This window comes from Ideonella sp. WA131b (assembly GCA_023657425.1).
In the GTDB taxonomy this organism is placed as follows: Bacteria; Pseudomonadota; Gammaproteobacteria; order Burkholderiales; family Burkholderiaceae_C; genus Rubrivivax.
On record JAGTJW010000001.1, the window covers coordinates 113,809 to 566,857 of the forward strand.

Sequence of the window (453,049 nt, forward strand, 5' to 3'; positions counted from 1 at the left end):
CGAACGCGCCACGCGCGAGCGCGAAGGCCTGCCACCCGACCGCGAGACCGAGCAACAGCTCAATGCGGCGCTGCAGTGGCTGGGCGTCGACTCCGAAGAGCTGACCGACTGGCACGAGGCCTTGCAGGCCGAGCTCGACGACGCCGCGGCCTGCTGACGCCGCGCTCGGCAGCGTCAGGCGCCGGGCAGACTGCGGAAGAATCGGCGCCCACGATGACAAGCGCCGAAGCGCCCCTGCAAGACCCGGCCGTGCTGCGCAGGCTGTTCCTGCTCGACCCCGACCTCGTCTTCCTGAACCACGGCTCTTTCGGCGCCTGCCCTCGGCCGGTGGTCGAGGTCTGCCAGCAATGGCAGCGAGAGCTCGAGCGCAACCCGGTGGCCTTCTTGGGGCGGCGTTCGGGGGCGTTGCTGCGCGCGGCGCGTGAGCGGCTGGCGGTTTATGTCGGTGCCGCCGCCGATGACCTGGTGTTCGTGCCCAATGCCACCACGGGCGTCAACATCGTCGCACGCTCGCTGCGGCTGGAGCCCGGCGACGAGATCCTCACCACCGACCAGGAGTACGGCGCCTGCGACGCCACATGGCGCGCCCTGTGCCGGCGCAGCGGCGCGGTGCTGCGGCGCGTCGTGGTGCCGCTGCCCTTCGAGCCCCAGACTTTCGTGCCGCGGCTCATGGCCGGCATCACAGCACGTACGCGGCTGATCTTTACGAGCCACGTGGTCTCGACCACCGCCTTGGTGTTCCCGGTGGCCGAGCTGTGCGCGCAGGCGCGCGCGGCCGGCGTGCCCACGCTGATCGACGGCGCACACGCACCAGCTCTGCTGGACCTTGACCTCGCCGCCATTGGCGCCGACCACTACACGGGCAACTGTCACAAGTGGCTGTGTGCGCCGAAGGGCTCGGCCTTCCTGCATGTGCGGCGCGAGCACCAGGCGACGTTGGACGGGGGCGTCGTCAGCTGGGGCTGGCTCGCCGACGAGCTGGCCGAAGGCGGCGGCGGCCACACCGGCTTCGACGCCTACGTCGGCAGCACGCCGCTGGAGCGGCGGCTTCAGTGGCAGGGCACGCGTGACGTCGCAGCCTTTCTGAGCGTGCCTGCCGCGATCGACTTTCTCGCCGCGCACGACTGGCTGCGCCATCGCCAGCGCTGCCGCACGCGCGCTCGGGCACTGCTGCACGAGGTGCTGGTGCGAAATGACCGCTCGCCGATCGGCCCCGAGGAAGACTGGACGCAGATGGTGCCCATCCCCGTGCAGGCGGCCGACGCCGAGGGGCTGCGGCACTGGCTGAGCGAGTCGCGCGGCATCGAGGTGCCGGTGACGCAGCACGCGGGCCAGACCTTCGTGCGCGTGTCGGTGCAGGCCTACACCACCGAGGCCGAGCTCGCGGCGCTGGTGTCGGCACTGGCCGAGGCCGGCGTATAGCCATCTCGCCGGCTTTTCAGGGCCTGGCGGCGGCAGGCGGGGCGGCCAGACGCAGTATCGACGGCCGTGTTCAGCGCGGACGTGCACGCCGCGGCCGCGGCGTGCCGCCCGTCTCGCGCGGGGGCAAGCCGGTGTGCTGCGTCAGCAGGCGGCCCTGGGTGACGGGCGAGGTGCGCTGGCCGGCAGCCGTGCTGTTCTTGCGCCGGGCGCTGGTGTAGCCGGCCTCGCCGCTGGGCTGGAAGGCCGGGATCAGGTGGTGCTTGCCGTTGCCGATGAGGTCGGCGCGGCCCATGGTCTTGAGCGCCTCGCGCAGCAGTGGCCAGTTGGCGGGGTCGTGCCAGCGCAGGAAGGCCTTGTGCAGACGGCGACGCTTCTCGCCGCGCACGATGTCGACACGCTCGGCACGGCGTGCATCGCGACTGATGCCCTTCAGCGGGTTGAGGTTGGTGTGGTACATCGCCGTGGCCGTGGCCATCGGGCTCGGGTAGAAGGTCTGCACCTGGTCGGCCTTGAAGCCGTTGCGCTTGAGCCAGAGCGCGAGGTTCATCATGTCCTCGTCGCTGGTGCCCGGATGCGCGGCGATGAAGTAAGGAATCAGGTACTGCTTCTTGCCCGCCGCGGCGCTGGCCTCCTCGAACATCTTCTTGAAGCGGTCATAGCTGCCGATGCCGGGCTTCATCATCTTGCTGAGCGGCCCGCCCTCGGTGTGCTCGGGCGCGATCTTGAGATAACCACCAACGTGGTGGGTGACGAGCTCCTTCACGTACTCCGGGCTCTGCACGGCCAGGTCGTAGCGCAGCCCGCTGCCGATGAGGATCTTCTTGACGCCCTTCAACTGCCGCGCGCGGCGGTACAGCCTGATCAGCGGCCCGTGGTCGGTGTTCAGATTCGGGCAGATGCCGGGGTAGACGCAGCTGGGCTTGCGGCAGGCGGCCTCGATCTCGGGGCTCTTGCAGCCGATGCGCCACATGTTGGCCGTGGGGCCGCCGAGGTCCGACACGACGCCGGTGAAGCCCTCGACCTGGTCGCGCATGCTCTCGATCTCGCGGATGATCGAGTCTTCGCTGCGGCTTTGGATGATGCGGCCCTCGTGCTCGGTGATGGAGCAGAAGGTGCAGCCGCCGAAGCAGCCGCGCATGATGTTGACGCTGAAGCGGATCATCTCCCAGGCTGGGATCTTGGTCGGCCCGTCGTGGTGGCCTTCGGCGTCGGCGTAGGCCGGGTGCGGGGAGCGCGCGTACTCGAGGTCGAACACCCAGTCCATCTCGGCCGTCGTCAGCGGGATGGGCGGCGGGTTCAGCCACAGGTCACGGTCGCCGTGCGCCTGCACCAGGGCCCGCGCATTGCCGGGGTTGGTTTCCAGGTGCAGCACGCGGTTGGCGTGCGCGTAGAGAACCGGGTCGGCCTTCACCTGCTCGTAGCTCGGCAGGCGCACCACGGTGCACTCGCGTGGCGGCAGCGCCAGCGCCCCGCTGGCCCTGCGGCTGACGGGCAGGGCCACCACGGCCTGCGCGGGCAGGGCCGGCGGCTCGGTGCCGTCGTCCTTGGCGCAGGTCTGGCCCTGTTCGGCCGCGGCCTCGCTCGTGGTGAGGTAGGGGTTGATGTGCGCGTCGATGCGACCGGGGCGGTCGACCTCGGTGGAGTCGAGCTCGAACCAGCCGGCGAAGCGCGCGGCGCCCTCGGCATCGGTGCGGCGCATGAACGCGGTGCCGCGGATGTCGGTCATGGCGTGGATGGGCTCGCGCCGCGCCAGGCGGTGCGCCACCTCCACCACCGCGCGCTCGGCGTTGCCGTACAGCAGCAGGTCGGCCTTGCTGTCGACCAGGATGCTGCGGCGGACCTTGTCCTGCCAGTAGTCGTAGTGCGCGATGCGGCGCAAGGACGCCTCGATGCCGCCGATGACCACCGGCACCTCGGGCCAGGCCTCCTTGCAGCGCTGCGTGTACACCAGCGTGGCGCGGTCGGGCCGCCGGCCGCCCGCGCCACCGGGCGTGTAGGCGTCGTCGCTGCGGATCTTGCGGTCGGCCGTGTAGCGGTTGATCATCGAATCCATGTTCCCGGCTGCCACACCGAAGAACAGCTTGGGTTTGCCCAGCGCCTTGAAGGGCTCGGCGCTCTGCCAGTCGGGCTGCGCGATGATGCCGACGCGGAAGCCCTGCGCCTCGAGCACGCGGCCGATCACGGCCATGCCGAAGCTGGGGTGGTCGACGTAGGCGTCGCCGGTGACGATGACGATGTCGCAGCTGTCCCAGCCCAGACGCTCCATCTCGGCGCGGTTCATCGGCAGGAACGGCGCTCGGCCGAAGCGCTTGGCCCAGAACGGCTTCCAGGCCGTCAGCGCCTTGGCCACCGGCATGGCGGGCGACGGCGCAGGGGCGATACGGCGGTCGAGCAGCGTGGAGCTCACGGCGGTGGGGGCACCGGTGGTTCGGCCGGGCGTCGGAGGGTCAGCCCGCCATTGTCGGCCTGGCGACCACAGGCTGCACAGGCCGGCGGCCGATCGCACGCCGATTCAGGGCCTTTAGGCTCACGGCCCGTTGGGCACGGGGCGCTGCGGCTGCGCGCACGAGCCGATCCGGCGCCCAGAACCCGGACGGAGCCACAGCCGCGGTCCTGGTGCGCTTGCGGTCTCCTCAGGTCACAGGCGCAGGCGACGCCAGCTCGTCGTCATCGAGCTCCTCGGCCAGGAAGCCCCCGCTCTGGTGTGCCCACAGCCGCGCGTAGATCCCGCCGGCAGCGAGCAAACTCTTGTGGTCGCCCACCTCGACGATGCGGCCCTTGTCCATGACCACCAGCCGGTCCATCGCCGCGATCGTGGACAGCCGGTGCGCGATGGCCACCACCGTCTTGCCCTCCATCAGCCGGTAAAGGCTCGCCTGGATCGCGGTCTCGACCTCGCTGTCGAGCGCGCTCGTGGCCTCGTCGAGCAGCAGGATCGGCGCGTCCTTGAGCATCACGCGCGCAATGGCGATGCGCTGGCGCTGGCCGCCGCTGAGCTTGACGCCGCGCTCGCCGACGTGGGCGTCGTAGCCGCTGCGGCCCTTGGGGTCGGTGAGGCCGTCGATGAAGTCGGTGGCCTCGGCGCGTTCGGCGGCGCGGCGCATCTCGGCCTCGGTGGCCTCGGGGCGGCCGTAGACGATGTTCTCGCGCACCGATCGGTGCAGCAGCGAGGTGTCCTGCGTCACCATGCCGACCTGCCGCCGCAGGCTGTCCTGGGTGACGCCCGCAATGTCCTGGCCGTCGATCAGCACGCGGCCTTCCTGGATGTCGTACAAGCGCAGCAAGAGGTTGACGACGGTGCTTTTGCCGGCGCCGGAACGGCCGACGAGGCCGATCTTCTCGCCTGGCTGGATGGTGAGGGTCAGTCCCGCGATGACCTTCTTGCCGTTGCCGTACGAGAAGCCCACGTCGTCGAAGTGCAGCTCGCCGCGCGTGACCTTCAGCTCCGCCGCGCCGGCGCGGTCCACCACGGAGCGCGCGCGCGACAGCGTCGCCATGCCGTCCTGCACGGTGCCGATGTGCTCGAACAGGGTCGCCATCTCCCACATCACCCAGTGCGAGATGCCATTGAGGCGGAAGGCCATGGCGGTGGCCGCGGCCACCGCGCCCACGCCCACCAGCGAGCCGGCCCACAGCTGCAGGCTCACCGCGGTGATGCTGGCGATCAGCAGCACCGACAACAGCTGGTTGACGGTCTCGAACGCCGTCACCAGGCGCATCTGCGCGTTGACGGTGCCCAGGAACTCCTGCATCGCGCCGCGCGCGAACTGGCTCTCGCGATGCGAGTGCGAGAACAGCTTGACGGTGGCGATGTTGGTGTAGGCGTCGGTGATGCGGCCCGTCATCAGCGAGCGCGCGTCGGCCTGCGCCTCGGCGACCTTGCCCAGCCGCGGTACGAAGTACCACAGCGTGGCCACGTACAGCACCAGCCAGCCCAGGAACGGCGCCATCAGCCAGGCGTCGAAGGCGGCCATCACGCCCACCATCGTGGCGAAATAGATGACCACGTACACCAGGATGTCGGCAAAGATCAGCCAGGTGTCGCGCACCGCCAGCGCCGTCTGCATGACTTTCGTGCTGATGCGGCCGGCGAACTCGTCCTGGTAGAAGGCCATGCTCTGGGCGAGCATCAGGCGGTGGAAGTTCCAGCGCAGGCGCATCGGGAAGTTGCCGAAGATGCCCTGGTACTTGAAGAGCGCCTGCAGCGCCGCGAACAGGATGCTCAAGGCCAGCACACTGCCCAGCACGGCCAGCAGCGAACCATGGCGCTGCCACAGCTCGGCCGGCGGCGTCTTGGCCAGCAGGTCCACCACGTGGGCCATCATGCTGAAGAGCAGCGCCTCGAAGGCGCCGATGGCGGCCGTGAACAGCGTCACCAGCAGCAGCAGCGGCCGCACGCCCTGGGTGCAGGCCCACAAGAAGGCGAAGAAAGACGCCGGCGGATCGCCCGCCGCCTGGGATGGATACGGATCCACCATCCGTTCGAAGAGACCAAACACGGGCGCTCCCTGTCTTGTTGTCACCCGCCACCGCAGATGCAGGGCACGGCCCGATTATCGAAGCCGCCCGGGTTGGACCAGCGGCCTGCGCAGTCCGTGCCGCCCGATCAGACGCGGGCAGGCCGCTCGCTCATTCACGGCTGCGCATCAGCGCCTCGACCAGCGCCTCGGCACGCGCACTCACCGCCGCGTCCATCGTGATCGTGCGGCCCCACTCGCGCGCGGTCTCGCCGGGCCACTTGTTGGTGGCGTCCAGCCCCATCTTGCCGCCCAGGCCGCTGACGGGCGAGGCGAAGTCGAGGTAGTCGATGGGCGTGTGCTCCACCAGTGTGGTGTCGCGCACCGGGTCCATGCGCGTGGTCAGGGCCCAGATCACGTCCTGCCAGTTGCGGATGTCGACGTCGTCATCGGTCACGACGATGAACTTCGTGTACATGAACTGCCGCAGAAAGCTCCACAGCCCGAACATCACCCGCTTGGCGTGGCCCGGGTAGGCCTTGCGGATGGAGATGATCGCCATCCGGTAGCTGCAGCCCTCGGGCGGCAGGTAGAAGTCGACGATCTCCGGGAACTGCTTGCGCAAGATGGGCACGAACACCTCGTTGAGCGCCACGCCCAGCACGGCGGGTTCGTCGGGCGGCTTGCCGGTGTAGGTGGAGTGATAGACCGGCTCGCGCCGGTGCGTGAGGCGCGACAGGCGGAACACCGGGAACCAGTCCTGCTCGTTGTAGTAGCCCGTGTGGTCGCCAAACGGGCCCTCCAGCGCGTGCAGGTAGCCGCCGATCTCCTTGAGCTTCACGCCGCGCTCGCTTTCGCCCGTGAAGCCGGGCTCGGCGGGCGGGATGTGGCCCTCGAGCACGATCTCGGCGCTGGCCGGCACCTGCAGCCGGCGCTCGCCCTCTCCAACGCCGCTGTCCACCACCTCGGTGCGGCCACCGCGCAGCAGGCCGGCGAACTGGTACTCCGACAGCGTGTCGGGCACCGGCGTCACGGCGCCCAGGATGGTGGCCGGGTCGGCGCCCAGGGCCACCGCGATCGGAAACGGCTGGCCCGGGTTGGCCCGCGCGAACTCGCGGAAGTCCAGCGCCCCGCCACGGTGGGCCAGCCAGCGCATGATCACCTCGCGGCGGCCGATGACCTGCTGCCGGTAGATGCCCAGGTTCTGACGCAGCCGCGGCTGCGGCACGCCCTGCGGACCGCGCGTCACCACCAGGCCCCAGGTGATGAGCGGGCCGGCGTCGCCGGGCCAGCAGGTCTGCACCGGCAGGCGGCCGAGGTCGAGCTCGTCGTGTTCGATGACCACCGTCTGGCAGGCGGCGCGCTTCACAACGGCCGGCTTCATGTCCCACAGCGCCTTGGCCATGTGCAGCAGTTTGCCGGCGTCCTTCAGGCCCTTGGGCGGCTCGGGCTCCTTCAGGCTGGCCAGCAGGGTGCCCACGTCGCGCAGTTCCGACACCTCGGCCGCGCCCATGCCCAGCGCCACGCGCCGAGGCGTGCCGAACAGATTGATCAGGCACGGGATGGTGTAGCCGACAGGGGCCGTGCACAGCAGTGCCGGGCCGGCAGACCGAAGGAGCTTGTCGCCGATGGCCGTGAGTTCGAGCTTCGGAGACACCGGTTCGTCGAGCCTGCGCAACTCGCCCATCGCTTCGAGCTGGGACATGAAGTCCCGGAGGTCGGCGTACTTCATTCCTTGGGTGTCTTTTGATTGACTTTCATATGCTTGACCAGGTATTTAGCGCTTGCTAGAGTCGGCGCCGATTTCGATCCACCGGGTTTTCCCGCAGCCCTGCTCGCTGCCCTTGGAGACCCGAGCGGTCGCAGGGGAGCCCGGTGCGCCCCTTCGGGCCCCTGGGCCAGTTCATTATGGGCAGCACGCTGACCGCGTCCGCCGCCCGCCGCTGACCAACCCTGCGGCAAGACCGGAGAGTGACGACGATGCAAGCCGATGAGATGCTGTGCCAGGCTTGGCGCACGACGAAACGATCGACGGCCGTGTTTGCTGGCGACGTTGGCCACGGCCTGCTGGCGGTCAGCCACAACACACTGGCCGTGGTCGGCCTGGTGGCGCTGGTGGTGGTGGCCTTCGGCGTCGGCCGGCCCGACCTGCGGCACGAAATGGAGCAGACCACCTTGCGCTGGCTCCAGGATCGCCATGAAGCGCGCGAACTGGCCGGCGGCAACATCCTCACCAGCCTGGGGGACCCCGAGGCCGTGGCTCGGGCCACAGCGCTCGACCCGGCGGCGCTGGCGCGCGAGCAGCGCGCCCTGACGCAGTGGATTGCCCGGCGCTACAAGGTCGCCCCTGAGCCGGTGGGCGCCCTGGTGCGGGAAGCCTGGGCCCTGGGCGAGCGCGCCCGGCTGGACCCGACGCTGATCCTGGCCATCGTGGCCGTCGAGTCGAGCTTCAACCCGTTTGCCCAGAGTCCCATGGGTGCGCAGGGCCTGATGCAGGTGGTGACGCGCGTGCACGATGACAAGTACGAGCCCTTTGGCGGCACGCTCGCGGCGTTCGATCCCATCACCAACCTGCGCGTGGGCGTGCAGGTGCTGCGCGAGTGCATCGCGCGCGCCGGCTCCGTGGCCGAGGGCCTGCGCTTCTACGTCGGTGCGGCGCTGCTGGATGGCGACGGCGGTTACGCTGCCAAGGTGATGGCCGAACAGGCCCTGATGCGGGGCGTGGCCGAGGGCGAGGCGGTGTCGGTGAACGCACCGGGCAGCCCGCCGGCGGCGGCGCGCGAGACCCTGGGCGACCCGGCGCGATCGCCTGCAACGCAGCCGCTGCCAGCAGCCGCGCCGGCGTCGGCCACAACGCCTGCGCTCGAGCGCGTCGCGCTGGTCCGCTGATCCCCGGCGCTACACTGGTGCCCTGCGCGACTGGCGATAGGTGCCCCAGGGGCCCCGAGGTGGACGACCACCGGGAAGCGCAGGCCGAGCCGGCGGCCGCCGCCGATGTCGGCGTTTGCCGTGCGCCTGGGCAGCCCTCGGCCGTGTCGCGCTCCTGTCCGGAAGGCGCGCACCCGTCGGCCCTTCTTCCCGAAGAGGACTGCCATGTTCGAACGTTCCACTTCCACCCTGGCCGCCGTCGACCCCGAGGTCTGGGCCGCCATCCAGGCCGAGAACCGCCGCCAGGAAGCGCACATCGAGCTCATCGCGAGCGAGAACTACACCAGCCCGGCCGTGATGGCCGCGCAGGGCAGCCAGCTCACCAACAAGTACGCCGAGGGCTACCCCGGCAAGCGCTACTACGGCGGCTGCGAGCACGTCGACGTCGTCGAGGCGCTGGCCATCGAGCGCCTGAAGCGGCTCTTCGGCGCCGACTTCGCCAACGTGCAGGCCAACTCCGGCAGCCAGGCCAACCAGGCGGTGTTCTTCGGCCTGCTGCAGCCGGGCGACACCATCATGGGCATGAGCCTGGCCGAAGGCGGCCACCTGACACATGGCATGCCACTCAACATGAGCGGCAAGTGGTTCAAGGTGGTGAGCTACGGGCTTGATGCGAACGAAGCCATCGACTACGACGCGATGGAGCGCCTGGCCCACGAACACAGGCCCAAGCTCATCATCGCCGGCGCCAGCGCCTACAGCCTGCGCATCGACTTCGAGCGCTTCGCCCGCGTGGCCAAGGCCGTCGGCGCGTTCTTCATGGTCGACATGGCGCATTACGCGGGGCTGATCGCCGCCGGGGTCTACCCGAACCCGGTGCCGCACGCCGACGTCGTCACCAGCACCACGCACAAGAGCCTGCGCGGCCCGCGCGGCGGCATCGTGCTAATGAACGACGAGGCCATCGCGAAGAAGATCAACAGCGCCATCTTCCCCGGCATCCAGGGCGGGCCGCTGATGCACGTCATTGCCGGCAAGGCCGTGGCCTTCCACGAGGCGCTCCAACCCGGCTTCAAGGCCTACCAGCAGCAGGTGGTGGCCAACGCGCGCGTGCTGGCCGAAACGCTGATCGAGCGCGGCCTGCGCATCGTGAGCGGCCGCACCGAGAGCCACGTGATGCTGGTGGACCTGCGCCCCAAGGGCCTGACCGGCAAGGAGGCTGAGGCCATCCTCGGCGAGGCCCACATGACCTGCAACAAGAACGGCATCCCGAAAGACCCACAGAAGCCCATGGTCACCAGCGGCATCCGCCTGGGCACGCCGGCGATGACGACGCGCGGCTTCCAGGAGGAGCAGGCGCGCCAGACCGCGCACCTGATCGCCGACGTGCTGGACAAGCCGCACGATGCCGCGAACATCGCCGCCGTGCGCGCCCGGGTGGCTGCGCTGACGCGCGACTTCCCGGTGTATCGATGAGCCTGAAGGCTTGCGGCGGCGTCGCGGCGCGACCCCGGGGCGTCCGGTCGGCGGCCGGTTGACGCCGTGCGTTGTCCGTTCTGTGGCCACGAGGACACGCAGGTCGTCGAGACCCGCGAGTCCGACGAGGGTGACGTCGTGCGGCGGCGGCGGCGCTGCCTGCACTGCGAGAAGCGCTTCACCACCTACGAGCGCAGCGACATCCAGATGCCGTCGGTCGTCAAGAAGGACGGTACGCGCGTCGACTTCGACCCCGCCAAGCTGCGTGCCAGCATGAGCCTGGCGCTGCGCAAGCGCCCGGTCAGCGTGGAGCAGATCGACACCGCCATCGAGCGCATCCAGGACAAGCTCTTGGCCAGCGGCGCGCGCGAGACGCCCAGCGCACGGCTGGGCGAGCTGGTGATGCGGGAACTCCGCCGCATCGACAAGGTGGCCTATGTCCGTTTTGCGTCGGTGTACCGGCAGTTCGAGGACGTGGACGAGTTCCGGCAGCTGATCCGCGACATCTGAGCCGCCCGGGTCGGGCCTGGGCGTCCCGGCGCAGCCGGTCCCCCCGCCAGGGGGCCCTCGCCCCGGGCCCGCACGATGGGGACGCAGGCTGCACGGGCGATTCCTACAGTGGCCGTCATTGGAGCCTCAATGGAGTCGCCACCATGCCGAACCCGCGTTTGCGTCGCCACGCAGCCGGCGCCAGTCTCGTCGAAGTCACCGTGGTGATGGCGCTTGTTGCAGTCCTGGCCCGCAGCGTGTTGCCGGGCTGGTCAGACGCACGCGATCGGCGCAGCCTCCAGGCTGCCTCGGCCCAGCTGGCCAACGACCTGCACCTCGCACGCAGTCTGGCTGCAGCGCAAGGGCTGCCGGTACGCCTGGGCAGTGTGGCGGCCCAGGGCTGCTACGTGGTGCACACCGGTCCGGCCCGGGGCTGTGCCTGCAACGCTGCCGGCGCGGTCCAGTGCAGCGGCGATGCCCAGGCCCTGCGCGTGGCCGTACTGCCGGGCAGCGGCCGCCTCGCGTTCAGCGCATCGTCGGCTTCGATGCTGTTCGACGCCGACCGCGGCACGGTCACGCCCACGGGCACCCTGCGGCTGCAACTCGCCGATGGCCGGGCCATCCATCACGTCGTCAACATCATGGGCCGCGCCCGCACCTGCTCGCCGCGGGGTGCAGTGCCCGGTCACCCACCCTGCTGAGCGACACCCCCCGACTGGAGGAAGCGGCCGATCAGCGGCCGGTCAACGCCGACGGACGGCACCTGTGGCGCCCGTCCAGATTCAGCGGTCCGCCCACAATTGAGCCATGCCTGCGTTTGCCCCATCGCTGCAACCGGTCCGTCAGCTTGGCGGCATTACGCTGATCGAACTGATGATCGCCGTGGCGATCATTGCGATCCTGGCGACGATCGCGCTGCCTGGCTATCTTGATTCGTTGCGCAAGAGCCGCCGCGCCGAGGCCTTCAACTCGATGGCCACGGTGCAGCAGGCGCAGGAGCGATACCGCAGCAACAACGCCGGCTATGCAAGCACGCTGGCGCTGCTGGGCATCACCAGCACCACCAGCACGCCCAAAGGCTACTACACGCTGTCGGTGGTCACGGAACCCTCCACGATTGCCACGACCTACACCGTCAGCGCTGTCGCTGTGAGCGGCACCTCGCAGGCCCAGGACGGCAACTGCAGGCGGCTGGCGGTCCGGGCTTCCGGCGGACAGATCAGCTACGCGGGCTGTGCCAGTTGCGGCTTGGTACCGGCCGACTTCTCGGAGACGAACGCATGCTGGACGCGCTGACGCCGAGGTCCGGCAGCTGCGTCCGGGGCGGTCGCGGCCGCGGCTTTTCTCTTATGGAGTTGATGGTCGTCATCGCGGGGGTCGTGGTGATCATCGGTCTGGCGGCACCGTCGTTCGTCGAGGACATCGTCACTCAGCGGGTGGGCAGCATCCGCGCGCAACTCGTGACCGACCTGCAGCACGCCCGGTCCGGGTCCATCAGCCGGGACCGGCACGTGGCCGTCAGGTTCCAGTTCTCGGTGGGGTCGACCGGCGCCTCGTGTTGCGTCATCTGCACGAGTCCCGACCCCGACGCCAATCCGCAGGAGTGCGACTGCTTCGCCGCCCAGGGCTTGCGCTGCGCGTTCGCGGACACTTCCGAGTTGCGCACCGTCATCGTCCCCAACAGCTTGCGGGTGATGCTGCGGGTCGCCGATGCGCAGCATGACATCGTCAACTTCAGCCCACAGACGGGAAGCTGCGTGATCGGCTCGATCCCGGGCTCGTCGTCTGCGATGCTCTCCTCGCTGGAGACTCAGGGGTTCGTGGTCAAGACGCGCGCCGACGACGAGCGGGCCCTTCGTGTCGTCATCAGCAGCATCGGCCGGCCTCAGCTGTGGACCCTGGCAGGTTCGAGACTCGGGGGCACGCCATGTCCGCCTTGAGGCCCCGCCGCGGCGGCTTGCCGCTCCAGCGGGGCCTGTCGCTGGTCGAACTGATGGTTGGCATCACGGTGGGCCTCATCGTGGTGGCCGCAGCCACCTTGCTGGTGTACGGCCAGCTCGTCGAGAACCGCCAGCTCATCGTGGAGGCCCAGGTGCAGCAGGACCTCCGCGCCACAGCCGACATTGTCGTGCGCGAATTGCGGCGTGCCGGCATGAACAACCGTGTCGAACTGTCGATCTGGGATCCGTCAGGGACCGGCGATGCGACGCCCAACCCCTTTTCCGGTGACGCGACGCTCTCGCCGCCGCCCGGTTCCGCAAGCCAAGGGCTGAGCTTCGCCTACCGGGAGACTGGCGTTGAAGTCACCGGGTCCCTGGGGTTTCGGATCAACACCGCCAACGGCACGATCGAGAGACTGCTGCACGGGGGCAGCTGGCAGGAGTTGACCGACCGCAATACGCTGGAGGTCACGTCCTTCAGCGTGACGCGGCTAAACGACAGGCGCGAGATCGTGCCATGCCAGAACCCCTGCCCCGGCGGCGCCGGCACAGACTGCTGGCCCCGGGTGGGCGTGCGCGCGCTGACGCTGGCGATCACCCTTCGGTCGCGCCACAACCCGGCGATCGTGCGCCGCCACCAGGCCACCGTCAGGTTGCGCAACGACGACCTGCCTTTCCACGATGCCGCGGCGCCGCGGCTATGTCCGGCATGAGCGAATTGGGGCGCTCCCAAGCGCTCATCCCGCAGTGCGGGGCACGAACGTATTCGCGCGATCGCCGTCGCCGACAGCGTGGCGCGGCCACGCTTGTGGTCGTGATGGTGATGTTCTTCCTGGTGTCCATGGTGGCGGCCTACGCAAGCCGAGACATCATCTTCGAACAGCGTACGGGCGCCAACTACCTGCGCGCCACCCAGGCTTTCGAGGTGGCCGAAGCAGGGCTGCAGTGGGCGCTGGCTCAGCTCAACAGCGGCCGCATCGACGACGCCTGCCTGCCCAGTACCGACCTGGGCGACCCGAGCTTCCGGCAGCGCTACATCGGCATCGACCCGGTCAGCGGCGTACTCACGGCACGCAGCTTCACGCCGCCGGGTGGTGCTTCGACGCCGCTGACACCGCTCTGCGTGTTCGATCCCGGCGCCGGCACCTGGGCCTGCTCGTGCCCACGCAACGGAGTGCCCATGCTGGCCGCCCCGGCCGGCCCGCTCGCGGCGCCTGCCTTCAGGATCTCGTTCGAGCCGGACCTCGGGATGGACAGCATGTCCACCTCGAGACCGGGCTCGCTCGTCCTGAGCGTCGTCGCCTGCACGCGGCTGGATCTCAGCTGCCTCAGCCCCGGGACCGCCGGTCTCGTCAACGAGGGCCGCGCCTTCGTCCGTGTGGCCGTCTACCAGAGCGCACAATCGATGTCGATGCCGCTGGCCACGCTGACCGCCCGCGGCACCGTCAGCGCCACCGGCCTGACCATCAGCAACTCGCGCTCTGGCGACAGCGGCATCACCGTCCATGCCAGAGGCGACGTGCTCCACATCGGCGCCGGCCTGTCCTTGAACACCCTGGCCGGCAACGCCCTCAGCGGCGAGGGCACGACGCTGAAGCTCGATGCAGCGCTCGATCTGCCCGCGCTGGCCGGCACGGTCGGCTTCAGCTCCTCGGACCGCTTCTTCGCCTCGGTCTTCAAGCTCTCGCCGACCACCGCGTTCGACCAACCCGCGATGGTGCAACTGGGCGACTGCGGCGTTGGCTGCGGCGGCAACACCGTGCGCGACGCCGCAGAGGCCCACCCGGGTCGTCCGATACGCGTTCAGGGCGACCTCAACATCAGCACGGCGGTCACCATCGGCAGCGCCACCGAACCGGTGGTCCTGGTGGTGGACGGCGGCAACCTCAACATCTCCGCAGCTGGAGCCGTGATCAACGGGCTGGTTTTCGTGCGACCGTCATCGGGCATCGCGTGGACCATCCCCAGCGAGGGCCTGGTGCGTGGCGCCGTCGTCGTCGACGGCGATGTCAGCGGCACGGGGGGCGCTTTCGCGATGGAGTACGACGGCGAGTTGCTGCGGGCCCTGCGCGGGCGCGGCGGGAGCTTCGTCGTCGTGCCCGGCTCCTGGCGCGACCTGCCGCGAATGTGATGGCGGCGCGAACGATGAATCCACGCTCGGCAGCGCGCCGCGTCGTGCTCGGCATCTCGCTGATTGAGGCCCTGGTGGCGCTGGCGGTGATGGCTTTCGGCATGCTGGGCGTCGTCGGCATGCTGTCGACCCTGCGCTTCAACGCCGACCTGTCGCGACAGCGGGCAGAGGCGGTACGCCTGGCGCAGGACGCGATGGAGAGCTGGCGCGCCTACAGCGTGCTGCGCTCGGCCAGCGCTGTAGCGCCACAGATCGCGTTCGAAGACATCGTTGACACCGGCCCGGACATGCTCCTGGTGGCTGAGGTCAACACCCCGTTCAGCCGCGAGACCATCGTCGTCCCCGAGGCGGCCAGTTCGCCGCGGGTGCGCGAGGTGCGGGTGCTCGTCCGCTGGCAAGACCGCCGCGGCGAGCCGCAGGAGGTGCTGCTGACGAGCCAGATCGGCTACGTGCCCCCGGAACTGGCCGCGGTCGTGGCACAGAGGGCCGACCGCGGGCCGGTCGGCCGCCCTGGCAACCGCCATCCCCTGATTCCGCGCGCCGCGGTGGCCGTTCCCGGCGAACCCGGCAGCAGCCGCTTCGACCCGCCGGGCGGGGCCGGCCTGGGTTGGGTGTTCAACAACGACACCGGCCTGATTGTCGCGACCTGCCCGCCACCGCCGGCCACCGCCTGCACGCTGGCCAACCGCCTGCTCGTGGCTGGCAGCTTGAGCTTCGCCCTCGGCAGCCCGCCTTCCAGGGCAGCGGCCGAGGCCCCTTCCGATCCCATGCCCAGCGGGATGCAGGTCGCAGTCGTGGTTCGTTATACCCAGCCCTCTCCTGGGGGCATGGAGACCTGCATCGTCGCCGAGTCGCCGGACCGGCGGCGGGTGTTCTACTACTGCGCCATGCCCATCAGCAGCACCGGAGATTGGACCGGCACGGTGGATCCGTTCATCACTCAAGCGGGGGTCGATGTCCGCGCCTCGGATGTCTACAGCCCGCCCACTGCGCCGCTCGACACCTCGGCCCCCACCGACATGCGCAGCACGCGCTTCCGCATCTGCCGCTACACGCCCGACAGCGTCAACCGACGCGAGGTCGAGGTCCCGGCCGGCATGTCGCTGGTCACTGCGAGCTGGCTGCACAACAGCCGGCACCCCTGGCGCTACTCCCGCGCGATGGAGCCCTACAGCGACCGCAACTTCCTCGTGGTCCCGGCCGGCGACGGCGCAAGCCTGGTCTACGGCTGTCCGACTGAAGACCCTCTGACGGCGATCCAGAGCAATACCCACCACCACCCGAGGGTCGTACCGTGAACGTGCCAGCGCTCGACCGGCAGCGCTTGCTCGATGCCCTGTCGCTGGCCGAGTCGGTGATCGGCCTGACCGATCCCAACCCGCGCGTGGGCTGTGTCATCGGCCATGCCGACGGCCGCGTGCTCGGCCGTGGCGCCACCCAGCAGGCCGGGGGCCCGCACGCCGAGGTGATGGCGCTGCGCGACGCCGCCGGGCAGGGGCACATGGTCCGGGGCGCCACGGCCTGGGTGACGCTGGAGCCCTGCGCCCACCACGGGCGCACACCGCCCTGCTGCGACGCGCTCGTGGCCGGCGGCTTGGCGCGCGTGGTGGTCGGCGTGCGCGATCCCTTCCCGCAAGTGGCCGGGGCCGGCATCGAGCGCCTGCGCGCCGCCGGACTGGTGGTGGACGCCGCCGACGAGGACATCGCCCGCGCCTGCCGCGAGATCAACATCGGTTTCTTCAGCCGCTTCGAGCGCCAGCGGCCCTGGGTGCGGCTGAAGGCCGCAGCCTCGCTCGACGCGGTGACCGCGCTCGACGACGGTCGCAGCCAGTGGATCACCGGGGCCGAGGCCCGGGCCGACGGCCATGCCTTCCGCCGCCGCGCCGGCGCGGTGCTCACCGGCATCGGCACGGTCCTGGCCGACGACCCGCGGCTGGACGTGCGGCTCGTGGCCACCGCGCGCCAGCCCCTGCGGGTGGTGCTCGATACCCGATGGCGAACGCCCGCATCGGCCCGCTTGTTCGAGGCCGCAGGCCCGCTGCTGATTGTCGGTGCCACGTCGGTGGAGTCCGCTCCTGCTGCGCTGATTGCGCGCGGCGCGGATCTGCTGTCGTTGCCGGCGCCCGATGGTCGGATCGATCTGTCCTCGCTGCTGGCCGCGCTCGCCGCCCGGGGTGTCAACGAGCTGCACATCGAAGCCGGCGCCACGCTGGGCGGCGCCTGGCTGGCTTCCGGGCTGGTGGACGAGCTTCTGGTCTACCTGGCCCCGGTGCTGCTGGGCCGCGGCCACCCGCTGACGCGGCTGGCCCCGCCGTCGAACCTGGCCGACGCGCCCCGTTGGCAGTGGCACGAGGTCACGCCCGTGGGCGGCGACCTGCGCCTGCGGCTGCGCCGCCCCGCCGCCTAGAATCCGGTCATGCCCATCGCTCCCGTCCCGGAGCTGGTCGCCGAGCTGGCGGCCGGCCGTATGGTCGTCCTCGTCGACGAGGAAGACCGCGAAAACGAAGGCGACCTCGTGCTCGCCGCCGACCACGTCACGCCCGAGGCCATCAACTTCATGGCCCGGCACGCACGAGGGCTGATCTGCCTCACGCTCACGCGCGAACGCTGCGAGAGCCTGCAGCTGCCGCCCATGACCACGCGCAACGGCACCCAGCACGGCACGGCCTTCACGGTGTCGATCGAGGCCGCCACTGGCGTGACCACCGGCATCAGCGCCGCCGACCGCGCCCGGACCGTGCAGGCGGCCGTGGCGCGCGACGCCAAGCCGTCCGACCTCGTGCAGCCCGGCCATATCTTCCCGCTGCAGGCGCAGGACGGCGGCGTGCTCATGCGCGCCGGCCATACCGAGGCCGGCTGCGACCTCGCGGCCATGGCCGGCTTGTCGCCGGCCGCGGTGATCTGCGAGGTGATGAACGAAGACGGCACCATGGCGCGCCTGCCCGACCTGGAGGTGTTCGCGCGCCAGCACGGGCTGAAGATCGGCACCATCGCCGACCTCATCGGCTACCGGAGCCGCAACGAGACCTTGATCGAGCGCGTCGGCGAGCGCACCCTGGCCACGCCGCACGGCGAGTTCGAGTGCCTGACCTTCCGCGACAAGAGCGGCGGCGTGCACCTCGCCCTGCGCCATGGCCGCTGGCCGCCCACCGACGAGGTGCTGGTGCGCGTGCACGAGCCCTTCACCGCGCTTGACCTCCTTGACGCGCGCGGAGGCGGTCACTCCTGGCCGCTGGCGCAGGCGCTGCAGGCGCTGCAGCGCTCGCCAGCCGGCGTGGCGGTGCTGCTCAACGCCAGCGCCGACGCGCGGTCGCTCTTGTACGCACTGGTGGGCGAGCCTGCCGCGGCGCCGCCGCCCAAAGCGCAGATGGACCTTCGCACTTACGGGGTGGGCGCGCAGATCCTGCGCGAGCTGGGCGTGCGCCGCATGCGGCTGCTCGGCAGCCCGCGCCGCATGCCCAGCATGGCCGGCTACGGCTTGGAGATCACCGGCTTCGTCGCGGCCGGCACCTGAACCCCCGATGAACATCCCCTCCCACCCCAACGGTCCTCGCGGACTCCGTCACCATGCAGGGCGCTGACCAAGGCCAGGCCGCCGAGCTGGCCGGCGAGGGCCTGCGCATCGGCATCGTGCGGGCCCGCTTCAATGACGCGCTCACGCTCAAGCTCGCCCAGGCCTGCCTGGCCGAGCTCGAGCGGCTCGAGGTCGACGAGTCCGACATCCGCCACGTCAGCGTGCCCGGCGCGCTGGAGATCCCGGTCGTGCTCAAGGCCATGGCCGACAGCGGCGATTTCGACGCGCTGATTGCTTTGGGTTGCGTGATCCGCGGCGAAACCTACCACTTCGAGCTGGTGTGCAACGAGAGCGGTGCCGGCGTCACGCGCGTGGCCCTCGACCACCAGATCCCGGTGGCCAACGCCATCCTCACGGTCGAAAACGAAGCCCAGGCCTGGGCCCGGGCCGAAGAAAAGGGCCGCGACGCCGCGCGCGTGGCCGTGGAGATGGCCAACCTGATGGAAGACCTCTCGTGAGCAGCACCGAGACGCCCACCGCGCCGCCGCGCCGCGCCGCGCCCAGGTCGGCGCGGCGCCGCTCGCGCGAGTTCGCGCTGCAGGGCCTGTATCAGTGGTTGGTGGCCGCCGCCCCGGCCCGGGAGGTCGAGGCGCACGTCGCGCAGCTCGAACACTTCGACAAGTGCGACCGCGCCCACTTCGACGCGCTGCTGCACGGCTGCATCGAGGAGGCCGCCACGCTCGATGCCCTGCTTGCGCGCCACGTCGACCGCAAGACCTCGATGCTGTCGCCGGTGGAGCATGCGGCGCTGCTGATCGGCTGCTTCGAGCTCGCGCGCTGCGTCGAGATCCCCTACCGCGTGGCCATCAACGAGGCGGTTGAGCTGGCCAAGGCCTTTGGCGGCACCGACGGCCACAAGTATGTGAACGGCGTGCTCGACAAGTGCGCCGGCCAACTGCGCCCCGAAGAGGCCGCCGCCGGCCGCGCGCGCCGGGCCACTTGAGGCGCAGCGCGCGATGACCGCGCCGCGCCTGGCCCGCCGGCTCGAGCACATCGAGCCGTTTTACGTGATGGAGCTGGCCAAGGTCGCGGCGCGCATGGCCGCGTCGCCGGCCTGCGACCCTGCCCAGGGCGGCGAGCCGATGGTGTTCCTCAACATCGGCGAGCCCGACTTCACCGCCCCGCCGGCCGTCCTGGCCGCGGCCGCGGCAGCGATGGCCGGCGGCCACACGCAGTACACCCAGGCCACCGGGCTGCCGGCGCTGCGCGAGCGCATCGCCGCCTGGTACGGGCGGCATCATGGGGTGGCGGTGGCGCCCGAGCGCATCGTCGTCACGGCCGGGGCCTCGGCGGCGCTGCAGCTCGTGTGCCTGGCGCTCTTCGAGCCGGGCGACGAGGTGCTGATGCCCGACCCCAGCTACCCCTGCAACCGGCACTTCGTTGCCGCCACCGGCGCCACGCCGCGGCTCTTGCCGGCCGGGCCCGAAGCCCGCTTCCAGCCCGACGCCGCCGGCGTGCGCGCGGCCTGGACGCCCGCCACGCGCGGCGTGCTGCTGGCCAGCCCCGGCAACCCCACGGGCACCTCGATCGCGCCCGAGGAGATGGCGGCCATCGCCACCGAGGTGGCCGCACGCGGCGGCGTCACGCTGGTCGACGAGATCTACCTCGGCCTGAGCTACGACGCGCGCTACGGCCGCACGGCGCTGGCGCTGCAGGGCCCGGGCCTGGCGGACAGCGTCGTCAGCATCAACAGCTTCAGCAAGTACTTCGGCATGACGGGCTGGCGGCTGGGCTGGCTCGTGCTGCCCGAGGCGCTGGTGGCGCCGGTGGAGCGCCTCGCGCAGAACCTCTACATCTGCCCGAGCACGCTGGCCCAGCACGCGGCGCTGGCCTGCTTCGAGCCGGCCTCGCTGGCCGAATGCAAGCGGCGCCGCGGCGACTTCCGCCGCCGCCGCGACCACGTCGTGCCAGCGCTCGAGGCGCTGGGCCTGCCGGTGCCAGTGGTGCCCGACGGCGCGTTCTACGCCTGGTTCGATTGTTCGCGTCACAGCGCGAGCAGCTGGGCGTTCTGCCAGCACCTGATGGAGAGCGCGCACGTTGCGCTCACACCCGGGCGCGACTTCGGCCCGCACGCCGCCGAGCGTTACGTTCGGCTGTCGTTCGCCAGCAGCCTGGCGCAGCTCGACACCGCCTTGGCCCGCCTGGCGCGCGAACTGCGATGACGCCTTCGAGTGCCGGCGCCGGGCGTGTGCTGTTCCGCTGGCCCGTGCGGGTCTACTGGGAGGACACCGACGCCGGCGGCATCGTCTTCTACGCCAACTACCTGAGGTTCTTCGAGCGCGCCCGCACCGAATGGCTGCGCAGCCTGGGTGTGCATCAGCAGGCTCTGCGCGAGCGCGACGGCACGATCTTCGTGGTGGCCGACACCGCCGTGAGGTACCACGCCCCGGCCAGGCTCGACGACCTTGTCGACGTCACGGTGGCCGTGCTCACGCGCGGCAGCGCATCGCTGCGGCTGCGCCAGCAGGCCAGTCGCGGCGGGACGCTGCTGGCCGAAGGCGACCTCCGCATCGGTTGCGTGCATCACGGAACCTTGCGCCCCTGCCGCATTCCCAGCGCCATCCAGCTGGCCCTCGAAGACACCCCGCCTCTGCCGACCCCGCACCCATGAACAACGTCGATCTGTCCATCACCGCCCTCGTGATGCAGGCCAGCCTGGTGGTGCAGCTGGTGATGGCCGGCCTGCTGCTCACGTCGCTGGCCAGCTGGACCGTCATCTTCGACAAGCTGTTCGGGCTGAGGCGGGTGCGCAGCGTCAACGAGGAATTCGAGCGCGAGTTCTGGAGCGGGCGCAGCCTCACCGAGCTGAACACCGCCGTCAGCCAGAAGACCCACAGCGCGCCGATGGAGCGCATCTTCGCCAGCGGCATGCGCGAGTTCCTGAAGCTGCGCGAGAAGCGGCTGGATGCCGGCGCGCAGCTTGACGGCGCGCGCCGCGCCATGCGCGCGAGCTTCCAGCGCGAGCTCGACGTGGTCGAGAGCAACCTCAGCTTCCTGGCCAGCGTGGCCAGCGTGAGCCCGTACGTGGGCCTGTTCGGCACGGTGTGGGGGATCATGCACGCCTTCGTCGGCCTGTCGAACCTCCAGCAGGTGACATTGGCCAGCGTGGCCCCCGGCATCGCCGAGGCACTGGTGGCCACGGCCATCGGCCTGTTCGCGGCCATCCCCGCGGTGGTGGCCTACAACCGCTTCGCGCGCGACATCGACCGCATCGCCACGCAGATGGAGACCTTCATCGAGGAGTTCTCCAACATCCTGCAGCGCAATGCCGGCGGCGGCGCCACAGCCGCCGCGATGGCCGCGACGACGCAGATCCGCTGAACGGCGCACACGCCATGCCTGCCTTCGTCTCCCGCGGCACGCGAGGCCGGCGCGCGCTGAACGAGATCAACATGGTCCCGTTCATCGACGTCATGCTGGTGCTGCTGATCATCTTCATGGTGACGGCACCGCTGATCACCACCGGCGTCGTCGACCTGCCCAGCGTCGGCAAGAGCCAGCAACGGCCGCCCGCGGTGATCGAGATCGTCGTCGGCAGCGACGAGCGGCTGCGCATCAAGGTCAACGGCGCGGCCGAGCCGGTGGCAGTGCCGCTGGCGCAACTGGCGGCGCGCGTTCGGAGCAGCCAGTTGGCGGCCGACAGCGCCGCGGCAGCCGAGGTGCCGGTGGTCATCAGTGCCGACCGCAACGTGCGCTACGAAAGCGTCGTGCGCGTAATGGACACCTTGCAGCGTGCCGGAGTCCGCCGCGTCGGTCTTTCGGTCAAGCAGGCGGGTTGAGCGCCTGTGCCACCATGAACAGCGCCAGCGACCCGCATCCTCGCAGGCGCTGAGCGGACAGATGGACCCGCGATGACCCTGGCCCCGATGCCCTCTTCGGTGCTGCCTCCCCAGCCGCACGGTGGCCTGGGCGGGGGAGCGGCGCTGGCGCTCGCCGTGCACACGGCGCTGGTGGCGGCGCTGACGATCGGCGTCGACTGGCGGGCCCACACGCCGGAGCCGGTGGCGGCCGAGCTGTGGGCCGCCGTGCCCGAGCTGGCCGCGCCGCCGATCGTCGCACCCCCGGCTCCCGCGCCGCCCCCCAAGCCGACGACACCCCCGGCGGCGACGACCCCTTCACCGGACATCGCGCTCGGGCGCGAGCGCGAGCGCAGGCGCGCCGAGGCCGAACGTCGCGCGCAACGCGAGGCCGAACGTCGCGCAGAGAGCGAGGCCGAGGCGCAGCGCCGTGCCGCCGAGGCCCGGGCGCGCGCCGAGGCCAAGGCCGCCGAAGAGCGGATGGCGCGCCAGCGCGAGGAGAACCTGCGCCGCATGCTCGGCCAAGCCAACGCCACGGCAGGCGCCGGCAGCGCCAGCAGCGCAGGCACCGCCGCGCAAGCCGGCGCGCCATCGGCGGCCTACCAGGGCCGCGTGAAGGCGGCGATCCTGCCCAACATCGTCTACACCGGCCATGCGCCGGCGCGAGCCGTGGCCGAGGTCGAGGTCAACCTGGCGCCCGGGGGCACCGTCATCTCACGCCGGCTCGTCAAGCGCAGCGGCCACCCCGACTGGGACGAGGCCGTGCTGCGCGCCGTCGACCGCACGCCGCGCCTGCCCGTCGACAGCGACGGGCGCGTACCGCCCATGCTGCTGATCAGCTTCAGGCCGGACGACTGACCGCGTGGGCAGCCAGGCCGGCAACAGGTCCCAGCCGGTGAAGCCGCCAGGCCCCCGGCACCAGTCCTGTCATCGCCAGCTGGCCCCAGACCACGGCCGCGCGCCCGCGGCCGATGCGCAGCCAACGCAGTGAAGGCGAGTGCGACGTCACCGGCCGCAGCGGCGCCGCCGCCACGGCTTGGCGCAATTGGGTGGCCAGATCCACCACCGCCACCCCAGCGGCCGGTCCCGGCCCGAACACCGCCGGGTGCGCCGCCGTGTGCAGGTGGTCGGTCACCACCAGGGCGCCAGCGTCATCGAGCGCAAGGCCGCACTTGCTCAGCCAGGCGGGCGGCTGCGGCGGCGTGGCCAAGACAGCGGCGTCACAGGCCAGGCGGGCACCACTGGCCAGCACCGCGGCACCCGGTTGCAGCGCCCGGCAAGGCTCGTGAAACACGGCAATGCGAGCCCGGACCAGGGCCGAGGCCGCCGCGCGGCGCGCCGCCGCCGGCCACCCGGGCAGCAGGCCGTCGGGGCCGGCCACCCAGGCCATGCGCGCGCGCTCCGGCGGGCTGCCGCGGCCACCCCAGCCGCCCAGGCGCTCCGACAGCGCCAACGCCAGCTCCAGGGGCGGAACGCCGCCGCCGATCACGACGAGATCAAGCGGTTTTTCCTCGGCCAGTGCGAGGAGCGCACCGAACAAAACCACGAAGGATGCCGCCGGATGGAGCGCGATCGCAAGTTCGCGCGCGCCCGGCAGCGCGTCGCGGTCCACCTCGCCCGGCTCGTCGATCGACACCAGGTCGGCGTCGAAGACCCGGCCGTCCGACAGCGTCACCTGGCGAGACGCCGCATCGAAGCGCTCGACGCGGGCATGCACCCAAGTGGCGCCCGCCGCGGCGGCCAGGGCTGCGGTGTCGACGCGGCACTGGAGAACATCCCGGTGTGCGGCAACGAAGTCGGGCAGCAGTGCCGGCGGCACGGCCTGCGCATCGGGCGTGAGCAGCGCCACCTCGGCACTCGGCAGGGGGTGACGGGCGAAGGCCGCGAGCACCCGGAGATGCGCCGGCCCTGCGCCCAGCAGCAGCAGTCGGCGGGGCATCGGCCGCGAGTCTGCACCAAATCAGGCCGGCGCCCTGCCCGGTGACCCCGTGCCAAGGGATGAACGCAGCCCCTGGACGGGACGACCTCAGGTCGAGGCCAGCTTGAACCCAGCCATGGCTGCGACAAGGTCCTGAGCCTGCCGGCTCAGGCTCTCGGCCGCCGCGGCGCTTTGCTCGACCAGCGCGGCGTTCTGCTGCGTGGAACGGTCCATGGTCGACACGGCCTGGCTGATTTGAGCCACACCATCGCTCTGCTCGGTGTTGGCCTGGCTGATCGCACCGACCAGCGCGCTGAGCCGCCCGATCGACTGCACCACCTCGCCCATCGTGACCCCCGCCTCGTCGACCAGCGTCGTGCCGCGCTCCACGCGCTCGACACTGGTCGAGATCAGCGTCTTGATCTCGCGGGCAGCGTCGGCGCTGCGTTGCGCGAGGCTGCGCACTTCGCTGGCCACGACGGCGAACCCACGGCCCTGCTCCCCGGCGCGGGCCGCCTCCACGGCCGCGTTCAAGGCGAGGATGTTGGTCTGGAACGCGATGCTGTCGATCGTGCCGAGGATGTCGGCGATGCGGCGCGAGCTCTCGGTGATGCCTTGCATGGTCTCCACGACCTGGCCCACCGCCTGACCACCACGGCTGGCCACGTCGCTGGCTTCACGGGCCAGGCCGGCGGCCACGCGAGCGCTCTCGGCATTGCGGGTGACGGCGGATCCCAGCTGTTCCATCGATGCCGCCGTCTCCTGCAACGACGAGGCCTGCTGTTCGGTGCGGTTGCTGAGATCAGTGTTCCCGTGCGCGATCTGGTGACTGGCCGAAGCGACGGTGTCGGCCCCCAGGCGGACCTGGTGGACCGTCACGCTGAGCTTGCGCGCCATCATCGCCAGCGAGTCCATCACGCTGCCGCGCTGGTGCTGGGCGTGGAGCAGCGGCTGGTCGAGCCGGCCATCCGCCACACCATGCACGACCTGCACGACCACGGCGGGTTCCGCACCGAGCCGCGCCTTCAGCCAACGCATGATCCAGCCCAGGATCGCCACTGACATGACCGCCATGCCCAGGGCGGCAGCGGCCAGGGCCAGGAACCACATGCGAGCACGGCCTCCGGCCTCGGTCACTTCCAGCCGCGTGCGCTCGTCGAGCATGACGAGGAACTCGTCGACGGGCTTCATGATCTTCGCCTTGTACTGGTGGTAGGCGAGGTTGTGCATCATTTCCGCCGCCATCGCCCGATCGGGCTCGACCTTGACCGTGAACTGCCCTTTGTCATCGGCACCGAGGCCCTTGACCAGGTTCATCGCGATCGTCTCGGTCTTGACCAGGTCGTCCGAGTTGCCCGCGGCATCGCGCAGCTTGGCGAACTCCGCATCCGTGAAGCCGGCGTCCTTCATCATTTCGAGAAGAGGCTTGGTCGTCGTTGGCCCGAGCTTGCCCGGCAGCTGCCCGGCGGCCAGGAAGTCCCAATAGATCTGCTCGTAACCCGGCGGGCGAGGCTTCTTGCCGTTTCGGATGTCCAGCACCTCGAAGTACTGGGCCTCCCACTTGGGGTCACCGGTGACGACATAGGTCCGTGCGAGCCGCGTCAGGTCATCGGAGCTCTGCCGAAGCTCGTCGGCCAGCTGCAGCGACAAGGTGCGGCGGGACTCGGCTTCCGTCGACTCGGCAGCCGCCGCGTTCATGCGCCAGACTGCCAACAAGACCACCAGCAGACAGGTGGCCATCAATCCGATGGCGATGGCGAAGATGTTGCGTATGCTGTTCATGGCTCAACTCGTTGTCGCTGTGGACGGCCGGGCCGCTCGCGCGAGCGGTCACCTCCGGATTCCTGAAGGCAGCTCTAGGAGCGTGGGCGGCAGAAATCCAGCCCCGCGTTGGGCCGACTTCGGGGCCCAGGCCAGGCGCCGCGCGCAGCCCGGGCTGTGCGCCCGGGCCAGCGTGGCAACGCCGCAAGGGCCCCGAAATCGGCCCAACCCGAAGGGCCGGGGCGGCCAAAGCCGCTGGCGGGTGTTGCGCCGCTGGCGCGGGCTTCAAGCCCGCGCTGCACGACGCGCCTACGCCAGTGGCTTTGGCCGCCCCGGCGCGGGGCTGGATTTCTGCCGCCCATGCTCCTAGCCGCTTCAGTCGTTGATCAGGCCCATGTCGGCGCCGCTCATGAGCCCCTCGATGTCCATCAGGATCAGCATGCGCTCGGCGTCCTTGCCACCGTCGCCGGCGCCGGCAGCCTTCACGGCGCCGATGCCGGTGATGTAGCTGGCGTCGACCGATGAGTTCAGCTCAGGCGCGGGCTTGATCTGCTCCTTGGTGAGCTCGAGCACGTCGGACACCGAGTCGACCACGGCCCCGACGACGCGGCCCTTGACGTTGAGCACGACGACAACGGTGAAGGTGTTGTACTCCACCGTTTCGCAGCCGAGCTTCACCCGCAGGTCGATGATCGGCACGATCACCCCACGCAGGTTGACCACGCCCTTGATGAAGGCCGGCGCGTTGGCGATGCGCGTGGGTTGCTCATAGGAGCGAATCTCCTGCACGCGCAGGATGTCGATGCCGTACTCCTCGGCGCCGAGCCTGAAGGTGAGGAACTCACCACCCTGTGCGGTGGGTGGCGCACCCGTGACGGCGGCAACCGCGGCGCGGGCGGCTTCGTGGCGGGCAACGTGGCTGGCTTCGGCGATCATGTCCATGGCTTCCTCGTGGATCGGATGTTGCGGCTTGTTGGGGGTATCGACCGTGCGCGCCGCAGCTTGAGCCTGCGGTGCGGACAGGTCATCGGCGTCAGAAGGTTTCCCAGTCGTCGTCGTGGGCGTTGGTGGCAGGGGCCGGCGACGGCACCTGCGCCGCTGCGGAGGCGGGCGGAGCCGCCGTGGCCGCGGCCGGCGCCTGGGCTGCCGTCCGGGCGCGGTCCAGCACCTTGGCGGTCAACACCTTGGGCGATGCACCCGCAGGCTTGTCGCCGGCCGCCATGGCGGCGGTACCCGGGGTCTTGGCCCTCGTCGGTACCGGCGCGGCGACCGGCGCCGCAAGCGGGGCGACGGGTGTCTTCAGGCCCGCGGGCGACGAAGCGGCCACGGCCGCCACCTTGAACCGGACCATCGTCTGGGTCAGCCGGCGGCTTTGCTCGGCCATGCTTCGCGCGGCGGCGGCACTCTCTTCCACCAGCGCAGCGTTCTGTTGCGTCATCTGGTCCAGCTGGGCCACGGCCTCGTTGACCTGGCGCAGGCCACCGCTCTGTTCAGTGGTGGCGGCGCTGATCTCGCCGATCACGTCAGTGACACGCTTGACGCCGGAGACAATCTCCTCCATCGCGCCGCCGGCCTCGCCGACCAGGCGCGTGCCGGTCTCCACCTTCTCGACGCTGGCGCCGATCAGGCTCTTGATCTCGCGCGCGGCCTCGGCGCTCCGCTGTGCCAGCGTGCGGACCTCGCCGGCCACCACGGCAAAGCCCCGGCCCTGCTCACCGGCCCGGGCGGCTTCCACGGCGGCGTTCAGCGCCAGGATGTTGGTCTGGAAGGCGATGCCGTCGATCGTGCCGATGATGTCGGCAATGCGGCGGCTCGCCGTCTGGATGTCGTTCATCGTGCTGACGACCTGCGACACAACCTTGCCACCGCGCTGCGCGGCCATGCTCGCCGATGCCGCCAATTGGTTGGCGGTGCGCGCGCTGTCGGCGGTCTGGCCGACGGTCCCGGTGATCTCCTCGAGGTTGCTCGCCGCCCGCTGCAGGTTGCTGGCCGTCTGCTCGGTGCGGGTCGAGAGGTCCTGGTTTCCGGTGGCGATCTGTGCGCTGGCCGTGGCGATGCTCTCTGAGCTGGCGCGCACCTCGCCCACCAGCGAGCCCAACGACTGCTGCATGCGCGAGAGGGCCCCTTGCAGATCAGCCACCTCGTCGCCGCCCTCGATCGCGACGGTCACCGACATGTCGCCGCCAGCCATGCGGTCCGCAGCCGCCATGGTGGCCGACAGAGGGACCGTCACCGACCGCGTGATCAGCCAGGCGGCCCCGGCCCCCAAGGCCACGGCCAGCAGGGTACACGTTCCGAGCAGCAGCAGAGACTGCCGCGTGTGCTGCGCCTGTGCGGCAAGCGCATCGGTTGCGATGGTGTCGATGAGCTTGGCCAGTCCGTCGATGGCGGCCATGTACTGCTGCGACTGCGGCAGCAGCTTCTCGTTCACAATGCGCTGAGTGGCCAACGGATCCGCCGCGGTTGCCTGGAAGGCCTCCTCCCGCGTGGTCGTGTACACCCGGCGCAACTCCACCGCCCGGGCCAGCAGTGCCTGGGATTCCGCATTCGGCTTGGCCTCGTCGAGCGCCTTCAGCCGCTGGGTGATGCGCAGGCTGATGGCCTTGATCCGCGGATCGATGAAGTCCTGCAGATCCGTGACACCGCCGCTGGCTACCAGGGCGAGCGATAGACTGCCCTCGAGCTCGATGTCGGCCCGCAGCTGATTGACCTCGCGTGCCTGGCTCTGCAGAAGACGCAACTCGTCGCTGCCCTGCCGCAACTCCAGCAGCCGCGAGCCGGCCAGGAGGGCTGTCAACACGATGAGCAGCACGACGCCGCCGAATGCAAGGCCCAGGCGTTGGCCGATCTTCAGGTGATTGATCTTCATCGACGGGTTCGTGGGAGCCTGGAGTCAGGCCATGTCTGGCAGCCGGAAGGCCGCCACGGTCTCGGTGAGCCTGTGGGCCTCGGTCCGCATCTGCCCGGCCGCGGCGGTGCTCTGTTCCACCAAAGCCGCGTTCTGCTGCGTCATGCGGTCAAGCCGGGTCACGGCGCCCGTGACCTCGCCGATGCCGGCGCTCTGCTCGGCGGCACTGGCACTGATCTCGCCGACGATGGCCGTCACGCGCCGCACGCTCTCCACGATGAGGCTCATCGTCTCACCGGCCTCACCGACCTGGCGTGCGCCGTGCTCGACCTTCTCGACGCTGGCGCCGATGAGTGTCTTGATTTCGCGCGCGGCAGCGGCCGAGCGCTGCGCCAGCGCACGCACCTCGCCGGCCACCACGGCGAAGCCGCGGCCCAGCTCGCCGGCCCGTGCGGCCTCGACCGCCGCGTTCAGCGCCAGGATGTTGGTCTGGAAGGCGATGCCGTCGATCGTGCCCACGATGTCGGCGATGCGATGGCTGCTGCGGTTGATCTCGTCCATGGTCTTCACGACCACGGCCACGACCTCGCCGCCGCGGCCTGCGACGCCCGCCGCCGTCAGTGCCAGCTCGCGCGCCTGCTCGGCAGACCCGGCGTTGCTCTGCACCGTGCCGGTCAGCTGCTGCATCGAGCCGGCAGTCTGCTGCAGCGAGCCCGCGGTCTGCTCGGTGCGCGCGGACAGGTCGGCGTTGCCCTTGGCCACCTCGCCACTGGCGGCGTGAATGCTCCGCGCGGCGCCATGCACGCGGCCCACGATCTGGCGCAGGCTGTCCTGCATGCGCGAAAGCGAGCACAGCAGCTGCGAAGCCTCATCGCGGCCGTCGACGCGGATCGGGCTTGTCAGGTCACCCTCGGCGATGGCCGAGGCCACCCGCGCTGCGTAGCTGATCGGGCTGGTGATCGACGCGGAGTTCAGCAGAGTCACCGGCACCACCACCACGACCACGGCACCCAGCGTGAGGCAATAAGCCGCCAGGATGCCGATCATGGCCCGATCGAACTCGAGCTGCGTCCGCGCCACTTCGTCGGTGACGAGCCTGGCGATCTGGTCGACCTTGACCGTGGCCTCCGTGTACGACTCCTTGGCGCGGGCGAGCATGCGGTCAGCCACGCGCGCGCGGTCGTAGCCTCCGTTCTGGATGTTGTCCAGAACAGGCTGGCTGCGATGTTCGTACTCCTGCAGCTGCTTGACGGCGGCAAGGGCAAGCGCATTGTCGGCGTCCTCTCCGCCCTCGGTCATGCTCTGCAGCGCCTGGCGTGCGGCCTCGAGGTGGGCCCTCCAGGCCTGGCGGTGCTTGAGCACGGCCACGCCGTCCTCATAGTCGATGACCATGCTTTTCTCGAGAACCAGCACGCGGGCGAGCTCGTCGTTCACCACGGCCAGCGTGGCCTTCTCGTGGAGCGAGTGCTCCATGAACTCGGTGTTCAGCGTCTTCAGGCGGAGACCGCCGGCCAGCCCGACGAGGCCGACCACCGCGAACAGGGCCAGAACCGCGGCGATGGCGCCGCGCATGCGCGTGCGGATGGAATAACGCCTGAGCAGCGCGGCGGGGGTGGCGATCATGCGGTGTTCCCGGGTACCGGGCTTCACTGGCGCGCGCGCCGGATCAGCGCACCGATGTCCAGGATCAACGCAACGCGGCCGTCGCCCATGATGGTGGCGCCTGAGACATCGTCGACCTTGCGGTAGTTGCTCTCAAGGTTCTTCACCACCACCTGCTGCTGTCCGAGCAGCTCGTCGACCAGCAGCGCGACGCGGCCGCCCTCGGCCTCGACGACGACCATGATGTTGGTGCTGCGGTCGAAGTCGAAACGCGGCACCTCGTAGACCTTCTCCAGGTCCAGCACCGGCATGTACTCGTCGCGCACCTCGACGACCCGGCCGGAGCCGCCGATCGTCTTGACCATGCCCGGCTGCACCTGGAACGACTCGACGACGCTGGACAATGGGAGGATGTAGACCTCCTCGCCGACGCCCACGCTCATGCCGTCCATGATGGCCAGCGTCAGCGGCAGGCGCACGCGCACGGCCATGCCGTAGCCCTCGGCGGAGTCGATCTCCACCGTACCGCCCAGGGCGGTGATGTTCTTCTTGACGACGTCCATGCCGACACCGCGACCCGACACGTCGGTCACCTGGTCTGCGGTGCTGAAGCCGGGCGCGAAGATGAGGTTGTAGACCTCGCCGTCGCTCATCGCGTCCGAGACCTCGAGGCCGCGCTCGCGGGCCTTCTTCAGCAGCCTGGCGCGGTTGAGGCCCTTGCCGTCGTCGCGCACCTCGATGACGATGCTGCCGCCCTGGTGGCTGGCGATCAGCGAGATCGTGCCGTGCTCGGGCTTGCCCTTGGACAGGCGCTCGGCCGGCAGCTCGATGCCGTGGTCGCAGCTGTTGCGCACGAGGTGCGTCAGCGGGTCTGTGATCTTCTCAACCAGGCCCTTGTCCAGCTCGGTGGCCTCGCCCACCTGCACGAGTTCGACCTTCTTGCCCAGCTTGCTCGCCAGGTCGCGCAGCATGCGCGGGAAGCGGTTGAACACCAGCGACATCGGGATCATGCGGATCGACATCACCGCTTCCTGCAGGTCGCGGGTGTTGCGCTCCAGGTCCGCCAGGCCGCTGCTGAGCTGCTGGTGCTGGCCGGAGTCCAGGCCCTTGCTGTTCTGGGCCAGCATGGCCTGGGTGATGACGAGCTCGCCCACCAGGTTGATCAGCTGGTCGACCTTCTCGACGCTGACGCGCAAGGTGCTGGACTCGGGCGAAGCGGCGACCTTGGCCTCCACCTTGGGAGCGACGGGCTTGGCCGCCGGGGCCTCCTTGCTGCCAGCGCCGACGGCCGACCGTGCTGAGGGGGCCGTGGTGTCCGGTGCGCCGGGCGCGTCGTCGAAGAAGCCGTAGCCGGGATCCCGGGCCGGCGTCTGAGCCGGTGCGCCGGGGGCTCCGTCGTGAAAGCCGTAGCCCTTGGTCAGCGGCATCAAGTGCACATGCTCGCGTGCGACATGGAAGCCGAAGAGGTCGATGAGATCGTTGTCGGAGCTGCTGGTGACCACCTTGAAGCGTCGCAGCCCATCGGCGTCGCGGCCGGCATCCAGCGGCTCGATGGTCCCGAGGTTGGTGATCTCCTTGAAGAGGTCGACCAGGTTGTCGGCCACCGAGGGATCGGGCAAGGGGCCCACGCGCAACTCCAGTGCTCGCGCACCGTCTGGTGCGGCAGGCTCGGGTGCCACGGCTTGCACAGGCGCGATCGTTTCCGCTTGCGCAGGGGCGAGCGGCTGCTGGGCCGACACCGCCGCGGGCACTTCGCCGCCCTCGGCATGCGCGCGGATGGCGTTCAGCAGCTCGCCCGTCTCGACGGCGTCGCCGCCTCCGCCCTGATGGCGTCCCAGCTGGGCCTTCAGCGCGTCGCCGCTGGCCAGCAGAACGTCGACCATCGCAGGCGTGACCTGCAGCTCGTGGCGGCGCAGCTTGTCCAGCAGCGTCTCCATCTGGTGCGTCAGCTCGGCGACGTCGGAAAAGCCGAAGGTCGCGGCCCCGCCTTTGACGGAGTGCGCGCATCGGAAGATGGCGTTGAGCTGCTCCTCGTCGGGGCTGTCGATGTCAAGGTTCAGGAGCATCTGCTCCATGCTCTCCAGGTTCTCGCTGGCCTCCTCGAAAAAGACTTGGTAGAACTGGCTGAGGTCGATGCCGGCCGAGAGATGGCCGCCTTCGCTGGTCATGTCGCCCATCGCGGGACTCCTGGCAAGAGATTCGTCTAGGGGGTGCTCAGCGGATGACCTTGCCGATCACCTCGACCAGCTTGGCCGGGTCGAAGGGCTTCACCAGCCAGCCGGTGGCACCGGCGGCACGGCCCGCCTGCTTCATCTGGTCCGAGCTCTCAGTGGTCAGGATGAGGATGGGCGTGCTCTTGAACTTCGGGTTCTCACGCAGCTTCTTCGTCAGGTTGATGCCGTCCATGCGCGGCATGTTCTGGTCGGTGAGCACGAGGTTGAAGTCGCGGCTGTTGGCCTTTTCGAAGGCGTCCAGCCCATCGACGGCCTCGACGACGTTGAAGCCGGCGTTCTTCAGCGTGAACGAGACCATCTGGCGCATGGAGGCGCTGTCGTCAACGGCAAGGATCGAGTACATGGCGGGGCTCCGGGGAAATCTCTGAATGGGGTTGGCTTGGCGGGTGGCGCGGGCGGCGGGGTTCAGAAGAGCTCGACGCTGCCGGCGTCCACCTCGTCCTGCGTCACGGGGTTTGGGCGCAGGGGCATGGCCTCGACGAAGGCGCTGCCGTCTTCGTCGTCCTCGCCCATGGCCTCGGCAGCCAGCCGGTCGGCGCAGTTGCGCAGCCGGCGCGTGGTGTGCGCCACCAGCTGCGAGGCCATGTCCTGGAACTGCATCGCCGTGATTGCACCGGCCATGTGCTCCATGGCCTTGTGCAGCTGCGGTGCCTCGCCGGGCGGGGCGGCCGTGGGGCTGCCGACCGCGGCGTGGGCGTGCTGTTGCAGCAGGGTCCGCAACTCGCCGCTGGCACCATAGAAGTGCACCAGCAGCGAATCGCAGGCATCGCTGAGCAGGCGCTGCAGGCGTTCGAGGTCGTTCTGCGCCACCATCAGGTGGTCCTGCAGGTCAGCCGCAGCCAGCAGCGGCAATCCGCTGTCGCCGGGCGGTGCCGTCGGGGGCAAGCCGGCACCGGGGTGCGGTGGGCTGGAATCCTGGGCGAGCATCCGGTCTCCGTGGTGGTCAGCCCGCGCCCGACGTCGGCGCGCCGATGCGCACCGTCACCCGGGAGCGGGTGTTACAGGGCATTTTTCGGCACCGACCTGGCACACATTGAGGGAAAGACAGCAAAAATTCGCCGGCAAATCGTCTGCTGGGCTCGGCGCTGGCCGGCCGAAGACGAAGCCGGCGGCTGCTTTGCGATACTGGCCGCATGTCCACGCCCGTCCGGCTGCTGCACCTCGAAGACGCCGAGCTCGACCACGCCCTGGTGGTGGCTCATCTGCGGCGCGGGGGACTGTCGTTGCAGGAACGGCGGGTCGACACACCGAAGGAGTTCGCCCAGGCGCTGCGCAGTCCCTGGGATCTGGTCATCTCGGACTACCACCTCCCGGGCTTCTCGGGCCTGGACGCGTTGCGCCTGCTTCGCGCGCATGAAGCGCGCCACGGCACCGGGCCGGTGCCGTTCATCCTGGTGTCGGGCCAGATCGGCGAGGACACGGCGGTGGAAGCCATGCGCCACGGCGCCAGCGACTACCTGCTCAAGAACAACCTGTCGCGGCTGGTGATGGCCGCCGACAGCGCCTTGGCCGCCGCGGCCAGCCACCGCGCCCGGCAGCAGGCCGACCGCGAACTGGCCGAATCGCGCCGGCAGCTGTCGGCGCTGGCGCAGCACCTGCAGACCAGCGTCGAGGCCGAGCGCTCGGCGATTGCGCGCGAGATCCACGACGACGTCGGCGGCACCTTGACGGCACTGAAGTTCGAGCTCGACTGGATACGGCGCCACGCCGCCGAGCCGATCATCAAGCAGCGCGCCGCGTCGGCGCTGGAAACGGTGACGCACGCCATCGAGGCCAGCCAGCGCATCATGCAGAACCTGCGCCCGACCATCCTCGAGCAGGGCCTGGTGGCCGCGCTGCAGTGGCTGACGCAGCGTTTCGAGGCCCGCACCGGCATCGCGTGCCGGCTGCAACTGCCCGACGCCGCCTCAGGCCCCATGCCCAGCCTGCCGGCAGGTGTGCCGCTGGCGGCCTACCGCACGGTGCAGGAGGCACTCACCAACGTCGGCAAGCACGCCGCTGCCACGCAGGTGGTGGTCGACCTCGCGCTCACCGGCTGCGTGCTGTCGCTGGAGATTTCCGACAACGGCCGCGGCCTGGCCAGCGCCGACCTGGGCAAGGCCAGAAGCTTCGGCATCCGTGGCCTGCGAGAGCGTGCCGCCACGGTGGGTGGCTGGATCGATCTGTCCAGCGGGGCCGGCCACGGCACCAGCCTGATCCTGTCGGTGCCCCTGGATGGTGGCCTGCTGCCCCCTCGCCCACCGGCCGTTCTGGACTCCGAGGAAGCCGAGTGGACCACCTACTGAACGCGCCCGCATGATCGACGTCATTCTCTGCGACGACCACGCCCTCATCCGCCGCGGCATCCGCGACACGCTGTCGGACGCGCCCGACATCCAGGTTGTCGGCGAAGCCGCCGACTACGGCGAGTTGCGAGCGCTGATGCGCGAGCGCGTGGCCGCCCCCGGCAGCCGCAGCCAGGCGTGCGACGTTCTGGTGCTCGACATCAACCTGCCCGGCCGCAGCGGGCTCGACGCGCTGCACGTGCTCAAGGACGAAGGCTCGCCCGTCAAGGTGCTGGTGGTGAGCATGTACCCGGAGGATCAGTACGCCATCCGCGCGCTGCGCGCCGGGGCCTACGGCTACGTCAACAAGGGCGGCGACCCGCAGATCCTGGTGCAGGCCGTGCGCACCGTGGCGCAGGGCCGCAAGTATGTGACGCCCGAGATCGCGCAGATGCTGGTGGAGAGCCTCACCGCGCCCAGCAGCGAAGCCGCGGCACACACCAAGCTGTCCGACCGTGAGCTGCAGACGCTGTGCATGATCGCCAGCGGCAAGCGGCTGGCTGACATCGCCGCCGCGCTGATGCTGAGTCCCAAGACGGTGTCGGTGTACCGCGCGCGCGTGCTCGAGAAGCTGGCGCTGGCCAACAACGCGGAGCTTGCGGTCTACGCCATCCGCAACGGCCTGGTGGGCGAGTAGCGCCCGCCCTGGCCCGCCCCGAGCTCTGCCCATGTCGCTGGCGCGCAGCGCTGCGCTCGACGACCCAGTGGCCATCCGCCAGGCCGGTCGCGAGCTGCTGGCGCTGGCACTGATGGAGGCGCGCAACGCCCTGCTGGCGCTGCTGCCCGGGGACGCCGACGATGCCTTGCGCCGCCGCCTGCTGCAGGCCGGGGCCTGGCCGGAGTGGTGGATCTCGCGCCACGTGCAGCGCGCGCGCGGCGAGGCCTCCGACCCCGCGGCGCCGCGCCTGCCCGGCCTGGAGCCTCGGCTTGAGGCCTGGCTCGCGGGCACAGACCGCGTCACGCTCGACGAGCTGCGCGCCTATCTGTCCGCCACCCTGGAGCTCACGCTGGACCTGCTCGCCCGGACACCCGAGACGGACGCCGGCCTGCACTTGTTCCGGCAGGCGCTGCGCCACGAGGACCGCCTGGTGGAGGCCCTGCGCGAGACGCTGCGAGAAGGCGCCCCGCCGCCGCGGCCGGAGCGCGCGCCGCTGCGCGTGCCGGCGCGGCGCTGGGTGCTGGGCACGCCGGCCGTCGCGGGTTTCTTGCCCGAGGCAGAGCGGGGGCACGAGCACCTGGCCGTGCCGACGTTCGAGATCGATGCCCAGGCCGTGAGCTGGGCGCACTTTGCCGAGTTCGCCGACGACGGCGGCTACGACCGCGACGAGCTCTGGAGCGAGGCCGGCCGCCGCTGGCGCGACGCCACCGGCCGGCGCGCGCCCGCCTTCGTCGAACAGCTGGCCGGCGGCGTGGTGTTGCAGCGTGGGCTCGGCCCGCGGGTGCGGCTCGAGAAGGCGCCGCAGCAGCAGGCCGCCGCGCACGCCACGCGGCACGAGGCCGAGGCATGGTGCCGCTGGGCCGGCCGCCGCCTGCCCACGGCACCCGAGTGGACGCTGGCTGCGGCCACCCAGGCGCGGCTGGGCTTGGTCTGGGGCGACGTGCACGAGTGGGTGGCCGGCAGCGCGCGCTACCTCGGCGCCTTCGAGGGCACGCCAGCACCTGCCGGCGCACTCGACCTGCCGCAGCCCGGCCATGGCGTGCTGTGCGGCGCGAGCTGGGCCACGCCGCCGCGCTGGCGCCACCCCGGGGCACGGCGCTTCGCCGAGCCGGGCGACGACCGCGCCTGCAGCGGCTTCCGCTCGTGCGCGCGCTGAGCATCCAGGACCCCCGCCGCGGGATGACGGCCGCATCATCGGCATCCGGTTCCAGATCAGCAACGGCCCGGCCCGGACGATTTGCCGCCAGCCCCTTGGCCCGTCCCGGGGCGGTGGGGGGCCGGCGGCGCGTGGTCGGCCCGCCGGGCCACAACGGCGGGCTCCGGGCCTGCCGGCTCGTTACGATCGCGCCATGAGCTCCCCCCTGGCCGACCTCGGCCCGCTGCGCTTCGGCAGCGGCCACACGATGCGCCGCATCGAAGATCCCACGCTGCTGCGCGGCGAGGGCCGCTTCACCGACGACCTCACGCTGCCCGGCCAGTGCTGGGCGGCGTTCGTGCGCAGCCCGCATGCCCACGCGCGCATCGGCGCGATCGACACCGCCGCGGCACTGGCGCTGCCCGGCGTGATCGCGGTGCACACCGGCGCCGAGCTGGTGGCCGCGGGCGTCAGGCCGCTGGCCTTCCCGCCCAGCTTCAAGCGCGCCGACGGCAGCCCAGCCACGGCGCCGCCGCGGCGCGCGCTGGCGCACGAGGTGGTGCGCTTCGTGGGCGAGGCGGTGGCGCTGGTGGTGGCCGACTCGCCCGGGGCTGCGCGCGCCGCAGTAGACCTCGTCACCGTGGACTATGAGCCGCTGCCCGCCGTCGGCGACCTCGACGCCGCGCTGGCCGAAGGCGCGCCGCTGGTGTGGTCCGACGCACCGGGCAACCTGCTCGCCGAGGCCCGCCACGGCGACGCCGCCGCCACCGCTGCCGCCTTTGCGGCGGCCGCGCACGTGGTGGAGCTGGTGCTGGACAACCAGCGCCTCGCGCCCGCGGCCCTGGAGCCACGCAGCCTGAACGCCTGGCCGCAAGCCGATCGCCTCGAGCTGCGCGCCAGCAGCCAGATGCCCACCGGCCTGCGCGGCAGCCTCGTCGCCAGCATCCCCGGCCGCACCGTCGAGAACGTGCGCGTGACGGTGGGCGACGTCGGCGGCGGCTTCGGCATGAAGACCGGCGCCTACCCCGAGGACATCGCCGTCGCATGGGCGGCGCTCCAACTGGGCCGGCCACTCAAGTGGCAGGCCGAGCGGGTTGAGGAGTTCCTTGCCGCGGTGCAGGGCCGCGGCCAGCGCAGCACGGCCGCACTGGCGCTCGACGCCGACGGCCGCGTGCTGGCGCTGCGCATCTCCACACACGCCAACGTCGGCGGCTGCCCGGGCGGCAGCTCGGTGGCCATCCCGATGGTCATCGGCCCCTGGGTCAGCACCAGCGTGTACGACATCCGGTCGGTGGACATCCGCGTCACCGCCGTGCTCACGCACAACGCGCCCACCGGCGCCTACCGCGGCGCCGGGCGGCCCGAGGCCATCTACCTGATTGAACGGCTGATGGACGCCGCCGCGCGCCGCCTGGGCCTGGACGCCGCCGAACTGCGCCGCCGCAACCACGTGCGGCCGGCGCAGATGCCCTACGTCAACGCCATGGCGCAGCGCTACGACAGCGGCGACTTCGGCCGCATGATGGAGCAGGCGCTTGTGCTGGCCGGCTGGGACGGCTTCGAGGCGCGCCACGCCGAAAGCGCCGCGCGCGGGCGGCTTCGGGGCCGCGGCCTGGCGAGCTTTCTGGAGTGGACGGGGGGCAACGCGCTGGTGGAGTCGGTGCGCGTGGACCTCACGGGCGACGGTTACGTCGAGCTCACCAGCGCCACCATGCCCATGGGCCAGGGCATCGCCACCAGCTACGTGCAACTGGCGGTGGACGTGTTCGGGCTGCCGCCGGAGCGCATCCGCGTGATCCAGGGCGACACCGACCGCGCCAACGGCTTCGGCAGCGCCGGCAGCCGCAGCCTGTTCACCGGTGGTGGCGCCGTGCGCGTGGCCAGCGAGAAGACGCTGGACGAGGCGCGCCGCCTGGCGGCCGAGGCGCTGGAGGCGGCGGCGGCCGACCTCGAGTACACTGCGGGCCGCTTCACAGTGGCCGGCACCGACCTGGCCGTCACGCTGGCCGACATCGCCGCGCGCCAGGACGGCGGCCGGCTCGTCGTCAGCGGCGAGGCCACGGCCGGCGGGCCGAGCTGGCCCAACGGCTGCCACATTGCCGAGGTCGAGGTCGATCCCGCCACCGGCGAGGTCGAACTCGTGGCCTACGCCTCCGTCAACGACATCGGCCGCATCGTCAGCCCGCAGATCGTGCAGGGCCAGGTCGAGGGCGGTGCGGTGCAGGGCATCGGCCAGGCCTTGGGCGAGGGCATGGTCTACGACCGCGACACCGGGCAGCTGCTCACCGCCAGCCTGATGGACTACGCACTGCCGCGCGTGGACGGCTTCCGCGCCTTCGCCACGCGCTTCGACGAGAGCGTGCCCTGCCAAACCAACGTGCTCGGCGCCAAGGGCGTGGGCGAGCTCGGCACCATCGGCGCGACACCGGCTGTGGTGAACGCGGTGGTGGACGCGCTGGCGAACGCGCCCGGCATGGCGGGCCGCGCCGAGGCCGCCGAGCGACTGCAGATGCCGCTGAAGAGCGAGAAGATCTGGCGCGCACTGCAGCGGCCCTGAACACCACCCCTGAACGCCCCCGGGCGCCCCGAGGCGGGGCTCAGAGCCTGCGCCGACATGAACCGCGCCCGTGTTGACCCCCCAAAGGGCCGCTCAACCCAAGTCCGGCAGTTGCCCCGTCAACGCCAGCCTCGGCGGCCCGATCGGGTGCATAGCCCGCTCACCCGACGGGTGTGCTCGGTCGTGGCCACAAGTGCTTGATTCCAAATCCGGTGCCCGCATGGGATACCAGGCCGCCGCGCGCCACGCGATGGGCTGAACGGCCTGTCCTGGCGGACCGATTTCCGACCCCTCAGCCCCGCATCTGCTGCGGCAGCGCCGTCACCAGCCCCGGGAAGGCCCAGATCAGCGCCACGGCCGCAATCATCAGAAGGAAAAACGGGAACGCCGCCTTTGCGACCCAGCCGATGTCGCGCCCGGTCATGCCTTGCAGCACAAAAAGGTTGAAGCCGACGGGCGGCGTGATCTGCGCCATCTCGACCACCAGCACGATGAAGATGCCGAACCACAGCGGGTCGATGCCGGCGGCGGTGACGATGGGCATGATCACGCCCATGGTCAGCACCACCATGCTGATGCCGTCGAGGAAACAGCCGAGCACGATGTAGAAGGCCATCAGCGCCAGCAGCAGCTGCCAGGGCTCGAGGCCCAGGCCGCCGATCCACTCCGCCAGGTGGCGCGGCAGGCCGATGTAGCCCATGCTCAGCGTCAGGAAGGCCGCGCCGGCCAGGATGAGCGCGATCATGCAGAAAAGGCGCGTGCCGCCGAAAAGGCTGTCCTTGAAGCTCTGCCAGGTGAGCGAGCCCTGCGCCGCGCTGACGACGAGCGCGCCCACCACGCCCACGGCCGCGGCCTCGGTGGGCGTGGCGATGCCGCCGTAGATGCTGCCCAGCACGGCCGCGATCAGCAGCACCACCGGGATCAGGTGGCGCGACTCGGCCAGCTTGGCGCGCAGTGGCAGCGGCGCGTCGGCCGGCGGCACCAGTCCCGGGTTGCGCAGCGCCCACACCACGAGGTAGCCCGAGAACAGCAGCGCCAGCAGCATGCCCGGCACCACGCCGGCAATGAACAGCTGCGCGATCGACACGTCGGCCGCCACGCCGTAGACGATCATGATGATCGACGGCGGGATCAGCAGGCCCAGCGTGCCTGCGCCGGCCAGCGAGCCGATGCTGATGCCGTCGGGGTAGCCGCGGCGGGCCAGCTCGGGCAGGCTCATCTTGCCGATGGTGGCGCAGGTGGCGGCGCTGCTGCCCGACACCGCCGCGAAGATGGTGCAGCCCACGACGTTGACGTGCAGCAGCCGCCCCGGCAGGGCCTGCATCCAGGGCGCGAGGCCGCGGAACATGTCGGAGCTCAGCCGCGTGCGGAACAGGATCTCGCCCATCCACACGAACAGGGGCAGCGCGGTCAGCGTCCAGCTGCTGGCGCTGCCCCAGATGGCCACAGCCATGGCGTCGCCGGCCGGCCGGCTGGTGAACAGCTGCATGCCGATCCAGGCCACCCCGGTGAGCGTCAGGCCGATCCAGACCCCGCTGGCCAGGATGGCCAACAGCGCCGCCACCAGCAGCACCATGATGCCGACGTCGCTCATGGCGTGCTCACTCGTGCCGGGCGGACCGGTCTTCGGTGGTGCGGCGGCCCGTCGCGGCCTGCACCAGCTCGTCGACGAAGGCCACGAAGAGCACCAGCGTGCCGGCCGCCATCGCCAGCTGCGGAATCCACAGCGGCGTGGCATCGTTGCCGGTGCTGATGTCGTTGAACAGGCGCGACTGCCACACCAGCCGCGCGCTGTACCAGGCGAACAGGCCCGCCAGCGCGGCGGCCGCGGCCAGCGCCCACAGCTCCATCGCGCGGCGCGCGCCGCCCTGCAGCCGGCCCAGCAGCAGCGTCACCCGGATGTGCTCGCCCTTCTTGAGCGTGTGCGCCAGCGCCAGGAAGCCTGCCGCGGCCATCAGGTAGCCGGCGTAGGCGTCGGTGCCCGGCACGTGGAAACCCAGCTGGCGGCTGAGGATGGTCAGCAGCACCATCGCCAGCAGGCCCACCATCGACAGCGCCGCCAGCCAGGCCGCGCCGTCGTACAGGGCATCCATTGCGCGGCGCATCGCGGCGAGCCCCGGGGGCTTACTTGCGGAAGGCGTCGAGCAGCGTCTTGCCGTCGGCGCCGGCCCTCTCGACCCACTCCTTCAGCATGGTCTCGCCGACCTTGGCCAAGTCGGCCTTGAGCTGCGGCGAGGGCGGCAGCACCTGCATGCCCTCGGTGCGCAGGCGCGCCAGCGTGTCCACGTTGACTTTGCGGCTGGCGGCCCAGCCGCGCACCTCGGCGTCGGCCGCGGCCTTGAGCACGGCCTGCCGGGTGGCGGCGTCGAGGCCGTCGAACGCAGCCTTGTTGACGAGCACGGCGTTCTTGGGCAGCCAGGCCTCGGTGTCGTAGTAGAACTTCAGGTGCTCGAACAGCTTGCTGTCCACGCCGGTGGCGCCGGAGGTCATCGTGCTCTCGACCACGCCGGTGGCCAGGGCCTGCGTCAGTTCCGCCGCCTGCACCGTGACGGACTGGGCACCCACCAGCTCGGCGATGCGGCTGGTGGCGGGGCTGTAGGCGCGCCACTTCACGCCCTTCAGGTCGGCCGCGCTGTTCAGCGGCTTCTTGGCGTAGATGCCCTGCGGCGGCCAGGCCACCGAGTACAGCACCATCATGCCCTGCTCGCCGAGCTTCTTGTCGAGCAGCGGCTTCTGCGCGCGCCACAGCTTCATGGCCTCGTCGTAGCTGTCGGCCAGGAAGGGCACGCCGTCGGCGCCGAAGATGATCCACTCGTTCTGGTAGGCCGACAGGAGGATCTCGCCCATCTGGGCCTGGCCGCCCTGCACCGCGCGCTTGATCTCGGGCAGCTTGAACAGGCTGGCGTTGGCGTGCACCGTGACCTTGAGCTTGCCGCCGGTGGCCTTGTCGATGTCGTCGGCGAACTGCTGCAGGTTCACGCTGTGGAAGTTGGTGGCCGGGTAGGCAGAGGGCAGGTCCCACTTGACCTGCGCCTGCGCGGCGGCGGCGGCGAACAGGGCGGCAGCGCCCAGTATGGAAGGCAGCGACTTCATCGGGAGGTCCCTTTCCGGAATGAGGACGATGGGGCTCGGGGTTTGCCAGAGGTCCGTTGAAGTCTAGAAAGTTCGTCTATAAAGTGTCAACGTTTCTTCGACGTTCTGGTGAAAACACCGATGCCCTCCAAATCCGCCAAGGGCCCGAGGCGCGCGCCGCGCACGGGCGGCATCGTGTCGAGCTCGCACCTGGTCTCGCCGCGCAGCGTGGAGCTGTCGGAGTTCGAGTTCGGACTCATCGTGGCCTGGAACGCGTTCTCGCGCTGGTGCGTGCGCTGCATGGCGGCCGCCGGCTGCCCCGACCTCACCATCACCGACGTGCTGCTGCTGCACAACCTGTGCCACCGCGTGCGCGGCAAGAAGCTGGCCGACATTGGCTTCATGCTCAACTACGAGGACACCCACGTCGTGGCCTACTCGCTGAAGAAGCTCGTCGGCGCCGGCCTGGCCCAGGCCGAGAAGCTGGGCAAGGAGGTCTTCTACACGCCCACCGTGCAGGGCGAGGCCTTCGTGCAGCAGTACCGCGCCGTGCGCGAGCAGTGCCTGGTGCAGAGCCTGGACACCGAGCTCAATGCCGACATCGGCGAACTCGCGCGCCTGCTGCGCACCATGAGCGGCATGTACGACCAGGCGGCGCGTGCCGCCACCTCCCTGTGAACGCCCTCCCGGCCCCGGTACAGGACAACCCCCGATGACGACACGCTGGCAGTTCTGGATCGACCGCGGCGGCACCTTCACCGACGTCGTCGGCCGCCGCCCCGATGGCTCGCTCGCGACGCTGAAGCTGCTGTCGGAGAACCCCGAGCAGTACCGTGACGCCGCCGTCGAGGGCATGCGCCGGCTCCTGCAGTTGCCCGCGGGCGCTCCGATCACGGCCGAGCAGGTGGCGTGCGTGAAGATGGGCACCACGGTGGCCACCAACGCGCTGCTCGAGCGCAAGGGCGACCGCACCTTGCTCGTCACCACGCGCGGCTTTCGGGACGCGTTGCGCATCGCCTACCAGGCGCGGCCCAAGCTCTTCGAGCGCCACATCCAGCTGCCCGAACTGCTCTACGAGCGTGTGGTCGAGGCCCAGGAGCGCATCGGCGCACACGGCGAGCTGCTTCAACCGCTGGACGAGGCCCACCTGCGCGAGCGCCTGTGGGCGGCGTTCGACGCCGGCATCCGCGCCGTGGCCATCGTCTTCATGCACGGCTATCGGTACACGCAGCACGAAGTGGCTGCGGCGCGCCTCGCACGCGAGATCGGCTACACGCAGGTGAGCGCCAGCCACGAGGTGAGCCCGCTGATGAAGCTGGTGTCGCGCGGCGACACCACGGTGGTCGACGCCTACCTCAGCCCCATCCTGCGCCGCTATGTGGAGCAGGTGGCGGCGCAGATGCCGGGCGTGCGGCTCTTCTTCATGCAAAGCAGCGGCGGCCTCACCGAGGCGCACCGCTTCCAGGGCAAGGACGCCATTCTCAGCGGCCCGGCCGGCGGCATCGTCGGCATGGTGCGCACGGCGCTGGCTGGGGGGCACGACAAGGTCATCGGCTTCGACATGGGCGGCACCAGCACCGATGTCAGCCACTACGCGGGCGAGTTCGAGCGCGCCTTCGAGACCCAGGTGGCCGGCGTGCGCATGCGCGCGCCGATGATGAGCATCCACACCGTGGCCGCCGGCGGCGGCAGCCTGCTCACGTTCGACGGCTCGCGGCTGCGCGTGGGCCCGGAGAGCGCGGGCGCCAACCCGGGGCCGGCCAGCTACCGCCGCGGCGGGCCGCTGGCCACCACCGACGCCAACGTGCTGCTGGGCAAGATCCAGCCGGACTGGTTCCCCAAGGTCTTCGGCCAGGCGGCGAACGAAGCGCTCGACCGTTCCGTCGTGCAGCAGAAGTTCCAGGCCCTGGCCGACGAGGTGGCGCGGGCCACCGGCCGGCCGACGACGCCGGAGCAGTTGGCCGAGGGCTTCTTGCAGATAGCCGTGCAGAACATGGCCAACGCCATCAAGCGCATCAGCGTGGCGCGGGGTTACGACGTCACCCAGTACACGCTGCAGTGCTTTGGCGGCGCCGGGGGCCAGCACGCGGGCCTGGTGGCCGACGCTTTGGGCATGGAGCGGGTGTTCGTGCACCCGCTGGCCGGCGTGCTGAGCGCCTATGGCATGGGTCTGGCCGACCAGATCGCCATGCGCGAGGCCAGCGTGGAGCAGCCGCTTTCGGCCGAGGGCCTGGCCGCGGCCACGGCCACACTGGGCGAGCTGGCCGCCGCCGCGAGGGCCGACGTCGGGGGCCAGGGCGTGGCCGAGGCCGCCATCAGCGTGCACCGCCGCGTGCACCTGCGCTACCAGGGCACCGACACGGCGCTGGTGGTGGAGCTTGCGGATATCGCCACGATGAGCGCCGCCTTCGAGGCCGCCTACCGCCGCCGCTTCGCCTTTCTCATGGACGGGCGGCCACTGGTGATCGAGGCCGTCTCGGTCGAGGCGGTGGGGGTCGGAGAGCGCCACGACGCGGAACTGCGCGCCACCGAGCCCCTGCCCCACCGCCCCGAGCCCGTGGCGCGCGTGCGGCTGCACGCCGGGCAATGGCTGGAGGCGGGCCTGTTCGTGCGCGAGCAACTCGCAGCCGGCGCCACCATCGCCGGCCCGGCCATCATCGCCGAGAAGAACGCCACCACGGTGGTGGAGCCCGGCTGGCAGGCGCAGCTCATGGCCGCCGGCCCCATCGAGCTGCGGCGCGTGGTGCCCCGCGCCACCCAGCACGCCATCGGTACGCAGGCGGACCCGGTGATGCTGGAGGTGTTCAACAACCTCTTCATGAACATCGCCGAGCAGATGGGCCTGCGGCTGCAGAACACGGCCTTCTCGGTGAACATCAAGGAGCGGCTGGACTTCTCCTGTGCCCTGTTTGATGCACAGGGCCAGCTCATCGCCAACGCGCCGCACATGCCGGTGCACCTGGGCTCGATGAGCGAGAGCATCAAGACGGTGATCGAGCGCAACCCGGCCATGCAGCCGGGCGACGTCTACGTGCTCAACGACCCGTATCACGGCGGCACCCACCTGCCCGACGTGACGGTGGTCACACCTGTGTACCTCCAGACCGGCGACACCCAGCCCAGCTTCTACGTGGCCAGCCGCGGCCACCACGCCGACATCGGCGGCGCCACGCCGGGCTCGATGCCGCCGTTCTCCAGGACGATCGTCGAAGAAGGCGTGCTGTTCGACAACTTCCTGCTCGTGCGCGGCGGCCAGCTGCGCGAAGCCGAGTTGCACGCGCAGCTGGCCAGCGGCCCCTGGCCGGCGCGGAACCCGGCGCAGACCGTCGCCGATCTGCGCGCGCAGATCGCCGCCAACGAAAAAGGCGTGCAGGAGCTGCAGGCCATGGTGGCCCAGTTCGGCCGCGACACCGTGGCAGCCTACATGCAGCACGTGCAGGACAACGCCGAGGAGAGCGTGCGGCGCGTCATCACGGCGCTGAAGGACGGCGTCTACACACTGCCGCTGGACAACGGTGCGCAGATCGCCGTGACGCTGAGCGTGCACCACGCCGAACGTGCCGCCACGATCGACTTCACCGGCACCAGTGCGCAACTGCCCAACAACTTCAACGCGCCCAAGTCGGTGACGATGGCGGCGGTGCTCTACGTGTTCCGCACGCTGGTCGACGACGACATCCCGCTCAACGCCGGCTGCCTGAAACCGCTGCGGGTGATCGTGCCGCCGGGCTGCATGCTCAACCCGAACCCACCGGCCGCGGTGGTGGCGGGCAACGTCGAGACGAGCATGTGCGTCACCAACGCCTTGTACGGCGCCCTGGGCGTGATGGCGGCGAGCCAGTGCACGATGAACAACTTCACCTTCGGCAACGAGCGCCACCAGTACTACGAGACGATCAGCGGCGGCTCGGGCGCCGGTGTCGTGCAGGACGCCGCCGGTGGCGTCGTCGGGGGCTTCGACGGCACCAGCGTCGTGCAGACCCACATGACCAACTCGCGTCTCACCGACCCCGAGGTGCTGGAGTTCCGCTTCCCCGTGCGTCTGGAGAGTTACACATTCCGTTCCGGCAGCGGTGGTGCCGGCCGCTGGAAGGGCGGCGACGGCGGCGTGCGCCGCGTGCGCTTCCTGGAGGCCATGACGGCCAGCATCCTGAGCAACGGCCGCACCGTGCCGGCCTTCGGCATGGCCGGCGGCTTGCCCGGCGCCCTGGGCATCAACCGCGTCGAGCGCGCCGACGGCCGCGTCGAGACGCTGGGCCACATCGGCCAGGTCGACATGGCGCCGGGCGACGTGTTCGTGGTGGAGACGCCGGGCGGCGGGGGCTACGGGCTCGCGCCGGGTGGCGGGCCCCGATAGCGGTGCAGTGAGGGCGCCTACACCGCCCCGGCGCGCCGCAGGGTGTCGAGCACCGGCCGGCGCAGCACCTCGCGCAGGCCCCACCAGCCGGCCATCAGCGCCAGCACCGCACCGGCTGCCGAGCCGGCCAGCGGCACCCACCAGGCCGGGTTCCAGCTGAACTCGAAGGCGTAACGCGCCAGCAGCCAGCCCACCACCATGGCCGCGACGCTGGCCAGGAAGCCGGCGAGCGCGCCCACGCCCAGCAGTTCGGCGCGCTGCACCTGCGCCAGCAGCCGGCCGCCCGCGCCCATGGCGCGCATCACCGCGAACTCGCGGGACCGAGCCTCGCGCGTGGCCGTGACGGCCGCGAACAGCACCACCAGCCCTGCCAGCAGCGTGAAGCCGAACAGGAACTCCACTGCGCGGATGACCTGGTCGAGCACCCTCTGAACCTGCGCCACGCTGGCCGAGACGTCGATGGTGGTGATGTTCGGGAAGTCGCGGGCGAGGCGGTTGTCGAAGCTCGGCTGGCCGGCCACGGGCGCGGGCGCACGGAAGGCGCTGATGTAGCTCACCGGCACGCCATCGCCCATCTGCGCCCGCGGAAAGATGACGAAGAAGTTGACGCGCATCGAACCCCAGTCCACCTTGCGCAGGCTGGTGATGCGCCCCTCCACCCCCACCCCGGCCAGGTCGAAGGCCAGGCGGTCGCCGAGCTTGAGGCCCAGCTCCTGTGCCAGGCCCTCCTCCACGCTCAGGCCGTCGGTCTCGTCAGGGGTCCAGCGGCCGGCCACGACCGGGTTCTTGGGCGGCAGCTCGGCCGTGTGGGTGAGGTTGAACTCGCGCTCCACCAGCCGCGCGGCACGCTCGCCGGCAAAGTCGTCCGCCTTCACCGAACGGCCGTTGATGGCCACCAGACGACCGCGGATCATCGGGTACCAGTCGTAGTTGGCCACCCCGGCCTCGGCCAGGCGCTCGCGGAAGGGCTGGGCCTGGTCGGGCTGCAGGTTGATGACAAAGCGGTTGGGCGCGTCGGGCGGCGTGGCCTGGCGCCAGGAGCCGATGAGGTCGGTGCGCAGCAGCACCAGCAGCACCAGCGCCAGCAGGCCCACGCTCAGCGCACTCACCTGCAGCACCGCAAAGGCCGGCCGGGCCGCGATCTGCCGCGTGGCCAAGACCAGCCAGCGCGGGGCGCGCGTCTCGGGCACCGAGCGTTTCAGCAGCGTCACCGCCACCCAGCTGAGCCCGGCGAACAGTGCGATGGCGCCAAGAAATCCGCCCACCGAGATGAGGCCCAGCTGGAGGTCGGACGACACCGCCATCAGCAACGCGACGAAGCCGCCCGTGCCGGCCAGCAGCACGCCCAGCGAGCCGGCCTTGACGCCGCCGACGTCGCGCCGGATCACGCGCAGCGGCGGCACGCGCGCCAGCTGCAGCACCGGCGGCAGGCCGAAGCCCATCAGCAGCGTCATGCCCACGCCCAGGCCGAACAGCGCCGGCCACACCGAAGGCGGCGGCAGCTTCGCATCCACCAGCCCGGCCAGCAGCCAGATGAACACGTTGTGCACGAGCAGGCCGATGAGCACGCCGGCCACGCTGGCCAGCAGCCCCACGAGCCCGAACTCCAGCGTGTAGGCCCCGGCGATGCGCCGCTGGCTCAGCCCGAGCACGCGCAGCATCGCGCAGTCGTCGAGGTGGCGGCTGGCGAAGTCGCGCGCCGCGATGCCCACGGCCACCGCCGAGAGCAGCGCCGCCAGGAGCGCCACGAGGTTGAGGAATTTCTCGGCGCGGCCCAGGGTGCGCTCCATGTCGGGCCGGCCTGCGTCGAGGCTTTCGACGCGCAGGCCGCGCAAAGCGGCGGTCTTGATGCGCTGCTCGGTCCAGGCCACGAACTCGCGCACCGCGGCGTCGCCCTGGGCCATGGGCGCGCCATCGCGTGCAGCCACGGCCAGGCGGTAGCCCACGCGGCTGGCGGCCTGGATCAGGCCGGTGGCCGGCAGGTCGGCCTCGGCGATCATCACCCGCGGCGAGAAGGTGGAAAAACCGGCACCGCGGTCGGGCTCGATGACGATGACCTTGTCGATGCGCAGGGCGACCTCGCCGAGCAGCAGCGTGTCGCCGACCTTCAGGCCCAGCGCGTCGAGCAGGCCGGGGTCGACCCAGGTGTTGCCGGCGGCGGGCGCCGCGGCCACCAGGGTGCTGGCCCCGCCCGGCGCATCGGCCAGTTGCAGCCGGCCGCGCAGCGGGTAGTTGGGGCTGACGGCCTTGACGGCCACCAGCCGGGACTGCCCCCCCTGCGCCTCGGGTGCGCGGGCCATGCTCGGGAAGGCAGCGCTGGTGCTGGTTCGCAGGCCCAGCGCGGCGGCCTTGGCGGCCAGTTCGGGCGGGGCCGGCTTGTCGCTGCCGACCACGGCGTCGCCGCCGAGCAGTTGGCGCGCGTCGCGCTGCAGGCCGTTGCTCAGCCGGTCGGCGAAGAAGCCCACCGCGGTGAGCGCGGCCACGGCCAGCATCACCGCCACGGCCAACAGACGGAGCTCGCCGGCACGGAAATCGCGCAGCGTCTGGCGCCAGGCCAGGCTGCGCAGCGAGGGGAGACGGGACGGCGGCGCGGAAGCAGTCATCTCCCGATGATCCCGCATCGGCCGCCGCGGTGCTGGTGCTGCGCGGAATCGAACCCCGCCGTGAGCGGCTTTGAACGGCGCTCGACGCCGCTTCGGGCCCAATGCGGGCATGGACACCAACACCCTGCCGCCCGTGTTCTTGTCGCACGGCTCACCGATGACGGCGCTGGAGCCGCGCGAGGCCGGACTGTGGTGGCGCGGCCTCGGCGAGCGGCTGGCCGTGGCCGGCACGCGCCCGCGCGCCGTGCTGGTGGCCTCGGCCCACAGCCTGACGCGCGAGCCGGTGCTGCTGGCCGCAGCGCACCACGAGGCCGTGCACGACTTCGGCGGTTTCGACGAGCGCCTGTACGCGATGCGCTACGACGCCCCGGGCGACCCCGGGCTGGCCGAGCGCGCCGCCGCGCTGCTGCGTGGCGCCGGCCTGCCGGTGCACCTGCGGCCGCAGGGCGGGCTCGACCACGGCATCTGGGTGCCGCTGCGCGAGCTCTTCCCCGCCGCCGACGTGCCCGTGCTGCCACTGGCCTGGCCGCCGGGCTGGACGCCGACGCAGCTGTTCGCCCTCGGCCGGGCGCTGGCGCCGCTGGTGGACGAGGGCGTGTGGGTGATGGGCAGCGGCAGCATCACGCACAACCTGCGACGTGTGTTCGAGGGCGGGCTGCGAGGGCGCGAGGGCGCACCGGCCACGCCCGAGAGCACGGCCTTCCGCGACTGGTTCGCCGCACGCGGCGCGGCGGCCGACTGGGCTGCGCTGCTCGATTGGCACCGCCGCGCGCCACACGCCGCGGACATGCACCCGACCGACGAGCACCTGCTGCCCTTCTTCGTCGCCGCAGGCGCGGCCGCGGCCCGCGGGCTCCCGCAGGCCTTGCGGGTGCACCAGAGCCTCACCTTCGGCGAGCTGGGCATGGATGCCTACGCCTTCGGCCCCATGGCGCCAGCGCTGGCCGGCACGGCCTGACGGCGGCTGCGGTCATGTCGTCGTGCCTACCATGCGGTCCATGCACATCCTGATCTGGGTACTCGCCGCACTCGCCCTCGGCTGCTGGACGCTCCTGGCCTGGGCCACCGCCTGGGTGCTGGGGCTGGACCCCGGCGTCATCGGCAACCTGGCTGCCAACATCGGCTCGATGCCCGGCGCCGCCTGGCTGGACCTGTGGATCCCCGGCTGGCAACCGCTGGCCGTGGCCACGCTGGAGATCACGCGCGACGTCTTCGCCGCGCTCGGCAGCATCGGCAGCTGGCTGGTGTGGGCCGCCTGGGGCCTGGGCGCGCTGCTGATCGTGGGCTGCGCAGTCCTGGGCAGCCTGGCGGTGGGCCTGGTGCGCCGCGCCACGCGGCCGGCCACGCCCCTGCCCGGCCGGGCCTGAGGCGCGGCGCGCGGCTCAGAAGGGCGCCGCCGCCACCTCGGCCAGCCGCGCCAGCCATCGCGCCCGGTCGGCGGCCGGCGCGAAGCTGGCTTCGAGGCTGTGGCGGGCCAGCGCCACGGCGTCGTCGCGCGTGAGCGTGGGCAACGCGGCGAAGGTCTCGACGTAGTTCTTCAGCAGATAGCCGCCGAAGTAGGCCGGGTCGTCGCTGTTGATCGTGACCTTCAGGCCGGCGCGCAGCAGTTGCACCAGGTTGTGCTCTGCCAGCGTGCGAAAGACGCACAGCTTGACGTTCGACAGCGGGCACACCGTCAGCGGCAGGCCGCTGGCGGCCAGCCGCTGCATCAGCGCCGGGCTCTCGATGGCCCGCACGCCGTGGTCGATGCGCTCGACCTTCAGCACGTCCAGTGCACTCTCGATGTAGGCCGGCGGGCCTTCCTCGCCGGCATGGGCCACGACGTGCAGGCCGAGCGCGCGGCAGCGCGCGAACACCCGCGCGAACTTCTCCGGCGGGTGGCCCCGCTCGCTGCTGTCCAGGCCGACGCCGATGAAATGCGCGCGGTGCGGCAGCGCCTGCTCCAGCGTCGCGAAGGCCTCCTCCTCGCTCAGGTGGCGCAGGAAGCACAGGATCAGGTCGGCGCTCAGACCGTGGCGCGCGGCCGCCTCGCGGCAGGCCTGTGACAGCCCCTGGATCACGGTCGCCATCGCCACCCCGCGCCCGGTGTGGGTCTGCGGGTCGAAGAACAGCTCGGCACGCACGACGCCGTCGGCCGCGGCGCGCTCGAAGTAGGCCATGGCCATGTCGAAGAAGTCGCGCTCGGTGCGGAGCACCGCGGCACCGGCGTAGTAGATGTCGAGAAAGCTCTGCAGATCGGTGAAGGCGTAGGCCGCGCGCAGGGCTTCGACGCTCGGGTACGGCAGGTCGATGCCGTTGCGGCGGGCCAGGTCGAACATCTGCCCGGGCTCCAGCGAGCCTTCGATGTGGATGTGGAGCTCGGCCTTGGGCAGGGCCCGCAGGAAGGCCTCGGGCACGGCGGTGGCGGCGGTGCGGCTGGACAGCGTCATGGTGGCGGCTCGGTGTGCGAACGGCCACGCACTGTAACCACCGTGGCCGCCAAGTCTCTGGATAAACACTTTTACACGGCCACGGGTGAAGTGGCTGGGAAAACCGGCCGATCTCCGCGACGGGGCCGGGTGCCCCGTGGCCACCGCTGCCTGGCCGATCCCTCCCAGAAGGCTCCGACCATGTCGACCTCGCCGCCCACCGTCCTGCGCCGATCCGGACGCACGCTGCGCGTTCGGCGCCAGCCGCGCCGCGGCTTCACGCTGATCGAGCTGATGGTCGCCGTGGCCATGGTCGCCCTCCTCGTCGGCGTGGCGCTGCCGAGCTACCGCGATTGCCTCATCCGCGGCCACCTGGCCGACGCCTCCAACGGGCTGGCGCTGATGCGCGCGCAAATGGAGCGGCGCTACCAGGACAACCGCAGCTACGCCTCCGTCGGCAGCTTGGTCACGCCCTGCGCCAGCACCGACGCCACGGGCCGGACCTCCAACCACTTCGTCGTCACCTGTTCGGGCACGCCCACGGCGACCGCCTACACCTTGTTGGCCACCGGCAACGGCCCCGTGACCGGCTGCGGCTTCACGGTCAACCAGGTCGACGTGCGCGCCACCACCGCCGCGCCCGCCGGCTGGAACACCTGCAGCACGAAGTGGCTGCTCGAAAAAGCGGCGACATGCTGATGAGCCGTGTCAGTCAGCGGGGGATCAGCCTGATCGAGCGGATGGTCACGTTCGCGCGGCTGGCGCTGCTGCTGGGCCTGGCCGCGCCGTCGTTTTCGGAGTGGCTGCGCAACGCCCACGGCCTTTCGCTGATCGAGGTCCTGGTGGTGCTGGTGCTGCATTCCATCGGCCTGATCGGCATGGTGGGCCTGCGCGGCGGCGACCTGGTGCTGGTCTACCAGGACCGTGCCAACTGCATGGTGCAGGAGCTCGCCCCGGGGTTCTCGGGCGGGGCCGATCAGTTGCTGGCCTTCGGTGGCGTCTGCGCCGACAGCGTCATCGACGGCTTCGGGCTCGTCGACATCGGCGCAGCCGAACCCGCCTGGGTGGTGCCGCTGGGCAGCAGCGTGAACATCGGGGGCTGCTGCAACAACAACTCCGCGCTGATGGCCGGCATCGCCCACGACTCCAACACCCAGGACATCCGCCCGGACGACCCCTCGAAGCCCCAGACCCTGGGCAAGCACCCCATCCAGACCTACTGGCTGGACGTGCTCGAGTACGGCGTCTACAAGAACAACAACCAGTTCTACCTGGCGGCCAAGTACGGCGGCTTCCGCGTGCCCCATGTGTTCGACGCCTACGGCCGCACCACCGACATCCCCGAGGACCTCTGGACCACCACGACCGACCTCACCCCGGGCGGTCAGAAGCGCCCCCTCAACTGCTGCACGGCCGCCCAGCCCGACCAGATGATCGCCGGCCTGACGCGGGCCTTCGAAGACATTGCGGCTGCGCTCAAGGCCCACACCGTGAGCTTCGATCCCACCACGGGCACGCCGAGCCTGACGCTCGAGTGGAACTTCTCCACCCGGCTGGCGGCGCAGATCGCCGAGGACAGCGGCGCCGGCTGGAACACGCGCCGCCACATCGTGACCTGGATCCTCACCACGCCGGCCACGGGCGGTGCCGGCCCGGCGGGCAGCGCCGTGCCGTTGCGGCATGCCAGCCTGAGCACGGCGCAGAAGACGGCGCTGGACACGCTCTACCGCACCGGCGACGACAGTGCGGACTACCTCAACGACCTGCGCGGTGACCGCACGCATGAGGAGAACTCCACCGCCACCGGCAGCGCCAGGATGTACCGCAACCGCAGCAACCCGGTGGGCGACATCGTCGGCTCGCGCGTCCGGCCCGTGGGCCCGCCGGCTGCGGGCGCTGCGCGTCCTCGCCACCCCCCGAGGGGGCTCGACCCGGACCGGGGGACCCGGATCCGGGTCGGGCGGGCCCCCGGGCTGCGGCGCTTCGAGGCCGCAGGGGTCAGGCCACGCCGGCGGCGTGGGCCTGCTGGTCGGCGTGGTAGCTGCTGCGCACCATCGCACCCACCGCGGCGTGGCTGAAGCCCAGGGCGCGGGCCTCGCGCTCGAACATCGCGAAGGTGTCAGGGTGCACGTAGCGGCGCACCGGCAGGTGGTGGCCGCTGGGCGCCAGGTACTGGCCGATGGTGAGCATGTCGATGCCGTGCGCGCGCATGTCGCGCATCACGGCCAGGATCTCCTCGTCGGTCTCGCCCAGGCCCACCATGAGGCCGCTCTTGGTGGGCACGCCGGGCACCTGCTCCTTGAACTTCTTCAGCAGGTTCAGGCTGAAGGCGTAGTCCGAGCCGGGGCGCGCCTCCTTGTACAGGCGCGGCACGGTCTCGAGGTTGTGGTTCATCACGTCGGGCGGCGCGGCGCGCAGGATGCCGAGCGCACGGTCGTCGCGACCGCGGAAGTCGGGCACCAGGATCTCGATGCGCGTGGCCGGCGAGAGCTCGCGCGTCTTCTCGATGCAGGCCACGAAGTGCGCGGCGCCGCCGTCGCGCAGATCATCGCGGTCGACGCTGGTGATGACCACGTAACTCAGCTTCAGCGCGGCGATCGTGCGCGCCAGGTTCAGCGGCTCGTCGGCATCCAGCGGGTCGGGCCGGCCGTGGCCGACGTCGCAGAACGGGCAGCGCCGCGTGCACTTGTCGCCCATGATCATGAAGGTGGCCGTGCCCTTGCCGAAGCACTCGCCGATGTTCGGGCACGAGGCCTCTTCGCACACCGTGTGCAGCTTGTGTTCGCGCAGGATCTTCTTGATGTCGTAGAAGCGCGTGGTGGGGCTGCCGGCCTTGACGCGGATCCACTCGGGCTTCTTCAGCACCTCGCCACTGGGCACGATCTTGATCGGGATGCGCGCCGTCTTGGCTTGCGCCTTCTGCTTGGCGCTGGGGTCGTAGGCGGGCGCGGCGGTGGTGTCGGCGGGGGGCGTGGTCAGGCTCATGGCTTCGGGTTTCCACGGGCTTGCGTGGGGCGCGCCAGTGTAGCGGCCGGCTACGCTCAAGGTGAACCGGCTTCGCCGGGCACCTTGACCCCCTCGGGGGGCGGGCCGGGCGCCGCCCGGCCCTGGGGGCAGTCAGTACGTCGCCCGCCCGCCGGTGATGTCGAACACCGCGCCGGTGGAGAACGAGCAGTCCTCGCTCGACAGCCACGCCACCATCGCCGCGATCTCCTGCACCTCAAGAAGGCGGCCCATCGGGATCTTGCCGAGCATGTAGTCGATGTGCTGCTGCGTCATCTGGGCGAACATGTCGGTGCGGGCCACGGCCGGCGTCACGGCGTTGACCAGCACGCCCCGCGTGGCCAGTTCCTTGCCCAGCGACTTGGTCAGCGCGATCAGGCCCGCCTTGCTCGCGCTGTAGTGCGAGGCGTTGGGGTTGCCCTCCTTGCCCGCCACCGACGCGATGTTGACGATGCGCCCGTAGCCGGCGGCGATCATGGCCGGCACCACATGGCGGCAAGTGAGGTAGGGCGCAACCAGGTTGACCTCGACCACGCGGCGCCAGACGCCGGGGTCGAGTTCCCAGGTCGGCGCGTTGCCGCCGGTGATGCCGGCGTTGTTGACGAGGATGTCGATGCGCCCGTCGGCGGCCCGCGCGTGCGCCGTCGCCGCGGCCACGGCAGCGTCGTCGGTGAGTTCCACGACGTCGGTGCGCACCTCACCCAGCGGCGCCAGCGTGCGCGCGGCCTCGGCCAGCTGCACGGGGTCAATGTCCCACAGGCGCACGGCGGCGCCCGAGCGCAGCAGCCGCCCGGCGATGGCCAGGCCGATGCCGCGGGCACCGCCGGTGATGATGGCCTGCCGGCCCTTCAGGTCGATCTGGTTCATGGGCTACTCCAGGCCGCGCAGCGCCTGCGGGGCACTGCGGCGGCAGTCGTCGATGTACTGGCGGATGATGTCCTCGAACGCGGCCTCGGGCCGCAGGCCGAGCCGGGCGGCCCGCGCCCCCGAGACGGCGCGCGGCCAGTTGGCCACGATGCCGGCGATGCGCTCATCGTGCCGCGGCACGACGCGCTTGCGCACCCGCGGGCCGGCGACCGCCTCGAGCGCGTCGAGCATCTGCTGCACCGTCACGTTCAGCGCCGGCAGGTTCAGCGCCGTGCGGCCGCCGAAGGCCTCGCGGCTGGCCTCGAACACGGCGATCAGGCCCTCGACCGTGCGCTGCGGCGACGACACCGGGTGCGCGACGCCGGGGTCGACCGGCAGCACCGCCTCCTCGCCGGCCAGGGGCTCGCGGACGATGCCGCTGAAGAAGGAACTGGCAGCACCGTTGGGCCGGCCCGGGCGCACGGTGACGGTGACCAGCCGCGCCGCGCGGCCGTCGATGCAGCCCTTGCGCGTGTAGTCGGCGATCAGGTGCTCGCAGATCAGCTTCTGCGTGCCGTAGCTGGTCTGCGGTGCCGGCAGCGTGTCGTCGGCGCAGACCGCCGGCAGCGGCACCGCGGGGTCGGGGCCGAAAACGGCGATCGAGCTGGAGAACACCACCCGCGGCGGCGCGGCACCCGTGGCCGTGCGTGCGCGCAGCGCCTCGAGCAGCGCGCGCGTGCTGTCGAGGTTGGAGCGCATGCCCAGGTCGAAATCGAGCTCGCACTCGCCCGACACCGCCGAGGCCAGGTGGAACACGCCGTCGAAGGCCTGGTGCCGCAGCGCCTCGCACTGCCCGAGCAGCGGCCCCACGAGCGCCTCGACGCGGCCGTCGGCCACGAGCTCATCGGGTGGCGGGGCCTGGTCGGCGAGCACCAGGCGCTCGATCCGACGCCCCGCGAGCGTGCCGCGGGCGAGCAGCGAGCGGGCCAGCCGGGCGCCGACGAAGCCCGCGCCGCCGGTGATGAGGATGTGCATGGGTCTGTCCTGCTGCGCTGGGGTCAGGGCCGGGATGGCCGGGCGTCGGCGCCGCGGCCCGCACGGGCCTTGAGCCGCACGGGCGGCGCCGCCACCGACGGCAGCTGCCGGCGCGAGGCCAGCACCTGCTCGATGTCCTGCTGCGCGCTGTCGATCAGCGTCAGCGCGGCGCGCTCGGCCCGCGCCGGGTTGCGCGCGATCACGGCGTCGAGCACGGCGCGGTGCAGCGGCAGCGACTGCGCCGGTCCGTCGGGCTTGGTGGTCGAAAGCTCGAAGCTGGTGCGCAGCAGCGCGACCAGCGCCTTGCTCATCTGCACCACCATGCGGTTGTGGCAGGCCCGCAGCAGGCCCTGGTGGAACGCGAGGTCGTTCGCGACGTAGTCGCCGCCCCGCTCGATGGCGTCGCGCATGCCGGCATAGGCCTGCTCCAGACCGACCAGGTCATCGGGGGTGGCGCGCTCCGCAGCCAGCCGCACCGCGGCGGGCTCGACCACGCGCCGCAGCTCCTGCAGGTCGCGCAGGAACTCGCGCGTCAGGCCGGCTTTGGACTGCCAGGCGATCACGTCGGGGTCGAACCAGTTCCAGCGCTCCGACGGCAGCACCCGTGTGCCGACCTTGGGCCCCGTGCTGACCATGCCCTTGGCCACCAGCGACTTGATGGCCTCGCGCACGACGGTGCGGCTGACCCCGAGCTCCTCGCCCAGCAGCGGCTCCGGCGGCAGGCTGGCACCCGGAAGATGACGGCCTGCGACGATGGCTTCGCCCAGCCGGTCGAGGCTGATTCCGAGCACGTTCTTGATCGGCGTCATCGCGGCGTTCCGGTGCCTTGCAGCGGCTGGGCGCGGTCCTACAGCGCGGCAGTCATGCCGCCGTCGACGTAGAGCACATGGCCGTTGACGAAGGCGGCGGCGTCGCTGGCGAGGAACACCGCCACCGGCGCCAGCTCCTCGACCCGGCCCCAGCGCCCGATCGGCGCGCGCTTGGCCACCCAGGCGCTGAACTGCTCGTCGGCCACCAGCGGCGCGGTGAGCTCGGTCGCGAAGTAGCCCGGCCCGATGCCGTTGACGGTGATGCCGTGCGGCGCGAGCTCGATGGCCATCGCCTTGGTCAGCATCTTCAGCGCCCCCTTGCTGGCGGTGTAGGCCGCGGTGCCCGGCCGGCCCATCTCGCTCATCACCGAGCAGATGTTGACGATGCGGCCGCGCCGCCGCGCCACCATGCGCCGCGCCACCGCCTGCCCGACGAGGAAGGGACCGTCGACGTTGGTGCTCATCACCGCGTTCCAGTCCTCGACGTTCAGCTCGGTGAAGGGGGCGCGGCGGGTGATGCCGGCGTTGTTGACGAGGATCTCGATCGGGCCCTGCTGCGCCTCGATGGACGCGACGGCGGCCTCGACGGCCGCGGGGTCGGTGGCGTCGAAGGCGCTCTCGTGGACGGTGTGGCCCTCGGCGCGCAGCGCCGTCGCGGCGGCAGCCAGCCGGGCGCGGTCGCGCCCGTTGAGCACCACCGGCGCACCGGCCTGCGCCAGGCCGCGCGCCAGTGCCAGGCCGATGCCGGTGGACGAGCCGGTGACCAGCGCGAGGCGCCCGTCGAGGCGGAAGGTGCGGCTGTCGATCACGCGGCGTGCTCCTGGAGCTGGTCGACGAGGCTCTGCACCAGCGCGTCGGGCGGCTGCCCGATGTCGACGGCGAGCGCGCTCTCGTCGGGGTGGGGCGGTTCCAGCGTCGCGAGCTGGCTGGGCAGCAGCGACGGCGGCATGTAGTGGCCAGCGCGGCCGGCCAGCCGGCGCGCAAGCAGGGTTTCGTCGCCGTGCAGCCAGACCACCCGCAGGTCGGGCGCCGCCAGCCGCAGCCGGTCGCGGTAGGCGCGCTTGAGCGCCGAGCATGCCACCACCGCGCCTTGGGCGTGGGCCGCGGCGTCGTCCAGGCGGGCGGCCACGGCATCGAGCCAGCCGCGGCGGTCGTCGTCGGTCAGCGGGATGCCGGCCGCCATGCGCGCAACGTTGTCGCGCGGGTGCAGCTCATCGCCCTCGACGTAGGGCAGGCCCAGCGCCCGGGCCAGGGCCTGGCCGACGGTGCTCTTGCCGCTGCCGCAGACACCCATCACGAGGATGCGCGCGGGTGCCAAGGGACGTTCCGGCTGCATGTCACCCTGGTCGGCGGCCGGGCCGTCAGCCCAGCCGCTGGCCGCTGCGCGCGTCGAAGACATGGGCCTTCGCGGCGTCCAGGCGCAGGTGGACCACGTCGTCGGGCTGGGCATCGGTCCGGCCGTGAAGCACCAGCGTCAGCTTCTGGCCGCCGATCTCGAGCAGCAGCTCGGTCTCGGCGCCGGTGGGCTCGACCACGACCACCCGGGCCGGCGTGCCCTCGGCAGCGAGTTCGAGGTCGCCCGGCCGCACGCCGTACTGCACGTCACTTCCATCGGCCGCCTGCACGCCGGGCGGCACCGGCCAGCGCGCCCCCAGCGCCTCGATGGCACCGCCCTGCACACGCCCCGCGAAGACGTTCATGGCCGGCGAGCCGATGAACTGCGCGACGAACAGGTTCTGCGGCCGGTCGAACAGCTCCAGCGGCGTGCCGATCTGCTCGATGATCCCGTCGTGCATGACCACGATGCGGTCGGCCATGGTCATGGCCTCGATCTGGTCATGTGTGACGTAGACCGTGGTCGTGCGCAGCCGCTGGTGCAGCGCCTTGATCTCGGAGCGCATCGCCACGCGCAGCTTGGCGTCGAGGTTGGACAGCGGCTCGTCGAACAGAAAGACCTTGGGGTCGCGCACGATGGCGCGGCCCATGGCCACGCGCTGGCGCTGGCCGCCCGAGAGCTCGCGCGGGTAGCGTTCGAGCAGCGGGTCGAGGTTCAGGATGCGCGCCGCCTCGGCCACCCGCTGCCCGATCTGCTCGGCCGGCGCCTTGCGCAGCTTCAGGCTGAAGCCCATGTTCTCGCGCACCGTCATGTGGGGGTACAGCGCGTAGCTCTGGAACACCATCGCGATGTCGCGGTCCTTGCTCTCGAGGTCGTTGACGACCTTGCCGTCGATCAGGATCTCGCCGCCGGTGATCTCCTCCAGCCCCGCCAGCATGCGCAGCAGCGTGCTCTTGCCGCAGCCGCTGGGGCCCACCAGCACGACGAACTCGCCGTCTCTGATGGCGAACTCGATGCCGTGGATGACCTTGACCTTGCCGCCGTAGGTCTTGAACACCTTCCTGAACTCGACCGCTGCCATGGGTGGGGCCTCAGAAGCTGTGAATGAATCCGGCGCGGCCGAGCAGGCCGCCCGGCGAGCCTGGATCTAGGCGCAAAGCGCAGCCATAGCCCGAGTTATGGCGAGCATTTGCAACGACGAGCCGGGCTTGTCGGGCGGGTTGAGCGGGCGTGGCGGACTCGTTCACAGCTTCTCAACTCTTCACGGCGCCGGCCGTCAGGCCGCTGACCATGTAGCGCTTGAACGCGTAGTAGATGGCCGCCGGCGGCAGCGCGTAGATGAAGCCGGTCGCCATGAGGATCTCCCAGGGCGAGTCGTCGGCGTTGAGGAAGTTGCCCAGCGCCACCGCGAGCGGGATCTCGACCTCCTTGGACAACAGCAGGAAGCCGTAGAGATACTCGTTCCACGCCAGCAGCAGAGAGTAGGTGCCCACGGCCACCAGCGACGGCACCATCAGCGGCAGGTAGACCAGGCGGAACAGCTGCAGCGGCGTCGCGCCGTCGATGCGCGCGGCCTCGTCGAGCTCCCAGGGCAGCTTGTCGCTGGCCTGCTTCAGCACCCAGATGCAGTAGGGCGAGGCGATCGTCACCATCGCGAGGATCATCGACCAGCGGTTGTTCAGCAGGCCGTAGACCGCCATGGTCTTGTACATCGGCACCGCCAGGAAGGCCACCGGGATGAAGTAGGTGAAGAGGGCCAGGTTGAGCACCGTGCGCCCGCCGCGCACCTTCAGGCGGCTGATCGCGAACGCGGCGCAGGTGGCCACGAACAGCGTGATCAGGCCGGTGGCCACCGCGATGAGCAGCGAGTTGCCGATCTGCACCCAGAAGTGGTTCAGGTAGAAGTGCTTCTGGTTGAGCACGATGTCGAAGTTCTGCAGCGTGGGATCCTGGGGCCACAGGCGGCCCGAGGTCGCCTTGCCCGGCGGGCTGATCGCAAACAGCAGCAGGTGGTAGACCGGGATCAGCGTCCACAGCAGCACCGGGATGCCCACCAGCAGCAGCTGCGCCTCGCGGCTGACCTTGCGCCAGGACAGCTTCACTTGGACAGCCTCTTCATCATCACGTAGACGAGCGGCAGCACCAGCGGCATGGCCACCACGATGCTGGCCATGGCCAGCTCGAGCTGGTCCAGCCGCAGGTAGCGGATGCCGAGGGTGGCCAGCACGTGGGTCAGATCGGCCGGCCCGCCGCCGGTGAGCAGGTAGACGCTGTTGAAGTCGCCGAGCGTCCAGATCATCGACAGGATCGTCGAGGTGAAGTACAGCGCCGCCATGGACGGCCAGGTGATGTGGCGGAACTTCTGCCAGCGTGTGGCCCCGTCGACGCTGGCCGCCTCGTACTGCTCCGACGGGATGGCCAGGCGCCCGGCGACGAAGATCAGGGTCCAGAACGGCAGGCTCTTCCAGATGTGCATCAACATCGAGAAGCCCAGCGCCATCGTCGGGTCGTTCAGCCAGTTCGGGCCGTCCAGGCCCGTCAGCTTGAAGATGGTGGTGTTGATCACGCCCCACTCGGGGTTGAGCATGAAGCGCACCGACAGGATGGTCGGGATCGACGGCACCGCCCACGGCAGGATGAACACCAGCGCGGTCAGCTTGATCCACCAGCGGCTCTGCACGAAGAAGCCCGACAGGCCGAGTGCGATGACCATCTTCAGGTTCACCGCCACCAGCAGGAACACCACCGTGTTGACCGCCGTGCGGAAGAAGATCGGGTCTTCGAAGAGCTTGACGTAGCTCTGCGGGTTGCGGGCCAGCCACAGGCCGTAGCCCACCGGGTACACCACGAACACCACGAAGATCAGCAGGTACGGGATCACGAGGATCCGGCCCCAGAGCTGCCAGGACGTGGTGGCCTTGCGCGCCGACCCGGGCGGGCGGGCGTCGGCGGTGATGGCGGTGCTCATGTGCGCGGCGGTGGGGCCGCCGCCGATCGCGGGCGCGGATCGGCGGGCGGCGATCGGTCAGCGTCGGCTCAGTTCGAGGCCACCGTCTTGATGCGGGCGATCATCTCGTCGACGGCGCGCTCGGTCGTCCACTTCTCCGACAGCACCCGGTTCATCGCCTTGGCCCACACGTTCTCCATGTTGAGCTGCGTGAAGCGGAAGTTCTTCGTGAACTCGAACGGCCTCGTGCCGGCCTGGAACTGGTTGTGGACGATGAGGCGGTGCGGGTCGCTGGTCCAGAACTTCGAGGCCTGGCCGGCCTTCGTGACCGGGTACCAGCGGCCGAGGGAACCTTCGATGTAGGGCGTCAGGTTCGCGTCTTCGAGCAGGAAGGAGACGAACTTCTTCGCGGCGTCCTTGTTCTTCGCGTCCTTGAACACGACCCCGGTCTTGACCGCAGCGCGGTAGGTGAACTTCGTGCCGTCGGGCTTGGTCGGGAAGCCGGCCGTGGCGATCAGCTCGGTGTAGTTCTTGCGGGCCTGGGCGCGCTGCGCCTCGGTCAGGGCCTGGTTGTTCATGTCATCCAGGTGCTTGGCGGCGATCGAAATCGTCGCGTTGTGCGTCAGGATGATGGTCTTGTTGTGGAAGGCGTTGTTGTTGTCCGGGTCCTTCCAGGCCGTCGACGACGGCGGCGTGCAGCCCTTGGCATACACGGCGGTGTAGTCGTTCATCGCGGCAATCAGGCCGGCGCGCGTCTTGGGATCGTCGACGAGCAGCTTGCCGGTCTCGGTGACGAGCGAGACGTTGTAGCCGTCCATGAAGGTCAGGAACGAGTAGAAGGCGTCGCTGGAGTCCACGCCCATCGGGAAGCCGGTGCCGAAAGTCCGGTTGCCGGACTTCTGGCGGTAGGCGGGCTGGACCTTGTCACACCAGAAGTCCCAGTAGGCCTTCCAGGTGGTCGGGATGTCGCTTTCCTTGAAGCCCGCCTCGGCCAGCATGTCCTTCCAGTACTGGATGTGCATGGTCTGCTGGCGCACCGGGAACGCGTAGTACGCGCGCTTCTGCTCGGCGCCGTTCAAGAGGAAGGTGGTGGACAGCGCGCGCGGCTCGAAGCGGTTGCGGATCGGGTCGATGACGCTGGTGATGTCCTCGAGCTTGCCCTCGAAAGCCCACTTGCCGGTGGCCTGGAAGTCGAACACGTTGCCGAAGGCGACGTCGGGCGGGTTGTTGGCCTCGAGCGCCGCCACGCTCTTGGGGATGATCTCCTGCGTGGCGTAGAAGCTGAGATCGACCTTGATCTTGGTCTTGTCCTCGAACTTCTTGATCATCGCGAACAGCGCGTCGTCCTCGGCCTTGTAGAAGCCTTTTTCCCACCAGACCGTGACCTTCTGCTGCGCCAGGGCCGGGCCGGCGGCGAACGTTGCCGCGCTCATCACCGCCGCGACCGCGGCGCTCAAACACCAATTCCTGCGTTGCATGCGCGTGTCTCCTGTGCTCGTTGGTCTAGCGCCCACCGGATGCGGGTCTGTTTTTATGGTATGACGATTGAACCGCACCCCGGTCCGGACTTACCCTTTTGGGGTTCGCCCGGTCAGGCGGTGGCAGCGGGCCGGCCGAGTCGGCCCAAGGCCTCGGCCGGCACACCCAGGCGCCCGCCGGCCTCGAGGATCTGCCGCCAGGTCTCGGGATCCACCGGGATGCCCTCGCGCAGGCGGCGCTCGCGCAGCGCCCGCTCCGGGTCGCCGGCCAGCTGCACCGGGCCGAAGCCCGCGCGCGCGGGCGAGGCCGTCACCCAGGTGGCGAAATCCAGCGCCTCGGTCTCGAAGCGGTCAGGGTCACCGAGCGCGCGCGGGTCGATCAGCACGCTGAGCATGCCGTTGAGCACCCGCCGCCGCGTGCCCTGCTCGCGGTGGCCGGTCTGGCCGCCCGCCAGCGCGCCGCCCAGCAACTCGCACAGCACGGCCAGGCCGTAGCCCTTGTGCAGGCCGAAGGGCAAGATCGCGCCCGGCGGCTCGGTCACCGACCAGCGCGGGTCGGTCGTCGGCCGCCCCTGGTCGTCGATCAGGCAGCCCTCCGGCACCGGCTCGCCCTTGTTGTGGGCGACGCGCGTCTTGCCCTGCGCGATCATGCTGGTGGCGAAGTCCAGGATCATCGGCGGGCGCCCGCGCAGCGGCACGCCCGCGGTGAACGGGTTGGTGCCGAAGCGCGCATCCGCGCCGCCGTGCGGCGCGACGATGGGCCGGGCGACGACGTTGACGAAGTGGATCGACACCAGGCCCGCCGCCACCGCCTGCTCGGCCCAGGCGCCGATGCGCCCGAGGTGGTGCGCGTTGCCCAGCGCCACGGCGCACACGCCGTGCGCGCGGGCACGCTCGATGCCCATCTCCATGGCCTCGCGGCCGATCACCTGGCCGAAGCCGGCCTGCCCGTCCAGGCGCAGCAAAGCACCGGTGTCGACCTCGACGCGCAGCTTCGCGTTGGGCGTGAGCCCGCCCTCGAGGAAGCCCTCGACATAGCGCGGCACCATGCCCACGCCGTGTGAGTCGTGCCCGGCGAGGTTGGCCTCGACCAGGTTGCGCGCCACCTCGTCGCACTCGGCGGGCGTGCTGCCGAAGCCGGCGATCACCGCCGCCACGGCGGCCCGCAGCGCCGCCGGCTCGAAGACCAGCGTGCCCGCCATCAGCGGCCCGCCGCCCGGCACTCGGGCACCGGGGTGCGCAGCGGCCGGCCGCCGAAGTGGCAGGCCAGGTTGTCGAAGGCCAGGTCGGCCATGGCCTGCCGCGTCTGCGTGGTGGCGCTGCCCACGTGCGGCGCCAGCACCACGTGCGGCAGGGCCCGCAGCCGCTCGGGCACCCGCGGCTCGTCCTCGAACACGTCGAGCGCCGCCCCGCCGATCACGCCGCGCTCGAGCGCGTCGATCAGCGCCGCCTCGTCGACGACCGAGCCGCGCGCCACGTTGACCAGGATGCCCTTCGGGCCCAGCGCCTGCAGCACCGCGGCATCGATGAGGTGCCGCGTGCCGGCGCCGCCGGGCGTGATGACGACCAGGAAGTCGACCTCGGCGGCCAGCGCCGCCGGCGTGGCAAGGTGGCGGTACGGCAGCTCGGGCTTGGCGCTGCGCGCGGTGTAGGCGATCGACATGCCAAAGGCCTGCGCGCGCTGCGCGATCGCCTTGGCGATGCGGCCCATGCCCACCAGGCCGAGCCGGGCCCCGCTCATCTTGCGCGCCAGCGGCATGGGGCCCTCGCGCTCCCAGCGGCCCTCGCGCACCCAGCGGTCCGCCTGCGGCAGCTGCCGCGCGGCGCACAGCATGAGGCCCATCGCGGTGTCCGCGACCTCGTCGTTGAGCACGTCGGGCGTGTGGGTGACCATCACGCCGCGGGCCAGCGCGGCCGGCAGGTCGACGCCGTCGTAGCCCACGCCCATCACCGAGATGATCTCCAGCGCCGGCAGCCGCGCGATCAGCTCGCCCGGCACCGCCGAATCGCCGCTGGCAGCCACCGCACGCACCGTGGGCGCCAGACGCTCGAACGCCGCCGGGTCGAGCTGGTGCAGGCGGTCGAGCAGCGTGAAGCTCGCGGCCAGCGATGCGGTGTACAGCGGCGGCAGCCTGGCCGCGGCCAGCACGGCGATGTCGGACGGGGCGTCGCTCAAGGCAGCTTCTCCTGGGGATTCCACGGGTGGGCGTTCAATCGTCATACCATAGTATTTCCCGGGCGCGCGCCGTCCCTCCGGACAAACCCCGGCCCGCCCCGACCATGACCCAACCCCCGCGCAAGAAGCCCCAGGACCTCCGCAGCCAGCAGTGGTTCGGCCGGCAGGATCGCGACGGCTTCGCCTACCGCAGCTGGGTCAAGGGCAAGGGCATCCCGCACGACCAGTTCGACGGCCGGCCGGTGATCGGCATCTGCAACACCTTCAGCGAGCTCACGCCCTGCAACTCGCACTTCCGCACGCTGGCCGAGCAGGTCAAGATCGGCGTGTACGAGGCCGGCGGCTTCCCGCTGGAGTTCCCGGTCATGTCGCTGGGCGAGACGCTGATGCGGCCCACGGCCATGCTCTACCGCAACCTCGCCAGCATGGACGTCGAGGAGTCGATCCGCGGCAACCCGGTCGATGGCGTCGTGCTGCTGTTCGGCTGCGACAAGACCACGCCCAGCCTGCTGATGGGCGCCTCCAGCGTGAACCTGCCCGCCATCGGCGTCAGCGGCGGGCCGATGCTCAACGGCAAGTGGCGCGGCCAGGAACTGGGCTCGGGCACGGGCGTGTGGAGCATGAGCGAGCAGGTGCGCGCCGGCACCCTGGCGCTGAAGGACTTCTTCGAGGCCGAGAGCTGCATGCACCGCAGCCACGGCCACTGCATGACCATGGGCACGGCCAGCACCATGGCTTCGATGGTCGAGGCGCTCGGCGTGGGCCTGCCCGGCAACGCCGCGTTCCCGGCCGTCGACGGCCGGCGCAACGTGCTGGCGCGCGCGGCCGGCCGGCGCATCGTCGAGATGGTGCACGAGGACCTCGTGCTGTCGAAGATCCTCACCCGCGAGGCCTTCGAGAACGCCATCCGCACCCTGGCCGCCATCGGCGGCAGCACCAACGCCGTGATCCACCTGATCGCCATCGCCGGCCGCATCGGCGTGCCGCTGACGGTCGACGACTTCGACCGCCTGGCCAGCGCGCTGCCCTGCCTGGTGAACCTGCAGCCCTCGGGCCAGTACCTGATGGAGGACTTCTGCTACGCCGGCGGGCTGCCCGCGGTGCTGCGCGAGATCCTGCCGCTGCTGCACCGCGACGCGCTCACCGCCAACGGCCGCACGATCGGCGAGAACGTGGCCGACGCCCCCAACTGGAACCCCGACGTGATCCGGCCCTTCGCCGAGCCGTTCAAGCCCAAGGCCGGCATCGCGGTGCTCAAGGGCAACCTGGCGCCGCGTGGCGCCGTGATCAAGCCCAGCGCCGCCACGCCGGCCCTGATGAAGCACACCGGCCGCGCGGTGGTCTTCGAGGACAGCGACGACTTCCACGCCCGCATCGACGACGAGTCGCTCGACGTCGACGAGACCTGCATCCTGGTGCTCAAGAACTGCGGCCCCAAGGGCTACCCCGGCATGGCCGAGGTCGGCAACATGCCGCTGCCGCCCAAGGTGCTGCGCAAGGGCATCACCGACATGGTCCGCATCAGCGACGCGCGCATGAGCGGCACCGCCTACGGCACCGTGGTGCTGCACACGGTGCCCGAGGCGGCTGCCGGCGGCCCGCTGGCGCTGGTGCAAAACGGCGACCTGATCTCGCTGGACGTGGCGGCGCGCTCGCTGCACCTGCACGTGGACGATGCCGAGCTCGAGCGCCGCCGCGCCGCATGGCAGCCCCCGAAGCCGGTGCTCGAGACCGGCTACTGGGGCCTGTACGTGAAGCACGTGCTGCAGGCCGACGAGGGCGCCGACCTCGACTTCCTGCGCGGCCAGCGCGGCGCCTTCGTTCCGAAAGACAACCACTGATGAAGACCGCTCTCGTGACCGGCGCCGGCTCCGGCATCGGACAGGCCTGTGCCCTCGCCCTGCTGCGCGACGGATGGCAGGTCGCGCTCGTCGGGCGCCGCCCGGAGGCGCTGGTGGCGACGCAGGCGCTGGCCGGCGCCGACGGCGTGCGCGCGCTGGCCCTGCCCTGCGACGTGGCCGACGAGCCGGCGGTGCGCGACACCTTCGACACCGTGCACGCCCGCTTCGGCCGACTCGACCTGCTGTTCAACAACGCCGGTGGCGGCCTGGCGGCCAAGACGCCCGACCTCGTCGGCGCCGCCGAGTGGAAGCAGGTCGTCGACGTCAACCTCAACGGCGCCTTCTACTGCCTGTCGCACGCCTTCCGGCTGATGCGGGCGCAGTCGCCGCAGGGCGGCCGCATCATCAACAACGGCTCGATCTCGGCCTACGCGCCGCGGCCGGGCTCGATCGCCTACACGGCCACCAAACACGCCGTCACCGGGCTGACCAAGACGGCCGCGCTCGACGGCCGGCCCTTCGACATCGCCGTCGGGCAGATCGACATCGGCAACGCCGCCAGCGACATGACGGCCCGCATGGCGCAGGGCGTGCCGCAGGCCGACGGCTCGGTGCGCGCCGAGCCGCGCATGGATCTCTCGGCGGTGGTCGACACCTTCCTGGCGATGGCCCGGCTGCCGCCCTCGGCCAACATCCTGTTCACCACGGTGATGGCGACCAAGATGCCCTACGTGGGCCGCGGCTGAGCGGCGGCACTGACGGCACAGGCGGGAGCTTTCCATGAGCACGATCGGATTCATTGGCGCCTCGGGCCTGATGGGGCACGGCATGGCCCGCAACCTGCTGGCCCAGGGCCACAGCGTGCGCCTGACGGTGCACCGCAAGCGCGAGCGCGTGGCCGACCTGCTGGCGGCCGGCGCCACCGAGGCGGCCACACCGGCCGTGCTGGCCGCGGGCTGCGAGCTGGTGTTCGTCTGCGTCACCGGCTCGCCGCAGGTCGAGGCCGTGCTGGCCGGGCCGGGCGGCCTGCTGGAGGCCCCGGCCCCGGGCCTGATCGTCGTCGACTGCTCGACCTCCGAGCCCGAGTCCACGCAAAGGCTGCGCGCACTCGCACTGCAGCGCGGCGCCGAGCTGGTGGACGCGCCGCTGGCCCGCACCCCGGTGGAGGCCGAGGCCGGACGGCTCAACGTGATGGTGGGGGCCGAGCCCGCCACCTTCGCGCGGGTGGAGCCGGTGCTGCGCTGCTTCGCCGAGAACGTGTTCCACGTCGGCGGGCCGGGCGCGGGTCACACGATCAAGCTGCTCAACAACTTCATCGCGCAGGCCATCTGCACGGCCACGGCCGAGGCCTTTGCCGTCGGCGCGCGCGCGGGCATCGACCTCGCCCGGCTGGTCGAGGTGATCAGCGCGGGCGCGGTCAACTCGGGCCTGTTCCAGGCCATGGCCAAGACGCTGCACGGCGACCTGGCCGGGCTGCGCTTCGAGCTCGACAACGCCCGCAAGGACGTCCGCTACTACACGCACCTGGCCGAGGGCCTGGCCGTGCCGACGCTGCTCGGCGAGGCCGTGCACCAGTCGCTCACGCTGGCCAGCTCGCTCGGCCACGGGCGCAAGTTCGTGCCCTCGCTGGTCGAGGCGCAGGAGCAGCTGGCGCACGTGCAGCTGGTGCCGCGCGCTTGAACCCACCCGCACACGGAACCCCCGCCATGACCTCACGACTTGCCGGCAGGACCGCCTTCGTCACCGCCGCTGGCGCCGGCATCGGCCAGGCCACCGCCCTGGCCTTTGCGCGCGAAGGCGCCACCGTGATCGCCACCGACCTCGACCCCGCGTTGCTCGCGCCGCTGGCCGCCGCCGGCTGCACGACCGAGAAGCTCGACGTGCTGGATCCGGCCGCCATCCACGACGCCGCGGCGCGCCACCCGGGCGTCGACGTGCTGTTCAACGCCGCCGGCACCGTGCACGCCGGCACCGTGCTCGACTGCACCGAGGAACAGTGGGCCTTCGCCTTCGACCTCAACGTGCGCTCGATGTACCGCACGATCAAGGCCTTCGTGCCCGGCATGCTCGCGGCCGGGCAAGGCTCCATCATCAACGTGGCCTCGGCCGCCGGCAGCATCAAGGGCGCGCCCAACCGCTTCGTCTACGGCAGCACCAAGGCCGCCGTGATCGGCCTGACCAAGGCCGTGGCGGCCGACTTCATCGCCCGCGGCGTGCGCTGCAACGCGATCTGCCCCGGCACGGTGGAGTCGCCGTCGCTGCGCGAGCGCATCGCCGCGCAGTCCCGGGCCAGCGGGCAGACGCCGGCACAGGTCGAGGCGATGTTCATCGCGCGCCAGCCGATGGGGCGGCTCGGCCGCGCCGAGGAGATCGCGGCCCTGGCGATCTACCTGGCCAGCGACGAGTCGGGCTTCACCAGCGGCACCGCGCAGCTGATCGATGGCGGCTGGACCCTCTAGAACCCTGTCACACCCGCAACGGAGACAAGAAGACCATGAAGCTGCTTCGCCACGGCCCCAAGGGCCACGAGAAGCCCGCGCTGCTCGACGCCGAGGGCCAGGTGCGCGACCTCTCGTCGCTGATGACCGACATCACACCGGCCACGCTGTCGCCGGCCGGCCTGGCCCGGCTGCGTTCGCAGGACGTGTCGACGCTGCCCGTCGTGCCGCAGGGCACGCTCGCCGTGCCCTGGACGGGCATGGGCAAGTTCATCTGCATCGGCCTGAACTACGCCGACCACGCGGCCGAGTCGAACCAGCCGATTCCCAAGGAGCCGATCGTCTTCATGAAGCCCACCGGCGTCGCGGTGGGTTGCCACCACGCCGTCGTGCTGCCCCGCGATTCCGTCAAGACCGACTGGGAGGTCGAGCTCGGCGTGGTGATCGGCTCGACGGCGCGCTACGTCTCCGAGGCCGACGCGCTGAAGCACGTGGCCGGCTACTGCGTCGTCAACGACATCTCCGAGCGCGAGTACCAGCTCGAACGCGGCGGCACCTGGGACAAGGGCAAGGGCTGCGACACCTTCGGCCCCGTCGGCCCCTGGCTGGTGACGGCCGACGAGGTCGGCGATCCGCAGGACCTGCCGATGTGGCTGGAGGTCAACGGCAAGCGCTGGCAGGACGGCAGCACGCGCACGATGATCTTCGGCGTGGCGCAGCTCGTGAGCTACCTGAGCCGCTTCATGAGCCTGCACCCCGGCGACCTGATCACCACCGGCACGCCGCCGGGCGTGGGCCTGGGCGCCAAGCCGCACCCGGTGTACCTCAAACCCGGCGACACGATGCGGCTGGGCATCGGCAAGCTCGGCGAGCAGCAGCAGACGGTGCACGCCTGGGACCCGGCGCTGATCGACGGCTGAAGCACGGCCCGGCCGCAGCAGCCCCTCGCGACCCGCCGATGAGCAGCCCCTTCATCCGCATCCATCCCGACGACAACGTCGTCATCGCGCGGCGCCAGCTGGTCTCCGGCACCCGCCTGGCCGGCGAGGGCGGGGGCGACGGCATCAGCGTCTCGGGCCTGGTGCCGCCGGGCCACAAGGTCGCGACGCGGGCCATCGCGGCCGGCGAGGCGGTGCGCCGCTACGGCCAGGTCATCGGCACGGCCACGCAGGCCATCGCGCCAGGCCAGCACGTGCACACGCACAACCTCGCCTTCAGCGACTTCGCGCGCCGGCACGAGCCCGGTGCCGGCGCGCGGGCCACCGGGTTCGTCAGCGAGCCCGCGACCTTCGACGGCATCGTGCGCGCCGACGGCCGCGTCGCCACGCGCAATTACATCGGCGTGCTGACCAGCGTCAACTGCTCGGCCACCGCCGCGCGGGCCATCGCCGACCACTTCCGGCGCGACATCCGGCCCGAGGCGCTGGCCGCCTTCCCCCACGTCGACGGCGTCGTGGCGCTCACACACGGCATGGGCTGCGCCACCGCCAGCGACGGCGAGGAGCTGCGGGTGCTGCGCCGCACGCTCGGCGGCTACGCGCGCCACGCCAACTTCGCGGCGGTGCTGATCGTCGGCCTGGGCTGCGAAACCAACCAGATCCAGGGTCTGGTCGCGCAGGAGGGCCTGGCCGAGGGCGCCTGGCTGCGCACCTTCAACATCCAGGACACCGGCGGCACCGCCCGCACGGTGGCGCGCGGCATCGAGATCGTGCGCGAGATGCTGCCCCACGCCAACCGCGTGCGGCGGCAGCCGGTGCCGGCGAGCCACCTGGTGGTGGGCCTGCAATGCGGCGGCAGCGACGGCTACTCCGGCATCAGCGCCAACCCGGCGCTGGGCGCGGCGGTCGACCGCCTGGTGCGGCACGGCGGCACCGCCATCCTGAGCGAGACCCCCGAGATCTACGGCGGCGAACACCTGCTGACGCGCCGCGCGGCCAGCGCCGAGATCGCCGACAAGCTGCTGCGCCGCATCGCGTGGTGGGAGCAGTACACGGCGCGCAACGGCATGAAGATGGACAACAACCCGTCGGCCGGCAACAAGGCCGGCGGCCTGACCACCATCCTCGAGAAAAGCCTGGGCGCGATTGCCAAGAGCGGCACCACCAACCTGGTCGACGTGGTCGAGTTCGCCGAGCGCGTCGCCACGCGGGGCTTCGTCTACATGGACACGCCGGGCTACGACCCCGTGTCGGCCACGGGCCAGGTGGCCGGCGGCGCCAACCTGATCTGCTTCACCACCGGGCGCGGCTCGGCCTACGGCTGCGCGCCGTCGCCGTCGCTCAAGCTGTCCACCAACACGGCGCTGTGGCGGCAGCAGGAGGAGGACATCGACCTCGACTGCGGCACCATCGTCGACGGCCTGGAGTCGGTGGACGACTGCGGCGAGCGCATCTTCCGGCTCATGCTCGAGACGGCCTCGGGCCGGCTGACCAAGAGCGAGCGCCACGGCTACGGCCAGAACGAGTTCGTGCCCTGGCAGCTGGGCGCGGTGATGTGAGGCCTGCGCGATGACCCTGCCCGCCCAAAGCCAGGACGACCCCGATGACGCCCGTGACGGCGACGACAGGCCGCTGCGCCTGCGCTGCAGCTGCCTCGTCGTGAACGCCCCCGACGACCTGCGCGTGGTCGAGCGCGAGGCCGGCGAGGTCGGCCCCGGGCAGGTGCTGGTGCGCGTGGGCTACGGTGGCATCTGCGGCTCGGATCTGCACTACTTCCACCAGGGCGGCTTCGGCACGGTGCGCATCAAGCGGCCGATGATCCTGGGCCACGAGGTGGCGGGCACGGTGGTGGCGGTGGCCGGCGACGTGACGCGGGTGCGGGCGGGTGACCGCGTGGCCGTCAACCCCAGCCGCCCCTGCGGCCGCTGCCGCTACTGCCTGGAGGGCTGGCCCAACCAGTGCATGGACATGCGCTTCTACGGCAGCGCCATGCGCGACCCGCATGTCGAGGGCGCGTTCCGCGAGCTGCTGGTGTGCGATGCGGTGCAGTGCGAGCCGGTGGCCAGCGACATCCCGCTGCGGCACGCCGCGCTGGCCGAGCCTTTCTCGGTGGCGCTGCACGGCGTGTCGCGCGCCGGGCCCCTGATCGGGCGGCGCGTGCTGGTCTCGGGCTGCGGCCCGATCGGCGCGCTGGCGGTCGCCGCGGCCCGCCTGCACGGCGCGGCCGAGGTCACCGCCGTCGACCTGACCGACGAGACGCTGGCCATCGCGCGCGCCATGGGCGCGCAGCAGACGGTCAACGCCGCCACCGACGCCGGCTGGACGGCCCGCTACGCCGCCGATGGCCTGACGCGCAAGGGCAGCTTCGACGTCCTGTTCGAGTGCAGCGGCAGCGCGCAGGCGCTGCGGGCGGGCCTGGACGTGATGGCGCCGCGGGGCGTGGTGGTGCAGCTCGGCCTGGGCGGCGACGTGCCGCTGCCGCAGAACGTGGTGGTGGCCAAGGAGCTGACGCTGGTCGGCAGCTTCCGCTTCCACGCCGAGTTTGCGCTGGCGGTGCGGCTGATCAACGAGCGCCGGATCGACATGGCGCCGATGATCACGCGCGCCTTCCCGTTGGCCGAGGCCCGCGAAGCCTTCGAGCTGGCCAGCGACCGGCGCCGCGCGATGAAGGTGCTGCTCGAGTTTGCCGGCGAGGCCGTGACGGCGGCCTGACATGGGCAAAGGGTGTCGGTGGGCCCTGCGGGACTCGAGCCTGCGACCCACCGATCAAGAGCAGCTTTCGCAACCAGGTCCGGTCAGGGCCATCGGCGTCTTCATCACCAATTCGTGCGCAGCGCCTTGTGGTCGCCCGCGTCCGCTCACCCAGGGGCAGGCCGTGGTGGCGGACCTTCTATCGAAGCACCTTCGCTTCCGCGCGCACGGTTCACTTCGGGCTTGAAGCAGCGCCACCTTGCCTATTGGCCATGCGTTCAGCCAAGCGCGGGCGCTTTTCAGCAAACGTCTTCTTTGCTGCCTCCTGCTCCGCGGGACTCATGGAGTCCCACTTGGCTTTGGCCCTCTTCGTCGCCTCGGCGCGCTCCTCCGGTGTCATTGACTTCAGCTTCTCCTTGACCACGCCCTTCTGATCCGGCGTGGCGGACTGAGCGTGTGCTCCCATCGCAGCAACTGCGATCGAGGCCGTGATGACAATCAGTGAGAGAGTTCGTTTCATGGGGTCCGGTCTCCAAGCTTGGTGGCATGGTGCCCGCTCGTGGGCTCCATGCCTGAGATGGTACGGTAGGCGTGTGGAATTCAGCGTATCTGAGGAGCAAAGAACTGTTGCTTCCACGAGCGCCCGCCGCGGCCGGCCCACTGAACGAGCGCGCACCCTGATGTGAGCTGCCGTCGGAAGTGGCACTGCTCGTCAGCGATCGGGTGGGTGTCGATGCGGTGGAAGAACTCCGGCCGGACCTGCAGTTCATCTGCCAAGCTCGCTTGGAGCTGCCCCGAGGCGTCCTCCTCCCCGGTCTCGATGCGGCTCAGGAACTGCTTGGAGACGCCAACCTTGTCGCCCAACTCGGTGAGCGACAGGTCGTTGAACTGGCGGGCCCGTCGCAGATTGGCTCCCGATGAACCCGGTGTTCATCGAACTGCTTCTGCGGCTGCGTCCCCTTCGTCTCGGCGCTTGGGCCCGATCTGCGGCTTGCCGACCGGCACCGTAGGCGCCAGGGGCTGATGGCCTTCCCCCCGCAACACGCGCATCGCATCGGACACTCAGCGGCAGGCGACTTCGCCACTCGGGGTGAACCCCAGGAACTCGACCTGCGGCTCGGATGCGCCGTCCTGGCCGCGATCGATGATGAAGCAGAACCGGCCGGGCTCACCCGGGCTGGCGAACTCGAGGAACTCGGTCTGGTAGCGGTTCGCGGTGAGCACCGCGTCCTTGGACGGGTTCGCCGGGTCGTCATTGCTGAAGCGGCAGGGTCATCTGTGCAAATCCGAAGCATCGTCAACCGGAGTTGGGTGCGAATTGCGCCGTTCGTCAACCTGCCTCTCCCTACCGAGCCGTTGCCGAGGCACAACGTCAGAAACTCTGGTACCATTCTGACCACTACGGTGTAGCCATGAGCACGATCCCCCGCTCCATCCTGTCGCACGCCGAGTCCCTCCCCGAGGGCGGACTGGTGTCGCCCAAGGAGTTCCTGCACCTCGGGAGCCGAGCCGCGGTGGATCAGGCGTTCTCGAGGCTCACCAAGGAAGGCAAGTTGCTTCGGGTGGGCCGAGGCATCTATGTCACGCCGGTCTCGAGCCGATTCGGAACACGCGCGCCGGCGCCCGAGAAGGTCGTCCAGTCTCTGGCCGTGCAAAGTGGCGAGGTGGTGACGCCGCACGGCGCCAACGCAGCCAATGCGCTCGGCCTCACACAGCAGGTGCCGATCCGCGAGGTCTATCTGACGTCGGGGCGCAGCCGCAAGCTCAGCCTGGGCCGCTACGAGGTGACCGTCAAGCACGCCCCTCGCTGGATGCTGGCGCTGGGCGGCGGCCAGGCCGGTGCCGCAGTTCGAGCGCTGGCCTGGATGGGGCCGACGCATGTGGGCGAGTCGCTGGCCGCCTTGCGGCGAACACTGCCATCCACGGAATGGCAGGCGCTGACGGCGGGCCGCGCCGGCCTTCCCTCCTGGATGGCCAGGGCGATCGGCGAAGAAGCGACCCGTGGCTGAGCCCTACTTCTCTCTGAGCGACGAGGACCGGGCCGAAGTCCTCGAACTGGGCCGGGAGCGCACCGGCCGCCCAGCCCATCTGTTGGAGAAGGACGTCTGGGTCGTGTGGACGTTGGGCGCTCTGTTCGGATCCCCGGTCGGCGCTGACCTGACGTTCAAGGGCGGAACGTCGCTCTCCAAAGCGTATCGGATCATCGACCGGTTCTCGGAAGACCTCGACCTGACCCATGACATCCGCCGGCTGATCGCCGACCTGACAGGGGGCGAAGAGTTCTTGCCGACAAGCCGCAGCCAGGCCAGCAAGTGGACGAGGGCCGTGCGCGACCGCCTCCCCGAGTGGATCGCCGGCACAGTGCAGCCTGTCATTCAGGCAGCACTCGACCAGGCGAGTTTGGGTGCCAAGCTGGAACTCTCCGGCACAGACAAGGACAAGCTGCTGTTGCACTACCCGCCAGTCAAGCGAGGAACCGGGTACGTCGCACCCGTCGTCACCATGGAGTTCGGCGGCAGGGCGACGGGCGAGCCGCACTCGATCACGCCGGTGACATGCGATATCGAGGGCCAGGTCGAGGGCGTGTCGTTTCCGGTGGCATCGCCCATGGTGATGAGCGTCACGCGGACCTTCTGGGAGAAGACAACTGCCGCGCACGTCTTCTGCGCCCAAGGCCGGATCCGTAGTGAGCGGTATGCGAGGCACTGGCATGACCTCGCGGCCATCATGCGAAGCCCTCACTTCGACACCGCCATCAAGGACCGCAAAGTCGCGCGTGCCGTGGCCGAACACAAGTCGCACTTCTTCAGCGAGAAGGACGCCGCCGGCCATCCAGTTGACTACCTTGCTTCCGTCGCCGGCTCCCTGCAGCTGGTGCCCGAGGGAGCTGCGCGCGAAGCGCTGGCGGCAGACTACGCCAGCATGCTCGAGGACCAGGTGATGGTGGGCGACGCGCTGCCCTTCGAGGATCTCATGGCGGCCTGCGAAGAAGTGGCATCAAGAGCCAATGCGGCTGCAGGGCCTTGAGCTGGGTTGCCGGCGACAGCGGGCCACTCCTCGCCCGATAGATGGGCCGGCCCTCGGCGTCGCGGCCGGCGTAGGAACGGCTGGGCTCGCGCGCCAGCCGCTCCAGCTCGGCATGCACGTGGTCGTCAGTGAGCTCGGCCAGGCGTCGGTGGCCGATGCGCTGGCTCCACCACTCCACGCGCCAGCAGCGCGCGCTGTCCCGGCCTGCGTAGGTGGCCATGGTGGTGGCCTCCTCGGCGTGGAACAACGAACCGTTGTTCGGGGTTGCGGTCGCGCTGGCAGACGCGGTGCCGCGGGTACGGTATCGGTAACAGTCACTTCGAGCTCCGGTTACGTTGAAACCGCTGCAAAAGCAACGGACTTAACGCGAAGCCCTGCAAGTGCCTGTCACTGCAAGGAAATTGGTGGGCCCTGCAGGATTCGAACCTGCGACCAACGGATTAAGAGTCCGCTGCTCTACCAACTGAGCTAAGAGCCCGTGAAATCTGCCAGACCTGAGCCCGCGGCCGGGGTGGTGGGTCGTGCAGGATTCGAACCTGCGACCAACGGATTAAAAGTCCGCTGCTCTACCGACTGAGCTAACGACCCGTGGTCCGCAGAGCCCAAGAGTTTAGCATGGCCTACGCTGCCTTCAGCCTCGGGGTGGGCATGTGGCGCTCGATCAACAGCCGCAGCAGCTCGGCCGCAGCCACGAGCCCGAAGGTCGCCGTCACCGTGACGCTGGAGCCGTAGCCGTGGCAGTTGAGGCGGCCATCGATGCGGCCATCGATGCGGCCATCAATGCGGCCATCCACGCGGCCTTCCGCGCCGCCGTCGGCCGCGCAGGAGGCGTCGGGCCGCAGCACCGGCTCGCGCGAGTACACGGCGCGCAGGCCCATCGTGCCCAGCCGCGGCACCACACCGGCCTTGCGCAGGCGCTGGCGCAGTCCGGACAGCAGCGGGTCGTGGGTGGCCAGCGCGAGGTCGTCCACCGCCACGGCCTGCGGTTGCCGCTTGCCGCCCGCGGCCCCCACCAGCACCAGTGGCAGGCCGCAGGCCAGGCTCCAGGCTGCCAGGTGGGCTTTCGCCGCGGCCTGATCGCAGGCGTCGATCACCGCGTCCACAGGGGCCGGCAGCAACCCGGGCCAGGTCTCGGCGTCAGCAAAGGCCTCCACCGGCAGCAGCTCGCAGCCTGGGTGGATGTCGGCCAAGCGCTGTGCCAGGGCCTGGGCCTTGGCCATGCCCAGCGTGCCGCCCAGGGCCTGCACCTGGCGGTTGACGTTGCTCTCGGCCACGTGGTCGAGGTCGACCATCACCAGACGCGCCACCCCGCTGCGCGCCAGCGCCTCCGCAGCCCACGAACCGACCCCGCCCAGGCCCACCACCGCCACGCGCGCCGCGCGCACGGCCGCATAGCCGGCATCGCCGTACAGCCGGCGCAGGCCGCCGAACCGCCGCTCCAGATCGGCGGCGTCGGCCGGTGCCGCCGCGTGCGGCATCACGCCATGCGCTCCAGCCGCCACATCTGGTAGCGCAGCGCCAGCACACCACCGGCCACGATGCCGCCGAAGGCGATGAAGCTGCCCAGCGCCAGGGTCGACAAACCGGTGAGACCCTGCCCAATGGTGCAGCCCATGGCGGTGACGCCACCCACCCCCATCAGCACCGCACCGACGATGTGGTTGGCCGTGTCCTCGGTGCCGGCAAAGCCCTCCCAGCGGAAGCTGCCGTTGGCCAGCGCCATGGCCGCCGAACCGGCGATCACGCCAAAGACCGCCACGATGCCCACCGTGAGCGTCTTGCTGGCGTCGCTGAACAGGATCAGCCAGTCCATCGTGTAGGCGATGGGCGCCACGAAAGTGAGCGACTCCATGCGCTGGGTGTTCGTGGCCAGCCACACCTCTTCGAGCGTGGCCGGGTGCTCCTCGAGGTGGCCGAGCCGGCCGGTGACCCACCACACGCCGACGATCACCGCCCCCAGCCCGAGGCCGCCCAGCAGGGCGTCGCCACGCCGGGCGTCGGGGTGGGCGAGCGCAAACACCAGCAGCGCGCCGCCGATCAGTGCACCGAGCAGCAGCGCCGCCGTGGGCGTGGCCCAGCCGCTGGCGTGGGCCAGCAGCGAGGGCAGGTCCTGACCCACCGGGAGCGTGATCGACACGGCGTCGACGCTGGCCACGCGCGCCACCGCGGTGATGCCGCGCAGCGTGGCGTAAGCCGCCACCGCGAGCACGAAGAACACCACCAGGCTCTTGAGGCTGCCGCCGCCGATGCGCACCAGCGTCTTGCTGCCGCAGCCCGAGGCCAGCACCATGCCAAAGCCGAACAGCAGCCCACCCAGCAGGTTGGACAACCAGATCAGCCGCGGCGCGGCGTAGACGCTGTCGGCGGCCTGCACCCAGCCCGCGCCGACCATGCCGTTGAAGCCCAGCATGGCCACACCGATGGCCATGAGCCACATGCGCATGCGCGCCCAGTCGCCCATGTTGACGATGTCGGCCACCGCACCCATGGTGCAGAAGTGGGTGCGCTGGGCAATGGCGCCAAAAACCACGGCCAGCGCGAACGACGCGGCCAGCACCTGGGTGACGAGGCCCGGGAGATCAGATTCCTGCAGCATGGGGCTGCGATCCTAGGCCATCACGACGGCCGTTGCCGGCCGCGCGGCTATCGCGGCAGCGTGGCCAGGCGGTCTTTGCCGGCCGCGGCGGCCTCCGACGAGGGGTAGGCCTTGAGCAACTCTTCGATCGTGCGGCGGGCAGCGCGGCCGTCCTTCGACTCGGCCTGGCTGTTGGCCAGGGCCAGCAGCGCCTCGGGCGCGCGTGGGTGCTGGGGCGCGCCCGTCACGAAGGCGCGGAACAGCTCGATGGCCTGGCGGTGGTCGCGGCGGCCGTAATGCGCGTTGGCGAGCCAGAAGCGCGCTGTGTCGGCATAGGGGCTGCCCGGGTAGCGGCGCAGGAAGCCGGTGAAGAGGGCCGCCGAACGTTCGAAGTCGCCACCGCGGATGGCCTCCAAGGCCTCCTCGTAGGCCCGACGCTCGCCCTGCTCGACCATGAACTCGCGGCCATCGATGGCCACCTTCACGGGTTCGAGCAGCTTCAGCCGCTCGTCGAAGGCCTGGGCCAAGTCGCGCTGGCGGCGCTGCGACTCGGCCAGCTCACGGGCCAGGGTCTCGTGGGCGCCCGACAGTCGGGCCATTTCGGTGCGCAGCGCCACGATCTGGTTGTTCAGCTCCAGCAGGCTGCGGCGCAGCGCGGCCAGCTCCTCGGCCTGCCGGGCGCGTTCAGCCGCGGTGGCGGATGACGCCTCGGCCTCGCGCTTGGCCGCGGCCTCTTCCATTGCGGTGACCTTCTCGCGAAGATCGTTGATGGCCTTGCGCGCCTCGGCGTCGTTGAGGAAGGCCGCTGCCGGGGCAGTGGCCAGCAGGCCGGCCAGCAGCGACGAGGTGGCCAGCCAGCAGCGGGCGCGCAGCATCAGCGGTCCTTCAGCTCGGCGCGGCGGTTGCGGGCCCAGGCCGATTCGTCACTGCCCTGGGCAGCGGGCCGCTCCTCGCCAAAGCTCACGGCCTCGATCTGGCGCTCGCCCGCGCCCAGCAGCACCAAGGAGCGCGCCACCGCCTCGGCGCGCTTCTGGCCCAGCGCCAGGTTGTACTCACGGCCGCCGCGCTCGTCGGTGTGGCCCTCGACGACGATGCGTTTGCCGCCTTCGCGCGCCAGCACGCGCGCATGGCCCTCGATCAGCGACTTGTACTCGTCGCTGATGGCAAAACTGTCGAAGTCGAAGTAGACGACGCGCTCAGCCGGCGCGGCCAGCGCGCCCCCGGCCGCGGCGTTGGCGCCGGGGCGCGCTGCCGCGTTACGAGCCGCGAGGTCAACCGTCGCGACGCCCGACTGCGGCGCCGCCGCGGCGGTGGCGGCCGGCGCCGGTGCTGCGGCGGCCGGGGTCACGGGGGTGGCCGCGGCGGTCTGCACCGGGGCTGGGCTGGAATCGTCCACGCGGCTGGGCGCGGCGCAGCCGGCCACGAGCGCCGCCGCCGCCAGCGGCAGGAGCAGACGCAGCCTGGGGTGGATCGAGAAGCACAGAGGGGTCGTCATGGTGATCCTTCGCGAAACAGGGCAAGGCAGGGCTGGGGAGAGCATCATCGACCGTAAGGACCCCAGGCCGGTTCCCTCATGTCGGCGCCGCTGGCCAGCAGCCGCGTCTTGACCTTGCCGTCCAGGGTGGTGGTCATCAACACGTCACCGCCGCCGCTGCGCGTGGCGTAGACGATGAGGCGGCCGTTGGGCGCGAAGCTGGGGCTTTCGTCGTCGCGCGTGTCGGTCAGGGGCAGCGGCGGGCCGCTGGCCAGATCGAGCAGCATCAGTCGGAAGGCCCCGGCCTGGCGCGAGACGTAGGCCAGTTGCCCGCCGTCAGGGCTGATCGCGGGGCTGATGTTGTAGTCGCCCTGGAAGGTGATGCGCTCCACAGCGCCGCCGCCGGAGGGCACGCGGTAAACCTGGGGGCCGCCGCCGCGGTCGCTGACGAAGTAGACGGACTCGCCATCGGGGCTCCACACGGCCTCGGTGTCGATGGCGGCACTGGCCGTCAGTCTCCGCGGGCTGCCGCCGCCGTCGGCGTTGATCAGGTAGAGCTGCGAATTGCCGTCGCGCGACAGCGTGGCGACAAGCCGGCGGCCGTCGGGGCTCCAGGCCGGGGCGCTGTTGCTGCCGCGGAAGTCGGCCAGCACGCGGCGGCTGCCACTGGCCACGTCTTGCACCCACACCACGGCCTTCTGCGTCTCGAAGGACACGTAGGCCAGCCGCTTGCCGTCGGGGCTCCAGGCGGGGCTGATGATGGGCTCGGGGCTGGCCAGCGCGATCTGCCCGCCCTCGCCGTCGGGGTCGGTCACGTGCAGTGTGTAGCGGCGGCCGGTGCGCAGCACGTAGGCGATGCGCGTGGCAAACACGCCGCGCTGGCCCGTGAGCTTTTCGTGGATGAGGTCGGACAGGCGGTGCGCCGCCAGGCGCAGATCGGCCGGCAGCACGACGCTGCCCTGGCCGGCAAGCTCGGTGCTGCGCACACTGTCCCACAGGCGCATGCGCACGTCGACGCGGCCGTCGGCCAGCCGCGTGGCCGAGCCGGCCACCAAGGCGTCGGCACCCTGGCCGCGGAGCGCGGCGAGGTCGGGCACGCTGCGCTCGTCCAGCCCCGGCGGTACGGCGATCACGCGGAAGGCGCCACTGCGCTCGAGGTTGGCCCGGATGATGGCCGACAGCGCCACGCCCGTGGCTGTCTCGTCGCGGAAGGGCGCCAGCGCCACCGGGATCTGCGTGGCACCGACGCCGGTGATCTCGACCCGCACTTGCGCCAGGGCCGCAGCGGAGCCCAGGCCCAGCCCGGCGATCGCGCTGGTGGCCGAGATCGCCTGCAGCCAGCGGCGACGGCTCCAGGTTGCGCCCGGGCCGGGGCCCGGCGATGGGGGTGATGTCGTCACGGGGTTGCGATTGTAGGCAGCGCCATCGGCGCGACCGTATCGAAGCGCAAGAGCACCCGCCGATAATGCGGCCGCCCCTGCCCCCAGCCACCTGAATGCCCTCTCTGCTGCAGCGCTTTGCGCGGATCAAGCCCTACCTGCGCGGCAGCCATGCCGGCCTGGTGGCCGCCGTGGGCGGCGCAGTGGTCACGGCGATCACGGAACCGATGATCCCGGCGCTGATGAGCCGGCTGCTCGATCAGGGCTTCACGGCGGGCACCTTGCCGCTGTGGATGGTGCCGGCGGCCATCATCGGCCTCTTCGCGATCCGCGGTCTCTCGGGCTTCATCTCGCAGTACGGCCTGGCCTGGACGGCCACGCGCACGGTGCTGAAGCTGCGCGAGCACCTGTTCGCGCGGCTCCTGGCCAACGAGCCGGGCCTGTTCTCGCGGAGCAGCGCGAGCAGCATGACCAACACCCTGGTCTACGAGACGCAGGGCGGCGTCACCACGCTCGTGGGCTGCCTGCTGACGTTGGTGCGCGACACGCTCACGCTGGTGGCGCTTCTCGGCTATCTGCTGTTCCTGAACTGGCAGCTCACGCTGGTGGTGGCGCTGCTGTTCCCGGCCGTGGCGCTGGTGATGCGCGTGCTGGGCCAGCGGCTGCACCGGCTCACGGTGGAGGCGCAGAAGGCCACCGACTCGCTGGCCTACGTGGTGGAAGAGAACATGCTGGCCTGGCGCATCGTGCGCCTGCACGGCGCCGAGCCGCAACAGGCCGAACGCTTCTTCAGCCGTGCCGACGTGGTGCGCCGGCTCACGCTGAAGGGCGTGGTCGCGGCCGCGTCGATGACGCCGGTGACGCAGATGCTCGCAGCCTGCGCCTTGAGCGGCGTCATCACAGTGGCGCTGTGGCAAAGCAGCCAGGGCGGCGCCACGGTGGGCAGCTTCGTCGGCTTCGTGACGGCCATGCTGATGCTGATTGCGCCCGTAAAGCACCTGTCGGACGTGATGGCGCCGCTGACGCGCGGCCTGGCCGCCGTGGAGCGCGGGCTCGACCACATCGAGCACACTGCCGTCGAAAGCGGCGGCACGCACGACGGTGGCCGCGCGGCCGGCGAGATCCGCTTCGAGAACGTGGGCCTGGCGTGGCGCGACGATGCACCGCCCGCGCTGGCCGGCATCAACCTCGTCATCCGCCCCGGCGAGGCGGTGGCGCTGGTGGGCCCCTCGGGCGCGGGCAAGACGACGCTGGTGAACCTGCTGCCGCGCTTTCTGCAGCCCAGCAGCGGCCGCATCACGCTCGACGGCGTGCCGCTGGCCGACTGGGACATGCACGCGCTGCGCCGGCAGTTCGCGCTCGTCAGCCAGGACGTGGTGCTGTTCAACGACAGCGTCGCGGCCAACGTCAGCCTGGGCGCGCCGATGCCGCGCGAGCAGGTGCGCGCGGCGCTGGCGGCGGCCAACCTGCTGGAGTTCGTGGAGTCGCTGCCCGACGGCCTGGACACCGCCATCGGCCACAACGGCAGCCAGCTCTCGGGCGGGCAGCGCCAGCGCCTGGCGATTGCACGCGCAGTGGCCAAGGACGCGCCGGTGCTCATCCTCGACGAGGCCACCTCGGCGCTCGACAGCGAGAGCGAGCGTGCCGTGCAGGACGCGCTGGAGCGGCTGATGAAGGGCCGCACGACGCTGGTCATCGCGCACCGGCTGTCGACGATCGAAAACGCCGACCGCGTCGTGGCGCTCGAGAGCGGCCATCTCGTCGAACAAGGCACCCACGCCGAACTGCTGGCCGCCGGCGGCGTGTATGCGCGGCTGCACGCGATGCAGTTCAAGACCTGAAGGACACCCGCCAGTGAGCACGCCCCCGATCAGCCGCTACCCCGTGCCCGAGCTGGCCGGCCTGCCCGAAGACCTGCGCACCCGCATCCTCGAGGTGCAGGCCAAGGCCGGATTCGTGCCCAACGTGTTTCTGGCGCTGGCGCACCGGCCGGCCGAGTGGCGCGCCTTCATGGCCTACCACGACGCCCTGCTGCTCAAGGACACGGGCTCGTTGAGCAAGGGCGAGCGCGAGATGATCATCGTCGCCACCAGCGCCGCCAACCAGTGCCTGTATTGCGTGGTGGCGCATGGCGCCATCCTGCGCGTGTACGAGAAGGCGCCGCTGCTGGCCGACCAGATTGCGGTCAACCACCGCAAGGCGCCGATCACGCCGCGGCAGCGCGCGATGCTCGACTTTGCGATGAAGGTGACGACGGCCTCACACGCCATCGACGAGGCCGACTTCTCGGCACTGCGCGCGCACGGCTTCGACGACGAGGACGCCTGGGACATCGGCGCCATCGCGGCCTTCTTCGGACTCAGCAACCGCATGGCCAACTTGACAGCGATGCGGCCGAACGACGAATTCTATCTGATGGGGCGGGTGCCGCGGGCGGCGAAGTAGCGCGCGGCGGCGGCGGCCCTTCGACACGGGGGCTTCGACAGGCTCAGCCCCCCTGCTCAGGGCGAACGGGTGGGGAGGGCGTCGGGCTGAGCCTGTCGAAGCCCCCCCTGAGCCTGTCGAAGGGCCCCACAAAAAAGGCCGCCCGAAGGCGGCCTTCATCTAGCGAGCGCGCGGCTCAATGGCCCTGCTGCAGCGCGCGGATGCGGTCTTCGATCGGCGGGTGGCTCGAGAACAGCGCCATCAGGCCGCTGGGGCGTGAGTTGATGCCCATGTTCTGCACGCTCGACGGCAACTGGCCGGGGTCCATGCCGCCCAGGCGGGCCAGCGCGTTGATCATCGGCTGCTTGCGGCCCATCAGCCCGGCGGCACCGGCGTCGGCGCGGTACTCGCGCTGCCGCGAGAACCAGGCCACGACGATGGCGGCCAACACGCCCAGGACGATGTCGAGCACGATGGTGGTCACGTAGTAGCCGATGCCCGGACCGTCGTTGGTGTTGCGCAGGATGACCTTGTCGACGAAGTAGCCGATCACGCGCGACAGGAACACCACGAAGGTGTTCATCACGCCCTGGATGAGCGTGAGCGTGACCATGTCACCGTTGGCCACGTGCGCGACCTCGTGGCCGATGACGGCCTCGACCTCGTCGCGGTTCATGCTGTGCAGCAGGCCCGTGCTGACGGCCACCAGGGCCGAATTCTTGAAGGCACCGGTGGCGAAGGCGTTGGGCTCGCCCTCGTAGAGGGCGACCTCGGGCATGCCGATGCCAGCCTTCTGCGAAAAGCGTTCCACCGTCTGCACGATCCAGCGGTGCGTGGGGTCGGTGCTGTTGTTGATGATCTGGGCGCGCGTGGACCACTTGGCCATCGGCTTGCTCATCAGCAGCGAGATGAAGGCGCCACCGAAGCCCATGACGGCCGCGAAGCCCAGCAGCATCGGCAGGTTCAGGCCGTTGGCGGTGAGGAAGCGGTTCAGGCCCAGCAGGTGCACGGCCAAGCCCAGCACCAGCATCACGGCCAGGTTGGTGACGACAAACAGGACGATGCGTTTCATGGCCTTGGTTCAACAGTGGGAGTGGCCCCGACAGGGGCCCGGAAACTCCAACGGGCCCGCATCTTAGGGCGCGCCCTGGTCTTTCAAGGTGCCCGGCCCGCCGTGGGGTCTTGCGCGGTGGTTCAGGAGCGCAGCAGCACCTTGGTGGGGCTGCCGGCCGGCACCAGCTCAAAACGCTCGGCCAGCGCGGCGAAGAACCGGGTCGACGGGGCGTTGCGGCCCAGCAGCCGGGCTTCGCGCAGGCGCTGCACGGCGACGTTGAGCGCCAGCGACTGGCCGGCCGCGAGTTCGGGCAGCACGGCCAGCACCTGCTCGACGCGCGGGTCGGCCGGGGGCGCCGGCGGCGCGACCGGCTTCTCCGCGGGCTGGGCCGCCTTGCGGGCCGGCGTCTTGCGGGCCCGCTTGGCTGGCGCCGCTGCGGGCTCGGGGGCCGCGGCCGACTCGGCCAGGATGTCGGCCATGACGCCGGCCAGCGCGTCGGACGTGGCGTCGGACGTGGTATCCGGGCTCGACGCCGCCTTGCGCGCCAGCGGCTTCTTGCGCGCGGCCGGCTTCTTCGGCGGCGCCGGCGGGGCCTCGGCGGCCGGGGCCGGCTCGGCCGCCTGCGGCGGCGCCGCCTTGCGGGTGCTGGTCTTGCGCGCCGCGGTCTTGCGCGGGGCTCGCGCCGCCGGCTCGGCCTTGCGGTGCTCGAGCACCGTGTAGTCGTCGTAGACGTCCTGCGTCTCGTCGCCGGTCTTGCCTTTCTGCCCGATGCCGCGCACGACGCAGCCCTTCTCGCGCAGCCGCTGCACCAGCGGCGCGAAGTCGCTGTCGCTGCTGGCGATCACCACCACGTCGGGCCGCTCGGCGAGCACCAGGTCGATGGCGTCGACGGCCAGCGCGATGTCGGTGCTGTTCTTGCCGGTGGCCAGGTTCACCATGGGCTTGATGGCCAGGCGCTTGAATGCCGGCTGGTGCTTCACGGCGCTCTCGGCGGTGCAGTAGGCGCGGCGCACGTGCAGGCCGCCGTGCTGGTTGAGCAGCAGCCGGATGGCCTGCTCCATGACGTCGACGCTGACGTTGTCGGCATCGATCAGCAGCATCACGCGCTCGGGGGTGCTCATGCTTGCAGGCTCCAGGCCAAGGTCTCGCCGCCCCGCAGGGGCTTGATCACGGCGTCGCCGAAGGGCAGCGTCTCGGGCAGCGTGAACGGCTGGCGCCTCAGGGTGACGCTGCCCTCGTTGAGCGGCAGGCCGTAGAAGCGCGGCCCGTGCTCGCTGGCGAAGCCCTCGAGCCGGTGCAGCGCACCCGCGGCCTCAAAGGCCTCGGCGTACAGCTCCAGCGCCGCGGGCGCCGTGTAGCAGCCGGCGCCGCAGACACTCTGCTCCTTGAGCTGCGCCGCGTGCGGCGCGCTGTCGGTGCCGAGGAAGAACTGGCCGCTGCCCGAGGTGGCCGCCGCCACCAGCGCCTGGCGGTGGCGCTCCTTCTTCAGCACCGGCAGACAGTAGTGGTGCGGGCGCAGGCCGCCCACGAAGAGCGCGTTGCGGTTGTAGAGCAGGTGGTGGGCGGTGATGGTGGCGGCCGTCAGCGGGCCGGCCTGCGCCACATACTGTGCGGCATCGCTCGTGGTGATGTGCTCGAACACCACCTTGAGCGCCGGGAAATCGCGCCGCAGCGGCTGCATCACGCGCTCGATGAACACGGCCTCGCGGTCGAAGACGTCGATCTCGCCGTCGGTGACCTCGCCATGCACCAGCAGCAGCAGGCCTTCGCGCTGCATGGCCTCGAGCGTGCGCCAGGTCTTGCGGACGTCGGTGACGCCGGCATCGCTGTTGGTCGTGGCGCCGGCCGGGTAGAGCTTGAGCGCGACGACACCCGCGGCCTTGGCGCGCACGATCTCCTCGGGCGGCGTGTTGTCGGTGAGGTAGAGCGTCATCAGCGGCTCGAAGGCCCTGCCGGCCGGCAGGGCCGCGAGGATGCGCCCGCGGTAGGCCACGGCCGCCGCGGCGGTGGTGACCGGCGGCTTCAGGTTGGGCATCACGATGGCCCGCGCGAACTGCCGGGCAGTGGCGGGCAGCACGGCGGCGAGTGCGGCGCCGTCGCGCAGGTGCAGATGCCAGTCGTCGGGGCGGCGGATCGTGAGGGACTCGACTTGCTCGCGGGATGCGCTCATGCCGTCGATTGTCCCATCCCGTGCTGGGGACGCAGGGGCGCCCTCAGCCAAACAGCCCCGGTGCACGCGCCGGGTCGTCGTCGTCGCTGTAGAAGCAGCCGGGGCAGACCGCGCGGTAGCGGTCGTTGCCGCCGATCAGCACCTGTTCGCCGTCCTTGACGCGGCGGCCGTCGGCATCCACCCGCAGGTTCATGCTGGCCTTGCGGGCGCAGGCGCAGATGGTCTTCATCTCCTCCAGGTCGTCGGCCAGCGCCAGCAGCAGCGTCGAGCCGGGGAACGGGTCGCCGCGGAAGTCGCTGCGCAGGCCGTAGCACAGCACCGGCACCGGGTGCCCGTGCGCCAGGCGGTGCAGTTGCCGCACCTGCCCGGGCGTGAGGAACTGGGCCTCGTCGATGAGCAGGCAGGCGACGCCGTCGCCGACGCCGGCCGAGTCGAAGACGGTCTCGGGGCCGAAGGTCTCGACCTGCCGCGTCAGGCCCAGGCGCGAGCTGATGAGGCCCGCGCTCGAGCGGTCGTCGAGCGCGGCCGTGAAGAGGCGCACGCGCATGCCGCGCTCCTCGTAGTTGTAGGCGGCCTGCAGCAGGTTTGTCGACTTGCCGGCGTTCATCGCCGCGTAGCGGAAGTAGAGCTTGCTCACGGCGCGCGCCTCACGCCTGCAGCAGGCCCCGCTTCTCGATGAAGGCCACCACCTCGGCCAGGCCCTGCTTGGTGCGCAGGTTCGTCATCACGAAAGGCCGCGTGCTGGCGTGCAGGGGGCGCATGCGCTTCGTGTCGGCTTCCATCACCGACAGATCGGCGCCGACATAGGGCGCGAGGTCGGTCTTGTTGATGACGAAGAGATCGCTCTTGGTGATGCCGGGGCCGCCCTTGCGCGGGATCTTCTCGCCGGCGGCGACGTCGATCACATAGATCGTCAGGTCGCTGAGCTCGGGGCTGAAGGTGGCGGCGAGGTTGTCGCCACCGCTTTCGATGAACACGATGTCGGCATCGGGGAACTGCTCGAGCAGTCGGTCGACGGCCTCGAGGTTGATCGACGCGTCTTCGCGGATGGCGGTGTGCGGGCAGCCGCCAGTCTCGACACCCACGATGCGCTCGGGCGCCAGCGCGCCGGCCACGGTGAGCAGGCGCTGGTCTTCCTTGGTGTAGATGTCGTTGGTGACGACGACGAGATCCCAGGTCTCGCGCATCGCTTTGCAGAGCATCTCCACCAGCGTGGTCTTGCCCGAACCGACAGGGCCGCCGACGCCCACGCGCAGCGGCGGGAGCTTCTTGGTGCGGCCGGGGATGGCATGCAGTCTGGACGTCATGATCGGAAGAGGCGCGAGTACTGGGTTTCGTGGCGGGCCGACAGGATGGCCAGGCCGGGGGCGTAGGCCTGGCGGGCGTCGGCGGGGGTGGACAGGGCGGTGTCGAGGGTGGCCGGTATCTGCGCGGCCAGCGTGGTGAGCATGCGCTGCGCCGCGGCCTGGCCCAGCGGCACGGCCTTCATCGCGGCCTGCGCCATGTTCTCGGCCCAGCCCCAGGCAAAGGCCATCAGCGCCTCGCGCGGGGCCGCGCCGGCCAGCGTGGCGGCCAGCGCAAAGGCCACCGGCCAGGTGGGCGCCGGGGGCAGCGCGGCGAGCTGCGCCAGGCGCGCATCGGTGGCGTACGGACTGTTTTTCAGCCACTCGAGCAGCGAGCGGCCCATCTGCTCGGTCTGCAGGCGCAGTTCGGCGGTTTCGCGGGTCTGCGAGACCCAGTCGTTCAGCGCGCGTGCGGCGGGCTCGTCGTGCGCGGCCCAGGCGCGGCAGGCGTCGGCCAGGGCGGCGGCGTCGCTGCGGGCCAGCACCAGCGGCAGCTGGTCGGCCAGCCAGGCGGCGGCCGTGGCTTCGTCGTGCACGAGGCCGGCCTCGACAGCGGGCTCCAGGCCCTCGGAGTAGCTGAAGCCGCCCACGGGCAGGGCCGGCGAGGCCAGCCACATCAGCTGCAAATGCGTCGCGGCAGTGGCCGCGGCGGCGCTGTCAGTGGGGGTGGTCGTCGTGGCCATGGCCGTGGTGGTCGTGGCCACAGCCGGGGCCGTGCACGTGCGGCGCGGCGGCGGCCGTCACAGCGATGGGCACCGGCTTGGACTTGGGCGCGGCGGCGTGGCCGTGGCCGTGGTCACGGTCGTGCGCCTGTTCATGCGCGTGGCCGTGCCCATGTCCACCGGCCGCATAGGCGCCCGACTCCGGCTCGAAGGCCGCCTGCTGCTCGCTCACGATCAGGTGCATGGCGCGCAGCATGTCGGCCAGCACGTGGTCGGGCTCGAGCTTGAGGTGGTCGCTCTGCAGCTCCAGCGCGACGTGGCGGTTGCCCAGGTGGTAGGCCGCGCGCACCAGGTCGAAGGGGCTGCCGTGCACGGCGCAGGGCGTCACCACCAGCACCGGCTGCGGCGCGGCCTTGACGACGATGAGGGAGCCGTCTTCGGCCACCAGCGCATCGCCGCCACGCACCACCGTGCCGCGCGGCAGGAACACGCCGAGCGTGCGGCCTTGCGTGTCGGTGGCGTCGAAGCGGCTTTTCTGCCGCACGTCCCAGTCGAGTTCGACCGTGGCGGCGCGCTTGAGCAGCACGCCGGCGAGGCCCCGGGCGCCGGGGATGAGCTTGTTGACGGTCAGCATGGTGCGAGAGTATAACAACCGTTATAACTTGGAGTGCCTGCCATGACCGCCCTGAAACTCACCCAGATCGGCAATTCCGTCGGCGTGATCCTGCCCAAGGAGGTCCTGGCGCGGCTGAAGCTGGAGAAGGGTGACACGGTCTACCTCACCGATGGTGCCGACGGCATCCGGCTCACGCCGTACAGCGCTGAATTCGAGGCGCAGATGACCGAGGCGCGCGAGATCATGAAGCGCCGCCGCCAGGTGTTGCGGGAGCTGGCCAAGTGAACGAGCCCTGGCGCTGGGTGTCGGCCGAGGTGCTGCTGGCCGTGCACGAGGAGCAGCTCGCCGAGCACGGCGGCGCGGCCGGGGTGCGCGACCTTGGCCTGTTCGAGTCGGCGCTGGCGCGGCCGCAGAACCAGGCCGCCTACGGCAACCCCGACGCCGCCGACCTGGCGGCGGCCTATGGCGTGGGCTTGGCGAAGAATCACCCTTTCATCGACGGCAACAAGCGCACGGCCTTCGTCGCCGTGGAGCTGTTCCTGGCGCTCAATGGCCACGATCTGGTGGCTGATGACGCCGACTGCGTGCTCACCATGCTGGCGGTGGCCGCCGGCTCGCTCGACGAGCCCGGCTTCGCCGCCTGGTTGCGTGCACATTCGCGGCCCCGGTAAACGCTCAGGCCCTTAGAACAAGAAGTAGCGCTGCGCCATCGGCAGCAGCGTGGCCGGGTCGCAGGTGAGCAGGTGGCCGTCGGCGCGCACGCGGTAGGTCTGTGCGTCGACCTCCATCACCGGCGCGTAGCTGTTGAGCACCATGTGCGACTTCTTCGCCGTGCGGCAGCCGCTCACGGCCGACAGGCGCCGCCGCAGGCCGAGCTGATCACCCACGCCGTTCTTTAGCGCGATCTGGCTCAGGAAGGTGATGCTCGTGGCCTGCAGCGCGCGGCCGAAGCTGCCGAACATCGGCCGGTAGTGCACCGGCTGCGGCGTCGGGATGCTGGCGTTGGCGTCGCCCATCAGCGCCTGCGCGATGAAGCCGCCCTTGAGGATGAGGCTGGGCTTGACGCCAAAAAACGCCGGCCGCCACAGCACCAGATCGGCCCACTGCCCCACCGCCAGGCTGCCGACCTCGTGGCTGATGCCGTTGGCGATGGCCGGGTTCACCGTGTACTTGGCGATGTAGCGCTTGACGCGGAAGTTGTCGTTGCGCGAATCGGCTTCCACCGGGTGGGCCTTGGCGCGCTCGGCCGGCGGCGCCAGCCAGCCACGTTGCGCCTTCATCTTGTGCGCCGTCTGCCAGGTGCGGATGATGACTTCGCCGACGCGGCCCATGGCCTGGCTGTCGGAGCTCATCATGCTGATGGCGCCCAGGTCGTGCAGCACGTCTTCCGCGGCGATGGTCTCGCGGCGGATGCGGCTCTCGGCGAAGGCCAGGTCTTCGGCGATCGACGCATCGAGGTGGTGGCACACCATCAGCATGTCCAGGTGCTCGTCCACCGTGTTCACGGTGTAGGGCATGGTGGGGTTGGTGCTGCTGGGCAGGAAGTTCTGCGTGCCGATGACCTTGAGAATGTCGGGCGCATGCCCGCCGCCCGCGCCTTCGGTGTGGAAGGCACACAGCGTGCGGCCGGCCGTGGCGGCGATGGTGTCCTCGACGAAGCCGCTCTCGTTGAGCGTGTCGGAGTGGATGGACACCTGCGTATCGGTCTCCTCGGCCATCGTCAGGCAGTTGTCGATGGCCGCCGGCGTGGTGCCCCAGTCCTCGTGCAGCTTCAGGCCGATGGCGCCGGCGGCGATCTGCTGCGCGAGCGCCTCCGGCCGCGTGGCGTTGCCCTTGCCCATGAAGCCCAGGTTCATCGGGAAGGCCTCGGCCGCCATCAGCATGCGGTGCATGTTCTCGGGCCCCGGCGTGCAGGTGGTGGCAAAGGTGCCGGTGGCCGGGCCGGTGCCGCCACCCAACATCGTCGTCACGCCGGAGCTCAGCGCCTCCTCGATCTGCTGCGGGCAGATGAAGTGGATGTGGCTGTCGATGCCGCCCGCGGTGAGGATCATGCCCTCGCCCGCGATGATCTCGGTGCCGGGGCCGATGACGATGTCGACGCCCGGCTGCACATCGGGGTTGCCGGCCTTGCCGATGGCGGCGATGCGCTGGCCCTTGATGCCGACGTCGGCCTTGACGATGCCCGCGGCGTCGATGATGAGCGCGTTGGTGATGACGCAATCGTGCGCCTCGTGGTCGCCGGGGCCGTTGACGGTCTGGCTCTGGCCCATGCCGTCGCGGATGGTCTTGCCGCCGCCGAACTTGACCTCCTCGCCGTAGCCGCCGGCCTTGAGCGTGTGGTCGTGCTCGACCTCGATGACGAGGCCGGTGTCGGCCAGGCGCAGGCGGTCGCCTTTGGTGGGGCCGAACATCTCGGCATAGGCGCGGCGGCCCAGTGTGCGGGTCATCTCAGACGTCTCCTCAGACCGCGCCGTTCACGAGGCCGCGGAAGCCCCACACCTGGCGGTGGCCGGCCACCGTTGGGACGTACGGCACAAGCGTCACGGTGCGCTCCTGCCCGGGCTCGAAGCGCACGGCCGTGCCACTGGGGATGTTCAGGCGCTGGCCGCGGGCGGCCTGGCGGTCGAACACCAGCGCCGCGTTGGTCTCGGCGAAGTGGTAGTGGGAACCCACCTGAATGGGCCGGTCGCCGCTGTTGGCGACCACGAGCGTGGTCGTGGGGCGGCCGGGGTTGAGCGCGTGCTCGCCGTCGTCGTCGACCAGCAGTTCTCCGGGGATCATGGCCTGGCCCTCACTTGCGGCGGGCCCACCACCAGGCGCCGGCGGCCAGGGCCACCACGAGCACGACGCCCAACACGTCGGTGGCGTGCCCGTGGCTGGCGCCGGGGAGGCCGTGGCCCTCGTGGGCCTGGGCCCAGGTGGTGGTGAGCGCGGCGGTGGCCGCAAGGAGCTTGTTCATCGTCGTGCTTCTCCTGGTGGCAGGCGGACGCCGGTCGGATGCGGTCGTCACGCAATCGGCTGGTGCACGGTCACCAATTTGGTGCCGTCCGGGAAGGTCGCCTCGACCTGGATCTCGCTGACGATCTCGGGCACCCCGTCCATCACGTCGTCGCGGCCGAGCACGGTCTTGCCCTCGCTCATCAACTGCGCCACCGTCTTGCCGTCGCGTGCGCCTTCCAGGATGGCGGCGCTGATGAGCGCGATGGCCTCGGGCACGTTGAGCTTCAGGCCGCGCGCCCTGCGGCGCTCGGCCAGCAGCGCGGCGGTGAAGAGCAGCAGCTTGTCCTTCTCTCGGGGCGTCAGGTCCATGCGGTCAGGGTCAGCAAGGTCGGTGCCCGCATGCTAGGAGCGTGGGCGGCAGAAATCCAGCCCCGCGCCGGGGCGGCCAAAGCCACTGGCGTAGGCGGGTCGCGCAGCGCGGGCTTGACGCCCGCGCCAGCGGCGCAACACCCGCCAGCGGCTTTGGCCGCCCCGGCCCCTCGGGTTGGGCCGATTTCGGGGCCCATGCGGCGTTGCCACGCTGGCCCGGGCGCACAGCCCGGGCTGCGCGCGGCGCCTGGCCTGGGCCCCGAAGTCGGCCCAACGCGGGGCTGGATTTCTGCCGCCCACGCTCCTAGCCGGGCGGCCCTGCGGAGGCCAGGGGCATGGCCCCAAGCATGCACGCCTGCCGCTGCGCCCGCCCGAGGTGCTGGCGCGCGACGGCCGGCAGCTCGTGGCCGCGCTGCAGGGTCGCACCTTGGACGACGACGGGCTGGTGGTGCTGCACGAGGTGGACGACGCCGAGACCGTGCAGGCCCTCATGCGCGCCTTCTGCCCGAGGCTGCGCGAGAGCGAGGTTCTCTACTGGGTGGACAAGGGCAAGACCAACCGCGACATCGGCGACATCCTCGGCGCCATCCCGGCCACGGTGATGAAACACCTCGAGCGCATCCACGAGAAGCTCGGCGTGGCAACACGCACCGCGGCGGCGGCGCTGACACTGCAGAACGTGAGGGGGCTCAGCCCGGCCTGAGCCGCCCGCCGAGGGCCTAGAACAAGGGCGGCCCGCAGGCCGCCCTTCGTGCAAAGGCCGCGAAGGCCGTGGATCAGAACTTGTAGCGCAACGTGATCTGCGCGGCCCACTGCGACTCGCCGCCGGCCTGGCGCGTCACCGGGTCCTCGATCGCGGAAGGGGCCCAGGCCGCTGCGGGACGGCCTCCGTGAGCTCCGCGATTGCCCGGCTTGACGCTCGCCGCCCGGGATGCTGCGGCCCGCTGGCGCAAGAAGAGTGCCCCGCAAGGCTGACATCGCCCTGTGCTGGTGGCGTGACAATGCGGCTCATCGCCGGGAACGCGTCGCCTCGGCGCCACAGGTCACCCCACCGATGAGCCCACCCGCCACCGAGGCCTCGCCGCCGATCACGCTGCGTCGCGCCACGCCCGCCGACGCTGCCGCGCTGGCGCGGCAGATGGCCGACGACGCGGTCTTCGCCAACCTCATGCAGCTGCCCTGGCCGACCGAGGCGCTGTGGCGCCAGCGCCTGGAGACGATGGCGGCTGCCGGCGAGACCGCCGACTTGCTGCTGCTGGCCGAGCGCGGCGGCAGCCTCCTGGGCAGCGTGGGCCTGCACCCCGTGGAGCGCGTGAGGCGCCGCCACGCCGCCATGCTGGGCATCAGCGTCGGGGCGGCGCACCAGGGCGGGGGCGTGGGCACCGCGCTGATGCAGGCGGCCTGCGACTACGCCGACCGCTGGGCGCAGCTGCTGCGCGTGGAGCTCACGGTGTTCGTCGACAACGCGCCGGCCATCGCGCTGTACCGCCGCTTCGGCTTCCAGGAGGAGGGCCGCCACCGCGCCTATGCGCTGCGCAACGGCCGCTACGTCGACGTGCTGTCGATGGCGCGACTGCACCCCAACCCCCCGGCGGCCGCATGGCCGGCCCCAGGAGCCCCCGCATGATCACCGACGCCGTCGACGAAGCCGGCGCGCTTGAGGCCCTGGCCGAGCGGCTGCAGGGCTTCGGCTCCAGCGTGCAGGCCGAGTGGCTGGACGGCGCGCTCACCGCCGTGGCCGCCGGCGCCTACCAGTTGCCGCTGTCGCAGTGGCTGGGCCCGCTGCTGGGCGACGAGTTCGAGCGCGCCTACGCCGACCCGGCCGACGTCGCCCAGGCCCACGAGGTCATCGCCCGCCGGCTGGCATCGCTGCGGCGCATGCTCGACGCCGACTCCTTGATGGACGACCCCGACCGTCTGCGTCTGCAGCCGCTGCTCTACGACTGGGGCGACGGCCAGCAGCTGCCCGAGGAGATTGCCCAGGAGCCCGAGGCCCAGGCCATGCTCCAGGGCGGTGCGTTGTGGGCCGAGGGGTTCCTGACCGCCGTGGCGCTGTTCCCCGACGTCTGGGTGCAGCCTGACGACGCCGAGGCGCGCGAGGTGCTCGGCGATCTGCTGAGCGACATCGAGGCGCTGATGAAGCCCACGCCCGACGACGCGCCGGTGCCGCCGGCCCAGGGCGACGAGCCGCCGCCCACCCCGCGCGAGGCCGCCATCGACCGTGCGCTGTTCGCGGCGCAGGACCTTCGCCTGTTCTGGCTTGAGCATGCGCCCATGCCGGGCACGCGGCGGGTCGATCAGCAGCCGGGCCGCAACGACCCCTGCCCGTGCGGCAGCGGCCGCAAGTTCAAGAAGTGCCACGGCGCGGTGGTCTAGAGTCGCGCGCCATGTCAACCGAGTCCGAACCCCCAGGCGGCGATCTCGCCGGCCGTCATCTCGTGCTGGGCCTGTCCGGCGGCGTGGCCTGCTACAAGGCCGCCGAGCTGGCGCGTGAGCTGCAGCGCGAGGGCGCCACCGTGCAGGTGGTGATGACGGAGGCCGCGGCGCAGTTCATCACGCCGGCCACGATGCAGGCGCTCACCGGCCGGCCGGTCGTCACCTCGCAGTGGGACCTGCGCGCGGGGAACGCCATGCCGCACATCAACCTCACGCGCGAGGCCGATGCCGTGCTGGTGGCGCCGGCCAGCGCCGACTTCATCGCGCAGCTGGCGCAGGGGCGGGCCGGCGAGATCCTGTCGCTGCTGTGCCTGGCACGCCCGCGCGAGCGCTGCCCGCTGCTGCTGGCCCCGGCGATGAACCGCGAGATGTGGTCGCACCCGGCCACGCAGCGCAACCTGGCCCAGGTGCGCGCCGACGGCGCCACGCTGCTGGGCCCGGCCGCCGGCGACCAGGCCTGCGGCGAGGTGGGCGACGGCCGCATGCTCGGGGCGGCGGACCTGCGCGACGAGCTCGTGGCCTTCTTCCAGCCCAAGCTGCTGGCCGGCCGCCGCGTGCTGGTGACGGCCGGCCCCACCTATGAAGCCATCGACCCCGTGCGCGGCATCACCAACCGCAGCAGCGGCAAGATGGGCTTCGCCATCGCGCGCGCGGCGGCCGAGGCCGGCGCGGCCGTCACGCTGGTGGCGGGCCCGGTGGCGCTGCCCACGCCGCGCGGCGTGGCGCGCATCGACGTGGGCAGCGCGCGCGAGATGCTGGCCGCCGTGCTGCCGCTGGCGCCCGCGCATGACGTGTTCATCGCCACCGCCGCCGTGGCCGACTGGCGGCCCGCCGACGTGGCGGCGCACAAGATCAAGAAGGACGGCAGCGGCGTGGTGCCCGCGCTGGCCTTCGTCGAGAACCCCGACGTGCTGGCCAGCGTGGCGCGCCTGCCCGCGGCGCAGCGCCCCTGGTGCGTGGGCTTCGCGGCCGAGAGCGAGGACGTCGAGCGCCACGCCCGTGCCAAGCTCGCAAGCAAGGGCGTGCCGCTGGTGGTGGGCAACCTCGGCCCGGCCACCTTCGGCCGCGACGACAACGCGCTGCTGCTGGTGGAGGCCGGCCAGTCGACCGAGTTGCCGCGCGCCGGCAAGCTGGCGCTGGCTCGGCAGCTGGTGGCCGCCATCGCCTCGCGGCTGCCGCCGCCCCGCACACCATGACCACGATCGACCTGCGCATCCTCGACCCGCGCATAGAGGCCACGCTGCCGGCCTACGCCACGCCCGGCAGCGCCGGCCTGGACCTGCGCGCCTGCCTCGACGCACCGCTGGTGCTGCAGCCGGGCCAGGCCGAGCTCGTGTCCACGGGACTGGCGGTGCACATTGCCGACCCAGGCCTTGCGGCGCTGCTGCTGCCGCGCTCGGGCCTGGGCCACAAGCAAGGCCTCGTGCTGGGCAATCTCGTGGGCCTGATTGACAGCGATTACCAGGGACCGCTGATGGTGAGCGCCTGGAACCGCGGCTCCGCGCCGGTGACGATCAACCCGCTGGACCGCATCGCGCAGATGGTGATCGTGCCCGTGGTGCAGGCGCGCTTCCGCGTCGTCGAGCAGTTCGGCACCAGCGCGCGCGGCGCCGCCGGCTTCGGGTCCACTGGGCGCGCCTGAGGCGCCCGGGCGCGTCCAACGGTCGGACCCAGGGTCAGTGCGCAGGGTGACCGGTGGGGCGCCCGTCCAGCACCGAGACGAAGCCGCCGCCCACACTGCGCGCCTCGATCTCCTCGTCGCGGGCCTCGCGCACGGCCCGCACCTGCACCTGCAGCCGCAGCGCCATGCCGGCCAGCGGGTGATTGCCGTCCAGCACCACGTGCGAAGGATAGACCTCGGTGACCACGTAGACGGCGTCGGCGGGCATGCCGGTGGTCACGGCGCCAGCCGGTAGGCCCTCGAAGGCCATGCCGGGCTCGAGCTGCTCGGGGAAGAGGCTGCGCGCCTCGAAGCAGACGAGCTCGGGGACGTAGTCGCCGAAGGCGTGCTCGGGCTCGAGGTGAAGGTGCAGCTCGGCGCCCTCGGCGTGGCCGGCCAGGGCCTCCTCGACCTTGGCCAGGAGGTCGTCGCCGCCGTAGAAGAACTCCACCGGCTGGGCCAGGGCATCGATGGGGTTGTTCTGCGCGTCGGCCAGCTGCCAGGTGAGGCTCACGACGCAGGGGCTCGTGATGATCATCAGGGAATGATGGCACAGCGCCGCCCCGCACAAGCCCACAATGGGGCCGATGAGCCGCCCGACTCCGACCCTGGCCGTGCCGCCCGGCGCGGCGGCGCTGACCCAGCCGCTGCCGCTGCTGGGCGGCCTGAGCCCCGCGCGCTTCATGCGCCATCACTGGCAAAAGAAGCCGTTGCTGGTGCGCCAGGCCTGGCCTGGTGTGCAGTCGCCGCTGCCGCGGCAAGGCCTGTTTGCGCTGGCGGGGCAAGAGGGCACGGAGTCGCGCCTGGTCGAGCGCCGCGGCGCCGGCAACGCGGCGGCCGACTGGCGCGTGCGCCACGGGCCCTTCGCGCGGCGCTCGCTGCCGCCCGCATCGAGGCCGGGCTGGACGCTGCTGGTGCAGGGTCTGGATCTGCACGTACCCGCCGCGCGCGCGCTGCTCGACGCCTTCCGTTTTGTGCCCGATGCGCGGCTGGACGACCTCATGGTGTCCTGGGCCAGCGACGGCGGCGGCGTCGGCCCGCACCTCGACGCCTATGACGTGTTCCTGCTGCAGGTGCAGGGACGACGCCGTTGGCGAATCGGCCCACTGCGCCCGGGGCAGGACGCCCGCTTCGTGCCTGGTGCGCCCCTGAAGCTGCTGCGCCACTTTGAGCCGGAGCAGGCGTGGGTGCTGGAGCCCGGCGACCTGCTCTACCTCCCGCCGGGCTGGGGCCACGACGGCGTGGCCGTCGGCGGTGACTGCATGACCTGCTCTGTGGGCTTCCGCGCGCCTTCGATGGGCGAACTGGCGGCCGACCTGATCGGGCGGCTGGCCGACGAGGTGGCCGAGGCGCTGGCCGAGGAACGCGGCACCAGCGCCGAGCCGGGCGGCAGGCGCTACCGTGATCCGCGCCAGCCTCCCACCACCACGCCCGCCGCCCTGCCCGTGGCGCTGGCCGACTTCGCACGCCAGGCGGTGCAGCGCGCGCTCGACGAAGATCCTCGCTGGCTGGCGCGCACGCTGGGCGAGTCGCTCAGCGATCCCAAGCCCGGCGTGTGCTTCGAGGCCGGCGGCGAGGCAAGCGCCGCCGGTGCCGTCGTGCTCGACCGTCGCACGCGCATGCTCTACGACGCTGATCATGTCTTCATCAACGGCCAGGCCTATGAGGCCGCCGGCCGCGACGCACAGCTGATGCAGCGGCTGGCCGACTGCCGGCGGCTGCAGGCCGCAGAGCGCCGCCGCCTCGGCGCGGGCGCGGCCGCGCTGCTGTCGCAATGGCTCGCCGACGGCTGGGTGCACGCCGAAGGCCCCGCCAGCGCAGGGGCTGCATGACGGGGCCGAGTGCCTTGCCGCCGCCCGCCATCGACGTGCCGGAGGACTTCGCACCCGCGGTGCGCCGGGCCGTGGCGACCGCCATCGCCGACGGTACCCGCACCCTCACGGCGCTCGACCTCGCTTTCGGCGACATCTGGCCTTGGGACGATGCGGCGATGCTGTCCTCGCTGTGTGGGTGGCTGCGCTTGCCGCAGCGGCGGATGGTGTTGCTGGCGGCCCGCAATGACACGATGGAGCGCCGGTTTCCGCGCTTCGTGCAGTGGCGGCTCGACTGGATTCACGCCGTCGTGGCCTGCGAGGCACCCGTCGAACTGTCATCCGTTCTGCCGTCGGCGCTGTTTGGCAACCGCCGCATGATTGCGGCGCGCCTCGAGGCCACGCAAGGCCTCGGCCGAACCTCGCTGGAGCCCCGTGCGCCGCTCCTCGGGCACGACAAGACTGACGCGGTTTTGCAACGATCGAACCCTTGGATTGCGGCGTGGACCTTGGGCTTCTAGGGTATCTCCTAGGGTTCCGCCTAGAATGCGCGGTTGTGTGTCACGCGGAAGAAATCACACCGCGCAGGCACCCGATCGGTGCATCGGGTTTTCCGGCAGGGCGGCCAACCAGCCCTCAGCGAAGGCAACGGCACCGGAATTCCGCCCTGATAGCCACCTGAACCCACTCCTCATTTAGGAAGTATCGAGATCATGAACAAGTCGCTCGTTCTGGCCACCCTGGTTGCCGCCTTTGCCCTGGCGGCCTGCGGCAAGAAGGAAGAGGCCCCGGCCCCGGCCCCGGCTGCCGCCCCTGCTCCGGCCCCCGCGCAAGCGCCGGCCGTTGCCGCCCCTGGGGCCGCTTCAGCGCCGGCCTCGGCCGCTTCGAAGTAACCCGCCGGAGCACCGGGCCCTGCACTGGGCCCGCGCAACAAGAAGGCCGCCCTCGGGCGGCCTTTTGCATGGTCATCGAACGGGCGGCGCGTCAGCGCAACTCGGCCAGCAACTGCGACGCCACCCGCTTGCCGTTCTCGCCCTGGTCCACCGCGCCGGCCGAGGTGAGGATGGCCACCACGGTCTGCGCGCCATTGGCACGCACGACGACGCGGAAGCGCCGCACCTCCAGCGGGTTGTCGGTGTTGCCGAACAGGCGCGACCAGAAGCCCGGCTCCTCCTTGCCGATGCTCTTGGGATCGACATAGCGCACGTGGTAGATGCCGAGCGTGCGGTCACGATCCTCGACCGTGAAGCCGCCGCGGTCCAGCGCCAGGCCCACGCGGCGCCAGGCGCGGTCAAAGGCTTCGTCGATCTCCAGCGCCGTGCCGTCGACCACCAGGCGTGCCCGCGACGGGGCCTCAGGCGCTGCCGCCACGGCGGTCCGCGCGGCCGGCTCGTCGCGCACGCCACCCAGTGACACCATCAGCCGTGCCAGCATCTCGGCCTCGAGCTGCGGGTCGGAGGGGCGCAGCCGCCAGCGGGTGGTGTTGTCGTCGCGTGCGCCGGTCGGTGAGACCACCGCCTCCTCGATGCCGCGATGGCTGATGAAGACCTCGGTGCCGATCCGGCCGCCGCCGAGCTCGACCCGCTCCAGCCGGGTGCGGAACTGGTCGCGTTCGCCCGTGTCGAACAGGTTGCCGGCGAGGCGGCCGAGCAGGTTGCGCACCACGTCATTGGGCAACTTGCCGCGGTTCTCGGACCAGTTCGTCTCGATGACGCCGGCTTTGGCGTCTTCCATCGCGATCTGGAAACCGCGCGCCTCCCAGAACGCGCGCAACTGCGGCCACAACTGCTCCGGCGGCTGCGGCGCGACCAGCCAGCGCTGCTGGCCGCTGCGCTCGATGCGCAGACTGCCGACGCTGGACAGCGCCACCGACGGTGCGCCCGGCGCACCGGCCGCGGCCGGTGCGTTCGAGGCCGCGGCGCTGATGACGCCACCGGGGCTCTGGTAGCGCGAGTCGCGCGCGAGCTGGCTCAGATCGGGCGGAACTTCGAGCGGTTTGGCGCCCACCGCGGTGCTGCGGTAGTCGACGCTGTCGCCGCCGAGGCTGCCACAGCCGGCCAACAGCGCAAGGGAGGCTGCCAGCAACGGCAGGGCGAGGCGGGGGGTGTTGCGCAAGGCGTGACTCATCGGTTCGGGTTCGGGGGCGCGGGCGTCAGAGTCCGCAGTCGGCCAGCGCCTGGCGCACCAGGGCTTGGCCACTCTCGGTGAGGGGGACCAGCGGCAGCCGCACGTGTGCACTGCAAAGACCCCGCTGAGCCAGCGCCCACTTCACGGGGGCAGGACTGGATTCGCAGAACAGATGCTTGTGCAGCGGCAGAAGTGCCAGGTGCAACGCCACGGCACGCCGCAGGTCGCCTTCGAGCGCCGCGACGCACATCTCGTGCATGCGCCGTGGCGCGACGTTGGCCGTGACGCTGACGTTGCCCCGGCCACCCAGCAGCATCAACGCAACCGCGGTGGGATCGTCGCCCGAGTAGACGGCGAAGGAGGCGGGTGCGTGCTTGATCAACCAGCCGGCACGGCCGATGTCGCCGCTGGCCTCCTTGATGCCCACGACGCGCGGCACCTGCGCCAGGCGCAGCGCGGTCTCGGGCTGCAGGTCGGCCACGGTGCGGCCCGGCACGTTGTACAGCACCATCGGCAGGTCCACCGCCTCGGCGATGGCCCTGAAGTGGCGGTAGATGCCCTCCTGCGAGGGCTTGTTGTAGTACGGCACCACCGAGAGGTGGCAGTCGGCGCCCACGCTCTTGGCGTAGCGCGTGAGCTCGATGGCCTCGGCGGTGCTGTTGGCGCCGGTGCCGGCCATGATGGGCACGCGGCCGGCGGCGTGCTGCACGGCCACACGGATGAGCTCGCAGTTCTCCTCCATGCTCACCGTGGGCGACTCGCCGGTGGTGCCCACGACGCCGATGCAGTCGGTGCCCTCGGCGATGTGCCAGTCGATCAGGCGCTTGAACGCGTCGAAGTCGACGCGACCGTCGTCGGTCATCGGCGTGACGAGCGCCACGATGCTGCCTGCGATGGGATTCATGGGCCGGTGCCCCTGGCCGCGAGTCGCGCGGCCCTCAGGGCTCTAGAGGAAAGCGACGGATTTTAGCGGCCGCCCCCGCCATCCCCTCGGCCGACGGCAGCCGCACCGCGGCCAGCCGCTGCACGAAACGCGGGGGGGCGGGCGCGGCAGGCTCCTCGAAGCCGTCTTCGAAGGCCACGACGCGCAAGCCCGCGAACGCTGCGAGCAGTTCGCCCGGGGCCAGCAGGAACTCGGCGCGCGAGGGCCGGCCGATGCTCTGCTGGCCCTGCGCGAAGGTCTCGTAAAGCAGCACGCCGTCGTCGGCCAGCGCCTCCGCCAGCCGCGGCAGCAGCGGCCGCCAGAGGTAGTTGGTCACCAGCACGGCGTCGAAGCGGCGGCCAGGCAGCGGCCAGGGGCCGGCCTCGAGGTCGGCCACGATCAGCTCGGCGCGGCCGGCCAGCGGCGCCAGGGCTTCGGCGTCGCGGTCCACCCCGGCGACGGCGAAGCCCCGGTCAGCGAGCCAGTGCACGTGGCGGCCGCTGCCGCAGGCCAGGTCGAGCACCGTGCCGCCGGGCCGGATGAGCCCGGCAAAACGCCGCACCCAGCCGGAGGGGGCGCTCAGAAGCAGGCCCACACGCGGTTGGCCAGATCGACCATCAGGTGCGGGTCGAGATAGCTGATGAACACCAGCGCCAGCGCCATCAGCACCGCCGCCCAGGCGGCGATGCGCGGGCCGTGGCGTCGCAGCGTGTTCATCGCCTGTCGCCGTTGCCGTCAGGCCGGCTGCGCCTGGGGCCGCACGATGGCCGTCTCGCGCACCGGCAGGTTCACGAGCGCAGCGAACACGCCCAGCGCGATGGCGATCCACCAGACCACGCCATAGCTGCCGGTGCGGTCGTACAGCAGCCCGCCGAGCCACACGCCCATGAAGCTGCCGACCTGGTGGCTGAGGAAGACGAAGCCGCCCAGCATGCTCATGTACTGCACACCGAAGATCTGCGCCACGACGGCGTTGGTGGGCGGCACGGTGGACAGCCACAGCAGGCCCATCACGGCCGAGAACACGTAGACGCTCGTCGGCGTGAGCGGCAGGCTGATGAACAGCACGATGGCCACCGCGCGCAGCAGGTAGATGGCCGCCAGGATGTGGCGCTTGGCGAGCCTTTGCCCCAGGGCCCCGGCGGCGTAGGTGCCGAACACGTTGAACAGGCCGATCAGCGCGAGCGCCACCGTGGCCACGCCCGGGGCCAGGCCCTGGTCCTTGAGGTAGCTGGGCATGTGCACGCCGATGAACACCACCTGGAAGCCGCAGACGAAGTAGCCGGCCATCAGCAGCTGGAAGCTGCGGTAGGCGAAGGCCTCCTTCAGCGCCGCGCGCACCGTCTGTTGCGGGCCCGTGGCAGCCGCCCGGGCGGGCTCCTTCAGGCCGAAGGCCAACGGGATGATCAGCAGCGCCGCCAGGCTGAGCACGAACAGGGCGTTCTGCCAGCCGGCCCCGGCGATGAGCCAGTTCTCCACCGGCACCATCAGGAACTGCCCGAACGAGCCTGCTGCGGCCGTCACACCCATCGCCCAGGAGCGCTTCTCGGGCGCCACGTTGCGCGCGATGACGCCGTAGATGACCGCGTAGGTGGTGCCGGCCTGCGCCATGCCCAGCAGCAGGCCCGTGCCGCCCAGGAAGCCGATGCCGCTGGTGGCCGAGGCCATCACCGCCAGCCCGACGGCGTACAGCACCGAGCCGGCCACGAGCACGCGGAAGGCGCCGTAGCGGTCGGCCCACATGCCGGCCACCGGGCCGGCCAGGCCCCAGGCCAGGTTCTGCACGGCCAGCGCAAAGGCGAAGGTCTCGCGGCTCCAGCCGCGGTCCATCGTGATCGGCTGCAGCCACAGGCCGAAACCGTGGCGGATGCCCATGCTCAAGGTCACGATCAGGGCGCCGCAGACCAGCACCTGCCACATCGTCAGCCGGGGTGGGGTCGAAGCGGGATTCATTCGGGCATTGTCGAAGAATTCGCGTCACGTTGCCGGCGCCCGCCGCTCTACAGTGGCGCAACTCTCGAAGGCGGTCTTGCATGAAGGTGCTGGTGCTGGGTGGCGGTGTGATCGGCGTGAGCTGCGCCTACTTCCTGGCGCGCGCCGGGCACGAGGTCGAACTCGTCGACCGGCAAAGCGGCCCCGCCCTCGAGACCAGCTTCGCCAACGCGGGCGAGGTGAGCCCGGGCTACAGCGCGCCGTGGGCCGGGCCGGGCGTGCCGCTCAAGGCCATCAAGTGGATGCTGATGCAGCACAGCCCGCTGGTGATCTGGCCGCTGCTGGACCCGGCCATGTGGCGCTGGGGCGCGGCCATGCTGGCCAACTGCACGGCGCGGGCCTATGCGCTGAACAAGAGCCGCATGGTGCCGATCGCCGAGTACAGCCGCGACGTGCTGAAGGCGCTGCGCGCCGAGACGGGCATCGCCTACGACAACCGCGCGCAGGGCACGCTGCAGCTGTTCCGCACGCACAAGCAGCTCGACAGCATCGGCGGCGACGTCGAGGTGCTGCAACAGTACGGGGTGCCTTTCGAGGTGCTCGACCGCGAGGGCTTCTGCCGCGTCGAGCCGGCACTGCGGCACACCCAGCACAAGTTCGTCGGCGCCCTGCGGCTGCCGGGCGACGAGACCGGCGACTGCCATGCCTTCACCAAGCGCCTGGCCGAGATGGCCGCCGCGCTCGGCGTGCAGTTCCGATGGAACAACCGCATCCAGGCGCTGCAGGTCGGCGGCGGCGCCATCACCGGCGTGCACACCGACACCGGCCTGCTGCAAGCCGACAAGGTGGTGCTTGCGCTGGGCTCGTACAGCCCGAAGCTGCTCGAGCCGGTGGGCCTGCGCATCCCGGTGTACCCGGTGAAGGGCTACTCGATCACGGTGCCGATCACCGACACCGCCCACGCGCCCGAGAGCACCATCATGGACGAGACGCACAAGGTAGCAGTCACCCGGCTGGGCGACCGCATTCGCGTGGGCGGTACGGCCGAGCTGGCCGGCTACAGCCTGGCCCTGCGCGAGCCGCGCCGCGCCACGCTGGAACACGTGGTGACCGACCTGTTCCCGCAAGGCGGCGACGTCAGCAAGGCCAGTTTCTGGTGCGGCCTGCGCCCGATGACGCCAGACGGCACGCCCATCATCGGACCCACCCCCGTGCAGAACCTGCTGCTGGCCACCGGCCACGGCACGCTGGGCTGGACGATGGCCTGCGGCACCGGCCGCGTGATCGCCGATCTGGTGAGCGGCCGGAAGCCGGAGATCGACGTCAGCGGGCTGGCGATGGCGCGCTACGCCTGAGGCCGCGACGGCCGGCCCCGCGCCCGGGCGGGCGCGCCGCCATCAGAAGTGGATCCCTCGCATCATCTGCTGCAGCGCGATGGCCTCGGCGCTGAGCTGCGGCCTGCCGCCCTTCTCGCCCTTGGCCGCGTCGCTGTCGGGGAACATGCGGAAGGTGGTGTTCATGACGATCTGCGCGATGCGCGGCGACACCGCGTGCAGCAGCTCGCCGAAGATGCCCAGGCGCGTGGCGATGCGCACCGGCTTGGCGATGCAGGCCTGCGCGATCATGTCGGCCGCCTCCTCCGGGCTCAGCGTCGGCACGTTGTTGTAGATCTTGGTGGGCGCGATCATCGGCGTGCGCACCAGCGGCATGTTGATGGTGGTGAAGGTGATGCCCTGGTCGGCGAACTCGCTGCTGGCGCAGCGTGTCCAGGCGTCCAGCGCTGCCTTGCTGGCCACGTAGGCGCTGAAGCGCGGCGCATTGGTGAGCACGCCGATCGAGCTGATGTTGACGACGTGGCCCTTGTGCTTCTTCACCATGCCGGGCAGCAGGCCCATGGTCACGCGCAGGCACCCGAAGTAGTTCAGCTGCATCGTGCGCTCGAAGTCGTGGAAGCGGTCGTAGCTGTTCTCGACGGCGCGGCGGATGCTGCGGCCCGCGTTGTTGATGAGGAAGTCGACGCCGCCGTGCACCTCGTCGAGCGTCTTCACGAACGCGGCGCAGCCTTCCATGTCGGCGATGTCGACGCTGTAGCTGAACACCTTCGGGTCGGCGGTGCCCTTGCCCTTGGCGCAGGCGACGATCTCCCTGACGGCCTCGTCGAGCTTGTCGGCGTCGCGCGCGCAGATGATCGTCACCGCGCCGGCCTCGGCGAACTTGCACGCCGCCGCCAGGCCGATGCCCGAGCTGCCGCCCGTCACCAGCACCACCTTGCCGCCCACCGTGCCCTTGAGGCTGCGGTCGATGAACAGGTCGGGGTCGAGGTGGCGCTCCCAGTAGTCCCACAGCCGCCAGGCGTAGTCGTTCAGGTTCGGGCACTCGACGTTGCTGCCCTTGAGCACCGCGTCGAGCTCGCGGCGGTCGAAGCGCGTGGGGTAGTTCACCAGCTGGAAGATGTCTTCCGGCAGGCCCAGATCCTTCATCACCGCGTTGCGGATGCGGCGCACCGGCGCCAGCGCCATGAGCCCCTTCTTCACGCTCCTGGGCACGAAGCCCAGCAGCGCGGCGTTGACGAAGAGGTTCATCTTCGGCGCGTGCGCGGCCTTGCTGAAGATGTCGAGCACGTCGCCGACGCGGTAGCCCTGCGGGTCCACCAGGTGGTAACACTTGCCGGTGATGGCGTGAGGGCTGTGGCTGATGTGGTCGAGGCAGGCGACGACGAAGTCCACCGGCACGATGTTGATGCGTCCGCCCTCCAGGCCCACGCTCGGGAACCACGGCGGCAGGATCTGGCGCATGCGCTGGATGAGCTTGAAGAAGTAGTACGGCCCGTCGATCTTGTCCATCTCGCCGGTGCTGCTGTCGCCCACCACCACGGCCGGGCGGTACACCGTCCAGGGCACCTTGCACTCACGGCGCACGATCTTCTCGCTCTCGTGCTTGGTCATGAAGTACGGGTGGTCCAGGCCCTCGGCTTCGTCGAACATGTCCTCGCGGAACACGCCCTCGTACAGGCCCGCGGCGGCGATGCTGCTCACGTGGTGGAAGTGCTTCGCGTCCACCGCCTTGGCGAAGTCGCAGACGTTGCGCGTGCCCTCGATGTTCACGGCCACCTGGCTGTCGGCGTCGGCGCCCAGGTCGTAAACGGCCGCCAGGTGGTAGACGGCATCAACCTGGCCCTTCAACGCCTTCATGGCGTCGGCCGCCACACCCAGCTTTCGGGCGGTGAGGTCGCCGGTCACGGGCTGGGCGCGCTTCTTCGCGGAGCCGGCCAGACCCCAGTACGCGTACAGCGTTGCGAGCTTGCCCTCGCTGCCTTCACGCACGAGGAAGCTCACGGTGCTGCCGCGGCGGGCCAGCAGAGCCTTGACGAGACGCTTGCCGATGAAGCCGGTGGCGCCGGTGACGAAGTAGTGCATGCCGGGATCTCCTCGTTCGGGTGTTCGCCGCGGCGCTGTCACCGTGCCGCGTGCCGGCCGGCAGGATAGAGCGGTCTCACTAGGCGTCTAGGGTGTCCGCTCCAGGGAAGAACCCTATATTTCCCTCAGCGCCGCCATGTCGTGTGGCGCACCACCCGCGCACGAGGAAGCCGCCATGGTCAAGAAGATGAAGAGCACCGACACCGCCACGAGCAGCGCCAAGGGCAGCGCCAAGGCCGCCGGCGGCCTGATGGACAGCCAGCTGGCCGGTGCCGTCAAGGATTCGGCCCAGCAGATCTGGCTGGCCGGCATGGGCGCCTTCAGCAAGGCCCAGGAAGAGGGCACGAAGGTGTTCGAGGCCCTCGTCAAGGAAGGCATGCACCTGCAGAAAAAGACCCAAGGCATCGCCGAGGACAAGATCTCGGAGGTCACCGGCAAGATGACGGCGATGGCCGGCAATGTGCAGGCCAAGGCCGGCCAGAACTGGGACAAGCTCGAAGCCATCTTCGAGGCCCGCACCGCCAAGGCGCTGAACAAGCTGGGCGTGCCCACCGCCAAGGATGTGCAGTCGCTGACCGAGCGCGTCGACGCGCTGGCCGCCGCCGTGGCCCGGCTGTCCAAGGGCACGGCCGCCGCCGCGCCGAAGGCGGCTCGGAAGGCCGCTCCCAAGGCCGCCCCCAAGGCCGCGACAAAGGCTGCCGCCAAGCCGGCCGCGCCGGCACCCGCCGCCCCGGCCAAGCGCACCCGCCGCAAGGCCGCCGCGGCCTGAGCGACAGGCCTGAACGATGAGCCGCATCGGCCTGGCCCTGGCCGGTGGCGGCCCTTTGGGCGCCGTCTACGAGATCGGCGCCCTGGTGGCGCTTGAGGACCATCGCCGGGCTCGACCTCAACGCGATGGACGGGTATGTCGGCGTCTCGGCCGGCAGTTTCCTGGCCGCGGGCCTGGCCAACGGCATGACGGCGCGCGCCCTGTGCACCGCCTTCATCGACGGCGACCAGCGCCACCCCGACCACGTGCCGGCGGCGATGTTCACGCGCCCGGCCCTGGCCGAGTGGGTGGGCCGGGTCGCCTCGCTGCCCCGGCTGGCCGGCCAGGCCGCTTGGCAGGTGCTGCGTGGCCGCCCCTGGCTGACGGCACTGGAGCAGCTGGGCCGTGCGCTGCCCACGGGCCTGTTCAGCCATGCGCCCATCGAAGCTCGGCTAGCCGCGCTGCTGTCGGCGCCCGGGCGCAGCGACGACTTCCGGGTGCTGGCCGCCACGCGGGGCCGCCGCCTCGTCATCGTCGCCACGGACCTCGACAGCGGCGAGGCCCTGCCCTTCGGGCGCCCGGGCTTCGACCACGTGCCGATCTCGCGCGCCGTGGCCGCCAGCGCCGCCTTGCCAGGGCTCTTCCCGCCGGTGCCGGTGGACGGCCGCTGGTGTGTGGACGGCGCGCTGAAGAAGACCCTGCACGCCAGCGTGCTGCTGGACGACGGCGCCGGGCTGGTGTTCTGCCTGAACCCGCTGGTGCCCTTCGATGCACGCCACCCGCAGCGCCACCGCGTTCTGGCCGGCGGCGAAGCGCCCATCCCGCGCATCGTCGACGGCGGCTTGCCGGTGGTGCTGAGCCAGACCTTCCGCAGCCTCATCCACTCGCGTCTGGAGCTGGGGCTGAAGGGCTATGCCGCCAGCCACCCGGGTGCCGACCTGCTGCTCTTCGAACCCGACCATCGCGACCCGGCGATGTTCCTGGCCAACGTCTTTGCCTACGGCCAGCGCCGCGCCCTGGCCGAACACGCCTACCAGGCGACGCGGGCCGATCTGCGCAAGCGCCGTAGCACCCTGCGCCCGGTGCTGGCCCGCCACGGCCTGGCGCTGGACGAGGCCATGCTGGACGATCCCTCTCGCCGGCTGTTGCCGCGCCACCGCCGCGGCACCGTGGCGCCACGCACCGCGGCGGCGCAGGCGATGCGCCACCTGGACGAGGTACTCGACGACCTGGAGCGTGCGCTGCCCCCGGCGACGTGATGCCGTCCCAGGGCCGGGCTGCCCCCGTTCAGATCTTCGCAGGCTCTCAGCCGAGGTAGCGGCTTTGCAGGTGCGCCTTGAAGTGCGCCGGGTTCAAGGGCTCGCCGCTGGCGCGGAGGGTCAGCTCCTCCGTGGTCCAGAGGCTGGCCTGGCTCCAGATGTTCTCGCGCAGCCAGTCGAACACCGCATTCAGTTCGCCGCGCAGGATGCGCTCTTCCAGGTCGGGCATCGCCCGACGCATGGCCGCGAACCACTGCGCCGAGTACATCGCGCCCAGTGAATAACACGGGAAGTAGCCGAACAGCGCCTCGGGCCAGTGCACGTCCTGCAGCGGCCCGTCCTTGTAGTTGCCGCGTGTGTCCAGACCCAGCAGCTCCTGCATCTTCGCGTCCCAAAGGGCGGGCACGTCCTCGATCTCGATCTCGCCCTCGATCAGCGGCTTCTCGATCTCGTAGCGCAGGATGATGTGCGCCGGGTACGTGACCTCGTCGGCGTCGACGCGGATGAAGCCCGGCTTCACGCGCGTGAGCAGCTTCTGCAGGTTGGCCTCGCCGAAGGCGGGCTGGTCGCCGAAGGCCTGCACCACCAGCGGCGCGAGCTGGCGGATGAAGCCCGGGTGGCTGCCCAGCTGCATCTCGAAACTCAGGCTCTGGCTCTCGTGCAGCGCCATGCTGCGCGCCTCGGCCACGGGCTGGCCGAGCAGATCGCGCGGCAGGTTCTGCTCGTAGCGGCCGTGGCCGGTCTCGTGCACCGTGCCCATCAGGCTGCCGAGGAATTCGGCGTCGGAGAAGCGCGTGGTCATGCGCACGTCTTCCGGCACGCCGCCGCAGAACGGGTGCGTCGAGACGTCGAGCCGGCCGCCGTCGAAGTCGAAGCCCAGCATCTTCATCACCGCCTCGCACAGCGCGCGCTGCTTCGCCACCGGGAAAGGGCCCTCGGGCTGCAGCACAGTCTCCTTCGCCTGGCGATCGATGACCTGGCTGATGAGCCCGGGCAGCCACTGCCGCACCTCGCCGAACACGCGGTCGACACGGGCGCAGGTCATGCCGGGCTCGAACCGGTCCATCAGGGCCTCGTACTTGCGCACGCCCAACAGCTGGCTCAGCAGCTCGGCCTCGTGCCGCGCGTTGTTCAGCACGGGGCGGAAGTTCTCGACGAAGCCGGCCCAGTCGTTGGCCGGGCGCTGCGTGCGCCAGGCGTGCTCGCAGCGCGACGTGGCCAGCTGCTGCGCCTGCACCAGGGACTCGGGCAGCGCATTGCTGGCGCGCCACTGCCGGTTCATCTCGCGCAGGTTGGCGCGCTGCAGCGCCGACAGGGGCTCCTGCTCCGCGCGCCCGAGCTGATCCGTCAGCTGGGGATCGGTGCGCATGCGGTGCAGCAGCGCCGCCATCTCGGCCATCGCGGCGGCGCGCGCCTCGTTGCCCTTGGGCGGCATGTTGGCGGCCTGGTCCCAGCCGGCCATGCTCTGCAGGTGGCCCAGGTGGTGCAGGCGTGTCCAGGTGTGGGCCAGCGCGTCGTAGGTGGGGGTGGCGGTGCTGCTCATAGAAGGGGGTTAAGCCCAGAAGACTCGATTGTGGCGCGCTCAGAGTTCGAGCGTGCCCGGAAAGAACCACAGCGCGCCCCCCACGTAGAACAGGTAACGCAGGAACTTGCCCACCGCCATGTAGAAGGCGCAGGGCCAGAAGGGCAGCTTGAGCCAGCCAGCCACGGCGCACAGCGGGTCGCCCACCACCGGCAGCCAGCTCAGCAGGCAGGCCGGCGGGCCCCACTTGCGCGCCCAGCTCATGGCCCAGGCGGAGCTGGGTTTGGGTTTGGCGATCTGCTCGTAGGCCAGCTCGGCGCCATACCCCATCCAGTAGCTGACGCATCCGCCCAGCGTGTTGCCCGCGGTCGCCACGATCAGCGCCGGCCAGAACAGCTCGGGTGCCACCTTCACGAGCCCGAACACCACCGGCACGCTGGCCATCGGCAGCAGCGTCGCCGAGAGCAACGAGACCACGAACACCGTGCTCAGCCCGTACTGGGGCAGCGCCATTGCGGCCAGGATCGAGTGCAGCCAGGCTTCCATCGGGTGCGGCCCATTATGGGCAGGGACGGGATGACCTCAGCGCGGCACCGGACGGGGCTGCCCCTGGGCGTCGATGGCGACGTAGGTGAGATCGGCCTCGGTCACCTTCACCACCCGCAGCTGGCTCGGGTTGCGCTCGGCGATCACGGTCACGTGCACCGAGATGCTGGTGGTGCCGATGCGTGTGATGCGGGCGTAGAAGCTCAGCAGGTCGCCCAGGCTCACGGGCTGCTTGAAGACAAACTGGTTGACGGCCACCGTGGCGATGCGCCCGCGCGCCACGCGCGCCGGCAGCACCGAGCCGGCCAGGTCCACCTGGGCCATGATCCAGCCGCCGAAGATGTCGCCGTTGGCGTTGACGTCGGCCGGCAGCGGGATCACGCGCAGCACGAGCTGGGCCCCATCGTCGAGCTGCGGCGGGGCGAGCATGGGCGTGGCGGCGGTGTCGATGGGGGCGTCGGGCGATGGGCTCACGGGGCAGGCTCAAAGAGGATAACGGTGGGCGCAGCGACAATCCGCGCCCGATGACCGCGCCTCTCACTGTAGCCTCCGTGCCGCGCCCGACGCCCGCCCAGCAGCAGGCTTTGCGCCGCCGTCGCCCCCACCCGGCTCCGGTGTCCACCATCGACGCGCCCCCTTGAACCCGCCCCAGCTGCCGCCGATGCAATCACACGCTTCCTCCCCCCCTGCACCGCCCACCGCCGGTGCAGCGGGTGCGCGCCGCTCCGACTGGGGCACGCTGGCAAGGCTGCTGCCTTATCTGTGGCGCTACCGCTGGCGCGTGGGCGCGGCGCTGGCCTTCCTGCTGGCGGCCAAGGCGGCGAACGTCAGCGTGCCGGTGCTGCTGAAGTACCTGGTCGACTCACTCTCCATCAAGCCCGGCGAGGCGGCCTCGCTGCTGGTGGTGCCTGTGGGCCTGCTGGTGGGCTACGGCCTGCTGCGGCTGAGCACCAGCCTCTTCACCGAGCTGCGCGAACTGATCTTCGCCAAGGCCACCGAAGGCACGGCGCGCAGCATCAGCCTGCAGGTCTTCGGTCACCTGCACGCCCTGAGCCTGCGTTTCCACCTCGAGCGCCAGACCGGCGGCATGACGCGCGACATCGAGCGTGGCACGCGCGCCGTGCACTCGCTGATCAGCTACTCGCTCTACAGCATCTTCCCCACCCTTGTGGAAGTCGCGATGGTGCTGACGCTGCTGGCGGTGAAGTTCGACGCCGCGTTCGCCTGGATCACGGGCGGCGCGCTGGTGGCCTACATCGCCTTCACGGTGACCGTCACCGAGTGGCGCACCAAGTTCCGCCGCGAGATGAACGAGCTCGACAGCGGTGCGCACACGCGGGCGGTGGACTCGCTGCTGAACTACGAGACCGTCAAGTACTTCGGCAACGAGGCCTTCGAGGCGAAGCGCTACGACGAGAGCCTGGAGCGGCTGCGCCGTGTGGCGCTGAAGAGCCAGACCACGTTGTCGCTGCTCAACACCGGGCAGCAGCTGATCATCGCCGCGGCCTTGATTGCGATGCTGTGGCGCGCCACGCAGGGCGTGGTCGAGGGCCGGCTGACGCTGGGCGACCTGGTCATGATCAACGCCTTCATGATCCAGCTGTACATCCCGCTGAACTTCCTGGGCGTGATGTACCGCGAGATCAAGCAGAGCCTGGCCGATCTCGACAAGATGTTCGGCCTGCTCGAGAGGCACCGCGAGGTCGACGACAAGCCCGGCGCCCAGGCGCTGCAGGTGCGCGAGGGCGTGGTGCGCTTCGAGGGCGTGGGCTTTGCCTATGACACAGCGCGCCCCATCCTGCATGACCTCAGCTTCGAGATCCCGGCGGGCAAGACGGTGGCCGTGGTGGGCCCCAGCGGCGCGGGCAAGAGCACGCTGGCGCGGCTGCTGTTCCGCTTCTACGACGTGACGAACGACGGCAGAGGCCGCATCACCATCGACGATCAGGACATCCGCGAGGTCACGCAGCAGAGCCTGCGCGGATCAATCGGTATCGTGCCGCAGGACACGGTGCTGTTCAACGACACCGTCTACTACAACATCGCCTACGGCCGGGCCGGCGCCACGCGCGAGGAGGTCGAGGCGGCCGCCAAGGCCGCGCACATCCACGACTTCATCGCCGCGACGCCCAAGGGTTACGAGACGATGGTGGGCGAACGCGGCCTCAAGCTCAGCGGTGGCGAGAAGCAGCGCGTGGCCATCGCGCGCACGCTGCTGAAGAACCCACCGATCCTCATCTTCGACGAGGCCACCTCGGCACTGGACAGCGCCAACGAGCGCGCCATCCAGGCCGAACTGCGCGCGGCGGCCCAGGGCAAGACGGCGCTGGTGATTGCGCACCGCTTGTCCACCGTGGTGGACGCGCACGAGATCGTCGTGCTCGAGGCCGGCCGCGTGGTCGAGCGCGGACCGCACGCCGAGCTGCTGGCGCGTGGCGGGCGCTACGCGCAGATGTGGCGGCTGCAGCAGAGCGGGGAAGAAGCCTGAAGCCGACCCCGTGGCCGGACGCGTGCCCCGGGCGTCGGCGGCCGTGGCCGTGTCAGTCCTGCAGGCTCAGCACCAGCTTTCCGAAGTTGTCGCCGCTGAACAACCGGTTCAGCGTGGCCGGGAAGGCATCGACGCCGCCGCTGGCCACATCTTCGCGGCTCTTCATGCGGCCGTCCTTCAGGTAAGCGGCCATCTCGGCCACGGCCAGGTGGTAACGCTCGGCGTAGTCGAAGACCACCATGCCTTCCATGCGTGCGCGGTTGACGAGCAGGCTCAGGTAGTTCTTCGGGCCCTGCACCGGCGTCGTGTTGTTGTACTGGCTGATCGCACCGCAGATCACGATGCGCGCGCGGCGGTTGATGCGCGTGAGCACGGTGTCGAGGATCTCGCCGCCGACATTGTCGAAGTAGATGTCCACGCCCTCGGGGCAGTGCGCCTTCAGGCCATCCTTGACGCTGCCGCCCTTGTAGTCGATGCAGGCGTCAAAGCCGAGCTCACGGACGACCCACTCGCATTTGGCCGCGCCACCGGCGATGCCCACCACGCGCAGGCCCTTGATCCGGGCCAGCTGGCCCACGGTCTGCCCCACGGCACCGGCCGCGCCCGAGACGACCAGCGTCTCGCCCGCCGGCCGGGTGAGGTTGGGCAGGCCGACATCCATCAACCCGAAGTAGGCCGTCATGCCGGGCATGCCGAGCACGTTGAGCCATTGTGTTGGCGTGCCCAGGCCCAGGTCGATGCGGCCCAGGCCGGCTTGGCGGTCGCGGTCGGGCGCCACCGTCCAGTGCGTCTGCACGCCGGTGCTGCCGCTGACGGCGTCGCCGACGGCGTAGGCCGGATGCCGCGAGGCCTCGACCACGCCCACACCGCCCGCGCGCATGACCTCGCCGATGCCCACCGGCGCGATGTAGCTCTTGCCCTCGTTCATCCAGCCGCGCATGGCCGGATCGAGGCTGATCGCCGTCACCCGCACGCGGATCTCGCCAGCGGCCGGCTCGCGCAACGGCTCTTCGCCGATCGTCCAGTCCGAGGCCTTGGGCAGGCCCAAGGGCCGGGCGGCCAGCCGCACCTGGCGGTTCGTCATCGCCAGCGTCGCCATCACGGTGCCTTGGTCACCGAGGTGACGGTGAACTGGCCGTTGATGCGCTCGGCCGTGAAGCCGATGCGCTGCCCCACCGCAAGCCCCTCGAGCAGGCGCGGGTCGGCAACGCGGAACACCATCGTCATGGGCGGCATCTCGAGGTTCTTGATCTCGCCGTGTTTGATCGTGATGCGCGCGCCGGCCGCATCGAGCTTGGTGATCTCGCCGCTGGCGGGCGAGGCCTGGGCCTGCACCACGGCGGCGGCCAGCAGCGCGGCCGTGAACGTGAGCCATTGCTTCATCGTCGTCTCCTGTGAACGCGGGCGGCGTTCCTACAATGCCGGCACCTTACCGCAAGTCCCGCCCTGCCATGGCCAGCCTCGCCGACACCCCTGCCGCCCTGCACGATCTGTCGCACGTCACCCCGCGCGACCAGGCCGAGATCCTGGCCCAGGCCCTGCCCTACATCCGGCGCTTCCACGGCAAGACGCTGGTCATCAAGTACGGCGGCAACGCGATGACCGACCCGGCGCTGCAGCAGGATTTCGCCGAGGACGTGGTGCTGCTCAAGCTGGTGGGCATGAACCCCATCGTCGTGCACGGGGGCGGCCCGCAGATCGACGAGGCGCTGGCCAAGATCGGCAAGAAGGGCACCTTCATACAAGGCATGCGCGTCACCGACGAAGAGACCATGGAGGTGGTCGAGTGGGTGCTCGGCGGCGCGGTGCAGCAGGACATCGTCGGCCTCATCAACGCCGCCGGCGGCAAGGCCGTGGGCCTGACGGGCCGCGACGGCGGCCTGATCCGCGCGCGCAAGATGAAGATGACCGACAAGGACGACCCGACCAAGGAACACGACATCGGCCAGGTCGGCGAGATCACGGCCATCGACCCTGCGGTGGTGCAGGCGCTGCAGGACGACCAGTTCATCCCCGTCGTCAGCCCCATCGGCTTCGGCGAGGCGGGCGAGAGCTACAACATCAACGCCGATCTGGTGGCCGCCAAGCTGGCCACGGTGCTCAAGGCCGAGAAGCTGGTGATGCTCACCAACATCAAGGGCGTGCTCGACAAGGCCGGCGAGCTGATCACCGAACTGACACCGCGGCAGATCGACGAGCTCATCGCCGACGGCACCATCAGCGGCGGCATGCTGCCCAAGCTGGCCGGCGCCATCGATGCAGCCAAGAGCGGTGTGCATGCCGTGCACGTGGTGGACGGGCGCGTGCCGCATGCGATGCTGCTGGAGATCCTCACCGACCAGGCCTACGGCACGATGATCCGCTCGCACTGAGCACTGGGTGTTCAAGAGCGTGGACATCGACAAGAACCCCGGCAAGCGCGGGTCGCTGTGCAGCTGAACCCGACAGCGGCGCGGCGGGTCTGGCTGTTCGACCTGGACGATACGCTGCACGACGCGGCGACGGCGTCGATGCCGCAGCTGCACGAGTCGATGAACGCCTACATCCGCCGCGAACTCGGGCTCGATGCCGAGGCGGCCACGGCGCTGCGCCGTCGTTATTGGCATTGGTACGGCGCCACGCTGCTGGGGCTGGTGCGGCACCACGGCGTCAAGCCCGCGCACTTCCTGCACGTCACGCACGCGCTGCCGGGCCTGGAAAGCCGCGTGCGCGGCCATGCGCACGACATCGCGGCGCTGGCCCGCCTGCCGGGCCGAAAGTTCATCCTCACCAACGCACCGGCGGCCTACGCCCGGCGCGTGCTGGCGGTGCTGGGTGTGGAGCGGCTGTTCGACGGCCTGCTGGCCATCGAGGACATGGCCATGTTCGGCCACCTGCGGCCCAAGCCCGACCGGCGCATGCTGCGCCACATCGCGGCACGGTTGCGCGTGCCGCCGTCGCGCTGCGTGCTGGTGGAAGACACCCTGGTGCACCAGAAGGCCGCGCGCGCCGTGGGCATGGGCACGGTGTGGATGCAGCGCTGGCTGAAGCGCTCGGTGTCGCACGTGGCCAGCGCCAACGCGCGCCGCCACCGCCGGCCGGCCTACGTCGACCGGCGCGTGCGCACGCTGCAGGCCTTGGCCCGTTAGTGGGTCTGGACGGCCGCGGCAGCGCCCGCACGGCTTGGTGTTTACCTGCAAGAAGGCACAGGCCGGCCGCATGCCAGAATCGTCGCGCACTGCGCCCTACCCTCCGCCGCTACCGCCTGCCGCCGCCGATGTCCGCCCTGCCCGAAGACCCGCCGCAGGCACCCGCGGACGACGATCCCGAGGCGTCCCCGGCTGCCAGCGGCCGCAAGCGCCCCAAGCCGGGCGAGCGCCGTGTGCAGATCCTGCAGACGCTGGCCGCGATGCTCGAGGAGCCCGGCGCCGAGCGCATCACCACCGCCGCGCTGGCCGCCCGGCTCGAGGTCTCCGAGGCAGCCCTGTACCGTCATTTCGCCAGCAAGGCGCAGATGTTCGAGGGGCTCATCGAGTTCATCGAGAGCAGCGTGTTCACGCTGGTCAATCAGATCACCGAGCGCGAGCCCGCGCCGGCCCAGCAGGTGCGGCGCATTGCGGCGGTGCTGTTGCAATTCGGCGAGAAGAACCCGGGCATGGTGCGCGTGATGGTGGGCGACGCACTCGTGTTCGAGCACGAACGGCTCAATGCGCGCATGAACCAGTTCTTTGAACGCGTCGAAAGCCAGCTTCGGCAGAGCCTGCGCGCGGCTGCCGAGGCCGCCGGATCGCCGACACCCACGGTCGACGCACAGGCGCTGGCCTCCGCCATCACGGCGTTGCTGGTGGGCCGGCTGCAGCGCTACGCCCGCAGCGGCTTCAAGCGGCTGCCCACCGAGCACCTCGATCCCGCGCTCGCCCGCCTGGCGCCGTGAGCCCGCCGGAGCACCACGCCGGCGGCGCCCGGCTGGTGCCGCTGCCTGAACGGGCGCTGTGGCTGCCCGAGGTAGCGCTGCTGCTGGTGGCCGATGTGCACATCGGCAAGGCCCAGAGCTTCCGCCGGCTGGGCGTGCCGGTGCCCGAAGCCACCACGGCCGGCACGCTGTCGCGGCTGGACGCCGCGCTGGCCCGCTGCGCGGCCACTGGCAGGCCGGTGCGCGGCATCGTGTTCCTCGGCGACCTGCTGCACGCCGCGCGCGGGCGCGGCGCGGCGCCGCTGGCCGCCGTCACCGCCTGGCGTGAGCGCCACGCGGCGCTCAGCCTCACGCTGGTGCGTGGCAACCACGACGGCCACGCCGGGGATCCGCCGGCCGACTGGCGCGTGGCCTGCGTCGACGAGCCCTGGCAGCCCTGCGCGCTGCCCGGCCTGGCGCTGTGCCACCACCCCGATGCGCAAATCGGCCGATACGTGCTGGCCGGGCACCTGCACCCGGCCGTGGTGCTGGGCGGGCGCGCGCACCAGCGGCTGCGTCTGCCCTGCTTCCACTTCGGGCCTGCGGTGGGCGTGCTGCCGGCTTTCGGTGAGTTCACGGGCATGCGGGTGCTGCCGCGCGGCCCGGCCGACCGCGTGTTTGCCTGCACGTCCGAGGCCGTGGTCGCCTTGCCGGCGCCCCCTTAGACTGCCGGCCCGATGACCCCTGCCCTCCCCCCCGCCGTCGAAGCGCTGATCACCCGCGCCGAGGCACTGCTGGCCCGCCTGGAGCAGGTGCTGCCGCACGCCGCCACGCCGCCCGACTGGAACGCCGCCATCGCCTGGCGCTACCGCCGTCGCGGCCTGGGCCCGGTGCTGGAGCCGGTGCGCCACGTGGCGCCGATCCGCTTGGCCGACCTGAAGGAGATCGACGCGCAGAAGGAGCGCCTGGTGCGCAACACGGAGCAGTTCGTGGCCGGCAAACGCGCCAACAACGTGCTGCTCACCGGCGCGCGCGGCACCGGCAAGAGCAGCCTGGTGAAGGCCTGCCTCAACGAGTACGCGCCGCGCGGCCTGCGCCTGATCGAGGTCGACAAGGCCGACCTCGTGGACCTGCCCGACCTCATCGACCTCGTTGACGGCCGGTCCGAGCGCTTCATCGTCTTCTGCGACGATCTCAGTTTCGACGACGGCGAGCCCGGGTACAAGGCCCTCAAGAGCGTGCTCGACGGCAGCGTGGCCGCAGCCGGCGACAAGCTGCTGATCGTGGCCACCAGCAACCGCCGCCACCTGCTGCCCGAGTACCTGAAGGAAAACCTGAGCTACCAGCACACCGAGGACGGCGAGGTCCACCCGGGCGAGGGCGTCGAGGAGAAGATCTCGCTGTCGGAGCGCTTCGGGCTGTGGATCAGCTTCTACCCCTTCAGCCAGGACGAGTACCTGGCGATCGTGGCGCAGTGGCTGCGCGCCTTCGGCTTGCCCGAGACGGCCGTGGCCCAGGCACGCGCCGAGAGCCTGGTGTGGGCGCTGGAGCGCGGCAGCCGCAGCGGCCGCGTGGCGCAGCAGTTCGCACGCGACTACTCCGCCAGGCATGGCTGAGCGCACCCCGGTCGACGTGGCGGTGGGCGTCTTGATCGACGGCGACGGCGCCTTCCTGCTCACCACCCGGCCCGCCGGCAAGGTCTATGCCGGCTTCTGGGAGTTCCCGGGCGGCAAGCTCGAACCCGGCGAGACGCTGCAGCAGGCCCTGGCCCGCGAGCTGCACGAGGAGCTGGGCATCACCATCGGGGCGGCCGAGCCCTGGCAGGAACAGCTGTTCGACTACCCGCACGCGCTGGTGCGGCTGCGCTTCTGCAAGGTCTTCACCTGGACGGGCGAGCTGCAGATGCGCGAGGGCCAGGCCATGGCCTGGCAGCAACTGCCGGTGGCGGTGCGGCCCCTGCTGCCCGGCACCATCCCCGTGCTCGGGTGGCTGGCGGCAGAACGCGGATTTGCCGGCCCCACCCACGACACCCCGCACGACACCCCCGCCGGCTAGGAGCGTGGGCGGCAGAAATCCAGCCCCGCGTTGGGCCGACTTCGGGGCCCAGGCCAGGCGCCGCGCGCAGCCCGGGCTGTGCGCCCGGGCCAGCGTGGCAACGCCGCATGGGCCCCGAAATCGGCCCAACCCGAAGGGCCGGGGCTGGATTTCTGCCGCCCACGCTCCTAGACTGCCGCCCATCATGGACTGGCTCGACAAGGTCAAATGGGACGCCAACGGGCTCGTGCCCGTCATCGCCCAGGAGCGCGGCACGGGCGACGTGCTGATGTTCGCGTGGATGAACCGCGAGGCCCTGGCCGCCACCCACGCCAGCGGCCAGGCCGTCTACTGGAGCCGCTCGCGCGGCCGGCTCTGGCACAAGGGCGAGGAGTCCGGCCACGTGCAGCAGGTGCACGAAATCCGCATGGACTGCGACGAGGACGTCATCCTGCTGCAGGTCACGCAGCGGGGCCACGAGCCCGGCGTCGCCTGCCACACCGGCCGCCACAGCTGCTTCTTCCGCCAGCTCGGGCACGATGGCCAGTGGCACAGCGTCGAGCCGGTGCTGGTGGACCCCGACACGCTGTACCGGAAGTGAGCCCATGAGCGCAGGCAACGACACCCTGGCCCGGCTGGCCGACGTCATCGCACAGCGGCGCGCGACCGGCACGCCCGACACCAGCTACGTGGCCCGCTTGTTTTCCAAGGGCACCGACACCATCTTGAAGAAGATCGGCGAAGAGGCCACCGAACTGGTGATGGCCGCCAAGGACGGCGACCGCACCCGCATCGTGGCCGAGGCCGCCGACCTGTGGTTCCACGCGCTGGTGGCGCTCGAGGCCTTTGGCCTGAAGCCGGCCGAGGTGCTGGCCGAGCTCGAGCGGCGCGAGGGCCTGTCCGGGCTGGAAGAGTTTGCCGCGCGCAAGGCCGCGGCGCGTGAAGGGGGTGAGCCATGAACATGCCGTCGTCGCAGCCGCAGGTGGTGCTGAGCCCCGAACGCGAGAGCTCGCTGGTCACGATCGGCCACATCAGTTACCTGCTGCACACCATCGTCGCCGTCACGGCCGTGCTGCCGGGCACGCAGGCCAGCATCTTGCTGCTGCTGGTGGCCTTCATCCTCGACCTCGTGAAGAAGGGCGAGGCCGAGGGCAGCTGGCAGGAGAGCCACTTCTCGTGGCGCGTGCGCAGCGTCGTCTGGGCCGCCGTGCTTTACATCCTGACCATCCCGCTGTGGCTGCTGTTCATCGTCCCGGGCTGGATCGCCTGGGGGTTGATTTCGATCTGGTTCCTGTACCGCGTGGTGCGCGGCTGGATGAACCTCAACAACCGCAAGGCCATGCCGCAATGAAGGGCAAGCGATGAGCGCCGACCCAAACTGCATCTTCTGCAAGATCGTCGCCGGGCAGATCCCCAGCCGCAAGGCCTACGAAGACGAGGAGATCCTCGCCTTCCACGACATCAACCCCTGGGCGCCGGTGCACGTGCTGGTGATTCCCAAGCAGCACATCGCCACACTGGCCGACGCCGGCCCCGAGCAAGAGGCGCTGCTGGGCCGCATGCTGGGCCTGGCGCCCCGCCTGATGCGCGAGCTGGGCGTCACGAATGGTTTCCGCACCGTCGTCAACACCGGGCCCGACGGCGGTCAGGAGGTCTACCACCTTCACCTGCACGTGATGGGCGGACCGCGCCCGTGGTCGAAAGGCTGAGCCGCCCGGCGGCCGTCACACCCGGCTCTTAGAATCGTTGATTCCTCTTTCGCGGGAGCAAGACCATGGGTTCCTTCAGCATCTGGCACTGGCTCATCGTGCTGCTGGTCGTCGTGCTGATCTTCGGCACCAAGAAGCTCAAGAACATCGGCGCCGATCTCGGCGGCGCTGTCAAGGGCTTCAAGGATGGCATGAAGTCCGGCGGCGAGAGCAGCGCCGAGACGGTCCCGCCGCAGCAGCAGGTCACGGGCACCGCCCAGCGCTCGAACGCCGACACCGTCGACGTCGAGGCCAAGACGAAGTCCTGATCCTCGGCGCCCGCGCCTGTTCCGGGCGCAGCACCCTCGCGCATGATCGACTTCGGTTTCGACAAACTGGCCCTCATCGGCGCCGTGGCGCTGATCGTCATCGGCCCCGAGAAGCTGCCCAAGGTGGCCCGCACGGTGGGCCACCTGCTGGGCAAGGCGCAGCGCTACGTCGCCGACGTCAAGGCCGAGGTGAACCGCTCCATCGAGCTCGACGAGCTCAAGAAGATGAAGACCGAGTTCGAAACCGCGGCCAGCGAGGTGGAAAGCACCGTGCGCAGCGAGGTCAACTCGGCCACCAGCGCGTTCGAGAACGACTGGAAGTCCGCCACAGCCGGTCTCGATGGCAGCGGCGATGGCGGCAGCATCGGCTACCAGCCGCCCCCGCCCGAGTACCGCCACCCGAAGAAAAACTGGCGCTTGAAGCGTGGGGCCACACCCCAGTGGTACAAGAAGCGCCACGGCGTGCGCGCCCACGCGCAGTCGGGCGCCGCCCGCGTCGCCCGCTACCGGCCGCCGGGCATCAAGCTGCGCTGACGCACCGCCATGGCCGCAACACCCGACAAGAAGGACGAGCTCGAGGGCACCGAGGCGCCCTTCGTCTCGCACCTGGTGGAGCTGCGCGACCGCCTCGTGCGCGCGCTGATCGCCGTGGTGGTGGCCTTCGCGGCCCTGTGCCTGTGGCCGGGGCCCTCTGGCCTGTACGACCTGCTCGCCGCACCCTTGGTGGCCCACCTGCCCAAGGGCGCGACGCTGATCGCCACCAACGTGATCTCGCCCATCCTGGTGCCGCTGAAGATCACGCTGGCGGCGGCCTTCATGGTGGCCTTGCCGGTGGTGCTGTACCAGGTGTGGGCCTTCGTCGCGCCGGGGCTGTACACGCACGAAAAGAAGATGGTGCTGCCGCTGGTGGTCAGCAGCACGCTGCTGTTCGTGGCCGGCGTGGCGTTCTGCTACTTCCTGGTGATCCCGGGCATGAGCCAGTTCATCCAGGCCTTCGCCCCGAGCAGCATCACGGCGGCGCCGGACATCGAGCAGTACTTCGGTTTCGTGCTGACCCTGTTCATGGTCTTCGGCATCTCCTTCGAGGTACCGATCGCCGTGATCGTGCTGGCGCGTGTCGGCGTCGTCACGATCGAGCAGCTTCGCCGCTTCCGCGGCTACTTCATCGTGGGCGCCTTCGTCGTCGCCGCGGTGGTGACGCCCCCCGACGTGATCTCGCAGCTGGCTCTCGCCATCCCGATGTGCATCCTGTACGAGATCGGCATCATCGCGGCCCAGCTGTTCATCAAGCACACCCAAGCGCCGGAGGCGCAGGCCGAGGCCGAGCCGGCCGCCGACAAGCCCGCGGGCTGAGATCAGCCGCCCACCCAGCTGCGCAGCTGGATGATCGGCAGCAGCACGCTGAGCATGATCACGATGACGATCAGGCCCATGCCGACGATGAGGATGGGCTCCAGCAGGGTGGCCGCGGCCAGGGCCCGGCGCTGCACCTCGGCCGAGAGCTGGGCCGCCGCGCGCTCCAGCATGGCCGGCAGCTGCCCGGTCTGCTCGCCCAGCCGCGCGAACATCGCCAGCAGGCCCGGAAAACGCTTCTTGGCTGCCAGCGCACTGGCCAGCGGTGCGCCCTCGCGCACCTGCACCAGGGCCTCCAGCGCGTCGGCCCGCATGGCGTGGTTGCCCAGCGTCTCGGCCGCCGCCTGCAGAGCCTTGAGGATGGGCACGCCGGCCCCGGCCAGCAGCGCCAGGGTGCTGCCAAAGCGCGCGGCGTTGTAGCCCCTCGCCAGCCGGCCGAACAGCGGCAGCCGCAGGAAGGCGGCGTCGCTGCGCAGCCGGAAGGCCGCGTCGCGCCGCGCCGCCACGAAGGCCACCACGGCGCCCGCACCACCCAGCAGCAGCAGCCAGCCCCAGGCGCGGATGAAGCCGCTGAAGCCCAGCATGCCCACCGTCAGCGCCGGCAGCGCGCGCCGGCCGCTGGCAAAGGTGTTGGCGATCTGCGGCACCACCCAGGTCATCAGCACGATGACGATGACGAAGGCCACGGCGCTGACGATGGCCGGGTAGAGCATCGCGCCGGTGACCTTGGTGCGCAGCGCGTGCTGCTGCTCCAGGTCGTCGGCCAGCTTCTCGAGCACCGGGCCGAGCGCGCCGCTGCTCTCGCCCGCGGCCACCACCGCGCGGTAGACCTCGTCGAACTCGCGCGGCGCCGTGGCCAGCGCGCGCGCGAACGGGCTGCCGGCATTGACCTCGCTCTTGAGGTGCGCCACCAGCTCGCGCTGTCGATCACTGTCGCTCTCGTCGGCCAGTGCGGTGAGCGCCCGCTCCAGGGGCAGGCCGCTGCCCACGAGGCCCGCGAGCTGGCGCGTCCACACCGCGCGCGTGGTGGCGCTGAACACGCGCCGCGTGAAGCGCGCCGCGCTGCCGTCGCTGCCACCGCCACTGCCCACGGGCGTGACGGCCAGCGGCACCAGTGCTCGCGCGCGCAACTGCTGGCGCACGGCCTTGGCATTGTCGGCCTCCACGAGTCCGGTCTCGGCCTTGCCGTCGGCGTTGAGCGCTTCGAAGCGGTATGCCGGCATGGCCTCTCAGGTTCTCAGTCGCGGGTGACGCGGATCACTTCTTCGAGCGACGTGAGGCCGGCGCTCACCAGCCGCTCGCCGTCTTCGCGCATCGAACGCAGGCCGCCCCGCTGCGCCGCCGCCAGCAGCGCGCTCTCGGGTGCGCGGCTGTGCACCAGCCCTCGGAGCGCGTCGTCGGCCACCATCAGCTCGTACACCCCGGTGCGGCCCCGGTAGCCGGTGCCGCCGCAGGCCGGGCAGCCCACGGGGTGCCAGTGGCCGTGCTCGTCGCGCCGCTTGCAGACCGGGCACAGCTTGCGCACCAGGCGCTGCGCCAACGCGCCCAGCAGGCTGCTCGACAGCAGGTAGGGCTCCACGCCCATGTCCACCAGGCGCGTCACCGAGCTGACGGCGTCGTTGGTGTGCACCGTGGCCAGCACCAGGTGGCCGGTGAGGCTGGCCTGGATGGCGATCTGCGCGGTCTCGAAGTCGCGGATCTCGCCGATCATGATGACGTCGGGGTCCTGGCGCAGGATGGCGCGCAGCGCCTTGCCGAAGCTCAAGTCGATCTTCGGGTTGACCTGCGTCTGGCCGATGCCGGGCAGCTCATACTCCACCGGGTCTTCGACCGTCAGCACGTTGGTGGTGGCGGTGTCGACGCGGCCCAGACTCGCGTACAGCGTGGTCGTCTTGCCGCTGCCGGTGGGGCCGGTGACGAGCACGATGCCGTGCGGCTGCTGGATAAGCCGCGCAAACGCCGAGAGCACTTCGCCGTCCATGCCCAGGCCCTCGAGCGTGAAGCGGCTCTCGGTCTTGTCGAGCAGGCGCAGCACGGCGCGTTCGCCGTGCGAACTGGGCAGCGTGCTCACGCGGACGTCGATCGCGCGGCCGCCGATCCTCAGCGAGATGCGGCCGTCCTGCGGCAGCCGCTTCTCGGCGATGTCGAGCTCGGCCATGATCTTCAGGCGGCTGATCAGTGCCGCGTGCAGCGCGCGGTTGGGCTGCACCACTTCGCGCAGCGTGCCGTCGACGCGGAAGCGCACGCTGCTGCTGCGCTCGTAGGGCTCGATGTGGATGTCGCTGGCGCCATCCTTGGCCGCTTGCGTCAGCAGCGCATTGAGCATGCGGATGATGGGCGCGTCGTCGGCGGCCTCCAGCAGGTCTTCGACCGCCGGCAGCTCCTGCATCATGCGGCTCAGGTCGACCCCGCTCTCGACCTCGCCGATCACGGCAGCGGCGCTGCTTTCGCCACTGGCGTAGACCGTGGCAATGCGCTGGGCCAGGGTGGCCGCGGCCTCGCGCTCGAAGCGCTGCACCGCATACAGGCGCGTCACCTCGGCGAGCGCCGGCAGGGGCGTGGTCTCGGCGGCCCACAACGCGAGTTGGGTGCCGTCGTCCTCGAGCAGCATCGTGTGGGCCTTGGCGTAGGCGTAAGGCAGCGGGTGGCGGGCCATGGCGGGAGCGTCTACACCGTCTTCAGGGCGCCGTCTCGGCGCGCGGGACGGCGGGCACGGGTGCCGACTTGGGCGGCTCGGCCCGCGGGCCGCCGCCCAGCGGCGGCAGCACCGGCGACTCGTTGATCGGCATCACCACGCTGGGCGCCGGCTGGGCGCGCTGCTGCTGGGCGCGGATCTGGTCGTAGCGGTCCAGGCTCAGGCGGCTGGCACTGTCGGCGTCGCGCACCACCACCGGCCGCAGGAAGACCATCAGGTTGGTGCGGCGGCGCTCGCGGCTCTCGCTGCGGAACAGGCCGCCCACCAGCGGCAGGTCGCCCAGCAGCGGCACCTTGCTGCGCGTGGTGACGAAGCGGTCCTCGATGAGCCCGCCCAGCACCAGGATGGCGCCGTCGTCCACGACCACCGTGTTCTCGATCGAACGCTTGGTGGTGCTGGGGCCGGCGTTGGTGGTGCCGGCGGCGGTGGTCTCCTTGACGCTGCTCTGCTCCTGGAAGATCTGCATGCGCACCGCCCCGCCCTCGCCGATCTGCGGCTTGATGCGCAGCGTGATGCCGACGTCCTTGCGCTCGATGGTCTGGAACGGGTTCGTCGTGCCGCCGCTGCCCGTGTTGGTGAACTGCCCGGTGATGAAGGGCACGTTCTCGCCGACCACGATCTTGGCCTCTTCGTTGTCCAGCGTGATCAGGTTCGGCGTGCTGATGATGTTGGTGTCGCTCTGCGACTGCAGCATGCGCGCCACCGCCGCCAGCGAGGTGACGCCGTTGACCACGCTCAGCAGGCCCAGGTTCAGGCCCTGGCCCAGGTTCACCTCACCCTGCACGGCCGAGGTGTTGATGTCGATGATGCTGGGTCGGCCGCTGGCGCCGAAGTTGGTGCCGGCGATCAGCCCGAATCGGTCACCGCTGCGGCCGAGCAGGCCCTGCCACTGGAAGCCGAAGTCGGCGCTGTCGCTGGGTGCCACCTCGACGATCATGCTCTCGATGTAGACCTGCGCGCGGCGCGTGTCGAGCTGGTCGATCAGCGAGCGCACCTGCCGATACAGGGGCTCGGGGGCGGTGATGATCAGGCTGTTGGTCGCCGGGTCGGCCTGCACGAAGCCGCCGGTGCTGGGCTGGGCGGCGCCCGCCAGCGGCGCCGCCGCCGCGGCCGAGACACCCGGCTGGCCGGGCGCGGCCGGCGTGGCCGCCGTGCCCAGCGACGAGCCCCCGCCGCTACCGGGAAAGGCGGCGCGAATGACGGTGGCCAGCCGCGTCGCGTCGGCGTTTTTCAGGTGCACCACGTACAGGCCACCGGACTCGCCGCCGCCCGCGCCGGGGCGGTCCAGCCGCGCGATGCTGGCGCGCAGCGCGGCCAGGCGCGCCGGGTTGGCGGCGCGGATGATCAGCGCGTTGGCTCGGGAATCGGCCACCACCGTGACGGCGCCGCCAGCCGCCGGCACCCCGGCCGCCGCAGCGGCGCCGCCGCCATCGGCCAGGCGCTGCACCAGCGGCGCCAGGTCGGCGGCCACCGCGTGCTGCAGCGGCACGATCTCGATGTCGGTGCCGCTGGGCTGGTCGAGCGCGGCCACGATCTGCGCCAAGCGGCGCAGGTTGTCGGCGTAGTCGGTGATGACCAGCGCGTTGCTGCCCGGCGCCGCGTTGATGGTGTTGTTGGCGCTGATCAGCGGCCGCAGCACGGCCACGAGGTTGTTCGGGTTCTCGTAGCGCAGCGCAAAGATCTGCGTGATGACGGTGTCGCCGCGCAAGGGCGGCTCGTCCACGCTCACGGTGCCGGCCTGCAGCTTGGCATCGGCCTCGGGCACCACCTTGATCAGTCCGCCGCTCTCCACCACCGAGAAGCCCAGGCCGCGCAGCGCCGACACGTAGCTGCTGTAGGCGTCGCGGATGCTCTGCGGCTGCTCGCTGTAGACGGTGATGTTGCCCTTGACGCGCGGGTCGACGACGATGTTGCGCTCGATCATCGCCGCCATCGCCCGGGTGACGGCGTCGATCTCGGCGTTGACGAAGTTCACCGTCACCGGCGCGCGCGAGCGCGGGTTGATCGTCTGCGCCTGCAGCGGCGCGGCCGGCAGCGCCAGCACACCCGCCAGCAACAGCGCCGAAAGACGCTGCTCGCGCGGCCGGACGGTCGGGCCCGAGGGCGTTGGCTTCATGGTCATCCGATCGAGATGAGGCTCACCGCCCCCTGGCGGCGGCCGATGATGTTGAGCAGGTTGGCCAGCGCCGCCTCGGCCTCAGGCACGGCCGTGGCCTGGCCACGGAAGCGCAGGTCGGGTGCCCACTCGCCCTGGCCGCTGAGCTGCAGCGCCCCCTGGTCGGTGACCAGAACGAGCGCGGCACCGCCGTCGGGGCGCGATTCCACGGTGAGCCGGTAGTCGCCCAGCACCGGCAGCGTCGTCAGGCGGCTGCCGGCGCCACGCAAGGCCAGATCGAGCCGACCCTCGAATCGCCAGCGGCCCTGCACCGACTCGGCGGCAAAACCGGGACTGGACAGCGACATGGCGCCGCGTGGCGCCAGCGTGTTCCAGGGCGTGCCCAGGCCGGCCAGCACCTGCATCGGCCAGTGGCCCAGGGCCTCGCGGGCATCGGCGGGGGCGGGCAGCGTCACCCGCAGGCGCCCGAGGCCGGCCTGTAGGCGCAGCAACACAGGGCGGTCGGTGCAGCAGTCCTGGCGCAGCCGCACCGCGAGCGCCATGCCGTCCAGGCCGAGCGTCCAGTGCAGCCGCCCCGGCAGCGCGGCGAGATCGCGGCTGCCGGGACCGCCCGTCAGCACCAGGACGGCGCTGCCTGACCACAGCGTTCCGCGGGTGTCGGCCAGCAGCACGCGCTCGCCGCTGGCCGACGAGGCGACGCGCGCCAGCCAGGCGGCAGGCGGCCAGCCCAACAGCGCCACCAGGGCGCCGAGCAGCACACCAGCCAGGGCCAGCGCCAGGCCGCGTGGCGCATGCGGCTGCAGCCCCAGGGCCGAGCGGCGCGCGGCGGCGCGACGTCTCACCGCGGAGCCCCCTCGAAGGCCAGCTCCAGCGTGCCGCTGAAGCCGTCACCGCCGCGTTGCAGCGCCACCGCCACCGGCCGCGCCCGCGCGCCGACGCGGGCCTCGGCCAGCCACTCGCGCAGGGGCCCGGGGCCCACGCCGCCCAGGCGCACCAGCGCACGCTCGCCGCTGAACGTGAGCTGGGCTTTCGGGCCGAGGCGCCCGGTGGCGGCCTGCAGCGCGGCCCGGGCCTGCTCGGGCGGCACCGCCGCCGTCTCGCGCAGCGTGCGGGCCTCTGCGGCCAGCCGCCGCATCGTGTGCAGTTCGGCGTCGAGGCGGTCGATCTCGGCCGGCGCCTGCGCCAGCGTGCGCCAGGCCGGCTGCACGGCCAGCAGCCAGAGCAAGGCCAGCGCCACCAGCGCAGCAGCGGCAGCCACCAGCCGGCGCTCGCGCGGCGCCAAAGCCTGCCAGGCGGCGACGGCGCGCGGGCGCCAGGCGGGTGCGGCGCTCACGATCGGCTCCGCGCCACCGGCGGCGGCGGCAGCACGCTCACCTGCCCGGCGGCGAACTCGGCGGCATGGCCGCTGGCACGCAGGCGCTGCTGGAACTGCTGCCATTGCGGATCGCCCCAGGCGGGCACGGCCAGTGTCAGGCGGCCGGGCTCGAAGCGCAGTTGCGGCGCCGGGCCCACGCCGTCGGGCCAGGCCGTGGCGGCTGCGGCCAGCAGGGCCTCGAAGTCGCCCGCGCCGGCCTGTCCGGCACGGGCGCGCAGCAGCTCGGTCTCGCGCTGCATCTGCAACGGGGCGTCCAGCACCACCGGCACGCCCGGGTGGGCCTCGCGCAGCAGCGACACCCTCTCGGCCTTGCGCGCCCCGATCTGCTGGCGCTGCTGCCAGGCGTGCGCGTTCAAGCCCGCCAGCTGCACCACGACGAACGCGGCAAGCCCCCAGCGCACCGGGCGCCAGGCTGGGCTGCCCAGCACGCGCCAGCCCTCGCGCAGCGCCCGCGTGCCACGATGGCGCGGCGCCAGATCGAACTGCCGCAGGTTGCTGCCGCGCTCCGCAGCGGCCAGCAGCCGCTCGGCCTCGGAACGCACGGCCACGGCGTGGCCGAGCCAGCGCTCGGCGGCGGCGGCGGTGGCAGGGGTGGCCGTCCAGACGCCAGTGGCCGGCTCGCCCACGAGGCCGCGGGCGAGCGTGCCCTCCAGCGCCAGTTCGGCCACGCCATCGGGGCCGGCAAGCGTCAGCCGCAGCGGCCCGCCGTTGTCCTCGGCCATGCCGTCACCAGGGTGGAAGTGGCCCTGCCGCAGGCCCGTCGCGACGGCTGACGCCACATCGGCCACCGCCAAGGGCTCGGCCACGGCCACGACGCGGTCGATGGCCTGCCCACCCGCATCGTCAGCCTCAAGGGCCGACAGCGCGGCGGCCAGCCGGGCGCGGTCGGTGGCCGCCACCCAGCCGGCGCGGCCGGGCGAGGCCCCTTCGGCCAGCGCCAGGTGCAAGGCCTCGGCATCGTCCAGCAGCGCGTCCTCGAGCACGCCGGCCAGCGCGGCGCGCAGCCGGGCGGGCGGCGCCTTGGGCAGATCGATGCGGTGCCAGGCGACCTCTGCCGCGGCCAGCACGAGCACACGCCGGCTGGCGCGAGGCAGCAACGCTGCCGCGGCCTGGCCGGCATGCAGCACCAGGCCGGCGTCGTCGGCCAGCCAGAAGGGCCACTCGGCGGGCAGCGCGGTGCCGGCAACGGGCTCGTCGGCCGCGCCGCGGCCCGCCAGGCGCTGGCGCTGGCGCTGGGGCAGATGGACAACGAGCAGCGACATGCGTTCGGAGGGCGGCAGGCGGAGCGACCGGTCGGCTTGCGGGAAACGCCGACTGCAGCCGCCTATTGTGGAGGGGCGTGGATGCGGCTTGCGGGATGTTCAGCGCGCCGGCAGTGCAAAGCTGTGCCTGTCGCGCTGGAGCACGTCGACGCGGCCGTCACGCCGCTGCACAAGCGAGCGCTCCTCGAGCACGCGCTGCTCCAGCCGCAGGCGGCCGGCGACGTGGAAGTGCTGCGACGCCACGGCCAGGCGCAGGGGGTTGGGCGCCAGGCCCGGCGGCAACAGCGGCTGCAGCGCCTCCAGCGAGCGGAAGGGCTGGCGCTGGCGCTGCTGCACGATGCGCTCGGCACCACCCAGATCAAGCTGCTCGACGACGGCGGCCAGCACCTCGCGCGGCGCGGTGTTGACATTCACCGGCGTGGGCTGGGGCAGCAGGTCGACGTAGGGCGCCAGCCGCTCCAGAGTGGCCTCGTCGATGCCGAACCAGCCCAGCTCGCGCCAGCGCGTGGGCCGCAGCGCCGAGGCAGGCTGGCCCGAGGCCGCCGGCCCCGGCCCCAGCTCCGAGCCCCGCAATGCCTGCACCAGCCGAGTCGCAGCGTCGGCGGGCGCGCCGGCCAGCTCGACCAGCCGCGTCAGGGCCGCCAGCTGTGCGACGTCGACCTGCCCGGCGCCGTCGACCACGCCGCGCAGGTTGAAGCGCGACTGCGCGTCCTCGATGGCGCCGGAGATGAAGGCCTCGGGGCCGCTGTCGGCGTTGTTGTCGCGGTCGGCGGCCAAGAAGGACGACAGCCGCGCTTCGGCCAGGGGCTGCGCCCAGGGCTCGTCGAGCGAGTCGACCGGGCTGCCGCCGCGTGCGGCGCGCTCGTCCTCGCGCAGGATCAGGCGCGCCCAGTCGAGCGCGCCGTTGAGGATCCACGCGCTCTGCGCGCGCGCCCGCTCGGCGCCCTCGACGGCCACGGCCCGCTCCTGCTGCCACACCATGGCCGCGGCGGCGGCGGTGACGAGCGCGACGACGATCATCGCCAGCAGCAGCGCCACGCCGCGCTGAGGGCGCGGCGCCCGGGGGCACGGCGGGTGGTTCATGGTGCCGTCGGCCCGAGCGCGACGTCACGCGTGAGCGCGCCGCCTGCGAGCGCGACGACGATGCGCACCGCATCCGGCAGCAGCTGGCGCGGCGCCGCGGGCGCCCCGCCGGGTGCCACGACCTTGCCCGTGCTCTGCGCGTTGGCCCAGTTGCCGTCGTAGAAGAAGTAGACCTGCCAGCCCTCGGCCCCGTCGGCCAGCCTCACCTGCCCGGGCTCGGTGCCGAGCAGCTGCTGGGCCGCAAGCCAACCCTGCTGCAGCGCCTCGGCGCGCGTGTACGCGGGTGAGGTCCAGCGTTGCCAGCGGCCGTCGCGAACGGCCCAGGCGGCGATCACGATGCCGGCCTCGCTGCGACGCGTCAGGCGCACGGTCTGGCCGTCGAACTGCAGCGGCGGAGCCAGCCCGGTGTCGACCACCGCCTGCAGGTCCTGCTCCCACTGCGTCAGCACGGTGGCCAGGCGACCGGCCTGCTCGACCGCGCCGCGGCTGGCTTCGCGCGCCTTGAGCACCGACTCCAGTCCCTGCCAGGCCATCGCCGACAGCAGCGCCATCGCGAACAGCGCCACCAGCAGCTCGACCAGCGTGAAGCCCCGCGCGCGGCCCGCGCAGCCTGGGATGGAAGAGCGGATCATGGCCGCGGCAGCACGGTGGACAGCGTCACCAGCGGCCGGCCCTGCTCGTCCGCCACCTCGGCATCGACACGGCGGAAGCTGGGGTTGGGCGTGGGCCGCGTGCGCAGCGTGCCCTGGTAGCTGCGGCCGAGCTGCTGGCAGGCAAAGTCGCTGTCGCCCACACCCGGGAAGGCACGGCGCAGCCGCAGCTCGGTGAGCTGGTTGTCGGCACACCACTGCGCCGCGACCACGGCCTCGAGGCGGCGCGCGTTGTCGGTCAGCGCGTCCGCCGCACGCAGCCCGGCGGCCAGCGCCAGCGCCACGACGGCCAGCGCCACGAGCACCTCGAGCAAGGTGAAGCCGCCGTGGCGGCGCCTCGTCATGGCGCGGCCTCGTGCACGACGACGCCAAACGGCGCCAGCCCGTCGCTGGCCAGCTCCAGGCGGTGCGCGCCCAAGGACAACTGCACACGCTGCGGCGGCAGGATGGCTTCGGGGCCGAGCACCAGCTGCGGCGCGCCCACCACCCGGGCCTCGGTGCGCGGGTCGAGCCAGCGCGTGGGCAGCACCAGCGGCTTGGGCAGCCCCACAAAGCGGAACTGCAGCGGCTGCCCGGCCTCGTCGGTGGCCCGCTCATCGCCGCGGCGCGGCCGCCAGAACACCGGCGCGCCCGACACCCGCGACTCGGCGCGGGCGGTTTCGATCAGTGCCGCCAGGCGTTCGGCTTCCTCCTCGAGCCGGGCCCGCTCGCCGTCTGGCAGCGCCAGCGCGACCAGCCCCAGGCCGACGGCCACGACCGCCATCACGATCAACAGCTCCAGCAGCGTGAAGCCCGCGCTGCGCCGGGCACGGCCAGGCGCGTCGAAGGGGGGGCCGCGGCTACTGCCAGGTGCCGATGTCGGCATCCTTGCCCTCGCCGCCGGCCTGGCCGTCGGCGCCGAAGCTGAAGACATCGATCTCGCCGCGCACGCCCGGATTCAGATACTGGTAGGGCCGGCCCCAGGGGTCGGTGGGCAGTTTGTCGAGATAGGGCTTCCAGTTCGGCGGTACCGCGCCGGTCGTCGGGCGCTTCACCAGCGAGGCCAGGCCCTGCTCGGTGCTGGGGTAGCGCTGGTTGTCGAGCCGGTAGCGCTTGAGGGCCTGCACCAGGGTGTTGATGTCGGTGCGCGCCGCCGTGCCGCGGGCGTCATCGAGACTGGCAAAGAGGTTGGGCACGATCAACGCGCCGAGCACGCCGATGATCACGAGCACCACCAGCAGCTCGATCAGGGTGAATCCGCGCGCGCGCCGCGCGTGCCGGGGTGGGTTCGGCAGGCAGGCCACAGGCGAGGCAGGCAGGGCGGTGGGCATGGACACGGGGCGCCTCCGTGGCGCGTGGATAGCGGGGCCCGGCACGGCTGCCCAGGGCGGCAGGGCATGATAATCGCCACATGTGGGCACGCTGGATGACGCTGGGGGTGTGGGCGCTGGTGGCCGCTGCAGCCGTGGGCTGGGGCCTGCGCGTGTTCGTGCAAGCGCAGCCCGTGCCTGCGGGCACGCCGGTAGCCGACGCCTCGCCGATGCTGCAGGCCGATCTGACCCGGCTTCTAGGCGCAGACCCCGCGCAGGCCGCCGCGGCGCCCGAGGCAGCGGCACCCTCACCCGACGCCCGCTTCAGGCTGGTGGGCGTGGTGGCAGCGAAGGGCGCAGCCGGCACCGCCCGCAACCAACGCGAAGGCGTGGCGCTGATCGCAGTCGGCGACCGCCCGCCGCGGGCCTTCCGCGTGGGCTCGCTCGTTGAGGGCGACACGGTGCTGCAGGCCGTCAGCGCCCGTGGCGCCGAGCTCGGGCCGCGCGGCGGGCCGGTACGCGCCACGCTGCAGATGCCGGCGCTGCCGCCACCCGCCACCGGCGTGCTGCCACCCGCTGGGGTGACCCTGCCGAGCCCGCCGCCGTCGGCGCCGCCACCGGCCGACGAGCCGGGTCTGAGACCCCCCGCTCCGCCCCTGCGCAGCCCGAGCCCGGCACTGATGTAGCAGCGGCGCGTTCGCGCCGAGGGGCTTGCCGCAGCGGGCCGGGCATGGCCGGCGGGTTCTCGCCCACACCGGGTCAGCGCAGGAACAGGCCGTAGACCGGGTTGGCGGTTTCCTCGGAAAACGGATAGGCCAGCGTGCGCAGGAAGCCGTCGAAAGCCCCCTCGTCGCCGGCCGGCACCTGAATACCCACCAGGATGCGGCCGTAATCGGCGCCCTGGTTGCGGTAATGGAACAGGCTGATGTTCCAGCCCGGTTGCAGGGCCTCCAGGAAGCGCATCAGCGCGCCAGGCCGCTCGGGAAACTGAAAGCGGAACAGCCGCTCGTCGCGCGCCAGTTCGCTGCGGCCTCCCACCATGTGGCGCACGTGCTCTTTGGCGAGCTCGTCGTCGGTCAGGTCGACGGTGGCGAAGCCCTGCCGGCGGAACTGCCGGGCGATGCGCTCGGCCTCGTCGCGCCGGTGGATGGCCAGACCGACGAACACATGCGCCACGCGCTCATCAGAGATGCGGTAGTTGAACTCGGTCACCGCACGCGGGCCGATCAGCGTGCAGAAGCGGCGGAAGGAGCCACGCTGCTCAGGGATGGTCACGGCGAACAGCGCCTCGCGCTGCTCGCCGAACTCCGCGCGCTCGGCCACGAAGCGCAGGCGGTCGAAGTTCATGTTCGCACCGCAGGTGATGGTCACGAAGGTGCGGCCCTTGCAGCGCTCGCGCTCCACGTAGGCCTTGATCGCCGCCACCCCCAGGGCGCCGGCCGGCTCGAGGACGCTGCGCGTGTCCTGGAACACGTCCTTGATGGCGGCGCAGACGGCGTCGGTGTCCACGGTGACGATTTCGTCGACCAGCGCCCGCGCCACGCGGAAGGTCTCCACGCCCACCTGCTTGACGGCCGTGCCGTCGGAGAACAGGCCGACATCGGGCAGCGCGACGCGGCGGCCCTTGGCCAGCGACTGGCGCATGGCGTCGGAGTCGGTGGTCTGCACGCCGATCACGCGCACGCCCGGGCGCACGGCCTTGACGTAGGCCGCCACACCGGCAATCAGCCCACCACCGCCGATGGCCACGAACACGGCATCCAGCGGGCCCTGGTGCTGGCGCAGGATCTCCATCGCCACCGTGCCCTGGCCGGCGATGACGTCGGGGTCGTCGAAGGGGTGCACGAAGGTCAGCCCCTGGGCCTGCTGCACGGCCAGCGCGTGCTGGTGGGCGTCGGAGTAGCTGTCACCATGCAGCTCCACCTCGCCGCCCAGCGCCTGCACGGCATCGACCTTCAGCCGCGGCGTCGTCACCGGCATCACGACGACGGCGCGGCAGCCCATGCGCCGGGCCGCCAGCGCCACGCCCTGCGCGTGGTTGCCGGCTGAGGCGCAGATGACACCGGCGGCACGCTGTTCGGGCGTCAGCTGCGCCATCTTGTTGTAGGCGCCGCGCAGCTTGAAGCTGAACACCGGCTGCTGGTCTTCGCGCTTGAGCAGCACGGTGTTGCCGAGGCGGCGCGACAGGTTGCGCGCCGGCTCCAGCGGCGTCTCGCGGGCGACGTCGTAGACGCGGGCCGTCAGGATGCGCTGCAGGTAGTCGGTGGCCACGCGGCGCTGGCGCGGCGACAGCGGGGGGGCCGGCAGGTCTTGCGCGGCATCGGCGGGGCGGGGGCGGCCAGCGGGCATCGAATCGGGCTTCCTTCGTCGACGGTGGGCAGCGAAAAAAGGCCCGGAGCCTTGCAGCTCCGGGCCGAATCCACCCTTGCGGAGGTGGAGGAGACAACCGGTGGAGACCGTGTCCGGGGCCGCGGGCGGCGCCGTCGACGACTCGATGAAAAGCAGTCTATCACCGCGATGCTGCGGTGCAATATGCTCCCGGCATTCGATTTCTGGTGGCCGGACTCCAGACTCGATCCACGAGGAGAACACACGACATGGAATGCACCATCCACTGGACCCCCGGCACCGGCATGGGGTTCGTCGCCGAGACCGGCAGCGGCCACGTCATCATGATGGACGGCGCCCCCGACGGCGGCGGCCGCAACCTGGCGCCGCGGCCGATGGAGACCGTGCTGGCCGGCACCGGCGGCTGCACCGCCTATGACGTGGTGCTGATCCTCAAGCGCGGCCGCCACGAGGTGACCGGCTGCCAGGTCAGGCTGAGCAGCGAGCGCGCCGCCACCGACCCCAAGGTGTTCACCAAGATCCACATGCACTTCGTCGTCAGCGGCCGCGGCGTGCCGGCCGCCGCGGTGGAGCGCGCCATCGCGCTGTCGCACGAACGCTACTGCTCGGCCAGCATCATGCTGGGCAAGACGGCCGCGATCACCACGAGCTTCGAACTGGTGGATGAGGTCCGTTCGGGCTGAGCCTGTCGAAGCCCTGCCCCGGGGTGAGGTCCGTTCGGGCTGAGCCTGTCGAAGCCCCGCCCTGGGATGAGGTCCGTTCGGGCTGAGCCTGTCGAAGCCGCGCCCTGGGATGAGGTCCGTTCGGGCTGAGCCTGTCGAAGCCCTTCCCTGGGATGAGGTCCGTTCGGGCTGAGCCTGTCGCACACCTGCCCCGGGATGAGGTCCGTTCGGGCTGAGCCTGTCGAAGCCCTGCCCTGCCGCAGCGCTAGACCCGGTGCGCGACCGTCGTCATCACCTTCGCCGCGCCGCGCATCAACCAGCTCACCGGCAGCGGCAGCTCGGCGCCACCGGCCGCGCGCGCGTCTTCGGCGTGGCGCGCCTCGTCGGCCTTCATGGCCTCGACGATGGCCCGCGAGCGGCCGTCGCCGGCCGGCAGCCGCTCGAGATGGCCGGCGAGGTGCTGCTCGACCTGGCGCTCGGTCTCGATGACAAAGCCCAGGCTGGTGGCATCGCCCAGGCGGCCGGCCAGCAGCCCGATGCCGAAGGCGCCGGCATACCAAAGCGGGTTCAGCAGGCTGGGGCGGTCGCCCAACTCGTCCAGGCGTTGCTGCGTCCAGGCCAGGTGGTCGATCTCCTCGCGCGCGGCCAGCTGCATCTGCTGGCGCAGCCCGGGGGTGCGCGCCGTCAGCGCCTGTGCCTGGTACAGCGCCTGGGCGCAGACCTCGCCGACATGGTTGACGCGCATCAGCGCGCCGGCCTCGCGGCGCTCGGCCTCCGACAGGGCCGTGGCGTCGGCGCGAATGGCCGCCGCGGGGTTGGGGCGGGTGGCGTGCACCGCGCCGGCCAGGGTGCGCAAGGCCTGATCGGCGCTCGCCAGCAGGCGGTCGGTCAGGGACGGTGAATCGTGCCTCGGGTAATCCATGAGGCACCAATCTAGTGCCGCTCGGATCTCCGCGGTGGACGATGTGTTTCTCGTTGTTGCCGCACCACAAGGCGGGGGCTTTTCGGGCCCAAACCATGGAAAACGTCGAACCCGTCTGGTGCAATACCGTCAACTTCCGCTGCGGAGGTTGGCTCGATCAACCCCGCGCCGGGTGACACCCGCCCGATCGGGACCTCTTGTTAAACCAAGGAGATATTGGCAATGAAGAAATCTCTGTTCGCCCTGGCCGCTCTGACGGCGTTTGCGGGTGTGGCCTCGGCCCAGTCGTCCGTCACGCTGTTCGGCGTGGTCGACGCCAACGTGCGGAATGTGAAGAACAGCAGCGGCTCGCTGAAGTCGCTGAGCACCGACGGCATGGGTTCCAGCCGCCTGGGTTTCCGCGGCGTTGAAGACATCGGCGGTGGTCTGCGCGCGAGCTTCTGGCTCGAAGGTTCCCTGCAGGCCGACAACGGCAATGCCGCGGGCCAGAACTGGCAGCGTCGTTCCACGGTCAGCCTGACCGGCGGTTTCGGTGAAATCCGCCTCGGCCGTGATTACACCCCGGACTTCTGGAACCACACCGTGTTCGATCCGTTCGGCACCAACGGTGTCGGCAACTCGGTGAACGTGTTCGACACGAGCGGCAGCGGCGCCACCACCACGGTGCGTGCGAACAACTCGGTCGGCTACTTCCTGCCGGGCGGCATGGGTGGCGTCTACGGCCAAGTGATGGTCGCGGCCGGCGAAGGCGCTGCGGGCAACAAGCACATCGGCTTCCGCTTCGGCTATTCCGCCGGCCCGCTGAACGTCGCCGCCGCCTACGGCAAGACCGAGTCCACGGGCACGGTCGACTGGACCCGCTTCAACCTCGGCGGCTCGTACAACATGGGCTTCGCGACGGCCATGTTCCAGTACATCCGCTCGGAGACCTCGGGTGGCTCGGCCGACGGTCGCGGCCTGAACAACATCCTGCTCGGCGCCAACATCCAGGCCGGCGCCCAGGGCACGCTCAAGGTGTCGTACGTCAAGGCCGATGGCAATGGCAATACCGCCGCCGAGCAGGCGCGCGATGCCACCCAGTTCGCGTTCGGCTACCAGCACGCCCTGTCGAAGCGTACCAGCCTCTACGGCCACTACAGCCGCGTGAGCAACAAGTCGGGCGCCAACTTCACCGCCTCTGGCAGCGGCCCGACCAACGCCCTGGGCAAGGGTTCGACCGGCTACGAGTTCGGCGTCAACCACACCTTCTGATCGATGGCGGGCGCTTGCGCCCGCTTTCGTTTCGAAGCACGAGCCGCCCCCCGGGGCGGCTTTTTCTTGGTCCGACCCAGAACCCGCTGCCATGCGATGCCCCTTGCCCATCGCCGCCGCGCTGCTGCTGGCCGGCTGCGCGTCAGCCCCGCCGCCGTCCGCCGACGTCGGCTGGCACGCCGTGGCGCTGCCGGGCAAGGCCGCGACCCGCTACAAGCGGGTGCTCAAGGACGGCCGGCCCGCAGTGTTGGCGGTGGCGGAGCGCTCGGCCAGCCTGTGGCGCCAGCGCCTGGAGCCGCCGCGGGCGGTGCCCGGCGAGGTGAGCTTCTCGTGGTGGGCTCAGGCCCTGCTGGAGCAGGCCAGCGTGGCCGACGTGGACCGCGAGGACGCCACCGCGCGCGTGGTGTTCGGCTTCGGCGGTGACCACGCCCGGCTGTCGGCCCGCACACGCATGAGCTTCGACCTCGCCGAGGCGCTCACCGGCGAGCGCCCGCCCTTTGCCACCCTCATGTACGTGTGGGACGCCACAGCCCCCGTGGGCAGCGTGATCGTCAACCCGCGCAGCGACCGCATCCGCAAGATCGTCGTCGACTCCGGGCCCGAGGGTCTGCGCCGCTGGCGTGAGCACCGGCGCGACCTGGCCGCCGACTTCCGCCGCGCCTTCGGCGAGGAGCCCGGTCCGCTGAAATCGGTGGCCCTGATGACCGACAGCGACAACACCCGCGGCCAGGCCCGCACCTGGTACGGCGAGGTGCAGCTGCACCCCCCCGCCGGGCTGCCGGCGCCCTGAGCCGGTGTGAGCGCCTGGGCCCCATGCTCGCCTTCATCCTCCGCCGCCTCGCCCAGGCCGTCATCGTGATGCTCACGGTGGCCTTCCTGGCCTTCATGCTGTTCCAGTACGTGGGCGACCCCGTGGCGCAGATGCTCGGCCAGGACGCGACGCAGGCACAGCGCGAGGCGCTGGAGCGCGACCTCGGCCTGGACCAGCCCTTCCCGGTGCAGTTCGCTCGCTTCGTGGGCAACGCCGTGCAGGGCGAGTTCGGCCTCAGCCTGCGCCAGGGCCGGCAGGTGTCCACGTTGATCGCCGAGCGCTTTCCGGCCACGCTGGAGCTGTCGCTCGCCGCCGCGATGATCGCGCTCGTGGTGGGCGTGCCGCTGGGCGTGTACGCGGCGCTCAAGCGCGGGCGCTTCGGCGCGCAGGCGGTGATGCTGCTCTCGCTGCTGGGCGTGAGCCTGCCGACCTTCCTGATCGGCATCCTGATGATCCTGGTGTTCTCGGTGCAGCTGCAGTGGCTGCCCAGCTTCGGCCGCGGCGAGACGGTGCCGCTGTTGGGCAGCACCTCCTGGACGACGGGCCTGCTCACGGTCGACGGCTGGGCGCACCTGGTGTTGCCGGCGGTCACGCTCAGCGTGTTCCAGCTGGCGCTCATCCTGCGTCTGGTGCGCGCCGAGATGCTGGAGGTGCTGCGCACCGACTACATCAAGTTCGCGCGCGCCCGTGGCCTGAGCGACCGCGCCATCCACTTCCGCCACGCGCTGAAGAACACGCTGGTGCCCGTCATCACCATCACCGGTCTGCAACTGGGCAGCCTGATCGCCTTTGCCATCATCACCGAGACGGTGTTCCAGTGGCCGGGCATGGGCTTCCTGTTCATCCAGGCGGTGCAGTTCGCCGACATCCCGGTGATGGCCGCCTACCTGTGCCTGATCGCGCTGGTGTTCGTGATCGTGAACCTGGTGGTCGACCTGCTGTACTTCGTCGTCGACCCGCGGCTGCGCGTCGAGAAGCCGGCGGGGGGCCACTGACATGGCGGCACTCTCGATGTGGGGCCGCTGGCGCGACAGCGATGTCTGGCACAGCTTCAAGCGCTCGCCCACCGCCATCGTGGCGGCCGTGATCGCGGCCGTGTGCCTGTTCTGCAGCCTCTTCGCGCCCTGGGTGGCGCCGCACAACCCCTTCGACCTGGCAACGCTGAACCTGATGGACTCGCGCCTGCCACCGGCCTGGATGGACGGCGGCAACCCGAGCTACCTGCTGGGCACCGACGACCAGGGCCGCGACATCCTGAGCGCCCTCTTCTACGGCGCGCGCATCTCGCTGCTGGTGGGCCTGGCCTCGGTGCTGCTGTCGCTGGTGGTGGGCGTCGCTTTGGGCCTGCTGGCGGGCTTTGTGGGGGGCGCGGTCGACGCCTTCATCATGCGCGTGTGCGACGTGATGCTGTCGTTTCCGAGCATCCTGGTGGCGCTGCTGATCGACGGCATCGGCCGCGCGCTGTTTCCGAACGCACACGACACGCTGGCCTTCGGCGTGCTGATCTTCGCCATCGCGCTGACAGGCTGGGTGCAGTACGCGCGCACGGTGCGCGGCAGCACGCTGGTGGAGCGGCAGAAGGAGTACGTGCAGGCCGCGCGCGTGATCGGCGTGGCGCCGCTGCGCATCATGGCGCGCCACGTGCTGCCCAACGTGATGGGGCCGGTGCTGGTGCTGGCCACCATCCAGGTGGCGGCGGCTATCCTGACCGAGGCAACCCTGTCTTTCCTGGGCGTGGGCGTGCCGCCGACATCGCCCAGCCTGGGCACGCTCATCCGCATCGGCAACGACACGCTGTTCTCGGGCGACTGGTGGATCACCCTCTTCCCGGGCCTGATGCTGGTGCTGATCGCGCTGAGCGTGAACCTGCTGGGCGACTGGCTGCGCGACGCGCTCAACCCCAAGCTGCAATGAGCACGCCACCGTTGCTGGACGTGAAGGACCTGGTCGTGGAGTTCCCCACGCGCCGCGGCACGCTGCGCGCACTGGACCACGTGAGCTTCGCCATCGCGCCCGGCGAGATCCTGGGCGTGGTGGGCGAATCCGGCGCCGGCAAGAGCCTCACCGGCGCCGCGATCATCGGCCTGCTCGAACCGCCGGGCCGCATCGCCGGCGGCGAGATCCGCCTGCGCGGCGAGCGCATCGACGGCCTGCCGGCCGAGGCGATGCGCCGCATCCGCGGCAAGCGCATCGGCGCCATCTTCCAGGACCCGCTGACCTCGCTGAACCCCCTTTTCACCGTCGGCCAACAGTTGGTGGAGACGATCCGCGCCCACCTGCCGGTGTCGGACGCCGAGGCGCGCGAACGCGCCATCCGGCTGCTGGCCGAGACCGGCATCCCGGCGCCTGAGGCGCGCTTCGGCCAGTACCCGCACCAGTTCAGCGGCGGCATGCGGCAACGCGTGGTGATCACACTGGCGCTGGCGGCCGAGCCCGAGCTGATCGTGGCCGACGAGCCGACGACGGCGCTGGATGTGTCGATCCAGGCCCAGATCATTGCGCTCCTCAAGCGCCTGGCGCGCGAGCGCGGCACGGCGGTGATGCTCGTCACGCACGACATGGGCGTGATTGCCGAGACCTGCGACCGCGTGGCCGTGCTCTACGCCGGCCGGGTGGTCGAGATCGGGCCGGTGGCCGAGCTCATTCACCGCCCCGCGCACCCGTACACGCGCGGGCTCATGGGCGCTATCCCGGCGATGGACGACGACCGCGACGAGCTGCTGCAGATCGACGGCGCGATGCCGCGCCTGAACGCCCTGCCCGGCGGCTGCGCCTTCCACCCCCGCTGCCCCGCCGCCACCGCACGATGCACGCGCGAGCGGCCCGAGCTGATGGCGGCCGGCGGCGCGCGCGCCGCCTGCTGGCTGGTGGAGGCCGACGTCCAGACCGGAGCCCTGCGATGAGCGCGCCGCCGCTGGTGCAGGTGCGCGATCTGGCCAAGTGCTTCGACGTCTCGGCGCCCTGGCTCAACCGCGTGATCGGGCGCCTGCCGCGCCAGGTGGTGCACGCGGTCGACGGCCTCAGCTTCGACATCGAGCGCGGCACGACGCTGGCCCTGGTGGGCGAAAGCGGCTGCGGCAAAAGCACGGTGGCGCGGCTGCTGGTGGGGCTGCACGAACCTTCTGGCGGCGCCATCCACGTCGACGGCCAGCCTGTCACCGGCGCGCAGGCCCTGAAAAGTGTCGCACGCCGGGCGCTGCAGCGGCGGCTGCAGATGATCTTCCAGGACCCCTACGCCAGCCTCAACCCTCGCTGGAGGGTCGAGGACATCGTGGCCGAGCCGCTGCGCGAACACGGCCTGGTGGCCGGCCCTCAGGCGCAGCGCGCGCGCGTGGCCGAGCTGCTGCAGCAGGTGGGTCTGTCGGCGGCCGACGCCGCCAGATACCCGCATCAGTTCAGCGGCGGCCAACGCCAGCGCATCAGCATCGCGCGGGCGCTGGCCACGCAGCCGGAGTTCCTGGTGTGCGACGAGCCCACCTCGGCACTCGACGTCTCGGTGCAGGCCCAGGTGCTCAACATCATGAAGCGGCTGCAGCGCGAGCGCGGTCTGACCTACCTGTTCATCAGCCACAACCTGGCCGTCGTGCGCTTCGTGGCGGACCGCGTGGGCGTGATGTACCTGGGTCGCCTGGTGGAGGTGGCGCCCAAGCGCGAGCTGTTCGCCGCGCCGCGCCACCCCTACACGCGCATGCTGCTCGATGCCCTGCCGGACGTGCACATGAGTGGCCGCGCCCGCACGCCGGTGCAAGGCGAGGTGCCCAACCCCTTGCTGCCCCCAGGCGGCTGCAGCTTCCATCCGCGCTGCCCGCATGCCGACACACGCTGCCGCACCGAGCGGCCCGCGCTGGCCACCATCGGTGGCGTGCAGGTGGCCTGTCACGCGGTGCAGGAGGGCCGGCTGAGCGTGTGAGGGCTCTCAGCGCGGCAGCAGCCGCTCGCGCGCGAAGAGCTCGGCCACCGCCTCGCGCTCGCGGATCAGGTGCACGGCGTCGCCGTCCACCATCACCTCGGCGGCGCGCGGCCGCGTGTTGTAGTTGCTGGCCATGACCATGCCGTAGGCACCGGCCGACAGCACCGCCAGGCGGTCCCCGGCGCGCAGGGCCAGCAGGCGGTCGCGGCCCAGCCAGTCGCCGCTTTCGCACACCGGGCCCACCACGTCCCAGGTCCGCGCGGGCTCGTCGTGGCGCAGGCGGCAGGGCTCGATGGCCATCCAGGCCCCGTACATGGCCGGGCGCATGAGGTCGTTCATCGCCGCGTCGACGATGCAGAAGCTCTTGCCGCCCTCGTCGCTGGCGCCGGGCTTGAGCACCAGCGCGGTGGCCAGCAGCACACCGGCGTTGCCCACCAGAGAGCGCCCGGGCTCCAGCAGCAGCTCGCGGTGGCCGTGGCCGCGGGCGTCGATCCGCGCCTGCATCGCCGCCACCAGCTCGGCCGGCTCCGGCGGCTGCTCGTCGGTGTAGGTGATGCCCAGGCCACCGCCGACGTCGACGTGGTGGATGGCGATGCCCTCGGCCTCGACGGCTTCGACGAGGTCGAGCAGCCGGTCCAGCGCATCCAGGTAGGGCGCCAGCTGCGTGATCTGCGAGCCGATGTGGCAGTCGATGCCCTCCACGCGCAGGCCCGGCAGCGCCGCGGCATGGCGGTAGGCGGCCAGCGCATCGCCATGCGCGATGCCGAACTTGTTGCCCTTCAGGCCGGTGGAGATGTAGGGGTGCGTGCCGGCATCGACGTCGGGGTTGACGCGCAGGCTCACCGGGGCCACACGGCCCTCGCTGCGCGCCACGGCGTCGAGCGTGTCCAGCTCGGCCACGCTCTCGACGTTGAAGCAACGCACGCCGGCCCGCAGGGCGGCCCGCATCTCATCGGGCGTCTTGCCGACACCGGAGAACACCACCTGCGAGGGGTCGCCACCAGCGGCGAGCACGCGCGCCAGTTCACCGCCGGAGACGATGTCGAAGCCGACGCCGGCCTCGGCAAAGGTCTGCAGCACCGCCAGCGACGAATTGGCCTTCATCGCGTAACACACCAGGTGGCGGCGGCCGTGCAGGGCCTGGCGGTAAGAGGCCAGTGCCGCGCGCATGGCACCACGCGAGTAGACGTACAGCGGCGTGCCGTGGCGCGCGGCGAGCTCGTCAAGTGCATGGCCCTCGATCGTGAGCGCGCCGTCGGCGCGGCGCGCCACGAAGGGAGCACCCGGCAGTCGGCGGGGCGCGCTCATCGCGGCGCCGCCGTCGCGGGTGCGGACGCGGCAGCCGCGGGCGCCGCTGCGCTGGGCTTGGGCAGCGTCAGCGGCCCCTTCTGCCCACAACCCGCCAGCGCGAGGCCAGCCACCATGACGGCAACGCCGGCAAACCGCGTCGATAAACTCGTCTGAAGCCGATTCCCCATGCCGAGGATTTTATGAGCCTGCCCCCGGGCGCCCCCAAGAGCAGCCTGCCGTCCCTGCTCAGCGATGCCGAGTACCACGAGCGCACGCATGCGCTGTTGGCCCACATCGAGGCCACCTGCGACCGCTGGCTGCAGGACGACGTGATCGACATCGACACCCAGCGCACCGGCGGCCTGCTGGAACTGCACTTCCCCGGCGGCAGCAGGATCGTCGTCAACACCCAGCCGCCGCTGCACGAGCTGTGGCTGGCGGCGCGCGACGGCGGCTTCCATTACCGCTGGGACGGCAGGGCCTGGCGCGACACGCGCGACGGCAGCGAGTTCGTTGCCACGCTGTCGGCGCTGGCCAGCGCGCAGGCTGGGCGCACGCTGGGCTTCGCGCTCAACGCTTGAACAAGTCGAGGATCGAGCTGCGCTCCTGCGCCGATGGAGCCTTGGGCAGCGCCTCGCCCAGGCCGACACTGACGATGCCGGCACTGCCGGTGAACTCCTCGAACTTCCAGTAGCCGCCCTGCTGCACCACGCCCGCAGGCGGCTCGAACTCCTGCACCGGCACGCCCTGGAGCGCGTGCTGCATGAACTCGATCCAGATCGGCAGCGCCAGGCCGCCGCCGGTCTCGCGGCTGCCCAGCTTCTTGGGCGTGTCGTGGCCCACCCACACCACCGCGGTGAGCGTGGGCTGGTAGCCGGCGAACCAGGCGTCCATCGAGTCGTTGGTGGTGCCGGTCTTGCCGTACAGGTCGGGCCGCTTGAGCGTGGCCTGGGCGCGCGCCGCGGTGCCGCTGCGCGTGACCTCCTGCAGCAGCGTGTCCATCACGAAGGCGTTGCGCGCCGGCAGCGTGCGCAGCGCCTCGGTCAACTCGGGCGGCCGGGCCTGCAGCAGCACGCGGCCGCGGGCCTCGGCGATGCGGCTGATCAGCATCGGCGGCACCAGGTAGCCCCCGTTGGCGAACACGCTGTAGGCGGTGGCCATCTGCATCGGCGTCACGGTGCCTGCGCCCAGCGCCATCGTCAGATAGGGCGGGTGGCGCTCACGATCGAAGCCGAAGTGATCAAGCCAGCGTTGCGTGAACTCGGTGCCGGTGGCCTCGAGCACGCGGATCGAGACCATGTTCTTGGACTTGGCCAGCGCCACCTGCAGCGACATCGGGCCCTCGAAGGTGCCGTCGTAGTTCTTGGGCTCCCAGGGCTGACTGCCGGTGGCGGTGGCGTCGAAGAACAGCGGCGCGTCGTTGACGACGGTGGCCGGCGTGAACCCCTGCTCCAGCGCCGCCGAATAGACGAAGGGCTTGAAGCTCGAGCCCGGCTGCCGCCAGGCCTGGGTGACGCGGTTGAACTGCGTCTTGCCAAAGTCGAAGCCGCCGACCATCGCGCGCAGCTCGCCGGTCCGCGGGTCCATCGCCACCATCGCACCCTGCACCTCGGGCAGCTGCGTCAGCCGCCAGTTGCCTTGGGCGCGGCCATCTCCGGTCTGCAGGGCGCGCACCACGGCGCCGCGGCGTATCTGCCGCTGCGCCGGTGCCTTGGCCGCCAGCCCCGAGCCTACGGGGCGCAGCCCGTCGCCGGTGACGGTGATGACGTCGCCGGACTGCAGCATGGCGCGCACCTGTGTGGGCGAGGCCTCCAGCACCACGGCGGCCCGCAGCTCGCCGTTGTCGGGGTGCTCGGCCAGCGCCTCGGCCACCCGGGCATCGAGCAGCTTTTCGTCGGCGGGCAACTCGACGAAGGCCTCGGGGCCGCGGTAGTGCTGGCGCGACTCGTAGTCCATGAGCCCGCGGCGCAGCGCGTTCCAGGCCACCTGCTGGTCGGCCGCCTTCACGGTGACCGTGACGTCGAGGCCGCGCGTGTAGGCCTCGTCGCCGTACTGCGCGAACACCAGCTGGCGTGCCGCCTCGCCGACGAACTCGCCCCAGTCGGGTGAGTCGTCCCGGCGCTGCAGCTTCAGCGGCTGGGCCAGCGCTTCGTCATGTTGCGCCTCGGTGATGAAGCCGCTGACAAACATCCGCTCGATGATGTAGCGCTGGCGGATGGTGGCGCGCCGCGGGTTGCTGATGGGGTTGTAGGCCGAAGGCGCCTTGGGCAGGCCGGCGAGCATGGCGGCCTCGGCCACGGTGAGCTCCTTCATCGGCTTGCCGAAGTAGATCTCCGAGGCCGCCGCAAAGCCATACGCACGATGCCCCAGGAAGATCTGGTTCATGTACAGCTCGAGGATCTGGTCCTTCGTGAGCAGCCGCTCCATCTTCAGGGCGAGCAGGATCTCGTAGATCTTGCGCGTGAAGGTCTTCTCGGTCGACAGGTAGAAGTTGCGCGCCACCTGCATGGTGATCGTGCTCGCCCCCTGGCTGCGGGCGTCGCGCAGGTTCTCCAGCGCGGCACGGGCCACGCCCCGATAGTCGACACCGCCGTGCTGATAGAAGCGCGCGTCCTCCGCGGCCAGCACCGCGTCCTTCATCACCTGCGGGATCTGCGCGATCGGCGTGAAGCGGCGCCGCTCCTCGCCGAACTCGGCCAAGCGCACGCCGTCGGCCGAGAACACGCGCAGCGGCAGCTTGGGCCGGTAGTCGGTGAGCGCATCGATGGCCGGCAGGTTGGGATAGGCCACCGCCAGCGCCACGCCCACCAGCAGCACGAGCGCGGCCAGCCCTGCCAGCGCCAGACCTCCCAAGACGGCCAGCCCGCGAGCCACCCAGGCCAGGGGGCCACGGCGCGCGGGAGGTCTGGCAGCAGGCGGGTTCGACTCGGCGACGTCGGTCATCACGGGCTCGGCGGGCGGGAGCTTCATTGTGTGGGAAGCACGGCCCGCACCATCCCGCGACTTCGCTCAGGGCCTCACACGGCCCTCCAGGCTGGCCTGCATCGAGCGCTTTCGGCTTGTTTCGCATGCTGCGTCCGGCACTCCCGGAACGTCAGGATCGGACAACGCCGGAGGCTGGTTTGCCGGTCGTTTTCCACTGGCTGGCAAAAGCTTTGCTGCTAGGAGCATGGGCGCGCGGCCGAAACGCTTTGCCTGCACCCCGAGGTGGTGTCAAGCCCGCCCAACGGGGCCCGGTCGCGCACGGCGCGGCGCTATCGTGAAGGCTCTTGCGGAACATCGGGGTCGGGCAGGCCGAGGAGTGGGCAACTTGGGATTCCTGGACATCTTGCTGGGGCGCAAGCACCCGCCGGTGATCGGGCTGGACATCAGCTCGTCCAGCGTCAAGCTGGTCGAGCTCGACCAGACCGTGTCGGGCGAGTATGTGCTCGAGCGTTTCGCGTCCGAACCTTTCGATAAGGGATGGATCACAGACGGCCAGATCGAGAAGTTCGACGAGGTTGCCGGCGCCGTGAAGCGCGTGCTGCAAAAGAGCGGCACCAAGACGCGCCACGCTGTCCTGGCCATGCCCCAGAGCGCGGTGATCACGAAGAAGATCATGCTCCCTGCCGGCCTGCGCGAGGAGGAAATGGAGATCCGGGTCGAGAGCGAGGCCAACCAGTACATCCCGTTCTCTCTGGACGAGGTGAGCCTGGACTTCTCAGTGATCGGCCCGAGACCCACCAGCGCTGGCGACGTCGAGGTGCTGATCGCGGCCAGCCGCAAGGACCGGGTCCAGGACCGGCAGGGCCTGGCCGAGGCCGCCGGTCTCAAGCCCGTGGTGCTGGACATCGAGAGCCACGCCTCGCGGCTGGCCATGAGCCGTGTCGTCAGCGCGCTGCCCAACGAGGGGCGCGACGCGCTGGTGGCCTTGTTCGAGCTCGGCGCCGACACCACGAGCCTGAAGGTGCTGCGCGATGACGAGTTGCTCTACGACCGCGATCAGGCCCTCGGTGGCAGTCAGCTCACCCAGCTGATCAGCCGCCAGTACGGCTTCAGTTTCGAGGAGGCCGAGGCCCGGAAACTCAGCACGGAACTGCCCGAAGACTACGAGAACACCATCCTCGCGCCCTTCGTGGACAGCCTCAGCCAGGAGATCGGCCGCGCGCTGCAGTACTTCTTCACCAGCACGCCGCACCACAAGGTCCACTATGTGATGCTGTCCGGCGGCACCGCCACGTTGCCGGGCCTGAAGGACCGCGTCACCGAACTCACCGGCTTCGCCTCCAGCGTCGTCAACCCCTTTGAGAACATGCAGCTCGCCGCGGCGGTGCGCGAGAGCCGGGTGCGCCGTGAGGCGCCGTCGTACCTCACGGCCTGCGGGCTGGCGATGCGGAGGTTCCCGCCGTGATCCTCATCAACCTCCTGCCTCACCGCGAGGTGAAGCGGGCCCAGAAGAAACGCGCCTTCTTCGTCGGCCTGGGCGGCAGCGTCGTCGTCGGGCTGCTGATCGCCAGCACCTGGTACACCTGGCTGCAGCAGATGACGGCAGCGCAGAACGGCCGCAACGACTTCCTCAAGGCCGAAATCGGCCGGCTCGACGCGCAGATCAAGGACATCGCCACGCTGCGCCAGGAAATCGAGGCGCTGAAGGCACGCCAGCGGGCGGTGGAAGATCTGCAGACCGACCGCAACGTGCCGGTGCACCTGCTCAATGAGTTGACCAGCCAGACACCCGAGGGCGTGTACCTCACGGCCATCAATCAGCAGGGCCAGACGGTGACCATCCGCGGCATCGCGCAGACCAACGAACGCGTCTCGGAATTGCTGCGCAACACCTTCTACAACTCGCCCTGGCTGGAGAAGCCGGACCTCATTGAGATCAAGGCCACCACGCTGGGCGCGGGGCGCGAGGCACGTCGCCTGTTCGAGTTCCAGTTGCGCCTGACGCTCAAGCGGCCCCGGCCCGCGGCGCCGGCCAAGTCGTCCTGAGGGCGCCATGGCCAGGACCGCAACGCCCAGCTTCGAAGCCAGCAGGCTGCTGGCGCATGCCGCAGGCCAGTTCCGCAACCTCAACCGCAAGGAGCCAGGGCAGTGGCCGACGCTGCCCCGGCTGACCGCCTGGCTGGGCGGGGCGATCGCTGCCGTCGCGCTGGGCTGGTTCATGGTCAACCGGACTGCCACCGCAGAGCTCGAGGAGGCGCGCGCCGCCGAGCCCCGATTGCAGACCGACTACGTCTCGCGCTTGCGCCAGGCCGTCAACCTCGGCGAGCTGCGCAAGCAGAAACTGCAGGTGCAGGAGTACGTGACGCAGCTCGAGAAGCAACTGCCGGGCAAGGCCGAGATGGACGCGCTGTTGTCCGACATCAACCAGGCCGGCCTTGGGCGCGGTCTGCAGTTCGAGCTGTTTCGCCCCGGCCAGGTGCAGGTCAAGGAGTACTACGCGGAGCTGCCGATATCGATCCGCGTCAACGGCCGCTACCACGACCTCGGCTCGTTCGCTGCCGACATCTCCAACCTGTCGCGCATCGTCACGCTGCACAACCTGGCGATCGCACCCACCCTGCGCGAGCCCTCGGGCAACTTGTCGATGGAAGCCACGGCCCGCACCTACCGCTACCTCGACGCCACGGAGATCGCCGAGCAACGGGACGCCGCTGCGGCGCGCAGCAACCGGGGAGACCGCAAATGAAGCCCCAGCGCCCCCGGGTGCCGCATCCGGCGAAAGCCGGCATGCTGCTGGCCGCGGCGCTGCTGGCGGGCTGCAGCGCCGACCACGACGAGCTGCGCCAGTGGACGGAGCAGCAGCGCCGCGACATCAAGCCCAGCATCACGCCGCTGCAGCCGCCAAAGAAGTTCGACCCCGAGCCCTACACCCAGTCGCAGGCTGTCGATCCCTTCAACAGCCAGAAGCTCAGCGCCGCCCTCAAGCAGGAGGCGAGCGCGCCGAGCTCCCTGCTGGCGCGACAGGTCAACCGCCGCAAGGAACCCCTCGAGGCCTTCCCGCTGGACAGCATGACGATGGTCGGCAGCCTCGTGAGGCAGGGGCAGGGCTATGCGCTGCTGCGCATCGACATGCTGCTCTACCAGGTTCGCGTGGGCGACCACATCGGGCAGAACCACGGCCGGATCACGGGGATCTCCGAAACCGGGATTACATTGACGGAGACGGTCCAGGACGCCGGAGGTGAGTGGATCGAGCGTCCTGCCACACTGCAGCTCCAGGACCGGGCGCGATGAGGAAATCTGAGGAGCAACCCACGATGTTCCATTGGCCATCCTGTCGTGCCGCTCTGGTGGTGCTGGGAACCGCCGCGCTGGCGGTCGCGGGGCCTGGTCTGGCCTGGGCGCAGAACGCGATCCGGTCCATCACCAGCAGCCAGCAGGCTGGAACGGAAGTCGTTCGCATCGAGCTCTCGCAGCCGCTTTCGGCGGTGCCGGCAGGCTTCTCGGTGCAGTTTCCACCGCGCATCGCCATCGACCTGCCCGGCGTCAGCAACGACATCGGCCGCAACCTTGTCGAGGTCAACCAGGGCAACCTGCGCTCGGTGGCGGTGGCCCAGGGCGGCGATCGCACGCGGCTGGTGCTCAATCTCAAGCAGGCCTCGGGCTACCGCGCCCAGTTGCAGGGCAGCACGCTGCTGCTGGTGCTCGACCTCGGCGGCCCGGCTGCCGAGCCGGTGGCCGTCGCCCCGGTGGCGCCAACCTCGGGCGGGGGCAGCTTCGCGACATCGCAGAACGCCGAGAGCCTGCCGCTGCGCGACATCGACTTCCGCCGCGGCAGCGACGGCGCCGGCCGCGTCATCGTCGCCCTGCCCAGCACGCAGGTGGGTGTGGACATCCGTCAGCAGGGCCAGAGCCTGGTCGTCGAGTTCCTGCGGACTTCGCTGCCCGAGGCGCTGCGCCGCCGCCTGGACGTGACCGACTTCGGCACGCCGGTGCGCACCGTGGCCACCTTCCAGAACGGCGACCGCGTGCGCATGGTGGTCGAGCCCACCGGCGCCTGGGAGCACAGCGCCTACCAGACCGACAACCAGTTCGTGCTGGAAGTCAGGCCGATGAAGGTCGACCCGAACAAGCTCACACAGGGGCCTGGCTTCAGCGGCGAGAAACTGAGCCTGAACTTCCAGAGCATCGAGGTCCGTGCGCTGCTGCAGGTGATCGCCGACTTCACCAACTTCAATGTCGTCACCTCCGACACCGTCACCGGCACGGTCACGCTGCGCCTGAAGGACGTTCCCTGGGACCAGGCCCTGGACATCATCCTGCAGAGCAAGGGCCTGGGCGTGCGCAGGAGCGGCAATGTGCTGTGGATCGCACCGAAAGAGGAGCTGACGGCCAAGGAGCAGATTGAGCTGGAGTCGCGCAAGAAGATCGCCGACCTGGAGCCCACCCGCACGCAGTCGTTCCAGCTCAACTACACGCGGGCCGAGGACGTGGCCAAGGGCATCACCGGCCAGACGCTGGTGGCCAGCGGCAGCAGCCCAGGCGGCAACCAGCCCGGGCGTATCCTCAGCCCGCGCGGCAGCGTGCTGTTCGAGTCGCGGACCAATCAGCTGTTCGTGACCGACGTGCCGGGCAAGCTGCAGGAGATCCAGGAGCTGATCGCCAAGATTGACATCCCGGTGCGGCAGGTCCTGATCGAGGCCCGCATCGTCGAGGCCGACGACAGCTTCGGCCGCAACCTGGGCGTCAAGTTCGGTGCCACCGACGCGCGCGGCGCGCCCACGCGGGCCGGCGTCAGCATCGGCGGCACGTATGACGCGATCGGCGTGCAGACCGGGCAGCTCCAGGGGCCCATCGACTTCCAGCCGAACTCGCAGTTCGTCAACCTGCCGGCCGGCGGCATCGGCGGCGCCAGTGCGGCCACCTTCGCACTGAGCTTGTTCGGCGCTTCGGCGAACCGCTTCCTGAACCTGGAGCTGTCGGCCCTGGAAGCCGAAGGCAAGGGCAACATCGTCTCGAGCCCGCGCGTCATCACCGCCGACCAGCGCGAGGCGCTGATCGAGCAAGGCGAGGACATCCCCTACCAACAGGCCACCAGCAGCGGGGCCACCTCGGTGTCGTTCAAAAAGGCCACGCTCAGCCTCAAGGTCAAGCCGCAGATCACGCCCGAGGGCAACGTGATCCTCAACGTGGAGGTCAACAAGGACAGCCGCGGCGAGCTGACCACCGCAGGCCCGGCCATCAACACCAAGCGCGTGACCACCGAGGTGCTGGTCGAAAACGGCGGCACGGTGGTGATCGGGGGCATCTTCACGCAGGACGAGCAGAACCGCGTCAGCAAAGTGCCGCTGCTGGGCGACATCCCTTTCGTCGGCGCGCTGTTCCGCAGCACCGAGCGCAGCACGCGCAAAACGGAACTGCTGGTCTTCATCACGCCCAAGATCGTGACTGACCGCTCGGCTGCGCGCTGATGCGACAGCGCCAGAACCATGCGACGGGCCCGACGCTTGGCATTGACGGCGGCGCCGTCTTGACCACCGCCTGACCATGCCGCTGACCGTTTCTCTGGTGGGCATGCCCGGCTGCGGCAAGTCCACCGTCGGCCGCCACCTGGCCCGCCAGCTGGGCCTGGTCTTCGCCGACAGCGACGCCGAGGTCGAGTCGCGGATCGGCATGCCGATCCGAGACTTCTTCGCGCAGCACGGCGAGGAGCGCTTCCGCGACATCGAGCAGGACGTCATCGACGAGCTCAGCGCGCGCCGCGGGCAGGTTCTGGCCACCGGCGGTGGCGCCGTGCTGCGCCCATCCAACCGGGATGCCCTGCACTCGCGCACGCACGTGCTGTACCTGCGCGCCACGCCGGACGAGCTTGCGCGCCGGCTGCGCCACGACACCCAGCGCCCGCTGCTGCAGGTGGCCGACCCGCTGGCCCGGCTGCGCGAGCTGTTCCGCGAGCGCGATCCGCTGTACCGCCGCACCGCGCACTTCGTGATCGAGGCCGCCCGGCCCTCGGTACCGGCCCTGCTGAGCATGGCGCTGATGCAGCTGGAGGTGGCCGGGCTGGTCGATCCAGGCCGGCCCGTACACTGACAGGGTATGAACCCGCCCCAGCCTGCGCCGCGTGTCGTCGCGGTGCGAACGCCCAGCAAGCACTACGACATCCTCATCGGCAGCGGCCTGCTGTCGGAGCCGGGCACGTGGCGGGGGCTGCCGCCTTGCAGCCATGCCGTGCTGGTGAGCAACCCGACCGTGTTCGCCCTGCACGGCGAACGCGTCCTGGCCACGCTGCGCGGCCTGGCGCCGCGCGCCAGTCACCTGCTGCTGCCCGACGGCGAGGCCTACAAGGACTGGCAGCACCTCAACCGGGTGTTCGACCACCTGCTGCGCGAGGGCTGCGACCGCAAGGCGATGCTGTTCGCGCTCGGCGGCGGCGTCGTGGGCGACATGACCGGCTTCGCCGCCGCCTGCTACATGCGCGGCGTGCCTTTCGTGCAGTTGCCGACCACGCTGCTGGCGCAGGTGGACTCGTCGGTGGGCGGCAAGACGGCCATCAACCACCCGCTGGGAAAGAACATGATCGGCGCGTTCCAGCAGCCCGAGCGCGTGGTCTGCGACCTGGCCACGCTGGCCACGCTGCCCGCGCGTGAGCTGCGTGCGGGGCTGGCCGAGGTCATCAAGTACGCGCCCATCGCCGACGCGGCGCTGCTGGACTGGCTCGAGGCCCATCTCGACGCCCTGCTGGCCGGTGAGGCCGAGGCCCTGGCAAGGGCCGTGCAGCGCTCGTGCGAGATCAAGGCCGAGGTGGTGGGCGGTGACGAGCGCGAAAGCGGCCGCCGCGCCATCCTGAACTTCGGCCACACCTTCGGCCACGCCATCGAGGCCGGCCTCGGTTACGGCCAGTGGCTGCACGGCGAAGCCGTGGGCTGCGGCATGGTGATCGCCGCGTCGCTGTCGGCCGACCTGGGCCTGGTGCCGCGCGGCTGGGCCGACCGCATCGCACGGCTGGTCGAACGCGCCGGGCTGCCCGTGATGGCGCCCGACCTGGGCGCCGAGCGCTGGTTCGAGCTGATGGCGGTGGACAAGAAGGCCGAGGCCGGCGACATCCGCTACGTGCTGCTCGACGGCATGGGCCAGGCCACGCTGCGCGCCGTGCCGCGACCGCTGATCGAGGCTGCCCTGCGCCGGCATGTCGCGGTGCCGCACACCGGCGCCGCGCTGCCCGCTTGAACACCGTGCTGGCGCCCTGGGCCAGCCATCCGCAGCGCTCGCGCGGGCGCCGCATCGCCGAGCCGCCGTCGCCGCCGCGCACCGAGCACCAGCGCGACCGCGACCGCATCGTGCACAGCAATGCCTTCCGGCGCCTGGTCTACAAGACGCAGGTCTTCATCAACCACGAGGGCGACCTGTTCCGCACGCGGCTGACGCACTCGCTGGAGGTGGCGCAACTCGGCCGCTCGGTGGCACGCGCCCTGGGCCTGAACGAGGATCTGGTCGAGGCCATCGCGCTGGCCCACGACCTCGGCCACACGCCTTTCGGCCACGCCGGGCAGGACGCGCTGGCCGAGTGCATGGCCGCGCACGGCGGCTTCGAGCACAACCTGCAGAGCCTGCGCGTTGTCGACCGGCTGGAAGCGCGCTACGCCGCCTTCGACGGCCTGAACCTCAGCCTGGAGACGCGGGAGGGTGTCCTCAAGCACTGCAGCCGCCGCCACGCGGAGCGGCTGCTGGCCGAGGAGCCCGACGGGCCGGCCCGGCGTTTCGTGCACGGCGGCTCGCCCAGCCTGGAGGCCCAGCTCGTCAACGTGGCCGACGAGCTGGCCTACAGCGCCCACGACGCCGACGACGGCGTGCGCTCCGGGCTCCTCACGCTGGAGCAGTTGCTCGCGGTGCCGCTGGTGGCGCACCACCACGCCGCGGTGCAGGCCGCGCACCCGGGCCTGGACCCCCGGCGGCAGCTGTATGAGACGCTGCGCCGCATGCTCTCGGCGCAGGTGCACGACCTGATCGCGCACACCCGCGCCGCCTGCGAGGCCGCAGCCGCCGAAGGCGGGCTCGACGCCGACGGCGTGCGCGCGCAGCCGCCGCTCGTGGGCCTGTCGCCGGCACTGCGCGAGGCCTCGCTGGTGTTGAAGCGCTTCCTCTTCCAGCACCTGTACCGGCACCCGCAGGTGGTGGAGCGCACCGGCCTCGCGCGCCAGGTGTTGGCCGAGCTGTTCGCGGCCTACCGAGCCGCGCCCGGCGAGATGAGCCCGGACTACGCCCGCGCCTCGCAAGACCCGGCGCGCACCGTGGCCGACTACGTGGCCGGCATGACCGACCGTTTTGCGCTGCGCGAGCACCACCGGCTGACGGGCCGGCGCGTGCTCGACTGGTGAGCACACACTGACCGTGGCACGCCTGCCTCGCCTCGCCCTGGCCGGCCGCGTGCACTGGTTGCTGCAGCGCGGGCTGAGCGGCCGCGCGGTGTTCGAGGACGACGTCGACCGCGACGCGTATCTCGGGGCCTTGCGCGAGTCCGCTGCCGCTGCCCACGTGCGGCTGCACGCCTTTGCACTGGCCGACCACGAGGTGCAGCTCGTGGTGACGCCGGACGACACCGCGGGGCCAAGCCGGCTGATGCAGGCGGTGGGCCGGCGCTACGTGAGTGCCCACCACCGCCGCCACGGCGGCAGCGGCACCTTGTGGGATGGCCGCTTTCGCTGTGCCGTCGTGGAACCGGGTGCCACGCTGCTGGCGGTGCTGACGCTGGTGGACGGACACGCCACCGAGCCCGGGCAAGGCAGCGGGGCACACCGCACCGGCCAACCGGAGCGCCGGGTGCCGCTGGCTGACCCACCCGAGGTGTGGGCGCTGGGCAACACCCCATTCGAGCGCGAGAGCGCCTGGCGCCGCCGCCTCGAGGCCGGCCTGCCCGCCGCGCAGCGTGAGTCCCTGCTGTCGGCCTTGCGCGGCGGCTGGGCGGTGGGATCGGCCGCATTCGCCGAGGCGCTGGCCGAACAAGTGGCGCGGCCGACAAGGCCGCGACCCAGGGGCCGGCCGGCCGGCCCGCCGCGCCGCGCCGCCGTCTGACACCGCACCCCGACGCACCGCACGGGTGCGGCTCGCGGGCACCCGCGCCTGGACGTGGTGCTGGCCGCACCGAGCGGATCACGAAATATGTCCCCATTTAATCCGAACGGACGCCAGACTTCCTTGTTTTGGAGTCTGACCCCGTTTATTTATGTTTGCGGGTGATGTTGCACTGCGATACCCTGCCGCGCCGCTGGCCATGAGGCCACCGCTGCCGCCCGTGCCGCCCTTGGCGCGGCGGTTCCAGGAGACCGACATGACTGCTGCACGCTCCCTGCCGATTGCGCCTGCCGAGGGCCTTGCCGCCGACCAGACGCCCGCCGACGCCCGCCGCGACGCCGCCGAGCACGGCCTGTACAGCCCGCAGCACGAGCACGACGCCTGCGGCGTGGGCTTTGTGGCCCACATCAAGGGGCACAAGGCTCACGGCATCGTCGAGCAGGGCCTGAAGATCCTGGAAAACCTCGACCACCGGGGCGCCGTGGGGGCCGATGCGCTGATGGGCGACGGCGCCGGCATCCTGATCCAGATTCCCGACGAGTACTACCGCACCGAGATGGCAGCCCAGGGCGTGGCGCTGCCGCCGCCCGGCGAGTACGGCGTGGGCATGATCTTCCTGCCCAAGGAGCACGCCTCGCGCCTGGCCTGCGAGCAGGAACTCGAGCGGGCCGTCAAGGCCGAGGGGCAGGTGCTGCTGGGCTGGCGCGACGTGCCCGTGGACCGCGACATGCCCATGAGCCCCACGGTGCGCGCCAAGGAGCCGGTGATCCGCCAGGTGTTCATCGGCCGCGGCCCGGATGTGATCGTGCCCGACGCGCTGGAGCGCAAGCTCTACGTCATCCGCAAGACGGCCTCCGCGGCCATCCAGGCGCTGAAGCTCACGCACAGCCGCGAGTACTACGTGCCCAGCATGAGCTGCCGCACCGTCATCTACAAGGGCCTGCTGCTGGCCGACCAGGTGGGCGTGTATTACAAGGACCTGGCCGACCCGCGCGTGACCAGCGCCCTGGCCCTGGTGCACCAGCGCTTCAGCACCAACACCTTCCCCGAGTGGCCGCTGGCGCACCCCTACCGCTTCGTCGCGCACAACGGCGAGATCAACACCGTCAAGGGCAACTTCAACTGGATGCGCGCCCGCGAGGGCGTGATGAAGTCGCCGGTGCTGGGCGACGACCTGAAGAAGCTCTACCCCATCAGCTTCGAGGGCCAGAGCGACACCGCCACGTTTGATAACGCGCTGGAGCTGCTCACGATGAGCGGCTACCCGCTGGCGCAGGCCGCGATGATGATGATCCCCGAGGCCTGGGAGAACCACGAGCTGATGGACGAGCGCCGCCGCGCGTTCTACGAGTACCACGCGGCCATGATGGAGCCCTGGGACGGCCCGGCCGCGATGGTGTTCACCGACGGCAAGCAGATCGGCGCCACGCTGGACCGCAACGGCCTGCGCCCGGCGCGTTACATCGTCACCGACGACGACCTCGTGGTGATGGCCAGCGAGTCCGGCGTGCTGCCGGTGCCCGAGAGCCGCATCGTCAAGAAGTGGCGTCTGCAGCCGGGCAAGATGTTCCTGATCGACCTGGAACAGGGCCGCATCGTCGACGACGAGGAGCTGAAGAACCAGTTCGCGAACGCGCGCCCGTACCGGCAGTGGATCGAGAACGTGCGCATCCGCCTCGACAGCATCGACGCCGCCGGCACGCCCGAGCCGCACCGCGAGACGCTGCTCGACCGCCAGCAGGCCTTCGGCTACACCCAGGAAGACCTGAAGTTCCTGCTCTCGCCCATGGCCGCCAACGGCGAAGAGGCCATCGGCAGCATGGGCAACGATTCGCCGCTGGCGGTGCTGTCCGACAAGAACAAGCCGCTCTACAACTACTTCAAGCAGCTGTTCGCCCAGGTCACGAACCCGCCGATCGACCCGATCCGCGAGGCCATCGTGATGAGCCTCAACAGCTTCATCGGGCCGAAACCCAACCTGCTGGACATCAACGCGGTGAACCCGCCGATGCGGCTGGAGGTGACGCAGCCCATCCTCGACTTCGACGACATGGCCCGCCTGCGCGCCATCGAGTCGCGCACGGGCGGCAAGTTCAAGAGCTGCACGCTCGACATCACCTACCCGCGCGCCTGGGGCCGCGAGGGCGTGGAAGCCCAGCTCGCCAGCCTGTGCGCCGAGGCGGTGGACGCCATCAAGGGTGGGCACAACATCCTCATCGTCTCCGACCGGGCCATTGCACGCGACCGCATCGCCATCCCCGCCTTGCTGGCGCTGAGTGCCGTGCACCACCACCTGGTGCGCGAGGGCCTGCGCACCACGGCCGGCCTGGTGGTGGAGACCGGCAGCGCACGCGAGGTGCACCACTTCGCCGTGCTGGCCGGCTACGGCGCCGAGGCCGTGCACCCGTATCTCGCGATGGAGACGCTGCTGGAGCTGCACCAGTCGCTGCCGGGCAAGCTCGATGCCGACAAGGCCCTGTACAACTACGTCAAGGCCATCGGCAAGGGCCTGTCGAAGATCATGTCCAAGATGGGCGTGAGCACCTACATGTCGTATTGCGGCGCCCAGCTCTTCGAGGCCATCGGCCTGGAAAAGGCCTTCGTCGACAAGTACTTCCGCGGCACGGCCAGCCAGGTGGGCGGCATCGGCGTGTTCGAGGTGGCGGAAGAAGCCTTGCGCATGCACGTGGCCGCCTTCGGCAACGACCCGACGCTGGCCACCATGCTCGATGCCGGCGGCGAGTACGCCTGGCGCGTGCGCGGCGAGGAGCACATGTGGACGCCCGACGCCATCGCCAAGCTGCAGCACAGCACGCGCGTCAACCGGTGGGACACCTACAAGGAATACGCCCAGATCATCAACGACCAGAGCCGCCGCCACATGACGCTGCGCGGCCTGTTCGAGTTCAAGGTCGATCCGGCCAAGGCCATTGCGCTCGACGAGGTCGAGCCGGCGGCCGAGATCGTGAAGCGCTTCGCCACGGGTGCGATGTCGCTGGGCAGCATCTCCACCGAGGCGCACAGCACGCTGGCCATCGCCATGAACCGCATCGGCGGCAAGAGCAACACCGGTGAAGGCGGCGAAGACCCTGCGCGCTACCGCAACGAGCTCAAGGGCATCAAGATTGCGGCCGGCACCAGGGTGTCGGACGTGATCGGCGCCAAGGTCATCGAGGCCGACTACGCGCTGCACGAGGGCGACAGCCTGCGCAGCAAGATCAAGCAGGTGGCTTCAGGCCGCTTCGGCGTCACCACCGAGTACCTGGTGAGTGCCGACCAGATCCAGATCAAGATGGCCCAGGGCGCCAAGCCCGGCGAAGGCGGCCAGCTGCCCGGCGGCAAGGTGAGCGAGTACATCGGCTTCCTGCGCTACAGCGTGCCCGGCGTGGGCCTCATCAGCCCGCCGCCGCACCACGACATCTACTCGATCGAGGACCTCGCCCAGCTGATCCACGACCTGAAGAACGCCAACCCGCGCGCCAGCATCAGCGTCAAGCTGGTCTCCGAAGTCGGCGTGGGCACCATCGCGGCCGGCGTGGCCAAGTGCAAGGCCGACCACGTGGTGATCGCGGGCCACGACGGCGGCACCGGCGCCAGCCCCTGGAGCAGCATCAAGCACGCCGGCACGCCCTGGGAGCTGGGCCTGGCCGAGACGCAGCAGACCCTGGTGCTCAACCGCCTGCGCGGCCGCATCCGCGTGCAGGCCGACGGCCAGATGAAGACCGGCCGCGACGTGGTGATCGGCGCCCTGCTCGGCGCGGATGAGTTCGGCTTTGCCACCGCCCCGCTGGTGGTGGAGGGCTGCATCATGATGCGCAAGTGCCACCTCAACACCTGCCCGGTGGGCGTGGCCACACAAGACCCGGTGCTGCGCAAGAAGTTCGCCGGTAGACCTGAGCACGTCGTCAACTACTTCTTCTTCGTCGCCGAAGAGGCGCGCCAGATCATGGCGCAGCTGGGCATCCGGACCTTTGACGAGCTGATCGGCCGCGCCGACCTGCTCGACACCAAGAAGGGCATCGAGCACTGGAAGGCCCGCGGCCTGGACTTCGGCCGCGTGTTCCATCAGCCCGCCATGCCGGCCGAGGTGCCGCGCCACCAGGTGGACGAGCAGGACCACGGTCTTTCCAAGGCGCTGGACCTCAAGCTCATCGAGCGCTGCAGGCCGGCACTGGAGCGCGGCGAGAAGGTGCAGTTCATGGAAGACGCGCGCAACCGCAACCGCAGCGTCGGCGCCATGTTGTCGGGCGAGCTCGTGCGCCTGCGGCCCGAGGGCCTGCCCGACCACACCATCTTCATGCAGATGGAGGGCACGGGCGGCCAGAGCTTTGGCGCGTTCCTGGCCAGCGGCATCACGATGTACCTGATCGGCGACGCCAACGACTACACGGGCAAGGGCCTCAGCGGCGGGCGCATCGCCGTGCGGCCCAGCATCGACTTCCGCGGCGACGCCACCAAGAACATCATCGTCGGCAACACGGCCCTCTACGGCGCCACCAGCGGCGAGGCCTTCTTCCGCGGCGTGGCCGGCGAGCGCTTCGCCGTGCGCCTCTCGGGCGCCACCACGGTGGTGGAAGGCACCGGCGACCACGGCTGCGAGTACATGACGGGCGGCACCGTGGTGGTGCTTGGCAAGACCGGCCGCAACTTCGCCGCCGGCATGAGCGGCGGCGTGGCCTACGTGTTTGATGAGGACGGCCACTTCGCGCGCCGCTGCAACACCAGCATGGTGGCCCTGGACAAGGTGCTGCCACGCGAAGCGCAGGCCGGCCTGCCCGCCGCCGGCCTGCACCGCGAGCTGGCCGACGAGGCGCTGCTGAAGAAGCTGATCGAAGACCACCACCGCTGGACGGGGTCCTTGCGCGCCCGCGAGCTGCTGGACACCTGGGCTGAGTCGCGCGCGAAGTTCGTGAAGGTCTTCCCGCACGAGTACAAGCGCGTGCTGGCCGAGCGCGCCGCCCGCGCCAACGCCCCCGTTCGCCCTGAGCTTGTCGAAGGGCCCGGTGCTGCGCAAGGGCTTCGACAGGCTCAGCCCGAACGGATCTCTGGTCAGCCCGAACGGATCTCTGGTCAGCCCGAACGGATCTCTGGTCAGCCCGAACAGATCCCTGGTCAGCCCGAGCGGATCCCTGGTCAGCCCGAGCGGGCTCTTCTCAAGTAACTCTTCACCGAGCAAAGAACCATGGGCAAGGTCACCGGTTTCCTGGAGTACGAGCGCCTCGAAGAGGGCTACGAGCCCCCGCAGCAGCGCCTGAAGACCTGGAAGGAATTCGTCATCACGCTGACGGAGGACAAGGCCAAGGTGCAGGGCGCGCGCTGCATGGACTGCGGCACGCCGTTCTGCAACAGCGGCTGCCCGGTCAACAACATCATCCCGGACTTCAACGACCTCGTGTACCAGGGCGACTGGAAAGACGCCATCGAGGTTCTGCACCAGACGAACAACTTCCCCGAGTTCACCGGCCGTGTCTGCCCCGCGCCCTGCGAGGCCGCCTGCACGCTCAACGTCAACGACGATCCGGTCGGCATCAAGAGCATCGAGCACGCCATCATCGACCGTGCCTGGAGCCAGGGCTGGGTGCAGCCGCAGCCGCCGGCCGCGAAGACGGGCAAGAAGGTGGCCGTGGTGGGCAGCGGCCCCGCGGGCCTGGCCGCGGCGCAGCAGCTGGCCCGCGCGGGCCACGACGTGACCGTGTTCGAGAAGAACTCGCGCATCGGCGGCCTGCTGCGCTACGGCATCCCCGACTTCAAGATGGAGAAGTCGCACATCGACCGCCGCATCGATCAGATGCAGGCCGAAGGCGTGGTGTTCCGCACCGGCGTGCTGGTGGGCAACATGCCGGCCGAAGGCGCCGCGGCCAAGGTGACCAACGACGCCAGGGAAACCATCACGCCCGAGCAGCTGAGGGCCGGGTTCGACGCCGTGCTGCTGGCCTGCGGCAGCGAGACCAGCCGCGACCTGCCCGTGCCGGGGCGTGATCTGGACGGCGTGCACTTCGCGATGGAGTTCCTGCCGCAGCAGAACAAGGTGGTGGCGGGCGACAAACTCAAGAAGCAGATCTCGGCCGCCGGCAAGCACGTCATCGTCATCGGCGGCGGCGACACCGGCTCCGACTGCGTGGGCACCAGCAACCGCCACGGCGCGGCCAGCGTGACGCAGTTCGAGCTCATGCCGCAACCGCCCGAGCAGGAAGACAAGCCGCTCACCTGGCCCTACTGGCCCGCCAAGCTGCGCACCAGCTCCAGCCATGAGGAAGGCTGCTCGCGCGAGTTCGCGATCGCCACCAAGGCGTTCGTGGGCAGCAAGGGCAAGGTCACCGGCCTGAAGACGGTGCACCTGCAATGGCAGGGCGGCAGGATGACCGAGGTGCCCGGCACCGAGAAGGAGTGGAAGGCCGACCTCGTGCTGCTGGCCATGGGCTTCACGGCGCCCGTGTCCACGGTGCTTGAGGTGTTCGGCGTGGAGCGCGACAACCGCGGCAACGCCAAGGCGCCCACGGAAACCGAAGGCGCCTACCGCACCAACGTCGACAAGGTCTTTGCCGCCGGCGATGTCCGGCGCGGCCAGAGCCTGGTGGTCTGGGCCATCCGCGAAGGCCGCCAGGCCGCCCGTGCGGTGGACGAGTTCCTCCTGGGCGCGAGCACCTTGCCCCGCTGAAGCGGCCTTTCGCACCCGCACGAGGGCGCTTCATCGCGCCACCGTGTCCGGACTTTCCCTGCATGCCACAATCTGCGCCGCTCGTGCCGGGCTCCGGCACGCCTGACGGCTCGCCTTGTTCGACAAGCCCTTCATCGAGATCGATCACGTCACGTTCGGGTACGACAACACCCGGACCATCCTCTCCGACGTGTCGCTGAAATTTCCGCGCGGCAAGGTCACCGCCATCCTCGGTGGCTCGGGCTGTGGCAAGACCACGCTGATGCGGCTGATCGGTGGCGTGCACGCCGCTGACAAGGGCCGCGTGGTGTTCGACGGCGAGGTGCTCAACACCCGCGACAGCGCGCAGCTGTTCCGCATCCGCCGCCGCCTGGGCATGCTGTTCCAGTTCGGAGCGCTGTTCACCGACCTCACGGTCTTCGACAACGTGGCCTTCCCGATGCGCGAGCACACCCGGCTGCCCGAGTCGATGATCCGCGACCTGGTGCTGATGAAGCTCAACGCCGTGGGCCTGCGCGGCGCGGCCCACCTGCGCATCTCCGAGGTCTCGGGCGGCATGGCACGGCGCATCGCGCTGGCTCGCGCCATTGCGCTGGACCCCGAACTCATCATGTACGACGAGCCCTTCGCGGGCCTGGACCTCATCAGCATGGGCGTGGCGGCCAAGCTCATCCGCACGCTCAACGACACCACCGGCGCCACCAGCCTGGTGGTGAGCCACGACGTGCCGGAGTGCATGGCCATCAGCGACTGGGTGATCCTGCTGGCCAACCAGGGCCGCGTGGTGGCCCAGGGCACGCCGCAGCAGCTGATGAGCAGCGCCGACCCCGAAACCCGCCAGTTCGTGCGCGGCGAGCCGGACGGCCCGGTGAAGTTCCACTTCCCGGCGCGCGAGCTGGCCGAGGACTTCCTGCGATGAACCCCGCCGAGCAACTGCAGCGCCTGGGCGCCTGGGCGCTCGAGCAGTTCCGCGGCTGGGGCCATGCGGCCTACTTCGTGTTTGACCTGCTGCGCGTGCTGCCGCAGTCGCTGCGGCGCTTCGGTCTGGTGGTGGGCCAGATCTACGCCATCGGCAACCGCTCGCTGATCATCATCTGCGCCTCGGGCCTGGCGGTGGGCTTCGTGCTGGCGCTGCAGATGTACTACGCACTCGTGACCTTCGGCGCCACCGAGACCATGGGCCTGATCGTCAACCTGGCCCTCGTGCGCGAGCTCGGCCCCGTGGTGGCGGCGCTGCTGTTCGCCGGCCGCGCCGGCACCTCGCTCACGGCCGAGATCGGCCTCATGAAGGCCGGCGAGCAGATCTCGGCGATGGAGCTCATGGCCATCGATCCGCGCGCCCGGGTGCTGGCGCCGCGCTTCATCGGCGGCATCATCTCGATGCCGCTGTTGGCCATCTTGTTCTCGGCGGTCGGCATCATCGGCGCCTGGGTCGTGGCGGTGCTGCTGATCGGCGTGGACGCGGGCAACTTCTGGTCGATCATGCAGACACGCGTGGACGTCTGGCGCGATGTCGGCAACGGCGTCGTCAAGGCCTTCGTGTTTGGCGTCATCTGCACGTTGGTGGCGCTGTACCAGGGCTACGAAACCGAGGCCACGCCCGAGGGGGTGGCCTATGCGACGACACGCACCGTGGTGATCTCGTCGCTGTGGGTGCTGGGGATGGACTTCATCCTCACCGCGCTGATGTTCTCGACGCCCTGACACCACGGCGTCGGCACCACTGGAGAACCCGCTCATGGGACGAAAAGGGATCGAAACACTGGTCGGCCTGTTTGTGCTGCTGGGACTGTTGGCGCTGGTGTTCCTGGCCCTGCAGGCCGCCAACCTGGGGGCCAGCGGCGGCGGCGCCACCTATTCGGTGCAGGCGCGCTTCGACAACATCGGCGGCCTCAAGCCGCGTGCCCCGGTGCGTGTGGCCGGCGTCACCGTGGGCCGCGTCAAGAGCATCGGCGTCGACCCCAAGACCTTCCAGGGCGTGGTCACGCTGGACATCGAGAAGGCCTACAGCCTGCCCAAGGACACGGCGGCCAAGATCCTGACCTCGGGCCTGCTGGGTGATCAGTACATCGGCCTGGAGCCCGGCGGCGACGACGCCAGCCTGGCGGCCGGCGACACCATCGCGCAGACACAGAGCGCGGTGGTGCTGGAGAACCTGATCGGGCAGTTCCTCACCAGTCGGGCCGACAGCGCCGGCAGCGCCGGCGGCGCCGCCTCGGGGGCGAGCCCGTGAGCGCCCGGCCCCTGCTCGCTCCGGCGGCCCTGGCGGCGCTGCTGTTGCTCGGCGGCTGCGCCACCACGGGTCCGGCCACGCCGGGCGATCCATGGGAAGGCTTCAACCGCAAGGTCTTCGCCTTCAACGACGCCGTCGACAACGCCGTGTTGCGCCCGGTGGCCGAGACCTACCGCGACACCGTGCCGCAGCTCGTGCGCACCGGGGTCTCCAACGTCCTGGGCAACCTCGGCGACCTCTGGTCGGCGACCAACCACTTCCTGCAGGGCAAGGGCGCCAGCGGCCTTGAGCAGGGCATGCGCTTCCTCACCAACACCCTGTTCGGCCTGGGCGGCCTGCTCGACCCGGCCAGTGAGATGGGCCTGAAGCGCCAGAGCGAAGACTTCGGCCAGACGCTGGGCAAGTGGGGCCTGGGCCCCGGCCCCTACCTCGTGCTGCCGCTGCTGGGCCCGAGCTCGCTCCGCGACGGCATCGGCCGCGTGCCCGACATGGCCGCGTCGCCGTCGAACCTGTTCGACGACAGCAAGGTGAGCACGCTGACCACCGTGCTGACGGTGGTGGACGCCCGCGCCTCGCTGCTGGGCGTGACGGGGCTGGCCGACCGCGTCTCGTTGGACAGGTACAGCTTCTTCCGCCAGGGCTACCTGTCGCGCCGCCGTGACGCCGTGTACGACGGGGCGCCGCCGGCCGAGGCTTTCGAGGACATCGGCGACGATCCGCCGCCGGCCGCGCCGGCTCGCCCGGCACCGCCGCCGCGTCCCGCCCCCCGCTGAGGTGTGCACGACGCGCTGAACTCGCGCGCCGAGCGCGCATCGAAGGAACCCGCGCCCGCCGATTGGGCGCCCGACCCCGAAAGGAACGCCGTGTTTGCCACTTTCCGCCGCCTCGTCGCCTCGACGCTGCTGCTCGCCACCGGGGCCGCCCTGGCCTCTGCGCCAGCGCCCGACGTGCTGATCCGTCAGGTGTCCACCGAGGTGCTCGAGGCCGCCAGGAACGACAAGGCCATCCAGGCCGGTGACGTGGCCCGTGTCGCGGCCCTCGTCGACAGCAAGGTCATGCCGCATGTCGACTTCGAGGTCGTCACGCGCTCGGCCGTGGGCGTGCAGTGGCGCGGCGCCTCGCCCGAGCAGCGCAGCCGCCTGCAGGCCGAGTTCAAGCAGCTGCTGATCCGGGTCTACTCTGGCGCGCTGGCCGAGCTCAAGGACCAGACCGTGCAGATCACGCGCACGCAGCCGGTGCAAGGCAGCACGCAGGTGATCGTCCAGTCCGAGGTGCGCGGCAAGGGCGAGCCCATCAAGCTCGACTACCGCCTCGACCGCCGGGGCGCCGCGGGCGCCGAGGTCTGGAAGATCATCGACGTCAACGTGGCCGGCCTTTGGCTGGTGCAGAACTACCGCACGCAGTTCGCGCAGGAGCTCAGCAAGGGCGGCATCGACGGCCTGATCGCGGCGCTGACCGAACGCAACAAGGGCGGAAAGAGCTGAAGCCATGGCCGACAGCGCGCTGAAGCTGCCCGCCAGCGTCACCATCGACGAGACCGCCGCGCTGGCGGCTCAACTGCAGGCGAAGGCACAGGCCGGCAGCGGCTTGCTTCAAGTGGACGCCTCGGCCGTGGTGGCCTCGGACAGTTCCACCATCGCGTTGCTGCTGGAGGCCCGCCGCCAGGCCGAGGCCGCCGGCCGTGGCTTCGAGGTCCGCGGCGCTCCGGCCAAGCTGGTGGACCTGGCGCGCCTTTACGGCGTCGACGGCCTCCTGGCGCTGGCTCCCGCGTCGGCGCCGTCGTCGCCGTAGGGCGCTGCACCCGGCGTGGTCACGTAGCGCCGCTCGCGCAGGTTCTTCTTGACGGCCTGCAGCGCCGGCCGCAGCTGGGCCGAGCCCATGCGCAGCGCCACGCCGGTGGTGAGGATGTCGACGATCATCAGGTGCAGCAGCCGCGACACCATGGGGCTGTAGCGGTCGGCGTCCTCGGGGTGGTCGGCGGCGAGCAGGATGCCGCTGGCGCCGGCCACCCGGCTGTCCAGCGCCAGCGGCGAGCCGCTGGCCGTGATCGTGATGACCATGGCACCACGACGGCGGGCGATGTCGGCGACGTCGATCAGGTCCTTGCTGCGGCCGGAGTTGCTGATCACCACCGCCACGTCGCCGGGCTTGAGCATGGTCGCGCTCATCACCTGCACGTGGCTGTCGCTCACCGCATGGGCGTTGACGCCGAGGCGGAAGAACTTGTGCTGCGCGTCCTGCGCCACGATGCCGGAGTTGCCGACGCCGTAGAACTCGATGCGCGCGCCTTCGCCGCTGCGGCGGCCGGCGTCGGCCAGCGCGGCGATGGCGCGCTCCACGCTCTGGTGCGCGGCCGCGTTGCGGTAGCGCAGCAGCGCGGCCACGGCGTTGTCGACCACCTTGACGACGATGTCGCCGGCCTTGTCGTCGTCGTCGACCGAGCGGTGCACGAAGGGCACGCCCTCGTTGACGCTGCCGGCGAGCTTGAGCTTGAAGTCGGCCAGCCCGTCATAGCCCACGCTGCGGCAGAAGCGCACCACCGTGGGCTTGCTGACGTGGGCGCGCTCGGCGAGTTCGGCCACAGGCAGCGTCGCGAAACTGCGCGGATCGGCCAGCAGCAGCTTGGCCACGCGCTGCTCGGCCGGCGGCAGCGCAGGGATGGAGGCGCGGATGCGTTCGAGCATGGCCCCTCAAGCGCTCACTGTTCCTCGGCCCAGGCGCTGCCATCACGCGCCACCAGCGCGCTGGCGGCCGCCGGGCCCCAGCTGCCGGCGGCATACGGGCGCGGGCCCAGCGTGTCGGCGGCCCAGGTCTGCAGCACCGGCTCGACCCAGCGCCAGGCCTGCTCCTGCTCGTCGCTGCGCACGAACAGGTTCAGGCGGCCGGCGATGGCGTCCATGAGCAGCCGCTCGTAGCCGCCCACGCGCTCGGTGGCGAAGGCCTTGTCGAAGTCCAGGTCCAAGCTCACCGGGTAAAGGCGTTCCTCGCCGCCGCCGCCCTTGGCCGCCAGCAAGTGCAGCTCCAGGCCGTCCTCGGGCTGCAGCTTGATGACGAGCTTGTTGGCCGCGCGCGTGCCCGTGAAGATGGGATGCGGCACCTCGCGGAAGCTGACCACGATCTGCGCGTCGCGCGCCGGCATGCGCTTGCCGGTGCGCAGGTAGAAGGGGACACCGGCCCAGCGCCAGTTCTGCACCTCGGTGCGCAGCGCCACGAAAGTCTCGCACGTGCTGCCGGCGGGCACCTTGCCTTCATCCAGATAGCCCGGCACCTTCTGCCCGCCCACCGTGCCCGCCTTGTACTGGCCGCGCACCACGTCACGGGCCACCGTCTCGGCGCTGAAGGGCTTGAGCGAGCGCAGCACCTTGAGCTTCTCGTCGCGGATGGCGTCGGCATCGCCCGTGCTCGGTGGCTCCATGGCGATCATCGTCAGCAGCTGCAGCGCGTGGTTCTGGATCATGTCGCGCAGCGCACCCGTGCGGTCGTAGAAGTCGCCGCGCGTGCCCACGCCGATGCTTTCGGCCAGCGTGATCTGGATGTTGGCGATGCTCTCGCGCCGCCACAGCGGCTCGAACAGGGCATTGCCGAAGCGCAGCGCCATGAGGTTCTGCACCGCGGGCTTGCCGAGGTAGTGATCGATGCGCAGCGCCTGCTCCTCGGTGTAGGCGGCGCGCACGACGCGGTTGATCTCGCGCGCGCTGCCCAGGTCGTGGCCCAGGGGCTTCTCGAGCACGACGCGCATGTGCGGGGCGTTCAGGCCGGCGGCCCCGAGCTGCGCACAGATCACCGGAAACAGGTGCGGGCTGGTGGCCAGGAACAGCACCACCGTGTCGGCACCGCGCTCGTCGACCCAGGCCCTCAGCCCGCGGTAGTGCTCGGGCTGGGAGAGATCCATGCGCCGGTAGTGCAGCATCTGGGCGAAGCGGGCGTACTCCTCGTCGCTGGGCTGCTTGGCCTCCTCGACAGCGGCGAAGCGGGCGCGGATGTACTCGCGGTACTCGGCGTCGCTGCGCTCGTCGCGCGCCACGGCCAGGATGCGGCCACCCTCCGGGAGCTTGCCGTGCCGGAAGGCCTGGAACAGCGCCGGCATCAACTTGCGCCAGGTGAGATCGCCGGTGCCACCGAAGAGAACGAGGTCGAAGGACATGGGGCGTGTAATTTTGTTACGCACCCGATGATGCCTAAGTTTCAGGGGCAGGTAAAGCCCGCCCCAGGCGGTTCAGGCGTGCGCGGCGGCCAGCGCCTGCTCGAGGTCGGCGATGAGATCGGCCGCGTGCTCCAGCCCCGTGGACAGGCGCAGCAGATCGGGCGGCGCGGGCGTGCCGGCGCCCTCGACGCTGGCGCGGTGCTCGATCAGGCTCTCGGTGCCGCCCAGCGAGGTGGCGCGCTTCCAGATCGCCGTCTTCGCCGCCACGGCGATGGCCGCGGTCTCGCCGCCGCGGGTGCGGATGGACAGCATGCCGCCGAAACCGCCCGCCATCTGCCGCTGGCTCACCTCGAACCCCTGGGAGCCCGGCAGCCCCGGGTACAGCACCTCGGCCACCAGCGGGTGGCCCTCGAAGTGCTGCGCAATGGCCAGCGCCGAGGCACTGGCCGCGCGCACACGCAGGTGCAGCGTGCGCAGGCCGCGCAGCAGCAGCCAGGCCTCGAAGGAGCCCAGCGTGCCGCCGAGCTGGGCGCGGACCTTGCGCACGCACTGCCAGTAGGGCGAATCCCCGCGCGTGACCAAGGCACCGGCGATGACGTCGCTGTGGCCGTTGAGGTACTTGGTGGCGGCGTGCATCACGAGGTCGGCCCCCAGCGCCAGCGGGCGCGTGAGCAGCGGCGTGGCCACCGTGCTGTCCACGGCCAGGAGGGCGCCCGCCGCATGCGCCAGGCGCGCCGTCTCGGCGATGTCGGTCACGGTCCACAGCGGGTTGGCCGGTGTCTCGATCCACACCATCGCCGTCTTGCCGGGGCGCAGCGCCGCGGCCACCGCGGCCGGGCTCGTCATGTCGATCAACTCAACGTCCAGGCCCCAGTCGGTGGCAAAACCCATCAGCCAGTTGCGCAGGCTCCAGTACATCACTTTGGGTGCCAGCACGTGGTCGCCGGGCTTGAGCGCCTGGAACACGGCGGTGGCCGCGGCCATGCCGCTGGCGAAAAGCAGCGCCTGGTGGCCGCCCTCGAGGGCGTTGATCACGGCTTCGGCCTGGTCGAAGGCCGGGTTGTCGGCGCGCGCATAGACGCGGCCGCTGCGGTACTGGTTGTCCTCGTCGCGCAGGTAGGTGGTGCTCACGTGCAGCGGCGGGATCACGGCACGCGTGCGCTCGTCGATCCAGCCCAGGGCTTGGGCGGCGATGGTGTCGGGGTGCTGGTGCTGGTCGCTCATGAGGATGGGCGTTGCTGGAAGGCGGGCAGGCCGCGGCGCCTGCGAGGTCTGCTGGAGTATCTCCCGTGCACCGACCGGCCATGCCCGGGCGGCGAAGGCGACAGGTTTCAGAAGGGCAGCTCGATCAGGCCGTCGCGCCAGCGCAGCGTGGCCGAACGCGGTGCCAGCTTGACGAGCACGAGACCGGGCACCGGGCTGTCGCCCTCGCGCAGCACCTGGCCGTCGAGCACGACGAAGCGCGTCGCCGGCTGCTCCGACCAGACGGTGCCGCTCACCACCAAGGGCGGCAGCTCGCGCCGCTGCTCGGGGGGCAGTTCGGCCAGGCGCCGCACCTGGGTGAGGATGGGCGCCTGTCGCGGCGCAGGCTGGGCCACAGGCGGCGAGGGGGGCGGCGGCGGCGCCGACACCACGAGCGGCCACGGATCCGGCGTGACGGCAGGGCCTGTGGCAGGCGGCAGGGCCGGCGGCCGGACGGGCGCCGCATCGGGCGGCACGGTGGAAGTCGGCAGCGGCACCGTACCCGCCGATGGGCGCAGGGCGGGACCGACCCCCCGATCCGTCGCGTCGGGCCGCTGCGCCAGCCAGACGCCCGCCGCTGCGCTCAGCAGCCCGAGCGGACCCAGCAACGCCAGCAACCCCAGCAACGGCCGCCAGCGCAGGCCCACAGCCCGTGGTGGTGCCAGGGGTGCAAGCGGCGGCGGCGTGTGCAGGCCCGGCACGGCACCGCGCTGCCGATCGGCCTCGGCCTTGCGCAGAGCGTCAAGGATCAACGACATCGCTCGAGCCCTTGAACCTGTGAATCGCGCTGTTCATGTCTCTTGCACCCACTCAGCGCCCCAAGGCGGCCGCGCCGCCTTCAAGCCGCGGCTCGGGCACGCCGGCCAGGCGCGACAACTGCATCAGCGTGAGCGGCCCGGTCTGGCCGTCGACCGGCAGGCCGTGCAGCAACTGGAACGCCGCCACCTGTTCGGCGTAGCCCTGCGGCGCCGCGCCAAGGGCGGCACGCAGCTGCGGCTCGGCCCACAGCCGCGTGGCGGCGCTGCCGGCCGCACCGGGCTGCCAGCCCGGCGGCACGCGCCAGAAGGTGCCGAACTCGCCGCGCCAGCGCCGCGCCAGTTCGGGCAGCGTCAGCTGCAGCTGCGTGCGGCCGGCCTGCAGCGTGGCGCGGTCGTCGTCGAGGGCCACCAGCAAGGCGTGCACCCGGCGGCCATCGTCGGCGCGCAGCACCAGCAGCGCCGGGCGCTCCAGCGTGCGCAGCAGGCCCAGGCCGCCGCCGGCACTGCGGAAGCAGGCCAGGCCCGCCTGCCCTACCGCGGCGCAGGGCTCGCCGTCGCCGATGGCCACGCTCCAGCGCAGCGCCAGCTCGCGCCAGGCCTGGGCCTCGTCGGGCAGGGCCAGCTCGGCCAGCCGGGCCGGATCGTCCGGGCGCGGGGCCGGCGGCGCCGAGGCCACAGCCAACACCGGTGCGGGCGCCGAGACTGCCGCCGCAGCAGAGGCCACCGCAGCCACGGCCGAAACCGCCGAAGCCGCCGAGGCCGCGGCGACCGGCGCGACCGCCGGGCCCGGCGCGGGCATCACCCACGCCAGCGCCAGCAGCACCGCCACGCCCAGCCCGGCCGCCAGCGCGACGGCCGCCGGAACCTGGGGCCACTGCGGCGGCACCGCCGCGCCGCGGCGGTCGAAGACCTCGGCCGCCGCGCGCTCCACCAGCGTCCGCCCCACCTGGCGCAGGCCCTGGCCGTAGGCGCCGAGCAGGGCACGGTCGGCCAGCAGGTTGATGCGGCGCGGCACCCCGCCGGTCTCGCGGTGCAGCGCGCGCAGCGCCGCGGCGTCGAAGGGCGGTGGGCCCTGCAGGCCGGCCACGCCCAGGCGGTGTTCAACGTACTGGCGCGTCTCGGCCTCGTCGAGCGCACCGAGGTGGTAGCGCGCCACCACGCGCTGGGCCAGCTGCTCGATGGCGGCGATGCGCCCGCGCAGTTCGGGCTGGCCGATCAGCACGATCTGCAGCAGCTTGCGCTCGGCGGTCTCCAGGTTCGTCAGCAGCCGCAGCTGCTCGAGCACCGCGGGCTCCAGCGCCTGCGCCTCGTCGATGACCACCAGCGCCTGTTCGCCGCGCGCGTGCACCGCCAGCAGGAAGCGGTTGAGCGCGTCGATGTGCGCCTTCAGGCTGTCGCGCTCGCTGCCCTCCAGCGGCGGCAGCCCAAACTCGCCGGCCAGCGTCTGCAGCAGCTCCAGCGCGCTGAGCTGCGGGTTGAACACCCAGGCCACGACGCAGCCCGGCGGCAACTGCTCGAGAAAGCCGCGCGCCACCGTCGTCTTGCCGGCGCCGATCTCGCCCGTGAGCAGCACGAAGCCGCCGCCGCCGCGCACGCCGTACAGCAGGTGCGCCAAGGCCTCGCGGTGGCGCTCGCTCAGGAACAGGAAACGCGGATCGGGCGCGAGCGAAAACGGCTCGCGCGCGAGTCCGAAGTGCGCCGCGTACATGGGGCGCGAGGATAGCGGCGCGGCGCGGCGACCCTACTGGGTCTTGGCTGTTGAGATGGCAGCACCACGCTCCAGCGTGGCCGTCTGCGGGTCGTAGGCGCAACCCGTGATGGACCCGTCGCGGATGCGCGCCACCGCCTCGTCGATCACGTGCAGCGGCACCACGAACCACTCGCGCGGCTTCACCGGCGTGCCGAAGCGGTCTTCGATGGTGATGTCGAGCTGGGCCAGCCCGAACAAGCGGTGAAACAGCACCTCCATCCGGGTGCGGCTCAGGTTGTGCAGGCTGTACTCGGCCACCACCTCCACCGGCGCCAACAAGTAGGTGGCATCGCTTTCAGCCCCGGCGATGCGCGCCTGCACGCTGCCGCCGGTGACGCCGATCTTGTGAATCAGCGCGCGGTGCTCGGTCACGAACGGGTGCCGTGAATGGCTCCGCAAAACGTAGATGGTGCCGGTGGCAATGTCATCCGGCTCGGCCGCATCGCCGAACTGCGGCCCGGGTGGCGGGGCGAACAAGGGGCCGGCATCGGGCTCGCTCACGCGCCGGCCGTTGCCGTCTTGCGTCAGCGCGCGCTGCAGCGAGCGCATCAGCAGGTTGCTCTCGGTGCCGTTGCCGTAGATGAGCCGCAGCCGCGCGTCGGGCTGGCCGCTGCTGGTCTCGAAGGGCTCGCCCTTGTGGGCCACGTAGGCGAATTGACCGCCCACGACGAAGAAGTGGCCTTCCTCGACGCTGGCCTCGCCCTTGAACGGTCGTAGCTGGCGCAGGCCATCGGCCAGCTCGCGCTGCACGCGCTCGAAAAGCGCCTGGAAGCGCTCGAAGTCGGCACAGGGCGTGCGCTCGGCGATCTCGTCCGCCGCCTGCCGCGCCGTGTGCGGGCGCACATGGCGCAGCACCGTGATGTCGCGTTCGTTCGCTGGGTTGCTGGCCACGCCCAGTTCAGTCAGCAAGGCGTCTTCGTCCAGGGCATCCACGTCCGCGGGCAAGGCACCATCAGCCGAGAGCAAGCCTGGCGCATCCAGCTCGGCCAGCAGCCCACGGGCCTCGGGCAATTGACGCAGGCGGTCCAGCCGCACCGCGTACAGGCGCTCGAAGATGTCGCCACCCTCGCCGTGGCGCGGTGCATGGCCGTGGGCCTGGTGGAAACGCAGGATGTCCTCGAAGCCCGCGACGATGCGATCCTCGCGCGGCGTGCGCCCGCCGGCCTTGGCCGAGGGCAGCTCGACGCCCAGCGCGTCGAGCAGCTCGTCATCGTCCAGGTCAGCCATGGTCGGTGCTCCCCGGTGCCGGTGAGGCCGCCGCGGCGCGTGCCGCCGCTTCCTTGGCTTGTGCGCGGTAGCGGGCAAACGCCGCCACGCCCTCGGCCATGCGGCGCTCCCAGGCGTCGCCCGACTGGATTTCCGGCAGCCGCCCCCGCTCGGCCTTGAACTGCAGCGCACGCCGCGCCAGCTCGCGCGCTTCGTCTTCGCCGATCTTCACGTTCTTGCCGGCAATGCTGGCCTGGATCTGGCGCAGCGAGCCTTCGTCCATGGCCTTGGCCAGCACGGCGTAGGCAGCTTCAAAAGGGTTGATGCGGTCGATGAGGTCGATGTCCAAGTCGCGCACGTTGATGAAGCGCCGTACGCCGTCGATCAGGTCGGTGTTGGCCTTGGCGGTGCTGCCCTCCCCGCCCGTGCTGCCTCCCGGGGTGCCGCCCGTGCCGCCAGGGGTGCCCGGCGTGGGCTGCGGCGAAGGCTCGCCGGGCTCCAGCGCCAGCTTGGCCTGCTGGGTGATGTTGATCACGGCGATGGCGTGCTGGCGCACCGCCTCCTGGTCGGGCTCGCTCAGCTCGGGGTAGCGCTCGCGCACGATCTTGCCCAGGCGCTCGATGGTCAGCTCCTCGGCGATGGTGTTCTCCTTGTCCAGCGTGCCGCGCTCCAGTGCCGGCTTGTCCTGGATGAAGGCGGCGATCACCTCGTTGAGGTCTTCCTTGCAGATGCGCTGGCCCTCGCGGCTGCGCGGCTTGGCCAGGCCGTTGATCTCGATGTGGACCTCGCCGGTCTCCTTGTTCACCCCCAGGTTCTTGCCGCCGGCCACGTAGCCGTCAGGCCCGTAGTCGAAGCCTTCCTGCGCGCCCGCGTTACGCGGCGTGAACTCGTAGCGCGGCGCCAGCACCTGCTCCATCAGCAGGCTGGCCGAGATGGCCTTGAGCATGTCGTTCACCGCCTCGGCCACCGCCGACTGCTCGGCCGCCGGCTCGGCGATGAGGTTGGTGAAGCGCGCGCGCTCCTTGCCCGGTGCATCGCGCGTGGCGCGGCCGATGATCTGCACCACTTCCGTGAGGCTGCTGCGGTAGCCGATGGTCAGCGCGTGCTCGCACCAGATCCAGTCGAAGCCCTCCTTGGCCATGCCCAGCGCCACGATCACGTCCACGTGCTCGCGGTCGTTCTTGTGGGCCGGGTCTTTCAGCGCGCCCAGCACGCGGGCGCGGCGCGCGGGGTCGGTGTCGTCCACCAGGTCGGCCACCTTCAGCGTGCGCCCGTCGCGGCCGGCGATGCGGTGGAAGCCCGTCGCCTCGTCGATGCCCTGCCAGGTGCCCAGGGCGTGCAGGATCTCGTCGACCTCGCGCTGCTTGTCCTTGAGGCTCTCGCGCGCGTTCACGCTCGGGATGTGCACGATGGTCTTGAGCGCCGGGTCCAGCACCTTTGCCACGGCATCGACGTAGCGGCCGGTGTAGAAAAAGTAGCCGATGTCCAGGCTCTTGAGCCAGCGGTAGCCGTTGAGCTGCTCGTAGTAGGTGTAGGTCACCGTCTCGAAGCGGCCCTCGTCGGCCGGTGACAGCACCGCCTCGCTGTCGCCGCGGAAGTACGAGCCTGTCATCGCCACCAGGTGCACGCGGTCGCGGGCGATGAAGGCGCCGAGCTGGCTGCCGAGCTTGTTGTCGGGGTTGGCCGAGACGTGGTGGAACTCGTCCACCGCGATCAGGCGCCCGTCAAAGGCCTCCAGGCCCAGCTCCTCCACCGCAAAGCGGAAGGTGGCGTGGGTACACACCAACACGCGGTCGCTGCTGGCCAGGAACTGGCGCACCGCCTCCACCTTGGAGCGCGCCACGCGCGGCTCGTCCACGCCCGGTGCGTTGCACAGGTTCCACTGCGGCGCCACCGTCCAGTCCCAGAAGAAACCGTCGCGCGTGAGCAGCTCGTCGGCAAAGCTGCCGCCGATGGAGCGCTCCGGCACCACCACCAGGGCCTGCTTCAGCCCCTGGTTGTGCAGCTTGTCGAGCGCAATGAACATCAGCGCCCGGCTCTTGCCCGAAGCCGGCGGCGACTTGATCAGCAGGTACTGCTCGCCCCGCCGGGCCCAGACGCGCTCCTGCATGGCGCGCATACCCAGCTCGTTGGCGCGGGCCGAGGCGCCAGTGCGCGCCGTGGCGATAGAGACCGACGGCACGGCGGCCGTATGGGAAGCGTGGTTCATGGCGTGTCGTCTTCGGCGGGCGGGCGGGCGGCGCGGGCGTCACCACCACCGCCACCGCCCAGTTCACGTTCGATCTGCTCGATGCTCGGCAGGCTGGTCTGCAGCTCCGGCGGCAAGGATTCGACCAGTTGGTACTCAGCCACGCCCAGCGGCTGCACATGGCTGCGCAGCGCGTACTCGGCCACCACCTTGTTCTTGCCCTTGCACAGCAGCAGGCCGATGGTGGGGCCGTCTTGCGGGTGCTTGATCTGCGCGTCCACCGCCGTGAGGTAGAAGCTCAGCTGGCCCAGGTGCTCGGGCTTGAACTTGCCGGCCTTGAGCTCGATCACCACGTAGCAGCGCAGCTTGAGGTGGTAGAAAAGCAGGTCGATGAAGAACTCGTCGCCGGCCACGTCGAGCAGCACCTGGCGGCCCACGAACGCAAAGCCCGCACCCAGTTCCAGCAGGAACTCAGTGACGTGGCGCACCAGCGCGTGTTCGATCGCCCGCTCCGGCGCTTCGTCGCTCAGGCCCAGGAAGTCGAAGCGGTACGGGTCCTTGATGGACTCGCGGGCCAGGTCGGACTGCGGTGCAGGCAAGGTGGCTGGAAAGTTGGTGTCTGCCGCGCCGCTTCGCTCCAGAAGGCGCGCCTCGATGTGCATCGCCAGCACGTTGCGCGACCAGTTGTGCTCAAGCGCCTTGGCGGCGTACCAGCTCCGGGTTCCTGGGCCCGGCAGCTTGTCCAGCAGCACGAGGTTGTGGCCCCAGGGCAATCGTGCAACGGCCTGCTGCACAAATTCGCCGTCCGGCCAGGCGTCGGCAAACGCGCGCATGTATTTCAGGTTGCGCGGCGAGAAGCCCTGCATGCCGGGGAAGGCGGTGCGCAGGTCGTGCGCCAGGCGGTCGATGACTTTGCTGCCCCAGCCCTGCTCCAACTGCCGCGCCAGGATGTCGCGCCCGATCTGCCAATACAGCAACACCAGTTCCTGGTTGACCGCCAGCGTGGCGCGTTGCTGGGCGCTGTGGATGCGGCTCTTCAGCTCGGCCAGCCAGTCGGCATACCCCATCGGCTGCGGGATCAGGCCCGCAGGCCGTTCGGGCGGCGGCGCGGGTGATGCCTTGGGCTTTGGCTTGCTCATGCGCGCGCCTTTCGGGTGGCCTTCTTGGCGGGCGGCACCTTGGGCGCACCCGCGGCGGCGGCCGCGGTCATCTTCGTGTACAGCTCGAACAGCTTTTCGAGCCGCTCGGTGTCGTTCTTGAAGCGGCGGCCGATGTAGATGCGTTCGAGCACTTCGTCGTTCTGCGCGTGGGCCTGCCGCAGGTTCTCGGGCATGGCCTTGGGGTCGTAGAGCTCGGCGATGGTGGCCGGGAAATGCACTTCACGGGCGAGCAGGATGTTCTCGGCGCAGCGCGTGAGGTCGGCCTTGTTCTGCTCTGTGAGCAGCGGCACGGGGAAGGTGTTCCAGCCGAGGGTGTTGGAGTAGCGGAAATCGGTCTTCAGCTTGCCGCAGACGGTGGCGATCCAGACGAGGTGGAGGCGGCTGGCGATGAGGGCGAGATTCCAGAGGGGGGCGTCGTAGATCACCAGAGCGGCATTCGAAACGATGAACTGCTTTGGCAGTAGGCCTATCGGCAGGCTGCTGCGAATTTCTGAAGAGTGGCTTGGGACCACGATCGAGTAAGCGTTGGCGACGGACTGAATCTGCCGAAACCTATTTGGGAACTGGGCAAACGGCCGCGTCGTTGCAGCCTTCGCAGACTCTCGAAAGCTGCGCACACCGTCGAGGCGAGAACGAATCTGCAAGACGCTCGATGCTCTATACAAGTCTTCGTCTTCGATCCACAAACAGTAGCGCATGTCGTTATGGATCAACTCGTGCGAACCGCAGTAACCGTAGATGAACTCGGCTGCGCCCGCGTCGTCGAAAATCATCATCCGCCGTTCTTCAGCAGACAGCACAAGATGCCCGCCGTCAGAAGGCATGTTGCCCTTGAGCATGAGTCCACGCCCGTCGGACGCGCGGCTTGCCGGCTCAACAATGACATCAGCGCTGGCGACCAAGTAGGCGTTGATTCGTTCCACACTGCGCCGAATCGGAGCACCTGAGTCGTCCTCAGAAAAAAGGGTTCGGCTTGCGATAGTTCGCGTCGTACCTCCCACGATCACCACGGTCACACCGGCGTTTGAAGCGGCCAGATTCGACCACTTGAATGAAGTGTGGGCGAAGTGAATCTGAACCTCGTGCCGAAACATGAGAGGCCACAGCAGCGGAACCTGCTGGCCTTGGCAGATCGAGTTGGTGCTGACAAACGCAAAGTCTCCACCGACGGCCTGAACGAACTGAGCCGCCTTGAAGAACCAACCGGCGATGTAGTCGAGGTTTCTCCAGGACTCCAGAACGTGACCGAACTGGTCCTCCAGGTCAGCCTTCTGCGACTCGACCTGCAAGCTGCTGCCAACGTAAGGCGGGTTGCCGCAGATGTAGGTCTCGCCCGGCGCACTCTCGAATTCGATCTCGCCTTGTTCAAGTCGCGTGCCAAACAAGTCGTCGGCAACCAGCTTCACCCCAAATCCGTGGACGTCCATCAGCGCCAACCAATCCAGCCGCAACGCATTCCCACAAACAATCCAGTTCTCCGCATCCAGCGGCAGAAACTCCGCCAGCGCATCCTTCTGCCCGCGGTACAGCACGTCGCACTGGAACTCGGCAATGATCAGCGCCAGCCGCGCAATCTCGGCCGGAAAGTCGCGCAGCTCGATGCCGCGAAAGTTGGTGAGCGGGATCTCGCTCTTCAGGTGCGTTTCGCCGCGGCGGCGGTTGATCTCGGCCTCGATCTCGCGCATCTGCTTGTAGGCGATGACGAGGAAGTTGCCGCTGCCGCAAGCCGGATCAAACACGCGAATGCGGCTCAGGCGCTTGCGCAGGTTGAGCAGCTTGATCTTGTTGTCGCCCGCGGCGGCCAGTTGCGCGCGCAAGTCGTCCAGGAACAGCGGGTTCAACACCTTCAGGATGTTGGGCACGCTGGTGTAGTGCATGCCGAGTTCGCCGCGCTCGGCGTCGTCGGCCACGGCCTGGATCATGCTGCCGAAGATGTCGGGGTTGATCTGCTTCCAGTTCAGCGTGCCGGCGTGCAGCAGGTAGCTGCGCGCCATGCGCGTGAAGCGCGGCACCTCGGGGCTGCCCGAGAACAGGCCGCCGTTCACGTAGGGAAACTGGTCAGCCCAGGGGCGCAGGCCGGCGGCGGCGCGGTCGGCCGGCTTGACGTTCATGGCGCGGAACAGTTCGGCCATCACCGTGTGCACGTTGCCGCCGTCGCGCTCGGTGAACTGCTCGATCGTGCGGGTGAACAGGCCCGTGCCGTTGAAGATGTCGGTGTCTTCGGCAAAGAAGCAGAAGATGAGCCGCGCCATGAAGTGGTTCATGTCGGCTCGGCGCTCGGCCGTGGCCCAGGCGGGGTTCTCGCGCAGGAGTTCGACGTACAGCTTGTTCAGGCGCCCGGTGGCGCGCACGTCGATGGGGTTGTCCTTGATCTCCTGGATGGTGGAGATGCCGGCCAGCGGCAGGAAGAACCCGAAGTGGTTGGCGAAGTCGGCGTAGGCGCAGGCGATGGTTTCGCCGGTGCTGCGGTCTTCGGCCTCCAGCGTGTGGCCGTCGGCGGCCACGAGGAAGCGCGCCTTGGCCTTGGCGGTGGCGGGGCTGCTGCGCAGCGCCTGCAGACTGGGCCCGGTGCTGCCGGCCGGGCCGGTGGCGATGTGGATGTGGTTGCGCTGCAGCAGGCCGCCGGGCACATCCGACGCGTTGCTGTTGCCACTGCGCAGGCGCTTGAGCGTGGTGTCCTTATTGCCGAAGGCGGCCAGGAAGGCAAAGGGGAACTCGGCCGCGTCGAAGGGCTGAAGCGCCAGGTCGGAGATGGCTTGTTCGATTTCTACGGCGTTCATGGCGATGCGCGCGCTCCTCAGGCGCGGCGGCATCGTAGCAACCGGGCCGCGCGGGCCTGGCCAGGGCACGGGGAGGCTGGGGGCGTTCACGCAGTGGCAGCTTTGGGCGGCGGCGGGGATGAGAACTGTATGAACATACAGCTCTGACGGCTACAGGCAAAGACACCCCCGCACGGGGGCGGCGTGGAACTCCCGGCCGCGGCCTCAGGTGCGCCAGATGCGCGGCGGCTCGGCCGCCAGGCCCCAGGCCTCGGCGCGCCAGGCGGCGCGCACGCGCTGCAGCAGCTGCATGGCGGGCTCCACGCGCTGGGCCAGGGCGCGCAGCACGATCACGCGCTCGTGCGGCGCGGTCACGCCGGCCCGCAGCGACGCGCCGGGCACGGGCGCCAGCGGCTCGGTGTGCTCGCGCGCCACATCCAGCAGGCGCTGGCGGCGCTCGCGCGCGATGGGCTCGCCCTCGGCCCACCAGGCGGTGGCCAGCACGCGGGCGCCGCCCAGGCCCAGCGGCGATTCGCGCAGCAGCCGGTCGTCGGCCGCGATGCGCCCGCGCTCCAGCCAGTGGCCCGGCAGCGCCAGGTGCTGCTGCACCGCGCCGGCCTCGAAGGGCTGGTTCGAGGCCGGCAGGCCGAGCGCGAGCACGTCCCAGCCGATCATCTGCGCGCCCGGCTTGAGCGCCAGCTCGAGACGGTTGTCGGCCAGGCAGCCGCTGTAGGCGATGGCCTCCATCGGCAGCCATTCCAGCCGCGCGCCGCCGTCCAGGGCCAGGCGCACCTGCTGTGTGCCGGGCGCGCCCTCGCTGCGGTAGTGGCGTGCCGCGCCGGGCGTGGTGAGCACGGCGTGGCTGCCCTCGCCGAGCGTGGCCTTGAGTTCCAAACGGTCGCCACCGACGATGCCGCCCGGCGGGTGCACCACCACGTGGTGGCAGATGCCGGGGCCCTCGGGGTACAGGCGCTGCAGCACGCGCAACGGGCCTTCGTGCAGGTCGTGCGCACGCGTGGTGCCGGTGTCGTTCCAGTAGCGCAGCGCGAGCCGCGCGTGCCAGCCCGCGGGCATGGCCTCAGCCCGGTCCGTGGCTGCGCCAGAAGTCGCGGTGCAGCGCCGCGATCTCCTCTTCCACCTCGGCCACCGGCCCCACCACGTGCATCGCCTTCTGCCCGCGCGCGAACACCTCGCGGCAGGGCAGATCCAGCGTCGGGTTCTCGGCGTGGTTGCCGGTCATCGCCAGCAGGCGCGACTCGCTCATGCCGTACACCAGCTGCCCGATGTGCGCCCAGTACTGCGTGCCGGCGCACATGGCGCAGGGCTCCACGGTGGTCACCAGCGTGCAGCCCCACAGGGTGGCGGCGTCGAAGCGGTGCGCGGCCACGCGGGCCAACACGGCCTCGGCGTGGTTGACGCCGTCGACGTTGCCCTGCTCCAGCAGCACCGTCTCGCCGTCGGCCGCCACGAGCACGGCGCCGAACGGATGCCTGCCCTTGGCCAGCGCGGCCTGGGCCACCGCGTTGGCGGCGCGCAGGTGGCGCAGCGTCTGCTCGGGCGTCAGCGGCATGGCCTCAGAGTGTGAGCTCACACTCTCAGTGGTTCTGCGAGCCGCGGTGCGCCCAGCCGGTGGTGCGCTTCTCGACCCAGCTGAACAGCTCGTACATGGCCATGGCCATGGCGCCGATGGTCACGAGGCCGGCAAAGGCCAGCGGCATGCGCTGCTGGCTGCCGGCGCTCTGCATGAGGTAGCCGATGCCGCTGTCGCCGGCCGTCATCTCGGCCAGCACGGTGCCCACGAAGGCCAGCGTGATGGCGATCTTGAGCGAGCCGTAGAAGTAGGGCATGGAGCGCGGCAGGCCCACCTTCACCAGCACGTCCCAGCGCTTGGCGCCCAGCACACGCAGCACGTCTTCGAGCTCGGGCTCCAGCGTCGCCAGGCCGGTGGCGATGTTCACGGTGATGGGGAAGAAGCTGATGAGGAAGGCCGTGAGGATGCCGGGGCCCAGGCCGATGCCGAACCACACCACCAGGATGGGCACCACGGCGGCCTTGGGCACGGCGTTGAAGGCCACCATCAGCGGGTACAGCGCGGTGTAGGCCAGCCGGCTGCTGCCGATGAGAAAGCCCAGCAGCACACCCACGACGATGCTGATGCCGAAGCCCACCATCGTCACCCAGAAGGTCTTCCAGGCGGCCTCCAGCAGCGGGCCCTTGAACTCGATGAACTGCTGGCCGATCTGCCAGGGGCTCGGGAAGATGAAGTCGGGGATCTTGAACCCCACGACGATGAGCTGCCACAGCAGCAGCGCGATGGCCAGCACGATCAACGGCGACCAGCGTTCGACGTTCTTGCTCACGACCATGGTGCGGTCTCCCCCTGCCCTACTGCGGCACCGCGGCGCCGGCCTTGCCGATCGGGTGGCGATAGGCGCCGATGTGCCCGCGCAGCTCGTGCACGATGTCGGTGAAGTGCGGCGTGTAGGTGACCTCCAGGTCGCGCGGGCGCGGCAGGTCGATCTCGCGCTTGACGACGAAGCGGCCCGGGCTGCGGCTCATGCAGTACACGGTGTCGGCCAGGAACACGCTCTCGCGCAGGTCGTGCGTGACGAGGATGACGTTGAACTTCTGCGCCGCGTGCAGGTCGCGCAGGGCGCACCACAGCTCTTCGCGCGTGAAGGCGTCGAGCGCGCCGAAGGGCTCGTCGAGCAGCAGCATCTTGGGCTCGTGCACGAGGGCCCGGCAGATGCTGGCGCGTTGCTGCATGCCGCCGCTCAACTGCCACGGAAACTTGTCCTCGTAGCCGGCCAGGCCCACGCTCTGCAGCAGGGCGCGCGCCTTGGCCTCGAACTCCTTCTTCTTCGCCTTGTACTGGCTGCGGTAGGGCTCGACGATCTCCAGCGGCAGCATCACGTTCTGCACCGTGGTGCGCCAAGGCAGCAGGCTCGGCGCCTGGAAGGCCATGCCGGTGATCTTGAGCGGGCCGGTGACCTCCTTGCCGTCGATGATGACGGTGCCCCGGCTGGGCCGGCGCAGGCCGGTGGCCAGCTTCATGAAGGTGCTCTTGCCGCAGCCCGAGGGGCCGACGATGGCGATGAACTCGCCCTCGTTCACCTGCAGGCTGATGTCCTCGACGGCGAACTGGCCTTGCGCCAGCAGCTCCTCGTTGTAGGCCAGCCAGACGTTGCGGAAATCGACGAAGCTGCTCATCGGGACGGGGCCTTGAAGGAAGAGACGGGATGCGGCAGGGAACCCAGGATCCGCACGGCCTTCATGCACCGCACCTGGTGCCGGCGCAGGCGGTTGGGGACAATCGCCGGATGAAGTTCACCTTGACCTCCGGCCTGCGGGCGGCACTCGGCACCGTCCTTCTCGCGCTGGCGCAGCACGGAGCCGCCGCCGACCCCACCTCCCCTTTGCTGGACGGCGATGCCTGGCGCGCGCAGGCACACTGGCGCGTGGCGGTGTCGCCCTACACGGCGCACTTCCGCCACAGCGACGAGCACCAGCGCGTCCTTGCGATCGCCCTGGAGCGGCAGCGCAAGGACGGGTGGCTGGCCGGGGGGTCGCGCTTCAGCAACTCCTTTGGCCAGCCCAGCGCCTACCTGTACGTGGGGCGGCGGCTTGATCTGCCCTTCGGCCCACCAGGGCTGTTCGGGCAGATCAGCGGGGGCCTGCTCTACGGCTACCGCGGGCGCTACGAGGACAAGGTGCCGCTCAACCACAACGGCTTTGCGCCCGGAGGCCTGCTCACCCTGGGCTGGCAGTTCGACCGCCGCAACGCCGCCGCGGTGCACCTGCTGGGCGACGCCGGCCTGATGCTGCAGCTGTCCTGGGACTGGCGCTGAAGACGACACGGGCGTCATCCGGGGTCGGCAAGCCGCGTTTCAGCGCCGCACAGGCGGCAGGATGTTCATCTCAGCCTTGGGCGGCAGCAGCGTATCGATCCAGACGGCGGTCGGGTCGATGCGCGTCCTGGTGCCGAAGGCATCGGACACCTGGGAAGCCATCAGCGCCAGACGCCCGGGATTGACGACCCCGAAGCCCTCGGCCCGTGCGTCGGGGCTCGCCACCACGGCGTCGATGGCCATGCGCAGGCGGCGCTTCTCGAGGTCGACGTTGATGATGCCGTCGCGCGCCTTCACGTACTCGATCGAGGCATCGGGGTTGGCGATCACCTCGCGGGCGCCCTTGAGGAATGCGCTGAGGAAGGCCTTGACCGCCGCGGGGTTCTCGCGGATCAGCCGGGGGCTGGCGATGATGGCGTTGCCGTAGAGCTTGACCCCGTGCGCGGGGTAGGGCATGACGACGATGTCCTCCGTCTTGACGCCGCGGGCCTCGAGGTTGAGCAGGCTGGTGAAGCTGAAGCCGGTGATGGCCTCGATGTCGCCGCGCACCAGCATGGTCTCGCGCAGCGGCGGGTCCATGCTCGTCCACTGCACGCCGCTGATGTTGTTGGCCTTGGCGAAGATCGGGAAGGCCTTGCGGCCGGCGTCGAAGCCCGGGGCGCCGAGCTTGCGGCCGTTCAGATCGGCGGGCTTGGTGATGCCGCTTTTGCGCAGCGCCAGCACCGCCGCCGGGGTGTTGTTGTAGACCATCATGACCGCGACCGGCTTGTTGGGCACGTCGGGGTTGTTGGCGTGGAACTCCATCAGCGCCGCCATGTCGGCAAAGCCCATGTCGTAGGCGCCACCGGCCACGCGCGTGACGGTGCCGCCGCTGCCGTTGCCGGCGTCGATGGTGACGTCCAGGCCCGCGGCCTTGTAGTAGCCCTTGGCGGTGCTGGCCAGAAAGAGCGCCGACGGGCCCTCGAAGCGCCAGTCGAGCTGGAACTTGATCGGTGTCTGGGCCCATGCCGCCAGCGGCGCGGCGAGAACGGCGGTCACCGCCAACGCGGCGGCACGGCGGGTGATGGCAAACGAGGGCATGGCAGGGCTCCGGGCAGAGTCAGAAGGGAAGGTCAAACACGAACGGCCGATTGATTCTGCAAGTTCCATGCTCAACATGGACTAATGGCTTGCACCACGATGCAGCGCCACGCGGCCGTTGGCACTCGATCGGGGCGTTCACTCGGAAAGCAGATCGAACAAGGTGCGCGCAATCACCTGCGTGGCGCGCTGGAGGTCGGCGAGCTGCACATGCTCGTCGGCACGCTTGGCGTTGCTCTCCAGCACCGTGCGCGGGCCGGCCCCGTAGATGACGGCCGGCACGCCGTGTTCGCCGTAGAGGCGCACATCGGTGTACAGCGGCGTGCCGCTTTCGGGGATGGGCTCGCCGAACACAGCCTGCCCGTGGCGCTGGATGGCCGCCACCAGCGGCGCCTTGCCGGGCAGCGGCTTCAGCGCGTGCGCCAGCAGCAGGCGCTTGATCTCCACGCGCACGCCAGGCGACAGCGCCACGGCGGCTTCGATGAGGCCACGCACCTCGGTCTCGACCTGCGCGGCGTCTTCCTCGGGGATCATGCGGCGGTCGAGCTTGATCACCACCTTGCCGGGCACGACGTTGGTGTTGCTGCCGCCTTCGATGCGGCCCACGTTCAGGTAGGGGTGCGTGATGCCGGCCACCTGGCTGCGGCGCGTGCGCAGCACGCGGTTGTGCTCGTACAGCGCCGTGAGCAGGCGGTTGGCGGCCTGCAGCGCGTCCACGCCGGTGTGCGGGTAGGCGGCGTGCGAGGCCAGGCCGTGCAGCGTCAGCTCCAGCTGCAGGCAGCCGTTGTGCGCGGTGACCACCTGGTAGCTGAAGCCGGCGGCGATGAGCAGATCCGGGCGGGTGAGCTGGTTGCTCAGCAGCCAGCCGGGGCCGAGCTCGCCGCCGAACTCCTCGTCGTAGGTGAAGTGCAGTTCGACGGCGCCCCGCTTCACGAGGCCCAGCGATTCCAGCGCGCGCAGCGCGAAGGTGTAGGTGGAGAAGTCGCTCTTGCTCACGGCAGCGGCGCGGCCGTAAAGCCGGCCTTCGGCGACTTCGCCGCCGTAGGGATCGTGCGTCCAGCCGTCGCCCGGCGGCACCACGTCGCCGTGGGCGTTGAGCGCGATCACCGGGCCGCCTTCGCCGAAGCGCCGGCGCACGATGAGGTTGGTGATGGACTGCAGGCCGTACTCCTGCAGCGCCCAGGCCGGCACCGGGTGCTTCTCGGCCGTGTAGCCCATGTCGGCCAGCAGCGCCGCGGTGCGCTCGGCGTGCGGGGCGTTGTGGCCGGGCGGCGTGTCGGTGGGCACGCGCACCAGGGCCTGCAGGAAGCGCACCTGCTCGTCGAAGTGGGCGGCGACCCAGGCGTCGAGCTGGGCGTGGGCAGGGTGGCTCATGAGGCGTCGGCGGCCAGGTCGGCCAGCAGGTGGCGGAAGGCCGCCACGCACAGCTCGGCGTCGTCGGCGGTGATGGTTTCCAGCGGGTTGTGGCTGATGCCCGAGTTGCCGCCGCGCACAAAGAGCATGGCCTGCGGCATCGCTTCGTGCAGCTTCATCGCGTCGTGCCCGGCGCCACTGGGCAGGCGGAAGACCGGCAATCCCAGGGCCTGCACGGCACGCTCCCAGCGTGCCTGCCAGGCCGGATCACTGGGCGCGGCGGCGGCCGTGAGCGTGGGCTCCAGCGTGAAGGACAGGCCGCGGCGTTGGCAGATGTGCCCGAGCTCGGCCGTCACGTCTTGCGCCAACGCGTCGCGCGCGGCGTCGGTGGTGGCGCGCAGATCCAGGCTGAAGCGGCAGCGACCGGGCACGACGTTGATGCTGCCGGCGGGCACCTCCAGCAGGCCCACGGTGCCCACGCAGTCGGGCACCGCGGCGGCACGCCGCTCGACGAAGAGGATCAGCTCGGCCACCGCCGCGGCGGCGTCGCGCCGCCGGTCCATCGGCGTGGTGCCGGCGTGGCTGGCCACGCCCTGCACCTCGCCGAGGAAGCGCTTGCTGCCGTTGATGCTGGTGACCACCCCCAAGGGAAGATCGAGCTCGTTCAGCACCGGGCCCTGCTCGATGTGGACCTCGACGAAGCCCCGGTAGCGCGCGGCGTCTCGCCGCAGTGCCTGGATCGCGGCCAGCGTGCCGGGCAGGCCGGCGGCCTGCATCGCGTCGCGCATCGACACGCCGTCGGCATCGCGCTGATCCAGCCAGGCGGGGTCGAAAGCGCCCACCAGCGCGCCGCTGGACAGGAAGGTGGCCTTGTAGCGCTGGCCTTCCTCTTCTGCAAAGCCCACGACCTCCAGGCCGAAGGGCAGTCGGCGTCCGGTGGCGGCCAGCTCGCGCACCACGGCCATCGGCACCAGGATGCCGAGGCGGCCGTCGTACTTGCCGCCGTTGCGCACGCTGTCGAAGTGGCTGCCGGTCATCAGGCGCTTCGCCGCCGGGTCGCTGCCGTGGTACACGCCCACCACGTTGCCCACGGCGTCCACCGTCACCTCGTCGAAGCCGCACTCCCGCATCCACCCTTGCAGCCGACGTGCCACCGTCTGGTGCGCGGCGGTGAGGTAGGTCACGGTGAGCTGCCCCTGCTCGGCAAAACCAGGGTCGCTGTGTGCGGCCAGATCCTCGGCCCAGTCCCACACGCGGCGGCCCTGCAGCGGGTGCTCGCCGAAGCGGTCGGCCAGGCGGATCTCGGCGATGCGGTGGATGTGGCGCAGGCACTCGGCGAACTCGAAGTCCGGGTGGCCGGCCAGGCGCCGAGCGAAGGTGGCGATGATCTCGCCGCGCGCGAGCCCCTCGCCACGCGGCCCGCGCACGGCCAGGATGAAGGGCCAGCCGAACTTCGCGTTGTAGGCGGCGTTGAGCTGCTGCAGCTGCGCGAACTCCTCGGGCGTGCAGTGCGTGAGGCCGGAGCGTGTCTGCTCGTCGGTGCTCTCGGCCGTGAGCGACCGGGCCACCATGGCCTTGCCGGCCAGTTCGGGGTGGGCGCGGATCAGGCCCCGCTGCGCCTCGCGTCCAGCGGCCCGCACGGCCCGCACCAGCGCGTGCTTGAGCGCCGCCAGGCTGCCAAAGCCGCCCGCCGGACGCGCACGGTGCGCCGCGGCGGCGATCCACGGCGAGTGTTCGTAGATGCCGTCGAGCAGCGCCACGAAGCCGGCTTCGTCGGCGGCGTTGATCTGCGCAAGGGTCACGGTGGCCGCCACGGCGCTCACTCCCACACGAAGGCCGTGGCGCGGTCGAACGGGTGTTCGGCACGCCAGTGGTTCGCGATGTCGATGCGCCGCGCGATCCAGACGCGGTCGTGCGCCTGCACATGATCGAGGAAGCGCTGCAGCGCGCGCAGGCGGCCGGGCCGGCCGAGCAGGCGGCAGTGCATGCCGATGCTCATCATCGAGGGCCGCTCGTGGCCTTCCGCGTAGTGCACGTCGAAGGCGTCGCGCAGGTACTGGAAGAACTCGTCGCCGTGGCTGTAGCCCTGCGGCAGCGCGAAGCGCATGTCGTTGCAGTCCAGCGTGTAGGGCACCACGAGCTGAGGCGCCAGCGTGCCGTCGGTCTTGCGCACCTGCAGCCAGAAGGGCAGATCGTCGCCGTAGTAGTCGCTGTCGTAGGCAAAGCCGCCGTGGTCGGCCACGAGGCGGCGCGTGTTGGGGCTGTCGCGGCCGGTGTACCAGCCCAGGGGCCGTTGGCCGGTCATGCGCTCGATGAGGGCCATGCCGCGCTGCAGGTGCTCGCGCTCGGTGGCCTCGTCCACATTCTGGTAGTGGATCCAGCGCCAGCCATGGCAGGCGATCTCGTGGCCCAACTCGACGAAGGCGGCGGTCACTTCGGGGCAGCGCTCCAGCGCCATGGCGACGCCGAACACGGTGAGCGGCAGGCCGCGCCGCTCGAACTCGCGCAGGATGCGCCACACGCCGACTCGGCTGCCGTACTCGTAGATGCCCTCCATGCTGAGGTGCCGCGCCGGGAAGGCCGGCGGGTTGGCCATCTCCGAGAGGAACTGCTCACTCCCGGCATCGCCGTGCAGCACGCTGTTCTCGCCGCCTTCCTCGTAGTTCAGCACGAACTGCACGGCCACACGCGCCTGGCCGGGCCACCGGGCATGCGGGGGATGGCGGCCATGGCCAAGGAGGTCGCGGGGATAGCGTGCAGGCGTGTTCATGCGTTGCGGTTCAGGCCGGCGCCAGCGCAGCGGCAAGGTCGCCGCCGCGCGGGTGCAGCTGCAGGTTGCGTTCGACGTTGCCGAGGTGGCCGTCCATCAGCCGCGCCGCGGCGCGGGCGTCGCGCCGCGCAATGGCGTCGACGATGGCCACGTGCTCATCGGCCGAGTGGCCGGCGCCATGGGCGCTCTGGTACATGAGGGCAATCAACGAGCAGCGCGCCAGCAAGTCGGCCAGCAGCTGCGCCAAGACCTCGTTGCCCAGCATGCGCGCCAGCACGACGTGGAAGTCGGCGAGCAGCCGCGTGCGCCCGGCGACATCGATGCGCGCCACGGCGTCGGCCTCGCGCGCCAGGTGCTCGCGCAGCTGGGCCAGCTGCTGGTCGGTGATCACGGCGCACAGCTGCTTCACCATCTGCTGCTCGACCATGCGGCGCACTTCGAACACCTGGCGCGCCTCGTCGACGCTGGGCCGCGCCACGAAGGCGCCGCGCGCGGGCTCCAGCACCACCAGGTGATCGCGGCTGAGCTGGTTGAGGGCCTGGCGCACCAGCGTGCGGCTGACCCTGAAGAGATCGGCCAGCTGCTGCTCCACGAGCTTGGTGCCGGGCATGAGCCGCCGCTCGACGATGGCGGCGGTGACGGCGTCGACGATGCGCTGGGTGCTGCCGGCCGCCGGCAGGGCGCCGCCGGCCGCGCCACGCCGCGCGGCGGCACGCCCCACCGCAGCCCGGCGCGGCCGGACTGCGGTGGGGCGGATGCCATGGAGGCCGGTGGAGGGTGTGGCGCTGCGGGTCATCGGCGCGTTGACGTGTGTACCCGACTGTATACACTTTGCAGGCCTTCCACACCCCCGCGGCAACCCGCGTTGCCCGCCACCCCGCAGCCGCCATGGGCCACCTCAGCACCCACGTCCTCGACACCGCCCACGGCTGCCCGGCCGCCGGCATGGCCGTCACCCTGCAGCGCGTGGCCCCCGACGGCAGCGCCCACACCATCAAGCGCGTCGTCCTCAACGCCGACGGCCGCGCCGAAGGCAAGCTGCTGGAGGCCGACGCCATGGTCGCGGGCCGCTGGCGACTGCTGTTCGAGGTGGCGCCCTACTTTCGCGCGCGCGGCGTGTCGCTGCCGGAGCCGCCGTTCATCGACACCGTGCAGCTCGACTTCGGCATCGCCGACGTCGCTGCGCCCTACCACGTGCCACTGCTCGTGAGCCCCTGGAGCCACAGCACCTACCGCGGCTCGTGAAGACAGCCTGATGGACCTGACCTACTGGCTCGACTGGGCCAATCTGCTGCTGCGCTGGGCGCACGTGATCGTCGCCATCGCGTGGATCGGCTCGAGCTTCTACTTCGTCTTCCTCGACTCGAGCCTCGTCAAGCCCACCTCGCCCGAGCTCAACGCCCTGGGCGTGGACGGCGAGCTCTGGGCCGTGCACGGCGGCGGCTTCTACAACCCGCAGAAGTACCTCGTGGCGCCGAAGACGCTGCCCGAGCACCTGCACTGGTTCTTCTGGGAGAGCTACAGCACCTGGCTCACGGGTTTTGCGCTCTTCGCGGTGCTGTACCTGTTCAACGCCGAAACCTTTCTCATCGACCGCCAGGTCTTCGCCTGGGACGCACCCTGGCAGGCGGTCACGGCGGCACTGGCCTTCCTCGTCGTGTTCTGGCTGCTGTACGACGGCCTGTGCCGCTGGCTCGGCGAGAAGGCCGGCAAGGTCGGCGGCGACGTGAAGGTCGGCATCTCCGTCACGGTGTTCGTGGTGCTTGCCTCGTGGCTGGCTTGCCAGCTGTTCGCCGGCCGCGCGGCTTTTGTGCTGGTGGGGGCGATGCTGGCCACGGCGATGAGTGCCAACGTGTTCTTCTGGATCATCCCCGGCCAGAAGACGGTGATCGCCCAGATGAAGGCCGGCCAGCCGGTGCAGGCCATCCACGGCCAGCGTGCCAAGCAGCGCAGCGTGCACAACACCTACTTCACGCTGCCGGTCCTGATCGCGATGCTGTCCAACCACTATGGGTGGCTCTACCAGGGCGCATGGAACTGGGTGGTGCTGGTGGTGCTGATGCTGGCAGGCGCGCTCATCCGCCACAGCTTCGTGGCGCGGCACAAGGCGCTCGTCCACGGCAAGCGCGTGCCTTGGGAGTACGCCGGTGTCGGCACCGCGCTGCTGCTGGGCCTGGCGGTGGCGCTCAAGCCCGCGCCGCGCCCTGCCGCACCGGCGGCGGCCGCGCCGGCCACTTATGCCGAGCTGAAGGCCGTGCTCGAGCAACGTTGCGCGGTGTGCCACAACGCGGTGGTGGCGCAGAAGAACGTCGCACTGCACACGCCCGAGCTGGTGCAGCAGCACGCGCAGGCGATTTATCAGCAGAGCGTCGTGCTGCGGCTGATGCCGCAGAACAACGCCACGCAGATCACCGAAGAAGAGCGCGAGCTGATCCGACGCTGGTTCAGGGCCGGCGCGCCCGGGCCCTGAGGGCGATATCGGCCCCGGCCGCTCAGCCCGCAGACGCTGGCGGGGCGTCAGCCGGCTCGAGCAAGGCGCCGTAGCGCCGCACCTCGTGCTCGTAGGCGCTGATGGTGTGCTCGGAGATCGGTGCGTTCAGCAAGAAGGCCCGCGCCATCTCGGAGTGGCGCGCAAAGGCCTCGGACATGGTGGCGCGCTGGGCCTCGGGCAAGGCGGTGATCAGGGTCGTCACCACGGCGTCCAGCGCCAGCAGGCCGCCCTTGAGCTCGCAGATCTTCTCGGTCGCTTGCTGCAGGTTGTTCACCGCGGCTCCCGGGTGTGGCCCGTGAAAAAAGAAAAAGGCGCGCCGAAGCGCGCCCCGGTCGCCGCGGCCCCGAGGGGCCGGCAGCGGGATCGATCAGCTGACGACGCGGATGTTCGACGCTTGCGGGCCCTTCTGGCCCTGCGTCACTTCGTACTCGACGCGCTGGTTCTCAAGCAGGGTCTTGAAGCCCGTGCCCTGGATTTCCTTGAAGTGCGCGAACAGGTCCTTGCCGCCGCCATCGGGGGCGATGAAGCCGAAGCCCTTGCCCTCGTTGAACCACTTGACGGTGCCGGTTTCTTTGTTGGCCATGGGAGTTTCCTTTCGGTGTGAGGTTGAACCGCGCAACGGCACCCTTGCCGCACACGCGTACGGAAGCCGCCTAAACGCTACTCACCGATGGAAGAACTGGGCCTAGCACGACGGCGCTGGCGCCCGGGGGCTGCAGCGGCGTCGGTCAAACACAATAGAGCCGACGAACGAGAAGATCGGAGCGAATCCGCGCAGCGACTGTACCCCACATCGTGTCAGGCTGCGCTTGATCTTTCGTAAAGAACATCGGGGCAGCGTTCTTCGTTGCCAAGGCCGTCGGTGTAACCCACCGCGACGAATCCTTCGCCTTCGTAGAAGCGGCGCGCCCCGGTGTTGGCCTGGAAGCACCACAGGCGAACGGCGTGCGCGCCGGCGGCCTGCAGGTCTGACAGCATGCGGCGCAGCAAGCTTGTGCCGAGGCCCTGGCCTGTGTAACCGGGCTCGACGTACAACTGCTCGACCCAGCCCAAGCCGTTGTCCATGGCCTGCGCCCCCATGGCGCGCGGCTGTCCGTCCAGTTCGGCCAGGCAGACACCGCCACCCGGCACCAGCACCTGGGCCACCCAGGCGCGAACACTTTCGGGGGTCTGCGCCATGGGCGCGAAGGGCAAGTGCGCAGCGCGCGAGAGGATCAGGATATCGGCCACACGTGGCGCATCGGCTGGCGTGGCCGGTCGGAGAACCTCCCGCGAGATCATGCCAACGATTCTAGGAGCGTGGGCGGCAGAAATCCAGCCCCGCGCCGGGGCGGCCAAAGCCACTGGCGTAGGCGCGTCGCGCAGCGCGGGCTTGACGCCCGCGCCAGCGGCGCAACACCCGCCAGCGGCTTTGGCCGCCCCGGCCCTTCGGGTTGGGCCGACTTCGGGGCCCATGCGGCGTTGCCACGCTGGCCCGGGCGCACAGCCCGGGCTGCGCGCGGCGCCTGGCCTGGGCCCCGAAGTCGGCCCAACGCGGGGCTGGATTTCTGCCACCCACGCTCCTAGGAGCGTGGGTGGCGCGCGACGGGCTCGCGCTGGCCGTGTCCGCAGCACTTGGCGCCCACGCTCCTACGTGCTTCTGATGAGCCCTCTCTTGCTGGTTCTGGTGCAGGACGGCCCGATGTGGCTGCGTTCCGCCATGGCGGGACATGTGCCGACTTGAGCGGCGGAAGGAACTCCAAGGGGGTTCGCGGAGTCACCTGCCGGCTTTGTCGGCGCGGCCGGACAAGAAAGGCCGAGAGTGTTCGGGTTCATGGTGCAGCCGGCGGCGCAGGTTCGTCGCCCACGGCTCACCCGACCGGGTGGCCGCAAATCCGCCACCGGTGAGTGTTGGGTGGTGGCCGGAACTCCCAGTTCGCGGTCGACGCCGCCAGCAGCCGTTCGTTTCGGCGCGGTCAAGAAGACCGGTCTTCGAGGCGCTTACCTCGCCATCTTGACCCTTCAGCGACATTCGCAGACTGACAAAGCCATCGGCCGAGTCGCGCGCCACTCAGAATGCCGACGATGGACCGCCAGGTCACGAGGGAGCGCGCGACTCTTCGAGCATGGCCGTCGCCTCGGCAGACAGCAGAGCCAGGACCTTGCCGAAGACCTGGTAGTCGTCTTCACTGAGGCAATGCCTCAGCCGCGCCTGGCGGGCCTGTGAGCCCACGATGCCCCGCCGCAGCACTTCCACGCCGGAGGCTGTGACCGACAGCCTCTGGCGCCGACGGTCGGCCTGGTCGCTGTCCATCGCGATCAGGCCCTTGTCCACCAGTTCGTGGCTGGCCCGGCTGACCTGGCTGTGGTCCAGCCGCGTGGCTGTGGCCACCTGACCCGAGGTGGTCGGCCCCAAGCGGTTGAGCATCACCAGCACCCGCCACTGGCGGCTGGACAGATCCAGCTCCTGGCTGACCGAGCCTTCCACCACGCGCGCGAGCAGCTGCGACAGCACCGAGACCCGGAAGGTGATCAATTCCTGCGGTTCATGGCGGCGCAGCGCGGTGGCGCTGACTTGAGCGGCTTTTCTCTTTGTCATGTCAATACTTGCTGTAGCACATAAATCTCCATATGCTTGGCTCTGCGACGAAACAACACCCTGGAGACTCCCATGCATTCTGCGCTCCGCCGCGCCCTGCTTGCGACGGTCCTGTCCACCTTCTGGGCCACGTCGGCCCAGGCCGACACCTACCCCAGCAAACCCATCACCCTGGTGGTGACCCAGGGCCCGGGCTCGGGCAGCGACGTCATGGCGCGCCTGCTGGCCGGCTACCTTGGCCCGCTGCTGGGGCAGACGGTGGTGGTGGAGAACCGCGCCGGCGCCTCCGGCATCATCGGCCACCAGTCGGTGGCACGCGCCCCGGCGGACGGCTACACGCTGCTGTTCACGTCCACCGCCGGGCTGTTCGTGGTGCCGGTGATGAACCCGAACGCCCAGTACGGCCTGGCCGACTTCGTGCCCGTGGCACCCGTGATGCGCGCGCCCTTTGCGGTGCTGGTGGCCAACACGCCCACGGCGCCCAAGACCATGGCCGAACTGATGGCCGCGATCCGCAGCAAGCCGCAAAGCTATGCCTCGGCCGGCGTGAGCACCTTGACCCATCTGGGCACCGAGCTGGTGCTGCGCCGGGCCGGCTTGCAGGCGACTCACATACCCTACAAGGGCAGCGGCGCCGCGCTCACCGACCTGATGGGCGGCCAGGTGCTGTTCGCGACCGACTCCCTGACCGCCGCGATGACGCACATCAAGAGCGGCAGGCTGCGCGCCCTGGCCACCACCGACCTGGCGCGCGAGGGCTCGCTGCCCGATGTGCCGACGCTGGCTGAAGCGGGCTTGTCCGGCGTGCAGGTGGCCGCCATCGGTGGGCTGTTCGCACCCAAGGGCACACCCAAGGATGTGGTCGACAAGGTGTCCGCCGCCGCGGCCAAGGTGCTGGTCAACCCGGAAGTGGCGCAGCGCTTCGCCGCCGTCGAGACCGACCCGCTGAGGGTGACGGTCCCCGCCTTCAACGACCTGCTGCGCAGGGAAGCCGAGGTCTGGAGCCCGCTCGTGCGCCAACTGGGCCTGAAGACGGAATGAAGGCGGCACAAGAGCTGCCGGCAGCGCAGCTGCAGCCGGGCGCATGTGGCCCGCTGCAGGGTGTGCGGGTGGTCGACCTGTCGCGCCTGGTGGCCGGCAACATGCTGACGCTGCAACTGGGGGACTTCGGCGCCGATGTCATCAAGGTCGAGGCGGCCGGTTCCGGCGACACGCTGCGCGAGTGGCGCGAGTCGCATGCCGACTTCCCCGCAGGCTTTGACGGCTGGTGGCGCACCTATGCCCGCAACAAGCGCAGCCTGGCGCTGGACCTGCGCAACGCCGAAGCCATGGCCTGGCTGCGCCGCCTGATCGACACCGCGCAGGTGCTGGTGGAGAGCTTCCGCCCCGGCACGCTGGAGGCCATGGGTCTGGCGCCCGATGCGCTGGGGGTGTCCAACCCACGCCTGGTGGTGGTGCGGCTCTCAGGTTGGGGCCAGACGGGCCCGTATCGCGAGCTGCCGGGCTTCGGCAGCCTGATCGAAGGCTTCAGCGGCTATGCCCACAAGCACCGCGGCGCCGATGGCACGCCCCAACTGCCCAACCTGGCGATGGCCGACATGATCACGGGCCTGACCGGCGCCTTCGCGACCTTGGCCGCGCTGCGCGAAGTGGAGGTGCGCGGCGGCCGCGGTCAGGTGCTCGACCTGTCGCTGCTGGAACCCATGCTCGCCATCATGGGCCCGGATGTCAGCGCCTTTGCGGCCACGGGGGTGGATGCCGAGCCCGGCCGCAAGATTGCATCGCCGCGCGGCAGCTACCGCTGCAAGGACGGCCTGTGGGTGTCGATGAGCGGCTCCACCGACACCATGGCGCGACGCGTGTTCGAGGCCATCGGCCGCCCGGCGCTGATGGATGAGCCCCGCTTCAACACCAACGCCGCCCGACTGGCCCACGACCAGGAGCTGGACGCGATGGTCGCCGGTTTCATTGCCGGGCTTGACCAGGGCGAGTGCCTGGCGCTGTTCCGCCGCCACGGCGTGACGGTGGGCCCGATCTATGCGCCCCCGCAATTGCTGGCCGATGCCCACGTGGTCGAGCGCGGCGTCTACGTGCGCCTGGACAGCGGCGACGGCACCGAGCCCACGGTGATGCACCAGGTGACGCCGCGCCTGCAAGGCACGCCCGGCAGCATCCGCCGCGCCGCGCCCGCACGCGGCCAGCACACCCACGAGCTGCTGGCCGAGCTGGGCGCCACGTCTGCCGAGCGCGAGGCGCTGCAGCGCCAAGGAGCGATCGAGTGCAGCTGAAGTCCATCCGCTCGCTGCTGTTTCTGCCGGCCACCGCCGACCACCTGCTGGCCAAGGCCACCGAGCGGGGCGCCGATGCGCTGGTGGTGGACCTGGAAGACGCCATCCCCCCCGACCGCAAGGCCGAAGCCCGCCCGATGGCGCGCGCGGCGGTGGCGCAACTGGCGGCACGCGGCGCCCGGGTGGTGCTGCGCGTGAACAGCGAACCGGCCTTGTGGCAGCAAGACCTCCAGGGCATGCCGCTGCAGAGCCTGGCCGCCGTGATGTTGCCCAAGGTGGAGACCGTCGCGCAGCTGGAAGCCTTTGCGCAAGCACTGGCCGCCCACGCAGCCGCGGGCGGCGAGCAGGGCCACGCGCCACCGCCGATCGCGGCTTTGCTGGAAACGCCGCGTGGGGTGCTGGCGGCCGCTCAAGTCGCGGCCCACCCGGCGCTGTGCGCACTGGGCTTCGGCGCCGAGGACTACGCCGGTGCCCTGGGCGTGCCACCCGAGCCGGCTGCGCTGACCTGGCCTGCACAACAGGTGCTGACCTGCGCACACGCCCACGGCCTGGCCTGCTGGGGCCTGGCCGGCAGCATTGCGGTGGTGGATGACGTGGCGGGCTTCGAGCACACCGTGCGCGCCGGCCGCGCGATGGGCTTCACCGGTTCGGTCTGCATCCACCCGCGGCAGGTGCCCATCGTCAACCGCGGCTTCTCGCCCTCGGAGGCCGAGCGCACCTGGGCCGCGCGCGTCGTGGCCGCCGATGAAGCGGCACGCGCGGCGGGCCTGGGCGCGGTGCTGCTGGACGGCCGGATGATCGACCGGCCCATCGTTGAGCGTGCGCGCCGCTGGTTGGCATTCAACGAATGAGCTCAGCGCTTGCGGCTGCAGGCCATTGGGTGACCGTCTGGGCGGCGTCTGCACAAGGCGCCTACCCGGTGGGCTCCACGATCGCCCAGCCCGACTTGAGCAGGGCACTGCCAGACGCCACTCAAGGTCTGGTCAACCAGTCGTTTCGCATGGTGTTGCGGCCGGGCCTGTGGTCGGCGCGTTTCAGGCTGCGTCTGAGCAACCACTTTGGCGACCGACCGTTGCAGTTGCGCGGCATGAGCCTGGGTCTGCATCAGGGTGGCGGCGCTCTTGCGCCCGGCACCCGGGTCGAGTTGCCCGACCAGTCCCTGGCCGCCGGGGCGTGCGAATGGGTACCGGCCGTCGAGTGGACGGCGTTGCCGGCAACACCGCAACCGATGCTGGGCCGAAGCCTCGCCTTCAGTGCGTGGGTAGACGGTGCCAGCGGCCCGATCACCTGGCACGCCAAGGCGATGGCCACTTCGTACCTGTCTGCGCCAGGCGACCGACGGGCTGCGGGTTCCGACAGCGAGCTGGGCTTCCCGTACACGACCACGTCGACCTTCTTCGTCGACGCCCTGGACGCGTGGCTGCCGGCGGGTGTGCAGGCACTCGTCGCCTTGGGCGATTCGCTGACCGATGGCACCGCCACCACCCTCAACGGCCACGACCGCTGGACCGACGTGCTGCAGCGCGAACTGTGGGGCGCGGGGCGCCAGGATGTGGCCGTCGTCAACGCCGGCATTGGCGGCAACCAGGTGCGGGGTCCTGACGAAGCGGCAGGCCCCTGGCGCGGCGGCCCTGCGGCCATCGAGCGGCTGGAGCGCGACGTGCTGGCCCTGTCCGGCGTGGGCACCGTCTTCTGGCTGCAAGGGATCAACGATTTCAGCGACAACGGCCAGGCCGACGCCGTGACCGTGGCCCGGGCCATGGCCGGCGCCGTGAAGCACTTGCGAGCCAAGGGCCTGCGCGTCATTGGCGCGACACTGCCCAGCGCGCTGAACAGCACACGGCCCGGCCACGGCGGCGCACTGCAGGACAGCCGCCGGCAGGCCTTCAATGCCGAGGTGCGCCGGGGCGCGTTGTTCGATGAGTTCGCAGACCTGGACCGCGCACTGACCGACCCACACAGCGGTGCACTGCAGGCCGCGTTCAACGGCGACAGCACCACGGGCGAGCCAGGCGACGGCGTCCACCCCAACCGCGCGGGCCATGCCGCCATGGCCCGCTGCATCCTTGAAAGCTTGCGATGAACCCCCTTCCCAACCCATTCGACCCCCGTTTGCGCGACGACCTGGCGCCAACGAAAAAGCCCTGCTGCACTTCATGTCCGACTGCATGCATGGCCACGACATGGGCCTTGTCGACCGCTATGTGGCCGAGGACTACATCCAGCACACACCAGGCATCGGGCAAGGGCGCGATGGCTTGCGCCACTACCTGGAACAGGTGGCCTGGAAGCGCCCGGGCCGGCTGACATGGCGGCCTATCCATCTGTTCGCGTGCGGCGACTTTGTCATCCTGCACAAGCTCTTGCCGGCCACCGTGATCGCCGACTTCATGCGCTTCAACGCCCAGGGTCTGATGGCAGAGCATTGGGACGTGGTACAGCCCCTGCCGGAGCCTGACTACGATCCCATGCGGCTGTCTAGCGAGAACCTGTCCCGGTTCTCGGCGTTGTTCAAGATCACCTGAAAGCCGCTTCCATCGGCGTGATGGCCTCCCCAGATTCGACAAGGGGAGCGGCGGAACGTCAGCTTCTGGACCAGGAGCGGGCGTTCGCTCCAACCCCGCCCGGGCTGAGCCCGACACCGCGCAAGTGTCTCCAGCCGTGCCCACCGCCTGATCAACCCCGACGCAGCGCCCAGACCCCGGCGGCCAGCATCCAGACCGACAGCAGGCTCACCGCGGCGGCCACGGGAACGATGTCCGCTGCGCCGAACACAGGCAGCAGCAGGCCGGCGAGCAAGGCCGTGCTCGCCAGGCCCAGGCCCGCCAGCCAGCGCGGCATGCCGCCGCTGCGCAGCGCAGCCACACACAGCGTGCCCAGGGACAGCGCCATGAACAAGGCCACGCCCAGCACCTCGCCGATGCCGCCGCCGTAGGTCGTCACCGCGGTGAAGACGAGCTCGATCTGGCCGCGCGTGCTCGGGTCGGCGGCCGCGTGGGCCGCGGCCAGCGCGGGCATCACCGTCAGCCAGCGCAGGATGCCGATGGCGCGCGCCAGGGCGGAGAGCGCGCCGAACGCCGCCACGGTGGCCGCCACAGGGTGCTGCAGGCCGCCGAACACCTTGGCGGCCAGGCCGATCATCACCGGCGCCACCAGGATCGAATACAGCAGGTACACGCCATAGCCCAGCGTCACCATGCCAGCGTTGGCGTGGATCGCCGCGAGCTGCTCGGCGGCGGGCTTGTCCAACGAGGCCGGCCAGCCGATGGCTGCGCCCAGGATCACCACCGGGGCGAACGACAGCAGCGCATCGGCGATGAGCAGGGCGCCCAGGCCGCGCGTGGCGCCCTTGGTGCTGGCGGAGGTTTCGAGAGGGCGGCGCTCGGCCGCGTGGACGGGGTTGGTCATGGCTGGACTCCGGTTGCGTTGGCCAGGGGTTTTGAAGGGGTGGGGTGCAGAGTGCGCCGTACGGGCGTGGTGGCTCAGCGCGCGGTGGCGCCGACCGGCACCGTGGGCGGCGCGGGCTGCAGTGCAACAAGTGCAGCGCGCAGCGCCAGGTCGATCGGGGTGGCTGCGGGCAACAACAGGGTCTGCGGCGCGCTGCCGGCCAGGGCATGCGGCACGGTCCACAGGTAGGCCATCTCGGCCAGCTCGCGCCACATCGGCACCACCAGGCTGCCCAGGCGGATCACGCCCCACGGCATGCCGCCCTGCCTGAAGCCGCCGGGCGGGGCCAGGCCGAGCCCGGCCGCGGCGCGTTCGATGCCGGCGAGCAACTGCGCGCCGGTGAGCGTGTAACCGGCGAAGTGCAGGGTGGCGAAAGCCGGCAGGCCGTGCGTCTGTGCTGCGGCAACGAAGGCTCGGGCGAGGTCGGGAAGGTAGGCCCAGGCATGCGGCACGTCGAGCGGGCCAGGGTAGGCCAGCTTGCCCTGGGCCACCGACTTGGCAATGACCAGGTCGAACCAGCTGCCCGCACCGGAGCCGAAGAAGTCGCCCGCGCGCAGCACCGTGGCGCGCAGCGTGCCGGCGCCGCAGCGGCGCGCCATCTCGGCTTCGATGGCCACGCGGATGCGGCCTTTGCGGGTGTCGGCACGCTGCGGCGTGTCTTCGCACAGCAGCGCCGGCATCTGCGTGCCGAAGTTGTAGACGTTGCCCGGCAGCATGAAGCGCGCCCCCAGGCGCTGCGCCAAGTCCATGCCGGCGACGGCCATCGGCATCGCCTCCTGCGCCCAGCGGGTGTAGACCGGGTTCAGCGCGTAGACCACCACTTGCGCGCCAGCGGCCTGCGCGGCCAGCGCATCGGGCTCGTTCAGCTGGGCTTGCACCAGCCGCACGCCAGCAGGCATGCAGGCCGCGGCGTTGCGTCGCACCTGCGCCAGAACCTGCCAGCCAGCGGCGTCGAAAGCCTGCGCGGCGGCCAGGCCGAGGCGGCCGTTGGCGCCGAGGATGAGGACGCTAGGGCGTTGCGAGGTGTTCATGGGGGTTCTCCGGTGTGTGGAGTTCATGAACGCAACTCTGGACGCCCCTGACTTATTCGACAATCGCCGCAGACAGCAACACAGCTATACACCTTTGCATGCCTGAAGACAACCTCGAAGGTTTCGACTGGTCGCTGGCCAAGAGCTTCCTGGCGGTGCTCGACGCCGGCAGCCTGATGGGTGCCGCACGCCGCCTGCAGGCGCAGCAGCCCACGCTGTCGCGGCACATCGCCGAACTCGAGGCGCAGCTCGGCGTGCCGCTGTTCGAGCGTACCGGCCGTGGCGTCACGCCCACGGCCGCGGCCTTGGCCATCGCCGACGCCGCGCGGCAGATGCAGGACGGCGCGGGCGCGCTCGCCCGCAGCCTGGCCAAGAGCCGCGACGCGACCACGGGCACCGTGCGTGTCACCACCAGCCAGGTCGCCGCCATCTGGATGCTGCCGCCGCTGCTGGCGCAGCTGCAGCAGGCCGAGCCGGGCATCGACATCGAGTTGGTGGCATCGAACCAACTCACCAACCTGCTGCGCCGCGAAGCCGACATCGCCGTGCGCATGGTGCGACCGCAGCAGGGCTCGCTGGTCGCGCGCAAGCTGGCGGACATCCCGATCGTTGCCGCCGCGCACGAGAGCTACCTGGCGCGCGCCGGCACGCCGCGCCGGCCCGAAGACCTTCTTGGCCACCGCCTGATCGGCTACGACCGCGATGAGACCATCGTGCGCGGCTTCGCGGGCATGGGCCTGGCGCTGGCGCGCGAGCGCTTTGCGTTGCGCACCGACGACCAGGTGGCCTACGGCCGGCTCGTCGCCGCCGGTGCAGGTATCGGCTTCGTGGCGCGCTACAACATCGACCACTGGCCCGGCGTGCTGCAGGTGCTGCCGCAACTGCCGATCCCGCCACTGCCCTGCTGGCTGGCGGTGCACCGAGAGATTCGCGGCAACCGGCTGGTGCGGCGGGTGTACGACTTTCTCGCCGAGGCCATCCCTGCGGCGGTGGCTGGCCCGACAGGCGGCTGAGCGCGTTAGCCCCTGCCGCGCCGTGCTTGCCGTTCCTGCCACGCAGCGGGCTTGCGGCTCAAGTTAGGCGCCAAACGGCCGAAGCGACGTGGAGGCCCGCCCGCGGACGGACGGCGCAGACGGAGCACCGATGGCAACGGAACTGCAGTGGACCTATGAACGAGACGAGTGCTGGGGCCCGGACGGCGAACCCCTGCTGAGTGCCCTGTTGCAGGGCGAGCAACTGCAGCTGAGGGTGCGCAACTCGCGCCGCTTCGGGGTGGAGGTGGTGGTCGGGGCGGCCGGCAGCGCCGACCTGCACGGCGGCACCGAAGGCCCCGTGCTCAAGGTGAGTTTCGACGACCGGGCGCTGCAGCCGCTGCCCGCACGGGTGCAGGACAGCCGGCGGCTGGCCTTCGTGGCCGACGTGCGCGGCATGGTGGCCGAGCTGAACTGCACCAACCGCCTGCGCCTGCACGCCCGGGCCGAGGGCGGCGGCGTGTGGCTGCAGCTGGACGCGACGATCGACGACCTTCGGCTGGACCGTCTGGTGGAACCGGACAGCCAGGTGCTGCTGGTCTATCCCCGGCCCGACCGCCCGGCTGCCGTGCGGCGTTCTGCGCAGGCCGTGCCTGCCCCCACGCACGCGGCTGCACCGCAGTCGGGCCCGTCGGCGGTGGCCGATCTGGTCAACGCCGTGGCGCCGCTGGCGGGCCTGGTCATCGGTGCCAAGCTCGGCCGGTCGATGTTCGGGCCTGGTCGCAGTGATTGACGCGCCTGCCCGCGACGCCGGCCCGACGCAGGCACCGCCCTCGCCCGTGGATGTGCCCCCAGGCGAGCCCGCTGCCACGGTGCCGCACCCGTCGTTCGCCCAGTGGCGAGCCTTGGCGCGGCTGTGCCGCACGGCCGAGGCCGCCGAGCCCGGCATCGGCCGGCTGCTCAGGCCCCAGGCACCGCAGTGCGCGCAGGCCCTGCGCCGCGCCCGCGCCGCCTGGCGGCAGCGGCGCAGCGATCCGCTGGCCACGAACCGGGCGCCGCCGTGGCGCGCCCTGGTGGCCCTGGCCGCGGCGGCGCAGGGCCTCGAACAGCGCTTGCGCGCCCGCCCGGCCGGCTTCTTTGCGCCGGCCGGCAGCGCCATCGGCCAGGGCCTGCTGCTGCAGATGCCGGTGATGAAGGCCTGGCTGCAGACGGGCTTCCAGCAGGCGGCGGCGGTGCCCCGCGACGCGCCCCGGGACGAGGCGCTGGCCCGGGCCGGCGAAGCGGTGGTGGGCCAGTGCCTGGTGCTGTGCGGCGCCGTGGACGGCTTCGAGCGGCGCAACCACCTGGTGCAGCTGCTCGGCGACCATGGGCACCGCGAGCCGCTGCTGCGCCTGGTGCGGCGCGCCGGCCGTGACTGGCTGCCCAAGGGCTGGGCCGAGCGCTGGGAGCAGATCACCGGTGTCGGCCAGGACAAGGCGGCCATCGAAGCCCTGCAGGCCGCGATGGCCCAGGCCGCGCCCGCGCTCGACCGCTGGGCGCAGCCGCCCACACCGCCCACACCGGCTGCACCATCACCCGCTCCGCTGGTGGCCGTGCCCGCTGCGGCATCCGGCGTGTCAGGGCGCTGGCCGGCTTCGGGTGCCGCCGGCATGCCCATGATCCTGCGGGCGCGGCACCTGCCCGGGCGCGTGCTGTGGGGGGCCGGTGCCGCGGCCGTGCTGGCGCTGGCCACCAGCCTGGTGCTGCATCTGCGTGCCGGCAACGGCGCCACCGATGCGTTGTGGGTGGTCTTCCACGAGGACGGCGGGAAGACGATGTCCATCGATCCGGAGAGCATCCGCCGCGACGGCCGCCAGCTCACCTACCGCGTGGGTGTGGTCTGGCTGCGCGAACGGCGGTCGTCGGTGGCCGTCTTCACCACCGATTGCGTCACCCGCGAGCGCCGGCTGGAGACCGTGCAGCACTACAGCGGCACCCGCTACGACACCGCCACGCGGTACGAGGTGCGGGGCACACCGGCCGGTGCCTGGCCGCCCACCGGGGTGGACGTGGCGCTGCTGCGGGCGGCCTGCGCGCAGCCTTGACGCGCCGGCAGGCCGGCGCCGCTGGCCCGGGGCAGCCGCTTTGCCAACATGCCGCCGCGTGCAACGCGGCAGTGCCTACCTGGGCTGGAACTCCGACACGCCCATGCGCCACAGCATGAAGGACCAAATGTCCACGGTCTGTTGCTGCTGCTGCGCACGGCTGGCCCCGCCACCGTGACCCAGCTGGTAGTCCAGCCGCATCAGCACGGGGCCGCCGGTGCTGGCCGTGGCCAGGCGGTTGGCGTACTTGGTGCTCTGCCACACCGACACGCGCGTGTCGTTGACACCGTGCACCAGCATCACGGCCGGGTAGCGCGTGCCCGGCTTGATGTGGTGGTAGGCCGCCATGGCCAGCAGGGCGCGGAACCCGGCCTCGTCCTTCACGCTGCCGAACTCTGGAATGTTGGCCAGCCCATTGGGGTCGAGTTCCGTGCGCACCATGTCCATCACCGGCACGCTGGGCACGGCTGCGGCGAAGAGGTCGGGCCGTTCGTTGAGGGCCATGCCCACGAAGATGCCGCCGGCACTGCCACCGAAGATGGCCAGGCGGCTGGGCGATGTGAACTTCTGCGCCACCAGCCACTGCGCCACGTCGATGCCGTCGCGCCAGGTGTTGGGCTTGTTGGCCTTCTGACCCGCCTGGTGCCATTCGGTGCCAAACGCGCCACCGCCGCGCACGTGGGCGTAGGCGTACACGCCACCGCGTTCCAGCCAGGCCAGCAAGCGTGGGTTGAAGCCCGGGTTCTCGGTGATGCCGTAGGAGCCGTAGCCGAACAGGACGGTCGGGTTGCTGCCATCCAGCACCAGATCGCGCCGGCTGATGATGGACACCGGCACCTGGGTGCCGTCGCGCGCCGTCACCATCACTTCGCGCACCTGCACGTTGTCGGGCGCGTCGAAGGCGCCCGGCCGCACCAGCGCCAGCGGCCTGGGGGCCGCGCCTGGCGTGTAGGCAAAGCGCTGTGTGGCGCGCGTCCAGCCGGCCACGCTGAACAGCAGGCCGTCCTGCGCCGGATCGGCGTTCAGCACGCCGACCGAGCCCTCGAAGGGCAGCGGCACCGGCTGCGGCTGCGGGCTGGCATGGGGCAGCCGCATCAGCTGCATGACCGGGCCCCGGCGCTTGACCACGTAAGCCGCATCGCGTGCGCCGGCCACGCCCACCAGCACCTCGTCACTGGCGGGCAGCAACACCTCGGCACGCGACAGGTCGGGCGCATTCACGGGCATGCGCAGCAGGCGGTGGCGCGGCGCGCCTTGGGCCGACATGGCGTAGATCCAACCGCCGGCCACCGCGAAGTCGCGCACCTGGTCGGCGGCGTCGAACACCTTGCGCCACTGCGCGCGACCTTCGGTAGCCGCCTTCAGATCGCCCAGGTAAAGCACCCGGTTGCGGTCCACGCCCAGCGACACCGACAGCGCCGCCAGCCCGGTGCCGGGAATTTCTGACACCGTGCCGCTGGCAAACAGCGGCAGCTTGAGATCGGCATTGCGCAGCGGGCTGAACACCGGCTGTGCCTGGCGCGAGGCCAGCGAGAAGAAGTGCGTGCTGCGGTCGCCGAACTTCTCGGTGTCGGGCAGCGTGGTGTAGCCCTCGCGCAGGCGGCTGAAGAAAAAGCCGCTGCCGTCACGCAGCCACACCGGGCTGCCAAAGCGGATGCGGTCGATCGGCGGCGCCACGTCTTGCCCCGTCGCCACGTCCATCAGGTGCAGTTCGCCGATCTCGCTGCCGCCCACCTGCAGGGTGTAGGCCAACATGCGGCCGTCGTGCGAGGGGGCGTAGTCCAGGATGGCCAGCGGCTGGCCGGCGCGTTTGCCGCGTGCCTCGGCATCCACCAGCACACGGTCGGGGCCTTCCGCGCCTTCGCGCATCACCCCCGAGTTCGACACCAAAAGCCGAGTTCGAGCGATTTTCTCGCCCCGGCGCCAATGTAATCAACAAGTTAGCGCTGCAGCGCCAGTTTTTCTGTAGTGGCACGGTATGAATGCGGGTGTGTTGGCATGCAACAGGGAGGTAGCTACACTCTCGCCATGTTCATCAAGCTCACCCGGTCCGGCGAACGCACCTACGCGCAACTGGTCGAGTCGTTCCGCGATGAACACGGCAAGCCGCGCCAGCGCACGGTAGCCACTCTGGGCCGCATCGACGAGCGCGGCGGTCAGGTCGACTCGCTTCTGGATGGCCTGTTGCGAGCCAAGGGGCGCCCAGTTGCCACGGGCGGCGACCTCCAGGTGCGCTTCGAGTCGGCCCTGTGCCTGGGCGATGTCTGGGCCCTCGATGCGCTGTGGCATGAGCTGGGCTTCAATGCCCTGGGGGCGGTGTTCCGGCGCGCCCGCTTCACCACCGCCGTCGAGCAGGCGATCCGGGTGATGGCCTTCAACCGGCTTAGCGATCCGGAGTCCAAGCTGGGTGTGCTGCGCTGGCTGCAGACGGTGAGCATGCCGGGCATCGACGTGGCCAAGCTGAGCCACCAGCATCTGCTGCGCAGCATGGATGCGCTGATGGACCACCAGCAGGCCGTGGATGACTGCGTGGCGCAGCTGCTGCGGCCGCTCATCGACGAAGACCTCTCGGTGGTCTTCTACGACCTGACGACCATCCGCGCCGAGGGCCACAGCCAGCAAGACGGCGACGTGCGGCACTTCGGCATGTCCAAGGAAGGCGTCATCGCCCGCCAGTTCATGCTGGGCGTGGTGCAGACGGCCGACGGTATGCCGATCTACCACGAGGTCTTCGACGGCAATACGGCCGAGGCGCCGACGCTGGAGCCCACGCTCAAGAAGGTGCTGGCGCGCTACCCGCACATCCGCCGCCTGGTCGTGGTGGCCGACCGCGGGCTGCTCTCGCTGGACAACATCGAGGCGCTGACCAAGCTCCACGTGGCGGGGGATCGGCCACTGGAATTCATCCTGGCGGTGCCAGGGCGGCGCTATGGGGAGTTCGTCGATCTCTTGGCGCCGATGAGTGCACGCATGGCCCAGGCCACCGACGAAGTCGTCGAGGAGGCGCAGTGGCAGGGCCACCGACTGGTGGTCGCCCACAACCCCGTGCGTGCGACGGAGCAGACCCAGGAGCGGCTGGCGAGGATCCACGCATTGGAAGAGCGCGCAGCGCAATGGGCCAGCAAGCTCGATGCGCAGGACGCCGGCCAGGTACACCGCGGCCGCAAGCTCTCGGATTCCGGCGCCAAGGCGCGTTTGTTCCACGAGGTCAGCGACGCGCATCTGGCGCGCATCATCCGGGTCGATCTGAAGTCCGACCTGTTCGCCTACGAGATCGACGATGCCGCGCTGGCCCGGGCGCAGCTAATGGACGGCAAGCTGATGCTGATCACCAATGTCCGCGACATGACCGCGAACGAGGTGGTGCGCCGCTACAAGTCGCTGGCCGACATCGAACGCGGCTTCAAGGTGCTGAAGTCGGAGATCGAGATCGCGCCGGTCTTCCACCGGCTGCCCGAGCGCATCAGGGCCCATGCGAGCATCTGCTTCATGGCCTTGATCCTGTACCGCGTGATGCGCCAGCGCCTGAAGCTCGCCGGCAGCGAGTTGTCGCCGGAGGCAGCCTTGGCGGACTTGCGTCGCATCCAGCGGCACACGGTCACCATTGACCGCAGCGCCCCTATCCACGGCGTCTCCACCGTTCAACCACGCCAGGCCGCAGCCCTGGCCGCGCTCAACGTCAAGAAGCCGACCATCGACGCCCAGATGCCGCTGCTGTAGTGGCATTTTCCAAGGCCTGGCCTATATGGATCAAGCACTTACAGCGGTTAGTGTCGAACTCGGGATCACCAGCTTGAACTGGTTCTCGCCGGGGTCGCGCCGCGTGAAGAACAGGCGGCCGTTGTCGGTGCGACGCACCGCACTCAGCTGGCCGGGTGCCGCGGCATCGATGGCACGCACGCGCTCCAGCAGCGCGCCGCGGCCCGGCAGCTGCGCCAGGATCTGCTCGCTGGCTGTGGCCTGGCCCTTCATCCATTCGGCCACCACGGGGTCGTTCACGTTCTCGGTGTAGCGCCAGGGATCGTCCACCCGAACGCCAAAGAAGGTGTCGGTCTGCGGCCGCGGCGGCAGCGGGCCTGGCAGGTTCACCCCAGCGATGGTGCGTGGGCCGGCCGGGGGTGCCTGTGTGGCGCAAGCAGCCAGCAGGCTGGCCACGCAAAGCACAGAGCTGGCGAGTACGAGTCGTTGCATGGGGTGCGGCAGCGTGATGACAGATGACGAACCGAATGTAAGCCCGAGAACCCGGCATCGACCACGCGCTGTGGCTTCCGCTGCGGTACCTTGAGGTGCGGCCGGCGACATGGTGCGCCTGGTGCCGGTGGCAGCGCTGAACGCCGGGCCCAAGGACGGCTTCCTCACGAGGAACGCTTCGGCATCCCCGGAAACTGTCCAGGATCTCGCCATGAGTCCCCAAACCAAGAGTTTCGCCTTGCCCGAGTCGATGCGGAAGTGCATCGACAACCGGGTCGCCACTGGCAACCACGGCAACACCAGCGAGCACATCCGCGACTTGGTGCGCCGGGATCAGGAAGAGCAGGCCAAGAAGCCGCTTCGGGATCTCATCGAAGAAGGGCTGGCATCCGGGCCGGGCCGTCGTCGCAGCAAGGCGGACGGGAAGGAACTGCTGGCGATCGCTCGCGGCAAGATCGATCGAAGCCGGCGGTTCTGCGCCCGCGGACGCTCGGAAAGCTCCTCGCTGTTCCAGGGCTTCGGACCTGGCGGGTCTCGAAGTCTCCGCTGCTCTGGTGCCTTTTCGAAATCAGGGAGTACCTGATGTGGTCCGGCTGCTGGGCGAGCGGCAGGACATCGTCGCGATCTTGGGCGTCGAGTTCGCTTCGAACTGACATCACGGGTCGACGACAACCAGCCGCTCTGACCATTGGGTTCCAGACGAAACGACGAGGAGCCCTTCGACTTCGCGGAGTGCTTTTTCGGGCGAAGCCGAATAGAGCTATTGCGATCCCCGCTGGATTGGAGACTCAGACTGCTCTGCCTCGGGTCGCTTAAGCACCATGACAATCAGCGCATCGTTGGTCAGCGAAGTGTCTGATAACGGCGGGAAGATTCGGTCTCCACTCCGGCTCAGTCGGACGGGCGTAGCCTTGTTGTTGTCTATCAGTGTCGCCGACTGAGCCGGTTGCCTCAGTCGAAAGCTATTCACGATCTTGGGGGACTCGCAAACGCCGCCTGCTGCTGCAAAAGCTGCTCTCACTGCGAGTGACACGTCCGCGCGTTCCATGGCCCATGTTGCTTCGCACGAAGCACGCAGGTCCCCCAGTCGCAACCTGTCAGGAGCAAGATTTCGCGTCCGAACCACCGCTCGGATGAGTATCTGGGTTGCCTTTTGGTTCGTCGTGATGACCGCTGTCTCTGGATTACTGATCGTGAGTTCAGGGATCAGGAATCTGTCTTCACTGGTCAGCGGTATCGAAATGGACTCATCTTCAACAGCCAAAGACAGGCGGGTAGGTGGAAGCCCCTTGGCCAGCTGAATGACCTCAAAGAACAAGTCGGCGTTGGGGGCCTTGTCGCTATGCTGGGCAAACGCTCGCTTTGCCAAAAGTAACCTTGCGTAGCTGAGGCTGTAAGCTGACCTGATTCCTTGAATGATCACGGTCTCGGGTGCGGCAGCATTCTCAATTGAAGGCGAGGGTGCAGATGCAGCAGAGCCAGCGGCCTGTGTCTCGCCATAAGCGGGTTGCATAAGTGACGACAGCAGTGCCGCAGCCATGAGTTTTGTCGCTACTCTCATGATCACGCAAAAGAGGCCGCGAGCCGCCACAAGCCTGCCCGGTTAGGCCGATCACGCGGCTGGGCGGGTGGCGTCACGGATTCGGGTTGCTAGTTGAGCGTCACACCCATGCCTGCCGTGTTCTTGCTGCGGGTGACCACGTTCGAACCGGGTCCGATCGTTGTGTTGGTGTTGCAGAAATCCGTCTTGGAAACCTTGTAGGTTGCACAGACCGGCTGAGGTTCTTGCAGCGTGGCAATCAGCAGATGGCCGCCCTTCGGAACCTCATACACGGTCTCGAAGTCTTGGCCGACGAGAAAGAAGCAGGTGCCACTTGAGGAGTCTTGGCACTTCAACTCAACGTGGTCGGGACGGTCACTGGGAGAAACCTTGGACACGACTGAGTCAAGGCAACCACTGAGCAGCACGGTCGTGAACATCAGTGACATCGCAGGAAGTCTTTGGCCTGGTTTCATGATGTGGAGATTGCTGTTGATGTGAGCGTGAGCACGCTGCGTCTACCGATGGCTTGGCTGGTAAGCCTAACGATCAAGAGGGAATTCCCTGTCCCGATCCAGCCTCAGTGCAGCGAGCGGCAACGAGTGGCACGTTGGGGATGTGACTCTCATCAACTCACGCGGAAGGGGTCGTCAGGGCCATCGTATTCGTTGGGGTTGATCTCGCCAAGAACGTTTTCGCGGTGCACGGGGTGAACGTGCCGGTCTGCGGGCTGGCACCGCCGCCGCCGAGCCCAGGCGACGGCTGCGTCCACGTCGGCCTCGGTCAGGTTCAGCTCCGCCAGCATGCGGCCTTGTGGCACCGGGCAGCGTGCGTCAGCCCGCGCCTCGTGCAGCCCGTCGGCCGGGACGACGTTCTGTCGCCACAGGGCCCGTGGGCCGATGCGCTGCGGCTACATTCCGGCGGCCCTGCGGGGAGGAGCTTTCTCTTGACCTTCACACCGAACACCAGGCCCCCCACCCCAGCCGGCTGGCTGCGCCAGCGCTGGCAGCGCCACCCGCGGCTGCGCTGGCTGGCCGCCTTGCTGCTGGCCGGCGCAGGCTTTGCCGGCTGGCGCCTTCTGAACCCACCCGCACCCCCACCCCCGCCGCCCACGGGCCTGGTGCAGCGGGCCGACATCACCCAGCTCGTGCAGGCCGCCGGCGTGCTGAAGGCCAAGACCCGGGTGGACGTGGGCGCCCAGGTCAGCGGCCAGATCCAGACCCTGCACGTGCAGCTGGGCCAGCGGGTGAAGAAGGGCGAACTGCTGGTGAGCCTGGACCCCGAGCTGGCGCGCAGCGACGTGGCACGCGCCGAGGCCGCGCTGCTGCAGCAGAAGGCGCTGATCGACTCCCGCCAGGTCGACCTGGGCACCGCCGGCCGCGAACGCGAGCGCCAGCGCCGGTTGCTGGCCGGCGACGCCACCGCGGCGCTGGAGGCCGAGCGCGCCGAGAGCGAGTACGCCAAGCTCGAAGCCGAGTTGCGCGGCCAGGCCGCCGTGCTCAGCCGCCTGCAGGCTGATCTGGCCCAGGCTCAGCTCCGCCTGGGCTACACGCGCATCACCGCGCCGATGGACGGCACCGTGGTCAGTCTGCCGGTGCAGGTGGGGCAGACGGTGATTGCGGTGCAGATCACCCCCGTGATGCTGACGCTGGCCGACCTGGACACCATCACCGTGCACACCAAGGTGCCCGAGGCCGACATCCAGAGCATCCGCGTTGGCCAGGTGGCGCGCTTTTCCACGCTCGCTGGCGAAGGCCAGCGCTACGAAGGCCGGCTGCGCGTGATCCAGCCCGTGCCGGAGCGCTCGGGCAATGCCGTCTTCTACAACGTGCTGTTCGAGGTGGACAACCGTGAACGCCAGCTCTACTCAGACATGACGGTGCAGGTGGACGTGGAAACCGGCAGCGTGAAGAACGCGCTGGCCATGCCCATGGTGGCCCTGGGCGACCGCGGCAAGGACGGCCGCTTCCGCGTGATGGTGCTCGAGCCCGGAAAGACCGAGAAGGACCGGCGCCAGGTGGCCCGCTTCGTGCGCACCGGCCTGCAGGACGGCGCCCGTGTGCAGGTGCTGGATGGGCTGAAGGAGGGCGAGACCGTGGTCACCGCGCCGCCCACGGAGGCCCAGGCCGCAGCGGCTGATGCCGCCTCGGCCGCCTCGGCCGCCGCCAGCAGCCCGCGCTGAGAGCGAGCCGCGGATGGCGCTGATCGAACTGCACGGCGTGAGCCGGCGTTACGCGCTGGGCGAGATCGAGGTGCGCGCGCTCGACGGCATCACGCTGGCCATCGAGGCCGGCGAGTTCGTGGCCATCATGGGCCAGTCGGGTTCGGGCAAGAGCACGCTGATGAACGTGTTGGGTTGTCTGGACAACCCCACCGAGGGCCGCTTCCTCATCGACGGGCAAGACGCCGGCCAGCTGGGCCCCGACGAACTCGCCGCCCTTCGCCGCGAACGTTTCGGCTTCATCTTCCAGCGCTACCACCTGCTGCCCCACCTGGACGCGCGCGGCAATGCCGCCCTGCCGGCGGTGTATGCCGGCGTGGGCGCCGGCCCCCGCGCTGCACGCGCGCAGGCGCTGCTGGAGCGCCTGGGCCTGGGCGAGCGGCTGCACCACAAGCCCAACGAGCTCTCGGGCGGCCAGCAGCAACGCGTGTCCATCGCGCGGGCGCTGATGAACGGCGGGCAGATCATCCTGGCCGACGAGCCCACCGGCGCGCTCGATTCCGCCAGCGGCGCCGAGATGCTGCGGCTGCTGAAAGAGCTGAACGCGGCCGGCCACACCATCATCCTTGTCACGCACGATCCCACGGTGGCCGCGCACGCGCAGCGCATCATCGAGCTGCGTGACGGCCATGTGGTCAAGGACGACGGCACGCCGGCCGGCCACCCTGCGCCCGGGCAGCGGCCCGCGTCGGCCACGCCGGCAGAGCCCGCCCCGCCACCCACGCCCGGCGGCTGGCTGCGCCGGCTGCAGGTGCAATGGCGCGAGGCCCTGGCCACGGCCTGGCTGTCGCTGCAGGGCAACCGGCTGCGCACCTTCCTGTCGATGCTGGGCATCAGCATCGGCATTGCCTCGGTGGTGAGCATCGTGGCGCTGACGAGCGCGGCACGCACCACCTTCGAAGGCGAGTTCCAGGGCGTGATGAGCGGCAAGATCTGGGTCTGGGTCGGCAACAACAGCCTGCCGCCCGGCGCCCAACCGCCCGCGTTCCGGCTGAGCGAGCTGGACGCGCTGCGCAGCCTGCCCGGCGTGGCCAGCGTCCAGGGCGAAAGGCAGCTCAACGCGCAACTGCGCCAGGGCGCGCGCGACAGCCGCCTGCAGGTGCGCGGCGCCGACAGCGACACGCTCATCGAACGCAAGCTGAAGGTGGACAACGGCCGCTTCTTCAGCCCCTACGAGCTGAGTGTGGGCGCGCAGGTGGTGGTGCTGGACGAACAGTCGCGCCAGGCGCTGTTCAAGGCCAGCGAGTCACCGATCGGCAAGACCGTGCTCATCAGCAGCAGCGGGCTGGAGGGCAGCGGTGACAGCGCCATGCCGCCTGCGCCGCTGCCCTTCACCGTGATCGGCACCGTGAAGGCCGACTCGCAGCTGGGCTTCGACTTCGGCAACGGCAGGGCCTATGTGCCCGAGCGCACCTTCATCCAGCGCCTGGATGCCCGACCCTCGGTAGACGCTTTCAGCGTGCAGATGGACTTCACGCAGCCGCCCGACGAGGTGCTGCGCCACATCAAGCACCGCCTGGTGGCGCTGCGCGGCGCCGAGAACTTCTCCAGCTGGAGCGGCGACAGCGAGTTCCGCAAGATGCAGAACTTCAGCGCCGGTTTCGCCGCGCTGTTTGCCGGCGTGGGCGCCATTGCGCTGCTGGTGGGCGGCGTGGGGGTGATGAACATCATGCTGGTGTCGGTGAGCGAGCGCACGCGCGAGATCGGCATCCGCATGGCGGTGGGGGCACGCCAGGGCGATGTGCGGCTGCAGTTCCTGATCGAAGCGGTGGTGCTGTGCTGCCTGGGCGGGCTGGTGGGCGTGGCCTTCAGCTGGCTGGGCGCACAGGCCTTGAACGCGGCTCAAGACAAGCTGTTCGTCAGCGTGAGCTGGGCCGCGCTGGGCGTGGCCTTTGCCGTCAGCAGCGCGGTGGGCCTGGTCTTCGGCACCGTGCCGGCGCGCCGCGCCGCCGCGCTGAGCCCGGTGGATGCGCTGGCGCGCGAATGAGCACAGGAGAGCTGGTGAGCACCTCCCCACACCCCCACACCGCGCCCCGGCGGGCACGCATGGCCGGCCTGTTCGGCGCCCTGGCCGCCATCGTGGCCGCCGGCCTGAGCGGCTGCGCCCTCACCGGGCCGGCCCCGATGGCCGCCCCGACCGCCGCGCCCCTGCCTGCCCGCTGGCAGGCCGAGCCGGCGGCCCCAGACCACGCAGCCCTGCCCGCCGCTCTGGGCGACGAGGCCCTGCGGGCCGACCCCGAGTTGCAGGCCCTGCTGGAGCGTGCCGAAGCCGCCAACCGCGATCTCGTGCAGGCGGCGCTGCGCATCGAACAGGCGCGCACGCAGGCGGGGCTGAGCGAACTGCGCCTCACCCCCAGCGCGGGGTTGAACCGGGGCGCCAACCGCGCGCTGGATCCACCCGGCCCCCTGCCTGCCACCACCACCCGCAGCGTCGGCGCCAGCCTGGGCGTGGGCTACGAGCTCGACCTCTGGGGCCGACTGGCCGCCCTGCGCGGTGCCGATGCCGCGCAGCTGCGCGCCGCCGAAACCGACCAGCGCGCCGCGCGCCTGCTGCTGCGCCAGCGTGTGGCCGAAAGCTACTGGCAGCTGGCCGCCGCGCGCGAACAGGGCGCGCTGGCGCAGCAGCAGCTGCAGATCAACCGCGAGCTGCTGGCGGCCACCCGGCTGCGCGTGCAAGAGGGCAAGCTGCTGCCCATCGAGATCGACCGCGCTGCGGCCACGCTGCAGCAGGCCGAAGTGCGCCTGGCCGACCTGCAGGCCGATGGAGCGCAGCAGCGCCTGCAGCTGGCGCTGCTGCTGGACGAGCCACCCCCCGGGCCGCCGCTGCTGCGGCCGCGGCTGCCCGGCGCCGTGCCCGCCCCGTGGCGCATCGGCGCCAACCCGGCCACGGTGCTGGAACGCCGCCCCGATGTGCAGCGGGCCCGCGCGCAGGTCGACGCCGCGCTGGCCCGCAGCCAGGCCGCCGAAGCGCAGCGCTACCCGGCCCTGAGCTTCAGCGCCAGCCTGGGCACCGGCGGCAGCGCCGTGCGTGACTGGTTCAGCAACCCCGTGGCGGCGCTGGCCGGCAACCTGGTGGTGCCGCTCATCGACTGGCGCCGGCTCGACCTGCAGCGCGACGCCGCGCGCACCGAGCTGGAGCTGGCCGCGCTGAGCCTGCGCGAGACGGTGGCGCGGGCGCTGGTGGAAATCGAAGCCGCGCTCATCGACGGCCAGCGCCTGCAGCAGCAGCTGGACGCCAACGGCACACGGCTGCGCGAGGCACAGGCGGCCGAACGCGTGGCTGCGCTGCGGCTGGAAGTGGGTGCCATCGCGCGCGCCGATTTCCTGCAGGCCCAGAACGCGCGGCTGGAAGCCGAACAAGGCCGGCTGCAGCTGCAGCTTCGCGCCTGGCTGAACCGCGCGCAGCTGGCCCGCGCGCTGGCCCTGGGTTGAGCACGAAACCGGGCCCGGCCCTGCTGCCGCCCACGCGCCTGGCCGGCTCCCGCCCTTTGCGGGCGTTCGCAAGCGCCGGCCATCCGGCCATCCGGCGATCGGCCTGCCGTGTCGCGTCGCTGACCCGTCTTTCTCAGTTTGCCCCTGACACCACTGCCAAGTTCTTGATTGGACTCGCGGCCATCGGTGGTGGGCAGTTGCACGCCGACCATCTGCATGGTCTTGAACTTGGCCAGCACCTCGCGGGGTGTGGTGCCACCGGCCAGCGCCCGCAGCTTGGCCTTCGGGGTGACCTGCAGGCAGCATGCCAGGAAGGCCACGAAGATGTGGGCCTCGATGCGCGGCTCGGTCTTGTGGAAGGTCGGCCGGATGGCCCAGTCGTGCTTGATCTCCTTGAAGGCCTGCTCGACCTCGGTGAGCTGGATGTAGAACGTCCACAGCGCATCGGGCGCATGCGCCGTGAGCTTGGTTCGCAGCAGGTAGCGGCCTTCTGGTCTGCGCACCTGGCGCAGTTTCTGGAGATCCAGGCTGAATGGCGTTTTCTCGCTGGGGAATGCAGACGGACTTTGTTGTTGAGGCCGCGGGCCCGCAGCGCGCCTTGAGCGCCGGGCCGTGGCGCCGCACTTGGGCCGCGCTCAGGCCGCAGGCAACCGCAGCACGGCGCGCAGGCCGCCGCCCGGCGCGGGCTCCAGCGCGAGCCCGCCGCCGTACAGGCCGGCGAGCTCTTGAACGATGGCCAGCCCCAGGCCACTGCCGGGCACGGATTCGTCCAGCCGCGTGCCGCGTGCCAGCGCCGCCTCGCGCCGCTCGGGGGCGATGCCGGGGCCGTCGTCGTCCACCACCAGGCGCAGCCAGTGCCCCTCGGCCGTGGCACCGAGCCGCACGGTCTGCCGGGCCCACTTGCAGGCGTTGTCGACGAGGTTGCCGAGCATCTCCTGCAGGTCCTGCAGCTCGCCGCCGAAGTGCAGGCCCGGGGCGATGCCGTCGGCGCGCAGATCGAGCCCACGCCCGGCGTGCACGCGCTGCATCGCGCGCAGCAGGCCCTCGGCGGCCTCGCTCACCGAGGCGCGCACGCCTGGCCGGCCCTGCGTGCCGGCGGCGCGGGCCCGCTTGAGGTGCCAGTCCACCTGGCGTTGCGCCACCGCCACCTGCTCGCCCACCAGCGCGGCCAGCGCGGCCAGCGCGGCGGCGTCGGCACCCGGGCGGCGGGCCACCGCGGCGGCCTGGGCCAGCGCGGACAGCGGCGTCTTGATGGCATGGGCCAGATTGCCGGCCTGCGTGCGCGCACGCACCACGAGATCGTCGTTGCGGTCGAGCACGCGGTTGAAACCGTCCACCAGCGGCTGCACCTCGGCCGGCACGGCGCCGTCCAGGCGCGCGCTGCGGCCCTCGTGCAGCGCCAACAGCCCGCGCTGCAGCGCGCGCAGCGGGGCCAGGCCGACGGCCACCTGGGCCCAGGCTGCCAGCGCCAGCAGCACGCCCAGCGCGCCCAGCGACAGCATCAGCTGGCCGTCGAAGCGTTGCCGTGCGGCCTGCGTCTGGGCCCGATCGGCGGCCACGATCAGCCGCCAGGGTGACGACGGTGCCGCAGCGTCCAGCGCCACCGTGCGCTCCAGCGCGAGCAGCCGCGCGCCGTCGGGTCCAGGCAGCGTGTGGCGGTGCAGCTCGCCGTCGGCCAGCGCGTCGTCGGGCAGCGCCAACACGGCGTCCCACAGCGAGCGCGAGCGCAGCACGCCGCGCTGCACCACGCGGCCCTCGCTGCGGTCCACCCGGTCGACCTGCCAGTACAGGCCCGAATAGGGCTGCATCCAGCGCGGGTCGCTGAGCCTGGGGGCGTCGATCTGCGGCCGGCCCTGCGGGTCCACGGCCAGCTGCGCGGTGAGCTGGTCGAGCTGCGCCGTGAGCCCCTGGGCGAACTGCCGCGTCACCTGCTCGTCGAACAGCCGCGACAGCATCACGCCCGCCAGCCCCAGCGCCAAGGCCAGCGCCGCCACAGTGGCCAGCATCAGCCGCAGGTGCAGCGAACGGCGCCAGCGCATGCCGTTCAAGGCGCCGCCGCCGGCGCGCCGAGCCGGTAGCCCAGACCGCGCACCGTCTCGATGCTGTCGGGCGGCAGCTTGCGCCGCAAGCGCCCGACGAAGACCTCGATGGTGTTGCTGTCGCGGTCGAAGTCCTGGGCGTACAGGTGCTCGGTGAGCTCGCTGCGCGACACCACCGAGCCGGGCCGGTGCATCAGGTAGGCGAGCAGGCGGAACTCGTGCGCCGTCAGCACCACGGGCTGGCCGTTCACGCTGACGCGGCCGCTGCGCGTGTCCAGCTGCAGCGCGCCGTGCTGCAGCAGCGGCGAGGCCAGGCCCTGGGCGCGGCGGATGAGCGCGCGCACCCGGGCCAGCAGTTCTTCGTGGTGGAAGGGCTTGGTCAGGTAGTCGTCGGCGCCGGCATCGATGCCGTTGACCTTCTCGTGCCAGCCGTCGCGCGCCGTGAGGATGAGCACCGGCATCGTGCGCCCGGCCTCGCGCCAGCGCCGCAGCACACTCAGACCGTCGATCTGCGGCAGGCCGAGGTCCAGCACCACGGCATCGAAAGGCTCGTGCAGGCCCAGGTGCAGCGCGTCGCGGCCGTTGTCGGCCACGTCCACCGCATAGCCAGCCTCGGCCAGGCCCTCGCGCAGCGGCTCGCGCAGCGCGGGTTCGTCTTCCACCAGCAGCAGCCTCATGGCGACGCCGGGGGCGGCTCGGGCGGGGCGCCGGTCTCCCGCCCGCGTGCCTTGAGCACGGCACCCGTGGCCGCGTCGAGCTCCAGCTTCAGCAGCCGGCCGCCGGGCTGCAGGAGCTTCAGCTCGTAGACCCAGCGGCCGTCATCGTGTTCAAGCTCGACCTCCAGCACACGGCCCGGGTGGCTGCGCTGCAGGCGCTGCAAGAGCGTGGCCAGCGGCAGCACCTGGCCCGACTGCACGGCCGCGCGGGCGCGCTCGTGGTCGAGCCGATCGTCGCCAGCGTGGGCCGGCACGGCTGCCAACAGCAGCCCGGCGGCCACGACGACGCCACGCCGCAGCGGCCCAAGGGAGTGGAAGACGCGCAAGTGCACCACCCGATTGTCGACACCGGAATCTGAACGCGCCCTGAACGCCGCCTTCACCGCCGGTTCAGGCCGGGTTCGAAGAATGAGCCTCATCGATACCGCCCGAGACCCCACCATGCGCACCCACCCCCAGCCCGTCTTGATCCTGGCCCTGCTGTGGGCGAGCCTGCCGGCCTGGGCCGGCGACACCACGCCCGCCCAGCAGCTGGAGCGCTTCAGTGCCGCAGCCGGCGCGCCGGGCCAGCCCGAACCCGGCCGCGTGTTCTTCGGCAGCCGGCACGGCGGCGAGTGGTCCTGCGCCTCGTGCCATCACGCACCGCCCACGCGGCCGGGTCAGCACGCGGGCACCGGCAAGACCTTGGAGCCGCTGGCGCCGTCCTTCAACCCGCGCGCCTTCACCGACAGCGCCAAGGTCGACAAGTGGTTGCGCCGCAACTGCAAGGACGTGCTGCAGCGCGAATGCAGCGCCCGCGAGAAGGCCGACGTGATGGCTTACCTGACGAGCCTGCAATGAGCACGCAAGCGAGCAAGTCCACCATGAACATCCCCCTCGTCGCCGCCACGCTGAGCCTGCTGGCCCTGGCCGCGCCCCGCGCCCTGGCCGACAGCCCGCTGATGCCACTGCGCGTGCCAGCGGCCTACTCGCAGGAGTGCGGCGCCTGCCACACGGCCTACCCGCCCGCGCTGCTGCCGGCGCGCTCGTGGCAGCGGCTGATGAGCGGGCTCGGGCAGCACTACGGCAGCGACGCCACGCTCGACCCCAAGACCCTGGCCGATCTCTGCGGCTGGCTGCAGCAGCACGCCGGCACCGCAAGGCGCGTGGCCGAAGAGCCGCCGCAAGACCGCATCACGCGCTCGGCCTGGTTCGAGCGCCAGCACCGCAAGGTCGACCCCGCGGTCTGGAAACTCCCCAGCGTCAAGAGCGCCGCGCAGTGCGCGGCCTGCCACGGCGGTGCCGGGCAGGGCCGCTTTGGCGACGACGAACTGATCACCCCCGCCGGCCTGAGCCAGCGCCAACGCCGCGCCTGGGCCGACTGACCGCCTGTGAAGGACACCCCCATGAGCACAACCACCGTTCCCGCCAGCCCCGACCGCCCCGCGGGCACGCCGCCCGGCGCGCGCGCAGCACACACCGGCAGCCGCCGCATCGTCGACGCGCCCACGCGCCTGGCCCACGCGCTGATCGCGCTCAGCTTCCTCGGCGCCTACCTCAGCGCCGAAGGCGAGCGCTGGCGGGCGCTGCACGTCACGCTGGGTTATGTGCTCGCGGGCGCGCTGGCCTTTCGTCTGGTCTACGGGCTCGTGGGCCCGCGACAGGCCCGCGTGGCGATGTGGTTCCGCAAGCTGGCGGCCGCGCCGTCCTGGCTGCGCGGCACGGCCCGGGCGCTGCGCGGGGCGCAGCCCGATGCCGTGGCCTGGCACCAAGGCCAGAACCTGCTGATGGCCGCCATGATCGCGGCACTGCCGCTGCTGTTGCTGCCGCTGCTGCTGAGCGGCCTGGCACCCCATCTCGACTGGGTGACGGGCGGCCTGGCCGATGCGCTGTCGGAGCTGCACGAGGCGCTCGGCGAGGGCCTGCTCGTGCTGGCGGGGGCCCACGTCGGCCTGATCGCGGTCTTGAGCCTGCTGCGGCGCCAGAACCAGGCCCGGCCCATGCTTGACGGCCGCGTGCCCGGAAACGGCCCGGACCTCGCGAAGCGCAACCACGGCTGGCTCGCCGCGCTGCTGCTGGCCGCCGCGCTCGGCTTCATGGCCTGGCAGTGGCAGACGACACCCGGCGGTCTGCTGCCCTCAGGTGGGGCGGCTGGAGCCTCCAGCTTCAGCGGGCAGCGCGGGCTCGGCGCCGACGACGACTGAACAGGCGCTGCCAGGGCCCTGGGCCGCCCCGGCGCGGGCGCGGTTCATGTCGACACAGGCTCTCAGGCCACCAGCCGCCCGACGATCACCGTGGCCCACGCCGCCGCCGCCAGCAGCAGCGCCCCCATCACCGCGGCGCTGCCCAGGTCCTTGGCGCGGCCCAGGCGCTCGCGCTCGCCCAGCGAGATCTCGTCGGCCAGCGCCTCGAGCGCCGAGTTCAGCAACTCGACGATCCACACCAGAACCACGCTGGCCGCCAGCAACAGCGCCTCTTGCGCGCTGCGGCCCACCCAGGGCGCGGCCAGCAGCAGCGGCAGCCCGAGCAGCAGCTCCTGCCGGAACGCCGCCTCGTGGCGCACGGCGGCCCGCAGGCCGCGCCACGAGTAGCCCGCGGCCCGGGTGATGCGGCCCAGGCCGCCACGGCTCTTGAACGGGCTGTGTTCGGCGCTCACGGCAGGCCCAGCTCCAGATCGGCGGCAAAGCCGCTGGCCACCGCCGGCAGCACCAGGCGCCCGCCGTGCGCGCGGGCCACGCGGTCGGCCAGCATCAGGCCCAGTCCGCCAGTGTCGGCGTAGCGTGCCTCGGCCAGCGCCTGGGCGAGCTCGTCGCGGCGCTCGGGCGCAACGCCGCGGCCGTCGTCACGCACCTGCAGCACCCTGCCGCCGCCGGCCACGGACAGTTGCACCTCGCGCGCGCCGTGACGCTGCGCGTTGTCCAGCAGGTTCAGCAGCGCAGCGGCCAGCAGGTCGGCGTCGGCATCGATCAGGCCACCGGGCTCGGCCCGCACCGCCAGCGCAAACGGCGGCAGGCGCCGCACCAAGTCATCCAGGGGCACGGCGGCACGCTGCAGGGCGGCCTGGCCGTCGGCGCTGCGGAACAGGCCCAGCAAGGCCGCCACCACGTGCTGCAGCCGTGCCGCCGCGCCGCGCACACGCACCAGCCGCTCGGCCAGCTCGGGCGGCGCCATCCGGGCCGCCACGGCGAGCTGCGCATCGATGCCGGCCAGCGGCGTGCGCAGCGCATGCGCGGCGTGGGCGGCGAAGGCCTGCTCGCTGGCCAGGCGCTGGGCCAGGCGGCCGGCCAGGTCTTCGAGCGCCCGGTGCACGGGGACGAGCTCGGCGCGCTCAGGCTCGCCCAGGGCGGCGGTGCGGCCATCCGGCACCGGCCATCCGGCCAGCCGCTGAGACAGCTGCTGGAGCGGCTGCAACTCCTGCCGCACCCGCGCGCGCAGCCAGAACTGCCCCAGCAGGCCCACGGCCAGTGCCGCCAGCACGGCGCCCAGCGCCACCTCGGCGCGCGCCTCGTTGCGTTCGTCGCGCGTCTGCGCGGCGTAAACCACGCGGCCGTCGCGGGCGGCGGCCAGGCCAAAGACGCGCCAGCCGGGCGCGTCGGCATAACCCATCTTCGGCGCGCCGTGCCAGGCGGCCTCGGGTGCGCGCGCCGAGCGTCGCAGCACACGCCCGTCAGCGGCCACGAGCTGCCACGCAAAGTGTTCGACCGCCACGCTCCCGCTGGGCAGCGCCACCTCCTCGTCGTGTTCGGCCATCAGGGCCGCCATCAGCTCGGCCGACGCCCGCAGCGCCTCGTCGAGCAGCTCATCGACCTCGTGCGCCGCGGCCAGCCACACCGCCAGCCCCACGGCCATGCCCCAGGCCAGCGCCCAGCCGAGCACGGCGCGGGCCAGCCGGGTGGCGATCGACGGGGGCAATGGCAGCGCTGGCATCGCGGCTCAGGGCCTGGCGACGCGGTAGCCCAGGCCGCGCACGGTCTCGATCAGTTCGCGGCCGAGCTTGCGCCGCAGCGCCGAGACGTGCACCTCCAGCGCGTTGCTCGCCAGCTCCGACTCGAAGCCCAGCACCAGCTTCTCGAGCTCGGTCTTCGGGACGAGGCGGCCGGCGCGCAGCACCAGCGCCTCCAGCACCGCCCACTCGCGGGCGGTGAGGTCCACGCGCGTGCCGCCCAGCACGGCCGCGTGCGCCTGCAGGTCCAGCGTCACATCCTGCCACTGCCACAGCGCGGTGGCGGCGCCGCCGCTGCGGCGGGCCACGGCGCGCAGCCGGGCCGCCAGCTCCTCGGGTGCGAAGGGCTTGATGAGGTAATCGTCGGCGCCTGCGTCCAGGCCCTCGATGCGGTGCGTCAGCCGGTCGCGCGCCGTGAGCATGAGTGCCGGTGTGCGGTCGCCGCGGCTGCGTCGGCCGCGCAGCCAATCCATGCCCGAGCCGTCGGGCAGCTGCCAGTCCACCAGCAGCGCGTCGAAGGGCTCGCCGGCCATGGCCAGCGTGTCCTGCAGGCAGCGGCACCACTCGACGACATGCCCGTCGGCCGCGAGCCAGTCGCGCAGGCCCTCGCCGAGCAAGGGGTCGTCTTCGAGCAGCAGGAGTCTCATCGCCATCCGTGTTTCGCGCGGACGCTACCACCGCGCACCGCCGCCGAGCCTGCCGCCCCGCGCTGAAGCCCTGCTGAAGGCCCTGCAGGGGCCGGGTTCAGGCTGGCTTCAGCGCCCCAGTGGCCAATCGCGCCATGAGCCCGAACCCCGCCTTGAAGCCGGAGCGCTTCGTGATCCGAGCCAGCGTCGAGCAGCTGGTGCTGGCGGCGTCGCTGTTCTGGCTGCTCGCCGGCAACCGGGGCTTTCTGGCGGCGGCGCTGCACGGCCGGCCTCTGCTGTCGGCGTCGGCGGCCGGCCTGGCGCTGGCACTGGTGGCGCTGCACGCGCTGATGCTGGGCCTGGTGGCGCAGCGCCACACCATCAAGCCGCTGCTGGCGCTGCTGACGCTGGCGACCGCGCTGTCTGCCTGGTACGACAGCCGCTACGGGGTCGTGCTCGACCCCTCGATGGTGCGCAACGTTCTGCGCACCGACTTCGCCGAGGCCTCGGAGCTGGTCGGCGCGTCGCTGCTGCTGCACCTGGTGCTGTATGCGGTGCTGCCGGTGGCCCTGCTGTGGCGCGTGGAGCTGCTGCCGCGCCGCAGTTGGCGCCACGCGCTGGGGGCGCGGGCGCTGCTGCTGCTGGGCTCGGCGGCCGTGCTGGTGGGCGCCGTGCTGGCCAGCTATCAGCCGCTGTCGGCGCTGATGCGCAACGACCGCTCTCTGCGCTACCGCATCGCACCGGCCAATCTGCTGTGGTCCTCGGGCGCGGTGATGGCGGCTGACTTGAAGGGCGCCGCCAGACCGCGCGTGCCCATCGGCCTGGACGCCCGCCCCGGGCCGGCAGCCGCCGCACGCCAGCGGCCACTGGTGCTGTTGATGGTGGTGGGCGAGACCGCACGCGCCGCCAGCTGGGGCCTGAGCCGAGGCCCAGGCGCCGATGGCCGCGACACGACACCACGCCTGCGCACGCTGCCGGTCCTGGACTTCGGCGCCGTGCAGGCCTGCGGCACCCACACCGAGGTCAGCGTGCCCTGCCTGTTTGCGCCCGTGGGCCGGCGCGACTACGACGAGGGTCGCATCCGCGGCCAGGAGTCGCTGCTGCACCTGCTGGCGCGCGCGGGCGTGGCGGTGCACTGGCGCGACAACCAGAGCGGCTGCAAGGGCGTCTGCGACGGGCTGCCCGGCGACCAGGCCAGCGCTGCCACGGCGCCAGGCCTGTGCGAGGGCGACCGCTGCCTCGACGAGGCGCTGTTCGCGGACCTCGACGCACGGCTGCAGCGCCTGGCCGGCAGCGGCGGCGGCACGCAGCTGTGGGTGCTGCACATGCTGGGCAACCACGGGCCGGCCTACTTCAGGCGCCACCCGGCGGCCTTCACGGCCTACACGCCCGAGTGCCGCGACGAGGACCTGAGCCGGTGCACGCCCGAGAGCATCATCAACGCCTACGACAACGCGCTGCGCTACACCGACGACATGCTGGCGCGTGCCATCGAACGGCTGAGCGCGCATGCGGGCAAGGTCGATTCGGCGCTGCTGTACGTGTCCGACCACGGCGAGTCGCTGGGCGAGCACGGGCTGTACCTGCACGGCCTGCCCTACGCCATCGCCCCCGACGTGCAGAAGCAGGTGCCGATGCTGTTCTGGGCCTCGGCCGGGTTCGAACGTGGCGCGGGCCTCGATGCCGGCTGCATCGACGGGCCGCTGCGCACCCGCGCTCGGGCCCACGGTGTGGCCCACGATCACGTCTTCCACACGGTGCTGGGGCTGCTCGACGTGCGGACGGCCCTGCACGAGCCATCGCTGGACCTGGTGGCGGGGTGCCGTGGTGGCAACCCGGCTCCGCCATGAGCCCGCCCGGCCGTCCGAAGGGCGAATCCCGCAGTGCGAAGCACGAAGGGTCTCCAATTCGCCCGCCCGGCCGTCCGAAGGGCGAATCCCGCAGTGCGAAGCACGAAGGGTCTCCAATTCGCCCGCCCGGCCGTCCGAAGGGCGAATCCCGCAGTGCCAAGCACAAGGGGTCCCCGGTGAACGCGGCCGACCGAATCCGCGGTCGCGACCTGCTCTGGCTTGGGCTCGCGCTGCTGGCGCTGCTGGCCTGGGAGGCCGGCGGCGGTGACCTTGCGCTCAGCGCCTGGGCTGGCGGCCGCGCCGGCTTTCCGCTGCGCGAGCCGGGCAGCTGGGCCAGCGGGCTGCACGAGGCGGGGCGCTGGCTGAGTGGTTTGGCCCTCGGTGCACTGCTGCTGGACGCGGCCTGGCCGCAGCCGCCCTGGCGCAATCCGCATGGTGCAGGCGACCTGACGGCGCGTCGAGGGGTCGCTCTGGCCACGGTGGCCACGCTGCTGGCCGTGCCGGCACTGAAGCGCGTCAGCCAGACCAGCTGCCCCTGGGACGTGGTCGACTTCGGCGGCCGGGTGCCCTGGGTGTCGCATTGGGCCTGGACGGTGTTCGACGGCGGGCCCGGTCACTGCTTTCCCTCGGGGCATGCCGTCGCGGCCTTTGCCTTCTATGTGCCGGCGCTGGCCTGGCGGCGGTCGCACCCGCGTGCGGCGGTCGCGGCCTTTGCCGCTGCCAGCCTGGGCGGCGCCGTGTTCGGCGCCACGCAGCTGCTGCGCGGCGCCCACTATCTCAGTCATGTGCTGTGGTCGGCGTGGCTGTGCGCCGCCGTGGCCGTGGGCGTGAGCGCCTTTGTGGCGCGAGCCACGTCTTCAGGTGGGCTTCAGCCCCGGGGTTTGTCATCCCGGCCGCCGCCTGGATCGCCGTACGATCGTGGCGCCTGAACATTGTCGCCCCCTGTCAGGAGCACCCCATGAGCACCCGCCGCCAGTTCGTTCAATGGATCCCCGTCGCCGCCTGCGGCATGGCCACGGTGCCCGCAGCCCGGGCACAGACCAGCCTGGTGGACGAGAAAGGCCCGCAAGCGTCCGCGCTGGGCTACGTGGCCGACGCCACCAAGGCCGACAAGGCCAAGTACAAGCAATACGCCGCCGGCCAGGCTTGCGCGAACTGCGCGCTGTACCAGGGCAAGCCCGCCGACGCCGCGGCGACCTGCCCGCTGTTTGCCGGCAAGCAGGTCGCTGCCAAGGGCTGGTGCAGCGCCTACGCCAAGAAGGGGTGAGAGCCGGCGCCGGGGCCAGCCTGCGCCGGGTGAGCAGGCTCGACGACACGCTCATCGAGGGCCTGGCCGCGCTCACCGTCGACTGCGTCGACGGCGGTGCCTCGATCGGCTTCATGCACCCCTTGTCGCCGGCCCAGGCGCGCTCCTTCTGGCAGCGCGTGGCCGCCGGCCTGCTCAGCGGTGAACGCGCGCTGCTCGTGGCCGAAGACGGCGCCGGCGTCGTCGGTACGGTGCAGTTGATCGTCGGCCAGCCCGACAACCAAGCGCACCGCGCCGACCTCGCCAAGCTGCAGGTGCACCGCCGCGCACGCCACCGCGGCCTGGGCGAGGACTTGATGCGCGCCGCCGAGGCCCTGGCATCCGACTGCGGCAAGACGCTGCTGGTGCTGGACACCGTTACCGGCAGCGACGCCGACCGCCTCTACACCCGCCTGGGCTGGCAGCGCGTGGGCGAGATCCCCGACTACGCGCTCTGGCCGCATGGCGGCCCCTGCCCGACGACGATCTTCTACAAGCGCGTGGTCGGGACGGGCGCGCCGCTCGGGCGGTCCGGCACATAGGTGCGCGCTGGGAGAACACCCAGCGCTCCGACAGCTAAAACACAGCGTGCTCGCGGCGCTGATCGCCGACCTCACCGCGCAGCAGCGCCGCGCAGTGGTCTTCGAGCCGGTCGCGGCCATGTTCGGGCGTGGCGTGGGCATCGTAGACGCCGCGCGCGGCGTCCCAGACCAGCATCGACTCGGTGGCGTAGTAGCGGCCGATGCGCGCCAGCTCGGCCTTGGTGCGCAGCGGCGGCCACACCCGGCCGGCCAGCGCCAGGGCCCGAGCGATGCCGTCGAGCAGCTTCACGGGCACCTGCCTCACGCGCACGTCGCGGCCGAGCAGGCGCGACAGCATCGCCACCTGATCCAGCGGCGCGATCGCCGGGCCCGGGCCGCCGATGGGAAGCACGCGGTCGTGGCGCGCCGGCTCGTCGATGCAGCCGGCCAGGTAGTCGGCCAGGTCGCGGTCGCTGATGGGCTTGCAGGCGGTGAGCCGGCCATCGCCGAACACCAGGAAGGGCTTGCCGGCCCGCACGCGCGCCACCTGGCCCGACAGCGACTTGAAGAAGGCCGTGGGCCGCACGATGCTGAAGCGCAGCCCCGAGGCCCGCAGCTCGGCCTCGAAGGCGAGCTTGGCCTGCTGGAAGGCCAGCCTGGGCTTTTGCACACACAGCGCCGACAGCAGCACCACGTGCTGCACGCCGTGCTCGCGCACGGCACCGAGCGCCTGGCTGTGCGCGCGGTGGTCCACGGCCCAGGCGTCGGCCGGCTCGCCGGTGCGCGAGGCCAGACACGACAGCCAGACATCGAAGCGCTCGCCGCGCAGGCCGTCGCGCGCCAGGGCGGCGGCATCCAGCACGTCGGCCTCGCGCACGCTGCAGCTGCTGGCCCACGCGGCGCGCGGCGCGCTGCCGGGCCGCACGATCGCCACGACCTCGTGGCCGCGCTGGCACAGCGCCTGCACCGTGGCGCGGCCGATGGTGCCGGTGGCGCCGGTGACCAGCACGCGCGTCGGCACGACACTCACACCACGCGCTCCACCGACACCGCGTGCCGCGGCCGGCCCTCGGCCTCGAAGGCGTCGAGGTTGTCGATCGTGGTGTGGGCGATGGCGGCCAGGGCCTCTTCGGTGAAGAAGCCCTGGTGGCCGGTGATGACGACGTTCGGGAAGGTCAGCAGCCGCGCGAAGACATCGTCGCGCAGCACCTCGGCGCTGAGGTCGCGGAAGAACAGGTCGCCTTCTTCCTCGTAGACGTCCAGGCCCAGGCTGCCGAGCTGGCCGGACTTCAGCGCCCGGATCACGGCGCGCGTGTCGACCACGCCGCCGCGGCTGGTGTTGACAAGCATCGCGCCGCGCTTCATCTGCGCCAGCGCCCTGGCGTCGATCAGGTGCTGCGTCTCGGGGGTGAGCGGGCAGTGCAGGCTGACGATGTCACTGGCCGCCAGCAGCTCGGGCAGCGGCACGTAGCGCGCGCCCAAAGCCAGGCAGGCCGGCTCCTGGACCGGTGCGTGGGCCAGCAGGGTGCAGCCGAAGCCGGCCATGATGCGCGCGAAGGCGCTGCCGATCTGCCCGGTGCCCACCACGCCCACGGTGCGGCCCACGAGGTCGAAGCCGAGCAGGCCGTCGAGCGCGAAGTTGCCCTCGCGCACGCGGGCATAGGCCTTGTGGATCTTGCGGTTGAGCGTGAGCACCAGCGCCACCGTGTGCTCGGCCACGGCGTGCGGCGAGTAGGCCGGCACGCGCCCGACGGCGATGCCCAGCTCGGCCGCTGCGGCGAGATCGACATGGTTGAAGCCGGCCGAGCGCAGCACCACCAGGCGCACGCCGCGGCCGTGCAGCCGCTTCAGCACCTCGGCGTCGAGGCAATCGTTGACGAAGGCACACACGGCGTCGGCCTGTCCTGCCGCGGCCACGGTGGCGGGCTCGAGGCGCGCCTCCAGGAAGGCCAGCCGGTGGCGGCCGGCGGCGTTGGCGCGCTCCAGGAAGTCGCGGTCGTAGCGGCGGGTGCTGTAGACGGCAAGGTGCATCGGTGGCTCGGTGAGGGCGGACAAGCAGCCCGCACCGTAGCACGCCTTCGTCACGCGACCGCATCCGGGCGCGCCACGGGCGGGGCGCGGCCCTCACGGGCTCTCAGGGCCGGACCAAGCCCTGCGCCAGCAGCGAGCGCGCGCAGTCCAGGATGCTGTCCTCCTCGGCGCGCGTCTTCCAGCCCAGCACCGCGAGCGTGTGCGCCGCGCTGTGGTGGCGCACCGAGCCCAGCTCGCTGGCGGCGGCGCGCGCCACGGCGCTGAAGGGCGCCGCGAGCCGCATCACCCAGTCGGGCAGCGTGCGCGTGGGCACACGGCCGGCGCGCGGCCCCAGGCCGGCCCGCAGCACCGCCGCCACCTCGGCCAGCTTGAAAAAGCGGCCCGAGGCGATGAAGCGCTCGCCGGCCAGGCCCGGCGCAGTGAGCGCACGCTCGTGCAGCTCGGCCACGTCGCGCACGTCGACGATGCCGAAGCCGATGTCGGGGCAGGCGCGCACCCGGCCGTCGAGCAGCATCTTCACCAGCACCACCGAGGCCGAGTAGTCGCCGCTCCACACCGGCCCGAGCACCACCGAGGGATTGATGGTGCACAGCTCCAGGCCGCCGCCCTCGGCCGCGACCCAGTCGCGCGCGGCGCGCTCGGCGATCGTCTTGCTCAGGATGTAGGGCGTGAGACCGGGCCGCGTGGTGTCGGTCCAGTCGGCCTCGGTGCACCGGTGCTCGCCGCGGCCGCGGCCGTAGGCGATGGCCGCGACCGACGAGGTCATCACCACGCGCCGGGCGCCGGCATCGCGGGCGGCGCGCAGCAGGCGCAGCGCGCCGTCACGCGCCGGCACGACCAGCTCGTCGGCGTGCCGCGGCACGCCGCGCGGCAGCGGTGACGCAAGGTGGGCCACCTGCGCGCAGCCGGCAGCGGCCTCGGCCCAGCCGGCGTCGGACGTGAGGTCGGCCTCGAAGACGCGCAGCCGCTCGCCGCCGTCGCCACCCTGGGCCGCCAACAGCGCGCGCAGCGGCGCCTCGCGCTCGCGTCGGCGCACGGTGGTGTGCACGGTGAGGCCGGCATCGAGCAGACGGCGGATCAGGAAGCCGGCGATATAGCCGCTGCCACCGGTGACCAGCACGCGCCGGCCGGGCTCGGAGCCACCGGGGGAGCGCCGTGGGTCGTCCAGATTCCTCATCGGGCCATCCTAGGAGCGTGGGCGGCAGAAATCCAGCCCCGCGCCGGGGCGGCCATAGCCAGGATCTTCTGGCCCCGAGGGCACCAGGTTCCTAGACTGCAGGTCCGCCCCGTTTGGCGGGCTGCACATCCCAGGAGACCCGCATGACGACGACCGCTTCCCAGTGCCCCTTCGCACCCCACGCGATGACCATGGCCGCCGGCGGCCGCGGCAACCGCGACTGGTGGCCGAATCAGCTCAACCTCGACATCCTCAGCCAGCACTCGGAGAAGACCAACCCGCTGGGCGCCGAGTTCGACTACGCCCGGGCCTTCGCCACGCTCGACCTCGACGCCGTGGTGGCCGACTTGAAGGCGCTGATGACCGACAGCCAGGACTGGTGGCCCGCCGACTGGGGCCACTATGGCGGCCTGATGATCCGCCTGAGCTGGCACGCCGCCGGCACCTACCGCATCGCCGACGGCCGCGGCGGCGCCGGCACCGGCGCGCAGCGCTTCGCGCCGCTGAACAGCTGGCCCGACAACGGCAACCTCGACAAGGCACGCCGCCTGCTGTGGCCCGTGAAGCAGAAATACGGCCAGAAGCTGAGCTGGGCCGACCTGCTGGTGCTGGCCGGCAACGTGGCGCTGGAGAGCATGGGGTTCAAGACCTTGGGCTTTGCCGGCGGCCGCCCTGACATCTGGGAGCCCGAGAAAGACATCAACTGGGGCCTGGAGGCCGAGTGGCTGGCCACCTCCGACAAGCCGAACAGCCGCTACACGGGCGACCGCGAGCTGCAGGGGCCCTTCGGCGCCGTGCAGATGGGCCTCATCTACGTCAACCCGCAGGGGCCCGACGGCCAGCCCGACCCTGTGGCCAGCGGCCGCGACGTGCGCGAGACCTTCGCCCGCATGGCGATGAACGACGAAGAGACCGTGGCGCTGGTGGCCGGCGGCCACACCTTCGGCAAGGCGCATGGCGCCGCCCCCGAAAGCCACGTCGGCCGCGAGCCCGAGGGTGCGGCGATCGAGCAGCAGGGTCTGGGCTGGAAGAACAGCTTCCGCACCGGCAAGGGCGCCGACACCATCACCAGCGGCATCGAAGGCGCCTGGAAGCCCAACCCCACGCGCTGGGACAACGGCTACTTCGACATGCTCTTCGGCTACGAGTGGGAGCTCGCCAAGAGCCCGGCCGGCGCCTGGCAGTGGCACCCCAGGAACTGCCGGCCCGAGCACCTGATACCCGACGCGCACGACCCGACGACGAAGCGCCCGCCCATGATGACCACGGCCGACCTCTCGCTGCGCTTCGACCCCGCCTACGAGAAGATCAGCCGCCGCTTCCACGCCGACCCGGCGGCCTTTGCCGACACCTTCGGGCGCGCCTGGTTCAAGCTCACGCACCGCGACATGGGGCCGAAGAGCCGTTACCTCGGCAAGCTCGTTCCGAAGGAAGACCTGATCTGGCAGGACCCGCTGCCGCCGGTCGACCACGCGCTCGTCACCGCCCACGACGTGGCGCAGCTCAAGGCGCAGGTGCTGGCCTCGGGGCTGTCGATCGGGCCGCTGGTGCGCACGGCCTGGGCCTCGGCGAGCAGCTTCCGGGGCTCTGACAAGCGCGGCGGCGCCAATGGCGCGCGCATCCGCCTGGCGCCGATGAAGGACTGGGACGCCAACAACCCGGCCGAGCTGGCCCACGTGCTGACCGTGCTGGAGGGCATCCGGAAGACCTTCAACGCCGGGGCCACCGGCGGCAGGCGGGTCTCGCTGGCCGATCTGATCGTGCTGGCGGGCAGTGCCGCCGTGGAAGCGGCGGCGCGCAAGGCCGGCGTCGAGGTGGCCGTGGCGTTTGCGCCCGGCCGAACCGACGCCACCCCGGAGCAGACCGATGTCGAGAGCTTCGCGGTGCTGGAGCCGCGGGCCGACGGCTTCCGCAACTTCGCCAAGCCCGGGCTGGTGGCCCACGCGGCCGAGCTGCTGCTCGACAAGGCGCAGCTGCTCACGCTGACGGCGCCGGAGATGACGGTGCTGGTGGGCGGCCTGCGCGTGCTGGGCGGCAACGCTGGCGGCAGCCGGCACGGCGTGTTCACGGCACGCGAGGAGACGCTGACCAACGACTTCTTCGTCCACCTGCTCGACATGGGCACCGCGTGGACGCCCAGCGCCCAGGCCGGCGTGCTCGAAGGCCGCGACCGCGAGACGGGCGCGCCGCGCTGGACGGCGACCAGCGCCGACCTGGCCTTCGGCTCGAACTCGGTGCTGCGCGCGCTGGCCGAGGTGTACGCGCAGAGCGACGCGCAGGAGAAGTTCGTGCGCGACTTTGCGGCGGCCTGGAGCAAGGTGATGAACCTCGACCGCTACGACCTGCGGCGCCCTTGAAGGGGCCTAGCCCTTGAAGGGGCCTACAGCCAGGTCCACAACTGGCGCAGCCAGCCGGGGGCCTGAAAGCGGGACGGGCGGTAGTGCTGCCGCAGGCTGCGGCGGGGGGTGGTTGCGGGCATGGCGGGCTCCTGATGCGGGTACTGTATGCCCATACAGTCCTGGGCGCAAGGCTTGGAGCGTGGGCGGCATCCCGGCCGCCCGCGCGCTCAAGTCAGGAGATCGTCCGCGTCGTCCAGCAGACCGGCCAGCAAGGCACCGCTGGCCAGGTCGCCCGTCACGAGCAGGGCCTCGCGCGCGCCGAAGCCGGGGCGTGCCGATGCGGGGGCGGCTGCGCCCGCCGCGGCGGGCTGAGGCGCCAGCGGGCTGTCGGTGCGGTCGACGGCGCCGCTGCGTTGCGCGGCCAGCCAGCGCGCCAGCAGCAGCTCCACGGCGTCGGCCCGCGACGACGCCAGCAGCCGCGCGGCGCGGCGCAGCTCGGGATCGTCGGCGGGCGCGGGCGCCCTCAACAGGGCACGCACTTGCGCCCACAGCCGGTCGGCGTCCAGGCGGTCCATGGTGCTTTCAGGCGTGCGCGTCGGCGCCGGGGGCCGGGCTCGCCTCGCCCTCGGGCGTGGCGTCGGCGCACGGCATCAGCAGCGGCGCCGCCATCTTGTCGCCATCCCACTGCTGGCCGCACCAGCAGCGCCCTTCGGCATCGATGATGCAGGTGCCGCTGCCGCAGCAGCGAGGGTCGTCGTTCATGGTGAGCTCCCGGTGAACTGCCCCGGATTCTGGCCACGGCCGATGCCCTTGTCGCTGCAGGGGGACGGGCGGCTGGGGGCGTGGGGCCGGTCGCCGTGGCGCCCGCCGCTGCCGTGGCGGCCCAAGGCGCTTGCTGGCTTTCAGCGGGCCGCCCTAGGAGCGTGGGCGGCAGAAATCCAGCCCCGCGCCGGGGCGGCCAAAGCCACTGGCGTAGGCGCGTCGCGCAGCGCGGGCTCTACGCCCGCGCCAGCGGCGCAACACCCGCCAGCGGCTTTGGCCGCCCCGGCCCTTCGGGTTGGGCCGATTTCGGGGCCCTTGCGGCGTTGCCACGCTGGCCCGGGCGTATAGCCCGGGCTGCGCGCGGCGCCTGGCCTGGGCCCCGAAGTCGGCCCAACGCGGGGCAGGATTTCTGCCGCCCACGCTCCTAGGCTAGGCTGTCGGCGGCGCAGGCGGCCTCGCACTCGCCAGCCGGAACACCATGTCACCCACGAAGCGCTTGAAGTCGTCGTTCTCGACGAACTGTTTGTAGAACTGCGTGTAGTCCTTGATCGAGCCCTGCGCCGCCTTGGCCAGCGCCTGGTCGTGCGCCAGCCGGGCCGTGTGCGGCGTGTTCTGCAGGGCGTTCTGGAACGCCGCGTCCGCCGCCACCTTGGGCGCGATGTCGTCGCGGATGTGCCGCAGGATGCGATCCGCGTCGCTGAACGTGGTGCCGAACTGCTCGTTGAATCGCTTCAGGATCACGCTCAGCGGGTCCAGTTCGGGCTCGGCCTTCTTGCCGCCGCCTTCGATGGGCAACGGCTCGATCTCGGCTTCCTGGTCGGCCAGCATCAACGATGCCACCGCGCGCTTCTCCACACGGTAGCTGTCCATGTCGATGCTCTCCAGGATCCCCTTGGCCAGATCCTCGTCCTTGGGCGCCGGCAGCTTGGGCGTCAGCAGGTCCAGGAAGATGGCCAGGCGTTCCCAGTCGGCCTTGTTGTAGGGCAGCACCGACGAGAGGAAGGCATACGAGCGGCAGAAGGCCTTGGCCTTGCCCTTGAAGTCCACTTGCCCGTCTTCGTCCAGCCGCTCCAGGTACACGGCCACGCAGGCGTCGAGCACCGGGTCGATGTGGTCGCGCTCGGCGCCGGCCAGGAAGTCGGCCACCAGCTGCTGCAGCTGTTCGGGCGTGTAAACCTGCACGGCATCGAGGTCGCGCTTCAGGTCGTTGAGCTTGTTCGGGTCGGCCTCGTCGGCCAGCAGCGTGGCGCGGTAGTAGTCCTGAAAGGCCAGCAGCACCGCTTCCTGGTTGTCCTGGAAGTCCAGCACGAAGCAGTCGCGCTTTTGCGGATGCGCGCGGTTCAGGCGCGACAGCGTCTGCACCGCCTTGATGCCCGCCAGCGCCTTGTCCACGTACATGGTGTGCAGCAGCGGCTCGTCGTAGCCGGTCTGGAACTTGTCGGCGCAGATCAGGAAGCGGTACGGGTCGTCCTGGATGCGGTCGGCGATGTCCCTGCTCGGAAAGCCGTTGAGCGTGGCCTCGCTGACTTTGCGCCCGTCGAACTCGGGCTCCCCCGAAAACGCCACGATGGCCCGGTGCGGGCTCTTGCGTTCGGCCAGATACGCCTGGAAGGCGTGGAAGTACTGGATCGCCCGCTCGATGCTGCCGGTGACCACCATCGCCCGCGCCTGGCCGCCGATCTTGCCCGGCGCCAGCACCTGCTCGTGGAAGTGGTCCACCATGATCTCGGCCTTCAGCCGGATGGCGTGGTCATGGCTTTCCACGTAGTGCCGCAGCTTCTTCTTCGCGCGCTTGCTGTCGAATTCCGGGTCGTCCTCGGTCTTCTTCACCAGCTTGTAGTAGCTCTCCACCGGCGTGTAGTGCTTCAGCACGTCGAGGATGAAGCCCTCCTGCACCGCCTGCTTCATGGTGTAGCTGTGGAAGGGCCGGTGACCCACCTTGCCTTCGGCGTCGGGCGGCAGCGCCTCGCCGAACATCTGCAGCGTCTTGTTCTTGGGCGTGGCGGTGAAGGCGAAGTAGCTGGCGTGGGCCATGAGCTTTCGGCTGGCCATGCGCGCTTCCAGCGCGGCGTTCACCAGGTCTTCCGGGTCGGCGCCGTCGTCGTGCTCGGCCGGGGCGTCTGCGGCTGACAGCGCCTGGCTCATCGCCGCCGAGGTCTTGCCGCCCTGGCTGGAGTGCGCCTCGTCGATGACGATGGCAAAGCGCTTGCCCGGTTCGGTGCCGATCTCGTCCAGGATGAACGGGAACTTCTGCACCGTGCTGACGATGATCTTGCGCCCCTGCTCGATGAAGCGCCGCAGGTCGCCCGAACGCGTGGCATGGCCTACCGTGGCACCCACCTGCATGAACTGCTTGATGGTGGCCTGGATCTGGTCGTCGAGGATGCGCCGGTCCGTCACGACGATGACGGAATCGAACACGTCGTGCCCGTCGCGCTGCACGCCGATCAACTGGTGCGACAACCAGGCGATGGAATTGCTCTTGCCGCTGCCGGCCGAGTGCTGGATGAGGTAGCGCCGCCCGGCGCCGTGGGCCTGCACGTCGGCCAGCGCGCGGCGCACCACCTGCAGCTGGTGCCAGCGCGGCCAGACTTGACGGCGCTTCTTGCGGCCGGTACGCGGGTCTTTCTCTTCGACGATCTGTGCGTAGTGCTCCAGGATGTCGGTCAGCCCGGCGGGCGTGAGCACGGCCTTCCACAGGTAGTCGGTCTTCAGGCCATGTGGGTTGGGCGGGTTGCCGGCGCCGTCGTTCCACCCTTGGTTGAAGGGCAAAAACCACGAGGCCTTGCCCAGCAGGTGCGTGCACATGCGCACCTCGGCGTCGTCCACCGCGAAGTGCACGGCGCAGCGGCCGAACTCGAACAGGCGTTCGCGCGGGTCGCGGTCGCGCTTGTACTGCTCGATGGCGTCGGCGACCGTCTGCTTGGTGAGGCTGTTCTTCAGCTCGAAGGTGGCCAGCGGCAGGCCGTTGATGAAGAGAACCAGGTCCAGCGCGCGGCGCGTTTCGTCGCTGCTGTAGGCCAGCTGGCGCGTGACGGAAAAGCGGTTGGCCGCATGCAGCGCTGCCGCCTTGGCGTTGCCGATTGATGCCGTGCCGTAGAACAGCGTGAAGTGCAGCGGGCCGTGGTCTAGACCAAAGCGCAGCACGTCGATGACACCGCGCTTGCCCACCTCGGCCGACAGGCGCGACAGGAACTTCAGGCGCTGGATGTCGTTGCTGCTGCCGCCGCCGGGCGCGAAGCCCAGCTTGGCGAACTCGGCCGGTTGGGTGGCGTGCAGGAAGGTGAAGAGTTGCGACGCGTCCAGCGCATGGGCGCGGTCGTAGCTCTTGGGGCTGCCGGCATACCAGCCGGTGCCGGCGGGCTGCGGGGCGGGTTCACCAGCGAGGTTCGGCGCCACGTCCAGACCATCGCTGCCGGTCATGTGGCGGACGATCAGGGTTTCGAGGGCTTTCTCGCTGGTGTCGGTGGTCATGACGGCGACGTCCTGTGCGGGATTGTCTTTGCTAGGAGCTTTGCTAAGTCATGCTTCACCGCACCGGCGAGCAAAGGCGTAAAGCATTGATTTGTATGGGATTTCGTCGGACTTGCCGGTGCGGCGCCTGGCTGAACCCTGCTGGATCAGCCCGGGGCGGATTGCGGTTGAGCAATCACCCAACGAGGTTCGGCCCGGCTGCCTTGGTTGGCAATGTGGCCCGCCCGGCGCAATTCCTGCAGCAGGTTGTGCACCTTGCGGCGCTTCTGCTCGGCCGTCATGCGGTCGGGCAGCTTGGACAGCAGTAGTTCGTCGACCTCCCGCCGCCCGACCGGGCCGTGTTCCTGGACGAGTGCCAGGATCAAGTCCACGTAGTAGCGCTTGTTGAATCCGCGTTCGCGGATGTGCCGGGCCGCGTCGCCCGTGGCCTTGGCCACCGCGGCTGCAACCATGGTGTTCGGGTAGCGCCCCTCCACCAGCCCTGCCTGCCGCAATCGCTGGTGCTCGGCATGCGTGATGCGCTGGCGCTTTTGCACACAGTCGAGCAGGATCACCTGGCCCAAGCTCAGCCCCGGCTGTTCCATCAGCAGCCGCGTGTAGCGTTCATCCAGGATACGACCCGAGACGCTCACGGTCACCTCACCCGGCGCGCCCAGCTCGTAGTCGGGCAGAGGAAAGGAACGACGGCGCTGGGTCTCGAACATGCGCTTGATGCCGCCGCCCTGGGTGTCAATCATGTTCAGTTCCACCATCGCGTCGGCCAGGAAGGGATTGCGGTACAGCAGTTGCGGCGCGTCCTGCTCGATCACGGTCTGCACCGTGCCGGGCAGGAAGCTTCCGGCGTTGGAGACGCGCACCCGATCCGGGAACTCCACCACCGTGATGCGCGCCTGCCGCCGGTAGTCCTGGTGCGCGATGCTGTTGTGCAGCGCCTCGCGCAGCACCCAGGGGTCGTACTGCGTCATCTCCTGCGGAAACAGCGTGCCGCTGGGCAGCGCCCGCACCATCAGGTTGCGCAGCCGTTTCAGCAGCCGGTCCCCGGCCAACAGCAGCGGTGGGCCGATGTGCTCGTAGTCCAGTTCGTGGTTGTCGGCACCCTTCAGGATCCACGACAGCTTGGCGACGGCCGGGGCGAGCAAGGTTGCGGCTTCCGGCCGGCCCAGCAGCAGCACGGCGGCATGCGTGACCGCACCCTGGCGCAGCACGCGGGCCTTGTTCAGGAAGGTCTGATCGTCCCACTGCGCCAGTGCGGCGGCCTGCAACGGGTGCTTGACGAGGAACTGCTCGCGCGCTTTCGCGATGGCCTCGGGCTCCAGGTCGGCCAGCGTGGCACCGCGGCACGCTTGGGCCGACCAGTCGTCGCCGCGGCTCCAAAGCGCACGCTCCTTCTCCGGGTGGCGATGCAACTCGGTCTTGCTGGTGCCGGCGCGGCACCATGCCTTGCCGGCAAAGGCCACCGGCCGGTCGCGCGCGGGTGCAACGGACAGCAGCACCACGCGCCCGTCCGGGTGCGACACCATCTGCACCGCGATGCCCGGGTTGGGTTGCAGCAGAGCGCCCAGCCAGGGCAGCAGATCCTGGTTACCCTTGGCCTTGGTGGCATAGGCGTCAAAGTCGGTGCCCAGCACGGCGTGCGTGGCGTTGTCGATGCCGAAGACCAGATGGCCCTGCGGCTGCTGGCACAGCGCGGCCTCGTTGGCCAGCGCGGACAGGTACTCACCGATCTCCTGCGGATCGGCATGGTTGCGCTTGAACTCCAGCCACTCGGTTTCAGTGGGCAGGCCGCGCAAGCGGTCAACGAGGGCGATGAGGTCAGACGCGTTCACGGGCTGCGTAGGCGACAAAGGCGGGCATGGAGCGGCGCCACGTCCAGACCATCGCGGCCGGTCATGTGGCGGACGATCAGGGTTTCGAGGGCTTTCTCGCTGGTGTCGGTGGTCATGGCAGCGCGTCCTCCTCGTGAGCGTGTTCCGCTTCAGCGCCAAGGTCTGCAGAGATGTCGAGCGCGTACGACGACGCATCGTCGGGCAGCGTGATGGAGGCTTCGCGCACATCCAACTGTCCAGTCACCACGTCAGCGACAAGTCGGTTGCGGTACTCCCGAAGCATCTCTATGTCGTGGTTGAGTCGACGCAGGCGGCTGTCGAGCCCAGTGGTTTTCTCCTTGACGAAGTTCGCAATCCTCTGCTGCTCGCCCAATGGAGGAACTGGTAAACCCATCGATCCGATGCGTTCGACGTTGAGATTGCCCTGCGTATTGACCGGAGCGTCGCGAAGCAGTTCAGCCTTCATGCAAACGAAGACCAAGTAGAGGTAGTCACGATCGACGACTCGTTCCGTTGGAAAGAATCCGACGATCGAATCGGGGAAGCAGCTGTCAAACCCAAGTACTGCCACGTCGCCAATGTTGGCCGCGATCGTCATTGCCAGCGTGCCGCGGGGGAAGAGCTTGCTGACGGCGAGCCCTCTCTCGTTGAGCGTCTGCGTGTAGCTCGTAATGAACTTGGACGCCTGCGCTACGGCGCCAGTCTGGATGAATGGATAGGCGCCGTTGTAGAGGGACGGGTCGTTGCGTGGTCTGTGTGAGAACTTGCCGCGCGCGATTCTGGCGATTTGCTTGACGCGCCGTACATCCCAGTTAACCGGGATGTCGCCAACCCAATGGATTCCTGTGGACTTGTGCTGACCCGCCCCGCTTACTCCCTTTGTTACCGCCCGAAGAATGATCGCCTGCTTCTGTTCGTTGAGCAGCGCGATCACCTTGCGCTTGGCCCTGATCGCCCGCTCCAGTCGGCCGTTCGCCCAGTCCAGGAAGCGCGCGATGGCTTCTTGCTCTTCAGCGGGTGGCAACGGCAAGTAGCTGCGGCTCAAACGCTCATAGTCGATGTTCTGGCCTTCGCGTATGCCCGTCACGTTCAAGCCAAGGCTGCTGATGAACGGCGCCGACTTCAATAGCCAAGCAAAGTACCGGGGCCGCCCATCTGGTACCGGTTGAAGGACCGTGTAGGCAGGGCTGATGATGCCGCGGGCGTGACTGATTTCAATGCCACCCTGGAAAGACCGGAGGCTGATGACGAAGTCACCCTTTTCGACCAGCTTGAGCAGGTGGAAGTCCTTGCTGGCAGTGACGGTTCGTACGCCGTAGTCAGTCTTCGCTACGACGCCCTGCGATTGCGTGGCGGCCAGTAGGGGTTCGTTGGGGAACCCCTTCTGAACGCGCTCTCTGAACAGAAACTTCATCCGGCGCTGTGCCCAGTGCGAGGGCAGCAAGGGCCACCAAGGTTGGCCCGAGTCCGAGTAAGCCTCATACGGCTTCAGGGCATCAATCATGGCTAGCTCGCTTCTTGGAGCTCGCGCGGCCTGTTCGTTGTTTCACATCGGCCGGCGCGCTCAAGGCCCAGAACTCCTGCAACTTGGCTGCCAGCAGCCGCTTGTCGGGCAGCTGCGTCACATACTGCGCCACCGCCGCCGGGCTGAGCGTGCGGCTCAGCGCGTACTCCACCACCTCGTCGTCCTTGCTGGCGCACAGCAGCAAGCCGATGGCCGGGTTCTCGTGCGGCTTCTTCACGTCGCGGTCCAGCGCCTCCAGGTAGAAGTTCAGTTGCCCCAGGTGCGCGGGCTCGAAGCGGTCCACCTTCAGCTCGATGGCCACCAGGCAGTTCAGGCCGCGGTGGAAGAACAGCAGGTCCAGCGCGAAGTCGCGGCCACCCACCTGCAGCGGGAATTCGCTGCCCACGAAGCAGAAGTCGCGGCCCAGCTCCACCAGAAAGCGGCGCAGCTGCTCCAGCAGGCCGCGGTGCAGGTCGGCCTCGCTGTGGCTGCCGGGCAGGTTCAGGAACTCGACGGCATACGCGTCCTTGAACACGGCCTCGGCTGCGGCGCCGTGCACTTGTGTCAGCGCTACTGACACTTTTGCCGGCGCCAGCACCGCCTGCTCGAAGGCGCCCAGGCGCAGCTGGCGTTCCAGCTCACGCTTGCTCCAGCGCTCGCGCACCGCCAAGGCCAGGTAGAACGCCCGCTCCTCGGCGCTGTGGGTCTGCGTCAGGACGATGAGGTTGTGGGTCCAAGGCAGTTGTGTCACCAGTGGTGTCACTATTTCCTGCCCCTGGTAGGTTTCGTAAAACTGGCGCATCCGGAACAGGTTGCGCCGCGTGAAGCCACGCTGCCCCGGCAGCACCCGGGCCAGGTGCTGCGCCAGGCTGTCCACCACGCCCTCGCCCCACTCGGCCGCCGCCAGCTTGGCGCTGATGTGGGCGCCGATCTGCCAGTACAGGCCCACCAGTTCGGTGTTGACGGCCTGGTAGGCGCGCTGCCGTGCCTGCTGGATGAGGCCGACGACTTCTGCGAAATCGGCCTCCAGCGGCACCTTGGGCACGGCCTCCGGCGCGGCCTTGCGCGAAGCCTGGGGCGCCGCCTTCCGGACCACGGGTGCAGCCGCTGCCTTGCGCGCGCTCATGTGGCGGTGCCTTGCACGAGCAGGCCGTCGAGCAGGCCTTCGGCCTCGCGCTCGATGGCCAGGATGTCGGCGCTGATCTCGGCGAGTGTGCGCAGCGGCTTGGGGCGGTAGAAATGCCGCGTGAAGCTGATCTCGTAGCCCACTTTGGTGGCGTCGGCCTTCACCCAGGCGTCGCGCGTGTAGGGCAGCACCTCGCGGCGGATGAAGGCGTCGACGCCGCCTTCTTCCAGCAGCGGCACCTGCTCGGTGTCGCGCAACTCGGGGTCCGGCTCGTACTCCACGAGGGCGGGCTTGCCGTTCACTGGGGCCTCGAACAGGCCGTGCAGCGGGTCGGCCTTGGTCTTGCCCGGCTTGTGAACCTTGGCGATGACCGGGGCGGCCGAGTCCACGCGCCAGCTCACGGCCTTCAGGATGAGCCTCAGCTCGGGCGCGGGCAGCCGCAGGCCGGCCTGCTGCAGGGCGGCGTCCACGCGCTCGCGGAACAGGTTGTGGTCTTCGAACACGGTTTCGCCCAATTGCTCGCGCAACTGCAAGGCCGCCTCCACCAAACGCGCGTCGCGGGCCCAGGTGGTGGGATCGGCCAGCTTCTTGCGCTTCTTCTCGGGCAGGCCCTTGCGCGGGGTGGCGTCGTCATCGTCGCCGTCGTCATCGTCGGCGCCCCACTCAGCCAGGCGCTGCTCCAGCTTGTGGCCGACGAAGGCATGCGGGTTGGTGAGCGCGTCGCCGAACTCGTCGTACAGCGCGGCGCGGATGTCCTCGTCGCCCGAGGCGAAGCGCAGCGTCTCGATGGCCTGCAGGCGCAGCTGGCTGTGCAGGCGCAGCGGGCGCTCCACCGTCACCTTCCAGTAGCCGAAGGCCTCGTTCGGGAAGATCTTGGACTCCGGCGTCTCGGCAAAGTCGGCAAAGGTGCGGAGGATGCGGTCGGTGTCCTCGGCCGAGAGCTCGCAGTTCTTCTTGCCCAGGTTCTTGCGCAGCGACTTGAACCACTGCGTGGCGTCGATCAGCTGCACGCGGCCCTGGCGGTGCGCCGGCTTGCGGTTGCTCAGCACCCACACGTAGGTGGCGATGCCGGTGTTGTAGAACAGGTTCAGCGGCAACGCGACGACGGCCTCGAGCCAGTCGTTCTCGATGATCCAGCGGCGGATGTTGCTCTCGCCCTGGCCGGCGTCGCCGGTGAACAGCGACGAACCGTTGTGCACCTCGGCGATGCGGCTGCCCAAGGCGCTCTTGCCGTTCATCTTGCTGGCCATGTTGGCCAGGAACAGCATCTGCCCGTCGCTGGAGCGGGTCACGAGCGACAGCTCCTCGCCGCGGTTCATGACCTTGAAGCGCGGGTCGCGCATGCCGTCCTTGCCGCCCAGCGCTTCGAGGTCCTTCTTCCAGCTCTTGCCGTAGGGCGGGTTGGCGAGCATGAAGTCGAAGCTCTGCGCCGGGAAGGCATCGTGCGCCAGCGTGGACCACTCGGCACCGCCCACGATGTGCTCGGCGGACTCGCCCTCGCCCTTGAGCAGCATGTCGGACTTGCAGACGGCATAGGTCTCGGGGTTGATCTCCTGGCCGTACAGCAGCGCCTTCACGGGCTGGCCGCGGGCTTCAGCGATCTGCGTCAGCGTTTCCTCGGCCACCGTGAGCATGCCGCCAGTGCCGCAGGCGCAGTCGTAGAGCAGGTAGGTGCCGGCCTTGATGCGGTCTTCGATGGGCTCGAACACCAGGCGCGCCATCAGGCGCACGGCGTCGCGGGGTGTCCAGTGCTCGCCGGCTTCTTCGTTGTTCTCTTCGTTGAAGCGCCGCACCAGCTCTTCGAACACCGTGCCCATGGCGTGGTTGTCGATGCCGGCGGGCGAGAGGTCGATGTCGCGGTCAAGGAACTTGGCGATCAGGGTGCCCAGCGAATCGGACTTCGAGAGCGTGGGCAGCTGGTTGCGGAACTTGAAGTTGTCCAGGATGCCCTGTACGTTGTCGGAGAAGCCGTTGAGGTAGTCCTCGAAGTCGGCCAGCAGTTGCTGCTGGCTGCCGCGCGATTTCAGGTCGCGCAGCGTGAACTTCGAGGTGTTGTAGAACGCCTGGCCGGCGGCGTCGCACAGGGCCGCACGCTGCTCGGTGATCTGGGCATCGTCCAACAAGCGCTTGGTGTCCAGCACCTGCGCCTTGGTGGGCTCCAGCACGGCGTCGAGCCGGCGGATGACGCACATGGGCAGGATGACATCGGGGTACTTGCCGCGCTTGAAGAGGTCACGCAGCACGTCGTCGGCGATGCCCCAGATGAAGCTGACGATGCGGTTGTGGGTAGCCTGGTCCATGTGCCGATTGTTGCGTCTCCAGTGAACGCGGCCAACGACAAGGGGCGCCGAAGCGCCCCCGTGTAGGCAAGGTTTGGTCGGCTCAGTCCGCCTGCTTGCGCAGGAACGCCGGAATCTCGATCTCGTCCATCCCGTTGCTGGCCAGCGCGTCCACCTTGGCCGCCGCGTGCGTGCGGTTGGTGCGCCACACGCTGGGGGTGTTCAGGCCCTCGTAGCCTTGCGCGGCCTGCACGCCGCCCAGGCCCGACGCCCCGGCGCTCAGCGTGGTTGCAGCCGGCGTGGCAGCGCTCAACGGGGCGTTCACCGCCGGCAGGTTGTCGGTGCCGGTGCGCGGCAGGGCCTGCGGCGGGTGGTGCGGAGCCTGCTGCGGCGACTGCACCAGCGTCATCGGCGGCGGCGTCTGCACGCCGCGCGCCTTGGCGCTGGACAAGCCCGTGGCGATCACCGTCACGCGCAGCTGGTCGCCCAGGCTCTCGTCGTAGGCGGTGCCGAAGATCACGTGCGCGTCATCCGCCGCGTAACGCTTGATGGCGTTCATCGCGTTGCGGCTCTCGGCCAGCTTGAAGGTGGCCTTGCTCGCCGCGATCAGCACCAGCACGCCGCGTGCACCGCTCAGATCGATGCCCTCCAGCAGCGGGCAGGCCACGGCCGCCTCGGCCGCCTTGGTGGCGCGGTCCGGGCCGCCGGCCACGGCCGTGCCCATCATGGCCTTGCCGGGCTCGCTCATCACCGTCTTCACGTCCTCGAAGTCCACGTTCACGAGGCCGGGGATGTGGATGATGTCGCTGATGCCGCCCACCGCGTTCTTCAGCACGTCGTTGGCGTGCGCGAAGGCCTGCTCCTGCGTCACGTCTTCGCCCATCACCTGGAGCAGCTTCTCGTTGAGCACGACGATGAGGCTGTCGACGTTGGCCTCGAGCTCGGCCACGCCATCGTCGGCCTGCATGCAGCGGCGCTTGCCTTCAAAGTCGAAGGGCTTGGTGACCACGCCCACGGTGAGGATGCCCATCTCCTTGGCCACGCGCGCGATCACCGGCGCCGCGCCGGTGCCGGTGCCGCCGCCCATGCCGGCGGTGATGAACAGCATGTGCGCGCCGCTGATGGCGTCCTTGATGCGGTCGGTGGCCTCTTCGGCCGAGACCCGCCCCATCTCGGGCTTGCTGCCCGCGCCCAGGCCCGTCTTGCCCAGCTGCACCAGCATGCCGGCGTTGCTGCGCTGCAGGGCCTGCGCGTCGGTGTTGGCGCAGATGAACTCCACGCCCTGCACGCCCTGGGAAATCATGTGCTCGACGGCGTTCCCGCCGCCGCCGCCGACGCCGATGACCTTGATCTGGGTGCCTTGTTCGAACTCGTCGATCATTTCGATGGGCATGGGAGCCTCCTGGTGAAAGTAGCAGTTGCCGGGTTGTGGAACGGAATGCGGGCTTCTTGGGGTGACCTGGCGCCTTCAAGCCACCGCCGTTCGGGCTGAGCCTGGTCTTCCGATCGCCCTGAGCCTGTCGAAGGGAGCCCTGGCAGGCACTTCGACAAGCTCAGTGCGAACGGAGGTGGTGTCGCACGCGCGATCAACATCGAGCCCTCTTTTCAGAAATTGCCGAGAAACCAGTCCTTGGCGCGGCCGACCAGGTTTTTCACCGAGCCGGCTTGTGCCGCCGCCTTGTGCCCGCGCGTGCGCGCCACGCGGGCTTCTTCGAGCAGCCCCATCACGGTGGCGCTGCGCGGGCTGGCCACCATGTCGGCCAGCGTGCCGCCGTACAGCGGCAAACCCTTGCGCACAGGCTTCAGGAAGATGTCTTCGCCCAGCTCCACCATGCCCGGCATCACCGCGCTGCCGCCGGTGATGACGATGCCGCTGGACAACAGCTCCTCGTAGCCGCTTTCGCGGATGACCTGGTGCACGAGGCTGAAGATCTCCTCCACGCGCGGCTCGATCACGCCGGCCAGCGCCTGCTTGTTGAGCATGCGCGGCGCGCGGTCGCCCAGGCCGGGCACCTCGACCATCGCCGACGGGTCGGCCAGCAGCTGCTTGGCCACGCCGTGCTCGAGCTTGATCTCTTCGGCATCCTTGGTGGGCGTGCGCAGCGCCATCGCGATGTCGCTGGTGATGAGGTCGCCGGCAATCGGGATGACGGCGGTGTGGCGCACGCTGCCGTCGGTGTAGATCTGCACGTCGGTGGTGCCGGCGCCGATGTCGACCACGGCCACACCGAGCTGCCTCTCGTCGTCGGTCAGCACGGCGCTGGCGCTGGCGCTGGGGTTGAGCACGAGGCGCTCGACCTCCAGCCCGCAGCGGCGCACGCACTTGAGGATGTTCTCGGCGGCGCTGCCGGCCCCGGTGACGATGTGCACCTTGACCTCCAGGCGCGAGCCGCTCATGCCGATGGGCTCCTTGACCTCGTGCCCGTCGATGACGAACTCCTGCGGCTCCACCAGCAGCAGCCGCTGGTCGTTGGGGATGTTGATGGCCTTGGCCGTCTCGACCACGCGCGCCACGTCGGTGGGCGTGACCTCGCGGTTGTCCCGCACGATCACCATGCCGGTGCTGTTGAGGCCGCGGATGTGGCTGCCGGTGATGCCGGTGTAGACGCTCGTGATCTTGCAGGCGGCCATCATCTCGGCCTCTTTGAGCGCCTGCTGGATGCTGGCCACGGTGGCGTCGATGTTGACGACGACGCCGCGCTTGAGGCCATGCGTGGGTGCCACGCCCAGGCCGGCCAGGCGCAGCTCGCCGTCGACCACTTCGGCGGCCACCACCATCACCTTGGCGGTGCCGATGTCCAGACCGAACACCATGTCCTTGTAGTCCTTGGCCATGCGTGTGTTCCTCGTGTTGTCAGTTCGTCGCGCCGGCCGGTGTGGCGGCGGCGCTGGGGGTGGTGGTCACGCCGCGCAGCCGCATGGCGTAGCCGTTGGCGTGGCGCAGGTCGGCGTGCAGCATGGGGGCGCGCCACTTGGCGTTGGCTGCGGCGAAGGTGCGCGCGAAGCGTTCGGTGCGCGCCACCACCTCGTCTTCGCTGCCGCGGCCGAGCTCCATGGTCGCGCCGCTGTCGAAGCCGGCGCGCCACGAGCCGCGGCCCGACAGGTGCAGCGCGCTCAGCCGCAGGTCCAGCGGCTCGAGCAGGGGCTGCAGCCGCTGCAGCAGGGCCAGCACCTCGGCGGCGCGGTCTTCCGGGCCGCCGAGCACGGGCAGGGCCTCGTCCTCGACGTCGCCGACGTTGGCATCGAACACCTCGCCGTGGCTGTTGACCAGGCGGCCGGTGTCGGCGGCGGACAGCAGCTCCTCGCCCGCCCACAGCGCCACCGCACGGTGCTCTTCGAGCCGCACCGCCAGCCGGTCGGGCCACACCCGGCGCACCACGGCGCGGCGCACCCAGGGCACGCCCTCGAAGGCGGCTCGGCTCTGCTGCAGGTCGACGCTGAAGAAATTGCCGGCCAGCCGCGGCGCGGCGTTGGCGCGGATGGTGGGCAGGCTGTTGCGTGCCAGGTCGCCGTCGAGCTGGATGGCGCGGATCGGGAACCAAGGGCTGCGCATCAGCCAGGCCCAGGCGGCCAGGCCGGCGCCGGCCGCGGCCAGCACGAACACCGCGCTGGCCACGGCGTTCATCAGGCGCACGTCGGCCGGCAGCGGCGCGGCGGCGCGCGCGGGGGCAGCGGGCTGTGCGGGGCGGCGGAGCGTGGTCATGGCGGGGCGTCGTGTGCAGGCTTCAGTCGCGCGCGCTGTCCAGCGTGGCCTGGGCCAGCAGCAGCAGGCACAGGCGCTCGTAGGAGATGCCGGCCTGGCGGGCGGACATCGGCACCAGCGAATGGCTGGTCATGCCGGGGCTGGTGTTCATCTCGAGCAGGAAGATCTTGCGGTCGTTGTTCGTCGGATCCGTGCGCAGCATCAGGTCAGCCCGGCCCCAGCCGCGGCAGCCCAGGGCGCGGTAGGCGGCCAGCGTCAGGCGCTGCACCTCGGCCTCTTCTTCCGGCGGCAGGCCGCTCGGGCAGTGGTAGCCGGTGTCGTCGGAGAAGTACTTGTGCTCGTAGTCGTAGTTGCCACCCGGTGCGGCGATCCGCACCACCGGCAGCGCGCGCGCCGACTCGCCCGCGCCCAGCACCGGGCAGGTGAGCTCGATGCCGCGCACAAACTCCTCGCAGAGCACGTCGGGGTCGTACTGCGCGGCCAGCTTCACGGCCTCCTGCATCTGCGAATAGCCCTCGACCTTGCTGATGCCGATGGAGCTGCCCTCGCGCGGCGGCTTCACGATCAGCGGCAGGCCCAAAGCGTCGGGCACGGTGATCACGTGCTCGCGCGCCAGGCGGCCCGGCTGCAGCAGCACCCAGCGCGGGGTCGGCAGGCCCTCGGCCAGCCAGACGCGCTTGGTCATGGTCTTGTCCATGGCGATGGCGCTGGCCATCACGCCGCTGCCGGTGTAGGGCAGGCGCAGCAGCTCGAGCGCGCCCTGCAGCGAGCCGTCTTCGCCGCCGCGGCCGTGCAGGGCGATGAACACGCGGGCAAAGCCCCCGTCCTTCAGCGCCTGCAGCGGCCGCTCGGCAGGGTCGAAGGCGTGCGCGTCCACGCCCTGGCTGTGCAGCGCGGCGAGCACGCCGGAGCCGCTCATGAGGCTCACCTCGCGCTCGGCGCTGGTGCCGCCCATGAGGACGGCCACCTTGCCCATCGCCGCGGGTTCGATGGCCGTATCGATGTCGAAGGCTGCGCTCATGCAGCACCTCCCGGCGACACGGTGTCCGACAGCGCCTGCAGCATCTTCGGCAGCGTGCCGATGGAGCCGGCGCCCATGCCCAGCAGCACGTCGCCGTCCTGCAGCGCGGCGTGCAGCGCGGCGGGCAGCTCCGCGAGCTGCGGCACGAAGTGCGCGCCGGGCACGTCAGCAGCCAGGCTGGCGCCATCGGCGCCGGCTATGGGGGCTTCGCCGGCCGGGTAGACCTCGGTCAGCCACACCGCGTCGGCCCCTCGCAGCACGGCGGCAAAGCCGGCAAAGCAGTCGCGGGTGCGTGTGTAACGGTGCGGCTGGAAGGCCAACACCAGGCGCCGGCCCGGGTAGGCCCCGCGCGCGGCGGCGATGACGGCAGCCAGCTCGGCGGGATGGTGGCCGTAGTCGTCGACCAGCAGGTAGCGGCCACCGCCGGCCGCGCGCAGCGGGCCGGCCTTGGCGAAGCGGCGGCCCACGCCAGCAAAGGCCGCGAAGGCACGCGCCGCGGCAGCGTCGGGCAGGTTCAGCGTGCGCGCCACCGCCAGCGCCGCGAGCGCATTGCGCACGTTGTGCTCGCCAGCCAGGTTGAGCGTCACGGCCAGGTCATCGAAGCCGGCCTGGCGCGCGACGAAACGCATGCGGCCGCCTTCGAGCGAGGCCACGTCCACGGCGCGCAGGTCCGCGCCCTCGCCCAGACCGTAGGTGGTGACGTAGCGCTCCAGGCGCGGCAGCACCGCCTGCACACCGGGGTCGTCGGCGCAGACCATGACACGGCCGTAGAAGGGCAGGCGCGCCACGAACTGCACGAAGGCCTCGTGCAGCCGCGCCAGCTCGTGGCCGTAGGTCTCCATGTGGTCGGCGTCGATGTTGGTCACCACCGCCAGCACCGGGCTCAGCGCCAGGAAGCTGGCGTCGCTCTCGTCGGCCTCGGCCACGAGCAGATCGCCCGCGCCGAGCCGTGCGCCCTGCCCCCGCTGCCCGCCCAGGCCCTGGAGCTCGCCGCCGATGACGAAGCTGGGGTCGGTGCCGGCCTCGGTCAGCACGCTGGCCACCAGCGAGGTGGTGGTCGTCTTGCCATGCGTGCCGGCGATGGCGATGCCCTGCTTGTGGCGCATCAGCTCGGCCAACAGCGCGGCACGCGCGACGATGGGGATGCGCGCCGCGCGCGCTGCCACCACCTCGGGATTGCCGGGCTTCACCGCCGTGCTGGTGACGAGGGCCTGCGCGCCGGCCACGTGCGCGGCATCGTGGCCGATGTGCACGCGCACGCCCAGCCGCGCCAGGCGCTCGGTGCTGGCACTGGCCTGCAGGTCGGAGCCGCTGACGGTGTAGCCCAGGCCGGCCATGATCTCGGCCAGCGGGCTCATGCCCGAGCCGCCCACGCCGACGAAGTGGATGTGGTGCACGGCGTGGTTCATGCGGCAGCCTCCGCACGCAGGGGCCGCTTCGTCGGCACCGGCCCGGTCGCGACGAAGTGGATGGGGTGCACGGCGTGGTTCATGCCTGGGCCTTCTTCACCAGCGCCTCGATCTCGTCGGCCACGCGCGCCGCCGCATGCGGGCGGGCCTGGGCGCGGGCCTTGGTGGCCATTGCCTGCAGCGTGTCGCGGTCGAGCTTGTCCAGCTCGGCGGCCAGCCGCCCGGCCGTGAGCTCCGCCTGCGGCAGGTGCACGGCGCCGCCCTGCGCGGCCAGCCACTGTGCGTTGTCGCGCTGGTGCGCGGTGGTGCTCACCACCAGGGGCACCAGGATGGCCGGCACGCCCGCGGCGCAGAGTTCGCTCACCGTGATGGCGCCGGCCCGGCAGACCATCAGGTCGCAGGCGGCCAGCTGCGCGGGCATGTCGTCGATGAAGGCGCGCACGTCGGCGGCGATGCCGTGGCCGGCGTAGGCGGCGCTCACGGCGGCCTGGTCGGCAGCCCCGGTCTGGTGCAGCACCTGCGGCCGGGCCTGCGCGGGCAGCTTGGCGATCGCCTCGGGCAGCGTGCGGTTGAGCACCTGCGCGCCCAGGCTGCCGCCCACCACCAGCAGCTTCAGCGGCCCGCTGCGGCCGGCCAGGCGCTCGGCGGGCGCGGGGATGGCCTCGATCTCGGCACGCACCGGGTTGCCGGTGACGACGCCGATCTTCGTGCCGCGCGCGGCCTCACCGTCGAAGCCGAAGGCCACGCGGTCGGCCACGGGCAGGAGGCCCCGGCTGGACAGCAGCAGCGCGGCGTCGGCGTTCACCAGCAACAGCGGCTGGCCGAGCCAGCTCGCCATCAGGCCGCCCGGAAAGCACACGTAGCCGCCCATGCCGAGCACCGCGTCGGCGGCGCGGCGCTTCAGGATCGCGCGGCAGTCCCACAGGGCCTTGAGCAGCCGCAGGCCGCCGGTGGCGGTGTGCAGCAGGCCCTTGCCGCGCAGGCCGCTGAAGGTGATGGTGTCCAACTCAAGGCCGCTTGGCGGCACGAGCTTGTTCTCCATGCCGTGCGAGGTGCCCAGCCACGACACCGTCCAGCCGCGGCGCTGCATCTCGCGCGCCACCGCCAGCCCCGGCATGATGTGCCCGCCGGTGCCGGCGGCCATGACCACGAGGTGAGCCATCAGGCGTGGCCTCCTTGGCGGGCACCGTTCGCGCTGAGCTCGTTGAGGCGCAGCTCCGCGCCTCCGTTCGCGCTGAGCTTGTCGAAGCGCGGGCCCACACCTCCGTTCGCGCTGAGCTTGTCGAAGCGCGGGCCCACACCTCCGTTCGCGCTGAGCCTGTCGAAGCGCAGGCCCACACCTCCGTTCGCGCTGAGCTTGTCGAAGCGCGGGCCCACACCTCCGTTCGAGCTGAGCTTGTCGAAGCGCAGGCCCACACCTCCGTTCGCGCTGAGCTTGTCGAAGCGCGGGCCCACACCTCCGTTCGCGCTGAGCTTGTCGAAGCGCCGTGTGCGCACCGTGGGCTTCGACAAGCTCAGCCCGAACGGAGAAGCAGGCTTCGACAAGCTCAGCCCGAACGGGGTAGTCAAGGCCGGCTTCGACAAGCTCAGCCCGAACGGAGAAGCAGGCTTGGACAAGCTCAGCCCGAACGGGGTCGTCAAGGCAGGCTTGGACAAGCTCAGCCCGAACGGAGGGGTGTGCAGGCGCAGCGGCGCGATCCACCGGCCACTCATGCGCGGCCTCCGCGCATGAGGGCCCGATTCTCGATGTCCACCCGCAGCACCATCGCCAGCGCCACCGCGTTCATGAGGATCGCGCTGCCGCCGTAGCTCATCAGCGGCAGCGTCAGGCCCTTGGTGGGCAGCACGCCGAGGTTCACGCCCATGTTGATGAAGGCCTGGAAGCCGATCCAGATGCCGATGCCCTGACACAGGAGCCCGGCGAACACGCGGTCCAGCGCGATGGCCTGGCGGCCGATGCCGACGATGCGCCGCGTGAGCCAGAAGAACGCGCCGATGACCACGGCCACGCCGACGAAGCCCAGCTCCTCGCCGATGACGGCGAGCAGGAAGTCGGTGTGCGCCTCGGGCAGGTAATGCAGCTTCTCGACGCTGGCGCCCAGGCCCTGGCCGAAGATCTCGCCCCGGCCCAGGGCGATGAGCGAGTGCGTGAGCTGGTAACCCTTGCCCTGTGCGTACTTCGGGTTCCAGGGGTCCAGGTAGGCCAGGATGCGCTCGCGCCGCAGGTCGTCGAAGGCCAGGAACAGGCCCAGCACGATCAGCATCACCAGCGCAATGAGGAAGAACATGCGCGCGTTCACCCCGCCCAGGAACAGGATGCCCATCGCGATGGTGGCGATGACGATGAAGGCGCCCATGTCGGGTTGGCGCAGCAGCAGCGCGCCCACGAAGGCCACCGCCACCGCCATGGGGGTGACGGCGCGCCAGAAGTTCTCGCGCACGTCCATCCGCCGCACCATGTAGCTGGCGGCATACAGCGCGATCGCCAGCTTGGCCAGTTCGCTGGGCTGGAAGTTCATGAAGCCCAGCGGGATCCAGCGCCGCGCGTTGTTCACCACCTTGCCGATGAAGGGCAGCAGCACCGCCACCAGAAGCACCAACGCGACGAGGAACACCCACGACGCGTTCTTCTCCCAGAACGACATCGGCAGCTGCACCGTCAGCAGCGCGGCCACAAACGCCACGCCGATGGCGATGAGGTGCTTCTGCAGGAAAAAGCCCTGCGTGATGCCCGCAAAGCGCGGGTTGTCGGCCAACGCGATGCTGGCCGAATACACCATCACCAGGCCGAAGGCGACGAGCGCAGCCACCACCGTGACGAGTTGGGTGTCGAAGGCGCTCAGGCGCACGGCGCGTGTGCCGGCCACGTCGACCTGCGCGCGCACCGGCAGCGGGCCGGCCGTGCCCGCGCCGCCGCGGGCAAGAAGCCGCAGCCGCAGCTGCGTCCACAACTGCGACATCCGGCCCTGCAGCGTGGCAGCGGCACTCATGCGATGGCCCCGCGCTCAGCCGCCAGCGCCTGCACCGCGGCGCCGAAGACCTCGGCGCGGTGGGCGTAGTTGCGGAACATGTCCAGGCTGGCGCAGGCCGGGCTCAGCAGCACGGCGTCGCCCGGCTGCGCCTGCGCAAAGCACCAGGGCACCGCCTGCTCCAGCGAGCCGAAGCGCTGCAGGGGCAGGCCGCTGGCCTGGCCGTGGATCACGGCCTCGATGGCCGCCGCGTCGCGGCCGATGGTGGCCACGGCGCGCGCGTGGCGCTGCAGCGGGCCGGCCAAAGGTGCGAAGTCCTGGCCCTTGCCGTCGCCGCCGAGGATGACGACCAGGCGCGCCGGCGCGAGGTCGGCGCCCAGGCCTTGGAGCGCGGCCACGGTGGCGCCGACGTTGGTGCCCTTGCTGTCGTCGTAGGCGTCGGCCTCGCCCCCGTCCACCGGCACCCGCGCCACGAACTGCACCCGGTGCGGCTCGCCCGCGTACTCGCGCAGCCCATGCAACATGGGCGCCAGCGGGCAGCCGATGGCGGTGGCCAGCGCCAGCGCCGCCAGCGCGTTGGCGGCATTGTGGCGGCCGCGCACGCGCAGCGCGTCGGCCGGCATCAGGCGCTGCAGGTGGATCTCGGGCTCCTCGCCCTTCTTGAGCTTCACGCCCTCTTCCTGCGGCAGCGCGCGCACCAGCCAGGCCATGCCGTTTTCGACGATGAGGCCGAAGTCGCCCGGCGCACGCGGGGCATCGAGGCCGAAGCGCACCGCCGCTCGCTCGGGCGTCTTGGGCTTGCCCTTCTGCGGGCCCTTCTCGTGCAGCTCCGGGCGTGGCAGCAGGGCCTCAACGGCCGTGTCGTCGCGGTTGATCACGCAAGTGGCCCGCGTGCCGAAGATGCGCGCCTTCGCTCCGGCGTAGGCGGCCATCGTGCCGTGCCAGTCGAGGTGGTCCTGCGTGAGGTTGAGGATGACGGCCGCATCGGGCTCGAAGCCCCACGCAGCCCGTGACACGCCGCTGCCACCGCCCTCCAACTGGAAGCTGGAGAGCTCGAGCACCCAGACCTCGGGCAGCGGGGTCTCGGGGTCGGCCTCGTGCGCCTGCAGCCGCTCGGCGAGCGTGTCCATCAGCGCCGGGCCGATGTTGCCGGCCATGGCCACGGCCTTGCCGGCGCGCGCCACCAGCAGCGCCGTCATGGCGGTGGTGGTGGTCTTGCCGTTGGTGCCGGTGATGGCCAGCACGCGCGGCGCATAGCCGCGTGCGGCCTTCAGGTCGGCCAGCGCGCGGGCGTAGAGGTCGAGCTCGCCCATCACCGCGATGCCGGTGGCGCGGGCCTCGGCCAGCAGCGGCGCGATGCGCTCGTCGGCCGGGGCCAGGCCCGGGCTCTTGAGCACCAGCTGGCAGCCCTCCAGCAATGTGGTGTCGAGCGCACCGTGGCGCAGTGCCACGCCGGGATGCTCGTGCGCCAGCGCCTCGGCACCCGGCGGGTGCTCGCGCGAGTCCCACACCGTCACGGCCGCGCCGTGCCGCGCGCACCAGCGCGCCATGGCCAGGCCGCTGGTGCCCAGGCCGAGCACCAGGACGGAGGTGTGGTTCAGCCAGTCCATCGTCATCAGCGGAGCTTCAGGCTGGCCAGCCCCACCAGGCACAGCAGCATCGTGATGATCCAGAAGCGCACCACCACCTGCGTCTCGGCCCAGCCCTTCTTCTCGAAGTGGTGGTGCAGCGGCGCCATCAGGAACACGCGCCGTCCGACGCCGTAGCGCCGCCTCGTGTACTTGAACCAGGCCACCTGGATCATCACGGAGAGGGCCTCCGCCACGAAGATGCCGCCCATGATGCCGAGCACGATCTCCTGGCGCGTGATGACGGCGATGGTGCCCAGGGCGCCGCCGAGCGCCAGCGCGCCGACATCGCCCATGAACACCTGCGCCGGGTTGGCGTTGAACCACAGGAAGGCCAGCCCCGCACCGGCCATCGCGGCGCAGAACACCAGCAGCTCGCCGGCGCCTGGGATGTGCGGGAACAGCAGGTAACGCGAGAAGTCCGCGCGGCCCACCACGTACGCGAACACCCCGAGAGCGCTGCCCACCAGCACCACCGGCATGATGGCCAGGCCGTCCAGCCCGTCGGTGAAGTTGACGGCGTTGCTGGCGCCGACGATGACGAACCAGCTCAGGGCAATGAAGCCGAACACGCCCAGCGGGTAGCTGATGCTCTTGAAGAAGGGCACCATCAGGTCGGCCCGCGGCGGCAGCTCGGTCGAGAAGCCGCTTCCCACCCAGCTCAGAAACAACTCCAGCACGCGCAGGTTGCTCGTCTCGGCCACGCTGAAGGCCAGGTACAGCGCGGCCACCAGGCCGATCAGGCTTTGCCAGAAGAACTTCTCGCGGCTGCGCATGCCCTCGGGATCTTTGTGCACGACCTTGCGGTAGTCGTCCACCCAGCCGATGGCGCCAAAACCGAAGGTGACCAGCATCACCACCCAGACGAAGCGGTTGCTCCAGTCGAACCACAGCAGCGTGCTCACGCCGATGCCGATGAGCACGAGCACGCCGCCCATCGTCGGCGTGCCGCGCTTGCCCAGGTGGGCCTGCACGCCGTACGCGCGGATGGGCTGGCCGATCTTCATCGCGGTGAGCTTGCGGATCACCCAGGGCCCGAAGGCCAGGCCGATGAGCAGCGCCGTCATCGCCGCCAGCACGGCGCGGAAGGTGAGGAACTGGAACACGCGCAGGAAGCCCAGATCCTCGGGGTACAGCGCCAGCAGCCATTGCGTCAGGCTCAAGAGCACGGCGCGTCTCCCCAGGCGGCGCGCAGGGCCTGCACCACCCGCTCCATCTTCATGAACCGCGAGCCCTTGACCAGCACCGAGCGCACGGGGGCTGCCGCGCCCTGACCGGGGCTGCCGTCCTGCAGGGCCGCCACCAGCTCGGCCGTACCCGCGAAGTGGCGGTGCGCCCCCGCCCGCGCGCACAGCGGGCCGGCCGCCCAGAAGGCTTCGATGCCACGCTCGTGCGCGCGCCGGCCCACCTCGGCGTGGAAGCGCGGGCCTTCGTCGCCGACCTCGGCCATGTCGCCCAGGATCAGCCAGCGCGGCCCCGGCAGGCCGGCCAACACCTCGATGGCCGCGAGCACCGAGTCGGGGTTGGCGTTGTAGCTGTCGTCGACCAGCGTCACCGGGCCAGCCGGCGACACCAGCCGGTGCAGTTGCGAACGCCCGGCCACCGGGCGGAAGGCTGCGAGCCCGGCCTGCACCGCGGCGAGCCTCTCGCCCGCGGCCAGTGCACAGGCGGCGGCGGCAGCGGCGTTGCGCAGGTTGTGCGTGCCGGGCGCGTGCAGACTGAGCGTCACGGTGCCGGCGGGCGTGGCCAGCTCGAGCGCCCAGGCTGCGGCCGCGGTGTCCCAGGTGCCGGTGGCCACCACGTCGGCGCCGCTGCCTTCACCGCCGAAGCTCAGCACGCGCCGGGCCCCGGCGCGCTGGCGCCAGCGCGCCGTGAACACGTCGTCGGCCGGAATCACCGCCGTGCCACCGGCCGGCAGCGCGTCGATGACGGCGCCGTTTTCGTCGGCCACGGCCTCGACGCTCTTCATGAACTCCAGGTGCTCGCGCTGCGCGTTGTTCACCAGCGCCACCGTGGGCTGCGCCAGCGAGGCCAGCAGCGCGATCTCGCCCGCGTGGTTCATGCCCAGCTCCACCACGGCGGCGCGGTGCCCGTGCTCGTCGTCCTGGCGCAACCGCAGCAGCGTCAGGGGCACGCCGATGTGGTTGTTCAGATTGCCTTCGGTGGCCAGCATGCCCGGCCCGTGGGCGGCACGCAGGATGGCCGCCACCATCTGCGTGACGGTGGTCTTGCCGTTGCTGCCCGTCACCGCCACCAAGGGCAGGTGGAGACGATGCCGCCAGCCCTGCGCCAGCTGCTGCAGGGCGGCCAGCGTGTCGGCCACGTGGAGCCCCGGCAGGCCGCCGGGGCTGGCCGGGCCCAGCGCATCGGCCCGGCTGGCCAGCACGGCCACGGCGCCGCTCGCCTTGGCCTGGGCGATGAAGTCGTGGCCGTCGAAGCGTTCGCCGCGCAGCGCCACGAACAGGTCGCCCGGGTTGATCGTGCGCGTGTCGGTGTGCACCCGCGCAAAGCCCCGCTCGGCCGGGCCGACCACCGTGCTGCCCGGCAGCAGCGCCTGGGCCTGGGCCAGCGTCATCATGCGCGGGTCCTCCGGGCGGCCAGCGCGGCCTGCACCTCGTCGGCGTCGGAGTAGGGGTGGGCGATGCCCGCGATGACCTGCGTCGTCTCGTGGCCTTTGCCGGCCACCAGCACCACGTCACCCGGTGCTGCCTCGCGCAGCGCACGCGCGACGGCCTGACGGCGGTCGACCACGCCCTCGGCCTCGCCCGAGGCACCGGCCAGCACCTGCGCGACGATGGCGGCCGGGTCCTCGCTGCGCGGGTTGTCGCTGGTCACGATCACACGGTCGGCCCGCTGCGTGGCGACGGCGCCCATGCGCGGACGCTTGGTGGCGTCGCGGTCGCCGCCGCAGCCGAACACGCACACCAGCCGGCCGCCGCGGGCGCGGGCCATCGGCCGCAGCGTGGCCAGCACCTGCTCCAGCGCGTCGGGCGTGTGGGCGTAGTCGACGACGGCCTCGACGTCGTCGCCCTCGGCCGAGATGCGCTGCAGCCGCCCGGGAACCGGCGTCACCGCGCCCAGTGCAGCCACCGCCTCGGCCAGCGGCACGCCCACGGCACGCAGGCCACCCAGCACGACCAGCAGGTTGCTGGCGTTGAACTCCCCCACCACCGCGGTGGTGAGCGTCTGCCGGGCGCTGCCTTCGGTGACCTCGAACACCAGCCCGTCGGGCCCGTACTGGCGGGCCCCGGCCACCAGCCTCGCGGGGCCGTGGAGCGAGACGGTCCACACGTCGAGGCCGCTGCCGCTCAGTTCAGCCGCCAGCCTGGCGCCGAAGGCGTCGTCGACGTTCACCACCGCGGCCTTCAGGCCCGGCCAGTCGAACAGGCGGCGCTTGGCGGCGCCGTAGGCCGCCATCGTGCCGTGGTAGTCGAGATGGTCTTGCGTGAGGTTGGTGAACAGGGCGATGTCGATGGCGCAGCCGTCGAGCCGGTGTTCCACGAGGCCGATCGACGAGGCCTCCAGCGCGCAGGCCGTGAGCCCGTCGCGCACGAAGCGGGCCAGCGTGGCGTGCAGTGTCAGGGTGTCGGGCGTCGTCAGGCCGGTGGCCTGCAGCTGCCCCGGCCCGCGCCGCGACGGCGGCTCACCCACGCCCAGCGTGCCCACCACGCCGGCCGGCCGGCCCAGGGCCGAGAGGGCCTGCGCCGTCCACCACGCGGTGCTCGTCTTGCCGTTGGTGCCGGTGGTGGCGACCACTGTGAGCCGCTCCGATGGCCGGCCGAAGACGTCGTGCGCCACCGCGCCCGCGGCCGCCTTCAGCCCTGGCAGCGAGGCCAGGCGCACGTCGGCGCCCAGGCCGAAGGCCGCGACGCCGTCGGCCTCCACCAGACAGGCAGCGGCACCGGCAGCCAGCGCCGCCGGCACGAAGCCGCGCGCATCGACGACCCGCCCCGGCCCCGCCACGAAGCCGTCCCCCGGCCGCACCCGTCGGCTGTCGGCAACCAGCGTGCCGCGCACGCGCTCGCGCAGCCAGTCGGCCGCCTGCGCCGGGGTGTGCAGCGCCTGCACTAAAAGCTCTCCTGCGCGGCCGGCTCGACCTTGGTGGCGATCTGCGCCTTGACGTCGAGGTCGGGCGCCACGTTCATGCCGCGCAGCGTCTGCGCCACGATCTGACTGAACACCGGCGCGGCAATCTCGCCCCCGTAGTACACGCCCTTGCCCGGCTCGTCGACCATGACCGCCACCACGATGCGCGGCTCGCTCACCGGCGCCAGCCCGACGAAGAACGAGCGGTACTTGCTGGTGCTGTAGGTCTTGCCCTCGAGCTTGCGTGCGGTGCCCGTCTTGCCGCCCACCGAGTAACCCAGCGCCTGCGCCTTGGGCGCGGTGCCGCCGGGGCCCGCGGCCAGACGCAACATCTCGCGCACGGCGCGCGCAGTCTCGGGGCTGATCACGCGCTGGCCGGCGACAGCCGGCGCAGCGCCTTGGGCATCCTGGCGCTGGCCGGCGACCGCCGGCGCAGCGCCCTCCTCGCGCTTGAGCATGCTCACCGGCAGCAGCTGCCCGTCGCTGGCGAACACCGTGTAGGCCCGCGCGATCTGGAACAGGCTGGCCGACAGGCCGTAGCCGTAGCTCATCGTGGCCTTCTCGATCTCGCGCCAGCCCTGGTAGGGGCGCAGCCGGCCCGTGACGGCACCCGGGAAGTCGATCTGCGGTCGCTGCCCCAGTCCGATGGCCGTGTACAGCGCGTGCATCTCGCGCGAGGGCATCGGCAGCGCCATCTTCACGGTGCCGACGTTGCTGCTCTTCTGGATGACCTCGGCCACGCTGAGCACGCCGTGCGGGCGGGCGTCGTTGATGCGGCGGCCGCCGACGATGATGTGCCCCGGCGCGGTCTCGATGCGTGTCTCGGGCCGCCAGGGTCCACGCTCCAGCGCCAGCGCGGCGATGAAGGGCTTCATCGTCGAGCCGGGCTCGAACACGTCGGTCAATGCGGCGTTGCGCAGCCTCTCGCGGCGCATGGTGGCGCGCTGCGCGGGGTCGTAGCTCGGGTAGTTGGCCAGTGCCAGCACCTCGCCGGTCTTGACGTCGAGGACCACCACGCTGCCCCGCTGCGCGCGGTGCTCGATCACCGCCTCCCGCAGCCGCTGCCAGGCGAAGAACTGGACCTTGCTGTCGATGGCGAGCTGCACGTCCTCGCCGTGTCGTGGATCGGCCTGTTCGCCGATGTCCTCGACCACACGGCCGAAGCGGTCGCGCACCACCGTGCGCTGGCCGGCACGGCCCGACAGGCGACCGTCGAAGGCCAGCTCGACGCCATCGATGCCCGCGCCCTGCAGGCCCTGTCCGACGAGCTGGGTGAAGCCCACCACGTGCGCGGCCGACTCGCCCTCGGGCCAGCGGCGCTGGAAGTCCGGCACCTGGTGCAGGCCCTTGAGCTGCAGCGCCCGCAGGGCCTGCCACTGCTCGTCGGTGGCGTGGCGCTTGAGCAGCACCGTGCCGGTGGCGCCGTCGAGCCGGTCCTGGAGCTCGGCGTAGGGCATTTTCAGCGCCGCGGCCAGGGCGCGGCGCTGGGCCACATCGGCCGCGAAGCTGTGCGTGTCCACCTGCACGCTGGGCATGGCCACGCTGGTGGCCAGCAGCTGGCCGTGGCGGTCGAGGATGCGGCCGCGGCTGGCCGGCAAGGGCTGCGTCACGACGAAGCGCTTCTCGCCCTCGGCCTGGTAGAAGTCGGTGTGCAGGATCTGCAGCCACACGGCGCGCAGGAACAACGCCGCAAAGCCCACCGCCACCAGGGCGACCACGAGGCGGGAGCGCCAGGGTGGCGTCGGGCTGGCCAGCAGCGGGCTGGTGGCGTAGCTGACGCTGCGGACGCTGCCCGCGGCGCCCCCGGCAGCCTTGGCGCGGGCTCCGCTGGCGTGCTGGCGGCCGGCAGCGCTCATCGCGCGGCCCCCACCGCGGCTGGCGCGTCGTCGACGTACACCGTGACGGCGGGCGTGATGCTGCCCATCTTGAGCTGCTCGCGGGCCACGCGCTGCACGCGGGCGTGTGTGGCCTGCGCCTGGCGCTCGGCGTCCAGGCGCTTGTATTCGGCGTCGAGCTGACGCTGCTCGGCGCGCGCGCGGTCGAGCTCCGCAAAGGCCCGGCGCGACTCATAGGCCGTGCGCACCAGACCCAAGGCGCTGGCCAGCAGCAGCGCGACCAGCAGCAGGTCGAGCTTGCGCGTCATGCCGGCACCGCCGTGCGCTCGGCCACGCGCATCAGCGCCGAGCGTGCGCGTGGGTTGGCCGCCACCTCGGCCGCCGACGGCCTGACCCGCGCCAGCGCCCGCAGGCGCAGCGGCTTCGGGGGAGCCATGGGCGCGCGGCGGTCAACGACATCGCGGCTCTCGGCGGCGATGAAAGTCTTGACGATGCGGTCTTCCAGCGAGTGGAAGCTGATGACGACGAGCCGGCCGGCGGGCGCCAGCAGCGCCAGCGCCGCCTTCAGGCCCTGTTGCAGCGCCTCAAGCTCGGCGTTGACGTGAATCCGAAGAGCTTGAAACGTGCGCGTTGCAGGGTCCTGGCCCGGCTCGCGGGTCTTGACGGCACGAGCCACGAGCGCGGAAAGCTCAAAAGTCGTGCGGACGGGAGCGCCGCTTTCGCGGCGAGCGACAAGCGCCTTTGCAATGGCAGCAGCAAACCGTTCTTCGCCATGTTCACGAATCACCTCTTCGATGGTCTTGGTATCGGCCCGGGCCAGGAACTCGGCGGCGGTCTCGCCGCGCGTGGTGTCCATGCGCATGTCCAGCGGTGCATCGGCGCGGAAGCTGAAGCCGCGCGACGGGTCATCGAGTTGCGGCGAGCTCACGCCCAGGTCGAGCAGCACGCCCTGCACCTGCGCGATGCCCAGAGCGGCCAACTCGGCCGTCATGTCGCCGAAGCTTGCATGGCGGACGGCAAAGCGCGGATCGGTGATGCGCGCGGCCTCGGCCAGCGCCGCCGGGTCCTTGTCGAAGGCCACCAGCCGGCCCCCCGGCGCCAGCTTCGCCAGCACAGCGCGACTGTGGCCGCCGCGGCCGAAGGTGCCGTCGACGTAGGTGCCCGCCGGCTGCGTCACGAGCGCCTCGACGGCCTCGTCCCGCAGCACGGTGGTGTGGGAGCCTGTGGCAAGAGGGGAGTACACGGGCGGGGCGTACACGGGCATCACCGGATCACCAGGCTTTTCAGCGCCTCGGGCGCGCCCAGCGCGATGGCGGTGGCCTCGCGCACCTCGTAGCGCTGCAGATCCCAGATCTCGAAGCTGGAGCCCATGCCCAGGAGCTTGACCTCGCGGTCCAGCGCCGCCCAGCCGCGCAGCTCCGGCGGGATCAGCACGCGGCTGCCGCTGTCGATCTCCACGTCCGTCGCGCTGCCGATGTACAGGCGGCGCCAGGCGTCGTGCTCCTGCGGCAGGGCCAGCAGCTGGGCCTCGAAGGGCTCCCAGACGCTGATCGGGAACAGGCTCAGGCAGCCGTGCGGGTGCTTGGCGACGACCAGCTGGCCGTTCACCGAGGCCATGAGCTGCTCGCGCCAACGCGCGGGCACCGTCAGGCGGCCCTTGGCGTCCAGCGTCAGCACCGGCCCCCCGCGAAATGTCATGCCCGACGACCTCCCCTAGGGTGGGCCTCTCACGAAGAGAGGCCCACAATTTCCCACAAATCACCACTAAACACCACTGTAGCGCAAGCCAAGGCCCGGCGTCAACGCGGCGCCTCAGAAAAATCAATGAAATCAACGACTTAGCCGTCGATCTTGATGTGCCGCGGGGAAAAAGTCGTTCCTAGTGAACGACTTGGCACCAAGACTGAAAGTGGTTTCGAGGGCGGGAAGGCCGCCCGAGGGCGTCAAGCCAGGGGGTTGGGAACCCCAAAGAGGCCCGGTTCCTCACCAAGCCCCGGCGACAGTGCCGGCCAGACGGACACTTCAGAGGCCGGGCCGCCGGGCTGGGGAATCCCCGGCCGAGACGTCATGAACTCGCTCGACACGCCCCTGCACCCGGGGCGCTCGCGGTCGCCGCCTTCATGGATCGCAGCGTCGGCGTGCTGTGGGAACCGCATTGCACGCCACAGCCCAGCTTCCCGCTGAGACGGCATGCGCTGAGCGCCGGCTCCGTCAAGCCGCTTGCCGGAGTCCTTGATCCAACTCGCGCGCGTGGTGACCGATCTTCAATGCCGAGGGCATCTCAGGCAGGGATTGGTCGAGCGCCGAGCAGACGGCTTCCTGCCACGGCGTGCAATAGATGAGATCGTTGAGGCTTCTCATGGCTTGCAAGGGTTCTTCGTAACAGTCCCGATCGTCCAGGAATTGGATATTGGTCAGCACGGTGCTGGGGTCGACCAAACAGACCACGTTCGGCAGAATTTCGATCCAGTCCCACGAGGCTGCGGCCAGACGGCCGTCAACCATCGCGCCCCAAACGGTATCGCCCACACGGCGGCCGTCACCAAGTGCCTCGGGCTGCACCCTGGTGCCGAGATGGAAGAAGGGCAAGAGTCCATCGAAGCGCTTTTGGGGATAGCATTCGAAGCGCGGAAGACTCAATACTTGCCAGGACAACAGTCTCATGCTGAAACTCCTAGAGTTCGGGTTGTGTTTCGATCTTCCGCAGTGCGATCCATTGAAGCTACTCGTCAAGGTTGGCGATGGCCGGTGAGAAATGATCCCTCAGGACTTTCAGCAACTGGGCTTGTCCAAGGACCGCGCCTCCTTCGAGGCCGGCCTGGTGGCCATTGCCCAGTCGCTGGACTTTGAGATCGCCAGCGCGGCCGTCGCTGTCGACAGGCCGGGCCGGGAACCGATCTTCGAGATGCTTGGCAACATCCCCTTAGCGTGGAGCGAGGCGGCGCGCGATGCCTCTGACGCGGCCCGTGATCCCGTGATGCAGCGCATGCGCAATTCCGGCGTGCCTTTTGCCTACGACCAGCAGCTTTATGTGGCCGAGGGTGCCGGCGACCTTTGGGAGTCGCAGGCGCCGTTCGGTTACCGCACAGGGATCGCCATCGCGATGCACCTGCCCGGCGGGCACCACTTCCTCTTGGGCGTAGACCGCTCCCGCGCCCTGCCCGCTGAACGTGTTGCAGCCAACCGGCTTGTGGCCGACATCTGCCTGCTGGCAGTGCACGCGCAGGAAGCGGCGATGCGCGTGCTCTTGCCCGACACGCCGCAGCCTGCGCCCGCGCAGAGGCTCACTCGGCGCGAGGTCGAGGTCCTGAACTGGACCAAAGAAGGCAAGTCGGCCTGGGCGGTAGGCCAGATTCTCGGCATGAGCGAAGCGACCGTGCAATCCCATCTGCGGAACGTCCGCCGCAAGATGGGCGTGTCCAGCAAGCATCAGGCGATCCTGCGGGCCATCGCCCTGGGCCTCATCACCCAGTGACGCAACAAGGGCCGTATCACGGCCTATCGGGTGTGTCAACTCGCCAGCCCATGTGACTGGAGACGAACTGCTCAGCTTGGTGAAATCTCCCCAACGGTCAATGTCGACCAACCCCGGAGGCCACCATGTTTGAGAACCCGACCCTGAACTTCCCCCGCGGCGACTGGCTCACCGCCCTCATCAGCCTGTTCGTCGGAGCCTGAGCGTCACACTAATCGGAGGGCTGCGCTGCCCTTCGTCTGATGGTTCCCGGGCCTGAATGCGTTGGTGATCGCATTTGAGTCTTGCACACGGAGAGGGTCCCTCATGCTCTCAGTGTGCTTCGGCCACGCAATGAGCGTGGCTTTTTTTCGTCACCGCGAGGATCCGCTTTGCCCAACAGTCCCGGCCATACCCGCGCCATCGATCCTGCCCAAGGACCTGTTCAGCGCTGAGCTCCGGAGTTCCAGCCCGTGCGCGGTCCGGCACATGAGGTTCGCGACCAACGGTCTCACAAGAGTCCCGCTTCGAACGCCTTGGCGACAGCCTGCGCCTCGCTGGCACAGCCAAGCCGCTTCACGGCACTGGTCAAGTACCTGTTGACGGTGTGCTCGGACATCGACAGCAGCATGCCCGTCTCCCATGTGGACTTGCCCTGCGAGGCCCAGGCCAGAACGTCGCGTTCACGGGCAGACAGGTCGATCACCTGGCGGTCGATCTGATCGGGGAGCAACAGCCTGTAGGCGGCGTCCTGAACGAAGGCCACCAGAAGTTGCAGACTCGCGAACAGGCGCATCCGCTCGGCGTGGTTACCTGGAAGCGGTTCGTCACGGTCCATGCCGATGGCGCAGAAGCGGCGACCTGGCTTCGAGTGCAGCACCGCGCCGATTCCTGTCTTGAAGCCGAAGGGCGCTTGATGCTCCCAGAGGTCACCCGCGCCGCTGCCCGCGTAAAGATCTTGGTCGTATGCGAAGGGCCTGTCGGTCGAGCGGACGAGCTCCACACAAGGGTCTCGCGCTGCGGCTGCGGCATCCCAGACGTAGGGCACCCAAGCCAGCGGGTCGTTCCGCACAACGCGCTCCTTGGCCTTTCGGCCAGGCGCGAAATCGACTACAACGAGGTTGACGAGCGGAAAGCCAAAGTCCTCGGCCACCTGCAGCAGCGCCTTCCGGAAGGCGGCGATGTCCTCGGCGGCAACCAGATCGTGATGGCGCTGGTAATTGAACGTCATTCGAGAGTGATTGACCCAGACTCATTACGCCCGTGGCCCCATGACCACCGTCATGAGCGAGGCCCGCTCGATGTGCGCCCAATCCGCATGCTCGGCGGGTGGCTCTGGCACTGACAGAAGCCGCCGACCTGACGGCCAATCGGTCGAATGCGTTGAATCTTAGACTAACACAGGCGCCGCAGCGATCGGCTCTTGCGGCGGGGCGGCGCCAGGTCGCGGCCAAGTACGCCATCCGAGGTGCTCAAGCGGGGCTGGGCGGCACTTCTCGCAGTCCGGGGGCGTCAAGCCGCGGGTGCCGGGCCCAGCGTGCGCCAGACCAGCCGCGCGGCTGCGAGGTCCTCGAGCGCCGTGCCGACGGACTTGAACACCGTGCGCTGCCTCTCCTGCGTGCGCCCGGGCACGCTGCCGCGGCAGAGCTGGGCCAGCGTGGCACGCACGTCGGCGGCCGTGAAGACGCCGCGCGAGACCGGGCCCAGCAGGTCGCCGGCCTTGGTCAGGGCCTCTTCGGTGTCGATGGCCAGGCGGGCGCCGCGGAAGCAGTCGTCGTCGGCCTCGCGCATGGCGGGGGTGAAGCCGCCGATCAGGTCAAGGTGCGCGCCCGGCGCCAGCCAGGCGCCCTGCACCAGCGGCTCGGTGGCCAGCGTGGCGCAGCTCACGATGTCGGCGGCGCCCAAGGCAGCCTGCAAGTCGGTGGCAGCCTCGGCGTCGAAACCCTCGGTCTGCCAGCGCGCCACCAACGCGGCGGCGGCCTCGGGACGACGCGCCCACACCCGCACCTGGCGGATCGGCCTGACCGCCCGGTGCGCGGCCGGCAGCAACGCAGCCAGCCGGCCGGCGCCCACCACCAGCAGCCGCGAGGCATCGGGCCGCGCCAGGTAGCCGGCGGCCAGCGCCGAGGCCGCGACGGTGCGGCGCGCGGTCAGCGCATCGGCATCGAGCAGCGCCAGCGGCCGGCCCGTGGCGGCGTCGAAGAGTGTGTAGCTGCCGTGCAAGCCCGGCAGCCCGCGCGCGGCGTTGCCGGGCGCGACGTTGATGATCTTCACGCCGTAGAAGCCGGAGCCCTGCGGGCCCGGCCGCGTCCAGGCCGGCATCAGCAGCGAGGTGAGGCTGCCGCCGTCGCCGTCGGGCCAGGTGTGCACGTGGCGGGCGGGCACCTCCACGCCTTCGGCAAAGGCGGTTCGCAACGCCGCCACCAGGGCTGCAAAAGGCGTGGCCGAGGCCACGGCAGCGCCGTCGAACAGGCGCAGGGCGGTCATGGGCTGGACGGTCATGACCCGATGATGCCTGCGCGGCGTGTCAGGGCGCGGCCCTCAGCCCGCCGGCAGCAGGCCCTCGTGGCGCGCCACGCGCTCCAGGGCCGTCTCGAACTGGGCGCGCGCCAGTGCCGTCACCTGGTGCAGGTAGGCGTGGAGTTCGGCATCTTCGGGGCTGCGGCTCTCGCAGTCGGCGCTGTAGGCCTCGAAGTGCGACAGCTGCACCAGCAGCTCGGCGACGTGGCGCGGGCACTCGCAGGCGATGGTGGTGGACAGGCTGGCGAAGGAGGCCAGCGCCTCGTCGTCCCAGCGCCGCGCGGGCACCGGCATCGTGCTGGGCGGCACGGCGGGGCCGGGCGCCGGCCGCTCGATCTGGCCGCGCCAGCCGCGCAGCCACTGCGCCAGCGCCGCGTCGCTCTGCGGGCCGCGCAGCAGGGTCAGGCCCGGAACGCGGCCAAAAAGCCTGCAGGTGCGCTCCGACGCAAAGCCGTACAGCACCGCCATGGGCTTGCTCTTCCACGCCGGCATGGCCAACAGCAGCCGGTCGAGCCAGTCGTCCTGCAGGCTGGCGGCGTAGATCAGCAGCGCATCGGCAGTGGCGGCCAATGGCTCGGCGGCGGCCTCCTCCAGCGTCTCGAAGGGGCCTTGCAGGTGCAGCATGCGGCCGGGCGGCATCAGGGCCTGCTGCACGGCGCCCTTCAGGCGCTGGCCCAGCAGCTTGCCGACGACGACCACGCGCCAGGGCTGGGGTGGCACGCCCCCGCGAGACGACAGGCTGCGCCCGCGTGGCGGCAGCGGCACGGCAGCGCGTCCGGGCTCCGGACGCTCGGCCGCTTCGACGCGCTCGCCCGGCGGCGCCGCTGCCGGCAGGCCGGCCGCCAGGGGCAGGCTTGACGGCCCGATCGTCGCCTCGGCCACGGCCTCGCCGGCCGTCTGCGTCAGCGTGCGGGCGTGCGTGTCCAACACATGGCGCAGCTGCGCGATGTCGAGCCGCGCCAGGCTGCCGATGGCGTGGCCCAGGTCGGTGAGCTGCTTGAGCTGAGCCAGCCGCTGCACCTGCGCGGCGCTGTACAGCCGCTGCCCGCTGGGCGAGAGCTGCGGCTGCGACACCTGGTAACGGCGCTCCCACACGCGCAGCGTGGCCACCGGCATGCGCAGCATCTTGGCCACCGCACCGCTGCGATAGCGCGGCTCCTGCAGGGCCGGATCAGCGGAGGCAGGGGTGTCGACCGGGACGATGGGCGGGGGCGAGGGATCGCGCATGACATCTCCTTGACATCGTCTTGACGCTGATTGACCGCGGAATACATGGGATATTCTGCGGGGTATCCCGGAGTGACGCATTATTGCCTTAGATTGTCCCCATGGTGAACACCGGCAACCGGACTCCAGGCAGCGCCCGCGGCTTCAAGGGCAACAAGGCGGCACTGCCCAGCAAGCCCTGCACCGTGTGCGGCCGACCGATGAGCTGGCGCAAGCGCTGGGCCGCCCGCTGGGACGAGGTCAAGGTCTGCTCCGAGGCCTGCCGCCGCCATCGCACGGCCAGGGGCAGCCGTGGCTGAGGCGAGCGCGCCGCTGCGCCACCTGGTGCTGGTGCTGGGCGACCAGCTCGACCTGCACGCCAGCGGCTTCGACGGCTTCGACCTCGCGCGCGATGCGGTCTGGATGGCCGAGGTGGCTGAAGAGTCCACCCACGTGTGGAGCAGCCAGCCGCGCACGGCCCTGTTCCTGGCGGCGATGCGGCACTTCGCGCAGGCACTCGCCGCGGCCGGCCGGCCGCTGCACTACACGGCGCTGGACGCCCCCGGCAACCGTGGCAGCCTCGCCGAGCAGCTGGCCGCCGACATCGCCCGGTTGCGCCCGCAAGCCCTGGTGATGACGGCACCGGGCGATTGGCGCGTGCTCATGGCCCTGCGCGAGGCCGTGGCCGCCGCCGGCCTGGCGCTGGACGTGCGCGAGGACCACCACTTCTTCTGCAGCGTGCGGGCGTTCGCCGCCCACGCCGAGGGCCGCAAGCAGCTGCGGCTGGAGTACTTCTACCGCGAGATGCGGCGCCGCCACGGCGTGCTGCTCACGCCCGCTGGCGAGCCCGAGGGCGGCGATTGGAACTACGACGCCGCCAACCGCAAGCCCTTCGGCCCTCAGGGCCCGGGCTTCGTGCCGCCGCGCGCCACCTTCGAGCCCGATGCCCTGACGCAGGCGGTGATCGTGCTGGTGCGTGAGCGCTTCGCCGCGCACCCGGGCCGGCTCGACAGCTTCGCCTGGCCCGTCACACGCGCGCAGGCGCTGCAGTCGCTGGACCGCTTCATCGACGAGCGCCTCGCCGGCTTCGGCGACGTGCAGGACGCCCTCTGGCCCGGCGAGCCCTGGCTGTGGCACTCGCACCTGGCCGCGGCGCTGAACCTGAAGCTGCTGAACCCGCGCGAGGTGGTGGCCGCCGCCGAGACCGCCTGGCGCGCCGGCCGCGCGCCGCTGGCCGCGGTGGAGGGCTTCATCCGCCAGATCCTGGGCTGGCGCGAGTACGTGCGCGGCATCTACTGGACGCAGATGCCCGGCTACCTGGAGCGCAACGAGCTCGGCGCGCACGAGCCGCTGCCGGCCTGGTACTGGACGGGCGACACCGCCATGGCCTGCCTGCGGGACGCCATCGGCCAGACGCTGGAGCACGGCTACGCCCACCACATCCAGCGCCTGATGGTGACCGGCCTGTACGCGCTGCTGCTGGGCGTGGACCCGAAGGCGCTGCACGCCTGGTACCTGGCCGTCTATGTCGACGCGGTGGAATGGGTGGAGCTGCCCAACACCCTGGGCATGAGCCAGTACGCCGACGGCGGCGTGATGGCCAGCAAGCCCTACATCGCCACCGGCCAGTACATCGCGCGCATGAGCCCGCACTGCAAGGGCTGCCGCTTCGATCCCACGCAGCGCACCGGCGAACGCGCCTGCCCCTTCACCACGCTGTACTGGGACTTCCTGATGCGCCACGAAGGCCGCCTGGCCGCCAACCCGCGCATGGCGCTGCAGGTGAAGAACCTGGTGCGGCTGCCGGCGCCTGAGCGCGCGGCCGTGGCGGCGCGCGCGGCGGCCATCCGCCGCGGCGAGCTGGACGGCCTCGGAGCGACGGCATGAACTCGCTCTTCGACAGCCACGCCCACGCCTGGGCCGATGCGCTGCCGCCCACGCGCAGCGCCGCGCTGGCGCGCATCGCCCGCGTGCGCCCCACGGCCTACGCGCGCAGCCGCAACCACCTCGACGGCGCCGTCACCGGCCTGTCGCCCTACCTCACGCACGGCCTCGTCACGCTGCGCGAGGTGCTGGCCGGCGTGCTCGAGCGCGAGCCGCTGGCGGTGCAGCACAAGCTGGTGTTCGAGCTCGGCTGGCGCGAGTTCTTCCGCCACGCCTGGGCGCACCAGGGCGAGCGCATCCTCGAGTCGCTGCACGAGGGCCCGCGCGCAGACGCGGCCTACGCGCGCACGCTGCCGGCCGACATCCGGCAGGCGCGCACCGGCGTGCCCGTGGTCGACGAGGCCGTGAAGACGCTCTACGCCACCGGCACGCTGCACAACCACGCGCGCATGTGGCTGGCCAGCTACGTGGTGCACCTGCGCCACGTGCACTGGCGCGCCGGGGCCGACTGGCTGGTAGCCCACCTGCTCGACGGCGACCTGGGCAGCAACCACCTCAGCTGGCAGTGGGTGGCCGGCACCGGCAGCCACAAGCCGTATCTCTTCAACGCCGAGAACGTGGCGCGGTACGCCCCAGCGGCCTGGCACAGCGAAGGCACGGTGGTCGACCAGCCCTACGAGGCGCTCGACCGCGCCGCGCAAGCGGCCCACGCCCACGCCCACGCCCACGTCCACGGCAAGGCCGGCCCCGGCCCGGCCACGGCCGCCGTCACACCCGAGCCGGCGCTGCACACCGCACCGCCGCCCGAGCGGCGCCTGGCCGGGCCGGACGCCAGCACGGCCGCCCGGCTGCGCGGCCGTGAGGTCTGGCTGGTGCATCCCTGGGCGCTGCGCCCGCCACCGGCCGACGTGCCGGCCGATGCGGTGCTGATCGGCCTCTACCTCGACGAGCACCACCGCCACTGGCCCTGGCCGGCCGCGCGCTGGCGGTGGGTGGACGACGCGATGGCCGCCGTCGCGTCCGAGCGCTGGTTCTGCACCGCCGAGCAGGCCGTGGCCGCGCTGGCCGGCGCCGCGCACGTGCGCTCGGTGGACGATCCGCACCTCACGTGCTGGCTCCAGCGCCTGGCGCGGCTGGACGCGGCGCCGACGCTGTTCCCGCAGGTCGAGCGGCGCTGCAGCAGCTTTTCGCAGTGGTGGACGCGCGCCACACGCGGCCTGCAGCGCGCCGGGGAACTGCTGTGAACCTAAATGCAGCAGTTACCCCGGCGCCGGGAGCGGCGGCGGCGGGGTTGGCAGGCCGATTTGGCCGACGATGCGCTGGCAGATGTAGGCCAGCAGTGCCCGCCAGCGGTCGAGCTTTGGCAACTGCTCCGCAGCAGCTTTGACGTGCTGAATGGCCGCATGAACGTTGGCGATCATCGACTTGATCAAGCCAGCTTCGGCGTGCATCGGCGTGAGGTACAGCGTGGTCTGGTTGCCGCTGCTGGTGGCTCGACCCACGGCCGCCAGCAGCAGTGGCCGGCTCGTCAGCGCCTCGCGCCGGGCCTGCGGGTTGGCCGCCCTGACGTACCAGCTCCACCAGTTGTAGACCAGTGCCACGGCTCGCGCGGTGACCTGGCTGCGGTGCATGTCTTGCGTGGTGAAGCCGCCCCAGCCCCATTGGTTCTTCAACTCGTCGAACCCGTTCTCGCAGTCGCAGCGATCACGGTAGAGCTGGCCGATCGCCGCGATGTCGTACGTCGCGTTGGTCGCCAGTACGGTGTACTCCCAGACCTGCGCGTTGTCTTGCACCTCGTCGTGCGGCAGCGCCAGGACGAGTTGCCCGTTGGTCTCGTGCTGGCCGCGCTTCTTGCTCGTCAGCGCGATGTCGTGCTTGATGCGCCGTCGCAGCACCACGACGCGCCGTGCCTTGCTCCAGCCGCTCAGGCGCAGCTCGTCTTCGATGGCCTGCCAGCCCTGGCTGGCCTCGGTGGCGCGCGTCCAGTCCTCGCGCCTGAACAGTCGCTCGATGAGCCGCTTGACGTTGGCCGTCTTGCGCAGGCGCAGCAGGTAGCTCAAGGAGCGCTGCTCGCACACGTCGATGATGTCCTCGTTGCCATAGCCGCAGTCACCGCGCACCAGCGCCGGAGTCTTGTCGCCCAGCTCGTCGAGCAGCCGCGCCATCGCGGCCTTGGCGTGGCCCGAGGTGTGTTGCTTGCCCGAACTGAGCACCGCATCGAGCACCAGACGCAGGTTGCCGACCCAGAAGGTGTGCAGCACGTGGCTGGGGCGGCCCGGCTTGTGCGGGTTGTAGCCAATCTCCGCACCTTCCTGGCGGCCGTACAGCGGCTTGATGGTGGCATCCATGTCCAACACCCACGGCCGGTCCAGTGCTTCGCGCACGCTGCTCATCAGCGCGCTGCGCATCCACGGTTCGCTGGCCTCGGGCACCATCGCCGCCAGCGCCCGGCGCACCGAGTCTTCGCTGACCATGCCGCGCAGGCCCAGGGCCTTGGCCGCCACTGCGTCGCCGCGCACGCCGGCAATGTGCGCGTAGCGCTTGCTGCCGGCCAGGATGCCCAGCATCAGCGTGCCCAGCACGTCACGCGGGCGCGATGCGTTGGGGCTGCTGTACTTCAGCGGGCAGTCCTGCACCCAGCGGTCGAAGACACCGGCCGTGGCCAGGAATTCGGCGAAGAACACGATCTGTCCGTGGGGCGTGGCCTGCGCTGTCTCGTCCCAGCGCACGTGCACGCGACCACCCATCGTGTCGACCACCATGGCGTCCTCGCTGGCCTGCGCCAGAGCCGTCTTCTTTGGTTCGTTGCCTTCACCCATCGGGTGAGTGTGCCAAACAGCCTCAACCCCGCGCCAGCGTTGAAGAAACCGGCACGGGCGCGGGTTCAACAGCGGTTCTTAGGGTGAACTCGCCGCAAGTCCCCCACCCGGCCGACACGCTGACGGTGCTGTACGACGGCAGCTGCCCGCTGTGCCGGCGCGAGATCGCGCATGTGCAGGGCCTGGCTCAGCGCCAAGGCAACACCGGGCTGTGCTTCCTCGACCTCAGCACCGACACCGCGCACGACCCCGCCGAGCGCCAGGTCCTGCTGGCCCGCTTCCACGTGCAGCGCGGAAACGGCACGCGGCTCCATGGCGCGGCGGCCTTCGTGGCGATGTGGCAGCGGCTGCCCGGCTGGCGCTGGCTGGCGCGCACCGCGCGGCTGCCGGGTGCGATGCCGCTGCTGGAGGCCGCCTACCGCGGCTTCCTGCGCCTGCGCCCGGCGCTGCAACGCATGGCACGGCGCGCCGAAGCAGCCCCCCTCAGGGCGGAGCCCGTCGATCCCCGCCCGCTCGCCCCAAGCCCGTCGAAAGGCCGGGCTGAGCCCGTCGATCCCCGCCCGTTCGCCCTGAGCCTGTCGAAGGGCCGGGCTGAGCCCGTCAAATCCCCCGCGCCGACTGGTCGCCCTGCCCTGAGCACGCACCTCGAGCGCGAGCTGCGCTCCGACCACGCCGGCGAAACCGGCGCCGTGTTCATCTACCGCGGCATCGCCGCCGTGGCCCAGTGGCGTGGCAAGCGGGGCGATGCCGACCTGCTGGCCTTTGCGCAGCGCCACGGCCAGACCGAGGCCGAGCACCTGCGCCTCTTGGAGCAGTGGCTGCCATCCCACCACCGCAGCCGCCTGCTCGGCCCCTGGCGGCTGGCCGGCTGGCTGACGGGTGCCCTGCCCGCACTGGCCGGCCCGCGCGCCGTGCACGCCACCATCGCCGCGGTGGAGACCTTCGTCGACCGCCACTACCAACAGCAGCTCGACCACATCGCCAGGCACGGCGCGCCGCCGGGCCTGCTGCCGCTGCTGCAACAGTGCCAGGCCGACGAGTGCCAGCACCGCGATGAAGCCAGCGCGCTCGCCGCGGCTGCCGGCCCGCTGCCGTGGTGGCTGCGCGCCTGGTGCGCCCTCGTCGGCCACGGCTCGGCCGCGGCCGTGGTGCTGGCGCGGCGCATCTGAGCACCCGATCTCACGGAGCCCCCATGCCCCTCAACGACATTGCCCTCGTCACCGGCGCCCGCGGCGGCATCGGCCGCGCCCTGGTCGCAAGGCTGCGCGCGCGCGGCCTGCGCGTGGCCGCCGTGGGCCGCGACGCCCCCGGCCTGGCCGACGTGTCGGCTGACGCGCACATCGCCGCCGACTGCACCACCCCCGAGGGCGCCCTCGCCGCCTTCAGCGCCTGCCGCGCGCAGCTGGGCGCGGCGCCCTCGCGGCTGGCGCACGCCGTGGGCAGCACGCTGATCGCGCCGCTGCACCGCACCAAGGTCGAGGCCGCACGCGAGGTGCTGCGCGTCAATCTCGAGAGCAGCCTGTGGACCTTGCAGGCCTGGATCGCCGCGCTCGAGGGCGCGCCCGGTGCAGCGGTGTTCGCCAGCTCGGTGGTGGCGCGCATCGGCGTGGCCAACCACGAGGCCATCGCCGCGGCCAAGGGCGGCGTCGAGGCCCTGGTGCGCAGCGCCGCGGCCACCTACGCCGCGCAGGGCCTGCGCATCAACGCCGTCGCGCCGGGCATGACCGAGACGCCGATGACCGCGAACATGCTCAAGCTGCCCGCCCTGCGCGAGGGCGCCGGCCGCCAGTACCCCCTGGGCGGTGTGCAGACGGCCGACGAGGTGGCGGCGGTGATGGACTGGCTGCTCTCGCCCGACGCCGCCCGCCTCACCGGGCAGGTGATCGCCGTGGACGGCGGCTTCACGACGGTGCGGCCGCTCGTCAAGTAGGCCGCAGCCGCTGCGCGCATGTCGACGAACGCGCGGCCGTCACCGACATCACCGCACGCCCCGTCACACACCGCCAGACCGGCAACAAGCGTCCGGCCCAAGCCCGCCCCCGACAGCGGCCAGGGCGGGTTGTTCTGATCACAATGCGCGCCATGGTGATGGACAACGACCCTCTCTGGCGCCTGCGCCACGCCCTGGCCGGGCTGGCGGTTGCGCTGCTGCTGTCGGTGTTGATCGCCGCGCTGCTCGGCCGCCTGCTGGGCGACGCCTTCGCCGGGACCTACGGCGCCCGCGTCACCGTGTATGGCGTGCTGATGCTGCACGTGGTGGTGGGTGCCGGCGTGCTGTTCGTGAAGGTGGCGCAGCACGAGACGCGGCCGCTCACGGCGGGCCGGGTGCTCAAGTGGCTGGCCAGCCTGTGGCTGTGGCCGCTGTTGCTGCTCGCCCGCCGGCCAGCGACGAAACCGGACTGAGCCCCGTCACTCCGACTGCAGGATCCGCCGCCCCGCAAGTTGCTGCACGGGCCGTGCGTTCATGGGGTAGATGCGCGCAAAGAGCTCGATCTGCTCGGCCGACAGCGACACCGGCTGCCGCATCACGACCCAGCGCACACCCTCCGTGCAAGGGGGCGTGGTCAAGGAGCCCATGTAGGTGTAGTAGCGACGGTCCTCGGGCAGCAGCGCCTGCAGCGGCAGCGACACGCGGGCGGACACCTCCTGACCTTGCTCCAGCGGCAGGTTGTTCCACACCGTCTGCACGCCCGAGTTGGCCGGGCCGCGGTCGAACAGCAGCTCCACGATGACCAGCTGGCCCTGGGCATCGCGGTGCACGAGGTGGGCCGACATCTCGAACTGGCGGCCGTCGATGCGGTGCTCCGAAGGGCGGTTGAAGTGCAGGCTCTCCAGCGCGAAGCGCTGGCCGCCGATCTCGACGTGGCTGCCCGGGGCGATGCGGGCCTGCACGGTCTTGCCGCTGTCGAGCACGCCGAAGCGGCTGTCGATGTAGCCGAAGTTCACCGGCTCGAGGTCGACCGCCAGGCCGCCGCGGAGGTCGACAGGGCTCTGGCGCTGGCCCTTGCCGCAGAGTTTGAAGTCGGGGCTCAGCCGTGCCCAGGCCGCCGGGCCCGCATCGCCCTGGTAGCCCCAGGCCAGCGGTGGGGCCGGCGCTGCGGGCCGCGCGGCGCGGGCCACGTTGCGGGCGCTGGGTGACGGCGCGGCGGGCGGTGGCGTGCGCGCCACCACGGTCAGATCGTAGGGGTTGCCGGTTTCTTGGTGGAGGGTCTGGCGGGCCAGCCGGCCGGCCAGGCGCTGGCGCAACTGCTCGAGCGGGTCGACCGCGGCGGACGGCGCCTCGGGGGCGGCGGCGGATGCCGGCCTGGCGCCGTTGCGCGCCGCGCCGCCTTCGGGCGGCAACTCCACGCGCACGGCGGTGGCCTCGGGCGAAGGGCCGATGCGCATGGGCTTGATCTGCGGCGGGTTGCTGGCCGCGGCGGCAGGGCTGGCCACCAGCAGCACCAGCAGCGCCTGCACAAGGCCTTGCGGGACGCGGATGGGACGGGAGGGCGGCGTTCGAGCGCTCATCCCCGCGTTATCGACCACCCCTTGTCGGCGCTTGAGTGCCCTCGGGCGCACCAGGGCCGGCCCGCGGCTCGCGCGGCAGGCGCGGCTTCACCCACACCCAGGCCAGCAGCCCGGCCACCAGCAGCGCGGCAGCGGCCAGCGCCAGTCCGTGCAGCGAACCCATGGCCAGCGGCGCCACCACGCCGGCCACCAGCGCATTGGCCGCGCTGCTGGCCGAGGCCTGCACCGACGAGGCCATGCCGCGGCGCTCGGGCGCCTGGTCCAGCGCCAGCACGGTGACGGCGGGCGTCAGCAGGCTCCAGCCGAAGGCCAGCAGCGCGATCGGCAGCATCGCCGCCCAGGCCGGCGGCTGCGCCACGACCGTGCACAGCACGAGGTTGGCCACCACGGCCCCGAGCGTGAGCACGAAGCCGTGGCGGATCTGATGGCGCGGCTTCACACGGCCGGCCATGCGGCCGCTGAACGAGGCGCCGGCCATGATGCCGGCCACCGTGAGCGTGAAGAAGAGGAAGAACTGCCCCGGCGCCAGCCCCAGCAGCGTGCCCAGGAAGGCCGGCGCCGACAGCACGTACAGGAACATGGCATTGAATGGCAGACCGCTGGCCGCCACGAGGGCCAGAAAACGCGGGTTGCGCGCCAGGCCGGCGTAGCCCTGCAGCAGCGGCCGCACGCCGAAGGGCTGGCGCGCGGCCGGCGGCAGTGTCTCGGGCAGCCAGCGCGCCATCGCCAGCGCCAGCGCCGCGCCCAGCAACGCCAGCATCCAGAAGATGGCCTGCCAGCCGGCAGCGTGCAGCAGCAGCGCGCCGAACAGGGGCGCGACCGCCGGCGCAATGCCGAAGAACAGCGTCACCTGCGACATCAGGCGCTGCGCGTCGGCGGCGTCGAAGAGGTCGCGGATCAGCGCCCGCGTGACCACCATGCCCACGCCGGCGCTGGCGCCCTGCAGCGCGCGGCACAGCAGCAGGGTGGGCAGGTCATCGGCCAGCGCGCAGCCGGCCGAGGCGAGCGTGAACACCACGAGCCCACCCAGCACCACGGGCCGCCGGCCGAAGCTGTCGGCCAGCGCGCCGTGGAACAGGTTCATCACCGCGAAGGCGGCCAGGTACACCGACAGCGTCTGCTGCAGCCCCACCGGGCCGACGCCGATGCCCGCCGCGATGGCGCCGAAGGCCGGCAGGTAGGCGTCGATCGCGAACGGGCCGATCATGCCCAGGCAGGCCAGCAGCAGCGCCAGCGTCCAGCGACGGCCCGGCCAGGCGGCGGCGTTCATCGCAGGGGTGGGCTGTCCCTGCGCGGGCGCGGGGTTGGCGGGCGGTGCTTCAATGCGCCGCATGATGCCTGCGAACACCCCTTCCCTGCTGCCCCGTCGGCGACTCGTGCTGTGCACCACGGCGGCGGCGCTGGCCTTGCCCTTTATGGCGCGGCCGGCGCGCGCCGCCGCGGTGCTGCCCGCCATGACCGAGGGCCCGTTCTACCCGCGGCCCGACTGGCGCGCGCGCGGCCCCTTCGCCGGCGACTGGGACGCCGACCTCACGCGCGTGCAGCGCGGCGGCCAGGTGCGCGTGGCCGCGGGCGAGCACCTGGGCCTGGCACTGCAGCTGCGCGACAGCGCCGGTCGCGCCATCGACGGCGCGCAGGTCGAGATCTGGCAGTGCGACACGCGCGGCCGTTACCGCCACCCACGCGACGGCGGCACGCCGGCCGAGGTCGACGAGGGTTTCCAGGGCTACGGCGAGGCCCGCACCGCCGCGGGCGGCGAGGTGGGCTTCCGCACCATCCGCCCGACGCCCTATGCCGGGCGCACGCCGCACATCCACGTGAAGCTGCGGCACGCGAGCTTCGGCGAGTTCACCTCGCAGCTCTTCGTGGACGGCGATGCCGGCAATGCCGGCGACTTTCTCTGGCGCCGGCTTGACGCCGCCGAGCGCAAGGCGCTGGCGATGAGGCTGCAGCCCGCCACCGAGGGCGGCCTGCGCTGGCAGGCGCGGCACGCTTTGGTGCTGCCGGCCTGAACCGAAAAAGTGTGAAGTCGACCGATAGGCCGGATTCTGTGCGGCGCCTGCGCCTTGCGGCGCGATTGCCGTGACCGCCATTCCTCTGGGCCGGGAGTCGCCCCCCGGCTCGGTGCCACCTACCCGCCGGCTCCGCGGGCCGCATCATCGCCGGCCTATTGGGTGTTGCTGCGCGTAGAGATTGCCCGTTTCACTCTCTGCGGGGCTTCGCCCCGCAGAGAGTGGCTGCTCGGTTCGGGCTTGCGCCCGATGCCGTTCGGCTTGCGCCTCACGGCACGCCGGCTCGCGCCGGCGCCTCGCAGAACACTCTCCATCGGGACCCCGCAGAGACTCGTCTCTGTTGCTCTGATCCTCACCTTGCGGTGGACAGCCGTTAGCTGCTACGCCGCCCTGCGCAGTCCGGACCTTCCTCCAGTGCCGGGTTTCCCCGAGCGCACCAGCGGCGGTCTGGCCGGCTTCACAACGTGGATTCTCCCACCGGCGGTGGCGCCACAGCACCGAACCCGGAGCAAGCGGTTGCGAGTCGCACGCCGGGACACCGAGCCTGTCGAAGCCCACTTGCCCGCAGCATCGCGCGATCGCGGCAGGCGGTGCCCCTGGCTGCCGCTCAAGCACCACCGTGGCGTTTGAACCCGAACGAACACCGCGGTGGTTGCAAAGGGCTGTGCGGGCGGGGGTGGCGGCGTGATCTTGAAGCGCCGAGCAGCAAAGCGTTCATGGCCGCGCGCGCAGCGCGCTTCTTGGACTGACTCGCCGCAACTGTTTGGGCGCAGTGAGCGCAGCGAGTTTTGCGGCGGGCCATGGACGCGAGCAGGCGAGCATGGACACAGATCGCCTTCACGCGTAACTCAGCTCCTTGACCTTGCCGCCAAACACGCGGTAGCTGAAGATCGTGTAGCCCACGATGGTGGGCACGGTGATCGCGCAGCCGATCGCGATGACCCCCAGCGAGCTCGTGGCACTGGCGGCGTCCCAGACCGTCAGGCGGTCCATCACCACATAGGGGAACAGGCTGTAGGCCAGCCCGATGGCGCCGAACAGGAACACCGCCACCACCGCCACGAAGGGCAGCCAGCACAGGCGGCCGAGCACCTGCCGGGAGTTGAGCATGGCGCGCGCCGCCAGCAGCGCACCGATGGTGACCAGCGGAATCGGCAGCAGCGCAATGAACTCCGGCATGCTGAACCAGCGCTCTCGCACGGTGCTGCTCACCACCGGCGTGGCCAGTGACACCAGGCCCATGCCCAGCACCACCGGTGCCCACGCGCGCTTGGCCCAGCGCACGGCGTGCTGCTGCAGCGCATCTTCGGTCTTCATCACCAGCCAGCAGGCGCCGAGCAGCACGTAGGCCGCCGGCAGCAGCAGCGCGATGGCCGCGGCAAACAGCAGCGCCAGCGCGCCGTCGGCAAAGCCGGTGATGTAGCGGCCGAGCATCCAGCCCTGCGACGTGGCCGCTATGGCGCTGCCGGCCCAGAAGGCAAAGTTCCACAGCGGCTTCCACTCGTCCTGCGCCTTGACGCGGAAGTCGAAGGCCACGCCGCGCAACACCAGGCCCACGAGCATCAACGTTACCGGCAGGTACAGGGCCGTCAGCACCAGGCCGTGCGCCTTGGGAAAGGCGATCAACAGAATGCCCACGCCGAGCACGAGCCAGGTCTCGTTGGCGTCCCAGAACGGGCCGATGCTGGCGATCATGGTGTCGCGTTGCGGCGGGGTGGCGCGGTGCAGCAGCAGGCCGACGCCGAGGTCGTAGCCGTCCAGCACCACGTAGGCGAGCATGGACACGCCCATCAGCGCCAGAAACACCACCGGCAGCACGGTGGCCCAGTCGATGCCGCTCATGCGGCGGCCTCCTGCGAGCCCGGCTTCACCGGCGCCGGCCTCGGCGCCGCCGGCTCCGGCATCGGCACCGGCTTCTCGGCCATGTGCCTGACGACGCTGACATAGGCCGCGAGCAGCGCCAGGTAGACCGTGAGGTACAGGGCCAGCGTGAAGGCGATGTGCGAGCCGGGCACCGAGGACGCCACCTCGTCGACACGCAGCAGGCCGTGCACGATCCAGGGCTGACGGCCCACTTCCGTGACATACCAGCCCGCCACCGTGGCCGTCCAGCCACTGAAGGCCATCAGCGCCAGGCCGCCGAGCACCGGCCGGGGCAGCGCCGCGCCGTTCCAGCCGCGGCGCTTGAGCAGCCACAGTCCGCCCCAGCTGGCCAGCAGCATCAGCATGCCGGTGCCCACCATCACGCGGAAGGCGTAGAACACCGGCGCCACCGGCGGGTGCGCGCCGGCAAAGTCGTTCAGGCCCTGCAGTTCACCATCGGCGTCGTGCTTGAGGATCAGCGCGGCGCCTTTGGGAATGCCGATCTCGAAGTGGTTGGTGCGGGTCTCTTTGTCCGGCACCGCAAACAGCAGCAGCGGCGCGCCGCGCTGCGTCTCCCAGATGCCTTCCATCGCCGCCACCTTGGCCGGCTGGTGCTCGAGCGTGTTCAGGCCGTGGAAATCGCCGGCCAGGATCTGCAGCGGGATCAGCACCGCGCCCACCGTGAGGCCAAAGCGCAGCGACTTGCCCGTGCTGGCGTTGGCCTTGCGCTTGAGCAGCTGCCAGGCCGCCACGCCAGCCACCAGGAAGGCCATCGTCAGGCCGCTGGCCAGCAGCGTGTGCACCAGGCGGTACGGGAAGCTGGGGTTGAACACCACCTGCAGCCAGCTCGTGACGAAGAACTCGCCATCGCGGATCTCGAAGCCGGCCGGCGTGTGCATCCACGAATTGAGCGCCAGGATCCAGAACGCGCTCATCGTGGTGCCGAAGGCCACCAGGAAGGTCGCGATCAGGTGCACGCGCTCGCTCACCTTGCCGTGGCCGAAGAGCATGATGCCCAGGAAGGTGGCCTCGAGGAAAAACGCCGTCAGCACCTCGTAGCCCAGCAGCGGCCCGGCGACGTTGCCCACGCGTTCCATGAAGCCCGGCCAGTTGGTGCCGAACTGGAAGCTCATCACGATGCCGCTGACCACGCCCAAAGCGAAGCTGAGCGCAAACACCTTGGTCCAGAAGCGGTAGGCCATCAGCCAGCCGTCGTCGCGCGTCTTGAGCCAGCGCAGGCGGAAGAACAGCAGCGCCCAGCCCAGCGCGATGGTGATCGTGGGAAAGAGGATGTGGAAGGTGATGTTCGCCGCGAACTGGATGCGGGCGAGCAGCAGGGCGTCGAGGTCCATGGGATCGGCTTTGCGGGTTCGAGTTGCTCAGCGGCCGGCAGGCCCTCAGTTGCGCCCGCCGGGCACCACCTTGAGCTTGTCCTTCAGCTCCAGCAGGCGCTGCACTTTGGAGCCCATCTTCATCAGTTGCGCCAGCGTGGCGGCGTCCATGCGCTGGACGTCGTCGAACCAGCGCGTCATCAGCTCGATGAGGTCGTGCATGCCCTTCATGCGCGCCTGCGCGTAGCGGTCCTCGGGCGTCGTGGCTTCATCGAGGAGCGCGTTGCGCAGCATCGTCAAGGTCGGCTCGATCTCGCGCCGTCGGCGTTCTTCGGCCAGGGTGCGGAACACCTCCCAGGCGTCGGCCGGGGCCTCGAAGTACTCGCGCCGGTCGCCGCTGAGGTGGCGCAGGTGCACGAGCCGCCAAGCCTGCAGCTCCTTCAGGCCCATGCTGACATTGCTGCGGCTGAACTCCAGCTGCTCACCGATCTCGTCGGCGTTCAAGGGCCGCGACGAGACGTAGATCAGCGCGTAGATCTGACCGACGGTGCGGTTGATGCCCCAGCGGCTGCCCATCTCGCCGAAGTGCGAGACGAAGCTGCGGACCAGGGGGGTGAGGGTGGACGACATGGTGCGGGAGCTGGCACGACGGTCCCGCAGAATGACTGAAATTTCAGAACTTTGTGAAACGTCGGAAATTTCCCATGCCCGGTGCATGGCGGATCGGTCGGGCAGGCCCGGCCGCACACCCGGCGCGGGTGTCGGTCTGTGCCGCGCAGACTCCTACAGCCGCTCGACCACCACGCTGCCTATGGAGTAGCCGGCGCCGAACGAGCAAATGACGCCGCGCTCGCCGCGCACCAGGTCGGCCCGGTGCTTGTGGAACGCGATGATCGAGCCGGCGCTGGCCGTGTTGGCGTACTCGCCCAGGATGATGGGCGCGAGGTCCTGCCCCTGCGTGCCCGAGAGGTCGGCGCCCACGAGCTTCTTGATGACGAGCTGGTTCATGCCCAGGTTGGCCTGGTGCAGCCAGAAGCGCCGCACCTGAGTGGGCTCCAGCCCCAGCGCGTGCAGGTGGCGTTCGATGTGCTCCGCCGCCATCGGCACCACCTCCTTGAAGACCTTGCGGCCCTCCTGCATGAAGGTCTTGTCGCGCGCGTCGGGGTCGGTGTCCTCGCAGCGATTCATGAAGCCGGCGTTGTTGCGGATGTGGTTGCTGTACTGCGTGACGAGCCTGGTGCCGCGCACGCGCCAGCGCTCGGCGCTGCGTGCCGTGTCCTCGGCCTCCACCACCACCGCGGTGCAGACGTCGCCGAAGATGAAGTGGCAGTCGCGGTCGCGCCACTCCAGGTGCGCCGAGGTGATCTCGGGATTGACCACGAGCACGCGCGTTGCGCTGCCGTTGCGCACCGAATCCACCGCCTGCTGGATGGCGAAGGTGGCCGAGGAGCAGGCCACGTTCATGTCGAAGCCGTAGCCGCCGCAGCCCAGCGCCGCCTGGATCTCGCAGGCCATCGCCGGGTAGGCGCGCTGCATGTTGGCGGCGGCGCACAGCACGCCGTCGATCTCGGCGGCTTGCACGCCGGCCGCCGCCAGAGCCTTCTGCCCGGCGTCGACGGCGATCTCCGCCATCAGGCTGAGGGCCTCGTCGGGCCGCGGCGCAAAGCGCGGCTTCATGCGCGTGGGGTCAAGCACCCCGGCTTTCTCAAGCACGTAGCGCTGGCGGATGCCCGAGGCCTTCTCGATGAACTCGACGCTGGAGTGCGGGATGGCCGCGCGCTCGCCAGCCGCAATGGCGGCGGCGTGCCGGGTGTTCTGCAGGTCGGCGTAGGCGTTGAACGAGGTGACGAGTTCCTCGTTGGAGATCACGTGCGGCGGCGTGAAGAGGCCGGTGCCGCTGATGACAACGTTTTTCATGGCGCGGCAGTGTAGGTTCGGCTGCCGCCCCGGCCCCTGGGGGCCGCCCCTACTTGCGGGGCGCTTTCTTGGCCGCCGCGCCGGCCTGCAAGGCCTCGCTCATGCCCAGCAACACCCCGCTGGCCATGGCCGCATAGCCCTCCACCAGGGCCTGCGCGGCCTTCATCGAGGCGGCGCGCGCTCCGCGCACCTGCACCTGCATCTGTGTCGCCATGGTCTCGAACTGCTCGGCCACGGCGGCGGCCTGCGCACCCGCGGCGGTGCCGCCGGCCTGCATCTTCTGCAGCACGGGCGCCCAGGCCTCGGCCATCGGGCCCGCCGCGGCCGCCTTCTTGAGTGCCGAGAACATGCCGTCTTCCATCTTCTCCAGGTCTGCCAGGGCCTTGCCGAGGTGCTTGTCGCGCAGATCGGCTCCCTGGGCAGCCAGCGTGGTCAGCGCGGTGCGCTGCGCCTCGACCGCCTTGAGGACGGCCTCGTCCATGCCGCCCACGGCCTTGTCGAGCAGCGCCTCCGGGTCGACCCCGGCCACCGCGTTCTTCGCCACCCCTGCACTGGCGGCCTCGGCCACCTGCTTGAGCACGCCACGGATGTTCTTCAGCGTCAGCTCGCGGCCCTGCAGTGCCGCCAGCGTGGTGTCGGACACGGCCTTCTTCAGCTGGCTGCCCTGGCGCGTGCTGGCGTTCTGGAACATCTCGATCAGCGCGTCTGCGTCGAACATCGGTGCGGCCAAGGGGGTTCTCCTGTTGATGGAAGCGGCCCCTCGATGCTGGCACCGCGGCGCGCTCCGTGCAACTCCAGCAGCGGCAGCCTGCAGCGCGAAGTGGCGCTCCGGGTGGGCGAGCCGAGCCGGGCCGCCCCTGCACCAGGGCGCTCGACGACCGTCAACGCGCCCGCTCGAGGGGGTCGAACTCGAGCTTGACGAAGACCTCGTTGGCCCCTGGCTCACCACGCGGCTGCGCCTGCCCGACACCCACGTACAGCCGCGTCCCGGCGCTGCGCCGCCACGAATAGGTGAGTGAGGCGGTGCGGGTGGCGTCGTCGGCGGCCGCGACGCCGGGTTCGGCGGCACGCCACAGGGCGCGCCGCTGGACGATCAGGCGCAGGCTGTGACGGGCATCGAGGTGCCACACGGCCAGCAGTTGGCCCGCGCTCTCGCGGTAGCGGCGAGTGCCGTCAGGGCCGTCGAGCCAGGCCAGGTTCAGCCGCGGCTCGAGTTCCAACGCAGCCAGCAGGCGCAGCCGCGCGCTGCCGTCCAGCCGGGCACCGCGCCGCAGCGCACCGCCGCCGGGCACCGCCGTGTCGGCCAGGCGCCCGACATCGGCCGAAGCCTCCAGCAAGGGCATCCAGGACACAGGCGTCATCACAAAGCCGGCTGTCCAGTAGCGCTGCGCCCGCAGCGGCAGGTCCGGGCCCAGGCGCACACGCGCACGGGCGTGCCACTCGATCCAGCCCTCGAAGTTGCGGCGGCCGGTGGCATAGACCCCGGGGCGCACACTGTCCTCGACGAGGCTGCCGTCGGCGCGCCGCTCGGTGCGGATCCACTCGGCCGTCGCGTAGACCTCGTTGAGCGGGCCGAAGCCACCGCGCCAGCCGTGGCTGTGGAACAGCTCGGCCCGGCGCACGCCGGTCTGGACGACAAAGCCGGTGTCGTGGCGGAAGCCCTCGCCCACGTCGTCGAGCATGAACGCGGTCTCACCGCGCTCGCCCTGGCGCTGCAGCCTCAGGCGCAGCAGGCCGCCGCTGGCCGCCGCGGCCCGCTGCAGCCGGCCGTCGGCGTCGGGCTGGGCGTCGGTGCGCGCGTGCAGCCACTGGCCCCGCAGCCGCCACGTTCCGCCAGGCAGTGCCGTCAGCGGCAGGCCGATGTCGGGGCCGATGACCTCGTTGCCACCGCGGCCGCCGTCGTAGCGGCGGCTGGCCACGAGCAGGCCGAAGGCGCGGTCGCCCTCGTCGTGGCGCGCCCGCAGCGCCAGCAGGCGGCTGCCCGGTTGCTCGGCGGTGTCGGTGCCGTACACGCCAGGCAGCAGCACGAGGCCACCGCCGCGGTCCTTCAGCGCGAAGGCACTGCCGGCCCAGGCCGCGCCGCGCCAGGTGGCGCGCAGGCCACCCTGCGGCGCGGTGACGCTGCGGGTGTACAGCGCCTCCGTGGGCATGCGCAGCAGGTCGACGCTCTCGAAGAAAAACGGCCGCTTCTCGCTGAGGAAGAGCGCAAAGCGCGAGTTGCCCGCCAGCGCCGGCAGGTCGAGCTCGACCTGCGAGAAGTCGGGGTTCAGCGTGCCGTCGACCACCAGCTCGGCGCGCGGGCGCCACTTCACGTCGAGGCTGACCCGGGTGTCGGTACGCGCCGGCTGGCGGCCGTCGTCGTCGCGCCGCGCCGCGAGGCCCGGGCGCACAGTCAGGAAGGCATGCTCGTCGGGCAGCGACACGCCCTGCAGTGGCTGCATCGTCGCGATGAAGCTCGGCGCGTCGCGCGGGATCAGCACCGAGCTGAACAGGTGGAACTGAGCGCGCGGCAGTCGGCGCAAGACCAAGATGCGCCAGTCCTGCCGCCCCTGGCGGAAGCGCAGGCTGGCGAAGGGGATGCGCAGCACGGCCGTCCAGCCGGCCCGGGGATCGCCCGCCACCTGCCGCGTGACGGCGCCGTCCCAGTCGAAGTCGGGGGCGAAGTCCTCGCCATCGTCGGCGGCCGTGTGCAAGCCATCGGCCGTGCTGCCGGCGGCGTTGAGGCGGAACCACTGCGCGGCGCTGCGCGAGCCCACGGCGTCGATGTAGACAGCAACGAAGTCCTGCGTGCGGTTGACGCCATCGTGGCGCACCCGATCGTCGCGGATGGCGGCGGGGTCGCGGTCCAGCGCCTCCACGCCCACCCAGAGGGCGGCGTCGTCGAAGAGCACGCGCACGCGCGTGTCCTCGCGCACCGCAGCACCGGTGTCGGGTGCCTTCTCGACGAAGGCCGCGTGCGGCTGCGCGCGCTGCCAGGCCGGGTGGGACAGCGTGCCGTCCAGTTGCAAGACCTCGCCGGGGCGCAGGCGCTCGGCCAGGATGGCCTCGCCGGCCCGGGCGGGCGCGTGCGAGCCCCATGCCAGCGCACAGAGCGCACAGACCGCACAAAGCGCCGCAGCGGTCTTGCGGGCACGCATCCAGTGCTTCATGGGGGTGTGATTGTTAGGCCGGTGCGACCCCCTCGGCGTGGAAGACCCCACGGGTATGCTCCGCACCCCATGACCCGTGTCTACAACTTCAGCGCCGGCCCCGCGGCGTTGCCGGAACCCGTACTGCGCCAGGCCGCCGACGAGATGCTCGACTGGCGCGGCAGCGGCATGGGTGTGATGGAGATGAGCCACCGCGGGCCCGAGTTCATGGCCATCCACGCCGAGGCGCAGGCGCTGCTGCGCGAGCTGATGGGCATACCGGCGGACTACCGCACCCTGTTCATGCAGGGCGGCGCGTTGGCCGAGAACGCCATCGTGCCGCTGAACCTGCTCAACGGCCTTCGCAGCAGCCGGCGTGGCGGCATGCCCAGCGCCGACTACGTCGACACCGGCATCTGGAGCCAGAAGTCCATTGCCGAGGCGCGGCGCTACGGCGCCGTCAACGTGGTGGCCAGCGCGGCCGTCAACGGCTACACCCGCATCCCAGATCGCAGCATCTGGCGGCTCGACCCCGACGCCGACTACCTGCACATCTGCAGCAACGAGACCATCGGCGGCCTGGAGTACCCCTCCGAACCCGACGTGGGCGAGGTGCCGCTGGTGGCCGACATGTCCAGCAGCATCCTGAGCCGCCCGGTCGACGTGGCGCGCTATGGCTGCATCTACGGCGGCGCGCAGAAGAACATCGGGCCCGCGGGCCTGACCCTCGTGATCGTGCGCGACGAGCTCATCGGCCACGCCCAGCCCGCCACGCCCACCGCCTTCGACTACCGCGTGGTGGCCGACAACGACAGCATGTTCAACACGCCGCCGACCTGGGCCATCTACATCGCCGGTCTGGTGTTCAACTGGATCAAGGCCCAAGGTGGCGTCGCCGCGATGGCCGAGCGCAACGCCGGCAAGGCCGCGCTGCTGTATGGCGCGCTCGACGCGAGCGGCCTGTACGTGGCGCCCGTGGCCCCAGGCCACCGCAGCCGCATGAACGTGGTGTTCCGCCTGCGCGACGAACGGCTCGACGCCGCCTTCCTGAAGGGCGCGCAGGAGCGCGGCCTGGCGCAGCTCAAGGGCCACCGCTCGGTGGGCGGCATGCGCGCCTCGATCTACAACGCCATGCCCATCGAGGGCGTGCAGGCGTTGGTGGACTGGCTGCGCGAGTTCGAGCGCCTGCATGGCTGAGGCGGCCGAGGGCGGCCCGCCGCGGCTGGCCTTCGCGGCGCCGGGCCACGCCACGATCACGCTGGCGCGGCCGGCGCAGCTCAACCGCCTGCACCGCGAAGACCTGCTCGCGCTGCAGGCCCACTGCGCGCAGCTGGCGCCCACGCCCGGGCTGCGCGTGGTGGTGCTGCAGGCCGAAGGGCGGCTCTTCTGCGCCGGGTTCAACCTGGCCGAACTGGGCGGCGGCGGCACGGCCGCGGCCGACGACCCGGCGCTCTTCGAGCGCACGGTCGATGCGCTGGAGGCGCTGCCCGTGCCCACGATCGCGCGCCTGCACGGCGGTGTCTACGGCGGCGCCACCGATCTGGCCCTGGCCTGCGACTTCCGCCTCGGCGAGGCGGGCCTGCAGCTGCGCATGCCGGCGGCGCGCATCGGGCTGCACTACTACCCCGGGGGGCTGCGCCGCTACGTCTCGCGCCTGGGGCTGGCCGCGGCCAAGCGCCTCTTCCTGCTGGCCGAGACGGTGGACGCGGCGTACCTCCGGGAAGTGGGCTACCTCGACGCGGTGGTGCCGCCGGACGCGCTGGACGCCGAACTGGCGCGCTGGGTGGCGGCGCTGCTCGATGGCGCGCCGCTGGCGCTGGCGGGCATGAAGCCCTCTCTGAACGAGATCGCGGCCGGTCGTGCCGATGCCGCGGTGATGGCCGCGCGCGTGCAGCGCTGCGCCGACAGCGCCGACCTGCGCGAGGGCCTGTCCGCGCTGGCCGCGAAGCGACCTCCCCGCTTCACGGGGCGCTGAGCCGCGGCTCACGGTCCGCCTGCGCGGACCGGGACGGCGAAGCGGCCCGGAGCTCTGCGACGGGCGCTGAGCCGCGGCTCACGGTCCGCCTGCGCGGACCGGGACGGCGAAGCGGCCCGGAGCTCTGCGACGGGCACCGACGCGCTCAGAGCCTCTCGAACACCGCCGCGATGCCCTGCCCGCCGCCGATGCACATGGTGACGAGCGCGTAGCGCTTCTGCACGCGGTGCAGCTCGTGGATGGCCTTGACGGCCAGGAAGGCGCCGCTGCAGCCGATGGGGTGGCCTAAAGCGATGGCGCCGCCGTTGGGGTTGACCTTGGCCATGTCGAACTCCAGCCCGCGCGCCACGGCCAGGGCCTGGGCGGCGAAGGCCTCGTTGCTCTCGATGACGTCGATCTGGTCCAGCGTCAGACCGCCCTTCTTGAGCGCCAGCCGGGTGGCCGGGATCGGGCCCTCGCCCATGATCTCGTTGGGCACGCCGGCCACCGCGTAGCTCACCAGCCGCGCCAGCGGCTTGGCACCTGCCCCGGCCGCAGCCTGGGCGTCGCCCAGCACCAGGAAGGCCGCGCCGTCGTTGATGCCGCTGGCGTTGCCAGCCGTCACCGTGCCGTCCTTCTTGAAGGCCGGCTTCATCTTCGCCAGCGTCTCCATCGTGGTGGAGGCCTTCACGTGCTCGTCGGTGTCGAACACCACCTCGCCCTTCTTCGTCTGCTTCACGATGGGGACGATCTGGCCCTTGAAGCGCCCCTGGGCGATGGCCGCCGCGGCCTTGCGGTGCGACTCCACCGCGAAGGCGTCCTGCTCCTCGCGCGTGAGGCCCCACTTGACGGCCAGGTTCTCTGCCGTGAGGCCCATGTGGCCCACGCCGAAGGGGTCGGTCAGCGTGGCCACCATGGTGTCGATCATCTGCACGTGGCCCATGCGCGCGCCGCTGCGCATCTGCGGGCTCAGATAGCCGCCCCGGCTCATGACCTCCACGCCGCCGCCGACGCCGTAGTCGCAATCACCCAGCAGGATGTTCTGCGCCGTGGTGACGATGGCCTGCAGGCCGCTGCTGCACAGCCGGTTGACAGCCATGGCCACGCTGTCCATGGGCAGGCCGGCCTGGATGCTGGCGACGCGCGCCACGTAGGCGAAGCGGCTTTCGGTGGGGATGGTGTTGCCCACGGTGACGTAGTTGATGGCCTTGGGGTCGATGCCGCTGGCGCCGACGCTGGCCTTCATCACGGTGCCGGCCAGCTCGGCCGGTTCGATGTCGGCCAGGCTGCCGGCGAAGGTGCCGATGGCGGAACGGAGGGCGGAAAGGACGACGACGTCGCGCTGGCTCATGGGGGTCTCCTGCGGCCTGGGATGGGGTGGGGCGGCATTGGGCGCCCCCGGGCTGGCGGGAGCCTGACGCTGACGCGGTTCAACCCGGGTGCACCAGCAGCAGCTGCGCCACCACCGCCACCGCGATGACGCCGGGCTCCTTGCCGCGCAGCCCGGGCAGGCCGATGGGGCAGGTCATGCGCGCGATGCGATCGGGCGCCACGCCGCGCTCGGCCAGCCGGCGCTCGAACCTGGCGCGCTTGGTGGCGCTGCCGATGAGGCCGAAGAAGCCGAAGTCGCCGCGGGCCAGGATGTCGCGCGTGATCGCCAGGTCGAGATCGTGGCTGTGCGTGAGCACGAGGAAGGCGTCGCCCGCCGCGGCCGCGGCCACCTCGGCCTGCACGGGCTCTGCGCACACGCGCTCGATGTGCGGCGGCAGCGCCACGGCGGGGAACTCGGCCTCGCGCTCGTCGATCCAGCGCACGCGGCAGGGCACGGCCGCCAGCAGCTTGACGATGGCCCGGCCCACGTGGCCGGCGCCGAAGAGGTGCAGCGTGAACCGTGGGCGCGGGCCGACCCAATGCGATGGCGCATCGGCGGCAAGTGCCGTGTAGCGCAGCACCAGCGCACCGCCGCAGCACTGGCCCAGGCTGGGACCGAGCGCGATGCGGTGTTCCAGCAGGGCTTGGACAGGTTCAGCCCGAACGGGGTGCATCCGCACGCGGGCTGGCCTTGCCTCGGCCTCACCCACAACCGCAGCCCTTCGGGCTGAGCCTGTCGAGGCCCCGGCGAGCAGCAGCGAACGGGCCGTTTCGAGGGCCTGCAATTCCAGATGCCCGCCGCCGATGGTGCCCACCACCGCATCGGCCGCCACGAGCATGCGCGTGCCGCTTTCGCGCGGCACCGAGCCCTGGTGCTCCACCACCGTCACCACCACCGCGGCGCGGCCGGCCGCGGCCCAGGCCTCGGCGGCGTCGCGCACCGGGTCCCAGGCGGAGGGGTTCATCCGGCGGGCATCAGGCGCAGGCGCTGCGGCCCTCGCGCACCGCCTGCACCGCGCGCAGCACGGCCTCGGGCGTGGCCGGGGCGTCCAGTGGCGGGCACACGGCGTGGCCGCCCAAGGCCGACACCGCGTCGCGGATGGCCAGCAGCACGCTGATGGGCAGCAGCAGCGGCGGCTCGCCCACGGCCTTGCTGCGGTGGATGGCATCAACCCGGTTGGGCGCGTCGAACAGCGTCGTGCGGAACACCGCCGGCGCATCGTTGGCGGTGGGAATCTTGTAGGTGCTGGGCGCGTGCGTCATCAAGAGGCCCGCACGCGCGCTGCCGTCGTCGGGGTGCCACACCAGCTCTTCCATCGTCAGCCAGCCCATGCCCTGGATGAAGGCGCCCTCCACCTGCCCGATGTCGATGGCCGGGTTCAGGCTGCGGCCGGCGTCGTGCACGATGTCCGCGGCCAGCAGGCGGTGCTCACCGGTGAGCGTGTCCACCACCACCTCGCTGACGGCCGCGCCGTAGGCGAAGTAGTGGAACGGCCGGCCCTGCAGCGTGGCCTTGTTCCAGTGCAGGCCGGGCGTGGCGTAGAAGCCATCGCTCCACAGCTGCACGCGCGCCAGGTAGGCCTGCTGCACCAGCTGCGGCCAGGGCAAGGCGGCGTGCTGGGGATGGTCGGCCTTGAAGCGCTCGAGCCGTTCGCGCACCGTGCGCGCGGCGGCCTGTGCGGCCTTGCCGTTGAGGTCGGACCCCGTGCTCGCCGCAGTGGCCGAGGTGTTGGCGATCTTGCTCGTGTCGGTGGCGCTGCAGCGCACGGCCTCCAGTGGCAGGCCCAGCTCGTGCGCCACCACCTGCGCCACCTTGGTGTTGAGGCCCTGGCCCATTTCGGTGCCGCCGTGGTTCACGAGCACGCTGCCGTCGGTGTACACGTGCACCAGCGCGCCGGCCTGGTTGAGGTGCGTGACGTTGAAGCTGATGCCGAACTTCAGCGGCACCAGCGCCAGCCCCTTCTTGAGCACCGGGCTCGTGGCGTTGAAGGCGGCGATGGCGGCGCGGCGCCGGGCGTAGCCGCTGGTGGCCACCAACTGGGCCGTCAGCTCGGGGGCGATGTTGTCCTCGACGGGCTGGCCGTAAGGCGTGACGTTGCGCCCGCCGGCCTCGGTGGAGTCGTAGAAGTTGGCCTGCCGCACCGCCAGCGCATCGAGCCCGCAGCGCCGCGCCACGCTGTCGAGCAGCATCTCGATGGCGATGGCGCCCTGCGGCCCGCCGAAGCCGCGGAAGGCGGTGTTGCTCTGCGTGTTCGTGCGGCAGCTGTAGCCGTGGATGGCCACGTGCGGCAGCCAGTAGGCGTTGTCGAAGTGGCACAGGGCGCGCGTCATCACCGGGCCAGACAGGTCGGCCGAGTGGCCGGCGTTGCTGAGCATGTTGATTTCAGCACCGAGGACGCGGCCTTCGTCGTCGTGGCCGATCTGTGCCTCGTAGACGAAGCCGTGGCGGCGGCCGGTGATCAGGAAGTCATCATCGCGGTCCACACGCAGTTTCACGGGCGCGCCCAGACGCCGCGCCGCCACCGCGGCGACGCAGGCGAACAGCGCGCTCTGACTCTCCTTGCCGCCGAAGCCGCCGCCCATGCGCCGGCACTCCACGCGCACGGCATGCGCGGCCACGCCCAGCGCGTGCGACACCACCAGCTGCATCTCGCTGGGGTGCTGGGTGGAGCAGAACACGCTCATGCCGTGGTCGTCGGCCGGCACGGCCAGGCTGATCTGGCCCTCCAGGTAGAACTGCTCCTGGCCGCCCACCGTGAAGCGCGTGCGAAAGCGCCGCGGCGCGGCGGCGATGGCCGCGGCGGCATCCCCGCGCACCAGGTGCATCGGCGGCACCACGTACTGGCCGGCGGCGTGCGCGGCTTCGGCCGTCATCAGCGCCGGCAGGGGCCGGGTCTGCAGCACCTTCGGCGCCAGCGCCGCGGCGCGGCGGGCCTCGTCGCGCGTGCGCGCCACCACCGCGAACACGGGCTGGCCGCGGTAGCGCAGCGTGGCGCCGATGGGTCCGACCGGGCCTGCCTCCGCGGGCGTGCCCGCAAGGATGGGATCGTCGTGCACCAGCGGACCGCAGTCGTTGACGCCAGGGATGTCGGCGGCGCTGAACACGTCCACCACGCCGGGCATGGCACGCACCCGGGTAAGGTCCAGCGCCTCGATGACGCCGTGCGGCACGGGGCTCAGGCCCAAAGCGGCATGCAGCGTGCCGGCGGGCTCGGGGATGTCGTCGGTGTAGTGCGCGCGGCCGGCCACGTGCAGCGCGGCGCTCTCGTGCGGGCGGCTGCGGCCCACCTCGGGGGCGGGGTGCAGGGGCGCGGTCTGCGGCCATTCGGCGGGCTTGTTCATGCGGCCTCCGTGGCGCTGATCCCGCGGTCCCACACGCTGACGGGTGCGCCCGCGGCCGCTTCCAGCGCGGCGCGGCGGATCAGGTTGCCGGCCACCTGCAGGCGGTAGGCGGCGCTGGCGCGCAGGTCGGACATCGGCGTGAAGTCGGCGGCCAGCGCCTGCGCGGCGGCGTCGGCGGCGGCGGTGTCGAAGGGCCGGCCGATCAGCGCGGCCTCGGCGGTCTTCGCGAGGGCCACCGTCGCCGCCATGCCCCCGAAGGCCAGGCGCGCGGCCGTCACGGTGCCGGCGGCGTCGCGCGTGATCGCGATGCCCACGCACACGGCTGAGATGTCGCAGTCGAAGCGTTTGCTGATCTTGTAGGCGAACAGATCCCGTCTCACGCTGGCTTCGACAGGCTCAGCCCGAACGGATGGGGTTTGCGCTCGACCGGAAACCCCCTCCGATTGCACTGAGCTTGAATCCCCGATCGCCCTGAGCCTGTCGAAGGGAGCGCCCGCGCGCCACAGCGGCAGCTCGATGGCGCGCACGAACTCCCCCGGCTCGCGCTGGCTTTTCATGTAGCCCGTGTAGAACGCGTCGAGCGGCACGCGGCGCACACGCTCGCCCTGCTGCAGCACCAGCATGGCGCCCAGCGCCATCAGCACCGGGGCCGAGTCGCCGATGGGCGAGCCGTTGGCCAGGTTGCCGCCCATCGTGCCGGCCTCGCGCGTGGGCCGGCCGGCGAAGCGCAGCCACAGCTCGTGCAGCGACGGCCAGCGGGCGGCGAGTGCGGCCCAGGCGGCCTCCAGCGTGGCGCCGGCGCCGATGACCAGCTGCCCGTCGCGTTCTTCGATGCGTTGCAGCTCGGCCACCGCGCCCAGGTGCACGATCTCGCCCAAGCGCCGGAACTGCTTGGTCACCCACAGGCCGACGTCGGTGCTGCCAGCCAGGATGGTGGCGGCCGGCTTGGCTTGAAGCAGCGTGGCCAGGTGCTCCACCGTCTTGGGCGCGAAGAAGCCGCTGGCGGTGGCCAGCGGCGCATCCGCCAGCAGCGTGCGCAGCGCGGCGGCGATGGCCGTGGTGTCCAGCCGCGCGCCGGGCACCGCGCAGGCCCGCTCGCCGGCATCAAGGATGGGCCGGTAGCCGGTGCAGCGGCAGAGGTTGCCGCTCAGGTCGTCGGCGATCTGCTGCCGCGAGGGCACCGTGCCGGCCGCGGCGTGGCGCTCGCGCGTGGCCATCAGGCTGATCACGAAGCCGGGGGTGCAGAAGCCGCACTGCGAGCCGTGGCAGTCCACCATCGCCTGCTGCACCGGGTGCAGCGGGCCTCCCGTGGGCGAGAGGTCTTCCACCGTCAGCAGCGCCTTGCCGTCGAGCGTGGGCAGGAACTGGATGCAGCTGTTCACGGGCCGGTACGCCACCGCGCCATCGGCCCCGAGCTCGCCCACGAGCACGGTGCAGGCGCCGCAGTCGCCCTCGTTGCAGCCCTCCTTGGTGCCGGTGCAGCGGGCCTCCTCGCGCAGCCACTGCAGCACGGTGCGCGTGGGTTCGGGCGCGCTGTGTTCGACGATGGCACCACGATGGACGAAGCGGACGGGGCGGGTGGAATTCATGCCGGCAACAACTCCCCAGGGACTTACCCGCAGGGTAGCGGGGCGCTTCCCTGCAACCATACAGCATTGCGCATGGTCACCATGCGCCACAATGCATGGCAATGCGACCCGGCTTCGACACCATCGATCTTCACCTCATCCGGGTGTTGCACACGGTGATCCACGAACGCAGCGTCTCGCGGGCGGCCGTCCGGCTGGCCAGCACGCAGCCCGCCGTCAGCGCGCAGCTGCGGCGGCTGCGCCAGCTCACCGGCGACCCGCTGCTGGTGCGCAGCGGCCAGCAGATGCAGCCCACCGAGACCGCCTTGCAATTGCTGGGCCCGGCCGAGCGCTTGCTGCAGGAGGCCGAGCACTTGTTCGGCCGCCACCGCGCCCAGCAGCGCCACAGCGTCTTCGACCCCCCACGTGCCGAGGGCGTGTTCCGCGTGGCGGCCAGCGACTACCTCGACCCACTCTTCCTGCCGCGCCTGGTGGCCCGCCTCAAGCGCGAGGCGCCGGGCATGCGCCTGGAGCTGCTGCCGCTGACGCAGGACTACGACTACCGCCGCCATCTCGGCGCAGGCGACGTGGATCTCGTCGTTGGCAACTGGCTGGAGCCGCCGGAAGAGCTGCACCTGGCGCGGCTGGTGAGCGACGAGATCGTCTGCCTCGTGGCCGAGCGGCACCCGCATGCCGGCGGCCGCGGCTGGACGCGCGAGCGCTACCTGGCCCAGGAACACGTGGCACCGATGCCCATGAGCCCAGGCGCCTTGGGGGTGATCGACGAGCATCTGCGCAACCAGGGGGCGCAGCGCCACATCGTGGTGCGCGCCTCGCACTTCAGCCTGATCCCGCTGATGGTGGCCGACAGCCTGCTGGTGCTGACCACCGGGCGCCTGTTCTGCAGCCGCTACGTGGGCACGCTGGCGGTGAAGATCGTGCGCTGCCCGGTGGCGTTTCCACCGCTCACCTACTACCAGCTGTGGCATGCGCTGACACACGCCGCGCCCAGCCAGCGCTGGCTGCGTGAACAGGTGCGCGCGGTGGCCGCGGGGCTGGGCTCGGGGGCGGCGGCATGAACGCACCCGCCGTGTGCGCCATCCGCGCCGACCTGCTGGACTTCACCGCCGCACCGGCCTGGGGCGACGCGTCCGATGCCGCAACCGGCGTGCGCTGGCGGCCCGACCACTGGCTGCTGGTCGACGCCCAGGGCTGCATCTCCGCCGTGCAGGCGGAAGAGCCGGGCCCCGGCCTCGAGCGCCACGACCACCGCGGCCGCCTGCTGCTGCCCGGCTTCATCGACAGCCACGTGCACAGCCCGCAGGTGCCGGTGCTGGCGAGCTACGGCACCGAGCTGCTCGACTGGCTGAACACCTACACCTTCCCCAGCGAGACGGCCTGGGCCGATGCCGAGCACGCCACGCGCGGCACCGAGCTTTTCCTCGACGCGCTGCTGGCCCACGGCACCACCACCGCCGCGGTCTTCCCCACCGTGCACAAGGCGTCGGCCGAGGCGCTGTTCGCCGGTGCCATGGCGCGCGGCATGCGGATCATCGGTGGCAAGGTGCTGATGGACCGGCACGCGCCCGAGGGTCTGCGCGACACCGTGGCCAGTGCCGAGCGCGACAGCATCGACCTCATCCAGCGCTGGCATGGCCGCGGCCGCTGCAGCTACGCGCTCACCGTGCGCTTCGCGCCCACCAGCACGCCGCAGCAGCTGGTGATGGCTGGCGCGCTGTGCCGCGCCGACCCCACGCTCTACCTGCAGACGCACCTGGCCGAGAACCGCGACGAGGTGCGCTGGGTGGCGCAGCTCTTCCCGCAGGCCCGCAGCTACCTGGCGGTCTACGACGACGCCGGGTTGCTGCACGAACGCAGCGTGCTGGCCCATGGCCTCTGGCTCGACGCCGACGACCGCGCGCGCCTGGCCGCCACTGGCGCACACGTGGCGCACTGCCCCACGAGCAATCTGTTCCTGGGCAGCGGGCTCTACGCCTGGCGCAGCGCGCTCGCGGCCGGCCACGCGACCAGCCTGGCCAGCGACGTGGGCGGCGGCACGGCGCTCAACCTGCTGCGCAATGCCGCCGCGGCCTACACGGTGCAGGCAATGCAGGGCCAGCGCCTCACGGCCTGGGCGGCGCTGCACGCCGCCACGCGCGGCGGCGCCGAGGCGCTGCGGCTGGGCCACGAGATCGGCAGCCTGGAGCCCGGCCGCATGGCCGACCTGGCCATCTGGGACTGGGCCGTCGGCACGCTCGACGCCGAGCGCCAGCGCGTGGCCCGCGGCTTGCATGAGCGGGTGTTCGCCTGGATGACCCTGGCCGACGAACGCCATCTCGCGGCCACCTGGGTGGCCGGACAGGAACGCTACCGGAGGAGAACGACGTGAGCAGCGCGCCGCGACTGGATCCCGACCAGGCCGAGCTGCGACTGCAGCTCTCTGGCATTTCCAAGCAGTACCCTGCCGTCAAGGCCAACGACGGTGTCTCGCTGCGCGTGAAGCCCGGCGAGATCCATGCCGTGCTGGGCGAGAACGGTGCCGGCAAGAGCACGCTGATGAAGATCATCTACGGCTCCGTGCAGCCCGACGAAGGCACGATCCGCTTCGACGGCCAGCCGGTGCGCGTGGCCAGCCCGGCGTGGGCGCGCGCCCTGGGCATCAGCATGGTCTACCAGCACTTCAGCCTGTTCGACACGCTCACCGTGGCCGAGAACGTCTGGCTGGGTCTGGACAAGAGCCAAGCACTGCCGGAAGTGACGGCGCGGATCACCGAGGTGGCCGGTGCCTACGGGCTCGATGTGGAACCCGCCCGCCCGGTGCACACGCTCAGCGTGGGCGAGCGCCAGCGCGTGGAGATCGTGCGCGCGCTGCTCACCGACCCCAAGCTGCTGATCCTCGATGAGCCCACTTCGGTGCTCACGCCGCAGGCGGTGGACAAGCTGTTCGTCGTCTTGCGCCGGCTGGCGGCCGAAGGCACCAGCATCCTCTACATCAGCCACAAGCTCGACGAGATCCGGGCCCTTTGCCACCACTGCACGGTGCTGCGCGGCGGCAAGGTCACCGGCGAGGTGGATCCGACGCAGGAGAGCAACGCCAGCCTGTCGCGCCTGATGATCGGCGCCGAGCCGCCGGCCCTGGCGCACGCGGCGGGCGCCCCGGGGCCGGTGGTGCTGCAGGTGAAGGCGCTCTCGCTGCCCACGGCCGACCCCTTCGGCGTGGCTCTCGACAGCATCTCGCTGGCCGTGCACGCGGGCGAGATCCTCGGCGTGGCCGGCGTCTCCGGCAACGGCCAGCAGGAGCTGCTGGCGGCCCTCTCGGGCGAGGACCCGCGTGCACCCGCCGGCAGCGTGGTGCTCTTCGGCCAGGACATCGGCCGCCATTCGCCGCGCAGGCGCCGCCACGAGGGCCTGCACTTCGTGCCCGAGGAGCGCCTGGGCCGCGGCGCCGTGCCCACCATGAGCCTGGCCGACAACACGCTGCTCACGCGCAGCGCGGGTGCACGACCTCTGATGGGCGCGATGGGCTGGCTCAAGCGCAGCGACATCACGGCGCTGGCCGCGCGGGTGATCGAGCGCTTCCAGGTCAAGGCCGGGGGGCCGGGCGCGGCAGCGCGCTCGCTGTCGGGCGGCAACCTGCAGAAGTTCATCGTCGGCCGCGAGATCGATGCCGCGCCCAAGCTGCTGATCGTGGCCCAGCCCACCTGGGGCGTGGACGTCGGCGCCGCGGCCCTCATCCGTGGCGAACTGCTGGCCCTTCGCGACGCCGGCTGCGCACTCCTGGTGGTGAGCGAGGAGCTCGAGGAGCTTTTCGAGATCAGCGACCGGCTCGTCGTCATCGCCCGCGGCCGCGTGTCGCCGGCATTGCCCGTGGCCGAGGCCACGGTGGAGCGCATCGGCAGCTGGATGTCGGGCTTGTGGGCGGATGCCCCGGCGGCGGAGGTGGACCATGCTGCGCCTTGAAGCCCGTGCCACGCCCTCGCAGGCCATGACGCTGGCCTCGCCGGTGCTGGCGCTGCTGCTCACGGCCGCGGTCGCGGCACTGATCCTCGCCGGCCTGGGCAAGGACGCGCTCGCCGGCCTGCAGGTCATCTTCCTGGAGCCGCTGTCCAACCGCCGCCAGATCACCGAGGTGCTGCTGAAGGCCACGCCGCTGATCGTCATCGCGCTCGGCCTGGCGGTGTGCTATCGCGCCAACGTGTGGAACATCGGCGCCGAGGGGCAGTTCCTGCTGGGCTGCGTGGTCGGCGGAGGCCTGGCGCTGTGGCTCTCCGGGCTGGCTCAGCAGGGCATCGTGCTGCCCAAGCCGCTGGGCGTGGCGCTGGTGCTGCTGGCCGGCATGCTGGGCGGCGCGCTGTGGGCGGCGCTGGTGGCACTGCTGCGCGACCGCTTCAACGCCAACGAGATCCTCGTGAGCCTGATGCTCGTGTATGTGGCGCAGCAGGTCGTCAATGCGCTGGTGTTCGGGCCCTGGAAAGACCCACAGGGCTTCAACATGCCGCAGACGGCACTGTTCCACGCCAGCCTGCACCTGCCGCCGCTGGTGGAGCGTTCGCGGCTGCACGTGGGCCTGCTGATCGCGCTGGTGCTGGCGGTGGTGGCGGCGCTTTTCCTGTTTCGCAGTTTCCGCGGCTTCCAGCTGCAGGTGGGCGGCCTGGCGCCTGCGGCGGCGCGCTACGCCGGGTTCTCATCGCGCGCGGCGCTGTGGACGGCACTGCTGCTGTCGGGCGCGCTGGCCGGTCTGGCCGGGGCCATGGAGGTGGCGGGCCCGATCAAGCAGGTGACGCCCTACCTGAGCACCGGCCTGGGCTTCACGGCCATCATCGTGTGCTTCGTCGGTCGGCTGCACCCGCTGGGCATCGTTGGCGCGGGCGTGCTGCTGTCGCTGATGCTCATCGGCGGCGAGCTCGCGCAAAGCCGGCTGGGGCTGCCCAACGCCATGGCCAGCGTGCTGCAGGGTCTGTTGCTGCTCATCCTGCTGGCCTGCGACACCTTCATTCTCCAGCGGCTGCGCTGGGTACGCGCCCGAAACCCCTCGAAAGGAGCCGCGGCATGAACGAGACCGCGCTGCTCATCAACACCGCGCTGGCCAGCGGCACCACGCTGGCGCTGGCCGCCCTGGGCCTGCTGATCAACGAGCGTGCCGGGGTGCTCAACCTGGGCGCCGAGGGGATGATGCTCGTCGCGGCGGTGGCCGGCTTCGCGATCGCCTTCACCACCGGCAGCGACACGCTGGGCTTTGCCGCTGCGGCGCTGGCCGGCGCAGCGCTGGCGGCCGTGTTCGGGCTGCTCGTCATCTTTCTCAACACCAACCAATACGCCACGGGCCTGGCGCTCAGCCTGTTCGGCTACGGCTTCTCGGCCTTTGCCGGGGTGGGCATGGTCGGCAAGAGCCTGAGCGCGCGCGAGCAGCACGCCATCCCCCTGCTCTTGGAACTGCCTTTCGTGGGGCCGGCGCTGTTCAGCCACCACCCGATGGTGTACGGGGCAATGGTGCTCACGGCGGGCATCGCCTGGTTCTTCTACCGCACGCGCGCGGGCCTGCTGCTGCGTGCCATTGGCGAGAACCCCGAGCCCGCGCACGCCCTGGGCTATCCGGTGCGGCTGATCCGCCTGGCTGCCGTGTGCGCCGGCGGCGCGCTGTGCGGGCTGGCCGGGGCTTACGTGTCGCTGGTGACGGCGCCGCTGTGGGTGGAGGGCCTGACGGCCGGCCGCGGCTGGATCGCGCTGGCGCTGACCGTCTTCGCCACCTGGCGGCCGGCGCGCGCGCTGATGGGCGCCTACCTCTTCGGCGGCGTCACGGTGCTGCAGCTCAACCTGCAGGCGCAGGGCGTGGCGGTGTCGAGCCATATTCTGACCATGCTGCCCTACATCGCCACCATCGTCGTGCTGGCGCTGATCAGCCGCAATGCGGCCTTCATCCGCCTGAACATGCCGGCCTCACTCGGTAAGCCCTTCCGGCCCGGTTCATAATTTTCGATTTGCCACCCGCCCACCCCAGGAGAGAACCCCGATGAACGAGAAGATCACCCGCCGCCTCTTTGCGCTGGCCGGCCTCACGGCCGCCGCCGTGCTGGCCGGTTGCGGCAAGAAGGAAGCCCCGGCGCCCGCCGCGCAGGCCCCGGCCGCCGCCAGTGCGCCCAAACCCGATCCGCTGAAGGCCGCCTGGGTGTACATCGGCCCCGTCGGCGACGCCGGCTGGACTTTCGCCCACGACCAAGGCCGCAAGGCCGTGGAGGCGGAGTTCGGCGACAAGGTCAAGACCACCTTCGTCGAGAAGGTGCCCTATGCCGACGGCGAGCGCGTGATCCGCGACCTGGCCGCGCAGGGCAACAAGGTCATCTTTGCCACGAGCTTTGGCTACATGGACGCCATGCTCAAGGTGGCCGGCGAGTTCCCGGACGTGAAGTTCGAACACGCCACCGGCTACAAGACGGCGCCGAACATGCGTGTGTACGATGCCCGCTTCTACCACGACGCCTACGTCAGCGGTGTCATCGCCGGCGGCATGACCAAGTCCAACACCCTGGGCTTCGTCGCCAGCTTCCCCATCCCCGAGGTGCTGCGCAACATCAACGCCTTCACCATGGGCGCTCAGAGCGTCAACCCCAAGATCAAGACCCGCGTGGTCTGGGTCAACAGCTGGTTCGACCCCGAGAAGGAAGGTGCGGCTGCGCAGGAGCTCATCAACCAGGGCGCCGACGTGCTGCTGCAGAACACCGACTCCACCGCCGTGCTGCAGACGGCCGAGAAAAACGGCAAGTTCGCCTTCGGCTGGGACAGCGACATGAGCAGCTACGCGCCCAAGGCGCACCTGGCGAGCAACATCGTCGACTGGGGCCCGTACTACAAGAAGTCCATCAAGGAGGCGATGGACGGCAGCTGGAAGGGCGAGCAGCGCACCATCTGGGGCAAGCCGGAAGGCGCCAACGACGTGATCAAGATCGCCGACTTTGTGCCCGCCGAGCTCAAGGCCAAGGCCGAGGCCGCCAAGGCCGGCATCAAGAGCGGCCAGATCGAGGTCTTCACCGGCCCCATCGTCGGCGCCGACGGCAAGGAGCGCCTGGCCAAGGACACCAAGGCCGACCAAGCCTGGAAGGACAAGGTCGACTTCTACGTCAAGGGCGTGGAAGGCCGGATCCCGAGCGGCAAGAAGTAGGCCACTCCCACCGCACGGCCCGCTCTGCGGGCCCTTCAAGAACAAGCAGGGCGCCCTCCGGCGCCCTTTTTCTTTGGCCCCGCCACCCGCCAGGGCGGGAATGGTTCACGAACCTCACCCCTTATGCGCTTTTTCCTCAAGTCGGTTCGACGCCCGCCGAAGTCCCGATCGTGCTCCTCCCGGCGGGAGGCGCCACGCGCCCGACCTCCGAGGAATCGCCCATGTCCACCAGCTCCACCATCATCAACGACCTCAGCAGCGCCCAATTGCAGGCCCTGACGTCGGCCACGATCGCCAGCGTCGGCACCAGCGAGTGGGCTGTGCTGACGTCGGGCCAGATCCAGCACCTGACGACGGCGCAGATTTCGTTCATCAGCTCCGCAGGCATCGCGGCTTTGCAGACGGCCACGCTGGCGGCGATGGAGTCGCAAGACCTGCAGGCGCTGACTTCATCGCAGGTCCGCGCCATCACCACGGCCCAGCTGGTGGGCCTGGACTCAGCTGACATCGCGGCCCTGACCTCGTCGCAGTTTGCGGTGTTGAGCACGGGCCAGCTGCGGGCCATCGAAACGGCCGACATCGCCGCCATCGACACGGCCGACCTCGGGGCCTTGGGCTCGGCCCAGTGGCGCGCGTTCACGACGACCCAGATCGATGCACTGACAACCACCCAGCTCAGCGGCATCGTTTCTGCCGACCTCCAGGCCCTGACCTCGGCCCAGCTGCGGGTGCTGTCCACCGGCGATCTCAACGCGCTGACCACCGAGCAGTTCTCCGCGCTCACGACCGGCCAGATCGGCAGCCTGACGACGTCGCAGGTGCAGAACCTGGAGTCAGCCGATATCCAGGCGCTCACGACCGCCCAGGTGCGGGCCCTGACCACCGACCAGGCGGTGGCCCTGGAGTCGGCCGACATCGAGGCGCTCACCTCGGCGCAGTTCGCGGCCATGAGCACGGCGCAGATCCGCAGCATCGACAGCGGCGACATCGCCGCCATCGACACGGCCGACCTGGGCGCGCTCGGCTCGGCACAGATCCGTGCCTTCAGCACCGCCCAGATCGACGCGCTGACCACCACCCAGCTCACCAGCCTGGCCTCGGCGGACCTCCAGGCCCTGACCTCGGCGCAGCTGCGCGTGCTGTCCACCGACGACCTGAACTCGCTGACTACCGAGCAGTTCGCGGCCTTCACTTCGGCCCAGATCGCCAGCCTGACCACCGGCCAGGTGCAGAACCTGGAGTCGGCCGACGTCCAGGCGCTCTCCACCGCCCAGGTGCGGGCGCTCACCACCGAGCAGATCGTCGCTCTCGACTCGGCCGACATCGCCGCGCTGAGCTCGGGCCAGTTCGCCGCACTGTCCACCGCCCAGCTGCGCGCCATCGACTCGGCCGACATCGCCGCCATCGACACCGCCGACCTCGGAGCCCTGAACTCGGCGCAGATCCGTGCCTTCAGCACCGCCCAGATCGACGCGCTGACCACCACCCAGCTCACCAGCCTGGCCTCGGCGGACCTGCAGGCGCTGACCTCGGCGCAGCTGCGTGTGCTGTCCACCGACGACCTGAAGTCGCTGACTACCGAGCAGTTCGCGGCCTTCACCTCGGCCCAGATCGCCAGCCTGACCACCGGCCAGGTGCAGAACCTGGAGTCGGCCGACATCCAGGCGCTCACGACTGCCCAGGTGCGGGCGCTCACCACCGAGCAGATCGTCGCTCTCGACTCGGCCGACATCGCCGCGCTGAGCTCGGGCCAGTTCGCCGCGCTGTCCACCGCCCAGCTGCGCGCCATCGAAACGGCCGACATCGCCGCCATCGACACGGCCGACCTCGGGGCCCTGAACTCGGCGCAGATCCGTGCCTTCAGCACCGCCCAGATCGACGCGCTGACCACCACCCAGCTCACCAGCCTGGCCTCGGCGGACCTGCAGGCGCTGACCTCGGCGCAGCTGCGTGTGCTGTCCACCGACGACCTGAACTCGCTGACTACCGAGCAGTTCGCGGCCTTCACTTCGGCCCAGATCGCCAGCCTGACCACCGGCCAGGTGCAGAACCTGGAGTCGGCCGACATCCAGGCGCTCTCCACCGCCCAGGTGCGGGCGCTCACCACCGAGCAGGTCGCGGCCTTCGACTCGGCCGACATCGCCGCGCTGAGCTCGGGCCAGTTCGCCGCACTGTCCACCGCCCAGCTGCGCGCCATCGACTCGGCCGACATCGCCGCCATCGACACCGCCGACCTCGGAGCCCTGAACTCGGCGCAGATCCGTGCCTTCAGCACCGCCCAGATCGACGCGCTGACCACCACCCAGCTCACCAGCCTGGCCTCGGCCGACCTCCAGGCGCTGACCTCGGCGCAGCTGCGCGTGCTGTCCACCGACGACCTGAACTCGCTCACCACCGATCAGTTCGCGGCCTTCACCTCGGCCCAGATCGCCAGCCTGACCACCGGCCAGGTGCAGAACCTGGAGTCGGCCGACATCCAGGCGCTCTCCACCGCCCAGGTGCGGGCGCTCACCACCGAGCAGATCGTCGCTCTCGACTCCGCCGACATCGCCGCGCTGAGCTCGGGCCAGTTCGCCGCACTGTCCACCGCCCAGCTGCGCGCCATCGACTCGGCCGACATCGCCGCCATCGACACCGCCGACCTCGGAGCCCTGAACTCGGCGCAGATCCGTGCCTTCAGCACCGCCCAGATCGACGCGCTGACCACCACCCAGCTCACCAGCCTGGCCTCGGCGGACCTGCAGGCGCTGACCTCGGCGCAGCTGCGTGTGCTGTCCACCGACGACCTGAACTCGCTCACCACCGACCAGTTCGCGGCCTTCACTTCGGCCCAGATCGCCAGCCTGACCACCGGCCAGGTGCAGAACCTGGAGTCGGCCGACATCCAGGCGCTCTCCACCGCCCAGGTGCGGGCGCTCACCACCGAGCAGGTCGCGGCCTTCGACTCGGCCGACATCGCCGCGCTGAGCTCGGGCCAGTTCGCCGCACTGTCCACCGCCCAGCTGCGCGCCATCGACTCGGCCGACATCGCCGCCATCGACACCGCCGACCTCGGCGCGCTGGGCTCGGCCCAGTGGCGCGCGTTCACCACGGCCCAGATCGACGCGCTGACGACATCGCAGATCGCCGTCATCGCGACCGAAGACCTGGCAGCGCTGAGCACCGCCCAGCTGGTCGGCTTCACCAGCAGCAGCGACATCATGGCCCTGACCACCGACCAGGTGGATTCGCTCACGACGGCGCAGATCGTCGCGCTGTCGACCGCGCAGTTTGCGTGGCTGGAGACGGCCGACATCGCCGCGCTGACCACGGCCCAGGTTCGCGCCCTGACCACGGACCAGATCGTCGCCTTCACGACCGAACAGATCGAGGCGCTGCAGACGCAGGACATCGCGGCCATGACCATGGCGCAGTACGCGGCCTTCGAGACCCAGGACATCCAGGCCATGAGCACGGCCCAGATCAATGCGCTGATGGGGGTCACCCCGATCGTTCTTGACCTCGACGGCAACGGCATCACCACCACCGCGGCGGCCGAGGGCGTGAGCTTCGACCTCGCGGGCAATGGCCAGAAGGCCCAGGTGGGCTGGGTCGGCGGCGGCGACGGTCTGCTGGTGCGCGATCTCAATGGTGATGGGGTCATCAACGACGGCCGCGAGCTGTTCGGCATCGGCACCCAGCTCGCCAATGGGCAGCGGGCCGGGCATGGCTATGACGCGATGGCCGACCTCGACGGCAACAAGGACGGCCGCCTGGATGCCCAGGACGCCGCGTTCTCGCAGCTCAAGGTGTGGAAGGACGTCGACCTCGACGGCCAGACCGATGCCGGGGAGCTGCAGGGCCTGGTCGACCTTGGAATCGTCTCGCTCGACCTGAACTACGCGTTGACGAGCAAGGACAGCAACGGCAACCACGTCGCCATGGTGTCCAGCTACACGACGGCTGACGGTCAGCAGCACCAGATGGCTGACGTGTTGTTCGCCAAACACCCGCCGCCGGCGCCACCGGCACTCGACGAACTGCTGGCCGCACCACCCGACACGCTGTGTGGCGGGCCGCCCGCGCCCGCACCGGCAGCCCCGCCGTCGGCCGGGCAGGCATCCCATGTGGCCTGGGTCAGCCACTCGCGCACTCTTCTGGACGACGACCGCCCGCCGCCGCTGATCTGAGCGTCCACACCCGCCGCCGCTTCCACGCGGTGGCGGGTGCTCGGCGCCGGGCCGGCCCGGAAAGGCGTCTGGCGGAAAACGCGGGGCTGAAGTCGGCCTGTTTCGCCCTTGCGGCGGGCGGCTGCTCGCGTGTAATGCCGCCATGAGCACCGACCGCTCCGTGCCGCTGCTGCGGCTATTCCAGATCGCCTACTCCGAAGCCACGCTGGCCGCAGTGGAGCCCGGCTACGAGGTGCTCGACAACCGCGCCAACGAACGCCCCGACTGGTATGAGTACTGGCCGATCCGCCGCTATCTGCTGACGGAGCCGCTGGACGACACGGCCTTCTACGGCTTCTTCAGCACGAAGTTCGCCGCCAAGACGGGACTCGCCCATGCACAGGTGTGTGAGACGGTGCAGCAGGCCGCAGCGCGCGGTGCCGATGTGGTGCTGTTCTCGCCGCAACCCGACATGGCCGCGTTCTTCCTGAACGTGTTCGAACAGGGCGAGACCTTCGACCACGGCTTCATCGAAGCCTACACCGCGTTTCTCGAGCACATCGGACGGCCCGTGCCGCTGCGCGGCCTGGTGATGGACTCGAGGCAGATCGTGTTCAGCAACTACTTTGCCGCCCGCCCCGCCTTCTGGCGCGAGTGGCTGCGGCTGAACGAAGCCCTGTTCGCCCTCTGCGAAGGGCCGAGCACCCCGCTGCAGCAGGCCCTGACCCGGGCCTCCACCTATCCAGGAGCGGCCCAGCGCAAGGTCTTCCTGCAGGAACGGGCGGCCTCGCTGCTGCTGACGGTGCAAGCGCACTGGCGCACCCACACGGCCAACCCCTACTCCATGGGCTGGTCCATGTCGCGACTGCGTCAGCACCCCATAGAGGCGGTGATGAGCGACGCCTTGAAGATGGCCTGGCGGGATCAGCCCTTCCAGCAATACATCGACGCCTTCTCGACACTGCGCGACCGTGTCATCCAACGTTGAGTGACAGCCCCTGGAGCCTTGAATGGACAAATCACCCGACTGGGACTCCGCCTGGTCCTACGTGGACTTCGAGACTCTGGCACCCCTGGAAGCGGGACTGTTCTCCCGCCTGATCGACTTGGCGGTGCCGCCCGTCGCGGCCGGCACGAGCAAGGCGATCGAGATCGGTTGCTTCCCGGGGCGGTTCATCGAGTACGTCGGGCAGAAGGGCTACGTCATCAGCGGCGTCGATACCTACGGGCGCGTCGGCGAGATCGCCCACTGGGCTGCCCGCCGAGGGCGTGCGGTCGGGGCCTTCTGCCAGGACACGCTGGACGGCTACCTCAGGCAGAACCGCGAGTCCTTCGACATCGTGCTCTCGCTGGGCTTCATCGAGCACTTCAACGACTTCTGCGACGTGCTCTACAGCCACCTGCAGTTGTGTGCGGTCGGCGGTCGGATCGTCGTCGGCGCCCCCAACTTTGCATCGCCCCTGCAACGCGCGCTGCACCGGGTGCTCGACGAGAAGAACATGTCCTCCCACGTGCTGGAGGCCATGTACCCGGCCGTCTGGGCCACCTACCTGTCGGCCCTGGGCGCGCGGGTGGACTTTGCCGGGGCGCTCGGGGGCTTCGGGTTCTGGACCGACACCGTGGTGGACAACCCCCGCGCCCAACTGCTGCAGAAGCTCGTGCCGCAGCTCTCGGGAGCGATGCAGCAGATGTCGCCGCCCTTCAACGAACGCGAGACCAGCTACGTTGCGGCCATCGCCACGAAGACACGGCCCCTGCCCCCGCGCGACGAGGTCGCCGAGCTGTCCCGGCACTGCGTCAGGCTGGCCACGGAGCTTTCGGCGCGTGACCAGCGCCTGGCCAAGCCCTGCGTCGACTTCGTTGCCGACCTCTGCCGCCCACAGTCCTAGGCGAGGGCCCGCCCCTTTAGCGGTGGTGATCCACCATCTTGAAGTAAGGGTTGTCGAAGATGTCGCCGCGCACCGTGGCATGCCGAACCTGGTGCTTCTGCAGCAACCAGGGCAGGCTGAGCTGATCCTGCACCGACCAGCGCGCGCACTCGTAGTACCAGCCCGGCAGGAAGTCAGGGCGATGGCCCAGCAGCGCCTTGGAGTACAGGAAGATGCCGCAGGCGAACAGCCGGTCGTCGACGTAGGCGCCGCTGGCCAGATAGGACGCGACCTGCTCGCGCATCGGCTCGTTCAGGTAGCGGCTGCGCAGGTAGGCGTTGTGACCGTTCACCTGCTCCAGGCAGAAGTCCAGCTCGGCGCGCACGGACCCACGGTGCGGGTGTCGGAACAGGGCGATCTCGTTGTCGCCGAGCTCGCCCAGCATCCACAGGATGGCATCCGGGTGCGCGATGAAGATCGACGAGTCCAACCACAGGTAGTAGTCATAGCCCGGGTCCATCTCGTGGCTGAGCATCTTCGGGATCTTGGCCTGCAGGCGCGGGTGCAGGGCGTTGACGCGCAGCGGGAGGCTGTCTTCGGTGTGGTAGCGCAGTTCGATGGTCGTGCCGACGGGCACACGCTGCGCGTGGTGCTGGAGCCCCAGCGGATCGATCTGCCCGAGGTTGGCGCTCGTCACCAGGATCTTCACTGCGCGTGTTCCAGGGCGTGGTCGGGTGCCGTCGCCGCGGCAGGTGCAAAAGGCTGCAGGTCGTCGGGCAGTCCGCCGAAGTCGGCCCGCATCGTGCGCGCCATCGTCCGCTCCACCAGGGTGGTGGCCACCTTCACGAGTCGCACACGCATGTAGTGCGCCGCGTCCTTGTCACAGGGCTGCAGCCTGCCGTCGAGGTAACCGAGCTCCTGGACCTGGAACCGGGCCTCGAACCAGCCCAGGTACCAGAACCACTCGGCGTAGTAGATCCAGGAGTTCTCGTTGAGCGCGCGCACATGCGTCGGGTCCTGCCAGGCCGTGGTGGCGCGCTCGTAGGGAACCTCGATCTGCAGCTCGCCGCCGGTGCGCAGCAGCGTCAGGCAGTTGCCCATCAGCGTGGGCAGGTCGGGCACGTGCTCCAGCACGTTGTTGGCGAAGATGCAGTCCAGGCTTCCGGGCTGGAGCTCGACGTCACCCGCGAGTTCGCTGCTCAGCCGCAGCGGCCAGGACAGCGGCTGCGCCAGGTCGACGACGGCATCGGGCTGGGCGCTCGCCAGGATGTCGACATTGAACCAGCCGGGCTTGTAGTCCTTGCCCGATCCGATGTGCAGCCGCAACGGGCGCCACGGCCCTGGGGCCCTCCGCGCCGCACGCTCGCCGTGCTCCTGCAGGCCGCTGGCCAGCGCCTGGGCATACTGGTCGAGCACATCGTGCCGGCTGAAGCTCGCCAGCTTCGCCCGGCACTCATCGGCAAAGCCCGGCGCCCCGAAACGGTCAGCGAAGAAGCTGCCGACCTCGTCGGTGGGCACCCAGAACACGCTGTCCTCGAACTGCACGGGCGGCGCCGTCGACGGCGCACGCTCGCTCACCACGGGAGTACCCATCGACAGGCAATGGAATACACGCGCCTGCTCGAAGCGAGCCGTCTCGTAGTAGTGGCAATTGAAGACGACCTTGGCCTGTGCGATGAGGCCGTCCCGCTCAGGCCCGAAGATCAGGCCCCGGGGTGCGGCCACGGTGCGGCCGGCGGCCTCGATCTGCGCGATCAGCCGACGGCGGCGTTCGTTGACGGCGCCGAAAAACAGGATGTCGATGGGCCGCTTCTCCAGCGCCAGGCCTGCGGGCTGCGCCAGGTACGGAGCCTCCGCGAACGAGACGATGGGCACCTTGATGCCGCTCGCCGCGTAGGCGGCCAGGTTCGACGCCTCGTAGTCCACCACCGCCGAGGTGGCGATGAGGTCCAGGTAGGCGGCCGAAACCGGCTTGCCGCCGTCGCCCAGCTGCTCAAGGTTGACGAACACACAGGTGTGCCGTTCGCGAAGCGCCGGGTCGAAACCCAGGTGCGCGCCAAAGACAAAGTTGACGGCGTCATGGCGCAAGCGGATTTTTGCCGATGCTCACCTCGGCGCCCAGGCGCCGGAACTGGTAGCGGAAGAAGCGCGCCTGGTCCAGGAAGCCCAGCGGCGACACGTCGCCCACCGGTTGCACGATGCACAGGTGAACCTCGGGCTGGCGCATGGTGGAGTCGCTCTCTCGTTCAGATCTCATCGGCGAAACGCAACATGTCCTCGGGCAGTTGCAGCCCGAGGCTTTGCATCATCGCGGCGCGCGGCGCGCTCAGGTGGGCGGCCGGGAAGCGGGCGTAGATCGACAGGAAGTCGAGCCAAAACAGCCGGCGGCGGCGGGCCTGCATCGAGGTGGTGGTGTTGGCCGTCTTGTCGATGCTCACCACGTCGACGGCCAGGTGCCGCAGCGACTGCCCCGCCAGCTGGCGCAGCAGGAACTCCCAGTCCTCGTGGCTGCGCAGCCGTTCGTCGAAGCGGCTGCTCAGCCCCGCGCGGCGCATCACGTAGGCGCCCACGGGAATCTGGTTGCACACCAGCAGGTGGTCGGCGGTCAGGGCGGCCAGGTCGTGGTGCACACGCTGCTCGTGCGTGAAGGTGCTGAAGTTGCCGAAGCACAGGCCTTCGTGGGCCGAGGCATGCTGCAGCAGCGCATCGAGGCCACTCGGGTTGAAGAAGTCGTCGTCGTCCAGGAAGGCCACGAAAACCCCTGTGGCGACGTCCAGGCCGAGGTTGCGGCTGGCCGACAGCCCGCGCTGCCGGCCCGCCTTGAACAGGTAGCGCGCTCCGAAGCGGCGTGCCAGTTCAAAGGCCGTGCCCTCGGGGCAGTCGTCGACGACGATGATCTCGTGGTCGGCCCGCGTGGCCGCAGCCACGCTCGCCAGCGCGCGCTCCAGCGTGCCCGGGCGGCGGTAGGTCGGAACGACGATCGACAGGGTCTTGCGCATCGGCAGCAGGGTCTTGGCGTTCGGAGGGCGCCAAGTGCAGTGTGCGGCCCCGCCTGCCCGACGAGCCCCTGAAGAGAGCCCGGTTTACGGACCAGATCGGTGGGCCCTGGCGGCTGTCCGCGCTGGCAGCGCCCGGGCCGGGCCGGCCTTCACTGCAGCCCCTGCTGAACGCCACGGCCGAGCGACAGCATGCTGGCGTTGAACTGCTGGCCTTCCGTCAGCGCGTTGAGATGGCTGATCCGAAGGTTGTAGTGGTCGGCCTCTGCGGCGATGACGTCGAACAGGCTGCGACGACCCAGCTGCTGCCACTGCTGCAGCGTGAAGTTGCGCAGCTGCTCGCTGTCGCGCAGCACGGCACCGACGCGGCGCGCACGGTCGAAGCTTGAGAGCGTCTGCTCGTGCAACTGGGCAACGCGGAAGCGGCGCTGCTCCAGCACCTCCGCGCGCTGCAGCTCCACGGCGCGCGAGCGCTTGCGGGCGGCGTCTGCCGACGGGCGCAGTCCCGGATCCCAAAGCGGCACGCTCAGCCGCAAGCCCAGTGACCAGTTGCCCTGCTTGGAGGTGCCCCCCGAGCCACCGCCGGTGCCCGTGGCCGAGCCGCTGGCCGCCCAGCTGAGTTGCGGCCGGCCGCCCGCCGCGACAGCCTCGGCCAGGCGCTCAGCCGCCTCGGCCTGCGCGGTGAGCGCGGCGATGTCGGCCGAGCGCTCGACGTCGGCCACCTGTTCGTCGAGCGGGCCCACCTGAAGCAGCAGGCCCGACAGGCCCTCGATGCCGCGCAAGCCATTGCCGACGAGCCGCCGCAGGCGCAGCTCGACCTCCCGCGCCTGCGACAGCGCCTGGGCCTGGGCGATCTCGGCCTGCTGCAGGGTCTTGCGGACCTGCACCAGCTCGCTGGCACGGCCCCGGTCGACGCGCACGATGGCATCGAGCGCGTCAACCAGGCAACCCATCTTGCGGACGTACTGTCCATACACGACGACGTGCTGGCTGTAGCGATTGCGCTCCAGGGCCAGCATCACGGTGGTCAGCGCGATCTGTTCGCGCGTGCTCAGGTGGCCCAGCTCGGCCGCCTCGGCCAGACGCTCCCGCCAGTCGACCAGGCGCTCGGTGCGCTGGCCGTCCCAGATGAGCTGGCTCAGATTCAGCGACGCCCGACCTTCGCCGGCTTGGCGGGTGCCCAGGGCGTCAAGGCTGCCGCCGGAGCCCAGGCTGAGGTCCATCGAGGCGCGCAGGCCGCCCGCGGCACGGGCCGCCTCGGTGTCATCCTTCGCCGCCTCGGCCAGCAGCCGCGCCGCTCCGACCTGGTGGCTGCGCTCCAGGGCGGCACGCACCAGCGCCTGCAGGGCGGCGCGGGGGTCGGGCGCGGCCCGGGCTGCCTCGTCGGCGGCCGAGGCCGAGCCTTCGGCCGGGCTTTCGTCGGGGCAGCGCGTCGACGCCACCGCCGGCGCAGCGGGCACGGCGGCGGCCGCGGGCGTCACCGGCAGCGGCCGCGGCCGCGGGGCGCTGCGCTGGGCCCCGGCGGCACCGGCGGCCCACAAGCCCAGGGCCAGCAAGACCCCGGCGAGGACGAGTCGATCGGCGCGGTTCATCGTGGGCGCGGGCGGGCAGAGGCCCAAAGGGCCGACGCGGCAGTCTGCGGCGCCCTGGCGCGAAGCGATCGAACGAAATCGGGCGTGGTGGCGCTGCAGTTCCGAGGAAGCCCCGCCGCTACCGCACTGGGTTCACGCCCAGCAACCAGGCCACCAGCGTGAAGCTGGCGAACGCGAGCACGGTGCTCGTCATGATGATGCGCGCGATGCGGCCGTTGTCGGCACCGAAGCGCTCGGCGAGCAGCGAGACGTTGCTGGCGCTGGGCAAGGCGGCGGCCAGCGTCAGCACCAGAATCTGGAAGCCCGTGACCGGCGCGCCCAGTTGTCGCGCCCCCAACGCGAGCACAGCCACCAGCAGCGGGTGCAGGATCAGCTTCACCAGGGCCACCGGCACGAAATCAATGGCCGGCGTGCGGCGGCTGGCGTGCTGACCGGCGCGGTGCAGCACCGCCCCGATGGTGAACAGCGCCACCGGCGTGGCCGCACCCGCCAGGAGGTCGACCACGGCCTGGGCCGGCGCCGGCAGCCGCCAGCCCAGCAAGCCGAACACAGCGCCCAGCGCGATCGCCCACGGCAGCGGGTTCGACAAGGCACCGCGCAGCGCGCGACCCGCCGCCGCCCGTGCCCCGCCGGGGCCGTCCGGCGAGGCGGCGGAAGCCTGGGCCAGCGCGATGCACAGCGAGCTGACGATGAACAGGTCCACCAGCAGCGTCACGACGATCGGGCCCACGGCCGCCGGCCCCAACAGCGCCACCAGCATCGGCACGCCCATGAAGCCGGTATTGGGAAACACCGCCACCAGCGCACCGAAGGCGGCGTCCTTCAGGCCGACACGCTCGTTCAGGCTCCAGCTCACGACCACGGCCATCAGCAGCAGCGCCGCCGCCAGGTACACCGCCAGCAGCACCGGGTTGAGCATCTCGACCACCGGCGTGCCGGCGCCAAAGCGGAACAGCATGCACGGCAGCGCGAAGTACAGGACAAAGGCGTTGAGCCCGGGGATCGCGCTCTCGGGCAGCACGCGGCGATGCGCAGCCAGGTAGCCGCAGAGCACGAGCGAAAAAAACGGAACGGTGACGGCCAGGATCGCCTGCATCGGGGCGGGATTGTCTCCTCACGGGGGGCCGGCCCCGTGCTGGCGGCACCGGCCGTCCTGCGGCCCAGACTCTCAGCGCGCCGGCGGGCGAGCCAGCTCGTCCAGGCTGAGCCCGCGCTCGGCCAGCAGCGACTCCACCGCGGCGGCCAGCGGCCCCAGGCGCTCGGCCACCGCGTCGCGCACGGTGTCGACGAAGACCTGCGTCGAACGCTCGATCTCGATGTGCACCGCGTCACCCTCGACCTTGGCGGCAAAGGTGGTCATGCGCAGGGTCTCGGGGATCAGCCAGACCTCGAACCAGCCGCTGCCGTCGCGTTCACGGCCGGCCTCGGCCACCGTCAGGCTCGCGCCGTTGACGGCGATGTAGCCCTTGGCGAACACGTAGCGCATCCAGGGCGCCGGCACGGCCAGGCGCAGCACGCGGTTGTTCTCGGGCCGCCGCACCTGCGCCACCGTCGCCATGAAGTCGACGTGGCCCGACAGCGGGTGGCCGCCGATCTCGGCGCCATCGCGCGCGGCGCGTTCGACGTTGAGCACGCTGCCCTCGACCAGCCGGCCCAGCGTCGTGAGCGCCAGGCTCTGCTGCATCACATCGAACATGGCGTGGTCGGCGCGCGGGCGCGCGGTGACCGTGAGGCACACGCCGTCGACGGCGACGCTGGCGCCGATGGCCAGCCCGTCGTCGAACCCGGGCGGCAGGCTCAGCGTGAAGCTGCGCAGGCCGGGGCGGTCTTCGACCTGCCCGACGCGGGCCACGCCTTGGACGATGCCAGTGAACATGGCCGGTGAGCTTACCCCAGCGGCCGGCGCGCACCCGGCAACGGGCCCGGCTGGGGGAGGGATCAGCCCGCGCGCAGCATCACGGCCAGCGCCGCCACGCTCGCCAGCAGCACCGGCGCAAAGGCCACGGGCTCGAGGCGAGGCCGCGACCACCGCGTGGCCAGGATCGGCGGGTCGGCGCCGCCGGAAGCCGCCTGCGGCTGCGGACGCAGCACACCCGCCAGGTGGCGGCGGCCCTGCAAGCCGTATGAGAAGGAGGTCCGCAGGGCAGCCGCCGGCACGGGAACGGGCGCCGGCTTCGCCTCGAGCCGGTCCACCACGAGCTTCAAGGCCGCCTGGGCACGGCGGTGCGGCACGCGCGCCCCGGGCGGCGCCCCGGCGCTGGCCTGCCACGGACGCGGATCGAAGGTCTGGGGCATCGTGTTCATGGCTGAAGATGCTGTCGCACAACGCCGACGAGAGCCCTGACGGAGCTCACGTTTCGGGGGTGATGTTTTCACGAAGCCCCCCTGCTTTGAGGGGGGACTAGGAGCGTGGGCGGCAGAAATCCAGCCCCGCGTTGGGCCGATTTCGGGGCCCAGGCCAGGCGCCGCGCGCAGCCCGGGCTGTACGCCCGGGCCAGCGTGGCAACGCCGCAAGGGCCCCGAAATCGGCCCAACCCGAAGGGCCGGGGCGGCCAAAGCCGCTGGCGGGTGTTGCGCCGCTGGCGCGGGCGTCAAGCCCGCGCTGCGCGACGCGCCTACGCCAGTGGCTTTGGCCGCCCCGGCGCGGGGCTGGATTTCTGCCGCCCACGCTCCTAGCATCGACATGCATGGTTGCCCCGGATCTCGAAGGCTTCACCCTGGCCGATCCGCCGCCGGCCTTTGTTGACGACCCTTACCCCGTCTACGCCCGGCTGCGCGCCTTCAGGCCGGTGCACGCACTGGGGCCCGGGAGCTGGCTCTTGAGCCGCCACGCCGACGTGCTGGCGGCCTACCGCCACCCGGCACTGGGCAGCGACAAGCGCGAGGAGTTCGCGCCGCGCATGGGCGCCGGCACGCCGATCTACGAACACCACACGACGAGCCTGGTGTTCAGCGACCCGCCGCGCCACACGCGTGTGCGGCGGTTGCTGATGGGGGCACTCAACCAGCGCGCCATCGCCCGCATGGAGGCGCCGCTGGTGCAGCTGGTTGGCACGCTGCTCGATCGCGTGGCCGATGAGCCGGCGCCCGACCTCATCGCGCATGTGGCGGCGCAGATCCCGGTGGCGGTGATCGGCAACCTGCTGGCCGTGCCGCTCGCCGATCGGCAGCCGCTGCGCGAGTGGTCACTGGCCATCCTGTCGGCCCTCGAACCCCGGCCCGCAACGGCGGTGCTGGCGCGGGCCAATGCCGCGGTCGAGGAGTTCTGCGCCTACCTTCGCACGCTGGTGGCCGAGCGCCGCCGCCACCCGGGCGACCCGGAGGCCGACGTGCTCACCCGGCTGATCCAGGGCGACGCCGACGGCGAGCTCACCGAGGCCGAGTTGCTGCACAACTGCATCTTCCTGCTCAACGCCGGCCACGAGACCACCACCAACCTCATCGGCAACGGCGTGCACGCACTGCTGGTGCACCGGGCGCAGTGGGAGCGGCTGCGCGCCGAGCCGGCCCTGATCGGCAGCGCCGTGGAGGAGCTGCTGCGCTACGAGAGCCCGCTGCAGCTGAACAACCGCCAGGCGCGCGAAGACGTGGTGCTCGGCGGCGTGGCGATGCCGGCGGGCAGCTTCGTCACCTTGGGCATCGGCGCGGCCAACCGCGACCCGGCGGTGTTCGCCGATCCCGACCGTCTCGACATCGGCCGCGAGCCCAACAAGCACCTGGCATTCGGCCAGGGCGCACACGCCTGCTCGGGCATGAACGTGGCGCGGCTGGAAGCGCGGCTGGCCATCGGCGCGCTGGTGGCGCGCTACCCGCGGCTCGATCTGGCCGGCCCGCCCGAACGAGACCGCCGCGTGCGCTTCCGCGGCTTCCGCCGGCTGCCGGTGCGGCTTGGCTGAGCCCTTCAAGAACCTGCTGAACGCCGGCCTGGTGGCCGGCGCTGCCGCTCACTTCGGGCGCCAGTGGCCGGCCTTCGACACCCGGCACTTCGTGACCCAGGCCACCCGCGGGCTGGAGGCGCTGGAGATGAAGGCCCGCGCGATGCAGATCGCCCGCGCACTGGAGGCCACGCTGCCGCCGCGATTTGCCGAGGCCGCGGCCTTGATCGAGGCCACGCTGGCACCGGCCGAGCCGGGTGACACGATGGCGCAGCTCGACGGCGTGGACCAGGGCCTGCGCGGCTGGATCCTCTGGCCGGTGGGCGAGTTCGTGGCGCGGCGCGGGCTGGCCGAGCCGGCGCGGGCACTGGGCCTGCTGCACGCCCTCACGCAGCGGTTCACGGCGGAGTTCGCGATCCGGCCTTTCCTCGTCGAGCACCCGGCACGGACCTTCGAGACGCTGGCGCGCTGGACCACCGACCCCAGCCACCACGTGCGCCGCCTCGTCAGCGAGGGCAGCCGCCCGCGACTGCCCTGGGGCCTGCAGCTCAAGGCCCTGGTGCGCGACCCGAGCCCGACACTGCCGCTGCTGCGAGCCTTGCAGGACGACACCAGCGAGTATGTGCGCCGCAGCGTGGCCAACCACCTGAACGACATCGCCAAGGACCACCCGGCGCGGGTGGCCGCGTGGCTGAGCGAGCACCTGCCCGGCGCGAGCGCCGAGCGCCGCGCACTGCTGCGCCATGCCAGCCGCACGCTCATCAAGGCCGGCGACGCGGCGGTGCTCGAGGCCTGGGGCCTGGGGCGGCCGTTCCGCGGCGAGGCGGCGCTGTCGATCATGCCGGCGCGCATCGAACTCGGCGCCGCGGTGACGCTGACGCTGCGCTTGCGCTCGACCGCGGCAAGCGCGCAGCGGCTGGCCATCGACTACGGGGTGCACCACGTCAAGGCCGATGGCTCCACCCGTCCCAAGGTGTTCAAGGGCTGGACGCTGGAACTGCCGGCCCGCGGCGTGCTTGTGCTGGAAAAGCGCCACGCCGTGCGGCCGATCACCACGCGCCGCTACTTCGCGGGGCAACACCGGGTGGTGGTGCAGGTGAACGGGCGGGCGGTGGCGGAAGCGGCGTTCGAGCTGCGGGTGCCGTGAGGTGGGGCGTTTGGTGGCTTGCTGTCGGCCACTTGCTGTCGTTGGACGCAAGGGGGCGAGCGACAGCAGACTGCCCAAAGCCGAAGTACAGAGTGCTTCAGTTCCAAACGGGCTGCTGGCGACCAGAATTCGAGCGCGAGTGTCGGCGGCAGTCGATACCTGCCGCTCAATGACTTGGGGAATCGCTGGCTGCCTTCGCAGGAACAGGCTGTTCATGCAGCGCGGGGCAACTGTCGCGGACGGCATCACGATCGCCGGTCAATGACCGGCCCCTTGTTCCGAGAACTGGTGCTGCGCCAGGCAGCGGCCAGTCGGCACCACGCCCTCGACCGACTAGACTGCACTTGCAGCGTCCAATCTTGACGATCAGCAAGCCAGACCCTGGGCCTGCGGCAGGCCACGGTGAATCGTCGAAATCCGAATCTCGATGCGCTCGCTCGTTCTGGATGAGGCGGCCTGCCCAGTCGCTGCCGTTTGCGACACTCAATCCAAGGTCTTGAGGTGACGCCGCAAGATCTTGCCGGTGCTCGTCTTGGGGAGGTCGTCGACGAACTGGAATGCGCGTGGAACCTTGTAGGCGGCCAGGCGTGTCCGGCAATGGGCCTCGAGCTCTCCTGCCGATGGCGACTTGCCCGCCTTCAGTACGACATACGCCTTCGCCAGCTCTCCTTTGGTTGTATCCGGAATGCCGCACACGGCGACCATCGCCACGTCGGGATGCTCAGCGATCACGCGCTCGAGTTCCGCAGGATAGATGTTGAAGCCGGCCGTGATGATCATGTCCTTCAGCCGGTCGACGATGAAAATGAAGCCGTCGTTGTCCATGCGTGCCAGGTCGCCCGTGCGCAGCCAGCCACCGGGCAGCAGCGTCTCAGCGGTCGCCTCGGGTCGGCCAAGGTACTCACGCATCGTCACCGGACCGCGGATCTGCAGTTCGCCGATCTCGCCGGCCGGCAACGCGTGCGGATCTCCCTCGACGGGTGCAATGCGTGCCTCGAGGTGCGGCAGCGCCACGCCAATCGAACCCAGTCGCTTCGGCCCGTGGATGCTGTGCGTCGTGCCCAGCCCGGCCAGTTCGGTCATGCCCCACAACTCGATCAAGGGGCAGTCCAGCGCGGCTTCGACGGCTCGCATCTGCGCTTCGGGCATCGTCTGACCGCCGACGGTGCAGCGTGTCAGCGACGACAGATCGTGATCGGCCAACCCCGCGAAGCCGAGCAGGTACATGTACATCGTGGGCACGCCCTCGAGCATGGTGCAGCGCTCGCGTTCGATGCTGGCCACCATGCGGCCCGCGTCGAACGCCCGGTGCAGCACCAGCGTGCCGCCGGTCAGCAGTGTCGCGTTCATGACGATGTTGCCGTAGACATGCGAGCACGGCAGCGCACTGGCCACTGTGTCCTGCTCGGTGCGCAGATGCATCGTCGCTGTCATTGCGGTGTTCATCAACACGGCGCGGTGGGTCAGCACAGCGCCTTTGGGGTGGCCCGTGGTCCCGGAGGTGTAGGCCACGGCACAGATGTCGTCGAGCGACAGGCCGGCCACGGGCCAGTTGGCTGCAGCGTCGTCTGGCGCGACGGGCTCGGCCATGAAGCTCGCCAGGTCGATCGCGCCATGCGGAGCCTTGCCGCCGAAGGACAGGAAGAGTTCGAGCCTTGTCTGCTCCTTCACGCCCGCGAGGCCTGCGATGCGGTCCGCCGTACCGACGACCACGCGCGCCCCGCAGTCGGCCATCGCAAAGGACGCCTCGTCTGGCGTGAGCATCAGGTTCAGCGGGTTGGCCACCGCGCCGAGCTTCAGGATGGCGTAGTACATGACGACCCACTCCGGCCCGTTGGGCGCGTAGAGCGACACGCGATCACCCTTGCCGATGCCGTGCAAGCGCAGGCGCAGCGCTGCGGCCGACGACTGGGCGTCGATCTCGGCAAAGCTCAGCCGGCGATCATCGAAGACCAGTGCGGTCTTCGTGCCCCAGCGGGCAGCGGACCGGGTGACGATCTCGCCCACCGAGTTGGGCATGGATGCAGTCCGCATGGTTCTCCATTGTCCGGCGGGTGTCACGCCGCCTGGATCAGGTGGCGCTCGAGTTCTCGCACCAGCGGCGCGCCGATGCCGAGGCGACCGGCCCAGGCCCGCGCACCGCCGAAGTCGTCATTCAGGGTGGCCAGCAGTGTTCGGATCGGGCCCTCTTCGACAGCGTAGACCTCGGGCGGCATCGCCGCCAGATGGTCGCGGTAACGCGGCCATGTCCTGAAGCGTTCGATCATGCGGGGCATGGCGGCTGCGCTGCGCAGGTAGTCGGCCACGATCGCATCGTCGGCGACACCCAGCAGGCCCAGCACCACGGCGGCGACCACGCCCGTGCGGTCCTTGCCCGCAGCACAGTGGAACAGGGTCGGGCGACTGGCGGTCTCTGCGATGCGCATGATGGCCTGCGGCAGGGATGCAGAGGTCAGGCAGCGCGCGTACAGGCGGTTCAGCACCTGATCGGGCGGGATGCCGTCTGTCGACGCCATCTCCAGGGGTGCATGGACATAGTCCACCTCGCCCGCCGCCGCCAGTGCACCCCGGCCTTCGCCGGCCACCTCGTCGGCCAGGCGCAGGTCGATCACGGCGCGCAGGCCGATCTGCGTGCGCAGCAGCTGCACGTCCTGCGGCGTCAGCGCTTGCAATGTGTCGCTGCGGAAGAGGCGTCCGGACCGTGTGCGGCGCCCATCAGCCAGCGGCAGCCCGCCGAGGTCGCGGAAATTGAATGCGCCTGCCAGCGGCGACACTTGCTGCGGCACAGCGCTGTCGTCCATGGTCATTCAGCGAACCGGTGGACGCTCCAGCAGATCCTCCACGTCGGCGTGAGGCCGGGCAATGATGTGTGCCGAGCGCACGGTGCCGACCGTCCTGGCGGCAGCGGCCCCGGCATCGACAGCCGCCTTGACGGCACCCACGTCGCCGCGGACGACCACCGTGATGATGCCGCCGCCAGGCTGCTGGACAGTGGTCAGCCGCACGTTCGCGGCCTTGACCATCGCGTCGGCTGCCAGGGTGGCAGCTGTCTTGCCCAGCGTCTCGACGAAGCCGAGGGCTGTTCCCTTCATGTTGTCCATGTCATCGCTCCTTGATTGCCGCTCAGCGCGTGGCTTGGCTTGCAGTCTTGATCGCCAATTGCCCCAGCGCCAGGCGGAATGCCGCCAGCCCCCCGGTCGGCACTGAAAAACTGCGCAGTCCGGCCCGGTACAGATCGTCAACGAGACTCAGTGCCGCGCCATCGCCACACTCCGCACCCAGCCGCAAACCCGGCAGCCCCGCGGTTGCCACCACGGTCTGCCGCAGCGCCTGGCCCAGGTGCGGCCCCAGCGCCGTGCGTGGGTTGTGACCCAGGTAGCCGTCGTTGACGTAGCTTTCGAACACGTCGTCACCGAATGACAGCGCGCTGGGGTAGCCGTAGTGGGTGCGGATGAGTTCCCGCACGTCGATCCACAGCACCGACGCCGCAGGCGCCATGGCCGCGGCTTCGGCAATGGCTGCAGGGCTCTGCAGCACCGCCCCCACCTGGGGGATGCCCAGCGCCGCCGCCGCTGCCCTGAAGGCCTCCAGCTCGCCCCGACCGTTGATGCCGGGGACCAGCGGCGTCAGCTGCGCGTGCCCTGTCTCGCGCGCGGCGTCGGCGATGCCACGCAGCAAGGGCACGTACAAGCCCTTGAGCCCCAGCGGCAGGAACAGCCGCGGCGCCAGCGCAGCCCAGGTACCGATCAGGCGCTGCGCCCGTGGCGATCCGAGGTTGGGCAGCCGCAGGTCGACCGGCGTGCCCGCGGCTTCCAGCAACAGCCGGCGACTGGCTTCATAGCTCAGGCAGGTCAGCCGGTCCTGGGTCGTCTTGCGATCGGGTTGCTGGCCCAGGTCGTTGACAGCATCGATCAGCTGGTCCAGCGTGCCCGCAGCGATCAGCAAGTCCGTCAGGGCGATGACGCCGAAGCCGCTGGGCGCGTGCCGCAGCGCCTTGCCGGCGTCGGGGCCAGTGATGCCACTGGCCCAGAAGCGGGCGCCCGAACACCCGTCAGCCCATGCCAGCAGGCGTTCGATGTGCTCACCCGCGCGCGATGCCGGCTCCAGCGGCAGCAGGCCGCTGTAGACCTTGCCGGTCGCACCGTCCACCGACAGCGGTGCACCCTCCTGCAACAGCACGTCGCCGACGCGGAAGCTGCGCGCCGCCAGATCGATTTCCAGCGCCTCGCAACCCACCACGCAGGGCACGTCCAGCGCCCGCGACACCACGGCCGCATGGCTGAGTGCGCCGCCGCGGGCGGTGACGATGGCCTGCGACGCGAGCATGCCGCGGATGTCCTGCGGGCTGGTGGTCGGCCGCAGCAGCACCACCCGTTCGCCCGCCGCGGCCACGGTGGCGGCGCGGTCGGCGTCCAGCATCGCGATGCCATAGGCATGGCCCGGGGACGCACCGATGCCCTGCACCAGCATGCGCGCCTGCACCAGTGCCGCCGGCTCGAACGCCGGCCGCAGCAGTTTCTTGAACTGCTCGACAGACACCTTCTGCAAGGCCACGGACGGGCCGATCAGGCCCTCGTCCACCAGCTCCGCAGCAATGCGCACTGCCGCTTCAGCCGTGCGCTTGGCGGGCCGCACCTGCAGAAAGCACAGGCGCTCGCCCTCGACGGTGAACTCGATGTCGACGGCGTCTGCGTACATCGCCTCCAGGCGTGCGCCGTGTTCGGCCAGTTCGCGCCGGTGGGCATCGCCCAGGCCACCGGGGGCCGTCAGCGGCATCGGCGTTGCTGTGCCGGCCACCAGGTCCTCGCCCTGGCGGCCGGTCAGGAATTCACCGTACAGCTCGGCGACGCCGGTGTTGGGGTTGCGGGTGAAGGCGACACCCGACCCCGATCGCTCGTCGAAGTTGCCGAACACCATGGCCTGCACGGTGACGGCCGTGCCCAGGTCATCGGCGATCTGGTGGTGGGCCCGGTAGGCGCGTGCCCGCCGGCTGTCCCAGGATTCAAAGACGGCGGCAATCGCCCGCTGCAGTTGCCAGTGCGGATCGGCACGCACGTCGGTGACGCCCTCGTCGGCGATGGCCGCGAGAACGGCATCCTGCATGGCCGCAAACCGCTGGGCGCTGGGGTCGACACGTGCGGCGTCCAGGTGGGCTTGTGCCGCAGCGGCGATCAGGTCGCCGTCGAGTCCGAGCACGATCTCGGCGAACATGCGCCAGAAGCGCACCCAGGTATCGACCGCAAAGGCCGGGTTGCCCGTCTCGCGCGCCAGGGCCGCGGCACCACCGCAGGTGATGCCCAGGTTCAGCACCGTGTCCATCATGCCTGGCATGCTGACCTGGGCGCCCGAGCGCACCGACACCAGCAACGGCACGGCAACATCCCCACCGGCACCGGCAAACCGCCGGCCGGTCTTGGCCTCCAGCGCCGCCAGTGCACGCTCAGTCTGGGCCACCATGTCCGCAGGCAGTGCGCCGCCGGCGCGGAAGGCGCGGTAGCCGTCGGTGCCGATCACGAAAGCAGGTGGCACGGGGATGCCGGCAGCAGCCATGCGCGCCAGGCCAGTGGCCTTGCCACCGAAGCGTGCCGTGTCGTGGCCATCGATGTCTTCGACGGCGTGGACGAATGGTTTCATGGCCTGGCAGATCCCTGGCAGTGCTTCCTCACGGGCACTCACGTCGTGTCCCGCGGTCGGCCCAGCACCGCCAGGATGTCTTCGTGGAACTCGAACCAGATGTTGTGGACGGAGTCGATGGTGGGTTTGCAGACGTACTCACGCTGGCCCTGGTCGACACGCTCCATGCCTTTGTTGAAACGGGCAATGTACTGCGCATAGCGCGGGATGCGGGGCAGCAGCGCGGCCAGGTCACGAGTCAGGCGTTCGGCTGTCTGCAACAGTTTGCGCTCGATGCGTTCGTCGCCGTCGGTCGTCTGCCATTCACTGACCTGCGCAATGAAACGGCTGTTGATGGTCTCGAAGTTCTCGTACCAGTGCTGCACCGCCGGCTCGGTGCGCACGGCGGCATAGGTGTCGCGGTAAGTGGCCAGCACGGCCGAGGTGCCGTCTTCCAGCAGCATGGCGCCGGTCGGCATCAGCAGCACCTGCGCTGCGTCGGCAGCCGCTTCCAGCCGCGTGGCCACCAGGTCTGCAGCCAACCCCGTCACCTCGGCGATGGTGTCGCCGGTGGCCATCTTCTTCAGGTAGATCGCGTTCAGGACTGCGAAGTCGGTGTCGGACAGCATCGTGCCTTCCGGTTGCGTACAGGGAAGATGTTGGCGCCCGCCACACCGGCCGCAGTGGCCGGGGGTGGCAGGCGCCGCGCCGGGTGGATCAGCCCCAGAAGTACTTCGAGCGCCGCCGGTCGGCGTTCTCGCCGAAGGGCAGGTAGCCCTCGCCGGAGAAGATCTTCTGCGGCACCGTGGCCTGGGCGAAACCGCGCTTGGTGATGTCGTAGTAGTAGTTCGACACCCGCTGGTCGATTTCCCAGAAGTTGTAGTCGGTGCAGGCCTTCTCGTAGGTGCCGGCCTTGCGCAGGTGCGGCAGGATCATGTCGATGTAGTACACGTACTGGCCGTTGGTGATCAGCGTGCGGCGCGACTGGCGGGCCAGCTTGGAGTACAGCTTGAACGTGGCCTGCTGGATGCCTTCGAGGCGTTTGCCCAGATCTTTGACCGGCACCTTGTAGACCTCAGACATCGGCGTGTTCCACTTCTCGCGCACGAACACTGCGGCAGCCTCGATCGACGGGATGTAGTTCTTGGGCCGGGTGAAGGTGGTGGAGATGTCGTTGACGCGGATCTCGTCCAGCCCCATGTGCTTGGGGTTGATCTCCAGCACCACGGTGTAGCAATGCGGCACATTTTCGTGGTCGCAGACATCGCTCCACTCGAAGGCTTCCTCGTTGGTGAACAAGTCCCGGATGATCAGGATGTTGCCGTTGGGCAGCGGGTAGGGGCCGGTGTCGCCCAGGCCCAGGCGGCAGTCGTAGTGGTCCAGGAAAGACAGCAACTCGGCAGCGGCATTGAACCGGATCACCATGTCGTGGTCTTCGCTGCCGGCGCTCAGGCGGTCAAGCTGCGAGGTCAGCCGGTCGAGCAGCGGCTTCTCATGAATCTGGCAGCGGTAGGCGTCCTGCGAGTTCAGGATGAAGCCATCCTGCCGCTTGCCCCACAGCACGCGCTGCATGAACTTGAGGATCTCGTTGCTCTCTTCGATGTAGTCGTTGGGCTGGATCACTTCCAGCGCCAGCAGGCCACAGCGGCCCATGCCGAAACCCACCGCGCCAATGCACCAGTCGTGCACGCAGTTGATCTTGGTGCCGATCTCGCTGCGCGCCGACGCGCCGATGTCCATCACGCCCTGCGCGCCGATTTCGTCGGTCGTCATGCGCAGGATCTCGGGCCAGCGGTAGAACTCGTGCATGAAGGCCAGGATCTCGTACTCCTGCCGCGGGATCATGCCCGACACACCTTCTGTGGCGCGCATCACCAGCACGTCCCAGATGTTCCAGGCCAGGTAGTTGTTCAAGTCGTTCAGCTCGGCGATGGTGAACTGGTCGCGCAGCACGTCTGCCTTGCTGACCTTCTGCAGCACATTGCTCTTGGCGCGCTCCTTCATCATGCGGTCGCCGAGGATGCCGTCCGGCACCGGCGGCATGTCCTTGAAGTTGCCGATGTAGAGCAGATCCTGGAACCGCAGCCCGTCGTCGCCAGGCTGGTAGCGTTTCTGGTAGTCCATTTGCTTGTCTCCGGTTGTGTTGTGGGTCAATCCACCAGCAGCACCTGGCCCAGCTCGCCCGTGCAGTCGAGCTGGACCTTCTTGCCATCGAGCGCCTTGATCATGGCGTCGAAGTGCGCCTTGTTGTCGCCGCCGGTCACGTAGCGTGCGTCGCTGCCCTTCAGATAGGTGGTCATCACGCAGGGGATCTGGAACTCGCGCGACAGGATGCCCAGGTGCGACTCGGGTGCACCGGACAAGGTGATCACGCCGCTGCAGCCCATGCTGAGCGCGGGTGCCAGAAAGGTGGTGGTGCCACCCTGGGCCAGCACGATGTGCTCTTTCAACTTGCCGCTCTGGATGAGCGCAATGACGGATTTCGGATCGGGCAAGTATTTGATGGTTCCGATGGGCTTCTTCGGTGTCTCGAAGCTGTTGAAGCCTTCAGCAATCACGGTCATGGTGTGTCTCCTGGCCTTGCGGTCGTTGGGTTGGTAATGGGTCGCCGGCGTTGCCGCGGCGTCAAGGGGAGTGGTTGCCTGCCACTAGACGGCTCCTCCGCTGATGCGCCTTAATGCCGACAGCAGCTCGACCGAGGCGTTCGTGTCGGCACGGACAAGGGGGGGCGCCGCGCTGACCGCAGCAGTGGTGACCTGGGCGCCGAGTCGGGTCTGCAGCTGCCGCTCTCGGCGCTGGTGTGCTGCCTGTGCGATCGGGTCGGACGTCGTGGCGGGGCCGGCGGCTGGCGTCGTGGGTGTTGCAGACCTTGCAGATGGCGCCGGCGTCGCAGGCGTCGCGCAGGCTGTCCCGGGCGTCGTGTTGCAGGCGCAGGCTGCCGGCGCAGCAGCACCATCACGCAGCCAGGCGATCAGTTCCTGCGGCCACAGGGCGACCCGTTCCGCGCCGGCTTCCAGCAGTTGCTGCTCGCCGTGCATGCCCCAGCTGACGCCGATGGCGCGCACACCGACCTCTCGCGCCTCGGCCACATCGCCGACCGTGTCGGTGACCAACACCACGTCCTGTGCGGCCAGCGCGCCGCCCACCGCATCACCGTCCTGGTAGGCGGGTGAGCACATGCGGTGTGCAGCGTAGCGTTGATCACCCAGAAAGCGGCGGATCGACACCGACTTGCGCGGCTCCACGTCGCCCGAGAACACATGCGAGAAACAAGTGGCGATGCCGGCGCCCACCAGGATGCGCCGGATCGCCTCGATGCCATTGCTGGAGACCACGGCCATCGTGCACTGCGGCGCCAGCGCGCGCACCACGTCCACCATGCCCGGGATCACCGCCGGGTTGTAGCGCGTGCGCAGCAGCTCCATGAAGTGCGCCTTGACGGCGCTGGCGCGCGCTGGGTCGGGGCACATCTTCGCCAGGGAATCGAAGAAGTTGCCCTCGAAGGCGCCGAAGAAGGCTTCCCGTGAATCGATGCCCAGCGCAAAGGCCAGGTTGGTCTCAGAGAACAGCTGCCAGGATGCCGCCCGCGTGTCCACGAGGGTGCCATCGAGGTCGAACAGGATTGCACGCGTCACGGCGGGCCTGGCGTCCGAAGGGTGGATGGCAATCGGTCAGAGCGGACGCGACGGCCGGCGCGTGGCAGCCGCGCTGTTCAGGGCATTGAGTTGCGGCAGTTCGAAGAAGTCTTGCACCTCACCATGGCCCTTCCAGGTCGACGCCGTGCCGCCGCCGCGCATGTCCCATTCACACAGTGCGTTGAACGACACCATGTTGGGCCAGCACTGCCACGGAAAGGTGGTCAACGCCCGACCGTCCAGGTGCCACACCCGGTCGTCGACATCGGTCACCTGCAGTTGCAAGCGCTCGGGGTAGCGCTCCTGCGGCCGCTGCACACGGCCCGTGCCGGCTTTCAGTCCGCGGATGTGGCCTTTGTCCATCACATAGCCATGGGCCAGCCACAACTCGTCGCCGTTGCGCTGCTGGTCGAAACCGAAAATGGCGTGAACCGCCAGGTCCTTCGAGAAGTGCGCATGCAGCCAGCTCATGTTGGGCTTGTTGCGCTCCGGGCGCGGCCCCCAGCTGTGGTCCATGGTGGAGACGCAATCGATGGCAATGTCCCGACCGCGCAGCGTGACTGTGCCCTTGACGTGGCCGGTTTGGTCAAAGTGGCCGTTGTAGGCCGTGCCCCAGGCGAACTTGCCGGCCTCCGACTTGGAGCCGCACATCGGGTCCATCTCAGGGTCGTGGATGTCGAACGCGGGCATCAGCGCCTCGTAGCGCACGTCGATGCGCTGGCCCTGCTGGTCGTCGTACGCGATGTGCCAGACCCGGTTGGGGTCGAGGCAGCGGACGTGCAGGCTGTTGAGCAGCTTGTAGTCGAGCAGGCTGCGCGGCGTGGGGATGGGCATGGCCGCGCGCATGTCGCAGAAGTCGGCCTCCCAGGGCGTGACCGCCCGCTGGGCATTCATGCAGATCGTCGAGCTGACAACGCCGATGTTGGGGCGGAACAGCGCATAGACGCCGATGTTGAGCCGCTCCTCGGCGTTGTAGAACCCGAAGAAGTTGGTCTCGGCCCAGGTCGGGTCGGGATCGGTGGTGTGGAACTCGGCGTCCTGGTCCTTGATCACGGCTTGTCTCCTGCGTTTGGCTGTGCCTGCAGGACTGTGGGCCTGCTTGTTGGATGGCGACTCTAGAGGCAACCCGGGCGGCCCACCATGGCCGGAATGGATAACGGGGCCCCTTGCCAATGCACCAGTGTGGCCAATGACGGGCGCCTGTTTGGCGCATACCGTTCGCACCAGTCCAAGAACAGCACCAAGAACAGCAACGGAGACGACGACATGCAACTGGCACGTGTGCGCGGCAACGTCGTCGCGTCGATCAAGGCCGCAGGCCTGGCTTCGCACAAGCTGCTGTTGCTGGAGCCGGTCTCGGCTGCCGCGCCGCAGGCGCAGTCCAGCGGGTCCGATGCGTCATCCGTCTATGTGGCGATCGACCTGGCCGGCGCCGGTGTCGGCGAAGTGGTGCTGGTCGCCCGCGGCAGTGCGGCGCGGGTTGACCGCGACGGCCAGGCCGCCCCCACCGATGCCGCGGTCGTCGCCATCGTTGACTACGTGCAGTTCGACGGACAAACCACGTTCCAGAAGCGCTAGCCAACCAGGCTGGAGCGCAGCGTTCACACCCGAGTAAACCCTAGGAGACTCTGACATGGCAACTTCACCCACCACTGGCACGGTCGTCGATGACGGCCCGCGCGGCGCGCTCGGCCTGATCGAGACCAAGGGCCTGGTCGGCGCCATCGAAGCGGCCGACGCCATGGTCAAGGCCGCCAATGTGCGGCTGGTTGGACGCGAGCAGATCGGTGGCGGCCTGGTGACCGTGATGGTGCGTGGCGACGTTGGTGCGGTGAAGGCAGCCACCGATGCCGGCGCGGCAGCAGCCGGCAAGATCGGCGAGATCGTTTCGGTGCATGTGATCCCGCGTCCGCACGAGGACGTGGAAGCCATCCTGCCCAAGCCGCGCTGACGCCCACGCGTTGCGATCCATGGGGGTGCCGGCTGGCCGCCTTGAGCGACCGGGCGTCTCTCGACCACGTGCCACCCAGCAGGTGACGATGTGACAGATTCATCCTTGCTCGACCCTGAGCTCGCCGCCATCGGCGAGGCCCGCGCCAAGGCGAGGGCAGCACGCCAGGCCTTCGAGGCCTTCGAAGGCGTGACCCAGGACCAGGCCGACCGCATCGTCGAGGCCATGGCCCGCGCGGCCGAAGGCGCTGCGAAGGAGTTGGCCCGCCTGGCCGTCGACGAGACGGGTTATGGCGTCTACGAGGACAAGATCCTCAAGAACCTCTTCAACGCCAAGTTCTGTGCGCATGCGATGAAGAAGATGCGCACGCTGGGCGTGTTGTGGACCGACGAGGTGGCGCGTGTCACCGCCATCGGCGCACCGATGGGTGTGATCGCCGGCATCATCCCGGTCACCAACCCCACGTCGACGACGATCTTCAAGTGTCTGGCGGCGGTGAAATCAGGCAACGCCATCGTCTGCGCGCCGCACCCACGTGCCGCCAGGTGCTGTGTGCGCACAGTCGAGATCATGGCCGCGGCGGCCGAGCAGGCGGGTGCACCCAAGGGCCTGCTGCAGTGCCTGTCCAGCGGCCAGCTGCCCGCCACGCGTGAACTGATGGCCCACCGCGACATCGCGCTGGTGATGGCCACCGGTGGCGCGGCCATGGTGCGTGCGGCCTACTCGTCTGGCAAACCAACGTTGGCGGTGGGCGCGGGCAATGTGCCGGTGTACATCCACCGGTCGGTGGCCGATGTGGCCGAGGCCGCGCTGATGGTGATCACCTCGAAATCCTTTGACAACGGCACCGCCTGCGTGGCCGAGCAATCGGTGGTGCTCGATGAGCCGATTGCCGATGCTGCGCTGGCGGGCTTCCGGCAACACGGCACGGTGTTCCTCGATGCCGAGCAGCAGCAGCGCCTGGCCGCACTGCTGTTCATGGGCCGCGGCGCGCTCAACCCCGAGGCTGTGGGCCAGACCGCGGTGGAGCTGGCGCGGCGCATCGGCATGGCAGTGCCAGCCGGCACCAAGGTGCTGGGTGCCCTGCTCGACGACGTGGGGCCGCAGACGCCGCTGTCGGCAGAGATCCTGGGCCCGGTGCTGTCGTTCTACCGCTCCGCTGACCTGCCTGCCGCCCACCAGCGCTGCCGCGAGGTGCTGGCCTTCGGCGGCGAAGGCCACACCCTCGGCCTGCACGGCCGTGACGAAGCCATGCTGGCGGCGATGTCGGACCTGCCAGCGTCGCGCATCATCGTCAACACGCCCAGCCTGCTGGGCGGCATGGGCTTCAGCGCCGGCACCGATCCGTCGTTCATGCTGGGCACCGGCACCTGGAGCGGTTCGATCGTGTCGGACAACGTCACGCCGATGCACCTCATCAACATCAAGCGCATCGCGCTCGAGAACCGGCCGTGGCGCGACATCTACTCGCCCACGATGGGGTTGTAGGCATGCTCATGCGCACCCATCCTGACCACGCCACAGAGGCCGCGCAGCGCTTCCTCGATGCCGCCGCGCCGCGCCTGCGCGCGCCAGCACTGCTGGACGGCCCACTGCGCTTCGGTATCGACCTGGGCACGGCCACCATCGTCGTTACCGCCGTGGATGCACAGGCGCAGCCGGTGTACTGGGACTTCGTGCGCGCCCAGGTGGTGCGTGATGGGGTGGTGGTCGACTTCCAGGGTGCGGTCGACGCCGTGCGGCGGCTGAAGGCCGGCGCCGAGGCGGCCTTGGGCACCCCCATCGACGCAGCCGCCACGGCACACCCACCGGCCGTGCCGCTGAGCGATTGCCGGGCCTGCAGCTACGTGCTGCAGCAGGCGGGCATCGACTGCCGCAGCCTCGTCGACGAGGTGACGGCGGCCAACGCCATCCTCGGCGTGCGCGATGGCGCCGTCGTCGATGTGGGCGGTGGCTCAACCGGTGTCGGCGTTTTTCGCGCCGGCGCACTGGCACGCTTGAGCGATCTGGCTGGCGGTGGCCACCACCTCGACCTGATCCTGGCCGGCGCGCTGCGCATCACGGTCGAGGCCGCCGAGGTGCACAAGCGCGAGCGTGGCGGCGACATCCTGCAGGTGCTGCGGCCCGGCATCGAGCGCATGGCCGAGTCGGTGCGCCGGCAGTGCGGCGGGGTGGACCCCGGCACGGTGCACCTGGCCGGCGGCGCACTGACGCTGCCAGGCGCCGACGCCGTCGTTGAACGCTACCTCGGCTGGGCCGTGCGGGGCTACAGGCACGCCGAGCTGATCACCCCCTTCGGCATCGCGCTCAGCTGAGCCCTGCGCTGAACCCCGACCCGAACCAAGGCCACTCATGGAAGTCCAACTCCGCACTTATGCCTTTGTCGACCGCATGCAGCCGCAAGCTGCGGCGCATGTCGCGTCCACCTGCCAGGGCGACGTGCCGATTGCCGGCATGTCGGAGCTGTACATCGAGGTGGCGCCGGGCAACGAGATCTTCCGCTGCGCCGACATCGCGCTGAAGGCCGCCGATGTGCGGCCCGCGCTGCAGGTGGTCGAGCGCGAGTTCGGCCTGCTCGAGATCCATGCGCGATCTCAAGCCGAGGTGCAGGCTGCGGGCCAGGCCGTGCTGGCGCACCTCAAGCTCACCGAGGCCGACCGGCTCAAGCCCAAGGTCGCTTCGTCGATGTTTGTCACCAACGTCAACCCCTACCAGGCGCAGCTGATCAACAAGTGGCGCAAGGGCAACCTGCTGATTCCCGGCCAAAGCCTGTATGTGCTGGAAGTCTCGCCGGCCGCCTATGTGACGCTGGCGGCCAACGAGGCCGAGAAGGCCGCCGACATCAGCATCATCGAGGTGCGTGCGCTTGGCCGCTTCGGGCGGTTGTTCATCTCGGGCACCGAGAGCAATGTGCAGGCCGCTGCAGCGGCGGCCATCGCCGCGCTCGAGGAACTGGAGGGCAAGTGATGGCGCGCATGCTGACCGCCGCTGATGTGGAGGCTGCGGCCAAGGCAGGCCAGGGCCTGCTGGTGGCCCCGGGGGACCGGCTGACGCCGCTGGCCCGGGACCGCGCGAAAGAACTCGGCGTTGCACTGCTGAGCGGTGATGCGCCGCAGGCGGCGGCCACGCCATCCGCGCCAGCATCGGCCAGCGCAACGGCGCCGCTCACGCGCGCTGCAGCCAAGCCCGCTGGCGCGTCAGCAGCAGACACCACGCCACCATCGGGCCGCCCGTTCGTCTTGCCGCCGTCCGGTGCCATGTACCGCCGCAACGCCCTGGGCCCGCAATCCCCGGCGGGGCCGGCGCGCGATGGCCGCCCCAAGGCCGGCGTGGTCGGCGCCGGCCATGTCGGCGCGATGACGGCCCTGCGCCTGGCCGAGAGTGACCTGTTCTCGCAAGTGACGCTGGTCGACGTGGTGCCCGGCCTGGCCGCCGGGCTGGCGCTGGACATGTGGCACGGTGCCGGGCTGTACCGGTTCTCGACGCTGCTGGCTGGCAGCGACGACCTGACCGCGCTGGCCGGCGCCGCCTACATCGTCATCACGGCCGGCAAGCCGCGCCAACCTGGCATGAGCCGCACCGACCTGACGGCGGTGAACGCCGCCATCATCGATGCGGTCGGCCAGGGCATCCGCCAGCACGCGCCCGATGCCACCCTGGTGGTGGTGAGCAACCCGCTGGAGGAAATGACCCACCGCACGGCCCAGGTCACCGGCTTCCTTGAGGAGCGGGTGTTGGGCATGGCCGGGGTGCTGGATTCCGCCCGCTTCTGTTCGCTGGTCGGCCTGACCGGCCGGGCCCGGCCACAACAGGTGCAGGCACTGGCCCTGGGCAGCCATGGGCCCGAGATGGTGATCCCGCTCAGCCAGGCCTTCATCGACAGCACGCCGATCGAGACCGTGCTGGACGCGCCGACACTCCAGGCCATCGTCGAGCGCACGCGTGAATCCGGCGGCGAGGTGGTCAAGCTGCTGCAGAAGGGCAGCGCCTACTTCTCGCCAGCCGAGTCGGCAGCGGCGATGGTGCGCGCGATGGTCCGCGACGACGGCGAGGTGTTGGCCGCTTGCGTGCGGTCGCGCGGGGCCTATGGCGCGGTCGACACCCGGGTGGGCCTGCCGGTGCGCCTGGGCCGCCGCGGCCTGAAGGAGATCGTCAACCTGCCGCTGCGCAACGACGAACTGACGGCACTGCGCGAGGCAGCGGGGCGCATCGCTGCCCGCATTGCCGAACTGCGGCCCTAGCCCGTCGCAGCAGGCGTCGTCTTCCACGCTCCATGCGCGCAGTCGTCTACAAGGGTCCGGGGCTGGTCGAATTGAGCGACGTCCCGCAGCCGCACCTGGCGGATGCCACCGACGCCCTGGTGCGGGTCACGCATGCAGGCATCTGCGGCACCGACCTGCATGTGGTGAAAGGCGACTTCCCGGGCATGGTGCCGGGCAATGTCGTCGGGCATGAGTTCGTCGGCGAGGTGGTCGAACTCGGCCGCGCTGTGCAGCGGCTGCGCGTGGGCGACATGGTGATGTCGTCGGACTTCACGGCCTGTGGCCTCTGCCGCTGGTGCGATCGCGCTGAACACTGGCAATGTGGCGAGCGTGCCTTCTTCGGCACCGGCACCGCGTTCGGCCCGATGTTGAGCGGTGCGCAGGCCGAGTACGTGCGCGTGCCGCATGCCGACCGCACCCTGGGCCTGCTGCCGGCCGGCTGCTCGCCCGAGGCCGGGCTGCTGATGGGCGACAACCTGGCCACCGGCTGGGTGGCTGTGGAACGTGCCAGGCTAGAGCCTGGCGAGCGGGTCGTGGTCATCGGCGGCGGTGCGGTCGGGCAACTCAGCGCGCTGGCCGCGATGACCGCGGGCGCCGGCTTGGTGGTGGTTGTCGAGCCGAACCAGGGGCGGCGGGCGTTTGCACAGTCGCAGGGGTCGCTGGCCGTGCATCCTGACGGCGCGCTGGCCCTGGTGCGGCAGTTGACCGATGGTGACGGCGCCGACGTGGTGATCGAGGCGGTGGGCGGCAACGGTCCGCTGGACCTGGCGATGGCCTTGGCGCGCGCACGCGGCCGGGTGGTCTCGGTGGGCGCCCATGCGTCCGAGACCTGGGGCTTCGCTGTGGGCCGCGCCTTCCGCGAGGAGCTGAGCCTGAGCTTCGCCATCGGCGACGGCATCCGCCTGCGCCGCAAGCTGACGGGGCTGGTCACCGGCGGCGCCATCGACCCCACGGTGGTCATTGATGCACGTGGTCGATTCGACGACGCACCTGCGCTTTACCAACTTTTAGCAACCCAGCAGCGGCTGAAGGCAGTGATCACCCCATGACGCAGGCGCCCGGCGACGGCGCACACTCGGCCGGGCCATGGGTGATCGATTGACACAGCGGATTTCCCGACCGCGCGGCGCGCTGGCTGCGGCACTGGAGCCGTTTTCAGCCGCCGCCATGCGCGGGCAGTACGAATTGCTGCTGGCCGAGGCGGAGCGTGCTGTGGTGCGGCTGTTCCCGGCTGTGTCGGCACGCGTCATCGTCCGCACCGGTGACGCCTGGCACGAATGGTCGCGGCTGGAGCACGGCGCTGAAGGTCCGGCGATCGTCGCACCGCCTGCCATCGACAGCTGCGAGTTGCCGCTGCGCACGCCGGTGTTCGTCTTCGTGCCGGTGGTGCCCGGTGCGCTGGGCATCCGCATCGACGGCGAGGTGCCGGGTGTCGAGGGCTCTGAGGACCTGGCGGTGCTGCGGCGCTTCTTCGCCCTGGCATTGCAGACCTGTGAGCGCCAACGTGTGGCGGCGCAGAACCTCGACGAGGTGCAGTCGCTGCAGCGTGTGGCCACCCGCATGCTGCAGAGCCACGACCTCAATGAGATCCTGCTGCTGATCACACAGGAGGCCCGGCGCCTGTTGTCGGCCGACATCTGCGGCGTCTTGCTGCGCGAGTCGGGCCGGATCGTGATGCGCCGCTGCGTCGGCAACCGCTCGCCGCTGACCGCCACGCTGCAGATGGGCCCGGGTCAGGGCCTGGCTGGCCTGGTGCTCGAACGCAGCGAGCCGGCCTCGGTCGAGGACTACACGGCCAGCGATGAGATCAGCCGTGACTTCTTCCATCTGGCCGAGGCCGAAATGGTGCGCTCGGCACTGGCTGCGCCCTTGATCGGCCGCAGTGACGTGATCGGCGTGCTCGAGGTCTGGCGCCGCCGGCCGTCGACCTTCACGCCGCTGGACACGATGCGCCTGGTCGCGTTGTCGAACCTGGCGTCGATCGCGATCGAGAACGCCGAGCTCTATGCGGCGCAGCGCCGCATGGTCGATGAGCTCGGCCGCGCCAACGAGGCGCTCAATCGGCGTTACGACATGGTCCGCAGTGTGTCGGACCTGACGCAGAACCTGATGCACATGCTGCTGCAAGGCGCCGGCCTCCAGGGCATTGCCAGTGCCGCCGCGCTCTTCTTGAACACCGAGATCGGCGTCGTCGACGCCCACAACAAGGTGCTTGCCTGGAGCGGTGCCGGCGATGGGTCTGCAATCCTGGCGGAAGTGGGGCAAGTGGCCACGAAGCATTCGCCAAACCCGGACGGAGCACCGGATGCGCCACGCCATGCCGGTGCGGACACATGGACTGTGACCGTGCAGGACCAGCGCTGGCGCGCGCAACCCGTGGTGGTCGAGGGCAGCGTCGTCGCCTGGGTGATGGGCCGCATCACCGGCAACAGCGAGGCGCTGGCCGAGCTGACCCTTGCCCAGGTCGCCATGGTGGCGGCGCTGCACAGGCTGGAGCAGCGCGCGGCCAGCCGGGCCCGCTCGGAGACCGTTGATGCCATCGTCTGGGACCTGCTGCGCGCCGATGATGCGGTGCGCGCCGCCGCCATCGACCGCGCCACCGACGTCAAGCTCGATCTCGGTGGGCCGCTGCGCCTGTACCTGTGCGAGGTGGGGCCCAACACGCTGGGGCTGGCCGAGCGGGTCGGTACAACGCTGAGGCAACAGGTGGCCCGCACCGTTGGCGGCCTTGGCGGGGACGTGCTGCGGGCGGTCGCGATGCAGGGCACGTCGGTCGCGGTGTTGTGCGCCGATCGGGCGCTGGACGATGCGGAGCGGTTCGCGCAGCGGCTTGTCACGCGCTTGAGCGACGTACTGGATGGCCGCATGGTCGTGGTGGGGGGCAGCAGCCGCTGCCTGTCCGCCGGAGACTTGAGCGTCGCCTTCCGTGAGGCACAGATCGCGCTGGACGTGTCGCGCCAGATCGGGCGCTGTGGCGCTGTGGTCTATGACCGCGCTGGGGTGGTGGGCATGCTGCTCAGCCTGCGGCACGAGGTGGGCATGCGGCGCTTCGTGGAGCTCAACCTGGGGAAATTGCTGCAGGAAGAAGAGAAGCAACGTGATCTGCTGATGCAGACCCTGCGCGTGTTCTTCGATGTCAACTGCTCTCACGAAGCGGCGTCACAGCGGCTCGGTGTGCACCGCAAGACGATCGCGCACCGCCTCGGCAAGATCGCCGAGTTGACCGGCCTCGACCTGAGCACCCATGACGACCGCCTGGTGGCCGACCTGGCGCTGTACGTGCACCAGATGCTTACCAACCTCCTCGGGAAGGCTGGCTGATGGCGTGCCTTGCCGTGGCGGGATGTGCCTGGTCCGGTGGGTTGGCAGGTCCACACGATCTGATCGGTCCGCAGCGAAATTGACTTGGCACCACCGGCCGAGATGTCTGCAGAAGCCAAGAGACTAATCGTTGGTGGCGTTGCGGCCCAGGGGGCCGGTTGACCGTGATTTGGCAGAGACCGTGAGTCAGGACCGGAGCGCCCAGCGACCGCCACCGTTGCGGGGGGTGTCCGAATTTCTGTGTGTGAGGCGGAGTTGCTTGCTGCCAGCCACCTCGAACTTCCGCTTTCTGCACCCTTCAGTCCTCGAGCAAGGATCCGTGTACAGCTGCAATGGGTCGACACCGGACGAACTCCCACCACCCGGCGTACTCAAGGTCCCCAAGTTGTCGCCGATCGCGGCGACGTTCGACACGACCGCGCCTGAAGGGCCGGTCCCGCTGAGTCAAGCCCGTCCGACTTCGCGTCGCAGGCCGGATTCGGCAGCAGCGCCCCGCCGGTGAACCGCCCGTCGGCGCTGAACGAGACCGCCATCCACAGGCCGTCGATGGTCTCGAAGCGCCAGAACCCGGTCCCGCCGCCCCGTTGCACGCCGTGCACCTCACCCGGGCGGCCGGGCTCGCGCCGCAGCGCGGCGCGTTCAAGCATGCCGGCCGGCAGCGGGCCAGCAGCCCGCACGCCCGTGGCCCGCGGGCACCGCAGGCCAGGTTGCCCGGGAGGCAGGGGCATGCCGAAGACCGTGCGCCAGCGCCGCGTGTCACACTGCCGGCCCTGCCCTGAGTAGCGCTGCGATCCCCATGTTCAGAGCCCTGGTCATCGAGAAGGACGACGCCGGCTACCGCGCCGCCGTCCAGACGGTCGGCGACGACCGCCTGCCGGTGGTGGACGGTGGCGTCACCGTCGACGTCGCCTACAGCACCGTCAACTACAAGGACGGCCTGGCCATCACCGGCAAGAGCCCGGTGGTGCGCAAGTTCCCGCTGCACGCGGGCATCGACTTCGCCGGCACAGTAAGCGCCAGCAGCGACCCGCGCTTCAAACCCGGCGACGAGGTGCTGCTCAACGGCTGGGGCGTGGGCGAGACGCACTCCGGCGGCCTGGCCCAAAGGGCGCGCGTGAAGGCTGACTGGCTGCTGCCGGTGCCGCACGGCCTGAGCCTGAAGCAGGCCATGGCCATCGGCACCGCCGGCTACACCGCCATGCTGTGCGTGCTGGCGCTCGAGAAGCACGGCGTGGCGCCGGGCAGCGGCGACGTGCTCGTGACGGGTGCCGCTGGCGGCGTGGGCAGCGTCGCCGTCGCGCTGCTGGCCCGGCTGGGCCACCGCGTCGTCGCCAGCACCGGCCGCATGGCCGAGGCCGGGTTCCTCCAGAGCCTGGGCGCGGCCGAGGTCATCGACCGCGCCGAGCTTTCCGCCCCCGGCAAGCCACTGGGCAAGGAGCGCTGGGCCGGCGTCGTCGATTCGGTGGGCAGCCACACCCTGGCCAACGCCTGCGCCACGACGCGCTACGGCGGCGCGGTGGCGGCCTGCGGCCTGGCCCAGGGCATGGACCTCCCCGGCAGCGTGGCGCCCTTCATCCTGCGCGGCATCACGCTCTACGGCATCGACAGCGTGATGGCGCCGCTGCCGCGCCGCGCCGAGGCCTGGGCGCGGCTGGCGCGCGACCTCGACCTGGCCAAGCTGGATGCGCTGACCACCGAGATCACGCTCGACGGCGCGCTGGCCGCCGGAGCCGAGATCCTGGCCGGCCGCGTGCGCGGGCGGCTGGTGGTGGACGTGAACCGCTGAAGCCGCGGCGCAAGGCTGGCGCATGAAGATCGTCTGCATCGGCGGCGGCCCGGCGGGCCTGGCCTTCGGGCTGCTGATGAAGCGGGCCCACCCGGCGCACGACATCACCGTGGTGGAACGCAACCGGCCGTACGACACCTTCGGCTGGGGCGTGGTGTTTTCCGACGCCACGCTGGAGAACCTGGCCGATGCCGACCGCGAGACGGCCGACGCCATCGAAGCCGGCTTCGCGCACTGGGACGACATCGAGCTGCAGTTCAAGGGCCGGACCATCCGCTCGGGCGGCCACGGCTTCGTGGGCATCGGGCGCAAGAAGCTGCTCAACATCCTGCAATCGCGCTGCGAGGCGCTGGGCGTGAAGCTGGTGTTCGAGACCGAGGCCGAGGATGAATCGGCCTGGCCGGATGCCGACCTCATCATCGCCAGCGACGGCATCCACTCGCGCATGCGCGGCAAGTACGCCAGCGTGTTCAGGCCGCAGGTGGTGACGCGACCCAACCGCTACATCTGGCTGGGCACGAAGAAGCGCTACGAGCCCTTCACCTTCGTCTTCGAGAGAACCGAGCACGGCTGGTTCCAGGCCCACATCTACCCGTTCGAGGCCGACACCAGCACCTACATCGTCGAGTGCCCCGAGACCGTGTGGCGCGCGCACGGGCTGGATGCCGCCACGGCCGACGAGAGCATCGCGTTCTGCGAGCGGCTGTTCGCGCGCGACCTGGACGGCGCGAAGCTGCTGAGCAACGCGCGCCACCAGCGCGGCAGCGCGTGGCTGAACTTCCAGCAGGTGAAGTGCGAGCAATGGTGGCTGCACAACGGGACGCAGCACCTCGTGCTGATGGGCGACGCGGTGCACACCGCCCACTTCGCCATCGGCTCGGGCACCAAGCTGGCGCTGGAAGACGCCATCGAGCTGGCGCGGCTGTTTGGCCGCCGGGGGCATGAGCCGGATTCGGCCGCCGTCATCGGCGAGGTGCTGGCCGAGTACCAGCAGCTCCGCGCCGTGGAGGTGCTGCGCCTGCAGAACGCAGCCTGGAACGCGATGGAGTGGTTCGAGATCTGCGGCGAGCGCTACTGCGACACGCTGGAGCCCGAGCAGTTCATGTACAGCCTGCTCACGCGCAGCCAGCGCATCGGACACGAGAACCTCCGGCTGCGCGACCAGGCCTGGCTCGAGGGCTTCGAGCGCTGGTTCGCGGTGCACAGCGGGCTTACGGCGGATCAGGCGGATCGCCCGGTGCCGCCCATGTTCGCGCCTTTCAGGCTGCGCGGCACGACGCTGCCCAACCGCGTGGTGGTGTCGCCGATGGCGCAGTACCGCTGCGTGGACGGCGTGCCCGGCGAGTTCCACCTCGTGCACCTGGGCGCGCGCGCGCTCGGCGGCGCGGGGCTGGTGATGACGGAGATGACCTGCCCCAGCGCCGATGCCCGCATCACGCCCGGGTGCCCCGGGCTCTGGAACACCGCACAGCGCGACGCCTGGGCGCGCATCGTGGCCTTCGTGCACGCGGAAGGCCCGGCGAAGATCGGCCTGCAGCTGGGCCACGCCGGCCCCAAGGGCAGCACCAACGCACCCTGGCAGCACACGGGGGCTGACGAGCCCCTGGCCGACGGCAACTGGCCGCTGATCGCCCCCAGCGCCCGCCCCTACCGGCCCGACGGGCAGGTGCCGCGCGCGATGACCCGCGCCGACATGGACCGCGTGCGCGACGAGTTCGTGCGCAGCACGCTTCTCGCCGCCGAGGCCGGCTTCGACTGGCTGGAGCTGCACTGCGCCCACGGCTACCTGCTCTCGGCCTTCATCTCGCCGCTCACCAACCACCGCGACGACGCGTACGGAGGCCCGCTGGAGAACCGGCTGCGCTACCCGCTGGAGGTGTTTGCCGCCGTGCGCGCCGCCTGGCCGGCGGACCGGCCCATCAGCGTGCGCATCAGCGCGCACGACTGGGTAGAGGGCGGCATCACGCCGGCCGACGCCGTGGCCATCGCCCGCGCCTTCAAGGCCGCACCCGGTGGTGGCGCCGACCTCATCGACTGCAGCTCCGGCCAGGTGAACGCCGAGCAGCAGCCGGTCTACGGCCGCATGTACCAGACGCCCTTTGCCGACCGCATCCGCCACGAGGCCGGCATCGCCACCATGGCGGTGGGCGCCATCACCGAGGCCGACCACGTGAACAGCATCATCAGCGCCGGCCGTGCCGACCTGTGCGCCATCGCACGCCCGCACCTGGCCCACCCGGCCTGGACGCTGCAGGAGGCGGCGCGCATCGGCTACACCGGCACCGGGTGGCCGCGCCCCTACCTCAGCGGCAAACCGCAGATGGAGGCGCTGTTCCAGCGCGCGAGGAGTTCCTGATGCACCAGCGTGTCGATCCGCAGCTCGAGGCCGGCAACCGCGTGGCGCTGGCGGCTTACGAGGCCACCCACTTTGGCTGGCAGGTCGATGCCGGCGTGGCCACCATCACGCTCAACCGCCCTGAGCGCAAGAACCCGCTCACCTTTGCCAGCTATGCCGAGCTGCGCGATCTGTTCCACCGCCTGCGCCACGCCACCGACGTGCACGCGGTGCTGCTGCAGGGCGCCGGCGGCAATTTCTGCAGCGGCGGCGACGTGCACGAGATCATCGGCCCGCTGCTGCGGCTGAAGGCGCCCGAGCTGCTGATGTTCACGCGCATGACGGGTGATCTGGTCAAGGCCATGCGCCACTGCCCGCAGCCCATCGTGGCGGCGGTGGACGGCGTGTGCGCGGGAGCCGGCGCCATCCTGGCCATGGCCTCCGACCTGCGCCTGGGCACGGCCCGCAGCAAGACGGCCTTCCTGTTCAACCGCGTGGGCCTGGCCGGCTGCGACATGGGCGCCTGCGCGATGCTGCCGCGCATCGTGGGCCAGGGCCGCGCCAGCGAGTGGCTCTACACCGGCCGCGCGCTCGGCGGCGAGGAGGCGGCGGCCTGGGGCTTCTACAACCGCCTCGTGGCACCCGAGGCGCTGGTCGACGAGGCGATGAAGCTCGCCCGCGACATCGCCGCCGGGCCCACATTTGCCAACGGCATCACCAAGACCATGCTGCACCAGGAGTGGGACATGGGCATCGACGCCGCCATCGAGAGCGAGGCACAGGCGCAGGCGATCTGCATGCTGACCGAAGACTTCCGCCGCGCCTATGACGCCTTCGTGGCCAAGGGCAAACCGGTGTTCAAGGGAGACTGATCGGTGAGCCTGGCCCACCTGCACTGGCCCTTCTTCGAGCCGCGCCACCGCGAGTTCGCGCAGGCCCTCGACGCCTGGGCCGCCACGCACGTGCGCGATCGGCATGGCGACGATGTGGACGCCACCTGCCGCGCGCTGGTGCGCGAACTGGGCGCCGCGGGCTGGCTGCAGCATGCGGTCGCCCGGCACGATGGCGACCATCTCGACACCCGGCTGCTGTGCCTGACGCGCGAGGTGCTGGCGCGCCACGAGGGCCTGGCCGATTTCGCCTTCGCGATGCAAGGCCTGGGCTCGGGCGCGATCTCGCTGGCCGGCACGCCCGCGCAGCGCGCGCGCTGGCTGCCGGCCGTGGCGCGCGGCGAGTGCATCACCGCCTTCGCGCTGAGCGAGCCCGAGGCCGGCTCCGACGTGGCCGCGATGCAGTGCGCCGCGCGCATCGAGGGCGATCACGCCGTGATCGACGGCGAGAAGACCTGGATCAGCAACGGCGGCATCGCCGACCTCTACATCGTGTTCTGCCGCACGGGCGAGGCGCCGGGCAGCCGCGGCATCAGCGCCTTCGTGGTCGAGGCCGGCACGCCGGGCTTGGAGATCGCCGAGCGCATCGAGGTGATCGCGCCGCACCCGCTGGCGCGGCTGCGCTTTGCGGGCTGCCGCGTGCCGGTGGCGCAGCGCATCGGCGCCGCCGGCGAAGGCTTCAAGATCGCGATGCGCACGCTGGACGTGTTCCGCACCAGCGTGGCCGCCGCCGCGCTGGGCTTCGCGCGGCGTGCGTTGGAAGAAGGCCTGACGCGCGCGAAGGCGCGCCCGATGTTCGGCCAGCAGCTCGCCGACTTCCAGCTCACGCAGGCCAAGCTCGCCCAGATGGCCCTCACCATCGACAGCGCGGCGCTGCTCACCTACCGCGCCGCCTGGGAGCGCGACCAGGGCTTGAACGTCACGCGCGCTGCCGCCATGGCCAAACTCGCGGCCACCGAGGGCGCGCAGCAGGTCATCGACGCCGCGGTGCAGCTGTTCGGCGGCCTGGGCGTGACACGGGGGCAGATCGTCGAGCAGCTCTACCGTGAGATCCGCTCGCTGCGCATCTACGAAGGCGCGACGGAAGTCCAGCAACTGATCATCGGCCGCGACTTGTTGAACCCTAAGGGCCCATCACTACTGTCCGGTTAAATGACTTGCACCGAGCCTGAGATCAAGCATTGGTGCGGGCTGTAGGCCGATTTTGTTTGGTGCCGATTTGAACTTCGTTTCTGTAAAACCGCGTACTTTCCCGGGCTTGACTGCCTCTGGGGAAGCGCGTGCATATCGGCAAGACCTTGTTTGCTCAGGTCATGGAGTTCGTTCCATGGACCAGCTTCGCGCGCATCGTGCAGCGCCATGGAGGCAACGCGGGCGTGCGCACGCTGTCGTGCGCCGAGCAGTTCCGCGCCATGGCCTTCGCGCAATTGACTTGGCGCGAAAGCTTGCGCGACATCGAGGCCAGTCTGTCGGCGAATGCCGGCAAGCTGTATGCGATGGGCTTTCGTTCGGCGGTCAAGCGCTCCACGCTGGCCGACGCCAACGAATCGCGCGACTGGCGCATCTGGTCGGACTTGGCCGCCTTGTTGATCCGGCGTGCACGCACGCTGTATGCGAACGATTCGCTCGGCGTCGATCTGGACAACACGGTGTATGCGCTGGACTCCAGCACCATCGATCTGTGCCTGAATTTGTTCGACTGGGCGCCGTTTCGCTCGACCAAGGCCGCCATCAAGCTGCACACGCTGCTGGACCTGCGCGGCGCGATTCCCGCGTTCATCCACATCAGCGACGGCAAGCTGCACGACGTGAACGTGCTGGACATGCTGGCCTTCGAGCCTGGCGCGTTCTACGTGATGGATCGCGGCTATGTCGACTTCGCACGGTTGTATGCGTTGCATCAGGCCGGCGCCTTCTTCGTCACGCGCGCCAAGTCGCCGATGGACGCCAGGCGTGTCTACTCGGCTGCGACCGATCGCAGCACCGGCATCATCAGCGACCAGCAGGTCATGCTCAACGGCCACTACTCGGCCAAAAAGTATCCCGAGCACCTGCGGCGTGTTCGATTCAAGGACCCCGAGACGGGCAAGACGCTGATCTTCCTGACCAACAACACGGCCTTGCCGGCGCTGACGATTGCCTCGTTGTACAAGAGTCGCTGGCAGGTCGAGTTGTTCTTCAAATGGATCAAGCAGCATCTGCGCATCAAGAAGTTTCTCGGCAACAGCGAGAACGCGGTGAAGACGCAGGTGTGGTGCGCCGTGGCCACCTACGTGCTCATCGCCATCGTCAAGAAGGAGCTTCAACTCGATGCCTCGCTCTACACATGTCTACAGATCTTGTCGGTGTCGGTCTTCGAGAAAACCGAGGTTTCATGCGCCTTGCAGGCCGATGCGTCCCAGACCGACATGCCCGACGCCGCTAACCAATTGAATTTGTTCGACTTTTAACCGGACAGTAGTGAGGGCCCATGAGCATGCATCGCAGAGCAGTTCCGTTCGGGCTGAGCCTGCCGAAGCCCCGGCACCACCTAACCGCGCTTCGACAAACTCAGCGCGAACGGGGGAGGGTTCCGTTCGGGCTGAGCCTGTCGAAGCGCCAGCCCCACCTAACCGCGCTTCGACAAGCTCAGCGCGAACGGGGGAGGGTTCCGTTCGGGCTGAGCCTGTCGAAGCCCCAGCACCACCCAACAGCGCTTCGACAAGCTCAGCGCGAACGGAGGAGGGTTCCGCTCGGGCTTTGCCTGTCGAAGCCCCAGCACCACCCAACCGCGCTTCGACAAACTCAGCGCGAACGGGGGAGGGTTCCGTTCGGGCTGAGCCTGTCGAAGCCCCAGCACCACCCAACAGCGCTTCGACAAGCTCAGCGCGAACGGAGGAGGGTTCCGCTCGGGCTTTGCCTGTCGAAGCCCCAGCACCACCCAACCGCGCTTCGACAAGCTCAGCGCGAACGGGGGAGGGTTCCGTTCGGGCTGAGCCTGTCGAAGCCCCAACCCCACCCAACGGCGCTTCGACAAACTCAGCGCGAACGGGGGAGGGTTCCGTTCGGGCTGAGCCTGTCGAAGCGCCAGCCCCACCCAACAGCGCTTCGACAAGCTCAGCGCGAACGGGAGAGGGTTCCGCTCGGGCTGAGCCTGCCGAAGCCCCAGCACCACCCAACGGCGCTTCGACAAACTCAGCGCGAACGGGAGAGGGTTCCGTTCGGGCTGAGCCTGTCGAAGCCCCTCGCAGGTGCTTCGACGGGCTCAGCCCGAACAGGCGCTTTCTGCCCAAGAGGCCCTCGATGAGCAAACAGATCTTGCAACCCACGCACTGGGCGCGCCCCAAGGGCTACGCCAATGGCGTGGCGGCCTCTGGCACGCAGGTCTTCGTGGCCGGCATGATCGGCTGGGACGCACAGGGCCGCTTCCACAGCGACGACCTCGTGGCGCAGGTGCGGCAGGCGCTGCTCAACGTGGTCGAGGTGCTGGCTGCGGGCGGCACCCGCCCCGAGCACATCACCCGCATGACCTGGTACCTGACCGACAAGCGCGAGTACGCCGCCCGGGCGCGCGAGATCGGCGCCGTGTTCCGCGAGCTCATCGGCGACTTCGGCATCGCGATGACGGCGGTGCAGGTGGCCGCGCTGATCGAAGACCGCGCGTTGGTCGAGATCGAGGTCACGGCCGTGGTCGGCCCCGACCCCAACCAGGCTTGAACTCTTTTTCCAAGGACATCACCATGGCCAAGGCCTCATTCCGCTGGGACGACCCGCTGCTGCTCGACCAGCAGCTCAGCGACGACGAACGCGCCGTGCGCGACGCCGCGGCGGCCTACTGCACCGACCGCCTCGCGACGCGGGTGCTCGAGGCCTTCCGCACCGAGACCACCGACCCGGCCATCTTCCGCGAGATGGGCGAGCTCGGCCTGCTCGGCGCCACCATCCCCGAACAGTACGGCGGTGCCGGCCTGAACTACGTGTGCTACGGGCTGGTGGCGCGCGAGGTCGAGCGCGTGGACAGCGGCTACCGCAGCATGATGAGCGTGCAGAGCTCGCTGGTGATGCTGCCCATCTTCGAGTTCGGCACCGAGGCGCAGCGCCAGAAGTACCTGCCCAAGCTGGCGCGTGGCGAGTGGATCGGCTGCTTCGGCCTGACCGAGCCCAACCACGGCTCCGATCCCGGCAGCATGGTGACGCGCGCCAAGGCCGTGCCGGGGGGCTACAGCCTCACGGGCAGCAAGATGTGGATCAGCAACTCGCCCTTTGCCGACGTGTTCGTGGTGTGGGCGAAGGACGATGCCGGCGCCATCCGCGGCTTCGTGCTCGACAAGGGCATGAAGGGCTTGAGCGCGCCGCCCATCAAGGGCAAGGTCGGCCTGCGCGCCAGCCTCACCGGCGAGATCGTCATGGACGGCGTGTTCGTGCCCGAGGAGAACGCCTTCCCCGAGGTGCGCGGCCTGAAGGGCCCCTTCACCTGCCTGAACAGCGCGCGCTACGGCATCGCCTGGGGCGCGCTCGGCGCGGCCGAGGACTGCTACGCCCGCGCCCGCCAGTACGTGCTCGACCGCCAGCAGTTCGGCAAGCCGCTGGCCGCGAACCAGCTGATCCAGAAGAAGCTGGCCGACATGGCCACCGACATCAGCCTGGGTCTGCAGGGCTGCCTGCGCCTGGGCCGCATGAAGGACGAGGGCATCGCCTCGGTCGAGGCCACAAGCATCCTCAAGCGCAACAGCTGCGGCAAGGCGCTCGACATCGCCCGCACCGCGCGCGACATGATGGGTGGCAACGGCATCTCCGACGAATACGGCGTGGCGCGTCACCTCGTCAACCTCGAGGTGGTGAACACCTACGAGGGCACGCACGACATCCACGCGCTGATCCTGGGGCGCGCCATCACTGGCGTCGCGGCGTTCTGACGGGCGGCGGGCGAGGCGGGGCGGCAGCGGCCACCGGGTTCATGCCGCCCCGCGCTCGAGGACGACATCGGTGCAGGCCTCGCCCTTGACGACCGTGGCTTTGCGCCGCACTTCCGCAAAGCCCAAGCGCGCGAGCGGGCGCAAGCTGGCGGCGTTGCGGCTGTCGCTCACCGCGCGCAGGCAGCGCGCGCCCGGCAGGCCGATGTCACCCACCAGTGCGTCGTCCGCGCTGCGGGCGATGGCCAGCTGCAGCCACGCGCCCTCGGGCCAGGCGGCGGGCGCGGCCATCTCTGCCAGAAAGGCCGCGGCCTGCTCCGGGCTGATCGGTGCCCAACCCTGGAAGCGCGCGACCTCCGGGTCGCTGCGGTAGGCCAGGAAGGCCTGCAGGTCGCTGCGGCGCAGCGCCCGCAGGCGCACGGGCCCCGCGTCCGGCAGGCTCAGCCGGTCTTGTGTCAGCAGGGCGCAGAACGTGGACGCTGCGCTGATGGATGGCGTCGAGCGCATCGGCAGATTTTGTGCGGCGACGACGCCCATCGAGACGCTGTCGCTGAGACGGTGGCGCAACCCAAGGCCGGCGTGCGGCGCCGTGCTGCAGTCGCTCGGGATGGCGGTGACCTGCCTTCGGAATGGTGCGCACGCCAGAAACGACGGCGTCACCAGGGCCGATCGCGCCCGGACCAGGCCACGCGCTGGAACGGCCAGGCCGCGGCCAACCACGCGCGGCAGGTGGCGGAGAGCCGTTCTTCCAGTCCGCTGGCGACGCGGTCACTGCGCGCCCAGCAGCAGCCTTCGGCGTCGAAGCCCTCGGGCTCGCTCGGGTCGAGGCAGCAGCAGCCCCGCATCGTGCGCTGATCGGGCGTGAGCACGGCCCAGCTGCACGAGCGGCGCAGCTGGAACTCCTTCTGGTGCCAGCCCAGGTCCACCAGGTCCTGCATCAGCGACAGGTCTTCGCGTGGCCAGCCCCAGCCGGGGCCGAACAGCTGCCACAGCCGCTCGCGGCTGCTCATCACGGCGTCGTAGTCGAGCACGACGTGGTCCACGCGCAGCGGCGTGAGCACGAACTCGCTGGTGGCAGGCGGCTCGGGGACCTGGAACTCGCGGGGCAGAAAAGGCATGGTCACTCCTGGGGTGGCTCAAGCACGGGGAACGGCCACGCTGCCGGCCAGCGCGCGATGCAGCGGGTGCCCGTGCAGCCAGGCGTCGCGGTGCGCGGCCGTGGGCAGTGACGCGGCCGCCTCCACGAGCCACGCACGGCCGCCTGCCAGGGCTGCATCGGCCTGCGCAGGGGCCCGGGCGGCGCGCAGCACGGCGGCGGCGTCGATCCACACCGCCGCCAGTTCGTCGATCCACGGGTCGACACATTCGAGCCCTTCGAGCGCCCGGCAGGCGTGATCGATGGCTCGGTCGTGCGCCAAGGCGGCCAGGGCCGAGCGCGCTGCGATCAGGCGCGCGCGGCGCGCCAGCGGCCCGAGCCCGCGCTCGCTCAGCTCGGCCAGCAGGTCTTCGGCCTGCGGCGGGGCCGGCGTGGTGAGAGCCGCCGCCAGCACGCGCCGCCGGCAGCCCATCACGCCGTGATCGGCGGGCCAGCGCTCGGCCATGGCCGCGATGGCGCGGCGCGTGGCGACGGCCGTGCCGGCTTGCCGCCCATGCAGGAAGGCGAACCAGCCCTCGCTGACCGGCAGGCCCGCCTCGGCGGCTTCGTCGAAACGCCCCAGCGACCACAGACCCAGCGCGCGCGCCGCGGCCACTTCGGCTTCATCGTCCAGCGGGGCCTCGCCGCGTTCGGCGTCCAGCGCCTGCAGCGCGGCCAGCGTCAGCCCCGGCTGGCCCGCCGCCGTGTGGGCCAGCACCTGCACGGCCCAGCCGTGCAAGCGGAAACTGCGGCCAAAACCGCCGGCCTGCACCGCTTGCTGGCCGGCCACCGCGGCGGCCACCGCAGCCTGGGTATCGCCCAGCAGCATCGCATGGCGCACCTGCTGGCTCGTGACGTTGACGACCGCGCCATGGTCACCGAAGCCGTCGGCCAGCAGGCGGGCCTCGGTCAGGTCGGCGCGGGCCTGCAATGGCCGGCCCAACCAGTTCCAGCAGGTGCCCACCGACAGCCGGAACGGCTGCCGCGCACGCGCCGACCCGGCCTCGCAGCGGGCCCGCAACTGCTCGCACAAGGCGGCCGTGACATCGGGCTGCGGGCTGTACGGCAGGGCCGCCATGCAGGCCCACAAGGCCGCTGCTGCGCGCTCGGGGGACAACGCGTCAGGATGCTGCTGCAGGTCGGCAGCCAGCGCCTGGGCATGGGTGGCGGCGTCGGCCAGGCGCTGGCCGTTGGTCAGCACCACCACCCGGCTGGCCTGCAGTTCCAGGCGGTCGTTCGCGGTGGCGGCCGCTTCGAGCCCGCGATCCAGCGCCGCCAAGGCCGCCGGGTACGCACTCACGGCCGTCCACCAGCGTGCCGCTTGCAGCCAGACCGAGGCGAGACTGGGGTTCTCGCCGCCCACCGCCTGTGAACCGGCGAACCGCGCCCCTTCGCGCGGGCGGCGCGCCAGGCCCACGGCGGCGGCCTCGTAGTGGCGGGCGGCGTCGCCCAGCTGCCAGCGGTCGCGAGCGTGGTGCGCGGCCGCCAGGTGCCAGGGCACGGCCTCCACCTCGGCACCGGCCTGTTGCAGATGCCAGGCGATGCGCGAAGGCGCGCCGCCATGGACGCGCAGGTGGTCGGCCACGAGCTGGTGCAGCGGTTGCACCAGCGCCGTCGGCACAGCCGCGCGCGCCGCCTCGGCCACCAGGTCGTGGCTGAAGCGTGTGCCCTCGAGCACCTGGGCCGCCTCCAGTTCGGCAAACAAGGGCGCCAGCGCCAGCGCCGCACGGCCCATGGCCGACGCAGCCAGCGCCAGCGAGAAGTCTTCCTGCGCCAGCGCGGCCAGCTGCGCCAGCTGCAGCGCGTCGGGCGTCAGGCGCTCCAGCCGCTGGCGCAGCGACTCCTTCAAGGTGGCCGGTATCACCAGCGGCTGCCCGGGCTGCCAGGCCTGCAGGCCGTTCAGCCACAGCGCCTTGACCGACTCGAGCACGAAGGCCGGGTTGCCGCCGACGCGGCCGTGCAGGGCCGGGGCCAGCGTCGCGGGGTCGATGGCGCCGGTGTCCAGCCCCTGCAGCGGCAGGCTGTGCAGCAACGCCTGCACGTCGGGCGCCGACAGCGGCTCCAGATCGATGCGCAGGCCGAGCCGGCTGCCGCTCAGCATCGCCACCAGCGCGGCCGCGGCGGGCCGCAGCTCGTCGGCCCGGCAGCCGAACAGCGGCAAGGCCGCGCTGTCGGGTGGCTGTGCCAGCCAGCCACCCACGACAACGGCGATGGCCTCCATGCTCAGGTCGTCGGCGAACTGCAAGTCGTCGACGGCCACCAGGCGCATGCCCTGGGCGTGGCAGGCGAGCATCGTGCGCGCCACCGAGGCGAGCACGCGGCGGTGCTCCAGCGCAGACTTCAGCGAAGCCCCGCGCGCCGGGCCACCCGGCAACAGCAGCGCGATGTCGGCACGGGTGCCGCTGTCCAGCACCGGCGCAAAGCGTTCGACCGCCGCCGTCACCAGCCGCGAAGCCACGATGCCGGGCTGCAGCTCGTCGCCGGGCCGCGCGCCGACCACGATGGCCGGCTCCATCGCGGCCGCGGCCTGCGCCAGCAGCCGGCTCTTGCCGATGCCGCACGGCCCGGCCAGCACCACGCCGCGGCCGAGCGCGAAGGCCCGTGCGATCTCGTCCAGCACGCCGTCACGGCCCACCAGTTGCGGCGGGCGCCGCAGCGCGGCCGGCAGCGTGGCCGCGGCCAGGGCCCGGCGGGCCTGCGCGGTGGCCGCCTGTTGCTGCCCGGCGGCTTCGGCGGCCAACACCAGGCGGCCCAGTTCGTTGGTGGCGGCACTCGGGCCGATGCCGTAGGCCACGCGCAACGCGTCGCGGCAGTCGTCCCAGGCCGTCACGGCCGGGGCCCGGTCGCCGCGCAGGTAGAAGACTTCCATGCGCAGCCGGTGCGCGTCTTCGACGGCGTTGTCGGTGGCCAGCACCGCTTCGGCCGCGGCGAGCGCGGCGTCCCAGTCGCCGGCATCGCGGTGCTCGCGGGCGCGGGCCAGCAGCAGGCGGCGCCGCTCGCGCTCGGCGGCCTCGCGGCGCGTGGCCAGCCATTCCGCGAAGCCCGGCGCGTCGTCGAACTCCAGCGGGCCGAGCAGCCGGGTGGCCTCGGGCCCGACCTCGCGTGCGACGTCGGCGCCGGCCACGTCGACATTGAGGGCCAGACGGAGCACACCGTCCGCCTCGGCCAGCACATCGCCCGCGGCCCGCTTCAGGCGCGCGAGGGTCTGGCGCAGGTTGGCGCGCGCCTTGGTCTCGTCGCCACCGGGCCACAGCAGGCCGGCCAGGCGCGCGCGCGGACTCGGCCCTTCGAGGTGCAGCCAGGCCAGCAGGCCGGCCTCGCGCGCCGACAAGAGCAGGTCGGGTCGCCCGGGCTCCAGAAGCCTTGGGACACCGTGGAGCTGGAGGGTGGGCACGGCGCGTGGCGGTCGTTCGGCCCCCGCTTTGTACCGCAGGCCGGCGCCGGTCACGGCTGCGTCACGCCGCCCTGGCGACAGTGCGCACCCCACCGACCCGACGTCCCCGCAGAACCGATCATGAAGCCGTACACGCCGAACCCGAGCCGCCGCCACCTGCTGGCCGCGGCCTCGCTGGGCACGCTGCTGGCCGCCTGCGGTGGCGGCGAAGACGCACCGCAGACCGACCGCCCTGTGATCGACGAGTTCGCCCTGGCATCGCCCGCCCTGGTCGGCGCCGCGGCCAGCCTGCGCGTGCGCTTTCGCGGCGGCAGCGGCCGCATCGAGCCCGGCCTCGCCACGGTCACCCCGGGCAGCACCATCCAGACGCCGGTGCTGGCCGGCACGCAGCGCTACCGGCTCGTCGTCAGCCAGCCGGGCGCCGCCGATGCGGTGGCCGAACTGACGGTCGAGCCCGGCTGGCGCAACCGCCTGCGCAGCTTCGAGGCGCCGGCGATGACCGGCCACGGCGTCGCCGCACTGGCGGACGGGGCCGCGCTGGTCTTGGGGGGTTCGCGGGGCACGGGCGTGCTGTCGTCGGCCATCGAGCGCTTCGACCCCGTGGCGCAGACCCTCAGCACGCTGGGCCAGATGTTGACCGGTCGCAGCGAGATGAGCACCGTGGCGCTGGGCGACGGCCAGGTGCTGGTGTTCGGTGGCAGCACCTCGACCGTGCAGCCGCCCTTTGCCGAGATCGTCGACGCCCGCACGGGTGCCACGCGCCACGGCGGCGGGATGATGCTGCCGCGCGCCCAGCACGCCACCGTGCGCCTGGCCGACGGCCGTGTGGCCGCGGTGGGCGGCAGCAACCGCAACAGCATCGAGCTGTGGACGCCGGCCACCAACACCTGGTCGCGGGCGGGCAACCGCATGGCGCACGTGCGCCAACACGCCACCGCAAGCCTGCTGCCCGACGGCCGCGTGCTCATCGTCGGCGGCTACACCGAGGGCTCGGGCTACGTCTTCGCCGAACTGTTCGACCCCGCCAACCAGACCTTCACACCCGTGGCCAACGCGCCGGCCGAGCGCCGCTGGCTGCACGCGGCGCTGACGCTGGCCGATGGCAGCGTGCTCGTCGTCGGCGGCGAAAACGACGGCGGTGCACTCGGCAACGTGTGGCGCTACGAGCCGGCCACGGCGCGCTTTGTCGCCCAGCCGCCGCTGGCGGCGCCGCGCAGCATCGTGCGTGCCGTCACCGGGCCCGGTGACGAGGTGCTGATGTACGGCGGTGAACAGGAGCCGGACGTCGGCCTGGCCACCGGTGCCGGCTGGCGCGCCGGCACGCCGCGCGAGCTGCCCGCGATGCCCGCGCCACGCGCCTGGCACAGCCTGACGCGCTTGTCCGATGGCCGCCTGCTGATGCTTGGCGGACAGCAGCGCGGCAGTTTCGTCACCGGCGGCCTGATGTTCGACTGAAGCCTGCCTTGGTGAAGCGACGCGTTCTGTGCCGTTGAATCAGGGCACCAGGCGCCGCACCAGAGGCCGGCCGACAGGGCCACCGACATGAGCTTCGGCCTGCAGGGCTGCCTGCGCCTGGGACGACGGCGTGCGCAGCACTGCTGGCGCACAGGAGCTGAATGCGTTCGGTCGCTGCCGGCCAGGAGCGGCCCTTCACCGACGACAGCTGTGCGGCGCTGTATCCGATGCGCAAGACATGAATCGCGAGCTGACCTGCCTGCCGGTCGCTTCATCTCGACCAAACTGCGACCCACCGCCCTTCGAGCCAGCTGGGTGTCAGCGCCTTGAGACCCCGGGGAACAACGTGCATCATCGTGATGTGTTGGCCGCTCAGTTGTCGGCCAGCGCGACTTCGACAGGATCTGCAGTCTGCACCGGTCCCTGATCGCAGACCTTGTCGACGGCCGCGATGGCCGTGATGGTCGGCTGGGTGTCAGCTGCGGCCGACCAGCACTTGCGCAAGGTCGTCATGAGGCTCCCAAGCGGCGCGGCCGGTGAGCCGGCACACCTGCAAGGGACATTGCCATGGATTCGCATCGACAAGCGCCCCGCATGACCAACGCCTCGTCACTGTCTTCGCCGTCTTCGCGATTCGTCGATCTCATTCAGACGAAGGTACCGGCAAGGGCCGAGCAATTCATGGCGCAGTTGTACGGCGAGCACGCGTTGAGGTTGAGCGACAGCACCGCGCTCGACATGCGCATGCAGGGTTTCCAACTGGCTGGGCTTCATGTCGCGCGGTTGATCTATGGCGCGCCTGCCTTTGCCAGCATGACCCAGGCGCATCCCGGCTGGGTCTTCTCTTTCCTGGAGTCCGGCCGGGTGGCCCGTGTGGCGGGTGGCCGCGTATTCGGACCGGGCGAGGCTTCGATGTTGGCGCCCGACCGCCTGCACGAGCTCGAGATGTCGGCTGACATGCAACTGCTGAACCTGCGAGTGAGCGATGCCGACATGCAGCAGGCGTGCACCGACCTGGCCGGTGGCGAGCGCATGGCGGACTTCCGTTTCGTCGACGCCGTGCCGAGCGGCCACGCCGCGGGGCTCGCGCTGTGCCGCGCAGTGCAGGCATTGGCCGAACTGCCCGTCTATGGTGCCGGGGCCGAGCGGTTGGAACGCGCATTGAAGGAGTGCGTGCTCTTCGAACTGCTGGTGGCCTGGCCCAACAGTTGGAGCACCAGCCTGGCCGATGGCGAAGCCCTGCCGCAGAGCGCGCGCCGTGCGCGCGACTACATGCACGAGCATCTGGCCGACCAGCCGACCTTGTCGGAGCTGGCGCGCGTGGCCGGTGTCAGCGTGCGTGCGCTGACCCGAAGCTTCGAACGTCACGTCGGCGTGCCTCCCATGCGGTACCTGAACCGGCTGCGTCTCGACCGCGTTCATCTGGAACTGCAGCAAGCAGAGGCCCGCAGCGTCACCGAAGTGGCCATGCGCTGGGGGTTTGGGCACATGGGCAGCTTTGCTGCGGCCTATCGCGAGCGATTCGGCGTGCTGCCGTCCTTCACATTCAAGCGACGCTGACGTCCGGCGCAAGCGCCCCTGCTCGCAGGCTCGTGGTTTGCCCTGAGGGTTCCGTCTTTCGACAGAAGGGTTCCACGATGTGATAGACGCTGCACGCGCTCGCCTCAAGACTGTCCCTCGGCAACGACGCATTGCCGCCTCAGGAGACAGTCATGAAGACCAGCACCTTCGCGCTTTCGCGCGTGACACTCGCCATCTGCTCGTTGGCCTGCAGCAGCGGAGTCTGGGCCCAGGCTGCAGCACCGGCCGACACCATCACGCGCGTGGAGATCACGGCCGAGAAGCGCCTGACCACGCTGGACACCACACCCGCAGCCGTAACGGCCCTGAGCGGGCAGCGCCTGGCCGAACAAGGCGTCGCCGGCCTGGCCGACGCCGTGGCGCTGGTGCCCAACATGAGCTTCACCACGGGCTATGCGGGCGCGTCACAGGTCTTCATCCGCGGCATTGGCAACGTGTTCTTCACGGCCGGCGGCGACCCCGGAGTGGCCATGTATGCCGACGGCAGCTACCTGTCCGACGCCACCAGCACCAACATCGCCCTGTTCGACCTGCAGCGCATGGAAGTGTTGCGCGGGCCGCAGGGTGCGCTCTATGGGCGCAACGCCACGGGCGGCGCGGTCAATCTCGTCTCGGCTGCACCCACTTCCGAGTTCAGGGCTCAGTTCGGCGCGCTGGTGGGTGACTACGGCCGGCGCGAGAGCGAAGGCTTCGTGTCGGGCCCGCTGGGCGGCAGCGGCCTGGGCGCTCGGCTGTCCTACCAGATCAAGAACCTGGACGGCTTCACCCGCAACACCGAGGCCGGGCGTGCCTCGGGCCCAGTGCTGGCGGGAGGCCCCGACACGGTGGGCGCCAAGGCACTGGACGACCTGGGCTCGCGCGCCGTGCGCCTGCAGCTGGGTGGCGACCTGGGCGCCGTCGGCAGCTTGCGCGTCATCGGCAACGTCTACCGCCAGAAGGACGATGGTCCCGCCAACAAGCTGCTGGTCGACCCGGTGATGATCTCGCAGCTGCTGTACGGCGCCACGCCCAGCACCGACCCGCGCACCGTGAAGAGCCAGGGCTCCAGCAACCGCGTCGACGTCGACGGCCTGCAGCTGCTGTACGACCTGCCGCTGGGTGGCAACACGCTGAGCGTCGTGGCCGGCACGCGGCGCAGCAAGGCCGAGATGTTCTGGGACGGCGACACCACCGAGGCGCTGACCGCCAGCACCCGCTTCCAGACCCTCAGCACCGACAAGAGCATCGACGTGCACCTGGGCTCCGGCGAGGGCACCGTGCAGTGGCTGGTAGGCGCCACCTGGCTGCAGTTCGACCAGCGCCAGGACATCCGCGTGCAGACGCAGATTCCGCTGGGCTTTCTCGTGCCCGGCCAGCCGGTGACGGTGCCGTTTCCTGGCGGCGCAGAGTTCCTGCTCGGCGGCGACGTGCGCACGCGCTCCACCGCGATCTACGGCGACCTGCGCTGGCGCATGACGAAGCAGCTCTCGCTGCTGGCCGGCCTGCGCACCAGCCGCGACACCAAGACGGCCGACGAGTACCAGACCGTGGCCGCCTTCGGCATCAACGGCGCCGCCCGGCCCGAGGGCCGCTGGTCCAGCACGCCCGGCAGCGTGGGCCTCGAATACCAACTGGCCAAGGACATGCTGCTCTACACACGCGCCTCGCGCGGGTTCAAGTCCGGCGCCATCAACGTCGGCGGCTTGCAGGGCGACCCCGTGCGACCAGAGACGGTGACGAGCCTGGAGCTGGGCTTCAAGAGCGCCTTCCTGGGCAACCGCGGCGCCTTCAGCGGTGCGCTCTTCAGCAGCCGCTACAAGGACATGCAGGTCTCGCAGGTGGGCCTGGCCTCGGCCATCCTGACCAACGCCTCGGCGGCCAAGATCAACGGCGCCGAGCTTGAGTTGGCCTTGCGGCCGGTGCGCGAGCTGACCCTGGGCCTGAACCTGGGGCTGCTGGACCCGACCTACACCGACTTCGAGAACGTGGACCTGCGCAACGCACCGGGCACGCGCGTGAACGTGTCGGGCAGGCAACTGGCGCAGGTGTCGCGCGCCCAGGCCTCGCTGAACGCGGAGTGGAGCCAGCCGGTGGGCAGCTACACGGTCTCGATCCGATCCGACTACACCTGGCGCGACAAGTTCTACTTCACCGAGTTCAACACGCCCGACGCCATGCAGTCGGCCTACGGGCTGCTGAACCTCTCGGCCTCGCTGCGCCCCACCGGCGGTGGCTGGAAGGTCTACGGCTACGTGCGAAACGTCGGCGACAAGGCCGCGCTGACGAGCATGAACATCTCCTCGCCGGTGCTGGGCTCGGCCCGGCAAGTGGGCTACACGCCGCCGCGGCACGTGGGTCTGGGCGTGAGCCTCGACCTGTGAACACGCCACTGGACATGGGCGCCGCCGCTCCGGTTCAAGGCCGCTGCGACCCCGGCTTCGAGCCGCTGCGTGACCTGTTCGCCCAGCGCCTGGCGCAGGGCCCGGACCAGGACCTGGGTGCCTCGCTGGCGGTCTACGTCGAGGGCGAGCCGGTGCTGGACCTGTGGGGTGGTTGGTGCGACGAGGCCCAGACCTGCCACTGGGCCGCCGACACGCTGGTCAACGTCTGGTCCACCACCAAGACGATGACTTCGCTGGCCGCGCTGCTGCTGATCGACCGCGGCGTGCTCGACCCCGACAAGCCGGTGGCTCACTGGTGGCCGGCGTTCGCCGCGGAAGGCAAGAGTCAGGTCACGCTAGGCCAGGTGATGAGCCACACCTCGGGGGTTTCCGGCTGGAACGCACCCATCACCCTGGAGCAGTTGTACGACCAGGAGGCTGCGGCGGCGCGCCTGGCCAGGCAGGCGCCTTGGTGGCCGCCGGGATCGGCCACCGGCTACCACGCGCTCAACTACGGCCACCTGATCGGCGAGCTGGTGCGCCGCTGCACCGGGCAGACACTGGGGCGCTTTTTCACGCAGGAGATCGCCGCTCCGCTAAAGGCTGACTTCCACATCGGCTTGGCGGACGCTGAATTCCGGCGCGTCAGTCCGGTGGTGGTGCCGCCGCCCTTGCCTTTCGACTTCAGCACGCTCGACCCGGCCAGCGTGGTGTTCAAGACCTTCACCGGGCCACTGCCCGACGCCGCCGCCGCCAACACCGTGGCCTGGCGCCGGGCTGGCATTGGCGCGGCGGGCGGCCACGGAAACGCACGATCGGTTGCGCAAATCCAATCGGTCCTGTCCAACGGTGGCCGGTCCGGCGGTGTGCAATTGCTGCGCCCTCAGACTGTGGACCGTGTGTACGAGATGCAGCACAGGGGCGTCGACCTCGTTCTGGGCGTGCCACTGAACATGGGCTTGGGGTGGGCATTGCCCGCGCCGGAAGTGGTGCCCTATGTACCCTCGGGCAGGGTGTGTTTCTGGGGCGGCTGGGGTGGCTCGATGGTCATCAACGATGCCGACCGACGCGTGACGCTCGCCTACATGATGAATCGCATGGCGCCCGGCATCATCGGTGGGCCCGTCATTGCGCAGTTGGCGGCAATGGCTTTCGGTCTTCCTGCCCTTGCTGCGCGCTCCTCCGGCTAGACCAGTTCCTGCGATGGATCCTTGCCATCGAGGGGAGGTGCCTCAGGGCGACGACGAACTTCGCCGACTGGAGCACCTGCCGATGTGCGTGGGTGTCTGGACACTCGCGGCAGCGTCAGCACAAGCGAAACGGCCGGTTCGCGGCGCCCTACTTAGGACTTAGGGGCCCGGTTGTCTGAGCAGGGTCGTCAGCTGTCATCCACGAACCTTCGCGTCCGGGCACGCTGCGCAGGCCAACCTGCAACAGCCGCTGCGGGTTGCGCAGCGTCTCAGGGCGCCAGGCGCCGCACCAGATGCCGGCCGAGCACCGGCGCCACGGCGTCCCAGCTGGCCTGCACGCCGAGTGTGGCCAGATCCACCGTGCGCAGCCCGGCGTAGCCGCAGGGGTTGATGCGCGCGAACGGCTCCAGGTCCATCGCCACGTTCAGCGCCAGGCCGTGGAAGGTGCAGTGGCGGCTGACCTTGATGCCCAGCGCCGCCACCTTGCCCAGGCCGCGCAGCGGGTCGGCATCCGGCATCACGGGCGGCAGCGCGGCGTGGCCATAGGGATCGTCGAGCCGCACGTAGATGCCCGGTGCGCCGCGCACGCGGTGGCCGGTGATGCCGGCATCGGCCAGCGTGTCCAGCAGCGCGGCCTCGATGCGGAACACGTACTCCTTGACGAAGTAGCCGAGCCGGCGCAGATCAAGCAGCGGGTAGGCCACCACCTGGCCAGGCCCGTGGTACGTGACCTGGCCGCCGCGCTCGGTGCGCAGCACCGGGATGTCGCCCGGCGCCAGCAGGTGGCCCTCCTGCCCGGCCAGGCCCTGCGTGAACACCGGCTCGTGCTCGACGAGCCAGAGCTCGTCGGGGGTGGCAGCGTCGCGCGTGGCCGTGAACGCGCGCATGGCCTCGAGCGTAGGCGCGTAGGGCTGGCGGCCCAGGGTGCGGATCGTGATCGGCGCGGTCATCGGGGGACTCTCGAGCGGCGTCCGAGCAGGCCGAAGCCCGCCTGCACCTGCACCGCCAGCAGCACCGGCAGGCAGCCGATGCGCCCGAGCAGGGCCACCAGCGCCACCAGCACCACCAGCACGCCCAGCAGCGCCAGCGAGGGCACGGTCTGCAGCAGGAGGCCGACAGCGCCGCGCAGCACGGCGCCGGCACGCGGCCTGGCTTGCGCCCACACGCCTACGCCTACGCCCACGCCCACGCCCACGCCCACGGCCACGGCCACGGCCAGCACCAACGAGCCGAACACCAGTGCCAGGTGCTCGGGCAGCAGCCGCGGCAGATCGGGGGCGAACGGGCGCCCGACGAAGCCGGGGCGGCCGGCGGCCGGCGCGGGTGTCGCCGAAGACGCCGCTGAAGACACCGCCGAAGGCGCTGCCGCCGCCTGCCGGGCCAGGAAGCCGCGCGCCACCTCGGCAAAGGGCTTGCGGTCGATCTCGGCCTCGGCGGTGAGCGCGATCATCGTGGCCTCGTCGAGAGGCCCTGCAGCTGCGCCAGTGCGCGCTGCGCGGCCTCGGGCAGGCTCTGGCGCATCAGCAGCACGGCGTCGCAGCGCGGAAAGAAGCCGCGGTCGTCACGCAGCACGCACAGGCCCAGCCGGCCGATTTGCGCGTCGGTGCTGTACACATCGATCAGGTCCACCTGCCCGCCGGCCCGCACCAGGAACGCGTGTGGCAGTCCGGTGCGCAGGCGGTTCAGCGTGGCCGGCGGCAGCCGCGCCAGACCGGAGATCGTCGCCACGGCCAAGGGCTCGGCGGCGGTCGCTGCCAGCGGCACCGTCAGCAGCGCCACGCCGCACATCAGCAGAAACAGAGAGGCAGGCACGGCGAGATTGTGTGGCAGGGTCGGCTGACAGAATGGATGCATGTCTTCTCACGTGACACTGCGCCAGTTCCGCTACTTCATTGCAGTGGCCGAGAGCGGTTCGGTGGCTGCGGCCTCGCGGCTGCTGAACATCGCGCAGAGCGCGGTCACCAAGAGCATGCAGGAGCTGGAAGACGAGCTCGGCCGCCGGCTCTTCGAGCGCAGCCCGCGCGGCATGTTGCTCACGCCCGAAGGCCATCGCTTCCTGGCCAACGCGCACAAGGTGCTGGCTACGGTGGCCGAGGCCACGCGCGAGCGCGGCGAAGGCGGTGGCGGACTCGTGGGCACGCTCGCGGTGGGCGTGACCAGCCTGGTGGCCGGCTACTACCTGAGCGAGCTCTTCAGCCGCTACCGGCGCAGTTGCCCGCGCGTGGAAGTGCTGGTGGTCGAGGACACGCCGCGTTTCCTGGAGCACCTGCTGATCAACGGCGAGCTCGACGTGGCGATGATGCTGAGCAACGCGCTCACCGAGCCGCAGGCGCTGGTGGCCGAGACGTTGACACGCAGCCCGAGCCGCGTCTGGCTGCCCTCGGACCACCCGCTGACGCAGCAGTCCGAACTGACGCTGGCCGACTGTGCCAACTGCGACCACGTGGTGCTCGAGGCCGACCGCATCGACGAGTTGATGGCCGCGGTGTGGACGCGGCTGCAGCTGCGCCGCCGGACGATCCTGCGCACCAGCTCGCTCGAAGCCGTGCGCTCGCTGGTGGGCGCCGGCGCGGGCATCGCGCTGCTGCCCGACTTTCTGTACCGGCCATGGACGCTGGACGCCGAGCACGTGGAGGTGCGGCCGCTGCGCGATGCGCTGCCCACGGTGGATGTGGGCCTGGTCTGGCGCCGCGGCAGCGGCATCAAACCCGCGGCCGCCGAGTTCATCGAGATGGCGCGCGAAGGATCGCGCAGCCGGCGGTTCTAGCCTGAAGTTCCACCGCCGCCGGCCCAGATCTCCTTTATCCATCAAGCACTTGCGATGGATTTCAGGTTTGGTTTTCTGACTACGGCTGGATGGCCTGTATGAGCGCCATGGCGCGCTGTTGGTGTGCCGTGGCGGTGGTGAGCACCTCGAAGGTCGGCGCATCGGCGCCAGCACCGGATGTGCGGCAGGTGTTGCGCACGAGAGTGGCCATCTCCGCCATCAGGGTGGCGAAGCTGTGCGCAGGCTGCGCGTCGTCGAGCGACTTCGATGCGGCCTTGCGCTGCGCCGAGGCCGAGCGTTTGGCTGGCGCTACTGGATCGCGCGTGGCTTTGGCGGCTTGGTCGGTATCGGCGAACATCAGCTCGCGCCAGGCCTCGCGCATGTGCCACTCGACGTAGAACGCCAGCATGCACAACAGGATGTGCGCGCGCACCCGGTCAGCCAAGCGGTGATGGATGGGCCGCACCTTCAGGTCCACCGTCTTCAGTGATCGGAACGCGCGCTCCACGTTGGACAGGGCTTTGTAGCTGCGCACGCAATCCGGTGCGCCCATGCGCTTGGCGTCCAGCGAGGTTCGAATGACGTACAGGCCGTCCAGCGCCGCCTCGGCGTTGATGGCGTCTTGCCTTCTCGCCCAGGCGAGTGTTGCCTCACCGATGCTCAGCTCGAAGTGCTTGGCCACCTTGTGGCGGTTGATGATCTTGCCCACCTGCACGCCGATCTTGTCCTGCCCGGTGAGTCGGCCCGCATCCACGCTGGCCTTGATCACGGCCAGCAAGGCCTCGGTGGACTGCAGCAGGCTCTCACGCTTGTGCGCCCTCAGCTTGGCCAAGGCGTCGTTGCGGCAGGCCACCAGGCGCTCGCCGGGATAGTCAGGCGAGGTGATCTCGGCCAGATTGCGCTGATCGAACAAGCCAAGTTGCAAATGGCCCTGCTCGACCAGCGAGCGGATCGAGACGCTCTTGAGCGCCGTGATCCAGTCGATCCCGCCTTGGCCGCGAAGATCGTCAATAGCCTTTTGCGACACCATGCCGCGGTCGCCCACCATCACCACCTGCGCCAGACCGAAGCGCTCGCGCACACGCCGCACGGCGGGCAGGAAGGTCAGGCTGTCCGACGTATTGCCCTCGAACACCGAGACCGCCACAGGGCAGCCACGCGCATCGGTAAGCAAGCCGTAGTTGACCTGCAGCGTGCCGGGCCGGCCATCTCGGCTGTAGCCCCGCTTGGCCAACGGGCAGGTGCTGCCCTCGAAGTAGCTCGACGACAGGTCATACAGCACCAAGGCATCCTCGCGCAGGTGGCGCGCGGCGAGCTTCTTCTCGATGGCGTCTTGGCGGGCCAGCAACCAATCCATGGCGGCATACAGATCGTTCTCGGTGGCCTCAACAACGCCGAAGTCCTCGGCCAGGGTCGAGCAGTGCCAACGCCGGGAGGTAGCCAGCTTGGTGTCGGGCTGCACGATGCGCGAGGCCACCATGGCCAGCACCAAGTCGCGTTCACGGCTGGGCTGCGACGCGACAACCGAGGCCAGCCCCAGGCGCTGCATGGCCACAGCGACGGCCTGCACGTGGCCATGGGCGCGCGAGCGCACGACCTCGAAGGCCTGGGAGGCGGGAACGAAGGTCTCGCCTTGCAGCGAGCGCCGGATGATGTCGATCAGCGCATCGGGCAGATGCGACAGGTTACCCAGGGTCTCGTTCTTGACCTTGCCGTTTTCGCGGTAGCTGCGGCGCAGCAGGTGGGTGCAGTAGACCTTGTCCTTGTACGCTCGCTTGGTGGTGACGACGTGTGCGGTTCCGGTGCGAGATGCCATGTCCGCCATTCTGGATCAATATGCGCGCAAGATCAACACAGTTTAGTGACTACACATTCAGGCACAAAAAAGGCCAAAAAGGGCCGAATTTGTGAGTCGTGACAAGCACTTGGCTACGCCACGCCTTAAGTCAGGGTGCGGAACTTCAGTCTAGCGCCGGGAGGCGGAGGTCGCGGCGGCTGCCCCTGGCGTTGGTCTGGGGCCGAAGCGGCCACCGCAGGGCACGGGCCGATCGGAACTTGGATTGCTGACGCTTTCACCAGGACCGGGTACGCGTGCAGGTTTCCGTTGGCGGCACGACTGTCGGTCGAGCCCGCTCAGACCGGCCAGTGCAGCGTGGCACGCAGGCCGCCTTGGGAACGGCGCCCCAGGCTCAACCGGCCGCCGTGGGCTTCGATGACCTCGCGGGCCAACGCCAGCCCCAGGCCCGTGCCACCGCGCTTGGTGGAGTAGAACGGCAACAAAGCCTGGGTGAGCACGGCGTCGCTCGCGCCAGGCCCTCGGTCGGCGACGCTGAGCTGCCAGTGCGCACCCTCGCAGCGCAGGCGCAGCTGCACCTCGGTGGCAGCGCTGCCGCTCTCGTGGGCGTTTTTCAGCAGGTTGAGCAGCGCTTGCTCGAACTGCGCGGCGTCCACCCAGCCTGGCGTGGTCGGCACGGAGCCATCGACTGCAAACGGCTGCAAGGCCTGCAGCCGCGCCAGCCACGGCCCCCAGTCCAGAGCTGCGCGCTGCGGTGCCGGCAGTTTGGCGAACTGGGCGTAGCCGGCCAGGAAGGCGTGCAAGTGGCGTGAGCGTGCTTCGATGCGCTCAAAGACCTCGGCGAGCTGCGCTTCGTCGGCACGCCGGGCGAGTTCGGCGCCGCTGTGCGCCATCGACTGCATCGGCGCCAGCGAGTTGTTCAGCTCGTGGCTGAGCACACGCAGCACCCGCTTCCAGGCGGCCACCTCCTGGCGCGCAAGTTCCTGCGTCAGCGGCCGCAGCAGCACCAGGCGCAGCGGCAGCCCTTGCAGCAGCAGCAGGCGTTGGCTGACGAGCCATCGGTCGCCCTCGGGGTCACTGCCCAGCTGCACCAGGCCTTCGGCGCGGCTGCTCAGCAACTCGGCCACACCCGCCGGTGCGGCTTGCAGCAACTGGCTCAGGTGCAGGCCTTGCAGCCTGCGCCCTTCGGCCAGCAGCTGGCGGGCCGCGAGGTTGGCCACCAGCACCTCGTCGGCCTCGCTCAGCAGCAGCAGCGCCACCGGCGTGTGCTGCACCAGGGTGTCCAGCAGCCACTCGCGCTGCGCCAGCTGCTGACGCTCGGCGCGGATGGTTTGAGCCAGCTGCTGGTACGCCAGGGCCAGGGGTTGCAGCTCACGCCAGCGGGTATCGCGGGTGAGCTGGGGGCCGAAGTCGCCCTCGCGCCAGCTCAGCACCAGCGTGTCCAGCGCGCTCGAAAGCGCTTGCAGCGGCGCCAACACAGCCCCTGCTGCAAGCCCGCCCACGGCGGTCGCAACGGCCAGCGCCAACACCAGCGACACTCCACCGCCGGCGCCCCAGTGCTGTGCCAGCGCTTGCGTGCCCAGTGCGGCCGCGCTGCAGGCCAGCGCCACCAGCACCACCGCACCGCGCAGCGACTTCACAGCCCGTGATGCGCCAGGCGCCGGTACAGCGCCTGGCGTGAAAGCCCCAGCGCGGCGGCGGCCCGGCTCACGTTGCCGCCGTGGCGGGCCAGGCACGCTTGGAGCTGCTCGCGCGAGGGCTCGTCAAGGTTGCGGCTTTCGATCGTTGGAAGCGCCTCGGCCAGGCCGAGGTGCTCGGGCTGCAAGGTCGTGGCGCCATCGGCCAACACCAAGGCGCGTGCGATGCAATGCCGCAGCTCGCGCACCTCACCCGGCCAAGCGTGTGCACGCAGGCGCGCCAGCGCGGCATCGCTGAGCAGGGCGCGGCCGCCCAGGAAGCGCTCAGTCAGCGGAGCCAAGTCTTCGGGCCGCTCGCGCAACGGTGGCAGCCGCAGCTCGATGCCGTTGAGCCGGTAGTACAGGTCGTCGCGGAACTGGCCGGTCTTCATCAAGGCCGGCAGGTCGGCGTTGGTGGCCGAGAGCACACGCACATCGGCATGGTGTTCACGCGGGCTGCCCAGCCGCAGATAGCGGCCGGTCTCCAGCACCCGCAGCAGCTTGGCCTGGCCGGCGGGGGGAAGGTTACCGATCTCGTCCAGGAACAGGGTGCCGCCGCGGGCGGCCTCCACATGGCCCATGCGTGCGCGCTGGGCGCCGGTGTAGGCGCCGGCCTCGGCGCCGAAGAGCTCGGCCTCGATCAGTTCGGCCGGCAGCGCGCCGCAGTTCAGTGCCACAAACGGGCCCTGGGCACGTGCCGAGTTGGCATGCAGCAGTTGCGCGATGTGTTCCTTGCCGCTGCCCGCAGGGCCGGTGATGAGCACCGGCAACTGCGAGCGCGCCACCGGCCCGGCCAGCTCCAGCAGGCTCAACATCGCCGGTGACTCGGCCACCAGATCGCCCAGTTGCACACGCTCGCGCAGCCGCGCCCAGCGCGTCCGCAGCTGCTGGCGCTGCTGCTGCGCCTGCGCTTGCGTCTCGGCCAGCTCCAGCAGGTTTTCCACCGTGGCCAGCAGCTTGGCGTCGTCCCAGGGTTTGGCCAGGTAGTCGGCCGCGCCGAGCTTGACCAGCTGCACCGCACGTTCGAGCTGCGTCCAGCCGGTGAGCAGGATCACCGGCAGGTCCGGCCGCACCGCGCGCACCTGCGCAAAAAGCCGCGCGCCTTCGTCGCCGCTGGTGGTGTCGGCGCTGAAGTTCATGTCCTGAATGACAAGGTCGGCCTGAGCCAGCTGCGCCAGACCCGCGTCGGGCGTGAGTGCAAGGCGGCACTCGACGCCGCGCAGCGACAGCAGCAGTTGCAGCGCGGCGCCGACGTCGGGGTTGTCGTCGATGACGAGGACGGTGGGCATCGTGCTCGGACTATGCCCGCATCGCAGCCGCAGCCGGCAGCCCGCTGGCGCGCCGTGCCGGCGCCAGCACCGCGAGCTGGCCCAGCCACAGCAACAGCACCGCGCCCAGTGGCAGGTAGAACCACGGCAGCGCCGGCGCGCCTTGCGGTTGCATCACGAACTGCGAGATCGCCAGCGCGGCGCCGGCCCCCACCACCACGCCCAGGCCACACAGCAGCAGGTTCTCGAGTTGGAAATACTGGCGGATCTGCGACTTCGTCGCCCCCAGCGCACGGCGCACGCCGATCATGCGCGTGCGCTGCTCGACCCAGAAGCTGGCCAGGCCAACGATGCCGAAGGCCGTCACCGCCAGCAGCGCGATGCACACACCGGCCAGCAGCCAGGTCATCGCGCGGTCTTCGGCGTCGTAGGCCTTGCGCATGTCGCTCAGCGTTTCGCCGCGGCGTACACCACGGCGCGGGTCGATCTCGCGGATCAGCGCAGTGGCGGCCTTGATCACCTGCTGCGCTTGGCCCGGCTCGACACGCAGCATGTACGTGCCGCCGCGGAAGCTCTGCCGCACCGGCGCGATCAGCGCGTACTGCGAGCGGTTGGCGCGTGGGTTGGTGTTCGGCAGCGTCTCCACCACGCCGACGATGGTCGAAGGACCGCTGAAGACGGACAGCGGCTTGCCCACCGCGTTCTGCCCAGGGTACATGGCCTCGGCCAGCGCGCGGTTGACGATCAACACCGGAACCTTGAGGTCCGGCTCGCTGGCGAAGCGGCTCGCAGACAGCACCTCTTCGGGCTGGAAGTTGCGCCCGGCCACCAGCTTCAGTCCGAGCACGGGCAGCAAGTGCTCGTCGCCGTCGTAGTTGCTGGCGCTGACGCGGGTGCCGCCGCGCTCGGGCCGGTTGCTCACGCCGCTGTTGTTGTGGCTGTCGCCGTAGATCACCTGGTTGCTCACGGCCGCGCCGCGTACACCGGGCAGCGCACGCAGGCGGCGCAGGTCTTCGGCGGTCAGTGGGTCGGCTTCCTTGATCGGCGAGACTGCGCGAAGGTCGATGTTGACCAGCTCGTGCTCGGACAGCCCACGATCAGCCACCAGTCGTTCAGCGCGCACCGTGATCATGTGCAGCGCGTGGCTCACGAACGCCAGCGCGAGCGCCACTTCGACGACGATGAGCCCGGCGGATATGCGGTGGCGCGCGAGTGTGGACAAGATGGGACGTAGGCTCATGTTCATTGCACCTTCAGTTGCTGCGCGGGGCTGACCAGCGTCGCGCGCCAGGCCGGAAGCAAACCCGCCAGCAGCGCCGCAGCCAGGCCCAGCAGCAGGGTCAAGCCGAGTTGGTTCGGGTCCATCTGCGCCAGCTGGGCGTAGCTGCTGGGGCCCTGGCGCACCGCCCACAGACCGGCCAAGCTCAACAGCGCGCCCAGCGCGCTGCCCAGCAGCCCGACCAGCCCGGCCTCGACGAGAAACTGTGTGAACACGGTGCGTCGGCTGGCGCCGAGCGCGCGGCGGATGCCGATCTCGCCAGCGCGGCGCAAGGTCTTGGCCAGCAGCAGGCCGGCCATGTTGACCAAACACACGCCAAGGAAGCCAAAGGCCAGGAAGGCCTGCAAGCGCACGTCGTCGGGCACGGCGCGGTAGTGGTCCAGCACCTGCGGCACGTTGCGCAACCGCACATTCACCGGGCGTTGAAAGCGACCTGCGGTGCGTTGCGCTTCGCTGTAGCGCTCCAGGTAGTTCTTGTAGCTTGCGGCCGCCTGCGCGTTCGGCAGCTCGACCCAGTACTGCACCCAGGCGCACTGAGCCTTCAGGCCGAGCGGGCCGTCAGCACCGGCGCCGTCGCCCCAGCAGTTCATGTTGCCGCTGCGGCCGAACTTGGCCGCCATCGCGCTGCTGAAGGGCAGCCACAGCTGCTGGTTGCGGCCGTAAGGGCCGATGGTGAAGTCGAAGAACATGGGGCTCAGCGGCCAAGGCTTCATGACGCCGATCACTTGAAAGCTCTGGCCGCGCACTTGCACGGGCTGACCCACTGCGGTCGTCTCGTCGCCGAAGAGCTGGCGCGCCAGTTCGCTGCCGATGACCACGACCCGTGCGGCGTCGCGGTCCTCCTCGAGCGTCCAGCTCCTGCCCTGCGCCAACGGCGCTTCGAACATGGCAAAGAAGTCGCTGCTGGCATAACGCGCCTCGACAAAAAAGGGCTCCGCGCCGGGCGTCTCTCGCACCACCCCCAGGTTGGCGCCGCTCATCAGGGTCTGGCGCGGCGCCTGGGCCTCGCGCAGCAGGGCCTCGGCGTCGAAGCGGGTGAGCTGGAACTGCGGCTCCTCCCCGGGCGTGTAGTCGACCAGGTCGCCGGCGTCGATCTGCACTTCGTAGAGTAGCTGGCTTTTGCCTGGGATGGGGTCGGCGGCAAGCACGCGATAGACCGTGAGCGTGGTCATGCAGGCGCCGATGCCCAGGCCCAGGGCCAGCAGCATCAGCAGTGTCAGCACTGGACTGGCGCACAGCGCGCGCAGGGCGGTGCGCAGGTGGTCGGCGAACATCAACGGGTCTCCAGAAAGGTGTTCAAGAGCAGGAGCGCGGCAGCGTCGAAGCGGCCTTGGGCGGCCAGGGCTTCGATCCAGGCCACCCAGGCATCGGCCTGCGCTTGTGCGGCCAGTTGGCGCAGCTGGGTCTGGGTCTGCAGCGCCAGCAACACGTCGCTGGTGCTGCGGCTGCCCTGCTCCTGGCCAACTCGCATCGCACTGACTGCTTGCGCCGCGGCTTCGAGCGCGCCCTGGGCGGTGGCGTGCTGCTCGCGCGCGGCGTCCAGCCGCTCCAGCGCGGTGGCCAGCAACCGCTGCTGCTCACGCTCGGCCTGGCTCAGCAAAGCTGCGCTGGTGGCCAGGCGGGCCTGCGCGGCAGCACGGCCGGCGGCGCGTTCGCCGCTATCCCACAGCGGCAAGCGCAGCTCCAGCTGCCAGCTCTTGCGGGACGCGAGGCCCGTGGGACCCTGCAGGTCGCGCTGCGCCTGGACCGCCAGGCTGAGCTGCGGCCAGCCGGCGCGGCGCGCGGCGCCGAGTTCGTCTTCGCGCGCCGCCTGTTCGCGGCGCAACGAGTTGATGAGCGGCGCACTCAGCGCGCTGGCGCTGTCCGGCACCGGTGGCAGCGCCTGTGCGGCCAGCGGCACCAGTGGCGCATCGAGCAGTGCTGCATCGCCGCTGTGCGCCACCAGCTGGTGACGCAGTGCGCCCAATTGCTGCGCGGCGCCGCGGGCGTTGGCTTCGGCCAGCCACTGAAAGCTCTGGCTCTGGCGCCAGTCCACGGCCGCGGCCAGGCCTTCGCGGAGACGCACCTGCATTCGTGCGGCCTCTTGCGCATAGGCCTGGGCGAGCTGCTGCTGGGTGGCCAGCAGTTGGGTTTGCGCATGCCACTGCACGTAGAGCGTGGCGCTCAGCTGGCGCAGCTGCTGCGCGGCGTGATCGGCGTCCAGCTCGCGGGCGGCCAGGCGCTGCTGCTGGGCGCGTTTGGCCAGCCACTGTTCGGCCTGCAACAGCGGTTGGTTCAGGCTCAGCGTGCCTTGCTGCGGCCCCTGGGCGCTGCTGCCGCCGGTGCGATCCCATTGCAGCGCCAGCTGCGGCCCGAGGCGGCTGCCGGCCAGCGCCACCAGTGCCTGCTGTTCCGCGCGTGCGGCCTCAGCGCTGTGCATCTGCGGCGCTTGCTGCTCGGCACGTTGGTGCAGCGCGAGCAGATTCAGCGCATCGGCAGCAGCTTGGGCGCTGGCTGCGGCCACCGTGGCGGCCAGCGCGAGGAGCCCCAGCCTCAGCGGCCCACACCTCACACCAGCACCTCGCGCTGCAAGCGGCCGTCAACGACCTGGCCGTCGACGATGTGCACGTTGCGCTGCGCACGCGCCGCCTGCTGCGGGTCGTGCGTCACCATGATCAGAGTCGTGCCCTCGCGGTGCAGCTCTTCCAGCAGATCCATCACTGCGCGCGCCATCTGCGTGTCCAAGTTGCCGGTGGGCTCGTCGGCCAGCAAAAAGCGCGGGCTGCCGGCCAGCGCCCGGGCAATCGCCACACGCTGCTGCTGTCCGCCACTCAGTTGGCCGGGCAGGTGCCTGGCACGGGCTTCCAGGCCGACACGCTCCAGCGCCTGCCGCGCGCGGCGTTGGCGTTCATCGGGCTTCACTCCGCGGTAGCGCAGCGGTACCTCAAGGTTGTCGACCACTGACAGATCCGGGATCAGGTTGAAGGCCTGGAAGACAAATCCGATCTTCTCGTTGCGCAAGCGGCTGCGGGCGTTGTCGCTGAGGCGGCTGACGTCTTCGCCGTCAAGTTCGTAGCGGCCGCTGGTGGGCGACTCGAGCAGGCCGGCGATGGTCAGGAAGGTTGTCTTGCCCGAGCCGGAAGGCCCGGTGACGGCCACGAACTCGCCGGCCTTGACTTCAAGGTCGAAGTCGCGCAGCGCATGGGTTTCGATCAGCTCGGTCCGGTAGGCCTTGCCCAGTTGTTGCATCTTCAGCATCAGCGACTCACGATGACGGTTTGCGTATCGGCCGGCTGGGATTCGAGCCCACCGACCACCACCTGCTCGCCGGCCTGCAGGCCGGCTTTCACTTCCACCCGATCGAGCGACTGAGCGCCCAGCTGAACCGCACGGCGCAGCGCCACGCCGTCCTTCAGCACCCAGGCCAGACGCCCACCGCCCTGCTCAATGAAGGGGCCGCGCTGCACACCCAGCACAGCGTCGCGACGCTCCAGCAGCACGCGCGCGGAAAGGCGCTGGTTCTGCCGCAGGTCGGCCGGCTGGCGGCCATCGGCAAAACGCAGCCGCGCTGCGACCTCGCCGTTGACGACTTCGGGCGACAGCGCGACGAGCGACGCCGCCACCGGCCTGCCGGCCACCATCACCTCGCCTTGCTGGCCCAGTTGCAGATCGCGCACCAGGCTTTCGGGCACTTGCAGCTGGACGTCCAAGCGTGTCAGGTCCACAAGTGTCAGCAGCACCGCGTCACGCGCCACGGTGGCGCCGTCGCCCACCAGGCGTTGGCCGATGGCGCCGGCCTGTGGCGCCCGCAGCTGCAGCAAGCCGGCCTGGCGTGCCAGCTCCTGGGCCTGCGTGGTGGCTCGCTGGAACAGCGCTTGACGCGCCTCCAGCTCGTACTTCAGCGCCTCGGTCTTTAGCGTGGCCGACTGGCGCGCCTGGTCGAGTTCGATGCGAGCCCGTGCCAGCGCATCACGTGCCGCTTCCCATTGCAAGGCGCTACTGGCGCCGGCGTCGAGCGCCACTCGCTGGCGCTTTTCCAGCCATTGCGCGGCCTGCAGCGCCAGCTCAGCCGTGGCCACCTGGGCTTGGGCTGCACCACGGCTGCTGGCGGCCTCGGCCCCCGCGCGCCGCAAGTCGGCGGCCAGGCTATCCGCATGGGTACGTTCTTGCGAGAGACGGGCCTCCAGCTCCGGGCTGCTGAGCTTGCCCAGAAGCTGACCGGCCTGCACCGCGTCACCCGCCTGCACCTGCCAAACCACGGTGCCGGTGGCAGGGGCCACGAGACTGAGGCTGGTGCCGGCGACCACACGGCCCTCGGCATTCACCTCGCGCACCAGCGGCGCCACGGTCACCGCGGCCACGGTCAGGCGCTCCAGAGGAACGCGCGGTGTGCCCCAGCGCTCGTGCCGCAAGCCGGCGAGCAGCGCCAAGGCCATCAGCAACAGCAGGGCGCCCAGCCAGGGCCAACGGCGGCGCCAGGCGGACGGGGCGGCGAGCGCACGATCCTGGCCTGCGGTGGAGGGAATGGGGGCGGACATGCCCTCTTTACAGCAAAGCCTGTGCCACGGCCTTGTCCCTGGAAGTCGCTGCGCCAAACCATGTCCGCGGACACCGTGCGGACACCATCCACCGCGTGCAGGCCATCAGGAGGATGAGGCGGGTACAGACGACTGCTTGCACCCTCGCTACCGCGGCGCGCGCCTGGCCCGAACAACCGCCTTCGTTGGCCCCACTGTGGCGGCAGAGCGCGTGAACAGCATCTTGGCTGCATGCCGTCGAGTCGTGACCGGCAGCATGCCGGCAACCTGACGATGTGGCGCGCCTCAGCGCGCCGTGCGCCGGTTCAATCGTTCGCTGCGCTCGGGCCGGCTCTGGTTCTGGAATGCCAGTGCAACGGCAAGAGCGGCTTCGGCGAACGACAAGGCCGCAGCAAAATGTGGAAGGGGCCGTGGCCCTCGAACTCCCGCGTCATCTGCCAGTGGGTGGCGCCGATCGCGTCCATCAACGACATCGAGTGCCCCTTGGGTGCGGTGTCCAGCACCACGAAGGCGCTGTGGCCCTGGCTGACGATGCCTGAGAACGCACGAAAGACGGCCACCTCTTCGGTGCAGGGCGACTGCAGGTCTTCCGGCAGCAGCGCCTGCTCGGCCGCGTCGAGCTTTGGGGAACCTGGCCGCCATGATCTTGTCGATGCAGCGCTGCGTCTTGTCCTTCGGGTCGATGCGGCTCACGTTCGATCCCGGCATGTCGCCGCTCAGCGTTCCGCCCGATGGGCTGCCGGATCGGTGGCGATCAGGTGCACGGAATTGCTGCACTGGACCAGCCCCATGGCCAGGGCCGCGGCGACCGTCGTCGTACCCAGACCGCCCTTGCCCATCACCATGATTAGCCCGTGCCCGGCGGCGGCCAACTCGTCAAGCGGCACGCGGTCCTGCGGCAAGGCCAGTACAGCAGCGCGATTTGCCACGAAGGTTTTCTGCGCTCGCTCCGTCGCGCACTTGACCACATCGGTGCACGCGATGGGTCGTCAATGAGCTGCGGGCGGCACAAGCCCGCAAGCCTCACAAGACAGCCACATGGCTCCGATCAGGTGTCGAGGGACCCTGCACGCCATGCAGCCATCGTTCCGACACAAACCTCACCAAGGCGCGTGCGCTCTCCGAGGCCTCCGGCATGGGCAAAGTCAGCGCGTGAACCGCATCCCCTTCTGCCAAGGGAAGATGCCAAGCGGGCAGCAAGTCCACGAGTTCACCTCTGGCAATGTGCCTGGCTACGCAGCAGTCCATCGTGATGACGACACCGGCGCCTGCCACCGCCAAGGCGATCAAGCCGTCCAGATCATCGCTGTAGGCCACACCCGAGACCTGCACGGGCTGGGATTGATGGCCGAGGCGCCACAGCAGCGTTGTCGGTGTGTCTCGCGCGGCCCCGAACAAGAGCAACGGGCGTGAGGCCAGCGCGGCAGGAGAGGAGAGCGATTCGAACCGTCCCGGCGCAGCGTAGGCGCTGATGCGGAAGGGCAGCACGCGCTGCGCCACCAGGTCCTCGGGCGGTTTCCGGGTGATGCGAAAGGCCACATCGATGCCTTCGCGCAGCAGATTGACGCGTCGATCGGTGAAGATCAGTTCGTAGCTCAGGGGGGGGTGCAACTGCTGGAATTCCGCCAGGACCGGCGCCAGCATGCTGCGGCCCAGGCTGGGCCCGCAGGTGATGCGCAGCCGACCAGCCAGTTTGGCCTGTGTCGACCGCAGCGAGCTGCGCGCTGCTTCCGCGGCGTCCAGGACCGCCTGGGCGCTTTGTGCCAAGCGCCTGCCGGCCTCGGTCAGTCCCAGCGAGCGCGTGGTCCGCGCGAACAGGGGCTGGCCCACCAGGGCCTCGATCGCGGCGACGCGCCGGCTCACCGCGGCGCGCTCCTGCCCCAGCTTGCGCGCCGCCCGCGCAAAGCTGCCCGCTTGAACGACGCGGGCGAACAACTCGAGTGCATTGGCATCCAGCCCGGCCGCCGCATCGATGCGCTGGGGCAGGGCCGCCGATTCAGGCGCGATTGGCTCTCTCATGGAACCGGTTTGTACTCTGATCCCGATCTAGTCCACCCCATGTTGCCTGCCTAGCATCGATCCACCTCAGTCAGAAACCCCAGGCTCCATGAACGACAGCACCGCCGGTTCCGTGACCCGCGAACGCCGCGACAACGTGTTTCTCATCGGCTTGAACCGAGTTGCCAAGCGAAACGCCTTCGACGCCGAGATGCTCTTCGACCTGTCGTCGGCGCTCGGCGAGTACGAACGCAGCTCCGAACTGCGCTGCGCGCTGGTGTTCGCGCACGGCGAGCACTTCTCGGCGGGCCTGGACCTGATGGCGCTCGCACCCCAGATGGCCAGCGGCACCTTGAGCTACCCCAGCGAGGGGCTCGACCCCTTTGCCGTGTCCGGCCCTTTGCGGCGCAAGCCGCTGATCGTGGCCGCGCAGGGCGCCTGCTTCACCGCGGGCCTGGAGCTGCTGCTGGCGGCCGACATCGCCTTGGCCGCCGACTCGGCGCGCTTCTCGCAGACCGAGGTGCTTCGCGGCATCACGCCCTCCGGCGGCGCCTCCATACGTTTCACCCGGGCCGCAGGCTGGAGTGATGCCATGCGCTACATGATGACCGGTGAAGAGTTCTCGGCCAGCGAAGCCCTGCGCATGCGGCTGGTCAGCGAGGTGGTGCCTGCTGCGCAGCTGCTCGAACGTGCCGTGACCCTGGCCCGGCAGGTCGCCCAGGCGGCTCCACTGGGCGTGCGCGCGCTGATTCAGTCGGCGCACCAGGCGTACGCCGAGGGCGAAGCTGCCGCAATGGCCGCCTTGATGCCGCGCCTGATGGGTCTGCTCAAGACACAAGATGTTCGCGAAGGCGTGATGGCCATGATGCAAAAGCGCGCGCCGGTGTTCAAGGGCGAGTGAAGACTGCCACGCAGGAAAGCTCGACCATGCTGGACTTCGCCCCCCCTCTGCGGGAGCAGCGCTTTGTGCTCGAGAACGTTCTTCGCGCCCCCGAGCTGTGGCGGCAATGGGATGCGTTCGCGCAGATCGAAGCCGCCGACGCCACGGCTGTGTTGGAAGCCGCGGCGCGGTTTGCGGTGGGTCGCTTGCTGCCCCTGGCGGCCAGTGGCGATCGCGAGGGCTGTCGCCGCGAGGGTGACCAGGTTGAGACGCCTTCCGGCTGGCCCGAGGCCTATCGAGACTACGTGGCGGCGGGCTGGCCCTCGCTCACGGTACCGGCCCACCTGGGCGGCCAGGGCTTTCCGCGTGCCCTGGGCGCCCTGGCGACCGAGAACCTGGCTGCCGCCAATCTGGCCTTCTCCATCTTCGCCAATGTGCGCGAAGGCGTGCTGGCCTGCCTCGCGCGATTTGCCAGTGCCGACGTGCTGTCAATGTTCGCACCGCACCTGGCCAGCGGCCAATGGAGCGGCACGATGTGCCTGACCGAGCCGCAGGCCGGGAGCGACCTGGGCCTCGTGAAGACCGTGGCCATGCAGGACGCCACCGGCTCGTGGCGGGTGTCGGGCCAGAAGTGCTTCATCAGCAACGGCGAACACGACCTGACGCCCAACATCGTTCACCTCGTGCTGGCCCGCACCCCGGATGCACCGGCGGGCACCAAGGGCATCAGCCTGTTCGTGGTGTCGCGCCAGCGGTTGATCGACGGCCAGCTTGGCGAGCGGAACGGCGTGAGCCTGATCGGCCTGGAGCACAAGCACGGGCTCCGCGCGAATGCCACCTGCGCCTTGGCCTTCGAAGGGTCGCACGCCTTCTTGGTGGGCGAATTGGGGCAAGGGCTGCGCTGCATGTTCCTCCTGATGAACGCGGCACGGCTCGAGGTCGGTGTGCAATGCGTGGGCCTGGCGGAGATCGCCTACCAGAACGCCTTGCAGCACGCTCGGACGCGCCTGCAAGGCCGTGCGCTGGGAGGCGCGGCACAGCCCCAGCTACCGGCCGACCCGATCATCAGCCACAGCCTGGTACGCCGGTCCCTGCTGGCACACAGGCAGTTCATCGATGGCGCGCGAGCGCTGGTGGCCTGGGTCGGGCTGCTGCTGGACCAGGAGCGGCATCATCCCGATCCCGACGAGTGCCGACGCTCCGGCGACCTGGCAGCCTTGCTCACCCCGGTGGTGAAGGGCTATCTCTCGGACCGGGCCGCCGAACACATCGGCGCCGCGCAGCGCCTCTTCGGCGGCTCGGGCTACATCGTCGAGACGGGCATGGAACAGCTCGTGCGCGACCAGGCCATCTGCCGGCTGTACGAAGGCAGCAACGAAATCCAGGCGCTGGATCTGCTGGGCCGCAAGGTGCTGGCCGATCAGGGCGCGCGGCTGAAGCTGTTGGGCGCGCTCTTCAGCGAGACGGCCCATCAGGTCGAGCAGCACCCGCGCCTGTCGCCATTGGCGGCTTGGCTGCGGTCCTGCGCCGAGGAGGTCGCCGCGGTGGCAGCGCATCTCGGCGTGGATGCGCTGTTCAAGCGCGAAACCGCAGGACACGCGGCGCCGGCCTTCCTGGAGCTGCTGGGCCACTGCGTCATGGGCTGGATGCAGGCCCGTATCGCGCTGGCCGCGGCGTCTGGTTCCGACACGTGGCACATCAACAAGGTGGCCATGGCACTCGACTTCGTGGGCGCCATTCAGCCGCGGATCACGTCCCTGCTTCTGGTCCTGCGCGGCAATGGCGAGAGTTTGTCGCGGCTCGAGGCCGTCGACTTCTCCGCCTTGTGACTGCACGATCCTTCACTTCGGGTTCCACCATGGGCGCACTCACCATCCGTCGGCTCCACATCGACCTCGGTTCGCCGATTCCCCGCCACTGGTGCGGCGGCGATGCCTTCCGCACCGCCTTCTTCAATGCCTTGTCGATGAGCTTTCCGCGAGGTGAGCAGTTCTTCATCGACGCGGTCAGGCGCGGCGTGTCCTCGCTGCCACCCGACCAGCGCGCGGTTTTCGACACCGAGGTCAGGGGCTTCGTCGGCCAGGAAGCCACGCATCGCCGCATCCATGACCTGTTCAATGGTCATCTCGAAGCGCAAGGTCTGGTCAACCACTGGGAGGGGCGCGCCGAAAGGCGGCAGGCGACGACCGCCCTGGCCGACCCGCGGCATGCCGTGGGCATCACGGCCGCCACCGAGCACCTCACGGCCATCCTGTCGGAGTGGGGCCTGGCCCATCCGCAGTGGCTGTGCAGCACCGACCAGCGCATCAACACGATGTGGCAGTGGCACTTCAGCGAAGAGATCGAACACAAGTCCACGGCCATCGACGTGTACCTGGCCCTGGGCGGCAGCGACGCCTGGCGGGTGCGCTACTACCGGCTCGTCACCCGCCTGTTCCTGGTCGACCTGGCGCGCCAGACGTTCAACAACCTGTGGCACGACGGCACCTGGTGGCGGCCTTCGACCTGGGCGAGCGCGGTCCGATTCCTGTTCGGACGGCAGGGTCTGGTGCCCGCACTGCGGCAGCCCTGGAAGGCCTACCTGATGCCGCACTTTCATCCCAGCCAGATGCACAGCGAAATCGCCGGTCAATGGCTGCGCGACAACCACCACGCTTACTCGCCGGTCTCGCCTGCTTCGCAGGCCTTCTCTTGAGGACCACGCCATGAACGCCGAGGAACTGCTTCTCGCCGCGGAAATCAAGATCAACTACCTGAGGCCGGCCCTCGGCGAGACGCTGGTCGCCAGGGCCTGGACCCTCAACGCCGGCAGGACACAGGGTGTCAGCCGCTGCGACGTGTTTGCGCTGCACGACGGCGTGGAGAAGCTGTGTGCCGCGGCGCAAGGCACGATCCTGAAGGCGCCGGCGCCGGAGGGCCACAAGTCGACTGCTGCAGGCGAGGGTGTGGCGTGAGCACCGGCGTTGCCATCCACACGGCCGGACGGGTGACCACGGTGACGATCCGGAGAGTCTCTCGCCGCAACGCCGTGGATCTGGAGACTGCGCGCTCGCTCATCGCGGCGTTCAAGTCCTTTGACGCCGACGACCGCAGCGACGTGGCCATCCTCGCCGGTGAGGGTGGCACCTTCTGCGCCGGCGCTGACCTGCAGGCGCTGGCGGCCGGCGAGCGCAAGCCGGTCGAGCCCGATGGCGAATTCGCGCCGATGGGACCGACACGCCTGCGCTTGAGCAAGCCCGTCATCGCCGCGATCGAAGGCCACGCCGTCGCGGGCGGCATGGAACTCGCGCTGTGGTGTGACCTCCGAGTGGCCGGTCGTTCGGCCGTGATGGGCGTCTTCAACCGGCGCTTCGGCGTGCCGCTGGTGGACCTTGGGACCATTCGCTTGCCGCGGCTGATTGGCGAGGGGCGGGCCCTTGATCTCATCCTGACGGGCCGGCCGGTGGCGATGGACGAGGCCTTGGCCATCGGACTGGTGACCCGGGTGGTCGATGACGGCTCGGCGCTGGCAGAAGCCATGACGCTGGCGAAGACCTTGGTGGGCTTTCCGCAAGCCGGGCTGCGCAACGACCGGCTCTCACTGCTGGAGCACCACGGGCTGGACGATGCCGGCGCCACCGCCAACGAGATACGCCGGGGACTCGCGACCATCGAGAGCGGCGAGACCTTGGCCGGTTCGAGCCGCTTTTCGGCCGGAGCAGGCCGGCACGGCAAGTTTGACGGGTGACGGTCTGGAGAGGTCCCACATCAAGTCGCCGCAATCGGCCGCTGACGGCTGACTGCAGCCCAAAGACCGGCAGCTTCGGCTCAGTTCGACAAGGTCGGGGTCCGCGCCTAGGAGCGTGGGCGTGCCTCAGAACTTCACCATCACATGCCGGGGCACCGTGTAGTCCTCCAGCGCAAAGAGGCTCATGTCCTTGCCGTAGCCGCTGCTCTTCAGGCCGCCGTGCGGCATCTCGTTGACGAGCATGAAGTGCGTGTTGATCCAGGTGCAGCCGTACTGCAGCTTCTTCGCGACCTTCATCGCGCGGCCCACGTCCTGCGTCCACACGCTGCTGGCCAGGCCGTAGTCGCTGTCGTTGGCCCAGGCAATGGCCTGCTCGGTGTCGGTGAAGCGCGTGATGCTCACCACCGGGCCGAAGACCTCGCGCTTGACGATCTCGTCTTCCTGGCGCGCGCCGGCAATCACGGTGGGCTCGTAGAAGAAGCCGGCACCGACGCGGGGCTTGCCGCCGGTGGTGATCTCCATGTGCCCGGCCATCTGGGCGCGCTCGACGAAGCTGGCCACGCGGTTGCGTTGGCGGTCGCTGATGAGCGGGCCGATCTCGACATCGGCCTCGTCCTGCAGACCCATCTTGATGCCGCGCACGGCCGTGGTCAGGTCGGCGACGAGCTTTTCGTAGACTTTGCCGCCGGCGTAGATGCGGCAGGCGGCGGTGCAGTCCTGGCCGGCGTTGTAGTAGCCAAAGACCCGCAAGCCCTCGACCACGGCCGCGAGGTCGGCGTCGTCCATCACGATCACCGGCGCCTTGCCACCGAGTTCGAGGTGTGTGCGCTTGAGCGAGCCGCTCGCGGCCTGCAGGATTTTGCGGCCGGTGGCGACATCGCCCGTCACGCTCACCATGGCAACCTTGGGATGCTCCACCAGCGGCTGCCCGACGCTGCCGCCGCGGCCGGTGATGACGTTCAGCACCCCCTTCGGAAAGACATCGGCCGCCACCTGCGCCAGCAGCAGGCTGCTCAGCGGCGTCTGCTCGCTCGGCTTGAGCACCACGGTGTTGCCGGCGGCCAGTGCCGGGGCGGTCTTCCACGCCGCCATCAGCAGCGGGTAGTTCCAGGGCGCGATCGAGCCGACCACGCCCACCGGATCGCGCCTGACCATGCTGGTGTGGCCGGCCAGGTACTCGCCCGCCAGCGGCCCCTGCAGCGTGCGCGCGGCACCGGCAAAGAAGCGGAAGCAGTCGGCAACGGCCGGGATCTCGTCGCCCAGGGCGCGGGCGTAGGGCTTGCCGCAATTCAGGCTCTCCAGCCGCGCAAAGTCCTCGGCACGCGCTTCGATGGCATCCGCCAGCTTCAGCAGCATTCGGCTGCGCTCCATCGGCGTCGTCTCGCTCCAGGCCTCGAAGGCGCGGTGCGCGGCCGACACGGCCTTGTGGACCTGCTCGGTGCTGGCCTCGGGCAGCGCCACCAGCAGTTCGCCAGTGGCGGGGTCGAGCACGCGCTCGGCCTCGCCCTCGCCGGCCACGAAGGCACCATCGATCAGCAGTTGGGTGGGCAGTTGGACCATGGTCAGGCTCCGGGTGCGAAAGGTACGGAAGTGCGGTGCGGGCGTTCAACGGTGGCCCGGTTCATCCGCGCGGGTGAACCAGTAGGCCAGCACGATGGGAATGAAGGTCAGCGCGATGATCACCACCGCCACCACGTTGGTGACGGGGCGCTGCCGGGGCCTGATGAGCTCCTGCAGCATCCAGATCGGCAGCGTCGTCTGCTGGCCGGCGGTGAAGGTGGTGACGATGACCTCGTCGAAGCTCAGCGCGAAGGCCAGCAAGGCGCCGGCCAGCAGCGCGCTGCCGAGCTGCGGCAGGATGATGTAGCGCAGCGTCTGGAAGCCATCGGCGCCGAGATCCATGCTGGCCTCGATGAGATTGGGGTTCAGCCGCCGCAGCCGCGCCACCGCGTTGTTGAACACCACCACCACGCAGAAGGTGGCGTGGCCGACCACGATGGTCCAGAAGGAGAACGGGATCTCCATCGTGTGGTAAGCCGAGCGCAGCGCGATGCCGGTGATGATGCCGGGCAACGCGATCGGCAGTATCAGCAGCAGGCTGATGGCATCGCGGCCGAAGAACCTGGCGCGCGCCAGCGCACCGGCGGCCAGCGTGCCGAGCACGAGCGCGATGGCGGTGCTCCACAGCGCGACCTCGAAGCTGAGCTGGATGGCCTCCCACACGTCGGGCCGCTCCCAGGCCACGCCGAACCACTGTGTGGTGAGTGCCGGTGGCGGGAAGACGTAGCTCTTGTCCTCGCTGCTGAAGGCGTACAGCACGATCAGCGCCAGTGGCACGTGCAGGAACAGCACGACGGCCCCTGCCGCCCACTTCAGGGGCCAGGTTCCTCGGACGGCCCCTCGGCCGTCAGAGCGCATCGAAGGCTCCCTTGCGCTTGGCCAGCCACAGGTACACGCCGATCACGACGATCGGCACCAGCGAAAACGCCGCCGCGAACGGGATGTTGCCGGCCACTCCCTGCTGCCGGTAGACCACCTGCCCGATGTACAGCGTGCTGTCGCCGATGACCTGCGGAATGATGTAGTCGCCAAGCGTGAGGCTGAAGGTGAAGATCGAGCCCGCCGCCACCCCGGGCAGGGACAGCGGCAGGACGACGCGGCGGAAGGTCGTGAGCGGCGGCGCACCGAGGTCGGCGCTGGCTTCGAGCGTGGAGGCCGGTATGCGCTCGATGCTGGCCATCACCGGCAGCACCATGAAGGGCAGCCACATGTAGACGAAGACGATGAAGGTGCCGAGCGTCGAAAAACTCAGGCTCGGCCCACCGACCAGCGGCGTGGCGAGCAGCGCCTCGATCAGCCAGCTCAGATGCAGCCGTTCGGCCGCCCAGTTGATGGCGCCTTCCTTGGCCAGCAGCAGCTTCCAGGCATAGAGGCGCACGAGGTAGCTGCTCCACAGCGGCAACATCACGGCGATGTACAGCGCCGCCTTGCTCCAGCCGCGGGCATGGCGGGCCATGACATAGGCCAGCGGGAAGGCCAGCACCGTGCAGGCCAGCGTCACCGCGATGGCCATGACGATGGTGCGGCGGGCCGCATCGAGGTTGGCCGGGTCGAAGAGCGCGACGAAGTTCGAGACGCCTATCTCGCGCACGACCTGGCCGGTGAAGTCGTCGAGGCGGAAGAAGGCGTTGGCCAGCAGCGCAATCAGGCTGCCGAGGTAGATGACGCCAAACCACAGCAGCGGTGGCGCCAGCAGCAACAGCAGCAGCAGGCCGCGCCGCGTGCAGAGCAGGTCGCTCGCGCGGCGGCGCAGGCCGGCTGGCCGCGGCGGTGGTGGTGGCAGCGACAAGGTGTTCAAGCCGCCGCCGACCAGGCATGCACCGCGCCGTCGTTCCAGTGCAGGTGCACGGTCTGGCCTGGCTCAGGCATCACGGCACCCGGCGCCAACGGCAGATCGGCCTGCACGCGCGCACCGGCGGTCTCGACCTTGATGCGCGTGAAGGCACCGAAGAACTGCACTTCGCAAACCAGGCCCGTGGCGCGCGCGCCGACGGCTTCGCCGAGGGTGATGCGCTCCGGCCGCAGCATCGCCTGCGCGTGGCCGGTGAGGCTGCGTGCCGCCTCGCCTTCGAGCACGTTCGCGGCGCCGACGAAGTGCGCGACGAAGCGCGTCGCCGGTGTGTCGTAGACCTGCCGCGGCGTGCCCAGCTGTTCGAGACGGCCTGCATTGAAGATGCCGATGCGGTCGCTCATCGACAGCGCCTCGTGCTGGTCGTGCGTGATGAAGAGGAAGGTGATGCCCAGGCGCCGCTGCAGCGCCTTCAGCTCGCTCTGCATCTGCTCGCGCAACTTCAGATCCAGCGCGCCGAGTGGCTCGTCGAGCAGCAGCACCTGCGGCTCGCTGATCAGCGCCCGTGCAAGGGCCACGCGCTGTCGCTGCCCGCCCGAGAGCTGCGCCGGCCGGCGTGCGCCCACGCCGGGCAGCTGCACGAGCGCCAGCAGTTCCTCGGCCCGTCGCTCACGGCTTGGCCGGTCCACCTTGCGCACCATCAGCGGGTAGGCCACGTTGTCGCGGATGTTCATGTGCGGGAACAGCGCGTAGTCCTGGAACACCGTGTTCACGGCGCGGGCGTACGGGGGCGCCTGGGTCACGTCCTGGCCCCCGATCCACACATGCCCCGCAGTCGGCAGCGTGAAGCCGCCGATCATGCGCAGAACGGTCGTCTTGCCCGAACCGCTGGGGCCAAGCAGGGTGAAGAACTCGCCGGCGGCGATCGTCAGGTCGACACCATCCACGGCGCGGACCGCGCCCGCGCCGTGGCCGAAGGTGCAACCGACGCCGTCGAGCGTGACGGCTGCGGTCATCGCGGCTTCAGCGCCCGCCGAGCACTGCGATGTAGTCCGTGACCCAGCGGTGGTAGGGCACGCAACCGGCGCTCTGGCTCTTGCAGGCGCTCACGGGCGTTCGCCAGAAGCTGATCTTGTCGAAGTCGTTGTAGCCCTGGCGCGCGCAGCCTTCGTCGGTGAGCAGCTTGTTGCCCTTGCAGGCCGCCGGGACGCTGGGCACCGAGCCGAACCAGGCCGACAGGTCGCCTTGGAGCTTGGGGTTCAGCGAGTGTTCGAGCCACATGTAGGCGCAGTTCGGGTTCTTGGCTTCGGCATGCATCATCGTCGTGTCGGCCCAGCCGGTGGCGCCTTCCACCGGCACCACGGTGGCGATTGGCACCTTCTTGCTCTTCAGGATGTTGGCCTGGAACTGCCACGAGCCGCTTGCCACCACGCCTTCGTTGGTGAAGTCGTCGATCTGCACGAAGGCGTCGTGCCAGTACTTGCCCACGATCTTGCGTTGCGCGCGCAGCAGATCGAGTGCGGCCTTGTACTGGGCCTCGTTCAGCTCGTAGGGGTCGGTGATGCCGAGTTCCTTCTTGTGGTACTTGAGGTACTGCGCGGCATCGGCGATGTGGATCGGCCCATCGAAAGCCTGCACGCGGCCTTTGTTGCTCTTGCCGTCGGGCAGATTCATCTCCTCGAACACCACCTTCCAGCTGTTGGGCGGCGTGCTGCCGAAGACCTTGGTGTTGTACATGAGCACGTTCCAGCCCCACTGGTAGGGCACGCCGTAGTGCGTGTTGGCTTCGAAGTGCCAGGGCGCCTTCTGCAGCCGCGGGTCGACGTTCTTGTAGCTCGGGATCAGATTGACGTTGATCGGCTGCACCTTCTTGCCGCGGATCAGACGCGTGCTCGCATCACCGCTGGCGGTGACGAGGTCGAAGCCGCCTTCGTTCATCAGCGCCACCATCTCATCGGACGTGCCGGCGGTCTTGACGTTGACCTTGCAGCCGGTCTTCTTCTCGAAGTCCGTCACCCAGTCGAAGTCCTTGCTGGTCGCACCGCGTTCGATATAGCCGGCCCAGGCGACGATGTCGACACGGCCCTCGCCCTTGCCGACCTTCTGCAGCGCACCCTTCTGGGCAGACACCACACCATGGGACACCAGCGCCGCCGCAGCCAACGCCGCCAGGGCAAACATACGAACCGTCATGAGGCCTCCTGTCAGTATGGGATCTGCCGCGATGTCGCAGCAGAGCGCCGACGATAGGCGGGTGGTGTAGGCGTCGTGAAATTCAATCCAAAGGCGCCAAGCTATCGGAAAAACAGAGATCCGGGTGGACCCTGATGTCGCCTGGGCCGCCACCCGGTGGCGCGGTCAGCCCGTCCCGCTACTGGCAGCGCCCGGTCACGCTGGAGTCGATCACTTTCAGCCGCCCGGCCACGATGTCGGCCTTGGCAGCATCGGTGCGCTGCCGCATGGCCGGCGTGATGAGCTTCGCGTTGTACTCGTCTAGCGCGTAGTCGAGCGCGCCTTCCTTCAGCCCCAGCACCGTGACGCCCGGCTGCACGCCGCGAAACGCCTGCAGCACCGCCAGATCCACGCGCTTGAGCATGCTGGTGAGCATGGTGCCGGGGTGCAGGTGGTTCTGGTTCACGTCCACGCCGATGCCGTAGATGCCGCCGTCCTTGGCCGCCTGCAGCACGCCCAGGCCGGTGGTGCCGGCGGCGGCGAACAGCACGTCGGCGCCCTGCGCGATCTGCGTCTTGGCGAGTTCGGCGCCACGGGCGGGGTCGGTCCAGGCGGCGTTGGTGGTGCCGGTCATGGCCGAGGTGAGTTTCACGCCCGGGCGGGCAAAGCGCGCGCCCTGCTCGTAGCCACACAGCACCTTGCGCACGAGCGGGATGTCCTGCCCGCCCACGAAGCCCACGGTGCCGGTCTTGCTGGCCATCGCCGCGAGCATGCCCACGAGGAAGGCGCCCTCGTGTTCGCGGTAGACGAAGCTCTGCACGTTGGGCAGGTCCACCACCATGTCGATGATGGCAAAGCGCAGCTGCGGGAAGTCGCGCGCCACCTTGTCGATGGCGCTGGCCTGCGGAAAGCCGACGCCGACGATGGGGTTGGCCCCACGCTCGGCAAAGCGCCGCGCCGCCTGCTCGCGCTGCGCGGCGTTGGCGATCTCGAACTCAAGATAGGGCCGGCCGGTTTCCTTCTTCCAGGCCTCGGCGCCGCGCCAGGCGGCCTCGCCGAAGCTCTTGTCGTTCTTGCCGCCGAGCTCGAAGATGATGGCCGGCTGGGCCAGCGCCGCGCCGGCCGCCAGGGCCAGCGCGGCGGCAGCGGCAAGCTGCCGTGCCTTCATCAGAAGCTGGCCTTGAACGACGCGCCGATGGTGCGCGGCTCGTTGATGAAGCCCGTGAGGTTGTTGAAGTCGATGCCACCCACCACGCGGATCTGGTTGGTCAGGTTGCGCACGAAGGCGGCGGCTTCGTACTTGCCCTTGCCGAAGCTGTAGCCGACACGCAGGCCGCCTTCGGTGAGCGGCTTGCCCTTGAATTCGACGCTGTCGTACAGGAAGAAGTTGATCTCGCTGCGGTACGTCCAGTCGGTCAGCACGAACATCTCGCCGCCGGCCAGCGGCATGCTGTAGCGGGCGGTGAAGCTGAGCGTGGTTTCCGGCGCCTGCGGCAGCGAGTTGCCGTTGATCGAGACCGTGGGCGCGAACTTGCCGATGGCCGGGTTGACCGGCGCGGTGATCGGATCGAGCACCGTGCAGCCACTGCCGCAGGCGTCGACACGCAGGTTCGGGTCCTTGATCTTGGTCTTGTTCAGGCTGCCGCTCAGCGTGAGCAGCAGGTTGTCGGTGGGCAGCAGCTTCACATCGAACTCGGCGCCGTTGCCGGTGGTCTTGGCGGCGTTGACGAGCTGGTTGAAGTTGGCTGCGCCGCCCACCGCGGTGAGCTGCTGGTCCTTGATCTCGTAGCTGAACACGTTGAAGGCCACGCGGGCGCGGCGGTTCATCAGGTCGGCCTTGTAGCCGGCTTCGTAGCTGGTGACGGTTTCGCTCTTGGCCACCGACAGCGTGTCGCCGAAGAGCAGCCGGCCCTGGATGGCCGGCGCACGGAAGCCCGTGGCCACGCGCGCATACACGTTGGACGTCTTGTTCAGCGCGTAGCTGGCGGAGAAGTCGGCGCTGGTGTTGGTGGCGCTGGTGTTGGCGGTGCGGCGGCCGATGAAGGTGGGGCTGAAGGGCGGCGCCTGGATGCGGTCGGCGACGAAGTCCTTTTCGTCCTTGGTGTAGCGCAGGCCGCCGCGCAGCTTGATGGCGTCGCTGACGTCGAGGTTGACGGTGCCGTAGATGGCGTAGGCCTTGTTGTCCTGCTGCTGCGTGGCAAAGCCGTTGCGCGTGTTGCCGCCCAGGCTGCTGTAGTTGAAGCTGTCGATGTTGAGCGATTCATCGAAGTAGTACAGGCCCGCGATCCACTGCAGCGCGCCCTTGGTCGTGCTCTCGAGGCGGAACTCCTGGGTGAACTGGCTGTGCTTGGGCAGGCCGTCGCCGCTCTCGGCGTCGAAGGGAATCAAGCCGGGGCCGAAGTTGCCCGCGCCCAGGAACACGGCGCCGAAGCCGCCATCGATGTCGCCGCGCGAGAACGACTCCACGCTCTCGTAGCCGGTGATGGAGCTCAAGGCCATGCCGCCGAGCTCCCAGCGCACGCGCACGCTGCCGCCCATCGTCTTCACGTCCTGGCTGTTGATGCCGTCGTGGCTCACCTTCTTCGGGTCGAAGCCGTCGACCAGATCGTTGGTGCCGGGCTTGATGATGTTGGCGCGGAACACCCGCGCCGAGCCCTTCAGGTCGCGCGCGTGCACATTGAACAGCACGCTGAGGTCCTTGCCCGGCGTCACCAGCAGCTGCACGCGGGCGGCGTTGTCGTTGTAACCCTCCATCTCGGCGGTGGGCGCGCCGCGCGTGTTGCGCACCCAGTCGTCGCGGTTCTGGCTCTGCAGGCTCACGCGCAGTGCGGCGGCCTCTCCGAGCGGCGTGTTGACCACACCTTCCACGTTGAACATGCGGTCGCTGCCCACGGTCGTCAGCGCGTAGGCCTCAAAGCTGCGCACCGGCTTGGCCGACTCGAAGCGCACCACGCCGGCCGGCGAGTTGCGGCCGAACAGCGTGCCGCGCGGGCCGTTGAGCACCTCGATGCTGGCCAGGTCGAAGAGCGGGAAACCCTTCAGGATGGGGTTCTCCTGCACGACGTCGTCGAACACCAGGCTCACGGGCTGGCTGGCGTTCAGGTCGAAGTCGGTGTTGCCGATGCCGCGGATGTAAAAGCGCGGGAAGGCGCGGCCGAAGGAGCTTTCGATGTTCAGGCTGGGCACGCGGCCGGCGAGCTGGCGGATGTCCTGGCCGCCGGAGTTGAGCACCTCCAGCGTCTCGCCCTGCAGCGAGCTGACGGCACTGGGCACGTCGCGGATGTTCTCCAGGCGGCGCTCGGCGGTCACGGTGACGACGGTCAGCTCGCCGGTGGCCGGGGCCGGCGTCTGGGCCGGCGTCTGGGCAGACGCACCAACATGGATCAAGGCCAACGCGACGGCGGCGGCGATCGGGTGCAGGGCGGCATTCTTTTGGGGCATCGCGGGGCTCCGGTGGGCGATGGGTTCGGGCAGGGGCTTCGAGCAAACGGGGCGCTCGGGGCGCTCGGGGCCGAAGTAGCATGGATGATGCCGCCCCAACCCCGCCGTCGCCGATGAATCGCCGCCCGCACCCGGCCGCGCTGATGCCGCCGCGCAACACCGTCCCATGCTGACCCCCACCCAAGGCGCTGCCTACGCCGAGCAGGGCTTCCTCGTGCTGCCCGGCTTCAAGCGTGCGGATGAGACGGCTGCGCTGGCGCGGCGCGCGCACGAGCTGGTCGAGGCCTTCGACCCGGCCGCCGGGGCCAGCCGCTTTTCCACGCGCAACCGCGGCCTCGTGGCCGACGAGCGGCTGCTGGCCAGCGCCGAGGCCATGGACTGTTTCTTTGAGGAAGAGGCGCTCGACGCCGACGGCCGCCTCGTCGTGCCCAAGGCCCGCAGCATCAACAAGATCGGCCATGCGATGCATGACCTCGACCCGGTGTTCTCCGCCTACAGCAAGGGCCCCGCGCTGGCTGCGCTGGCCGCCGAGCTGGGCCTGGTGCAGCCGCAGGTCTGGCAGAGCATGGTCATCTTCAAGCAGCCGGCGATCGGCGGCGAGGTCGGCTGGCACCAGGACGCCAGCTTCTTCGAGACCGAGCCGATCACGGTCACGACCTTCTGGTTCGCGATCGAAGACGCCACGCTGGACAACGGCTGCCTCTGGGCCGAGCCCGGCGGCCACCGCGGCGAGCGCGGCACGCTGCGCGAGCGCTACGTGCACCAAGCCGGCAGCCTGCGCATGGAGAAGCTCTCCACCCTGCCCTGGCCCGGCACCGACACCGCGGTGGCGCTGCCGGTGGAGGCCGGCACGCTGATCGTCTTCCACGGCCTGCTGCCGCACTGCAGCGCCCCCAACCGCAGCCCGCGCTCGCGCATGGCCTACACGCTGCACGCCACCTGCGGCACGGCGCGCTACTCGCCCCGCAACTGGCTGCAGCGCAGCGCCGCGCTGCCGGTGCGCGGCTTTGTGTGACCAGTGACGCCCCAGCCTCAAGCCGCGCAGACCGTGGTCGAGCCCCGGGCCGCGCCGGGACGCTGCATCTGGCGTATCTTCCGCCGCATGAACCTGCCTCCGCGCCCCAACCGACCGAGCTCCACGACACCCTCACGGGCAGCGGCACCGCCGTGGAGGGGCGGATCAAGATCCCCCGCGCAGCAGGGGGCCTGCCGTGGCCCCGTCTGACACCCCGGGCGCCGCGCCGACCGCACAGGCCCATCTGCTGGTAGCGCTGCACGACCCAGCCACCATCCGCCTGCGATGCGCCAGCGTGCTGCGCGCCGTGGAAGCCGACCTGAGCCCGAGCTTCCGCATCGACCGCCAGGCGCTGCCGGCGCTGGCCGACCGCGTGGCCGCGCTCACACAGGCCCGCTTCCCGACGCTGGACATCCCCTTGCACAGCCGCTGGCGGCACTTCGAAGCCGGGGGCGTGGACCGCAAGGCCGGGATGGACGCGGCACTGGCCGGCCAGGACCGGCTGGCGGTGGCGCGGGCGCGCTTCGATCTGGCGGTGGTGAGCGTGCTGCTGGACGCCGGTGCCGGGGCGAAGTGGCACTACACCGAGGGCCAGGCCCTGGGCGCCGCTGCCCAGCCGCGGGCCGGCGCCGACGAGCTGTTCGCGATGCTCGACCAGGCGGCGGCCCCGGCCGCCCCGGCCCCTGCCCCTTCTCCCGTCTCGGCGCCCGTGCCGGGCCAGGGCCAGACCTACACCCGCAGCGAGGGCCTGGCTGTGGCGAGTTTCCGCGCCTTCATGGCCGGGGCCTTCTCGTCGCGCGGGGGCGATCCGCTGCGGTCCGATGCCGGCGCGCTGCGGCACATCGACGCGGCGGCCCTGCGCGCGGTGTTCCAGAGCGGCCCGAACAACCCGATGGTCGGCCTCGAAGGCCGCGCCGCGCTGCTCGCCCGGCTGGGTGGCGTGCTGGCCGAAGAGGCGGGCCGCGACGCCGCCCAGGGCCGCCCCACCGAGGCCCGGCCGGCGCTGCTCTTCGACCGTCTCACCGACGGCGGCCGGCGCACGCAGGTGGCCGCGCGCGAGCTGCTGGCCGAGCTGCTGCGCACGCTGGGGCCAATCTGGCCGCGCAGCCGCCACATCCGCGGCGTGCTGGCCGGCGACGTGGGGCCGCACCGTTGGGCTGGCGACGCCGTGCCGGGCGGTGGCCGTGATGCCACGACGGGAGGCTGGGTGCCCTTCCACAAGCTCAGCCAATGGCTGGCCTACTCGCTGGTGGAGCCGCTGCAATGGGCTGGCGTCGAAGTCACCGGACTGGACGGTGAGCATGGGCTGACGGGATTGCCGGAGTACCGCAACGGCGGCCTGTTCATCGACGGCGGCGTGATCGTGCCGCGTTCGCCATCGGTGCTCGAGCGCCGCCACCAGCCCGAAGACGAGACGATCGTCGAGTGGCGCGCGCTCACCGTGTGCCTGCTCGACGAGCTGGCGGTGCTGGTGCGTCAGCGCCTGGGGCGCGATGCGCAGACCCTGCCGCTGGGAGGCGTGCTGGAGGGCGGCACCTGGGCGGCGGGCCGCGCCCTCGCTGCCGAGCGGCGGCCGGCGGGCGGGCCGCCGCTGCAGGTCGAAAGCGACGGCACGGTGTTCTAGGAGCGTGGACAGCGCCCGCGCCCCTTTCGGCCGCCTGCTGCGCTTGGGCCGGCAGCGGGCCGGGCTGTCGCAACTGACGCTGGCGCTGGAGGCAGCCGTGTCCACGCGCCACCTGAGCTGGCTGGAGACGGGCCGCGCCCAGCCCAGCCGCGCGATGGTGCTGCGCCTGGCCGAGCGGCTGGCCGTGCCGCTGCGCGAGCGCAACGCCTGGCTGCAGGCCGCCGGGTACGCGCCGCTGTACGCCGAACGCCCGCTGGCCGACCCGGCGCTGGCCCCGGCACGCGCCGCGCTCGAGCGGCTGCTGGCGGCACACGAGCCCTGGCCGGCGCTGGCGGTGGACCGGCACTGGAACCTCGTCGCCCACAACCGCCCGGTGGCGCTGCTGCTGGGTGCCGTGGCGCCGCTGCTGCGGGAGCCGCCCGTCAACGTGCTGCGACTGTCGCTGCACCCGCTGGGGCTGGCACCGATGATCGAGCACAGCGCGGCCTGGCGCGAGCACGTGCTCACACGCCTGGCGCGCCAGGCCATGGCCAGCGGCGACCCCAGCTTGCACGCACTGCACGCCGAGCTGGCGGCGCTGCCACCGCCCGCAAGCACCCTGGCCAGCCCCGCCGCACCAGGGGCCGACGACGCGTTGGCCGTGCCGCTGGTGCTGCACACACCCTGGGGCCGCCTGAGCTTCCTCACCACCATCACGGTGTTCGGCGCCCCGCACGACCTGACGCTGTCGGAGCTGGCCATCGAGACACTGCTGCCGGCCGACGAGGCCACGGCCGCCGCGCTGCGCGGGGCGCTCAGTTCTTGAAGGGATTCGCCGTGGCGAACCACAGCCCGATGCCGGTGGCGATGATGAACGCGCCGTCGAGCACGCCCACGAGCAGGAACACCTTGCCCTGCAGCGGCTCCATCAGCTCGGGCTGGCGCGCGCTGGCCTCGACGTAGCGGCTGGCCAGCAGGCCCACGCCCAGGCAGGAACCGACGGCGCCGAGGCCGATCATGTGGCCCACGGCCAGCGGGAGGAGGTCGATGCCGTTCATGGCGGGTGTCCTTTGCTTCTTTGATCGATGTGGCACGATGCTCGTGAACCCCCGCCCCGCTGTCGATGACCTGCCAGGTCATCCCTCCGCCCCGAGGTCCCGCCGTCGATGAGCCCGCCCGCCGCCGTCACCGTCGTCAGCCACCCGCTGGTGCAGCACAAGCTCACGCTGATGCGCCAGAAGGATCTCTCCACCAGCAGCTTCCGCCGCCTGCTGCACGAGATCAGCATGCTGATGGCCTACGAGGTGCTGCGCGAGATGCCGATGACGATGATCGACATCGAGACGCCGCTGGAGCGCATGCGCTCGCCGGTGATCGAGGGCCGCAAGACGGTGTTCGTGGTCGTCATGCGCGCCGGCGCGGGCTTCCTCGACGGCATGCTCGAGGTGGTGCCCGGCGCCCGTGTGGGCCACGTGGGCCTGTACCGCGACCCCAAGACGCTGGCGGCCGTGGAGTACTACTTCAAGATGCCCGGCGAGATGCACGAGCGCGACGCCATCGTGCTCGACCCCATGCTGGCCACCGGCAACAGCGCCGTGGCCGCGGTCGACCGGCTCAAGCAGACCAAGCCACGCTCGATCCGCTTCGTGAGCCTGGTGGCCGCGCCCGAGGGCCTCGCGCAGATGCAGCAGCACCACCCCGACGTGCCCATCTTCACGGCGGCCATCGACCGCGCGCTCAACGAACACGGCTACATCGTGCCGGGGCTGGGGGACGCGGGGGATCGGATCTACGGCACCAGGTAAGCCGCGCTCGAAGCGCGGCAGCGCCGCGGCGTCACTCCCGGCCGCTCACCCGCGCGCATACGGATCGGCGAATCCCAAGCTCCGCATCAGTGCAGTCTCCCGCGGCTCCATCTCGCGCGCCTGCTGGGCCGTTTCGTGGTCGTAACCCTGCGCGTGCAAGGTGCCGTGCACCAGCAGATGGGCGTAGTGCGCCTCGAGCTCAAGTCCCTGCTGGCGCGCCTCGGCCTCGATCACGGGCGCGCACAGGATGAGGTCGGCCATCACCACCGGCGCGTGCTGGTAGTCGAAGGTCAGCACGTTGGTCGCGTGGTCCTTCTGCCGGTACTCTCGGTTGAGCTCGCGGCCCTCGTCGGCACCGACGATGCGCACGGTGATCTCGCCCGGGTTGAGCAGCGCCGCTCGCACCCAGCGCGCCACCTTGTGGCGCGGCAGCAGGGCCTTGTGCCGCGCGTCGGCAAACTGCAGCGACAGCGACAGCACCGGCATCACCGCGGCGCTCCGGCCTGGCGTTCGTAGGCGTCGACGATGCGCGCCACCAGCGGGTGGCGCACCACGTCGACGGCCGTGAACTGCGTGAACGCGATGCCCGGCACGCCGGCCAGCACCCGCTTCGCGTCCACCAGGCCGCTGTCGACGCCTTTGGCCAGGTCCACCTGGCTGGTGTCACCCGTGACCACACACCGGCTGCCGAAGCCGATGCGGGTGAGGAACATCTTCATCTGCTCGCGCGTGGTGTTCTGCGCCTCGTCGAGGATGACGAAGGCGTGGTTGAGCGTGCGCCCGCGCATGAAGGCCAGCGGCGCGATCTCGATCTGGCCTTTCTCGAAGGCCTTGGTCGTGCGGTCGAAACCCATCAGGTCGTACAGCGCGTCGTACAGCGGGCGCAGGTAGGGGTCGACTTTCTGGGCCAGGTCACCGGGCAGGAAGCCCAGGCGCTCGCCGGCCTCCACGGCGGGCCGCGTGAGCACGATGCGCTGCACGCCCTGGCGCTCCAGCGCGTCGACCGCGCAGGCCACGGCCAGGAAGGTTTTGCCCGTGCCGGCCGGGCCGATGCCGAAGGTGATGTCGTGTGCCAACATCTGCTGCAGGTAGCGCACCTGGTTGGGCGTGCGGCCACGCAGCTCGGTGTGGCGGGTGTGCAGCACCGGGCCGGGCTCGGCCTGTACAGGGCCTTCCGCGGCCACGGCCTTGTGCTGCGCCGGGTCCACCAGGCCGGCGCCGGTGCCGACCAGCAGCAGCTCCAGCTCCTCGGCACCCACGGGCACGTGGGAGCCGCATGCGCGCGCGTACAGGCTGTCGATCAAGGCCACCGCGCGGTCCACGGCCGCACCCGGGCCCTGGGCACGGAAGCTGGCGCCGCGACGCTGCAGGCTCAGGCCGAGCGCCGCTTCGATGCGCCGCAGGTGTTCGTCCAACGGGCCGCAGGCCTCGGCGAGGCGGCGGTTGTCGGCGTCGGTGATCGTGTGGCGTCGGATCACAGAGGGCGCCAGGGCAGAAGACGTGAAGAGGGCAGAAGCAGCATCGGGCAAAGTAGGAAGCCTCGCAAACATTGTGGCAGCCGCGCCAGGCACCTTGTGGGTGTACCTGGGCTGCGCAGCGCGACGTGCCAAGGCGTCGAAGTGGGCCCACGCTCCTAGGAGCGTGGGCCCGCCGACAAGCCCGGCCACACTGCAAGGGCGATGTGCTCGGCCATGGCGTGGCCGCAAAGCCGGTATACGGGGGCTCCGGGGTGGAAGCCGTCGTCGGCCATGACGCCCGCATTGAGCGGCAACTCGACGTCGAGGTGGGAGACGTCGGCGCGCGTAGCTGCCCACTGCGCGAGGGCACGGTCGTGGCGGCGCGCGTCGCGGCCGGCCACCCAGCGCAGCGGCTGCGGCAGCCCTGGGATCAGGTGCAACGGCGGCAAGGGGGCGAACACCACATGGGCCACGCCCAGGGCGTTGCGCAGCGTGTTGGCCAGCGCTTCGCGCAGTGCCACGGCGCGGTGCGAGGGCACTTGGTCGACGACGTCGTTGACCCCGGTGACGACCACCGCCAAATCGAAGGGGTGATGCGCCAGGGTCCGCTGCTCGCGCAAAAGCAGCGCGAGCAGCTGCTCGGTGTTCAGACCCGAGCGCGCCAGCAGCCGCCATTGCACGTGGCGCCGCGTGCGCCTGGCCAGCGCATTCACGAGCTGCCCGGCCAGCGCATCGCGCTGGTGGACCACCCCCACGCCAGCGGCAGACGAGTCGCCCAGGATGAGCAGTCGCAGGGGCTGGCCGTCACCGACCTCGCCTTGGCGCTCACCCGCGGCCTCGGGCAGCACCGGCAGCTTGGCACGTGTGCGCAGGGCCTGCGCCACCAGCAGCGGCGACAGCACCAGCTTGGCCGTCAGCGACACGGGCAGGCCCTCAGAACCGGCTGAAGTCGGGTTTGCGCTTTTGCAGGAAGGCCTGGAAGGCCTCCATCGCCTCGGGGCTGCGCAGGCGGCGGCCGAAGATCTCGCCTTCGGTGCGGATGGTCTGCAGGAGACGTTCGCGCTCGGGCGCGCGCATCAGCTGCTTGGCCTCGCGCACGGCGCCCGGCGGCAGCGCGTTGAAGCGCTCGGCCACGCGGCGGGCATGCGCCACCACCTCGGCGGCCGGCAGCACGGCGCTGGCAATGCCGCAGTCCACCGCCTGCTCGGGCGTGAAGGGGTCGCCCAGCAGCAGCTTCTCGGCCGCCCGGCGGTGGCCCATCAGCTGTGGCACCACCAGGCTGCTGGCGTACTCGGGCACCAGGCCGAGGGCCACGAAGGGCATCGCCAGGCGGGCCTCGTCGGAGACATAGACGAAGTCGCAGTGCAGCAGCATCGTCGTGCCGATGCCGATGGCCGCGCCGGTGACCGCCGCCACCACGGGCTTGTCGCAGTCGAGCAGCGCGCGCATGAAGCGGAACACCGGCGAGTCCATCGAATCGCTGCCCTGGCCCGGCGGGCGGGTGAGGAAGTCCTCGACGTCGTTGCCGCTGGTGAAGATGCCGGGCTGGCCGGTGATGAGCACCGCGCGCACGGCCCCGTCCTCGCGCGCCGCGTTCAGCGCCTCGGCCATGGCCTGGTACATGGCCACGGTGAGCGCGTTCTTCTTCTCGGGGCGCGCGATCTCGATGGTGGCCACGCCGTTGATGGTGGCGGTTTTGATGCTCATGGCGTCTCCTTGGTTTTGGCCGAGCGCCTAGACACGTTCCAGGATGCCGGCCGCGCCCTGGCCCATGCCCACGCACATGGTCACCATGCCGTACCTCAGCTGGCGGCGCTGCAGCGCATGCACCACCGTGGCGGCGCGGATGGCGCCCGTGGCGCCCAGCGGATGGCCCAAAGCAATGGCGCCACCCATGGGGTTGACCTTGGCCGGGTCGAGCCCGCAGGTGCGGATGACGGCCAGGGCCTGCGCGGCGAAGGCCTCGTTGAGTTCGATCCAGTCGAGATCGGCCTGGCTGATGCCGCCGGCCTTGAGCGCGGCCGGGATGGCCTCGATCGGGCCGATGCCCATGATCTCGGGCGCCACGCCGCGCGCCGCGAAACTGACGAAGCGCGCCAGCGGCTTGAGGTCGAACTGCATGCAGGCGCGCTCGCTGGCCAGGATCAGCGCGCCGGCGCCGTCGCTGGTCTGGCTGCTGTTGCCGGCCGTCACGCTGCCCTTGGCGGCGAAGACGGGCTTGAGCCTGCCCAGCCCTTCGAGGCTGGTGTCGGGGCGGGCGCCTTCGTCGAGCTTCACCGTGCGCGTGCTCACGCTTACCTCGCCGGTGGCCAGGTTGGGCAGGCGCGAGATCACGTCAATCGGCGCGGTCTCGCCCGCAAATTCGCCCGCGGCCTGGGCCGCCAGCGCCTTCTGGTGCGAGGCCAGCGCGAAGGCGTCCTGGTCTTCGCGGCTCACCTGCCACTGCGCCGCCACCTTCTCGGCCGTGAGGCCCATGCCGTAGGCGATGCCGACGTTCTCGTCCTTGGCAAACACCTCGGGGTTGAAGCTGGGCTTGTTGCCGCCCATGGGCACCATGCTCATGCTCTCGGCACCGCCGGCGATCATCACCTCGGCCTCGCCGACGCGGATGCGGTCAGCCGCCATCTGCAGCGCCGTCAGGCCGCTGGCGCAGAAGCGGTTGACGGTGACGCCGCCCACGCTGTGCGGCAGCCCGGCCAGCACCATGGCCACGCGGGCCATGTTCATGCCCTGCTCGCCCTCGGGGAAGCTGCAGCCGATGATGGCGTCTTCAATCGCCTTGGGGTCCAGCGAGGGCACCTGGGCCAGCGCGCTCTTCACGGCCGCGACCAGCAGGTCGTCGGGCCGCATGGTGCGGAACACGCCGCGAGGCGCCTTGCCGATGGGCGTGCGGCTGGCGGCGACGATGTAGGCGTCCTGGATCTGCTTGCTCATGTTGGTGTCGTCCTCGACGCTCAGTTCCTGACGGGCTTGCCAGTCTGCAGCATGCCCATGATCCGCTCTTGCGTCTTGGGGTGGTCCAGCAGCGCGCAGAAGCGGTCGCGCTCCAGCGTGTGCAGGTACTCCTCGGTGACGAGGCTGCCGCCGTCGACGTCGCCGCCACACACCACTTCGGCGATCAGCGTCGCGAGGTGGAAATCGTGCGCGCTCACGAATCCGCCGTCGCGCATGTTCGCCAACTGGCCCTTGATCGTGGCGATGGCGTTGCGGCCGGCCACCGGGAAGGGCGCGCGCACCGGCGGGCGGTACCCGCTGGCGGCCATCGCCCTGACCTGCGCCGCGGCCACGAACAGCAGCTCGTCCTTGTGCGGCACGACGATGTCGCCGTCGATCAGGTAGCCGAGCTTGCGGTTCTCGAGTGCGCTCGTGCCCACCTTGGCCATGGCGGCGCTGGTGAAGCCGTCGATCAGGAACTTCTGGATGTCGGCATTGGCATTGCCCGCCGCCGCCATCTCGGCGGCGCGGCGTGCCACGTAGGCCAGGCCGCCACCCGCCGGCACGAGGCCCACGCCGACCTCGACGAAGCCCATGTAGCTCTCCATCGCGGCCACGCGCCGGGCGCAGTGGATGGCGACCTCGTTGCCACCGCCCAAGGCGATGCCGCGCAGGGCGGCCACCACCGGCACGTGGGCATAGCGCAGGCGCAGCAGCGCATCCTGCAGCTTCTTCACCTCGGGCTTGATGCCCTTGCTGCCGTGCTTCATGAACACCGGCATCAGGGCCTCGAGGTTGGCCCCCGCCGAGAACACGTCGTCCGGCGACCAGATCACGACACCCGTGTACGACTGCTCGGCCAGCTCGACGGCCTTGAGCAGGCCCTCGACAACCGCCGGGCTGATGAGGTGCAGCTTGCAGGTGATGCTGGCGATGAGGACTTCACCGTCCAGCGTCCATAGGCGCACGTCGTCGTTCTTCCAGACCTCGGTACCGGCCTTCAGCGGCTCCACGGCGCCCGAGCCCAGCACGTTCTCGCGGAAGTGCTGGCGCGCGTAGACGGGCAGCTCAGGCTGCGGCACGTAGGCCTTGGCGGCCGGGCTCCACGAGCCCGCGGGCGTGTGCACACCCTTCTCGGCCACCGGGCCGTCGAACACCCAGGCGGGCAGCGGCGCGCTCGACAGCGCCTTGCCGGCATCGATGTCGGCCTGCACCCACTCGGCCACCTGCTTCCAGCCGGCGGCCTGCCACAGCTCGAAAGGGCCCTGCTTGCTGCCGAAGCCCCAGCGCATGGCGAAGTCGACATCACGCGCCGTCTCGGCGATGCTCTCCAGGTGCACGGCGGCGTAATGGAAAGCGTCGCGGAGGATGGCCCAGAGGAACTTCGCCTGCGGGTTGCTGCTCTCGCGCAGCAGCGTCAGGCGCTCGGCGGGCGGCTTCTTGAGGATGCGGTCCACCAGCGGATCGGCCTTGCCGCCCGCGGCGACGTAGTCGCCGGTGGCGGGATCCAGGCGCCGGATGTCCTTGCCCACCTTTTTGTAGAAGCCCGCACCGGCCTTCTGGCCCAGCGCACCCTTCTCGATCAGGCCCTTGAGCACCGCCGGCGTGGCGAAGCTCGGGTAGAACGGGTCGTCCTGCAGGTTGTCCTGCAGCGTCTTGATGACGTGCGCCATGGTGTCCAGGCCCACGACATCGGCCGTGCGGAAGGTGCCGCTCGAGGCGCGGCCCAGCTTCTTGCCGGTGAGGTCGTCGACGACGTCGTAGCCCAGGCCGTAGGTCTCGGCCTCCTTCATCGTGGCCAGCATGCCGGCGATGCCCACGCGGTTGGCGATGAAGTTGGGGCTGTCCTTGGCGCGCACCACGCTCTTGCCCAGCGTCGTCGTCGCGAAGGCCTCGAGCTGGTCCAGCACCGCGGGCTCGGTGGCCGGCGTGTCGATCAGCTCCACCAGCGCCATGTAGCGCGGCGGGTTGAAGAAGTGGATGCCGCAGAAACGCGGGCGGATGGACTCGGGCAGCACGGCGCTCAGCTTGGTGATGCTCAGGCCCGAGGTGTTGCTGGCCAGCAGCGCGTGCGGGGCCACGAAGGGCGCGATCTTCGTGTAGAGATCGAGCTTCCAGTCCATGCGCTCGGCGATGGCCTCGATGACGAGGTCGCAGTCGGCGAGCAGCGCCAGGTGCTCCTCGTAGTTGGCGGGCTCGATCAGCGCGGCCTCGTCGGCCACGCCCAGCGGGGCCGGCTTGATCTTCTTGAGGTTCTCGATGGCCTTCTGCGCGATGCCGCTCTTCGAGAGCTTGGAAGGCGGGGACCCTGCCCCGTCCTGGTCTTTCGCGGGCAGGTCGAACAGCACCACCGGCACGCGGCAGTTCACGAGGTGGGCGGCGATCTGCGCGCCCATCACGCCAGCGCCGAGAACGGCCACCTTGCGCACGGGGAATCGGTTCATCTGTGGCCTTCCTTACTCGATGCGGATCCAGGTCTGCGTGCGGCCGAGCATGGGCATGCCGACGTAGCCGCGCACGTCGAGCTTCTTGCCGCCGTCGGCGGGCGTCATGCGCACCTTGTAGACCTTGCCCTCGGCGGCGTCGAGGATGGTGCCGCCGTCCCAGTGCTCGTGGCCGTCGGTCTTGCGCACACCGCGCAGGATCTCCATGCCGACGATGGGCTTGCCCTTGCGGTCGTCGCTGCACTTGTCGCAGACGGCATCGGGCTTGGCGTCGGGTGCCAGCAGCTTCTCGATGCGGCCGCTGAGCACGCCGCCCGACTCGGTGATGCGGATCTGCGCGCGTTCGGTCTTGGTCTTGTCGTCGATGGTCTTCCAGACGCCGACCGGGGTGCCCACGGTCGTGGCCTGGGCCAGGACGGCACCGGCAAACAGCGTCAGGGCGGCGGCGGCAACAAAGGTCTTCATGGCTGGTCTCCGTATGGGGTGCTGGGGGGAGTGGGAAGGGAACTCAGAACAGCGCCTCGTCCATGGCCAGCAGCGGCGCCACGCCGGTGCGGGCGCTGCGGATGAGGCCGGCGGTCTCGGGCAACAGCTTGGCGAAGTAGAAGCGCGCGGTGTGCAGCTTCGCGGCGTAGAACGGGTCGCACGACTCGCCCAGTTCCTTCTTCTTGTCGAGCGCAATCTTCGCCATGCGCGCGAAGAAGTATGCAAAAACCAGATGACCACACACGCGCAGGTAGTCCACCGCCGCGCCGCCCACCTCGTCGGCATTGCCGAAGGCCTTCATGCCGAGCTCGGTGGTGAGCTTGGTGAGCTTGTCGCCCAGGTCGGCCAGCGGGTTCACGAATTCCTGCAGGTCCTCGCGCACGCCTTCCTCCTCGACGAAGGCCTGCACCAATGCGCCGAACTTCTTCAGCTTCCTGCCATTGTCGGCCAGCACCTTGCGGCCCAGCAGATCGAGGCTCTGGATGGTGTTGGTGCCCTCGTAGATCATGTTGATGCGCGAGTCGCGCACGAACTGCTCCATGCCCCATTCCTTGACGTAGCCGTGACCACCAAACACCTGCATGCAGTGCGAGGTGGCGATCCAGGCGTTGTCGGTGAGGAAGGCCTTGACGATGGGGGTCATCAACGCCACGAGGTCCTCGCAGTCGCGCTTCTCGTCCTCGTCGTCGGTGACGAGCGACTTGTCGACCATCAGCGTCGTCCACATCGCCAGCGCACGGCCGCCCTCGGCGTAGGCGCGGGCGGTGAGCAGCATCTTGCGCACGTCGGGGTGCACGATGATGGGATCGGCCGGCTTGTCGGCGGCCTTGGTGCCCGACAGGCTGCGCATCTGCTGACGCTCTTTCGCATAAACCACGGCGTTCTGGTAGGCCACCTCGGTGAGGCCCAGGCCCTGCGTGCCCACGCCGATGCGGGCCACGTTCATCATCACGAACATGGCCGCCAGGCCCTTGTTGGGCTCGCCCACCAGCCAGCCCTGCGCGCCTTCCATCGTGATCTGGCAGGTGGCGCTGCCGTTGATGCCCATCTTGTGTTCAAGGCCCGTGCAGAAGATGCCGTTGCGCGCACCCACGCCGCCGTCGGCCGTGGGCAGGACCTTGGGCACCACGAACAGGCTGATGCCCTTGCTGCCGGCCGGCGCGTCGGGCAGGCGGGCCAGCACCAGGTGCACGATGTTGGCGGCGAAGTCGTTTTCGCCGCCGCTGATGAAGATCTTGCTGCCGCTGATTCGGTAGCTGCCGTCGGCCTGCGGTTCGGCCTTGCTGCGAAGCAGGCCGAGGTCGGTGCCGCAGTGCGGCTCGGTCAGGCACATGGTGCCGATCCACTCGCCGCTCACCAGCTTGGGCAGGTAGAGCTGCTTCTGCTCGGGCGAGCCGTGCGCGTGCAGGCACTCGTAGGCACCCCGCGCCAGGCCGGGGTACATGGTCCAGGCCTGGTTGGCGCTGTTGGCCATCTCATAGAAACTCTGGTTCACCACGTGCGGCAGGCCCTGGCCGCCGAAGGCGGGGTCGGAAGACAAGGCGGGCCAGCCGCCCTCCACGTACCTGGCGTAGGCCTCCTTGAAGCCCTTGGGCGTGCTCACCGCGTGTGTCGTGCGGTCAAGCGTGCAGCCTTCCTGGTCGCCCTTCAGGTTGAGCGGCGCCAGCACCTCGGCGCAGAACCTGCCGCCCTCCTTCAACACGGCGTTGATGGTGTCGGGGTCAATCTCGGCGTGCGCCGGGTAGGCCTTGAGTTCCTCGGTCACCTTGAGCAGTTCGTGCAGCACGAACTGCAGGTCGCGCAGCGGCGGGGTGTACTGGGGCATGGTGTGACTCCTGGGGACGGATAGGAACTGGGGACTCGGCTGCCGGGGCGCGTCAGCCGTGGGCGCGGCGCGCGAGGGCGGCCGGGTTGGTATCGGCAGCGCGCACCGCGTAGTTCAGCAAGGTGCGCTCGAAGCCGCGGCGCGCGCGGTCCAGCGCGCCGGGACGGCGCAGGAAGCGGGCGTCGTGGTGCAGCACGAGGATCAGGCCGTGCAGCTCGAACAACATCTGTTCCACGTCGGTGTCGGGATGCAGGTGACCTTCGCTCACGGCCAGGCGGATGGCCTTCTCCATCGCCTTGTGCCATGCACGCACCATGCCGGCCAGCGCGTCGCGCACGGGGCCCGGGCGGTCGTCGAACTCCACGGCGCCGCTGATGTAGATGCAGCCGGAGTCGATTTCGACGCTGACGCGCTTGACCCAGTTCTCGAACATGGCCGATAGACGCGGTAAGCCGCGCGGCTGCTGGATGGCTGGGAAAAAGACCTCTTCCTCGAAGCGGTGGTGGTACTCGCGTATGACGCTGATCTGCAGCTCCTCGCGCGAGCCGAAGTGTGCGAAGACACCGCTCTTGCTCATCTGCGTGACCTCGGCCAGTGCGCCGATGGACAGGCCCTCCAGCCCCATGTGCGAGGCCAGGCCCAGGGCGGCCTCGAGAATGGCGGCGCGCGTCTGCTGGCCCTTGTGCATCGCACGGGCCGTGGCGCGCGGCGTGCCGCGGCCCGCGTCGGTGATGCCTTCGGCGGCGGTGTCGGCGGTGCGGAACTCGATGGGCGTCACGGCGCGGCCTGAAAATCGAACGACCGTTCTATTCTGACGCCGGGTGTTGGCCCTCGGGCACGCGCAGCAGCGACTTTTTTGGGGTCCGCTCCCTAACGGGCCGGTCCCGCGGCCTGCCGAGCGACCAGCAACCGGGTGTTTACCCGTGTATCGGGGCCTGATCTGGCGTGGCTTGAAGGCGTCATCGCCGTTCATGTACCCTTGATGCATGGAAGTGCTGCAGCTGGACGTTTCGGGCCGGCCCCAGGCGTGGATCAGCGCCCGCGAGGCTGCGGTGCTGTACGCCAGCAACGCCGTCGCCTGGACGCTGGGCGACACCTTCCAGGTGCTGCGCGGCGGCACGCAGCGCAGCACCGGGCTGCAAAGCCGCATCGAGTTGCACCCGATCGTGGCCGTGCGCGGCGCCGTGCCCAGCCGGGCCTGGCGCACCACACCGGCGATCACCAACCCCAAGCTCTTTGCACGCGACCGCCAGGTCTGCGCCTATTGCGGCGGGCGTTTCCACGTCGACGAACTCACGCGCGAGCACATCGTGCCGGTGTCGCGCGGTGGCGAAGACACCTGGATGAACTGCATCACCGCCTGCCGCACCTGCAACGGCCACAAGGGCAACCGCCTGCCCGAAGAAGCCCGCATGACGCTGCTGTACCTGCCCTACGTGCCCAGCCTGCACGAGGACATGATCCTGCGCGGCCGGCGCATCGTGGTCGACCAGATGGAGTTCCTGCTGGCCAGCGTGCCGCGGAGCTCACGGCTGCACGGCTGAGGCGGTGCAGGCGCCCTCTTGGCAACCCGCTGGTAGGCCGTGTTGGACTTGAACCAACGACCAAAGGGTCCGCTCGACGCCAGCCTGCGCCGTGGCCTCAAGCGCCCTGCCGCCATGCCCCCGTGCCTGTGGGACGCGGGCCACGACACGCTGGAACGCGCGGACAACGCCCTTGTAGCCCCGCGTGAAGACGCTTTGGTAGCGCGGCACAGAATGGTCCAGCACTTGACGGGCCAGCAACAAGCGACTCGTCAGGTCACTGGCACCATTGGCTAGCCGCGCTGTGCAGAACAGAGTGGACGGTTCAGGCGTTACGACGCAATGGGCGCATGGCCAGAGCGGGAACCCCGCTGGTCGACCCAGGGGGATCGTCGACCGGCGGAGCAAGGTGCACAAGGCGTTTGAGGGCGTTGGCGAGGAAACTGCCGGCGTCGTTGTGGCGCGTGCCCGCGATGGAGACATGCAGGCCGCGAACATCGTTCTGCAGCGCATTAGCCCCATCGTCAAGCCGCGCGGCGAGCGCGTGCAGTTCGCGCTGGATGCCTCGCGCCCGCTGACCGAGCAGAGTGCTTCGATCCTGCAAGCGCTGGCCAATGGGCAGCTGTCGCCGGATGAGGCGCAGACCGCTTGAGGTGACCCCGCGGCACTCGAGGAAACGAATCGGGAAATCGCCGCCATCACGGGGCCACGCCGGCTCGTCGCGATGCTCTGCCAGCGCGCCCGTAGGGCCAGCTGATTGGATCAATGCCAGCCGAAAAGTCTCCGCATTTAGCAAACGTTTGACAGATAATTGACGACACCTTCTGTCATGTATATGATCAGATTCACGGGCGCCGCATTTGGCGAAGGAGTCACCCTATGGAAGCACAGGTCAAGGGCATCAAAACGCCCAAGAAAGCGAGCAACGAGAAGCGCGAGAAGTTCGTCCAGCTGGCCCAAAGCCGCACCGTGAACGCCATCAAGGCGATCCGCGTGATCGGCAAGCTGGGCAACAAATCGCACTACGAGTACGACGAAAGGGACGTGAAGAAGATCGTCAGCGCGCTCACCAAGGAGATCGACGCGCTGAAGGCGCGCATGACCGACCAGGGCGGCAAGGCCGAGGTCGAGTTCTCTCTCTAGGCACCGCACTCTCGGGATCGCACCACCACCCTCACCACAACCACCATCAGCCGCGTCACCAAACGCGTTGCCCCCAAGAACATGCGTGATATCGAACTGCTTCAGGCCCTCCTTGCGTCTGAGACCGAAGACGCCGTGATCAAGGTTCTGGAGGCCCGCGGGCTGCTGGATGAGAAGGTCAGGGCGACGCGATGGCGGTACCTTGGCAACATGCCGAACAACCAGTCGATCGTGCTGAACCAGCAGAGCACGCCAGCGGCAGCCCTGGTTGAGAAGTTCACGAATGCTCAGGACGCCCTGTTGCTGCGCTACTGCAAGGCGGCCGGCATCGATCCGCGCAGCGCGACGGCGCCGGTCACGATGTCCGACGCGGTCGATAAGTTCTTGGGTGCGAAGGCCGAGGCGTTTAGCAACCCCGACGACGACAAGAAGGCGCGCGCCGCCCGGAACATCTACGCCGAAGACAATCTGGTGCTCTATGCCACGGGTACGAAGTCCCGCCCGTCGCTGTCGCTGTACGACGCCGGGGAGGGCCAGCTGGCCAAGGACTTCCCGACCACGTTCTGCTCGCTGATCTACGGCGACGCGAACGGCTCGTACAAGGGCGCGATCCAGTTTGTGCAGGGCCGCTTCAACATGGGAAGCAGCGGCGTCCTGCCGTTCTGCTCAGAGAAGCACAAGCTGCAGCTGATCGTCTCGCGCGTGCCCAGGGATGTGGCGGGCGGCGACGCGCATGAATGGGCCTTCACGCTGCTCTGCTTCTTCCCGTCAGCGCAGAACCCCTCGTGGCACTACCTGCTCGGCGAAGACGGCGAAGTCATGACGGCGGGCACCGCGCCGATGGGCCTGCTGCCGCGTTCGGGTGCGAAGTCGGAAGAGATCACGCCGCCGCGCGAGCGCAAGATGTCTTCCGGGACGCTGATCAAGATGTACGACTTCAAGGCGCCGTTGTCGAACATCTGCGGCGAGCTGTACCGGAAAATCGAGGAGTTCCTGCTGCGGCCGCCGCTGCCGCTGCGCGTGGTCGAGTGCCGCGACGGCTACAAGGCCAAGGTCATGCGCAACACGGTATGGGATCGCCTCATGTCGTGGAAGGACCGGATGGAGCCCGGCTTCGAGAACGGTGCCAGCGTGTCGGTGCAGCTCGATACCGGCGAGACCATCCCGGTCGAGATCTTCGTCTACAAGGCGGTGAAGAAGGACGGCGGCGAGCTGCAGGATGACACCGACCGCCAGACGGGCCTACGCGCCCTGATCAACGGCCAGTCGCACGCGAAGCGCGATACGCAGTTCTTCAAGACGCAGGCCGTGGACAAGGAACACATCGCGGGCAGCATGCTGGTGCTGCTGGACTGCACCAAGCTGAGCCAGTCCTCGCGCAACGCGCTGTTCATGAGCAACCGCGAGACGTTCCGCGACGATCCGCTGCTGCAGGACCTGTTCAAGAAGATCCAGCGCGAGCTGAAGAATCACGAGGGCCTGAAGGAGCTGAACGACAAGCGCTACGAAGACAAAGTCAAGGATGCGGTCAGCGACGACGACGGCGTCAAGGCACTCGAAGAATTGCTGGTCAGCGACCCCGACCTGGCCGGCCTGTTCGGCACGATGAAGCCGGGCAAGGCTGGGGCGAAGATCTTGGGCGACGGCCCTGGCGGTGTGCTGGACGTGCCCGTCAAGCCCTTCAAGGGCGTGCAGTACCCGACCTTCTTCAAGCGTAAGGACGGCGCGACGATGGTCGAGGCTGAGATCGAGCAGGGCGACCTGGGCCGCGTCTCGTTTCTCACCGACGTGCGCAATGACTACTTTACGCGCAAGCGCGTGCGTGGGCAGCAGACGTTCTCGGGCGACATCGTGCCGACCACGCGCCTGTTCAACGGCCGCTACACGCTGACCTTCGCGCCAGACAAGAAGCTCGCGGTGGGCACCAAGCTCAACTGCCAGGTAGTGATCACCGACAGCAAGGGCAACGGCCCGTTCAATCTCGACGTGCAGATCGCCGTGGTCGCGCCGGTCGAGAAGGAACCGCCGAAGCCGCGGCCGCCGAAGCCACCCAAGGCGCTCACTGCACCGAGCCGGCCGAACATCCGGGAAGTGGAGGAAGGCCCGGACGCGCTGCCGCTGACGATCCAGAAAGACACGAAAAGCGATCGCCTGGAACTGCTGCTCAACGTCGAGTCGTCGTACCTGACCCAGGCCAAGCTGCTGCGCGACCCGGAAGACGCTGCGGCGGTCGAGTTTGTCTTCAAGTACGGCTTAGCGCTGGCGGCTATGGGGTTGATCGACGCCGCGAAAAAGACGCCGGAGTGGCAAACGAATCAGGTTGTGTGCCGTGAGCGCATCCAGGAAACCGCCGTCGGCATCGCGCGTGTCATCGTGCCGCTGTGCCTGTCGCTGCCGAGCAAGCTGCCGAAGAAGAAGACCAAGCTCGTCGCCGTCGCCTAGATAACGGTTCCCCTGTCAGCCCGCGGCGCCCGCCGCGGGCTTTCTCACGCACGCCGACGGTGGAACAGCACCACTTCCTGGCTGCCGTTCGTCGTGCCGCGCTGATCGGCGTACCAGCGCCGGTTCGGCACGGTGCGCCACAGGCGGCCATCCGGGGTGTAGGTGCCGTTCGGCAACAGGCATTCGTCCAGCCCGACATCGTCGGCGACGGAGAGGTAGCGTGGCAGCTGCCATTCCGGCTGAGCGAAGGCCACGACCTGCACGACTACGGTGTCGCCGTCGCACAGCGCTGCAACTGATTGCAGCGAAGCCCTGAGATTGGCGAAGTAGCTGTTCAGCTCCTTTGTGCGCGCGCCCATGGTGTAGTAGGCCGCGCCGTCGCCGTCGAGCCTGTTCGCGATCCAGAACGGCGCGGGCGTCTCCTTGCGGCCGTCAACCTGCCAGCGGTGATACAGCACGTGCACGCCGGGGTAAGGCGGCGACGTGACCACCAGGCGGGGCCGGCGGCCGTCGGCGAATGTGGCGTCGCTCTCCAGGCCCTTCGTCGTGCGGTTCAGGCACCTGATGTCCGACGATCCGAGCCCGGCGTCCAGGATCGTCTGCCGCAGCTCGCGCGCACCTTCGATCATCGCGGTGGCGTCGGTCACCAGCATGGCGCGGAAGTCGTCGATGCTGGGCAGCTTCTTGCGGCCGTTCAAGGCCCATTGCGAGGTGCGCAGCAGCACGCAGCGCGCGAAGTCCTCCAGGCGCTTCGGCTTTAGCTTTCGCGCCGTGTTCAAGACCTGCTCGATCGCCTTCTTCAGCCGCCAGTTCGCCGCGCTGTCGAGGTGCTTGGTGTAGCCCGCTTCCTCGTAGTGCGCGTCGATCTCCACCGGCTCCCAGATGTTGATGCCGTCACCAATGCCCTCGCACCAGCGCTGCAGCTTGGCCAGGTCGTCCTCGCAGTAGATCGTCGTCTTCACTTCGCTAACGAACGTGGCGAGCGAACTGATGTCGGTGCCGATCGCGTGGCGGCCGCTAACCATCGCTTCGACGAGCGTGGTGCCTCCGCCGACGAACGGATCGAGCACGAGATCACCCGGCTCAGTGAAAGCGTCGATCGCGGCACGGACCAGCTTGGGGGAGAAGCGCGCCGGATACCTGTAGAAGTTGTGCGTCAAGCCAGCAATCGGCGACGCGTCCCGTGCTGCATCGATCAGCCTGGCCAGGCTCTCCGGCTGGCCCCGGACGGCTGGTGTAGTGACCATGTCGGGTCTACCCCTTGTGTGCCAACAACGGCCAACGGTCGCTGACGTACTTCTCTGCAGCGTCGCGGATGATCCATCCCACGGACACCTTCTGCTGGTCTGCGATTTGTTCCAGGGTTGTGAAGAGCTCTGGTGGAAAGCCGACCGACATACGCTTCATGCGCTCCGTGACTTTGACCTTTGCCTTGCGCTTCGTGGCCATGGTGTGCTGCGGTGTTGCGTTGCACCACTTTACACCACTTTGGTGATCAACAACCGCCAGGTCTACCCTCGACGAAGGGGCTAGGTCTAGACGAGTCGCACGATTGCTGAGGGGCTTGGATAGAATGCTTGTTGGCCGTGCGTCGGCCAGCCCGCCCACGCTGGCGAAGCCGTATTGGCCTTGCCCCTGTCCGACGTAGTCCATAGCCACTCGGTTACGCGGCTTTCTTGACCTGGCCCGCGCGCCAGTTGGCTTCGAACTTCATGGGGCTGATGTAGCCCAGTGTGGAGTGCAGCCGCCGGTGGTTGTAGAACGTCAACCAGTCGATCACCTCGTCCATCGCCTCGCGGTGGGTGGCAAACCGCTTACCGTACAGCCGCCCGACCTTCAGGCTGCCCCACAGGCTTTCCGTGGGCGCATTGTCCCAGCAGTTGCCCTTGCGGCTCATTGAGCTTCGCATCCCATAGCCCTTCAGAGCGGCCTGGAAGTCATGGCTGCAGTACTGGCTGCCACGGTCGCTGTGGAAGATCAGTCCGGGTTCTGGGTGTCGCCTGAACCACGCCATGCGCAGCGCATCCGTCACCAGGCTGGTCTGCATGTGCGGCTGCATGCTCCAGCCCACCACCTGGCGGCTGAACAGGTCGATCACCGCCGCCAGGTACAGCCAGCCCTCATCGGTGGCGATGTAGGTGATGTCGCTGCTCCAGACGCGGTCTGGTGCTTCGGGCGTGAAGTCCCTGGCCAGCAGGTTCTCGGCCACCGGCAGGCTGTGCTTGCTGTCTGTGGTGACGACGAACTTCCTCTTGCCGCGCGCCCGGATGTTGTGCATCTTCATCAGCCGCTGCACCCGGTCTTTGCCTACCCGCACGCCCCTGGCCAGGAGTTCCTTCCACACCCGGGGCCAGCCGTACTCGCCCTTGAATTCGGCGTGGATCGCGCGGATGTGCGCTACCAGGGCCTCGTTGCTTACACGCCTGGGGCCGGGCTCCGGCGGTGCTGCCTTGCTGCTGCGCTGGCGGTGCTCGAAGAAACCGCTGACGCTCACCCCCAGCACCTGGCACATCAGCGTGACGGGCCACACCGTCTTGAGCTTGTCGATCCAGGCGTACTTCACAGTGACTCCTTCGCGAAGTACGCCGTCGCTTTTTTTAAGATGTCGCGCTCCATCTTGACCCGCGCCAGCTCCGCCCGCAGCCGCGCCAACTCCATCTGCTCGGCACTGACCGGCCTGTCCCCAGCGCCTTGCAGTTCACCCTTCTCGGCCGCCCTGATCCAGTTGCCCAGCGTGGCCTTCGGGATGTCCAGAACCCGTGCCGTCACGGCCGCGTCCTGCCCGCCCTTGACCAGCCTGACCGCCTCCAGCTTGAACTCCAACGTGTACCTCGCCCTGCGGCGCTTGCCTTCTTGCTTGCTCATCTCTCGTGCTCCATCTCTGTGATTTCATCATCAGCTATGGACTACGTTTTTCAGGGGCAAGGCCATATCGGCGACGTGTCTCGCAGCACTTGCGGGACTAGGTCTAGTGGCGTCCTTCGGTCTGCCATGTTGACTCGATGTGTGGGCGCATTGAAGTCGCGTGGCAAGCACCAAGGAACCCACATGGCTAACTCTTGCACCCCTGCACAGATCAACCGTTTCAAGCGCGAAGCAAAACGGTTTCACCGCGCTTCTGATATCTCGCACAGCGAAGCGCTTGACCGCATTGCGAATTCGAACGGCTACAGCAATTGGTCGTTGCTGATGAAGCACAGTGGCTCAGACGACAAGGCCCAGGCGATGAACTCGGGCCCGTTGCACCGCTTCTTGAGAACACCTGCGCAGATGCGCTTGGCGTTGCTCAAGGTGCCCGAACCGCGTGGCTGGGGTTCCCCCAGCAGAATCGATTCTGCTAAGGCCCAGGTCGGGGACATCTCGGCAGCCTTCGTGTCACCACACAATGCAGCGACGTTTGCCATTGAGTACGCGACATGCCTGTTGACGGTGCCGCGCTTCAAGGTCTACTCGGCCGCGCCCGTGTACTGGGAAATGCGCTCATGGCTGCCTTACGGCTGTCAGTCGGTGGCGGGTGGCGCGCGCATCATCGTGAATCGTGGCTACAAGCCAGTCGGGCAAGTAAGCAATGATTGGGCGAAGTACGAGGACTTTCAACACCTGCACGTCCAACTTACACCAGAGCAGTGCGAGCAGTTCAAGGCACCTGGGGCGAGTGCGGGCTACCTCTTCAACGACGGCTGCGCTCCGTGGGAGTCTCGAAGCAACGCGGCGGCGTACCTGGACCGCCTTCGGCGCCTGCGCGACGCACTGAGAAACTAGGTTTCTGAGACCGACGCGGGGCGCGTGCAAGTGCGCCCCGCGTCGGTTAAGCGGCGGCGCCGTGCGCCTGTGTACGACCCTCGAGATACGCGCGGAACTCGGTTGGCAGCTTGTAGCGCAGGCCCTGCTCGCAGTGGCGCAGCCAGGCAGCATCGGAGCTGAGTTTTCGTTCGCCGTCCTGCCTGCGCCACGGCCACTGACGGGCGGGTCGGACGCGGGTTACGCATCCACCGGCCGGCCCATGCCGACCCGCGCAAAACAGTCCGAACGACGATGGGTGATGCACACGCGGTGCCGGCGCTCCAGCTCAAGATCGAGCCGCAGAGTTGTATACGAACGCAGCGCATGCGAGTGGTAGGCCGTGCAGGACTTGAACCTGCGACCAAACGATTATGAGTCGTCTGCTCTAACCAGCTGAGCTAACGGCCCACTGCACAACGCTTCGATTCTGCCCGCTGGCCCGGCACGCTGGCACGACGCATACAGCCACTCGTATGGCAGCACCACACCACCACACAGTCACAAAGTGCAGCGACAGATTGTTATGGCCCTGCTGCACTAACAAATCATGAGCTAGCGGCCCGTAGCAGTTGATTGTGCCCCGCCCGACGATGCGGACCACGCTAGGACAACGGGCTCGCCAGCAGCGCTGCGCCATAGGTGGCAGCAGGTCTTTATGAGTCCTCTGCTCTGACCAACTGAGCTAACGGCCCGCCTCGGGCCATTCTAGGAGGGGCGCCGCTCAAGCCTTGTTCGACAGCGTGTGCCCCACCAGCCGCGCCGTGATGTCGACGAGCCGGATCATGCGGCCGTAGGCCATGCGCGTGGGGCCGATGACGCCGAGGGTGCCGACGATGCGGCCGTCGACCTCGTAGGGCGCCGTCACCACGCTCAGCTCCTCGAAGGGCACCACCTGGCTCTCGCCGCCGATGAAGATGCGCACCCCCTCGGCGCGGCTGCTCACGTCGAGCAGCCGCATGAGCTCGGTCTTCTTCTCGAAGACGTCGAACAGCCGGCGCAGGCTGCCGAGATCGGAGCCGATGTCCTGCACGCCCAGCAGGTTGCGCTCGCCGCTGACCACGACCTGGTCGCTGGTCTCGGCCATGGCCTCGCTGCCGGCCTGCACCGCCGCCTGCATCAGCAGGGCGATCTCGGCGCGCAGCGCGTCGACCTCGGTCTTCAGCCGCGCACGCATCTCCTCGATGGCCAGGCCGGCATAGTGCGCGTTCAGGACATTGGTGGCCTCCACCAGCTCGGCCTGGGCGTAGTCGCGTGCGGTGAACAGCACGCGGTTCTGCACGTCGCCGTCTGGCGACACCAGGATGACCAGCACGCGGCGTTCGCCCAAGCGCAGAAACTCGATGTGGCGGAACACGCTTTCCTTGCGCGGCGCCATCACCACGCCGACAAAGCTGGACAGCTGCGACAGCAGTGACGCCGCCTGCGCGATCACGCGTTGCGGCTGATCGGGGTGCAGCTGCTCGCGCACGGCGGCAAGCTCGGCGGCGGCCTCGGGGGGCAACTGCGACAGGTCGGCCAGCGTCAGCGGCTGCGCCGTCAGCATGGTGTCGACGAAGAGGCGGTAACCGCGCGCCGTGGGCACGCGCCCGGCGCTGGTGTGCGGGCTGGCGATGAGGCCCAGGTCTTCCAGGTCGGCCATGACGTTGCGGATGGTGGCCGGCGAGAGATCGAGCCCGGAGGTGCGCGACAGCGTGCGCGAGCCCACCGGCGTGCCGTCGGCGATGTAGCGCTCGACCAGCAGTTTCAGAAGCGTGCGCGCGCGGTCGTCCAGCATGGGCCCGATTGTAGGAAGCCCCTGCCCGAGGGCCTTGCCGACCCCCGCGTCCACCCCGGCTCACGAGGGGGGCTGTGATGTAATCGATCGCATGGCCAGCGCCTTTCGTCATGCGGTGATCGTGGGCAAGTACCAGGCCCGGGGGATCCGGCCGGTGCTGGAGGAGATCGCGCACTTTCTGGTGGGATGCGGGCTGGAGGTGAGCTTCGACCGCGAAACGGCCGAGGCCACCGGCGTGCACGATTTCGACGGCCTCACGCATGCCGAGATGGGCCAGCGCTGCGATCTCGCCATCGTGGTGGGTGGGGACGGCACCATGCTCGGCATCGCGCGCGAGCTCGCACCCCACGGCGTGCCGCTGGTGGGCATCAACCAGGGCCGGCTGGGATTCATCACCGACGTCGCCATCGGCCAGTACCGCGAGGCGCTGGCGCCCATCGTGCAGGGCCACTACGAGCAGGAGAGCCGCTCGATGCTGGAGGGCGATGTCTGGCGCGACGGGCTGAAGACCTTCGAGGGCCTGTCGCTCAACGACGTGGTGGTCAGCCGCGGCGCCACGGCCAGCATGGTGGAGCTGCGCGTCGACGTCGACGACGACTTCGTCGCCAACCTGCGTGCCGACGGCCTGATCGTGGCCACGCCCACCGGCAGCACAGCCTACGCCCTGAGTGCCGGCGGGCCCATCCTGCACCCGGCCATCGGCGGCTGGGTGGTGGTGCCGATCGCGTCGCACACGCTGTCCAACCGCCCGATCGTGCTGCCCGATGCGGGCGAGGTGCGCATCGGCATCGTCGCCGGGCGCGATCTCTCGGCCAACTTCGACATGCACCACATCGCCAGCCTGATCCCCGGCGATCAGGTGCGCGTGCGGCGCTCGGCGCACCAGGTGCGTTTCCTGCACCCACGCGGCTGGAGCTACTACGCCACGCTGCGCAAGAAGCTGCGCTGGTACGAAGGCGTCGTCTAGCCATGCTGCGCCGGCTGTCGCTGCGCGATGTGGCGATCGTCGCCGCGCTTGAGGTCGACCTCGCACAAGGCTTCACCGTGCTCACGGGCGAGACGGGCGCAGGCAAGTCCATCCTGATCGACGCGCTGCAACTGGCCCTGGGCAACCGCGCCGACGCCACGCTGGTGCGCGAGGGGGCCGCCCGCGCCGAGGTGTGCGCCGAGTTCGATACGCCGCCCGCGCTGCGCGGCTGGCTCGAGGAGGCCGGCTTCCGGAACGCGGACGAAGGCGACGACACGCTGCTGCTCAAGCGCAGCATCGACGCCCAGGGCCGCAGCCGCGCCTGGATCAACGGCAGCGCCGCCACGCTGGCGCAGCTGCGCGAGGTGGCCGAGTCGCTGGTGGACATCCACGGCCAGCACGCCTGGCAGAGCCTCACGCGGCCAGCCGCGGTGCGCGCGCTGCTGGACGAGCAGGCCGGCGCCGACACGCGCGAGCTGCTCCTGCGCTGGCAGGCCTGGCGGCAGGCCGCACAGGCGCTGGCCGACGCCCGCCAGGCCCAGGGCACGCAGGAGCGCGAGCGCGAGAGGCTGGCCTGGCAGATCGGCGAGCTGGGCAAGCTGGCACCGTCCGAGGGCGAGTGGGCGTTGCTGAACGCCGAGCACCAGCGCCTGGCGCACGGGCAGGCGCTGCTCGATGGCGCACGCGCGGCGCTGGATGCGGTTTCCGAGGCCGACGACAGTGCCGATGCGCAGACGGCCCGTGCCATCGACGCGCTCGATGAGGTGGTGCGCTTCGATGCCGAGCTGGCGCCGGTGCTCGAGGTGCTGCGCAGCGCGCAGGCCCAGCTGGAAGACGCCGCGCGCACGCTGGCCGGTTACCTGGGCCGCAAGGAGCCCGACCCGCAGCGCCTGGCCGAGCTCGACGAGCGGCTGGGGGCATGGGTGTCGCTGGCGCGCCGCTACCGCCGCCAGCCGGCCGAACTGCCGGCGCTGCTGGCGGGCTGGCAGGCCGAGCTGGCGGCGCTGGACGCCGCCGCCGATCTGGAGGCGCTCGATCGAGCCGCCGCCACGGCCGAGCAAGCCTGGCGGTCGGAGGCCGGGCGCATTGGGCGCTTGCGGCGCCGGGCCGCACCGGCCCTGTCGCAGACCGTCACGCAAGCCATGCAGCCGCTCGGCATGGCCGGTGGCCGCTTCGAGGTGGCGGTGGAACTGGCCCCTGAGCCGCAGTCGCAAGGCCTGGATGCGATCGAGTTCCGTGTGGCGGGCCACGCCGGGAGCACGCCGCGAGCGCTGGCCAAGGTGGCCTCGGGGGGCGAGCTCTCGCGGCTGGCCCTGGCGATTGCGGCGACTACCGCGCAGGGTGACGGCGCCGCCCTGCCCACCTTGATCTTCGACGAAATCGACAGCGGCGTCGGCGGCACCGTGGGCGATGCCGTGGGGCGCCTGATGAGGCAGCTCGGCACGCGCACCCAGGTGCTGGCCGTGACGCACCTGGCCCAGGTGGCGGCCTGTGCCGACCACCACTTCGTCGTTGCCAAGCGGCGGCAGGGCGACGCCACGCTGTCGGACATCCACGCCGTCGACGGGGAATCGCGCGTGGCCGAGATCGCCCGCATGCTCGGCGGCGAGACACTCTCGGCCATGGCCCATGCCCAGACCCTGCTGCGCGCCCCGTGCAGCCCCCGCGCGCCCGAGCGATGAGCGAAGACTCCAGCTTCGGGCCCGCCGACGACCTGGCGCAGCGCGACGAGCTGCTGCTGATCACCGGCATCTCAGGCTCGGGCAAGAGCGTGGCCCTGCATGCGCTCGAAGACGCGGGCTACTTCTGTGTCGACAACCTGCCGCCGGAGCTCCTGCGCGACTTCGTCCACCTCGAGCGCGAGCACTCCACGCGCAGCGTGGCAGTGTCGGTCGACGTGCGCACCACCAGCAGCCTGCCGGCGCTGGTGCCGCTGATCGACCGGCTGCGCGAGGAAGGCATTCGCGTGCGGCCGATCTTCCTGGACGCCAGCACCGAGGCGCTGGTGCGCCGCTATTCGGAGAGCCGCCGCCCGCACCCGCTGACGGCGCCGCACGAGGCCGACAACGCCCGCGCGCTGATCGAGGCCATCGAACTCGAGCGCCAGCTGCTGACCGACCTGCGCGACATCTGCACCGTCATCGACACCAGCCAGCTGCGCCCGGCGCTGCTGCGCAAATGGGTCCGCCAGCTCGTCGGCGCGGGCGAGTCGGCGTTGACGCTGGTGTTCGAGAGCTTCGCCTTCAAGCACGGCGTGCCGCTGGACGCGGACTTCGTGTTCGACGTGCGCGTGTTGCCCAACCCGCACTACGTGCGCGAGCTACGCCCGATGTCGGGCCGCGACGCCCCGGTGGCCCAATGGCTGGCACAGCATCGCGAGGTGGGCGCGATGGTGGCGCAGATCCAACAGTTCATTGCAAACTGGCTGCCCAGCTTCGAGGACGATCAGCGCAGCTACCTCACGGTGGCCATCGGCTGCACGGGCGGGCAGCACCGCAGCGTCTATGCCGTGGAGACGCTGGCCCGCCACTTCTGCGGCCGCACCTCAACGCTGGTGCGCCATCGCGAGCTCGACGGGCGTGGCTGAGGTCCGGCCTCCGACCACCGACACGGGCCTGCCGTCGCCGTTGCCGCTGTTTCCGTTGCGCGCGGTGCTGTTCCCGGGGGCGCTGCTGGGCCTGAAGGTCTTCGAGGCGCGCTATCTCGACCTCGTCACCGAGTGCCTGCGCACGCGGGCGCCGTTCGGCGTGGTTTGCATCAAGCAGGGTTTCGAAGCCGGCGACCGGTCAGCGGCAGTGCAGCTCGAGAGCATCGGCGTGCTGGCGCGGCTGGACGAGGTCGACGCTGAGCAGGCCGGCATTCTGCGGGTGCGCTGCACCGGCCTGTCGCGCTTTCGCCTGGCGGCGCCACCGGTGCAACGCGACAGCGGGCTGTGGGTGGCGCCCGCGCTCGAGCGGGTGGCCGACGACGCCCCGCACCTGCCGGGACCGGCGATGCTCCAGACGGTGCAGGCCCTGGCCGAGGCCATCCGCACGCTGGGCCAGCGCGGCGCCGAGCCATTCGCGCAGCCCTATCGGCTGGACGACGCAGGTTGGGTGGCCAATCGCTGGGGCGAGCTGCTGCCGATGCCGATGTCGGCGAAGCAGAAGCTGATGGAGCTCGAAGACCCGGTGATCCGGCTGAGCCTGGTCGATGGCTTCTTGCGCGACAAGAAGGTCGTGTTCGGCTGAAGCCGCGGCCGGCGCTGGCGTCAGAACTCGGCCCGGAGCGGCCAAGGGCCGCGACGGGCCGGGCTCAGCCATCCCCTGAAACGCTGCCCTCGAGCAGTCTTCGGATCGGCGCCGGCAGCCCCAGCGCCAGCGCCTCCGCGGGCTCGAACCAGCGTCCCTCCGCCAGCCCTCTGGGCAGGGCGGCGCGCGCGGGCAGCGTCCAGGCCAGCGGCTGCAGCGTCCACTCGAAGTGCGTCAGCGCATGTTGCACGGGTGCAAGCCACTGGCCCTGTCCGCACCAGCCGTCCACCAGGGCTTGCAGTGCATCGGCGCTGTCGAACTCGGGCAGGCTCCACAGCCCCGCCCAGACACCTGTAGCCGGTCGTTGCACCAGCCAGCAACGTCGGCCCTGGTGCAGGCACAGCAGTGCGTTGGTGCGGCGGCCACGAGTGCCGCGGCGCGTCTTCAAGGGGTAACGCTCAGGCGAGCCTTCGCGACGTGCGACGCAGCCCTCGGCGACCGGGCAGTGCAGGCAGACCGGCCTGCGCTGCGTGCACAGCGTCGCGCCCAGGTCCATCAGGCCCTGCGTGTAGACCTCCACGCCCTGCGCCGGCAGCAGAGCAGTCGCCTCGTCCCACAAAGCCTGCACGGCCGGTGCACGCGCCAGGTCGCCTCCAAAGCCGAGAAAGCGCGCCAGCACCCGCTTGACATTGCCATCGAGGATGGCGACGCGTTCACCGAAGCAGAAGGCCGCGATGGCCGCCGCGGTGCTGCGACCGATACCCGGTAATGCGGCCAAACACTCGGCCCTGCGCGGAAACGCGCCGCCATGATGGACGACCACCGCCTGTGCACAGCGGTGCAGGTTGCGCGCGCGGCTGTAGTAGCCCAGGCCGCTCCACAACGCCAGCACGTCGTCGAGCGGCGCGGCCGCCAGCGCCTGCACGTCGGGAAAGCGCTGCAGAAAGCGCGCGTAATAGGCGATCACGGTGCTCACCTGCGTCTGCTGCAGCATCACCTCCGACAGCCACACGCGATAAGGGTCTCGCGTGCCCTGCCAGGGCAGGCCATGACGGCCGTGGTGACGCTGCCAGGCGATGACCCGACGTGCGAAGTCAGGGTCGCGCTTCACGCCGCCTCTTGCTGCTGCGCGCCGCCGTCCCGCGCCACACTGGGCACCGACGGCTCCAGTGCGAGCTTGAGGCCTGGCGTGTCGATGACCTCCAGCCCGCGCCTGAGCAGCGGATGCAGAAAGCTGATGCCAGCGTGGCGCCAGGTCGGCACCTCCACGAAGCGGCGCTCGTCGACAGGCGGGTTGTCGTCGTCGGCGCGTTCCCTGCTCCAGAAGCCCAGATCGGCGGCGCGCCTGCATCGTGGCGCAGCTCCACCGGGCACATGGTGGTGCGTCCCGGCGTGGCCGGCAGCACGCGCTGGCCGGTGTCGGCAAAGAAGATCGCGTTGATCAGCTCGCTCTTGCCACGCGAGAACTCGGCAACGAACGCCAGCACCCGCGTCTCGGAACCGAGGCGCTCGCGCAGGGCCGCCAGCAAGGCCCGATCGGTGGCGCCGAGCAGGTCCTGCTCGGCCAGTGCGCGGCCCAGCCGGGCGACAGCGGGATCGAGCTCGCCGCGCCAGGCGGCCAGGGCATCGAGGCTCTCAGCAATGCAGCTCTGCATCGGTCGATGGGGAGACGAAGGGGCTGGGGTCCGTCGGGGCGTCACCTTCCGGGACAAGTGGACGGTCATCCTAGGAGCGTGGGCGGCAAAAATCCAGCCCCGCGCCGGGGCGACCAAAGCCACTGGCGTAGGCGCGTCGCGCAGCGCGGGCTTGACGCCCGCGCCAGCGGCGCAACACCCGCCAGCGGCTTTGGCCGCCCCGGCCCTTCGGGTTGGGCCGATTTCGGGGCCCATGCGGCGTTGCCACGCTGGCCCGGGCGCACAGCCCGGGCTGCGCGCGGCGCCTGGCCTGGGCCCCGAAGTCGGCCCAACGCGGGGCTGGATTTCTGCCGCCCACACTCCTAGCGCAGGGGGTTCCAGCGGATCTCTCCGGAGTCAGATGGCGACACACCGTGACGGCTGCTGACAGCCGGCGGCACCGGCGTGCGGCACGGTCTTCAGCGCTTCTGGCAGAAGGCGCAGAAGTAGGTCGAGCGCTGGGCCATCACGCGCCGCTTGATGGCGCCGCCGCAACGCGGACAGGGCTGGCCTTCGCGGCCGTAGACCGCAGCCACGGCCTGGTAGGCGCCGCTGGCGCCGTGGACGTCGGTGAAGTCGCGCAGCGTGGAGCCGCCCAGCAGCAGCGCACGGCCGAGCGTCTGGCGCACGGCGGCCAGCAGCCGCTCGGCGCGGGGCGCGCTGATGCGGTCGGCCCGCAGCGCCGGGTGGATGCCGGCCTGGAACAAGGCCTCGCAGGCGTAGATGTTGCCGGCACCGACCACCGCGTCGCCGGCCAGCAGAACGGACTTGATCGGCGCTCGCCGGGCCCTGAGCGCGGCATGAAAACGTGGCGGCGTGAGCTCGGGGTCGAAGGGCTCGGGGCCTACTCGCGCCAGCAAGCTGGCGGCCGGCGGCTCGTGCAGCGAGGCCGACCAGACCACGGCACCAAAGCGCCGCGGGTCGTTCAGGCGCAGCGTGCCCTGGTCGGTGACGAGGTCGAAGTGGTCGTGCTTGCCCGACTGGGCCACCGCGGACTTCAGCGCCAGCGATCCGGACATGCCCAGGTGCAGCAGCAACCCGCCTTCGGGGACACCGGCTCGCAGCAGCGGCAGCCACAGGTACTTGCCGCGCCGCGTGATGTCGCCCACGGTGGTACCGGCCAACGCGGCGGGATCGCGCCCCAGCGGCCAGCGCAGGGGCTTGCCCAGGCGCAGCGCCAGAACCCGGGCGCCGGCCAGCGGGCCGGCAATGCCCCTGCGTGTGACTTCGACCTCCGGCAGCTCCGGCATGCAGGCATTATGTGAGGATGAACCGTCGCTCCCCACTGCCCGGCCTGGCCGCGCCCGCCGTCTGTTCGCCGATGCGCCTGTCGATCCGTTCGATCTGGGCTGCCGTCGTCCTGGTCGGCTCGGCCGCCGTTGCCCTGGCCCAGCAGCCGCCTACGCCGGCAGCACCGCCGACTGCTGCAGCGCCCGAGGCCACACCGCGGAACTCCATCCTGGACGACCGCCTGTTCTACCAACTGCTGGTCGGCGAGATCGCGCTGACGCAGGGCGATCTCGGCACCGCCTACTCCTGGCTGCTGGACGCCGCACGCCGCACGCGCGACGACGGCCTGTTCCGGCGCAGCATCGACATCGCGATCCAGGCGCGCAGCGGCGACCAAGCCCTGGCTGCCGCGCGCGCCTGGCGCCTCGCGCGGCCGGAGAACCTCGAGCCGCTGCGCCTGCAGGTGCAGCTGCTCTTGGGCGTCGGCCGCGCCGCCGAGGTGAGGGAGCCGCTGCGCTCCCTGCTGGAACAGACCCCCACCACCGAGCGCGGCGGCCTGATCGCGGCGCTGCCACGCTTGCTTCAACGGGCCAACGACGCGCCGCTGATCGCACGGCTGCTCGACGACGTGCTCAAGCCCTACCGCGACCGCCCCGAGACGGCCGTGGCCGCGCGGGTGGCCCAGGGCCGCGCCTGGCTTGAGGCGCACGACGCCACCCGGGCTCTGACGCTGTTGCGCGAGGCCCAATCGGTGGAGCCGGCCGCGCCCGGTCCGGCGCTGCTGGCCCTGGAGCTGATGCGAGAGCGCCCCGAGGCCGAGGCCCTGGTGCAGGCGCACCTGGCAGCCCCAGGGGCCGAACCCGCGGTGCGGCTGGCCTACGCCCGGATGTTGACCTCAGGGCAGCGCTACGCCGACGCCATCGTGCAGATCGAGCTCGCCACGCAGGCGCAGCCGCTGGAGCCGGGCCCCTTCCTCACACTGGGTGCGCTGCACCTGGAACTCAAGCGACCGGCCGAGGGCGAGGCGGCGCTCAGGCGCTTCGTCGAACTCGTGACCCTCGCGGGCGGCCAGAGCGCAGCAGGCGACGCCAGCGAACCCGATGACCGACTCGAGCAGGCGTGGCTGATGCTGGCCCAGGCCGCCGAGATGCGCGGCGACTTCAAGGCTGCCGAAGCCTGGCTGGCGCGCATTGCCGGTCCCGATCGCGCGCTCGACGTGCAGACGCGTCGGGCGACCATGATGGCGCGCGACGGCCGTGTGCCCGAGGCCCGGGCGCTGATCCGGGCGCTGCCCGAGCGCGACGCGGACGAAGCCCGTGCCAAGCTGCAGGCCGAGGCCGGCGTGCTGCGCGAGGTCAAACGCTGGAAGGAGGCGCACGAGGTGCTGGGGCAGGCCGTGCAGCGTTTCGCCGACGACACCGGGCTGCTGTACGAGAAGGCCATGATGTCCGAGCGGCTGGACCGGATGGCCGAGATGGAACAGCTGCTGCGCCGCGTGATCGCGCTCAAGCCCGACGACGCGCACGCTCACAACGCCCTGGGCTATTCGCTGGCCGACCGTGGCCAGCGCCTGCCCGAGGCGCGCGAGCTCATCGTGCGCGCGCTGCAGCTGGCACCCGGCGACCCCTTCATCACCGACAGCCTGGGCTGGGTGGAGTTCCGGCTCGGCAACAAGGACGAGGCCCTTCGGTTGCTGCGGCAAGCCTACGCCTCGCGGCCCGATACCGAGATCGGCGCCCACCTCGGCGAGGTGCTGTGGATGCTGGGTCAACGCGACGAGGCGCGCCGCGTCTGGCGCGAGAGCAAGGGCCGCGACGCCACCAACGAGGTGTTGCGCGACACCCTGGCGCGGCTGCGGGTGGATCTCTGAGAGCGCGCCGCACCTGGCTGGCGCTGGTCGCCGGGGCCGGGCTCGGTGCGCTGTCAGGCTGCGCGAGCGTGCCCGACGCGGCGCAGGGCTGGTCCAGCGGCCGGCTGGCGCTGCGCATCGAGGCCGGGCCTGGTCGTCCGGCGCAAAGCCTGGCTGCGGCCTTCGAACTGCGCGGCGACGGCCGCGAGGGCGAGTTGCGGCTGCTGTCGCCGCTGGGCACCTTGCTCGTCTCGGCGCGCTGGGGCCCGGGGCTGGCGCTGCTGGTCACCGGCAAGGGTGAGCGCCGCTACGCGAGCCTGGATGAGCTGTCGCGGCAGGCGCTGGGCGAGTCGCTGCCGCTGGCCGCCCTCCCCGACTGGCTGACCGCCCAGCCCTGGCGCGGTGCGGTCCACAGGACGCTGGACGATGGATTCGAGCAACTCGGCTGGCGTGTCGACACCTCGGCAAGGGGCGAGGGCCAGCTCATCGCCCGCCGCGCGGAGCAGCCGGCCGTCACGCTGCGGGTGCGCCTGGACAATCCCGTTGCACCATGAGTCTTGTCGCCCTCTACGACCTGCCCGCGCCGGCCAAGATCAACCTGTTCCTGCACGTGATCGGCCGGCGTGACGACGGCTACCACCGGCTGCAGTCGGTCTTCGTGCCCATCGACTGGGCTGACCGGCTGGGCCTCGAGCGGCTGGAAGGCGGCCGGCTGGAGCGCATCGACCTCGGCCCGGCCCTGCCGCCCGACGACCTGTGCCTGCGCGCCGCCCGCGCGCTGCAGCAGGCCAGCGGCACGCCCTTCGGCGCGCGGATCCTGGTCGACAAGCAGCTGCCCTGGGGCGCCGGTCTGGGCGGCGGCAGCTCGAACGCGGCGACGACGCTGATCGCACTCAACCGCCTGTGGGGCCTGGATTGGCCCCGGAAGCGACTGTCGGAGCTCGGCTTGGCGCTGGGCGCCGATGTCCCGTTCTTTCTTGGCAACGGCCCGGCCTTCGTGGAGGGCATCGGCGAAATCCTGACGCCAATGCGCGTGCCGGCGCTGCCGCTGGCCGTGGTGAAACCGCCGCAGTCGCTGCCCACGCCCGCCATCTTCGGCCACCCGGCCCTCAAGCGCGACACGGAGCCTGTTATAATCATGGGCTCTTTCGACGGCGCTGCGCAAGCGGCCGCTGCCCCGAGGCGAGAGGCTCGCGGTGCAGGTGCAGTGGACTGGCCGGCGGAGTGGGGTGCAGTCGATGGCGGCTTTGGCCGCAACGACCTGCAGCCCCCCGCCGAAGACCGCTGCCCGGCCGTGGCCGATGCGGTGGCCTGGCTCGTCCGGCGCTACGGCAACGGTCGCATGAGTGGCTCGGGCAGCGCGGTGTTTGCGCACGTGGCGGAAGACGCAACAGTCGGCAATGGCGCCCCCCCGATGGCGACGTTCCCGCAGGGCGATCTGCCTGCGGGCTGGGTGGGACGGCACTGCCGCAGTCTGCAGGCCCTGCCGCTGGCGGCGTGGCTGGCAGACTGAAGCGGGTTTCTTGGGCAGCGGCGCGAGCCGGGGTCCTGTGTAGGGGAGTCGCCAAGTTGGTTAAGGCATCGGATTTTGATTCCGACATGCGAGGGTTCGAGTCCTTCCTCCCCTGCCAAACATCTGCCCGCGGTGCCTGACGAGGTGCCGCCCGCCGCCCAGCCCACCTCCGCGAGCCCGACCTTGCTGTTCAACACCGTCCTCTTCACCGGCCGCGCCAATCCGGTGCTGGCGGCCGAGATCGCCAGTGCACTGGGCGTCGACCTGGGCAGCGCCGACGTCGGCCGCTTCTCCGACGGCGAGGTCACCGTCGAGATCCGCCAGAACGTCCGCGCCCGGGACGTCTTCGTGATCCAGCCCACCTGCGCCCCCACGAACGACCACCTCATGGAGCTGGCGTTCATGGTCGATGCGCTCAAGCGCGCCAGTGCGCGCCGCATCACGGCCGTGATTCCTTACTTCGGTTACGCCCGGCAGGACCGCCGGCCGCGCAGCATGCGTGTGCCCATCAGCGCCAAGGTGGTGGCCAACATGCTCGAGACGGTGGGCGTGGAGCGCGTGCTCACGATGGACCTGCACGCCGACCAGATCCAGGGCTTCTTCGACATCCCGGTCGACAACATCTACGCCAGCCCGGTGCTGCTGTCCGACCTGAAGAGCAAACGCTATCCCAACCTGGTGGTGGTGTCGCCCGATGTCGGCGGCGTGGTGCGTGCGCGCGCGCTGGCCAAGCAGCTGGGGTGTGATCTCGCCATCATCGACAAGCGCCGCCCGGCCGCCAACGTGTCGGAGGTGATGCACGTCATCGGTGAGATCGAGGGCCGCAACTGCGTGATCATGGACGACATGATCGATACCGCCGGCACGCTCGTGAAGGCGGCCGAGGTGCTCAAGGAGCGCGGCGCCAAGAGCGTGTTCGCCTACTGTACGCACCCGGTGTTCAGCGGCCCGGCCGTGGAGCGCATCTCCAAAAGCGCGCTCGACGAAGTCGTCATCACCAACACCATCCCGCTGTCCGACGCGGCCAAGGCCTGTCCCAAGATCCGCCAGCTCAGCGTGGCCTTCCTGTTTGCCGAGAGCATCCGCCGCATCTCGGACGGCGAGTCGGTCACCTCCCTGTTCGCGGAGCAGAACAACAACTTCTGATCCGTGCAGCGTCCCGCGGCGCAATCCGGCGCGGCGGGTTCTCCGGGCGGTCTGGTCGCGGGCCGCCCATCCACTCTTGGAGTCATCATGAAATTCACCGCCTACGAGCGTACGCAGCAGGGGACCGGAGCGAGCCGCCGCCTGCGGCACGCCGCCAAGGTGCCGGGCATCGTCTACGGTGCCGGCACGCCGCAGACGATCGAGCTCGATCACAACGCGCTGTTCTTCGCCCTCAAGAAAGAAGCCTTCCACTCGTCCATCCTCGAGATGGAGCTGGGCGGGGCCATCCAGAAAGTGCTGCTGCGCGACTTCCAGATGCACGCCTACAAGCCCCAGGTGCTGCACGTGGACTTCCAGCGCGTCGACGAGACCACGCGCCTGCGCAAGAAGGTCCCGCTGCACTTCAGCGGCGAAGAAAACTCGCCCGCGGTGAAGACCGACAAGTGCCTGGTCAACCACGTGGCGGTGGAACTCGAGATCGAGTGCCTGGCCGCCAAGCTGCCGGAGTTCGTGACCATCGACCTCTCGGGCCTGGCGAAGAACCAGAGCCTGCACGCCAGCGACCTGAAGCTGCCCGAGGGCATCAAGGCCGTGCGTCGCGGCACGCTCAACCCGGTGATCGTCAGCGTCACCGTGCCCAAGGTCGAAGAGGAAGTCGCACCGACCCCGGTGGTGGCCGCCGAGAAGGGCAAAGCGGCGCCCAAGAAGAAGGACGAGAAGCAGAACAAGAAGTAGCGCGGGCGCTCACACCGGTCGCCGGCCGGGTGTCACTCGCCAAGCCCCACCGCGGTGGGGCTTTTTCGTGCCCGGCCGGCCCCAATAATCCTTCGCATGATTCGACTCTTCGTCGGCCTGGGCAACCCCGGCAGCGAGTACGAGGCCACACGCCACAACGCCGGCTTCTGGTGGGTGGACGCGCTGGCGGCGCAGTGGGGGGCCCGCCTCGTGCCCGAGCGCGCCTACCAGGGTCTGGTGGCGCGGGTGGCCCGGCCCGGCGTCGAGGGCCCGGTTTGGTTGCTGGAGCCGATGACCTACATGAACCGCTCCGGCATCTCGGTGGCGGGCCTGGCCCGCTTCTTCAAGGTCGCGCCGGGGCAGATCCTGGTGGTGCACGACGAGCTTGACCTGCTGCCCGGCCAAGCCAAACTCAAGCTCGGCGGCAGCGCGGCCGGCCACAACGGGCTGAAGGACATCCACGGCCAGCTCGGCACGCAGGACTTCTGGCGCCTGCGCCTGGGCATCGGCCACCCGGGGGTGAAGGCCGAGGTGCCGAACTACGTTCTCAAGAAGCCGTCGGCCGAGCACCGCGAGGCCATCGCCAAGGCCTCGGAGCAGTCGCTGAAGGCCGTGGATGCGATGCTCGCCGGCCTGATGGACCGGGCGCTGCAGATCGTGCATGCCCAGCCGCCGCGGCCGAAGCCGCCGCGCAGGGATCCGCCTGAAGGCGAGCCCCGGCCATGAACGCGCCCCGCATCTTCGTCGTTTGTCTGCTGTGCAGCAGCAACTTGGCCCACGCGCAATCGGTCTGGCGCTGCGACGACGCCGGCCGCGTGGTCTACCAGGGCGAGCCTTGTCGCGGCGGGCGCGCCGTGGAAGCCGCGCCCGAGCGGCCAAGCACCGCGGCGGCGGAGGCCGCACGCATCGCGGCGCGCGAGCAGGCGCTGGCCCGGCAGCTGACCGCCGAGCGGCGTCAGCGCGACGCGCAACCGACGGCGCGGGCCGCCGGCATCCCCCACCCCAAGACAGAACTCAGCCCGTCGAAGAAACCGCCGCTGCGGAAGAAGCATCCGCGGAACCAGGATGAAGCCGCAGGTACTTTGCCCTCAACAGGTCCTTCGACTCGACAAAAGCCGGATTGACCGGGATGCAGGCCACCGGGCAGACCTGCACGCACTGCGGCTCGTCGAAGTGGCCCACGCACTCGGTGCACTTGTGCGGGTCGATCTCGTAGATCACCTCGCCCAGCGAGATGGCCTCGTTGGGGCACTCGGGCTCGCAGACGTCGCAGTTGATGCATTCCTCGGTGATCCAGAGTGCCATGGCGGGCTTCAGCTTTCGGTTGGGCTGACACGGACACGCTCAGACAAGCGCGCCAGAACCAAGGGTGCCACGAACTTGGAGACATCACCGCCGAGACTGGCGATCTCGCGGACAAAGGTGCCGCTGACGAACTGGTAGTGGTCGCCCGGCGTCATGAACACGGTCTCGACCTCCGGCATCAACTGCCGGTTCATGCCAGCCATCTGGAACTCGTATTCGAAGTCACTCACGGCGCGCAGGCCCCGCACCACGACCTTGCCGCCGACCTCGGCCACGAAATGGCTCAAGAGGCCGCTGAAGGCCATCACCTCGATGTTCGGGTAGGGCCTGGCGATCTCGCGCGCCATCTCCAGCCGCTCGGCGATGGGGAACATCGTGCGCTTGTGGTGGCCGGCGGCCACCGCCAGCACGAGCCGGTCAAACAGGCACGAGGCGCGGCGCATCAGGTCTTCGTGGCCCAGTGTCATGGGGTCGAAGGTGCCGGGGTAGACGGCGGTGAGCGGGGCCTTGTGGTGTGCGGAATCGGTCACGCGGTCCTCCTGGCGGGCAAGGCGGTGTGAAGACGGCCGCAGTGTAGGCGTCAGCCCACTCGGCGGAACAGCCGGGCGAGCACGGCGCCGGCCTTGAGTTCGCGCACCGGCTCCAGGCTCGCGGGCAGCGACAGGGCCGTCTCCGTGGCCGCGGTCTCCAGGTAGACGAAGCCGCGCTCGGCCAGCAGCGGCGCGGCCGCGGCCAAAGCCGGCGCGGCCAGGCCGGCGTCGAACGGCGGATCCAGCAGCACCAGCTCGAAGCCACCCTGTGGCGCCCGCGCCAGCCAGGCCCGCGCGTCGGCCCGCAACACCGTCACGGCCTCGGCGCCCAGCCGCTGCCGAACCGCCTGCAGGCCGCTGACCAGCCGCGCGTCGTTCTCCAGCAACGTGACAGCCACCGCCCCGCGAGACGCCGCCTCGAAACCCAGCGCCCCGCTGCCGGCAAAGGCGTCGAGCACGCGCCAGCCCGAGAGGTCTTGCCCGAGCCAGTTGAACAGCGTCTCCCGCACACGGTCGGGCGTGGGGCGCAGGCCGGGCGCGTCGGGCACCGGCAGCTTGCTGCGCTTGAAGCGGCCGCCGATCAGCCGCACTTCGCCGGGGCGTGCGCCAGGCGCTCGGGACGAGGGCTTCGACAAGCTCAGCCCGAACGGGGGGTGCTCACAGCCGCACCGGGATGCCGCGCGAGGCCATCAGCGCCTTGGCTTCGCCCACCGTGTAGGTGCCGTAGTGGAAGATGCTCGCGGCCAACACCGCGTCGGCCCCGCCGACCGTGATGCCTTCGGCCAGGTGCTCCAGCGCGCCGACCCCGCCCGAGGCGACCACGGGCACCGGCACCGCATCGGCCACCGCGCGGGTGAGTTCAAGGTCGAAGCCGATCTTGGTGCCATCGCGGTCCATGCTGGTGAGCAGGATCTCGCCCGCGCCCTGATCGGCCATGCGGCGCGCCCAGTCCACCGCGTCCAGCCCGGTGTTGCGGCGGCCGCCGTGGGTGTGGACGTCCCAGCCGAGCCGGTCTGCCCGTGCCTTGGCGTCGATGGCCACGACGATGCACTGCGCGCCGTACCTGTCGCTGGCCTCGCGGATGACACCGGGGTTGGCGACGGCGGCGGAGTTGAAACTCACCTTGTCGGCCCCGGCGTTGAGCAGGCGGCGGACATCGGCCACCGTGCGCACGCCGCCGCCCACCGTGAGCGGGATGAACACCTGCGAGGCCACGGCTTCGATCATGTGCAGGATGAGGTCGCGGTCGTCCGAGGTGGCGGTGATGTCGAGGAAGGTCAGCTCGTCGGCACCCTGCTCGTTGTAGCGCGCGGCGATCTCCACTGGATCGCCCGCGTCGCGCAACGCGATGAAGTTGACGCCCTTGACGACGCGGCCGCCGGCAACGTCCAGGCAGGGGATGATGCGCTTGGCGAGCGTCAAGATGCCGCCAGTTCGTCGGCCCGTGCCTGCGCCGCGGCGAAGTCGAGCGCGCCGGTGTAGATGCTGCGACCGCAGATCACGCCTTCCACGCCTTCGCTCTCGACGGCGCAGAGCTGTTCGATGTCGGCGATGCCGGCCAGCCCGCCCGAGGCGATGACGGGGATGCTGAGGGCCTGCGCCAGCTTGACGGTGGCCTCGATGTTGATGCCGGTGAGCATGCCGTCGCGGCCGATGTCGGTGTAGATCACGGCCTCGACGCCGTAGTCCTCGAACTTCTTTGCGAGGTCGATCACCTCGTGGCCGGTGAGCTTGCTCCAGCCGTCGGTGGCGACCTTGCCGTCTTTCGCGTCCAGGCCCACGATGATGTGGCCGCCGAAGGCGCTGCAGGCGTCCTTGAGGAAGCCCGGGCTCTTGACGGCGGCGGTGCCGATGATCACGTAGCTCAGGCCGTCGTCGAGGAAACGCTCGATGGTGTCGAGGTCGCGGATGCCACCGCCCAACTGCACGGGGATCTCGTCGCCCACGGCGCGCAGGACGGCCTTCACCGCACCCTCGTTCACGGGCTTGCCGGCGAAGGCGCCGTTGAGGTCCACCAGGTGCAGCCGTCGCGCCCCGGCCTGGAGCCAGCGGCGCGCCATCGCGGCCGGGTCTTCGCCGAAGGTGGTGGCGACGTTCATGTCGCCCTGTTGCAGGCGGACGCACTTGCCGTCCTTGAGGTCGATGGCCGGGATCAGCAGCATGGCTCGGGGTGAGCGGGAGTTTGGGGGGATGGGGTGCCCGTGAATACGAAAGCGCGACGTGACAGGGGCACCAGGCAGGGGGCAGGGATCCTCAGGGCTTCCAGTGGAGGAAGTTGCGGTACAGGGCCAGGCCCTGGGCCGCGCTCTTCTCGGGGTGGAACTGGGTGGCAAAAATGTTATCCCGCGCCACGGCACAGGTAAAGCGGTCGCCGTAGTCGCTCTCGCCCGCGGTGTGCACCGGGTTCACGGGGTCGGCGTAGTAGCTGTGCACGAAGTAGAACCAGCTGCCGTCGGGCACGCCCTGCCACAGCGCGTGCGGCTTCTGCAGCACGCGGTTCCAGCCCATCTGCGGCACCTTGCAGCGGCTGCCGTCGGGTTGCAGGCGGCCTTCCAGGCGGAAGCGGCGCACGCGGCCGGGCACGAGGCCGAGGCCCGGGGTGTCCTGCTCCTCGCTGTGGTCGAGGAGCATCTGCATGCCCACGCACACGCCCATCAGCGGCTTGGCCGCAGCGGCCTCGAGGACGGCGTCGCGCAGTCCGGAGTCGGCCAGTTCGCGCATGCAGTCGCGCATCGCCCCCTGCCCCGGCAGCACCACGCGCTCGGCGGCGCGCACCTCGTCGGGGCGCTGGGTGATGAGAACCTGGACGCCCTGCCCTGCCGCGGCGTGCAAGACCGCCTGCGACACCGAACGCAGGTTGCCCATGCCGTAGTCGACGACGGCGACGGTGCTGGCCATGGCCTTACAGGGTGCCCTTGGTGGAAGGGATGACACCGGCGCTGCGCGGATCGGGCGTGAGCGCCATGCGCAGCGCGCGCGCGAAGGCCTTGAACACGGTCTCGCACTGGTGGTGCGCGTTTTCGCCCTTGAGGTTGTCGATGTGCAGCGTGACGAGCGCGTGGTTGGCGAAGCCCTGGAAGAACTCGTAGGCCAGCTGGGTGTCGAATCCGCCCACCATGCCGGCCTTGAACGGCACGTGCATGTGCAGGCCGGGGCGACCGGAGAAGTCGACCACCACGCGGCTCAGCGCTTCATCGAGCGGCACGTAGCTGTGGCCATAGCGCGTGATGCCGGCCTTGCTGCCGGCGGCCTGTGCCACCGCCATGCCCAGCGTGATGCCGACGTCTTCCACCGTGTGGTGGCCGTCGATGTGGAGGTCGCCCTCGGCCTCGATCGTCAGGTCGATCAGGCCGTGGCGCGCGATCTGGTCGAGCATGTGGTCGAAGAAGCCGATGCCGGTGGCGAGCTGCGCCTGGCCGCTGCCGTCGAGATCGAGCGCGACGCGGATCCTGGTTTCCTTGGTGTCGCGGCGGATGTCGGCGGTGCGGGGAGCGTTCACAGCGATTCCTTCAGGGCGGCGATCAGGGCGTCGTTCTCGGCGGGCGTGCCCACCGTCAGGCGCAGGCAGTTGGCCAGCAGCGGGTGCAGCGCGGCGACGTGCTTGACCAGCACGCCACGCTGCTTGAGGTCGGCAAAGGTGCGCGCCGAGTCGGGCACGCGCACGAGAATCATGTTGGCCTCGCTCGGGTAGGCGCGCAGCCCCGGCATGCCGGCCAGCACGGCTTGCAGCCGCTCGCGCTCGGCCTTGATCAGCCCCGCCTGGCGCGCGTACTCGCCAGCGTGTTCGAGCGCGAAGCGCGCGCACTCGGCGTTGAGCACGCTCACGTTGTACGGTGGGCGCACTTTGTCGATCGCGTCGATCAGGTCCTTCCGCCCGCACAGGTAGCCCAGCCGCACGCCCGCAAGCCCGAACTTCGACAGCGTGCGCAGCACCAACACATGTTCGTGCTGGGCCAGGCTGGCCATCCGGCTGCGCGCCGCGAAGGGCTGGTAGGCCTCGTCGAACACCACCAGACCCTGTTGCGCGCCCACGGTGGCGACGATGCGGTCGATGACCGCGTCGTCCCACAGGTTGGCCGTGGGGTTGTTGGGGTAGGCGATGTAGGTGATGGCCGGGCGGTGGCGCTTGAGGGCGGCGAGCATCGCAGCCTCGTCGAGCTCGAAATCGGGCGTGAGGTCCACGCCCACGAAGTTGAGGCCCTTCAGCTGCGCCGACATCGCGTACATCACGAAGCCCGGCACCGGCGCCAGGATCGTGGCGCCGGGCTGGTCGCAAGCCACCGCGAGCAGGTCGATCAACTCGTCCGAGCCGTTGCCCAGCATCAGCCGGCAGCCCGCTGGCAAGCCGACGTGGGCCGCGAGCTCCCCAGACAGCGCGGCCACGCTGGCCTGCGGGTAACGGTTGATGGCGGCGCGGGCGAGGCGATCTCCAAGCTCAACCCGCAGATCGGGCGGCAGGCTGTAGGGGTTCTCCATCGCGTCGAGCTTGATGAGCCCGTCGCTCGGCTGGATGGCGTAGGCGTGCATGCCGGCCACGTCGGCGCGCAGCGTGGCGGCGATGCGGTCTTGAAGCGTCGTCATCACAGGCCCTCCAGGCAGAGCCGCATCTTGCGCTCGCCGTCGTCGACCTCGCCGGTGTAGGCGAAGCCCAACTTCTCGTAGAAGCCGCCGGCATGGCCGGGCTTGTCGACGTGGCTCAGGCCGACCTCGGCGTAGCCGCCGCGGCGTGCCTCCTCCACCACCCACTGCATGGCCAGGCGACCGTAACCGCGTTGCTGGAAGCGCGCGTCGACCATCAGGCGCCACACGCAGAGCTGGTTGGCGGGCTTGTCCTCGTCCTGCCGCGCGTCGTAGAGCAGCATCATGCCGACCACGGTGTCGCCGTCGAACAGCGCCAGCGCGCGGCCGCGCGGCTCGTAGGCCACCTGGGCCAGCGAGCGCTCGGGCGGCGCCACCAGGTGGCGCTGGCCGGCGGCCACCTGGAGCTTGAGCACGGCTTCGTGGTTGGCCCTGGCGACCGGGCGCACGTCGAAGGCCACGGGGGAGGGTGCCGGCAAGGCAGCGTCGGCGCGCAACCTCATCTCCGCCGCGCGGGCGTGGGCCTGCAACCCTTCACCGTACGCCAGCTCGGCGGCGATGGGGCCCAGCACCTGCGCGCCGGCCTCGCTGACCTCGATCAGGCTGCTGCGCTTGACGAAGTCGTACACGCCCAGCGGCGACGAGAAGCGCGAAGTGCCGCTGGTGGGCAGCACATGGTTGGGGCCGGCGCAGTAGTCGCCCAGGCTCTCGGACGTGAACGCACCCAAAAAGATGGCTCCGGCGTGCCGGAGCAGCGGCTCCCAGCGCTGCGGCTCGGCGCTGGACACCTCCAGGTGCTCGGGCGCGATGCGGTTGCTGATGGCGCAGGCCTCGTCCATCGAGCGCGTGTGAATCAGCGCGCCGCGGCCCTCAAGACTGGCCCGGATGACGGCCGCGCGCGGCAGGCCGGGCATCAGCCGCTCGATCGCCTCGTGCACGGCGGCGATGTAGGCGGCGTCCGGGCAGAGCAGGATGCTCTGCGCCAGCTCGTCGTGCTCGGCCTGGCTGAAGAGGTCCATCGCCACCCAGTCGGGGGGCGTCGTGCCGTCGGCCAGCACCAGGATCTCGCTGGGCCCGGCGATCATGTCGATGCCCACCTGGCCGAAGACGCGGCGCTTGGCGCTGGCCACATAGGCGTTGCCGGGGCCGGTGATCTTGTCCACGCGCGGCACGGTGGCCGTGCCGTAGGCCAGGGCGGCCACGGCCTGGGCGCCGCCGATGGTGAAGACGCGGTGCACGCCAGCCACCGCGGCGGCAGCCAGCACCAGCGCGTTGCGCTCCCCCCGCTCCCCCCGCGCGGACGTCGGGTCCGCGCCTTCGGCACGCGCGGACGTCGGGTCCGCGCCTTCGGCACGGACGGGCGTCGGCACCACCATCACGATCTCGCCCACGCCCGCCACCTGCGCCGGGATGGCATTCATCAGCACGCTGCTTGGGTAGGCCGCCTTGCCCCCCGGCACGTAGATGCCCACGCGGTCCAGCGGCGTGACCTTCTGGCCCAGCAGCGTGCCGTCGGCGTCGCGGTACTGCCAGCTGCGGCTGGAGGCCTCGAGCTGGCGCTGGTGGTAGTCGCGCACGCGCTCAGCGGCGGCCTGCAGCGCGCGGCGCTGCGCAGGCGTGATGGCCCCGAGCGCGGCCTGCAGTTCATCGCGGCCGATCTCCAGCGCGGCCACCGAATCCGCCCGCACGCCGTCGAAGCGCGCGGTGAGCTCCAGCACCGCCGCGTCGCCGCGCGCGCGCACGTCGTCGATGATCTGCGCCACGCGGCCCTCGATGGCGGCGTCGGTCTCGGCGCTCCACTGCAGCACGCGCTGGAGCTCGGCCTCGAAGCCGGCGTCGGCCGTGGCGAGGCGGCGCATGTTCACGCGCGCGGTCATGCCGACGCTCCCACGGCCGCCTCGAACGCGTCGATCAGCTGCCGCAGAGGCTCGCGCTTGAGCTTGAGCGAGGCCGGGTTGACGACCAGCCGTGCCGAGATGTCCATGATCTTCTCGACCTCGAGCAGCTGGTTGGCCTTCAGCGTGCCGCCGGTGGAGACGAGGTCGACGATGGCGTCGGCCAGCCCGGTGAGCGGCGCCAGCTCCATCGAGCCGTAGAGCTTGATGAGGTCGACGTGCATGCCCTTGGCCGCGAAGTGCTGGCGCGCCAGGTGGGTGTATTTGGTGGCCACGGCGATGCGCGCGCCCTGGCGCACGGTGCCGGCCCAGTCGACATCGGCCCGCGTGGCCACGCTCAGGCGGCAGCGGGCGATGTTCAGGTCCAGCGGCTTGTACAGCGTGCCGGCGGCATCGTGCTCGGCCTCGTCTTCGAGCAGCACGTCCAGGCCCGCCACGCCCAGGTCGGCACCGCCGTGGCGCACGTAGGTGGGCACGTCGGAGGCGCGCACCAGCACCACCCGCACATCGGGGCGGGTGGTGGCGAGGATGAGCTTGCGGCTCCGTTCGGCGTCTTCCGTGACCTCGATGCCGGCCGCGCGCAGCAGCGGCAGGGTGTCGTCGAAGATGCGGCCTTTGGACAGGGCGAGGGTGATCATGGGCGGCTGGTGGGGCACGCTCGTGGGGGCACCGGCTTCACGCACCCCCGTCTCACGACCACCGGCGGCACGCGGGCTGCCCCCGCGGCGCGCCGCGAGGGGCTAGTGGTGGTGGTGGTGGTGGTGCGTCGACGACGGCGCCGCGACGACGCCATCCGCGGGGGCGGCGGCGTGTTCAGCGGGCGTGAGGGTCTTCATCGACAGCGCGTGGATCTGCTCGCGCATTCTATCGCCCAGGGCGGCGTACACCCGCTGGTGGCGGCGCACACGGCTTTGGCCCTCGAACTCGGTGGAGACGATGGTGGCGAAGAAGTGGCGGCCGTCGCCCTCCACCTGCAGCACGGTGCAGGACAGCGCGGCCGCGATGTAGTCGCGCACCTCGTCGGGGGTCGGGTCGGCCATGGGTCGGGATTGTGGCGTGGTTTCAGTGCCTGATCTTGTAGCCGATGGCCAAGAGGCGCAGGGCGATCGCACTCACGACCACGAAGCTCGTGCCCACCACTGCCAGGCTCAGCCAGGGCGAGCTGTCGCTCACGCCGAAGAAGCCGCGGCGGAAGCCGTCGATCATGTAGAAGAAGGGGTTCAGATGGCTCACCGCCTGCCAGACTCCGGGCAGCGAGTGCACCGAGTAGAAGACCCCGGAGAGGAAGGTCATCGGCATGATGACGAAGTTCTGGAAGGCCGCCATCTGGTCGAACTTCTCCGCCCACAGGCCGGCGATCAGGCCCAGGGCGCCCAGCATGCCCGCGCCCAAAGCGGCGAACACGACGATCCACCACGGCTCGGCCAATTGCAGCGGCGCGAACCACGCGGTCACGAGCAGCACGCCCAACCCCACGACCATGCCGCGCACCGCGCTGGCCCCCACGTAGGCCACGAACCAGGCCCAGTGCGACAACGGCGTCACCAGCAGGAACACCAGGTTGCCGGTGATCTTGCTCTGGATCAGCGAGCTCGAACTGTTGGCAAAGGCGTTCTGCAACACGCTCATCATCACCAGGCCCGGGATCAGGAAGCTGGTGTAGCCGACGCCCGGGAAGGCCTCGACATGCTCGTCGAGCACGTGGCCGAAGATCAGCAGGTAGAGCACCGCCGTCAGCACCGGCGCGGCCACGGTCTGGAAGGCCACCTTCCAGAAGCGCAACACCTCCTTGCGGAACAGCGGCATCGCGCCTTGGAACGGGCCGTGGCTCACGGGTTGGCCTCCGGCTGCACGCCACCTTGCATGATCTCGAGGAACACGTCCTCCAGATCCGCCCGCCCGATCTCCAGGTCTTCGATCTTGACGCCGGCAGCGCGCAGCCGCGCCAGCACCTGCTCCACGCCCGCCGCGTCGTGCGCCTTCACCTGCGCGATGCGGCCCGTGACACGCGCCTGCGCGGCCACCTCGGGCGGCAGCACGGAATCCGTCTTGAAGCGCAGCATGGTTCCGGCACGCCCCGAGAGCAGCGCGCTCGTGCGGTCCAGCGCCACCAGGCGGCCTTGCTTGAGCATGCCGATGCGGCCGCAAAGCGCCTCGGCTTCCTCCAGGTAGTGCGTGGTCAGCAGCACGGTGTGGCCCTCGCGGTTGAGGCGCGAGACGAACTGCCACAGCGTCTGCCGCAGTTCCACGTCAACGCCCGCCGTGGGCTCGTCGAGCACGATCACCGGCGGCTTGTGCACCAGCGCCTGCGCCACCAGCACGCGGCGCTTCATGCCGCCGGAGAGTTGGCGCATGTTGGCGGCGGCCTTGTCGGCCAGGCCCAGTGAGCCGAGCAGTTCGTCGATCCAGGCGTCGTTGTTCCGAACGCCGAAGTAGCCACTCTGGATGCGCAGCGTCTCGCGCACGCTGAAGAAGGGGTCGAACACCAGCTCCTGCGGCACGATGCCCAGGCAGCGGCGCGCCTCGGCGTAGTCGGCCACGACGTCGTGGCCCATCACGCTGACATGGCCCGAGGTGGCGCGGGTCAGGCCCGCCAGGATGGAGATGAGCGTGGTCTTGCCGGCGCCGTTGGGGCCCAGCAGGCCGAAGAACTCGCCGGGCTCGATGTCGAAGCTCACGCCGTCGAGCGCCTTGAACATGCCGCGCGCGCCCTGGTAGAGCTTGTGGACCTGGTTGAAACGGACGGCAGGGTGGCGGACGGCGGGATGGGGCATGCGTGGCATGGGAAGGGGCGGGATTCTAGGCAGCCCGGCCGATTCCTGCCGGCGCCAGAATGGGCCCGCCATGGCGCAACCCCCAAAGAAGCCCCGCCGCACCGCCGAGCGCATCCTCGAGGTGACGCTGGACCTGTTCAACCGCTTCGGTGAACCCAACGTCAGCACCACGCTGATCAGCGCCGAGATGGGCATCAGCCCCGGCAACCTGTACTACCACTACCCGGCGAAAGACGAGCTCATCAACGCCCTGTTCGAGCGTTACGAGCGCGCGCTGACGGAGATCCTGCATGCCGCCGACAACGTGGAGCATGTCGAGGACGCCTGGCTCTTTCTCCACATGCTCTTCGAGCTGATCTGGGACTACCGTTTCCTCTACCGCGACCTCAACGATCTGCTCAGCAAGAACCGCCGGCTGGAGACGCACTTCCAGTTCGTGCTCAAGAACAAGCAGACGGCCATGCACGCGCTGCTCGATGGCTTGGCGCGTGCCGGCGCCGTGCGGATCACCGGCGAGCAGGCGGCGCCCACAGCCACCAGCATGGTGGTGGTGGTGACCTACTGGCTGAGCTTCGAGTACGTGCGCGACCCGCGCCGCGCGCTGGAACCCGAGGCCGCCGCCGCCGCGATGGGCCGCGGCGGCTATCACGCGCTGGCGCTGCTGCTGCCGCATCTGGACGAGGCGAGCCGCGCCCACCTGCAAGGCCTGGCTGCCGACTACCTTGTGCCCTGACGCGCCACAGAGGCCGCACCCGACCATGACCGACCCCACCGACCCGCGCTGGAAGCACGACGGCGTCCGCGTCGTCCCCGCGCACCAGCTCGACCCGAACACCGCCCAGACCCCGGGCATGGACCGCCAGGCGGCGATCAACTTCGCGCGCGTCGGGGCCCGCAAGCTGTGGGCCGGCACGGTGCACATTCATGCCGGCGCCAAGACCGGCGCGCACCACCACGGACCCTTGGAGAGCGTGATCTACGTCGTCAAGGGCCGGGCGCGCATGCGCTGGGGCGAGCGGCTGGAGTTCACCGCCGAAGCCGGACCGGGCGACTTCATCTACGTGCCGCCTTTCGTGCCGCACCAGGAGATCAACGCCAGCGCCACCGAGACGCTGGAGTGCGTGCTGTGCCGCTCCGACGGCGAGGCGGTGGCCGTGAACCTGGAGATCGAGCCGGTGGAGCCCCCGCAGGACGTGCCCTGGGTCGACCCCACGCACCCGGCGCCGAGCAAGGACCGGCCATGACCATGCCGGCGCCACGCGACTTGCTGCGCGCGCTGTACGACACCGCCGTGGCCCGCGCGCTGCCGCTGCGCAGCATGGGCGCGGTGCTGCCGGCGCCACCGGCGCGCGGCCGCACCGTCGTGGTGGGCGCCGGCAAGGCCGGCGGGGCCATGGCCGAGGCGCTCGATGCGCTGTGGCCGGCCGACGCACCGGTCTCGGGCCTGGTGATCACGCGCTATGCGCACGTGCCGCCGGGCTACCGCGCCCGGCCCGGCCGCATCGAGGTGGTGGAGGCCGCGCACCCGGTGCCCGACGAGGCGGGCCTGGCAGCCACGCGCCGAATCGCCGAGCGGGTGCAGGGACTGACGGCCGACGACCTGGTGATCGCGCTCGTCTCCGGCGGCGGCTCGTCGCTGCTGACCATGCCCGCACCCGGCCTGACGCTGGCCGACAAGCAGGCCGTCAACCAGGCGCTGCTCAAGAGCGGTGCGGCCATCGACGAGATGAACACGGTGCGCAAGCACCTCAGTGCCATCAAGGGCGGGCGACTCGCGGCGCTGGCCCACCCGGCGCGCGTGGTGACGCTGCTGATCTCCGACGTGCCCGGCGACGAGCCCGGCGTCATCGCCAGCGGGCCGACGCTGCCCGACGCCAGCACCTGCGCCGATGCGCTGGCCATCTGCGAACGCTACGGCATCCCGTTGCCGCCGGCCGCCCGGGCCGGGCTGGAAAGCGGCTCGTACGAGACGCCCAAGCCCGGCCTGGCCGCCTTCGCACGCGACGAGGTCCAGGTGTTCGCCACACCGCAGCAAAGCCTGGAGGCCGCCGCGGCACGGGCGCGCTCCTGGGGACTGGCGGCGCACATCCTCTCCGACGAGATCGAGGGCGAGAGCCGCGTCGTCGGCCAGGTGCACGCCGCACTGGCGCGCGCGGTGGCGCGGCGCGGCCAGCCGTTCGCGGCGCCCTGCGTCGTGCTGTCGGGCGGCGAGACCACGGTCACCGTGCGCAGCAAGCAAGGTCGTGGTGGCCGGGCGGGCGAGTTCCTGCTGGGCTGCGCACTGGCGCTGCAGGGCCAGCCGCGTGTGTGGGTGCTGGCTGCCGACACCGACGGCATCGATGGCGTCGAGGCCAACGCGGGCGCCATCGTCACACCCGACACGCTGGCCCGCGCGCGCGCCGCCGGGCTGGACGCAGCGGCGATGCTGGACCGGCACGACAGCCAGCCCTTCTTCGCAGCGATGGGCGATCTCGTCGTGCCCGGGCCCACGTTCACGAACGTCAACGACTTCCGCGCCCTGCTGGTGTTGTAGCGGCCAAGGGCCGGCACACGGCACGGCCCACCCCGGCGGCACCCCGGGGCAGCCGCGGGGCCGGGGGGGCGTTCACCACTTGCACCCCTTGCCCCGGACGGCATCGACGACCAGCGGCACGACGGCCAGGACCCCTGCACCGGCGTGTGCGGTGCGGCAGTCAGTGCGGGCCGCCTTCTCGATCTCTGCAGCCAGCTTGTCGGTTTCGGGTGGACGCGGCAGCACCGGCAGCATCCCGGCGGTGCCGTGGCGCGACAGCTCGCCGCCGCGCAGCCGGCCGAGCTCGAGCTTGAGCGCCCTGGGCGCACTGGCCGCCGTGGCCGGCACCGCCACGTCGGCGCCCAGGCGCGGGCCGGTGTCGGTGGGCAGGGCGGAGGTTGCGGCGGTCGCAGCTGCTGCAGCGGGTGACTCGGCAGCCGAAGGACCAGCAGCCGAAGGACCGGCGGCCAGACTCGGCAGGGCCGACGGCAGCGGCGCCGGCAGCGCCACGGGAGCCGGCGCAGCCAGCGGCGCCGCAGGGGCCGGGCGCACAGGCCGCAGGCTGCCCGCGTCCAGTCGCCCCTCGGGCATCGGCTCGGGCATCGGCTCGGGCATCGGCTCCGGCGTCGGCTCGGCCGGCAGCAGCGCCTGCTGCACCCGCTGCGCCAGGGCCGGCGGCGGTGACGCCGACTTCGGCGTGGCAACGGCAGCGGGCGCGGGCGGCCAAGCGGCGGCCGGTGGCGGGCCCAGGCGCGCGGCACCGGGTGGGCTGCCGGCCGGCAGCGGCGAGTCGCGAACGGCGCCGCCCAGGCGGGTCGGGGCGTCGGCGGCCGTCGGCCCGGCCTGCGGCAGGGGCGCCTGCGGCGGCAGGGCGGACGGGCCTTCGTCGGCGGGTCCGCGCAGCGTGACGTTCAGCCGCCCTTGCACCCCCTGTCCCGGCAGCGCCGTGCCCTGCGGCGCACTGCCCAGCGAGAGCAGCGCCCACAGGTGCAGCAGCACGGCCAGCCACAGGCAACGCACGAGCGTGGTCGGCCGGGCGCGTGGCCAGGGCGCCAGGCGGGCGGGCATGGGCAGGTCGTGCAGGACGGCGATGGTCACGGGTGGAGTGGCCGCAGCGGAACCCGCCCAGTATCGGCCCGCGCGTGCGGCTCGGGTCTAATCGTGTCCCATGAACCAGCTCGACCAGCTCAAGCAGCACACCACCGTCGTCGCCGACACCGGCAACTTCCGCCAGTTGGCGCAGTTCGCGCCGCGCGACGCCACCACCAACCCCAGCCTCATCCTGAAGGCCGTGCAGCAGCCCGAGTACGCGCCGCTGCTGGCCGAGACCGTGGCCGCACACGCCGCCCGGCCGCTGGAGGCCATCGTCGACGAGGTGCTGGTGCGCTTCGGCCGCGAGATCCTGGCCCTCGTGCCGGGCCGCGTGAGCACCGAGGTCGACGCGCGGCTGAGCTTCGACACCCCAGCCACCGTGGCGCGTGCCGAACGCCTGATCGGCCTGTACGAAGCGGCGGGCGTGCCCCGAAGCCGCGTGCTGATCAAGATCGCCGCCACCTGGGAGGGCATCCGTGCCGCCGAACAGCTGGAGCGCGCCGGCATCCGCTGCAACCTGACGCTGCTTTTCGCCTTTGCCCAGGCCGTGGCCTGCGGCGACGCCGGTGTGCAGCTCATCAGCCCCTTCGTGGGCCGCATCTACGACTGGCACAAAAAGGCCGCCGGCGCCGCGTGGAACGAGGCCGCAATGGCCGGCGCGAACGACCCCGGCGTGAAGAGCGTGCGCGCCATCTTCGAGCACTACAAGCGCCACGGCATCGCCACCGAGGTGATGGGCGCGAGCTTCCGCAACACCGGTCAGATCGTGGCGTTGGCCGGTTGCGACCTGCTGACCATCGCGCCGGATCTGCTTGCCGCATTGCAGGCCAGCGACGCGCCCGTGCCCCGGGTTCTGGGGACCGAGGACTTGCGCGGAACCGGCTCTGCCGGGCCGCGGCAACAACCCCCTCGGGGGGTGGCGACCGGAGGGGGCCTGGGGGCCGAAAGCTCTTTCCGCTGGGCGCTGAACGAGGATGCGATGGCCACCGAGAAGCTGGCCGAGGGCATCCGCGCCTTCGCGGTGGATGCCGGCAAGCTGGACGCGCTGATCGCCGGGCTGCAGCGGTGAGCGCTGCCCTGCCCGCCCCGCGCTGCGACGAAACCGCGGCCTGGGCTGCGCTGACCGGCCACTGGCAGGCCCACGGGCGCGGCTTCGACCTGCGCGAGGCCTTCGCGCGCGATGCCGGCCGCGCTGCGGCGCTGTCCTTCGACGCGCCCGGGGTGTTTGCCGACCTGAGCAAAAACCGCCTCGACACGGCGGCGCTGCACGTCCTGCTCCAGCTGGCGCACGAGTGCCGGCTCGAGGCGCGGCGCGACGCCATGCTGGCCGGCGAGGTGGCCAACCCCACCGAGGGCCGCGCCGTGCTGCACACGGCGCTGCGTGCGCCACCTGGCCAGGGGCCGTTCTCGGACGAGGTGCACGCCACGCTCGACGCCATGCTGGCTTATGCCGACGCCGTGCGCGCCGACGCGGCCATCACCGACATCGTCAACATCGGCATTGGCGGCAGCGACCTCGGCCCGGCCATGGCCGTGGCGGCACTGGAGGGCTGCACGCTGCCGCGCCAGCGCGTGCACTTCGTCAGCAACGTCGACGGCCACGACCTGGCGCCGCTGCTGGCGCGGCTGGACGCGCGGCGCACGCTGTTCATCGTGGCCAGCAAGACCTTCACGACGCAGGAGACCATGGCCAACGCCGAGGCCGCCCGCGCGTGGTTCGTCAGCCGAGGCGGCAGCGACGTGGCGCGCCACTTCGCCGCCACGACGACGAACGTGGGTGCCGCCGCTGCCTTCGGCATCACCACCACCTTCGGCTTCTGGGACTGGGTGGGTGGCCGCTACTCGCTGTGGAGCGCCATCGGCCTGCCCATCGCCATCGCCATCGGCAGCGCGAACTTCCGCGCGCTGCTGGCCGGCGCCCACGCCATGGACCGCCACTTCGCCAGCGCGCCGCTGCCGCGGAACCTGCCGGTGCTGCTGGGCCTGCTCGACGTCTGGTACCGCAACTTCCACGGTTATGCCAGCCGCAGCATCGCGCCCTACCACCAGGGCTTGCGGCGGCTGCCGGCCTATCTGCAGCAGCTGGAGATGGAAAGCAACGGCAAGGGCGTCGACATGGCGGGCCGCGCCCTGCCCTTCGCCACCAGCCCCGTGGTCTGGGGCGAGCCCGGCACCAACGGCCAGCACGCCTACTTCCAGATGCTGCACCAGGGCACCGACGTGATCCCGGTGGAGTTCGTGCTCGTGAAGACGCCGTCGCACGGCCTGGCCGACTCGCACGCCAAGCTGCTGGCCAACGGCCTGGCGCAGGCGCAGGCGCTGATGCTCGGCAAGAGCGAGGCCGAGGCCGCCGCCGAGCAGGTGCCCACCGCCGACCCCGGCTTCGACCGCGCCGTGCTGGCGCGCCACCGCACTTTCCCCGGCAACCGGCCGAGCACCACCTTCGTGCTGGAGGCGCTCACGCCCGCCAGCCTGGGCGCCTTCCTCGCGCTGTACGAGCACCGCGTGTGGACCAGCGGCGCGCTCTGGGGCCTCAACAGCTTCGACCAGTGGGGCGTCGAGCTCGGCAAGGCGCTGGCCAGCCGGCTGCTGCCGCGGCTGCAGGACGGGCCGCTGCGGGGCTCGGCGGAGGGGCTGGACGCCTCCACCGCGATGCTGCTGCGGCGACTGGTGGGCGGCGTCGTGAAGCGCATCGTCTTCGACCTCGGCGCCGTGGTGCTGCAGTGGCGCCCGGCCGAGGTGCTGGCGCGCGAGCTGCCCGGCCGCGTGACCGACGCCGCGAGCGCCGCGCACTGGCAGGCCCAGGTGTTCCAGGCCTACGGCGGCGACTGGGGCGACTACGACCGCGGCACCGTGGGCGTGCCCGATCTCGTGGCCCGCATCGCGGCCCGCACGGGGCTCGCGCCGGCCGAGGTGCAGGCGGTGGTCGACGCCGTGCCGCGGGAACTGCGGCCCATCCCCGACACCGTGGCGCTGATCGGGCGCCTGCGCGCCGCCGGCCACCGGCTGCACTACCTCTCGAACATGCCGGCACCCTGCGCCGACGTCCTGGAGCAGCGCGAGGCGGCCCTCTTCGCGCACTTCGACGACGGCGTGTTCTCGGGCCGCGTGCACCACATCAAGCCCGAGCCGGCCATCTACGCGCTGGCGGCGCAGCGCTTCGGCACCGCACCCGGCGAGCTGGTGTTCCTGGACGACCACGAGCCCAACGTGGCGGCGGCCCGCGCGGCCGGGTGGCACGGCGTGCACTTCCGCGACGCGCGCCAGGCCGAGGCGGCATTGCGCGAGGCCGGCTGGTTCACCGGCGCCTGACAGCCGTGTGGCGCCGGCTCAGGCCGGTGGTCGTTCTCCGGCGGCCAGGCGCCGCTCGATGGCATCGAGCACCGGCAGCAGTTCGGCCACCGTGTCGATGGTGTAGTCCGGCCGCGCGGCGGCCAGTCTCGTGGAGGCCAGGGCGCGGCGCTCGGCCTGCCCGGCTGGCGGCAGCGCGTCCCAGGCCTCGGCCGACAGTCCCACCTCGTTGCCGCTCGCCACGACCGCCACCGTCCAGCAGCCCGCGTGCCGGCCTTCCATCAGGCCCGGCACGGTGTCGTCGACCTTCACCACGCGGTGCGCCGGCCAGACGCCCAGCTCGATGAAGCAGCGGTACATGCCCAGCGGCGCCGGCCGGCTCTCGCTCACATCACCGGCGCACACGAGGTTGTCGGGCACGAAGCCCTGGGCCGCCGCCAGCGGCGCCAGCACCGCCATGATCTCGCGGTTGTAGCCGGTGGTGCTGCCGATCTTCAGACCGCGCTCGCGCAGCCCGCGCACCAGCGCCGCCACGCCGTCGATCAGCTGCGCGTGGCGCGGCACGGCGGCGCGGTTCATGGGCGTGAAGCGTTGGTACAGGCGGTCGACGTCGGTGTCGTCCATCTCGCGGCCGTGGCGTCGCCGCCAGGCCGCGGCCACCGTGGGCAGCCGGCCCAGCGCCTGGATGTGCTGCCACTTGGGCAAGCCCATGGGCACACGCGCCTCGGCCACGGTGATGGCCACGTCCTCGCTGGCGAACAGCTCCACGAAGGCGCCCATCGGCGCCTGGCTGCCGAAGTCCACCACCGTGCCGGCCCAGTCGAAGACGACGGCCGCCAGGGTCGAGTCAGTCCCATCCATCGAACACCTCCTCCGCGATGCCGAAGGCGGTGCTCGCCCCGGTGCCGCTGGTCACGACGACGACGCGCGTGGCCGCGTCGGGCGCCTCGATCACGCAGTCCACGGGCGCACCCGTGGGGTACACCCCGGTCCAGCGCTCGAGCACTTCGACGCCGTCAAGCCGCAGGGCCTGGCGCAGGTGGCGCAGGATCAGCGCGTCCACGCGCTCGTCGGCAAAGGGCTCGGGCGTGGCGCCGCGGTGGTGCGAGTCCCCCACGACCAATGTGCCGTCGGCGCTCTGCACCACGATCAGGTGGATGCCGGCGGCCAGGCTCTCGGCCTCCTCGGCCTGCAGCCGAACGAGCAAAGCCGGGGCCGAGGGCAGGGCCGCATAGCCGCCGTAGCGCACGAGGCTCAGGTCGGCCATGACTGACGCGCCCAGCACCCAGCCGGCCGGCGGGCGCACGCGCAGCATCTGCAGCCGCGTCAGCGCCAGCGCATGGCGGGCCAGCGCCGGGGCGGCCACGCCCGTGAGCTCGGTGCCGGGGCACAGCACCACGCGGCCGGCCTGCAGCGTGCGGCCGGTGGACGTGCGCACGCGGCCGGCCGCCACGTCGAGCACCGACTGACCCCAGTGGAAAACAACACCATGACGCTCGGCCAGCCAGGCCGCCAGCCGCGGGATGGCGGTGCGCGACTCCACGCGCAGTTCGTGTGGCGACCACATCGCCGCCGCCGCGCCCTCGCAGCGCAGCGCGGGCGCCTGTGAGGCCGCCTCGGCGGCATCGAACAGGCGGTTGCCCTCCGCCATGGGCGTGCGCATGAAGTCCTGCAGCACGGCCGCCGCCTCGGGCCGCTGGGCCAGCAGCCACAGGCCGCGGTGCACGATGGGGATGCCGGCTTCGGGTGCGACCCGGGCCCAGATGTCGCGGCTGACCCGCGCTCGCCGCCAGGTGTCGCCAGCCGGCTGGCCCGTGACGGTGACAAAACCGAAGTTGCGGATCGAGGCGCCGACGCAGCGGTGGTCACGCTCCAGCACCGCCACGCGCAGCCCCCGCTGCGCCGCCGACAGCGCGTGCGCCAGGCCGACGATGCCGGCACCGGCGATGACCACGTCGTACGCCGCGCCCATGGGGTTCAGGCCGCCTCCGCGCCGATGAAGTTGCGCCCGCGCGCGCTGGCCAGTGCGGCCTGCACACGCGCCTCGCTGTCGGCCACGCCGAGTGCGGCGGGGTCGGCGGGCACGCCCAGGCCGCCCAGCCACTGGCGCAGCGTCTCGGGGGCTGCGGTGGCGGGCCCCTCGAACACCGCCTCCAGCGCGGCATCCACGCGCGCGTCGCAGCCCACGGCCAGGCGGCACGCGGTGGGCAGCCAGGCGGCCACCGCCAGGCCGTGCGGCAGACCCTGCTCGAGCGTCAGGGCGTAGCTCAGCGCATGGGCCAGCGCGGTGCGGGTCTGCGCGAAGGCCAGACCGGCCTCGAGCGCCGCCAGCGAGAGTTGCTCGCGCCCGGCCAGCGCCGCGGGCGCCGCCCGCACGCCGGCCAGGTGCGCCCGCACGCGGCGCGCGGCCTGCACCGCCAGTGCGTCGCTCACGGGGTTGGCGTGGCGGTTCCACAGCGCCTCCAGCGCGTGCGCGAAGCTGTCCAGCGCGGTGTCGCGCGTGAGCGCCGCCGGGGCGCTGAGCGTGAGCGCGGGGTCGACAAAAGCGCGGTCGGCATAGCCCCAGGGCTCGTCGAAGCTGCGCTTGACGGCGACCGGGCCGTCGGTGTCCCACACGGTGGCCCAGCGCGTGACCTCGCTGCCGGTGCCGGCCGTGGTGGGCACCAGCCACAGCGGCGCGTGCTGCAGGCGCGGCCAGGGAGCGGTGCCGCGCAGCGCCGCGGCCACGTCCTCGAAGCCGCCTTCGGCGGGCACCGAGCGCAGCAGCTTGGCGAGATCGAGCACGCTGCCGCCGCCCAGCGCCAGCAGCACCGCACCCGGCTGCGAAGCCAGCAACGGCCACACGCGGGCGGCAAGCTGCCGAGCCAGCGCGAGCGTCGACAAGCCCTCGGGCACGGTCACCCAGTCCAGCAAACGTGGGCCCAGGCGGGCCGTCCAGTCCGCGCGCAGGCCCAGCGGCCCGGCCGGCTCGAAGGCCAGCACCAGAGCCCGGCGCTCGCCCAGTTCGTCGGCCAGCGTCCCGCTGCAGCCGCTGCCGAAGCGCAGCGCCACCGGCATGTGCCAGTCGAAGCCCGGCGCAGCCGTCATCAGATGAAGCGCTGGCGCAGCCGCGCCGAGAGCAGGTCGATCAGCGAGACCGTGACCACCAGGATGAGCAGCACGGCGCAGGTCTGCGCGTACTGGAAGCCGCGGATCACCTCGAACAGCACGACGCCGATGCCCCCGGCGCCCACCATCCCCACGACGCTGGCGCTGCGCACGTTGCTTTCGAAGCGGTAGAGCGTGAAGCTCAGCCACAGCGGCATCACCTGCGGCAGCACGCCGTAGGCGATCTCCACCAGCTTGTGCGCGCCAGTGGCGCGGATGCCTTCCACCGGACGCGGGTCGATGGCCTCGACGGCCTCGGAGAACAGCTTGGCCAGCGTGCCCGTGGTGTGCACCGCCAGCGCCAGCACCCCGGCAAAGGGCCCCAGGCCCACGGCCACGATGAACAGCATCGCGAACACCATCTCGTTGATGGCGCGGCAGGCGTCCATCAGCCGGCGCACCGGCTGGTGCAGCCAGGGCGGCGCGATGTTGGCGCTGGACAGCAGACCCATCGGCACCGCCGCCAGCACCGCCAGCAGCGTGCCCCAGATCGCGATGTGCACCGTGATCACCATCTCGCGGGCGTAGATGCGCCAGTCGCGGAAGTCGGGCGGGAAGAACTCGCTGGCGTAGGTGCCGATGTTGCCGCTGTCGCGCAGCAGGTCCAGCGGGCGGATCTCGGCGCCGCGCCAGGCCCAGGCCAGGACGACGAGCGCCAGCGCCCAGGCCGCGTAGTACAGCCAGCCCGGGCGCTCGGCCGCCGCGCGCTTTTCGATGCGCGCCAGCGCGTCGGCGCTGGGCGCGGTGGCGTTCATGCGGGGGCCCTCATGCGTCACGCCCAGGCGCGACCGGCCTCACTTGGGGGCCAGTGCCGCGAGCTTGCGGTCGATCTCGGCCAGCTGCTTCGTCTTCTCGTCGGCCGCCAGCTTGTCGTCGTTCTGCACCTTGGCACGGTCGCGGAACAGCTCGAGCTGGCGGATCGGGATCAGCTGGTCGTTGTTGCTGTCGCGGAAACCGCCGTAGTTGTAGATGACGCCGAGGATGCGCTTCTCCTCGGGGTCGGTCTTGGCGTAGTTGAGGACGAAGTTCTTCAGCTTGGCCTTCACCGCGGGGTCGAGGTCCTTGCGCCACACGAAGGGGTCGCTCGGGATCAGCGGGCTGCGCCACAGCACCTTCAGCTGCGCGGCCAGTTCGGGGCGGCTGCTCTGCAGCTTGCCGTAGTCCTCGGTGTTGTTGGTGGCCACGTCCACCTGCTTGGCCAGCACGGCCTGCAGGTTGGCGCCGTGGCTGGCGTTGCGGATGGTCTTGAAGGCGGTGCGGTGGTCGATCCCGTTTCTGGCAAAGATGTAGAACGTGGGCACCAGGAAGCCCGAGGTCGAGTTCGGATCGCCGATGCTGAAGTTGATGTTCTTCGAGTTCTTCAGCACGTCGTCGAGGTTGTTGTAGGGGCTGTCCTTGTGCGCGATCAGCAGGGCGTGGTAGCCGAAGGTGCCGTCGGCGTACATCACCTGGGCGAAGATCTCGCCCTGGGCGCGGTCGACCGCCTCCATCGCGGCCTTGTTGCCGTACCAGGCCACCTGCACCTTGTTGAAGCGCATGGCTTCGATGACACCGGCGTAGTCGGGCGCGTAGAAGCTCTTGACCGTCAGGCCGGTCTTTTTCTCCATGTCGCGGAAGAAGGGCTCCCAGCGTTCGCGCTGGGTGCTGGCACTGTCGGTGGCGATGACGCCGAAGCTGATCTCCTGGGCCTGGGCGTGCAGCGGCAGGCTGGCCATCGACGCGCAGGTCAGGGCAGCCAGGGCCACGCGGCGGGTGATGCGGTTCATGGTCGGTTCTCCTCGGGTGGTTCAGGCCGCGGCCAGCGAGGGCAGCGGCATCGGCTCGGACGGCGTGTCGTCGGTCTGCAGTTCCTCCACGGCCGTGCCGTAGAGCTCGCGCAGGAAGCTGGGGGTGAGCTGTGCCGCCGGCCCGTCGAACACCAGCGCACCGTCGCGCAGCGCGATCACGCGCTCGCAGAAGCGGCGGGCCAGGCCCACGTGGTGCAGGCTCACCAGCAGCGTCAGGCCCTGCTCGCGGTTGATCTGCAGCAGCAGCTCCATCACACGGCGCGTGGACTCGGGGTCGAGCGAGGCCACGGGTTCGTCGGCCAGCAGCACCCGGGCGCCCTGCACCAGCGCACGCGCGATCGCGGCGCGTTGCTGCTGCCCGCCCGACAAGGTGCTGGCGCGCTGGAAGGCCTGCTCGCCCAGGCCCATGGCGTCGAGGGCATCGAGGGCCCGCGCCCGCTCGGCGAGGCTGTAGCGCCCGAGCACGGCACGCCACAGCGGCAGCTCGGGCGCCAGCCCGGTGAGCACGTTGGTCAGCACCGGCAGGCGACCGACGAGGTTGAACTGCTGGAAGATGATGCCGATGGCGCGGCGCTGCGCCCGGATGTCGGCGGCGAGCCGGCCCTCGGCCTGGAGCTGGCGGCCGAGCACCTCGATGCGCCCACCCTGCCCGGCATCGAGCGTCTCCAGGCCACACAGCGTGCGCAGCAGCGTCGACTTGCCCGAGCCCGAGGCGCCGAGCAGCGCCACGCGTTCGCCCGGCCGCACGTCGAAGGTCACGCCACGCAGGGCGCGACGGCCGCCGAGGAAGGTCTTGTCGGCCGCGACGACACGCACGGCCCGATCGGGAACGCTGGACATGGCGGCGCACGCTAGGGCCTGGTCGTGACGACGTGGTGACACCGAGGCGTCAGCGCCCCGTCACGCCAGCGCCGCAACATCGACCCATGGACATCGACGAGCTCTGCGCCCTGTACGCCTTGCGCGGACACCTCGCCTACGACGGCGAAGGCATCACGCAGTGGCAGCACGCCTGGCAGTGCGGCGAACTCGCGCGTCGGGCCGGCGCCGCGCCGGAGCTGCAGCTGGCCGCCTGGCTGCACGACCTCGGACACCTGATGACGGGGCTGGACGGCACGCCCACGCTGCGCGGCCACGACGACCGCCACGAGGCGCTGGCAGCGCGCGTGCTGGCGCCCCTGTTCGGCGCCGCGGTGGCCGAGCCCGTGGCGCTGCACGTGCAGGCCAAGCGCTACCTCGTCGCCACCCACCCGGGCTACCGGCAGCGCCTGTCGCCCGACTCCACGCGCAGCCTGGTGTTGCAGGGCGGCGCGATGTCGCCGCCGGCCTGCGCCGACTTCGAGGCCCGGCCCTTTGCCGCCGACGCGCTGCGCGTGCGCACCTGGGACGACATCGGCAAACGCGCCGCCGACCATCCGCCCCGGGACGCGGCCGGTGCATTGCAGGCGCTGATGCGCCAGGTGCAGGCCCGAACGCGGGACGCGATCAGTCCCTGAACTCGGGCCCCGGCGCGGGCGGTTCGTCGTCGCGCCCCTGCATCCACGCCTCCAGCAGCGTGTAGCCCACCGCCAGCACGACCGGGCCGACGAAGATGCCCACGAGCCCGAAGGCGAACAGGCCGCCAATGACGCCGGCAAAGATGAGCAGCAGCGGCAGGTCGGCGCCCAGCTTGATGAGCACGGGCCGCACGACGTTGTCGATGGTGCCCACGACCACGGCCCAGACCGCCAGAGCGATGCCCCAGCCGGCGCTGCCTTCGCCCCAGAAGGCCCAGGCCGCCGCACCCAGCAGCACCGGCATCGGGCCGATCTGCGCGATGCACAGCATGAACATCAGCGCCGTCAGCAGCGTGGCGGCCGGCACGCCGGCCACCGCCAGGCCCAGGCCGCCCAGCATGGCCTGCACCAGCGCCGTGCCGCCGACACCCAGCGCCACGCCGCGGATGGCACCGCCGGCCAGCACCACGGCACCGTCGCCGCGTTCGCCGGCCAGGCGGCGCGCAAACAAGCGCACCTGGCGCGCCGCCTCCTCACCGTGCGCGTACATCACAGCCGCGATGAGCACGGTGAGCAGGAACTGCAGCAGCAGCACGCCGACGCTGCCGACTTCGGCAACGAACCAGCGCGTGAGGTCACCGGCATAGGGCCCGAGGCGCGGCAGCAGGTCGCGTGCGCCCAGCGCCGTGAGCTGCGCCCACAGCCCGTCGACCAGCGGCCCCAGCATCGGCATCGTGCGCAACCACTCGGGCGCCACCTCGGGCAGACGCCAGGCCGCGACCAGACGCGCCCAGTCGATCAGCCGCTCCGCGTTGGCCACGATGGTGACGATGGCCAGCACCAAGGGCACCACGAACAGCAGCAGCAGCAACAGCGTCATCGCCGTCACCGCCAGCCAGCGGCGGCCGCCCGCGGCGGCCTGCACGCGCAGCATCAGCGGCCAGGTGGCCACCACCACCATCGTGGCCCAGACCACGGGGCCGAGGAAGGGCCGCAGCACCCACAGCGAGACGCCCAGCAGCAGCCCGATGAACAGCACGCCGAAGGTCACCCGCGCCAGGTCGCGGCCGGGTGGGCGCGGCCGCTGCGGCAGGTTCACCGGCGGCGTTCCTCGTAGCGCGTCACCGAGTCGGCCTCGATGCGGTAGCCGCTGACGCCCATGTAGCTCTCGGTGCGGGGGGTGCTGATGCGGCCGCTGACCCAGACCGTGTCCATCGAGCGGAAGCCCTTGGCCGGCACCCTGGGCAGGACGTGGACGATCTGGTTGGCCGGCGGCGGCGGGCTGTGGATGCAGGCGCCGAAGTAGGGCACGAGCAGGAACTCCTTCAGGCCCTCGTTGCTGTCCTCCAGCGGCACGACGAAGCCCGGGATGCGCACCACCTGGCCGGCCAGCTGCGGGTTCACGGGCGCGGCGTCCCAGACCTCGCGCATCCGCTTCAGCAGCGCGTTGGCGCGCGAGTCGCCGTCGTCGAGCAGCTGGAAGTTGATGTCGCGGAAGTCCTTGAACGGGTCCCAGTCGGGCGGCACCAGATCCTCCCACTGAATCGTGCGCGGCGCGCCGGGCGTGGCCGCCGGTGTGGCCCGGATCGGCGGCTTCATGGCCGGCACGCCGGCGGGGTTCTGCGCCCAGGCCAGGGCGGGCAGCGTGCAGGCGGCGAACAGCAGGCGGCGGCGGGCGATCATGCGCGGGACGTGGGCGGACGGGGTCAGGTGCGGGGACTCAAGCCATCGGCCAGCGACAGACGGTACGCCCGCCAGCCCGGCACCAGGCTGGCGAGCATACCCGCCACGATGACGGCGCCGAACAGCCCCCACTGTGCGGCCGACGGCGCGGCCGTGCTCAGCGTGATGCCGAACTGGCTCTGCAGCAGCGGCCCGGCGAGCAGCACCCCCGCCCCGGCGAGGGCCGCGCCCAGCAGCGCGCCAGCCAGCGTGACGAGCACGCCCTCGGCCGCCAGCAGCAGCAGCACATGGCGCGGTCCGGCGCCCACGGCGCGCAGGACGGCGAGCTCACGCCGCCGCTCGTTCAGGCCCGCCAGCACCACGGCCACCAGCGAGGCCAGGCTGAGCACCGCCACCAGCGCGCTGATGGCCAGCAGGCTCTGCTCGGCCGGGCCCACCACCTGCCAGAGCTCGTCGAGCGCCACCGCGGGCAACACGGCCAGCAGCGCCTCGCCCTGGTACTCGGCCACGAAGCGCTGCACGTTGAAGACGGCGACGCGGTTCTTCAGCCCCACCAGCGCCGCCGTCACCTGCTTGGGCGAGAGGTCGAACTTGCGCGCTGCATCGGCGGGGATGCTCAGGCCCGGGAGCGGCGCGCCGGCGGCCCAGTCGAGGTGGATGGCCTCCAGCGCCTCGAGGCTGACGTGCACCGTGCGGTCCACCGGCGTGCCGGTGCGCGCCAGCACGCCGACGATGATGAAGGGCTTGTCGGCGTGTTCCAGCCCCGGCATGGCGCCGCTGCCCAGACCGCTGCCGTGCGTGAGCGTGATGCGCGTGCCCGGCGCGTAGCCCAGCGCCGCGGCGACCTCAGCGCCCACCACGGCCTCGTACAGACCGTCCAGCGTGCCCGCGAAAGGCCGGCCGGCTGCAAAGGCCAGCGGCTGCCGGTCGCCCCAGCGCAAGCGCTCGAAGTAGGCCGTGGTGGTGCCCAGCACAGGGCGGCCGCGGTGCGAGTCGCCCAGCGACAGCGGCACCACCCAGGCCACGGCGCGGTGGCCCTCGAGCGCGCGGATGCTCTCGATGCCGATGTTGTGGGTGGCGCCGCCGACTCGGAACACCGCGTACAGCATCAGTTGGATCGGGCTGGTGCGCGCACCGACCACGAGGTCGGTGCCGCTCACGCTCTGCGAGAAGCCGGCGCGGATGTCGGTGCGCAGCCGCTCCAGGCCCAGCAGCAGCGCCGTGGCCAGCGCGATGCCGGCGACCACCAACGCCAGCGTGCCGCGGCGGTTGAGCGCGCTGCGCCAGGCCACGTGCAGAAGCGCCATCATGCCGCGTCGTCCAAGCTCGCCACGCGGTTGAGTGCGGGCAGGTCGATGCGCTCGTCGAAGCCGGCCGCCAGCCGCTCGTCGTGGCTGACGAACACCAGGGTGCTGCCGGCCGCGGCGCAGGCCTCGCGCAGCAGCGCCATGAAGTCGTTGCGCCGCGCGGCATCGAGCGCCGACGTGGGTTCGTCGGCGATCACCAGCTCGGGCTGGCCGATCAAGGCCCGCGCTGCCGCCACGCGCTGCTGCTGGCCCACGCTCAACGCATCGGCGCGGCGGCCGTGCAGCGTCGCGGCCAGGCCCACGCGCTGCAGCAGCGCGGCCGCCGCCGCGGCCGGGCCGTTGGGGCAACGCCGCGCACGCAACACCGAAAAGCGCGTGGGCAGCAGCACGTTGTCAAGCACGCTCAGGTAGGGCAGCAGGTTGAACTGCTGGAAGATGACGCCGACGTGGTCGGCCCGCCGGGCATCGCGCGCGCCGGCCGGCAGCGTCGCCCAGTCGCGGCCGAGCAGCTCGACGCGGCCCTGGCGGGCGAGCAGCACGCCGGCCATCAGGCCCAGCAGCGTGCTCTTGCCGCAGCCGCTGGGCCCGTGCAGGAAGTGCATGCGGCCGGACTGCAGCGCCAGGCGGTCGATGGCCAGGCAGTCGGCGCCGCCGGGCCAGCCATAACGGACGTCGTGAAGCTCCAGCACGCGGGCGATGCTAGGAGCGTGGGCGGCAGAAATCCAGCCCCGCGTTGGGCCGACTTCGGGGCCCAGGCCAGGCGCCGCGCGCAGCCCGGGCTGTACGCCCGGGCCAGCGTGGCAACGCCGCAAGGGCCCCGAAATCGGCCCAACCCGAAGGGCCGGGGCGGCCAAAGCCGCTGGCGGGTGTTGCGCCGCTGGCGCGGGCGTCAAGCCCGCGCTGCACGACGCGCCTGCGCCAGTGGCTTTGGCCGCCCCGGCGCGGGGCTGGATTTCTGCCGCCCACACTCCTAGCCGCAGCGCCGCCGGAGCCCGGGGCGAGACCCCGGGCGCTGTCAGGCCGCCAGCGGCATCCCCGGGCCACCCTGGGGCTGCAGCGCCGGCAGCAGGTCGAGGTCCTCGAAGAAGGCTTCGCTGCGGGCCGCATCCCAGGCCGGCACAGGCGCCGTCTCGTCGCGGCGGCGACGGTTCTCGGGGCGCTGCTCGGGGGCCAGGGGGAACAGGTCGGCAAGCGAGATCATGGCGGCTCCGGCGGGGTTGGCGTCGGGATGCGCGGCATCGTGCCCGCGCGATGTGGCAGCGCGATGAAGCGCACCGGCGCGGCGTTCACAATTCACGCATGCCCGCCACGCTCGAAGGCCAGCTCGTCGTTGCCATCTCCTCACGCGCCCTCTTCGATTTCGAGGAGGAGAACCGCGTCTTCGAGGCCGCCGACGACCGCGCCTACATGCAGCTGCAGCTGGCGCGGCTGGAGCAGCCGGCGCGGCCTGGCGTGGCTTTTTCGCTGGTGCACAAGCTGTTGGGCTTCAACATCGGCGGCGATGCGCGCGTGGAGGTGGTGATCCTGTCGCGCAACGACCCCGTTTCGGGCCTGCGCGTGTTCCGCTCGGCGCAGCACTACGGCCTGGCGGTGCAGCGTGGTGTGTTCACGCGCGGCCAGCCGCCCTGGCGCTACCTGCGGCCGCTGAAGGCCAACCTGTTTCTCAGCACCAACGAGGCCGATGTGCGCGAGGCCCTGGCGGCAGGCGTGCCGGCCGCGCGCGTGCTGCCGGAGAGCGCGCGGGCGGGCGCCAACCACCCCGACGAGGTGCGCATCGCCTTCGACGGCGACGCCGTGCTGTTCTCCGACGAGGCCGAGCGGGTCTACCAGAGCCAGGGCCTGCCGGCCTTCCAGCGCCACGAGCACGAACGGGCCGACACGCCGCTGGCCCCCGGCCCGTTCAAGCCGCTGCTCGAGGCCCTGCACCGCCTGCAGCGCGAGCCTGGCCCGGGCGGCCTGCGGCTGCGCACGGCGCTGGTCACGGCGCGCAGCGCCCCAGCGCACGAGCGCGCCATCCGCACGCTGATGCAGTGGCAGATCGACATCGACGAGGCCCTCTTCCTGGGCGGCCTGCCCAAGGGCGCCTTCCTGGCCGAGTTCGAACCCGATTTCTTCTTCGACGACCAAACCGGCCACGTCGAGAACGCCGCACCGCACGTGCCGGCGGGCCATGTGGCCCACGGCGTGAGCAACGGGGGCTGAGCGCCTACTCCTTGCCGGCCCAGGGCGGCAGTTCCTCCTGGGCCGGCTCGACGCGCTGCAGGGCGCCGAAACCCAGCACCCTGGCTGCCGCGCACAGGACCGCCAGCGGCCGCCGGATGCCCATCGCAGCGGGGGCTTCAGGGCTTGGCACGGAAGTCACCGCCCCAGGCGATGACGAGTCTGGCCGGATCGATGTGGCGGCGCCAGGCGGCGTTGATCTCGGCCAGCGTCACGCGGGCCAGCGCGTCGTCAAGCGCCTGCTCACGCGCGAAACGGCGATCGTGGTACAGGTTGCTGGCCAGGCGGTCCACCAGCACGCCGTCCTGGGCCCGGGCCAAGGCGCGCCGCTTCAGCAGCCCGGCACGGCCTGCGTCGAGCTCGGCCTGCGTGAAGCCCTCGGCCAGGGAGCGTGCCAACTCCTCCTTCAGCGCCTGCTCGACGCGCGGCTGGTTCTGCGGCGCGAAGATGGCGCTGAGGTTGAACGTGGTGCCGGCGTCCTGCACCGGAAAGTCGAACCAGCTGCCGACGTCGTAGCTCAGGCCCTCTTTCTCGCGGATGCGCATCCACAGCCGCGAGTCGGTACCGCGGCCGAACACCTGGTTGGCCAGCAGCAGCGCCGCATGATCGGGGTGGCTGTCGGTGATCGGCAGCACCAGGCGCGCGGCGAGGTGGGCGTTGGCCTTGTCGGGCGTGGCCTCGACGAAGCGGGCCGGCTCGGCCGGCGCCTGGGGCCGCGGCACGCGCACCTGCGGCTCGGGGCCGCCCGCGGGCTGGTGCCAGGCGCCGAAGGCCTCGGCGAGTGCACGGCGCACGGCGGCCACGTCCATGTCGCCCACCGCCGCGAACTCACCGCGCTGGGCGCTCACGAAGCGGCGGTGGAAGGCCCGCACCTGCTCCAGCGTGACGGCGCGCACCGCGGCGGCCTCCTCGTCGAAACCGGGCACATGGCGCAGGTCGCCCGCGGGCCAGCGGTTGCCGTGGCGTTCGAT

General features: G+C 70.6%; 423 protein-coding genes, 4 tRNA genes, 1 other RNA gene and 6 pseudogenes (2 of these 434 running past the window's edge). 194 read left to right on the forward strand and 240 right to left on the reverse strand.

Features of this window, described 5'->3' with window-relative positions; translation table 11 throughout:
* Positions 1 to 157, forward strand: the 3' end of a protein-coding gene (locus KA711_00555) for an HDOD domain-containing protein (protein MCM0607475.1). Its footprint begins 800 nt before the window's first position; the window shows 157 of its 957 coding nt (coding positions 801-957); its start codon lies off the left edge, out of view; it ends in the stop codon at positions 155 to 157.
* Between the two features lie 95 nt (positions 158 to 252).
* Complete coding sequence (locus KA711_00560; protein MCM0607476.1) at positions 253 to 1,422, forward strand: aminotransferase class V-fold PLP-dependent enzyme; 1,170 nt, start codon at positions 253 to 255, stop codon at positions 1,420 to 1,422.
* Positions 1,423 to 1,492: 70 nt separating this feature from the next.
* On the opposite strand, the gene KA711_00565 is transcribed toward KA711_00560, so the two are convergent.
* The 3 genes from KA711_00565 to KA711_00575 all read right to left on the reverse strand — a co-directional run bounded on the left by KA711_00565 (position 1,493) and on the right by KA711_00575 (position 7,611).
* On the reverse strand, positions 1,493 to 3,778 hold the full coding sequence (locus KA711_00565) for a YgiQ family radical SAM protein (protein ID MCM0607477.1): 2,286 nt from the start codon (positions 3,776 to 3,778) through the stop codon (positions 1,493 to 1,495).
* 277 nt (positions 3,779 to 4,055) lie between these two features.
* Positions 4,056 to 5,900, reverse strand: coding sequence for an ABC transporter ATP-binding protein (locus KA711_00570; GenBank protein ID MCM0607478.1), 1,845 nt, complete (start codon positions 5,898 to 5,900; stop codon positions 4,056 to 4,058).
* A gap of 151 nt (positions 5,901 to 6,051) precedes the next feature.
* Positions 6,052 to 7,611: a UbiD family decarboxylase gene (locus KA711_00575; protein MCM0607479.1), complete on the reverse strand. Its 1,560-nt coding sequence runs from the start codon at positions 7,609 to 7,611 to the stop codon at positions 6,052 to 6,054.
* A gap of 248 nt (positions 7,612 to 7,859) precedes the next feature.
* On the opposite strand from KA711_00575, the gene KA711_00580 reads away from it, so the two are divergent.
* From KA711_00580 to tolA, 18 genes are all read left to right on the forward strand, one after another.
* Entirely contained in the window at positions 7,860 to 8,768 is a 909-nt protein-coding gene (locus KA711_00580; protein MCM0607480.1) for a transglycosylase SLT domain-containing protein, read from the forward strand.
* A 204-nt stretch (positions 8,769 to 8,972) separates the two neighbouring features.
* The gene (locus tag KA711_00585; GenBank protein MCM0607481.1) at positions 8,973 to 10,223 is read left to right on the forward strand and encodes a serine hydroxymethyltransferase; all 1,251 of its coding nucleotides are present in this window, start codon (positions 8,973 to 8,975) and stop codon (positions 10,221 to 10,223) included.
* 66 nt (positions 10,224 to 10,289) lie between these two features.
* On the forward strand, positions 10,290 to 10,733 hold the full coding sequence (gene nrdR / locus KA711_00590) for a transcriptional regulator NrdR (protein ID MCM0607482.1): 444 nt from the start codon (positions 10,290 to 10,292) through the stop codon (positions 10,731 to 10,733).
* A 143-nt stretch (positions 10,734 to 10,876) separates the two neighbouring features.
* Positions 10,877 to 11,413: a GspH/FimT family pseudopilin gene (locus KA711_00595; GenBank protein ID MCM0607483.1), complete on the forward strand. Its 537-nt coding sequence runs from the start codon at positions 10,877 to 10,879 to the stop codon at positions 11,411 to 11,413.
* Positions 11,414 to 11,519: 106 nt separating this feature from the next.
* Positions 11,520 to 12,008, forward strand: coding sequence for a type IV pilin protein (locus tag KA711_00600; GenBank protein ID MCM0607484.1), 489 nt, complete (start codon positions 11,520 to 11,522; stop codon positions 12,006 to 12,008).
* Entirely contained in the window at positions 11,993 to 12,652 is a 660-nt protein-coding gene (locus tag KA711_00605) for a hypothetical protein (GenBank protein MCM0607485.1), read from the forward strand. The genes KA711_00600 and KA711_00605 overlap by 16 nt, the downstream gene beginning before the upstream one ends.
* Complete coding sequence (locus tag KA711_00610) at positions 12,640 to 13,365, forward strand: prepilin-type N-terminal cleavage/methylation domain-containing protein (GenBank protein ID MCM0607486.1); 726 nt, start codon at positions 12,640 to 12,642, stop codon at positions 13,363 to 13,365. Before KA711_00605 ends, KA711_00610 begins: the two co-directional genes overlap by 13 nt.
* Before the next feature lie 101 nt (positions 13,366 to 13,466).
* On the forward strand, positions 13,467 to 14,783 hold the full coding sequence (locus KA711_00615) for a hypothetical protein (protein MCM0607487.1): 1,317 nt from the start codon (positions 13,467 to 13,469) through the stop codon (positions 14,781 to 14,783).
* Positions 14,784 to 14,797: 14 nt separating this feature from the next.
* Positions 14,798 to 16,081: a hypothetical protein gene (locus tag KA711_00620; protein ID MCM0607488.1), complete on the forward strand. Its 1,284-nt coding sequence runs from the start codon at positions 14,798 to 14,800 to the stop codon at positions 16,079 to 16,081.
* A complete protein-coding gene (gene ribD, locus KA711_00625; GenBank protein ID MCM0607489.1) occupies positions 16,078 to 17,190 on the forward strand; it encodes a bifunctional diaminohydroxyphosphoribosylaminopyrimidine deaminase/5-amino-6-(5-phosphoribosylamino)uracil reductase RibD in 1,113 nt (370 codons plus the stop codon). Before KA711_00620 ends, ribD begins: the two co-directional genes overlap by 4 nt.
* A gap of 9 nt (positions 17,191 to 17,199) precedes the next feature.
* Positions 17,200 to 18,297, forward strand: a complete 1,098-nt coding sequence (ribB, locus tag KA711_00630; GenBank protein MCM0607490.1) for a 3,4-dihydroxy-2-butanone-4-phosphate synthase — start codon at positions 17,200 to 17,202, stop codon at positions 18,295 to 18,297.
* A 53-nt stretch (positions 18,298 to 18,350) separates the two neighbouring features.
* Complete coding sequence (locus KA711_00635; protein MCM0607491.1) at positions 18,351 to 18,815, forward strand: 6,7-dimethyl-8-ribityllumazine synthase; 465 nt, start codon at positions 18,351 to 18,353, stop codon at positions 18,813 to 18,815.
* Positions 18,812 to 19,300 carry a transcription antitermination factor NusB gene (gene nusB, locus KA711_00640; GenBank protein MCM0607492.1) on the forward strand — a complete coding sequence of 163 codons (489 nt, stop codon included), beginning with the start codon at positions 18,812 to 18,814 and terminating at the stop codon, positions 19,298 to 19,300. Before KA711_00635 ends, nusB begins: the two co-directional genes overlap by 4 nt.
* Positions 19,301 to 19,313: 13 nt before the next feature.
* Positions 19,314 to 20,519, forward strand: coding sequence for a pyridoxal phosphate-dependent aminotransferase (locus KA711_00645; GenBank protein ID MCM0607493.1), 1,206 nt, complete (start codon positions 19,314 to 19,316; stop codon positions 20,517 to 20,519).
* Entirely contained in the window at positions 20,516 to 20,968 is a 453-nt protein-coding gene (gene ybgC, locus KA711_00650) for a tol-pal system-associated acyl-CoA thioesterase (protein MCM0607494.1), read from the forward strand. Before KA711_00645 ends, ybgC begins: the two co-directional genes overlap by 4 nt.
* Complete coding sequence (tolQ, locus tag KA711_00655; protein ID MCM0607495.1) at positions 20,965 to 21,678, forward strand: protein TolQ; 714 nt, start codon at positions 20,965 to 20,967, stop codon at positions 21,676 to 21,678. Before ybgC ends, tolQ begins: the two co-directional genes overlap by 4 nt.
* 14 nt (positions 21,679 to 21,692) lie before the next feature.
* Positions 21,693 to 22,136 (forward strand): ExbD/TolR family protein, encoded by a 444-nt coding sequence (locus KA711_00660; protein ID MCM0607496.1) that lies wholly within the window; start codon positions 21,693 to 21,695, stop codon positions 22,134 to 22,136.
* Positions 22,137 to 22,223: 87 nt separating this feature from the next.
* Complete coding sequence (gene tolA, locus KA711_00665; protein ID MCM0607497.1) at positions 22,224 to 23,012, forward strand: cell envelope integrity protein TolA; 789 nt, start codon at positions 22,224 to 22,226, stop codon at positions 23,010 to 23,012.
* Here tolA and KA711_00670 read toward each other — a convergent pair.
* From KA711_00670 to KA711_00705, 8 genes are all read right to left on the reverse strand, one after another.
* Positions 22,996 to 24,093 carry an FAD-dependent oxidoreductase gene (locus KA711_00670; GenBank protein ID MCM0607498.1) on the reverse strand — a complete coding sequence of 366 codons (1,098 nt, stop codon included), beginning with the start codon at positions 24,091 to 24,093 and terminating at the stop codon, positions 22,996 to 22,998. The two genes, tolA and KA711_00670, sit on opposite strands and share 17 nt — an antisense overlap.
* Before the next feature lie 87 nt (positions 24,094 to 24,180).
* A complete protein-coding gene (locus KA711_00675; GenBank protein MCM0607499.1) occupies positions 24,181 to 25,770 on the reverse strand; it encodes a methyl-accepting chemotaxis protein in 1,590 nt (529 codons plus the stop codon).
* Between the two features lie 438 nt (positions 25,771 to 26,208).
* Positions 26,209 to 26,775, reverse strand: a complete 567-nt coding sequence (locus tag KA711_00680) for a chemotaxis protein CheW (protein MCM0607500.1) — start codon at positions 26,773 to 26,775, stop codon at positions 26,209 to 26,211.
* 91 nt (positions 26,776 to 26,866) lie between these two features.
* Positions 26,867 to 28,702: a HAMP domain-containing protein gene (locus tag KA711_00685; protein ID MCM0607501.1), complete on the reverse strand. Its 1,836-nt coding sequence runs from the start codon at positions 28,700 to 28,702 to the stop codon at positions 26,867 to 26,869.
* A 24-nt stretch (positions 28,703 to 28,726) separates the two neighbouring features.
* Positions 28,727 to 30,304 carry a HAMP domain-containing protein gene (locus KA711_00690; GenBank protein ID MCM0607502.1) on the reverse strand — a complete coding sequence of 526 codons (1,578 nt, stop codon included), beginning with the start codon at positions 30,302 to 30,304 and terminating at the stop codon, positions 28,727 to 28,729.
* A 23-nt stretch (positions 30,305 to 30,327) separates the two neighbouring features.
* Positions 30,328 to 32,460 (reverse strand): chemotaxis protein CheW, encoded by a 2,133-nt coding sequence (locus KA711_00695; GenBank protein MCM0607503.1) that lies wholly within the window; start codon positions 32,458 to 32,460, stop codon positions 30,328 to 30,330.
* 37 nt (positions 32,461 to 32,497) lie between these two features.
* Positions 32,498 to 32,860 (reverse strand): response regulator, encoded by a 363-nt coding sequence (locus KA711_00700; GenBank protein MCM0607504.1) that lies wholly within the window; start codon positions 32,858 to 32,860, stop codon positions 32,498 to 32,500.
* A gap of 62 nt (positions 32,861 to 32,922) precedes the next feature.
* Positions 32,923 to 33,402, reverse strand: coding sequence for a hypothetical protein (locus KA711_00705; GenBank protein ID MCM0607505.1), 480 nt, complete (start codon positions 33,400 to 33,402; stop codon positions 32,923 to 32,925).
* A 248-nt stretch (positions 33,403 to 33,650) separates the two neighbouring features.
* On the opposite strand from KA711_00705, the gene KA711_00710 reads away from it, so the two are divergent.
* From KA711_00710 to KA711_00725, 4 genes are all read left to right on the forward strand, one after another.
* Positions 33,651 to 34,802, forward strand: coding sequence for a response regulator (locus KA711_00710; GenBank protein MCM0607506.1), 1,152 nt, complete (start codon positions 33,651 to 33,653; stop codon positions 34,800 to 34,802).
* Between the two features lie 10 nt (positions 34,803 to 34,812).
* The gene (locus KA711_00715; protein MCM0607507.1) at positions 34,813 to 35,478 is read left to right on the forward strand and encodes a response regulator transcription factor; all 666 of its coding nucleotides are present in this window, start codon (positions 34,813 to 34,815) and stop codon (positions 35,476 to 35,478) included.
* Positions 35,479 to 35,509: 31 nt separating this feature from the next.
* A complete protein-coding gene (locus KA711_00720) occupies positions 35,510 to 36,655 on the forward strand; it encodes an SUMF1/EgtB/PvdO family nonheme iron enzyme (protein ID MCM0607508.1) in 1,146 nt (381 codons plus the stop codon).
* A 193-nt stretch (positions 36,656 to 36,848) separates the two neighbouring features.
* On the forward strand, positions 36,849 to 39,191 hold the full coding sequence (locus KA711_00725) for a xanthine dehydrogenase family protein molybdopterin-binding subunit (GenBank protein ID MCM0607509.1): 2,343 nt from the start codon (positions 36,849 to 36,851) through the stop codon (positions 39,189 to 39,191).
* A gap of 292 nt (positions 39,192 to 39,483) precedes the next feature.
* On the opposite strand, the gene KA711_00730 is transcribed toward KA711_00725, so the two are convergent.
* The 3 genes from KA711_00730 to KA711_00740 are packed head-to-tail and all read right to left on the reverse strand — an operon-like array spanning position 39,484 to position 42,284.
* Entirely contained in the window at positions 39,484 to 40,785 is a 1,302-nt protein-coding gene (locus tag KA711_00730) for a TRAP transporter large permease subunit (protein MCM0607510.1), read from the reverse strand.
* Between the two features lie 7 nt (positions 40,786 to 40,792).
* Positions 40,793 to 41,296, reverse strand: a complete 504-nt coding sequence (locus KA711_00735; GenBank protein ID MCM0607511.1) for a TRAP transporter small permease — start codon at positions 41,294 to 41,296, stop codon at positions 40,793 to 40,795.
* Positions 41,297 to 41,315: 19 nt separating this feature from the next.
* Positions 41,316 to 42,284 (reverse strand): TRAP transporter substrate-binding protein, encoded by a 969-nt coding sequence (locus tag KA711_00740; GenBank protein ID MCM0607512.1) that lies wholly within the window; start codon positions 42,282 to 42,284, stop codon positions 41,316 to 41,318.
* 120 nt (positions 42,285 to 42,404) lie between these two features.
* On the opposite strand from KA711_00740, the gene KA711_00745 reads away from it, so the two are divergent.
* Both KA711_00745 and KA711_00750 read left to right on the forward strand, forming a co-directional pair.
* Positions 42,405 to 42,941 (forward strand): winged helix DNA-binding protein, encoded by a 537-nt coding sequence (locus tag KA711_00745; GenBank protein ID MCM0607513.1) that lies wholly within the window; start codon positions 42,405 to 42,407, stop codon positions 42,939 to 42,941.
* 34 nt (positions 42,942 to 42,975) lie between these two features.
* A complete protein-coding gene (locus KA711_00750; GenBank protein ID MCM0607514.1) occupies positions 42,976 to 46,620 on the forward strand; it encodes a hydantoinase B/oxoprolinase family protein in 3,645 nt (1,214 codons plus the stop codon).
* Between the two features lie 17 nt (positions 46,621 to 46,637).
* Here the strand turns inward: KA711_00750 and KA711_00755 are convergent, their stop codons facing one another.
* Positions 46,638 to 49,223: an FtsX-like permease family protein gene (locus KA711_00755; GenBank protein MCM0607515.1), complete on the reverse strand. Its 2,586-nt coding sequence runs from the start codon at positions 49,221 to 49,223 to the stop codon at positions 46,638 to 46,640.
* 109 nt (positions 49,224 to 49,332) lie between these two features.
* Between KA711_00755 and KA711_00760 the strand changes: the two genes are divergently transcribed.
* Both KA711_00760 and KA711_00765 read left to right on the forward strand, forming a co-directional pair.
* Positions 49,333 to 50,181, forward strand: coding sequence for a dioxygenase (locus KA711_00760; protein ID MCM0607516.1), 849 nt, complete (start codon positions 49,333 to 49,335; stop codon positions 50,179 to 50,181).
* Positions 50,182 to 50,221: 40 nt separating this feature from the next.
* Positions 50,222 to 50,590: a hypothetical protein gene (locus KA711_00765; protein MCM0607517.1), complete on the forward strand. Its 369-nt coding sequence runs from the start codon at positions 50,222 to 50,224 to the stop codon at positions 50,588 to 50,590.
* Between the two features lie 15 nt (positions 50,591 to 50,605).
* On the opposite strand, the gene KA711_00770 is transcribed toward KA711_00765, so the two are convergent.
* A complete protein-coding gene (locus KA711_00770) occupies positions 50,606 to 51,652 on the reverse strand; it encodes an adenosine deaminase (protein MCM0607518.1) in 1,047 nt (348 codons plus the stop codon).
* A 180-nt stretch (positions 51,653 to 51,832) separates the two neighbouring features.
* On the opposite strand from KA711_00770, the gene KA711_00775 reads away from it, so the two are divergent.
* Both KA711_00775 and KA711_00780 read left to right on the forward strand, forming a co-directional pair.
* Positions 51,833 to 52,330 carry a prepilin-type N-terminal cleavage/methylation domain-containing protein gene (locus KA711_00775; GenBank protein ID MCM0607519.1) on the forward strand — a complete coding sequence of 166 codons (498 nt, stop codon included), beginning with the start codon at positions 51,833 to 51,835 and terminating at the stop codon, positions 52,328 to 52,330.
* The gene (locus tag KA711_00780) at positions 52,330 to 53,709 is read left to right on the forward strand and encodes a hypothetical protein (protein MCM0607520.1); all 1,380 of its coding nucleotides are present in this window, start codon (positions 52,330 to 52,332) and stop codon (positions 53,707 to 53,709) included. The genes KA711_00775 and KA711_00780 overlap by 1 nt, the downstream gene beginning before the upstream one ends.
* On the opposite strand, the gene lipA is transcribed toward KA711_00780, so the two are convergent.
* The 12 genes from lipA to KA711_00840 form a co-directional block, all read right to left on the reverse strand.
* Positions 53,630 to 54,616 (reverse strand): lipoyl synthase, encoded by a 987-nt coding sequence (gene lipA / locus KA711_00785; protein MCM0607521.1) that lies wholly within the window; start codon positions 54,614 to 54,616, stop codon positions 53,630 to 53,632. The genes KA711_00780 and lipA overlap by 80 nt on opposite strands.
* 132 nt (positions 54,617 to 54,748) lie before the next feature.
* Positions 54,749 to 55,501 (reverse strand): SDR family oxidoreductase, encoded by a 753-nt coding sequence (locus KA711_00790; protein ID MCM0607522.1) that lies wholly within the window; start codon positions 55,499 to 55,501, stop codon positions 54,749 to 54,751.
* Between the two features lie 3 nt (positions 55,502 to 55,504).
* Positions 55,505 to 56,515 carry an NAD-dependent epimerase/dehydratase family protein gene (locus KA711_00795; GenBank protein ID MCM0607523.1) on the reverse strand — a complete coding sequence of 337 codons (1,011 nt, stop codon included), beginning with the start codon at positions 56,513 to 56,515 and terminating at the stop codon, positions 55,505 to 55,507.
* A 23-nt stretch (positions 56,516 to 56,538) separates the two neighbouring features.
* Entirely contained in the window at positions 56,539 to 57,324 is a 786-nt protein-coding gene (locus tag KA711_00800; GenBank protein MCM0607524.1) for a FadR family transcriptional regulator, read from the reverse strand.
* Between the two features lie 38 nt (positions 57,325 to 57,362).
* Positions 57,363 to 58,133, reverse strand: coding sequence for a 3-oxoacyl-ACP reductase FabG (gene fabG / locus KA711_00805; GenBank protein ID MCM0607525.1), 771 nt, complete (start codon positions 58,131 to 58,133; stop codon positions 57,363 to 57,365).
* Positions 58,130 to 58,618, reverse strand: a complete 489-nt coding sequence (locus KA711_00810) for a gluconokinase (GenBank protein ID MCM0607526.1) — start codon at positions 58,616 to 58,618, stop codon at positions 58,130 to 58,132. Before KA711_00810 ends, fabG begins: the two co-directional genes overlap by 4 nt.
* Before the next feature lie 67 nt (positions 58,619 to 58,685).
* Positions 58,686 to 59,741: a sn-glycerol-3-phosphate ABC transporter ATP-binding protein UgpC gene (gene ugpC, locus KA711_00815; protein MCM0607527.1), complete on the reverse strand. Its 1,056-nt coding sequence runs from the start codon at positions 59,739 to 59,741 to the stop codon at positions 58,686 to 58,688.
* A 172-nt stretch (positions 59,742 to 59,913) separates the two neighbouring features.
* Complete coding sequence (locus KA711_00820; protein ID MCM0607528.1) at positions 59,914 to 60,756, reverse strand: carbohydrate ABC transporter permease; 843 nt, start codon at positions 60,754 to 60,756, stop codon at positions 59,914 to 59,916.
* 2 nt (positions 60,757 to 60,758) lie between these two features.
* Positions 60,759 to 61,628: a sugar ABC transporter permease gene (locus tag KA711_00825; protein MCM0607529.1), complete on the reverse strand. Its 870-nt coding sequence runs from the start codon at positions 61,626 to 61,628 to the stop codon at positions 60,759 to 60,761.
* A 68-nt stretch (positions 61,629 to 61,696) separates the two neighbouring features.
* Positions 61,697 to 63,040 (reverse strand): carbohydrate ABC transporter substrate-binding protein, encoded by a 1,344-nt coding sequence (locus KA711_00830; protein ID MCM0607530.1) that lies wholly within the window; start codon positions 63,038 to 63,040, stop codon positions 61,697 to 61,699.
* A gap of 158 nt (positions 63,041 to 63,198) precedes the next feature.
* A complete protein-coding gene (locus tag KA711_00835; GenBank protein ID MCM0607531.1) occupies positions 63,199 to 64,287 on the reverse strand; it encodes a malate/lactate/ureidoglycolate dehydrogenase in 1,089 nt (362 codons plus the stop codon).
* A complete protein-coding gene (locus KA711_00840) occupies positions 64,287 to 65,306 on the reverse strand; it encodes a 2-hydroxyacid dehydrogenase (protein MCM0607532.1) in 1,020 nt (339 codons plus the stop codon). The genes KA711_00835 and KA711_00840 overlap by 1 nt, the downstream gene beginning before the upstream one ends.
* A 59-nt stretch (positions 65,307 to 65,365) precedes the next feature.
* Between KA711_00840 and KA711_00845 the strand changes: the two genes are divergently transcribed.
* The 7 genes from KA711_00845 (at position 65,366) to KA711_00875 (ending at position 73,190) form a co-directional block, all read left to right on the forward strand.
* On the forward strand, positions 65,366 to 67,102 hold the full coding sequence (locus KA711_00845) for a dihydroxy-acid dehydratase (GenBank protein MCM0607533.1): 1,737 nt from the start codon (positions 65,366 to 65,368) through the stop codon (positions 67,100 to 67,102).
* Complete coding sequence (locus KA711_00850) at positions 67,102 to 67,848, forward strand: SDR family oxidoreductase (protein MCM0607534.1); 747 nt, start codon at positions 67,102 to 67,104, stop codon at positions 67,846 to 67,848. The genes KA711_00845 and KA711_00850 overlap by 1 nt, the downstream gene beginning before the upstream one ends.
* A gap of 34 nt (positions 67,849 to 67,882) precedes the next feature.
* On the forward strand, positions 67,883 to 68,782 hold the full coding sequence (locus tag KA711_00855) for an NAD(P)-dependent oxidoreductase (protein ID MCM0607535.1): 900 nt from the start codon (positions 67,883 to 67,885) through the stop codon (positions 68,780 to 68,782).
* Between the two features lie 26 nt (positions 68,783 to 68,808).
* Entirely contained in the window at positions 68,809 to 69,561 is a 753-nt protein-coding gene (locus KA711_00860) for an SDR family oxidoreductase (GenBank protein MCM0607536.1), read from the forward strand.
* A gap of 35 nt (positions 69,562 to 69,596) precedes the next feature.
* Complete coding sequence (locus tag KA711_00865; protein MCM0607537.1) at positions 69,597 to 70,460, forward strand: fumarylacetoacetate hydrolase family protein; 864 nt, start codon at positions 69,597 to 69,599, stop codon at positions 70,458 to 70,460.
* A gap of 38 nt (positions 70,461 to 70,498) precedes the next feature.
* Positions 70,499 to 72,037, forward strand: a complete 1,539-nt coding sequence (locus KA711_00870) for an altronate dehydratase (GenBank protein ID MCM0607538.1) — start codon at positions 70,499 to 70,501, stop codon at positions 72,035 to 72,037.
* Between the two features lie 73 nt (positions 72,038 to 72,110).
* Complete coding sequence (locus KA711_00875; protein ID MCM0607539.1) at positions 72,111 to 73,190, forward strand: L-idonate 5-dehydrogenase; 1,080 nt, start codon at positions 72,111 to 72,113, stop codon at positions 73,188 to 73,190.
* A 211-nt stretch (positions 73,191 to 73,401) separates the two neighbouring features.
* Here the strand turns inward: KA711_00875 and KA711_00880 are convergent, their stop codons facing one another.
* The 3 genes from KA711_00880 to KA711_00890 all read right to left on the reverse strand — a co-directional run bounded on the left by KA711_00880 (position 73,402) and on the right by KA711_00890 (position 74,393).
* Positions 73,402 to 73,689 (reverse strand): DUF3106 domain-containing protein, encoded by a 288-nt coding sequence (locus KA711_00880; protein MCM0607540.1) that lies wholly within the window; start codon positions 73,687 to 73,689, stop codon positions 73,402 to 73,404.
* 80 nt (positions 73,690 to 73,769) lie between these two features.
* Positions 73,770 to 74,075: a helix-turn-helix transcriptional regulator gene (locus KA711_00885; protein MCM0607541.1), complete on the reverse strand. Its 306-nt coding sequence runs from the start codon at positions 74,073 to 74,075 to the stop codon at positions 73,770 to 73,772.
* A gap of 156 nt (positions 74,076 to 74,231) precedes the next feature.
* A complete protein-coding gene (locus KA711_00890; GenBank protein MCM0607542.1) occupies positions 74,232 to 74,393 on the reverse strand; it encodes a hypothetical protein in 162 nt (53 codons plus the stop codon).
* Positions 74,394 to 74,581: 188 nt separating this feature from the next.
* On the opposite strand from KA711_00890, the gene KA711_00895 reads away from it, so the two are divergent.
* Positions 74,582 to 75,178, forward strand: a complete 597-nt coding sequence (locus tag KA711_00895) for a hypothetical protein (protein MCM0607543.1) — start codon at positions 74,582 to 74,584, stop codon at positions 75,176 to 75,178.
* Positions 75,171 to 76,196: a nucleotidyl transferase AbiEii/AbiGii toxin family protein gene (locus KA711_00900; protein MCM0607544.1), complete on the forward strand. Its 1,026-nt coding sequence runs from the start codon at positions 75,171 to 75,173 to the stop codon at positions 76,194 to 76,196. The genes KA711_00895 and KA711_00900 overlap by 8 nt, the downstream gene beginning before the upstream one ends.
* On the opposite strand, the gene KA711_00905 is transcribed toward KA711_00900, so the two are convergent.
* The 8 genes from KA711_00905 to tolB all read right to left on the reverse strand — a co-directional run bounded on the left by KA711_00905 (position 76,141) and on the right by tolB (position 81,645).
* Positions 76,141 to 76,416, reverse strand: coding sequence for a hypothetical protein (locus KA711_00905; GenBank protein MCM0607545.1), 276 nt, complete (start codon positions 76,414 to 76,416; stop codon positions 76,141 to 76,143). The two genes, KA711_00900 and KA711_00905, sit on opposite strands and share 56 nt — an antisense overlap.
* A gap of 182 nt (positions 76,417 to 76,598) precedes the next feature.
* Positions 76,599 to 76,674 (reverse strand) — tRNA-Lys (locus KA711_00910).
* Positions 76,675 to 76,708: 34 nt separating this feature from the next.
* Positions 76,709 to 76,784, reverse strand: a tRNA-Lys gene (locus KA711_00915).
* 32 nt (positions 76,785 to 76,816) lie between these two features.
* Positions 76,817 to 77,674, reverse strand: a complete 858-nt coding sequence (locus KA711_00920) for a ThiF family adenylyltransferase (protein ID MCM0607546.1) — start codon at positions 77,672 to 77,674, stop codon at positions 76,817 to 76,819.
* A complete protein-coding gene (locus KA711_00925) occupies positions 77,674 to 78,792 on the reverse strand; it encodes a YeeE/YedE family protein (GenBank protein MCM0607547.1) in 1,119 nt (372 codons plus the stop codon). Before KA711_00925 ends, KA711_00920 begins: the two co-directional genes overlap by 1 nt.
* A 47-nt stretch (positions 78,793 to 78,839) precedes the next feature.
* On the reverse strand, positions 78,840 to 79,646 hold the full coding sequence (gene ybgF / locus KA711_00930) for a tol-pal system protein YbgF (GenBank protein MCM0607548.1): 807 nt from the start codon (positions 79,644 to 79,646) through the stop codon (positions 78,840 to 78,842).
* Entirely contained in the window at positions 79,646 to 80,266 is a 621-nt protein-coding gene (gene pal, locus KA711_00935) for a peptidoglycan-associated lipoprotein Pal (GenBank protein ID MCM0607549.1), read from the reverse strand. Before pal ends, ybgF begins: the two co-directional genes overlap by 1 nt.
* 44 nt (positions 80,267 to 80,310) lie before the next feature.
* Positions 80,311 to 81,645 carry a Tol-Pal system protein TolB gene (gene tolB, locus KA711_00940; protein ID MCM0607550.1) on the reverse strand — a complete coding sequence of 445 codons (1,335 nt, stop codon included), beginning with the start codon at positions 81,643 to 81,645 and terminating at the stop codon, positions 80,311 to 80,313.
* Between the two features lie 95 nt (positions 81,646 to 81,740).
* Between tolB and msbA the strand changes: the two genes are divergently transcribed.
* Together msbA and KA711_00950 are read left to right on the forward strand one after the other, a co-directional pair.
* On the forward strand, positions 81,741 to 83,465 hold the full coding sequence (msbA, locus tag KA711_00945; protein ID MCM0607551.1) for a lipid A export permease/ATP-binding protein MsbA: 1,725 nt from the start codon (positions 81,741 to 81,743) through the stop codon (positions 83,463 to 83,465).
* The gene (locus KA711_00950; protein MCM0607552.1) at positions 83,431 to 84,069 is read left to right on the forward strand and encodes a peroxidase-related enzyme; all 639 of its coding nucleotides are present in this window, start codon (positions 83,431 to 83,433) and stop codon (positions 84,067 to 84,069) included. The genes msbA and KA711_00950 overlap by 35 nt, the downstream gene beginning before the upstream one ends.
* Before the next feature lie 175 nt (positions 84,070 to 84,244).
* Here KA711_00950 and htpX read toward each other — a convergent pair whose 3' ends face one another.
* From htpX to ureE, 7 genes are all read right to left on the reverse strand, one after another.
* Positions 84,245 to 85,120, reverse strand: coding sequence for a protease HtpX (gene htpX / locus KA711_00955; protein ID MCM0607553.1), 876 nt, complete (start codon positions 85,118 to 85,120; stop codon positions 84,245 to 84,247).
* Positions 85,121 to 85,242: 122 nt separating this feature from the next.
* Complete coding sequence (locus KA711_00960; protein MCM0607554.1) at positions 85,243 to 86,223, reverse strand: NYN domain-containing protein; 981 nt, start codon at positions 86,221 to 86,223, stop codon at positions 85,243 to 85,245.
* Positions 86,220 to 87,272 carry a dihydroorotase gene (gene pyrC, locus KA711_00965; protein MCM0607555.1) on the reverse strand — a complete coding sequence of 351 codons (1,053 nt, stop codon included), beginning with the start codon at positions 87,270 to 87,272 and terminating at the stop codon, positions 86,220 to 86,222. The genes KA711_00960 and pyrC overlap by 4 nt, the downstream gene beginning before the upstream one ends.
* A gap of 43 nt (positions 87,273 to 87,315) precedes the next feature.
* Complete coding sequence (locus KA711_00970) at positions 87,316 to 87,909, reverse strand: thymidine kinase (protein ID MCM0607556.1); 594 nt, start codon at positions 87,907 to 87,909, stop codon at positions 87,316 to 87,318.
* A 10-nt stretch (positions 87,910 to 87,919) separates the two neighbouring features.
* Positions 87,920 to 88,579, reverse strand: a complete 660-nt coding sequence (ureG, locus tag KA711_00975; protein MCM0607557.1) for an urease accessory protein UreG — start codon at positions 88,577 to 88,579, stop codon at positions 87,920 to 87,922.
* Positions 88,576 to 89,298: an urease accessory protein UreF gene (locus KA711_00980; protein ID MCM0607558.1), complete on the reverse strand. Its 723-nt coding sequence runs from the start codon at positions 89,296 to 89,298 to the stop codon at positions 88,576 to 88,578. The genes ureG and KA711_00980 overlap by 4 nt, the downstream gene beginning before the upstream one ends.
* A complete protein-coding gene (gene ureE, locus KA711_00985) occupies positions 89,273 to 89,911 on the reverse strand; it encodes an urease accessory protein UreE (protein ID MCM0607559.1) in 639 nt (212 codons plus the stop codon). Before ureE ends, KA711_00980 begins: the two co-directional genes overlap by 26 nt.
* A gap of 42 nt (positions 89,912 to 89,953) precedes the next feature.
* On the opposite strand from ureE, the gene KA711_00990 reads away from it, so the two are divergent.
* On the forward strand, positions 89,954 to 90,178 hold the full coding sequence (locus KA711_00990) for an AbrB/MazE/SpoVT family DNA-binding domain-containing protein (GenBank protein ID MCM0607560.1): 225 nt from the start codon (positions 89,954 to 89,956) through the stop codon (positions 90,176 to 90,178).
* Positions 90,175 to 90,564 carry a type II toxin-antitoxin system death-on-curing family toxin gene (locus tag KA711_00995; protein MCM0607561.1) on the forward strand — a complete coding sequence of 130 codons (390 nt, stop codon included), beginning with the start codon at positions 90,175 to 90,177 and terminating at the stop codon, positions 90,562 to 90,564. Before KA711_00990 ends, KA711_00995 begins: the two co-directional genes overlap by 4 nt.
* Before the next feature lie 12 nt (positions 90,565 to 90,576).
* Here the strand turns inward: KA711_00995 and ureC are convergent, their stop codons facing one another.
* From ureC to KA711_01015, 4 genes are read right to left on the reverse strand one after another with little or no spacing between them, the layout of a single operon-like run.
* Positions 90,577 to 92,340: an urease subunit alpha gene (gene ureC / locus KA711_01000; GenBank protein ID MCM0607562.1), complete on the reverse strand. Its 1,764-nt coding sequence runs from the start codon at positions 92,338 to 92,340 to the stop codon at positions 90,577 to 90,579.
* A gap of 13 nt (positions 92,341 to 92,353) precedes the next feature.
* Positions 92,354 to 92,674 carry an urease subunit beta gene (locus KA711_01005; protein ID MCM0607563.1) on the reverse strand — a complete coding sequence of 107 codons (321 nt, stop codon included), beginning with the start codon at positions 92,672 to 92,674 and terminating at the stop codon, positions 92,354 to 92,356.
* 10 nt (positions 92,675 to 92,684) lie between these two features.
* The gene (locus KA711_01010; GenBank protein ID MCM0607564.1) at positions 92,685 to 92,852 is read right to left on the reverse strand and encodes a hypothetical protein; all 168 of its coding nucleotides are present in this window, start codon (positions 92,850 to 92,852) and stop codon (positions 92,685 to 92,687) included.
* Between the two features lie 47 nt (positions 92,853 to 92,899).
* On the reverse strand, positions 92,900 to 93,202 hold the full coding sequence (locus tag KA711_01015; protein ID MCM0607565.1) for an urease subunit gamma: 303 nt from the start codon (positions 93,200 to 93,202) through the stop codon (positions 92,900 to 92,902).
* 490 nt (positions 93,203 to 93,692) lie between these two features.
* Here KA711_01015 and KA711_01020 point away from each other — a divergent pair, with 490 nt between their 5' ends.
* The 5 genes from KA711_01020 (at position 93,693) to dut (ending at position 97,280) form a co-directional block, all read left to right on the forward strand.
* Positions 93,693 to 93,905: a hypothetical protein gene (locus KA711_01020; GenBank protein MCM0607566.1), complete on the forward strand. Its 213-nt coding sequence runs from the start codon at positions 93,693 to 93,695 to the stop codon at positions 93,903 to 93,905.
* Between the two features lie 351 nt (positions 93,906 to 94,256).
* Entirely contained in the window at positions 94,257 to 94,829 is a 573-nt protein-coding gene (locus KA711_01025; GenBank protein MCM0607567.1) for a GNAT family N-acetyltransferase, read from the forward strand.
* Positions 94,826 to 95,578: a UPF0149 family protein gene (locus KA711_01030; GenBank protein ID MCM0607568.1), complete on the forward strand. Its 753-nt coding sequence runs from the start codon at positions 94,826 to 94,828 to the stop codon at positions 95,576 to 95,578. The genes KA711_01025 and KA711_01030 overlap by 4 nt, the downstream gene beginning before the upstream one ends.
* Positions 95,579 to 95,589: 11 nt before the next feature.
* Positions 95,590 to 96,834, forward strand: a complete 1,245-nt coding sequence (gene coaBC / locus KA711_01035; GenBank protein ID MCM0607569.1) for a bifunctional phosphopantothenoylcysteine decarboxylase/phosphopantothenate--cysteine ligase CoaBC — start codon at positions 95,590 to 95,592, stop codon at positions 96,832 to 96,834.
* Positions 96,831 to 97,280 carry a dUTP diphosphatase gene (gene dut / locus KA711_01040; protein ID MCM0607570.1) on the forward strand — a complete coding sequence of 150 codons (450 nt, stop codon included), beginning with the start codon at positions 96,831 to 96,833 and terminating at the stop codon, positions 97,278 to 97,280. Before coaBC ends, dut begins: the two co-directional genes overlap by 4 nt.
* Before the next feature lie 34 nt (positions 97,281 to 97,314).
* On the opposite strand, the gene KA711_01045 is transcribed toward dut, so the two are convergent.
* Entirely contained in the window at positions 97,315 to 97,836 is a 522-nt protein-coding gene (locus tag KA711_01045; protein MCM0607571.1) for a peptidylprolyl isomerase, read from the reverse strand.
* 49 nt (positions 97,837 to 97,885) lie between these two features.
* On the opposite strand from KA711_01045, the gene KA711_01050 reads away from it, so the two are divergent.
* Positions 97,886 to 99,130 carry a cupin domain-containing protein gene (locus KA711_01050; protein ID MCM0607572.1) on the forward strand — a complete coding sequence of 415 codons (1,245 nt, stop codon included), beginning with the start codon at positions 97,886 to 97,888 and terminating at the stop codon, positions 99,128 to 99,130.
* Between the two features lie 14 nt (positions 99,131 to 99,144).
* Positions 99,145 to 99,630, forward strand: a complete 486-nt coding sequence (locus tag KA711_01055; protein ID MCM0607573.1) for a hypothetical protein — start codon at positions 99,145 to 99,147, stop codon at positions 99,628 to 99,630.
* A gap of 463 nt (positions 99,631 to 100,093) precedes the next feature.
* Here the strand turns inward: KA711_01055 and bamC are convergent, their stop codons facing one another.
* The 5 genes from bamC to KA711_01080 are packed head-to-tail and all read right to left on the reverse strand — an operon-like array spanning position 100,094 to position 104,111.
* The gene (bamC, locus tag KA711_01060; protein ID MCM0607574.1) at positions 100,094 to 101,236 is read right to left on the reverse strand and encodes an outer membrane protein assembly factor BamC; all 1,143 of its coding nucleotides are present in this window, start codon (positions 101,234 to 101,236) and stop codon (positions 100,094 to 100,096) included.
* A gap of 25 nt (positions 101,237 to 101,261) precedes the next feature.
* Complete coding sequence (locus KA711_01065; GenBank protein MCM0607575.1) at positions 101,262 to 102,140, reverse strand: 4-hydroxy-tetrahydrodipicolinate synthase; 879 nt, start codon at positions 102,138 to 102,140, stop codon at positions 101,262 to 101,264.
* A gap of 34 nt (positions 102,141 to 102,174) precedes the next feature.
* Complete coding sequence (locus KA711_01070) at positions 102,175 to 102,747, reverse strand: class I SAM-dependent methyltransferase (protein MCM0607576.1); 573 nt, start codon at positions 102,745 to 102,747, stop codon at positions 102,175 to 102,177.
* Positions 102,738 to 102,875, reverse strand: coding sequence for a hypothetical protein (locus tag KA711_01075; protein MCM0607577.1), 138 nt, complete (start codon positions 102,873 to 102,875; stop codon positions 102,738 to 102,740). The genes KA711_01070 and KA711_01075 overlap by 10 nt, the downstream gene beginning before the upstream one ends.
* 18 nt (positions 102,876 to 102,893) lie before the next feature.
* Positions 102,894 to 104,111, reverse strand: a complete 1,218-nt coding sequence (locus tag KA711_01080) for an MFS transporter (GenBank protein ID MCM0607578.1) — start codon at positions 104,109 to 104,111, stop codon at positions 102,894 to 102,896.
* Positions 104,112 to 104,191: 80 nt separating this feature from the next.
* Between KA711_01080 and KA711_01085 the strand changes: the two genes are divergently transcribed.
* A complete protein-coding gene (locus KA711_01085; GenBank protein MCM0607579.1) occupies positions 104,192 to 105,445 on the forward strand; it encodes a D-amino acid dehydrogenase in 1,254 nt (417 codons plus the stop codon).
* Between the two features lie 42 nt (positions 105,446 to 105,487).
* Here KA711_01085 and KA711_01090 read toward each other — a convergent pair whose 3' ends face one another.
* Positions 105,488 to 107,506, reverse strand: coding sequence for an SDR family oxidoreductase (locus KA711_01090; protein MCM0607580.1), 2,019 nt, complete (start codon positions 107,504 to 107,506; stop codon positions 105,488 to 105,490).
* Between the two features lie 175 nt (positions 107,507 to 107,681).
* Here KA711_01090 and KA711_01095 point away from each other — a divergent pair, with 175 nt between their 5' ends.
* Together KA711_01095 and KA711_01100 are read left to right on the forward strand one after the other, a co-directional pair.
* The gene (locus KA711_01095; protein ID MCM0607581.1) at positions 107,682 to 108,275 is read left to right on the forward strand and encodes a phasin family protein; all 594 of its coding nucleotides are present in this window, start codon (positions 107,682 to 107,684) and stop codon (positions 108,273 to 108,275) included.
* Positions 108,276 to 108,291: 16 nt separating this feature from the next.
* Positions 108,292 to 109,513, forward strand: a pseudogene (locus KA711_01100) (patatin-like phospholipase family protein).
* Between the two features lie 46 nt (positions 109,514 to 109,559).
* Here KA711_01100 and KA711_01105 read toward each other — a convergent pair.
* Genes KA711_01105 through KA711_01115 form a run of 3 tightly spaced genes read right to left on the reverse strand, consistent with a single transcriptional unit; the run spans position 109,560 to position 112,010 of the window.
* The gene (locus KA711_01105; protein MCM0607582.1) at positions 109,560 to 111,056 is read right to left on the reverse strand and encodes a carboxypeptidase M32; all 1,497 of its coding nucleotides are present in this window, start codon (positions 111,054 to 111,056) and stop codon (positions 109,560 to 109,562) included.
* Between the two features lie 39 nt (positions 111,057 to 111,095).
* Positions 111,096 to 111,581, reverse strand: a complete 486-nt coding sequence (locus KA711_01110; protein ID MCM0607583.1) for a DedA family protein — start codon at positions 111,579 to 111,581, stop codon at positions 111,096 to 111,098.
* A 36-nt stretch (positions 111,582 to 111,617) separates the two neighbouring features.
* The gene (locus KA711_01115) at positions 111,618 to 112,010 is read right to left on the reverse strand and encodes an acyl-CoA thioesterase (GenBank protein ID MCM0607584.1); all 393 of its coding nucleotides are present in this window, start codon (positions 112,008 to 112,010) and stop codon (positions 111,618 to 111,620) included.
* A gap of 232 nt (positions 112,011 to 112,242) precedes the next feature.
* Between KA711_01115 and KA711_01120 the strand changes: the two genes are divergently transcribed.
* Positions 112,243 to 114,069, forward strand: coding sequence for an ABC transporter ATP-binding protein/permease (locus tag KA711_01120; protein MCM0607585.1), 1,827 nt, complete (start codon positions 112,243 to 112,245; stop codon positions 114,067 to 114,069).
* Positions 114,070 to 114,121: 52 nt separating this feature from the next.
* Here the strand turns inward: KA711_01120 and KA711_01125 are convergent, their stop codons facing one another.
* Complete coding sequence (locus KA711_01125) at positions 114,122 to 115,168, reverse strand: NADP-dependent oxidoreductase (GenBank protein ID MCM0607586.1); 1,047 nt, start codon at positions 115,166 to 115,168, stop codon at positions 114,122 to 114,124.
* Positions 115,168 to 115,452, reverse strand: a complete 285-nt coding sequence (locus KA711_01130; protein MCM0607587.1) for a copper-binding protein — start codon at positions 115,450 to 115,452, stop codon at positions 115,168 to 115,170. The genes KA711_01125 and KA711_01130 overlap by 1 nt, the downstream gene beginning before the upstream one ends.
* A 68-nt stretch (positions 115,453 to 115,520) precedes the next feature.
* Here KA711_01130 and argB point away from each other — a divergent pair, with 68 nt between their 5' ends.
* The 13 genes from argB (at position 115,521) to tatC (ending at position 123,344) form a co-directional block, all read left to right on the forward strand.
* Positions 115,521 to 116,441 carry an acetylglutamate kinase gene (gene argB, locus KA711_01135; GenBank protein MCM0607588.1) on the forward strand — a complete coding sequence of 307 codons (921 nt, stop codon included), beginning with the start codon at positions 115,521 to 115,523 and terminating at the stop codon, positions 116,439 to 116,441.
* Positions 116,442 to 116,504: 63 nt separating this feature from the next.
* Positions 116,505 to 117,197 (forward strand): pyrimidine 5'-nucleotidase, encoded by a 693-nt coding sequence (locus KA711_01140; GenBank protein MCM0607589.1) that lies wholly within the window; start codon positions 116,505 to 116,507, stop codon positions 117,195 to 117,197.
* Positions 117,198 to 117,325: 128 nt separating this feature from the next.
* Positions 117,326 to 117,982: a nucleoid occlusion factor SlmA gene (gene slmA, locus KA711_01145; GenBank protein ID MCM0607590.1), complete on the forward strand. Its 657-nt coding sequence runs from the start codon at positions 117,326 to 117,328 to the stop codon at positions 117,980 to 117,982.
* Positions 117,979 to 118,665 carry a ligase-associated DNA damage response endonuclease PdeM gene (pdeM, locus tag KA711_01150; protein MCM0607591.1) on the forward strand — a complete coding sequence of 229 codons (687 nt, stop codon included), beginning with the start codon at positions 117,979 to 117,981 and terminating at the stop codon, positions 118,663 to 118,665. Before slmA ends, pdeM begins: the two co-directional genes overlap by 4 nt.
* 12 nt (positions 118,666 to 118,677) lie before the next feature.
* Positions 118,678 to 119,556, forward strand: a complete 879-nt coding sequence (locus KA711_01155) for an ATP-binding protein (protein MCM0607592.1) — start codon at positions 118,678 to 118,680, stop codon at positions 119,554 to 119,556.
* Positions 119,549 to 119,995 (forward strand): NUDIX domain-containing protein, encoded by a 447-nt coding sequence (locus tag KA711_01160; protein ID MCM0607593.1) that lies wholly within the window; start codon positions 119,549 to 119,551, stop codon positions 119,993 to 119,995. The genes KA711_01155 and KA711_01160 overlap by 8 nt, the downstream gene beginning before the upstream one ends.
* A gap of 184 nt (positions 119,996 to 120,179) precedes the next feature.
* Entirely contained in the window at positions 120,180 to 120,575 is a 396-nt protein-coding gene (gene hisI, locus KA711_01165; protein ID MCM0607594.1) for a phosphoribosyl-AMP cyclohydrolase, read from the forward strand.
* A 4-nt stretch (positions 120,576 to 120,579) separates the two neighbouring features.
* Positions 120,580 to 120,933 carry a phosphoribosyl-ATP diphosphatase gene (locus KA711_01170; protein ID MCM0607595.1) on the forward strand — a complete coding sequence of 118 codons (354 nt, stop codon included), beginning with the start codon at positions 120,580 to 120,582 and terminating at the stop codon, positions 120,931 to 120,933.
* 2 nt (positions 120,934 to 120,935) lie between these two features.
* Positions 120,936 to 121,325, forward strand: coding sequence for a hypothetical protein (locus KA711_01175; GenBank protein MCM0607596.1), 390 nt, complete (start codon positions 120,936 to 120,938; stop codon positions 121,323 to 121,325).
* A 10-nt stretch (positions 121,326 to 121,335) separates the two neighbouring features.
* Positions 121,336 to 121,683 (forward strand): histidine triad nucleotide-binding protein, encoded by a 348-nt coding sequence (locus KA711_01180; protein MCM0607597.1) that lies wholly within the window; start codon positions 121,336 to 121,338, stop codon positions 121,681 to 121,683.
* 65 nt (positions 121,684 to 121,748) lie between these two features.
* Positions 121,749 to 121,991 carry a Sec-independent protein translocase subunit TatA gene (gene tatA / locus KA711_01185; protein ID MCM0607598.1) on the forward strand — a complete coding sequence of 81 codons (243 nt, stop codon included), beginning with the start codon at positions 121,749 to 121,751 and terminating at the stop codon, positions 121,989 to 121,991.
* A gap of 42 nt (positions 121,992 to 122,033) precedes the next feature.
* Positions 122,034 to 122,525, forward strand: coding sequence for a Sec-independent protein translocase subunit TatB (gene tatB / locus KA711_01190; protein ID MCM0607599.1), 492 nt, complete (start codon positions 122,034 to 122,036; stop codon positions 122,523 to 122,525).
* 9 nt (positions 122,526 to 122,534) lie between these two features.
* A complete protein-coding gene (tatC, locus tag KA711_01195) occupies positions 122,535 to 123,344 on the forward strand; it encodes a twin-arginine translocase subunit TatC (GenBank protein MCM0607600.1) in 810 nt (269 codons plus the stop codon).
* Positions 123,345 to 123,346: 2 nt separating this feature from the next.
* Here the strand turns inward: tatC and gspF are convergent, their stop codons facing one another.
* From gspF to gspG, 11 genes are all read right to left on the reverse strand, one after another.
* Positions 123,347 to 124,567, reverse strand: coding sequence for a type II secretion system inner membrane protein GspF (gene gspF, locus KA711_01200; GenBank protein ID MCM0607601.1), 1,221 nt, complete (start codon positions 124,565 to 124,567; stop codon positions 123,347 to 123,349).
* A 14-nt stretch (positions 124,568 to 124,581) separates the two neighbouring features.
* Positions 124,582 to 126,000: a type II secretion system ATPase GspE gene (gene gspE / locus KA711_01205; protein ID MCM0607602.1), complete on the reverse strand. Its 1,419-nt coding sequence runs from the start codon at positions 125,998 to 126,000 to the stop codon at positions 124,582 to 124,584.
* 22 nt (positions 126,001 to 126,022) lie between these two features.
* Entirely contained in the window at positions 126,023 to 128,161 is a 2,139-nt protein-coding gene (gene gspD / locus KA711_01210; protein MCM0607603.1) for a type II secretion system secretin GspD, read from the reverse strand.
* Positions 128,158 to 128,922, reverse strand: a complete 765-nt coding sequence (gene gspN, locus KA711_01215; GenBank protein ID MCM0607604.1) for a type II secretion system protein N — start codon at positions 128,920 to 128,922, stop codon at positions 128,158 to 128,160. Before gspN ends, gspD begins: the two co-directional genes overlap by 4 nt.
* Before the next feature lie 71 nt (positions 128,923 to 128,993).
* Positions 128,994 to 129,593, reverse strand: a complete 600-nt coding sequence (locus tag KA711_01220; protein ID MCM0607605.1) for a type II secretion system protein M — start codon at positions 129,591 to 129,593, stop codon at positions 128,994 to 128,996.
* Positions 129,485 to 130,792: a general secretion pathway protein GspL gene (locus KA711_01225; protein ID MCM0607606.1), complete on the reverse strand. Its 1,308-nt coding sequence runs from the start codon at positions 130,790 to 130,792 to the stop codon at positions 129,485 to 129,487. Before KA711_01225 ends, KA711_01220 begins: the two co-directional genes overlap by 109 nt.
* Positions 130,793 to 130,891: 99 nt before the next feature.
* Positions 130,892 to 131,875, reverse strand: coding sequence for a type II secretion system minor pseudopilin GspK (gene gspK / locus KA711_01230; protein ID MCM0607607.1), 984 nt, complete (start codon positions 131,873 to 131,875; stop codon positions 130,892 to 130,894).
* On the reverse strand, positions 131,872 to 132,507 hold the full coding sequence (locus KA711_01235) for a prepilin-type N-terminal cleavage/methylation domain-containing protein (GenBank protein ID MCM0607608.1): 636 nt from the start codon (positions 132,505 to 132,507) through the stop codon (positions 131,872 to 131,874). The genes gspK and KA711_01235 overlap by 4 nt, the downstream gene beginning before the upstream one ends.
* Positions 132,504 to 132,869, reverse strand: a complete 366-nt coding sequence (gspI, locus tag KA711_01240) for a type II secretion system minor pseudopilin GspI (GenBank protein MCM0607609.1) — start codon at positions 132,867 to 132,869, stop codon at positions 132,504 to 132,506. Before gspI ends, KA711_01235 begins: the two co-directional genes overlap by 4 nt.
* Entirely contained in the window at positions 132,866 to 133,390 is a 525-nt protein-coding gene (locus KA711_01245) for a prepilin-type N-terminal cleavage/methylation domain-containing protein (protein MCM0607610.1), read from the reverse strand. Before KA711_01245 ends, gspI begins: the two co-directional genes overlap by 4 nt.
* Positions 133,365 to 133,835 carry a type II secretion system major pseudopilin GspG gene (gene gspG, locus KA711_01250; protein MCM0607611.1) on the reverse strand — a complete coding sequence of 157 codons (471 nt, stop codon included), beginning with the start codon at positions 133,833 to 133,835 and terminating at the stop codon, positions 133,365 to 133,367. Before gspG ends, KA711_01245 begins: the two co-directional genes overlap by 26 nt.
* An 80-nt stretch (positions 133,836 to 133,915) precedes the next feature.
* On the opposite strand from gspG, the gene KA711_01255 reads away from it, so the two are divergent.
* Positions 133,916 to 134,500: a hypothetical protein gene (locus KA711_01255; protein ID MCM0607612.1), complete on the forward strand. Its 585-nt coding sequence runs from the start codon at positions 133,916 to 133,918 to the stop codon at positions 134,498 to 134,500.
* Between the two features lie 73 nt (positions 134,501 to 134,573).
* Here KA711_01255 and ilvA read toward each other — a convergent pair whose 3' ends face one another.
* Complete coding sequence (gene ilvA / locus KA711_01260; GenBank protein MCM0607613.1) at positions 134,574 to 136,163, reverse strand: threonine ammonia-lyase, biosynthetic; 1,590 nt, start codon at positions 136,161 to 136,163, stop codon at positions 134,574 to 134,576.
* A gap of 248 nt (positions 136,164 to 136,411) precedes the next feature.
* On the opposite strand from ilvA, the gene KA711_01265 reads away from it, so the two are divergent.
* A complete protein-coding gene (locus KA711_01265) occupies positions 136,412 to 136,846 on the forward strand; it encodes an OsmC family protein (GenBank protein MCM0607614.1) in 435 nt (144 codons plus the stop codon).
* A 244-nt stretch (positions 136,847 to 137,090) separates the two neighbouring features.
* On the opposite strand, the gene coq7 is transcribed toward KA711_01265, so the two are convergent.
* Positions 137,091 to 137,747: a 2-polyprenyl-3-methyl-6-methoxy-1,4-benzoquinone monooxygenase gene (coq7, locus tag KA711_01270; protein MCM0607615.1), complete on the reverse strand. Its 657-nt coding sequence runs from the start codon at positions 137,745 to 137,747 to the stop codon at positions 137,091 to 137,093.
* Between the two features lie 222 nt (positions 137,748 to 137,969).
* Between coq7 and KA711_01275 the strand changes: the two genes are divergently transcribed.
* From KA711_01275 to KA711_01300, 6 genes are all read left to right on the forward strand, one after another.
* Positions 137,970 to 138,998 (forward strand): porin, encoded by a 1,029-nt coding sequence (locus tag KA711_01275; protein ID MCM0607616.1) that lies wholly within the window; start codon positions 137,970 to 137,972, stop codon positions 138,996 to 138,998.
* Positions 138,999 to 139,089: 91 nt separating this feature from the next.
* Positions 139,090 to 139,788, forward strand: coding sequence for a DUF3047 domain-containing protein (locus tag KA711_01280; protein MCM0607617.1), 699 nt, complete (start codon positions 139,090 to 139,092; stop codon positions 139,786 to 139,788).
* Positions 139,789 to 139,811: 23 nt separating this feature from the next.
* On the forward strand, positions 139,812 to 140,804 hold the full coding sequence (locus tag KA711_01285; protein ID MCM0607618.1) for an ABC transporter permease: 993 nt from the start codon (positions 139,812 to 139,814) through the stop codon (positions 140,802 to 140,804).
* 1 nt (position 140,805) lies between these two features.
* The gene (locus KA711_01290; GenBank protein MCM0607619.1) at positions 140,806 to 141,723 is read left to right on the forward strand and encodes an ABC transporter permease; all 918 of its coding nucleotides are present in this window, start codon (positions 140,806 to 140,808) and stop codon (positions 141,721 to 141,723) included.
* Complete coding sequence (locus KA711_01295) at positions 141,720 to 142,712, forward strand: ABC transporter ATP-binding protein (GenBank protein MCM0607620.1); 993 nt, start codon at positions 141,720 to 141,722, stop codon at positions 142,710 to 142,712. Before KA711_01290 ends, KA711_01295 begins: the two co-directional genes overlap by 4 nt.
* Positions 142,709 to 143,719, forward strand: a complete 1,011-nt coding sequence (locus tag KA711_01300) for an ATP-binding cassette domain-containing protein (protein ID MCM0607621.1) — start codon at positions 142,709 to 142,711, stop codon at positions 143,717 to 143,719. Before KA711_01295 ends, KA711_01300 begins: the two co-directional genes overlap by 4 nt.
* Before the next feature lie 6 nt (positions 143,720 to 143,725).
* On the opposite strand, the gene lysA is transcribed toward KA711_01300, so the two are convergent.
* The gene (gene lysA / locus KA711_01305; protein MCM0607622.1) at positions 143,726 to 145,027 is read right to left on the reverse strand and encodes a diaminopimelate decarboxylase; all 1,302 of its coding nucleotides are present in this window, start codon (positions 145,025 to 145,027) and stop codon (positions 143,726 to 143,728) included.
* Positions 145,024 to 145,197: a lipoprotein gene (locus tag KA711_01310; GenBank protein ID MCM0607623.1), complete on the reverse strand. Its 174-nt coding sequence runs from the start codon at positions 145,195 to 145,197 to the stop codon at positions 145,024 to 145,026. The genes lysA and KA711_01310 overlap by 4 nt, the downstream gene beginning before the upstream one ends.
* A 12-nt stretch (positions 145,198 to 145,209) precedes the next feature.
* Between KA711_01310 and cyaY the strand changes: the two genes are divergently transcribed.
* Entirely contained in the window at positions 145,210 to 145,590 is a 381-nt protein-coding gene (gene cyaY / locus KA711_01315; GenBank protein ID MCM0607624.1) for an iron donor protein CyaY, read from the forward strand.
* Here cyaY and KA711_01320 read toward each other — a convergent pair.
* On the reverse strand, positions 145,580 to 147,952 hold the full coding sequence (locus tag KA711_01320) for a penicillin-binding protein 1A (protein ID MCM0607625.1): 2,373 nt from the start codon (positions 147,950 to 147,952) through the stop codon (positions 145,580 to 145,582). The genes cyaY and KA711_01320 overlap by 11 nt on opposite strands.
* Positions 147,953 to 148,178: 226 nt before the next feature.
* Here KA711_01320 and KA711_01325 point away from each other — a divergent pair, with 226 nt between their 5' ends.
* From KA711_01325 to KA711_01405, 17 genes and pseudogenes are all read left to right on the forward strand, one after another.
* Positions 148,179 to 149,399 (forward strand): pilus assembly protein PilM, encoded by a 1,221-nt coding sequence (locus tag KA711_01325; protein MCM0607626.1) that lies wholly within the window; start codon positions 148,179 to 148,181, stop codon positions 149,397 to 149,399.
* Entirely contained in the window at positions 149,396 to 149,980 is a 585-nt protein-coding gene (locus tag KA711_01330) for a PilN domain-containing protein (protein ID MCM0607627.1), read from the forward strand. Before KA711_01325 ends, KA711_01330 begins: the two co-directional genes overlap by 4 nt.
* Positions 149,981 to 149,987: 7 nt before the next feature.
* Complete coding sequence (locus KA711_01335; GenBank protein MCM0607628.1) at positions 149,988 to 150,680, forward strand: type 4a pilus biogenesis protein PilO; 693 nt, start codon at positions 149,988 to 149,990, stop codon at positions 150,678 to 150,680.
* A complete protein-coding gene (locus KA711_01340; protein ID MCM0607629.1) occupies positions 150,677 to 151,228 on the forward strand; it encodes a pilus assembly protein PilP in 552 nt (183 codons plus the stop codon). The genes KA711_01335 and KA711_01340 overlap by 4 nt, the downstream gene beginning before the upstream one ends.
* Positions 151,225 to 153,405 (forward strand): type IV pilus secretin PilQ, encoded by a 2,181-nt coding sequence (locus tag KA711_01345; GenBank protein ID MCM0607630.1) that lies wholly within the window; start codon positions 151,225 to 151,227, stop codon positions 153,403 to 153,405. Before KA711_01340 ends, KA711_01345 begins: the two co-directional genes overlap by 4 nt.
* Before the next feature lie 82 nt (positions 153,406 to 153,487).
* On the forward strand, positions 153,488 to 154,024 hold the full coding sequence (locus KA711_01350) for a shikimate kinase (GenBank protein ID MCM0607631.1): 537 nt from the start codon (positions 153,488 to 153,490) through the stop codon (positions 154,022 to 154,024).
* 6 nt (positions 154,025 to 154,030) lie between these two features.
* Positions 154,031 to 155,161, forward strand: coding sequence for a 3-dehydroquinate synthase (gene aroB, locus KA711_01355; GenBank protein MCM0607632.1), 1,131 nt, complete (start codon positions 154,031 to 154,033; stop codon positions 155,159 to 155,161).
* Complete coding sequence (locus tag KA711_01360; GenBank protein MCM0607633.1) at positions 155,158 to 156,309, forward strand: deoxyguanosinetriphosphate triphosphohydrolase; 1,152 nt, start codon at positions 155,158 to 155,160, stop codon at positions 156,307 to 156,309. The genes aroB and KA711_01360 overlap by 4 nt, the downstream gene beginning before the upstream one ends.
* 13 nt (positions 156,310 to 156,322) lie before the next feature.
* Positions 156,323 to 157,003, forward strand: coding sequence for a transposase (locus tag KA711_01365; protein ID MCM0607634.1), 681 nt, complete (start codon positions 156,323 to 156,325; stop codon positions 157,001 to 157,003).
* Positions 157,004 to 157,355: 352 nt separating this feature from the next.
* Positions 157,356 to 161,957: pseudogene (locus tag KA711_01370) on the forward strand (glutamate synthase subunit alpha).
* A 228-nt stretch (positions 161,958 to 162,185) separates the two neighbouring features.
* Complete coding sequence (locus KA711_01375; protein MCM0607635.1) at positions 162,186 to 163,661, forward strand: glutamate synthase subunit beta; 1,476 nt, start codon at positions 162,186 to 162,188, stop codon at positions 163,659 to 163,661.
* A 115-nt stretch (positions 163,662 to 163,776) separates the two neighbouring features.
* Positions 163,777 to 164,580, forward strand: coding sequence for an ABC transporter ATP-binding protein (locus KA711_01380; protein MCM0607636.1), 804 nt, complete (start codon positions 163,777 to 163,779; stop codon positions 164,578 to 164,580).
* Positions 164,577 to 165,365: a lipid asymmetry maintenance ABC transporter permease subunit MlaE gene (mlaE, locus tag KA711_01385; GenBank protein ID MCM0607637.1), complete on the forward strand. Its 789-nt coding sequence runs from the start codon at positions 164,577 to 164,579 to the stop codon at positions 165,363 to 165,365. Before KA711_01380 ends, mlaE begins: the two co-directional genes overlap by 4 nt.
* A gap of 34 nt (positions 165,366 to 165,399) precedes the next feature.
* The gene (mlaD, locus tag KA711_01390) at positions 165,400 to 165,894 is read left to right on the forward strand and encodes an outer membrane lipid asymmetry maintenance protein MlaD (GenBank protein ID MCM0607638.1); all 495 of its coding nucleotides are present in this window, start codon (positions 165,400 to 165,402) and stop codon (positions 165,892 to 165,894) included.
* Between the two features lie 11 nt (positions 165,895 to 165,905).
* Complete coding sequence (locus KA711_01395; protein MCM0607639.1) at positions 165,906 to 166,667, forward strand: VacJ family lipoprotein; 762 nt, start codon at positions 165,906 to 165,908, stop codon at positions 166,665 to 166,667.
* A gap of 126 nt (positions 166,668 to 166,793) precedes the next feature.
* Complete coding sequence (locus KA711_01400; GenBank protein ID MCM0607640.1) at positions 166,794 to 167,378, forward strand: ABC transporter substrate-binding protein; 585 nt, start codon at positions 166,794 to 166,796, stop codon at positions 167,376 to 167,378.
* Between the two features lie 4 nt (positions 167,379 to 167,382).
* Positions 167,383 to 167,685 (forward strand): STAS domain-containing protein, encoded by a 303-nt coding sequence (locus KA711_01405; GenBank protein MCM0607641.1) that lies wholly within the window; start codon positions 167,383 to 167,385, stop codon positions 167,683 to 167,685.
* Here KA711_01405 and KA711_01410 read toward each other — a convergent pair.
* The 13 genes from KA711_01410 to KA711_01470 form a co-directional block, all read right to left on the reverse strand.
* On the reverse strand, positions 167,628 to 168,578 hold the full coding sequence (locus KA711_01410; GenBank protein ID MCM0607642.1) for an SIS domain-containing protein: 951 nt from the start codon (positions 168,576 to 168,578) through the stop codon (positions 167,628 to 167,630). The genes KA711_01405 and KA711_01410 overlap by 58 nt on opposite strands.
* A gap of 14 nt (positions 168,579 to 168,592) precedes the next feature.
* On the reverse strand, positions 168,593 to 170,038 hold the full coding sequence (gene zwf, locus KA711_01415; GenBank protein MCM0607643.1) for a glucose-6-phosphate dehydrogenase: 1,446 nt from the start codon (positions 170,036 to 170,038) through the stop codon (positions 168,593 to 168,595).
* A 72-nt stretch (positions 170,039 to 170,110) separates the two neighbouring features.
* Positions 170,111 to 171,262, reverse strand: coding sequence for a PLP-dependent transferase (locus KA711_01420; GenBank protein MCM0607644.1), 1,152 nt, complete (start codon positions 171,260 to 171,262; stop codon positions 170,111 to 170,113).
* A 107-nt stretch (positions 171,263 to 171,369) separates the two neighbouring features.
* Complete coding sequence (locus KA711_01425; protein ID MCM0607645.1) at positions 171,370 to 172,038, reverse strand: general secretion pathway protein GspB; 669 nt, start codon at positions 172,036 to 172,038, stop codon at positions 171,370 to 171,372.
* Between the two features lie 52 nt (positions 172,039 to 172,090).
* The gene (locus tag KA711_01430) at positions 172,091 to 173,746 is read right to left on the reverse strand and encodes an AAA family ATPase (GenBank protein MCM0607646.1); all 1,656 of its coding nucleotides are present in this window, start codon (positions 173,744 to 173,746) and stop codon (positions 172,091 to 172,093) included.
* Positions 173,747 to 173,779: 33 nt separating this feature from the next.
* Positions 173,780 to 175,015, reverse strand: a complete 1,236-nt coding sequence (locus KA711_01435) for a GIY-YIG nuclease family protein (GenBank protein ID MCM0607647.1) — start codon at positions 175,013 to 175,015, stop codon at positions 173,780 to 173,782.
* Positions 175,008 to 177,203: a DEAD/DEAH box helicase gene (locus tag KA711_01440; GenBank protein MCM0607648.1), complete on the reverse strand. Its 2,196-nt coding sequence runs from the start codon at positions 177,201 to 177,203 to the stop codon at positions 175,008 to 175,010. The genes KA711_01435 and KA711_01440 overlap by 8 nt, the downstream gene beginning before the upstream one ends.
* Complete coding sequence (locus KA711_01445) at positions 177,200 to 178,321, reverse strand: DUF1016 family protein (protein ID MCM0607649.1); 1,122 nt, start codon at positions 178,319 to 178,321, stop codon at positions 177,200 to 177,202. Before KA711_01445 ends, KA711_01440 begins: the two co-directional genes overlap by 4 nt.
* Entirely contained in the window at positions 178,318 to 181,122 is a 2,805-nt protein-coding gene (locus KA711_01450) for a class I SAM-dependent DNA methyltransferase (protein ID MCM0607650.1), read from the reverse strand. Before KA711_01450 ends, KA711_01445 begins: the two co-directional genes overlap by 4 nt.
* 204 nt (positions 181,123 to 181,326) lie before the next feature.
* Entirely contained in the window at positions 181,327 to 182,175 is an 849-nt protein-coding gene (locus tag KA711_01455) for an urease accessory protein UreD (protein ID MCM0607651.1), read from the reverse strand.
* A 4-nt stretch (positions 182,176 to 182,179) separates the two neighbouring features.
* Entirely contained in the window at positions 182,180 to 182,671 is a 492-nt protein-coding gene (locus KA711_01460) for a nucleoside deaminase (GenBank protein MCM0607652.1), read from the reverse strand.
* 25 nt (positions 182,672 to 182,696) lie between these two features.
* Complete coding sequence (locus KA711_01465) at positions 182,697 to 183,467, reverse strand: ABC transporter permease (protein ID MCM0607653.1); 771 nt, start codon at positions 183,465 to 183,467, stop codon at positions 182,697 to 182,699.
* Positions 183,468 to 183,486: 19 nt separating this feature from the next.
* Entirely contained in the window at positions 183,487 to 184,311 is an 825-nt protein-coding gene (locus KA711_01470) for an ABC transporter ATP-binding protein (protein ID MCM0607654.1), read from the reverse strand.
* A 110-nt stretch (positions 184,312 to 184,421) separates the two neighbouring features.
* On the opposite strand from KA711_01470, the gene KA711_01475 reads away from it, so the two are divergent.
* Positions 184,422 to 184,949, forward strand: coding sequence for an ABC transporter ATP-binding protein (locus tag KA711_01475; GenBank protein MCM0607655.1), 528 nt, complete (start codon positions 184,422 to 184,424; stop codon positions 184,947 to 184,949).
* Positions 184,950 to 184,988: 39 nt separating this feature from the next.
* Here KA711_01475 and KA711_01480 read toward each other — a convergent pair whose 3' ends face one another.
* From KA711_01480 to KA711_01500, 5 genes are all read right to left on the reverse strand, one after another.
* Positions 184,989 to 186,029 (reverse strand): ABC transporter substrate-binding protein, encoded by a 1,041-nt coding sequence (locus tag KA711_01480; GenBank protein MCM0607656.1) that lies wholly within the window; start codon positions 186,027 to 186,029, stop codon positions 184,989 to 184,991.
* A gap of 138 nt (positions 186,030 to 186,167) precedes the next feature.
* Entirely contained in the window at positions 186,168 to 187,403 is a 1,236-nt protein-coding gene (locus KA711_01485; GenBank protein MCM0607657.1) for a M20/M25/M40 family metallo-hydrolase, read from the reverse strand.
* Positions 187,400 to 189,196, reverse strand: a complete 1,797-nt coding sequence (gene uraD, locus KA711_01490; protein ID MCM0607658.1) for a 2-oxo-4-hydroxy-4-carboxy-5-ureidoimidazoline decarboxylase — start codon at positions 189,194 to 189,196, stop codon at positions 187,400 to 187,402. The genes KA711_01485 and uraD overlap by 4 nt, the downstream gene beginning before the upstream one ends.
* Before the next feature lie 5 nt (positions 189,197 to 189,201).
* Positions 189,202 to 190,152, reverse strand: coding sequence for an allantoinase PuuE (gene puuE / locus KA711_01495; protein MCM0607659.1), 951 nt, complete (start codon positions 190,150 to 190,152; stop codon positions 189,202 to 189,204).
* A gap of 10 nt (positions 190,153 to 190,162) precedes the next feature.
* Entirely contained in the window at positions 190,163 to 190,948 is a 786-nt protein-coding gene (locus tag KA711_01500) for a GntR family transcriptional regulator (protein MCM0607660.1), read from the reverse strand.
* Positions 190,949 to 191,040: 92 nt separating this feature from the next.
* Between KA711_01500 and uraH the strand changes: the two genes are divergently transcribed.
* Both uraH and KA711_01510 read left to right on the forward strand, forming a co-directional pair.
* Positions 191,041 to 191,397 carry a hydroxyisourate hydrolase gene (gene uraH, locus KA711_01505; protein ID MCM0607661.1) on the forward strand — a complete coding sequence of 119 codons (357 nt, stop codon included), beginning with the start codon at positions 191,041 to 191,043 and terminating at the stop codon, positions 191,395 to 191,397.
* A gap of 10 nt (positions 191,398 to 191,407) precedes the next feature.
* Positions 191,408 to 192,622 (forward strand): urate hydroxylase PuuD, encoded by a 1,215-nt coding sequence (locus KA711_01510; GenBank protein MCM0607662.1) that lies wholly within the window; start codon positions 191,408 to 191,410, stop codon positions 192,620 to 192,622.
* 22 nt (positions 192,623 to 192,644) lie between these two features.
* Here the strand turns inward: KA711_01510 and KA711_01515 are convergent, their stop codons facing one another.
* The 4 genes from KA711_01515 to KA711_01530 form a co-directional block, all read right to left on the reverse strand.
* The gene (locus KA711_01515; GenBank protein ID MCM0607663.1) at positions 192,645 to 192,917 is read right to left on the reverse strand and encodes a hypothetical protein; all 273 of its coding nucleotides are present in this window, start codon (positions 192,915 to 192,917) and stop codon (positions 192,645 to 192,647) included.
* A 93-nt stretch (positions 192,918 to 193,010) separates the two neighbouring features.
* Entirely contained in the window at positions 193,011 to 193,226 is a 216-nt protein-coding gene (locus KA711_01520) for a cold-shock protein (GenBank protein MCM0607664.1), read from the reverse strand.
* Between the two features lie 215 nt (positions 193,227 to 193,441).
* Positions 193,442 to 193,924, reverse strand: a complete 483-nt coding sequence (locus KA711_01525) for a GNAT family N-acetyltransferase (GenBank protein ID MCM0607665.1) — start codon at positions 193,922 to 193,924, stop codon at positions 193,442 to 193,444.
* Positions 193,925 to 194,720: 796 nt separating this feature from the next.
* Entirely contained in the window at positions 194,721 to 195,221 is a 501-nt protein-coding gene (locus KA711_01530; GenBank protein MCM0607666.1) for a MarR family transcriptional regulator, read from the reverse strand.
* Positions 195,222 to 195,293: 72 nt separating this feature from the next.
* Here KA711_01530 and KA711_01535 point away from each other — a divergent pair, with 72 nt between their 5' ends.
* From KA711_01535 to KA711_01555, 5 genes are all read left to right on the forward strand, one after another.
* The gene (locus KA711_01535) at positions 195,294 to 196,262 is read left to right on the forward strand and encodes a tripartite tricarboxylate transporter substrate binding protein (GenBank protein MCM0607667.1); all 969 of its coding nucleotides are present in this window, start codon (positions 195,294 to 195,296) and stop codon (positions 196,260 to 196,262) included.
* Positions 196,259 to 197,509: a CoA transferase gene (locus KA711_01540; protein ID MCM0607668.1), complete on the forward strand. Its 1,251-nt coding sequence runs from the start codon at positions 196,259 to 196,261 to the stop codon at positions 197,507 to 197,509. Before KA711_01535 ends, KA711_01540 begins: the two co-directional genes overlap by 4 nt.
* Complete coding sequence (locus KA711_01545; GenBank protein MCM0607669.1) at positions 197,500 to 198,360, forward strand: CoA ester lyase; 861 nt, start codon at positions 197,500 to 197,502, stop codon at positions 198,358 to 198,360. The genes KA711_01540 and KA711_01545 overlap by 10 nt, the downstream gene beginning before the upstream one ends.
* The gene (locus KA711_01550; GenBank protein ID MCM0607670.1) at positions 198,357 to 199,592 is read left to right on the forward strand and encodes a hypothetical protein; all 1,236 of its coding nucleotides are present in this window, start codon (positions 198,357 to 198,359) and stop codon (positions 199,590 to 199,592) included. The genes KA711_01545 and KA711_01550 overlap by 4 nt, the downstream gene beginning before the upstream one ends.
* Positions 199,593 to 199,665: 73 nt before the next feature.
* A complete protein-coding gene (locus tag KA711_01555) occupies positions 199,666 to 200,034 on the forward strand; it encodes a nuclear transport factor 2 family protein (protein ID MCM0607671.1) in 369 nt (122 codons plus the stop codon).
* Positions 200,035 to 200,185: 151 nt separating this feature from the next.
* Here the strand turns inward: KA711_01555 and KA711_01560 are convergent, their stop codons facing one another.
* Positions 200,186 to 200,917, reverse strand: coding sequence for a DUF4386 domain-containing protein (locus KA711_01560; GenBank protein MCM0607672.1), 732 nt, complete (start codon positions 200,915 to 200,917; stop codon positions 200,186 to 200,188).
* Between the two features lie 74 nt (positions 200,918 to 200,991).
* On the reverse strand, positions 200,992 to 201,987 hold the full coding sequence (locus KA711_01565; protein MCM0607673.1) for an NmrA family NAD(P)-binding protein: 996 nt from the start codon (positions 201,985 to 201,987) through the stop codon (positions 200,992 to 200,994).
* A gap of 98 nt (positions 201,988 to 202,085) precedes the next feature.
* On the opposite strand from KA711_01565, the gene KA711_01570 reads away from it, so the two are divergent.
* The 3 genes from KA711_01570 to KA711_01580 all read left to right on the forward strand — a co-directional run bounded on the left by KA711_01570 (position 202,086) and on the right by KA711_01580 (position 205,042).
* Complete coding sequence (locus KA711_01570) at positions 202,086 to 203,000, forward strand: LysR family transcriptional regulator (protein ID MCM0607674.1); 915 nt, start codon at positions 202,086 to 202,088, stop codon at positions 202,998 to 203,000.
* Between the two features lie 130 nt (positions 203,001 to 203,130).
* The gene (locus tag KA711_01575; GenBank protein MCM0607675.1) at positions 203,131 to 203,751 is read left to right on the forward strand and encodes a hypothetical protein; all 621 of its coding nucleotides are present in this window, start codon (positions 203,131 to 203,133) and stop codon (positions 203,749 to 203,751) included.
* A gap of 46 nt (positions 203,752 to 203,797) precedes the next feature.
* Positions 203,798 to 205,042, forward strand: a complete 1,245-nt coding sequence (locus tag KA711_01580; protein ID MCM0607676.1) for a hypothetical protein — start codon at positions 203,798 to 203,800, stop codon at positions 205,040 to 205,042.
* Positions 205,043 to 205,117: 75 nt separating this feature from the next.
* Here the strand turns inward: KA711_01580 and KA711_01585 are convergent, their stop codons facing one another.
* The gene (locus tag KA711_01585) at positions 205,118 to 206,911 is read right to left on the reverse strand and encodes a prolyl oligopeptidase family serine peptidase (protein ID MCM0607677.1); all 1,794 of its coding nucleotides are present in this window, start codon (positions 206,909 to 206,911) and stop codon (positions 205,118 to 205,120) included.
* 159 nt (positions 206,912 to 207,070) lie between these two features.
* Between KA711_01585 and KA711_01590 the strand changes: the two genes are divergently transcribed.
* Entirely contained in the window at positions 207,071 to 208,762 is a 1,692-nt protein-coding gene (locus KA711_01590; protein ID MCM0607678.1) for an IS1634 family transposase, read from the forward strand.
* A 30-nt stretch (positions 208,763 to 208,792) separates the two neighbouring features.
* Here KA711_01590 and KA711_01595 read toward each other — a convergent pair whose 3' ends face one another.
* Positions 208,793 to 209,131, reverse strand: a complete 339-nt coding sequence (locus tag KA711_01595) for a hypothetical protein (protein MCM0607679.1) — start codon at positions 209,129 to 209,131, stop codon at positions 208,793 to 208,795.
* A 313-nt stretch (positions 209,132 to 209,444) separates the two neighbouring features.
* On the opposite strand from KA711_01595, the gene KA711_01600 reads away from it, so the two are divergent.
* Positions 209,445 to 209,816, forward strand: a complete 372-nt coding sequence (locus KA711_01600) for a type II toxin-antitoxin system ParD family antitoxin (protein MCM0607680.1) — start codon at positions 209,445 to 209,447, stop codon at positions 209,814 to 209,816.
* A gap of 177 nt (positions 209,817 to 209,993) precedes the next feature.
* Here the strand turns inward: KA711_01600 and KA711_01605 are convergent, their stop codons facing one another.
* From KA711_01605 to KA711_01615, 3 genes are all read right to left on the reverse strand, one after another.
* Positions 209,994 to 210,773: a hypothetical protein gene (locus KA711_01605; protein ID MCM0607681.1), complete on the reverse strand. Its 780-nt coding sequence runs from the start codon at positions 210,771 to 210,773 to the stop codon at positions 209,994 to 209,996.
* Positions 210,774 to 210,883: 110 nt separating this feature from the next.
* A complete protein-coding gene (locus KA711_01610) occupies positions 210,884 to 211,222 on the reverse strand; it encodes a hypothetical protein (protein MCM0607682.1) in 339 nt (112 codons plus the stop codon).
* 179 nt (positions 211,223 to 211,401) lie between these two features.
* Positions 211,402 to 211,578 (reverse strand): hypothetical protein, encoded by a 177-nt coding sequence (locus KA711_01615; GenBank protein ID MCM0607683.1) that lies wholly within the window; start codon positions 211,576 to 211,578, stop codon positions 211,402 to 211,404.
* Positions 211,579 to 211,719: 141 nt separating this feature from the next.
* On the opposite strand from KA711_01615, the gene KA711_01620 reads away from it, so the two are divergent.
* From KA711_01620 to KA711_01635, 4 genes are read left to right on the forward strand one after another with little or no spacing between them, the layout of a single operon-like run.
* Positions 211,720 to 212,955: an efflux RND transporter periplasmic adaptor subunit gene (locus KA711_01620; protein ID MCM0607684.1), complete on the forward strand. Its 1,236-nt coding sequence runs from the start codon at positions 211,720 to 211,722 to the stop codon at positions 212,953 to 212,955.
* Between the two features lie 13 nt (positions 212,956 to 212,968).
* Entirely contained in the window at positions 212,969 to 214,981 is a 2,013-nt protein-coding gene (locus KA711_01625) for an ATP-binding cassette domain-containing protein (protein MCM0607685.1), read from the forward strand.
* Positions 214,982 to 214,995: 14 nt separating this feature from the next.
* On the forward strand, positions 214,996 to 216,426 hold the full coding sequence (locus tag KA711_01630; protein MCM0607686.1) for a TolC family protein: 1,431 nt from the start codon (positions 214,996 to 214,998) through the stop codon (positions 216,424 to 216,426).
* A complete protein-coding gene (locus KA711_01635; protein ID MCM0607687.1) occupies positions 216,423 to 217,028 on the forward strand; it encodes a hypothetical protein in 606 nt (201 codons plus the stop codon). The genes KA711_01630 and KA711_01635 overlap by 4 nt, the downstream gene beginning before the upstream one ends.
* Before the next feature lie 33 nt (positions 217,029 to 217,061).
* On the opposite strand, the gene KA711_01640 is transcribed toward KA711_01635, so the two are convergent.
* The 3 genes from KA711_01640 to KA711_01650 are packed head-to-tail and all read right to left on the reverse strand — an operon-like array spanning position 217,062 to position 219,600.
* Positions 217,062 to 218,465, reverse strand: a complete 1,404-nt coding sequence (locus KA711_01640; GenBank protein MCM0607688.1) for a sensor histidine kinase — start codon at positions 218,463 to 218,465, stop codon at positions 217,062 to 217,064.
* A gap of 5 nt (positions 218,466 to 218,470) precedes the next feature.
* Positions 218,471 to 219,142: a response regulator transcription factor gene (locus tag KA711_01645; protein ID MCM0607689.1), complete on the reverse strand. Its 672-nt coding sequence runs from the start codon at positions 219,140 to 219,142 to the stop codon at positions 218,471 to 218,473.
* Positions 219,139 to 219,600, reverse strand: coding sequence for a PepSY domain-containing protein (locus KA711_01650; protein ID MCM0607690.1), 462 nt, complete (start codon positions 219,598 to 219,600; stop codon positions 219,139 to 219,141). The genes KA711_01645 and KA711_01650 overlap by 4 nt, the downstream gene beginning before the upstream one ends.
* A gap of 22 nt (positions 219,601 to 219,622) precedes the next feature.
* Here KA711_01650 and KA711_01655 point away from each other — a divergent pair, with 22 nt between their 5' ends.
* Genes KA711_01655 through KA711_01665 form a run of 3 tightly spaced genes read left to right on the forward strand, consistent with a single transcriptional unit; the run spans position 219,623 to position 221,364 of the window.
* Entirely contained in the window at positions 219,623 to 220,021 is a 399-nt protein-coding gene (locus KA711_01655; protein MCM0607691.1) for a DUF1924 domain-containing protein, read from the forward strand.
* Positions 220,022 to 220,044: 23 nt separating this feature from the next.
* Positions 220,045 to 220,545 carry a diheme cytochrome c gene (locus KA711_01660; protein MCM0607692.1) on the forward strand — a complete coding sequence of 167 codons (501 nt, stop codon included), beginning with the start codon at positions 220,045 to 220,047 and terminating at the stop codon, positions 220,543 to 220,545.
* A 21-nt stretch (positions 220,546 to 220,566) separates the two neighbouring features.
* A complete protein-coding gene (locus KA711_01665; protein ID MCM0607693.1) occupies positions 220,567 to 221,364 on the forward strand; it encodes a cytochrome b/b6 domain-containing protein in 798 nt (265 codons plus the stop codon).
* 62 nt (positions 221,365 to 221,426) lie between these two features.
* Here KA711_01665 and KA711_01670 read toward each other — a convergent pair whose 3' ends face one another.
* The 3 genes from KA711_01670 to KA711_01680 are packed head-to-tail and all read right to left on the reverse strand — an operon-like array spanning position 221,427 to position 223,750.
* Complete coding sequence (locus KA711_01670) at positions 221,427 to 221,816, reverse strand: diacylglycerol kinase (GenBank protein ID MCM0607694.1); 390 nt, start codon at positions 221,814 to 221,816, stop codon at positions 221,427 to 221,429.
* Positions 221,813 to 223,087 carry a HAMP domain-containing histidine kinase gene (locus KA711_01675; GenBank protein ID MCM0607695.1) on the reverse strand — a complete coding sequence of 425 codons (1,275 nt, stop codon included), beginning with the start codon at positions 223,085 to 223,087 and terminating at the stop codon, positions 221,813 to 221,815. The genes KA711_01670 and KA711_01675 overlap by 4 nt, the downstream gene beginning before the upstream one ends.
* Before the next feature lie 6 nt (positions 223,088 to 223,093).
* The gene (locus KA711_01680; GenBank protein MCM0607696.1) at positions 223,094 to 223,750 is read right to left on the reverse strand and encodes a response regulator transcription factor; all 657 of its coding nucleotides are present in this window, start codon (positions 223,748 to 223,750) and stop codon (positions 223,094 to 223,096) included.
* Between the two features lie 134 nt (positions 223,751 to 223,884).
* Between KA711_01680 and KA711_01685 the strand changes: the two genes are divergently transcribed.
* From KA711_01685 to KA711_01700, 4 genes are all read left to right on the forward strand, one after another.
* Entirely contained in the window at positions 223,885 to 225,579 is a 1,695-nt protein-coding gene (locus KA711_01685; protein ID MCM0607697.1) for a DUF1705 domain-containing protein, read from the forward strand.
* 176 nt (positions 225,580 to 225,755) lie between these two features.
* Entirely contained in the window at positions 225,756 to 226,508 is a 753-nt protein-coding gene (locus tag KA711_01690) for a phosphatase PAP2 family protein (GenBank protein ID MCM0607698.1), read from the forward strand.
* A gap of 29 nt (positions 226,509 to 226,537) precedes the next feature.
* Positions 226,538 to 226,846 (forward strand): high-potential iron-sulfur protein, encoded by a 309-nt coding sequence (locus KA711_01695; GenBank protein ID MCM0607699.1) that lies wholly within the window; start codon positions 226,538 to 226,540, stop codon positions 226,844 to 226,846.
* Positions 226,847 to 226,875: 29 nt separating this feature from the next.
* Positions 226,876 to 227,406: a GNAT family N-acetyltransferase gene (locus tag KA711_01700; GenBank protein MCM0607700.1), complete on the forward strand. Its 531-nt coding sequence runs from the start codon at positions 226,876 to 226,878 to the stop codon at positions 227,404 to 227,406.
* A gap of 34 nt (positions 227,407 to 227,440) precedes the next feature.
* On the opposite strand, the gene KA711_01705 is transcribed toward KA711_01700, so the two are convergent.
* The 3 genes from KA711_01705 to KA711_01715 form a co-directional block, all read right to left on the reverse strand.
* A complete protein-coding gene (locus KA711_01705; GenBank protein ID MCM0607701.1) occupies positions 227,441 to 228,406 on the reverse strand; it encodes an NAD(P)H-binding protein in 966 nt (321 codons plus the stop codon).
* A 5-nt stretch (positions 228,407 to 228,411) separates the two neighbouring features.
* Positions 228,412 to 229,416: a 2-hydroxyacid dehydrogenase gene (locus KA711_01710; GenBank protein MCM0607702.1), complete on the reverse strand. Its 1,005-nt coding sequence runs from the start codon at positions 229,414 to 229,416 to the stop codon at positions 228,412 to 228,414.
* Between the two features lie 103 nt (positions 229,417 to 229,519).
* Positions 229,520 to 230,593 carry an NAD-dependent epimerase/dehydratase family protein gene (locus KA711_01715; GenBank protein ID MCM0607703.1) on the reverse strand — a complete coding sequence of 358 codons (1,074 nt, stop codon included), beginning with the start codon at positions 230,591 to 230,593 and terminating at the stop codon, positions 229,520 to 229,522.
* A gap of 143 nt (positions 230,594 to 230,736) precedes the next feature.
* Here KA711_01715 and katG point away from each other — a divergent pair, with 143 nt between their 5' ends.
* Positions 230,737 to 232,950 (forward strand): catalase/peroxidase HPI, encoded by a 2,214-nt coding sequence (katG, locus tag KA711_01720; protein ID MCM0607704.1) that lies wholly within the window; start codon positions 230,737 to 230,739, stop codon positions 232,948 to 232,950.
* A 209-nt stretch (positions 232,951 to 233,159) separates the two neighbouring features.
* Here katG and KA711_01725 read toward each other — a convergent pair whose 3' ends face one another.
* The 14 genes from KA711_01725 to KA711_01790 all read right to left on the reverse strand — a co-directional run bounded on the left by KA711_01725 (position 233,160) and on the right by KA711_01790 (position 251,533).
* The gene (locus KA711_01725) at positions 233,160 to 233,507 is read right to left on the reverse strand and encodes a hypothetical protein (GenBank protein ID MCM0607705.1); all 348 of its coding nucleotides are present in this window, start codon (positions 233,505 to 233,507) and stop codon (positions 233,160 to 233,162) included.
* A 7-nt stretch (positions 233,508 to 233,514) separates the two neighbouring features.
* Positions 233,515 to 233,694, reverse strand: a complete 180-nt coding sequence (locus KA711_01730) for a hypothetical protein (protein ID MCM0607706.1) — start codon at positions 233,692 to 233,694, stop codon at positions 233,515 to 233,517.
* 429 nt (positions 233,695 to 234,123) lie between these two features.
* A complete protein-coding gene (locus tag KA711_01735) occupies positions 234,124 to 237,168 on the reverse strand; it encodes a type I restriction endonuclease subunit R (GenBank protein ID MCM0607707.1) in 3,045 nt (1,014 codons plus the stop codon).
* Positions 237,169 to 237,314: 146 nt separating this feature from the next.
* Positions 237,315 to 238,994: a putative DNA binding domain-containing protein gene (locus tag KA711_01740; GenBank protein MCM0607708.1), complete on the reverse strand. Its 1,680-nt coding sequence runs from the start codon at positions 238,992 to 238,994 to the stop codon at positions 237,315 to 237,317.
* A 112-nt stretch (positions 238,995 to 239,106) separates the two neighbouring features.
* The gene (locus tag KA711_01745; protein ID MCM0607709.1) at positions 239,107 to 240,498 is read right to left on the reverse strand and encodes a restriction endonuclease subunit S; all 1,392 of its coding nucleotides are present in this window, start codon (positions 240,496 to 240,498) and stop codon (positions 239,107 to 239,109) included.
* Positions 240,491 to 241,624, reverse strand: a complete 1,134-nt coding sequence (locus tag KA711_01750) for a DUF1016 family protein (protein MCM0607710.1) — start codon at positions 241,622 to 241,624, stop codon at positions 240,491 to 240,493. Before KA711_01750 ends, KA711_01745 begins: the two co-directional genes overlap by 8 nt.
* Complete coding sequence (locus KA711_01755) at positions 241,621 to 243,924, reverse strand: SAM-dependent DNA methyltransferase (protein ID MCM0607711.1); 2,304 nt, start codon at positions 243,922 to 243,924, stop codon at positions 241,621 to 241,623. Before KA711_01755 ends, KA711_01750 begins: the two co-directional genes overlap by 4 nt.
* A gap of 82 nt (positions 243,925 to 244,006) precedes the next feature.
* On the reverse strand, positions 244,007 to 245,296 hold the full coding sequence (gene ftsZ / locus KA711_01760; GenBank protein MCM0607712.1) for a cell division protein FtsZ: 1,290 nt from the start codon (positions 245,294 to 245,296) through the stop codon (positions 244,007 to 244,009).
* A gap of 212 nt (positions 245,297 to 245,508) precedes the next feature.
* Complete coding sequence (gene ftsA, locus KA711_01765; GenBank protein ID MCM0607713.1) at positions 245,509 to 246,738, reverse strand: cell division protein FtsA; 1,230 nt, start codon at positions 246,736 to 246,738, stop codon at positions 245,509 to 245,511.
* A gap of 19 nt (positions 246,739 to 246,757) precedes the next feature.
* Entirely contained in the window at positions 246,758 to 247,606 is an 849-nt protein-coding gene (locus tag KA711_01770; GenBank protein MCM0607714.1) for a cell division protein FtsQ/DivIB, read from the reverse strand.
* Positions 247,607 to 247,628: 22 nt separating this feature from the next.
* Complete coding sequence (locus tag KA711_01775) at positions 247,629 to 248,582, reverse strand: D-alanine--D-alanine ligase (protein MCM0607715.1); 954 nt, start codon at positions 248,580 to 248,582, stop codon at positions 247,629 to 247,631.
* A gap of 41 nt (positions 248,583 to 248,623) precedes the next feature.
* Entirely contained in the window at positions 248,624 to 250,036 is a 1,413-nt protein-coding gene (locus tag KA711_01780; protein ID MCM0607716.1) for a UDP-N-acetylmuramate--L-alanine ligase, read from the reverse strand.
* A gap of 79 nt (positions 250,037 to 250,115) precedes the next feature.
* Complete coding sequence (gene murG / locus KA711_01785) at positions 250,116 to 251,198, reverse strand: undecaprenyldiphospho-muramoylpentapeptide beta-N-acetylglucosaminyltransferase (protein ID MCM0607717.1); 1,083 nt, start codon at positions 251,196 to 251,198, stop codon at positions 250,116 to 250,118.
* Positions 251,198 to 251,533 (reverse strand): hypothetical protein, encoded by a 336-nt coding sequence (locus KA711_01790; protein ID MCM0607718.1) that lies wholly within the window; start codon positions 251,531 to 251,533, stop codon positions 251,198 to 251,200. The genes murG and KA711_01790 overlap by 1 nt, the downstream gene beginning before the upstream one ends.
* Position 251,534: 1 nt before the next feature.
* On the opposite strand from KA711_01790, the gene KA711_01795 reads away from it, so the two are divergent.
* Entirely contained in the window at positions 251,535 to 251,768 is a 234-nt protein-coding gene (locus KA711_01795; protein ID MCM0607719.1) for a hypothetical protein, read from the forward strand.
* Here KA711_01795 and ftsW read toward each other — a convergent pair.
* From ftsW to KA711_01835, 8 genes are all read right to left on the reverse strand, one after another.
* Positions 251,746 to 253,026 (reverse strand): putative lipid II flippase FtsW, encoded by a 1,281-nt coding sequence (ftsW, locus tag KA711_01800; GenBank protein MCM0607720.1) that lies wholly within the window; start codon positions 253,024 to 253,026, stop codon positions 251,746 to 251,748. The genes KA711_01795 and ftsW overlap by 23 nt on opposite strands.
* On the reverse strand, positions 253,023 to 254,615 hold the full coding sequence (locus KA711_01805; GenBank protein MCM0607721.1) for a UDP-N-acetylmuramoyl-L-alanine--D-glutamate ligase: 1,593 nt from the start codon (positions 254,613 to 254,615) through the stop codon (positions 253,023 to 253,025). Before KA711_01805 ends, ftsW begins: the two co-directional genes overlap by 4 nt.
* Positions 254,616 to 254,620: 5 nt before the next feature.
* Positions 254,621 to 255,802: a phospho-N-acetylmuramoyl-pentapeptide-transferase gene (gene mraY / locus KA711_01810; GenBank protein ID MCM0607722.1), complete on the reverse strand. Its 1,182-nt coding sequence runs from the start codon at positions 255,800 to 255,802 to the stop codon at positions 254,621 to 254,623.
* Positions 255,793 to 257,211 carry a UDP-N-acetylmuramoyl-tripeptide--D-alanyl-D-alanine ligase gene (gene murF / locus KA711_01815; protein MCM0607723.1) on the reverse strand — a complete coding sequence of 473 codons (1,419 nt, stop codon included), beginning with the start codon at positions 257,209 to 257,211 and terminating at the stop codon, positions 255,793 to 255,795. The genes mraY and murF overlap by 10 nt, the downstream gene beginning before the upstream one ends.
* A complete protein-coding gene (locus KA711_01820) occupies positions 257,208 to 260,789 on the reverse strand; it encodes a UDP-N-acetylmuramoyl-L-alanyl-D-glutamate--2,6-diaminopimelate ligase (GenBank protein ID MCM0607724.1) in 3,582 nt (1,193 codons plus the stop codon). Before KA711_01820 ends, murF begins: the two co-directional genes overlap by 4 nt.
* A 69-nt stretch (positions 260,790 to 260,858) precedes the next feature.
* Complete coding sequence (gene rsmH, locus KA711_01825; protein ID MCM0607725.1) at positions 260,859 to 261,818, reverse strand: 16S rRNA (cytosine(1402)-N(4))-methyltransferase RsmH; 960 nt, start codon at positions 261,816 to 261,818, stop codon at positions 260,859 to 260,861.
* Positions 261,818 to 262,252 (reverse strand): division/cell wall cluster transcriptional repressor MraZ, encoded by a 435-nt coding sequence (gene mraZ / locus KA711_01830; GenBank protein ID MCM0607726.1) that lies wholly within the window; start codon positions 262,250 to 262,252, stop codon positions 261,818 to 261,820. Before mraZ ends, rsmH begins: the two co-directional genes overlap by 1 nt.
* Before the next feature lie 513 nt (positions 262,253 to 262,765).
* The gene (locus tag KA711_01835) at positions 262,766 to 263,218 is read right to left on the reverse strand and encodes a hypothetical protein (GenBank protein ID MCM0607727.1); all 453 of its coding nucleotides are present in this window, start codon (positions 263,216 to 263,218) and stop codon (positions 262,766 to 262,768) included.
* Positions 263,219 to 263,309: 91 nt separating this feature from the next.
* On the opposite strand from KA711_01835, the gene KA711_01840 reads away from it, so the two are divergent.
* Positions 263,310 to 264,029 (forward strand): autoinducer binding domain-containing protein, encoded by a 720-nt coding sequence (locus tag KA711_01840; protein MCM0607728.1) that lies wholly within the window; start codon positions 263,310 to 263,312, stop codon positions 264,027 to 264,029.
* Between the two features lie 490 nt (positions 264,030 to 264,519).
* On the opposite strand, the gene KA711_01845 is transcribed toward KA711_01840, so the two are convergent.
* The 3 genes from KA711_01845 to KA711_01855 all read right to left on the reverse strand — a co-directional run bounded on the left by KA711_01845 (position 264,520) and on the right by KA711_01855 (position 267,755).
* A complete protein-coding gene (locus KA711_01845; GenBank protein ID MCM0607729.1) occupies positions 264,520 to 265,239 on the reverse strand; it encodes an autoinducer binding domain-containing protein in 720 nt (239 codons plus the stop codon).
* A 281-nt stretch (positions 265,240 to 265,520) separates the two neighbouring features.
* Entirely contained in the window at positions 265,521 to 266,495 is a 975-nt protein-coding gene (locus KA711_01850) for an ornithine cyclodeaminase family protein (GenBank protein MCM0607730.1), read from the reverse strand.
* A 54-nt stretch (positions 266,496 to 266,549) separates the two neighbouring features.
* Positions 266,550 to 267,755: a MerR family transcriptional regulator gene (locus KA711_01855; protein ID MCM0607731.1), complete on the reverse strand. Its 1,206-nt coding sequence runs from the start codon at positions 267,753 to 267,755 to the stop codon at positions 266,550 to 266,552.
* A gap of 101 nt (positions 267,756 to 267,856) precedes the next feature.
* Between KA711_01855 and KA711_01860 the strand changes: the two genes are divergently transcribed.
* The 3 genes from KA711_01860 to KA711_01870 are packed head-to-tail and all read left to right on the forward strand — an operon-like array spanning position 267,857 to position 270,862.
* On the forward strand, positions 267,857 to 268,054 hold the full coding sequence (locus tag KA711_01860; protein MCM0607732.1) for a DUF2256 domain-containing protein: 198 nt from the start codon (positions 267,857 to 267,859) through the stop codon (positions 268,052 to 268,054).
* Between the two features lie 13 nt (positions 268,055 to 268,067).
* A complete protein-coding gene (locus KA711_01865) occupies positions 268,068 to 269,621 on the forward strand; it encodes a cryptochrome/photolyase family protein (GenBank protein ID MCM0607733.1) in 1,554 nt (517 codons plus the stop codon).
* A complete protein-coding gene (locus KA711_01870; GenBank protein ID MCM0607734.1) occupies positions 269,618 to 270,862 on the forward strand; it encodes a deoxyribodipyrimidine photolyase in 1,245 nt (414 codons plus the stop codon). The genes KA711_01865 and KA711_01870 overlap by 4 nt, the downstream gene beginning before the upstream one ends.
* 15 nt (positions 270,863 to 270,877) lie before the next feature.
* Here KA711_01870 and KA711_01875 read toward each other — a convergent pair whose 3' ends face one another.
* On the reverse strand, positions 270,878 to 272,437 hold the full coding sequence (locus KA711_01875) for an IS1380 family transposase (GenBank protein MCM0607735.1): 1,560 nt from the start codon (positions 272,435 to 272,437) through the stop codon (positions 270,878 to 270,880).
* Between the two features lie 83 nt (positions 272,438 to 272,520).
* Here KA711_01875 and KA711_01880 point away from each other — a divergent pair.
* From KA711_01880 to KA711_01895, 4 genes and pseudogenes are all read left to right on the forward strand, one after another.
* Positions 272,521 to 272,895: pseudogene (locus tag KA711_01880) on the forward strand (DUF393 domain-containing protein).
* A 198-nt stretch (positions 272,896 to 273,093) separates the two neighbouring features.
* Positions 273,094 to 273,606, forward strand: coding sequence for a demethoxyubiquinone hydroxylase family protein (locus KA711_01885; GenBank protein MCM0607736.1), 513 nt, complete (start codon positions 273,094 to 273,096; stop codon positions 273,604 to 273,606).
* A 23-nt stretch (positions 273,607 to 273,629) separates the two neighbouring features.
* Complete coding sequence (locus tag KA711_01890) at positions 273,630 to 274,367, forward strand: SDR family oxidoreductase (GenBank protein ID MCM0607737.1); 738 nt, start codon at positions 273,630 to 273,632, stop codon at positions 274,365 to 274,367.
* 152 nt (positions 274,368 to 274,519) lie between these two features.
* On the forward strand, positions 274,520 to 274,840 hold the full coding sequence (locus KA711_01895; GenBank protein ID MCM0607738.1) for a hypothetical protein: 321 nt from the start codon (positions 274,520 to 274,522) through the stop codon (positions 274,838 to 274,840).
* A gap of 6 nt (positions 274,841 to 274,846) precedes the next feature.
* Here the strand turns inward: KA711_01895 and KA711_01900 are convergent, their stop codons facing one another.
* Positions 274,847 to 275,824: a carbonic anhydrase family protein gene (locus tag KA711_01900; GenBank protein MCM0607739.1), complete on the reverse strand. Its 978-nt coding sequence runs from the start codon at positions 275,822 to 275,824 to the stop codon at positions 274,847 to 274,849.
* 130 nt (positions 275,825 to 275,954) lie between these two features.
* Positions 275,955 to 277,217, reverse strand: coding sequence for a multidrug effflux MFS transporter (locus KA711_01905; protein ID MCM0607740.1), 1,263 nt, complete (start codon positions 277,215 to 277,217; stop codon positions 275,955 to 275,957).
* A 64-nt stretch (positions 277,218 to 277,281) separates the two neighbouring features.
* Here KA711_01905 and KA711_01910 point away from each other — a divergent pair, with 64 nt between their 5' ends.
* Positions 277,282 to 277,959 carry an intradiol ring-cleavage dioxygenase gene (locus tag KA711_01910; protein ID MCM0607741.1) on the forward strand — a complete coding sequence of 226 codons (678 nt, stop codon included), beginning with the start codon at positions 277,282 to 277,284 and terminating at the stop codon, positions 277,957 to 277,959.
* A gap of 9 nt (positions 277,960 to 277,968) precedes the next feature.
* On the opposite strand, the gene rnpB is transcribed toward KA711_01910, so the two are convergent.
* The 7 genes from rnpB to KA711_01945 form a co-directional block, all read right to left on the reverse strand.
* Positions 277,969 to 278,418, reverse strand: an RNA gene (gene rnpB / locus KA711_01915) — RNase P RNA component class A.
* A gap of 378 nt (positions 278,419 to 278,796) precedes the next feature.
* Positions 278,797 to 279,801, reverse strand: coding sequence for a cytochrome d ubiquinol oxidase subunit II (locus KA711_01920; protein ID MCM0607742.1), 1,005 nt, complete (start codon positions 279,799 to 279,801; stop codon positions 278,797 to 278,799).
* Entirely contained in the window at positions 279,798 to 281,174 is a 1,377-nt protein-coding gene (locus KA711_01925; protein MCM0607743.1) for a cytochrome ubiquinol oxidase subunit I, read from the reverse strand. The genes KA711_01920 and KA711_01925 overlap by 4 nt, the downstream gene beginning before the upstream one ends.
* A gap of 45 nt (positions 281,175 to 281,219) precedes the next feature.
* Complete coding sequence (locus tag KA711_01930) at positions 281,220 to 281,783, reverse strand: GbsR/MarR family transcriptional regulator (GenBank protein MCM0607744.1); 564 nt, start codon at positions 281,781 to 281,783, stop codon at positions 281,220 to 281,222.
* Between the two features lie 153 nt (positions 281,784 to 281,936).
* Positions 281,937 to 283,070, reverse strand: coding sequence for a beta-ketoacyl-ACP synthase III (locus KA711_01935; GenBank protein ID MCM0607745.1), 1,134 nt, complete (start codon positions 283,068 to 283,070; stop codon positions 281,937 to 281,939).
* A 49-nt stretch (positions 283,071 to 283,119) separates the two neighbouring features.
* The gene (locus tag KA711_01940; GenBank protein MCM0607746.1) at positions 283,120 to 283,800 is read right to left on the reverse strand and encodes a hypothetical protein; all 681 of its coding nucleotides are present in this window, start codon (positions 283,798 to 283,800) and stop codon (positions 283,120 to 283,122) included.
* A 151-nt stretch (positions 283,801 to 283,951) separates the two neighbouring features.
* Positions 283,952 to 286,219 (reverse strand): hypothetical protein, encoded by a 2,268-nt coding sequence (locus tag KA711_01945; protein ID MCM0607747.1) that lies wholly within the window; start codon positions 286,217 to 286,219, stop codon positions 283,952 to 283,954.
* A gap of 69 nt (positions 286,220 to 286,288) precedes the next feature.
* Between KA711_01945 and serC the strand changes: the two genes are divergently transcribed.
* A complete protein-coding gene (gene serC / locus KA711_01950) occupies positions 286,289 to 287,395 on the forward strand; it encodes a 3-phosphoserine/phosphohydroxythreonine transaminase (protein ID MCM0607748.1) in 1,107 nt (368 codons plus the stop codon).
* Positions 287,388 to 288,173 (forward strand): enoyl-CoA hydratase/isomerase family protein, encoded by a 786-nt coding sequence (locus tag KA711_01955; protein MCM0607749.1) that lies wholly within the window; start codon positions 287,388 to 287,390, stop codon positions 288,171 to 288,173. Before serC ends, KA711_01955 begins: the two co-directional genes overlap by 8 nt.
* A gap of 145 nt (positions 288,174 to 288,318) precedes the next feature.
* Here the strand turns inward: KA711_01955 and KA711_01960 are convergent, their stop codons facing one another.
* The 4 genes and pseudogenes from KA711_01960 to xdhA form a co-directional block, all read right to left on the reverse strand.
* Positions 288,319 to 289,503: an acetyl-CoA C-acyltransferase family protein gene (locus KA711_01960; GenBank protein ID MCM0607750.1), complete on the reverse strand. Its 1,185-nt coding sequence runs from the start codon at positions 289,501 to 289,503 to the stop codon at positions 288,319 to 288,321.
* 79 nt (positions 289,504 to 289,582) lie between these two features.
* The gene (gene xdhC, locus KA711_01965) at positions 289,583 to 290,488 is read right to left on the reverse strand and encodes a xanthine dehydrogenase accessory protein XdhC (GenBank protein MCM0607751.1); all 906 of its coding nucleotides are present in this window, start codon (positions 290,486 to 290,488) and stop codon (positions 289,583 to 289,585) included.
* Between the two features lie 10 nt (positions 290,489 to 290,498).
* Positions 290,499 to 292,865 (reverse strand): xanthine dehydrogenase molybdopterin binding subunit, encoded by a 2,367-nt coding sequence (xdhB, locus tag KA711_01970; GenBank protein ID MCM0607752.1) that lies wholly within the window; start codon positions 292,863 to 292,865, stop codon positions 290,499 to 290,501.
* A gap of 503 nt (positions 292,866 to 293,368) precedes the next feature.
* Positions 293,369 to 294,514 (reverse strand): annotated as a pseudogene (gene xdhA / locus KA711_01975) (xanthine dehydrogenase small subunit).
* 35 nt (positions 294,515 to 294,549) lie between these two features.
* On the opposite strand from xdhA, the gene KA711_01980 reads away from it, so the two are divergent.
* The 9 genes from KA711_01980 to KA711_02020 all read left to right on the forward strand — a co-directional run bounded on the left by KA711_01980 (position 294,550) and on the right by KA711_02020 (position 307,626).
* Complete coding sequence (locus KA711_01980) at positions 294,550 to 295,512, forward strand: LysR family transcriptional regulator (protein ID MCM0607753.1); 963 nt, start codon at positions 294,550 to 294,552, stop codon at positions 295,510 to 295,512.
* Positions 295,509 to 296,822 (forward strand): guanine deaminase, encoded by a 1,314-nt coding sequence (gene guaD / locus KA711_01985; protein ID MCM0607754.1) that lies wholly within the window; start codon positions 295,509 to 295,511, stop codon positions 296,820 to 296,822. The genes KA711_01980 and guaD overlap by 4 nt, the downstream gene beginning before the upstream one ends.
* Positions 296,819 to 298,393 (forward strand): ABC transporter ATP-binding protein, encoded by a 1,575-nt coding sequence (locus tag KA711_01990; protein MCM0607755.1) that lies wholly within the window; start codon positions 296,819 to 296,821, stop codon positions 298,391 to 298,393. Before guaD ends, KA711_01990 begins: the two co-directional genes overlap by 4 nt.
* A complete protein-coding gene (locus KA711_01995; GenBank protein ID MCM0607756.1) occupies positions 298,380 to 299,486 on the forward strand; it encodes an ABC transporter permease in 1,107 nt (368 codons plus the stop codon). The genes KA711_01990 and KA711_01995 overlap by 14 nt, the downstream gene beginning before the upstream one ends.
* The gene (locus tag KA711_02000; protein MCM0607757.1) at positions 299,483 to 300,403 is read left to right on the forward strand and encodes an ABC transporter permease; all 921 of its coding nucleotides are present in this window, start codon (positions 299,483 to 299,485) and stop codon (positions 300,401 to 300,403) included. Before KA711_01995 ends, KA711_02000 begins: the two co-directional genes overlap by 4 nt.
* A 40-nt stretch (positions 300,404 to 300,443) precedes the next feature.
* Positions 300,444 to 301,589, forward strand: a complete 1,146-nt coding sequence (locus tag KA711_02005) for a BMP family ABC transporter substrate-binding protein (GenBank protein ID MCM0607758.1) — start codon at positions 300,444 to 300,446, stop codon at positions 301,587 to 301,589.
* Positions 301,590 to 301,810: 221 nt separating this feature from the next.
* Complete coding sequence (locus tag KA711_02010) at positions 301,811 to 305,758, forward strand: heme utilization protein (GenBank protein MCM0607759.1); 3,948 nt, start codon at positions 301,811 to 301,813, stop codon at positions 305,756 to 305,758.
* A 142-nt stretch (positions 305,759 to 305,900) separates the two neighbouring features.
* A complete protein-coding gene (locus KA711_02015; GenBank protein ID MCM0607760.1) occupies positions 305,901 to 306,725 on the forward strand; it encodes a hypothetical protein in 825 nt (274 codons plus the stop codon).
* 22 nt (positions 306,726 to 306,747) lie between these two features.
* On the forward strand, positions 306,748 to 307,626 hold the full coding sequence (locus KA711_02020; protein ID MCM0607761.1) for a methyltransferase domain-containing protein: 879 nt from the start codon (positions 306,748 to 306,750) through the stop codon (positions 307,624 to 307,626).
* Between the two features lie 16 nt (positions 307,627 to 307,642).
* On the opposite strand, the gene KA711_02025 is transcribed toward KA711_02020, so the two are convergent.
* The 7 genes and pseudogenes from KA711_02025 to KA711_02055 all read right to left on the reverse strand — a co-directional run bounded on the left by KA711_02025 (position 307,643) and on the right by KA711_02055 (position 314,497).
* Entirely contained in the window at positions 307,643 to 308,314 is a 672-nt protein-coding gene (locus KA711_02025; protein MCM0607762.1) for a DUF616 domain-containing protein, read from the reverse strand.
* Positions 308,311 to 309,832, reverse strand: a pseudogene (locus KA711_02030) (methyltransferase domain-containing protein). The gene KA711_02025 and the pseudogene KA711_02030 overlap by 4 nt, the downstream one beginning before the upstream one ends.
* A 19-nt stretch (positions 309,833 to 309,851) precedes the next feature.
* Positions 309,852 to 310,604: a glycosyltransferase family 2 protein gene (locus tag KA711_02035; GenBank protein ID MCM0607763.1), complete on the reverse strand. Its 753-nt coding sequence runs from the start codon at positions 310,602 to 310,604 to the stop codon at positions 309,852 to 309,854.
* Between the two features lie 149 nt (positions 310,605 to 310,753).
* Positions 310,754 to 312,193: a TolC family protein gene (locus tag KA711_02040; protein MCM0607764.1), complete on the reverse strand. Its 1,440-nt coding sequence runs from the start codon at positions 312,191 to 312,193 to the stop codon at positions 310,754 to 310,756.
* Positions 312,194 to 312,311: 118 nt separating this feature from the next.
* Positions 312,312 to 313,289, reverse strand: coding sequence for an AEC family transporter (locus KA711_02045; GenBank protein MCM0607765.1), 978 nt, complete (start codon positions 313,287 to 313,289; stop codon positions 312,312 to 312,314).
* Positions 313,290 to 313,361: 72 nt separating this feature from the next.
* Entirely contained in the window at positions 313,362 to 314,069 is a 708-nt protein-coding gene (locus KA711_02050; GenBank protein ID MCM0607766.1) for a riboflavin synthase subunit alpha, read from the reverse strand.
* 62 nt (positions 314,070 to 314,131) lie between these two features.
* Complete coding sequence (locus tag KA711_02055; GenBank protein MCM0607767.1) at positions 314,132 to 314,497, reverse strand: hypothetical protein; 366 nt, start codon at positions 314,495 to 314,497, stop codon at positions 314,132 to 314,134.
* Between the two features lie 383 nt (positions 314,498 to 314,880).
* Here KA711_02055 and KA711_02060 point away from each other — a divergent pair, with 383 nt between their 5' ends.
* On the forward strand, positions 314,881 to 316,089 hold the full coding sequence (locus tag KA711_02060) for a cytochrome P450 (protein MCM0607768.1): 1,209 nt from the start codon (positions 314,881 to 314,883) through the stop codon (positions 316,087 to 316,089).
* Positions 316,082 to 317,215, forward strand: coding sequence for a DNA alkylation repair protein (locus KA711_02065; protein ID MCM0607769.1), 1,134 nt, complete (start codon positions 316,082 to 316,084; stop codon positions 317,213 to 317,215). Before KA711_02060 ends, KA711_02065 begins: the two co-directional genes overlap by 8 nt.
* A 483-nt stretch (positions 317,216 to 317,698) precedes the next feature.
* Here the strand turns inward: KA711_02065 and KA711_02070 are convergent, their stop codons facing one another.
* The 9 genes from KA711_02070 to KA711_02110 form a co-directional block, all read right to left on the reverse strand.
* Complete coding sequence (locus KA711_02070) at positions 317,699 to 319,234, reverse strand: AMP-binding protein (protein MCM0607770.1); 1,536 nt, start codon at positions 319,232 to 319,234, stop codon at positions 317,699 to 317,701.
* 38 nt (positions 319,235 to 319,272) lie between these two features.
* Positions 319,273 to 320,016 carry a tyrosine-protein phosphatase gene (locus tag KA711_02075; GenBank protein ID MCM0607771.1) on the reverse strand — a complete coding sequence of 248 codons (744 nt, stop codon included), beginning with the start codon at positions 320,014 to 320,016 and terminating at the stop codon, positions 319,273 to 319,275.
* 6 nt (positions 320,017 to 320,022) lie between these two features.
* Positions 320,023 to 320,307 carry a BMC domain-containing protein gene (locus KA711_02080; GenBank protein ID MCM0607772.1) on the reverse strand — a complete coding sequence of 95 codons (285 nt, stop codon included), beginning with the start codon at positions 320,305 to 320,307 and terminating at the stop codon, positions 320,023 to 320,025.
* 31 nt (positions 320,308 to 320,338) lie between these two features.
* On the reverse strand, positions 320,339 to 322,849 hold the full coding sequence (locus KA711_02085) for a pyruvate, phosphate dikinase (GenBank protein ID MCM0607773.1): 2,511 nt from the start codon (positions 322,847 to 322,849) through the stop codon (positions 320,339 to 320,341).
* Positions 322,850 to 322,887: 38 nt separating this feature from the next.
* The gene (locus KA711_02090) at positions 322,888 to 323,457 is read right to left on the reverse strand and encodes a hypothetical protein (GenBank protein ID MCM0607774.1); all 570 of its coding nucleotides are present in this window, start codon (positions 323,455 to 323,457) and stop codon (positions 322,888 to 322,890) included.
* A gap of 88 nt (positions 323,458 to 323,545) precedes the next feature.
* Entirely contained in the window at positions 323,546 to 324,952 is a 1,407-nt protein-coding gene (locus tag KA711_02095; GenBank protein ID MCM0607775.1) for a hypothetical protein, read from the reverse strand.
* A gap of 26 nt (positions 324,953 to 324,978) precedes the next feature.
* Complete coding sequence (locus KA711_02100; GenBank protein MCM0607776.1) at positions 324,979 to 325,392, reverse strand: hypothetical protein; 414 nt, start codon at positions 325,390 to 325,392, stop codon at positions 324,979 to 324,981.
* Positions 325,393 to 325,476: 84 nt separating this feature from the next.
* Complete coding sequence (locus tag KA711_02105; protein MCM0607777.1) at positions 325,477 to 326,463, reverse strand: HAD family hydrolase; 987 nt, start codon at positions 326,461 to 326,463, stop codon at positions 325,477 to 325,479.
* Between the two features lie 36 nt (positions 326,464 to 326,499).
* Complete coding sequence (locus KA711_02110; GenBank protein ID MCM0607778.1) at positions 326,500 to 327,516, reverse strand: hypothetical protein; 1,017 nt, start codon at positions 327,514 to 327,516, stop codon at positions 326,500 to 326,502.
* 213 nt (positions 327,517 to 327,729) lie between these two features.
* On the opposite strand from KA711_02110, the gene KA711_02115 reads away from it, so the two are divergent.
* The 15 genes from KA711_02115 to KA711_02185 all read left to right on the forward strand — a co-directional run bounded on the left by KA711_02115 (position 327,730) and on the right by KA711_02185 (position 345,903).
* Positions 327,730 to 328,041: a EutN/CcmL family microcompartment protein gene (locus tag KA711_02115; GenBank protein MCM0607779.1), complete on the forward strand. Its 312-nt coding sequence runs from the start codon at positions 327,730 to 327,732 to the stop codon at positions 328,039 to 328,041.
* A gap of 55 nt (positions 328,042 to 328,096) precedes the next feature.
* Entirely contained in the window at positions 328,097 to 328,414 is a 318-nt protein-coding gene (gene eutM, locus KA711_02120) for an ethanolamine utilization microcompartment protein EutM (GenBank protein MCM0607780.1), read from the forward strand.
* Positions 328,415 to 328,504: 90 nt separating this feature from the next.
* Complete coding sequence (locus KA711_02125) at positions 328,505 to 329,902, forward strand: aldehyde dehydrogenase family protein (GenBank protein MCM0607781.1); 1,398 nt, start codon at positions 328,505 to 328,507, stop codon at positions 329,900 to 329,902.
* 2 nt (positions 329,903 to 329,904) lie between these two features.
* Positions 329,905 to 330,729 (forward strand): ethanolamine utilization protein EutJ, encoded by an 825-nt coding sequence (gene eutJ, locus KA711_02130; protein MCM0607782.1) that lies wholly within the window; start codon positions 329,905 to 329,907, stop codon positions 330,727 to 330,729.
* Positions 330,730 to 330,766: 37 nt separating this feature from the next.
* Positions 330,767 to 331,381 carry a BMC domain-containing protein gene (locus tag KA711_02135; protein ID MCM0607783.1) on the forward strand — a complete coding sequence of 205 codons (615 nt, stop codon included), beginning with the start codon at positions 330,767 to 330,769 and terminating at the stop codon, positions 331,379 to 331,381.
* Positions 331,381 to 332,655: a malate dehydrogenase gene (locus KA711_02140; GenBank protein MCM0607784.1), complete on the forward strand. Its 1,275-nt coding sequence runs from the start codon at positions 331,381 to 331,383 to the stop codon at positions 332,653 to 332,655. Before KA711_02135 ends, KA711_02140 begins: the two co-directional genes overlap by 1 nt.
* A 32-nt stretch (positions 332,656 to 332,687) precedes the next feature.
* A complete protein-coding gene (locus KA711_02145) occupies positions 332,688 to 333,725 on the forward strand; it encodes an alcohol dehydrogenase catalytic domain-containing protein (GenBank protein MCM0607785.1) in 1,038 nt (345 codons plus the stop codon).
* A gap of 118 nt (positions 333,726 to 333,843) precedes the next feature.
* Positions 333,844 to 335,997, forward strand: coding sequence for a helix-turn-helix domain-containing protein (locus KA711_02150; protein ID MCM0607786.1), 2,154 nt, complete (start codon positions 333,844 to 333,846; stop codon positions 335,995 to 335,997).
* 796 nt (positions 335,998 to 336,793) lie between these two features.
* A complete protein-coding gene (locus KA711_02155) occupies positions 336,794 to 337,783 on the forward strand; it encodes an oxidoreductase (protein ID MCM0607787.1) in 990 nt (329 codons plus the stop codon).
* Between the two features lie 22 nt (positions 337,784 to 337,805).
* Complete coding sequence (locus KA711_02160; protein MCM0607788.1) at positions 337,806 to 340,139, forward strand: bifunctional salicylyl-CoA 5-hydroxylase/oxidoreductase; 2,334 nt, start codon at positions 337,806 to 337,808, stop codon at positions 340,137 to 340,139.
* On the forward strand, positions 340,139 to 340,990 hold the full coding sequence (locus tag KA711_02165) for an enoyl-CoA hydratase family protein (protein MCM0607789.1): 852 nt from the start codon (positions 340,139 to 340,141) through the stop codon (positions 340,988 to 340,990). Before KA711_02160 ends, KA711_02165 begins: the two co-directional genes overlap by 1 nt.
* A gap of 3 nt (positions 340,991 to 340,993) precedes the next feature.
* A complete protein-coding gene (locus KA711_02170; protein ID MCM0607790.1) occupies positions 340,994 to 342,160 on the forward strand; it encodes an acyl-CoA dehydrogenase family protein in 1,167 nt (388 codons plus the stop codon).
* A gap of 128 nt (positions 342,161 to 342,288) precedes the next feature.
* Positions 342,289 to 343,458: an IS4 family transposase gene (locus tag KA711_02175; GenBank protein ID MCM0607791.1), complete on the forward strand. Its 1,170-nt coding sequence runs from the start codon at positions 342,289 to 342,291 to the stop codon at positions 343,456 to 343,458.
* An 832-nt stretch (positions 343,459 to 344,290) separates the two neighbouring features.
* Positions 344,291 to 344,704, forward strand: a complete 414-nt coding sequence (locus KA711_02180) for a RidA family protein (GenBank protein ID MCM0607792.1) — start codon at positions 344,291 to 344,293, stop codon at positions 344,702 to 344,704.
* Positions 344,705 to 344,727: 23 nt separating this feature from the next.
* The gene (locus KA711_02185; GenBank protein MCM0607793.1) at positions 344,728 to 345,903 is read left to right on the forward strand and encodes an acyl-CoA dehydrogenase; all 1,176 of its coding nucleotides are present in this window, start codon (positions 344,728 to 344,730) and stop codon (positions 345,901 to 345,903) included.
* A gap of 39 nt (positions 345,904 to 345,942) precedes the next feature.
* On the opposite strand, the gene KA711_02190 is transcribed toward KA711_02185, so the two are convergent.
* From KA711_02190 to KA711_02200, 3 genes are all read right to left on the reverse strand, one after another.
* Positions 345,943 to 346,407 (reverse strand): GNAT family N-acetyltransferase, encoded by a 465-nt coding sequence (locus KA711_02190; protein MCM0607794.1) that lies wholly within the window; start codon positions 346,405 to 346,407, stop codon positions 345,943 to 345,945.
* Positions 346,408 to 346,556: 149 nt separating this feature from the next.
* Positions 346,557 to 347,018 (reverse strand): GNAT family N-acetyltransferase, encoded by a 462-nt coding sequence (locus KA711_02195; protein ID MCM0607795.1) that lies wholly within the window; start codon positions 347,016 to 347,018, stop codon positions 346,557 to 346,559.
* Between the two features lie 18 nt (positions 347,019 to 347,036).
* Complete coding sequence (locus tag KA711_02200) at positions 347,037 to 350,429, reverse strand: AAA family ATPase (protein ID MCM0607796.1); 3,393 nt, start codon at positions 350,427 to 350,429, stop codon at positions 347,037 to 347,039.
* 120 nt (positions 350,430 to 350,549) lie between these two features.
* On the opposite strand from KA711_02200, the gene KA711_02205 reads away from it, so the two are divergent.
* Complete coding sequence (locus KA711_02205; protein ID MCM0607797.1) at positions 350,550 to 351,884, forward strand: hypothetical protein; 1,335 nt, start codon at positions 350,550 to 350,552, stop codon at positions 351,882 to 351,884.
* 372 nt (positions 351,885 to 352,256) lie between these two features.
* On the opposite strand, the gene KA711_02210 is transcribed toward KA711_02205, so the two are convergent.
* Positions 352,257 to 352,397, reverse strand: a complete 141-nt coding sequence (locus KA711_02210) for a hypothetical protein (GenBank protein ID MCM0607798.1) — start codon at positions 352,395 to 352,397, stop codon at positions 352,257 to 352,259.
* An 81-nt stretch (positions 352,398 to 352,478) separates the two neighbouring features.
* Between KA711_02210 and KA711_02215 the strand changes: the two genes are divergently transcribed.
* The 3 genes from KA711_02215 (at position 352,479) to KA711_02225 (ending at position 357,015) form a co-directional block, all read left to right on the forward strand.
* Positions 352,479 to 353,444, forward strand: a complete 966-nt coding sequence (locus KA711_02215; GenBank protein MCM0607799.1) for an AraC family transcriptional regulator — start codon at positions 352,479 to 352,481, stop codon at positions 353,442 to 353,444.
* A 152-nt stretch (positions 353,445 to 353,596) separates the two neighbouring features.
* Positions 353,597 to 355,825 carry a TonB-dependent receptor gene (locus KA711_02220; GenBank protein MCM0607800.1) on the forward strand — a complete coding sequence of 743 codons (2,229 nt, stop codon included), beginning with the start codon at positions 353,597 to 353,599 and terminating at the stop codon, positions 355,823 to 355,825.
* Positions 355,822 to 357,015, forward strand: coding sequence for a beta-lactamase family protein (locus tag KA711_02225; protein MCM0607801.1), 1,194 nt, complete (start codon positions 355,822 to 355,824; stop codon positions 357,013 to 357,015). Before KA711_02220 ends, KA711_02225 begins: the two co-directional genes overlap by 4 nt.
* Positions 357,016 to 357,284: 269 nt before the next feature.
* Here KA711_02225 and lipB read toward each other — a convergent pair whose 3' ends face one another.
* The 3 genes from lipB to KA711_02240 are packed head-to-tail and all read right to left on the reverse strand — an operon-like array spanning position 357,285 to position 358,827.
* Complete coding sequence (gene lipB, locus KA711_02230; protein MCM0607802.1) at positions 357,285 to 357,965, reverse strand: lipoyl(octanoyl) transferase LipB; 681 nt, start codon at positions 357,963 to 357,965, stop codon at positions 357,285 to 357,287.
* A complete protein-coding gene (locus KA711_02235; protein MCM0607803.1) occupies positions 357,962 to 358,465 on the reverse strand; it encodes a hypothetical protein in 504 nt (167 codons plus the stop codon). The genes lipB and KA711_02235 overlap by 4 nt, the downstream gene beginning before the upstream one ends.
* The gene (locus KA711_02240; protein MCM0607804.1) at positions 358,462 to 358,827 is read right to left on the reverse strand and encodes a hypothetical protein; all 366 of its coding nucleotides are present in this window, start codon (positions 358,825 to 358,827) and stop codon (positions 358,462 to 358,464) included. Before KA711_02240 ends, KA711_02235 begins: the two co-directional genes overlap by 4 nt.
* Positions 358,828 to 358,867: 40 nt before the next feature.
* Here KA711_02240 and KA711_02245 point away from each other — a divergent pair, with 40 nt between their 5' ends.
* A complete protein-coding gene (locus tag KA711_02245) occupies positions 358,868 to 359,782 on the forward strand; it encodes a LysR family transcriptional regulator (GenBank protein ID MCM0607805.1) in 915 nt (304 codons plus the stop codon).
* 79 nt (positions 359,783 to 359,861) lie between these two features.
* Here the strand turns inward: KA711_02245 and KA711_02250 are convergent, their stop codons facing one another.
* The 10 genes and pseudogenes from KA711_02250 to KA711_02295 all read right to left on the reverse strand — a co-directional run bounded on the left by KA711_02250 (position 359,862) and on the right by KA711_02295 (position 372,252).
* Entirely contained in the window at positions 359,862 to 361,598 is a 1,737-nt protein-coding gene (locus KA711_02250; protein ID MCM0607806.1) for an IS1634 family transposase, read from the reverse strand.
* A 317-nt stretch (positions 361,599 to 361,915) separates the two neighbouring features.
* A complete protein-coding gene (locus KA711_02255) occupies positions 361,916 to 363,217 on the reverse strand; it encodes a HAMP domain-containing histidine kinase (protein ID MCM0607807.1) in 1,302 nt (433 codons plus the stop codon).
* Positions 363,214 to 364,542 carry a sigma-54-dependent Fis family transcriptional regulator gene (locus tag KA711_02260; GenBank protein MCM0607808.1) on the reverse strand — a complete coding sequence of 443 codons (1,329 nt, stop codon included), beginning with the start codon at positions 364,540 to 364,542 and terminating at the stop codon, positions 363,214 to 363,216. The genes KA711_02255 and KA711_02260 overlap by 4 nt, the downstream gene beginning before the upstream one ends.
* Positions 364,543 to 364,552: 10 nt before the next feature.
* Positions 364,553 to 365,761: an ABC transporter permease gene (locus KA711_02265; GenBank protein ID MCM0607809.1), complete on the reverse strand. Its 1,209-nt coding sequence runs from the start codon at positions 365,759 to 365,761 to the stop codon at positions 364,553 to 364,555.
* Positions 365,762 to 365,763: 2 nt separating this feature from the next.
* Positions 365,764 to 367,074, reverse strand: a complete 1,311-nt coding sequence (locus KA711_02270) for an ABC transporter permease (GenBank protein ID MCM0607810.1) — start codon at positions 367,072 to 367,074, stop codon at positions 365,764 to 365,766.
* Positions 367,074 to 368,351: a TolC family protein gene (locus KA711_02275; GenBank protein ID MCM0607811.1), complete on the reverse strand. Its 1,278-nt coding sequence runs from the start codon at positions 368,349 to 368,351 to the stop codon at positions 367,074 to 367,076. The genes KA711_02270 and KA711_02275 overlap by 1 nt, the downstream gene beginning before the upstream one ends.
* Entirely contained in the window at positions 368,348 to 369,037 is a 690-nt protein-coding gene (locus tag KA711_02280; protein ID MCM0607812.1) for an ABC transporter ATP-binding protein, read from the reverse strand. The genes KA711_02275 and KA711_02280 overlap by 4 nt, the downstream gene beginning before the upstream one ends.
* Positions 369,037 to 370,317, reverse strand: a complete 1,281-nt coding sequence (locus tag KA711_02285; GenBank protein MCM0607813.1) for an HlyD family efflux transporter periplasmic adaptor subunit — start codon at positions 370,315 to 370,317, stop codon at positions 369,037 to 369,039. The genes KA711_02280 and KA711_02285 overlap by 1 nt, the downstream gene beginning before the upstream one ends.
* Positions 370,318 to 370,622: 305 nt before the next feature.
* Positions 370,623 to 371,162: pseudogene (locus KA711_02290) on the reverse strand (hypothetical protein).
* Positions 371,163 to 371,340: 178 nt separating this feature from the next.
* Positions 371,341 to 372,252 carry a LysR family transcriptional regulator gene (locus tag KA711_02295; GenBank protein ID MCM0607814.1) on the reverse strand — a complete coding sequence of 304 codons (912 nt, stop codon included), beginning with the start codon at positions 372,250 to 372,252 and terminating at the stop codon, positions 371,341 to 371,343.
* Between the two features lie 172 nt (positions 372,253 to 372,424).
* Here KA711_02295 and KA711_02300 point away from each other — a divergent pair, with 172 nt between their 5' ends.
* Genes KA711_02300 through KA711_02320 form a run of 5 tightly spaced genes read left to right on the forward strand, consistent with a single transcriptional unit; the run spans position 372,425 to position 376,922 of the window.
* Positions 372,425 to 373,216 carry a crotonase/enoyl-CoA hydratase family protein gene (locus KA711_02300; protein MCM0607815.1) on the forward strand — a complete coding sequence of 264 codons (792 nt, stop codon included), beginning with the start codon at positions 372,425 to 372,427 and terminating at the stop codon, positions 373,214 to 373,216.
* A gap of 26 nt (positions 373,217 to 373,242) precedes the next feature.
* Complete coding sequence (locus KA711_02305) at positions 373,243 to 375,024, forward strand: acyl-CoA dehydrogenase (GenBank protein MCM0607816.1); 1,782 nt, start codon at positions 373,243 to 373,245, stop codon at positions 375,022 to 375,024.
* Between the two features lie 29 nt (positions 375,025 to 375,053).
* A complete protein-coding gene (locus KA711_02310) occupies positions 375,054 to 375,890 on the forward strand; it encodes a metal-dependent hydrolase (GenBank protein ID MCM0607817.1) in 837 nt (278 codons plus the stop codon).
* Between the two features lie 10 nt (positions 375,891 to 375,900).
* Positions 375,901 to 376,149: a PaaI family thioesterase gene (locus KA711_02315; GenBank protein ID MCM0607818.1), complete on the forward strand. Its 249-nt coding sequence runs from the start codon at positions 375,901 to 375,903 to the stop codon at positions 376,147 to 376,149.
* Positions 376,146 to 376,922: a crotonase/enoyl-CoA hydratase family protein gene (locus tag KA711_02320; protein MCM0607819.1), complete on the forward strand. Its 777-nt coding sequence runs from the start codon at positions 376,146 to 376,148 to the stop codon at positions 376,920 to 376,922. Before KA711_02315 ends, KA711_02320 begins: the two co-directional genes overlap by 4 nt.
* A gap of 126 nt (positions 376,923 to 377,048) precedes the next feature.
* Here KA711_02320 and KA711_02325 read toward each other — a convergent pair whose 3' ends face one another.
* The 7 genes from KA711_02325 to KA711_02355 form a co-directional block, all read right to left on the reverse strand.
* Positions 377,049 to 378,461 carry a gamma-aminobutyraldehyde dehydrogenase gene (locus tag KA711_02325; GenBank protein MCM0607820.1) on the reverse strand — a complete coding sequence of 471 codons (1,413 nt, stop codon included), beginning with the start codon at positions 378,459 to 378,461 and terminating at the stop codon, positions 377,049 to 377,051.
* A gap of 66 nt (positions 378,462 to 378,527) precedes the next feature.
* Positions 378,528 to 379,340, reverse strand: coding sequence for an ABC transporter permease (locus tag KA711_02330; GenBank protein ID MCM0607821.1), 813 nt, complete (start codon positions 379,338 to 379,340; stop codon positions 378,528 to 378,530).
* On the reverse strand, positions 379,330 to 380,271 hold the full coding sequence (locus tag KA711_02335; GenBank protein ID MCM0607822.1) for an ABC transporter permease: 942 nt from the start codon (positions 380,269 to 380,271) through the stop codon (positions 379,330 to 379,332). The genes KA711_02330 and KA711_02335 overlap by 11 nt, the downstream gene beginning before the upstream one ends.
* A gap of 5 nt (positions 380,272 to 380,276) precedes the next feature.
* Positions 380,277 to 381,287, reverse strand: coding sequence for an ABC transporter ATP-binding protein (locus KA711_02340; protein MCM0607823.1), 1,011 nt, complete (start codon positions 381,285 to 381,287; stop codon positions 380,277 to 380,279).
* 7 nt (positions 381,288 to 381,294) lie between these two features.
* Positions 381,295 to 382,464, reverse strand: a complete 1,170-nt coding sequence (locus KA711_02345) for an ABC transporter substrate-binding protein (GenBank protein ID MCM0607824.1) — start codon at positions 382,462 to 382,464, stop codon at positions 381,295 to 381,297.
* A gap of 178 nt (positions 382,465 to 382,642) precedes the next feature.
* On the reverse strand, positions 382,643 to 383,611 hold the full coding sequence (locus tag KA711_02350; GenBank protein MCM0607825.1) for a BMP family ABC transporter substrate-binding protein: 969 nt from the start codon (positions 383,609 to 383,611) through the stop codon (positions 382,643 to 382,645).
* Positions 383,611 to 385,884, reverse strand: a complete 2,274-nt coding sequence (locus KA711_02355; GenBank protein ID MCM0607826.1) for a TonB-dependent receptor — start codon at positions 385,882 to 385,884, stop codon at positions 383,611 to 383,613. The genes KA711_02350 and KA711_02355 overlap by 1 nt, the downstream gene beginning before the upstream one ends.
* Before the next feature lie 166 nt (positions 385,885 to 386,050).
* On the opposite strand from KA711_02355, the gene KA711_02360 reads away from it, so the two are divergent.
* The 3 genes from KA711_02360 to KA711_02370 all read left to right on the forward strand — a co-directional run bounded on the left by KA711_02360 (position 386,051) and on the right by KA711_02370 (position 389,328).
* A complete protein-coding gene (locus tag KA711_02360) occupies positions 386,051 to 386,899 on the forward strand; it encodes a phytanoyl-CoA dioxygenase family protein (GenBank protein ID MCM0607827.1) in 849 nt (282 codons plus the stop codon).
* A 196-nt stretch (positions 386,900 to 387,095) separates the two neighbouring features.
* On the forward strand, positions 387,096 to 388,523 hold the full coding sequence (locus tag KA711_02365) for a DUF1688 family protein (protein ID MCM0607828.1): 1,428 nt from the start codon (positions 387,096 to 387,098) through the stop codon (positions 388,521 to 388,523).
* 4 nt (positions 388,524 to 388,527) lie between these two features.
* Positions 388,528 to 389,328: a helix-turn-helix transcriptional regulator gene (locus KA711_02370; GenBank protein MCM0607829.1), complete on the forward strand. Its 801-nt coding sequence runs from the start codon at positions 388,528 to 388,530 to the stop codon at positions 389,326 to 389,328.
* On the opposite strand, the gene atpE is transcribed toward KA711_02370, so the two are convergent.
* Positions 389,318 to 389,560 (reverse strand): F0F1 ATP synthase subunit C, encoded by a 243-nt coding sequence (gene atpE / locus KA711_02375; GenBank protein ID MCM0607830.1) that lies wholly within the window; start codon positions 389,558 to 389,560, stop codon positions 389,318 to 389,320. The two genes, KA711_02370 and atpE, sit on opposite strands and share 11 nt — an antisense overlap.
* 108 nt (positions 389,561 to 389,668) lie before the next feature.
* Between atpE and upp the strand changes: the two genes are divergently transcribed.
* The gene (gene upp / locus KA711_02380; protein MCM0607831.1) at positions 389,669 to 390,307 is read left to right on the forward strand and encodes a uracil phosphoribosyltransferase; all 639 of its coding nucleotides are present in this window, start codon (positions 389,669 to 389,671) and stop codon (positions 390,305 to 390,307) included.
* 45 nt (positions 390,308 to 390,352) lie between these two features.
* Here upp and ybeY read toward each other — a convergent pair whose 3' ends face one another.
* The 9 genes from ybeY to KA711_02425 all read right to left on the reverse strand — a co-directional run bounded on the left by ybeY (position 390,353) and on the right by KA711_02425 (position 400,141).
* Entirely contained in the window at positions 390,353 to 390,793 is a 441-nt protein-coding gene (gene ybeY, locus KA711_02385) for an rRNA maturation RNase YbeY (protein ID MCM0607832.1), read from the reverse strand.
* Positions 390,793 to 391,857 (reverse strand): PhoH family protein, encoded by a 1,065-nt coding sequence (locus KA711_02390; protein ID MCM0607833.1) that lies wholly within the window; start codon positions 391,855 to 391,857, stop codon positions 390,793 to 390,795. The genes ybeY and KA711_02390 overlap by 1 nt, the downstream gene beginning before the upstream one ends.
* Positions 391,858 to 391,940: 83 nt before the next feature.
* A complete protein-coding gene (locus KA711_02395) occupies positions 391,941 to 392,687 on the reverse strand; it encodes an SGNH/GDSL hydrolase family protein (protein ID MCM0607834.1) in 747 nt (248 codons plus the stop codon).
* 10 nt (positions 392,688 to 392,697) lie between these two features.
* Entirely contained in the window at positions 392,698 to 393,471 is a 774-nt protein-coding gene (locus tag KA711_02400; protein ID MCM0607835.1) for an enoyl-CoA hydratase, read from the reverse strand.
* 27 nt (positions 393,472 to 393,498) lie between these two features.
* Positions 393,499 to 394,698, reverse strand: coding sequence for an acetyl-CoA C-acyltransferase (locus tag KA711_02405; protein ID MCM0607836.1), 1,200 nt, complete (start codon positions 394,696 to 394,698; stop codon positions 393,499 to 393,501).
* A gap of 20 nt (positions 394,699 to 394,718) precedes the next feature.
* Positions 394,719 to 397,142: a 3-hydroxyacyl-CoA dehydrogenase/enoyl-CoA hydratase family protein gene (locus KA711_02410; protein MCM0607837.1), complete on the reverse strand. Its 2,424-nt coding sequence runs from the start codon at positions 397,140 to 397,142 to the stop codon at positions 394,719 to 394,721.
* A gap of 12 nt (positions 397,143 to 397,154) precedes the next feature.
* The gene (locus KA711_02415) at positions 397,155 to 397,607 is read right to left on the reverse strand and encodes a DUF2147 domain-containing protein (protein MCM0607838.1); all 453 of its coding nucleotides are present in this window, start codon (positions 397,605 to 397,607) and stop codon (positions 397,155 to 397,157) included.
* A gap of 43 nt (positions 397,608 to 397,650) precedes the next feature.
* On the reverse strand, positions 397,651 to 399,453 hold the full coding sequence (locus KA711_02420; protein ID MCM0607839.1) for an acyl-CoA dehydrogenase C-terminal domain-containing protein: 1,803 nt from the start codon (positions 399,451 to 399,453) through the stop codon (positions 397,651 to 397,653).
* A gap of 52 nt (positions 399,454 to 399,505) precedes the next feature.
* Positions 399,506 to 400,141, reverse strand: a complete 636-nt coding sequence (locus KA711_02425) for a TetR/AcrR family transcriptional regulator (protein MCM0607840.1) — start codon at positions 400,139 to 400,141, stop codon at positions 399,506 to 399,508.
* A 298-nt stretch (positions 400,142 to 400,439) separates the two neighbouring features.
* On the opposite strand from KA711_02425, the gene KA711_02430 reads away from it, so the two are divergent.
* The 4 genes from KA711_02430 (at position 400,440) to KA711_02445 (ending at position 404,561) form a co-directional block, all read left to right on the forward strand.
* A complete protein-coding gene (locus tag KA711_02430; GenBank protein ID MCM0607841.1) occupies positions 400,440 to 400,997 on the forward strand; it encodes an HNH endonuclease in 558 nt (185 codons plus the stop codon).
* Positions 400,998 to 401,457: 460 nt separating this feature from the next.
* Positions 401,458 to 401,628, forward strand: coding sequence for a hypothetical protein (locus KA711_02435; protein ID MCM0607842.1), 171 nt, complete (start codon positions 401,458 to 401,460; stop codon positions 401,626 to 401,628).
* Positions 401,629 to 401,855: 227 nt separating this feature from the next.
* Entirely contained in the window at positions 401,856 to 402,119 is a 264-nt protein-coding gene (locus tag KA711_02440) for a hypothetical protein (GenBank protein MCM0607843.1), read from the forward strand.
* 81 nt (positions 402,120 to 402,200) lie between these two features.
* Positions 402,201 to 404,561, forward strand: coding sequence for a hypothetical protein (locus KA711_02445; protein ID MCM0607844.1), 2,361 nt, complete (start codon positions 402,201 to 402,203; stop codon positions 404,559 to 404,561).
* Between the two features lie 44 nt (positions 404,562 to 404,605).
* Here the strand turns inward: KA711_02445 and KA711_02450 are convergent, their stop codons facing one another.
* The 3 genes from KA711_02450 to KA711_02460 all read right to left on the reverse strand — a co-directional run bounded on the left by KA711_02450 (position 404,606) and on the right by KA711_02460 (position 407,426).
* Positions 404,606 to 405,721, reverse strand: coding sequence for a site-specific DNA-methyltransferase (locus tag KA711_02450; protein MCM0607845.1), 1,116 nt, complete (start codon positions 405,719 to 405,721; stop codon positions 404,606 to 404,608).
* Positions 405,722 to 405,815: 94 nt separating this feature from the next.
* Complete coding sequence (locus tag KA711_02455) at positions 405,816 to 406,010, reverse strand: ribbon-helix-helix protein, CopG family (GenBank protein ID MCM0607846.1); 195 nt, start codon at positions 406,008 to 406,010, stop codon at positions 405,816 to 405,818.
* A gap of 214 nt (positions 406,011 to 406,224) precedes the next feature.
* Positions 406,225 to 407,426 (reverse strand): IS3 family transposase gene (locus tag KA711_02460; GenBank protein ID MCM0607847.1). Its coding sequence is split into 2 segments (ribosomal slippage): positions 406,225 to 407,165 and positions 407,165 to 407,426, totalling 1,203 coding nucleotides; the frame shifts between segments, so codons are not numbered across the junction.
* A gap of 141 nt (positions 407,427 to 407,567) precedes the next feature.
* Here KA711_02460 and KA711_02465 point away from each other — a divergent pair.
* Complete coding sequence (locus KA711_02465) at positions 407,568 to 408,323, forward strand: hypothetical protein (GenBank protein MCM0607848.1); 756 nt, start codon at positions 407,568 to 407,570, stop codon at positions 408,321 to 408,323.
* 352 nt (positions 408,324 to 408,675) lie between these two features.
* Here KA711_02465 and KA711_02470 read toward each other — a convergent pair.
* Together KA711_02470 and hrcA are read right to left on the reverse strand one after the other, a co-directional pair.
* Positions 408,676 to 408,752: transfer RNA gene (locus KA711_02470), tRNA-Ile, on the reverse strand.
* Between the two features lie 313 nt (positions 408,753 to 409,065).
* Positions 409,066 to 410,118: a heat-inducible transcriptional repressor HrcA gene (gene hrcA, locus KA711_02475; GenBank protein MCM0607849.1), complete on the reverse strand. Its 1,053-nt coding sequence runs from the start codon at positions 410,116 to 410,118 to the stop codon at positions 409,066 to 409,068.
* Between the two features lie 91 nt (positions 410,119 to 410,209).
* On the opposite strand from hrcA, the gene KA711_02480 reads away from it, so the two are divergent.
* Genes KA711_02480 through KA711_02495 form a run of 4 tightly spaced genes read left to right on the forward strand, consistent with a single transcriptional unit; the run spans position 410,210 to position 414,315 of the window.
* Positions 410,210 to 411,085: an NAD kinase gene (locus KA711_02480; protein MCM0607850.1), complete on the forward strand. Its 876-nt coding sequence runs from the start codon at positions 410,210 to 410,212 to the stop codon at positions 411,083 to 411,085.
* Positions 411,086 to 411,087: 2 nt separating this feature from the next.
* Positions 411,088 to 412,767: a DNA repair protein RecN gene (gene recN, locus KA711_02485; GenBank protein ID MCM0607851.1), complete on the forward strand. Its 1,680-nt coding sequence runs from the start codon at positions 411,088 to 411,090 to the stop codon at positions 412,765 to 412,767.
* A complete protein-coding gene (gene rapZ / locus KA711_02490; protein MCM0607852.1) occupies positions 412,764 to 413,672 on the forward strand; it encodes an RNase adapter RapZ in 909 nt (302 codons plus the stop codon). The genes recN and rapZ overlap by 4 nt, the downstream gene beginning before the upstream one ends.
* Positions 413,590 to 414,315, forward strand: coding sequence for an LON peptidase substrate-binding domain-containing protein (locus KA711_02495; GenBank protein MCM0607853.1), 726 nt, complete (start codon positions 413,590 to 413,592; stop codon positions 414,313 to 414,315). Before rapZ ends, KA711_02495 begins: the two co-directional genes overlap by 83 nt.
* 64 nt (positions 414,316 to 414,379) lie before the next feature.
* On the opposite strand, the gene mutY is transcribed toward KA711_02495, so the two are convergent.
* The 3 genes from mutY to mutM form a co-directional block, all read right to left on the reverse strand.
* Positions 414,380 to 415,426 carry an A/G-specific adenine glycosylase gene (gene mutY, locus KA711_02500; GenBank protein MCM0607854.1) on the reverse strand — a complete coding sequence of 349 codons (1,047 nt, stop codon included), beginning with the start codon at positions 415,424 to 415,426 and terminating at the stop codon, positions 414,380 to 414,382.
* Complete coding sequence (locus KA711_02505) at positions 415,410 to 415,970, reverse strand: hypothetical protein (GenBank protein ID MCM0607855.1); 561 nt, start codon at positions 415,968 to 415,970, stop codon at positions 415,410 to 415,412. The genes mutY and KA711_02505 overlap by 17 nt, the downstream gene beginning before the upstream one ends.
* A 437-nt stretch (positions 415,971 to 416,407) precedes the next feature.
* Positions 416,408 to 417,238, reverse strand: a complete 831-nt coding sequence (mutM, locus tag KA711_02510; GenBank protein ID MCM0607856.1) for a bifunctional DNA-formamidopyrimidine glycosylase/DNA-(apurinic or apyrimidinic site) lyase — start codon at positions 417,236 to 417,238, stop codon at positions 416,408 to 416,410.
* Positions 417,239 to 417,309: 71 nt separating this feature from the next.
* Between mutM and KA711_02515 the strand changes: the two genes are divergently transcribed.
* From KA711_02515 to KA711_02550, 8 genes are all read left to right on the forward strand, one after another.
* Entirely contained in the window at positions 417,310 to 419,088 is a 1,779-nt protein-coding gene (locus KA711_02515) for a tetratricopeptide repeat protein (GenBank protein ID MCM0607857.1), read from the forward strand.
* 17 nt (positions 419,089 to 419,105) lie between these two features.
* Positions 419,106 to 419,621 carry an outer membrane lipoprotein LolB gene (locus tag KA711_02520; protein ID MCM0607858.1) on the forward strand — a complete coding sequence of 172 codons (516 nt, stop codon included), beginning with the start codon at positions 419,106 to 419,108 and terminating at the stop codon, positions 419,619 to 419,621.
* Positions 419,618 to 420,580, forward strand: coding sequence for a 4-(cytidine 5'-diphospho)-2-C-methyl-D-erythritol kinase (ispE, locus tag KA711_02525; protein MCM0607859.1), 963 nt, complete (start codon positions 419,618 to 419,620; stop codon positions 420,578 to 420,580). The genes KA711_02520 and ispE overlap by 4 nt, the downstream gene beginning before the upstream one ends.
* A 41-nt stretch (positions 420,581 to 420,621) precedes the next feature.
* Positions 420,622 to 420,698 (forward strand) — tRNA-Gln (locus tag KA711_02530).
* Between the two features lie 68 nt (positions 420,699 to 420,766).
* The gene (locus tag KA711_02535) at positions 420,767 to 421,726 is read left to right on the forward strand and encodes a ribose-phosphate pyrophosphokinase (GenBank protein MCM0607860.1); all 960 of its coding nucleotides are present in this window, start codon (positions 420,767 to 420,769) and stop codon (positions 421,724 to 421,726) included.
* Positions 421,727 to 421,813: 87 nt separating this feature from the next.
* Positions 421,814 to 422,461 carry a 50S ribosomal protein L25/general stress protein Ctc gene (locus KA711_02540; protein ID MCM0607861.1) on the forward strand — a complete coding sequence of 216 codons (648 nt, stop codon included), beginning with the start codon at positions 421,814 to 421,816 and terminating at the stop codon, positions 422,459 to 422,461.
* 96 nt (positions 422,462 to 422,557) lie between these two features.
* Positions 422,558 to 423,187, forward strand: coding sequence for an aminoacyl-tRNA hydrolase (gene pth / locus KA711_02545; protein MCM0607862.1), 630 nt, complete (start codon positions 422,558 to 422,560; stop codon positions 423,185 to 423,187).
* Complete coding sequence (locus KA711_02550) at positions 423,184 to 423,585, forward strand: DUF4124 domain-containing protein (protein ID MCM0607863.1); 402 nt, start codon at positions 423,184 to 423,186, stop codon at positions 423,583 to 423,585. The genes pth and KA711_02550 overlap by 4 nt, the downstream gene beginning before the upstream one ends.
* On the opposite strand, the gene KA711_02555 is transcribed toward KA711_02550, so the two are convergent.
* From KA711_02555 to KA711_02615, 13 genes are all read right to left on the reverse strand, one after another.
* Entirely contained in the window at positions 423,476 to 423,766 is a 291-nt protein-coding gene (locus KA711_02555; GenBank protein MCM0607864.1) for a YfhL family 4Fe-4S dicluster ferredoxin, read from the reverse strand. The two genes, KA711_02550 and KA711_02555, sit on opposite strands and share 110 nt — an antisense overlap.
* An 8-nt stretch (positions 423,767 to 423,774) precedes the next feature.
* Entirely contained in the window at positions 423,775 to 424,233 is a 459-nt protein-coding gene (coaD, locus tag KA711_02560; protein ID MCM0607865.1) for a pantetheine-phosphate adenylyltransferase, read from the reverse strand.
* A 113-nt stretch (positions 424,234 to 424,346) separates the two neighbouring features.
* Positions 424,347 to 424,937: a 16S rRNA (guanine(966)-N(2))-methyltransferase RsmD gene (rsmD, locus tag KA711_02565; GenBank protein MCM0607866.1), complete on the reverse strand. Its 591-nt coding sequence runs from the start codon at positions 424,935 to 424,937 to the stop codon at positions 424,347 to 424,349.
* Positions 424,938 to 424,953: 16 nt separating this feature from the next.
* Positions 424,954 to 425,718, reverse strand: a complete 765-nt coding sequence (gene hisF, locus KA711_02570) for an imidazole glycerol phosphate synthase subunit HisF (protein MCM0607867.1) — start codon at positions 425,716 to 425,718, stop codon at positions 424,954 to 424,956.
* Positions 425,715 to 426,458, reverse strand: coding sequence for a 1-(5-phosphoribosyl)-5-[(5-phosphoribosylamino)methylideneamino]imidazole-4-carboxamide isomerase (gene hisA / locus KA711_02575; protein ID MCM0607868.1), 744 nt, complete (start codon positions 426,456 to 426,458; stop codon positions 425,715 to 425,717). Before hisA ends, hisF begins: the two co-directional genes overlap by 4 nt.
* Positions 426,459 to 426,549: 91 nt before the next feature.
* A complete protein-coding gene (gene hisH / locus KA711_02580) occupies positions 426,550 to 427,194 on the reverse strand; it encodes an imidazole glycerol phosphate synthase subunit HisH (GenBank protein MCM0607869.1) in 645 nt (214 codons plus the stop codon).
* A gap of 4 nt (positions 427,195 to 427,198) precedes the next feature.
* Complete coding sequence (gene hisB, locus KA711_02585) at positions 427,199 to 427,801, reverse strand: imidazoleglycerol-phosphate dehydratase HisB (GenBank protein MCM0607870.1); 603 nt, start codon at positions 427,799 to 427,801, stop codon at positions 427,199 to 427,201.
* Positions 427,792 to 428,877 (reverse strand): histidinol-phosphate transaminase, encoded by a 1,086-nt coding sequence (locus KA711_02590; GenBank protein ID MCM0607871.1) that lies wholly within the window; start codon positions 428,875 to 428,877, stop codon positions 427,792 to 427,794. The genes hisB and KA711_02590 overlap by 10 nt, the downstream gene beginning before the upstream one ends.
* Positions 428,877 to 430,751 (reverse strand): histidinol dehydrogenase, encoded by a 1,875-nt coding sequence (hisD, locus tag KA711_02595; protein MCM0607872.1) that lies wholly within the window; start codon positions 430,749 to 430,751, stop codon positions 428,877 to 428,879. Before hisD ends, KA711_02590 begins: the two co-directional genes overlap by 1 nt.
* Positions 430,748 to 431,407: an ATP phosphoribosyltransferase gene (locus KA711_02600; GenBank protein ID MCM0607873.1), complete on the reverse strand. Its 660-nt coding sequence runs from the start codon at positions 431,405 to 431,407 to the stop codon at positions 430,748 to 430,750. The genes hisD and KA711_02600 overlap by 4 nt, the downstream gene beginning before the upstream one ends.
* Before the next feature lie 102 nt (positions 431,408 to 431,509).
* Positions 431,510 to 431,809 (reverse strand): BolA family transcriptional regulator, encoded by a 300-nt coding sequence (locus KA711_02605; GenBank protein ID MCM0607874.1) that lies wholly within the window; start codon positions 431,807 to 431,809, stop codon positions 431,510 to 431,512.
* 22 nt (positions 431,810 to 431,831) lie between these two features.
* Complete coding sequence (locus tag KA711_02610) at positions 431,832 to 432,575, reverse strand: ABC transporter permease (GenBank protein ID MCM0607875.1); 744 nt, start codon at positions 432,573 to 432,575, stop codon at positions 431,832 to 431,834.
* A gap of 23 nt (positions 432,576 to 432,598) precedes the next feature.
* Positions 432,599 to 433,543 carry an ABC transporter ATP-binding protein gene (locus KA711_02615; protein MCM0607876.1) on the reverse strand — a complete coding sequence of 315 codons (945 nt, stop codon included), beginning with the start codon at positions 433,541 to 433,543 and terminating at the stop codon, positions 432,599 to 432,601.
* 70 nt (positions 433,544 to 433,613) lie between these two features.
* On the opposite strand from KA711_02615, the gene KA711_02620 reads away from it, so the two are divergent.
* Genes KA711_02620 through KA711_02630 form a run of 3 tightly spaced genes read left to right on the forward strand, consistent with a single transcriptional unit; the run spans position 433,614 to position 436,076 of the window.
* Complete coding sequence (locus tag KA711_02620; protein MCM0607877.1) at positions 433,614 to 434,276, forward strand: TetR/AcrR family transcriptional regulator; 663 nt, start codon at positions 433,614 to 433,616, stop codon at positions 434,274 to 434,276.
* Between the two features lie 25 nt (positions 434,277 to 434,301).
* Positions 434,302 to 434,787 carry a cupin domain-containing protein gene (locus KA711_02625; protein MCM0607878.1) on the forward strand — a complete coding sequence of 162 codons (486 nt, stop codon included), beginning with the start codon at positions 434,302 to 434,304 and terminating at the stop codon, positions 434,785 to 434,787.
* On the forward strand, positions 434,784 to 436,076 hold the full coding sequence (locus tag KA711_02630) for a glycerate kinase (GenBank protein ID MCM0607879.1): 1,293 nt from the start codon (positions 434,784 to 434,786) through the stop codon (positions 436,074 to 436,076). Before KA711_02625 ends, KA711_02630 begins: the two co-directional genes overlap by 4 nt.
* 72 nt (positions 436,077 to 436,148) lie before the next feature.
* On the opposite strand, the gene KA711_02635 is transcribed toward KA711_02630, so the two are convergent.
* Positions 436,149 to 437,153, reverse strand: a complete 1,005-nt coding sequence (locus KA711_02635) for a hypothetical protein (protein MCM0607880.1) — start codon at positions 437,151 to 437,153, stop codon at positions 436,149 to 436,151.
* A gap of 70 nt (positions 437,154 to 437,223) precedes the next feature.
* On the opposite strand from KA711_02635, the gene tal reads away from it, so the two are divergent.
* A complete protein-coding gene (tal, locus tag KA711_02640) occupies positions 437,224 to 438,216 on the forward strand; it encodes a transaldolase (GenBank protein MCM0607881.1) in 993 nt (330 codons plus the stop codon).
* Positions 438,213 to 440,459 (forward strand): glucose-6-phosphate isomerase, encoded by a 2,247-nt coding sequence (pgi, locus tag KA711_02645; GenBank protein ID MCM0607882.1) that lies wholly within the window; start codon positions 438,213 to 438,215, stop codon positions 440,457 to 440,459. The genes tal and pgi overlap by 4 nt, the downstream gene beginning before the upstream one ends.
* An 18-nt stretch (positions 440,460 to 440,477) precedes the next feature.
* Here pgi and KA711_02650 read toward each other — a convergent pair whose 3' ends face one another.
* The 6 genes from KA711_02650 to phnC are packed head-to-tail and all read right to left on the reverse strand — an operon-like array spanning position 440,478 to position 446,212.
* Positions 440,478 to 441,299: a phosphonoacetaldehyde hydrolase gene (locus tag KA711_02650; protein MCM0607883.1), complete on the reverse strand. Its 822-nt coding sequence runs from the start codon at positions 441,297 to 441,299 to the stop codon at positions 440,478 to 440,480.
* Positions 441,286 to 442,410 carry a TIGR03364 family FAD-dependent oxidoreductase gene (locus KA711_02655; protein MCM0607884.1) on the reverse strand — a complete coding sequence of 375 codons (1,125 nt, stop codon included), beginning with the start codon at positions 442,408 to 442,410 and terminating at the stop codon, positions 441,286 to 441,288. Before KA711_02655 ends, KA711_02650 begins: the two co-directional genes overlap by 14 nt.
* Positions 442,411 to 442,415: 5 nt before the next feature.
* Positions 442,416 to 443,525: an iron-containing alcohol dehydrogenase gene (locus tag KA711_02660; protein ID MCM0607885.1), complete on the reverse strand. Its 1,110-nt coding sequence runs from the start codon at positions 443,523 to 443,525 to the stop codon at positions 442,416 to 442,418.
* Positions 443,525 to 444,340 (reverse strand): phosphonate ABC transporter, permease protein PhnE, encoded by an 816-nt coding sequence (phnE, locus tag KA711_02665; GenBank protein ID MCM0607886.1) that lies wholly within the window; start codon positions 444,338 to 444,340, stop codon positions 443,525 to 443,527. Before phnE ends, KA711_02660 begins: the two co-directional genes overlap by 1 nt.
* Positions 444,341 to 444,379: 39 nt before the next feature.
* Positions 444,380 to 445,351 carry a phosphonate ABC transporter substrate-binding protein gene (gene phnD / locus KA711_02670; protein ID MCM0607887.1) on the reverse strand — a complete coding sequence of 324 codons (972 nt, stop codon included), beginning with the start codon at positions 445,349 to 445,351 and terminating at the stop codon, positions 444,380 to 444,382.
* Positions 445,352 to 445,372: 21 nt separating this feature from the next.
* Positions 445,373 to 446,212 (reverse strand): phosphonate ABC transporter ATP-binding protein, encoded by an 840-nt coding sequence (gene phnC, locus KA711_02675; protein MCM0607888.1) that lies wholly within the window; start codon positions 446,210 to 446,212, stop codon positions 445,373 to 445,375.
* Between the two features lie 86 nt (positions 446,213 to 446,298).
* Between phnC and KA711_02680 the strand changes: the two genes are divergently transcribed.
* On the forward strand, positions 446,299 to 446,868 hold the full coding sequence (locus KA711_02680; protein ID MCM0607889.1) for an HD domain-containing protein: 570 nt from the start codon (positions 446,299 to 446,301) through the stop codon (positions 446,866 to 446,868).
* Here KA711_02680 and ydiK read toward each other — a convergent pair.
* The 5 genes from ydiK to KA711_02705 form a co-directional block, all read right to left on the reverse strand.
* Positions 446,858 to 447,961, reverse strand: coding sequence for an AI-2E family transporter YdiK (ydiK, locus tag KA711_02685; GenBank protein MCM0607890.1), 1,104 nt, complete (start codon positions 447,959 to 447,961; stop codon positions 446,858 to 446,860). The genes KA711_02680 and ydiK overlap by 11 nt on opposite strands.
* Before the next feature lie 2 nt (positions 447,962 to 447,963).
* Positions 447,964 to 448,551, reverse strand: a complete 588-nt coding sequence (locus KA711_02690; protein ID MCM0607891.1) for a DUF3299 domain-containing protein — start codon at positions 448,549 to 448,551, stop codon at positions 447,964 to 447,966.
* A 23-nt stretch (positions 448,552 to 448,574) separates the two neighbouring features.
* Positions 448,575 to 449,861 (reverse strand): ABC transporter permease, encoded by a 1,287-nt coding sequence (locus tag KA711_02695; GenBank protein MCM0607892.1) that lies wholly within the window; start codon positions 449,859 to 449,861, stop codon positions 448,575 to 448,577.
* Positions 449,858 to 450,547 carry an ATP-binding cassette domain-containing protein gene (locus KA711_02700; GenBank protein ID MCM0607893.1) on the reverse strand — a complete coding sequence of 230 codons (690 nt, stop codon included), beginning with the start codon at positions 450,545 to 450,547 and terminating at the stop codon, positions 449,858 to 449,860. The genes KA711_02695 and KA711_02700 overlap by 4 nt, the downstream gene beginning before the upstream one ends.
* A 326-nt stretch (positions 450,548 to 450,873) precedes the next feature.
* On the reverse strand, positions 450,874 to 451,059 hold the full coding sequence (locus KA711_02705; GenBank protein ID MCM0607894.1) for a hypothetical protein: 186 nt from the start codon (positions 451,057 to 451,059) through the stop codon (positions 450,874 to 450,876).
* A gap of 98 nt (positions 451,060 to 451,157) precedes the next feature.
* Here KA711_02705 and KA711_02710 point away from each other — a divergent pair, with 98 nt between their 5' ends.
* Complete coding sequence (locus KA711_02710) at positions 451,158 to 452,060, forward strand: 5'-nucleotidase (protein MCM0607895.1); 903 nt, start codon at positions 451,158 to 451,160, stop codon at positions 452,058 to 452,060.
* A 4-nt stretch (positions 452,061 to 452,064) separates the two neighbouring features.
* On the opposite strand, the gene KA711_02715 is transcribed toward KA711_02710, so the two are convergent.
* Together KA711_02715 and KA711_02720 are read right to left on the reverse strand one after the other, a co-directional pair.
* Positions 452,065 to 452,211 carry a hypothetical protein gene (locus KA711_02715; GenBank protein MCM0607896.1) on the reverse strand — a complete coding sequence of 49 codons (147 nt, stop codon included), beginning with the start codon at positions 452,209 to 452,211 and terminating at the stop codon, positions 452,065 to 452,067.
* Positions 452,198 to 453,049, reverse strand: the 3' end of a protein-coding gene (locus KA711_02720; GenBank protein MCM0607897.1) for an insulinase family protein. Its footprint extends 1,896 nt past the window's final position; 852 of the gene's 2,748 nt are visible here — the last part of the coding sequence; the start codon falls outside the window, past its right edge; its stop codon occupies positions 452,198 to 452,200. Before KA711_02720 ends, KA711_02715 begins: the two co-directional genes overlap by 14 nt.

Coding starts and splice junctions, on each gene's coding strand:
- KA711_00565 (MCM0607477.1), bottom strand. CDS start 3,778: ATGCCGGTGGCCAAGGCGCTGACGGCCTGGAAGCCGTTCTGGGCCAAG.
- KA711_00570 (MCM0607478.1), bottom strand. CDS start 5,900: ATGGTGGATCCGTATCCATCCCAGGCGGCGGGCGATCCGCCGGCGTCT.
- KA711_00575 (MCM0607479.1), bottom strand. CDS start 7,611: ATGAAGTACGCCGACCTCCGGGACTTCATGTCCCAGCTCGAAGCGATG.
- KA711_00580 (MCM0607480.1), top strand. CDS start 7,860: ATGCAAGCCGATGAGATGCTGTGCCAGGCTTGGCGCACGACGAAACGA.
- KA711_00585 (MCM0607481.1), top strand. CDS start 8,973: ATGTTCGAACGTTCCACTTCCACCCTGGCCGCCGTCGACCCCGAGGTC.
- KA711_00595 (MCM0607483.1), top strand. CDS start 10,877: ATGCCGAACCCGCGTTTGCGTCGCCACGCAGCCGGCGCCAGTCTCGTC.
- KA711_00600 (MCM0607484.1), top strand. CDS start 11,520: ATGCCTGCGTTTGCCCCATCGCTGCAACCGGTCCGTCAGCTTGGCGGC.
- KA711_00605 (MCM0607485.1), top strand. CDS start 11,993: ATGCTGGACGCGCTGACGCCGAGGTCCGGCAGCTGCGTCCGGGGCGGT.
- KA711_00610 (MCM0607486.1), top strand. CDS start 12,640: ATGTCCGCCTTGAGGCCCCGCCGCGGCGGCTTGCCGCTCCAGCGGGGC.
- KA711_00620 (MCM0607488.1), top strand. CDS start 14,798: ATGAATCCACGCTCGGCAGCGCGCCGCGTCGTGCTCGGCATCTCGCTG.
- ribB (MCM0607490.1), top strand. CDS start 17,200: ATGCCCATCGCTCCCGTCCCGGAGCTGGTCGCCGAGCTGGCGGCCGGC.
- KA711_00635 (MCM0607491.1), top strand. CDS start 18,351: ATGCAGGGCGCTGACCAAGGCCAGGCCGCCGAGCTGGCCGGCGAGGGC.
- KA711_00645 (MCM0607493.1), top strand. CDS start 19,314: ATGACCGCGCCGCGCCTGGCCCGCCGGCTCGAGCACATCGAGCCGTTT.
- ybgC (MCM0607494.1), top strand. CDS start 20,516: ATGACGCCTTCGAGTGCCGGCGCCGGGCGTGTGCTGTTCCGCTGGCCC.
- tolQ (MCM0607495.1), top strand. CDS start 20,965: ATGAACAACGTCGATCTGTCCATCACCGCCCTCGTGATGCAGGCCAGC.
- KA711_00660 (MCM0607496.1), top strand. CDS start 21,693: ATGCCTGCCTTCGTCTCCCGCGGCACGCGAGGCCGGCGCGCGCTGAAC.
- tolA (MCM0607497.1), top strand. CDS start 22,224: ATGCCCTCTTCGGTGCTGCCTCCCCAGCCGCACGGTGGCCTGGGCGGG.
- KA711_00670 (MCM0607498.1), bottom strand. CDS start 24,093: ATGCCCCGCCGACTGCTGCTGCTGGGCGCAGGGCCGGCGCATCTCCGG.
- KA711_00675 (MCM0607499.1), bottom strand. CDS start 25,770: ATGAACGCGGCGGCTGCCGAGTCGACGGAAGCCGAGTCCCGCCGCACC.
- KA711_00680 (MCM0607500.1), bottom strand. CDS start 26,775: ATGGACATGATCGCCGAAGCCAGCCACGTTGCCCGCCACGAAGCCGCC.
- KA711_00685 (MCM0607501.1), bottom strand. CDS start 28,702: ATGAAGATCAATCACCTGAAGATCGGCCAACGCCTGGGCCTTGCATTC.
- KA711_00690 (MCM0607502.1), bottom strand. CDS start 30,304: ATGATCGCCACCCCCGCCGCGCTGCTCAGGCGTTATTCCATCCGCACG.
- KA711_00695 (MCM0607503.1), bottom strand. CDS start 32,460: ATGGGCGACATGACCAGCGAAGGCGGCCATCTCTCGGCCGGCATCGAC.
- KA711_00700 (MCM0607504.1), bottom strand. CDS start 32,860: ATGTACTCGATCCTTGCCGTTGACGACAGCGCCTCCATGCGCCAGATG.
- KA711_00710 (MCM0607506.1), top strand. CDS start 33,651: ATGTCCACGCCCGTCCGGCTGCTGCACCTCGAAGACGCCGAGCTCGAC.
- KA711_00715 (MCM0607507.1), top strand. CDS start 34,813: ATGATCGACGTCATTCTCTGCGACGACCACGCCCTCATCCGCCGCGGC.
- KA711_00720 (MCM0607508.1), top strand. CDS start 35,510: ATGTCGCTGGCGCGCAGCGCTGCGCTCGACGACCCAGTGGCCATCCGC.
- KA711_00725 (MCM0607509.1), top strand. CDS start 36,849: ATGAGCTCCCCCCTGGCCGACCTCGGCCCGCTGCGCTTCGGCAGCGGC.
- KA711_00730 (MCM0607510.1), bottom strand. CDS start 40,785: ATGAGCGACGTCGGCATCATGGTGCTGCTGGTGGCGGCGCTGTTGGCC.
- KA711_00735 (MCM0607511.1), bottom strand. CDS start 41,296: ATGCGCCGCGCAATGGATGCCCTGTACGACGGCGCGGCCTGGCTGGCG.
- KA711_00740 (MCM0607512.1), bottom strand. CDS start 42,284: ATGAAGTCGCTGCCTTCCATACTGGGCGCTGCCGCCCTGTTCGCCGCC.
- KA711_00745 (MCM0607513.1), top strand. CDS start 42,405: ATGCCCTCCAAATCCGCCAAGGGCCCGAGGCGCGCGCCGCGCACGGGC.
- KA711_00750 (MCM0607514.1), top strand. CDS start 42,976: ATGACGACACGCTGGCAGTTCTGGATCGACCGCGGCGGCACCTTCACC.
- KA711_00755 (MCM0607515.1), bottom strand. CDS start 49,223: ATGACTGCTTCCGCGCCGCCGTCCCGTCTCCCCTCGCTGCGCAGCCTG.
- KA711_00760 (MCM0607516.1), top strand. CDS start 49,333: ATGGACACCAACACCCTGCCGCCCGTGTTCTTGTCGCACGGCTCACCG.
- KA711_00765 (MCM0607517.1), top strand. CDS start 50,222: ATGCACATCCTGATCTGGGTACTCGCCGCACTCGCCCTCGGCTGCTGG.
- KA711_00770 (MCM0607518.1), bottom strand. CDS start 51,652: ATGACGCTGTCCAGCCGCACCGCCGCCACCGCCGTGCCCGAGGCCTTC.
- KA711_00775 (MCM0607519.1), top strand. CDS start 51,833: ATGTCGACCTCGCCGCCCACCGTCCTGCGCCGATCCGGACGCACGCTG.
- KA711_00780 (MCM0607520.1), top strand. CDS start 52,330: ATGAGCCGTGTCAGTCAGCGGGGGATCAGCCTGATCGAGCGGATGGTC.
- lipA (MCM0607521.1), bottom strand. CDS start 54,616: ATGAGCCTGACCACGCCCCCCGCCGACACCACCGCCGCGCCCGCCTAC.
- KA711_00790 (MCM0607522.1), bottom strand. CDS start 55,501: ATGAACCAGATCGACCTGAAGGGCCGGCAGGCCATCATCACCGGCGGT.
- KA711_00795 (MCM0607523.1), bottom strand. CDS start 56,515: ATGCACATCCTCATCACCGGCGGCGCGGGCTTCGTCGGCGCCCGGCTG.
- KA711_00800 (MCM0607524.1), bottom strand. CDS start 57,324: ATGACGCCGATCAAGAACGTGCTCGGAATCAGCCTCGACCGGCTGGGC.
- KA711_00810 (MCM0607526.1), bottom strand. CDS start 58,618: ATGGGTGTCTGCGGCAGCGGCAAGAGCACCGTCGGCCAGGCCCTGGCC.
- ugpC (MCM0607527.1), bottom strand. CDS start 59,741: ATGGCAGCGGTCGAGTTCAGGAAGGTGTTCAAGACCTACGGCGGCAAG.
- KA711_00825 (MCM0607529.1), bottom strand. CDS start 61,628: ATGAGCACCGCCATCACCGCCGACGCCCGCCCGCCCGGGTCGGCGCGC.
- KA711_00830 (MCM0607530.1), bottom strand. CDS start 63,040: ATGAGCGCGGCAACGTTCGCCGCCGGCCCGGCCCTGGCGCAGCAGAAG.
- KA711_00835 (MCM0607531.1), bottom strand. CDS start 64,287: ATGGCGGGCACGCTGGTCTTCGAGCCGGCGGCGCTGCGGGCCGCCGTG.
- KA711_00840 (MCM0607532.1), bottom strand. CDS start 65,306: ATGACGATTGAACGCCCACCCGTGGAATCCCCAGGAGAAGCTGCCTTG.
- KA711_00845 (MCM0607533.1), top strand. CDS start 65,366: ATGACCCAACCCCCGCGCAAGAAGCCCCAGGACCTCCGCAGCCAGCAG.
- KA711_00850 (MCM0607534.1), top strand. CDS start 67,102: ATGAAGACCGCTCTCGTGACCGGCGCCGGCTCCGGCATCGGACAGGCC.
- KA711_00855 (MCM0607535.1), top strand. CDS start 67,883: ATGAGCACGATCGGATTCATTGGCGCCTCGGGCCTGATGGGGCACGGC.
- KA711_00860 (MCM0607536.1), top strand. CDS start 68,809: ATGACCTCACGACTTGCCGGCAGGACCGCCTTCGTCACCGCCGCTGGC.
- KA711_00865 (MCM0607537.1), top strand. CDS start 69,597: ATGAAGCTGCTTCGCCACGGCCCCAAGGGCCACGAGAAGCCCGCGCTG.
- KA711_00870 (MCM0607538.1), top strand. CDS start 70,499: ATGAGCAGCCCCTTCATCCGCATCCATCCCGACGACAACGTCGTCATC.
- KA711_00880 (MCM0607540.1), bottom strand. CDS start 73,689: ATGAAACGAACTCTCTCACTGATTGTCATCACGGCCTCGATCGCAGTT.
- KA711_00895 (MCM0607543.1), top strand. CDS start 74,582: ATGAGCACGATCCCCCGCTCCATCCTGTCGCACGCCGAGTCCCTCCCC.
- KA711_00905 (MCM0607545.1), bottom strand. CDS start 76,416: ATGGCCACCTACGCAGGCCGGGACAGCGCGCGCTGCTGGCGCGTGGAG.
- KA711_00920 (MCM0607546.1), bottom strand. CDS start 77,674: ATGCCGCACGCGGCGGCACCGGCCGACGCCGCCGATCTGGAGCGGCGG.
- KA711_00925 (MCM0607547.1), bottom strand. CDS start 78,792: ATGCTGCAGGAATCTGATCTCCCGGGCCTCGTCACCCAGGTGCTGGCC.
- ybgF (MCM0607548.1), bottom strand. CDS start 79,646: ATGCTGCGCGCCCGCTGCTGGCTGGCCACCTCGTCGCTGCTGGCCGGC.
- pal (MCM0607549.1), bottom strand. CDS start 80,266: ATGACGACCCCTCTGTGCTTCTCGATCCACCCCAGGCTGCGTCTGCTC.
- msbA (MCM0607551.1), top strand. CDS start 81,741: ATGCCCTCTCTGCTGCAGCGCTTTGCGCGGATCAAGCCCTACCTGCGC.
- KA711_00950 (MCM0607552.1), top strand. CDS start 83,431: ATGCGCGGCTGCACGCGATGCAGTTCAAGACCTGAAGGACACCCGCCA.
- htpX (MCM0607553.1), bottom strand. CDS start 85,120: ATGAAACGCATCGTCCTGTTTGTCGTCACCAACCTGGCCGTGATGCTG.
- KA711_00960 (MCM0607554.1), bottom strand. CDS start 86,223: ATGAGCACCCCCGAGCGCGTGATGCTGCTGATCGATGCCGACAACGTC.
- pyrC (MCM0607555.1), bottom strand. CDS start 87,272: ATGAGCGCATCCCGCGAGCAAGTCGAGTCCCTCACGATCCGCCGCCCC.
- ureG (MCM0607557.1), bottom strand. CDS start 88,579: ATGACGTCCAGACTGCATGCCATCCCCGGCCGCACCAAGAAGCTCCCG.
- KA711_00980 (MCM0607558.1), bottom strand. CDS start 89,298: ATGGCCACGACGACCACCCCCACTGACAGCGCCGCCGCGGCCACTGCC.
- ureE (MCM0607559.1), bottom strand. CDS start 89,911: ATGCTGACCGTCAACAAGCTCATCCCCGGCGCCCGGGGCCTCGCCGGC.
- KA711_00990 (MCM0607560.1), top strand. CDS start 89,954: ATGACCGCCCTGAAACTCACCCAGATCGGCAATTCCGTCGGCGTGATC.
- ureC (MCM0607562.1), bottom strand. CDS start 92,340: ATGACCCGCACACTGGGCCGCCGCGCCTATGCCGAGATGTTCGGCCCC.
- KA711_01005 (MCM0607563.1), bottom strand. CDS start 92,674: ATGATCCCCGGAGAACTGCTGGTCGACGACGACGGCGAGCACGCGCTC.
- KA711_01010 (MCM0607564.1), bottom strand. CDS start 92,852: ATGAACAAGCTCCTTGCGGCCACCGCCGCGCTCACCACCACCTGGGCC.
- KA711_01015 (MCM0607565.1), bottom strand. CDS start 93,202: ATGGACCTGACGCCCCGAGAGAAGGACAAGCTGCTGCTCTTCACCGCC.
- KA711_01020 (MCM0607566.1), top strand. CDS start 93,693: ATGCGCGCCTTCTGCCCGAGGCTGCGCGAGAGCGAGGTTCTCTACTGG.
- KA711_01025 (MCM0607567.1), top strand. CDS start 94,257: ATGAGCCCACCCGCCACCGAGGCCTCGCCGCCGATCACGCTGCGTCGC.
- KA711_01030 (MCM0607568.1), top strand. CDS start 94,826: ATGATCACCGACGCCGTCGACGAAGCCGGCGCGCTTGAGGCCCTGGCC.
- coaBC (MCM0607569.1), top strand. CDS start 95,590: ATGTCAACCGAGTCCGAACCCCCAGGCGGCGATCTCGCCGGCCGTCAT.
- dut (MCM0607570.1), top strand. CDS start 96,831: ATGACCACGATCGACCTGCGCATCCTCGACCCGCGCATAGAGGCCACG.
- KA711_01045 (MCM0607571.1), bottom strand. CDS start 97,836: ATGATCATCACGAGCCCCTGCGTCGTGAGCCTCACCTGGCAGCTGGCC.
- KA711_01050 (MCM0607572.1), top strand. CDS start 97,886: ATGAGCCGCCCGACTCCGACCCTGGCCGTGCCGCCCGGCGCGGCGGCG.
- bamC (MCM0607574.1), bottom strand. CDS start 101,236: ATGAGTCACGCCTTGCGCAACACCCCCCGCCTCGCCCTGCCGTTGCTG.
- KA711_01065 (MCM0607575.1), bottom strand. CDS start 102,140: ATGAATCCCATCGCAGGCAGCATCGTGGCGCTCGTCACGCCGATGACC.
- KA711_01075 (MCM0607577.1), bottom strand. CDS start 102,875: ATGAACACGCTGCGACGCCACGGCCCGCGCATCGCCGCCTGGGCGGCG.
- KA711_01080 (MCM0607578.1), bottom strand. CDS start 104,111: ATGAATCCCGCTTCGACCCCACCCCGGCTGACGATGTGGCAGGTGCTG.
- KA711_01085 (MCM0607579.1), top strand. CDS start 104,192: ATGAAGGTGCTGGTGCTGGGTGGCGGTGTGATCGGCGTGAGCTGCGCC.
- KA711_01090 (MCM0607580.1), bottom strand. CDS start 107,506: ATGCACTACTTCGTCACCGGCGCCACCGGCTTCATCGGCAAGCGTCTC.
- KA711_01095 (MCM0607581.1), top strand. CDS start 107,682: ATGGTCAAGAAGATGAAGAGCACCGACACCGCCACGAGCAGCGCCAAG.
- KA711_01105 (MCM0607582.1), bottom strand. CDS start 111,056: ATGAGCAGCACCGCCACCCCCACCTACGACGCGCTGGCCCACACCTGG.
- KA711_01110 (MCM0607583.1), bottom strand. CDS start 111,581: ATGGAAGCCTGGCTGCACTCGATCCTGGCCGCAATGGCGCTGCCCCAG.
- KA711_01115 (MCM0607584.1), bottom strand. CDS start 112,010: ATGCTCGCCCCGCCGCAGCTCGACGATGGGGCCCAGCTCGTGCTGCGC.
- KA711_01120 (MCM0607585.1), top strand. CDS start 112,243: ATGCAATCACACGCTTCCTCCCCCCCTGCACCGCCCACCGCCGGTGCA.
- KA711_01125 (MCM0607586.1), bottom strand. CDS start 115,168: ATGGCGACGCTGGCGATGACGAACCGCCAGGTGCGGCTGGCCGCCCGG.
- KA711_01130 (MCM0607587.1), bottom strand. CDS start 115,452: ATGAAGCAATGGCTCACGTTCACGGCCGCGCTGCTGGCCGCCGCCGTG.
- argB (MCM0607588.1), top strand. CDS start 115,521: ATGGCCAGCCTCGCCGACACCCCTGCCGCCCTGCACGATCTGTCGCAC.
- slmA (MCM0607590.1), top strand. CDS start 117,326: ATGTCCGCCCTGCCCGAAGACCCGCCGCAGGCACCCGCGGACGACGAT.
- KA711_01155 (MCM0607592.1), top strand. CDS start 118,678: ATGACCCCTGCCCTCCCCCCCGCCGTCGAAGCGCTGATCACCCGCGCC.
- KA711_01160 (MCM0607593.1), top strand. CDS start 119,549: ATGGCTGAGCGCACCCCGGTCGACGTGGCGGTGGGCGTCTTGATCGAC.
- hisI (MCM0607594.1), top strand. CDS start 120,180: ATGGACTGGCTCGACAAGGTCAAATGGGACGCCAACGGGCTCGTGCCC.
- KA711_01170 (MCM0607595.1), top strand. CDS start 120,580: ATGAGCGCAGGCAACGACACCCTGGCCCGGCTGGCCGACGTCATCGCA.
- KA711_01175 (MCM0607596.1), top strand. CDS start 120,936: ATGCCGTCGTCGCAGCCGCAGGTGGTGCTGAGCCCCGAACGCGAGAGC.
- KA711_01180 (MCM0607597.1), top strand. CDS start 121,336: ATGAGCGCCGACCCAAACTGCATCTTCTGCAAGATCGTCGCCGGGCAG.
- tatA (MCM0607598.1), top strand. CDS start 121,749: ATGGGTTCCTTCAGCATCTGGCACTGGCTCATCGTGCTGCTGGTCGTC.
- tatB (MCM0607599.1), top strand. CDS start 122,034: ATGATCGACTTCGGTTTCGACAAACTGGCCCTCATCGGCGCCGTGGCG.
- tatC (MCM0607600.1), top strand. CDS start 122,535: ATGGCCGCAACACCCGACAAGAAGGACGAGCTCGAGGGCACCGAGGCG.
- gspF (MCM0607601.1), bottom strand. CDS start 124,567: ATGCCGGCATACCGCTTCGAAGCGCTCAACGCCGACGGCAAGGCCGAG.
- gspE (MCM0607602.1), bottom strand. CDS start 126,000: ATGGCCCGCCACCCGCTGCCTTACGCCTACGCCAAGGCCCACACGATG.
- gspD (MCM0607603.1), bottom strand. CDS start 128,161: ATGACCATGAAGCCAACGCCCTCGGGCCCGACCGTCCGGCCGCGCGAG.
- KA711_01220 (MCM0607605.1), bottom strand. CDS start 129,593: ATGGCAGCAGTTCCAGCAGCGCCTGCGTGCCAGCGGCCATGCCGCCGA.
- KA711_01225 (MCM0607606.1), bottom strand. CDS start 130,792: ATGTCGCTGCTCGTTGTCCATCTGCCCCAGCGCCAGCGCCAGCGCCTG.
- gspK (MCM0607607.1), bottom strand. CDS start 131,875: ATGAACCACCCGCCGTGCCCCCGGGCGCCGCGCCCTCAGCGCGGCGTG.
- KA711_01235 (MCM0607608.1), bottom strand. CDS start 132,507: ATGATCCGCTCTTCCATCCCAGGCTGCGCGGGCCGCGCGCGGGGCTTC.
- gspI (MCM0607609.1), bottom strand. CDS start 132,869: ATGACGAGGCGCCGCCACGGCGGCTTCACCTTGCTCGAGGTGCTCGTG.
- KA711_01245 (MCM0607610.1), bottom strand. CDS start 133,390: ATGCCGACATCGGCACCTGGCAGTAGCCGCGGCCCCCCCTTCGACGCG.
- gspG (MCM0607611.1), bottom strand. CDS start 133,835: ATGCCCACCGCCCTGCCTGCCTCGCCTGTGGCCTGCCTGCCGAACCCA.
- KA711_01255 (MCM0607612.1), top strand. CDS start 133,916: ATGTGGGCACGCTGGATGACGCTGGGGGTGTGGGCGCTGGTGGCCGCT.
- ilvA (MCM0607613.1), bottom strand. CDS start 136,163: ATGCCCGCTGGCCGCCCCCGCCCCGCCGATGCCGCGCAAGACCTGCCG.
- KA711_01265 (MCM0607614.1), top strand. CDS start 136,412: ATGGAATGCACCATCCACTGGACCCCCGGCACCGGCATGGGGTTCGTC.
- coq7 (MCM0607615.1), bottom strand. CDS start 137,747: ATGGATTACCCGAGGCACGATTCACCGTCCCTGACCGACCGCCTGCTG.
- KA711_01275 (MCM0607616.1), top strand. CDS start 137,970: ATGAAGAAATCTCTGTTCGCCCTGGCCGCTCTGACGGCGTTTGCGGGT.
- KA711_01280 (MCM0607617.1), top strand. CDS start 139,090: ATGCGATGCCCCTTGCCCATCGCCGCCGCGCTGCTGCTGGCCGGCTGC.
- KA711_01285 (MCM0607618.1), top strand. CDS start 139,812: ATGCTCGCCTTCATCCTCCGCCGCCTCGCCCAGGCCGTCATCGTGATG.
- KA711_01290 (MCM0607619.1), top strand. CDS start 140,806: ATGGCGGCACTCTCGATGTGGGGCCGCTGGCGCGACAGCGATGTCTGG.
- KA711_01295 (MCM0607620.1), top strand. CDS start 141,720: ATGAGCACGCCACCGTTGCTGGACGTGAAGGACCTGGTCGTGGAGTTC.
- KA711_01300 (MCM0607621.1), top strand. CDS start 142,709: ATGAGCGCGCCGCCGCTGGTGCAGGTGCGCGATCTGGCCAAGTGCTTC.
- lysA (MCM0607622.1), bottom strand. CDS start 145,027: ATGAGCGCGCCCCGCCGACTGCCGGGTGCTCCCTTCGTGGCGCGCCGC.
- KA711_01310 (MCM0607623.1), bottom strand. CDS start 145,197: ATGGGGAATCGGCTTCAGACGAGTTTATCGACGCGGTTTGCCGGCGTT.
- cyaY (MCM0607624.1), top strand. CDS start 145,210: ATGAGCCTGCCCCCGGGCGCCCCCAAGAGCAGCCTGCCGTCCCTGCTC.
- KA711_01320 (MCM0607625.1), bottom strand. CDS start 147,952: ATGACCGACGTCGCCGAGTCGAACCCGCCTGCTGCCAGACCTCCCGCG.
- KA711_01325 (MCM0607626.1), top strand. CDS start 148,179: ATGGGCGCGCGGCCGAAACGCTTTGCCTGCACCCCGAGGTGGTGTCAA.
- KA711_01335 (MCM0607628.1), top strand. CDS start 149,988: ATGGCCAGGACCGCAACGCCCAGCTTCGAAGCCAGCAGGCTGCTGGCG.
- KA711_01340 (MCM0607629.1), top strand. CDS start 150,677: ATGAAGCCCCAGCGCCCCCGGGTGCCGCATCCGGCGAAAGCCGGCATG.
- KA711_01345 (MCM0607630.1), top strand. CDS start 151,225: ATGAGGAAATCTGAGGAGCAACCCACGATGTTCCATTGGCCATCCTGT.
- aroB (MCM0607632.1), top strand. CDS start 154,031: ATGAACCCGCCCCAGCCTGCGCCGCGTGTCGTCGCGGTGCGAACGCCC.
- KA711_01375 (MCM0607635.1), top strand. CDS start 162,186: ATGGGCAAGGTCACCGGTTTCCTGGAGTACGAGCGCCTCGAAGAGGGC.
- mlaE (MCM0607637.1), top strand. CDS start 164,577: ATGAACCCCGCCGAGCAACTGCAGCGCCTGGGCGCCTGGGCGCTCGAG.
- mlaD (MCM0607638.1), top strand. CDS start 165,400: ATGGGACGAAAAGGGATCGAAACACTGGTCGGCCTGTTTGTGCTGCTG.
- KA711_01405 (MCM0607641.1), top strand. CDS start 167,383: ATGGCCGACAGCGCGCTGAAGCTGCCCGCCAGCGTCACCATCGACGAG.
- KA711_01410 (MCM0607642.1), bottom strand. CDS start 168,578: ATGCTCGAACGCATCCGCGCCTCCATCCCTGCGCTGCCGCCGGCCGAG.
- zwf (MCM0607643.1), bottom strand. CDS start 170,038: ATGTCCTTCGACCTCGTTCTCTTCGGTGGCACCGGCGATCTCACCTGG.
- KA711_01420 (MCM0607644.1), bottom strand. CDS start 171,262: ATGAGCGACCAGCACCAGCACCCCGACACCATCGCCGCCCAAGCCCTG.
- KA711_01425 (MCM0607645.1), bottom strand. CDS start 172,038: ATGTCGTTGATCCTTGACGCTCTGCGCAAGGCCGAGGCCGATCGGCAG.
- KA711_01430 (MCM0607646.1), bottom strand. CDS start 173,746: ATGTACGCGGCGCACTTCGGACTCGCGCGCGAGCCGTTTTCGCTCGCG.
- KA711_01435 (MCM0607647.1), bottom strand. CDS start 175,015: ATGGCTGACCTGGACGATGACGAGCTGCTCGACGCGCTGGGCGTCGAG.
- KA711_01440 (MCM0607648.1), bottom strand. CDS start 177,203: ATGAACCACGCTTCCCATACGGCCGCCGTGCCGTCGGTCTCTATCGCC.
- KA711_01445 (MCM0607649.1), bottom strand. CDS start 178,321: ATGAGCAAGCCAAAGCCCAAGGCATCACCCGCGCCGCCGCCCGAACGG.
- KA711_01450 (MCM0607650.1), bottom strand. CDS start 181,122: ATGAACGCCGTAGAAATCGAACAAGCCATCTCCGACCTGGCGCTTCAG.
- KA711_01455 (MCM0607651.1), bottom strand. CDS start 182,175: ATGCCCGCGGGCTGGCACGCGCGGCTCGCGCTGCGCTACTGGAACGAC.
- KA711_01460 (MCM0607652.1), bottom strand. CDS start 182,671: ATGCCGCTGACGCCCGAGCAGACGCTGCGCCACCTGCGCGCCGCCAAC.
- KA711_01465 (MCM0607653.1), bottom strand. CDS start 183,467: ATGGTCGTGAGCAAGAACGTCGAACGCTGGTCGCCGTTGATCGTGCTG.
- KA711_01470 (MCM0607654.1), bottom strand. CDS start 184,311: ATGAGCAGCTTCGTCGATTTCCGCAACGTCTGGCTGGCCTACAACGAG.
- KA711_01475 (MCM0607655.1), top strand. CDS start 184,422: ATGAAGTTCACCTTGACCTCCGGCCTGCGGGCGGCACTCGGCACCGTC.
- KA711_01480 (MCM0607656.1), bottom strand. CDS start 186,029: ATGCCCTCGTTTGCCATCACCCGCCGTGCCGCCGCGTTGGCGGTGACC.
- KA711_01485 (MCM0607657.1), bottom strand. CDS start 187,403: ATGAGCCACCCTGCCCACGCCCAGCTCGACGCCTGGGTCGCCGCCCAC.
- puuE (MCM0607659.1), bottom strand. CDS start 190,152: ATGAACACGCCTGCACGCTATCCCCGCGACCTCCTTGGCCATGGCCGC.
- KA711_01500 (MCM0607660.1), bottom strand. CDS start 190,948: ATGACCCGCAGCGCCACACCCTCCACCGGCCTCCATGGCATCCGCCCC.
- uraH (MCM0607661.1), top strand. CDS start 191,041: ATGGGCCACCTCAGCACCCACGTCCTCGACACCGCCCACGGCTGCCCG.
- KA711_01510 (MCM0607662.1), top strand. CDS start 191,408: ATGGACCTGACCTACTGGCTCGACTGGGCCAATCTGCTGCTGCGCTGG.
- KA711_01520 (MCM0607664.1), bottom strand. CDS start 193,226: ATGGCCAACAAAGAAACCGGCACCGTCAAGTGGTTCAACGAGGGCAAG.
- KA711_01525 (MCM0607665.1), bottom strand. CDS start 193,924: ATGATCTCGCGGGAGGTTCTCCGACCGGCCACGCCAGCCGATGCGCCA.
- KA711_01530 (MCM0607666.1), bottom strand. CDS start 195,221: ATGACAAAGAGAAAAGCCGCTCAAGTCAGCGCCACCGCGCTGCGCCGC.
- KA711_01535 (MCM0607667.1), top strand. CDS start 195,294: ATGCATTCTGCGCTCCGCCGCGCCCTGCTTGCGACGGTCCTGTCCACC.
- KA711_01540 (MCM0607668.1), top strand. CDS start 196,259: ATGAAGGCGGCACAAGAGCTGCCGGCAGCGCAGCTGCAGCCGGGCGCA.
- KA711_01550 (MCM0607670.1), top strand. CDS start 198,357: ATGAGCTCAGCGCTTGCGGCTGCAGGCCATTGGGTGACCGTCTGGGCG.
- KA711_01555 (MCM0607671.1), top strand. CDS start 199,666: ATGTCCGACTGCATGCATGGCCACGACATGGGCCTTGTCGACCGCTAT.
- KA711_01560 (MCM0607672.1), bottom strand. CDS start 200,917: ATGACCAACCCCGTCCACGCGGCCGAGCGCCGCCCTCTCGAAACCTCC.
- KA711_01565 (MCM0607673.1), bottom strand. CDS start 201,987: ATGAACACCTCGCAACGCCCTAGCGTCCTCATCCTCGGCGCCAACGGC.
- KA711_01570 (MCM0607674.1), top strand. CDS start 202,086: ATGCCTGAAGACAACCTCGAAGGTTTCGACTGGTCGCTGGCCAAGAGC.
- KA711_01575 (MCM0607675.1), top strand. CDS start 203,131: ATGGCAACGGAACTGCAGTGGACCTATGAACGAGACGAGTGCTGGGGC.
- KA711_01585 (MCM0607677.1), bottom strand. CDS start 206,911: ATGCGCGAAGGCGCGGAAGGCCCCGACCGTGTGCTGGTGGATGCCGAG.
- KA711_01590 (MCM0607678.1), top strand. CDS start 207,071: ATGTTCATCAAGCTCACCCGGTCCGGCGAACGCACCTACGCGCAACTG.
- KA711_01600 (MCM0607680.1), top strand. CDS start 209,445: ATGAGTCCCCAAACCAAGAGTTTCGCCTTGCCCGAGTCGATGCGGAAG.
- KA711_01605 (MCM0607681.1), bottom strand. CDS start 210,773: ATGGCTGCGGCACTGCTGTCGTCACTTATGCAACCCGCTTATGGCGAG.
- KA711_01610 (MCM0607682.1), bottom strand. CDS start 211,222: ATGTCACTGATGTTCACGACCGTGCTGCTCAGTGGTTGCCTTGACTCA.
- KA711_01615 (MCM0607683.1), bottom strand. CDS start 211,578: ATGCTGGCGGAGCTGAACCTGACCGAGGCCGACGTGGACGCAGCCGTC.
- KA711_01625 (MCM0607685.1), top strand. CDS start 212,969: ATGGCGCTGATCGAACTGCACGGCGTGAGCCGGCGTTACGCGCTGGGC.
- KA711_01640 (MCM0607688.1), bottom strand. CDS start 218,465: ATGCGCTGGCGCCGTTCGCTGCACCTGCGGCTGATGCTGGCCACTGTG.
- KA711_01645 (MCM0607689.1), bottom strand. CDS start 219,142: ATGAGGCTGCTGCTGGTGGAAGACGAACCCGCGCTGCGCGAGCCGCTG.
- KA711_01650 (MCM0607690.1), bottom strand. CDS start 219,600: ATGAGGCTCATTCTTCGAACCCGGCCTGAACCGGCGGTGAAGGCGGCG.
- KA711_01655 (MCM0607691.1), top strand. CDS start 219,623: ATGCGCACCCACCCCCAGCCCGTCTTGATCCTGGCCCTGCTGTGGGCG.
- KA711_01660 (MCM0607692.1), top strand. CDS start 220,045: ATGAACATCCCCCTCGTCGCCGCCACGCTGAGCCTGCTGGCCCTGGCC.
- KA711_01665 (MCM0607693.1), top strand. CDS start 220,567: ATGAGCACAACCACCGTTCCCGCCAGCCCCGACCGCCCCGCGGGCACG.
- KA711_01675 (MCM0607695.1), bottom strand. CDS start 223,087: ATGCCAGCGCTGCCATTGCCCCCGTCGATCGCCACCCGGCTGGCCCGC.
- KA711_01680 (MCM0607696.1), bottom strand. CDS start 223,750: ATGAGACTCCTGCTGCTCGAAGACGACCCCTTGCTCGGCGAGGGCCTG.
- KA711_01685 (MCM0607697.1), top strand. CDS start 223,885: ATGAGCCCGAACCCCGCCTTGAAGCCGGAGCGCTTCGTGATCCGAGCC.
- KA711_01695 (MCM0607699.1), top strand. CDS start 226,538: ATGAGCACCCGCCGCCAGTTCGTTCAATGGATCCCCGTCGCCGCCTGC.
- KA711_01710 (MCM0607702.1), bottom strand. CDS start 229,416: ATGCACCTTGCCGTCTACAGCACCCGCCGCTACGACCGCGACTTCCTG.
- KA711_01715 (MCM0607703.1), bottom strand. CDS start 230,593: ATGAGGAATCTGGACGACCCACGGCGCTCCCCCGGTGGCTCCGAGCCC.
- katG (MCM0607704.1), top strand. CDS start 230,737: ATGACGACGACCGCTTCCCAGTGCCCCTTCGCACCCCACGCGATGACC.
- KA711_01725 (MCM0607705.1), bottom strand. CDS start 233,507: ATGGACCGCCTGGACGCCGACCGGCTGTGGGCGCAAGTGCGTGCCCTG.
- KA711_01730 (MCM0607706.1), bottom strand. CDS start 233,694: ATGAACGACGACCCTCGCTGCTGCGGCAGCGGCACCTGCATCATCGAT.
- KA711_01735 (MCM0607707.1), bottom strand. CDS start 237,168: ATGACCACCGACACCAGCGAGAAAGCCCTCGAAACCCTGATCGTCCGC.
- KA711_01745 (MCM0607709.1), bottom strand. CDS start 240,498: ATGATTGATGCCCTGAAGCCGTATGAGGCTTACTCGGACTCGGGCCAA.
- KA711_01750 (MCM0607710.1), bottom strand. CDS start 241,624: ATGAGCGCGCGCAAGGCAGCGGCTGCACCCGTGGTCCGGAAGGCGGCG.
- KA711_01755 (MCM0607711.1), bottom strand. CDS start 243,924: ATGGACCAGGCTACCCACAACCGCATCGTCAGCTTCATCTGGGGCATC.
- ftsZ (MCM0607712.1), bottom strand. CDS start 245,296: ATGCCCATCGAAATGATCGACGAGTTCGAACAAGGCACCCAGATCAAG.
- ftsA (MCM0607713.1), bottom strand. CDS start 246,738: ATGGCCAAGGACTACAAGGACATGGTGTTCGGTCTGGACATCGGCACC.
- KA711_01770 (MCM0607714.1), bottom strand. CDS start 247,606: ATGACCACGCTCCGCCGCCCCGCACAGCCCGCTGCCCCCGCGCGCGCC.
- KA711_01775 (MCM0607715.1), bottom strand. CDS start 248,582: ATGGGCAAGGTGGCCGTCCTCATGGGCGGCACCAGCGCCGAGCGCGAG.
- KA711_01780 (MCM0607716.1), bottom strand. CDS start 250,036: ATGAACCACGCCGTGCACCACATCCACTTCGTCGGCGTGGGCGGCTCG.
- murG (MCM0607717.1), bottom strand. CDS start 251,198: ATGGCTCACCTCGTGGTCATGGCCGCCGGCACCGGCGGGCACATCATG.
- ftsW (MCM0607720.1), bottom strand. CDS start 253,026: ATGAGTGCCGCTGCCACGCTGCAGGGCCGGATGTCGCAGTTGTGGACG.
- KA711_01805 (MCM0607721.1), bottom strand. CDS start 254,615: ATGGACTGGCTGAACCACACCTCCGTCCTGGTGCTCGGCCTGGGCACC.
- murF (MCM0607723.1), bottom strand. CDS start 257,211: ATGATGACGCTGGCCCAGGCCCAGGCGCTGCTGCCGGGCAGCACGGTG.
- KA711_01820 (MCM0607724.1), bottom strand. CDS start 260,789: ATGAGTCGCGCCGGGCCTTTGCGGAGCTCGACCGCGCGCGCGCCGAGC.
- rsmH (MCM0607725.1), bottom strand. CDS start 261,818: ATGCCCGTGTACGCCCCGCCCGTGTACTCCCCTCTTGCCACAGGCTCC.
- mraZ (MCM0607726.1), bottom strand. CDS start 262,252: ATGACATTTCGCGGGGGGCCGGTGCTGACGCTGGACGCCAAGGGCCGC.
- KA711_01835 (MCM0607727.1), bottom strand. CDS start 263,218: ATGAGACTGTTGTCCTGGCAAGTATTGAGTCTTCCGCGCTTCGAATGC.
- KA711_01840 (MCM0607728.1), top strand. CDS start 263,310: ATGATCCCTCAGGACTTTCAGCAACTGGGCTTGTCCAAGGACCGCGCC.
- KA711_01845 (MCM0607729.1), bottom strand. CDS start 265,239: ATGACGTTCAATTACCAGCGCCATCACGATCTGGTTGCCGCCGAGGAC.
- KA711_01850 (MCM0607730.1), bottom strand. CDS start 266,495: ATGACCGCCCTGCGCCTGTTCGACGGCGCTGCCGTGGCCTCGGCCACG.
- KA711_01855 (MCM0607731.1), bottom strand. CDS start 267,755: ATGCGCGATCCCTCGCCCCCGCCCATCGTCCCGGTCGACACCCCTGCC.
- KA711_01860 (MCM0607732.1), top strand. CDS start 267,857: ATGGTGAACACCGGCAACCGGACTCCAGGCAGCGCCCGCGGCTTCAAG.
- KA711_01870 (MCM0607734.1), top strand. CDS start 269,618: ATGAACTCGCTCTTCGACAGCCACGCCCACGCCTGGGCCGATGCGCTG.
- KA711_01875 (MCM0607735.1), bottom strand. CDS start 272,437: ATGGGTGAAGGCAACGAACCAAAGAAGACGGCTCTGGCGCAGGCCAGC.
- KA711_01890 (MCM0607737.1), top strand. CDS start 273,630: ATGCCCCTCAACGACATTGCCCTCGTCACCGGCGCCCGCGGCGGCATC.
- KA711_01895 (MCM0607738.1), top strand. CDS start 274,520: ATGGTGATGGACAACGACCCTCTCTGGCGCCTGCGCCACGCCCTGGCC.
- KA711_01900 (MCM0607739.1), bottom strand. CDS start 275,824: ATGCGCATCGGCCCTTCGCCCGAGGCCACCGCCGTGCGCGTGGAGTTG.
- KA711_01905 (MCM0607740.1), bottom strand. CDS start 277,217: ATGAACGCCGCCGCCTGGCCGGGCCGTCGCTGGACGCTGGCGCTGCTG.
- KA711_01910 (MCM0607741.1), top strand. CDS start 277,282: ATGCCTGCGAACACCCCTTCCCTGCTGCCCCGTCGGCGACTCGTGCTG.
- KA711_01920 (MCM0607742.1), bottom strand. CDS start 279,801: ATGAGCGGCATCGACTGGGCCACCGTGCTGCCGGTGGTGTTTCTGGCG.
- KA711_01925 (MCM0607743.1), bottom strand. CDS start 281,174: ATGGACCTCGACGCCCTGCTGCTCGCCCGCATCCAGTTCGCGGCGAAC.
- KA711_01930 (MCM0607744.1), bottom strand. CDS start 281,783: ATGTCGTCCACCCTCACCCCCCTGGTCCGCAGCTTCGTCTCGCACTTC.
- KA711_01935 (MCM0607745.1), bottom strand. CDS start 283,070: ATGAAAAACGTTGTCATCAGCGGCACCGGCCTCTTCACGCCGCCGCAC.
- KA711_01945 (MCM0607747.1), bottom strand. CDS start 286,219: ATGAAGCACTGGATGCGTGCCCGCAAGACCGCTGCGGCGCTTTGTGCG.
- serC (MCM0607748.1), top strand. CDS start 286,289: ATGACCCGTGTCTACAACTTCAGCGCCGGCCCCGCGGCGTTGCCGGAA.
- KA711_01955 (MCM0607749.1), top strand. CDS start 287,388: ATGGCTGAGGCGGCCGAGGGCGGCCCGCCGCGGCTGGCCTTCGCGGCG.
- KA711_01960 (MCM0607750.1), bottom strand. CDS start 289,503: ATGAGCCAGCGCGACGTCGTCGTCCTTTCCGCCCTCCGTTCCGCCATC.
- xdhC (MCM0607751.1), bottom strand. CDS start 290,488: ATGAACCCCTCCGCCTGGGACCCGGTGCGCGACGCCGCCGAGGCCTGG.
- xdhB (MCM0607752.1), bottom strand. CDS start 292,865: ATGAACAAGCCCGCCGAATGGCCGCAGACCGCGCCCCTGCACCCCGCC.
- KA711_01980 (MCM0607753.1), top strand. CDS start 294,550: ATGGCAATGCGACCCGGCTTCGACACCATCGATCTTCACCTCATCCGG.
- guaD (MCM0607754.1), top strand. CDS start 295,509: ATGAACGCACCCGCCGTGTGCGCCATCCGCGCCGACCTGCTGGACTTC.
- KA711_01995 (MCM0607756.1), top strand. CDS start 298,380: ATGCTGCGCCTTGAAGCCCGTGCCACGCCCTCGCAGGCCATGACGCTG.
- KA711_02000 (MCM0607757.1), top strand. CDS start 299,483: ATGAACGAGACCGCGCTGCTCATCAACACCGCGCTGGCCAGCGGCACC.
- KA711_02005 (MCM0607758.1), top strand. CDS start 300,444: ATGAACGAGAAGATCACCCGCCGCCTCTTTGCGCTGGCCGGCCTCACG.
- KA711_02010 (MCM0607759.1), top strand. CDS start 301,811: ATGTCCACCAGCTCCACCATCATCAACGACCTCAGCAGCGCCCAATTG.
- KA711_02015 (MCM0607760.1), top strand. CDS start 305,901: ATGAGCACCGACCGCTCCGTGCCGCTGCTGCGGCTATTCCAGATCGCC.
- KA711_02020 (MCM0607761.1), top strand. CDS start 306,748: ATGGACAAATCACCCGACTGGGACTCCGCCTGGTCCTACGTGGACTTC.
- KA711_02035 (MCM0607763.1), bottom strand. CDS start 310,604: ATGCGCAAGACCCTGTCGATCGTCGTTCCGACCTACCGCCGCCCGGGC.
- KA711_02040 (MCM0607764.1), bottom strand. CDS start 312,193: ATGAACCGCGCCGATCGACTCGTCCTCGCCGGGGTCTTGCTGGCCCTG.
- KA711_02045 (MCM0607765.1), bottom strand. CDS start 313,289: ATGCAGGCGATCCTGGCCGTCACCGTTCCGTTTTTTTCGCTCGTGCTC.
- KA711_02050 (MCM0607766.1), bottom strand. CDS start 314,069: ATGTTCACTGGCATCGTCCAAGGCGTGGCCCGCGTCGGGCAGGTCGAA.
- KA711_02055 (MCM0607767.1), bottom strand. CDS start 314,497: ATGAACACGATGCCCCAGACCTTCGATCCGCGTCCGTGGCAGGCCAGC.
- KA711_02060 (MCM0607768.1), top strand. CDS start 314,881: ATGGTTGCCCCGGATCTCGAAGGCTTCACCCTGGCCGATCCGCCGCCG.
- KA711_02070 (MCM0607770.1), bottom strand. CDS start 319,234: ATGCCCAACTCGGTGGGCGAGATCGTCACCCGGTCCGCTGCCCGCTGG.
- KA711_02075 (MCM0607771.1), bottom strand. CDS start 320,016: ATGGACGACAGCGCTGTGCCGCAGCAAGTGTCGCCGCTGGCAGGCGCA.
- KA711_02080 (MCM0607772.1), bottom strand. CDS start 320,307: ATGAAGGGAACAGCCCTCGGCTTCGTCGAGACGCTGGGCAAGACAGCT.
- KA711_02085 (MCM0607773.1), bottom strand. CDS start 322,849: ATGAAACCATTCGTCCACGCCGTCGAAGACATCGATGGCCACGACACG.
- KA711_02090 (MCM0607774.1), bottom strand. CDS start 323,457: ATGCTGTCCGACACCGACTTCGCAGTCCTGAACGCGATCTACCTGAAG.
- KA711_02095 (MCM0607775.1), bottom strand. CDS start 324,952: ATGGACTACCAGAAACGCTACCAGCCTGGCGACGACGGGCTGCGGTTC.
- KA711_02100 (MCM0607776.1), bottom strand. CDS start 325,392: ATGACCGTGATTGCTGAAGGCTTCAACAGCTTCGAGACACCGAAGAAG.
- KA711_02115 (MCM0607779.1), top strand. CDS start 327,730: ATGCAACTGGCACGTGTGCGCGGCAACGTCGTCGCGTCGATCAAGGCC.
- eutM (MCM0607780.1), top strand. CDS start 328,097: ATGGCAACTTCACCCACCACTGGCACGGTCGTCGATGACGGCCCGCGC.
- eutJ (MCM0607782.1), top strand. CDS start 329,905: ATGCTCATGCGCACCCATCCTGACCACGCCACAGAGGCCGCGCAGCGC.
- KA711_02135 (MCM0607783.1), top strand. CDS start 330,767: ATGGAAGTCCAACTCCGCACTTATGCCTTTGTCGACCGCATGCAGCCG.
- KA711_02140 (MCM0607784.1), top strand. CDS start 331,381: ATGGCGCGCATGCTGACCGCCGCTGATGTGGAGGCTGCGGCCAAGGCA.
- KA711_02145 (MCM0607785.1), top strand. CDS start 332,688: ATGCGCGCAGTCGTCTACAAGGGTCCGGGGCTGGTCGAATTGAGCGAC.
- KA711_02150 (MCM0607786.1), top strand. CDS start 333,844: ATGCGCGGGCAGTACGAATTGCTGCTGGCCGAGGCGGAGCGTGCTGTG.
- KA711_02155 (MCM0607787.1), top strand. CDS start 336,794: ATGTTCAGAGCCCTGGTCATCGAGAAGGACGACGCCGGCTACCGCGCC.
- KA711_02160 (MCM0607788.1), top strand. CDS start 337,806: ATGAAGATCGTCTGCATCGGCGGCGGCCCGGCGGGCCTGGCCTTCGGG.
- KA711_02165 (MCM0607789.1), top strand. CDS start 340,139: ATGCACCAGCGTGTCGATCCGCAGCTCGAGGCCGGCAACCGCGTGGCG.
- KA711_02180 (MCM0607792.1), top strand. CDS start 344,291: ATGAGCAAACAGATCTTGCAACCCACGCACTGGGCGCGCCCCAAGGGC.
- KA711_02185 (MCM0607793.1), top strand. CDS start 344,728: ATGGCCAAGGCCTCATTCCGCTGGGACGACCCGCTGCTGCTCGACCAG.
- KA711_02190 (MCM0607794.1), bottom strand. CDS start 346,407: ATGCGCTCGACGCCATCCATCAGCGCAGCGTCCACGTTCTGCGCCCTG.
- KA711_02195 (MCM0607795.1), bottom strand. CDS start 347,018: ATGCCTTTTCTGCCCCGCGAGTTCCAGGTCCCCGAGCCGCCTGCCACC.
- KA711_02205 (MCM0607797.1), top strand. CDS start 350,550: ATGAAGCCGTACACGCCGAACCCGAGCCGCCGCCACCTGCTGGCCGCG.
- KA711_02210 (MCM0607798.1), bottom strand. CDS start 352,397: ATGACGACCTTGCGCAAGTGCTGGTCGGCCGCAGCTGACACCCAGCCG.
- KA711_02215 (MCM0607799.1), top strand. CDS start 352,479: ATGACCAACGCCTCGTCACTGTCTTCGCCGTCTTCGCGATTCGTCGAT.
- KA711_02220 (MCM0607800.1), top strand. CDS start 353,597: ATGAAGACCAGCACCTTCGCGCTTTCGCGCGTGACACTCGCCATCTGC.
- lipB (MCM0607802.1), bottom strand. CDS start 357,965: ATGACCGCGCCGATCACGATCCGCACCCTGGGCCGCCAGCCCTACGCG.
- KA711_02235 (MCM0607803.1), bottom strand. CDS start 358,465: ATGATCGCGCTCACCGCCGAGGCCGAGATCGACCGCAAGCCCTTTGCC.
- KA711_02245 (MCM0607805.1), top strand. CDS start 358,868: ATGTCTTCTCACGTGACACTGCGCCAGTTCCGCTACTTCATTGCAGTG.
- KA711_02250 (MCM0607806.1), bottom strand. CDS start 361,598: ATGGCATCTCGCACCGGAACCGCACACGTCGTCACCACCAAGCGAGCG.
- KA711_02260 (MCM0607808.1), bottom strand. CDS start 364,542: ATGCCCACCGTCCTCGTCATCGACGACAACCCCGACGTCGGCGCCGCG.
- KA711_02265 (MCM0607809.1), bottom strand. CDS start 365,761: ATGAGCCTACGTCCCATCTTGTCCACACTCGCGCGCCACCGCATATCC.
- KA711_02270 (MCM0607810.1), bottom strand. CDS start 367,074: ATGTTCGCCGACCACCTGCGCACCGCCCTGCGCGCGCTGTGCGCCAGT.
- KA711_02280 (MCM0607812.1), bottom strand. CDS start 369,037: ATGCTGAAGATGCAACAACTGGGCAAGGCCTACCGGACCGAGCTGATC.
- KA711_02285 (MCM0607813.1), bottom strand. CDS start 370,317: ATGTCCGCCCCCATTCCCTCCACCGCAGGCCAGGATCGTGCGCTCGCC.
- KA711_02300 (MCM0607815.1), top strand. CDS start 372,425: ATGAACGACAGCACCGCCGGTTCCGTGACCCGCGAACGCCGCGACAAC.
- KA711_02305 (MCM0607816.1), top strand. CDS start 373,243: ATGCTGGACTTCGCCCCCCCTCTGCGGGAGCAGCGCTTTGTGCTCGAG.
- KA711_02310 (MCM0607817.1), top strand. CDS start 375,054: ATGGGCGCACTCACCATCCGTCGGCTCCACATCGACCTCGGTTCGCCG.
- KA711_02315 (MCM0607818.1), top strand. CDS start 375,901: ATGAACGCCGAGGAACTGCTTCTCGCCGCGGAAATCAAGATCAACTAC.
- KA711_02330 (MCM0607821.1), bottom strand. CDS start 379,340: ATGCGCTCTGACGGCCGAGGGGCCGTCCGAGGAACCTGGCCCCTGAAG.
- KA711_02340 (MCM0607823.1), bottom strand. CDS start 381,287: ATGACCGCAGCCGTCACGCTCGACGGCGTCGGTTGCACCTTCGGCCAC.
- KA711_02345 (MCM0607824.1), bottom strand. CDS start 382,464: ATGACGGTTCGTATGTTTGCCCTGGCGGCGTTGGCTGCGGCGGCGCTG.
- KA711_02350 (MCM0607825.1), bottom strand. CDS start 383,611: ATGAAGGCACGGCAGCTTGCCGCTGCCGCCGCGCTGGCCCTGGCGGCC.
- KA711_02355 (MCM0607826.1), bottom strand. CDS start 385,884: ATGCCCCAAAAGAATGCCGCCCTGCACCCGATCGCCGCCGCCGTCGCG.
- KA711_02360 (MCM0607827.1), top strand. CDS start 386,051: ATGCTGACCCCCACCCAAGGCGCTGCCTACGCCGAGCAGGGCTTCCTC.
- atpE (MCM0607830.1), bottom strand. CDS start 389,560: ATGAACGGCATCGACCTCCTCCCGCTGGCCGTGGGCCACATGATCGGC.
- upp (MCM0607831.1), top strand. CDS start 389,669: ATGAGCCCGCCCGCCGCCGTCACCGTCGTCAGCCACCCGCTGGTGCAG.
- ybeY (MCM0607832.1), bottom strand. CDS start 390,793: ATGCCGGTGCTGTCGCTGTCGCTGCAGTTTGCCGACGCGCGGCACAAG.
- KA711_02390 (MCM0607833.1), bottom strand. CDS start 391,857: ATGTTTGCGAGGCTTCCTACTTTGCCCGATGCTGCTTCTGCCCTCTTC.
- KA711_02400 (MCM0607835.1), bottom strand. CDS start 393,471: ATGAGCATCAAAACCGCCACCATCAACGGCGTGGCCACCATCGAGATC.
- KA711_02405 (MCM0607836.1), bottom strand. CDS start 394,698: ATGAGCAAGCAGATCCAGGACGCCTACATCGTCGCCGCCAGCCGCACG.
- KA711_02410 (MCM0607837.1), bottom strand. CDS start 397,142: ATGAACCGATTCCCCGTGCGCAAGGTGGCCGTTCTCGGCGCTGGCGTG.
- KA711_02415 (MCM0607838.1), bottom strand. CDS start 397,607: ATGAAGACCTTTGTTGCCGCCGCCGCCCTGACGCTGTTTGCCGGTGCC.
- KA711_02420 (MCM0607839.1), bottom strand. CDS start 399,453: ATGCCCCAGTACACCCCGCCGCTGCGCGACCTGCAGTTCGTGCTGCAC.
- KA711_02425 (MCM0607840.1), bottom strand. CDS start 400,141: ATGCACAAGGGCCAGCAGACGCGCGCCGCCATTCTCGAGGCCGCCCTG.
- KA711_02430 (MCM0607841.1), top strand. CDS start 400,440: ATGGAAGTGCTGCAGCTGGACGTTTCGGGCCGGCCCCAGGCGTGGATC.
- KA711_02435 (MCM0607842.1), top strand. CDS start 401,458: ATGCAGGCCGCGAACATCGTTCTGCAGCGCATTAGCCCCATCGTCAAG.
- KA711_02440 (MCM0607843.1), top strand. CDS start 401,856: ATGGAAGCACAGGTCAAGGGCATCAAAACGCCCAAGAAAGCGAGCAAC.
- KA711_02445 (MCM0607844.1), top strand. CDS start 402,201: ATGCGTGATATCGAACTGCTTCAGGCCCTCCTTGCGTCTGAGACCGAA.
- KA711_02455 (MCM0607846.1), bottom strand. CDS start 406,010: ATGGCCACGAAGCGCAAGGCAAAGGTCAAAGTCACGGAGCGCATGAAG.
- hrcA (MCM0607849.1), bottom strand. CDS start 410,118: ATGCTGGACGACCGCGCGCGCACGCTTCTGAAACTGCTGGTCGAGCGC.
- KA711_02480 (MCM0607850.1), top strand. CDS start 410,210: ATGGCCAGCGCCTTTCGTCATGCGGTGATCGTGGGCAAGTACCAGGCC.
- recN (MCM0607851.1), top strand. CDS start 411,088: ATGCTGCGCCGGCTGTCGCTGCGCGATGTGGCGATCGTCGCCGCGCTT.
- rapZ (MCM0607852.1), top strand. CDS start 412,764: ATGAGCGAAGACTCCAGCTTCGGGCCCGCCGACGACCTGGCGCAGCGC.
- KA711_02495 (MCM0607853.1), top strand. CDS start 413,590: ATGCCGTGGAGACGCTGGCCCGCCACTTCTGCGGCCGCACCTCAACGC.
- KA711_02505 (MCM0607855.1), bottom strand. CDS start 415,970: ATGCAGAGCTGCATTGCTGAGAGCCTCGATGCCCTGGCCGCCTGGCGC.
- mutM (MCM0607856.1), bottom strand. CDS start 417,238: ATGCCGGAGCTGCCGGAGGTCGAAGTCACACGCAGGGGCATTGCCGGC.
- KA711_02515 (MCM0607857.1), top strand. CDS start 417,310: ATGCGCCTGTCGATCCGTTCGATCTGGGCTGCCGTCGTCCTGGTCGGC.
- ispE (MCM0607859.1), top strand. CDS start 419,618: ATGAGTCTTGTCGCCCTCTACGACCTGCCCGCGCCGGCCAAGATCAAC.
- KA711_02540 (MCM0607861.1), top strand. CDS start 421,814: ATGAAATTCACCGCCTACGAGCGTACGCAGCAGGGGACCGGAGCGAGC.
- pth (MCM0607862.1), top strand. CDS start 422,558: ATGATTCGACTCTTCGTCGGCCTGGGCAACCCCGGCAGCGAGTACGAG.
- KA711_02550 (MCM0607863.1), top strand. CDS start 423,184: ATGAACGCGCCCCGCATCTTCGTCGTTTGTCTGCTGTGCAGCAGCAAC.
- KA711_02555 (MCM0607864.1), bottom strand. CDS start 423,766: ATGGCACTCTGGATCACCGAGGAATGCATCAACTGCGACGTCTGCGAG.
- coaD (MCM0607865.1), bottom strand. CDS start 424,233: ATGACACTGGGCCACGAAGACCTGATGCGCCGCGCCTCGTGCCTGTTT.
- hisA (MCM0607868.1), bottom strand. CDS start 426,458: ATGCTGCTGATCCCGGCCATCGACCTCAAGGACGGCAAGTGCGTCCGC.
- hisH (MCM0607869.1), bottom strand. CDS start 427,194: ATGGCCAGCACCGTCGCCGTCGTCGACTACGGCATGGGCAACCTGCGT.
- KA711_02590 (MCM0607871.1), bottom strand. CDS start 428,877: ATGACGACGCTTCAAGACCGCATCGCCGCCACGCTGCGCGCCGACGTG.
- hisD (MCM0607872.1), bottom strand. CDS start 430,751: ATGACCGCGCGCGTGAACATGCGCCGCCTCGCCACGGCCGACGCCGGC.
- KA711_02600 (MCM0607873.1), bottom strand. CDS start 431,407: ATGATCACCCTCGCCCTGTCCAAAGGCCGCATCTTCGACGACACCCTG.
- KA711_02605 (MCM0607874.1), bottom strand. CDS start 431,809: ATGGCCGACCCGACCCCCGACGAGGTGCGCGACTACATCGCGGCCGCG.
- KA711_02610 (MCM0607875.1), bottom strand. CDS start 432,575: ATGCCGCTGTTCCGCAAGGAGGTGTTGCGCTTCTGGAAGGTGGCCTTC.
- KA711_02615 (MCM0607876.1), bottom strand. CDS start 433,543: ATGCCCCATCCCGCCGTCCGCCACCCTGCCGTCCGTTTCAACCAGGTC.
- KA711_02620 (MCM0607877.1), top strand. CDS start 433,614: ATGGCGCAACCCCCAAAGAAGCCCCGCCGCACCGCCGAGCGCATCCTC.
- KA711_02625 (MCM0607878.1), top strand. CDS start 434,302: ATGACCGACCCCACCGACCCGCGCTGGAAGCACGACGGCGTCCGCGTC.
- KA711_02630 (MCM0607879.1), top strand. CDS start 434,784: ATGACCATGCCGGCGCCACGCGACTTGCTGCGCGCGCTGTACGACACC.
- tal (MCM0607881.1), top strand. CDS start 437,224: ATGAACCAGCTCGACCAGCTCAAGCAGCACACCACCGTCGTCGCCGAC.
- KA711_02650 (MCM0607883.1), bottom strand. CDS start 441,299: ATGGATGGGACTGACTCGACCCTGGCGGCCGTCGTCTTCGACTGGGCC.
- KA711_02655 (MCM0607884.1), bottom strand. CDS start 442,410: ATGGGCGCGGCGTACGACGTGGTCATCGCCGGTGCCGGCATCGTCGGC.
- KA711_02660 (MCM0607885.1), bottom strand. CDS start 443,525: ATGACGGCTGCGCCGGGCTTCGACTGGCACATGCCGGTGGCGCTGCGC.
- phnE (MCM0607886.1), bottom strand. CDS start 444,340: ATGAACGCCACCGCGCCCAGCGCCGACGCGCTGGCGCGCATCGAAAAG.
- phnD (MCM0607887.1), bottom strand. CDS start 445,351: ATGAACCGCATCACCCGCCGCGTGGCCCTGGCTGCCCTGACCTGCGCG.
- phnC (MCM0607888.1), bottom strand. CDS start 446,212: ATGTCCAGCGTTCCCGATCGGGCCGTGCGTGTCGTCGCGGCCGACAAG.
- KA711_02680 (MCM0607889.1), top strand. CDS start 446,299: ATGGACATCGACGAGCTCTGCGCCCTGTACGCCTTGCGCGGACACCTC.
- KA711_02690 (MCM0607891.1), bottom strand. CDS start 448,551: ATGATCGCCCGCCGCCGCCTGCTGTTCGCCGCCTGCACGCTGCCCGCC.
- KA711_02695 (MCM0607892.1), bottom strand. CDS start 449,861: ATGATGGCGCTTCTGCACGTGGCCTGGCGCAGCGCGCTCAACCGCCGC.
- KA711_02705 (MCM0607894.1), bottom strand. CDS start 451,059: ATGATCTCGCTTGCCGACCTGTTCCCCCTGGCCCCCGAGCAGCGCCCC.
- KA711_02710 (MCM0607895.1), top strand. CDS start 451,158: ATGCCCGCCACGCTCGAAGGCCAGCTCGTCGTTGCCATCTCCTCACGC.